Source organism: Mycobacterium sp. JS623 (genome assembly GCF_000328565.1).
Taxonomy (GTDB): Bacteria; Actinomycetota; Actinomycetes; order Mycobacteriales; family Mycobacteriaceae; genus Mycobacterium.
In genome coordinates this window covers 4,081,578-4,542,950 of record NC_019966.1, presented here as the reverse complement: position 1 = coordinate 4,542,950, position 461,373 = coordinate 4,081,578, and the positions used below count along the sequence as shown (strand labels likewise).

General features: G+C 64.8%; 423 protein-coding genes, 5 tRNA genes and 14 pseudogenes (2 of these 442 running past the window's edge). 245 read left to right on the top strand and 197 right to left on the bottom strand.

Features of this window, described 5'->3' with window-relative positions; translation table 11 throughout:
• Nucleotides 1-35: the 3' end of a hypothetical protein gene (locus tag MYCSM_RS22200; RefSeq protein WP_015308416.1), read on the top strand. It extends 196 nt beyond the left edge of the window; the window shows 35 of its 231 coding nt (coding positions 197-231); its start codon lies beyond the left edge, outside the window; it ends in the stop codon at nt 33-35.
• A gap of 102 nt (nt 36-137) precedes the next feature.
• On the opposite strand, the gene MYCSM_RS22195 is transcribed toward MYCSM_RS22200, so the two are convergent.
• Both MYCSM_RS22195 and MYCSM_RS22190 read right to left on the bottom strand, forming a co-directional pair.
• Complete coding sequence (locus MYCSM_RS22195; RefSeq protein WP_041312538.1) at nt 138-353, bottom strand: hypothetical protein; 216 nt, start codon at nt 351-353, stop codon at nt 138-140.
• 17 nt (nt 354-370) lie between these two features.
• Nucleotides 371-1,210 carry an AraC family transcriptional regulator gene (locus MYCSM_RS22190; protein ID WP_015308414.1) on the bottom strand — a complete coding sequence of 280 codons (840 nt, stop codon included), beginning with the start codon at nt 1,208-1,210 and terminating at the stop codon, nt 371-373.
• A gap of 25 nt (nt 1,211-1,235) precedes the next feature.
• Here MYCSM_RS22190 and MYCSM_RS22185 point away from each other — a divergent pair, with 25 nt between their 5' ends.
• The 3 genes from MYCSM_RS22185 to modA are packed head-to-tail and all read left to right on the top strand — an operon-like array spanning nt 1,236 to nt 3,722.
• Nucleotides 1,236-2,507 carry an amidohydrolase family protein gene (locus MYCSM_RS22185; RefSeq protein WP_015308413.1) on the top strand — a complete coding sequence of 424 codons (1,272 nt, stop codon included), beginning with the start codon at nt 1,236-1,238 and terminating at the stop codon, nt 2,505-2,507.
• Nucleotides 2,508-2,565: 58 nt separating this feature from the next.
• A complete protein-coding gene (locus MYCSM_RS22180; protein WP_015308412.1) occupies nt 2,566-2,973 on the top strand; it encodes a TOBE domain-containing protein in 408 nt (135 codons plus the stop codon).
• The gene (modA, locus tag MYCSM_RS22175) at nt 2,970-3,722 is read left to right on the top strand and encodes a molybdate ABC transporter substrate-binding protein (RefSeq protein ID WP_015308411.1); all 753 of its coding nucleotides are present in this window, start codon (nt 2,970-2,972) and stop codon (nt 3,720-3,722) included. Before MYCSM_RS22180 ends, modA begins: the two co-directional genes overlap by 4 nt.
• Here modA and MYCSM_RS22170 read toward each other — a convergent pair.
• The 6 genes from MYCSM_RS22170 to MYCSM_RS22145 are packed head-to-tail and all read right to left on the bottom strand — an operon-like array spanning nt 3,719 to nt 11,586.
• Nucleotides 3,719-6,097, bottom strand: a complete 2,379-nt coding sequence (locus MYCSM_RS22170; protein ID WP_015308410.1) for a TIGR00374 family protein — start codon at nt 6,095-6,097, stop codon at nt 3,719-3,721. The two genes, modA and MYCSM_RS22170, sit on opposite strands and share 4 nt — an antisense overlap.
• A 38-nt stretch (nt 6,098-6,135) precedes the next feature.
• On the bottom strand, nt 6,136-7,470 hold the full coding sequence (locus MYCSM_RS22165) for an MFS transporter (protein ID WP_015308409.1): 1,335 nt from the start codon (nt 7,468-7,470) through the stop codon (nt 6,136-6,138).
• Between the two features lie 38 nt (nt 7,471-7,508).
• Nucleotides 7,509-8,954, bottom strand: a complete 1,446-nt coding sequence (locus MYCSM_RS22160; protein WP_015308408.1) for an adenylate/guanylate cyclase domain-containing protein — start codon at nt 8,952-8,954, stop codon at nt 7,509-7,511.
• A gap of 12 nt (nt 8,955-8,966) precedes the next feature.
• Entirely contained in the window at nt 8,967-9,281 is a 315-nt protein-coding gene (locus MYCSM_RS22155; RefSeq protein ID WP_015308407.1) for a hypothetical protein, read from the bottom strand.
• Nucleotides 9,278-10,771 carry a class I adenylate-forming enzyme family protein gene (locus MYCSM_RS22150; protein WP_015308406.1) on the bottom strand — a complete coding sequence of 498 codons (1,494 nt, stop codon included), beginning with the start codon at nt 10,769-10,771 and terminating at the stop codon, nt 9,278-9,280. The genes MYCSM_RS22155 and MYCSM_RS22150 overlap by 4 nt, the downstream gene beginning before the upstream one ends.
• Nucleotides 10,768-11,586: an SDR family oxidoreductase gene (locus MYCSM_RS22145; RefSeq protein ID WP_015308405.1), complete on the bottom strand. Its 819-nt coding sequence runs from the start codon at nt 11,584-11,586 to the stop codon at nt 10,768-10,770. The genes MYCSM_RS22150 and MYCSM_RS22145 overlap by 4 nt, the downstream gene beginning before the upstream one ends.
• Before the next feature lie 188 nt (nt 11,587-11,774).
• Here MYCSM_RS22145 and MYCSM_RS22140 point away from each other — a divergent pair, with 188 nt between their 5' ends.
• The 4 genes from MYCSM_RS22140 (at nt 11,775) to MYCSM_RS22125 (ending at nt 15,977) form a co-directional block, all read left to right on the top strand.
• On the top strand, nt 11,775-13,352 hold the full coding sequence (locus MYCSM_RS22140) for a methylmalonyl-CoA mutase family protein (protein ID WP_015308404.1): 1,578 nt from the start codon (nt 11,775-11,777) through the stop codon (nt 13,350-13,352).
• Nucleotides 13,353-13,416: 64 nt separating this feature from the next.
• Complete coding sequence (locus tag MYCSM_RS22135; protein WP_015308403.1) at nt 13,417-13,818, top strand: cobalamin B12-binding domain-containing protein; 402 nt, start codon at nt 13,417-13,419, stop codon at nt 13,816-13,818.
• 31 nt (nt 13,819-13,849) lie between these two features.
• Nucleotides 13,850-14,806, top strand: coding sequence for an LLM class F420-dependent oxidoreductase (locus tag MYCSM_RS22130; RefSeq protein WP_015308402.1), 957 nt, complete (start codon nt 13,850-13,852; stop codon nt 14,804-14,806).
• A gap of 124 nt (nt 14,807-14,930) precedes the next feature.
• Nucleotides 14,931-15,977, top strand: coding sequence for a CaiB/BaiF CoA transferase family protein (locus MYCSM_RS22125; protein ID WP_015308401.1), 1,047 nt, complete (start codon nt 14,931-14,933; stop codon nt 15,975-15,977).
• On the opposite strand, the gene MYCSM_RS22120 is transcribed toward MYCSM_RS22125, so the two are convergent.
• Nucleotides 15,974-16,984 (bottom strand): ferredoxin--NADP reductase, encoded by a 1,011-nt coding sequence (locus MYCSM_RS22120; protein WP_015308400.1) that lies wholly within the window; start codon nt 16,982-16,984, stop codon nt 15,974-15,976. The genes MYCSM_RS22125 and MYCSM_RS22120 overlap by 4 nt on opposite strands.
• A gap of 100 nt (nt 16,985-17,084) precedes the next feature.
• Between MYCSM_RS22120 and MYCSM_RS22115 the strand changes: the two genes are divergently transcribed.
• The 5 genes from MYCSM_RS22115 (at nt 17,085) to MYCSM_RS22095 (ending at nt 22,829) form a co-directional block, all read left to right on the top strand.
• Entirely contained in the window at nt 17,085-18,512 is a 1,428-nt protein-coding gene (locus tag MYCSM_RS22115; RefSeq protein WP_015308399.1) for a class I adenylate-forming enzyme family protein, read from the top strand.
• Between the two features lie 92 nt (nt 18,513-18,604).
• A complete protein-coding gene (locus tag MYCSM_RS22110) occupies nt 18,605-20,128 on the top strand; it encodes a zinc ribbon domain-containing protein (RefSeq protein ID WP_157681377.1) in 1,524 nt (507 codons plus the stop codon).
• A 12-nt stretch (nt 20,129-20,140) separates the two neighbouring features.
• Nucleotides 20,141-20,953, top strand: coding sequence for an acyl-CoA dehydrogenase family protein (locus MYCSM_RS22105; protein ID WP_015308397.1), 813 nt, complete (start codon nt 20,141-20,143; stop codon nt 20,951-20,953).
• Nucleotides 20,940-22,028 carry an acyl-CoA dehydrogenase family protein gene (locus MYCSM_RS22100; RefSeq protein WP_015308396.1) on the top strand — a complete coding sequence of 363 codons (1,089 nt, stop codon included), beginning with the start codon at nt 20,940-20,942 and terminating at the stop codon, nt 22,026-22,028. Before MYCSM_RS22105 ends, MYCSM_RS22100 begins: the two co-directional genes overlap by 14 nt.
• Nucleotides 22,029-22,061: 33 nt before the next feature.
• Complete coding sequence (locus tag MYCSM_RS22095) at nt 22,062-22,829, top strand: enoyl-CoA hydratase/isomerase family protein (RefSeq protein WP_015308395.1); 768 nt, start codon at nt 22,062-22,064, stop codon at nt 22,827-22,829.
• Nucleotides 22,830-22,921: 92 nt separating this feature from the next.
• On the opposite strand, the gene MYCSM_RS22090 is transcribed toward MYCSM_RS22095, so the two are convergent.
• The 5 genes from MYCSM_RS22090 to MYCSM_RS22070 form a co-directional block, all read right to left on the bottom strand.
• Nucleotides 22,922-23,335: a VOC family protein gene (locus MYCSM_RS22090; protein WP_015308394.1), complete on the bottom strand. Its 414-nt coding sequence runs from the start codon at nt 23,333-23,335 to the stop codon at nt 22,922-22,924.
• A gap of 34 nt (nt 23,336-23,369) precedes the next feature.
• Complete coding sequence (locus MYCSM_RS22085) at nt 23,370-23,840, bottom strand: VOC family protein (protein WP_015308393.1); 471 nt, start codon at nt 23,838-23,840, stop codon at nt 23,370-23,372.
• A gap of 121 nt (nt 23,841-23,961) precedes the next feature.
• Nucleotides 23,962-24,801 (bottom strand): SDR family oxidoreductase, encoded by an 840-nt coding sequence (locus tag MYCSM_RS22080; RefSeq protein WP_015308392.1) that lies wholly within the window; start codon nt 24,799-24,801, stop codon nt 23,962-23,964.
• Between the two features lie 24 nt (nt 24,802-24,825).
• A complete protein-coding gene (locus tag MYCSM_RS22075) occupies nt 24,826-25,566 on the bottom strand; it encodes an SDR family NAD(P)-dependent oxidoreductase (RefSeq protein ID WP_015308391.1) in 741 nt (246 codons plus the stop codon).
• Nucleotides 25,563-26,327, bottom strand: coding sequence for an SDR family NAD(P)-dependent oxidoreductase (locus tag MYCSM_RS22070; RefSeq protein ID WP_015308390.1), 765 nt, complete (start codon nt 26,325-26,327; stop codon nt 25,563-25,565). The genes MYCSM_RS22075 and MYCSM_RS22070 overlap by 4 nt, the downstream gene beginning before the upstream one ends.
• Nucleotides 26,328-26,398: 71 nt before the next feature.
• Here MYCSM_RS22070 and MYCSM_RS22065 point away from each other — a divergent pair, with 71 nt between their 5' ends.
• Nucleotides 26,399-27,577: a thiolase family protein gene (locus MYCSM_RS22065; protein ID WP_015308389.1), complete on the top strand. Its 1,179-nt coding sequence runs from the start codon at nt 26,399-26,401 to the stop codon at nt 27,575-27,577.
• A 2-nt stretch (nt 27,578-27,579) separates the two neighbouring features.
• On the top strand, nt 27,580-28,455 hold the full coding sequence (gene meaB / locus MYCSM_RS22060; protein WP_015308388.1) for a methylmalonyl Co-A mutase-associated GTPase MeaB: 876 nt from the start codon (nt 27,580-27,582) through the stop codon (nt 28,453-28,455).
• A gap of 4 nt (nt 28,456-28,459) precedes the next feature.
• Here meaB and MYCSM_RS22055 read toward each other — a convergent pair whose 3' ends face one another.
• Nucleotides 28,460-29,065, bottom strand: coding sequence for a TetR/AcrR family transcriptional regulator (locus tag MYCSM_RS22055; RefSeq protein WP_015308387.1), 606 nt, complete (start codon nt 29,063-29,065; stop codon nt 28,460-28,462).
• An 89-nt stretch (nt 29,066-29,154) separates the two neighbouring features.
• Here MYCSM_RS22055 and MYCSM_RS22050 point away from each other — a divergent pair, with 89 nt between their 5' ends.
• The 4 genes from MYCSM_RS22050 (at nt 29,155) to MYCSM_RS22035 (ending at nt 31,543) form a co-directional block, all read left to right on the top strand.
• Nucleotides 29,155-29,862 carry a hypothetical protein gene (locus MYCSM_RS22050; protein WP_015308386.1) on the top strand — a complete coding sequence of 236 codons (708 nt, stop codon included), beginning with the start codon at nt 29,155-29,157 and terminating at the stop codon, nt 29,860-29,862.
• On the top strand, nt 29,859-30,650 hold the full coding sequence (locus tag MYCSM_RS22045; RefSeq protein WP_015308385.1) for a hypothetical protein: 792 nt from the start codon (nt 29,859-29,861) through the stop codon (nt 30,648-30,650). The genes MYCSM_RS22050 and MYCSM_RS22045 overlap by 4 nt, the downstream gene beginning before the upstream one ends.
• 71 nt (nt 30,651-30,721) lie before the next feature.
• Nucleotides 30,722-31,243, top strand: coding sequence for a cytochrome c oxidase subunit 3 (locus MYCSM_RS22040; RefSeq protein ID WP_083906325.1), 522 nt, complete (start codon nt 30,722-30,724; stop codon nt 31,241-31,243).
• Nucleotides 31,244-31,246: 3 nt separating this feature from the next.
• A complete protein-coding gene (locus tag MYCSM_RS22035; protein WP_015308383.1) occupies nt 31,247-31,543 on the top strand; it encodes a cytochrome C oxidase subunit IV family protein in 297 nt (98 codons plus the stop codon).
• On the opposite strand, the gene MYCSM_RS22030 is transcribed toward MYCSM_RS22035, so the two are convergent.
• Together MYCSM_RS22030 and MYCSM_RS22025 are read right to left on the bottom strand one after the other, a co-directional pair.
• Nucleotides 31,532-33,133 carry an FAD-dependent oxidoreductase gene (locus MYCSM_RS22030; RefSeq protein WP_015308382.1) on the bottom strand — a complete coding sequence of 534 codons (1,602 nt, stop codon included), beginning with the start codon at nt 33,131-33,133 and terminating at the stop codon, nt 31,532-31,534. The genes MYCSM_RS22035 and MYCSM_RS22030 overlap by 12 nt on opposite strands.
• Before the next feature lie 15 nt (nt 33,134-33,148).
• Nucleotides 33,149-33,865, bottom strand: coding sequence for an IclR family transcriptional regulator (locus MYCSM_RS22025; protein WP_015308381.1), 717 nt, complete (start codon nt 33,863-33,865; stop codon nt 33,149-33,151).
• 130 nt (nt 33,866-33,995) lie between these two features.
• Here MYCSM_RS22025 and MYCSM_RS22020 point away from each other — a divergent pair, with 130 nt between their 5' ends.
• The 19 genes from MYCSM_RS22020 (at nt 33,996) to MYCSM_RS21930 (ending at nt 54,594) form a co-directional block, all read left to right on the top strand.
• Nucleotides 33,996-34,859, top strand: a complete 864-nt coding sequence (locus tag MYCSM_RS22020; RefSeq protein WP_015308380.1) for an alpha/beta fold hydrolase — start codon at nt 33,996-33,998, stop codon at nt 34,857-34,859.
• Nucleotides 34,860-34,861: 2 nt separating this feature from the next.
• Nucleotides 34,862-36,532 carry a bifunctional 3-(3-hydroxy-phenyl)propionate/3-hydroxycinnamic acid hydroxylase gene (locus MYCSM_RS22015; protein WP_015308379.1) on the top strand — a complete coding sequence of 557 codons (1,671 nt, stop codon included), beginning with the start codon at nt 34,862-34,864 and terminating at the stop codon, nt 36,530-36,532.
• Nucleotides 36,480-37,400 (top strand): 3-carboxyethylcatechol 2,3-dioxygenase, encoded by a 921-nt coding sequence (locus MYCSM_RS22010; RefSeq protein WP_015308378.1) that lies wholly within the window; start codon nt 36,480-36,482, stop codon nt 37,398-37,400. Before MYCSM_RS22015 ends, MYCSM_RS22010 begins: the two co-directional genes overlap by 53 nt.
• Nucleotides 37,393-39,138: an FAD-binding protein gene (locus MYCSM_RS22005; RefSeq protein ID WP_015308377.1), complete on the top strand. Its 1,746-nt coding sequence runs from the start codon at nt 37,393-37,395 to the stop codon at nt 39,136-39,138. The genes MYCSM_RS22010 and MYCSM_RS22005 overlap by 8 nt, the downstream gene beginning before the upstream one ends.
• Nucleotides 39,135-40,478, top strand: a complete 1,344-nt coding sequence (locus MYCSM_RS22000; RefSeq protein ID WP_015308376.1) for an LLM class flavin-dependent oxidoreductase — start codon at nt 39,135-39,137, stop codon at nt 40,476-40,478. Before MYCSM_RS22005 ends, MYCSM_RS22000 begins: the two co-directional genes overlap by 4 nt.
• A 9-nt stretch (nt 40,479-40,487) precedes the next feature.
• Nucleotides 40,488-41,300, top strand: coding sequence for a coniferyl-alcohol dehydrogenase (locus MYCSM_RS21995; protein ID WP_015308375.1), 813 nt, complete (start codon nt 40,488-40,490; stop codon nt 41,298-41,300).
• Nucleotides 41,284-42,273, top strand: coding sequence for a cyclase family protein (locus MYCSM_RS21990; protein WP_015308374.1), 990 nt, complete (start codon nt 41,284-41,286; stop codon nt 42,271-42,273). Before MYCSM_RS21995 ends, MYCSM_RS21990 begins: the two co-directional genes overlap by 17 nt.
• Nucleotides 42,274-42,281: 8 nt before the next feature.
• Complete coding sequence (locus MYCSM_RS21985) at nt 42,282-42,872, top strand: NADPH-dependent FMN reductase (RefSeq protein ID WP_015308373.1); 591 nt, start codon at nt 42,282-42,284, stop codon at nt 42,870-42,872.
• Entirely contained in the window at nt 42,869-43,726 is an 858-nt protein-coding gene (locus MYCSM_RS21980; RefSeq protein WP_015308372.1) for an alpha/beta fold hydrolase, read from the top strand. Before MYCSM_RS21985 ends, MYCSM_RS21980 begins: the two co-directional genes overlap by 4 nt.
• On the top strand, nt 43,711-44,511 hold the full coding sequence (locus tag MYCSM_RS21975; RefSeq protein ID WP_015308371.1) for an SDR family NAD(P)-dependent oxidoreductase: 801 nt from the start codon (nt 43,711-43,713) through the stop codon (nt 44,509-44,511). Before MYCSM_RS21980 ends, MYCSM_RS21975 begins: the two co-directional genes overlap by 16 nt.
• Nucleotides 44,512-44,564: 53 nt before the next feature.
• Nucleotides 44,565-45,218, top strand: coding sequence for a TetR family transcriptional regulator (locus tag MYCSM_RS21970; protein ID WP_051073797.1), 654 nt, complete (start codon nt 44,565-44,567; stop codon nt 45,216-45,218).
• Between the two features lies 1 nt (nt 45,219).
• Nucleotides 45,220-45,414: a ferredoxin gene (locus tag MYCSM_RS21965; protein WP_015308369.1), complete on the top strand. Its 195-nt coding sequence runs from the start codon at nt 45,220-45,222 to the stop codon at nt 45,412-45,414.
• A gap of 1 nt (nt 45,415) precedes the next feature.
• Nucleotides 45,416-46,639, top strand: a complete 1,224-nt coding sequence (locus tag MYCSM_RS21960; protein WP_015308368.1) for a cytochrome P450 — start codon at nt 45,416-45,418, stop codon at nt 46,637-46,639.
• A 14-nt stretch (nt 46,640-46,653) separates the two neighbouring features.
• On the top strand, nt 46,654-47,832 hold the full coding sequence (locus tag MYCSM_RS21955; RefSeq protein ID WP_015308367.1) for an amidohydrolase family protein: 1,179 nt from the start codon (nt 46,654-46,656) through the stop codon (nt 47,830-47,832).
• Complete coding sequence (locus tag MYCSM_RS21950) at nt 47,829-49,064, top strand: M24 family metallopeptidase (protein WP_015308366.1); 1,236 nt, start codon at nt 47,829-47,831, stop codon at nt 49,062-49,064. The genes MYCSM_RS21955 and MYCSM_RS21950 overlap by 4 nt, the downstream gene beginning before the upstream one ends.
• Nucleotides 49,054-50,184 carry a M24 family metallopeptidase gene (locus tag MYCSM_RS21945; RefSeq protein ID WP_015308365.1) on the top strand — a complete coding sequence of 377 codons (1,131 nt, stop codon included), beginning with the start codon at nt 49,054-49,056 and terminating at the stop codon, nt 50,182-50,184. Before MYCSM_RS21950 ends, MYCSM_RS21945 begins: the two co-directional genes overlap by 11 nt.
• 10 nt (nt 50,185-50,194) lie before the next feature.
• Nucleotides 50,195-51,163, top strand: coding sequence for an enoyl-CoA hydratase/isomerase family protein (locus MYCSM_RS21940; RefSeq protein ID WP_015308364.1), 969 nt, complete (start codon nt 50,195-50,197; stop codon nt 51,161-51,163).
• 99 nt (nt 51,164-51,262) lie between these two features.
• On the top strand, nt 51,263-53,665 hold the full coding sequence (locus tag MYCSM_RS21935) for a CaiB/BaiF CoA-transferase family protein (RefSeq protein WP_015308363.1): 2,403 nt from the start codon (nt 51,263-51,265) through the stop codon (nt 53,663-53,665).
• Nucleotides 53,666-53,769: 104 nt separating this feature from the next.
• Complete coding sequence (locus MYCSM_RS21930; protein WP_015308362.1) at nt 53,770-54,594, top strand: SDR family NAD(P)-dependent oxidoreductase; 825 nt, start codon at nt 53,770-53,772, stop codon at nt 54,592-54,594.
• Between the two features lie 6 nt (nt 54,595-54,600).
• Here the strand turns inward: MYCSM_RS21930 and MYCSM_RS21925 are convergent, their stop codons facing one another.
• Together MYCSM_RS21925 and MYCSM_RS21920 are read right to left on the bottom strand one after the other, a co-directional pair.
• Nucleotides 54,601-55,440 carry an SDR family NAD(P)-dependent oxidoreductase gene (locus MYCSM_RS21925; protein ID WP_015308361.1) on the bottom strand — a complete coding sequence of 280 codons (840 nt, stop codon included), beginning with the start codon at nt 55,438-55,440 and terminating at the stop codon, nt 54,601-54,603.
• Between the two features lie 18 nt (nt 55,441-55,458).
• Nucleotides 55,459-56,535 (bottom strand): NAD-dependent epimerase/dehydratase family protein, encoded by a 1,077-nt coding sequence (locus tag MYCSM_RS21920; protein ID WP_015308360.1) that lies wholly within the window; start codon nt 56,533-56,535, stop codon nt 55,459-55,461.
• An 88-nt stretch (nt 56,536-56,623) separates the two neighbouring features.
• Between MYCSM_RS21920 and MYCSM_RS21915 the strand changes: the two genes are divergently transcribed.
• Nucleotides 56,624-57,430: a lysophospholipid acyltransferase family protein gene (locus tag MYCSM_RS21915; protein ID WP_015308359.1), complete on the top strand. Its 807-nt coding sequence runs from the start codon at nt 56,624-56,626 to the stop codon at nt 57,428-57,430.
• On the opposite strand, the gene MYCSM_RS21910 is transcribed toward MYCSM_RS21915, so the two are convergent.
• The 6 genes from MYCSM_RS21910 to MYCSM_RS21885 form a co-directional block, all read right to left on the bottom strand.
• Entirely contained in the window at nt 57,427-58,857 is a 1,431-nt protein-coding gene (locus MYCSM_RS21910) for a WS/DGAT/MGAT family O-acyltransferase (RefSeq protein ID WP_015308358.1), read from the bottom strand. The two genes, MYCSM_RS21915 and MYCSM_RS21910, sit on opposite strands and share 4 nt — an antisense overlap.
• Nucleotides 58,858-58,923: 66 nt before the next feature.
• Nucleotides 58,924-59,763, bottom strand: coding sequence for a mycofactocin-coupled SDR family oxidoreductase (locus tag MYCSM_RS21905; protein WP_015308357.1), 840 nt, complete (start codon nt 59,761-59,763; stop codon nt 58,924-58,926).
• A gap of 33 nt (nt 59,764-59,796) precedes the next feature.
• Entirely contained in the window at nt 59,797-60,921 is a 1,125-nt protein-coding gene (locus MYCSM_RS21900) for a cytochrome P450 (protein ID WP_232425826.1), read from the bottom strand.
• A gap of 228 nt (nt 60,922-61,149) precedes the next feature.
• Entirely contained in the window at nt 61,150-61,806 is a 657-nt protein-coding gene (locus tag MYCSM_RS21895) for a hypothetical protein (RefSeq protein WP_051073796.1), read from the bottom strand.
• A gap of 60 nt (nt 61,807-61,866) precedes the next feature.
• Entirely contained in the window at nt 61,867-62,688 is an 822-nt protein-coding gene (locus MYCSM_RS21890) for an acyl-CoA thioesterase (protein ID WP_015308355.1), read from the bottom strand.
• A 49-nt stretch (nt 62,689-62,737) separates the two neighbouring features.
• Complete coding sequence (locus MYCSM_RS21885) at nt 62,738-63,391, bottom strand: TetR/AcrR family transcriptional regulator (protein WP_198344964.1); 654 nt, start codon at nt 63,389-63,391, stop codon at nt 62,738-62,740.
• Between the two features lie 184 nt (nt 63,392-63,575).
• Here MYCSM_RS21885 and MYCSM_RS21880 point away from each other — a divergent pair, with 184 nt between their 5' ends.
• Together MYCSM_RS21880 and MYCSM_RS21875 are read left to right on the top strand one after the other, a co-directional pair.
• Nucleotides 63,576-64,751 (top strand): acyl-CoA dehydrogenase family protein, encoded by a 1,176-nt coding sequence (locus MYCSM_RS21880; protein ID WP_015308353.1) that lies wholly within the window; start codon nt 63,576-63,578, stop codon nt 64,749-64,751.
• Between the two features lie 9 nt (nt 64,752-64,760).
• Nucleotides 64,761-65,543, top strand: coding sequence for an enoyl-CoA hydratase (locus tag MYCSM_RS21875; protein ID WP_015308352.1), 783 nt, complete (start codon nt 64,761-64,763; stop codon nt 65,541-65,543).
• A 92-nt stretch (nt 65,544-65,635) separates the two neighbouring features.
• On the opposite strand, the gene MYCSM_RS21870 is transcribed toward MYCSM_RS21875, so the two are convergent.
• The 7 genes from MYCSM_RS21870 to MYCSM_RS21840 are packed head-to-tail and all read right to left on the bottom strand — an operon-like array spanning nt 65,636 to nt 71,374.
• Nucleotides 65,636-66,433 (bottom strand): acyl-CoA dehydrogenase family protein, encoded by a 798-nt coding sequence (locus MYCSM_RS21870; RefSeq protein ID WP_015308351.1) that lies wholly within the window; start codon nt 66,431-66,433, stop codon nt 65,636-65,638.
• Nucleotides 66,434-66,436: 3 nt separating this feature from the next.
• Complete coding sequence (locus MYCSM_RS21865; RefSeq protein WP_015308350.1) at nt 66,437-67,561, bottom strand: acyl-CoA dehydrogenase family protein; 1,125 nt, start codon at nt 67,559-67,561, stop codon at nt 66,437-66,439.
• Nucleotides 67,558-68,016: a nuclear transport factor 2 family protein gene (locus MYCSM_RS21860; protein ID WP_015308349.1), complete on the bottom strand. Its 459-nt coding sequence runs from the start codon at nt 68,014-68,016 to the stop codon at nt 67,558-67,560. The genes MYCSM_RS21865 and MYCSM_RS21860 overlap by 4 nt, the downstream gene beginning before the upstream one ends.
• Nucleotides 68,003-69,220, bottom strand: coding sequence for a metal-dependent hydrolase family protein (locus tag MYCSM_RS21855; RefSeq protein WP_041312528.1), 1,218 nt, complete (start codon nt 69,218-69,220; stop codon nt 68,003-68,005). Before MYCSM_RS21855 ends, MYCSM_RS21860 begins: the two co-directional genes overlap by 14 nt.
• A 2-nt stretch (nt 69,221-69,222) precedes the next feature.
• Complete coding sequence (locus MYCSM_RS21850; protein ID WP_015308347.1) at nt 69,223-69,552, bottom strand: hypothetical protein; 330 nt, start codon at nt 69,550-69,552, stop codon at nt 69,223-69,225.
• Nucleotides 69,545-70,828: an aromatic ring-hydroxylating oxygenase subunit alpha gene (locus MYCSM_RS21845; protein WP_015308346.1), complete on the bottom strand. Its 1,284-nt coding sequence runs from the start codon at nt 70,826-70,828 to the stop codon at nt 69,545-69,547. Before MYCSM_RS21845 ends, MYCSM_RS21850 begins: the two co-directional genes overlap by 8 nt.
• 6 nt (nt 70,829-70,834) lie before the next feature.
• The gene (locus MYCSM_RS21840; protein WP_015308345.1) at nt 70,835-71,374 is read right to left on the bottom strand and encodes a carboxymuconolactone decarboxylase family protein; all 540 of its coding nucleotides are present in this window, start codon (nt 71,372-71,374) and stop codon (nt 70,835-70,837) included.
• A 251-nt stretch (nt 71,375-71,625) separates the two neighbouring features.
• On the opposite strand from MYCSM_RS21840, the gene MYCSM_RS21835 reads away from it, so the two are divergent.
• The 7 genes from MYCSM_RS21835 (at nt 71,626) to MYCSM_RS21805 (ending at nt 79,258) form a co-directional block, all read left to right on the top strand.
• Nucleotides 71,626-72,918, top strand: a complete 1,293-nt coding sequence (locus tag MYCSM_RS21835; protein ID WP_015308344.1) for an amidohydrolase family protein — start codon at nt 71,626-71,628, stop codon at nt 72,916-72,918.
• 97 nt (nt 72,919-73,015) lie between these two features.
• Complete coding sequence (locus tag MYCSM_RS21830; RefSeq protein WP_041312526.1) at nt 73,016-74,182, top strand: acyl-CoA dehydrogenase family protein; 1,167 nt, start codon at nt 73,016-73,018, stop codon at nt 74,180-74,182.
• Entirely contained in the window at nt 74,182-74,940 is a 759-nt protein-coding gene (locus MYCSM_RS21825; protein WP_015308342.1) for an SDR family NAD(P)-dependent oxidoreductase, read from the top strand. Before MYCSM_RS21830 ends, MYCSM_RS21825 begins: the two co-directional genes overlap by 1 nt.
• Nucleotides 74,937-76,148, top strand: a complete 1,212-nt coding sequence (locus MYCSM_RS21820; RefSeq protein WP_015308341.1) for a CaiB/BaiF CoA transferase family protein — start codon at nt 74,937-74,939, stop codon at nt 76,146-76,148. Before MYCSM_RS21825 ends, MYCSM_RS21820 begins: the two co-directional genes overlap by 4 nt.
• Nucleotides 76,145-76,936: an enoyl-CoA hydratase/isomerase family protein gene (locus MYCSM_RS21815; RefSeq protein ID WP_015308340.1), complete on the top strand. Its 792-nt coding sequence runs from the start codon at nt 76,145-76,147 to the stop codon at nt 76,934-76,936. Before MYCSM_RS21820 ends, MYCSM_RS21815 begins: the two co-directional genes overlap by 4 nt.
• A 5-nt stretch (nt 76,937-76,941) precedes the next feature.
• On the top strand, nt 76,942-78,087 hold the full coding sequence (locus MYCSM_RS21810) for a thiolase family protein (RefSeq protein WP_015308339.1): 1,146 nt from the start codon (nt 76,942-76,944) through the stop codon (nt 78,085-78,087).
• Between the two features lie 22 nt (nt 78,088-78,109).
• A complete protein-coding gene (locus MYCSM_RS21805) occupies nt 78,110-79,258 on the top strand; it encodes an acyl-CoA dehydrogenase family protein (RefSeq protein WP_015308338.1) in 1,149 nt (382 codons plus the stop codon).
• On the opposite strand, the gene MYCSM_RS21800 is transcribed toward MYCSM_RS21805, so the two are convergent.
• Nucleotides 79,233-80,228, bottom strand: coding sequence for a LysR family transcriptional regulator (locus MYCSM_RS21800; protein WP_015308337.1), 996 nt, complete (start codon nt 80,226-80,228; stop codon nt 79,233-79,235). The two genes, MYCSM_RS21805 and MYCSM_RS21800, sit on opposite strands and share 26 nt — an antisense overlap.
• A gap of 76 nt (nt 80,229-80,304) precedes the next feature.
• On the opposite strand from MYCSM_RS21800, the gene MYCSM_RS21795 reads away from it, so the two are divergent.
• From MYCSM_RS21795 to MYCSM_RS21765, 7 genes are all read left to right on the top strand, one after another.
• The gene (locus tag MYCSM_RS21795; RefSeq protein ID WP_015308336.1) at nt 80,305-81,576 is read left to right on the top strand and encodes an aromatic ring-hydroxylating oxygenase subunit alpha; all 1,272 of its coding nucleotides are present in this window, start codon (nt 80,305-80,307) and stop codon (nt 81,574-81,576) included.
• Entirely contained in the window at nt 81,573-81,896 is a 324-nt protein-coding gene (locus MYCSM_RS21790) for a hypothetical protein (protein WP_015308335.1), read from the top strand. Before MYCSM_RS21795 ends, MYCSM_RS21790 begins: the two co-directional genes overlap by 4 nt.
• A gap of 2 nt (nt 81,897-81,898) precedes the next feature.
• Entirely contained in the window at nt 81,899-82,729 is an 831-nt protein-coding gene (locus tag MYCSM_RS21785; protein WP_015308334.1) for a TauD/TfdA dioxygenase family protein, read from the top strand.
• Nucleotides 82,726-83,586 (top strand): TIGR03619 family F420-dependent LLM class oxidoreductase, encoded by an 861-nt coding sequence (locus MYCSM_RS21780; RefSeq protein WP_041312524.1) that lies wholly within the window; start codon nt 82,726-82,728, stop codon nt 83,584-83,586. The genes MYCSM_RS21785 and MYCSM_RS21780 overlap by 4 nt, the downstream gene beginning before the upstream one ends.
• A 2-nt stretch (nt 83,587-83,588) precedes the next feature.
• The gene (locus MYCSM_RS21775) at nt 83,589-84,176 is read left to right on the top strand and encodes a carboxymuconolactone decarboxylase family protein (protein WP_015308332.1); all 588 of its coding nucleotides are present in this window, start codon (nt 83,589-83,591) and stop codon (nt 84,174-84,176) included.
• Nucleotides 84,177-84,282: 106 nt separating this feature from the next.
• Nucleotides 84,283-84,891, top strand: coding sequence for a TetR/AcrR family transcriptional regulator (locus MYCSM_RS21770; protein ID WP_015308331.1), 609 nt, complete (start codon nt 84,283-84,285; stop codon nt 84,889-84,891).
• Complete coding sequence (locus tag MYCSM_RS21765; protein WP_015308330.1) at nt 84,888-85,385, top strand: hypothetical protein; 498 nt, start codon at nt 84,888-84,890, stop codon at nt 85,383-85,385. The genes MYCSM_RS21770 and MYCSM_RS21765 overlap by 4 nt, the downstream gene beginning before the upstream one ends.
• Here MYCSM_RS21765 and MYCSM_RS21760 read toward each other — a convergent pair.
• The 7 genes from MYCSM_RS21760 to MYCSM_RS21730 all read right to left on the bottom strand — a co-directional run bounded on the left by MYCSM_RS21760 (nt 85,382) and on the right by MYCSM_RS21730 (nt 91,446).
• On the bottom strand, nt 85,382-86,350 hold the full coding sequence (locus MYCSM_RS21760) for an NADPH:quinone oxidoreductase family protein (RefSeq protein WP_015308329.1): 969 nt from the start codon (nt 86,348-86,350) through the stop codon (nt 85,382-85,384). The two genes, MYCSM_RS21765 and MYCSM_RS21760, sit on opposite strands and share 4 nt — an antisense overlap.
• On the bottom strand, nt 86,344-87,330 hold the full coding sequence (locus tag MYCSM_RS21755; RefSeq protein ID WP_051073927.1) for a phosphotransferase family protein: 987 nt from the start codon (nt 87,328-87,330) through the stop codon (nt 86,344-86,346). The genes MYCSM_RS21760 and MYCSM_RS21755 overlap by 7 nt, the downstream gene beginning before the upstream one ends.
• Nucleotides 87,331-87,362: 32 nt before the next feature.
• A complete protein-coding gene (locus MYCSM_RS21750; protein WP_015308327.1) occupies nt 87,363-88,664 on the bottom strand; it encodes an acyl-CoA dehydrogenase family protein in 1,302 nt (433 codons plus the stop codon).
• 22 nt (nt 88,665-88,686) lie between these two features.
• Entirely contained in the window at nt 88,687-89,340 is a 654-nt protein-coding gene (locus MYCSM_RS21745) for a TetR/AcrR family transcriptional regulator (protein WP_015308326.1), read from the bottom strand.
• Nucleotides 89,341-89,429: 89 nt separating this feature from the next.
• Nucleotides 89,430-90,056, bottom strand: coding sequence for an NADPH-dependent F420 reductase (locus tag MYCSM_RS21740; protein WP_015308325.1), 627 nt, complete (start codon nt 90,054-90,056; stop codon nt 89,430-89,432).
• 78 nt (nt 90,057-90,134) lie between these two features.
• Entirely contained in the window at nt 90,135-90,560 is a 426-nt protein-coding gene (locus tag MYCSM_RS21735; RefSeq protein ID WP_015308324.1) for a nuclear transport factor 2 family protein, read from the bottom strand.
• Between the two features lie 151 nt (nt 90,561-90,711).
• A complete protein-coding gene (locus tag MYCSM_RS21730; RefSeq protein ID WP_015308323.1) occupies nt 90,712-91,446 on the bottom strand; it encodes an SDR family NAD(P)-dependent oxidoreductase in 735 nt (244 codons plus the stop codon).
• Nucleotides 91,447-91,574: 128 nt separating this feature from the next.
• Between MYCSM_RS21730 and MYCSM_RS21725 the strand changes: the two genes are divergently transcribed.
• Both MYCSM_RS21725 and MYCSM_RS21720 read left to right on the top strand, forming a co-directional pair.
• Entirely contained in the window at nt 91,575-92,189 is a 615-nt protein-coding gene (locus MYCSM_RS21725; protein ID WP_015308322.1) for a TetR/AcrR family transcriptional regulator, read from the top strand.
• A 255-nt stretch (nt 92,190-92,444) separates the two neighbouring features.
• Nucleotides 92,445-92,867, top strand: a complete 423-nt coding sequence (locus MYCSM_RS21720) for an SRPBCC family protein (protein ID WP_015308321.1) — start codon at nt 92,445-92,447, stop codon at nt 92,865-92,867.
• 102 nt (nt 92,868-92,969) lie between these two features.
• On the opposite strand, the pseudogene MYCSM_RS36140 reads toward MYCSM_RS21720, so the two are convergent.
• Nucleotides 92,970-93,302: pseudogene (locus tag MYCSM_RS36140) on the bottom strand (TetR/AcrR family transcriptional regulator); the annotation flags it as partial.
• Nucleotides 93,303-93,412: 110 nt separating this feature from the next.
• Between MYCSM_RS36140 and MYCSM_RS21710 the strand changes: the two are divergent.
• From MYCSM_RS21710 to MYCSM_RS21700, 3 genes are read left to right on the top strand one after another with little or no spacing between them, the layout of a single operon-like run.
• Entirely contained in the window at nt 93,413-94,249 is an 837-nt protein-coding gene (locus MYCSM_RS21710; RefSeq protein ID WP_015308320.1) for a mycofactocin-coupled SDR family oxidoreductase, read from the top strand.
• Between the two features lie 18 nt (nt 94,250-94,267).
• Nucleotides 94,268-95,464 (top strand): cytochrome P450, encoded by a 1,197-nt coding sequence (locus MYCSM_RS21705; protein ID WP_015308319.1) that lies wholly within the window; start codon nt 94,268-94,270, stop codon nt 95,462-95,464.
• A gap of 58 nt (nt 95,465-95,522) precedes the next feature.
• Nucleotides 95,523-96,461, top strand: coding sequence for a TIGR03619 family F420-dependent LLM class oxidoreductase (locus MYCSM_RS21700; RefSeq protein ID WP_015308318.1), 939 nt, complete (start codon nt 95,523-95,525; stop codon nt 96,459-96,461).
• 30 nt (nt 96,462-96,491) lie between these two features.
• On the opposite strand, the gene MYCSM_RS21695 is transcribed toward MYCSM_RS21700, so the two are convergent.
• The 3 genes from MYCSM_RS21695 to MYCSM_RS21685 are packed head-to-tail and all read right to left on the bottom strand — an operon-like array spanning nt 96,492 to nt 99,109.
• Complete coding sequence (locus MYCSM_RS21695) at nt 96,492-97,445, bottom strand: LLM class F420-dependent oxidoreductase (protein ID WP_015308317.1); 954 nt, start codon at nt 97,443-97,445, stop codon at nt 96,492-96,494.
• A gap of 9 nt (nt 97,446-97,454) precedes the next feature.
• A complete protein-coding gene (locus tag MYCSM_RS21690; RefSeq protein WP_015308316.1) occupies nt 97,455-98,198 on the bottom strand; it encodes a hypothetical protein in 744 nt (247 codons plus the stop codon).
• Nucleotides 98,199-98,200: 2 nt separating this feature from the next.
• The gene (locus tag MYCSM_RS21685) at nt 98,201-99,109 is read right to left on the bottom strand and encodes an NAD-dependent epimerase/dehydratase family protein (protein ID WP_041314652.1); all 909 of its coding nucleotides are present in this window, start codon (nt 99,107-99,109) and stop codon (nt 98,201-98,203) included.
• Nucleotides 99,110-99,165: 56 nt separating this feature from the next.
• Here MYCSM_RS21685 and MYCSM_RS21680 point away from each other — a divergent pair, with 56 nt between their 5' ends.
• The 3 genes and pseudogenes from MYCSM_RS21680 (at nt 99,166) to MYCSM_RS21675 (ending at nt 101,507) form a co-directional block, all read left to right on the top strand.
• The gene (locus MYCSM_RS21680; protein WP_015308314.1) at nt 99,166-100,341 is read left to right on the top strand and encodes an acyl-CoA dehydrogenase family protein; all 1,176 of its coding nucleotides are present in this window, start codon (nt 99,166-99,168) and stop codon (nt 100,339-100,341) included.
• A 73-nt stretch (nt 100,342-100,414) separates the two neighbouring features.
• Nucleotides 100,415-100,528, top strand: a pseudogene (locus tag MYCSM_RS38360) (TetR/AcrR family transcriptional regulator); the annotation flags it as partial.
• 55 nt (nt 100,529-100,583) lie between these two features.
• Nucleotides 100,584-101,507, top strand: coding sequence for an LLM class F420-dependent oxidoreductase (locus MYCSM_RS21675; RefSeq protein WP_015308313.1), 924 nt, complete (start codon nt 100,584-100,586; stop codon nt 101,505-101,507).
• On the opposite strand, the gene MYCSM_RS21670 is transcribed toward MYCSM_RS21675, so the two are convergent.
• The gene (locus MYCSM_RS21670; RefSeq protein ID WP_442928537.1) at nt 101,508-102,938 is read right to left on the bottom strand and encodes an aldehyde dehydrogenase; all 1,431 of its coding nucleotides are present in this window, start codon (nt 102,936-102,938) and stop codon (nt 101,508-101,510) included.
• A 119-nt stretch (nt 102,939-103,057) separates the two neighbouring features.
• On the opposite strand from MYCSM_RS21670, the gene MYCSM_RS21665 reads away from it, so the two are divergent.
• The 12 genes and pseudogenes from MYCSM_RS21665 (at nt 103,058) to MYCSM_RS21610 (ending at nt 111,781) form a co-directional block, all read left to right on the top strand.
• Entirely contained in the window at nt 103,058-104,323 is a 1,266-nt protein-coding gene (locus MYCSM_RS21665) for an aromatic ring-hydroxylating oxygenase subunit alpha (RefSeq protein ID WP_015308311.1), read from the top strand.
• On the top strand, nt 104,320-104,658 hold the full coding sequence (locus MYCSM_RS21660) for a hypothetical protein (RefSeq protein WP_198344962.1): 339 nt from the start codon (nt 104,320-104,322) through the stop codon (nt 104,656-104,658). Before MYCSM_RS21665 ends, MYCSM_RS21660 begins: the two co-directional genes overlap by 4 nt.
• On the top strand, nt 104,655-105,890 hold the full coding sequence (locus MYCSM_RS21655; protein ID WP_015308309.1) for a metal-dependent hydrolase family protein: 1,236 nt from the start codon (nt 104,655-104,657) through the stop codon (nt 105,888-105,890). Before MYCSM_RS21660 ends, MYCSM_RS21655 begins: the two co-directional genes overlap by 4 nt.
• A 15-nt stretch (nt 105,891-105,905) precedes the next feature.
• Nucleotides 105,906-106,373: a MarR family winged helix-turn-helix transcriptional regulator gene (locus tag MYCSM_RS21650; protein WP_015308308.1), complete on the top strand. Its 468-nt coding sequence runs from the start codon at nt 105,906-105,908 to the stop codon at nt 106,371-106,373.
• 49 nt (nt 106,374-106,422) lie between these two features.
• Nucleotides 106,423-106,707, top strand: a pseudogene (locus MYCSM_RS21645) (2Fe-2S iron-sulfur cluster-binding protein); the annotation flags it as partial.
• A gap of 7 nt (nt 106,708-106,714) precedes the next feature.
• A complete protein-coding gene (locus tag MYCSM_RS21640; RefSeq protein ID WP_041312520.1) occupies nt 106,715-107,458 on the top strand; it encodes an SDR family NAD(P)-dependent oxidoreductase in 744 nt (247 codons plus the stop codon).
• A gap of 12 nt (nt 107,459-107,470) precedes the next feature.
• Nucleotides 107,471-108,730, top strand: coding sequence for an aromatic ring-hydroxylating oxygenase subunit alpha (locus MYCSM_RS21635; RefSeq protein ID WP_015308305.1), 1,260 nt, complete (start codon nt 107,471-107,473; stop codon nt 108,728-108,730).
• A 2-nt stretch (nt 108,731-108,732) separates the two neighbouring features.
• Nucleotides 108,733-109,068: a hypothetical protein gene (locus MYCSM_RS21630; protein ID WP_015308304.1), complete on the top strand. Its 336-nt coding sequence runs from the start codon at nt 108,733-108,735 to the stop codon at nt 109,066-109,068.
• Nucleotides 109,065-109,910 carry a TauD/TfdA dioxygenase family protein gene (locus tag MYCSM_RS21625; protein ID WP_015308303.1) on the top strand — a complete coding sequence of 282 codons (846 nt, stop codon included), beginning with the start codon at nt 109,065-109,067 and terminating at the stop codon, nt 109,908-109,910. Before MYCSM_RS21630 ends, MYCSM_RS21625 begins: the two co-directional genes overlap by 4 nt.
• Nucleotides 109,911-110,017: 107 nt before the next feature.
• Entirely contained in the window at nt 110,018-111,292 is a 1,275-nt protein-coding gene (locus tag MYCSM_RS21620) for a cytochrome P450 (protein ID WP_015308302.1), read from the top strand.
• Nucleotides 111,289-111,483: a ferredoxin gene (locus tag MYCSM_RS21615; protein WP_015308301.1), complete on the top strand. Its 195-nt coding sequence runs from the start codon at nt 111,289-111,291 to the stop codon at nt 111,481-111,483. The genes MYCSM_RS21620 and MYCSM_RS21615 overlap by 4 nt, the downstream gene beginning before the upstream one ends.
• A gap of 13 nt (nt 111,484-111,496) precedes the next feature.
• A complete protein-coding gene (locus MYCSM_RS21610) occupies nt 111,497-111,781 on the top strand; it encodes a DUF1330 domain-containing protein (protein ID WP_015308300.1) in 285 nt (94 codons plus the stop codon).
• 111 nt (nt 111,782-111,892) lie between these two features.
• Here MYCSM_RS21610 and MYCSM_RS21605 read toward each other — a convergent pair whose 3' ends face one another.
• From MYCSM_RS21605 to MYCSM_RS21570, 8 genes are all read right to left on the bottom strand, one after another.
• Nucleotides 111,893-112,093: a ferredoxin gene (locus MYCSM_RS21605; RefSeq protein ID WP_015308299.1), complete on the bottom strand. Its 201-nt coding sequence runs from the start codon at nt 112,091-112,093 to the stop codon at nt 111,893-111,895.
• A complete protein-coding gene (locus MYCSM_RS21600) occupies nt 112,090-113,292 on the bottom strand; it encodes a cytochrome P450 (RefSeq protein ID WP_015308298.1) in 1,203 nt (400 codons plus the stop codon). Before MYCSM_RS21600 ends, MYCSM_RS21605 begins: the two co-directional genes overlap by 4 nt.
• Nucleotides 113,293-113,416: 124 nt before the next feature.
• Nucleotides 113,417-114,217 carry an NAD(P)-dependent oxidoreductase gene (locus tag MYCSM_RS21595; RefSeq protein WP_015308297.1) on the bottom strand — a complete coding sequence of 267 codons (801 nt, stop codon included), beginning with the start codon at nt 114,215-114,217 and terminating at the stop codon, nt 113,417-113,419.
• Nucleotides 114,214-115,032: an NAD(P)-dependent oxidoreductase gene (locus MYCSM_RS21590; protein ID WP_015308296.1), complete on the bottom strand. Its 819-nt coding sequence runs from the start codon at nt 115,030-115,032 to the stop codon at nt 114,214-114,216. Before MYCSM_RS21590 ends, MYCSM_RS21595 begins: the two co-directional genes overlap by 4 nt.
• On the bottom strand, nt 115,032-115,916 hold the full coding sequence (locus MYCSM_RS21585; RefSeq protein ID WP_015308295.1) for an alpha/beta hydrolase: 885 nt from the start codon (nt 115,914-115,916) through the stop codon (nt 115,032-115,034). The genes MYCSM_RS21590 and MYCSM_RS21585 overlap by 1 nt, the downstream gene beginning before the upstream one ends.
• A 61-nt stretch (nt 115,917-115,977) precedes the next feature.
• A complete protein-coding gene (locus MYCSM_RS21580; RefSeq protein ID WP_015308294.1) occupies nt 115,978-117,621 on the bottom strand; it encodes a thiolase C-terminal domain-containing protein in 1,644 nt (547 codons plus the stop codon).
• Nucleotides 117,618-117,929 carry a ferredoxin gene (locus tag MYCSM_RS21575; protein ID WP_015308293.1) on the bottom strand — a complete coding sequence of 104 codons (312 nt, stop codon included), beginning with the start codon at nt 117,927-117,929 and terminating at the stop codon, nt 117,618-117,620. The genes MYCSM_RS21580 and MYCSM_RS21575 overlap by 4 nt, the downstream gene beginning before the upstream one ends.
• Entirely contained in the window at nt 117,926-119,194 is a 1,269-nt protein-coding gene (locus MYCSM_RS21570; RefSeq protein WP_015308292.1) for an NADH-ubiquinone oxidoreductase-F iron-sulfur binding region domain-containing protein, read from the bottom strand. Before MYCSM_RS21570 ends, MYCSM_RS21575 begins: the two co-directional genes overlap by 4 nt.
• 45 nt (nt 119,195-119,239) lie before the next feature.
• Here MYCSM_RS21570 and MYCSM_RS21565 point away from each other — a divergent pair, with 45 nt between their 5' ends.
• Nucleotides 119,240-119,713: a hypothetical protein gene (locus tag MYCSM_RS21565; RefSeq protein ID WP_015308291.1), complete on the top strand. Its 474-nt coding sequence runs from the start codon at nt 119,240-119,242 to the stop codon at nt 119,711-119,713.
• On the opposite strand, the gene MYCSM_RS21560 is transcribed toward MYCSM_RS21565, so the two are convergent.
• The 4 genes from MYCSM_RS21560 to MYCSM_RS21545 are packed head-to-tail and all read right to left on the bottom strand — an operon-like array spanning nt 119,710 to nt 123,279.
• Nucleotides 119,710-120,582, bottom strand: coding sequence for an alpha/beta fold hydrolase (locus MYCSM_RS21560; protein ID WP_015308290.1), 873 nt, complete (start codon nt 120,580-120,582; stop codon nt 119,710-119,712). The two genes, MYCSM_RS21565 and MYCSM_RS21560, sit on opposite strands and share 4 nt — an antisense overlap.
• On the bottom strand, nt 120,579-120,971 hold the full coding sequence (locus MYCSM_RS21555) for a Rieske (2Fe-2S) protein (RefSeq protein ID WP_015308289.1): 393 nt from the start codon (nt 120,969-120,971) through the stop codon (nt 120,579-120,581). Before MYCSM_RS21555 ends, MYCSM_RS21560 begins: the two co-directional genes overlap by 4 nt.
• Before the next feature lie 40 nt (nt 120,972-121,011).
• The gene (locus MYCSM_RS21550) at nt 121,012-122,154 is read right to left on the bottom strand and encodes an amidohydrolase family protein (RefSeq protein ID WP_015308288.1); all 1,143 of its coding nucleotides are present in this window, start codon (nt 122,152-122,154) and stop codon (nt 121,012-121,014) included.
• Nucleotides 122,155-122,184: 30 nt separating this feature from the next.
• Nucleotides 122,185-123,279 carry an amidohydrolase family protein gene (locus MYCSM_RS21545; RefSeq protein ID WP_015308287.1) on the bottom strand — a complete coding sequence of 365 codons (1,095 nt, stop codon included), beginning with the start codon at nt 123,277-123,279 and terminating at the stop codon, nt 122,185-122,187.
• Nucleotides 123,280-123,554: 275 nt separating this feature from the next.
• On the opposite strand from MYCSM_RS21545, the gene MYCSM_RS21540 reads away from it, so the two are divergent.
• The 3 genes from MYCSM_RS21540 (at nt 123,555) to MYCSM_RS21530 (ending at nt 127,314) form a co-directional block, all read left to right on the top strand.
• Entirely contained in the window at nt 123,555-124,553 is a 999-nt protein-coding gene (locus MYCSM_RS21540; protein WP_015308286.1) for an acyl-CoA dehydrogenase family protein, read from the top strand.
• Complete coding sequence (locus MYCSM_RS21535; protein ID WP_015308285.1) at nt 124,537-125,712, top strand: acyl-CoA dehydrogenase family protein; 1,176 nt, start codon at nt 124,537-124,539, stop codon at nt 125,710-125,712. The genes MYCSM_RS21540 and MYCSM_RS21535 overlap by 17 nt, the downstream gene beginning before the upstream one ends.
• A 240-nt stretch (nt 125,713-125,952) precedes the next feature.
• Nucleotides 125,953-127,314: an amidase family protein gene (locus tag MYCSM_RS21530; RefSeq protein ID WP_015308284.1), complete on the top strand. Its 1,362-nt coding sequence runs from the start codon at nt 125,953-125,955 to the stop codon at nt 127,312-127,314.
• A 49-nt stretch (nt 127,315-127,363) separates the two neighbouring features.
• On the opposite strand, the gene MYCSM_RS21525 is transcribed toward MYCSM_RS21530, so the two are convergent.
• From MYCSM_RS21525 to MYCSM_RS21505, 5 genes are all read right to left on the bottom strand, one after another.
• Complete coding sequence (locus MYCSM_RS21525) at nt 127,364-127,804, bottom strand: hypothetical protein (RefSeq protein WP_015308283.1); 441 nt, start codon at nt 127,802-127,804, stop codon at nt 127,364-127,366.
• 70 nt (nt 127,805-127,874) lie between these two features.
• The gene (locus tag MYCSM_RS21520) at nt 127,875-129,233 is read right to left on the bottom strand and encodes a cytochrome P450 (protein ID WP_015308282.1); all 1,359 of its coding nucleotides are present in this window, start codon (nt 129,231-129,233) and stop codon (nt 127,875-127,877) included.
• 31 nt (nt 129,234-129,264) lie between these two features.
• A complete protein-coding gene (locus MYCSM_RS21515; RefSeq protein ID WP_015308281.1) occupies nt 129,265-129,459 on the bottom strand; it encodes a ferredoxin in 195 nt (64 codons plus the stop codon).
• A gap of 13 nt (nt 129,460-129,472) precedes the next feature.
• A complete protein-coding gene (locus MYCSM_RS21510) occupies nt 129,473-130,333 on the bottom strand; it encodes a mycofactocin-coupled SDR family oxidoreductase (RefSeq protein ID WP_015308280.1) in 861 nt (286 codons plus the stop codon).
• A 19-nt stretch (nt 130,334-130,352) separates the two neighbouring features.
• Complete coding sequence (locus MYCSM_RS21505; protein WP_015308279.1) at nt 130,353-131,051, bottom strand: SDR family NAD(P)-dependent oxidoreductase; 699 nt, start codon at nt 131,049-131,051, stop codon at nt 130,353-130,355.
• 249 nt (nt 131,052-131,300) lie between these two features.
• Between MYCSM_RS21505 and MYCSM_RS21500 the strand changes: the two genes are divergently transcribed.
• From MYCSM_RS21500 to MYCSM_RS21450, 11 genes and pseudogenes are all read left to right on the top strand, one after another.
• The gene (locus MYCSM_RS21500; RefSeq protein WP_015308278.1) at nt 131,301-132,785 is read left to right on the top strand and encodes an aldehyde dehydrogenase family protein; all 1,485 of its coding nucleotides are present in this window, start codon (nt 131,301-131,303) and stop codon (nt 132,783-132,785) included.
• A complete protein-coding gene (locus tag MYCSM_RS21495; RefSeq protein WP_015308277.1) occupies nt 132,785-133,990 on the top strand; it encodes a CaiB/BaiF CoA transferase family protein in 1,206 nt (401 codons plus the stop codon). The genes MYCSM_RS21500 and MYCSM_RS21495 overlap by 1 nt, the downstream gene beginning before the upstream one ends.
• 25 nt (nt 133,991-134,015) lie before the next feature.
• Nucleotides 134,016-134,681, top strand: a pseudogene (locus tag MYCSM_RS21490) (thiolase C-terminal domain-containing protein); the annotation flags it as partial.
• Nucleotides 134,668-135,480 (top strand): MlaE family ABC transporter permease, encoded by an 813-nt coding sequence (locus MYCSM_RS21485; protein ID WP_015308275.1) that lies wholly within the window; start codon nt 134,668-134,670, stop codon nt 135,478-135,480. The pseudogene MYCSM_RS21490 and the gene MYCSM_RS21485, both read left to right, overlap by 14 nt.
• A gap of 12 nt (nt 135,481-135,492) precedes the next feature.
• Nucleotides 135,493-136,350, top strand: coding sequence for an MlaE family ABC transporter permease (locus MYCSM_RS21480; RefSeq protein ID WP_015308274.1), 858 nt, complete (start codon nt 135,493-135,495; stop codon nt 136,348-136,350).
• A gap of 9 nt (nt 136,351-136,359) precedes the next feature.
• Entirely contained in the window at nt 136,360-137,640 is a 1,281-nt protein-coding gene (locus MYCSM_RS21475) for an MCE family protein (protein WP_015308273.1), read from the top strand.
• A complete protein-coding gene (locus tag MYCSM_RS21470; RefSeq protein WP_015308272.1) occupies nt 137,637-138,668 on the top strand; it encodes an MCE family protein in 1,032 nt (343 codons plus the stop codon). The genes MYCSM_RS21475 and MYCSM_RS21470 overlap by 4 nt, the downstream gene beginning before the upstream one ends.
• A complete protein-coding gene (locus MYCSM_RS21465; protein ID WP_015308271.1) occupies nt 138,668-139,762 on the top strand; it encodes an MCE family protein in 1,095 nt (364 codons plus the stop codon). The genes MYCSM_RS21470 and MYCSM_RS21465 overlap by 1 nt, the downstream gene beginning before the upstream one ends.
• Nucleotides 139,759-141,234 carry an MCE family protein gene (locus MYCSM_RS21460; protein ID WP_015308270.1) on the top strand — a complete coding sequence of 492 codons (1,476 nt, stop codon included), beginning with the start codon at nt 139,759-139,761 and terminating at the stop codon, nt 141,232-141,234. The genes MYCSM_RS21465 and MYCSM_RS21460 overlap by 4 nt, the downstream gene beginning before the upstream one ends.
• Before the next feature lie 14 nt (nt 141,235-141,248).
• On the top strand, nt 141,249-142,547 hold the full coding sequence (locus MYCSM_RS21455) for an MCE family protein (protein WP_015308269.1): 1,299 nt from the start codon (nt 141,249-141,251) through the stop codon (nt 142,545-142,547).
• Nucleotides 142,547-144,238 carry an MCE family protein gene (locus MYCSM_RS21450; RefSeq protein WP_015308268.1) on the top strand — a complete coding sequence of 564 codons (1,692 nt, stop codon included), beginning with the start codon at nt 142,547-142,549 and terminating at the stop codon, nt 144,236-144,238. Before MYCSM_RS21455 ends, MYCSM_RS21450 begins: the two co-directional genes overlap by 1 nt.
• Nucleotides 144,239-144,249: 11 nt before the next feature.
• Here MYCSM_RS21450 and MYCSM_RS21445 read toward each other — a convergent pair whose 3' ends face one another.
• Complete coding sequence (locus MYCSM_RS21445; protein WP_015308267.1) at nt 144,250-144,768, bottom strand: hypothetical protein; 519 nt, start codon at nt 144,766-144,768, stop codon at nt 144,250-144,252.
• A 79-nt stretch (nt 144,769-144,847) separates the two neighbouring features.
• Here MYCSM_RS21445 and MYCSM_RS21440 point away from each other — a divergent pair, with 79 nt between their 5' ends.
• The gene (locus MYCSM_RS21440) at nt 144,848-145,228 is read left to right on the top strand and encodes a hypothetical protein (protein ID WP_015308266.1); all 381 of its coding nucleotides are present in this window, start codon (nt 144,848-144,850) and stop codon (nt 145,226-145,228) included.
• On the opposite strand, the gene MYCSM_RS21435 is transcribed toward MYCSM_RS21440, so the two are convergent.
• Nucleotides 145,225-145,617 carry a hypothetical protein gene (locus tag MYCSM_RS21435; protein ID WP_015308265.1) on the bottom strand — a complete coding sequence of 131 codons (393 nt, stop codon included), beginning with the start codon at nt 145,615-145,617 and terminating at the stop codon, nt 145,225-145,227. The two genes, MYCSM_RS21440 and MYCSM_RS21435, sit on opposite strands and share 4 nt — an antisense overlap.
• Before the next feature lie 41 nt (nt 145,618-145,658).
• Complete coding sequence (locus MYCSM_RS21430) at nt 145,659-146,939, bottom strand: cytochrome P450 (protein WP_015308264.1); 1,281 nt, start codon at nt 146,937-146,939, stop codon at nt 145,659-145,661.
• A 140-nt stretch (nt 146,940-147,079) separates the two neighbouring features.
• Here MYCSM_RS21430 and MYCSM_RS21425 point away from each other — a divergent pair, with 140 nt between their 5' ends.
• Nucleotides 147,080-147,718, top strand: coding sequence for a TetR/AcrR family transcriptional regulator (locus MYCSM_RS21425; protein ID WP_015308263.1), 639 nt, complete (start codon nt 147,080-147,082; stop codon nt 147,716-147,718).
• Here the strand turns inward: MYCSM_RS21425 and MYCSM_RS21420 are convergent.
• From MYCSM_RS21420 to MYCSM_RS21405, 4 genes are read right to left on the bottom strand one after another with little or no spacing between them, the layout of a single operon-like run.
• Nucleotides 147,676-148,137, bottom strand: coding sequence for a hypothetical protein (locus tag MYCSM_RS21420; protein WP_015308262.1), 462 nt, complete (start codon nt 148,135-148,137; stop codon nt 147,676-147,678). The genes MYCSM_RS21425 and MYCSM_RS21420 overlap by 43 nt on opposite strands.
• A gap of 49 nt (nt 148,138-148,186) precedes the next feature.
• On the bottom strand, nt 148,187-149,332 hold the full coding sequence (locus MYCSM_RS21415) for a thiolase family protein (RefSeq protein WP_015308261.1): 1,146 nt from the start codon (nt 149,330-149,332) through the stop codon (nt 148,187-148,189).
• 15 nt (nt 149,333-149,347) lie between these two features.
• A complete protein-coding gene (locus tag MYCSM_RS21410) occupies nt 149,348-149,809 on the bottom strand; it encodes a Zn-ribbon domain-containing OB-fold protein (protein ID WP_015308260.1) in 462 nt (153 codons plus the stop codon).
• 26 nt (nt 149,810-149,835) lie between these two features.
• A complete protein-coding gene (locus MYCSM_RS21405; protein ID WP_015308259.1) occupies nt 149,836-150,474 on the bottom strand; it encodes a TetR/AcrR family transcriptional regulator in 639 nt (212 codons plus the stop codon).
• Nucleotides 150,475-150,539: 65 nt separating this feature from the next.
• Between MYCSM_RS21405 and MYCSM_RS21400 the strand changes: the two genes are divergently transcribed.
• From MYCSM_RS21400 to MYCSM_RS21390, 3 genes are read left to right on the top strand one after another with little or no spacing between them, the layout of a single operon-like run.
• Nucleotides 150,540-150,965: a nuclear transport factor 2 family protein gene (locus MYCSM_RS21400; protein ID WP_015308258.1), complete on the top strand. Its 426-nt coding sequence runs from the start codon at nt 150,540-150,542 to the stop codon at nt 150,963-150,965.
• Nucleotides 150,962-151,762, top strand: coding sequence for an SDR family NAD(P)-dependent oxidoreductase (locus tag MYCSM_RS21395; protein WP_015308257.1), 801 nt, complete (start codon nt 150,962-150,964; stop codon nt 151,760-151,762). The genes MYCSM_RS21400 and MYCSM_RS21395 overlap by 4 nt, the downstream gene beginning before the upstream one ends.
• 11 nt (nt 151,763-151,773) lie before the next feature.
• On the top strand, nt 151,774-152,085 hold the full coding sequence (locus MYCSM_RS21390; RefSeq protein ID WP_442928505.1) for a VOC family protein: 312 nt from the start codon (nt 151,774-151,776) through the stop codon (nt 152,083-152,085).
• A gap of 54 nt (nt 152,086-152,139) precedes the next feature.
• Here MYCSM_RS21390 and MYCSM_RS21385 read toward each other — a convergent pair whose 3' ends face one another.
• Nucleotides 152,140-152,856 (bottom strand): enoyl-CoA hydratase/isomerase family protein, encoded by a 717-nt coding sequence (locus MYCSM_RS21385; RefSeq protein WP_015308256.1) that lies wholly within the window; start codon nt 152,854-152,856, stop codon nt 152,140-152,142.
• 81 nt (nt 152,857-152,937) lie between these two features.
• Between MYCSM_RS21385 and MYCSM_RS21380 the strand changes: the two genes are divergently transcribed.
• The 7 genes from MYCSM_RS21380 (at nt 152,938) to MYCSM_RS21350 (ending at nt 160,558) form a co-directional block, all read left to right on the top strand.
• The gene (locus MYCSM_RS21380; RefSeq protein ID WP_015308255.1) at nt 152,938-154,506 is read left to right on the top strand and encodes an AMP-binding protein; all 1,569 of its coding nucleotides are present in this window, start codon (nt 152,938-152,940) and stop codon (nt 154,504-154,506) included.
• 35 nt (nt 154,507-154,541) lie between these two features.
• The gene (locus MYCSM_RS21375; RefSeq protein ID WP_015308254.1) at nt 154,542-155,732 is read left to right on the top strand and encodes an amidohydrolase family protein; all 1,191 of its coding nucleotides are present in this window, start codon (nt 154,542-154,544) and stop codon (nt 155,730-155,732) included.
• A gap of 49 nt (nt 155,733-155,781) precedes the next feature.
• Complete coding sequence (locus MYCSM_RS21370) at nt 155,782-157,224, top strand: FadD3 family acyl-CoA ligase (RefSeq protein ID WP_015308253.1); 1,443 nt, start codon at nt 155,782-155,784, stop codon at nt 157,222-157,224.
• Between the two features lie 143 nt (nt 157,225-157,367).
• Nucleotides 157,368-158,246 (top strand): hypothetical protein, encoded by an 879-nt coding sequence (locus MYCSM_RS21365; protein ID WP_015308252.1) that lies wholly within the window; start codon nt 157,368-157,370, stop codon nt 158,244-158,246.
• Complete coding sequence (locus MYCSM_RS21360; protein WP_015308251.1) at nt 158,243-158,878, top strand: hypothetical protein; 636 nt, start codon at nt 158,243-158,245, stop codon at nt 158,876-158,878. Before MYCSM_RS21365 ends, MYCSM_RS21360 begins: the two co-directional genes overlap by 4 nt.
• Before the next feature lie 10 nt (nt 158,879-158,888).
• Entirely contained in the window at nt 158,889-159,893 is a 1,005-nt protein-coding gene (locus MYCSM_RS21355) for a patatin-like phospholipase family protein (RefSeq protein ID WP_015308250.1), read from the top strand.
• Nucleotides 159,890-160,558, top strand: a complete 669-nt coding sequence (locus MYCSM_RS21350; RefSeq protein WP_015308249.1) for an IspD/TarI family cytidylyltransferase — start codon at nt 159,890-159,892, stop codon at nt 160,556-160,558. The genes MYCSM_RS21355 and MYCSM_RS21350 overlap by 4 nt, the downstream gene beginning before the upstream one ends.
• On the opposite strand, the gene MYCSM_RS21345 is transcribed toward MYCSM_RS21350, so the two are convergent.
• From MYCSM_RS21345 to MYCSM_RS21335, 3 genes are all read right to left on the bottom strand, one after another.
• Nucleotides 160,536-161,252: an IspD/TarI family cytidylyltransferase gene (locus MYCSM_RS21345; RefSeq protein ID WP_015308248.1), complete on the bottom strand. Its 717-nt coding sequence runs from the start codon at nt 161,250-161,252 to the stop codon at nt 160,536-160,538. The genes MYCSM_RS21350 and MYCSM_RS21345 overlap by 23 nt on opposite strands.
• A 4-nt stretch (nt 161,253-161,256) precedes the next feature.
• Entirely contained in the window at nt 161,257-161,679 is a 423-nt protein-coding gene (locus MYCSM_RS21340) for a PPOX class F420-dependent oxidoreductase (RefSeq protein WP_041314638.1), read from the bottom strand.
• A 151-nt stretch (nt 161,680-161,830) separates the two neighbouring features.
• The gene (locus MYCSM_RS21335) at nt 161,831-162,412 is read right to left on the bottom strand and encodes an AfsR/SARP family transcriptional regulator (protein WP_015308245.1); all 582 of its coding nucleotides are present in this window, start codon (nt 162,410-162,412) and stop codon (nt 161,831-161,833) included.
• Nucleotides 162,413-162,565: 153 nt separating this feature from the next.
• On the opposite strand from MYCSM_RS21335, the gene MYCSM_RS21330 reads away from it, so the two are divergent.
• Both MYCSM_RS21330 and MYCSM_RS21325 read left to right on the top strand, forming a co-directional pair.
• Nucleotides 162,566-163,828 (top strand): low temperature requirement protein A, encoded by a 1,263-nt coding sequence (locus MYCSM_RS21330; RefSeq protein ID WP_015308244.1) that lies wholly within the window; start codon nt 162,566-162,568, stop codon nt 163,826-163,828.
• Between the two features lie 140 nt (nt 163,829-163,968).
• Nucleotides 163,969-164,388 (top strand): ChaB family protein, encoded by a 420-nt coding sequence (locus MYCSM_RS21325; RefSeq protein ID WP_015308243.1) that lies wholly within the window; start codon nt 163,969-163,971, stop codon nt 164,386-164,388.
• Nucleotides 164,389-164,391: 3 nt separating this feature from the next.
• Here MYCSM_RS21325 and MYCSM_RS21320 read toward each other — a convergent pair whose 3' ends face one another.
• On the bottom strand, nt 164,392-165,663 hold the full coding sequence (locus MYCSM_RS21320) for an MFS transporter (RefSeq protein WP_015308242.1): 1,272 nt from the start codon (nt 165,661-165,663) through the stop codon (nt 164,392-164,394).
• Between the two features lie 317 nt (nt 165,664-165,980).
• On the opposite strand from MYCSM_RS21320, the gene MYCSM_RS21315 reads away from it, so the two are divergent.
• The gene (locus MYCSM_RS21315) at nt 165,981-166,775 is read left to right on the top strand and encodes a MerR family transcriptional regulator (protein WP_335337496.1); all 795 of its coding nucleotides are present in this window, start codon (nt 165,981-165,983) and stop codon (nt 166,773-166,775) included.
• A gap of 3 nt (nt 166,776-166,778) precedes the next feature.
• Here MYCSM_RS21315 and MYCSM_RS21310 read toward each other — a convergent pair whose 3' ends face one another.
• The 4 genes from MYCSM_RS21310 to MYCSM_RS21295 are packed head-to-tail and all read right to left on the bottom strand — an operon-like array spanning nt 166,779 to nt 170,723.
• On the bottom strand, nt 166,779-167,579 hold the full coding sequence (locus tag MYCSM_RS21310) for an ABC transporter permease (RefSeq protein ID WP_015308240.1): 801 nt from the start codon (nt 167,577-167,579) through the stop codon (nt 166,779-166,781).
• Nucleotides 167,579-168,460 (bottom strand): ABC transporter permease, encoded by an 882-nt coding sequence (locus tag MYCSM_RS21305; protein WP_015308239.1) that lies wholly within the window; start codon nt 168,458-168,460, stop codon nt 167,579-167,581. The genes MYCSM_RS21310 and MYCSM_RS21305 overlap by 1 nt, the downstream gene beginning before the upstream one ends.
• The gene (locus tag MYCSM_RS21300) at nt 168,439-169,638 is read right to left on the bottom strand and encodes an ABC transporter substrate-binding protein (protein ID WP_015308238.1); all 1,200 of its coding nucleotides are present in this window, start codon (nt 169,636-169,638) and stop codon (nt 168,439-168,441) included. Before MYCSM_RS21300 ends, MYCSM_RS21305 begins: the two co-directional genes overlap by 22 nt.
• A gap of 2 nt (nt 169,639-169,640) precedes the next feature.
• The gene (locus tag MYCSM_RS21295; RefSeq protein WP_015308237.1) at nt 169,641-170,723 is read right to left on the bottom strand and encodes an ABC transporter ATP-binding protein; all 1,083 of its coding nucleotides are present in this window, start codon (nt 170,721-170,723) and stop codon (nt 169,641-169,643) included.
• A gap of 279 nt (nt 170,724-171,002) precedes the next feature.
• On the opposite strand from MYCSM_RS21295, the gene MYCSM_RS21290 reads away from it, so the two are divergent.
• The 4 genes from MYCSM_RS21290 (at nt 171,003) to MYCSM_RS21275 (ending at nt 183,358) form a co-directional block, all read left to right on the top strand.
• Complete coding sequence (locus tag MYCSM_RS21290; protein ID WP_015308236.1) at nt 171,003-171,737, top strand: DUF1906 domain-containing protein; 735 nt, start codon at nt 171,003-171,005, stop codon at nt 171,735-171,737.
• Between the two features lie 521 nt (nt 171,738-172,258).
• Complete coding sequence (locus tag MYCSM_RS21285) at nt 172,259-181,507, top strand: type I polyketide synthase (RefSeq protein WP_015308235.1); 9,249 nt, start codon at nt 172,259-172,261, stop codon at nt 181,505-181,507.
• A 10-nt stretch (nt 181,508-181,517) separates the two neighbouring features.
• Nucleotides 181,518-181,910 (top strand): holo-ACP synthase AcpS, encoded by a 393-nt coding sequence (gene acpS, locus MYCSM_RS21280; protein ID WP_015308234.1) that lies wholly within the window; start codon nt 181,518-181,520, stop codon nt 181,908-181,910.
• A 101-nt stretch (nt 181,911-182,011) separates the two neighbouring features.
• A complete protein-coding gene (locus MYCSM_RS21275; protein WP_015308233.1) occupies nt 182,012-183,358 on the top strand; it encodes a dipeptidase in 1,347 nt (448 codons plus the stop codon).
• On the opposite strand, the pseudogene MYCSM_RS36130 reads toward MYCSM_RS21275, so the two are convergent.
• The 4 genes and pseudogenes from MYCSM_RS36130 to bcp all read right to left on the bottom strand — a co-directional run.
• A pseudogene (locus tag MYCSM_RS36130) lies at nt 183,335-183,460 on the bottom strand (peroxiredoxin); the annotation flags it as partial. The gene MYCSM_RS21275 and the pseudogene MYCSM_RS36130 overlap by 24 nt on opposite strands.
• Nucleotides 183,461-183,617: 157 nt before the next feature.
• A complete protein-coding gene (locus tag MYCSM_RS21270) occupies nt 183,618-183,992 on the bottom strand; it encodes a nuclear transport factor 2 family protein (RefSeq protein ID WP_015308232.1) in 375 nt (124 codons plus the stop codon).
• Between the two features lie 266 nt (nt 183,993-184,258).
• Nucleotides 184,259-184,636 carry a nuclear transport factor 2 family protein gene (locus MYCSM_RS21265; protein ID WP_015308231.1) on the bottom strand — a complete coding sequence of 126 codons (378 nt, stop codon included), beginning with the start codon at nt 184,634-184,636 and terminating at the stop codon, nt 184,259-184,261.
• A gap of 117 nt (nt 184,637-184,753) precedes the next feature.
• Nucleotides 184,754-185,227: a thioredoxin-dependent thiol peroxidase gene (gene bcp / locus MYCSM_RS21260; protein ID WP_015308230.1), complete on the bottom strand. Its 474-nt coding sequence runs from the start codon at nt 185,225-185,227 to the stop codon at nt 184,754-184,756.
• A gap of 96 nt (nt 185,228-185,323) precedes the next feature.
• On the opposite strand from bcp, the gene MYCSM_RS21255 reads away from it, so the two are divergent.
• Nucleotides 185,324-185,551 carry a DUF3618 domain-containing protein gene (locus tag MYCSM_RS21255; protein WP_015308229.1) on the top strand — a complete coding sequence of 76 codons (228 nt, stop codon included), beginning with the start codon at nt 185,324-185,326 and terminating at the stop codon, nt 185,549-185,551.
• 4 nt (nt 185,552-185,555) lie between these two features.
• Here the strand turns inward: MYCSM_RS21255 and MYCSM_RS37875 are convergent, their stop codons facing one another.
• Nucleotides 185,556-185,726 (bottom strand): hypothetical protein, encoded by a 171-nt coding sequence (locus MYCSM_RS37875; protein WP_015308228.1) that lies wholly within the window; start codon nt 185,724-185,726, stop codon nt 185,556-185,558.
• Nucleotides 185,727-186,068: 342 nt separating this feature from the next.
• Between MYCSM_RS37875 and MYCSM_RS21250 the strand changes: the two genes are divergently transcribed.
• On the top strand, nt 186,069-186,335 hold the full coding sequence (locus tag MYCSM_RS21250) for a hypothetical protein (RefSeq protein ID WP_232425649.1): 267 nt from the start codon (nt 186,069-186,071) through the stop codon (nt 186,333-186,335).
• A 1-nt stretch (nt 186,336) separates the two neighbouring features.
• On the opposite strand, the gene MYCSM_RS21245 is transcribed toward MYCSM_RS21250, so the two are convergent.
• Nucleotides 186,337-186,409: transfer RNA gene (locus MYCSM_RS21245), tRNA-Lys, on the bottom strand.
• 159 nt (nt 186,410-186,568) lie between these two features.
• Between MYCSM_RS21245 and MYCSM_RS21240 the strand changes: the two genes are divergently transcribed.
• Nucleotides 186,569-187,798, top strand: a complete 1,230-nt coding sequence (locus MYCSM_RS21240) for a L,D-transpeptidase (RefSeq protein ID WP_015308227.1) — start codon at nt 186,569-186,571, stop codon at nt 187,796-187,798.
• A gap of 4 nt (nt 187,799-187,802) precedes the next feature.
• On the opposite strand, the gene MYCSM_RS21235 is transcribed toward MYCSM_RS21240, so the two are convergent.
• From MYCSM_RS21235 to orn, 4 genes are all read right to left on the bottom strand, one after another.
• On the bottom strand, nt 187,803-188,174 hold the full coding sequence (locus MYCSM_RS21235; protein ID WP_015308226.1) for a DUF5073 family protein: 372 nt from the start codon (nt 188,172-188,174) through the stop codon (nt 187,803-187,805).
• Nucleotides 188,174-188,965, bottom strand: a complete 792-nt coding sequence (locus MYCSM_RS21230; RefSeq protein ID WP_015308225.1) for a heavy metal-binding domain-containing protein — start codon at nt 188,963-188,965, stop codon at nt 188,174-188,176. Before MYCSM_RS21230 ends, MYCSM_RS21235 begins: the two co-directional genes overlap by 1 nt.
• Before the next feature lie 285 nt (nt 188,966-189,250).
• Nucleotides 189,251-189,323 (bottom strand) — tRNA-His (locus tag MYCSM_RS21225).
• A 35-nt stretch (nt 189,324-189,358) separates the two neighbouring features.
• Entirely contained in the window at nt 189,359-190,006 is a 648-nt protein-coding gene (gene orn, locus MYCSM_RS21220; RefSeq protein WP_015308224.1) for an oligoribonuclease, read from the bottom strand.
• An 80-nt stretch (nt 190,007-190,086) separates the two neighbouring features.
• Here orn and MYCSM_RS21215 point away from each other — a divergent pair, with 80 nt between their 5' ends.
• Nucleotides 190,087-191,673, top strand: a complete 1,587-nt coding sequence (locus tag MYCSM_RS21215) for a helicase HerA-like domain-containing protein (RefSeq protein ID WP_015308223.1) — start codon at nt 190,087-190,089, stop codon at nt 191,671-191,673.
• On the opposite strand, the gene cmrA is transcribed toward MYCSM_RS21215, so the two are convergent.
• The gene (gene cmrA, locus MYCSM_RS21210; RefSeq protein ID WP_015308222.1) at nt 191,670-192,476 is read right to left on the bottom strand and encodes a mycolate reductase; all 807 of its coding nucleotides are present in this window, start codon (nt 192,474-192,476) and stop codon (nt 191,670-191,672) included. The two genes, MYCSM_RS21215 and cmrA, sit on opposite strands and share 4 nt — an antisense overlap.
• Nucleotides 192,477-192,499: 23 nt before the next feature.
• Here cmrA and MYCSM_RS21205 point away from each other — a divergent pair, with 23 nt between their 5' ends.
• Nucleotides 192,500-193,744, top strand: a complete 1,245-nt coding sequence (locus tag MYCSM_RS21205) for an MFS transporter (RefSeq protein WP_015308221.1) — start codon at nt 192,500-192,502, stop codon at nt 193,742-193,744.
• On the opposite strand, the gene MYCSM_RS21200 is transcribed toward MYCSM_RS21205, so the two are convergent.
• On the bottom strand, nt 193,741-194,490 hold the full coding sequence (locus MYCSM_RS21200; RefSeq protein WP_015308220.1) for an MmpS family transport accessory protein: 750 nt from the start codon (nt 194,488-194,490) through the stop codon (nt 193,741-193,743). The two genes, MYCSM_RS21205 and MYCSM_RS21200, sit on opposite strands and share 4 nt — an antisense overlap.
• Before the next feature lie 161 nt (nt 194,491-194,651).
• Here MYCSM_RS21200 and MYCSM_RS21195 point away from each other — a divergent pair, with 161 nt between their 5' ends.
• The 5 genes from MYCSM_RS21195 (at nt 194,652) to MYCSM_RS36745 (ending at nt 201,444) form a co-directional block, all read left to right on the top strand.
• On the top strand, nt 194,652-197,261 hold the full coding sequence (locus MYCSM_RS21195) for a carboxylate--amine ligase/circularly permuted type 2 ATP-grasp protein (protein WP_015308219.1): 2,610 nt from the start codon (nt 194,652-194,654) through the stop codon (nt 197,259-197,261).
• Nucleotides 197,262-197,276: 15 nt separating this feature from the next.
• Nucleotides 197,277-199,061 carry an N-acetylglutaminylglutamine amidotransferase gene (locus tag MYCSM_RS21190; protein ID WP_015308218.1) on the top strand — a complete coding sequence of 595 codons (1,785 nt, stop codon included), beginning with the start codon at nt 197,277-197,279 and terminating at the stop codon, nt 199,059-199,061.
• Between the two features lie 40 nt (nt 199,062-199,101).
• Complete coding sequence (locus MYCSM_RS21185; protein ID WP_015308217.1) at nt 199,102-200,943, top strand: alpha/beta hydrolase family protein; 1,842 nt, start codon at nt 199,102-199,104, stop codon at nt 200,941-200,943.
• Between the two features lie 96 nt (nt 200,944-201,039).
• Entirely contained in the window at nt 201,040-201,249 is a 210-nt protein-coding gene (locus MYCSM_RS21180; protein WP_015308216.1) for a hypothetical protein, read from the top strand.
• A gap of 39 nt (nt 201,250-201,288) precedes the next feature.
• Entirely contained in the window at nt 201,289-201,444 is a 156-nt protein-coding gene (locus MYCSM_RS36745) for a DUF6131 family protein (RefSeq protein WP_015308215.1), read from the top strand.
• Here the strand turns inward: MYCSM_RS36745 and MYCSM_RS21175 are convergent.
• On the bottom strand, nt 201,441-202,058 hold the full coding sequence (locus tag MYCSM_RS21175; RefSeq protein ID WP_015308214.1) for an SACE_7040 family transcriptional regulator: 618 nt from the start codon (nt 202,056-202,058) through the stop codon (nt 201,441-201,443). The two genes, MYCSM_RS36745 and MYCSM_RS21175, sit on opposite strands and share 4 nt — an antisense overlap.
• An 83-nt stretch (nt 202,059-202,141) precedes the next feature.
• On the opposite strand from MYCSM_RS21175, the gene MYCSM_RS21170 reads away from it, so the two are divergent.
• The 8 genes from MYCSM_RS21170 to MYCSM_RS21135 all read left to right on the top strand — a co-directional run bounded on the left by MYCSM_RS21170 (nt 202,142) and on the right by MYCSM_RS21135 (nt 211,709).
• Nucleotides 202,142-203,695: a carboxyl transferase domain-containing protein gene (locus MYCSM_RS21170; RefSeq protein WP_015308213.1), complete on the top strand. Its 1,554-nt coding sequence runs from the start codon at nt 202,142-202,144 to the stop codon at nt 203,693-203,695.
• Nucleotides 203,696-203,697: 2 nt separating this feature from the next.
• A complete protein-coding gene (locus tag MYCSM_RS21165; protein ID WP_015308212.1) occupies nt 203,698-205,683 on the top strand; it encodes an acetyl/propionyl/methylcrotonyl-CoA carboxylase subunit alpha in 1,986 nt (661 codons plus the stop codon).
• Nucleotides 205,676-206,836, top strand: a complete 1,161-nt coding sequence (locus MYCSM_RS21160) for an acyl-CoA dehydrogenase family protein (protein WP_015308211.1) — start codon at nt 205,676-205,678, stop codon at nt 206,834-206,836. The genes MYCSM_RS21165 and MYCSM_RS21160 overlap by 8 nt, the downstream gene beginning before the upstream one ends.
• Nucleotides 206,833-207,315, top strand: a complete 483-nt coding sequence (locus tag MYCSM_RS21155) for a MaoC family dehydratase (protein ID WP_015308210.1) — start codon at nt 206,833-206,835, stop codon at nt 207,313-207,315. Before MYCSM_RS21160 ends, MYCSM_RS21155 begins: the two co-directional genes overlap by 4 nt.
• Complete coding sequence (locus MYCSM_RS21150) at nt 207,316-208,134, top strand: HpcH/HpaI aldolase/citrate lyase family protein (protein ID WP_015308209.1); 819 nt, start codon at nt 207,316-207,318, stop codon at nt 208,132-208,134.
• Between the two features lie 236 nt (nt 208,135-208,370).
• Complete coding sequence (pdhA, locus tag MYCSM_RS21145) at nt 208,371-209,459, top strand: pyruvate dehydrogenase (acetyl-transferring) E1 component subunit alpha (RefSeq protein ID WP_015308208.1); 1,089 nt, start codon at nt 208,371-208,373, stop codon at nt 209,457-209,459.
• Nucleotide 209,460: 1 nt separating this feature from the next.
• Nucleotides 209,461-210,522, top strand: coding sequence for an alpha-ketoacid dehydrogenase subunit beta (locus MYCSM_RS21140; RefSeq protein WP_015308207.1), 1,062 nt, complete (start codon nt 209,461-209,463; stop codon nt 210,520-210,522).
• Nucleotides 210,519-211,709, top strand: a complete 1,191-nt coding sequence (locus tag MYCSM_RS21135) for a dihydrolipoamide acetyltransferase family protein (protein WP_015308206.1) — start codon at nt 210,519-210,521, stop codon at nt 211,707-211,709. Before MYCSM_RS21140 ends, MYCSM_RS21135 begins: the two co-directional genes overlap by 4 nt.
• On the opposite strand, the gene MYCSM_RS21130 is transcribed toward MYCSM_RS21135, so the two are convergent.
• The gene (locus MYCSM_RS21130) at nt 211,710-211,970 is read right to left on the bottom strand and encodes a hypothetical protein (protein WP_015308205.1); all 261 of its coding nucleotides are present in this window, start codon (nt 211,968-211,970) and stop codon (nt 211,710-211,712) included.
• Nucleotides 211,971-212,030: 60 nt separating this feature from the next.
• Complete coding sequence (locus tag MYCSM_RS21125) at nt 212,031-212,783, bottom strand: enoyl-CoA hydratase (protein WP_015308204.1); 753 nt, start codon at nt 212,781-212,783, stop codon at nt 212,031-212,033.
• Between the two features lie 233 nt (nt 212,784-213,016).
• Here MYCSM_RS21125 and MYCSM_RS38350 point away from each other — a divergent pair.
• From MYCSM_RS38350 to MYCSM_RS21100, 5 genes and pseudogenes are all read left to right on the top strand, one after another.
• Nucleotides 213,017-213,484, top strand: a pseudogene (locus tag MYCSM_RS38350) (helix-turn-helix transcriptional regulator); the annotation flags it as partial.
• Nucleotides 213,485-213,612: 128 nt separating this feature from the next.
• The gene (locus MYCSM_RS21115; protein WP_015308203.1) at nt 213,613-216,432 is read left to right on the top strand and encodes a helix-turn-helix transcriptional regulator; all 2,820 of its coding nucleotides are present in this window, start codon (nt 213,613-213,615) and stop codon (nt 216,430-216,432) included.
• 130 nt (nt 216,433-216,562) lie between these two features.
• On the top strand, nt 216,563-219,382 hold the full coding sequence (locus MYCSM_RS21110) for an ATP-binding protein (RefSeq protein ID WP_015308202.1): 2,820 nt from the start codon (nt 216,563-216,565) through the stop codon (nt 219,380-219,382).
• A 340-nt stretch (nt 219,383-219,722) separates the two neighbouring features.
• The gene (locus MYCSM_RS21105) at nt 219,723-222,533 is read left to right on the top strand and encodes an ATP-binding protein (protein ID WP_015308201.1); all 2,811 of its coding nucleotides are present in this window, start codon (nt 219,723-219,725) and stop codon (nt 222,531-222,533) included.
• 376 nt (nt 222,534-222,909) lie between these two features.
• Nucleotides 222,910-224,115, top strand: a complete 1,206-nt coding sequence (locus MYCSM_RS21100) for a GAF domain-containing sensor histidine kinase (RefSeq protein WP_232425646.1) — start codon at nt 222,910-222,912, stop codon at nt 224,113-224,115.
• 186 nt (nt 224,116-224,301) lie between these two features.
• On the opposite strand, the gene MYCSM_RS21095 is transcribed toward MYCSM_RS21100, so the two are convergent.
• The 5 genes from MYCSM_RS21095 to MYCSM_RS21075 all read right to left on the bottom strand — a co-directional run bounded on the left by MYCSM_RS21095 (nt 224,302) and on the right by MYCSM_RS21075 (nt 230,585).
• Nucleotides 224,302-225,000 carry a GAP family protein gene (locus tag MYCSM_RS21095; protein WP_051073791.1) on the bottom strand — a complete coding sequence of 233 codons (699 nt, stop codon included), beginning with the start codon at nt 224,998-225,000 and terminating at the stop codon, nt 224,302-224,304.
• An 80-nt stretch (nt 225,001-225,080) separates the two neighbouring features.
• Complete coding sequence (locus MYCSM_RS21090) at nt 225,081-227,339, bottom strand: MMPL family transporter (RefSeq protein WP_015308198.1); 2,259 nt, start codon at nt 227,337-227,339, stop codon at nt 225,081-225,083.
• A 91-nt stretch (nt 227,340-227,430) separates the two neighbouring features.
• Nucleotides 227,431-228,399 carry a type III polyketide synthase gene (locus tag MYCSM_RS21085; protein ID WP_232425645.1) on the bottom strand — a complete coding sequence of 323 codons (969 nt, stop codon included), beginning with the start codon at nt 228,397-228,399 and terminating at the stop codon, nt 227,431-227,433.
• 180 nt (nt 228,400-228,579) lie between these two features.
• Nucleotides 228,580-230,361 (bottom strand): AMP-binding protein, encoded by a 1,782-nt coding sequence (locus MYCSM_RS21080; RefSeq protein WP_015308196.1) that lies wholly within the window; start codon nt 230,359-230,361, stop codon nt 228,580-228,582.
• Nucleotides 230,358-230,585, bottom strand: coding sequence for an acyl carrier protein (locus MYCSM_RS21075; RefSeq protein WP_232425644.1), 228 nt, complete (start codon nt 230,583-230,585; stop codon nt 230,358-230,360). The genes MYCSM_RS21080 and MYCSM_RS21075 overlap by 4 nt, the downstream gene beginning before the upstream one ends.
• A gap of 464 nt (nt 230,586-231,049) precedes the next feature.
• On the opposite strand from MYCSM_RS21075, the gene MYCSM_RS21070 reads away from it, so the two are divergent.
• The 5 genes from MYCSM_RS21070 to MYCSM_RS21055 all read left to right on the top strand — a co-directional run bounded on the left by MYCSM_RS21070 (nt 231,050) and on the right by MYCSM_RS21055 (nt 235,916).
• Complete coding sequence (locus MYCSM_RS21070) at nt 231,050-232,330, top strand: glycosyltransferase (protein ID WP_015308194.1); 1,281 nt, start codon at nt 231,050-231,052, stop codon at nt 232,328-232,330.
• A gap of 403 nt (nt 232,331-232,733) precedes the next feature.
• Nucleotides 232,734-232,880: a hypothetical protein gene (locus tag MYCSM_RS37310; protein WP_015308193.1), complete on the top strand. Its 147-nt coding sequence runs from the start codon at nt 232,734-232,736 to the stop codon at nt 232,878-232,880.
• Complete coding sequence (locus tag MYCSM_RS21065; RefSeq protein ID WP_015308192.1) at nt 232,877-233,656, top strand: crotonase/enoyl-CoA hydratase family protein; 780 nt, start codon at nt 232,877-232,879, stop codon at nt 233,654-233,656. The genes MYCSM_RS37310 and MYCSM_RS21065 overlap by 4 nt, the downstream gene beginning before the upstream one ends.
• A gap of 111 nt (nt 233,657-233,767) precedes the next feature.
• A complete protein-coding gene (locus tag MYCSM_RS21060) occupies nt 233,768-234,712 on the top strand; it encodes a 3-hydroxyacyl-CoA dehydrogenase NAD-binding domain-containing protein (protein WP_015308191.1) in 945 nt (314 codons plus the stop codon).
• Nucleotide 234,713: 1 nt separating this feature from the next.
• On the top strand, nt 234,714-235,916 hold the full coding sequence (locus MYCSM_RS21055) for an acyl-CoA dehydrogenase family protein (protein WP_015308190.1): 1,203 nt from the start codon (nt 234,714-234,716) through the stop codon (nt 235,914-235,916).
• Between the two features lie 148 nt (nt 235,917-236,064).
• Here MYCSM_RS21055 and MYCSM_RS37305 read toward each other — a convergent pair whose 3' ends face one another.
• Nucleotides 236,065-236,400, bottom strand: coding sequence for a hypothetical protein (locus MYCSM_RS37305; protein WP_157681374.1), 336 nt, complete (start codon nt 236,398-236,400; stop codon nt 236,065-236,067).
• A gap of 102 nt (nt 236,401-236,502) precedes the next feature.
• On the opposite strand from MYCSM_RS37305, the gene MYCSM_RS37300 reads away from it, so the two are divergent.
• Nucleotides 236,503-236,901, top strand: a complete 399-nt coding sequence (locus MYCSM_RS37300; protein ID WP_157681373.1) for a hypothetical protein — start codon at nt 236,503-236,505, stop codon at nt 236,899-236,901.
• A 21-nt stretch (nt 236,902-236,922) separates the two neighbouring features.
• Here the strand turns inward: MYCSM_RS37300 and MYCSM_RS21045 are convergent, their stop codons facing one another.
• From MYCSM_RS21045 to MYCSM_RS21020, 6 genes are all read right to left on the bottom strand, one after another.
• Complete coding sequence (locus MYCSM_RS21045; protein WP_232425643.1) at nt 236,923-238,644, bottom strand: ABC transporter ATP-binding protein; 1,722 nt, start codon at nt 238,642-238,644, stop codon at nt 236,923-236,925.
• Nucleotides 238,645-238,847: 203 nt separating this feature from the next.
• The gene (locus MYCSM_RS21040) at nt 238,848-239,819 is read right to left on the bottom strand and encodes a cytochrome d ubiquinol oxidase subunit II (protein WP_232425824.1); all 972 of its coding nucleotides are present in this window, start codon (nt 239,817-239,819) and stop codon (nt 238,848-238,850) included.
• Between the two features lie 26 nt (nt 239,820-239,845).
• Nucleotides 239,846-241,261 carry a cytochrome ubiquinol oxidase subunit I gene (locus MYCSM_RS21035; RefSeq protein WP_015308186.1) on the bottom strand — a complete coding sequence of 472 codons (1,416 nt, stop codon included), beginning with the start codon at nt 241,259-241,261 and terminating at the stop codon, nt 239,846-239,848.
• Nucleotides 241,258-242,625: an NAD(P)/FAD-dependent oxidoreductase gene (locus MYCSM_RS21030; protein WP_015308185.1), complete on the bottom strand. Its 1,368-nt coding sequence runs from the start codon at nt 242,623-242,625 to the stop codon at nt 241,258-241,260. The genes MYCSM_RS21035 and MYCSM_RS21030 overlap by 4 nt, the downstream gene beginning before the upstream one ends.
• A complete protein-coding gene (locus MYCSM_RS21025) occupies nt 242,622-244,280 on the bottom strand; it encodes an NAD-dependent malic enzyme (RefSeq protein WP_015308184.1) in 1,659 nt (552 codons plus the stop codon). The genes MYCSM_RS21030 and MYCSM_RS21025 overlap by 4 nt, the downstream gene beginning before the upstream one ends.
• Before the next feature lie 290 nt (nt 244,281-244,570).
• Nucleotides 244,571-246,211 carry a sensor histidine kinase gene (locus MYCSM_RS21020; protein WP_198344960.1) on the bottom strand — a complete coding sequence of 547 codons (1,641 nt, stop codon included), beginning with the start codon at nt 246,209-246,211 and terminating at the stop codon, nt 244,571-244,573.
• A 984-nt stretch (nt 246,212-247,195) separates the two neighbouring features.
• Here MYCSM_RS21020 and mdlC point away from each other — a divergent pair.
• Genes mdlC through MYCSM_RS20995 form a run of 4 tightly spaced genes read left to right on the top strand, consistent with a single transcriptional unit; the run spans nt 247,196 to nt 251,573 of the window.
• Entirely contained in the window at nt 247,196-248,809 is a 1,614-nt protein-coding gene (gene mdlC, locus MYCSM_RS21010; RefSeq protein WP_015308181.1) for a benzoylformate decarboxylase, read from the top strand.
• 20 nt (nt 248,810-248,829) lie between these two features.
• Entirely contained in the window at nt 248,830-249,228 is a 399-nt protein-coding gene (locus MYCSM_RS21005) for a tautomerase family protein (protein WP_015308180.1), read from the top strand.
• A 36-nt stretch (nt 249,229-249,264) separates the two neighbouring features.
• The gene (locus tag MYCSM_RS21000) at nt 249,265-250,440 is read left to right on the top strand and encodes an alpha-hydroxy-acid oxidizing protein (protein WP_015308179.1); all 1,176 of its coding nucleotides are present in this window, start codon (nt 249,265-249,267) and stop codon (nt 250,438-250,440) included.
• Between the two features lie 35 nt (nt 250,441-250,475).
• Nucleotides 250,476-251,573 carry a mandelate racemase/muconate lactonizing enzyme family protein gene (locus tag MYCSM_RS20995; protein WP_015308178.1) on the top strand — a complete coding sequence of 366 codons (1,098 nt, stop codon included), beginning with the start codon at nt 250,476-250,478 and terminating at the stop codon, nt 251,571-251,573.
• Between the two features lie 192 nt (nt 251,574-251,765).
• Here the strand turns inward: MYCSM_RS20995 and MYCSM_RS20990 are convergent, their stop codons facing one another.
• The 7 genes from MYCSM_RS20990 to MYCSM_RS20960 form a co-directional block, all read right to left on the bottom strand.
• Entirely contained in the window at nt 251,766-253,205 is a 1,440-nt protein-coding gene (locus tag MYCSM_RS20990; protein WP_232425642.1) for a GAF domain-containing sensor histidine kinase, read from the bottom strand.
• Nucleotides 253,206-253,602: 397 nt separating this feature from the next.
• Nucleotides 253,603-256,413 carry a helix-turn-helix transcriptional regulator gene (locus MYCSM_RS20985; RefSeq protein WP_015308176.1) on the bottom strand — a complete coding sequence of 937 codons (2,811 nt, stop codon included), beginning with the start codon at nt 256,411-256,413 and terminating at the stop codon, nt 253,603-253,605.
• Between the two features lie 259 nt (nt 256,414-256,672).
• Entirely contained in the window at nt 256,673-257,953 is a 1,281-nt protein-coding gene (locus tag MYCSM_RS20980) for a GAF domain-containing sensor histidine kinase (RefSeq protein ID WP_015308175.1), read from the bottom strand.
• Nucleotides 257,954-258,090: 137 nt separating this feature from the next.
• Nucleotides 258,091-260,847: a helix-turn-helix transcriptional regulator gene (locus MYCSM_RS20975; protein WP_015308174.1), complete on the bottom strand. Its 2,757-nt coding sequence runs from the start codon at nt 260,845-260,847 to the stop codon at nt 258,091-258,093.
• A 169-nt stretch (nt 260,848-261,016) separates the two neighbouring features.
• Nucleotides 261,017-261,754 (bottom strand): hypothetical protein, encoded by a 738-nt coding sequence (locus MYCSM_RS20970; protein ID WP_015308173.1) that lies wholly within the window; start codon nt 261,752-261,754, stop codon nt 261,017-261,019.
• A complete protein-coding gene (locus MYCSM_RS20965) occupies nt 261,751-261,954 on the bottom strand; it encodes a hypothetical protein (protein ID WP_041312499.1) in 204 nt (67 codons plus the stop codon). The genes MYCSM_RS20970 and MYCSM_RS20965 overlap by 4 nt, the downstream gene beginning before the upstream one ends.
• Before the next feature lie 326 nt (nt 261,955-262,280).
• On the bottom strand, nt 262,281-263,492 hold the full coding sequence (locus MYCSM_RS20960; RefSeq protein WP_257720718.1) for a threonine/serine exporter family protein: 1,212 nt from the start codon (nt 263,490-263,492) through the stop codon (nt 262,281-262,283).
• An 852-nt stretch (nt 263,493-264,344) separates the two neighbouring features.
• On the opposite strand from MYCSM_RS20960, the pseudogene MYCSM_RS38345 reads away from it, so the two are divergent.
• A pseudogene (locus MYCSM_RS38345) lies at nt 264,345-264,959 on the top strand (Crp/Fnr family transcriptional regulator); the annotation flags it as partial.
• Between the two features lie 360 nt (nt 264,960-265,319).
• Here MYCSM_RS38345 and MYCSM_RS20950 read toward each other — a convergent pair.
• Entirely contained in the window at nt 265,320-265,778 is a 459-nt protein-coding gene (locus MYCSM_RS20950) for a nuclear transport factor 2 family protein (RefSeq protein ID WP_015308169.1), read from the bottom strand.
• Nucleotides 265,779-266,214: 436 nt separating this feature from the next.
• On the opposite strand from MYCSM_RS20950, the gene MYCSM_RS20945 reads away from it, so the two are divergent.
• Nucleotides 266,215-267,636, top strand: a complete 1,422-nt coding sequence (locus MYCSM_RS20945; RefSeq protein WP_015308168.1) for a dihydrolipoyl dehydrogenase family protein — start codon at nt 266,215-266,217, stop codon at nt 267,634-267,636.
• 370 nt (nt 267,637-268,006) lie between these two features.
• Here the strand turns inward: MYCSM_RS20945 and MYCSM_RS20940 are convergent, their stop codons facing one another.
• Nucleotides 268,007-268,708, bottom strand: coding sequence for a response regulator (locus MYCSM_RS20940; protein ID WP_015308167.1), 702 nt, complete (start codon nt 268,706-268,708; stop codon nt 268,007-268,009).
• Between the two features lie 438 nt (nt 268,709-269,146).
• On the opposite strand from MYCSM_RS20940, the gene MYCSM_RS20935 reads away from it, so the two are divergent.
• Nucleotides 269,147-269,890 (top strand): enoyl-CoA hydratase-related protein, encoded by a 744-nt coding sequence (locus tag MYCSM_RS20935; RefSeq protein ID WP_015308166.1) that lies wholly within the window; start codon nt 269,147-269,149, stop codon nt 269,888-269,890.
• Between the two features lie 125 nt (nt 269,891-270,015).
• The gene (locus MYCSM_RS20930; RefSeq protein WP_015308165.1) at nt 270,016-270,828 is read left to right on the top strand and encodes an SGNH/GDSL hydrolase family protein; all 813 of its coding nucleotides are present in this window, start codon (nt 270,016-270,018) and stop codon (nt 270,826-270,828) included.
• Between the two features lie 131 nt (nt 270,829-270,959).
• Here MYCSM_RS20930 and MYCSM_RS20925 read toward each other — a convergent pair whose 3' ends face one another.
• Nucleotides 270,960-271,571, bottom strand: a complete 612-nt coding sequence (locus MYCSM_RS20925; RefSeq protein ID WP_015308164.1) for a sigma-70 family RNA polymerase sigma factor — start codon at nt 271,569-271,571, stop codon at nt 270,960-270,962.
• Nucleotides 271,572-272,284: 713 nt separating this feature from the next.
• On the opposite strand from MYCSM_RS20925, the gene MYCSM_RS20920 reads away from it, so the two are divergent.
• A complete protein-coding gene (locus tag MYCSM_RS20920) occupies nt 272,285-273,010 on the top strand; it encodes a TetR/AcrR family transcriptional regulator (protein WP_015308162.1) in 726 nt (241 codons plus the stop codon).
• A gap of 134 nt (nt 273,011-273,144) precedes the next feature.
• Here the strand turns inward: MYCSM_RS20920 and MYCSM_RS20915 are convergent, their stop codons facing one another.
• The 5 genes from MYCSM_RS20915 to MYCSM_RS20895 form a co-directional block, all read right to left on the bottom strand.
• A complete protein-coding gene (locus MYCSM_RS20915) occupies nt 273,145-273,639 on the bottom strand; it encodes an MPT63 family protein (RefSeq protein ID WP_015308161.1) in 495 nt (164 codons plus the stop codon).
• A gap of 657 nt (nt 273,640-274,296) precedes the next feature.
• Nucleotides 274,297-275,166 carry a 3-hydroxyacyl-CoA dehydrogenase family protein gene (locus tag MYCSM_RS20910; protein ID WP_015308160.1) on the bottom strand — a complete coding sequence of 290 codons (870 nt, stop codon included), beginning with the start codon at nt 275,164-275,166 and terminating at the stop codon, nt 274,297-274,299.
• Nucleotides 275,167-275,172: 6 nt separating this feature from the next.
• Nucleotides 275,173-276,090: a hypothetical protein gene (locus tag MYCSM_RS20905; RefSeq protein ID WP_335337495.1), complete on the bottom strand. Its 918-nt coding sequence runs from the start codon at nt 276,088-276,090 to the stop codon at nt 275,173-275,175.
• A 358-nt stretch (nt 276,091-276,448) separates the two neighbouring features.
• The gene (locus tag MYCSM_RS20900) at nt 276,449-276,967 is read right to left on the bottom strand and encodes an NAD(P)H-dependent oxidoreductase (RefSeq protein ID WP_015308158.1); all 519 of its coding nucleotides are present in this window, start codon (nt 276,965-276,967) and stop codon (nt 276,449-276,451) included.
• A 220-nt stretch (nt 276,968-277,187) separates the two neighbouring features.
• Entirely contained in the window at nt 277,188-277,769 is a 582-nt protein-coding gene (locus MYCSM_RS20895) for an NADPH-dependent FMN reductase (protein ID WP_015308157.1), read from the bottom strand.
• Nucleotides 277,770-278,240: 471 nt separating this feature from the next.
• Between MYCSM_RS20895 and MYCSM_RS35320 the strand changes: the two genes are divergently transcribed.
• The gene (locus MYCSM_RS35320; RefSeq protein ID WP_015308156.1) at nt 278,241-279,122 is read left to right on the top strand and encodes an esterase/lipase family protein; all 882 of its coding nucleotides are present in this window, start codon (nt 278,241-278,243) and stop codon (nt 279,120-279,122) included.
• 153 nt (nt 279,123-279,275) lie between these two features.
• Here MYCSM_RS35320 and MYCSM_RS20885 read toward each other — a convergent pair whose 3' ends face one another.
• Entirely contained in the window at nt 279,276-279,965 is a 690-nt protein-coding gene (locus MYCSM_RS20885) for a TetR/AcrR family transcriptional regulator (protein ID WP_015308155.1), read from the bottom strand.
• 411 nt (nt 279,966-280,376) lie between these two features.
• On the opposite strand from MYCSM_RS20885, the gene MYCSM_RS20880 reads away from it, so the two are divergent.
• Nucleotides 280,377-281,621, top strand: a complete 1,245-nt coding sequence (locus tag MYCSM_RS20880) for a CaiB/BaiF CoA transferase family protein (protein ID WP_015308154.1) — start codon at nt 280,377-280,379, stop codon at nt 281,619-281,621.
• Nucleotides 281,622-281,796: 175 nt separating this feature from the next.
• On the top strand, nt 281,797-283,074 hold the full coding sequence (locus tag MYCSM_RS20875; protein ID WP_015308153.1) for a GAF domain-containing sensor histidine kinase: 1,278 nt from the start codon (nt 281,797-281,799) through the stop codon (nt 283,072-283,074).
• Nucleotides 283,075-283,242: 168 nt separating this feature from the next.
• On the opposite strand, the gene MYCSM_RS20870 is transcribed toward MYCSM_RS20875, so the two are convergent.
• Complete coding sequence (locus MYCSM_RS20870) at nt 283,243-283,905, bottom strand: sigma-70 family RNA polymerase sigma factor (RefSeq protein WP_015308152.1); 663 nt, start codon at nt 283,903-283,905, stop codon at nt 283,243-283,245.
• 537 nt (nt 283,906-284,442) lie between these two features.
• On the opposite strand from MYCSM_RS20870, the gene MYCSM_RS20865 reads away from it, so the two are divergent.
• The 7 genes from MYCSM_RS20865 (at nt 284,443) to MYCSM_RS20835 (ending at nt 292,702) form a co-directional block, all read left to right on the top strand.
• Nucleotides 284,443-285,288, top strand: a complete 846-nt coding sequence (locus MYCSM_RS20865) for a helix-turn-helix transcriptional regulator (protein ID WP_015308151.1) — start codon at nt 284,443-284,445, stop codon at nt 285,286-285,288.
• 122 nt (nt 285,289-285,410) lie between these two features.
• Complete coding sequence (locus MYCSM_RS20860) at nt 285,411-286,196, top strand: alpha/beta fold hydrolase (protein ID WP_083906317.1); 786 nt, start codon at nt 285,411-285,413, stop codon at nt 286,194-286,196.
• The gene (locus MYCSM_RS20855; protein ID WP_157681372.1) at nt 286,177-287,355 is read left to right on the top strand and encodes a flavin-containing monooxygenase; all 1,179 of its coding nucleotides are present in this window, start codon (nt 286,177-286,179) and stop codon (nt 287,353-287,355) included. The genes MYCSM_RS20860 and MYCSM_RS20855 overlap by 20 nt, the downstream gene beginning before the upstream one ends.
• Nucleotides 287,356-287,579: 224 nt before the next feature.
• On the top strand, nt 287,580-288,920 hold the full coding sequence (locus tag MYCSM_RS20850; RefSeq protein ID WP_015308148.1) for an FAD-binding oxidoreductase: 1,341 nt from the start codon (nt 287,580-287,582) through the stop codon (nt 288,918-288,920).
• 71 nt (nt 288,921-288,991) lie between these two features.
• Complete coding sequence (locus MYCSM_RS20845) at nt 288,992-290,188, top strand: FAD-dependent oxidoreductase (RefSeq protein ID WP_041314573.1); 1,197 nt, start codon at nt 288,992-288,994, stop codon at nt 290,186-290,188.
• 3 nt (nt 290,189-290,191) lie between these two features.
• Nucleotides 290,192-291,283 carry a methyltransferase gene (locus MYCSM_RS20840; RefSeq protein ID WP_015308146.1) on the top strand — a complete coding sequence of 364 codons (1,092 nt, stop codon included), beginning with the start codon at nt 290,192-290,194 and terminating at the stop codon, nt 291,281-291,283.
• A gap of 801 nt (nt 291,284-292,084) precedes the next feature.
• The gene (locus tag MYCSM_RS20835) at nt 292,085-292,702 is read left to right on the top strand and encodes a DUF3050 domain-containing protein (RefSeq protein WP_015308145.1); all 618 of its coding nucleotides are present in this window, start codon (nt 292,085-292,087) and stop codon (nt 292,700-292,702) included.
• A gap of 9 nt (nt 292,703-292,711) precedes the next feature.
• Here MYCSM_RS20835 and MYCSM_RS38915 read toward each other — a convergent pair.
• The 4 genes and pseudogenes from MYCSM_RS38915 to MYCSM_RS20820 form a co-directional block, all read right to left on the bottom strand.
• Nucleotides 292,712-292,835, bottom strand: a pseudogene (locus MYCSM_RS38915) (chlorite dismutase family protein); the annotation flags it as partial.
• Between the two features lie 280 nt (nt 292,836-293,115).
• Nucleotides 293,116-293,775 carry a hypothetical protein gene (locus MYCSM_RS20830; protein ID WP_015308144.1) on the bottom strand — a complete coding sequence of 220 codons (660 nt, stop codon included), beginning with the start codon at nt 293,773-293,775 and terminating at the stop codon, nt 293,116-293,118.
• Nucleotides 293,776-293,858: 83 nt separating this feature from the next.
• On the bottom strand, nt 293,859-294,521 hold the full coding sequence (locus MYCSM_RS20825; protein ID WP_015308143.1) for an MspA family porin: 663 nt from the start codon (nt 294,519-294,521) through the stop codon (nt 293,859-293,861).
• Between the two features lie 29 nt (nt 294,522-294,550).
• Nucleotides 294,551-295,240, bottom strand: a complete 690-nt coding sequence (locus tag MYCSM_RS20820; protein WP_041312493.1) for an MspA family porin — start codon at nt 295,238-295,240, stop codon at nt 294,551-294,553.
• A 406-nt stretch (nt 295,241-295,646) separates the two neighbouring features.
• On the opposite strand from MYCSM_RS20820, the gene MYCSM_RS20815 reads away from it, so the two are divergent.
• Both MYCSM_RS20815 and MYCSM_RS20810 read left to right on the top strand, forming a co-directional pair.
• Nucleotides 295,647-296,177, top strand: a complete 531-nt coding sequence (locus tag MYCSM_RS20815) for a hypothetical protein (RefSeq protein WP_015308141.1) — start codon at nt 295,647-295,649, stop codon at nt 296,175-296,177.
• Between the two features lie 4 nt (nt 296,178-296,181).
• Nucleotides 296,182-296,859: a sensor domain-containing protein gene (locus tag MYCSM_RS20810; RefSeq protein WP_015308140.1), complete on the top strand. Its 678-nt coding sequence runs from the start codon at nt 296,182-296,184 to the stop codon at nt 296,857-296,859.
• A 61-nt stretch (nt 296,860-296,920) separates the two neighbouring features.
• Here the strand turns inward: MYCSM_RS20810 and MYCSM_RS37295 are convergent, their stop codons facing one another.
• The 4 genes from MYCSM_RS37295 to MYCSM_RS20800 are packed head-to-tail and all read right to left on the bottom strand — an operon-like array spanning nt 296,921 to nt 298,047.
• On the bottom strand, nt 296,921-297,094 hold the full coding sequence (locus tag MYCSM_RS37295; RefSeq protein ID WP_157681371.1) for a hypothetical protein: 174 nt from the start codon (nt 297,092-297,094) through the stop codon (nt 296,921-296,923).
• Complete coding sequence (locus MYCSM_RS20805) at nt 297,081-297,491, bottom strand: PE-PPE domain-containing protein (protein ID WP_041312490.1); 411 nt, start codon at nt 297,489-297,491, stop codon at nt 297,081-297,083. The genes MYCSM_RS37295 and MYCSM_RS20805 overlap by 14 nt, the downstream gene beginning before the upstream one ends.
• Entirely contained in the window at nt 297,407-297,856 is a 450-nt protein-coding gene (locus MYCSM_RS39115; protein WP_015308138.1) for a DUF7715 family protein, read from the bottom strand. The genes MYCSM_RS20805 and MYCSM_RS39115 overlap by 85 nt, the downstream gene beginning before the upstream one ends.
• Nucleotides 297,857-297,858: 2 nt before the next feature.
• Nucleotides 297,859-298,047 carry a hypothetical protein gene (locus MYCSM_RS20800; RefSeq protein ID WP_015308137.1) on the bottom strand — a complete coding sequence of 63 codons (189 nt, stop codon included), beginning with the start codon at nt 298,045-298,047 and terminating at the stop codon, nt 297,859-297,861.
• A gap of 74 nt (nt 298,048-298,121) precedes the next feature.
• Between MYCSM_RS20800 and MYCSM_RS20795 the strand changes: the two genes are divergently transcribed.
• Nucleotides 298,122-299,330: a hypothetical protein gene (locus tag MYCSM_RS20795; protein WP_157681370.1), complete on the top strand. Its 1,209-nt coding sequence runs from the start codon at nt 298,122-298,124 to the stop codon at nt 299,328-299,330.
• Between the two features lie 689 nt (nt 299,331-300,019).
• Here the strand turns inward: MYCSM_RS20795 and MYCSM_RS20790 are convergent.
• The 3 genes from MYCSM_RS20790 to MYCSM_RS20780 all read right to left on the bottom strand — a co-directional run bounded on the left by MYCSM_RS20790 (nt 300,020) and on the right by MYCSM_RS20780 (nt 300,701).
• The gene (locus MYCSM_RS20790) at nt 300,020-300,223 is read right to left on the bottom strand and encodes a hypothetical protein (RefSeq protein WP_015308134.1); all 204 of its coding nucleotides are present in this window, start codon (nt 300,221-300,223) and stop codon (nt 300,020-300,022) included.
• The gene (locus MYCSM_RS20785) at nt 300,220-300,405 is read right to left on the bottom strand and encodes a hypothetical protein (protein WP_015308133.1); all 186 of its coding nucleotides are present in this window, start codon (nt 300,403-300,405) and stop codon (nt 300,220-300,222) included. Before MYCSM_RS20785 ends, MYCSM_RS20790 begins: the two co-directional genes overlap by 4 nt.
• A 223-nt stretch (nt 300,406-300,628) precedes the next feature.
• A tRNA-Arg gene (locus tag MYCSM_RS20780) sits at nt 300,629-300,701 on the bottom strand.
• A gap of 129 nt (nt 300,702-300,830) precedes the next feature.
• Here MYCSM_RS20780 and MYCSM_RS20775 point away from each other — a divergent pair.
• The 4 genes from MYCSM_RS20775 to MYCSM_RS20760 are packed head-to-tail and all read left to right on the top strand — an operon-like array spanning nt 300,831 to nt 308,374.
• A complete protein-coding gene (locus MYCSM_RS20775; RefSeq protein WP_015308132.1) occupies nt 300,831-302,315 on the top strand; it encodes a wax ester/triacylglycerol synthase family O-acyltransferase in 1,485 nt (494 codons plus the stop codon).
• On the top strand, nt 302,312-304,000 hold the full coding sequence (locus tag MYCSM_RS20770) for an HAD-IB family hydrolase/lysophospholipid acyltransferase family protein (protein WP_015308131.1): 1,689 nt from the start codon (nt 302,312-302,314) through the stop codon (nt 303,998-304,000). The genes MYCSM_RS20775 and MYCSM_RS20770 overlap by 4 nt, the downstream gene beginning before the upstream one ends.
• Entirely contained in the window at nt 303,997-306,345 is a 2,349-nt protein-coding gene (locus tag MYCSM_RS20765; RefSeq protein WP_015308130.1) for a glycerol-3-phosphate 1-O-acyltransferase, read from the top strand. The genes MYCSM_RS20770 and MYCSM_RS20765 overlap by 4 nt, the downstream gene beginning before the upstream one ends.
• 22 nt (nt 306,346-306,367) lie before the next feature.
• Nucleotides 306,368-308,374 (top strand): cytochrome c oxidase assembly protein, encoded by a 2,007-nt coding sequence (locus MYCSM_RS20760; protein WP_015308129.1) that lies wholly within the window; start codon nt 306,368-306,370, stop codon nt 308,372-308,374.
• A gap of 83 nt (nt 308,375-308,457) precedes the next feature.
• Here the strand turns inward: MYCSM_RS20760 and atzF are convergent, their stop codons facing one another.
• Nucleotides 308,458-310,065, bottom strand: a complete 1,608-nt coding sequence (gene atzF, locus MYCSM_RS20755; RefSeq protein ID WP_015308128.1) for an allophanate hydrolase — start codon at nt 310,063-310,065, stop codon at nt 308,458-308,460.
• Nucleotides 310,066-310,279: 214 nt separating this feature from the next.
• Between atzF and MYCSM_RS20750 the strand changes: the two genes are divergently transcribed.
• From MYCSM_RS20750 to MYCSM_RS20745, 3 genes are all read left to right on the top strand, one after another.
• Nucleotides 310,280-311,623, top strand: a complete 1,344-nt coding sequence (locus tag MYCSM_RS20750; protein WP_157681368.1) for a recombinase family protein — start codon at nt 310,280-310,282, stop codon at nt 311,621-311,623.
• A gap of 650 nt (nt 311,624-312,273) precedes the next feature.
• Nucleotides 312,274-312,483 carry a helix-turn-helix domain-containing protein gene (locus MYCSM_RS37290; protein WP_157681367.1) on the top strand — a complete coding sequence of 70 codons (210 nt, stop codon included), beginning with the start codon at nt 312,274-312,276 and terminating at the stop codon, nt 312,481-312,483.
• 216 nt (nt 312,484-312,699) lie between these two features.
• Nucleotides 312,700-312,915, top strand: coding sequence for a hypothetical protein (locus tag MYCSM_RS20745; protein WP_015308125.1), 216 nt, complete (start codon nt 312,700-312,702; stop codon nt 312,913-312,915).
• 325 nt (nt 312,916-313,240) lie between these two features.
• On the opposite strand, the gene MYCSM_RS20740 is transcribed toward MYCSM_RS20745, so the two are convergent.
• Nucleotides 313,241-313,543 carry a hypothetical protein gene (locus tag MYCSM_RS20740; protein WP_015308124.1) on the bottom strand — a complete coding sequence of 101 codons (303 nt, stop codon included), beginning with the start codon at nt 313,541-313,543 and terminating at the stop codon, nt 313,241-313,243.
• A gap of 243 nt (nt 313,544-313,786) precedes the next feature.
• Here MYCSM_RS20740 and MYCSM_RS20735 point away from each other — a divergent pair, with 243 nt between their 5' ends.
• From MYCSM_RS20735 to MYCSM_RS20675, 13 genes are all read left to right on the top strand, one after another.
• Nucleotides 313,787-315,295, top strand: a complete 1,509-nt coding sequence (locus MYCSM_RS20735) for a terminase TerL endonuclease subunit (RefSeq protein ID WP_015308123.1) — start codon at nt 313,787-313,789, stop codon at nt 315,293-315,295.
• Nucleotides 315,277-316,704, top strand: coding sequence for a phage portal protein (locus MYCSM_RS20730; protein ID WP_157681366.1), 1,428 nt, complete (start codon nt 315,277-315,279; stop codon nt 316,702-316,704). Before MYCSM_RS20735 ends, MYCSM_RS20730 begins: the two co-directional genes overlap by 19 nt.
• Nucleotides 316,705-316,782: 78 nt before the next feature.
• Nucleotides 316,783-317,202 carry a hypothetical protein gene (locus tag MYCSM_RS20725; protein WP_041314562.1) on the top strand — a complete coding sequence of 140 codons (420 nt, stop codon included), beginning with the start codon at nt 316,783-316,785 and terminating at the stop codon, nt 317,200-317,202.
• Nucleotides 317,203-317,312: 110 nt separating this feature from the next.
• Complete coding sequence (locus MYCSM_RS20720; RefSeq protein WP_015308120.1) at nt 317,313-318,164, top strand: phage major capsid protein; 852 nt, start codon at nt 317,313-317,315, stop codon at nt 318,162-318,164.
• Between the two features lie 2 nt (nt 318,165-318,166).
• Complete coding sequence (locus tag MYCSM_RS20715; RefSeq protein WP_015308119.1) at nt 318,167-318,484, top strand: hypothetical protein; 318 nt, start codon at nt 318,167-318,169, stop codon at nt 318,482-318,484.
• Complete coding sequence (locus MYCSM_RS20710) at nt 318,481-318,834, top strand: hypothetical protein (protein WP_015308118.1); 354 nt, start codon at nt 318,481-318,483, stop codon at nt 318,832-318,834. The genes MYCSM_RS20715 and MYCSM_RS20710 overlap by 4 nt, the downstream gene beginning before the upstream one ends.
• 356 nt (nt 318,835-319,190) lie before the next feature.
• A complete protein-coding gene (locus MYCSM_RS20705; RefSeq protein WP_015308117.1) occupies nt 319,191-319,532 on the top strand; it encodes a hypothetical protein in 342 nt (113 codons plus the stop codon).
• A 75-nt stretch (nt 319,533-319,607) separates the two neighbouring features.
• Nucleotides 319,608-320,480 (top strand): hypothetical protein, encoded by an 873-nt coding sequence (locus MYCSM_RS20700; RefSeq protein WP_015308116.1) that lies wholly within the window; start codon nt 319,608-319,610, stop codon nt 320,478-320,480.
• Between the two features lie 74 nt (nt 320,481-320,554).
• Nucleotides 320,555-321,001, top strand: a complete 447-nt coding sequence (locus tag MYCSM_RS20695) for a single-stranded DNA-binding protein (protein WP_015308115.1) — start codon at nt 320,555-320,557, stop codon at nt 320,999-321,001.
• Between the two features lie 66 nt (nt 321,002-321,067).
• On the top strand, nt 321,068-322,741 hold the full coding sequence (gene ettA / locus MYCSM_RS20690) for an energy-dependent translational throttle protein EttA (protein ID WP_015308114.1): 1,674 nt from the start codon (nt 321,068-321,070) through the stop codon (nt 322,739-322,741).
• Between the two features lie 79 nt (nt 322,742-322,820).
• On the top strand, nt 322,821-327,659 hold the full coding sequence (locus MYCSM_RS20685; protein WP_015308113.1) for an NAD-glutamate dehydrogenase: 4,839 nt from the start codon (nt 322,821-322,823) through the stop codon (nt 327,657-327,659).
• Entirely contained in the window at nt 327,656-328,099 is a 444-nt protein-coding gene (locus tag MYCSM_RS20680; RefSeq protein ID WP_015308112.1) for an acyl-CoA thioesterase, read from the top strand. The genes MYCSM_RS20685 and MYCSM_RS20680 overlap by 4 nt, the downstream gene beginning before the upstream one ends.
• The gene (locus MYCSM_RS20675) at nt 328,096-328,770 is read left to right on the top strand and encodes a hypothetical protein (RefSeq protein ID WP_015308111.1); all 675 of its coding nucleotides are present in this window, start codon (nt 328,096-328,098) and stop codon (nt 328,768-328,770) included. Before MYCSM_RS20680 ends, MYCSM_RS20675 begins: the two co-directional genes overlap by 4 nt.
• Before the next feature lie 143 nt (nt 328,771-328,913).
• On the opposite strand, the gene MYCSM_RS20670 is transcribed toward MYCSM_RS20675, so the two are convergent.
• Together MYCSM_RS20670 and MYCSM_RS20665 are read right to left on the bottom strand one after the other, a co-directional pair.
• Entirely contained in the window at nt 328,914-330,491 is a 1,578-nt protein-coding gene (locus MYCSM_RS20670; protein WP_015308110.1) for a glycoside hydrolase family 13 protein, read from the bottom strand.
• The gene (locus MYCSM_RS20665) at nt 330,491-330,895 is read right to left on the bottom strand and encodes a globin (RefSeq protein ID WP_015308109.1); all 405 of its coding nucleotides are present in this window, start codon (nt 330,893-330,895) and stop codon (nt 330,491-330,493) included. Before MYCSM_RS20665 ends, MYCSM_RS20670 begins: the two co-directional genes overlap by 1 nt.
• Nucleotides 330,896-331,025: 130 nt before the next feature.
• Here MYCSM_RS20665 and MYCSM_RS20660 point away from each other — a divergent pair, with 130 nt between their 5' ends.
• The 4 genes from MYCSM_RS20660 to MYCSM_RS20645 all read left to right on the top strand — a co-directional run bounded on the left by MYCSM_RS20660 (nt 331,026) and on the right by MYCSM_RS20645 (nt 332,875).
• Nucleotides 331,026-331,682, top strand: a complete 657-nt coding sequence (locus MYCSM_RS20660) for an HNH endonuclease (RefSeq protein ID WP_015308108.1) — start codon at nt 331,026-331,028, stop codon at nt 331,680-331,682.
• Between the two features lie 57 nt (nt 331,683-331,739).
• Nucleotides 331,740-331,982, top strand: coding sequence for an aa3-type cytochrome oxidase subunit CtaJ (gene ctaJ, locus MYCSM_RS20655; RefSeq protein WP_015308107.1), 243 nt, complete (start codon nt 331,740-331,742; stop codon nt 331,980-331,982).
• Nucleotides 331,969-332,445 carry a DUF5130 domain-containing protein gene (locus tag MYCSM_RS20650; protein WP_015308106.1) on the top strand — a complete coding sequence of 159 codons (477 nt, stop codon included), beginning with the start codon at nt 331,969-331,971 and terminating at the stop codon, nt 332,443-332,445. Before ctaJ ends, MYCSM_RS20650 begins: the two co-directional genes overlap by 14 nt.
• Nucleotides 332,446-332,533: 88 nt before the next feature.
• Entirely contained in the window at nt 332,534-332,875 is a 342-nt protein-coding gene (locus MYCSM_RS20645; RefSeq protein WP_015308105.1) for an HNH endonuclease, read from the top strand.
• Nucleotides 332,876-332,948: 73 nt separating this feature from the next.
• Here MYCSM_RS20645 and pepN read toward each other — a convergent pair whose 3' ends face one another.
• From pepN to MYCSM_RS20620, 5 genes are all read right to left on the bottom strand, one after another.
• Nucleotides 332,949-335,534 (bottom strand): aminopeptidase N, encoded by a 2,586-nt coding sequence (gene pepN / locus MYCSM_RS20640; protein ID WP_015308104.1) that lies wholly within the window; start codon nt 335,532-335,534, stop codon nt 332,949-332,951.
• A gap of 51 nt (nt 335,535-335,585) precedes the next feature.
• Nucleotides 335,586-335,948 carry a DUF732 domain-containing protein gene (locus MYCSM_RS20635; RefSeq protein WP_015308103.1) on the bottom strand — a complete coding sequence of 121 codons (363 nt, stop codon included), beginning with the start codon at nt 335,946-335,948 and terminating at the stop codon, nt 335,586-335,588.
• Between the two features lie 153 nt (nt 335,949-336,101).
• Nucleotides 336,102-338,696, bottom strand: a complete 2,595-nt coding sequence (locus tag MYCSM_RS20630; protein WP_015308102.1) for a xanthine dehydrogenase family protein molybdopterin-binding subunit — start codon at nt 338,694-338,696, stop codon at nt 336,102-336,104.
• Complete coding sequence (locus tag MYCSM_RS20625; protein ID WP_015308101.1) at nt 338,689-339,180, bottom strand: (2Fe-2S)-binding protein; 492 nt, start codon at nt 339,178-339,180, stop codon at nt 338,689-338,691. Before MYCSM_RS20625 ends, MYCSM_RS20630 begins: the two co-directional genes overlap by 8 nt.
• The gene (locus MYCSM_RS20620) at nt 339,180-340,046 is read right to left on the bottom strand and encodes an FAD binding domain-containing protein (RefSeq protein WP_015308100.1); all 867 of its coding nucleotides are present in this window, start codon (nt 340,044-340,046) and stop codon (nt 339,180-339,182) included. The genes MYCSM_RS20625 and MYCSM_RS20620 overlap by 1 nt, the downstream gene beginning before the upstream one ends.
• Before the next feature lie 217 nt (nt 340,047-340,263).
• On the opposite strand from MYCSM_RS20620, the gene MYCSM_RS20615 reads away from it, so the two are divergent.
• From MYCSM_RS20615 to MYCSM_RS20590, 6 genes are all read left to right on the top strand, one after another.
• The gene (locus MYCSM_RS20615; protein ID WP_015308099.1) at nt 340,264-340,872 is read left to right on the top strand and encodes a mycothiol-dependent nitroreductase Rv2466c family protein; all 609 of its coding nucleotides are present in this window, start codon (nt 340,264-340,266) and stop codon (nt 340,870-340,872) included.
• A gap of 191 nt (nt 340,873-341,063) precedes the next feature.
• On the top strand, nt 341,064-342,470 hold the full coding sequence (locus MYCSM_RS20610) for a purine-cytosine permease family protein (protein WP_015308098.1): 1,407 nt from the start codon (nt 341,064-341,066) through the stop codon (nt 342,468-342,470).
• Nucleotides 342,471-342,917, top strand: a complete 447-nt coding sequence (locus MYCSM_RS20605) for a nucleoside deaminase (protein ID WP_015308097.1) — start codon at nt 342,471-342,473, stop codon at nt 342,915-342,917.
• Entirely contained in the window at nt 342,914-343,867 is a 954-nt protein-coding gene (locus MYCSM_RS20600) for an isopenicillin N synthase family dioxygenase (RefSeq protein ID WP_015308096.1), read from the top strand. Before MYCSM_RS20605 ends, MYCSM_RS20600 begins: the two co-directional genes overlap by 4 nt.
• Before the next feature lie 120 nt (nt 343,868-343,987).
• Entirely contained in the window at nt 343,988-344,467 is a 480-nt protein-coding gene (locus MYCSM_RS20595) for a ribose-5-phosphate isomerase (RefSeq protein ID WP_041314541.1), read from the top strand.
• A 2-nt stretch (nt 344,468-344,469) separates the two neighbouring features.
• The gene (locus MYCSM_RS20590; RefSeq protein ID WP_015308094.1) at nt 344,470-345,264 is read left to right on the top strand and encodes an Fpg/Nei family DNA glycosylase; all 795 of its coding nucleotides are present in this window, start codon (nt 344,470-344,472) and stop codon (nt 345,262-345,264) included.
• 44 nt (nt 345,265-345,308) lie between these two features.
• On the opposite strand, the gene MYCSM_RS20585 is transcribed toward MYCSM_RS20590, so the two are convergent.
• Complete coding sequence (locus MYCSM_RS20585) at nt 345,309-345,599, bottom strand: DUF1330 domain-containing protein (protein ID WP_015308093.1); 291 nt, start codon at nt 345,597-345,599, stop codon at nt 345,309-345,311.
• A 6-nt stretch (nt 345,600-345,605) separates the two neighbouring features.
• Nucleotides 345,606-346,421 (bottom strand): DUF1542 domain-containing protein, encoded by an 816-nt coding sequence (locus MYCSM_RS20580; RefSeq protein WP_015308092.1) that lies wholly within the window; start codon nt 346,419-346,421, stop codon nt 345,606-345,608.
• Nucleotides 346,422-346,542: 121 nt separating this feature from the next.
• On the opposite strand from MYCSM_RS20580, the gene MYCSM_RS20575 reads away from it, so the two are divergent.
• Nucleotides 346,543-347,328 carry a glycoside hydrolase family 16 protein gene (locus tag MYCSM_RS20575; protein WP_015308091.1) on the top strand — a complete coding sequence of 262 codons (786 nt, stop codon included), beginning with the start codon at nt 346,543-346,545 and terminating at the stop codon, nt 347,326-347,328.
• Nucleotides 347,329-347,375: 47 nt separating this feature from the next.
• Here the strand turns inward: MYCSM_RS20575 and MYCSM_RS20570 are convergent.
• A tRNA-Gly gene (locus MYCSM_RS20570) sits at nt 347,376-347,449 on the bottom strand.
• Nucleotides 347,450-347,569: 120 nt separating this feature from the next.
• Between MYCSM_RS20570 and MYCSM_RS20565 the strand changes: the two genes are divergently transcribed.
• From MYCSM_RS20565 to clpP2, 4 genes are all read left to right on the top strand, one after another.
• A tRNA-Pro gene (locus MYCSM_RS20565) sits at nt 347,570-347,643 on the top strand.
• A gap of 39 nt (nt 347,644-347,682) precedes the next feature.
• Nucleotides 347,683-349,080, top strand: coding sequence for a trigger factor (gene tig, locus MYCSM_RS20560; RefSeq protein ID WP_015308090.1), 1,398 nt, complete (start codon nt 347,683-347,685; stop codon nt 349,078-349,080).
• A 106-nt stretch (nt 349,081-349,186) separates the two neighbouring features.
• Complete coding sequence (locus MYCSM_RS20555; RefSeq protein WP_198345104.1) at nt 349,187-349,771, top strand: ATP-dependent Clp protease proteolytic subunit; 585 nt, start codon at nt 349,187-349,189, stop codon at nt 349,769-349,771.
• Nucleotides 349,768-350,415 carry an ATP-dependent CLP protease proteolytic subunit ClpP2 gene (gene clpP2, locus MYCSM_RS20550; protein WP_015308088.1) on the top strand — a complete coding sequence of 216 codons (648 nt, stop codon included), beginning with the start codon at nt 349,768-349,770 and terminating at the stop codon, nt 350,413-350,415. The genes MYCSM_RS20555 and clpP2 overlap by 4 nt, the downstream gene beginning before the upstream one ends.
• Before the next feature lie 54 nt (nt 350,416-350,469).
• On the opposite strand, the gene mmuM is transcribed toward clpP2, so the two are convergent.
• Nucleotides 350,470-351,324: a homocysteine S-methyltransferase gene (gene mmuM / locus MYCSM_RS20545; protein WP_041314539.1), complete on the bottom strand. Its 855-nt coding sequence runs from the start codon at nt 351,322-351,324 to the stop codon at nt 350,470-350,472.
• A gap of 291 nt (nt 351,325-351,615) precedes the next feature.
• Between mmuM and clpX the strand changes: the two genes are divergently transcribed.
• Nucleotides 351,616-352,896, top strand: coding sequence for an ATP-dependent Clp protease ATP-binding subunit ClpX (gene clpX / locus MYCSM_RS20540; RefSeq protein ID WP_015308086.1), 1,281 nt, complete (start codon nt 351,616-351,618; stop codon nt 352,894-352,896).
• Here clpX and MYCSM_RS37285 read toward each other — a convergent pair.
• The 6 genes and pseudogenes from MYCSM_RS37285 to MYCSM_RS20515 form a co-directional block, all read right to left on the bottom strand.
• Complete coding sequence (locus tag MYCSM_RS37285) at nt 352,893-353,033, bottom strand: hypothetical protein (protein WP_015308085.1); 141 nt, start codon at nt 353,031-353,033, stop codon at nt 352,893-352,895. The two genes, clpX and MYCSM_RS37285, sit on opposite strands and share 4 nt — an antisense overlap.
• A 74-nt stretch (nt 353,034-353,107) precedes the next feature.
• Nucleotides 353,108-355,870 carry an MMPL family transporter gene (locus tag MYCSM_RS20535; RefSeq protein WP_232425637.1) on the bottom strand — a complete coding sequence of 921 codons (2,763 nt, stop codon included), beginning with the start codon at nt 355,868-355,870 and terminating at the stop codon, nt 353,108-353,110.
• Between the two features lie 5 nt (nt 355,871-355,875).
• On the bottom strand, nt 355,876-356,577 hold the full coding sequence (locus MYCSM_RS20530) for a thioesterase II family protein (RefSeq protein ID WP_015308083.1): 702 nt from the start codon (nt 356,575-356,577) through the stop codon (nt 355,876-355,878).
• Entirely contained in the window at nt 356,574-360,731 is a 4,158-nt protein-coding gene (locus MYCSM_RS20525) for a type I polyketide synthase (RefSeq protein WP_015308082.1), read from the bottom strand. Before MYCSM_RS20525 ends, MYCSM_RS20530 begins: the two co-directional genes overlap by 4 nt.
• On the bottom strand, nt 360,728-362,494 hold the full coding sequence (locus MYCSM_RS20520; RefSeq protein ID WP_232425636.1) for a fatty acyl-AMP ligase: 1,767 nt from the start codon (nt 362,492-362,494) through the stop codon (nt 360,728-360,730). Before MYCSM_RS20520 ends, MYCSM_RS20525 begins: the two co-directional genes overlap by 4 nt.
• A 182-nt stretch (nt 362,495-362,676) precedes the next feature.
• A pseudogene (locus MYCSM_RS20515) lies at nt 362,677-362,901 on the bottom strand (glycosyltransferase); the annotation flags it as partial.
• A gap of 212 nt (nt 362,902-363,113) precedes the next feature.
• Between MYCSM_RS20515 and MYCSM_RS20510 the strand changes: the two are divergent.
• Together MYCSM_RS20510 and MYCSM_RS20505 are read left to right on the top strand one after the other, a co-directional pair.
• Nucleotides 363,114-363,425, top strand: coding sequence for an acyl carrier protein (locus tag MYCSM_RS20510; protein WP_015308080.1), 312 nt, complete (start codon nt 363,114-363,116; stop codon nt 363,423-363,425).
• Complete coding sequence (locus tag MYCSM_RS20505) at nt 363,426-364,310, top strand: alpha/beta fold hydrolase (RefSeq protein WP_015308079.1); 885 nt, start codon at nt 363,426-363,428, stop codon at nt 364,308-364,310. It abuts the gene before it with no gap.
• A gap of 6 nt (nt 364,311-364,316) precedes the next feature.
• Here MYCSM_RS20505 and fdhD read toward each other — a convergent pair whose 3' ends face one another.
• Genes fdhD through MYCSM_RS20490 form a run of 3 tightly spaced genes read right to left on the bottom strand, consistent with a single transcriptional unit; the run spans nt 364,317 to nt 368,656 of the window.
• A complete protein-coding gene (gene fdhD / locus MYCSM_RS20500; RefSeq protein WP_015308078.1) occupies nt 364,317-365,141 on the bottom strand; it encodes a formate dehydrogenase accessory sulfurtransferase FdhD in 825 nt (274 codons plus the stop codon).
• Nucleotides 365,141-367,498 carry an FdhF/YdeP family oxidoreductase gene (locus MYCSM_RS20495; RefSeq protein ID WP_015308077.1) on the bottom strand — a complete coding sequence of 786 codons (2,358 nt, stop codon included), beginning with the start codon at nt 367,496-367,498 and terminating at the stop codon, nt 365,141-365,143. The genes fdhD and MYCSM_RS20495 overlap by 1 nt, the downstream gene beginning before the upstream one ends.
• Nucleotides 367,499-367,555: 57 nt before the next feature.
• Nucleotides 367,556-368,656, bottom strand: a complete 1,101-nt coding sequence (locus MYCSM_RS20490) for a Gfo/Idh/MocA family protein (protein ID WP_015308076.1) — start codon at nt 368,654-368,656, stop codon at nt 367,556-367,558.
• Between the two features lie 199 nt (nt 368,657-368,855).
• Between MYCSM_RS20490 and MYCSM_RS20485 the strand changes: the two genes are divergently transcribed.
• The gene (locus tag MYCSM_RS20485) at nt 368,856-371,033 is read left to right on the top strand and encodes a glutamine synthetase III family protein (RefSeq protein WP_015308075.1); all 2,178 of its coding nucleotides are present in this window, start codon (nt 368,856-368,858) and stop codon (nt 371,031-371,033) included.
• A 218-nt stretch (nt 371,034-371,251) separates the two neighbouring features.
• Here the strand turns inward: MYCSM_RS20485 and MYCSM_RS20480 are convergent, their stop codons facing one another.
• The 8 genes from MYCSM_RS20480 to iolC are packed head-to-tail and all read right to left on the bottom strand — an operon-like array spanning nt 371,252 to nt 380,194.
• The gene (locus tag MYCSM_RS20480) at nt 371,252-372,745 is read right to left on the bottom strand and encodes a CoA-acylating methylmalonate-semialdehyde dehydrogenase (RefSeq protein WP_015308074.1); all 1,494 of its coding nucleotides are present in this window, start codon (nt 372,743-372,745) and stop codon (nt 371,252-371,254) included.
• Nucleotides 372,746-372,754: 9 nt separating this feature from the next.
• A complete protein-coding gene (locus MYCSM_RS20475) occupies nt 372,755-373,630 on the bottom strand; it encodes a sugar phosphate isomerase/epimerase family protein (protein WP_015308073.1) in 876 nt (291 codons plus the stop codon).
• Entirely contained in the window at nt 373,630-374,640 is a 1,011-nt protein-coding gene (locus MYCSM_RS20470; RefSeq protein WP_041314525.1) for a Gfo/Idh/MocA family protein, read from the bottom strand. Before MYCSM_RS20470 ends, MYCSM_RS20475 begins: the two co-directional genes overlap by 1 nt.
• Before the next feature lie 14 nt (nt 374,641-374,654).
• Entirely contained in the window at nt 374,655-375,557 is a 903-nt protein-coding gene (locus tag MYCSM_RS20465) for a sugar phosphate isomerase/epimerase family protein (RefSeq protein WP_015308071.1), read from the bottom strand.
• Complete coding sequence (gene iolD / locus MYCSM_RS20460; protein WP_015308070.1) at nt 375,554-377,485, bottom strand: 3D-(3,5/4)-trihydroxycyclohexane-1,2-dione acylhydrolase (decyclizing); 1,932 nt, start codon at nt 377,483-377,485, stop codon at nt 375,554-375,556. Before iolD ends, MYCSM_RS20465 begins: the two co-directional genes overlap by 4 nt.
• A 1-nt stretch (nt 377,486) precedes the next feature.
• Nucleotides 377,487-378,347: a 5-deoxy-glucuronate isomerase gene (gene iolB / locus MYCSM_RS20455; protein WP_015308069.1), complete on the bottom strand. Its 861-nt coding sequence runs from the start codon at nt 378,345-378,347 to the stop codon at nt 377,487-377,489.
• 1 nt (nt 378,348) lies between these two features.
• Entirely contained in the window at nt 378,349-379,230 is an 882-nt protein-coding gene (locus tag MYCSM_RS20450; protein WP_015308068.1) for a Cgl0159 family (beta/alpha)8-fold protein, read from the bottom strand.
• Nucleotides 379,223-380,194: a 5-dehydro-2-deoxygluconokinase gene (iolC, locus tag MYCSM_RS20445; protein WP_015308067.1), complete on the bottom strand. Its 972-nt coding sequence runs from the start codon at nt 380,192-380,194 to the stop codon at nt 379,223-379,225. Before iolC ends, MYCSM_RS20450 begins: the two co-directional genes overlap by 8 nt.
• A gap of 155 nt (nt 380,195-380,349) precedes the next feature.
• On the opposite strand from iolC, the gene MYCSM_RS20440 reads away from it, so the two are divergent.
• Complete coding sequence (locus MYCSM_RS20440; protein WP_015308066.1) at nt 380,350-381,081, top strand: GntR family transcriptional regulator; 732 nt, start codon at nt 380,350-380,352, stop codon at nt 381,079-381,081.
• Here the strand turns inward: MYCSM_RS20440 and MYCSM_RS20435 are convergent.
• Nucleotides 381,078-381,851 carry a TIM barrel protein gene (locus MYCSM_RS20435; RefSeq protein WP_015308065.1) on the bottom strand — a complete coding sequence of 258 codons (774 nt, stop codon included), beginning with the start codon at nt 381,849-381,851 and terminating at the stop codon, nt 381,078-381,080. The genes MYCSM_RS20440 and MYCSM_RS20435 overlap by 4 nt on opposite strands.
• Before the next feature lie 155 nt (nt 381,852-382,006).
• Here MYCSM_RS20435 and MYCSM_RS20430 point away from each other — a divergent pair, with 155 nt between their 5' ends.
• Genes MYCSM_RS20430 through MYCSM_RS20420 form a run of 3 tightly spaced genes read left to right on the top strand, consistent with a single transcriptional unit; the run spans nt 382,007 to nt 384,905 of the window.
• Complete coding sequence (locus MYCSM_RS20430; RefSeq protein WP_015308064.1) at nt 382,007-382,996, top strand: substrate-binding domain-containing protein; 990 nt, start codon at nt 382,007-382,009, stop codon at nt 382,994-382,996.
• A 25-nt stretch (nt 382,997-383,021) separates the two neighbouring features.
• Nucleotides 383,022-384,077 carry an ABC transporter permease gene (locus tag MYCSM_RS20425; protein WP_015308063.1) on the top strand — a complete coding sequence of 352 codons (1,056 nt, stop codon included), beginning with the start codon at nt 383,022-383,024 and terminating at the stop codon, nt 384,075-384,077.
• Nucleotides 384,078-384,080: 3 nt separating this feature from the next.
• The gene (locus MYCSM_RS20420) at nt 384,081-384,905 is read left to right on the top strand and encodes an ATP-binding cassette domain-containing protein (RefSeq protein WP_015308062.1); all 825 of its coding nucleotides are present in this window, start codon (nt 384,081-384,083) and stop codon (nt 384,903-384,905) included.
• 282 nt (nt 384,906-385,187) lie between these two features.
• Here the strand turns inward: MYCSM_RS20420 and MYCSM_RS20415 are convergent, their stop codons facing one another.
• On the bottom strand, nt 385,188-386,582 hold the full coding sequence (locus MYCSM_RS20415) for a YncE family protein (protein ID WP_083906315.1): 1,395 nt from the start codon (nt 386,580-386,582) through the stop codon (nt 385,188-385,190).
• Between the two features lie 261 nt (nt 386,583-386,843).
• Here MYCSM_RS20415 and MYCSM_RS20410 point away from each other — a divergent pair, with 261 nt between their 5' ends.
• The 4 genes from MYCSM_RS20410 to MYCSM_RS20395 are packed head-to-tail and all read left to right on the top strand — an operon-like array spanning nt 386,844 to nt 392,892.
• Nucleotides 386,844-389,486, top strand: a complete 2,643-nt coding sequence (locus tag MYCSM_RS20410) for a helix-turn-helix transcriptional regulator (protein ID WP_015308060.1) — start codon at nt 386,844-386,846, stop codon at nt 389,484-389,486.
• Nucleotides 389,487-389,516: 30 nt separating this feature from the next.
• Entirely contained in the window at nt 389,517-390,608 is a 1,092-nt protein-coding gene (locus tag MYCSM_RS20405; RefSeq protein WP_015308059.1) for a hypothetical protein, read from the top strand.
• A complete protein-coding gene (locus MYCSM_RS20400; protein ID WP_015308058.1) occupies nt 390,602-391,276 on the top strand; it encodes a hypothetical protein in 675 nt (224 codons plus the stop codon). The genes MYCSM_RS20405 and MYCSM_RS20400 overlap by 7 nt, the downstream gene beginning before the upstream one ends.
• Nucleotides 391,273-392,892, top strand: a complete 1,620-nt coding sequence (locus tag MYCSM_RS20395; RefSeq protein ID WP_083906417.1) for a GMC family oxidoreductase N-terminal domain-containing protein — start codon at nt 391,273-391,275, stop codon at nt 392,890-392,892. Before MYCSM_RS20400 ends, MYCSM_RS20395 begins: the two co-directional genes overlap by 4 nt.
• Here MYCSM_RS20395 and MYCSM_RS20390 read toward each other — a convergent pair.
• From MYCSM_RS20390 to MYCSM_RS20375, 4 genes are read right to left on the bottom strand one after another with little or no spacing between them, the layout of a single operon-like run.
• Nucleotides 392,889-393,851: a Gfo/Idh/MocA family protein gene (locus MYCSM_RS20390; protein ID WP_015308056.1), complete on the bottom strand. Its 963-nt coding sequence runs from the start codon at nt 393,849-393,851 to the stop codon at nt 392,889-392,891. The two genes, MYCSM_RS20395 and MYCSM_RS20390, sit on opposite strands and share 4 nt — an antisense overlap.
• Before the next feature lie 7 nt (nt 393,852-393,858).
• Nucleotides 393,859-394,731: a sugar phosphate isomerase/epimerase family protein gene (locus tag MYCSM_RS20385; protein WP_015308055.1), complete on the bottom strand. Its 873-nt coding sequence runs from the start codon at nt 394,729-394,731 to the stop codon at nt 393,859-393,861.
• Nucleotides 394,728-395,735, bottom strand: coding sequence for a Gfo/Idh/MocA family protein (locus MYCSM_RS20380; protein WP_015308054.1), 1,008 nt, complete (start codon nt 395,733-395,735; stop codon nt 394,728-394,730). The genes MYCSM_RS20385 and MYCSM_RS20380 overlap by 4 nt, the downstream gene beginning before the upstream one ends.
• Nucleotides 395,732-396,895 carry a phytanoyl-CoA dioxygenase family protein gene (locus MYCSM_RS20375; protein ID WP_015308053.1) on the bottom strand — a complete coding sequence of 388 codons (1,164 nt, stop codon included), beginning with the start codon at nt 396,893-396,895 and terminating at the stop codon, nt 395,732-395,734. The genes MYCSM_RS20380 and MYCSM_RS20375 overlap by 4 nt, the downstream gene beginning before the upstream one ends.
• Nucleotides 396,896-396,988: 93 nt before the next feature.
• Here MYCSM_RS20375 and MYCSM_RS20370 point away from each other — a divergent pair, with 93 nt between their 5' ends.
• The 6 genes and pseudogenes from MYCSM_RS20370 to MYCSM_RS39110 all read left to right on the top strand — a co-directional run.
• Nucleotides 396,989-397,993: a LacI family DNA-binding transcriptional regulator gene (locus MYCSM_RS20370; RefSeq protein WP_015308052.1), complete on the top strand. Its 1,005-nt coding sequence runs from the start codon at nt 396,989-396,991 to the stop codon at nt 397,991-397,993.
• Between the two features lie 284 nt (nt 397,994-398,277).
• The gene (locus tag MYCSM_RS20365; RefSeq protein ID WP_015308051.1) at nt 398,278-400,242 is read left to right on the top strand and encodes a 2-oxoacid:acceptor oxidoreductase subunit alpha; all 1,965 of its coding nucleotides are present in this window, start codon (nt 398,278-398,280) and stop codon (nt 400,240-400,242) included.
• Entirely contained in the window at nt 400,239-401,315 is a 1,077-nt protein-coding gene (locus MYCSM_RS20360) for a 2-oxoacid:ferredoxin oxidoreductase subunit beta (protein ID WP_015308050.1), read from the top strand. The genes MYCSM_RS20365 and MYCSM_RS20360 overlap by 4 nt, the downstream gene beginning before the upstream one ends.
• 10 nt (nt 401,316-401,325) lie before the next feature.
• Nucleotides 401,326-401,916, top strand: a complete 591-nt coding sequence (mobA, locus tag MYCSM_RS20355; protein ID WP_015308049.1) for a molybdenum cofactor guanylyltransferase — start codon at nt 401,326-401,328, stop codon at nt 401,914-401,916.
• Between the two features lie 1,159 nt (nt 401,917-403,075).
• Nucleotides 403,076-403,303, top strand: a pseudogene (locus tag MYCSM_RS20350) (transglycosylase family protein); the annotation flags it as partial.
• 311 nt (nt 403,304-403,614) lie between these two features.
• Nucleotides 403,615-403,845, top strand: a pseudogene (locus MYCSM_RS39110) (transglycosylase family protein); the annotation flags it as partial.
• Nucleotides 403,846-403,972: 127 nt separating this feature from the next.
• Here MYCSM_RS39110 and MYCSM_RS20340 read toward each other — a convergent pair.
• The 4 genes and pseudogenes from MYCSM_RS20340 to MYCSM_RS20325 form a co-directional block, all read right to left on the bottom strand.
• Nucleotides 403,973-404,560: a VOC family protein gene (locus MYCSM_RS20340; protein WP_015308046.1), complete on the bottom strand. Its 588-nt coding sequence runs from the start codon at nt 404,558-404,560 to the stop codon at nt 403,973-403,975.
• A gap of 139 nt (nt 404,561-404,699) precedes the next feature.
• Nucleotides 404,700-405,140, bottom strand: a pseudogene (locus MYCSM_RS20335) (FAD-dependent oxidoreductase); the annotation flags it as partial.
• A gap of 19 nt (nt 405,141-405,159) precedes the next feature.
• Entirely contained in the window at nt 405,160-405,690 is a 531-nt protein-coding gene (locus tag MYCSM_RS20330; RefSeq protein ID WP_015308044.1) for a PaaI family thioesterase, read from the bottom strand.
• Complete coding sequence (locus MYCSM_RS20325; RefSeq protein ID WP_232425634.1) at nt 405,687-406,079, bottom strand: winged helix-turn-helix transcriptional regulator; 393 nt, start codon at nt 406,077-406,079, stop codon at nt 405,687-405,689. Before MYCSM_RS20325 ends, MYCSM_RS20330 begins: the two co-directional genes overlap by 4 nt.
• A 109-nt stretch (nt 406,080-406,188) precedes the next feature.
• On the opposite strand from MYCSM_RS20325, the gene MYCSM_RS20320 reads away from it, so the two are divergent.
• The 12 genes from MYCSM_RS20320 to proB all read left to right on the top strand — a co-directional run bounded on the left by MYCSM_RS20320 (nt 406,189) and on the right by proB (nt 421,702).
• Complete coding sequence (locus tag MYCSM_RS20320) at nt 406,189-408,159, top strand: S9 family peptidase (protein WP_015308042.1); 1,971 nt, start codon at nt 406,189-406,191, stop codon at nt 408,157-408,159.
• A gap of 10 nt (nt 408,160-408,169) precedes the next feature.
• Entirely contained in the window at nt 408,170-409,456 is a 1,287-nt protein-coding gene (locus tag MYCSM_RS20315; RefSeq protein ID WP_015308041.1) for a saccharopine dehydrogenase family protein, read from the top strand.
• 53 nt (nt 409,457-409,509) lie between these two features.
• A complete protein-coding gene (locus MYCSM_RS20310) occupies nt 409,510-410,115 on the top strand; it encodes a DUF937 domain-containing protein (protein ID WP_015308040.1) in 606 nt (201 codons plus the stop codon).
• Nucleotides 410,116-410,229: 114 nt separating this feature from the next.
• Complete coding sequence (locus MYCSM_RS20305; RefSeq protein ID WP_015308039.1) at nt 410,230-412,881, top strand: valine--tRNA ligase; 2,652 nt, start codon at nt 410,230-410,232, stop codon at nt 412,879-412,881.
• A complete protein-coding gene (gene folC, locus MYCSM_RS20300) occupies nt 412,878-414,311 on the top strand; it encodes a bifunctional tetrahydrofolate synthase/dihydrofolate synthase (protein ID WP_015308038.1) in 1,434 nt (477 codons plus the stop codon). The genes MYCSM_RS20305 and folC overlap by 4 nt, the downstream gene beginning before the upstream one ends.
• Entirely contained in the window at nt 414,308-414,697 is a 390-nt protein-coding gene (locus MYCSM_RS20295) for a DUF4233 domain-containing protein (RefSeq protein WP_015308037.1), read from the top strand. Before folC ends, MYCSM_RS20295 begins: the two co-directional genes overlap by 4 nt.
• A 101-nt stretch (nt 414,698-414,798) precedes the next feature.
• Nucleotides 414,799-415,209, top strand: a complete 411-nt coding sequence (ndk, locus tag MYCSM_RS20290; RefSeq protein ID WP_041312469.1) for a nucleoside-diphosphate kinase — start codon at nt 414,799-414,801, stop codon at nt 415,207-415,209.
• Between the two features lie 306 nt (nt 415,210-415,515).
• On the top strand, nt 415,516-418,326 hold the full coding sequence (locus MYCSM_RS20285) for an Rne/Rng family ribonuclease (protein ID WP_015308035.1): 2,811 nt from the start codon (nt 415,516-415,518) through the stop codon (nt 418,324-418,326).
• A 161-nt stretch (nt 418,327-418,487) separates the two neighbouring features.
• The gene (gene rplU, locus MYCSM_RS20280) at nt 418,488-418,799 is read left to right on the top strand and encodes a 50S ribosomal protein L21 (RefSeq protein ID WP_015308034.1); all 312 of its coding nucleotides are present in this window, start codon (nt 418,488-418,490) and stop codon (nt 418,797-418,799) included.
• A gap of 11 nt (nt 418,800-418,810) precedes the next feature.
• Nucleotides 418,811-419,077: a 50S ribosomal protein L27 gene (gene rpmA, locus MYCSM_RS20275; RefSeq protein ID WP_015308033.1), complete on the top strand. Its 267-nt coding sequence runs from the start codon at nt 418,811-418,813 to the stop codon at nt 419,075-419,077.
• Nucleotides 419,078-419,165: 88 nt separating this feature from the next.
• Entirely contained in the window at nt 419,166-420,605 is a 1,440-nt protein-coding gene (obgE, locus tag MYCSM_RS20270; protein WP_015308032.1) for a GTPase ObgE, read from the top strand.
• Nucleotides 420,602-421,702 (top strand): glutamate 5-kinase, encoded by a 1,101-nt coding sequence (proB, locus tag MYCSM_RS20265; protein ID WP_015308031.1) that lies wholly within the window; start codon nt 420,602-420,604, stop codon nt 421,700-421,702. Before obgE ends, proB begins: the two co-directional genes overlap by 4 nt.
• 38 nt (nt 421,703-421,740) lie before the next feature.
• On the opposite strand, the gene MYCSM_RS20260 is transcribed toward proB, so the two are convergent.
• The 3 genes and pseudogenes from MYCSM_RS20260 to MYCSM_RS20250 all read right to left on the bottom strand — a co-directional run bounded on the left by MYCSM_RS20260 (nt 421,741) and on the right by MYCSM_RS20250 (nt 423,796).
• Nucleotides 421,741-422,577, bottom strand: a complete 837-nt coding sequence (locus tag MYCSM_RS20260) for an NAD-dependent protein deacetylase (protein WP_015308030.1) — start codon at nt 422,575-422,577, stop codon at nt 421,741-421,743.
• Nucleotides 422,578-422,696: 119 nt separating this feature from the next.
• Nucleotides 422,697-423,146 (bottom strand): annotated as a pseudogene (locus tag MYCSM_RS20255) (Hsp20/alpha crystallin family protein); the annotation flags it as partial.
• 110 nt (nt 423,147-423,256) lie between these two features.
• The gene (locus tag MYCSM_RS20250; RefSeq protein WP_015308028.1) at nt 423,257-423,796 is read right to left on the bottom strand and encodes a cysteine hydrolase family protein; all 540 of its coding nucleotides are present in this window, start codon (nt 423,794-423,796) and stop codon (nt 423,257-423,259) included.
• A gap of 43 nt (nt 423,797-423,839) precedes the next feature.
• On the opposite strand from MYCSM_RS20250, the gene MYCSM_RS20245 reads away from it, so the two are divergent.
• Nucleotides 423,840-425,882: an NAD(+) synthase gene (locus tag MYCSM_RS20245; protein ID WP_015308027.1), complete on the top strand. Its 2,043-nt coding sequence runs from the start codon at nt 423,840-423,842 to the stop codon at nt 425,880-425,882.
• An 80-nt stretch (nt 425,883-425,962) separates the two neighbouring features.
• On the opposite strand, the gene MYCSM_RS20240 is transcribed toward MYCSM_RS20245, so the two are convergent.
• The 4 genes from MYCSM_RS20240 to MYCSM_RS20225 form a co-directional block, all read right to left on the bottom strand.
• Nucleotides 425,963-426,571 carry a cation transporter gene (locus tag MYCSM_RS20240; protein ID WP_015308026.1) on the bottom strand — a complete coding sequence of 203 codons (609 nt, stop codon included), beginning with the start codon at nt 426,569-426,571 and terminating at the stop codon, nt 425,963-425,965.
• A complete protein-coding gene (locus tag MYCSM_RS20235) occupies nt 426,571-426,876 on the bottom strand; it encodes an ArsR/SmtB family transcription factor (protein WP_015308025.1) in 306 nt (101 codons plus the stop codon). Before MYCSM_RS20235 ends, MYCSM_RS20240 begins: the two co-directional genes overlap by 1 nt.
• A gap of 94 nt (nt 426,877-426,970) precedes the next feature.
• Nucleotides 426,971-427,792 (bottom strand): enoyl-CoA hydratase/isomerase family protein, encoded by an 822-nt coding sequence (locus MYCSM_RS20230; RefSeq protein ID WP_015308024.1) that lies wholly within the window; start codon nt 427,790-427,792, stop codon nt 426,971-426,973.
• Nucleotides 427,789-428,670, bottom strand: a complete 882-nt coding sequence (locus MYCSM_RS20225; protein ID WP_015308023.1) for a ribokinase — start codon at nt 428,668-428,670, stop codon at nt 427,789-427,791. The genes MYCSM_RS20230 and MYCSM_RS20225 overlap by 4 nt, the downstream gene beginning before the upstream one ends.
• A 76-nt stretch (nt 428,671-428,746) precedes the next feature.
• Here MYCSM_RS20225 and MYCSM_RS20220 point away from each other — a divergent pair, with 76 nt between their 5' ends.
• The 13 genes from MYCSM_RS20220 (at nt 428,747) to MYCSM_RS20160 (ending at nt 440,075) form a co-directional block, all read left to right on the top strand.
• Complete coding sequence (locus MYCSM_RS20220; protein ID WP_015308022.1) at nt 428,747-429,994, top strand: glutamate-5-semialdehyde dehydrogenase; 1,248 nt, start codon at nt 428,747-428,749, stop codon at nt 429,992-429,994.
• A gap of 9 nt (nt 429,995-430,003) precedes the next feature.
• Nucleotides 430,004-430,879 carry an AAA family ATPase gene (locus tag MYCSM_RS20215; RefSeq protein WP_015308021.1) on the top strand — a complete coding sequence of 292 codons (876 nt, stop codon included), beginning with the start codon at nt 430,004-430,006 and terminating at the stop codon, nt 430,877-430,879.
• Entirely contained in the window at nt 430,879-432,321 is a 1,443-nt protein-coding gene (locus MYCSM_RS20210) for a vWA domain-containing protein (protein WP_015308020.1), read from the top strand. The genes MYCSM_RS20215 and MYCSM_RS20210 overlap by 1 nt, the downstream gene beginning before the upstream one ends.
• A 128-nt stretch (nt 432,322-432,449) precedes the next feature.
• Complete coding sequence (gene nadD / locus MYCSM_RS20205; protein WP_257720761.1) at nt 432,450-433,070, top strand: nicotinate-nucleotide adenylyltransferase; 621 nt, start codon at nt 432,450-432,452, stop codon at nt 433,068-433,070.
• The gene (rsfS, locus tag MYCSM_RS20200; RefSeq protein WP_015308018.1) at nt 433,067-433,435 is read left to right on the top strand and encodes a ribosome silencing factor; all 369 of its coding nucleotides are present in this window, start codon (nt 433,067-433,069) and stop codon (nt 433,433-433,435) included. Before nadD ends, rsfS begins: the two co-directional genes overlap by 4 nt.
• The gene (gene gpgP, locus MYCSM_RS20195) at nt 433,432-434,100 is read left to right on the top strand and encodes a glucosyl-3-phosphoglycerate phosphatase (RefSeq protein WP_015308017.1); all 669 of its coding nucleotides are present in this window, start codon (nt 433,432-433,434) and stop codon (nt 434,098-434,100) included. Before rsfS ends, gpgP begins: the two co-directional genes overlap by 4 nt.
• Nucleotides 434,090-434,818 carry a diglucosylglycerate octanoyltransferase gene (octT, locus tag MYCSM_RS20190; RefSeq protein WP_015308016.1) on the top strand — a complete coding sequence of 243 codons (729 nt, stop codon included), beginning with the start codon at nt 434,090-434,092 and terminating at the stop codon, nt 434,816-434,818. The genes gpgP and octT overlap by 11 nt, the downstream gene beginning before the upstream one ends.
• A 2-nt stretch (nt 434,819-434,820) precedes the next feature.
• The gene (locus MYCSM_RS20185) at nt 434,821-435,660 is read left to right on the top strand and encodes a DegV family protein (protein WP_015308015.1); all 840 of its coding nucleotides are present in this window, start codon (nt 434,821-434,823) and stop codon (nt 435,658-435,660) included.
• A 128-nt stretch (nt 435,661-435,788) separates the two neighbouring features.
• Nucleotides 435,789-438,305, top strand: a complete 2,517-nt coding sequence (locus MYCSM_RS20180) for a SpoIIE family protein phosphatase (RefSeq protein WP_015308014.1) — start codon at nt 435,789-435,791, stop codon at nt 438,303-438,305.
• Entirely contained in the window at nt 438,305-438,631 is a 327-nt protein-coding gene (locus tag MYCSM_RS20175; RefSeq protein WP_015308013.1) for an STAS domain-containing protein, read from the top strand. The genes MYCSM_RS20180 and MYCSM_RS20175 overlap by 1 nt, the downstream gene beginning before the upstream one ends.
• A gap of 33 nt (nt 438,632-438,664) precedes the next feature.
• Complete coding sequence (locus MYCSM_RS20170) at nt 438,665-438,985, top strand: ArsR/SmtB family transcription factor (protein ID WP_015308012.1); 321 nt, start codon at nt 438,665-438,667, stop codon at nt 438,983-438,985.
• Nucleotides 438,982-439,458 carry an SRPBCC family protein gene (locus MYCSM_RS20165; protein WP_015308011.1) on the top strand — a complete coding sequence of 159 codons (477 nt, stop codon included), beginning with the start codon at nt 438,982-438,984 and terminating at the stop codon, nt 439,456-439,458. Before MYCSM_RS20170 ends, MYCSM_RS20165 begins: the two co-directional genes overlap by 4 nt.
• Before the next feature lie 8 nt (nt 439,459-439,466).
• Complete coding sequence (locus MYCSM_RS20160) at nt 439,467-440,075, top strand: maleylpyruvate isomerase family mycothiol-dependent enzyme (RefSeq protein WP_015308010.1); 609 nt, start codon at nt 439,467-439,469, stop codon at nt 440,073-440,075.
• Between the two features lies 1 nt (nt 440,076).
• On the opposite strand, the gene MYCSM_RS20155 is transcribed toward MYCSM_RS20160, so the two are convergent.
• Genes MYCSM_RS20155 through MYCSM_RS20140 form a run of 4 tightly spaced genes read right to left on the bottom strand, consistent with a single transcriptional unit; the run spans nt 440,077 to nt 444,065 of the window.
• Nucleotides 440,077-441,120: an NAD(P)H-dependent amine dehydrogenase family protein gene (locus tag MYCSM_RS20155; protein ID WP_015308009.1), complete on the bottom strand. Its 1,044-nt coding sequence runs from the start codon at nt 441,118-441,120 to the stop codon at nt 440,077-440,079.
• A 10-nt stretch (nt 441,121-441,130) separates the two neighbouring features.
• Nucleotides 441,131-441,937: an SDR family NAD(P)-dependent oxidoreductase gene (locus MYCSM_RS20150; RefSeq protein ID WP_015308008.1), complete on the bottom strand. Its 807-nt coding sequence runs from the start codon at nt 441,935-441,937 to the stop codon at nt 441,131-441,133.
• 2 nt (nt 441,938-441,939) lie between these two features.
• Nucleotides 441,940-443,493, bottom strand: coding sequence for an FAD-binding protein (locus tag MYCSM_RS20145; protein ID WP_015308007.1), 1,554 nt, complete (start codon nt 443,491-443,493; stop codon nt 441,940-441,942).
• Entirely contained in the window at nt 443,490-444,065 is a 576-nt protein-coding gene (locus tag MYCSM_RS20140; protein WP_015308006.1) for a PaaI family thioesterase, read from the bottom strand. The genes MYCSM_RS20145 and MYCSM_RS20140 overlap by 4 nt, the downstream gene beginning before the upstream one ends.
• Before the next feature lie 152 nt (nt 444,066-444,217).
• Here MYCSM_RS20140 and MYCSM_RS20135 point away from each other — a divergent pair, with 152 nt between their 5' ends.
• Nucleotides 444,218-444,892, top strand: a complete 675-nt coding sequence (locus MYCSM_RS20135) for a helix-turn-helix transcriptional regulator (protein WP_015308005.1) — start codon at nt 444,218-444,220, stop codon at nt 444,890-444,892.
• Here the strand turns inward: MYCSM_RS20135 and MYCSM_RS20130 are convergent, their stop codons facing one another.
• Complete coding sequence (locus MYCSM_RS20130) at nt 444,893-446,596, bottom strand: 3-ketosteroid-delta-1-dehydrogenase (protein WP_015308004.1); 1,704 nt, start codon at nt 446,594-446,596, stop codon at nt 444,893-444,895.
• Between the two features lie 100 nt (nt 446,597-446,696).
• On the opposite strand from MYCSM_RS20130, the gene MYCSM_RS20125 reads away from it, so the two are divergent.
• Genes MYCSM_RS20125 through MYCSM_RS20115 form a run of 3 tightly spaced genes read left to right on the top strand, consistent with a single transcriptional unit; the run spans nt 446,697 to nt 448,934 of the window.
• Nucleotides 446,697-447,836, top strand: coding sequence for a Rieske 2Fe-2S domain-containing protein (locus MYCSM_RS20125; protein ID WP_041312464.1), 1,140 nt, complete (start codon nt 446,697-446,699; stop codon nt 447,834-447,836).
• On the top strand, nt 447,836-448,126 hold the full coding sequence (locus MYCSM_RS20120) for a hypothetical protein (RefSeq protein ID WP_015308002.1): 291 nt from the start codon (nt 447,836-447,838) through the stop codon (nt 448,124-448,126). Before MYCSM_RS20125 ends, MYCSM_RS20120 begins: the two co-directional genes overlap by 1 nt.
• A 10-nt stretch (nt 448,127-448,136) precedes the next feature.
• Nucleotides 448,137-448,934, top strand: coding sequence for an SDR family NAD(P)-dependent oxidoreductase (locus MYCSM_RS20115; protein ID WP_015308001.1), 798 nt, complete (start codon nt 448,137-448,139; stop codon nt 448,932-448,934).
• 3 nt (nt 448,935-448,937) lie between these two features.
• Here the strand turns inward: MYCSM_RS20115 and MYCSM_RS20110 are convergent, their stop codons facing one another.
• From MYCSM_RS20110 to MYCSM_RS20085, 6 genes are all read right to left on the bottom strand, one after another.
• Nucleotides 448,938-450,014: a hypothetical protein gene (locus MYCSM_RS20110; RefSeq protein WP_015308000.1), complete on the bottom strand. Its 1,077-nt coding sequence runs from the start codon at nt 450,012-450,014 to the stop codon at nt 448,938-448,940.
• A gap of 79 nt (nt 450,015-450,093) precedes the next feature.
• On the bottom strand, nt 450,094-451,029 hold the full coding sequence (locus MYCSM_RS20105) for an alpha/beta hydrolase (protein ID WP_015307999.1): 936 nt from the start codon (nt 451,027-451,029) through the stop codon (nt 450,094-450,096).
• A complete protein-coding gene (locus MYCSM_RS20100) occupies nt 451,026-451,883 on the bottom strand; it encodes an SDR family oxidoreductase (RefSeq protein WP_015307998.1) in 858 nt (285 codons plus the stop codon). The genes MYCSM_RS20105 and MYCSM_RS20100 overlap by 4 nt, the downstream gene beginning before the upstream one ends.
• 6 nt (nt 451,884-451,889) lie before the next feature.
• The gene (locus MYCSM_RS20095) at nt 451,890-452,372 is read right to left on the bottom strand and encodes a hypothetical protein (RefSeq protein ID WP_015307997.1); all 483 of its coding nucleotides are present in this window, start codon (nt 452,370-452,372) and stop codon (nt 451,890-451,892) included.
• A gap of 48 nt (nt 452,373-452,420) precedes the next feature.
• The gene (locus tag MYCSM_RS20090) at nt 452,421-453,980 is read right to left on the bottom strand and encodes an acyl-CoA synthetase (protein WP_015307996.1); all 1,560 of its coding nucleotides are present in this window, start codon (nt 453,978-453,980) and stop codon (nt 452,421-452,423) included.
• Between the two features lie 10 nt (nt 453,981-453,990).
• Nucleotides 453,991-455,148, bottom strand: a complete 1,158-nt coding sequence (locus tag MYCSM_RS20085) for an acyl-CoA dehydrogenase family protein (protein WP_015307995.1) — start codon at nt 455,146-455,148, stop codon at nt 453,991-453,993.
• Between the two features lie 144 nt (nt 455,149-455,292).
• Here MYCSM_RS20085 and MYCSM_RS20080 point away from each other — a divergent pair.
• Nucleotides 455,293-457,169: pseudogene (locus tag MYCSM_RS20080) on the top strand (flavin-containing monooxygenase).
• Complete coding sequence (locus MYCSM_RS20075; RefSeq protein ID WP_015307994.1) at nt 457,166-458,053, top strand: SDR family NAD(P)-dependent oxidoreductase; 888 nt, start codon at nt 457,166-457,168, stop codon at nt 458,051-458,053. The pseudogene MYCSM_RS20080 and the gene MYCSM_RS20075 overlap by 4 nt, the downstream one beginning before the upstream one ends.
• A gap of 28 nt (nt 458,054-458,081) precedes the next feature.
• On the opposite strand, the gene MYCSM_RS20070 is transcribed toward MYCSM_RS20075, so the two are convergent.
• The 6 genes from MYCSM_RS20070 to MYCSM_RS20045 all read right to left on the bottom strand — a co-directional run.
• Nucleotides 458,082-458,351 (bottom strand): hypothetical protein, encoded by a 270-nt coding sequence (locus MYCSM_RS20070; protein WP_041312461.1) that lies wholly within the window; start codon nt 458,349-458,351, stop codon nt 458,082-458,084.
• An 11-nt stretch (nt 458,352-458,362) separates the two neighbouring features.
• Complete coding sequence (locus MYCSM_RS20065) at nt 458,363-458,983, bottom strand: Dabb family protein (RefSeq protein ID WP_041312459.1); 621 nt, start codon at nt 458,981-458,983, stop codon at nt 458,363-458,365.
• Nucleotides 458,976-459,323, bottom strand: a complete 348-nt coding sequence (locus tag MYCSM_RS20060; RefSeq protein WP_015307991.1) for a hypothetical protein — start codon at nt 459,321-459,323, stop codon at nt 458,976-458,978. The genes MYCSM_RS20065 and MYCSM_RS20060 overlap by 8 nt, the downstream gene beginning before the upstream one ends.
• On the bottom strand, nt 459,316-460,251 hold the full coding sequence (locus tag MYCSM_RS20055; RefSeq protein WP_015307990.1) for an alpha/beta hydrolase: 936 nt from the start codon (nt 460,249-460,251) through the stop codon (nt 459,316-459,318). Before MYCSM_RS20055 ends, MYCSM_RS20060 begins: the two co-directional genes overlap by 8 nt.
• Nucleotides 460,248-461,078 (bottom strand): IclR family transcriptional regulator, encoded by an 831-nt coding sequence (locus tag MYCSM_RS20050; RefSeq protein ID WP_015307989.1) that lies wholly within the window; start codon nt 461,076-461,078, stop codon nt 460,248-460,250. Before MYCSM_RS20050 ends, MYCSM_RS20055 begins: the two co-directional genes overlap by 4 nt.
• Before the next feature lie 167 nt (nt 461,079-461,245).
• A protein-coding gene (locus tag MYCSM_RS20045; protein ID WP_015307988.1) for an FAD-dependent oxidoreductase crosses the window boundary here: on the bottom strand, nt 461,246-461,373 show its end. It continues 1,339 nt past the right edge of the window; 128 of the gene's 1,467 nt are visible here — the last part of the coding sequence; its start codon lies beyond the right edge, outside the window; its stop codon occupies nt 461,246-461,248.

The window sequence follows — 461,373 nt, the reverse complement described above, 5'->3', positions numbered from 1 at the left end:
TAGGGCTGGTGGCGTTGGCTGCAACACGAAAATGATGAATGACACCTGGTTCAGTTATCCCCCGGTCATGCCGGCAGGAGTCCGTCAATAGCAGGAGTCCGTCAATAGGTTGTTGCGCGACGGGCTTTTTCAGCCCCTCAACTGATGGCGATCTCCTCCGCATCGTCAGCCTGCGCGCGGAAGCATGCGATGCTCGCGCCGAAGCTGACCAGGGCTACCGCCCCCGCGACGGCTGCCGTCGCCACATGTGCCGCTCCCCAGCTCGCCAGACAGACCGTAACCGCGATCACCGCGATGACGATCAGAAACAGCCCGGTTGTCGCGATGGCCTCGGCCATCCCCTCCTCGCTCATGGCGGGGAGGATGCCCGCTAGGGCCGCTGTTGAAACCCAAGCCGTTTGCGGTACGTCGACGGTGTCTCACCGCAGAACTGCGTGAACGCGCGCGTGAATGCGCTCAGACTCTCGAAGCCGACAGCCGTCGACGTATCCTGCACTGACTGTCCCGGCGCGGCCAGCAGTGCCATGGCGCGCAGCATGCGGGCGTGCAATAGAAATGTGCGCCAAGGTAATCCGATGGTGTCCTGAAACAGGCGCCGTAATGTCCGCTCCGACACCGACACCGCGCGGCCGACGTCGGCCGCCGTCACCGAATGCAGATGGTCCTTCGTATAAGCCATCGCCGCTGCCACGAGTGGGTTGTCGGACGTCGGAAGGCTCAGCGGCGCTTCATGATCGAGCGCCTCGACGACGAGATTCGCCAGCGTCCGAAAGAACGCGTCGGAAACCTCGTCGCCCTCCGGCCGATCGATCGGCCACCGCAGCCCGTAGATCATCATTTCCCGGATCAATGGCGACACCGCGAGGATGCGCGCGCGGTCTCCGCCATCGCTGACCAGCTCGCGGTCGAACATCACCGCGACCGTCCGCACGTCCGGGTTCATCGTGGCCTGGTGCTCCAAGCCGGCCGGGATCCAGGCCGCCTGCTGCGGCGGCAGGAGATAGTGCGCGGACGCCGTCTCGACCTCGACGACGCCGCCGATCGCGTACTCGATCTGGTGCACCTCATGCGAGTGCCAGCCGGTGATGAGCGCTTCGCCTTCGTAGAGATAGCTGCCGCCGAGCGCCCGCCCGCCGCGGCGCAGTGCGATGATCGGTCTCAGGTTGGCCGATTCGGCTAAAACCTTGTCCGAAAGCGCAGAGACGGTCACACGGCTAGACGGTACTAATTCTTTTATGAATGGCAAGAGCCCAGACGACCTGATCCTCGTGAGCATCGATGACCACGTGGTCGAGCCGCCCGATATGTTCCTCAACCACGTGCCCGCCAAGTACAAGGCCGAGGCTCCGGTCGTCGTCACCGACGAGAAGGGCATCGACCAGTGGATGTATCAGGGCCGGCCGCAGGGCGTCAGCGGGCTCAACGCTGTGGTCTCATGGCCGGCCGAGGAGTGGGGGCGTGACCCTGCAGGCTTCGCCGAGATGCGGCCTGGCGTGTACGACGTCCACGAGCGCGTCCGTGACATGAACCGCAACGGGATCCTTGCCTCGATGTGCTTCCCGACATTCACCGGCTTCTCCGCGCGGCATCTCAACATGCATCGCGAAGAGGTCACGCTGGTGATGGTCTCGGCCTACAACGACTGGCACATCGACGAATGGGCTGGCAGCTACCCGGACCGCTTCATCCCGATCGCCGTGTTGCCGACGTGGAACCCCGAAGCCATGTGTGCTGAAATCCGCCGCGTCGCCGCCAAAGGCTGCCGCGCTGTCACGATGCCGGAATTGCCTCACCTGGAAGGACTTCCGAGCTACCACGACGACGAGTACTGGGGTCCGGTGTTCCGTACGCTGTCCGAGGAGAATGTGGTGATGTGCCTGCACATCGGCACCGGCTTCGGCGCGATCAGCATGGCGCCCAACGCGCCGATTGACAACATGATCATTCTCGCGACCCAGGTTTCGGCGATGTGCGCGCAGGATCTGTTGTGGGGCCCCGCAATGCGCAACTATCCCGACTTGAAGTTCGCGTTCTCCGAGGGCGGCATCGGCTGGATCCCGTTCTATCTGGACCGCAGCGACCGGCACTACACCAACCAGAAGTGGCTGCGCCGCGACTTCGGCGACAAGCTGCCAAGCGACGTGTTCCGTGAGCACTCGCTTGCCTGCTACGTCACCGACAAGACCTCGCTGAAGCTGCGCCACGAGATCGGCATCGACATCATCGCGTGGGAGTGCGACTACCCGCATTCCGACTGCTTCTGGCCAGACGCGCCCGAGCAGGTGCTGGCCGAACTCACCGCCGCCGGCGCCGACGACAGCGACATCGACAAGATCACCTGGCAGAACGCCTGCCGGTTCTTCAGCTGGGATCCGTTCGCCAGCACGCCGCGCGAAAGCGCCAACGTCGGAACACTGCGCGCCAAGGGAGCCGACGTCGACGTCTCGATCAGGCCGCGCAAGGAGTGGGCGCGGCTGTACGAACAGAAGCAGCTGGCCAAGGCCTAAGAACGCATCTGCGGGCGAAATTAGGTGCTTAGTCCGCATCTGCGGATAAGATGCCGCGGTGGCATCTATTCGTGTGCGTGAGGCGGCCGAGCTGCTGGGCGTCAGCGACGACACCGTCCGGCGCTGGATCGATGACGGGAGCCTGGCGGCGACGCTCGACGATTCGGGCCGCAAAGTCATCGCTGGCGACGTGCTGGCCGAGTTCGCGAGCGCGAACGCCGCTGCCGCACCGAAGGATCCGCTGAGCATCGCCAGCTCGGCTCGCAATCGCTTCGCCGGGCTGGTCACCAAGGTGGTCACCGACAAGGTGATGGCACAGGTCGAAATGCAATGCGGACCTTTCACTGTCGTCTCGCTGATGAGTACGGACGCGGTGCGTGAACTCGGGCTGGCGCCGGGCAGCGTCGCCGTCGCTGTCGTCAAGGCCACCACCGTGATCGTCGAAACCTCTGGAGGGCAGTCGTGAAACGACTCCTGATCGCCGCGCTGACGCTACTTCTGATCAGCGGGTGCGGCTCGACCGAGCAGCCCGCGGCCTCGAATACGAAGATCATCGTGTTCGCCGCTGCGTCGCTGAAGAAGACCTTCACCGACATCGGCGAGCAGTTCAAGACCGAAAACCCAGGCAGCTCAGTCGAATTCTCATTCGCCGGCTCGTCGGATCTGGTCACCCAGCTGACCCAAGGTGCGCAGGCGGACGTGTTCGCGTCGGCCGACACGAAGAACATGGACAAGGCCGCACAGGCCGGGCTGCTGGCCGGTGACCCGGTGAACTTCGCGTCCAATACGCTCACCATCGCCGTCGCACCCGGCAACCCGAAGAAGATCGCCTCGTTCAAAGACCTGACGCAGCAAGAACTCAACGTCGTCACATGCGCCGCGCAGGTGCCGTGCGGCTCCGCCACCCAGAAAGTGGAACAGGCCACCGGCATCAAGCTGAACCCCGTCAGCGAGGAATCGGCCGTCACTGACGTGCTCAACAAGGTGGAAACGGGACAGGCCGACGCCGGACTGGTCTACGTCACCGACGCCAAAGGCGCAGAAGGCAAGGTGACCTCGGTGACGTTCCCCGAGGCCGCAGGCGCCGTCAACACATATCCGATCGCGGTGCTGAAGGAATCCAAGAGCCAGGAATTGGCGCGCAAGTTCGTCGACCTGGTCACCGGCGAGAGGGGCCAAAAGGTCCTCACCGCAGCGGGATTCGCCAAGCCTTAAATCATGTCCCTTTCGGTGAGCCATCGCATGATCGGCCAGCCGATGAACACCGGCAGCCAGCACGTCAACACCCGGTAGAGCAGGACCGACGGCACCGCGATTGCAGTGGGCACGCTAAACGCCGCAAGACCGCCGATCAAGGCCGCCTCGACCGCGCCAACGCCGCCGGGGGTTGGGGCCGCCGACGCGAGGGTGCCGCCGATCATTGTCACCACCGTCACGGTGACGAACGATGTGGTGCCGCCGAACGCTTCGATGCTGGCCCACAATGTCAGCGCCATACCGAGAGTCGTTGCAGCGCAACCCAAAACAATGAGCGCAAGGCGCTTGGGTTCGCGGGCCAGCGCGGCGAGATCGGTGAGTACTTCTTTGAGTCGTGGCCGAACCGCCGTCGCCAACCAGCGCCGCAGCTTGGGCACGAACAGAAAGGCGCCGACGAGGCCGAGCAGCACGCCGGCGATCAGGTACAACACCGTGGTGGATGGGACGAAATGCCTCAAATCGGCCGAGGCTCCCGCAACGGCGCTGAAGAAGATCAGCAGCGTGACGTGGGTGATCACCTGCACGCTTTGTTGCAACGCCACGGCTGCGGTCGCACGAAGGGCGCCGAGACCACCTTTCTGCAGGAACCGGGTGGATAGCGCCAGGCCGCCGACACCCGCGGGCGTTGTTGTCGCTGCAAACGTGTTCGCCACCTGCATGATAGCCAAGTTCTTGAAGCTGACCAGCCCGTCGGCACAGGCCCACAATGCCGCTGCTGCACCGATATACGTCAGCGCCGACACCACAAGACCGAGCAGCGCCCACCACCAGTTCGCCGTTTTCAGCGCGGAGAAAAACGCGGGCACCGTGCTGATAAAGGGGTAGGCGACGTACACCAGCGCGACGAGCAGAACCAGTCGGATGACCTGGCTGCGGGTAAACCGGGTGATGGTTTCGGACTTGATTTGATCGGCGCCCGTCTGCCGCTTCACCTCGTCCCGAGCCGACGACATCGCCGCGCTTACATCCGCTACCGACTTGCGAATTCGTTTTGGCATGGCGGACTTGGTAAGTCGTCGCGATGCCCGCAGCACTGCGTCCTTACCGAAAACGTCGACGGCCGCGGCGACCGCGGCTTCAGCACCGTACAAGTCGGTGGTCGTCACGAGCAGTTGGGCAACATCGGCCTGTAGCTGTTCGTCCGTCGCACCGTATTCGGCACTGCCGAAGCCGCCGAAGCGCGCGACCCCGTCGTCGATGGTGATTTCCTTGCCGCGAAGGTCGCCGTGCGAGATCTGGGATTCGTGCAGGGCGCCAAGCGATTCCCACACGCGGCCGACGGCGCCAGCGTCGTCGCGGCAGTCGCTGATCTTCGTGCCGGATGGCGGGGTGTGGGCATACAGAGTCCAGCCGCGATCGAGCGGGGCCATCGCCATCGTCGAGGTGTTCGCGATGCCGAGATCGCCGATCGCGATGGCCATCAGCGCGCGATGCTCGACGGCGCGCCGCATGGAGGGCTGCAGCGGCGCCGTCTCGCGGTTGCGCAGTCGCAGCCAACGCCAGAATTGGCGCATGAATCCGCCACTGCGCTGATTGGGGCCGTACATCTCCACGATGGCCACAGCTTCGGGATCGTGGGATTTGGCCGATAGCAGCAACGGGCCGCGTCCAGCTGGACGAACCACCGTCAGCGTCGAGGGTGCGAAGTCCCGCCGGGTCAGCGCGCGTACCGCGCCATCGAGCGGCACCTCGAGTGCGGGCGTCCCGACCACAAGCACCACCAGTGCGCCGACGAACCAACCGACCGCGAGACCGAGCAGTGAGCGGGCGGGTACCACCGCGCTGACGACGAGATGGATCGGCACGAACGCAAGCAGCAGCGCCCACCACCACCGCCGCCAGCGCGCGGGCAGCCATGGCCCGGAGACGGTCAGCACGGCGGCCAGCATCGCGATCCACCGCGGGTCGTCGAGGAACTGCGAAAGCAGCGTGTCCAACCGGTCCGACAAGTCGAAATGCCAACGCGGCGCGGCGATGCCGTTGCCCGTGATCGACAGCGAAATGAAGGCGAGGAACGCCGCCGCGGCGTATGCGCCGAGCAGCATCCACTGCCGCGACAGGATCAAGCCGATCAGGATCGCGAACGGAAGCGCCAGGATCGCGAGGCCGTAGACCAGGTACACCAGGTTCGATTGGGTGGGTGTGAGCACCCCGACGATCTCGGAGATGGACTTCTCGAGTGCGACCCACTCGTAGCGGGTGATAAGCGAGCTCGTGATGACGGCCGCGAGAAACACGGCCGCGAGGACCAGGCGCAGGATGTCGTTGGTCCGCCGGGTCAGCGGTTGCAGCAGGCTGCCCGAAACGGTGATGTCCCGCCCGTCGACCCGCATGGTTCCAGCATTTTCGCACGTCGCCGCGCGTGTAGGTGTTAACGCGCGTCGGCCGATACCAGCTGGGGCAGCGGACGGCCGGCGGTTTCACGCATGGTGAGCACCGTGAGAAGCGAGATGACGGCTGCGGCGATCACGTAGTAAGCCGGTGCGATGTCGTTGCCGGTATGAGCCACAAGCCAGGTGGCGACGTATGGCGCCGTACCGCCGAACACCGCTACCGAAAGGTTGTATCCGATGGAGTAGCCGCTGGACCGGACGCGCGTGGCGAACAGTTCGGCACCTGCTGCCAACGACGCAGAGACGAACACCGACTCGATCGCCGAAAGACCGGCGTGGGCGGCGATGGCTGCCGGCAATGAGCGCGTATTCAAGAGCAGGAACAGGGGATACGCCAGCACCGCGAAGCCGACCGCCCCCGAGATGAGCAAGGGTTTGCGACCAACGCGATCGGAGAGCGCCCCAAGGGCCGGGATCAGCACGATCGCCACCAGGCTGGCGACAGCGATGGATATGAACGCATCAACCTTGGTGAAACCCAGGGTCTTAGTGAAATAGCTTGGTAGGAAAGTGAATACGACATAGAACCCGACGTTGTGGATGACCACGAGGCCGGCAATCTGCAGGATCGGTCGCCACGACGAGGTAATCGCCTCTTTCAGCGGCGAATCCGACACCTCGCCCTTTTCGCGCAACTCTTCGAAATCTGGTGTGTCGGCGAGCCGCAACCTGATGTACAGGCCGACTACACCGAGGACGCCGGCGATGAGGAACGGTATCCGCCAGCCGTACTGGTTCATGGCGGTGTCATCGAGCACCGCTTCGAGGCCGGTCACGGTGAGCGCTCCCAACAGAAAGCCGACGATCACCGACCACACCAGGAACGAGACCACGAAGCCGCGACGTTTGTCGGACGCGTACTCCGCCAGGAAGCAGGCCCCGCTGCCGTATTCACCCCCCGCCGAAAAGCCTTGCACACAACGCAGCAACAGCAGCAACAGCGGCGCAGCCACCCCGATCACGGCATAGCTCGGAACGAGGCCGATCACAAATGTCGAACCCGACATCAGCAGGATGACAAGCGCAAGCACGCGCTGGCGCCCGATCCGGTCACCCAATGGGCCGAAAAAGAATCCGCCGAGTGGGCGCATGAAGAATGCGGCCGCGAATATGGCGAATGTGTTGAGCAGCGCCGTCGTCTCGTTGCCGGGCGGGAAGAACTTCTGCGCGATATAGGTGGCCAAGAAGCCGTAGACGGCGAAGTCGTACCACTCGACTAAGTTGCCGATGGAGGCGCCGCGTACCGCTCTCCGCACGGAATCTGGCTCCGGCTGGGCGGGACCGCCCTCACCTGCGAAGACATCCGACGACATACCCCTGCATTCCCGTTTGGGGGGCGTACGTAACGCGGTTATACGGGCGCGGAGATCTGCGTCAGCTCAGAGCGGCCGCGCAGCATCTCCGAGCCCTCAAGCTTCCAGCAGCGGCGCTCTGCCTCGTCGGCGCGGTCGATCGCGGCGCTGGAACACAGCACCCGGCTCTCGAATTCCTTGGCCCGGTCGGCGAGTCGCGCAGCCTCATTGACCGCGTCGCCGACGACCGTGTATTCGTAGCGGTTTTCCGCGCCGATGTTGCCCGCAAAGACCGGCCCGGCGGACACGCCGATGCCGAAGTCGACGAGAAGCAGTCGCAATTGTTCGGCCAGTGCCCGCGCAGTCGCCAAGGCGGCCGTCGCCGGATCGTCGATGTGCAGCGGTGCGCCGAACACCGCCAGCGCCGCATCGCCCTGGAACTTGTTGATCAAGCCTTCGCGTTTGTCGACTTCGGCGACCACGATTCGGAAGAAGTCGTTGAGCACCGCGGCTACTTGATGTGGTTCATGCGTCGCCGCGAATTGTGTTGAACCGACGAGATCGATGAACAGGATCGCGACGTCGCGCTCGTCTTCCGATACCGACTCGTGTTCCTCGATCGCGCGACGGACCACTTCTTCACCGACATGCCGGCCGAACAGATCCCGCAGCCGGTCGCGCTCCTGCAGACCCGCCACCATGCGGTTGAACCCGCTCTGTAGTTGACCGAGTTCGGACCGTTCATACACCTCGATTTTGTTGCCAAGGTGACCGCGCTCGACCTCCGCCATGGCGTCGACGACGTCGTGTATCGGATCCGAAATCGACGATGCGACCAGAATCATCGCGCGCATGCCCAGCACCACGGCGACCGATGCGAGGACCAACACCGGCACCTCAATTGGCGCGTCGCGCTGAATGATCCAGCCATTGGCCCGCAACATCACCAGCACGACTATCCCGGCACCTGGAAGTGCCGAACACATCGTCCACATCAATATCAAACGGGCACGTACGCCAGGCGCTCGCTCCGCATGCTCCAAATCCCATGTGGCGGCAACCATCAACGCGCGCAGAGCGCGCTGGGTGAACAGGAATCCAGTGCACACCGTCGCGGTGGACCCGAACATGATTGCGGAAACAATCAGGATCAGCACACGTAGGCCTGCCGAGAAGTTCAGGGGAACCATCACAGCGGCTGCGAGGGCCCACGGTGCCAACAGAATCGCGGACTGTCGCCTGGTGATGTTGGCCGTCTTTTGGGGATTCGCAGCGCGGCCGAGGGCGCGAGCTACCAACGCCGCGCCGCTCAGCCCGACCGAGAGAGTTCCGACGACGATGATCGCGGCGGTCGCGACCAGATTCGTGACGTTCAGGACGGATTGCGCCTCGAGGACCGTTTCACGGCTGACCGAAATAACGATCGCGACGACCTCAGCGGCCGAGAGCAGGTAGGCGAACGCAAGGCCTGCCGCGTATCGAACCAGCAGGCTAGGCGGCCTCATCGGCCCATAGTGTCAGTCGCTGGCAGGCAGCGGCTTGGCTTCCTTCAGATTCAGTGCGGTCGTGCCGATGCTGAGCGTGCCCGCACCGGCCTTGGTGACGAGGACCTCGGCGCCGTTCTCATCGACATAGCGCTTGCCCATCACGTTGCCCCCGGCGAAATCCGGGTCCATGGTCAATTCGGACGACCTCGCTGACTCTTTTTGGCTGTCCAGTGCCACCATCGGAACCCCGCCTGCCCGCAAGTCGTCGAGGCTGTCGGCGCTACGCACCACGATGACTTGCGTGTCGCAGACCTGACTCTGCAGCCGCGTGCCGTTCTTAATCATGTTCGACTCCTTGCGTATTCGTCGACTAGTTCACGGCGCAGCACCTTGCCGGTCGCGTTCGTCGGCAGTTCGTCACGGAACACCACCCGATCGGGCGTGCGTGATCCGCGCAGATGCGCTCGCACATGCTCGCGCAGTTCGTCTGGGTCGGGTGTGGCCCCGTCGGCGGGCACCACCACCGCGACGATGATCTGGCCCCATTCGGGATCCTCGGGCCCGACGACCGCACAGTCGCGCACCGCGGGGTGCTCGACGAGCACATCCTCGATTTCGGCGGGGGCAATGTTCTCCCCGCCACGGATGATGGTGTCGTCAGACCGGCCACCGATGAACAGGTAGCCGCCTTCGTCAAGCATGGCAACGTCTTTGGTGGGAAACCAGCCGTCGGCATCGAGCACAGACCCGATGTCGGTGTAGCGCCCCGACACCTGTTCGCCGCGCACAAACAGCTCACCGGTCTCGCCTGGCCCCAGCACGCTGCCGTCGTCGCCGCGGATCTGCACCTCGATGCTGGGCACCGGTTGTCCGACCGACCCCAGCCGCCGAGCAACCGCTTCGTCGGTGGCGGCCAGTGCCGCGCGGTGGTCGTCGGGGGTGAGCACCGCAATCGTCGAACTGGTCTCGGTGAGGCCGTATGCGTTGACGAAACCCACGTCGGGCAACAGGCCAAGAGCCCTGCGTATCAAGGGAAGTGCGACTTTGGAGCCGCCGTACGCCAGGTTGCGCAGGGTGGGCAGCCCAACGGGCTCGGCTTCCAGTACCGACACGATGCGATCGAGCATCGTCGGCACGACAGTCGCGCTCGTGACACCTTCGTCGCGCACCAGGCGGGTCCACTCATGTGCGTCGAACTGCCGGAGGTACACCATCTTTCGGCCCGCGTACAGATTGGACAGCGCCGCGCTGACACCGGCGATGTGATACGGCGGCACGCAGATCAGCGCGGCGTCGGCCGGATCCGCGGAATCGAACTCGACGGTGCCGGTGACGTAGCTGGTCAGGTTGTTGTGTGTCAGCTCAACGGCTTTGGGCTTGGACGTGGTGCCCGACGTGAAGAGCACCACCCCGACGCTATCCGGGTCGGGGAACTCGGCCGCAGACTCGGCGGTGCGGGCAGCGTCGATGAATTCGTCGGAGGAGATGACCTGCTTGCCAGCGCCCGCGACGACACCGCGGTACTCGTCGTCTGCGATCACCAGCGGCGTGGGCAGTCGGTCGATCAGCTGCCGCAGGCCGTCCTCGCTCAGCCGGTAGTTCAGCGGTGTGAACGCGACCCCCGCGCGTGCGGACGAGAACAGCAGGAGCGGCAGCTTGGCGCCGCCGGTACCGACGTATGCCGCGTGCTGGGCGCCCGACGCGGCGATGACGCCGGCGCCACCGTCGGCGAGGTCGCTCAGTTCGCTTGTGGTCAGCCGGATCTCACCCGACACCACCGCGGTGCGGTCCGGATTCGACGACGCCGCCATTTCCAGCAGCAACGAAATACTCATGACTTATCGATGAAGATATCAAGGATGGGATCGTCGCCGCCGCCGTAACTGGACAGGTCGGTGACTCCGGCTTCGGCCAGCACGGCAGAGTCGATGAAGCATTTGCCGTTCACCTCCGCCCCCGCGCGCGACAGGATCTCGACCGCGGCATCGCCCATGATCTGCGGGCTGCGGGACCGCGACATCAGCTGGCCGTCGAGGTTCGCGACCGCCGACGTCGCAATGTACGTCTCGGGCCACAGGCAGGAAAACCCGATACCGGCGTCGGCATACTCGGCCGCCCAGCCCAGCGACAGCAACGTCATCCCGTACTTCGACAGCGTGTAGGTCGGGTGCGCGCCGAGCCAGTGCGGGTTCATGTTCATCGGCGGCGCAAGCGTCACGACGTGGGCGTTAGCCGACTTTCGCAGGTGCGGTAGCGCCGCCTTCGTCAACAGGAACGTGCCGCGGATATTGATGTCCATCATGAGGTCGAACTTCTTGGCGGACAGTTCGTCTGTCGGTTCGGTGGCGATGGCACTCGCATTGTTGATCACGATGTCGACTCCGCCGAAGCGCTCGACCGCGAGATCGACGGCACGCTGCACGTCTTCTTCCTTGCGCACGTCGCCTACCACCGCCACACCCTTGCCTCCCGCGGCTTCGACGTCGGCGACCGCGGTGTGCACGGTGCCTGGCAGCCTGGGATGGGGCTCGGCTGTCTTGGCCAGCAGCACAACGTTGGCACCCTGTTTTGCTGCGCCCAGGGCGATTGCCAGTCCGATGCCGCGACTGCCGCCCGAGACGACGAGCGTGCGGTCAGTGAACGTGGACATGGGCCTCCTCGGGTGCCTTACCGGGATGCTACCCGATTGGAATTGGCATTCTCATTCTAGGCAAGTCGCATAATCGCTGTGTACCGGCCCTTCAGTCGGCGAAACCGGCATACCGCGCCCCACGCTCCGTGCATGTTTCCACGGAGCGGTATTGGCATTCTCATTTTCTGCAAGTACGTTATCCATTGATGAGCGAGCCTGTACAGACCCCTTCTGGCATCCCGCTCGAGCCCGTCTACGGACCGGCCGACCGGGAGGCTGATCCGCCTGCGCCGGGTACCTATCCCTTCACGCGCGGCAACTTCGCGAGCGGGTACCGCGGCAAGACATGGACGTTCCGGCAGTATTCGGGCTTCGGCACGGCCGAGGAATCCAACCGTCGCTACCGTTACCTGCTGGACCAGGGCGGGACCGGGCTGTCTGTGGCCCTGGATCTGCCCACGCAGTGCGGGTACGACTCCGACGACCCCGAGTATGGGGAGGAAGTCGGTCGGGTCGGGGTCGCGGTCGACACGCTGGCGGACGCCGAGATCCTGTTCGATGGCATCCCGCTGGAGGCGATCAGCACCAGCTTCACGATCAACGGCACCGCCGCGATCCTGCTGGCGTTCTACGTGGCGGCCGCAGAGCGCAAGGGTGTGCCGCGGGCCAAGCTGACCGGCACCATCCAGAACGACATCCTCAAGGAGTACGCCTCGCGCGGCACCTGGATCTGGCCGCCGGAGCCGTCGCTGCGGCTGATCGCCGACACCATCGAGTTCTGCGCGGCCGAGGTGCCGAAGTTCAACGCGATCTCGGTGGCCGGTGCGCATTTCCGCGACGCCGGTGCGAACGCGGTGCAGGAGATGGCGTTCACGCTCGCCGATGGCGTGACCTATTGCGACACGGTGGTCGAGCGCGGCCGGATGACCATCGACCAGTTCGCGCCGCAGATCTCGTTCTTCTTCTACACCCATGGCGATTTCTTTGAGGAGATCGCCAAGTACCGGGCGGGCCGGCGGCGGTGGGCCACGATCGTGCGTGAGCGTTATGGCGCGACAACGGATAAGGCTTCGATGTTCCGGTTCGGTTGTGTCGCCGGGGGCGCGTCGTTGTATGCGCCGCAAGCCCAGAACAACCTCGTACGCGTGGCATATGAGGCGATGGCCGCGGTGCTCGGCGGGGTGCAGTCAATGTTCACGGCAGCGTGGGACGAGCCGTTCGCGCTGCCCAGCGAGGAGTCGGCGACGCTGGCGCTGCGCACGCAACAGATCCTGGCCTATGAGACCGGCGTGACGAAAGTGGCTGACCCGCTTGGCGGCTCGTACTTCGTCGAAGCGCTCACCGATGCCACTGAGGCCAAGATCATCGAGATCATGCACGACCTCGAGACACACGGCGGCATGGTCCGGGCCATCGAAGACGGTTATCTGCAGGGCCTCATCGCGGACGAGGCGTTCAAGATCCATCAGGAGATCGAATCCGGTGAGCACCCGGTCGTCGGCGTCAACAAGTTCGTCTCCGACGAGCCACCGCCCGAAATCGCAACCTATGAATTGGATGCCGAGGGCCGTGATCTCCAACTGAAGCGACTGTCCAAGGTCAAGGCGGAGCGTGACCCAGTGGCGGTCAAGGATGCTCTTGCTGCCCTGTCCCGTGCTGCGGAAGGCGATGACAACCTGATGCACAAGCTGATCGACTGCGCAGGAGCTTATTGCACCGTCGGCGAAATGGTCTCCGCGCTCAAGGCAGTGTGGGGCGAGTTCCAGCAACCGGTGGTGTTCTAGTGAACAGGTTGCGCCGCGAAGAGCGCTTGCGCGAACAGCTATCGATGAACAAGCGAGGACTCTGATGGCAGCGCGCGTTCTGGTCGCAAAGCCGGGCCTGGACGGCCATGACCGCGGGGCGAAGATCGTCGCCCGCACACTGCGCGACGCCGGCTTCGAGGTCATCTATACCGGCATCCGGCAACGCATCGAGGACATCGTATCCATTGCGCTGCAGGAAGATGTTGCGCTGGTTGGCCTTTCGATCCTGTCCGGCGCGCACGTGGCGTTGACGACCCGCACCGTCGACGCGCTCAAGGCGGCCGACGCGGGTGACATCGCCGTCGTAGTCGGCGGCACCATCCCGCAGGGAGACGTTCCGAAGTTGCTGGACGCCGGTGCCGCTGCCGTGTTCCCGACGGGCACGCCATTGGACGTGCTTGTCCAAGAGGTGCGAAAGCTGACATCGGAAAGGGTGACGGACTGATGGGCGGGCGAAGCAGGGGCGGGAGAATAATATGCGCCTTGGCGTGATGATCGGGGCCGAGCGCGGCGACATGATTCGCAAGGTCAAGAAGCTGCTCGATGACATCGAGTGGGCGGAGTCCGCCGGGCTGGATACCGCGTGGATGCCACAGGTGCCCAACGACTTCGACTGCCTCACCATGGTTTCGCTGATGGGCGCCCGCACGTCGCGCATCGAGCTGGGTACAGCGGTGGTGCCGCTGCAGGCTCAGCATCCGATCGCGTTGGCGCGTCAGGCGCTGTCGGTGCATGCCGGCACGGGTGGACGGCTGGCGCTGGGGGTGGGGCCGTCACACCACTGGATCGTGCGCGACATGCTCGGCATCCCCTACGAGAAGCCCGCGGCCTACACGCGCGACTATCTCGAGGTGCTCAACCAGGCGGTGGCCGGACCGGGTGACGTCGACGTGGAGAATGACACCTTCACCGTTCACAATCCGACTGTGCTGGGCGCCGAGACACCAATGCCGGTGCTGGTCGCGGCGCTCGGACCGGTAATGCTGCAGATTGCCGGTGAACTCGCCGACGGGACCGTGCTGTGGATGGCCGACGAACGGGCGATCGGAGATCACATCGCGCCGCGGATCACCAAGGCCGCCGACAATGCGGGACGTCCGGCGCCGCGGATCGTCGCGGGTATCCCGGTGTGCCTGTGCGCCAACTCCGAGATCGACGCGGCGAAGGAGCGGGCCAATCGGATTCTGGCTGAGGCGGAGACGTCGCCGAATTACCAGAAGCTGCTCGATCGCGGCGATGCCCGCGATGTCGGTGACCTGACCGCCGCCGGTGATGAGGAAGCGATTCTCGCGCGATTCCGACAATTCGCCGATGCGGGCGTCACCGACCTGTCCGTTCGGTTGCTGCCGATCGGCGACAACCGAGATGAGCTGATTGCCTCCAAATACCGTACTCGCGAAGTCATTTCGCAGCTAGCCGCTGAAGTGCGATGAGCGCTTGCGCGAAGAGCCGAGGGCGCAGATGAGCGCTTGCGCGAAGAGGCGAGGGCGCAGATGAGCGCTTGCGCGAAGAGCCGAGGGCGCAGATGAGCGCTTGCGCGAAGAGCCGAGGGCGCAGATGAGCCAAGGGCCGCTTTCAGGCATCCGCATTCTCGAGGTCGGTGTCATGCTGGCTGGCCCATACGCGACGATGTTGCTGGCCGATCTCGGCGCCGAGGTCATCAAGATCGAGCCGCCGGGCGGCGAGATCTCCCGGCAGGTCAGCGACAGCTATTTCGCGAGCCTGAACCGCAACAAGCAGAGCGTCTGCCTGGATCTGCGGTCGGAGCAGGGGCGACAGCGGCTCGGGGAGCTGGTCGCGAATTCGCATGCACTGCTGGTGAATATGAAGCCGTCGGCGATCAAGCGGCTCGGGCTCACCTACGAAGCATTGCGGGGCTTCAACGAGCGAATTGTCTGCGTAGCGATGACCGGCTTTGGGTTGGAGGGCGGCGACGACCCGGCGTTCGACTACGTCATCCAGGCGGCCACGGGCGTCGCCGCGATGACCGGCGACCCGGATGGTCCACCGACGTTGCCGGGCTACTCGTCGGCCGACAACTCAACGGGTTTGGCGGCGGCGCTGGGATTGCTCGCTCAAATCGTCTCGGGGCGCGGCGGGCAGGTGGACGTGTGTCTGCGTGACGTGATGCTGTCGCAGCTGAACTATCGAGCGTCGGCCTACCTCAACGACGGCGTGGCGCCGCAGCGTTACCCCTTCGGCGCGCACTCGTATTACGTTCCGGCGCAGCTGTTCTCGACGGCCAATGGGTACCTGGCGCTGTTCATTACGCACGATACATTTTGGAAGGCATTCGCCGGCGAGGCGAAGATCGACGGATTCCCGACGATGGCCGAGCGTGCTGCGAAGCGCGATGAGGTGCTGTACGTCGTCGCCGCTGCGCTGGCCACCGACACTGCGCTCGGTTGGGAGTCGCGACTGCGCCCGCTCGGCATTCCGGCCGCAGCGGTGCGCACGCTGCCTGAGGCATTGGAGGCAACCCCCGAGGCGCTTGTCACGGCAGGGGATTTCAGGTTGATCGGCAGCCCGATCCGCATTGCGGGTTACGAGCCGGACTTCCGTCCGCCGCCATCGCTTCACGAACACGGCGACGTCGACTCTTAGTCTTCGTAGTGCACTGTTACCGACGGGGTATCCGGAATCGCCTGACACGTAAGCACATAGCCATCCTCGACCTCGTCGGGCTCCAGCGCATCGTTGACCTTCATCGTCGCGCTTCCCTGAGACAGCCGTGCCATGCACGTACCGCAGTTGCCCGCTTCGCATGAGAACGGCGGTGACACTCCTGCGCGCCGAGCGCTTTCGAGCAGCGTTTCACCCGGCACCCGCGGCACCTCGGCCTTCTTTCGGTCAATGTGAATCGTGATGGTGCCGCCGGTGTTCTCGGCCTTTTCGGGCGCGGCGACGGACTCGTGGGTCTGCGGTGTGGCGTCGAAGTCTTCGATGAACACCCTTCCTGGGCCGGGTAATGCCGCCGTTACCACAGCCATGAAACCCTCAGGGCCGCAGACATAGCAGTCCGCGTCGGTGTCGGCGCCGACGAAGTCGACAATCGCGGCGGGATCGATCAGTCCGTTCTCGGCGTCGATGTGCCGGACGACCGACAGCCGCCCCGGGTAGCGCGTGACGAGGTCATCGAGCACCGCGTCGAAGATCACCGACGGCCGGTCCTTGTCAGCGCATAGCAGTCGCACCGAGCGATCAGTGGTGGCCAGCGCGCTCTTGACAAGCGACAGGATCGGCGTGACGCCGCTTCCGCCGCTGAAGCCCAGTAGGGGACCGGTGGTCATGGTCAGGCAGAAGGTGCCCGCTGCCCGTGTGATCGTGACCTCGTCGCCCTCGACGAGATTGTCGAGTATCCAGTTCGACACCTTGCCGCCCGGGACCCGCTTGACTGTCGTCGCGATCTCCGAATCCGTCTCGGGTGCGCTCGACATCGAGTAGGACCGATAGAGGTCCTCGCCGTCGACGCGCACCTTGAACGTGCAGAACTGTCCGGCCTTGTAGGGGAACGGCGTTTCATCGGGGGCCAGCACGTAGGTCCTCGCGTCGGCGGTCTCCTTGATGATCCGAGACACGGTCGCACGGTGGAACAAGTGCGGCTTGGGCATGGTCCCCCTGTCGTGTGGCATTGTGATTCTGATATTAAGAGAATACCATTCTCATCGATATCGGAAACCTTCTCAAACGGCGGAAAGGAGCGGGCGCGACGTGAGTGAGCGGCCGGCGCTCGCCTTTGAGCAGCGGGAATACACCCTCCCGCAGCTCGACGCCCTCGCCAACGGGATGGCCACGGTGCTCGAACATCGTGGGGTGCGGTCCGGCCACCGGGTGGCGCTGATGTCGTCGAACCGGCCGGAGTTCGTGATCGCCTTACGGGCCATCTGGCGGCTCGGCGCGGCGGCGGTGCTGCTGAGCCCGGCATGGAAGCGAACCGAGGTCTCCAACGCGCTTGCGCTGACGGCGCCGTCGCACGCGGTCGGCGACCATCCGGTGCTCGCCGAACTGATGCCGATGGTGTCGCTCGACGAGGCGATCACCCCGGGTCAACGGATGTTCGAAGCGCCGGCTCCGCAGAGCGACGCGCTGTTCGTGTTCAGCTCGGGCACGACGGGCATGCCCAAGGCGGTGCGACACACCCACGGCTCGTTCGCCGTCGCGGTGCGGCATTGGCGAGACGCATTGGGTCTGTCGTCGGCCGATCGCATGCAGATCATGACGCCGCCGTCGCACATTCTCGGCTTGCTGAACATAGTGATGGCGCTCGACAGCGGCGCATGGATCCGACTGCACCGTCGCTTCGACATCGATCTGATGTTGCATCATGTCGCCGTCGACCGGATCACCATCGAGATGGCTGTTGCACCAATCGCTTTGGCGCTGGCTGCACATCCTCGACTTGAGGCTTTCGACCTGTCGTCGCTCCGCTACATCATGTGGTGCGCGACGCCCGTAACGCAGAGCGTGGCCGACCGTGTCACCGGTAGGACCGGCGTGAATTGGGTGACCGCATACGGCACCAGCGAATTGCCGGTCATCGCATGCAACGAGATCGAGGGCGCGCGGCTCGACACCGTCGGCCGGCCGGCGCCCGGGGTTAGTCTGCGCATCGTGTCGCTTGATGACGGCGAGGAGCTTTCGCCTGGTGCGGTCGGTGAGATCCAGGTGCGTTCGGATTCAGTGATGGCCGGATATCTGCCGAATGAGGCGACAGCGGAGGCATTTTCGGATGGCTGGTATCGCACCGGCGATGTCGGATACCTCGACGTAGATGGGTGGCTGCGGATCACCGACCGCGCGAAGGAAATGATCAAGGTGCGGGGTTTTCAGGTGGCACCCGCCGAGATCGAGGCGGTGCTGCACGGGCATGCGGCCGTCGAAGACTGTGCGGTGTTCGGAGTGCCCGACGCGGCGAACGGAGAGGCCGTTGTCGCCGCTGTCAAGAAAAGTCGACCGGTCGAGGCCGAGGAGCTGATCGCGTTTGTCGGGGACCGGCTGGCATCTTATAAACGACCTAACCGCGTGGCGTTCGTTGACGAAATACCGCGTCTGCCATCCGGAAAGGTATTGCGCCGAGTGTTGAAGGAGCACATTCTCGTCGCTGTCCCTCGGCCCAGTACTGTGCGGTACGCGCTGTGATGGATGAGCGGTTGTGGGGTCTCAGATTGCGATTCGGAATGGTCGTTCAACAAGCGCGTGGGGTTGTCGGTGGCCAGGGTTACGGTGCGCACATGGCTGTGTCGACTCGGCTGGTGGCGCGGCAATTGCCGGTGCGGGGGCCGATGAATCCGGGTAAGGCCGCGACGCTGTGGGCAATCGGGTCGGAGCTGGACCGGGTACGAGCTGCTATGTGGACTCGGTTCTCTGGTGCCAAGACCGCTCATCTGTCGAAGCGGCAGGTCCGGGACCGGTTGATGGCTGAGCACGCTCGGGATGACTTCGGTGTGCCACAACGGCTATGGCGCGCCACCGTGGAGGACACCGTTGACAAGATCCGCGCCTGGCAGCAAGCCGTGATCGCCACCGAGGTTCGCCCGAAAATCTATGCCCGCGCCTGCGACGACAACGACGAGCGCAACCGCTTGCTGATGCTGGCCAAGACCGGCCGCTGGTGTGAGGATGCGTGGCTTTCTCGGCAGTGTCGCAAGGCGTTCGCGAGCAAGAAACCGCGACCGCGGCGGTCGAGGCGGATCGTGGCTGACAATTGCTCGTACGACGTTCAGCGCGATACGCAGGGCCGAGTGTGGCTGGCCGTGATGACTCCCACCCGCGGCGATCGACTACGGCTGAATCTTGGCCCGCTGCCCGACGAGCTTGTGCCAACCTCGACGATCGAGATCAGTCCGGATGGTCGCGAGGGCTGGCAGGTCATAGCCGCCTACTCAGCTAAGGCGGTGTGCAGTAACCGTCCCCGACATAACAACCTGATTCCCATAGAAGGGATCGATGCCGGGGTTACTGAAGTATTTACCACTACGGACGGGCGTCGATTCGGTGCCGGGCAGTACCAGACCATCGCAAACCGAGCCGAACGCGACCGTGCAAGGGCGCGGGCGCGCAACAAACTGTGCGCGGTGCGCGACCGCCATCTGGCCCGCGCTCAGGCCGCCATCGGCGCGGGTGATAGCACCACCGCACGAGCGGCTACCGCGAAGGCTCGCCGAATCGAGCGCAACAACCTGGCCCGCAAGAAGCTTTCGGCGCAACGATCACACGACCGCGCGGTGACGAAAGACGTGGCGTATCAGGCGGTGCACGATCTGGTTGATGCAACCGCGCATATCGTTGCCGAAGACCTGACCGGGCTCCGCGGCAAGAGCAAGTTCGGTCGCACGGCGAGCCGGGTGTATGCGGCCTGGCAGCGTTCATTCTTGGCCGACGCTTTGGCGTCGGTTCCAAGCCGCAGAGGTTCTGCGGTGACATTGGTCAACCCGGCCTACACATCACAACAAGTACACCCGTGCGGGCACCTCGGTATCCGGCGCGGGAAGAACGTTCACTGTCAGACTGTGGGCTGCCCGCAGCAAGGGATCGTGTACGACACGGAGATCAATGCGGCCGGCAACATTCTGTCGCGGGCCACCGACCCTCAGATCAGCCGCTACACACCCAAAGATGAGGTGAAGCGGATCCTGACTGAGCGGGCCGGGACGGTGGAGAACTGCCCCACCACGACACAAGTCGCCGTCGGCAATGGCGGCGTGAACTGTGAGCGAAACACTTTACCTTCCAAGCCAATAGCGCTTAAGAAGTAAGGAGCAGCGTCTGTGGACGTCCGTCTGACCAGTGAACAGCAGCAGCTGCGGGAAGCCGCAGCGAAGCTGGCCGATGACCTCGGGCCCGGTTCGGTTGCCGATCTCGACGACTCGAAAAGGATCGCCCGGCTGGAGAAGGCGGTGGATGCCACTGGGTTTCGAACATTGCGGTCTGACGGAGCGTCCGGCGTCGAGGTAGCGATCGTCGCTGAGGAATTCGCACGCGGTCTTGTCGACGTGCCTTTCCTAGGGCCGGTACTCGCCGACGAGCTGCGGCGTCAAGGTCTGGAGCCATCGGTTCCGGACAGCGAGCCAGAATCGGTAGATTTGACGGGAAGTCTTGGGGGAGTGGTCGAATCGCCTCCGGAACTGAGTGAACTCGCTGCGGAGAACGCTGACCGCTGGCGTGCGCTGGCCCTCGCGGTCACGTGCGCCGACCTGGTCGGTGCCGCGCGCGGCGCACAGGCTCTGGCGGTTGATTACGCGAAGGTCCGCGAGCAGTACGGTGCGACAATCGGGTCCTATCAAGCCGTCGGGCACCTGCTGGCGGAAAGCCTGGCGCTGATCGAAGGGTCGGTCAGCGTGTTGCGGCACGCCGCGTGGGCGGTCGACGAATTACCCTCGCCGGATGCGATTGAGGCGGCGAAGATAGCCAAGATCTACTGCGCGCGTGCGGCACTGACCGTTTGCGAGACGTCGATCCAGGTGCACGGCGGCATCGGCATCACCTGGGAATGCCTCGCACATGTCTACCTGCGCCGGGTGCTGACGGCCACCGAGACGTGGCCGGTGAAGCTGGAGGAGCTGATCATTGGACTTTCGTGATTCGCCCGAGGAAGCCGCGTTCCGGAAACGGTTGCGTGCCTGGCTGATCGAACAGAAGGGCAAGTTCCCGACGTCGGGCGACGAATACTGGGCCGCCCAAGGCGACTGGCACAAGGCGCTCTATCAGGCTGGTTTCTTCGGCACCTCGTGGCCGAAAGAGTATGGTGGCCAGGATCTTCCGCCGGTCTACGACGTGATCGTCGACGAGGAGATCGCGAAGGCCGGCGCGCCTGCCCGCCCCAGCCTCGGCTACCTGGTGGTGGCTTTCGGCCACCACGGCAGCAAGGACATACAACAGCGGTTCCTGCCGGGCATGATCAACGGCACCGAGCGGTGGTGCCAGGGCTTCAGCGAGCCGGGTGCGGGGTCCGACCTGGCGTCGCTGACCACCACGGGCACCCGCGAGGGCGACGAGTACATCATTTTTGGCCACAAGATCTGGACCAGCTACTCCGATGTGGCCGATTGGTGTCTGCTGTTGGCGCGCACCGACAAGGACGTGCCCAAGCACCGCGGCATCTCGGCGTTCATCGTCAATATGCATCAGCCCGGTGTCCAGCAGTGGCCGCTGAAGATGATCAGCGGTGTGACAAAGGAATTCGGCCAGGTCGAGTTCGACGGGGCGCGGGTGCCCGCCGAGAACATGGTGGGTGCACCGGGCGAGGGCTGGAAGTTGGCCATGACCGTCGTCAGCCATGAGCGGGAACCGTCGACACTGGGATTTTCGGCGCGGTACGGAAAGCTGGTGCGGCAGTTGGCATCACGCGTCGATGGTGCGCCGCCCGACGAGCTAGCCTGGGCGTGGGTGCAGACGGAGATGCTGCGGCTGCACGTGCGCAGACGGTTGTCCGAGCAGCTCGACGGGATGATCCATGGGCCGCAGGGCTCGCTGGACAAGCTGCTGATGACGTGGGTCGAGCAGTCCGTCGGCCACGCCGCGCTGAAGACCGTCGGCACCAGTGACCCTGAGCTGTTCGGCGCCTACATGTACAGCCGCGCGCAGAGCGTGATGGGCGGTACATCACAGATTCAGAAGAACATCATTGCATCGCGGATTTTGGGTTTGGGAGTGTGATGAGCGCTCGCGCGAGGAACGGAAGGTCTTGAAATGTATGGCATGCCAGAGGAAATCGACGTCCAGACTGACGGTGGCTTGCGCATCATCACGCTCAATCGACCCGATGAGCTCAATGCGGTCAATGATGCCTTGCACGTGGGACTGGCCAGCATCTGGGAAGCACTCAACGAGGACGTCGACGCGCGGGCGGCCGTGATCACCGGTGCAGGCCGGGCATTTTCGGCCGGCGGTGACTTCAACTACCTGGACGAGCTGCGCAACAACGAAGCCCTGCGCCAGAAGACGATCAAGCACGGCCGTGATCTCGTCATCGGCATGGTGCGATGCCGTATCCCGGTGATTGCCGCGGTCAACGGTCCGGCTGTCGGTCTGGGCTGCAGCCTGGCGGCGCTCTCGGACATCGTCTACATGGCCGAGACTGCGTTCTTCGCCGACCCGCATGTGTCGATCGGCTTGGTGGCCGCCGACGGCGGGCCACTGGTATGGCCGTCGCAGATCAGCTTGTTGCAGGCCAAGGAGTTCGCGTTCACCGGCGTGCGGATCAAGGCCGCGCGTGCACTCGAATTGGGGATGGCCAACCACGTGGTGGCCGACCCGCTAGCCGAGGCGATTGCGTGCGCGAAGAAGATCATGGAATTGCCCCAGCAGGCGCTCGAGAGCACCAAGCGGCTGATGAACATGCAACTCGAGAAGTCGGTGATGGCGTCCTTGGACTACGCAAACTTGTCCGAATACGTGTCCTTCGGGACCGCTGATTTCAACAAGATCGTCGACGGCCTCATCGCCAAGGAGAAGTAACACCCAACTGCCGCACACCCCAACTACCGCGAGCGTGCGTGTCGGCACACCGACACGCCGTCAACTGCGCACATTTTGCGCACGCTCGTCGGTCATGACTGCATCTCGAAGTGGTCTGGGTGGACGTAAAACTCGAGCTGGATGTTGTCCGGATCGCGGAAGACGACTGTCGGTCCGTATCCGATGTCGATGATTCCGCTGTGTGCAACACCGTTGGAATCCAGATGCGCCACCCATTGCTGTAGCTCGCCTCGGTCTGCGACTCGAAACGACAAGTGATCCAGGCCGATCCGTCGTTCGTCGAATGCGCCGTGCGAAGCGGTCGCGTCGTGCGTCATCACGTCGACGACCGCGCCCGAGGGATGAACCATCGCGTTGACAACAAACGTGTCGCCCACGTGGTGGTTGACTAGCCTGAAGCCGAGCACCTCCTGCCCCCACGTGGCGGATCGCTCGCAGTCCGAAACGGTCAATTCGATGTGTGAAAACCCCATGAATTCCGGCATGTTGCTCCTCCCCGCGGCTGGGCAAATCGCGAAGTCAGCTGTCGAAGACACCTTCCGGCGACTGTGGGGGCAGCTTTGTCACGTCGATGAAGAGGAACTCCAACTGGATTCCATCGGGATCGGCGAAGTCGAACAGCGCGCCCATATTGTTTTCGACTTCACGTATCGGGGAGCACGTGACGTCGCAACTCTCGAGCCAGCTGGCCCAGGACTGCAATTCGTCGCGCGAGTTGGCGGTCAGGCCGATGTGATCGAGACCGGTGCGGGCCGGCTCGAACCTCTCACCGCGGTTCGCCGAATGTTCAAACAAATCCAACACTTGTGATCCGAGCGCGAGGATCGCCATGCGGCCCGAAAACGCTGCACGCTCTCCGCCGTACGGCTGGCGCACCATCGCTACTCCGAGGACGTCGCAGTAAAAACGGATGCTCCGCTCGAGGTTTGTGACCGAGATCCCGACGTGGTTGATGCCCCCGATGTGCGGGCGGGCGAGCTCGCTTCCCATCGCCACATGATGACAGTCGCTCCAACAGTGGGCGCACAGTTTCGTCACGTTCGACGGGCGCCGAACGTGCGCGCTTTGTACGCATTTCGCGGCGTGTCGACGTGCAGACCCGCACGCTCGCTCAACCGTTTTGGGCGGCCGCCCTGGCGCGCTCCTTCATCGAGGCGATCACTCCACCGTCGTTGAGGATGTCGGTGCCGGTGAGGTATCCGGCTCGATCGCTTGCGCAGAAGGCCAGCAGTTCCGCCATTTCCTCCGGCTTGCCCCACCGCGGTACTGCGGCGTCCGCGACCATCGCACCGGCGCCGGCCTGCTCCTCGAGCCTGCCCATTTCGGTGTCGATGGACCCTGGGGAGACCGACACGACGCGCAGGCCCCGACCGCCGAACCTTTCGGCTTGCGATGTGCTGTACCACCTGACAAAGCTTTTGCTCACGGCGTAGGCGATGCCAGATCGCGCCTCCTCGGGCACCAGGTTGCAGGCAGAGATCATGTGGTCCATGAAGGCCGCTTCGTCCTTCAAGGCAAGCGGAAATCGCTGTGCCGGAATCATCTCCTCGGGAAGCATGTGGGCCGCCATTGACGCCACGTTGACGATCGCCGATCCCTCGCCGGCGGACGCGAAGAAGGCCTCGTTGACATTCACCGTGCCGATCGCGTTGGTCCTCATGACAAACTCGGCGTCGCCCATGCTGGGGCTTACCCCAGCGGTGTGGATGACTGAGGCGATCTTTCCGAGATCAGCCGCGGTCGCGAGCAAACGGTTGACCGCCTGCCGGTCGGTGACGTCGCAGTTGACGACTATGGGCGCAATTCCACGGTCCTTGAGCGTGGCGGTCGCATCATCAAGCCGGTCCTGCCGGACGTCGCAAAGGACGACTGTGTGGGTTTGGCCGACGACCTTGGCCGTGGCCAGCCCCATTCCGCCTGCGCCGCCGGTGATTACGGCTACCTGATTCATTCGCGGGCCCTTTCCCAAAGAGTGCTAGGTGACGAGTTCTTCGGAGCGCTGGATCGTGCCGGTGACGCCGGTTGCATCCTGTTGCGCCAAGAGCACCGCGGCATTCGCCATCGCCTCGGGTGGCTCGACCATCTCGGCAGGAATCTCCATGCCGCCGCCACCGGCGGCCCAGCCCTCGGTGAGCACCACCCGCGACGGGCTGAGGCAATTCACCGCGATGTTGTCGGCCTTGAGATCCGCGGCCAGGCCAAGATACAGCCGCTCGGCGCCGGCCTTCGACACCCAATACGCGTTCGAGCCGTGCTCGATCATGCCGACGCCGGTCGTCGTGATCGCGATCAGCGATCCGCCGCCGCGCGCCTTCACGTGCGGAATCACGGCCTTCGTCACCAAGAAGACACCGGTCAGGTTGACGTTCAGACACAGTTGCCACCGCTTCAGCGGAGTCGCCTCGATCGGGCCGAGCCACAGTACGCCCGCGTTCGCGATCAAAATGTCGATCCCGCCGAACTCCGAAACCGTCTGTGCGACAGCGGCTTCGACCGACTCCTCGTTGGTGACATCGCAGGAAACGGGGATGGCCCGACCCCCGGCCGACGTGATTCGGTCGGCGACGGCGTGGATCGTGCCCGGTACCTTGCCCTCCTGTTCGGAGCGTGCCGCGACCGCGACGGCCGCGCCTTCGCGCGCCAACGCCTCGGCGATCGTCGCCCCGATGCCTCTGCTGGCACCGGCGACGAACGCAACTTTCCCCGCCAGGGTCATTTCGGCGGGAACCGCAGCGCCCCGTCGAGACGAATGATTTCCCCATTGAGATAGTCGTTTTCGATGATGCTCTGCGCCAGTTGCGCATACTCCGTCGAGCGGCCCATGCGCTTGGGGAACGGAATCTGCGGCGCCCAGTATTGCTCCAGCTGATCTGCCGCCTTGCCGTACGCCGGGGTGTTGATGGTGCCGGGCGCGATCGTGACGACGCGGATCCCGAGCGGCGAAAGATCGCGCGCCGCAACGAGTGTCATGCCCAGCACGCCACCCTTGGCGGCGGAGTAGGGCAGCTGGCCGATTTGCCCCTCATAGCCCGCGATCGATGCGGTGTTGACGATCACGCCACGTCCGCCTTCTTCCAGCGGCTCCGACTTCGCGATCTTTGCGGCCGCCAACCGCATCACGTTGAACACCGCGGTCAGATAGAACGTGATGGTCTTCTCGAAGGCCTCCATGCTCAGTGGAGAACCGTCCTTGCCGACCAGGCGCCCGCCGCCGGCCGGACCGCCGTGGGTGTCGACCGAGATTCGCAGGGGAGCCAGCGACGCCGCTTCCGCGATGGCCGCGTTGACCGACTTTTCGGACGTGGCGTCGGTGCGGACGTAGCGCACGCCGAGTTCGGCTTCGAGCTCCTTGCCCTTGTCATCGGCGAGGTCGGCGACGACGACCTTGGCTCCCGCGCCGTGCAGACGCCGAACGGTTGCCTCACCCAGGCCACCGGCTCCGCCGACGACGATCGCCGAACTACCTGCGATTTGCATGTGGTTCCCCTTCTTGCAACTGGCACTCTCGAACTGAGAGAATAGCATTCTCATACGAAACGGAGACACCCATGCCTGACGCCGTCATCGTGTCCGCGCTGCGCACGCCGATCGGCACCGCCGTGAAGGGCACACTGCGTGACACCGACGCGTATCAGCTGGCAGAGCACATTGTTGGCGCCGCGGTAGCCGATCTCGACGGCTTGCAAATCGATGACGTGATTCTCGGCGAGGGCCTCTACGGCGGCGGTGTCGTCGCCCGCCACGCTGCGATCACCGCAGGGCTGCCGTCGGTGCCGGGCCTTGCGGTGAACCGGCACTGCGCCGCGGGCCAGGCCGCCGTGCACAGCGCAGCGGCGAGCATCCGCGCCGGTATGGATCAGCTGATCCTGGCGGGCGGGGTGAACTCGGCGTCGACGTCACCGCGGTTCACGCGGCGGGTCGGTGACGAGGTAGTCGACTGGTTCCCGCCGACCCATCCGAACCGGCCGGACGCGCCGAACATGGACATGTCGATCACCGTCGGATGGAACGCCGCGGTCAAGGCCGGGGTGTCTCGCGAGGAGATGGACGAGTGGGCGCTCGGCTCGCACCGCAAGGCGATTCAGGCCATTGACGAGGGACGGTTCAAGCACGAGGTCGTTCCCATCGAGACGTCGCACGGCCTGTTCGAGGTCGACGAGCATCCGCGGCGCGACACCACCCTGGAGAAGCTGGCCGCGCTCAAGCCGCTTCACCCCGAGATCGAAGGTTTTTCGATCACCGCGGGCAACGCCTGCGGCGCCAACGATGCCGCAGCAGTACTGGGCATCGCCAGCGATCGCCTGGGGCTGCCCGCCTTGGCGACCATCCGGTCGTGGGCGTCGGTAGGCGTGGATCCTGCATCGACGGGCCTCGCGCCCGTCGAAGCGATCCCGAAAGCGCTTGGCAGGGCGCGGCTTTCGCTCGCAGACGTGGACCTGTTCGAGATCAACGAGGCGTTCGCCTCGATGTGCGTGGCCACGATCAAGATGCTCGACCTCGACCCCGAGAAGGTCAACCCCAACGGTAGTGGCTGCTCGCTCGGCCACCCCGTTGCGGCGACGGGAGCCCGGATGCTTGTGACGTTGGTGCACGAACTGCGCAGGCGCGGCGGCGGTATCGGTGTCGCGGCGATGTGTGCGGGCGGCGGAATGGGTTCCGCCACCGTGATCGAGGTGGGTGGAGCCACTACGGTGGCGACATCGAATAGAGTTCCTCAATCCGTATAACCATGACCATCGACGAGCTCATCGAGTCGGCGCGCAACGGGTCCATCCGCGCCGCCGGCCGCTTGCTGAGCCTGGTCGAGAGTCCGCGCCGCAAAGAGGTTCTCGATGCGGTCGGGCCGACGACGCCGCCACGCATCGTCGGTGTGACGGGACCGCCGGGTGCCGGAAAGTCGACGACGGTCGGGGCACTGGTCGGTGCCTACCGCGAGCGGGACATGCGCGTCGCTGTGCTCGCCGTTGATCCGTCCTCGCCGTACAGCGGGGGAGCGCTGCTGGGTGACCGCATTCGAATGGCCGCACATATCAACGACTCCGATGTACTGATCCGTTCGGTGGCCACCCGAGGACATCTCGGCGGCCTGGCGGCCGCGGTTCCGGCGGCGATAAGGCTGCTGGCCGCGCTGTCGTATGACCAGATCGTGCTGGAGACCGTTGGCGTCGGTCAGTCGGAGATCGAGATCGCTGCGGTCGCCGATCCGACAGTCGTGATCCTGAATCCCGGTGCGGGCGATGCGGTTCAGGCCGCTAAGGCCGGCTTATTGGAAGTGGCGGACATCGTCGTCGTCAACAAAGCGGACCGCGAGGGCGCTGACCAAACAGTGCGTGATCTTCGTGGCGAGACCATGGCCCCGATCCTCAAACTCGTTGCCGCACAGGGCGAAGGCATCGACAAGCTGGTAGACGCAATCGAGGAGCATCACCGGGCGGACAGCCCGCACCGTCGAATCGCGCGTGCCAGGGCGCAGATCTTGTCGTTGGCGCATACTCAGCTGCGGAGTCATCCGGAGCTAGACCGACTGGCGAGACAAGTCGCCGAGGGGTTGGACGATCCGTACACAGCCGCAGAGCAATTGAACAAAACGAAAGATCAAGCGTGACAACCTAGCTGCCACCGGCTGACGGGGGCAGACTGAGCATCCTTCGCGTCATTTCGTTGAGTTGCGTGCGCAGTGTCGCACCGTCGACGTCGGCCAGCAGCGGGTGCATCACCGCGACGCTGATCGCGCTCGACAGCATCGCGGCGTGCAAGCGCGCCTCGACACCGGCTTCCGTGCCGAGTAGTGCGGCATACAGGCGTTCGATGAACCGCTGGAACGGTTCGTACTCGGCCTGCAGCCGAATGATGACGGGATCGAAGAGCGGAACACTGAAGTCTCCGCGGCGCTCGATTGCCTGCTCGATCATCCTGTCGAGCAGAACCTGGCGCGCCCGCAGCGGGTGACCCGCCGCCTCGGCGGCTTCGACGGCATCCTCGAGCCGGCTCATCTCCCGCTCGGTGATGGCGATGACGATCTCTTCCTTGGTTTTGAACTGGCGGTAGACGGCCGCCTTCGTCACACCCATTTCGTCGGCGATCATCTGCAGGGACGTGCCGCTGACACCGCGCTCGGCAATGAGTTTCAACGCCGCGTCCAATACACGAGTCTGAGCTGCGGTCCGCGTGATTGCGCTGAACCGGCGGTCCTGGTCGGTGGACGTCACAGCCACGAGGGTAACCGAGGATTGACCGTCTAGTAGCCGATCGGCTACCGTCGCAGTTGCCGATCGGCTACCGACGCTGAGCGAGGAGTTCGACGATGAGACGCACGGATGGCGAGTTGATCCTGTTCTGGACCTTGCCCGCAATCGCCGTCATTTGGGTATCCGCCTTCTTCATCTTTCCTGGCTTCGTGCACCCGATGTCACCGACGATGTCCGCGGACCAAGTCGCGAGTTTCTATCGCGACGAGACCGCGCGGATTCGTTACAGCATGATCTTGTTCAACTGGTTCGGTGTGGGTCTGATCCCGACGGTCATGCTGCTGGCGATGCAGGTACGTCGAATGGCGCACCGCACGCCGATTTTGTCCTACAGTCTGATCGCCTGCGCGGGCGGGCCGCCCTGTCTCTTCTTGATTGCCAACATGTTCTGGCTGCTGGGCTCGTTTCGTCCGGAACGTGCGCCGGAGCTCACCCAACTGCTCAATGACCTTGCCTGGATCACGTTCACCGTTTCGGTTCCGTACCTGATCGCGCAATGCCTGCTTCTTGCACTGGCGATCTACTGGGACCGTCAGGAGCGACCCGTCTTCAAGATGTGGGTGGCGCATTTCAATCTTCTTGTCGCGGTTGCCTTGGCGCCTGCCGCGTTCACCGCGCTGACGTTCAGCGGGCCGCTGGCGTGGGACGGACTGCTGTCGTTCTGGGTGAAGAACATCGCGATCGCCGCCTGGATCGTTGTGATGGGAGTCGTTCTCGGCCAGGCCATCTTGCGTCGGCGCGCCGAGGAGCGGATCACCGCATGAGTACGCTGCGCCGGTTGTTGTGGAACGTGCGCGATCATCCCAAGCGCGAGTTGTGGTTCGCGTGGTGGGTGATGGTCATCTTCTACCAGCTATACGGTGTGCTGTTCTTCCTGGTCACCCGGGTTCAGCCGCCGCCGAGCCCGGCCTGGAGCACCCCGATGGTCGTGCAGTGGTTCGACGCGCGGCACTACGGGATTCTCGCCGGGTTCGGCATCGTGTTCCTCATTTCGGGACTGTGCGCGCCGATGAATGCGCTGCTCGCATACTCGATGCGGCGTATGTCGGTGAGCCGGATCTTCGGATACTCGTACCTCGTCATGTATTCGCTCAGCGCCATTCCTGGGATGTTGGTGATGGCCATTGCGATGACCACCGGGGCCATGCGGCCAGACCGCGATCCCGAGATGATCCGCTGGCTCTACGACTTCGCGTTCCTGTCGTTCAGCGGGACCATGGGTGTGTTCATGATCGGCTCTCTGGTCTGGTTGGTTGCGATCCTGCTCGACAAGAACGACGTGTTCCCGAAGTGGTTCGGCTATCTGGGCCTGTGCAATGCGCTGACCGAATTCGTCGTCGCGCCTGCGTGGATCTTCCAACGCGGCGTCTTCGCCTGGAACGGTGCGATCGCATGGTGGATCAACATGGTGGTCTTCGTCACCTACACCGCCTGCTTCATCGTGCTGTTGCGGAGGATGATCGTTCGCGAGGATTCCGGCACCGGACCGCTGCCCGAGCTACCGCCCAAACACCAACGTAGCGAGGCTGATTCAGTGGGGGCGATGCAGTGACGAATCTGCAGGAAGGCTCCCCAACGGAAGCCAAGCGACAGCCTACCCGGTTCGTGCCTGGGCAGCCGGACATGTGGGTGTTCGTTCTTTTCGAATCGCTTCTCTTCACGGGGTACTTCTCGGTCTATCTCGTCGGCCGGATTCAGAACCGGGAGCTCTACCTGCAGTCCCAGGCCGCTCTGGATCTCCGCTTCGGGGTGTTCAACACCATTGCCCTGCTGCTGAGTTCGTGGGCGATCGCGCGATGCGTCCAGGCTTCTCGCGAAGGGGCGTACCGGGACGCACTGAGAGACGCGTTCCTCACGATCGGGTTCGGCGTCGCATTCCTGGTCTCCAAGGTGCTCGAATGGGGCAAGGAGATTCGGCTCGGCAACACATTCACCAGCAACGAGTTCTTCCAGCACTTCTTCTTTCTGACGTCGATCCACCTTCTGCATCTGCTGATCGGCTTCGTTGTGATGGGTGTTGCGGTGTACCAGTTGTGGAGTCCGGCCCGTCGATCGCAGCAGCTGGTGGAAACCTGCGCCACCTATTGGCACACCGTCGATTTCCTGTGGGTGCTGATCTTCGCATTGCTCTACGTGGTGAGGTGAGCCGTGAGCGGAACTTTCAACAAGAGGCTGGCGATCGTCTGGCTCGTGCTCACTGCCATGACGCTGGCTTACATCTGGCTGGACCGCTCCGCCGATGACCATGGGGCGCTGAAAGCGAGCACAGTCGTCACGGTCGCCGCGATCGTCATCGCTCTTGTCAAGGTGCGCATCATCTTTCGGGAGTTCATGGAGGTGCGACACGCTCCGGTGCTGCTGCGTCGCCTCACCGACGCGTGGGTTGTGCTGATGGCGGCGATGTTGCTCGGCAGCTACTTCATCGCCTCCGCGTTAGCGGGCTGAAGCGGCAAGACCCGCACGGTAGCCGAAGACCATCGCGGGGCCGAGCGTCCCGCCCGCGCCGCCGTACGCCTTGCCGGTTGCCCCCGCCATCGCGTTGCCCGCGGCAAACAACCCGGGAATGACGGAGCCGTTGACGTGGAAAACTCGACCGTCGCGGTCGGTTCGCGGGCCGCCCTTGGTGCCCATCGCGCCGACAGAAACCGGCACCGCGTAATACGGCGCGGTGTCGATCGGGCCAAGCGTCTTGCCTGCAGTCGTGGTGGCTTTGTCGTCGCCCCAGTATCCGTCGTAAGCGCTTGAGCCCCTGCCGAAGTCGGGGTCGGTGTCGTGAGCGACGTGGTCGTTCCACGCCGCCAGCGTGCGGGCGAGGCCATCGGCGTCTATGCCGGTCTTTGTGCCGAGTTCGGCAACGTCGGCCGACGGCGAGAACCACTCAGGGGCAGGCTCGCCGGGCGCGACACCGAGGAAGCCGTAACGTTTGAGATGCAGCGAGTCGAACACGATCCACGCCGGGTCGTTCGCATAGCCATCGCGTGGGTCGAGGTACTGGAACGGCCCTGCCATCGAGTTGTATTCGCCCGCCTCGTTGAGGAACCGCTTGCCCGCCCGGTTGACGATGATGCTGCGCGGACGGGTCCGCTCGAGCCGCACACTGCGGCTGCGCGGCTGACCCTCGAAGGTGTCCCCGGGCAGCTGCACGATCGGCACCCACCACGCCTCGCCCATGTTCGCCAGGTCGGCGCCGTGCGCCATCGCCATGCGCAGCCCGTCGCCGGTGTTGTTCGGCGGTGACACCGCGCCGCGCATCGGGCCGCGCAGATAGGCTTCGACGAGTTTGGTGTCCCACTCGAACCCGCCGGTGGCCAGCACAACGCCGCGCCGGGCCCGCACCCGAATGTCCATGCCGTCCATGCTGATCCGCACGCCCGTGATAGCGGTCGAATCGCCAATCAGCTCCACGGCACGCGCATTCGTCCGCGGTACCACGCCGACATCGAGTAGACCCTTCAGCAACCCGGCGATCAGCGCCGTGCCCGCCACACAGTAGTCGCCGTTTTCACTGTCTACCGACGCGTGAATCCGGGTGCGGGTCTCCGCGTCAATGCCGACGTTGCTGAAATCCGCGGGGAACGACATAATTTGGTCGCGCCAGTCGCCGAGCCGCGCCAGATCGAATGGCTTGGCATTCAGCGAGCGTCCGCCGCCGGGTCGTCCACCTGGCAACTCCGGCTTGTAGTCAGGGAATCCCTCGGCGATCTCGAACTGCAGCTCGCTGTGCGTCTCAACGTAATCCAGCATCTCCGCACCGGTCCGGACGAACGTCTCCATCAACTCGTCGTCCATGAACCCGAGTGACTGCGCGCGCAGGTAGTCCATCGCATCCTCGACCGGCAGCTCACCGTCGGACGCGCGACTATGAGCCGGTATCCAGACAATGCCACCCGAAACCGCCGTCGTGCCACCGACGGTAGCCGCCTTCTCGTAAACCTCCACCGACGCGCCGCTGCTTGCCGCGGTCAGCGCCGCTGTCAAACCTGCACCGCCGCTGCCCAGCACCACCACGTCGACGTCGGTGTCCCAGTCGCTCACGTTCGAGGCTCCAATTCAGTTGAGGATCGCGGATAGTTCATCGGCGGCCTTGATGACCGCGTCCCTCCCGTCCATGACGACATCCTCGCGATGCGAGATGAGGTTGATGCATGTCGGCGGGGACGGTGGCCGCCGTTTCACTGGCACGGCAAGCCCATAGGTGTTCGGTTCAACCTCGCCGTGCGTGATGATCCAACCCTGTTGTCGCGCTTGGGGAACCAGGTCGCGCTCGCCAGGGCGCGGCGGCATGCTGGCAAGTAGCGCGATCCCGGCTGCTCCGCGCTCGAGCGGGTATCGGCTGCCCTCGTGAAAGTTGAGTTGGTAGAAGACGTTGCTCGGCACGAGCACCGCGATCGCCACCTGCTGATCGCCCTCGGCGACAAGCAGCGACACGGTGGTGCCGAGTTCGTCGGCCAATCCACGCAGGGTCGGCACGCTCAATTGCCGCACGTTGTTGTCGAATGACGCGCCCAGCACGGCGAGCCCGGCGGCCGACCGATATCTGCCGTCGTCGCCCTTGGCGACCATCCGGAACTGTGACAGCGTGCTCAGCAGCCGATACGCGATCGTTCGATGAACGCCGATGTCGTCTGCGACCTGCTGAACGGTCAACCCCGTTCGCGATCCGGCGACCAATTGCAGCGCCGCCAAACCCCTGGCCAGCGTCTGCGAGCCCGGCGCACCGTTCGGTGTCGGCTCCGTGCCATGTCGGGCTGCGCCCTCCGACGACATAGCGCCCCTTCCTTGACAGATCCACTCTGCGAGAGTGATGCTCTGACTATAGTGCACACGTATGTGCGATAAATGAGCAGAGTGCTTACAAAATACGAGAATCGTATTCTCGCAGTCAAGAGGGGATCAAGTGGCGGAGTTCGAGAGCATCTGGAGCGATCTTCAGGGCGTCCCGTTCTCGCAGGGTTACCTCGACGCGGGCGGGGTGCGCACCCGCTACCTGCGCACCGGCGATCCCGGCAAGCCCGCGCTGGTGTTTCTGCATGGCTCGGGCGGTCACGCCGAGGCATACGTGCGCAACCTCGAAGCCCACGCCGAACACTTCTCGACCTGGTCGATCGACATGCTCGGCCATGGCTACACCGACAAGCCGGGGCATCCCCTCGAGGTGCGGCACTATGTCGACCACCTAATGGCTTTCCTCTACGCCATCGGCGCCGAGCGCGCGCACATCAGCGGCGAGTCACTCGGCGGCTGGGTGGCGGCCCGCGCAGCGTTCGATCACCCGGATCGGATCGACAAGTTGGTGCTCAACACCGCGGGCGGTTCCCAGGCCGACCCAGAGGTGATGAAGCGAATCATCACGCTGTCGATGGCGGCCGCCGAGAACCCGACGTGGGAGACCGTTGCGGCCCGGATCAAATGGTTGATGGCCGACAAGTCCAAGGATTACGACGATATCGTCGCAAGCAGGCAACGCGTCTATCGCCAACCCGGCTTCGTCGCCGCGATGAAAGACATCATGGCGCTGCAGGATCCGGAGATCCGCGCACGCAACCTGCTCGGCCCGGCGGAGTATGGTGCGATCACCGTGCCGACGCTGGTGGTGTGGACCAGCGACGACCCGACCGCCGACATCGCCGAGGGCCGCCGCATGGCATCGATGATCCCCGGCGCCCGCTTCGAAGTGATGCCGGGCTGCGGGCACTGGCCGCAGTACGAGGATCCCAAGACCTTCAACGCGCTTCACCTCGAGTTTCTGGTGGGCCATTGACGATGACCAACGAGGCGGACGTCGTCATCGTCGGGGCCGGCCCCTCCGGCCTTACCCTGGCGAATATCCTTGGCCTGCAGGGAGTTCGGACCCTCGTCGTGGAGGAACGCGACACTCTCATCGACTACCCCCGCGGCGTCGGACTCGATGATGAGGCGCTGCGCACCTTCCAGTCGATCGGCCTTGTCGACCGTGTCCTGCCACACACCGTCCCGAACCAGATCCTGCGATTCTTCGATGCCAAGCGCAAGCTGCTTGCCGAGATGGCACCGCCCGATGCGCGATTCGGATGGCCCAAGCGCAACGGCTTCGTTCAACCGATGGTCGACGCCGAATTGTTCGGCGGTCTCCAGCGTTTCGACCACGTCGAGGTTCGATTCGGGCATCGGATGCAGACGTGCATCGAAAGCGACCACGGCGTGACGGTCGAGTTCACCGACGGGCAGCAGCCTGTGCGGACACGTTATGTGGTGGGGTGCGACGGCGGGCGCAGTGTCACCCGCCGCCTGATGGGGGTGTCGTTCGACGGCACCACCTCCGCGACGCGGTGGCTCGTCATCGACTGTGCCAACGATCCGCTCGGCCATCCCAACAGCGAGGTCGGCGCGGATCCTGCGCGCCCGTACGCCTCGATCGCCATTGCGCACGGAATTCGCCGCTTCGAGTTCATGATTCACGGCGACGAGTCCGACGAAGAGGCCGAGGATCCCGTGTTTATCCGACGGATGCTCGCGCAACTTGTGCCGCACCCGGAGCGCGTCGACATCATTCGGCACCGCGTCTACACCCACCACTCGCGCATCGCAGGCGCGTTCCGGGAGGGTCGGCTGATGCTGGCCGGCGACGCCGCACACCTGATGCCGGTATGGCAGGGACAGGGTTACAACAGCGGCATCCGGGATGCGGCGAACCTCGGCTGGAAACTCGCCGCGGTGGTCAACGGCCGCGCCGACGACGCCCTGCTCGACACCTATGACGTCGAACGTCGCAGGCACGCCCGCGCGATGATCGACCTGTCGACGTTGGTGGGCCGAGTCATCTCGCCGACCAACCGGCGGGTGGCCGCGCTGCGCGACCGCGTCATTCACGCCGCCTCAGTGGTGCCCACGCTGAAGCGCTACACCCTCGAGATGAGGTTCAAGCCCATGCCGCGGTACACGGAGGGCGCGGTGGTCCACGCCGGTGAGGACACCTCGCCGACGGGCACGCTGTTCATCCAGCCGCGAGTCGACACTCGTGAACAGCAGAACATTCTGCTCGACGATGTGCTGGGGCCGGGCTTCGCCGTGCTGTGTTGGAGCAACAACCCGCGTGCATTGCTCGGCGGCGAGGTATTCGACCGGTGGAAAGCGTTGGGCGCCACGTTCGTTGCCGTACGGCCGATGCCACAGTTGCACTGGACGGGGCACGACGACCCCGACGTCGTGATCGTCGGCGATCGCACCGGCGCTCTGAAATCTTGGTTCGACGCGCACACCGAGTCGGTGTTGTTCCTGCGGCCTGATCGCTGCATCGCGGGCGCTTGCATCGCCCAACGCGCACCAGAGGTGTCCACCTCGCTGTTCAAAGTTCTTTGTCTGACCCAGGGAGGAGGTAACGGTGCCACTCGCCCTCTGCTGCATGTCGCACAGTCCACTGCTGAATCTTCCGGGACCGTCGCAGGAACTGCTTGACGACATCGACTCTGCGCTGCGGGGGGCGCGCGAGTTCGTCACCGCGTACGACCCTCAACTGGTAGTCATCTTCTCGCCCGATCACTACAACGGCTTCTTCTACCGGACGATGCCACCGTTCTGCATCGGCACCGCAGCGCAAGGCGTCGGTGATTACGACACCTACGCCGGACCGCTGGACGTGCCCGAGGAGATCGCGATCGAATGCGCCACGGCCGTCCTGGAATCCGGTGTCGACGTGGCGATCTCGGCCAGCATGGACGTCGACCACGGCACAGTGCAACCGCTGCAGAAGCTGTTCGGCGACGCGACGGCCCGGCCGGTGGTCCCGATCTTCATCAATTCGGTCGCCACCCCGCTCGGTCCACTGCGTCGGGTGCGGGCGTTGGGCGCCGCTGTTGGGACGTACCTTGCGACGCTCGGCAAGCGGGTACTGGTCATCGGCTCCGGTGGGCTGTCGCATGATCCGCCGGTGCCGACACTGGCGACGGCTCCGCCTGGGGCGTTGGACCGGATCGTGCACGGCAATCCGATGACGCCCGAGCAGCGACAGGCCAGGCAGGTCGCGGTGGTGGAAGCCGCGCGGGAGTTCGCACACGGGCAGGGCACGCTTGCGCCCCTCAACCCCGACTGGGACCATGCTTTTCTGGAACTGCTCGACTCCAACCGGCTTGCCGACGTCGACGCGTGGCCGAACGCGTGGATCGAGAAGGAAGCCGGCCACTCGGCACACGAAATCCGCACGTGGGTGGCCGCTTTCGCGGCCTTGGCCGCGCACGGGCCCTATCACACACAGCATCGGTTCTACCGGGCTGCACCGGAACTGATCGCGGGCTTCGCGATCCGAACGGCGGTGCTCGATGTCTGACCACTTCGATTACACCGTCGACGTGCTGGTGATCGGCTCCGGCGGCGGCGGCATGACTGCAGCACTGGCCGCCGACGCGTCGGGACTCGACACGCTCGTCGTCGAGAAGTCCTCGCAGTTCGGTGGTTCTACCGCGTTGTCCGGCGGAGGCATCTGGGTCCCTGGTGCGCCGAGCCAGCGCAAGGCAGGCTATGTGCCCAACCCTGATGAGGTCTTCGGTTACCTGAAGCAGATCACCGGCGGTCTGGTCAGCGACGCGCGGCTGCGGCAGTACGTCGACGCCGCGCCGGAGATGATGGAATTCCTCGAAAAGCTCAGCCCGTGGTTCGAATTCGTGTGGAAACCCGGGTACGCGGACTACTACCCCGAGCTGCCGGGCGGCTCCGAGCTCGGCAGCACCATCAACGTACCGGCAATCGACCTGCGCACGCTCGGCGACGAGGAGCAGAACCTGCTGCAGCCGTTGGCGCTTGCGCCCAAGGGCATCTGGTTCGCGCCCAAGGATCTTCGGTTGTTCTACCAAGTGCGGCAAAACAGGCGTGGCAAAGCGGTGCTGCTGAAGCTGATCTGGCGGATGTTCCGGGCGCGTGTTTTCGGTGACCGGATGGCCGCGATCGGCCAATCTCTGGCCGCCCGGATGCGGCTGGCGCTCAAACAGCAGGGGGTTCCGCTGTGGCTGAACTCGCCGATGACCGAACTCATCACCGACGTCGACGGCGCCGTGACGGGAGCGGTGGTCGAACGGGACGGCAAGCAACAACGTATCCGGGCCCTGCGCGGGGTGATCCTGGCCAGCGGCGGGTTCGACCACGACATGGTCTGGCGCCGCGAGCATCTGCCGGTGCTCGAGAAGGACTGGAGCTTCGGCAATCCCGCCGCCACCGGCGACGGCATCCGGGCGGGGCAGAAGGTCGGCGGCTCGACGGACCTGCTCGACGAGGCATGGTGGTTTCCTGCGATCTGCTGGCCCGACGGACGACTGCAGTTCATGCTCAACGAGCGCATGATGCCGTCTCAGTTCGTTGTCAACGGCGACGGCAAGCGATTCATCAACGAGGCGGCGCCCTACATGGACTTCGCCCACGCGATGATCGACGGCCAGCGCTCCGGCGTCACGCACATCCCGTGCTGGCTGATCACCGACATCGGGTCCTTCCACCGTTACGTCGTCGCCGGTCACCTGCCAATCCCGAAGGTTCCGTTCGCTCCGGTACCCACAGGCTGGAAGGTGCCCAAGGCGTGGTTGGAGTCCGGTGTAGTCAAGGAAGCCAACAGCTTTGACGAACTCGCCGCGAAGATCGGCGTTCCCGCAGAGAATCTGCGCGCAACCGCCGACCGGTTCAACGAGTTGGCGCGCAAGGGCCACGACGACGACTTCAACCGCGGCGATTCGGCCTACGACAACTACTACGGCGACCCGACACTGCCCAACGCCAACCTGTACCCGCTGGGCAAGCCGCCGTATTACGCATTCCAGATCATCCTCGGCGACCTCGGCACGTCGGGCGGCCTGCGTACCGACGAGTTCGCGCGTGTGCTGCGCGAGGACGACACCGTCGTGAAAGGCCTTTACGCCGTTGGCAATGCGTCGGCCGCAGTGATGGGACGCAGCTACGCCGGGGCGGGCGCCACCATCGGCCCGGCCATGACGTTTGGCTACGTCGCGGCCAAACACATCGCAAACACATCCGCGATCAACCAACAAGACCGCCCGATCTTCCAAGGAGGAAGCAAGTGAAGATTTCCCTGTTCTACGAATTTCCGCTGCCCCGGCCATGGACGCCCGACGATGAGCACAAGCTCTTCCAGGACGGGCTCGACGAGGTCGAGGCCGCGGACAAGGCGGGTTTTTCGACGGTGTGGCTGACCGAACACCACTTCCTCGAGGAATACTGTCACTCGACCGCACCGGAGATCTTCCTGGCCGCAGCGAGCCAGCGCACCAAGGATATTCGGCTGGGCTTCGGCATCATGCATCTGCCGCCCGCTGTCAACCACCCAGCGCGGGTCGCCGAGCGGGTTTCCACGCTCGATCTCCTCTCCAACGGCCGGGTGGAGTTTGGCACCGGCGAGTCGTCGTCGGTCGGCGAGCTCGGTGGGTTCGGCATCGATCCCGCCGACAAGCGCAAGATGTGGGAAGAGGCGCTCGAGGTGTCGATCCGCTGCATGATCGAAGAGCCGTTCACCGGCTTCAAGGGCGAGCACGTCGAGATGCCGCCGCGCAACGTGGTGCCCAAGCCTCTACAGAAGCCGCATCCTCCGGTGTGGGTCGCGTGCACTAGGCCGGCATCGGTGTCGATGGCCGCGCAAAAGGGCCTCGGCGCACTGAGTTTCGCGTACACCGGGCCCGGGCCGCTGGCGGAGCGAGTCAACGGCTATTACAAAGAATTCGAGGAAAGTGCCGTCCCTGTCACGCCGCAGATGAACCCGAATATCCTCGCGATCGGCGGCGACCTGTCGATGATGGTCGCGCCCACCGACGAGCAAGCCATCGAACGCCTCGGCAAGGGCGGCGGGTTCTTCGCGTTCGGCATCATGCACTACTACATGACCGGCATGCACACGCCCGGGCGCACCGGCGTCTGGAAGCGGCATCTCGAGGAGATCGAGAAGGATCCCAGCATCGTGTACGGGCCCGACCGCGGCCCGATCGGCAGCCCGGCCACGGTGCGCGAGTTCCTGCGTGGCTACGAGGAGAGCGGTGTTGACGAGCTGATCCTGCTACTGACCCCGCGCCGCCACGAAGAGACGATGGAGTCGATCGAGCTGATGGGCAAGGACGTGTTGCCCGAGTTCATCGAGCGCGAGGAGAAGGTGGCGGCCGAAAAGGCCAGGCGCATGGAGCCCATCCTCGAAAAGGCTGAGGCTCGCAGGGCCGCCTCGAAAGCGCCCCTGTTCGACGAGACCTACTCATTCGGCGGCCTGCCCACCGGTCGCGAGAACTACACCGCCAACGAGGTGTCGCTGGCGATGGAGGAAATGAACGCGGGCATCGAGGCCGCCGCTGCGAAACTCAAGTCAGGAGAAGGTTGGACAAGCAGGAACCCTTCTGCGGACGCGAGGAGCAGTGAAGACTAGAGCTGACAAATGACGCAGACCGAGGAGCTCTTCCGCTACGACGGCCGACGTGCCGTCGTCACCGGCTGCGCGTCCGGTATCGGCGCATGCGTCGCGCGACAGCTGACCGACCTCGGCGCTGAGGTCGTCGGCCTCGACATGCGGCGGCCCGCGCTGCAGCTCAAGGAGTTTCACGAAGTCGACCTTGCCGACGCAGGGTCGATCGACCGGGCCGTCGCGGCGATAGACGGCCCTGTCGACTCGGTCTTCAACATCGCTGGCGTGTCGTCGGGTATCGGGGATCCATTTCGGGTGGTCACCATCAACTTCCTGGGCACCCGGCGGTTCATCGAGGGGATGGTGCCAAAAATGCCGCAAGGCTCCGCGATCGCGAACGTGTCATCGTTGGCAGCGTCGGCCTACCGGGAAAACGGCTCTGTGACCGCGGGCCTGCTGGAGACTGAGTCGATGGCCGACGGCATCAAGTGGTGCGAGCGCAACCCAGAGCCGGTCGCCGACGGCGGCGGCTACCGGCTTTCTAAAGAGGCGATCATCCTCTACGGGATGGCCAACGTCACAGCATTGGGCGCCAAGGGAATCCGGATCAACTGCACGGCACCCGGGGTCACCGACACCCCGATCCTCGACCAATTGCGAACTGCGTACGGGCCAGAGTTCTTGGATTCTTTCCGCACGCCGCTGGGCCGCGCAGCCGAACCCGACGAACAGGCCAGTGTGCTTGTCTTTCTGAACAGCCAGGCCGCCAGTTACATCACCGGACAAGTGATCTGGGTGGATGGCGGCACGATTGGTGAGAGGTTGAGCAATGGCCGGGATGAGTGACTTCCGCCGCGTCGCCGACGACATTCGCAACTGGGGCCGGTGGGGTGACGCCGACGAGGTCGGGACGCTGAACTTCATCACGCCAGAGAAGGTCGCCGAGGCGGCCAGCCTCGTCAAGCACGGCAAGGTCTTTCCGTTGGGCGTCGACTTCGGCTCGTCGGGGCCGCAGGGCGCGTTCCACTTCCGGCAGAACCCGCTGCACGTGATGACCATCGACGGCGGCGACGCAGCCACGTTGCTCGAGTACGGTCCAAAGTGGTTGACCAATCCCGCCGCCGGCCAGCTGGCCGGCTATTTCGAGGGCAACCCGATGAGGTTCAACGACGACATCATCATCATGCCGCTGCAGGCCGCCACTCAGTGGGATGCCCTATCGCACGTCTACTACGAGGACTACCTCTACAACGGGTTCCCGGCGAACTCCGTGACCAGTGCGGGTGCCTTCCACTGCGGGATCGACAAGGTCGACATCAAGGGCATCACGTCGCGCGGTGTGCTGCTCGACATCGTCCGGCTGCGCGGAGTGCAGACGTTCTGCGAGATGGGTGATCCGATCACGCCCGACGAACTCGACACGGCCGCGAAGGCTCAGGGCGTCACGGTCCGGCGCGGTGACATCGTCCTGGTCCGAACCGGTTGGTGGGCACGCTTTTTGGAGACCGGCGACGGCGGCGAACCTGGCGCTGGCCTGGACTGGACGTGCGCGTCCTGGCTGCATGACCACGAGGTAGCCGCCGTCGCGGCCGACAACCTGATGGTCGAGAACCCGGTGTCCGGTGTCGAAGGCGCGTTCCTGCCGATGCACATGCTGTGCCTGCGCGATATGGGCTTGATGCTCGGCGAGTACTGGGACCTGACGGCACTGGCCGCCGACTGCGCCGCCGACGGCGTCTACGAATTCCAGCTCGTCGCTCCACCACTGCGGGTGACCGGTGCGGTCGGCTCACCCATCAACCCGATCGCCATCAAGTAGGTAGGGACGTGACTGCATCTACAACCACGGGCGGCGCACCGCTGGTCGTCGGGCTCGGCGGAACGCTCCGGGCCAACTCGTCCACCGAACGCGCACTGCGCTACTGCCTGGAAGCCGTTGAACGCCAGGGCGGACGGACGAAGTTCTTCTCCGGCGAGGACCTCGACCTGCCTATGTATGCCCCGCACGAACTGGAACGCACGCCCAAGGCGCACGAACTCGTCAGCGCCCTCCGTGCGGCCGACGCAGTCGTCGTCGGCTCACCTGGTTACCACGGGGCGGTGTCGGGGCTGGTCAAGAACGCGCTGGATTACATCGAGGATCTCCGCGAAGATCCGCGGGTCTACCTCGATAACACGCCGTGGGGCTGCATCAGTTGTGCATACGGATGGCAGGCGGCGGTCGGAACGCTGGGCCAGTTGCGCAGCATCGGGCACGCCCTGCGTGCGTGGCCCACTCCATTGGGTGTCGCGATCAACTCCGCCGACGAAATCTGGGATGCGGCAGGCCAACTCGCCGACACTGGCATCCAGGGTCAGCTCGACCTGCTCGCCACCCAACTGCTGACGTTCGCCCGCGCCGCCTGGGAAACCGCGTGACGGATTTTGCCCATAAGACGATCCTGGTCGACGGCCTGGTCACCAGCTATCTCGAAGCGGGGCAGGGCGATCCGGTCGTGCTGTTGCACGGCGGTGAGTTCGGCGTCAGCGCAGAGATCGGGTGGGGGCGCAATATCGCGGCGCTGGCGTCACATCATCGCGTGCTCGCGCCGGACATGCTCGGGTTCGGGGGTTCGGCGAAGGTCATCGATTTCAACGACGGCCGCGGTATGCGGATCAGACACATCGCGCGGTTTTGTGAGGCCATTGGTGTCGAGTCAGCACATTTCGTTGGCAATTCCATGGGCGCGGTCAACATGTTCGTCGACGTCACCTCTGAATCGCCGGTGTTGCCTGCCCGCAGCTTGGTGATGATCTGCGGAGGCGGCGAGATCCAGCGCAACGAGTACTCGGCCGCGCTATACGACTACGACGCAACGCTTCCCGGGATGCGGCGAATCGTCGAGGCTCTCTTTTACGACCCGTCCTACCCCGCCGACGACGGCTACGTGCGGCGCCGCTATGAATCAAGCATCGCCCCGGGAGCATGGGAAGCGTTGGCCGCGGCGCGGTTTCGGCGACCGGGACTGGACCCGCCACCGCTTCCGTCGAGCAAGCGATCGTACGAGCGGATCACGGTTCCGACATTGGTGGTGGAAGGGGAGTGCGACAAACTCTTGCCGTCTGGGTGGGCCGCCGAGATCGCCGCGCAGATTCCCGGTGGTCACTCCTGCGTGGTGCCAAAGGCCGGTCACTGCCCGCAGATTGAACAACCATCGGTGGTCAACCATGTATTGGTGGATTTCCTGACCGGGGTGCAACGAAAGGTACCTGCTTCATGGCTGACGAACTGACGGGCAAGGTCGCCATCGTCACCGGCGGCGCGTCGGGGCTCGGCGAAGGACTGGTGCGGCGGTTCGCCGCCGAAGGCGCCAAGGTGGTGATCGGCGACGTCGACTCCGACGGCGGAAAGGCGCTCGCCGCGGAGCTCGGCGATAGCGCGCTGTTTCTCGAGAGCGACGTCGCCGACTTCGATCAAGTCGGCAAGCTCGTGTCGACGGCGGTCGAGCAATACGGCGGTCTGCACGTCATGGTCAACAACGCGGGCGTATCCGGCACGATGCACCGCCGCTTCATGGACGACGACCTCTCGGATTTTCACAAGGTGATGGCGATCAACGTCGGCGCCGTAATGGCGGGGACGCGTGACGCCGCACGCCACATGTCCGAACACGGCGGCGGATCCATCATCAACATCACCTCGATCGGCGGAATTCAGGCCGGCGGCGGCGTGATGATTTACCGCGCATCGAAAGCCGCGGTCATCCAGTTCACCAAATCCGCCGCAATCGAATTGGCGCACTACGAGATTCGCGTCAACGCCATCGCTCCCGGGAACATCCGCACAGCGATTGTCCGGAAATCCGCGGCGGGAGAAGACCGCGAGAAACTGGTGGAATTCGAAGCGAAGATCCGCCAGCAGATGCGCGACGACCGCCCCCTGAAGCGCGAGGGCACCGTCGAGGATGTCGCCGAGGCGGCTCTCTATTTCGCCACCGATCGATCCCGGTACGTCACCGGCACCGTTTTGCCAGTGGACGGCGGGACGGTCGCGGGCAAGGTGATCCCGCGAAAGTGACGTGTTTAAATCAGTCGCTTGACTTAAGTCGCTCGACGGCGTTGACTAGGCAGGTGACCACCGCCAGGACCGTGCGCGCCGATCGGGCGAGCGGCACGCAAGAGGCCATCCTGAAAGCGGCCGAGCGTCTGTACGCCGAGCACGGCATGTTCGCCGTGTCGAACAGGCAGGTCAGCGAGGCCGCCGGGCAGGGCAACAATGCGGCCGTCGGCTATCACTTCGGCACCAAGACCGATCTCGTGCGGGCCATCGAGCAGAAACATCGCGCGTCGATCGAGCGGCTGCTCGAGCGGATGGTTGCCGAGACCGGCAACTCGACGGCGCTGCGTGACTGGGTCGCATGCCTGGTGTGTTCCCTCACCGAGCACCTGGCACAGCTCGGCAACCCGACCTGGTATGCGCGGTTCGCCGCGCAGGCGCTGACCGACCCCGAGTATCACAAGATCGTCATCAAGGATGCGCTCGCGTCACCGTCGCTGGTGCAGGTGGTCGACGGCATCACTCGTTGCCTGCCGGATCTGCCGATGGCGGTCGTGACCGAACGAAACATCATGGCGCGCAACTTGATGATGCACACCTGTGCTGACTTCGAGCGCTCCTTCGCAGAGGGTGCCGATGTTCCGCGAACCACGTGGAGCGCCGTCGGATCCGGTCTGATCGACGCGATCGTCGGACTCTGGTGCGCGGCCGTCACGGAGCATCCGTGACGTGAAGGTGACTGTCGACCAAGACAAGTGCGTCTCGTCCGGCCAGTGCGTGCTCAACGCCAGCGAGGTGTTCGACCAGCGCGACGACGACGGCGTCGTGATGCTCCTGATCGCCAACCCACCCGCCGAACAAGCCGCGCACGCCCGTAAAGCCGCCGCGGCTTGCCCCGCCATGGCCATCGACATCGAGGAATGACATGTCGGAAACCCTGACGCAGCTGGACATCCCCGAGTACCCCATGGACCGCGACGCGCGATGCCCGTTCGCCCCCCCGCCGCAGGTGCTCGACATGGGGACGGCGAGACCGCTGTCGCGCGTGCGGATTTGGGACGGCAGCACGCCATGGCTGATCACTGGGCACGAGGTGGCCCGGGAACTCTTCGCCGATTCACGCGTCAGCGTCGACGACCGTCGCGAGGGCTTCCCACACTGGAACGAGCACATGCTCTCCACGGTGTACAAGCGGCCCCGGTCGGTGTTCACCTCCGACGCCGACGAGCACACCCGATTCCGCCGGATGCTGTCAAAGCCATTCACGTTCAAGCGCGTCGAGGGTCTGCGCCCCGCGATCCAAGAGGTCACCGACGAGTGCATTGACGCGATCCTGGCCGGCCCGCAGCCCGTCGACATCGTCACGAAGCTTGCGCTACCGGTGCCAACCCGGGTGATCAGCGAGATGCTCGGCGTCCCATACGAAGACCACGAATTCTTCCAGCACCACGCCAACGTCGGCCTCGCCCGGTACGCCACCGCGGAGGACGGTCAAAAGGGCGCGATGAGTCTGGCCGGGTACCTGATCGATCTCGTCAAGAAGAAGATGGAAAACCCGTCAGAGGATGCGGTCTCGGACCTCGCCGAGCGGGTCAACGCCGGTGAGATCAACGTCAAGGAGGCCGCGCAGCTGGGCACCGGGTTGCTGATCGCCGGCCACGAGACCACCGCCAACATGATCGGCATCGGCGTGCTGGCGCTCCTGGAGAACCCCGAACAGGCTGCGCTGCTGCGTGATTCGGATGACCCGAAGGTCATCGCCAACGCCGTCGAAGAGCTGATGCGCTACCTGTCGATCATCCAAAACGGGCAACGTCGGGTGGCCATCGAGGACATCGAGATCGGCGGCGAGACGATCCGTGTCGGCGAGGGCATCATCCTCGACCTCGCCCCCGCGAACTGGGATGCGAACGCCTTCCCCGAGCCCGACAAGCTCGACCTCACCCGCGATGCAGGTCAGCAGCTGGGCTTCGGCTACGGCCGGCACCAGTGCGTCGGCCAGCAACTCGCGCGCGCCGAGCTGCAGATCGTGTTCCACACATTGCTGCGGCGAATCCCCACGCTGCGCCTTGCCGTGCCGTTCGACGAGGTGCCCTTCAAGCATGACCGCCTCGCCTACGGCGTCTACGAACTTCCCGTTACCTGGTGATTGGAGTACCGACGATGTCCACCGCGTCAACAACGACTCTCTATCCAGCCGAAGGCTGGGGGGCGCCAAAGAACCGCCGCGGGCACGCCCTGGAGGGCGGCCTCACCGGCCTTCCTCAAGGCACCGAGATCTTCTCGGCCGACAATCACATCTCGGTCGCCGACGACATCTTCTTCGAACGCTTTCCCGACGACCTGAAGGGCCAGGCGCCGCGCATCTGGTACGAGGACGGCGCGTACATGGTCGGCATGAAGGGCAAGTCCTGGGTGGGCGGTGACTTCGGCCGCGTGCTGATGCAGTACGACGACCTGGCCGGCGCGGCGTCCAACAACATCGAGGCGCGCATCCAGGAGCTCGCCGAGGACGGTATCGACAAGGAGCTGGCCTTCCCGAATGCCGTGCTGGCCCTATTCCACTATCCGGACAAGGCAATTCGGGAACGGGTATTCCGGATCTACAACGAGTACATGGCCGATCTGCAGGAGCGGTCGAACGGTCACTTCTACGGTGTCGGCCTGATCAACTGGTGGGATCCGAAGGGCACCAGGAGCACGCTCGAGGAATTGAAGGCGCTGGGGCTCAAGACGTTCCTACTGCCGCTCAATCCCGGCAAGGACGACGAGGGCAACGTCTACGACTACGGCGGCGCGTCGATGGACGCCGTGTGGGATGAGATCGAGGCCGCCGGCCTGCCCGTCACACATCACATCGGCGAGACGCCGCCCAAGACACCGTGCGAGAACAACAGCGTGGTTGTCGGCATGATGATCAACGTCGACTCGTTCCGCGAGCAGTTCGCCAAGTACGTATTCTCCGGCATCCTCGACCGGCACCCCTCCCTCAAGATCGGTTGGTTCGAGGGTGGAATCGCCTGGGTGCCAACGGCGTTGCAGGACGCCGAGCACATGCTGGCCTCCTACCGGCACATGTTCAATCATGAGCTTGCCCACGACGTCCAGTACTACTGGAACCACCACATGAGCGCCTCGTTCATGGTCGATCCATTGGGTCTGCAGTTGATCGACCGGATCGGCGTCGACAACGTGTTCTGGTCGTCGGACTACCCGCACAACGAAAGCACGTTCGGCTACTCAGAGAAGTCGTTGGCCACGGTTGTTAACGCGGTCGGCCCCGAGAACGCCGTCAAGATCGTCGGCGGCAACATCAAGATATTCCTGGGTATCGACGGATGACCGCATCGCTGACGGGGGTCACGTCCGCCAGTGATATTCCCGATCTGCCTGACCGTAGCCGGATGTACCGCGAGAGTGGTGCCCGGCTGCGGGCTGCCATGGCGGACAACGGTATTGATGCCCTGATGCTATTGGGCAACGGCAACGTGGTGTACGCCACCGGCGCCAGCTGGCCGTTGCTTGATGCGGGGCTGTCGCATGTCGAGCGGCCCGTCGCGATCGTGCTGGCCGATGACGAGCATCCGCACCTGTTCATGCCGTTCCGCGAGGGTGCGGCGTCGACGTCGGAGATTCCGGCGGATCATCTGCACTCGGCGCTATATCTCGAATTCGACGAAGGTGTCGACCGATTTGCGCGCGTGGTCGCCGACCTGATCCCGGCGGGCGCGACGGTCGCCGTCGACGAACTGACCGGCGCGATGCGCCGCGACCAGGACCGACTGTTCCGTGGTGGTGCCCCCGTGGACGCTGCACCCGTGGTCGGTGCGGCCAAGCTGGCGAAAACGGCAGACCAGATCTCCTGCATCAGGAAGGCGTGCCGCATCACGGACGAGGCCGCGGTCGACGTGCAGAAAGCGTTGGCGCCGGGTGTCCGTCAGATCGATCTGTCGGCGCAGTTCGTCCGCCGCGCATTCGAACTGGGTGCCACGGCCAGCATGCTCGAGCCAATCTGGCAGGTCATGCCCGCGACCAAGGCAGAAGGCACGTGGACCACGCACGGGGACCTCGCGCTACCGTTGCTGACCACGGAACGTGAGTTGGCCAAGGGCGACGTGCTCTGGACCGACGTGAGCATCACCTACACCGGGTACTGCTCCGATTTCGGCCGCACCTGGTTGGTCGGCGACACTCCGTCGGCGCGTCAGCAGAATCAGTTCCGCCAGTGGCGCCACATCCTCGACTCGGTGCTCAAGGTGACCAAGGCCGGTGCCACTGCGGGGGACCTGGCGCGGGCCGCGATCACTGCCAACGGGGGCCAGAAGCCATGGCTGCCGCACTTCTACCTCGGTCACGGCATTGGCACCAATGCGGCCGAAATGCCGATGATCGGAACGGATCTCGGCCAAGAATTCGACGACAACTTCGTGTTCCCTGCCGGAATGGTGCTTGTGCTTGAGCCGGTGGTCTGGGAGGACGGCACCGGCGGTTATCGGAGCGAGGAGATTGTGGTGATCACCGAGGACGGCTACGTGCCGTTGACCAACTACCCTTACGCTCCCTATGGCGACTGAGGTTTTGCCCGACGAACGGGCACTCCGAATCGGCAGGCGCGAACGCGCACTGGCTCAAATGGAAGCACACGATCTCGACGTGCTGGTGCTCGGGCGGCAGGCCAATGTCCGATACTTCTCGGGCGCGCCGCAGCTGTGGGTCGCGGGCACCCGGCCGTTCGGGCCGATCTGCACGGTGGTGCGGTCGACGGGGGAGATCCACCTGAACAGCACCTGGGACGAGGGCATGCCCGACGACATCCCGCATGACCACCTCTACGGACTGGCGTGGAACCCGATGACGCTGATCGAGGTGCTGAAGGGCATCGACGGTACTGGGACCGCTCGGCGGGTCGGAACTGACGCTCTCACACCGTCGTTCGCGAAATTGCTTCCGATGGCGTTTCCCGATGCCGAACTCGTCGACGGTGAACTCGCCATGCGCGCGGCCCGCCGAATCAAGACGCCCGATGAGATCGCCACGCTGCGCGGGGCGATTCGAGTGGCCGAGGAGTCGCTGGGCACGGCCGTCGCTGCCTTGCGGGCGGGCACCACCGAACATGAGCTGACGGCGATTCTGCTGGAGGCCGAGGCCGCAGGCGGCGTGACCACGCCAGCGACGCAGGACGGTGCGTGGGTGACGTCGCGAGAGCATCCATGGCGACGGGCCCGAAGCGACGGGCGGATCGAGCAGGGTGACCTGGTCGCCATCTCAGCGGGTGTGCTCGCCGACGGCTACGTCGGTGAGGTCGGTAGGACGTGGCCCGTCGATGTCGACGCCTCGGCGCTGTACTACCGCTGGAATGCGTTGTGGGACAGGCTCACCGCGGCGTGCCGCCCCGGTCAGCCCGCGGGCGATCTACTCTCGGCGTACGAGGCCGCCAATGAGCCATTGCCGCCGATGCCAGTCGCACACGGCCTCGGCCTGGGATTCGATCCGCCCGTGGTGACGCCGGAACTGCAGGCCACCGCCGCGGCGGAGATTCTCGAACCGGGCATGGTGCTATCCGTCACCGGCTATGTCTGGCAAGAGGGCGTCGGTGCGGTGTTCGGCCGCGAGGCGGTGCTCGTCACACCCGACGGTCCGGAGGTGCTGTCGTCGAGTCCCTTCGCGATGAGCGCCGGCGTAAGAATCAGTTAAAGGAGTTCGAATGGCAGACAACGGAAGTCGCCCCAAGCCCGAAGAGCTGATCCTCTACGAGAAGGACCTGAAGACCAAGATCGCGACGATCACCTTCAACCGTCCGGAATACCTCAACGCCCCGACGTCGGCTGCGCGACTGCGCTATGCCGATCTGCTGCGCGCGGCCACCGTCGACAACGACGTGAAGGTGGTGGTGATCCGGGGCGTCGGCGACAACCTCGGCAGCGGCGCAGATCTGCCGGAGTTCATGGAGGGCTATGACAACACCGACCTGCGGCTTGCCGAACTGCGGCTAGAAGATGAGGGCGTCGGTGAAGTCAGCTATCCGCCCTCGGGAACATTCCGCAGCGGCGCCACGATCAGCGCCTGGTATGCGAACGTGCAGGCAGGTAACCGTCCGCTGCAGGAGCTGAAGAAGATCAGCATCGTCGAAGCCAAGGGCTATTGCTATGGCTGGCACTTTTACCAGTGTGCCGACGCCGATCTGGTGATCTCGTCCGACGACGCGCTGTTCGGCCATCCGTCGTTCCGTTACTACGGCTGGGGACCGCGGATGTGGACGTGGGTGCAGATGATGGGACTGCGCAAGTTCCAGGAGATGGTGTTCACCGGACGTCCGTTCACCGCAGCCGAGATGTATGACTGCAACTTCCTCAACAAGGTCGTGTCGCGCGATCAGCTCGAGGCCGAGGTCGACAAGTACGCGCGGGCGTGTGCCCGAAACCGGCCCGTCGACACGGTCTTTCAGCAGAAGATGTTCTTCGAGATCTACAAGCAGCATCAGGGTGAGTACATGGGCAGCCTGTTGTCCGCGTTCTTCGAGTCGATGGGCAGCGGCGTCGTCAACGACGACACCGACGACCTCGACATGATGGAGGCAATCGACAGCGGGCTCGCCGACGCGGTCAACGACAACGACGACAAGTTCCCGCCGGACTTCCGATTGAGCAAGTCGAATCGCAAGAAGAAGAACTAGTCGCGTGAGGCGCGATTCCGCGAGACTGCACTTACTGTGCGGCTCACTCGCACTTTCTCGCAACAACTGCAATCTCGCGCAGGGGTTGGACGGGGTGTCGTGAATGACCCGCTGAACGGCTACACCGTCGTCGACCTGTCTACGGGCATCGCCGGAGCGTACTGCACGAAGCTGTTGGCCGACGGCGGTGGCGAGGTTATCAAAGTCGAAGCACCGGAAGGTGATCCACTGCGGCGCTGGTCGGCATCCGGGGCGGAGATTCCACCCGACGGCGACGGTGCGCTGTTCAGCTTTCTGGCGTGCTCAAAGCACAGCGTTGTCGCGCACCCCGACGCGGACGCTGAGTTCGTCAACGGGTTGCTGGCCGATGCCGACGCGGTGGTCTGGTCGCCTGGATCGTCGGTTGCCGAGGCCTTCACACCCCACGCGGTCCACTGGGCCCACCCACACCTGACGGTCACGGCCATCACGCCGTTCGGCTTGGAAGGGCCGTGGGCCGATCGACCGGCCACCGAGTTCACATTGCAGGCATGGTCGGGCGGGATCGTCGGCCTTGGCCGCGGATCCGCCGACCGCGCACCGGTATTCGTCGGCGGCCAGGCCGGCGAGTACCTCGCCGGGGCCTACGCCAGTGCCGCCACCTTAGCCTCGCGGATGCGCGGCGCCGCCGAACTACTAGACCTGTCGATGCTCGAGACGCAGATCCTGGGCCTCACCTACTATCCGGTGAGCTACTACGAGATGCTTGGCAGACCATGGCGCGACGCCCGTCGGCTCACGGTGCCGGGCATTGCGCGGGCCAAGGACGGTCTCATCGACATTGGCTGCGGCACAGCGCAACAATGGTTCGACCTCTGCGCGATGACCGGGCATCAGGACTGGATCGACGAGGAGTCACCGCTGTCGATCACCGAACAGGCCAACGAGAAGTCCGACGAACTGTACGCGTGGGTCGAGAGCCGAACCGTCGACGAGATCCGCGACCTGGCAACCGCGTTCCGGATACCCAATGCGCCGGTTGCCAACGGCGCCACCATCGCATCCCTGGACCATTTCGTCGAGCGCGGGTCGTTCGTCGTCAATCCGCGCGACGGCTTTACCCAGCCTGGCCCGCCGTACCGGACGAAGCCGCAGCTACTGCAGGCACCACAGGCCGCGCCCCGCCTCGGCGAGCACACCGAGCGCTACCGCCGAAACGGACGTTTGGGCCGCGACACGCCGCAATCTGACGCCCAAACGTCCGTCTCGGCGTTGCCGTTCGAGGGGTTGCGCGTTGTCGACATGACGACCTTCTGGGCCGGCCCGTCATGCACGCACATGCTGGCCATGCTCGGTGCTGACGTCATTCACGTGGAGTCCACGCGACGGCCCGACGGCACCCGGCTGATCGCGGGCATCCCGATCACCGAAGACCAGTGGTGGGAGAAGTCGCCGATTTTCTCCGGACTCAACACGAACAAAAGGGGCCTGACCCTCGACCTGCAGAGCACCGAAGGTCGCGACATTCTGATGCGCCTGATCGCGACGTCCGACGTCATCGTCGAGAACTTCACCCCGCGTGTGCTCGACCAGATTGGCCTCGATTTCGCTGCGGTTCAAGCGGTCCGGCCCGATGCGATCATGCTGCGGATGCCGGGCTTCGGTCTCGACGGGCCATGGCGCGACAACCCGGCGTTCGCGTACGTCATCGAGGCGGCAGCCGGAATCAGCTGGCTGACCGGCTATCCGGACCGCAATCCTTACGAGCCCTATTCCGTCGGCGATCCCAATGCCGGCATCCATGCGCTCAACGCGCTGCTACTCGCACTCGCGCATCGCCACCGCACCGGACAGGGCGTGCACATCGAGGCGGCGATGGTCGACGCCGCGCTCAACATCGCCGCAGAACAGGTGATCGAATACTCGGCATACGGATCGGTGCTACAGCGCGATGGCAACCGCGGCCCAACCGCCGCACCGCAAAACCTGTATCTCACCAACGAGATCGACGAATTCGGCAGGCGTGACTGTTGGGTGGCCGTGGCCGTCGCGACCGATGAGCAGTGGGGCGGGCTGTGCAACGCGCTAGGCGATCCGGGATGGGCTGACCCCGCGCTGGCGACTGCCGACGGCAGGCGCCGGCACCACGATCTGATCGACGAGCACCTCGGTCAGTGGTGCGAACAACGCAGCGGCGACGACATTGTCGACGCGCTGTGCTGCCACGGCGTACCGGTGGCAAAGGTGATGCAACCGCACCGCCAATCCGAGCTGCCGCAGCTGGCCGCCCGTGGGTTCTTCGAGAATGTCGACCATCCGGTGAACGCCAGGACGCCACACAGCACGCTGCCGTTTACGTCCACACGCGGGCCGGACCGGATCCATGTGCAGCCCGCGCCTCTGCTCGGGCAGCACAATCGCGAAGTGCTGACCGAACTCGGGCTCAGTTACAAAGACATCGACGAGTTGGAAGCCCGAGGCGTGATCGGCACGGCGCCCGCCATGCACAACTCGAAGGTCTGAAACGGTGTGAATTTTGCACTCAGGGTTGTGATTTTTGAGCCACCACGACCGTGAGTGCAAAATGCCGGCCACGTCGCGCATATGACCCATTAACGTCGGTGTCTATGGCCATCGATCCGTCCGACATCCTGCTCACCGGCCGCGTCGCGGTGGTAACTGGCGGGGGAGAGGGCCTTGGCCGCGGTATCGCCGAAGGCCTGACGGCATTTGGCGCGCACGTCGCGATCTGGGAACGCAATCCCGACACCTGCGCATCGGCTGCGGAAACCATTGGAGCACTGGGCATCGTCACCGACGTGAGGGATAGCGACCAGGTCGATAAGGCATTGCAGCGCACCACAACCGAACTGGGCATCCCGTCAATCCTCGTCAACAACGCCGGTGGGGTGTTCTTCTCACCGCTTCTCGAAACCACCGAAAACGGCTGGGATGCGTTGTACAAGAGCAACCTTCGCCACGTGCTGCTCTGCACACAACGTATTGCCCAAGGCCTGGTGACCTCCGGCCAGCCTGGCAGCATCATCAACGTGACGTCGATCGAGGGCGTTCGCGCGGCACCCGGCTACGCCGCATACGCAGCGGCCAAGGCCGGCGTCATCAACTTCACCAAGACCGCGGCTCTAGAGTTGGCCACTCACAACATCCGCGTCAACGCGCTAGCCCCCGATCTGACGGTTACCGAAGGGCTGTTGCGGGTGGCGCCGACCGGTTTGTCCGAGAACGCAAGCCACATGATTCCGATTGGCCGCCCGGGTCATGTCGACGAAATAGCGGGTGCTGCAGTATTTCTCGCGTCCAGCATGTCCAGCTACATCACTGGGCAGACCATCCACGTCGACGGCGGCACGCAGGCCGCGAGCGGCTGGTACCACAACCCGCAGACCGGCGACTACCAACTCGGGGCCGCGGACGAGAGGAGCACGGAATAGATGAAGCTAGTGCGTCCAGCCTGCGGCCACCTGATCGTCGAAGGCGCGGTCGATGCGCTCGAACCGACGCTGGATCGAATCCCGCGCCGCGCGGTGTGGCAGCACGTAGAGGCGGTTGGCCAGAATCGCGTCGGCAGTCAGGCGGGCCACGTCCTCGACATTGAGCACAGAATCGTCAGTGGGGTCGGACGCCAACTGTTGAACCGTCTCGGCCTCCGAGTGGGCCGGCCCGTAGTCGGCGCTACGGACGCGTTCGGTGTTGGCCAACAGGTTGGTCTCCACGATCATCGGGCACAGCACCGAGACTCCGATGCCGGTCGGCCGCAGCTCCCGCGCCAGCGTCTCTGCAAGCGCAACCACACCATATTTCGCAACACAATACGGACCGAGGCCAACGTTCGGGATCAAGCCGGCGAACGACGACGTGAAGACGATGTGGCTGTCGCCGCCCTGTGCGATCAGGCGCGGCAGGAAGGCTTCGACGCCGTGTATCGGCCCCCACAGATCGACATCGATGACGAAGCGCCAATCGTCGTGACTGGTGTCCACAATCGGGCCGGCATATGCAATGCCGGCGTTGTTGAACACCAGGTGCACTTCGTCGAAGACGCGGAACGCCTCGTCGGCGAGGTTGGTCACGGAATCCAGGCTGCGCACGTCGCAGACGACACCGTGCGCGTCGACCCTATCGGCACGCAGGGCAGCGACCGCGTCGTCCAATGCCGCTTGATCGATATCGCCGAGCATCACACGCGCGCCGCGGCGTGCGAACTCCTTGGCGGTGGCGAAACCGATGCCGTTCGCACCGCCGGTGATGACTGTTGCGCGCCCTTCGAAACTTTCCACGGCGCGAACACTATGCGGTCAGGCGGGCTTAGTTGGCGGATCCCATGACGGATCGCCCAACTTGGCGCGGATCGCGCCCCACGGATCGGCGTACTGCCCCGGTGCTTTCCAATACACCGAGCGACGCTTCATCACCTCGCGAACGAGCGGCGCGAGCAACCGGCCCCAGTACCGCATGAACCAGAACTTCGCGGACAACTCGGACATCATGTCGGGCCACGAGTGATGCTGGAACTGCAACACTTCCTGTGCCCGTGTCGGATCCATCCAGTCGGTGACGAACCAGTCCTTGTCGCTGTTGGGGTCTCCTCGCCGCCCTGGCGGAATGGCTCCCGGCATGCCGAGCGCTGACACCAGGGCGGGCGCCAGGTCTCCATAGCAGTGCCGGTGGGAGTCGTCGCCCGCGATCAGCAAGATCTCCCCGACGGCGTCGGCGGTCGTCGCAGCGGCACATGCCCGCGCGACGTCGCGGACGTCGACGGTGTGCACCCGGTTATCGCTGGGCAGTGCGCTCTCGAAGAGCGTGGCATCGCCACTCAGCGGCATGGTCGACAAATCGGGCGTGAGCACACCGCCGAACCGCAGCACCACCCAGTCCAGTTTCGACGACCGCACGATTTCCTCCGCCTCGGCCTTGGTGCCGCTGTAAAGGTCGCAGGGCCGCATCGGGTCGTCGGCCGTCAGGGGCGCGGTGGTGCGGTGCGGATTGCGCGGGCCGAACACCGCGTTGCTCGATCCCAGTACGAGGCGCGGTGGACTGGGTTGTCCTTCAGCGATGCGGACCAGGGTCGCCGTTGCCTCGACGTTGACGCGACGCGCGAGCTTGGCATTGCGGTAGATCAGCGGCGGGATGATCGCGGCGAGGTGGATGATCGCGCAGGGTGCGACCTCGGACACGAGGCGCTGAACTTGCCCGGCATCCGTGAGGTCCGTCCAGCGGGCCGCCACACCAGGCGGGAGCGCATTTGCCTTCTTGACGTTGGCAGGCGTTTCGAGGTCGGCTATCACTACGTCGCGGCCGTCGGCAGCAAGTCGCCGCACCGTCGCGGAGCCGACCAGACCGAAGCCGCCCGTGACCAGCACTATGTCGGACATACTGCTCCTGCCTGCGGATATGCCATTCTCTTTTTCTGAGAGTATCATACTCTGATTCTGGGGGAACTATGCAGGGAACAGGCTAACTATGAGCAGCAACGGGGTGGACAAGCCGGAAATCGCCAAGTGGGATCCCGGGTTCACCCGGCAGCTCACCAGTCGGGTGGGCCCACTTATCAAGCGGTATTTCCGGGCCGAGGTGCGCGGCCTGGAGTCCATTCCCCAAGCTGGCGGCGCCCTGGTGGTGTCGAACCACTCCGGCGGCATGTTCACTCCGGACGTGCTGATCTTCGCGCCGGCGTTCTACGAGAAGTTCGGCTTCGATCGGCCGGTCTACACCCTCGCGCATTGGGGTGTGTTCATGGCCAATATCGGCGATTGGCTGCACCGCGCCGGGGTCATCGAGGCGAGCCGCGAGAACGCCGCAAAGGCGCTGCGTGAGGGCGCGATCGTGCTGGTGTTTCCCGGTGGGGACTACGACGCCTACCGCCCGACGATGACCGAGAACGTTATCGACTTCGGTGGCCGAACTGGGTACGTGCGGACCGCGATCGAGTCGGGGGTGCCGATTGTGCCTGTGGTGTCGATCGGTGCTCAAGAGACCCAATTGTTCATTGCCCGTGGGGATTCGATCGCCAGAAGGCTAGGGCTCAAGCGGCTGCGCGCGGAAATCCTACCGATCAGCTTCGGCTTCCCATTCGGGTTGTCGGCAATCCTTCCGCCGAACATCCCGCTGCCCTCGAAGATCGTCACGCGCGTGCTCGAACCAATCGACATCACCGCCGAATTCGGTGAGGACCCCGACGTCGACGAGGTCGACCTTCACGTTCGCGCCACGATGCAGAAAGCGCTCGACGAACTTGCGTCTGAACGTCGCTACCCGGTATTGGGCTAGCCCGCGGTCGCGGGCGCCATCGCCGTCCCGACGGCGGTCGCTTCCGAAAGCCCGCATGCCCGCCGAATCTCGCCGAACGCATGAATCATTGCGTCTGTCGCCTCGTGCGTGTCCTTGAAGGTGCGATCGTCGGACAGCACCGCGATGTCAAGCTGGTCGACGTAGCTCCAGACGGTCATGTTGAACGCGCTGCCCGCGGAAAGCACACCGACGGAATAGATTTCACTGACCGGCGCGCCGCCGATGTGACCGCGCTGTCGCGGACCCGGCACATTCGACACCGCGACGTTCATGATCTTGTTGCGCGCCGCCCGTTTCGATTGCCACCGGAACAATGCGGGCGTCAACGGCGGTGGCAAGTACTCCATCATCTCGCCGTGCAGGTGCGGACCGAATAGTTCGTTGTCCTCCTTGGCGCGGTTGGCGGCAACTGCTGTCAGCCGCACTCGTTCCAGCGGATCGTCGAGGTGCACGGGCAGAGACACCGCCAGACCGCTGATCTCGTTGCCGGTGATACGGTCCGCCGATCGGTCAGTGCTGACGGGGACGGATGCCAGGATGGGCCGATCCGCACGTCCGTCGTAGCGCAGCAGCAGCTCGCGCAGACCGCCAGCGGCCATCGACAGCACGACATCGTTGAACGTGACACCGAGGTGCTTAGCGGTGTCCTTGATTTCGGCAAGCGACAGCGTTGCCGTCGCGAATGTCCTTACGGGGGACACGATGTGGTTGAGGAATGTTGGCGGTGTTTTGAACATCTTGGCCATACCGTCGTCGTCCCCGCGCTCGCGCGCCTTGCGCATGACTCGTGTCGCGCCACGCACCGCGTCGCGCGTCAGGCGGGGCAACGCGACGATGTGTTGGACGTGATCGCGGCCCGCGGCGCGCAGCAAGTCGACCTTCGTCGGACGGTCGCAGGTGGGGTAGTCGTCGCGCTCGTCCTGCGCCGAACCGGCCAGGTCCATCAGCCGGGCCAGCAAGTTCGCCGACGCGACACCGTCGGCAAGCGTGTGATGCACCTTGCCGATCAGCGCGAAGCGGTCGTCGGCCATCCCTTCGGCGAAATGAAATTCCCACAGTGGCCGGCTGCGGTCCAGCGGCGTGCTGGCGATCTCGCCGATCACCCCGTCGAGTTCACGCCGCCCGCCCGGATCAGGCACCCGGACGCGTCGCAGGTGGTAGTCGAGGTCGACCGGGCAGTCCTCGAGCCACATCGGGTGGTGCAGCTTCCACGGTATGTCGACCAGCTGGTAGCGAAGCGGATCGAGCAGGTGCAGCCGCCGGGCGATGGTCCGCCGGAACACGTCGAACGTGAACTCACCGGCGAAATCGGCAGTGTGCACGATCGCCACCTTGAGCGTGTGCGTGTGCAGATTCGGCGTCTCGCTATACAGCAGCATGGCGTCCATGCCGTTGAGTCGCTTCACGTTCCACCCCCGGGCTCCATCGAAGCACTACTGCTCCGACGATCCGGGGAGTTTCGAGCCAACGGACTATTTGAGGCAGCTGCCGCCGTCGACGGGCAGTGTGACGCCGGTGATGTAGCGGGCTTCGTCGGAGGCCAGGAACAGCACGGCGTTGGCGATGTCCTCAGGTTCGACCCAGCCGATGGGCAGGGTGTGCATCAGTTGCCCGACAACCTTCATGTCATCGGGGCCCGGGTTCTCCAGATCGGGGCGGAACAACTTCATCGTGCCCTCGTTCATGAACAGCGGAGTATTGACGTTGGTCGGGTGCACGGAGTTGACGCGAATGTTCTGCGCGCCGAGTTCGACGGCGAAGGTCCGCATCAGGCCCACCACACCGTGTTTGGCCGCAACGTAGTGACCGGTGTGTGGGTAGGCCTTCAGGCCGCCCACCGAACTGGTCAGAATGATCGAGCCGCCGCGGCCGCCGGCCAGAATGTGGGGGACACCGGCCTTGACGGTCTTCCACACCCCACCGAGGTTGATGTCGATCATCGCGGTCCAGTCGGTTTCGCTGGTCTTGTCCAGCGTCTGGCCACCGTTGCCGATGCCGGCGTTCGCGACGATGATGTCCAGGCGGCCCAGTTGCTCGACGCCGGTGTCGACGGCGGCCTTGAGCCCGTCGTAATCGCGCACGTCGACCTCGGCGGTGTAGATGCGCCGGTTGTGGCCCTTGACCAGATCCGCGGTCTCGGCCAGATCTTCCGGGGTCGAGGCCGCGATCAGGTCGACGGTGTCGATCTTCTTACAGATGTCGACGGCAATGATGTCGGCACCTTCAGACGCCAGTCGCACCGCATGCGCCCGGCCCTGGCCGCGCGCCGCACCGGTGATGAAAGCGACCTTGCCCTCAACACGTCCAGTCATTGACAACTCCAATTCATCGTTAGTGGAAGGTTTTCACGGAATCAACGTGGGCATGGATTCCCACCCGCGGACCGCGGTGGTCTGGGACGGACGTGCGTTCGGCCAGTCGACCTCCCACGTCGGGAATCGCTTGAGGATTTCCTCGAGCGCGATGCGGCCCTCGAGGCGCGCCAGCGCATTGCCCATGCAGAAGTGCGTTCCCGCACCGAACGTCATGTGCGAGTGCGGTTCTCGGTGAATGTCGAACACGTCGCCGCTCGGTGGGAAGCGGCGGTGGTCGCGGTTGGCGGCGCCGACAAGCATGAGCATCGCGGAGCCTTCGGGCACGGTCTGTCCGTAGTAGTCGACGTCGCGGGTGACGTATCGGGCGATCTGCAGTGCGGGCGGTTCCCAGCGCAGGATCTCCTCGATGGCCTGCGGGATCAGCGCGGGGTCCTCGGCCAGTTCCTTACGCTGATCGGGGTTTTCGGCCAACGTCTTGCCTGCCCAGCCGATCAGCCGGGTGGTGGTTTCCGAGCCCGCGGTGGCCACCACCGTCAGGTACATGAGCAGTTCGTCCCGGCTGAGTCGGCGCATGGTGCCGGTCTCGTCGGTGAACTCGACATTGAGCAGGTCGGTCATGATGTCGTCGGACGGGTGCTCGGTGCGGTAGTCGATGAACTCGGCGAACACCTCGCCCGTCGCCAGCAGGTTGACTTCCTTGCTCTGCAGTGTGGCTTCGCCGTGGTCGGTCACTCGGCGTTGATCTTCTTCCGGAATGCCCAATAGCATGCCGATCACCCGCATCGGCATCTGTTCGCCGAGGTCGTTGACGAAGTCGAATCGGCCGGTGCCCACCAGCGGGTCAAGGCAGCGCGCGGTGAACTCGCGGATCTGGGGTTCCAGGGCGAGCACCTTGCGCGGCGTGAACATCCGCGACAGCAGATTGCGGTGGATGTTGTGAATCGGCGGGTCCTCGAAAATCAGTGTGCCGGGCGGGATCTCCATGCCGGACTTGATGATCTCGAGCAGTGCGCCGCGTCCTGAGATGAACGTTTCGTGGTCGATCACGGCCTTGTTCACGTCGTCGAAACGACTCAACGCGTAGAAGTCGTGCTTGTCGTTGTAGTACAGCGGCGCTTCCTCGCGCATGCGGGCGAACACCGGATACGGGTTCATGTTGAGCTCGACGCTGTACGGGTCGTAGTACAACTCGTCCGCCGTCGCGGCATGCTGCACGCCGGAATTCTCCGCACTGATCGTCAAGGTGTTGCCTCTCGCTGAACCAGGGGATGCGTAAGACATATGGGCTGCATTTGTCTCACAACTCTGGCATCGGCGGGGCGTGGGTGTCAATAAGAGACTCGTTTTTGCAACTTAAGCTCTCTGTTTAGAAGAATGGGATTCTCATGACAGTGTCGCCACGACCTGTGGAAGGTCCAACGTCGTATGAACGCCAGGGCCTGCCGCGCAGACAAGGGGCACGGCGTTGACGGCACGGTTGGCCGTGTATGCCGGCGAGACGTCAGCCATGCGGTCCAGCGGGATGGGCACCCGGAGCATGACCTCCAACGGGGCGTCGCCGTCGAGCGACACATGCCAACCCGTCTCTCGGCTCGCCTTCGCGAGCTCGCCACTTGCTTCCACCGAGTCGAGCGGCAGCCCGATCGCGTCGGCGACCAACTGCAGGGACGGCCCGAAACTGGGACGCGAGTGGTCGGCGCGAAACTGTTCGAACGGCCCCGCTTCGCGGCCGAACCCCATCAGGGGGCGGAGAAGATCCGGCGAATTCCGTTGGGACAGATCGGCATACTCGTCGATCGCGAGTGCGGTCAGCTGACGTTGAATCGAGGTGAGCACTAGGGGGACGGCCTCGGTGATGAAACCCGGGCTGCTTCCCGTGCTGTGCACCGACGCGCCGCCGAGCTCGCAGGCCGCTTCGACCGTCGCACGCATCTCGGGGTCCATCGAAGGCGGATAGTGAAAGGCCCCACACGTCGTCACGACGTTGATGCCCGCGGAGAGCAATCGGCACAGCTCGTCGAGCCTGAGGACGTTCGGCATGTACAGGACACAATCGGGGCCTAGCTCGATGATGTCGCAAGGGATTTGGGGGCATTGAGCTCAATTCGGGAAACGCAGGAGGGCTTCTTGGGCGTAGGAGGCGACCAGGCTGCCGTCCTCGGTGAGGATGTCGCCGCGGCCGAAGCTGCGGCCGTGTGCCAGCAGCGGGCTGTGCTGCCGCAGCAGGAACCACGAGTCGGTGCGAAACGGTCGATGAAACCAGATGGTGTGGGACGTGACGGCGGAGGTGAACCACGTGCCATTGCCGCGGTGACTGACGCCGTCCATCGGTCGAAGCGCCGTACCGATGAGCGTGAGGTCGGTGCCGTACGCCGCGAGCGCGGGAGCGAGCCTCGGGTCGGCGGCGGGCGTGCGCATCCACACCTGGAACTCAGGGGGGCCGGTGGTGGTTGCGGTGAGGTCGACGGCGGCACGGGTTTCCCACGGGATCAGGTCGAGCGCGAATTGGTGCTCGGGGCCGAGAAGGGCGGGCACCTCGTCGACGGACTGGCGCTGTGGGCCGTCCTCTATGACATGCAGGCAGACCGACGAGGTCGCGATGACGCCGCGACTTTGCCGGGCGGTGATGGTGACAGTGGCGAAGGAGCGGCCTTCGTGCTGGCGAGTCGCGAGATAGTGGATCGGTTCGTCGGCGCGGCCTTCCCGCGCGAACACCGCGTGCTGGGATTTGACGGATTTATCCGGACAGATCGCCGACGCGATTTGGATGAACTGACCGAGGAGTTGCCCACCGAACACGCGGTGGTATTCCAGGCGTTGATTGCGGCCCTCGAACTCGGCGACGCCGTCTTCTGCGGTGTCCTCCGACGGCACCGAGCGAAGATCAAGGCATGCGAGCAGATCGGACCAGAGATCGGGCACGCACTGAGTGTAAGCCTGATTCTACGTCAGTGAGAACGTAATTCTCGCGCTAGCTGGCGGCGAATCCGTGGGAGCAGAAGTCCCATACTTCGTCCGCCGTAATGGGGTGTCCCGCGCCGTCTTCGGGCTCTCCGCTGTGCTGTGCGACGAACATCACGGTCTGCATCGTCATCGCGGCCATCCGCTTGGGATTGATGCCGGCGCGCAACTCGCCAGCCTCGCTGGCGGCCTCCATCAGCTCGGTGAGCAGGGCCAACAGTGGTGCATGCGCAACGTTGACCTCCGTGGGATGGGAGACAAGTAGCCGTGGCGCGAAGTCTGTGAACAGCGGCCGCTTCGCCGTCGGGTCTGGTCGCGAGGACTCGAACAGCAGCTGGACAGCGACTTTGAGGCGTTCGAGGGGGTCTTTCTGGCCGTCCGTCGCGGCCCGGATCTGGTCGGCGGAGCGGCTCAGCGCGTCCTCGAACAGGGCGAGCAAAAGCTCGTGTTTACCATCAAACTGCAGGTAGAAGCTTCGTAGCGACTGGCGCGACCGGTCGACGACCTCTTGGACCGTGAAGTCCGTGCTGCCCTTCTCGATGATGATCGCCTGCGCGGCGTCGAGGAACCGCTGAACGCGCTGTGCGGCCCGGAGTTTCGCTGTCTTGATCGATCGCTCGACCGCGCGTTGCTTCCAGGCGGGTTCTTCGCTGGGACTGGTCACCGGCGGCTCGGATCCAGGCCGATTAGGGAGAACATGCACTGACTGTACCGGAGAACGCCTTGCCATTGCGGTCCTCGACCCCCTCGCGGTTCACGTGTCAGAGATTGTAACTTTCTCATCATGAGAATAGTATTCTCATTTTGTAGATAACAGAAGTCTTTCGATTTTTCTCCCCAGGAGCGCCGTGCAGCTGACCTTCGACGCTGACGTCGAGGCCTTCCGCGCGGAGTTCGTGGCGTTCCTGGACGAGCATCTGCCAAGCGACTCAGAGGCCCTGGACCGATCTCACTCCAGCAGCGACGTCCCCGAGTGGGCGCGGCGTTGGCAGCGGCTGATGTTCGAGCACGGCTGGCTGTGCCCGGGCTATCCACCCGAATTCGGCGGCCGCAACGCCACCATCCTGCAGCAGTACGTGCATCAAGTGGAACTCACCCGAAGAGGCGCCTACCTCACGTTCAACCCGCAAGGCGTTGGCATCATCGCGGCGTCGCTGATCTCATTCGGAACGCCGGAGCAACAGCAGAAGTGGGCCATCCCGATCCTGCGTGCGGACATCACGGCCTCGCTGGGCATGAGCGAGCCGGGCGCCGGCTCGGATCTGGCGTCCCTGCGCACCAGGGCCGAGCTGGACGGTGACCACTTCGTGGTCAACGGTCAGAAGGTGTGGACGTCGGGCGCCCACGACGCCGACGTCTTACTGACTTTTGTTCGTACTGATCCAAACGCCCCCAAGCACAAGGGCATCAGCGTGTTGCTGATCCCAACCGATGCGCCCGGAGTGGTGCGCAGGCCGTTCGCGTCCGTATGCGACCGCGAAGATCTCGATTTCAACGAGGTGTTCTTCAACGATGTGCGGGTGCCAGCCGAGAACTTGGTCGGACCGCTCAACGAGGGCTGGCGCGTGGCGAACGGCTCGCTTGGCCATGAGCGAAACATGTTGTGGCTGAGCTACGCCGACCGACTGCAGGAGTTTGTCGAGGACTTTCACCCACGCACCGTGCTCGACCGCGACCGCTACGCCAGGCTGGTGATGGACAACCAGGCGCTTCGCCTGATGGGCTCGACGGCGTTGGCCGCGGCGTCACGTGGTGATGAGGATCCATCGGCTATGTCGGTGCTCAAGCTCTTCGGGTCGGAGGCGTCCCAGGCAGCCGCCGAGCACGCGCTGGCAGCAGCGGGCCCCGACGCGATGGCACATCCGACCTTTTCCGGCCCGTACAGCGCTGTCCATCTCGACGTGTACCGCACAGGGTGGTTCGAGCGCTACGTTCGCTCGTTCGGCGGCACCATCGCCGGCGGAACTTCGGAAATCCAGCGAAACATCATTGCCCAGCGAGTGCTGGGCTTACCCCGAAATTGAGGAACGACCGTGTACATCGACTATGAAGTCGCCGACCGCATCGGCACCATCACGCTGAACCGTCCCGAGGCCGCCAACGCGCAGAACCCCGAACTGCTCGACGAGCTCGACGCCGCGTGGACCCGCGCCGCCGAGGATCCCGAGGTATCGGTGATCGTCTTGCGGGCCAACGGAAAACACTTCTCCGCGGGCCACGATTTGCGTGGCGGCGGGCCGGTGCCCGCCAAGATCACGCTTGATTTCATCATTCAGCACGAGGCCAAGCGGTACCTCGAATACACCCTGCGGTGGCGTAATGTGCCGAAGCCTTCGATCGCCGCGGTGCAGGGCCGGTGTATCTCGGGCGGGTTGCTGCTGTGCTGGCCTTGCGACCTGATCATCGCCGCTGACGACGCCCAGTTCTCCGACCCGGTCGTGCTGATGGGCATTGGGGGAGTCGAATACCACGGCCACACATGGGAATTGGGTCCGCGCAAGGCCAAGGAAATCCTGTTCACCGGTCGGGCGATGACCGCCGAAGAGGTGCTCAGCACCGGCATGGTCAACCGGGTCGTGCCGCGCGACTCGCTGGACTCGGAGACTCGAGCCTTGGCTGAGCAGATCGCCAAGATGCCGCCGTTCGCTTTGCGTCAGGCCAAGCGTGCCGTCAACCAGACCCTCGATGTGCAGGGGTTCTACGCGGCCATTCAGTCGGTGTTCGACATCCACCAGACCGGCCACGGTAACGCGCTGAGCGTCAGCGGCTGGCCGGTGTTGGTGAACCTCGACGAGATGAAGGCCAACATCAAGTAGCACTCGACGCGGCGCGAGCGTGCGCAAAATGCCGCATTTTGCCGGCGTGTCGTGTGCAGACACGCACGCTCGCGGTAGTTGGAGTTAGGTAGTTAGAGCTGGGCGAGGCGTGGGGCCGAGCCGCGTGCCCGCAGGCCTGCTCCAGCTTTCCGCGTGAGTTCCCTTGAGCTGCCGAGCAATCCGTCGAGCACCAGGACTCGCTTCACGTGCTGCTGCAGGTCGTGCTCCTCGGTAAAGCCGATACCGCCCAGCACCTGCTGACAATGCTTGGCCGCGGTCAGCGCGGCCTTGCCCGCGGCGGCCTTGGCGAGCAGTGCGGTCAGGTCAGGGCTGTCTGTCCCTGTCAGGCCCAGCGTGGCCTCGGCGCCCTCGATCGCCACCAACGTCTCGGCCAACCGGTGCCGAACCGCCTGGAAGCTCGCGATCGGTCGGCCGAATTGCACTCGGTCCAACGCATGCTGACGCGCTAGGGCCAACATCGCCCTGGAGGCGCCGACCAGCCACCAGCCAACGGCTACGCGCGCCTCGGCGACTCGGATCGGATAGCCTTCGTCCTCCCGGCGAAGTGGCAGTCCGCCTAGCGTCGTCGATTCAGCACCACCCGCGCGGTCCCACACCACCCACGTGCTGCCGGCATACGGCAGCGGCAATTCGACGGTGTCGCCAATGGTATTGCCCGTCGCGTGCAGCACTACGTCGACGAGAATCGAAGCGTGCGAGCCTGTTTCACCCAGCAGTCGGAACACCATCGGTACCGCGATGTCAGGCATGTCGGACAGCATCTCTGCCCAACCGAGCTCGGTGAGCGCCGCGTCGAGCTCAGGACCGGAGGCGGACAGCATCGTCTTGCGCAGTCCGTCTTGGAGTAAGCCGAGTGACTGTTGATCCATGCGTCACTCCTTCCCGAGGTCCAGCAGCCGTCGGGCGATGATGTTGCGCTGCACTTCGGCCGTGCCGCCATAGATGGTGGCCGCACGCGAGTACAGGTATTCGGTACGCCACGGAGTGTCGTCGAGTTCGACGGCGCCCGGCAGCAGATCCCGCGCGGTGTCGTACAGCCGTTGTTCGGCACCGGCGAGCAACACTTTGTCGATCGAGGTGTCCGGGCCCAGCTTCTGGCCGTCCCCGAGGCGGTGCTGGGTGGCGCGTGACCGGCAGCGCAACGTGTGCAGCGCCAGATATACCTCGCCCATATCCGAATCCACCGCTTGCCCTTGACCTTTGACCTCATCGATCAGCGCGTCGAAGCGCGAGTACAGGTATGCGATGCGCTGCCAGAAGCACGTCGAGCGTTCGTAGGGCAGCAGGTCCATCGCCAGTCGCCAGCCGTCGCCGGGCTTGCCAAGCATCCGGTCGGCGGACACCTCGACATCGTCGAAGTAGACCTCGCAGAACTCGTCGACGTCGTGCATGGTGCGCAGCGGCCGCACCGTGACTCCCGCCGAGTCCAGGTCAACGAAGAACGCGGTGATCGCCTCGTGGTTGGGGGTGTCCGGCCCGCCCGTGCGGGTGAGCAGGATGCATCGGCTCGCGTACTGCGCGAAGCTGGTCCACACCTTCTGCCCGTTGATGATCCACTTGTCGCCTTGCTGCACAGCCCGAGTCGTCAACGACGCGAGATCACTTCCCGAGCCTGGTTCGGAGAAGCCCTGGCACCAGGATTCCTCGCCGGACAGCAGCTTTGGCATCATCTCGGCGGCGAGCGCGGGTCGCGCGTAGTCGATCATGGTCGGGGTCAGCACATCGAGCATCGAATAGGGCCCTGGATGGTCGATTCCGCGGCCGACGATCTCTTCGCCGACGATCGCGCGCAGGATGTCCGGACCGCCAAGACCGCCCGCTGACTCCGGCCATCCGTAGCGCATCCAACCCGCGTCGTATAGCGCCTTCAGCACGCGCAGATGCTGCGCTTGGTGCGCATCGAGCGACGAGTCTCCTGGCGGGGGCGTCAGATCGTTCTCGTCGAGCCAGGCCCGCAGTGCGGTGCGGAAGGCGGCAGGTTCGAACAGATCCGTCATCCGGCCTCCGGAGCCGCTCCGGCGGGGACATCGCCATCGGGCCTCCCGACCGCGTGGGGCCGACCCGAATCGTGCTCACCGCTGCGCCGAATGAACGTCATGGCACGGGTTTTCAGCCGCCATCCGCCGTCGGTGCGGACATACGTGTCGTTGTAGTAGCCGATGCGCATATCGTGCTTGGAATGCTCGATGAAGCACAGCGGCTGTGTCCCCGTCGCGGCGTCCGGATTGTCGGGGTCGAGGGTGACCAGTGACGTGCCAGTCATGAACAGGCCCTTGGGTGCCGCGTCGACGAGTTCGGGGAAGCGGTTCAGCGTGTAGGTCGACCCGAATGCGCTGTAGGTGCCGTCCGGAGTGAACACCGAGATCAGGCCATCGATGTCGCCCTGGGTGATGGTGACCGCGTATTTCGCCAGGAGCTGGTGGATCTCGACCAGATCTTCAGTGCGCGTCATGTCGGAAGACCTTACCGCCCTTCATTACAAAATTAACGTTTCGTGTAACGGTAACATCCGCCAATGGATCGCCCGGTACCGCGATGATGTCGGCGAGATAGCCCTCGGCGATCCGGCCCAGATCGGGTTTGTTGATCAGATCCGCTGCGACGACGGTGGCCGCACGCAACACCGCCGCCGGCGGCATGCCCCACTCGACCAGCGTGACCAGTTCATCGGCGTTGCGGCCGTGCGGGATCGCCGGTGCGTCGGTACCGACGGCGATTTTGACGCCGGCCTCGTATGCGGCCTTGATCGACGTCCGCGCCTTGGGGAACATCTCGGCGGCCTTGTCCTGCAACTCTTTCGGAGCTTTGGACACGTCCATCGCTTCGGCCAGCCGCCGAGTGGTCACGAGGAATCGATCGTTGTCGACCATCATCTTGATGGCCTCATCATCCATCAGGAAGCCGTGCTCGATGCAGTCGATGCCGCACTCAATGGCGTGCTTGACCGCTTCCGCGCCGTGCGTATGCGCAGCCACGCGAAGCCCCCGTCGGTGCGCCTCGTCGACGATGGCCCGAAGTTCTTCATCCGAATAGTGCTGTGCGCCAGCCTCTCCGGTCAGCGACATGACGCCGCCGGAGCAGCACACCTTGATCAGCTGCGCGCCGTGCTTGATCTGATAGCGCACTGCCTTGCGGATCTCGTCGACACCGTTGGCGATGCCCTCCTCGATGGTCAGCTCGAGCACGCCCGGCATGAACGCGGCGAACATGGTCGGGTCCAGGTGTCCGCCGGTCGGTGTGATTGCGTGGCCTGCGGGAATCACCCGCGGTCCCTCGATCCATCCTGCGTCGATCGCCTTGCCCAGTGCGACGTCGAGTAGGTAACCGCCTGTCTTGACGAACAATCCAAGGTTGCGCACTGTGGTGAACCCCGCGCGCAGCGTGCGGCGGGCGTTGCCGACCGCGCGCAGCACCCGCGTTGGGGGATCGTCCTGCACCTGGGACAGGCCCGGGTTCTCTCCGCGGCCGCCCATGAGGAGGTTGACCTCCATGTCCATCAGCCCGGGCAGCAGGATGGAGTCCCGGAGATCGATAACGTCTCCCTCGGGTTCGCCGCCAAGACCGACGATGCGGTCGTCTTCGACCCGGACGATTCCCGGCCGGACGATCTCGCCGGCTTCGACGTCAACTAGACCCGCTGCTTTGAGGGTCGGCACGGTTAGACCACCGGCTCCTTTGTGCATTGGATATACGCGGCGCCGCTGTCGAGCACACGCGGCTGCTTCCATACCTCAATTGGGAACGACACGTTGACCAATGACTGCATCATGTGAATGAGAGCCTTTGCGTCCTCGGGCATTCCGTCCAGGGGGAATCGTGAGTCGCAGTATTCCATGACGGCTTCGAGGCGGGGGAACGCGGCGTCATAGAACTCTTGCATCTCGGCCATGGTTGAGGAGAGCCGCTTTTGGTAGCGATCCTCCTCATGGGGCAGGCACCAGTCGGAGAACCGTTCCAGGTCGGCGAACTCGGCAGGGAGCTTAGACATCGATGTTCTCCTTCTTGAACTTCTCCACATAGTCGCCGGCCGTCTTGTGTAGGTGCCGGAGCAAGATCTCCTGATCGCACAACGGGAAGTCGGTGACCACCTTGGTGCCAATCATCGTCTGAGTGGCTTCCAGCGTGTTGGCGTCCTGGAACGCGTACTCCTTGAACGTCACCGCCGCGAGCTCGTGGGCGAGCCGTTCACGGGTGTCGGTGGCAGGCACGAAGTACAGCGTGCACTCGAAGATGTGCTTGTCCACGTCGGTCGGCCAGTAGTGATATGTGAGGTACCAACCTGGCGCCCAGAACAGCAGCGTGAAGTTGGGGAAGAACTCGAAAGAGTCGGTGCCCCAGCTGTCGTAGCGGCCCGGGTTGATGGCGGGCGGCAATTCCTCGGGGAGGATGCCCTTGATTTTCGGGCGATCCCACGGTCCGAACAAGCCGCTGTGCAGGACCCGCTCGATCGGCTTGACCATGTTGAGATCCTTGGGCGGCGACATCCCGCCCCAGGACGAGATCATCGCGTGATCGCCCTTGATGTCGTAACTCAGTGCCTCGAAGCCGATCCCGAGCAGCTTGTCGGCTTCCTCCTTGGTCGCCTGCTTCTGGTGCAGCACCGGTGCGTGGTAGAACTCGGTGAATGCATCGATGAACAGCTTCCAGTTCGCATTGACTTCCGCACGATACGTGTAGGTCTCGGTCATCTCGTGGAACGGATAGCCCTCGAGGCCCTTCGCAAAGTCGCCGAGATAATCGACCAGCGGCTCGGCGTCATTGTCGAAGTTGATGAAGATGAACCCTTCCCAAACCTCGCAACGCACCGGCACAAGACCGAACTTCGCCTTGTCCAGGTCGAAGAACTCGTCCTCCTGCTGAACGAAGGTCAGGTCGCCCTTGAGGCTGTAGCGCCAGGCGTGGTACTTGCACGTGAACTGACGGCACGAGCCCGAAACCTCTTCGCCCGGGTAGTCGTTCCACACCAATTTGTTTCCGCGGTGGCGGCACATGTTGTAGAACGCGCGGACCTGCTCGTCGGTGTCCTTGACGATGATCACCGACGTCCCCGCGCCGACCGACGGCATCTCTCTGGTGAAATAGCTGCCCTTGCGCGGCAATCGTTCCACCCGCCCGACGTTCAGCCACAGTTTCTTGAAGATCGCCTGCTGCTCGAGCTTGTAGTGCTCGGGGTCGATCGAGTCGGTGTAATCGACTGGCGCAGTGCCGAGTTCTGGCCAATTTTCGGTCCAGCTTCCGGCGGCCGGCTTCGGAAAATGTCCCACTGTTTACTACCTCTCTGAGTTCGTTTCGGAGTCGGGTTCTACGCCGAATGTGTTGATGGCCATGGCAAGTGCGCCATAGCAGCCGATCGTGAAGACGAGATCCATGCACTGGCGCTCGTCGAGGTGCTCGGTCAGGACCGCCCAGGTCTCGTCGGCCACCACGGACTTGTCCTGGAGTTCGTCGACGGCGTGAATGATCGCGCGGTCGAGATCGTCGATTGCCTCACCGCGTTGAATGCCGTCGATGTTCTCTTCGGTGAGTCCGGCCTCGAGGCCCATCCGCACATGGTGACGCCACTCGTATTCCGACTGAGCACGGTGGGCGACTCGCAGCACAGCCAGTTCGCGAAGCCGCGGCGGCAGCGTTGACGAATACAGCAGATGGTTGTTGAAGCGCAGGAAGGCGCGCGTCAGCTTCGGGTGACGGACGAGTGTGGCGAGCAGGTTGCCGGACGCCTGCGGGTTGCGCCGCTCTTCGGGCAGCGAGGAGAGCGCGTGGTCGACGGCGTCGTCCCACTGGTCTGCAGGCAGCGGCGGCACCCGCACGGGTGGTCTCCTCTCACTCACGAGAATCAGGTTCTCATATTTCGCCAATAGGTTTCCACTTTTCCGACATTTGGTCAATGCCAGACCGCAGACGTGCCGGTCACAGCCGTGCCCGCAAGGAGGCAACGGTGCTGCCTGGAGGCCATGACGCCGGTAACGGACATTGATTCTCGCGGAATGAGAAGGTAGTTTCCTCAGATAGAGAACATCACTGGTCCAATGACGCCCCGGCGTCGAGGAGGAGTCGAGGCATGAATAAAGACGACATGATCCTGATCAGCGTTGATGATCACGTTGTCGAGCCGCCGGACATGTTCAAGAACCATCTGCAGAAGAAGTACTTGGACGAAGCGCCGCGGTTGGTGCACAACCCCGATGGCAGCGACACCTGGCAGTTCCGTGATGTGGTGATCCCCAATGTCGCGTTGAACGCCGTAGCCGGCCGACCCAAAGAGGAATACGGCCTGGAACCGCAGGGCCTCGACGAGATCAGGCCGGGCTGCTGGCAGGTCGACGAACGCGTCAAGGACATGAACGCAGGCGGCATTCTCGGCTCCATCTGCTTCCCGTCGTTCCCGGGCTTCGCGGGTCGGCTGTTCGCGACGGAGGATCCTGAGTTCTCATTGGCGTTGCTGCAGGCCTACAACGACTGGCATGTCGAGGAGTGGTGCGGGGCATATCCGGCCCGGTTCATTCCGATGTGTCTGCCCGTGATCTGGGATGCCGAGGCCTGCGCGAAAGAGGTGCGCCGCAATGCCGAGCGGGGTGTGCATGCGCTGACTTTCACCGAGAACCCCGCGGCAATGGGATATCCGAGCTTCCACGACGAGTACTGGACGCCGTTGTGGGAGGCGCTCGTCGACACCGACACCGTGATGAACGTGCACATCGGTTCGTCGGGCCGGTTGGCGATCACTGCCCCGGATGCGCCGATGGACGTGATGATCACTCTGCAACCGATGAACATCGTGCAGGCCGCCGCGGATCTGTTGTGGTCCAAGCCGATCAAGAAGTACCCGGATCTCAAGATCGCCCTGTCCGAGGGCGGCACCGGCTGGATTCCCTACTTCTTGGAGCGGGCCGACCGCACGTATGAGATGCACTCGACCTGGACGGGTCAGGACTTCAAGGGCAAGTTGCCCAGTGAGGTGTTCCGCGAGCACTTCCTGACCTGCTTCATCTCCGATCACGTTGGCGTCAAACTGCGCAATGACATCGGCATCTACAACATCTGCTGGGAAGCCGACTACCCGCACAGCGACAGCATGTGGCCGGGGGCGCCCGAGCAACTGCATGAGGTGCTCGAGAAGAACGACGTGCCCGACGACGAGGTCAACAAAATAACCTTCGAGAACGCGATGCGCTGGTACCACTGGGATCCGTTCACCCACATCCCGAAGGAGCAGGCGACGGTTGGCGCGCTGCGCAAGGCGGCCGAGGGCCACGACGTCTCCATCCAGGCGCTGTCCAAGCACGAACACGGCGGCGCGAACTTCGCGGACTTCGCCGCGAATGCCAAGGAGTTGACGGGCAATAAGGACTAGGTCGTAGCTTTAAGGGTGAAGTGCGCCGGTGCGGACGGACCGTTCACGCACCGGCGTACTGCTATGTGACTTGAGGAGGGGCATCGTGCCCGGCGGGATGAGTTTCGAGCTGACCGAGGATCAGGAGCTGATCCGCAAGTCCGTCGCCGAGTTGGCTGGCAAGTTCGACGATCACTATTGGATGACCAAGGATCAGGCGCACGAGTTCCCGCAGGAGTTCTACGACGCCATCGCCAAGGGCGGCTGGCTGGGCATGACGATCCCGGAGGAGTACGGCGGTCATGGCCTGGGCATCACCGAGGCGACGCTGCTGCTCGAGGAGGTCGCGCGCTCGGGCGCGGCGATGAACGGCGCCAGCGCCATCCACTTGTCGATCTTCGGGATGCAGCCGGTGGTCAAGCACGGGTCCGAGGAGCTCAAGAAGGCCACATTGCCTCGGATCGTGAACGGCGATCTGCACGTGTGTTTCGGTGTCACCGAACCCGGTGCGGGCCTGGACACTTCGCGCATCACCACGTTCGCCAAGCGCGAGGGCGACCACTACCGCGTCAACGGCCGCAAGGTCTGGATTTCCAAGGCGTTGGAGTCGGAGAAAATTCTACTGCTGACCCGCACCACGCCGTATGACGAGGTGACCAAGAAGACCGACGGCATGACGCTGTTTTTGACCGACCTGAACCGCGACCACGTCGATATCCGCCCGATCAACAAGATGGGCCGAAATGCGGTGAGCTCCAACGAGGTGTTCATCGACGACCTGATGGTGCCGGTGTCCGATCGCGTCGGCGAAGAGGGCAAGGGCTTCAAATACATCCTCGACGGGCTCAACCCCGAACGGATGCTGATCGCCGCCGAGGCGTTGGGCATCGGCAGGGTGGCACTCGAGAAGGCCGTCAGGTACGGCAACGAGCGTGTGGTGTTCAACCGGCCGATCGGCATGAACCAGGGCCTGCAATTCCCGTTGGCCGATTCGCTGGCCCGACTGGATGCCGCGGAGTTGGTGTTGCGCAAGGCGACCTGGTTGTACGACAACGGCAAACCCTGTGGGCGCGAGGCGAATACCGCCAAGTACCTGTGCGCCGACGCCGGTTTCGGAGCTGCCGACCGGGCGCTGCAGCTACACGGCGGAATGGGTTATTCCGAGGAGTACCACGTGTCGCGGTACTTCCGCGAGTCGCGCCTGATGAAGATCGCGCCGGTCAGCCAGGAGATGATCCTGAACTTCCTCGGCGAACACGTGCTCGGAATGCCCAGGAGCTATTGATGATCAACTATTTCGACCTGACCGGCCGCTCGGCGCTGGTGACCGGCGCCGCGGGCGGAATCGGTTCGGCCGTCGCCACAGCGCTCGCGGAGGCGGGCGCAGCTGTGCTCGTCACCGACCTCGACAAGGACGGCGCCGCCGCTGTGGCCGAACGTATTTCGGGCGCGGGTGGCAGGGCAGAATCCGCGGCGCTCGACGTGTCGGATCGCGACTTCGCGGATGCGGCGGCCGCACAGGCGGCCGCACTCGCTGACGGCGCGCTGCACATCGTGATCAACAACGCGGGCGTCACCAAGCCTGCGATGTTCGACAAGACCACGCAGGAGTCGTTCCGGCTGCTGTTCGACATTCACGTGATGGGCGCATTCAACGTCACTCAGGCTGCCCTGCAGTACATCCCGACCGACGGGACCGGACGCATCATCAACGTGACGTCGGCCGCCGGTCTCACCGGAACGCTCGGCCAGGTCAACTACTCGGCGGCCAAGGCCGGCATCATCGGCTTCACCAAATCGCTGGCGCGTGAGTTGGCGACCAAGAACATCAACGTCAACGCGCTGGCCCCGCTGGCGGCCACACCGATGACCGAAACCATCCGCACCAACGAAAAATTCGCGGCGAACATGATGAACCGCATCCCGATGAAGCGCTGGGCCGACCCGGCGGAGATCGCAGGAGCGTTCGTCTTCATGGCGTCGAACGCCGCGTCGTACATCACCGGGCAGGTGCTGCCGGTCGACGGCGGAATGGTGATGTGAACGCCCCTCTTGCCGGTGTCACCGTCGTCGCCATGGAACAGGCCGTGGCCGCGCCGATGTGCACGCGCGTCCTCGCCGATCTCGGTGCGCGCGTCATCAAGGTGGAGAACCCCAACGGTGGCGACTTCGCCCGCGACTACGACGACGTGGTCAACGGCCCCGGCGGACTCGCCGCGCACTTCGTCTGGTGCAACCGCGGCAAGGAGTCGGTCACGCTGAATACCAAGTCACCGAGGGGTATGGACATCCTGCACCGGCTGCTCGATCGCGCCGATGCGTTCGTGTCGAACCTCGCACCGGGGTCCACGGCCCGGATGGGCATCGCCGCTGCCGACCTGGCGCACAGCCACCCCAACGTCATTCCCGTCGAGATCGACGGTTACGGACCGGGCGGTCCGATATCGCACAAGCGCGCGTATGACCTGCTGGTACAGGCGGAATCGGGATCATGCGCGATCACGGGCTACCCGGGCATGCCCGCCAAGCCCGGGCCGGCCATGGCGGACTTCTCCACCGGCCTGTACGCCGCGATCTCGATCCTGGCGTTGCTGGTCGGGCGTGGTAATCGCCCGGCCGGGGCCGCGCCGTCCGTCGAACTCAGCCTCTTCGACGTGATGACCGACGTCATGGGCTATGCGCTGACCTACACCCAGCACTCGGGCATTGACCAGGAACCGCTCGGCGTCGGCTCGCCCGCCGTGGCACCCTACGGCGCGTTTCGCACCCGCGACGGCCATACGGTGGTGCTCGGAACCACGAACGACCGCGAATGGCAAAGGGTGGCAAGGGAAATCATCGATCGCCCGGACCTCGCTGATGACCCGCGGTTCGCCACCAACCCGGGGCGCTGCGCGCATCGCGACATTCTCGACGAAGCCATCGGGTCGTGGTGTGCCCAGCACGACCTGGCCTACATTCAGAAGACCGCCGACGACGCGGGCATCGGCAACTCGCGATACAACGTTCCGAGCGAAGTCGTGGTCCACCCGCACCTGACTGCACGTGACCGCTGGCGCACCATCGGCACCTCCAAGGGCGATATTCCGTCGCTGCTCCCGCCGCCCGTCATCGCCGGATACGATCCGCCGATGGGGGCAGTGCCCGGGTTGGGCCAACACACCGATGCGGTTCTCGGTGAGCTGGGGCTCGGCGAGCAGGAGATCGCCACGTTGCGCGATCGTGGCGTGATCGGGCCGGCGTATCCGTGACCGTAGAACAGGTGCTGCTGTCGAGCGACGACGACGGCGTCCGGACACTGACCTTGAACCGGCCCGACCGCAAGAACGCGATCAACCCGCAGCTGTGGCATGAACTGGCCGACGCGCTGCGCGCCACCGCCCGCGACGACGTGCGCGCCCTGGTGATCACCGGCGCGGGCGGCGCCTTCTGTTCGGGTGCAGACATCTCTGTCCCCGAGGACATTCACCCGAGGCACAAGCTGCGCAGGCTCACCGACGTCGCGCAGGCGCTGCACGAGCTGGCCATCCCCACCATCGCAAAGGTGACCGGCGTGGCCGTCGGTGCGGGCTGGAACCTGGCGCTGGGCTGCGACTTCGTGGTCGCGACACCCGAATCGCGCTTCTGCCAAGTCTTTTCGAAGCGCGGGCTGTCGGTGGACCTTGGCGGATCGTGGCTGCTTCCCAAGCTGGTCGGACTGCAGCAGGCCAAACGTCTGGTGCTGCTGGCCGACATGATCGACGCCGAGGAAGCGCAGTCGCTGGGCTTGGCCACCTGGGTGAAACCGGCCGACGAGATCGATCAGTTCGTCGCCGACCTGGCTGGCCGGCTCGCGGCAGGCCCGCCCGTCGCGCTGGCGCACAGCAAGGCGCTGCTCAACGACGGGGCCGACGCCACCCTGCGCCAGGCGCTCGCAAATGAGGCCCGCGCGCAACCCGGCAACTTCGCCACCGCAGACTCAATAGAGGCGTACGCGGCGTTCGCCGAGAAGCGCGACCCCGCATTCACCGGTCGATGGGCCGTACCGAGATCGGAGTGAGATCGATGCGTGAAACCGTAATCGTGGAGGCGGTGCGCACGCCCGTCGGCAAGCGCAACGGCGGACTGTCCAACATGCATGCGGCCGACCTGTCGGCGATCGTGCTCAATGCGCTCGCCGAACGCGCGGGCATCGACCCGGACATCGTCGACGACGTGGTGTGGGGGTGCGTCTCGCAGGTCGGCGACCAGTCGAGCAATATCGGCCGCTACTCGGTGCTGGCCGCCGGCTGGCCCGAAACCATCCCAGGGACGACGGTCAACCGTGCGTGCGGGTCCAGCCAGCAGGCGCTGGACTTCGCCGTGCAAGCCGTGATGTCCGGCCAGCAGGACGTTGTTGTGGCAGGCGGTGTCGAGGTGATGAGCCGGGTGCCGCTCGGTGCGGCGCGTGCGACGGGCATGCCCTACGGACCGAAAGTGCTTGCCCGCTATAGCGATTTCTCATTCAACCAAGGCATTTCCGCAGAGCTCATCGCCCAGAAGTGGGGCTTTTCCCGCACGCGTCTTGACGAGTATTCGGCGCGTTCCCACGAACTGGCGGCCAAGGCGCAAGATGCCGGCGCGTTCGAGACACAGATCATGCCGGTGTTCGGTGACGGCGAGCCAGTGGTGTCCGACGAGGGCATTCGCCGGGGGACGACCGTCGAGAAGCTGGCCGGCCTGAAGCCTGCGTTCAAGGATGACGGTGTCATCCATGCGGGCAACTCCTCGCAGATCTCCGACGGCGCGGCCGCACTGCTGGTGATGACGGCAGAGAACGCGGTCGCCATGGGCTTGACGCCGATCGTCCGCTACCGCGCCGGCGCGGTATCCGGGGCCGACCCGGTGCTGATGCTGACCGGCCCGATCCCGGCCACCGAAAAGGTGCTGCACAAAGCCGGCGTGGGGCTGGACGAAGTCGGCGTGTTCGAGGTCAACGAGGCGTTCGCGCCTGTGCCGCTGGCCTGGCTCGCCGAGACCGGCGCCGACGAAGACAAGCTCAACCCGCTGGGCGGGGCGATCGCGCTCGGCCACCCTCTCGGTGCGTCTGGTGCGGTGCTGATGACGCGGATGATCAATCACATGCGGGACAACGAGATTCGCTTTGGCCTGCAGACCATGTGTGAGGGCGGCGGCACGGCCAACGCCACGCTGGTCGAACTCATTTCGTAGACAAGGACTTACAGGAGGACCAGTGCGCCGCGATCTGTTCACCAAGGATCACGAAGCCTTTCGAGAGCTATGCAGCGACTTCGTCGAGAAGGAGGTCGTGCCCGCCTATCCGGACTGGGAGAAGGGCGGCCGGATGCCCCGCGAGGTCTTCGAGAAGATGGGTTCGCTCGGCATGTTGGGGATGGCCATTCCCGAGGAGTACGGCGGCGGCGGTGAGCCGGACTATCGCTACAACGTCGTCATGCAGGAGGAGGCGGCGCGCGCGCTGGTCACGCTGTCGACAGTGCGCACTCAGCTCGAGGTGATCCTGCCCTATTTCCTGCACTACGCGAACGAGGAGCAGCGCAAGCGGTGGTTCCCCGGCCTGGCCGCGGGAACCCTGTTGACGGCCATCGCGATGACCGAGCCCGGCACGGGCTCAGACCTCGCGGGCATGCGTACGACTGCGGTGCGCGACGGAGACGACTGGATCATCAACGGCGCCAAGACATTCATCACCGGCGGCATGCAGGCCGACCTCGTGATCGTGGTGGCCCGTACGGCGACCGATCCGGACAACCGGCGCAAGGGTCTGACCCTGTTCGTCGTCGAGGACGGCATGGAGGGCTTCACCCGCGGCCGCGAGCTGGAGAAGATGGGCTGCAAAGTGCAGGACACCGCGGAGTTGTCGTTCGTCGACGTCCGCGTTCCTGCTGCCAACATGCTGGGGGAGGAGGGCGAGGCCTTCGGATACCTCGGCCACAACCTTCCGCAGGAGCGGCTCACCGTCGCCGTCGGTTCCGTGTCACAGGCACGCTCGGCGATCGCAGCGGCCATCGACTACACGAAGAACCGCAAGGCGTTCGGCACACCCGTCGCGTCGTTCCAGAACACCAAATTCGAGCTCGCGGCGTGTTCGACGGAGGTCGAGGCCGGTCAGGCGATGCTGGACCGGGCGGTGGCCTTGCACGTCGACGGTGAGCTCTCGGCCGCTGACGCTGCGCGGGTCAAGCTGTTCTGCACCGAGATGCAGCAGCGCGTCATCGACCGGTGTCTACAGCTGTTCGGCGGATACGGCTACATGATGGAGTACCCGATCGCCCGGCTGTACACGGACGCCAGGGTGGCCCGCATCTATGCGGGCACCAGCGAGGTGATGAAGGTGATCATCGCCAAGTCGCTTGGCCTCTAGCGATTTCGGCGCGCTGATCCATGCACAGCGACGGTTGCGCGTCGAAATCGCAATCAGGCGCGGGCGTGTTCTCGACGATGATGTCGCACGCCGCCTCGTAGAACGCGCTGATGAGGGTGGAGAACGACAGCTCGAACGGATAGATCATGTGCACGTCCAACGGTTCGGGTTTCCACTCCGGCAGCACGGGCACGATCGTGCCGTCGCGGAGTTCATCGGTGCAGAGGATTTGGGTGGGCATCGCGCCGACTCCGAGCCCGTGCAGGATGTACTGCTTGCACACCTGAAAGTTGTTGGCCCGCGCCCGAACCTGAGGCGAAAGCTCATGTCGCCGTCGGTTGTTCCGTAGCACGATCTTGTGGGGACCGCCGAAGCCGAACTCGATAAAGGGCAGGCCGTGTAACTGCGTGGGTTCGACGATCGGCTCCGCCAACTGTGCGACGAAGTCCGGCGAGGCGCACAGAAAGAGCTCGAGGCTGAACACCTTTCGTGCTATCAGCGTCGAATCCTGTAGCGGGCCGGTCCCGAAAACCACATCGAAGCCGTCCTTGATCGGGTCGACCATGTTGTCCACGAGGCGGATATCCAGTTGCGAGTTGGGATACCGCTGCAGGAAGGTGGCGCCGACTCTGGACGCGTAGTCGATGCCGACGAAGACCGGTATGGCTACTCGCAGTTCGCCCTGCGGTTCCTGCTTGCTGGCCTCGACCAGGGCGCGCACGCCGTTGGCTTCGGTCAGGATGTTCATCGCGTGTGCGTAGACCTGCTGGCCGAGGTCGGTGACGGTGAGCTGGTGGGTGTTCTTGCGCAGCAGCTTGATGCCAAGGTCGGCTTCCAGCCTGGTGAGCTTGCGGCTGACCGTCGACTTGGGCATGCCGAGCAACGTCGCCGCCTTCGACAAGCTCCGTGACTCCACCACCTTGCCGAAAACCAGCAAGGCGTCGACGTCGAACGGCAGGTTCTGCTCCATATGTTCCAAATATGCAACAGGGTGTTGCGGTTTTGCGGCTATTTCGGCCAATCAGCCGGTTGTACCGTCAGGCCTCATGAGTCACAACAGCCTGGTGACCAAACCCGCGAGCGGACATTGGACCGACGCCTATCCCGAACTCGGTCGCGGTCCGGTATCACTCGAAGACTGCGTCTCGCCTGACTTCTACGAGAAGGAGCGTGAGCATGTCTTCTCCAAGACTTGGCTCTACGTCGGCCGGGTGGAGCGCGTGCCGAAGTCCGGCAGCTACTTCACCCGCGAACTGAGGTTCCTGAACACCTCCGTCATCGTCGTGCGGGGCAAGGATGACGTGATCCGCGCCTTCCACAACATCTGCCCGCATCGGGGCAACAAGATGCTCTGGGAGGACGACCCGTTTCAGGAGGTGGCCGGCCGCGCCCCGTTGCTGTACTGCCGCTTCCATGGCTGGCGCTACAAGCTCGACGGCTCACTGCACTCGGCCACCCGTACGGATCTGCTGCTCGACTTCGACGCGGATAGTTGTCGTGTGCCTGCCATTCAATGCGAAGTGTGGGAAGGCTTCATCTTCATCAACCTCGACCCGCACAACACCGAACCGCTGCGCTCGTTCCTCGGCGAGTTGGCACACGGCATCGAGGGCTACCCCTTTGCCGGCCCGCATCAGGTGTACCGGTTCAAGACCGAATTACAGTGCAACTGGAAGATTTTCGTCGACAGCTTCGCCGAGAGCTATCACGGACCCTATCTTCATGCGTCCTCGTTCGGCGCTCTGACCGCTGAGGCCAGGGAAGCATTTGATCAACCGAATCCGTTTACCGACGCGCTGGCTTACCAGATCAAGGGTCCGCACCGGATGTTCTCGTTCTCCGGAGAGCCATCGCAGAAAACGCCGTACTCCAAGCCGATTGAGTGCGTGATGGAGGCCAGCGCGGCAGGCCCGTGGAACAAGCGGGTCGATCGCGGGCCGATGCCGCCGGGAATCAACCCGACGCGGTCGGAGAAGTACGGTTTCGACTCGTTCCAATTCTTTCCCAATTTCGTGCTCATCTTCGGGTCGTCGGGCTTCTCCACGCACACTCACTGGCCGACCGGTCCGCACTCGCACATTTTTGAAGTCGAGATGTTCTATCAGCCACCGAAGACACACAAGGAGCGGTTGGGCCAGGAGCTGACAGTAACGTTCCTCAACGACATCATCCTGGAAGACGCGAGCCCGTCGGAAGGGCTACAGGCGATGCTGAACAGTGGTGCGCTCACCCACTTCACGATGAACGACGAAGAGATCCTGTTACGTCATTTGCATAAGACGGTCGGCGAATACGTCGAAGCCGGTGAAAAGCGATGAACACAACTCTGCCCCCTGAGTTTTCGCGGTTGGAGCACCTGGTCCCGGAATGGGCGATCGAAGACGGGCACGAGCGCTACGTGAAACGGGTGAACAGCTCGATGGCCGAAATCCGGGCGTTCTACGACGAGGTGTTTCCGCTCGCCGAGGAAGCGGTGGCTTACATCGACAAGTTCGACTACGCCGAACCCCTGCCCGACGACGTCGCCAATCTGCGCAACCTGCTCTACTCCTTGATCACCGTTTCCCTGGCGGTGGAGTTGTGGAAGCAACCGCGCGTAAAGCACTCCGCCAACACCATTCTCACGAGAGTGAGCTGAACATGGGACTCACCTCCGCCCAACTCGAAGTCGTCGACCTCAGCCCGCGGATCGGTAGCGAGATCAAGACCGATCTCGAAACGCTGCTCAGTGGGCGGGAAGCCGTCAACATCCGTGCCACGCTGGAGCAGCGAGGGGTGGTGTTCTTCCGCGGCCAGGAGATCAGCGACGAGCAACAGGTCGCCATTGCCAAAACCCTTGGAAACATTGTGGCTAACGAAGGGGAGAGCGGCATCTACAAGATCTCGCTCGACACGAATGTCAACCAGCGAGCCGAATACCTGAAGGGCTCCATGTTCTGGCATTTCGACGGCTCGCTGCAGCCGTATCCGAATCTCGCGACGCTGCTGCGGGCCATCAAGCTGTCGGACATCGGCGGCGACACCGAGTTCTGCAATACCTATGCCGCATACGATGACCTGCCGAACGCCGACAAGGAACTCATCGCCGACCTTCGAGTGGTGCACAGTGCCGAGCGGTCGCAGTACTACGTCCGTCCGGAGATGAGCTACGAGGAGGTCACCTTCTGGCAGAAGTCGCCGACGAAGGTCTGCCCGATGGTGTGGACCCACCAGTCGGGGCGAAAATCGTTGCTTCTCGGCGCGACGGCCGACTACGTCGTCGGAATGCCGGTGGAGCAGAGCCGCGCTTTGCTTGCCCGGCTGCGTGATTGGGCCACCCAGCCGCAGTATGTCTATCGGCACGAGTGGCAAGTCGGTGACCTCCTCATCTGGGACAACACCGGAACCATGCACCGGGTGCTCGAGTATCCGGTCGACAGCGGCCGACTCATGCATCGCACGATCCTGGCCGGCGAAGAGCCGCTTCAGTGAAACTCGGCATCATGACGCCCATCGTCACCAACGTCGCGGGCGCCCCCTTGACATGGGAGAAGAACGCCACTGTTGACGATGTCGGTCGGATCGCCGAGACCGCGGACCGACTCGGTTATCACCACATGACGTGCAGCGAACACATCGGTCTGCCCTCTTCCGAAGCTGCCAGGCGCGGTACGCGGTACTGGGATCCGCTGGCCACGTTCGGTTATGTGTCGGCTCGCACCAGCCGGATACGGCTCGCAACCATGACGCTGGTGCTTGGCTACCACCATCCGTTGGAGATCGTAAAGCGTTACGGCACACTGGACCACGTCAGCAACGGTCGAGTGATACTCGGCCTTGGCGTCGGATCGTTGAAGGAGGAGTTCGACCTCCTTGGAGCTTCCTTCGACGATCGAGGCGCCCGCGGCGATGACGCGCTGCGCGCACTGCGAGCCGCGCTGCCGAGCAACGAACCCGCCTATGACGGTGAGTTCTATTCGTTCGGTGGGCTCACCGTCGACCCGTGCGCGTTGCAGCCGCACATGCCGTTCTGGATCGGCGGCCGCACCAAGCGCTCATTGCGGCGGGCGGTCACGCTCGCCGACGGCTGGTGTCCGTTCAACGTTCCGTTGGCCACCGCCGCGGAATGGCTGAAGGCATGGGAGCTGCCCGAATCGTTCGAGGTGGTTCTGATGGCCGAACAACTCCTCGACCCGGTGGGCAATCCGGGGCAGGCGGAGGAGGCCTTGCATGCGCTGGCTGCCGCCGGAACCACCACCGTGTCCGCCGTCTTCCTGGCCCGCTCACTCGAGCACTACCTCGAACAGCTTCATGCGTTAGCCGAACTACACGAGCGCTCCGGAGGGTGAAGGTGGCACTTCTACCGCCGCTCGCCGTGGATGAATGGGGCGACGACGAATACGCGGCCGTCGGACGACTATTCGGTATATCGGCGGACGAGGTGCCGCGGTCCGGGTCGGGGCAGCCGCGGGATCCGTCGCATTTCGACATCCTCGGCGTGCTGGCGCGCCACCCCGCGATGGCTCGAGAGTTCCTGGGTTACAACGCATTTCTGTTGCAGCGCGGCGAGTTGCCGTTGCGGCTGCGTGAGTTGGTAATTCTGCGGCTTGCGCACGCCAGGCGCTCGGCGTTCTTCTGGGGAGAGCACTACAGGATTGCGACCTCGGGCGGCATGTCTGAAGAAGACATCGCTGAACTTGCCCGCGGCAATGGCGGGTTCGACGGGGTGGATCGGCTCGTCCTGGAGGCCACCGACGAGATGCTGACCGGCGGCAAAGTCGACTCTGGGACGTGGGCCTGCCTGGTCAAGGAGATTGGCACGCACCAGGCGATGGAGCTGATCTTCGTGTTCGGGACGTACGCGATGTTGGCGACGGCGTGCGATACCTGGGAACTCAGGCCTCCTCCCGGTAGCGAGGAACTGCCTCCGGGCGTCTGACCTGCGGCGCGGCGCTGATCTGAAGCAATTTCGGTTGAGACCCTTGTCACACGCCGCAAACCTACCTACTGTGTGTTCACTAGGTTGGTTGCGACGAAGGAGCCAGGTGTCCGCCCCACGGCCATACGAGTCCCTCCTCGCCAAGGGGGAGGACCGCAGGCAGCGGATACTTTCCGTGGCCGAGCGGCTGCTGGCACGCAACGGCTGGCGCAACACCTCGCTGGCTCAGATCGCGAAGGAAGCCGGCGTCACGCCCGCGGGGTTGTTGCACCACTTCGAATCCAAGGAGCAACTGCTCAACGCGGTGCTCGATGCGCGCGACGCCGACGACGAGATACACGCCGACTATCAGTCCGGTGACCTGGTCGTCGAGCTCAGCCGGGTGCCCCAGCGATTCGAACGCGCGCCCGAGCTCATCGGCACCTTCACGGTGCTGTTGGTCGAGAACATCGCGCCCGACGCTCCGCTGCACGACCGAATGCACAAGCGGTACAGCGACGCCGTCGACATCGTCACCGACATCATCAAGCGCGGTCAGAGTGACGGAAAGTTCCGCCCAGACTTCGACGCGTCCAGCAAGGCCGTAGAAATACTCGCCTTCATCACCGGAATGGAGACCCTATGGTTACTCGATCGATCAATCCCGCTGACCGAGGTGTTCAAGGGCTACGCCGAGTCGCTGGGTCGCGAGCTGGCGCCCAGGAGCTCGACATGAGATATCGGCTGGACGTGGTGGCCCCGACCGTGCTGGACGCGGTGGCGTTCGCCGGCGGCTGGATCTACGACCGGGTGATGGCCGGGTGGGACGTCACCGTCCTGATCGGCAACGACGATGACGCGCGGCCGCTCGAGATTCTCGGAGCGCAGGTTCGTGATCTCGAGTCGGTGCTCGAGGCGTGGGAGGACCGCCCGCATCCGCAGACGGTCGCGGTCGCCGCCGATGTGTTCGACAGCGATCCGCGAGTACATCAGCATGTCCTCAACGCGCTGGAGCAGGGCGCGACGGAGGTCACGCTGTGGGGTGAGCGGCTGCCTGCCGAACTCGATAAGAGCGTCGACTCCGTCGAGCACCACTTGAGTGCGGCGGCAAGGGCTTTCAAGTCGCAGGCGCTGGCAGCGGCCAATGCAGAGGCCGCTGTCGCCCACGCCGAGACGTTCCGCTGCGGCATGTCGGTGTCGGTCGCTGCTGACCTGGTCCCGGCGAGTTAGGTCAGGTCGATCAACACCTTGCCAATGGCGCGACCCTCGGCGACATATGCCAGTGCTTGGGCAGTCTCCTCGAGCGGATATACCGCGCAGATGTGCGGCTGCACGCGCATGGCCATGAGTAGCTCGCGTAGTTCGTTTTCGTTGCGAACGAACTCGTCTGGCGGCACATCCTGAAACTGAAAACCGAGCACGTGCACGCCCTTCACCAGCACCAGATTCAGGGGAATCCGGGGGATGTCTCCGGAGGCAAAGCCGACGGTGACGAAGCGCCCGCCGCGGCCAAGCGCCCGCAGCGCGGGATCCGATAGCGCGCCGCCGACCGGATCGACGACGGCGTGCGCGCCGCGGGGGATGGCATCCTTCAGCACGATCCGCAGGTCGGCGGTCCGGTAATTGATGAGGTGGCGCGCCCCGTAACTCGCTGCCACATCGAGCTTTTCGGTCGACGACGCAACCGCGGTGACCGACGCGCCAAGCTTCACGCCCAACTGGACCGCCGCCAGGCCGACACCTCCACCCGCGCCCAACACAATCAGTTCATCGCCGGCCTGGACGCGCACCATCGACCGCAGTGCGTGATACGCGGTGCGATACGCCACACCGAACGCTGCGGCGGTGTACTTGTCGACGCCGTCAGGTATTCGCGTGAGCGCTGTGGCGGCGATGACGACCTCCTGGGCGAAGGCGCCATACAGCATGGTTCCGGTTACCCGATCTCCGACAGCAAAACCCTCTGCGCCAGAGGTTGTTTCAACGATCATACCGGCGAACTCACTGCCCGGAATGAACGGGGTGGGGATGCTGATCTGATACTCGTTGGCGATCAGCAACACGTCAGGGTAGTTCACCGACGCCGCTTCGACCTTCACCCGAACCTGCCCCGAGACGATGGCGGGCGACGGCCACGAATAATCGACACCGACCACATCCGGCGCCCCGTATTCGTCGCAGACCGCGGCTAGCATTTGTAATCGGTGGACTCGGCCAGCTCGGCCGCCGAGGCCATCAGATCCGTCACGACGGGTCCGAAGGCCAGCAGCTTCTCATCGTCGCCTGCGCGCTGGAACCCCTGCTCCAGAACGATCGCCAGCTTCCACTTGGCCAGCACCAGGTAGTAATCCAGGTCGTCCACCTGGCGGCCCGACACCTTGGCGTAATGCTCGACAACTTCGTCGCGGGTGGGCATTCCGCGCATGTCGACATAGCTCATCTCGGAAGCCTGCGCGGTATCCGTCGGCCAGCTCTGCACCATCCACGCGAGGTCCAACTTCGGGTCGCCGACGGTGCCCATCTCCCAGTCGACGATCGCGGCCATCCGTGCGGGCGCGCCGTGGTGATACATCACGTTGGCGAACTGATAGTCGCCGTGCATGAGGCCAGGGATGAAGTCGAGCGGCTTGTGCGCCCGAAGCCAGTCGGTGGCCACCTCGAGGCCGGGTAGCTCGCGCTTCTTGATCCTTTCGAGGAAGCCGGTCCACCGGTCGACCTGGCGCTCGTGGAAACCGTCCGGACGGCCGAGATCCTGCAGTCCCTTCGCCTGCCAGTCCACCTTGGACAGCAACGCAATGCCTTCGGCCAGTTGATAACTCAGGCCGGGACGAGTGCTCATATCGCTGTCGAACGGGTCCGGCCACTTGCCGTGCTGATCCATCGGCGACCAGCCGTCGACGAACCCCATCAGGTAGAACGGCCGGCCCAGCACCGACGGGTCCGAGCACACGTCGACGGCCTTCGTATGCGGTACGTCGGTGCCGTCGAGTGCCTCGATGATCCGCCACTCGCGCAGGATGCCCTTGTCGCGGTCCGGGGGAGCGCCCGGCGGCGGCATGCGTAGCACGCAGCGCTCCTCGCCGCGGCGCAACTCGTAAATCACGTTCTGCGTTCCGCCCGACAGGAAACGCGCGTCGAGTTGCTCACCCTTGCCAGGCAGCGCCTCGCCGTCCATCCAATCGGCAAGGCGCACAACGTCTATTTCGCTCACAGGTTCCCCACCTCGTTCTCCAGGTAGTCGGCATACTTGGCGCGGGCGGCTTCGCGTTTAGCGGGCAGCCACTCGGTCGGCCAGGTGCCCTCGGTCGCTTGGTAGCCGCGCAGCACCTGCTTGGCGACCGTCGTCTTGTGCACCTCGGTCGGACCGTCGGCCAGTCCCATCACCGCGGCGCCGGTGACCATCCCCATGAACGGCATCTCGTTGGTGACACCTAGTGCGCCGTGCACTTGCATTGCCCGCCAGGCGATGTCGTGCAGCACCGTCGGCATCACCACTTTGACGGCGGCGATGTCCTTGCGCACCTTCTTGTAGTCGTTGTACTTGTCGATCTCCCACGCGGTGTAGAGCACCATCAACCGGAACTGCAGCAGCTGCGCGTAGGAATCGGCGATGTAGCCCTGCACGAACTGCTTGTCCGACAGCAGGCTGCCCTGGGTCTGGCGGCTCAACGCACGTTCGCACATCATGTCCAACGCCTTTTGGGACATGCCGATGGTGCGCATCGCGTGGTGAATTCGTCCGCCTCCCAACCGGGTCTGGGCGATCACGAAAGCCTGTCCCTCGCCGCCCAACAGCGCTTCGGCAGGCACCCGCACATTGTCGTACTGGATGAGTGCGTGTGAGCCCTCTCCTTCGGGCTCGCCATAAAGCCCGATATCGCGGACGATGTTCACACCCGGGGTGTCGGTCGGCACCAGGAACATCGACATGCCCTGGTAGGCGCTGACGTCGGGATTGGTCACCACCATCACGATCAAGAATGAAGCCGTGCTCGCGTTGGAGGAGAAGAACTTCCACCCGTTGATCACCCAATCGTCGTCGTCGCGTACCGCGCTCGTCTTGAAGAGCGTCGGGTCCGCGCCTGCGTGCGGTTCGGTCATCGAGTAGCAGGAGAAGAGTTCGCCGTCCAGCAATGGCCGCAGATACTTCTCCTTCTGTTCGTCGGTGCCGTAGTGCGCGATGATCTCGGCGTTGCCGGTATCAGGCGCCTGACAGCCGAATATGATCGGCGCCCACTGCGAGCGACCGAGGATTTCGTTCAGCAGCGCGAGTTTGAGCTGGCCATAACCCTGGCCGCCGAGCTCGGGGCCAAGGTGGGTGGCCCACAACCCCTTTCGGCGCACCTCGTCCTTGAGTGGGTCGATGACCTTGCGCCGGTTGTCGTCCAGCGGCACGAACTGCAGATGCGGAAAGGCCAGATCGAGTGGCTCGCACTCCTCGCGAACGAACTCGTCGGCCCATTCCAGCAGCTTCTGGTACTCAGGATCGGTTTCGAAGTCCCACGCCATTGCGGGCCTCCTTTCAATTGACTTACGCGGGCAGTTGGTTGTAGCCGGCGATCAGTGCGTTGATATCGCGACTGACAACATCCGTGAACGAGCGGTCACCGTAAGTTCCTGCGGCCCAATGCCGTACACCTTCGCTGACATGCATACCGGCGAGATGGGACAAGTGGCGCACGTCGACATGTGCCGCCAGTTTGCCGTCCTGCTGCGCCTTCGCGAACAGGTCACCGAACATGTCGGCGTCGCCGTCGTCCAGTGACTCGCCGCCGAGGATGCGATGCTCGTGGCGGTAGCCCTCCAGGATCGTCTCGATGATCAGGTCACGCGGGTTGCGTGCCATCGAGCGTTCGAGGCTGCGCAGTGCTTCGACGATGATCGCGTCGACCTCATAGTCCTTCTGCAGCAGAGAGCGCACGGTTTTCTGCGCGGCGCGGGTGGACAGCAGGCCGACCTCGAAGAGTACGTCTTCCTTGGCCGGGAAATAGAAGTAGAACAGCGCGCGCGAGACGCCGGCGGCGCGGCAGATGTCGGCCACCGTCGTCTTGGCGTAGCCGTTGGTGCGCCATAGCGCCATCGCGGCCTGCACCAGAGCGCGCTTTGTCTCGTGGGACCTCGCACGTTGATAAGAGGCGCGCCGCTGACCACCGTCAGCCACTGCGGCCACGCTGTTCTTGGGCACAGGCTGACTGTAACAGCCAGATTCGCGGCGGTAAATAGTTGACGTCTGTCTAACTTATGGCCCTTGAGTGCCCTCGAATCCGTTCTCGATCAGCCGGAAAACTCGGTGGCGCCGAGTGCGACATCGAAGTTTCCTACCCCATGACGGGCGAGGCCCATGAGAACCAGGCCCGTGCCCTCCAGCCAGTGCGCCATGGTCAAACCGCCGACGTCCAACGGTCGCAGTCCGAGACTGGCGATGAACTCCGACACGCCGGCCTTGGCCTGCGCGTCGTCGCCGGCGATGAATACATCCGGCGTCAGGCCCTTCTCCAGGACATGACCGAAGACGGTGTTGAATGCCTTCACCACGCGGGCGCCGGCCGGAGCCGCCTTAGCGACTTCCTGGGCGATCGAGGTGTCATCGGGGATGGCGAGCCCGTCGGCATCGGCGTTGAAAGGGTTGCTGATGTCGACGATCACCTTGTCGGTCAACGTGTTTCCGTACTGGGTGATGACCGGTACGACATCGGCGTACCTCAGTGCCACGATGACGATGTCCCCGGCCGGCACGGCGCCGAATTCTCCGGCCGTGGCGCCGCCGCCGAGAGCCGTGGCCAGGTCAGCGGCCTTGGACTGATCGCGGCCGACGACCTCGACGGCGTTGCCGCCCGCTACTGCCAACGCGCCGATCGCGCGGGCCATGTTGCCGGTTCCGATGATGCTGATGCTTTTCATGAGATGTCCTGTCTAGTCGTGTATCTCGTGTCATGTCTGAGGACCGGTGGCATGCCCGTGGGAGATCGGGGTTCACCGCTAATGCGTGTGGGTGAGGAGTTCCCAGGGCTTAATGCCGAGGTGGCCCGCAAGGTGCCTTTGCATCTGGACGCCGGCCGGCAGTGGCCGCCACCAGATGGTCACCTCAGCGATCTTTCCGTCCGCGTCGAGAAGGATGTAGTCCATCCCGTTGACCACGGTGTCTTCGATCTGTAGTCGGAAGTGCGCGGCGTGGTGCGTCTCCCCGCTGAGGACTTCGTTATAGGTGAGGTCGGTCGCCACCGTGCCGACCCCCTGAATGGCTTCCAGGACCGCCTCGCGGCCGGTGACTGGCTCATCGCCAAGTGGGCCGTAGAGCACCACGTCCTCTGCGAGTATTGCGGCGAGGGCGTCCTCGTCTGCGCCGCCATGCATTGTGTCGATGAAGGCCTGCACGGTGTCGCGATACGGGGCGAACCTGGTCATGGTTTCTCCTTGAGTCATTTGATGCACGTGGTGTGCGAGACCTGATCGATGCGCCGTCAATTCCCTTTAGCGCCATAGTGATTGGTTGTGGTGGACGACTCCGCTGAGCAGCCGCGGTTCGGTGTGCGGCGTACGTCCCGGCGTGTCTCACTCAGATCACTGTGGTGCCGCCGTCGACCACCAGCTCCATGCCGTTGACATAGCTCGAGTCGTCGGAGGCGAGGAACAATGCGGCCGACGCGATCTCCTCAGGGCGGCCCATCTCTCGCCTCGGGATCACGGATTCGAACTGCGCCTTCATCTCCTCGTCCATCACCTCTTCCAACATCGGCGAGGCGACCTGGCCGGGGGTCAGCACGTTCACGCGGATCTTTCTGTCCCTCAACTCGGACACCCACACCCGCGCGTAGGCGGGCAGCACGGCCTTGCTTCCGGCGTACACGCTCCAGTTCGGGTAGCCCCTGAGTGACGCGTTCGACCCGGTCATGAAGATCGAGCCGCCGTCGTTGAACAGGGGTAGCGCCTTCTGCACCGTGAAGAGCGTGCCGCGCGCGTTCAGCCAGAACGCGTCGTGGAAGTCCTCCTCGGTGATCTCGCCGAGCTTGGCCTGCGCGCCGGTCCCAGCGCTGGCCCACAACACATCGATCGCGCCCTTTTCCTGTTTGACCGTGTCGAACAAACGGCCCAGATCGTCGAGGTCGGCCGAATCACCTTGCACACCAGTCACATTCCGGCCGATCTGTTCGACGGCCTTGTTCAGCTCGTCCTTGCGTCGGCCTGTGATGAAGACGTGAGCTCCTTCGTCAACGAACGATTTGGCACCGGCGAGTGCCATGCCACTTGTCGCACCGGTGATCACCGCGACCTTGCCATCGAGTTTTCCCACGATTCACTCCATTCAGCTGATAATCCGTTTTTTATGTACACCGATCTGCGTGCTTAACGTATCGGAGAGTGCTGCACGAGCGCAAGCTATGTACACCGATTCGTACCCAAGTGAGCTACGCTGGGTGTATGACGGAGTTGGAGAAGGGGCCGCGGGGCCTGCGGCGCGGCAGGGGTGCTCGAGAGCGCATCCTCGGTGCTTCTCGACAACTGTTCCGCGATCAAGGCATCAACAGCACTGGCCTGGACCAGCTCTGCGCGGTGGCCCAGGTGTCGAAGCGCACGTTTTATCAGCACTTCACCGGCAAGGATGAGCTGATCGCCGAGCATTTACGCCGATTCGATCCCGACGTGCTGCCCGAGGTGTTCGGCCGAACCGACCTCACACCCCGTGAACGGCTCCTCGCCGTCTTCGACATTCACGCGCCCCTGTGCCCGTTCATCGCGGCGGCCGTCGAGCTTCACGACCCGGACCACCCGGCACGCATACGTGCCCGCGACTACAAGCTGGCTTTTGCCGCGCGGCTCACCGAAGCTGCCCGCGAGGCCGGCGCCTCCAACCCCGAACTGCTCGGCGAACAACTGGCGCTGCTCCTGGATGGTGCTTCGGCCCGCAACCGAGTCCTCGACACAGACACCTTCGCCACTGCCGCCGCCATCGCTGTCGTCCTCATCGACAACGCCATCCCCACGGCAGCGGTACCTCGCAGCGCGAGAGGAAAGACGGCGGCCCAGACTTACTGACAGCAGGTGTGCGCCCTCCAGCCAGCCGTGCTCAGGTCGCCGATGTCGTGCGGTCGCGAATGCTTATGTGGCTAAGCAAGTTTGGGCATGGCTGAGAGACATGTCGCCGCGGGCGCGACCTGAGTCACCCCAGCGCCGCAATTCAGCAGGCGACACTGGACGCGAAGTATGAGAAGTCACATCGGTGACGCTGAGCGTCGGTGCACGCCTCGCGTGTGCGTTTACGATGTGCGCACTTCTACGAACGGAGCCGACATGTGGGTCAAGGAATACACCGGACAGAGCGCGGCGAGTGCTGACCGGTTGTTTGACGTCTTAGCCGATGCCGCGGCCTGGTCGGAATGGAACGCCGGGGTCGCGGGAATCGAGATGGACGGTCCATTCGAGGCGGGCACGAACGCGACGATGACGCTGTCGGACGATACCGTGTTGCCGTTCCGTCTCGTGGGGGTCGAGGCCGGACGAGGTTTCGAGGACGAGACACCGGTGCCTGATGCCGGCGTCGTCGTACGGGTGCTGCACCAACTGACACCAATGGAGAACGGCACCCAGATCACATACCGGTGCATGGCGGAGGGTCCCGACCAGGCCGCCGCCGAGGTCGGCGCGGCTGTCAGCGCCGATTTCCCCGATGTGATCGCCGCGCTTGCGGCTCGAGCCGAGAGCGTCAAGAGCTGAACATCGTTGGCCGCTCATTGAATTGGATGCTGTTTCAGTGCTTTTCACTGCTGCATTCTGGGGTCCTCGGCGGGGTCGTGGTATACGGCGTGACGTTGTCGCTCAACGCTTTCGGGCCTCGTAACCAGCGGTCAGGTAGAACACGGTGCGATCGAGGCTGGGCAGGATCGCGGTGATGTCGATCTCGCCGGCGGCGAAGCGACCCATCAGGCCGTACACGGCGCTGGACACAATATCGTCGACGTCCTTGACGAACTCGGGGTCGGCGTCGGCCAGCACCTCCATCGCCGCGGGCACACCGCGTCAAAGCCGCGCCGAACCAGTTCTTGGCCGCCAGGTGCCGTCCGTGCCCTGAAGTAAGCGTTCAGCATCGCGGGGTGGCGCCCACGGCTCGAAAATGGTGCGCAGCACGCGCATCAACCCGGCATACAGCGATCGTCGGCGGCGTGCGGCCGCGTCAACCCGGAGCGCGGATTTGTGCAAGTGCACAGCATCGGTATGGCCCTCAGGTAAAGATGATGGGCGACGTCATCAAAGGAGGGGTAATGGCAGGTCGGGTAGAGGGCAAGGTCGCGTTCATCACCGGCGCGGCGCGCGGCCAGGGACGCAGTCACGCGGTGCGCCTGGCGCAGGAAGGCGCCGACATCATCGCCGTCGACATTTGCCGACCCTTCGCCGACTCGCCCGCTCCGCCGGCAACTCCCGAAGACCTCGCCGAGACCGCTGACCTGGTCAAGGCGCTGGATCGCCGCATCGTCACCGCCGAGGTCGACGTCCGCGACTATGAGCTGCTGAAGCAGGCCGTCGACAGCGGAGTCGAACAACTGGGCCGATTGGACATCGTCGTCGCCAACGCCGGCATCGGAACGATCGGAACCCGGCTCGACCGGATGAAGGAAGACATCTGGCAGGAGATGATCGACGTCAACCTCGCCGGCGTGTGGAAGTCGGTCAAGGCCGGCGTTCCGCATCTGCTGGCCGGCGGCCGGGGCGGGTCGATCATCTTGACCAGTTCGGTCGCAGGGCTCAAGACCTACCCGCACACCGGTCACTATGTTGCGGCAAAACATGGCGTCGTCGGGTTGATGCGGACGTTCGCCGTCGAACTCGGGGCGCACTCCATCCGCGTCAACTCCGTGCATCCGACGCATGTGAACACACCGCTGCTACACAACGAGCAGACGTACCGGATGTTCCGGCCGGACCTGGAGAACCCGGGCCCCGACGACATGGCGCCGGTCTGCCAGACCTTCCACATGCTGCCCATCCCGTGGGTGACCGCTGAAGACATTAGCAACGCGGTGCTGTTCCTCGCGTCCGACGAGGCCCGGTACATCACCGGCGTCACGCTTCCCGTCGACGCGGGCAGCTGCCTGAAGTAACGAAAGGGCCGCTCCCGCATGACAATTGCACACGACGTCTATTACGACCCCTATGACGTTAGTATCGTTCACGATCCCTACCCGGTATATGCCCGGCTGCGCGAGGAAGCGCCGATCTACTACAACGAGCGCTTTGACTTCTGGGCGATCTCGCGGTACGCCGACGTGGAGAAGGGACTGGCCGACTGGGAGACGTTCTCGAGCAGCCGCGGAGACATTCTCGAGCTGGTTCAGTCGAACTTCGATATGCCCAAGGGCGTGATGATGATGGAGGATCCGCCGGTGCACACGATGCTGCGCGGGCTGATGTCTCGGGTGTTCACGCCGCGGCGGATGGCCGAGATCGAGGACCAGATCCGGGCGTATTGCGTCAATTGCCTTGACCCGCATGTGGGTTCGGACGGCTTCGACATCATCGCGGAGCTGGCTTCGATGATGCCGATGCGCGTAATCGGCATGTTGCTTGGCATCCCCGAGTCCGAGCAGGTCCAGGTCCGCGACGCCAACGATGCAAACCTGCGCACCAAGCCGGGCGCGCCGATGAAGGTCGTCACCGCCGACAAGATCGCCGACGGACGGATCTACGCCGATTACATCGACTGGCGGGCAAAGAATCCCTCGGATGATCTGATGACGGCGCTGCTCAACGTCGAGTTCGAAGACGAGAACGGGGTGACGCGCAAGCTGACCCGCGACGAGATCCTGCGCTACACGCAGGTGGTCGCGGGCGCCGGTAACGAGACGACGGGCCGCCTGATCGGCTGGCTGGCCAAGGTGCTCGCCGAGCATCCGGATCAGCGTCGCGAGATCGAGCAGGATCGGTCACTGTTGACGCGCGCCGTTGACGAGACGCTGCGGTTCGAGCCGACCGGCCCTCACGTAGCGCGTTGGATAGCAAAGGATTTCGCGTGCTACGGCACGACGGTGCCGGCCGGCAGTGCGATGCTGCTGTTGTTCGGTGCGGCCAACCGGGACTCCCGACGCTACAAGGATGCCGAGACGTTCAACATCCACCGCGACAACATCTCGCATCTGACGTTCGGCAAGGGTGTGCACTATTGCCTCGGTGCGAACCTCGCCAGGCTGGAAGGTCGCGTCGCGCTCGACGAGCTGCTCAATCGATGGCCCGAGTGGGACATCGACTACGAGACAGCGGAACTCGCGCCGACGTCGACAGTTCGCGGTTGGGAAAAGTTGCGACTGGTCTTGTCGTGACCTCGGCGTGTGCGGCGGTGTTGGATCATTGGGATCGACCCTTGTCATCGGAGAAGTAATGACCACGCGCACACCCGAGCTGTCGCTCTACCTGACGACCTACACCGACGGTCCGCACCATGACTGGCGTGCCACCTTGGAATACGCCCGCGCCATGGACGCCGGGGGTGTTGACCGCGTGGTGGTGTCAGACCACGTGGTGTTCGGCGAGAACTTGGCCGCCTACGCCGATCCGACGATAGGTGGACAGGTGGGCGGGCGGCAGCCGACGGGGCCCGATGGAAGTTGGTTGGAGCCCCTGATGGTGCTGACGGCCATCGCCGCAACGACTACCCGGATCAGGCTGGGCACCGCGATCCTGCTCGCCGCACTACGACGCCCCGCAGTGCTGGCCAAACAACTCGCCACATTGGACGTGTTGTCGGAGGGTCGAGTCGACCTCGGTGTCGGAGTCGGTTGGCAGCGGGAGGAATACGAAGCCGCGGGCCTGTCGTTTGAGGATCGCGGACGGTTGCTCGACCACACGCTCGAGGTCTGTCAGACGCTGTGGACGCAGCAGCGGGCATCCTACGAATCCCCCGAGCTGACGTTCGACGGCATTCATCAAATGCCCAAGCCGGTACAACCCGGTGGCGTGCCCGTGTGGGTCAGCGGCACGGTGAATAACGCTGTCGCGCGCCGGATTGCCCGTTTCGGAAGCGGCTGGATCCCGTGGGGGCCGGCGTACGCTGATCTGCCCGCCGCGATCGCAGCGATGAAGGACAGGGTGTGCGACTTCGGCGCAGAACCAACCGATCTGCAGGTGCAGGGTGTTGCGCGCGTGGTGAAACGAGACGACGGATCGATAGACTTTGATGCATCCACTGCAGGCGTCCCGGCGCTCGTCGCCGCCGGGGTGACCGACGTCCGGTTTCCGGCGTCGTTGTCCGTCGAACCGGACCGAGCGGTGCAGGAGCTTTCGTCACTCGTCGAGGCGTTCCGCACCGCCACCGGGTAGATGTTTCTTTACAGGTGTCGGGGAGGTCTGTCAATTGAGGTCGAGTGAAGCGAGGAAGTCCTGGGTGCGTTGGCGTGACTTGGTGCGCGTCTGCGCGTCGTCGCCGAGTGGAACGACACGCGCGGCGAGATCGGTGACGCCGGCGTCGCGGTACCGCTGTAGGCGTGCGAGCACTGTCGACTCGTCGCCCGCCGCCATCGTGTCGCCGGCGTCTCCGGCGTCGCCGTGTTCGAGCAACCGAACGTAGTTGGGGGAGAAGTCGGCGTGGCCGAGCACCTCGCTGGCATATGCGCGGGCGTCGTCGACTTCATGTGGTGAGCACAGGGCGACGGGAACGCCTGCGACCACGCGGATTCTGGACTTGCCAACCGCGGCGGCCGCCGCGGTGATGCGTGGCACCACATAGTCGCCGATCGCCCGTTCGTCGGCCATCCACAGAATGGTGCCGCCCGCGCGCTCACCTGCGATCCGCAGCATAGCCGGGCCCAGTGCGGCCAGAAGCACTGGCATTTCGCATGAATCGTCGACGTCGATCGGGCTGTGCACGTGGTAGTCGGCGTTCTCCACCTCGACCGTGCCGGGACCCGCGAACGCGGCGAGAAGCACGTCGAGGTAATCGCGGACGAGTCGCGCCGGCCGGTCATATGGCAAGCCCAGCTGGTCCGCGATGATCCAATGGTGTGACGGCCCGACACCGAGACTGAACCGTCCAGAGCAAGCCGCCTGTGTAGTCAACGCCTGCTGCGCCATGATCAGCGGATGGCGGGTTTGAATGGGGACCACCGCCGTTCCGATCTCGATCCGTTCGGTGACCTGCCCCAGAAGCGCGACGGCCGTCATCGCGTCGAGATAGCCGGGCACCTGCGGAAACCAGAACGACGCGAAACCTTGGGCCTCGCCGGTCTTTCCGTCCTCAAGCAATCCGGTCAGCCGGTCTGCTCGTGCGCGCTCCTTGTCGGAGCCGACCATCAAGCCGATCCGCACGACGACCTCCTATGGCACATAGCGGTCCCATTCGTATGGCACCACGGCGTGGAACGGAGCAGCGAGGAGCGGTTCGATGTCGCCGTCGCTCCACCGTTTCTCCAGCGCCGGGCGTAGCCGTTCCGCGGCTGAGACCGGATCGCAGTCGAGGAAGCAGTACGAAATCGTCTGGCCCGCAGGAGCACTCGCCAGCCGGGCGTCGACGGATTGCGACACCGCAGACCAGACACCGGCGACGCCATCGATGTCGGTCAGATCCGTCGCCGCCGACGCGTTCGCTTCCAGCAGGAGATATACGCCGCGAACAGGCCACCACGGCAGCACGTCCGCGCCGACTTTGACCCGCGGCGCCGCGGCCTTGTCCTCAACTCGATAGATGCCACGCTCAACCGGGGGCAGTAGCGGAAGTTTTCGGCCCGCGTTGCTCAGCCCCTTGGCGAGTTCCAGGAAGCCTGTCATACCGCTGGGATCGGTGAAGAAGTACGTCATCACGTGGTCGATGTCGTCGTAAGGTGCTCTGCTCGTCGCACGTGCTGACCGGCACGCCTGCGTCGAGACCAACCGAAGCGACGCACGCACCGCCGACAACCGATGCTGTTCCGGGCGATGGTCTAGTGTGTGCCAACGCAGATACTCGGCGTCCGCACCGTCAGGGTGACGGGTGGCCATGGAGACGAACAGGGTGGTGATGTCTCCGTTGCCCGTTTCGAGGACACCGGCGATGTCGTCCGACGGTGTGCCAGGAAGCTGCATCGTTATTTGCCTTCGGTCAAAGTGATTTCGGGATGGCGAGCTTCGATCATCCGCCGGAAACCGTCGCGCCATGGCACTTTCGTATACCCGAGCACCTCGTGCATGTGTGTCACGTCCGGCCATAACGGTGTGTGCGCGTCGGCGGTGTACTCGAATATGGGCTCGACGCCGACCAACTCACCCATGTAGGCGCTGTAGTCCTCGATGCTGACCGTTTCGCTACCTGCCCAGTTCACCACGACCGGTGGCGTCGAAGCGACTTCCATGGCCTTGATGCCGAATTCGACGTAGTCATCTTCATAGATCGGGTTGTAGTTGTTGGGCTTGTCGGGGTAAAGCCGAATCGGCTTGTGGGCCAACATCATCTCCAGACGATCTGCGGGCGCTCCACCTTCGGGTCCGTAGGTGGAGCAGATCCGGATGATCGTTAGTGGGATCTGATACTGCTTGGCAACCCACGTGCACACCGCCTCGGCGGCGATCTTGGCGAAGCTGTAGTTGGCGCGAAGAGGAACGCCTGGCGGATCGGTCTCGCGAAGCGGTCGCTGCCCTTGGTAGCCGTAGACCGAGCCGGTCGAGCAGAAGACGAAGCCCTTGGCGGCGCGGCAGTGGTGGAGCAAGTCGCCGGATTTCTGCGCGTTGGTGTCCACACAGTCCGTCCATTCGCCGGCACCGACGTCGACTGCGGCATGGAAGACGTAAGTGAAATCGTCGGGCACTGCCGAGAAATCACCTGCGCTCATGTCGAGCGCTACGGGTCTGACACCGGCGGCCGCAAGCTTGTCCCGATCGGCCGGATCCCGCAGGCGGGCGGCGCCCCAGACCTCATTGCGCTCGGCGAGCGCACGGGCGATGGGAAACGCGATCTTTCCAGTCGCGCCGGTGATGAGGACCTTTTCCGATTGGAGCATCCATTCAGTCATAGCGCACCGGCGCGCAAATGTTAAGTACTTGATATGTTGGCGGTGTGCAACTCACGTTCGACGCCGAGGTCGAGGAGTTTCGCGCAGAGTTCGGCAGGTTCCTTGACGAGCATCTGCCCACCGAGGCGCAGGCCGCCGAGCGGTCGCGGTCGACGGCTCACGTGCCGCAGTGGGCGCGGGATTGGCAGCGGTTGCAGTTCGACCACGGTTGGCTGCTGCCAGGCAATCCGCCCGAATTCGGCGGTCGAAACGCAGGCGTGCTGCAACAGTTCGTCCATCGTGAGGAACTGTCGCGGCGGCGCATCTACCACTCCTTCAACCCGCAGGGCGTCGGCATCATCGCCGCGTCGCTGCTCTCGTTCGGAACCGACGAGCAGAAACAACAATGGGCCGTTCCGATCCTTCGCGCGGAGATGACAGCGGCCCTCGGCATGAGTGAGCCTGGCGCAGGATCCGATTTGGCCGGGCTGGCCACCCGTGCGGTGCTCGACGGCGACCATTTCGTGGTCAACGGGCAGAAGGTGTGGACGTCGGGCGCGCATGACGCCGATGTCCTGCTGACCTTCGTGCGCACCGACGCCGATGCGCCAAAGCACAAGGGCATCAGCGCGCTGCTGATCCCGACCGACACGCCCGGTGTCGAGCGTCGGCCGTTTGCGTCAGTGTTCGATCGCGACAGCCTCGATTTCAACGAGGTGTTCTTCACCGATGTGCGCGTGTCGGCGCAGAATCTCGTCGGTCCGGCTGGCGGCGGATGGAAAGTCGCCAACGGATCGCTCGGCCATGAACGCACGATGATGTGGATGGCGTTCGCCAACAGGATGAAGCAGCTACTCGAGGACTACCGACCGCTCGGCGAGCTCGACCGCGACCGCTTCGCGACGATCGCGATGGACTACCAAGCACTGCGGCTGTTGGGGTCGGTCGCGCTCGGGCAGGCGGCGCGCGGCGCGCGGGACATCCCTGGCGTTTCGGTGCTGAAGCTGCTCGGGTCTGAGGCAGAGCAGAACGCTTTCCGGCATGCATTGGACGCGGCGGGTGTCGAGGGCCTGCGCAGTCCCGCGCTGACCGCGCCCCACAACCCTTACAGCCCAGACCTTTTCACAGGCAGCTGGTTCACCCGTTACATCGGCACATATGCGGGCACCATCTCGGGCGGCACGTCGGAGATACAGCGCAACATCATCGCGCAGCGCGTGTTGGGCCTACCGGCTCGCTGAGTTCGCGTAGCGAAGACAGAAACAACTCATCCATTCGCGGACTCAAGTCGGCCAGGGTCGGCGCGCTGGCGTAGCCAGCGTACTCATCGCGACCAGCGACGCCATCGTGTTGAGCAGCGAACTCGACGATGTCGACCTCTATCGTCCGATCGTGGAGATGTACACCTCGGCAATCAAGCTCCCTTGACGTAGAGCCGGTTGGCCGGGGAATAAATCCTGCCCGGCAGTCGTCACCGTGAGGCGTGACTATTCGACTTGGATTGCAGATCCCCAATTTCTCATACGGAACACCCGTCACAGAGCTGTTCCCCGCGGTGCGAGCCCAAGCCGCGGAAGCCGAAGCTGCCGGATTCGACACGGTTTTGGTGATGGATCACTTCTATCAGCTGCCCACGCTCGGGGAGCCCGATGAACCGATGCTGGAGGCCTACACGACGCTGGGCGCACTGGCGAGCGCCACCGAGCGTGTGCAGCTTTCGACATTGGTCACCGGGAACACCTATCGCAACCCGACCCTGTTGGCCAAGGAAATCACGACCCTGGACGTAATCAGTGGTGGGCGAGCGGTCTTGGGTATCGGGGCCGGGTGGTTTGAGCTCGAGCACAACCAGCTGGGTTTCGAATTCAGCACGTTCACAGAGCGTTTCGAGAAGCTGGAAGAGGCACTGCAGATCATCATTCCGATGACTCACGGTGAGCGGCCCAGCTTTTCGGGTAAGTGGTATCACACCGAAAGCGCCATCAACGAGCCGCGCTACCGTGACCACATTCCGGTGATGCTCGGGGGTAGCGGGGAGAAGAAGACGTTCCGGCTCGCCGCCCAGTACGCCGACCACCTCAACATCATCGCGCCCATGGACGACCTTCCCGGCAAGCTACGCGCGCTCGAACAACGGTGCGCGGAGGCCAACCGCGACCCGGCAACGCTGGAAACGAGCTGTCTGCTCACGGTGGTCGTCGACGGATTCGAATCCCATGGCGCGATGGACGAAGCTCGCGGAGGGCGCGCTGTCTCCGGCACACCCGAGCAAGCGGCAGAGGAGATCAAGCGCCGCGTGCTCGACGTCGGCATCGATGGCGTCATCGTCAATCTGCCGACCCATCGCTATACGCCGGGCGTGATCACCGCGGTCGGCGAGGCGTTGAAGCCGCTGACCGCACCGTAGTCAGTGCCCCGCCACCGCAATGGATTTCGTGTCGGTGTAACCGTCGATGCCCTCACGACCCAGCTCGCGTCCGTAACCGCTGGCCTTCACGCCGCCGAACGGAGCGAACGGATCCATGGTGTAGCCCTGGTTGACGCCGAAGGTGCCGGTGCGGATGCGTGCGGCGATCGCAAGGCCACGGTCGGTGTCGTCGGTCCACACCGATCCGGCCAGACCGTAGTCGGAGTCGTTGGCGATGGCGATCGCGTCGTCCTCGTCGGTGTAGGGGATCACGGTCAGCACCGGGCCGAAGATCTCCTCGCGAGCGATTCGCATTGAGTTGTCGGCACCGTCGAACAGCGTCGGCTTGACATACCATCCCCGGTCCAGGCCGTCGGGCATCTCGGCCCCGCCGACGACGAGCCGGGCGCCCTGCTGCTGACCGCTCTCGATGTAGCCGCGCACGTGCTGCTGCTGACGGCGCGCGACAAGCGGACCCACCTGCGTCGCGCTGTCCGTGGGGTCGCCGATAACCATCGACGCCATCTCGGCGGCCAGCGCATCGGTGAATTCATCGGCCCTGCCGGCCGGCACCAGAATGCGGGTCAGCGCATTGCAAATCTGGCCGCTGTTCGACAGGCTCGCCGACCGCACGCCGGTGGCGACGGCGCCCGGATCGGCGTCCACGAGTACGATCGCAGCGGACTTGCCGCCGAGTTCCAGGCTAACGCGGCGCAGGTCCGTCGCGCATGCGGTCGCGACGGCCTTACCTGCGGCCGTCGAACCGGTGAACGAAACCTTGTCCACACCAGGGTGTTTCACCAGGTACTCGCCAACGGCGGCGTCGCCTGGCAGCACACTGACGACGCCCTCAGGCAACCCGATCTCGGCGATCATCTCGGCCAGCAGCAGCGCGTTCAGTGGTGCTTCCGGTGCGGGTTTGAGAACGACGGTGCACCCGGCCAACAGCGCGGGAATCAGCTTGGTGGTGATCAGGAACTGCGGCATGTTCCACGGCACGATCGCGGCGACGACGCCAACCGGCTCGCGATGGATGTGGATGTCGGCGCCGTACCTTCCCGGCCGCGCCTCCTGCCACGGATAAGACTCGGCCACATCGCAGAACGCACTCATCATCATCGCGGGCAGTCCCACCTGAGCCCGCTGCGAGAAGCTGATCGGAGCACCGACCTCCGAGGTGATCACTTCGGCCATCTCGGACCCCCGTTCGCCGTACACCTTGGCAAGCCGGCGCACGGCGTCGACGCGCTCGGCTGGTGTCTGCCGAGACCACGACCCCGTATCGAATGCGACCCGTGCGGCCTCGACCGCCGTGTCCACGTCGGCAGTCCCTGCGGCTGCGACCTGGGCCACCGGTTCTTCGGAGTGCGGGGAGATCACCTCGATGCGGCGGTCGGTGCTCGGCCTGGCCCAATTTCCGCCGATTAACAGCTGGTCCTGATGCACTCGACCGTCTCCTTCCGAATGACACGACGGCAATATCAACTACTTGTGATTGTTGCCTGGAGCATATACCGTCGGCGCTACCGAGTGGAGAAGGAGAGAAGGCGATGGCTCGTTTTCCGAAACCGCCCGAAGGCAGCTGGACGGAGCACTACCCGCAGCTGGGGACGGATCCGGTGTCCTATGAGGACTCCATCAGCCCCGAGTTCTACGAGGTGGAACGAAATGCGGTGTTCAAGCGCGCGTGGCTCAATGTTGGTCGCGTTGAACAACTTCCGCGCAAGGGCAGTTACTTCACCAAGGAAATGAAGGTCGTCAACACGTCAATCATCTTGGTGCGCACCGGGTCTGGTGAGATCAAGGCGTACCACAACATCTGCCGGCACCGCGGCAACAAGCTGGTGTGGAATGACATGCCTCTCGAGGAGACCAGCGGCGTCTGCCGCCAGTTCACCTGCAAGTACCACGCCTGGCGCTATGACTTGGACGGCAACCTCACGTTCGTGCAGCAGGAGGGGGAGTTCTTCGACCTCGACAAGAGTCGGTACGGATTGGTGCCGGTGCACTGCGACGTGTGGGAAGGCTTCATCTTCGTCAACTTCGCGCCAGAACCCGAACAGAGCCTGCGCGACTTCCTCGGACCGATGATCACTGGGCTAGAGGGTTATCCGTTCGACAAGATGACGTCGCGGTTCTATTACCGCTCCGAGGTGAAGGCGAACTGGAAGCTCTATATGGACGCGTTCCAGGAGTTCTATCACGCGCCGGTTCTGCATGCGAACCAGTCACCGACCGCCTACTCGAAGGCCGCCGCGGAAGCGGGTTTCGAGGCGCCGCACTACCGCATTGACGGCCCGCATCGATTGGTCAGCACGTCGGGCATCCGGGCCTGGGAGATGGACTCCGAGATGCGCAAGCCGATGGAGGACATCTGCCAGAGCGGGCTGTTCGGACCGTGGGACAAGCCCGATTTGGGCGAGATGCCTGCGGGTCTCAATCCCGCGAAATGTGAGCCGTGGGGCTTGGATTCGTTCCAGCTGTTTCCGAACTTCGTGATCCTGATCTGGGGCCAGGGGTGGTACCTGACGTACCACTACTGGCCCACCTCGCATAACAGCCACATATTCGAGGGCACAGCGTATTTCCCGCAACCGCGCACGCCAAGGGAGCGCATCGCTCAGGAATTGGCGGCCGTGTCGTTCAAGGAGTACTCGCTGCAGGACGCGAACACCCTCGAGGCCACCCAGACGATGGTCGAGTCACAAGTCATCGACAGGTTTCCGTTGTGCGACCAGGAGATCCTCATTCGGCACCTGCACAAGGAGACCGCCGCCTGGGTGGACGACTACCAGCGCAAGACAGCGGGAGTGTGAACGCGATGACCGCAATGCTGCCCACCGAATTCGCCGATTTGGAACGCTTTTCCGAGTGGTGTCTTGATTCCGAGCCCAAGCGTTTTGCGAAGCGAATGGCCAGTTCGATGGGCGAGATGCAGGCCTTCTACGACGCGATCACTCCCCGAGCAGAGGAGGCGATCTCCTACTGCGACAAGTTCCCGCTCGACGACATGCCCGACGACGTCCTCAACCTGATGCATCTGCTGTACTCGATGATCATGGTGTCGTTCCCCGTCGAATGTTGGAAGCAGCCTCGTGTCCCCGACTCCGGTGCCACCGCGTTGGACTGCATCTCCGAACCGGTCCCGTGACGACTGTTCTGCACGCCGCCCGCTGGGCCGACGTCGACGTAGGCGAAGTGCTTTCACCCGCTGCGGTGGTGGTCGATGGCGATCGGATCCAGGCGATCAATCCTGCTGAGCAGCCCGCTGATTCGACGGATGTCGATCTCGGTGACGTGACGCTGCTGCCGGGACTGATGGACATGGAGCTCAACCTGCTCATCGGCGGCCCCGGCGGACCGGAGGGGCTACCGAGTCCCATGCACGGGGTCCAGGACGACCCCGCGTACCGAACGTTGCGCGGCGCGGTGAACGCGCGGACCACCCTCGAAGCCGGCTTCACGACTGTGCGCAATCTCGGGCTGATGGTGAAGACCGGTGGCTACCTGCTCGACGTTGCACTGCAGCGCGCCATCGACCAGGGCTGGCACATCGGGCCCCGCATCTATCCGGCGGGCCATGCCGTCACACCGTACGGCGGGCACCTCGACCCGACGGTGTTCCAGCGACTCGCGCCGGGGATCATGCCGTTGTCCGTCGCCGAGGGCATCGCCAACGGTGTCGACGACGTCCGGGCGTGTGTGCGCTATCAGGTTCGGCACGGCGCCAAGCTGATCAAAGTGTCCGCTTCGGGCGGCGTGATGTCGCACAGTACCGCTCCAGGCGCGCAGCAGTATTCGGACGAGGAATTCGCGGCGATCGCGGACGAGGCGCACCGGGCAGGCGTGCGCGTGGCCGCACATGCGGTGGGGGACAGCTCCATTCGCGCCTGCATCCGGGCAGGCATCGACTGTATCGAGCATGGTTTCCTCGCCAGCGACGAGACGATTCAGATGATGGCGGACACCGGCACGTTCCTGGTTTCGACCACCTACCTGACCGAGGCGATGGCCGTCGACCGCATCGCGCCAGAGCTGCGTAAGAAGGCGGAGGAGGTCTTCCCGCGGGCACAGGCCATGCTGCCCAAGGCGATTGCTGCAGGCGTGCGGATCGCCTGCGGTACCGATGCGCCCGCGATTCCGCACGGACAGAACGCCAGAGAATTGTGTGCCCTGGTGGACCGGGGGATGACCCCGATGGAGGCGATCCGGGCCGCGACGGTGACCAGCGCCGAGCTGGTCGAGGCGGACGACGAATTGGGCCGTCTCGCACCGGGATATCTTGCCGACATCATCGCGGTGCCTGGCGATCCGTCGCGCGACATCGCGACCACACTCGACGTGCGGTTCGTGATGAAGAACGGCCAGATTTACAAACGCTGACCCGAGGAGGCGAGCGTGGAACAACGGGACAACATTCTCTGGTTGCTCAAGCAGGCGTGGTATTTCTCGCTGACAACGGTGAACGATTCGGTCAGTGACCACGGCGTCAGCACCGCGCAGATCGGCATGCTGCGCCAACTGGCCACCGAGCCCGGCCTGTCGGGAGCCGAGCTCGCGCGTCGTCTGCTCATCAGTCCGCAGGGGGTACAACTGGCGCTCAAGGAGCTGGAGCGCCGCGGCCTGGTCGAGCGTAAACAGGATCCGCAGCACGGCCGGATATTGCAGGCATTTCTGACGGATCAGGGACGCAAGGTGGCCGAGGCCGTGGTCAGCGATGCGATCGCCGCCAACGACAGGGTCTTTGGAGTCCTCAGTAGTGAAGAGCAGGAAAAGCTCAAAGAGCTGCTGGGCCGGGTGATCGAGCAGGGCACAGGGCACAAATTGCACACCGATCACATCGGTCCTGATGTAGCAAGTAGTTGATATTAATGACAAGTACTTGATAATATCGCGGTTGATGAGTGAAGACACCGCGGTGCGCACCGAAGAGGTGGTCATCGAACTCGAGCGCCGCAAGACGGCCGCGCCTTACCGCGCTGGTGACACGTTGTTGCAGACCGCGCGGTCCGCCGGCCTGCAGGCGCCGTATTCGTGCGAAACCGGCTCCTGCGGCACGTGCATGGCCCGCATCACCGAGGGCAGCGCACGAATGGTCAACAACGACGCACTCGAAGACGACGAGGTCGCCGACGGATACGTGCTCACCTGTCAGGCCCTGCCGACCAGCCCTACGGTGCGGCTGACCTACGACTACTAGAAAGCGGATTATGAGAGTCGCGGTGGTGACCGGAGGCGCTTCCGGCATGGGGGAAGCGACCTGCCGTGAGCTGGGACGGCGCGGGCACAAGGTCGCGGTGATGGACATCGACGGCCAAGGGGCGCAACGTGTTTCCGAAGAGTTGCGAGCCGAAGGTGTGACCGCATTGGCCGTGGCCGCCGACGTCAGCGATCGCGCCGCGGTCGAGGAAGCGTTCGCCAAGGTGCGGACGGAGCTCGGTCCTGTGCACATCCTCGTGACCAGTGCCGGCCTGTTTGATTTCGCGCCTTTCACCGAGATCACGCCCGAGTCGTGGGACCGCATGATCGCGGTGAACCTGACCGGCACTTTCCACTGTTGTCAGGTCGCGGTGCCGGACATGGTCGAGGCGGGCTGGGGTCGCATCGTGATGATCTCGTCGTCGAGCGCCCAGCGGGGGTCCCCGAAGATGGCGCACTACGCCGCCTCGAAGGGGGCGCTGTTGTCCCTGACCAAATCGCTTGCCCGCGAATACGGTCCGCTGGGCATCACGGTCAACAACATTCCGCCGTCGGCGATCGAGACGCCGATGCAGCACCGAGGGCAGGCCGCCGGGCACCTCCCTTCCAACGAACAGATGGCGGCCAGCGTCCCGCTCGGTCACCTTGGCACCGGCGACGACATTGCCGCTGCGGTCGGATTCCTGTGTTCAGACGAAGCGGGCTTCATCACCGGGCAGGTCCTGGGGGTCAACGGCGGAGCGGTGTTGTGAGAGGAGGACGCGATGGGGCGCTGGCCTAAACCGGCCGAGGGCAGCTGGACCGAACATTACCCCGAGCTCGGAACCGGTCCGATCTCGTTTCGCGACTCGACGTCGCCGGAATTCTATGAACTCGAACGGGAAGCCATCTTCAAACGCGCCTGGCTGAATGTCGCTCGGGTGGAGGAACTTCCGCGCGTCGGCAGCTATCTCACCAAGCAGATCGATGCGGCCAAGACATCAGTGATTGTCGTCAGGGGCAAGGACCAGACGATTCGTGCGTTCTACAACGTCTGCCGCCATCGTGGAAACAAGTTGGTGTGGAACGACTTTCCGAATGAGGAGGTCAAGGGCTCCTGCCGTCAGTTCACGTGCAAGTACCACGGTTGGCGCTACGACCTCGAAGGCGCGTTGACGTTCGTCCAGCAGCCTGGCGAGTTCTTCGACCTCGGCATCGAGCAGTACGGACTGCGGGCGGTCAACTGCGACATCTGGAATGGCTTCATCTTCATCAACCTGGACCCGGAACCGCGATGGAGTCTTCGCGAGTTTCTCGGCCCGATGATCACCGCGCTCGACGATTATCCGTTCGAAATGATGACCGAGCGCTACGATTTCGTCGCCCACAACAACAGCAACTGGAAGATCTTCGCCGACGCCTTCCAGGAGTACTACCACGTGCCTTCCTTGCACTCACAGCAAGTGCCCACCGCGGTGCGGCAGCCCAATGCGACCTTCGAGTGTGGCCACTTCCAGATCGACGGTCCGCACCGGTTGGTGTCCACAGCCGGTACCCGCAGGTGGTTGCTGGATCCGGAGTACATGTATCCGGTCGAACGGGTCACGCGCAGCGGGCTGGTGGGGCCGTGGCGGACTCCGGAGACGCATCAGTCGGCAGGCCTCAATCCCGGCGGCATCGAACCGTGGGGGATCACCAACTTCCAGATCTTCCCGAATCTCGAGATCCTGATCTATCACGGGTGGTACCTGCTGTACAGGTACTGGCCGACATCGCACAGCACCCATAAGTTCGAGGCGTACAACGCATTTCATCCGGCCCGCACCGTGCGCGAGCGCATCGAACACGAGGTCGCGTCGGTGGTGCTCAAGGAGTTCGCACTGCAGGACGCCGGCATGTTGGGCGGCACGCAGGCGGCGCTGGAGTACGACGTCGTCGACGACTTCCCGCTCAGCGACCAGGAGATCCTGGTGCGCCACTTGCACAAGGTGGCCGTGGACTGGGTCGAGCAGTATCAACGCGAGCGCAGCCCGGTGGAGGTGTGACCGTGTCTGACAAGCGACTTCCCAGTGCCTTCGCGGAGTTCGAACGATTTGCTGACAAGTGGTGTCTGCCAACTGAACCCGAGCGGTGGACGGCCCGGCTGTCGACGCCGATGCCCGAGATCCGCGAGTTCTACGACGCCTTCACTCCTCGATTTGAAGAGGCGATCGACTACTGCGACAAGTTCCCGCTCGACGATGTGCCCGACGATGCGCTGAACCTCCTGCACCTGGTCTACTCGATGATCATGGTGTCGATGGCCGTCGAGGTGTTCGGCCAGCAGAAACCGACCGACTCCGCCGATGCGGTCATCGATCGGATAGGGGAGCCGGTGCCATGAGCCTGCTGACCATCAACAAGCTGACCGAGTCGGTCGGCGCCGAGGTGGTCGGTGTCGACTCCGACCGGTTGGCAGACGATGAGCTGCTCGCGGCTGCTGTGCTCGATGCGCTGGAAGAAAACGGCGTGCTGGTGTTCCCCCGGCTTGGGCTGAATCCGCAAGCGCAGGTGACGTTTTGCCGCCGGCTCGGCGAGATCGACCACTCTTCGGACGGACACCACCCCGTCGCTGGCATCTATCCGATCACCCTGGACAAGTCGAAGAACGCGTCGGCGTCCTACCTACGTGCGACGTTCGATTGGCACATCGACGGCTGTACTCCTATGAAAGACGAGTTCCCGCAGAAGGCGACGGTGTTATCCGCGGTCCAGGTCGCTGACCGCGGCGGTGAGACCGAGTTCGCCAGTACCTATGGCGCCTACGACGAGCTGAGCGACGAGGACAAGGAGCGCGTCGCAACGCTGCGGGTGGTGCACTCACTCGAGGCATCGCAGCGCCGAGTCAACCCCGATCCGAATCCGGAGGAGTTGGCGCGCTGGCGGGCCCGGCCCACCCACGAGCACCCGCTGGTGTGGACGCACCGCAGCGGTCGCAAGTCGCTGGTGCTGGGGGCGTCTGCCGACTATGTCGTCGGCATGGCGCCCGATGAAAGCGCGGCGCTTCTGGCGGAGCTATTGGATCGCGCCACCAGTGCGGACAAGGTCTACAGCCACACGTGGTCGGTCGGCGATACCGTCATCTGGGACAACCGCGGCGTCCTGCACCGGGCTGCGCCCTATGCGCCGGATTCGCAGCGCGAGATGCTGCGCACCACCGTTCTCGGGGACGAGCCGATTCAGTAATGCCTGGTAGGGCCCCGTCGTTGACGACGACGAGCCACTATGGAAATCTAATACCCGCAGATGAGAATCACGTTCTCGCCTGACGAGATCGTTGAAACGGAGCAAGCATGGCGGAAGACCTGACCTCGGTCGACTTCTTCCGGGACAGCCGTCTGACGGATGACCCGTACCCGTTCTACGAGGCGCTTCGCAACAAGTGCCCGGTCAGCCGTGAAGACCACTACGGCGTGACCATGGTGACGGGCTGGCAGGAAGCAGTCGACGTCTACAACGACGAGCAGACGTTTTCGTCCTGCATCTCGGTCACCGGCCCGTTCCCGGGGTTCCCCGTCGCGCTTGAAGGTGACGATGTCACCGAGTTGATCGAGCAGCATCGCGACGAGATTCCGTTCAGCGACCAGCTGCCCACCCTCGATCCGCCGACCCACACCAACCACCGGGCGCTGCTGATGCGACTGATCACCCCGAAGCGCCTCAAGGAGAACGAGGACGCGATGTGGCAGATCGCCGACGACATGCTCGACTCCTTCCTGGCGCCCGGTGAAGGTGAATTCATCAATGGCTTCGCGGGCCCGTTCACGTTGCGCGTCATCGCCGACCTGCTCGGGGTGCCTGACGAGGACCGCGGCGAACTGATCGAGCGCCTCGCGCGCGGCACCCATGGCGGTGGGCTCGGCAACGCTGAGAAGTCGCTGAACAAGACGCCGCTGGAGTACCTGTACGACATCTTTGCGACGTACGTCGAAGACCGTCGCGCAGAGCCTCGCGACGATGTGCTGACGGGGTTGGCGACCGCGAACTTCCCCGACGGATCGGTGCCAGAAGTCGGGGACGTCGTGCGGGTCGCGACCAACGTTTTCTCTGCAGGGCAGGAGACGACCGTGCGTTTGCTCGGCACGGCGTTGAAGGTGATCGGCGACCGGCCCGATATTCAGCGCAAGCTGCGCGAAGATCGCAGTCTGCTGCCGAACTTCATCGAGGAATGCCTGCGTATCGAGAGCCCGGTGAAGGGCGACTTCCGATTGTCGCGTGTCCCAACAACAGTCGGCGATCAGGCCCTCGCTGCGGGGTGCACGGTGATGGTGATCAACGGGGCGGCCAACCGGGACCCGCGTCGCTTCGAGGATCCCGACAGCTTCGATGCCGAACGTAAGAACGCGCGTCAGCATCTGGCGTTCGGGCGCGGCATCCACAGCTGCCCCGGTGCCCCGCTGGCGCGCGCGGAAACCCGGGTCGGGCTGGAGCGACTGCTGGACCGGACCAGCGAAATTCGGATCAGCGAGGCCCATCACGGTCCGGCCTCTGACCGCCGCTACCAATACATTCCGACGTACATACTGCGTGGACTGACTGAGTTGCATTTGGAGTTTGATCTCGCATGAAAGTAAAGGTCGACGAGGATCGCTGCCGCGGCCACGGCATGTGCCTGACGCTGTGCCCGGATGTGTTCCAGATGACCGACGACGGGTATGCCGTCGCCGACCCGTCGGAGGTGCCCGCCGGTCTCGAGGGTGCGGCGCAGGAGGCCATCGTGAACTGTCCAGAGCAAGCGATCAGCGAAATCAACTACTAGCCAAGGAGATTCAGTGCCAAAGGGTTACATCATCATCACCGAAGACGTCAAGGATCCGGCAGGGATGGCCGAGTACGGCAAGCTGGCGAGCAAGGCGATGGCCGGCTCGACTCTGCTGTCGTTCGACACGAAACCCGAAGTGCTGGAGGGTGAATGGCACGGCACGCAGACCGTCGTGCTGGAGTTCGAATCCGTCGAAGCGGCCCGCGAGTGGTACAACTCGGATGCCTACCAGGAGGCGGCCAAGCTGCGGCAGGCCGCCGCCGACTGCAACGGAGTCATCGTCGCGGGGCTGTAACTGAACGCTCGTCTGGCGCGAGCGTGCGCAAAATGCCAATTTTTGGCGGAGTGTCGTGTGCAGACACGCACGCTCGCGGTAGCTGGTTAGTTGGTTACTTGCGGGGGTTGGTTACTCGTCAGATATCGAGATGGCCTGTCGCGGGCACTGCCGAACCGCTTCGCGAATCTGTTGTTCGTTCTGCGGCGTCACTTCCTCCTGCAGGATGTGCAGGAAATCCTGGCCATCGAGCTGGAATACCTCGGGGATGATGCCCATGCATACCCCGTTGCTTTCGCACAGGCCGAAGTCGACCACTACCTTCTGAGTCACTTCAACACCTTCACCGGAACGTTGCGGTAGCCCGCGACGTTTTGCATCGTCACCCGGTGCAGCCCAGCGAAATCGACCTCATACCGTGGCATGAAGTCGAGCAGGTGCTCGAGTGCGATCGTCGTCTCCAACCGGGCCAGCGCAGCGCCGAGGCAGCTGTGGATGCCGTAGCCGAGACCCAGGTTCTGCGACTGCGCCTTGTCCCGCGTGATGTCGAACGTCTCGGCGTTGTCGAACGCGCGCGGGTCGCGGTTGGCCGCGGCCTTCATCAGGAACACGGGCTTGTGCGCGGGCACGGTGCCGCTGGGCAGGTGTGCCTCTTTCAACGTGTAGCGCACGTTGTACTGCACCGGGCCGACGTAGCGCAGCAGTTCCTCGACGGCATCGGGTACCTTGCTGCGGTCGTCGAGCAGCATCTGCCACTGCTCGGGGTGCCGGGCGAACTCGACCACTGCGCTGCCGACCAGTTTGGTGACGGTCTCGGCGCCCGCGCCGCCCAACAGCGTGGTGAACCCAGTGATCTCGATGTCGTCGAGCTTGCGCAGATGGCCCTCATCGTCCGGGATCTCGGCGGCGATGAGGCGGCTGATCATGTCGTCCTGCGGGTTCTCCCGCCGCTCTTGAACCAGGCTGTAGTAGTACATCGCCGAATCGATGTTGGCCTGCATGTTCTTCTCGGACAGTTCGATCTGACCGGGCTCGCGTTCCAGGCTGGTGTCGATCCAGTGCCGAACCTGCTGACGGAAGTCCTCCGGCACGCCGGCCATCCGGGTGATCACCTCGACCGGGAACGGGCCGGAGAAGTCCTGCACAACATCGAAGTTGTCGGGATCGACCTTGCTCAGGTAATGCTCGACGAGTTCGACGACGGTGTCGCGCTGCGACTGGATGGCCCGCGGCGTGAACGCTTTGTTGAGCAGGCTGCGCATGTGTCGATGGTCGGGCGGGTCCATGAAGATGATCGACCTCTGCGGTACCTCGCCGGTTCGCACCATGCCGAGATCACATCCGCGCGACGACGAGAACGACTCGTAATCCTTCAGCGCCGCCGCCACATCCGCGTGCCGCGTCAGCGCGTAGAAGTCCTCGTCCTCGTCGTAGTAGATGGGTGCCTCGTCCCGCATCCGCTTGTAGACCTCGTACGGGTTTTCGAAGTACTCTTGCGCGACCGGGTTGAACTTCAGTTTCGGCTTGGTCATGGACTCCTCCTTCGCGGCGGGCTGATGGCCGGAAGCGTTACGAGATACGCTCTAACTGTAACGCTAACAGTTTCGTTGTCCAGATACCCCGAAATGGGCTAAGTACCGCGGCGTTTTCCATCGACTACCCCCGCAATCCTGCGTTGATCACGTCGTCGAGAAGTCCCAGCTGGCTGCCGAGTTCGGCCGCCGTCTTGCGCGCGACGGCGACGTCCTTGCCGACGAACTCGCCGACCATTTCGATGAACGCGTCAACCGAACCGCGGGCCCCGACAATGTCCGCGACCCGGCTCGCCGCGCTGCCGTGGCCGATCGCGTCGAGCAGTCGCTTCTCGTTGATGCCGAGCCGCTCACCGAGCCGCACGGCCTCGTGCAGCAGCCCGATCTGCGCGGCGAACAGCGTGTTGTTGATCAGCTTGACGCCTTGGCCCGCACCGATCGGGCCGACGTGCAGGATCGGGTCGCCGTAGCTGGCCAGCACAGGCCTGACGCGCTCGACGGTGTCGTCGGGGCCGCCGACAAACAGCGTCACGTGTCCCGCGGCGATGTCGTGCGGGCCGCCACTCACCGGCGCGTCGACAACACCGATGCCCGACGGCGACGCCTCGGCGGCAATGGTTTCCGCTGTGCGCGGGCTGCCGGTGGTGTGGATGACGACCGAGGCACCGGATTGCATGGTCGACAGCAGCACGCTGTCCAAACAGACCTGGTGGACCTGCTCGTCGGTGAACACGCAGACAACGACGACGTCGACGTCTGCTCCGATGTCCGCCAGATCGGCGACCGGCTGCGCGCCGAGTTCGCTGGCGGCGCGGCGCTTCTCGACGGATCTGCCGAGCGCGCGCACCTCATGGCCGGCCTCGACCAAGCGCCGCACCATGGGCGCACCCATGCGGCCCGCGCCGACGAAACCGACCTGACTCATCTCGGGTGATCCATCGATTTCAAGGCGGCGTCGGCCGCGCCGAACACGGCACCCTCTGGCGCGGACACGTTGGCGGCGAGGCTGGCTGCGTGGCGAACATCCTTCTGTAACAGCGCACCGGCGATCGGCGCGAGTCCGTCCAGCGTTCCGCCGAACACCGCGATGCTGCCGAGCGCCTTGCTGACGGCCGACCCGCGATTGAGCACCTCACACAGCTTGTCGCGCGGAATGCCGAGGGCGTCGCCCAATTCGAGTGTGGTGATCGCGCTGCCCAGGTTGGCACTGAACAACAGGTTGTTAAGGATCTTGGTGACCTGGCCGCTGCCGAGCGGGCCGAGGTGCACGATCGGGTCGGCGTAAGTGGCGAACACCGGGCGGCAGCGCTCGACGACATCCTCGTCGCCGCCGATCATGACCAACAGCGTGCCCTCCTCAACCGCTGGCCCGCCACCGCTCACCGGCGCGTCGATCACCGAAACCCCTTGCGCGGCTGCCTTTTCGGCGATCTCCCTACAGGTGTCGGGGTGCACCGTGCTGTGAATCGCGACGATTCCGCCAGACGCCAAGCCGGCCAACACTCCCGTGTCGCCGTACACCACCTCGCGGACATCGTCGTCGCCGACGACGCACAGGCAGACCAGGTCGCTGGCGGCGGCGAGCTCGGCGGGGGAACCCGCGGTCTTCGCAGCGGTGTCCGCATACGGTTCGAGGCTCGCCTCGCGGCGCGCCCACAGCGTGGTCTCGAAGCCGCCCTCGACGATCCGCCGCGCCATGGGCCCGCCCTGGCTGCCCAGTCCGATGAATCCGACGCGCATCAACCCGCCTCCAGTTCCTTCGATGTGCCTTGGTGCGCGGCAACACATTCCCCGACGAACGACAGCACCTTGGCGTGATACGCGGCGGCGCTGCGTGAAAGCGACAGGTTGTGACCGGTGCCGGCTTGTTCATTGACGGTGAATCGCGGCGATGAGGTGAACATCGCGCCGATCTGCGCGAGCGTCTCGGGATCCGACCGCCATACCCGCTCGTGTTCGGCGACCGTGAACTGCACTGGCACAGCTATGCGCGCCGCGAGCTCCGGAAAGTATTGCCGTGGCCAGCGTTGCGTCATGTCGATCTCGTAGAGAGCACCGGTCGTCGAGTTCGTCATGCCCGACAACACATCGTCGGGATACAAGTGCTCGGGCTGCCACAGGATGTCGCGAAGTCCCTTGGGGCGCTGAGTGGCGGTGGCGGTCTTCAGGATCTCCGCCGTCGCCGGGTGGTATTCCACACCGGTGCCTGCCAATTCGAGACCGATGACATCGGCTTCGGCACGCTGGTGCGCGGCCAGTCGCACTGCGAGTTCACAGCCCGCCGAATGGCCGAGCAGTACCAGTCCGGCCCCGCGAGGGTCGGCGCCCAGGATCTTGTCGATCGCCCCGTACGTCAGCGCCACCCGCTGTTCGGGGCGCGCCATCGCGTCGGGGTAGGGTGCCGACGCACCGTAGCCCGGCCGGTCGAGCGCCACCATCGTGTAGCCCTGGGCGACGCCGGTGCGCAGAATCGACAAGTCCGGATGGCCCGGGCAGTCGAAATACGCAGCGGTGCTTGCCCCGCCGTGAAACGCGACGACGACCGCTTTGGGATCGTCTGCGGGCGCAATCAGGCCCGACATTGGCACGCCGTCGACAATCACGACGCGCGGCCGCGGGCTCATGCGGTGACCTCGCATGCTCGGTTCCCGCATGCTGTTCCGAATATTCGCTCGCAAGCTTCGCTCATGTGTCCGTCCGCATCAGGATCGCCCCGCTCGGCGTGAGGCCGCCGCTGCTGACCACCGCGACCCGCGCATCCTTCACTTGGCGCTCACCCGCATCGCCGCGCAACTGCGTCACGGCTTCATGGATCAGGCCCATGCCGTGCGTGCGGCCATGCGACAGCTGACCACCGTGGGTGTTCAGCGGAATCACCCCGTCGCGGGCAATCGCTTTGCCTCCGTCGAGAAAGTCCTTCGCCTCGCCGATGCCACAGAAGCCAAGGGCCTCCAGCCAAGACAGGCAGTTGAACGAGAAACCATCGTAGAGCTCGGCGACGTCGACATCCTTGGGCCGCAGCGATGTTCGCGTCCACAAGTGTGCGGACTGTCCAAGCACCTGCGGCTCATGCGTCATCGTGGTCTGATCCCAGTCGGTGCGTTCGACGATCTGGGTTCCGACTGCCTCGAACAACACGGGCTTTTTAGGCATGTCCTTGGCGACGTCGACGGCCGAGACGACCACCGCGATTGCGCCGTCGCATGGGACGTCGCAGTCGTACAACCCGAACGGTGTGGTGATCATCCGGGCGCTCAGATAGTCGTCCATGGACATCGGATCGCGATAGATCGCCGTTGGGTTCAACGCCGCATTGGCGCGCTGGTTCAACGCGATCCAGCCGAGCGTCTCCCTCGTAGTGCCGTAGCGGTCGAAGTGACGTTGGGCGTTGAGCGCCAACGTATGCGCCGCCGATGTCGCGCCAAAGGGCATCTGCCAACTGGAGGTCCGCGCGCCTCCAGGCGGGGACATCCGGCCTTCCTTCATCAGCTGCTGGAACGTCGCCTCCCACAATGTGCGGAAGCACAGCACGTGGCGGGCCATCCCGGTGGCGATCGCTGTCATCGCCGCGATGACCGAACCGCCCGGGCCGAAGGTGTCCATGCCGCCGTTGATCCATGTCGGTCGCAACCCGAGCGCGCCTTCCACGGCGCTGACCCCGCCCTCGCCCATGCCTGCGATATCGAGCCCGGGATATGTGGAAAGGCCGTCGATGTCGTCGAACGTCAGACCCGCGTCGGCGACAGCTTGTTCGCACGCGTCGATGGTCAGCGACAGCGGCGGCACCATCTGCCGCCTGCCGAGCTTCGACATACCGATGCCGGTGATCGCCGAGCGCTCCTCGAACTTCGCCTCGGTGAGCATCGGGGCGACGTACCTGCCGAAGTCCTGCGGCGCGATCTCGTCGACGGCCTGCGGCCCCGACTGGGTCTCGGCCGTGGGCCGAAACAGCGGCAGCCAGACATCTTCGATCTTCTCGAAGACGACCTCGACAACCTGGCCGAGCTCCAGCGAGTCTGGCTCGCATTCAACGATGTTGGTGGTCAGGCGAACTCGCGGATCCTCGAGGATGGCGACCTGCGCCACCACATACGGCGGCGGCAGGTCGGAGAAGCCGAATCGGTGGTTCACCGTGAACGCCGACAGTGTGGCTTTGCCGGACACGTCGCGCACGCCCATGTTGCGGCCGCGGCAATACCGGCACACCGGCTGTGGCGGATGGATCAGCGCCTCACAATCGCGGCACTCCTGGATGCGCAGTACGCCGTCGCCTCCTGCGGTCCAGAAGAACTCGTTCTGGATCGTGAGTTCGGGCAGCGGCCGGGTCACCGGACGAATCCCGAGATCGCCTCGCTGTCATCGGTTTTGGGCTGGGGCTCCGGTGATTCCTGCGCATCGGGGTGCGCGGCTCCGTCACTTGTTGGCCGGTGCTCACCCATGTAGATGATCGCGTGCACGGGGCAGTCGAGCAGCGCCCGCATGACCGCATCACGGTCCTTCTCGGGCACGGTGCCGTCGCCGATCAGCGACGCGTAGCCCCAGTCGTCGAGCGAGAAATACTCGGGGGCGTGCTTGCCGCAGATGCCGAAACCGTCGCAGAGTGTTCGATCGAGCCGAATCCGCAAGCCGTCACTCATGGATGCGCCACCGCCTCCACTTCGTAGGGCCGCACTGCCTCGAACGCGGCGGTCCGACAGGTTGGGCAATCGTTCGCGAGATGTTGCGCGACCAGTTGGGGAAACTGCCGCAGCAGGCTCGCGGCGACGTTGGTGGCGCCGTCGAGGGTGCCGCACGCGCCGCGGCCGCGTAGCACGACCGACCATCGTTCGAGACGAACGAGGTCTTCGTCGGTTGCCACACCATCGCGTAACGCCGACGTGACGGCTGCCATCGCCGCGGTGCCGTTGAAGCACGATCCGCACTGGCCCGCGTTCTCGCGGTCGAAGTACGACATCACCGAGGCGGCGACGGCGACCGGGCAGTCGTCGGTCAGAATCGACATCGCACCGCAGCCGAGACCGCTGCCGAGCCGACGGATCGTCTCGTGGTCGAGCGTCGCGTCGAGAATCTCGGTGTTGAGCAGGCCGGCGAAGTAGCCACCCATCAGTGCACCGCGCACCGACTCGGCCGGCAGGCCGTGCAATGTCAGCAGCTCAGAAAACGCTGTGCCGTGCGGTAACTCGTACAGCGCTGCGGGCCGACCAGCACCCGTGATGGTGGCGAGGAAGGTGCCCGGCGACATCGGCGTCCCGACCGTGCGAAACTCCTGCGCGCCGTGCTCGTGGATGAACGGGAGGTTGGCCAGCGTCTCGACATTGCTGACCATCGTCGGCAGGCCCAACACGCCTTCTTCGAACGGGCGAGGTGGTTTGTCGGTCGGTTTCGCCGGTCCGCCGTTGATGCGGCGTATCGCGGCTGTTTCCTCGCCCGCGACGTAGGTGGGTTCCACGGTGACGACGCTGACGGCGGTCTCGCCGAAGGTCCCGGGCTTCAGTTCACCGAGCGCACCGGCCACCGCCGTGGCCGACTGTTGGTCGGAGACATACACATACGCCCGGCTTGCGCCCACCATCGCGGTCGCCAGGCGCAGCCCGTCGAGTACCAGATGCGGTCGGTTGCGCAGCAGCCACCGGTCCTTGATCGACGCGGGTTCACCCTCTTCCCCATTCGCGACGACCACCGTTTCGAAGCCCGGGCGTCCGGCGTCGCGCACCGTGCGCAACTTGGTGCCAAGAGGAAAGGCGGCGCCGCCACGACCAAGAAGCCCCGACAGGTCGACCTGCTCCAGCAGCGCATCGGCATCGTCGAGCGGCCGGTAGTCACTGCCAGCCGACGGGCGCAGCAGCCGCGGCTCGCAGTTCGGCGACGCGGCGATGATGAGATCGGTCGCGGTGGAGGTCATGGGAGGTCCTTTCGGGCCCTGCTGCCTCTGGATAGGCTGACCGGCATGAGGACTGCGGTGGTGCGCGTCGGTGTGGACCGGGGCGGGGAACTCACGGCCGCGCAGGTACGCGACGGCATGGCGCGCCTGCGCGAGTTGGCCGCACCGGCGGGGTTCGAGTTGGTTGAGAACGACCTCACCAACCTGCCGCCGCAGCGGCGTGAGGTGGAGTTGTTGATCGCCGGAGACAATCCTGCCGAACTCGAGCGCCGAGCGGTCGACTTGTGCGCCAACGCATTCGGCACCACGCCGACGCCGGGAGTACTCACGTACATCAGTCGGGGCACCGATGACGATGCCCGCGGCGTGCTGGCCGGCTTCGGAGTGACCGGCGACATCGAACGCGTGCCCTGCGACGACGGCTGGGACGTGGTGCACGTGACCCTGCGCAAGGTGGACCTCGAGCGCGTCCCGGAGAGCCGCATCCACACTGCGCTCGAGGCGTCCCTCAACTGTGAAGTCCAGATCCGCACTATCTAGCCGTCCAGGAACTTCAGGATTGCGGGCGCGGCCTGCACCCACGTGTCGAACATGTTGAACCGCTTTACCTTTCCCGAGGCACGCTCCTCACCAGCACGCTCCCACGCATCCTCCGGCCACGGCGGGTCGATCAGCTCTGAGCCCTTGATGAGGCAGCTGACCTCCAGCGAAGTCCGCTTCGGGTGGTCCAGGTCGTTCTCGCCGCCGCGGATGATCAGCGTCGGCACCTTGATGTTGTCGAACATCTCGTCGTCGACACCGGGGATCGTCTGGCCGGGCTTCGAGACGAACGCGTTGAGCCAGCGCAACATCAGCCTGAGGAAGTCGTCGGGGTCGAGCGCCATGAAGCGTTCGCGGTTTGCGGGGTTGTCTTCGATGCGCTTCTTCCACTCGTCGACGTGAATGACGCCCTTCATCCCGGCGCCCCGCACCGCGAGGATGCTCGGCACGATGTAGTACGAACCGAGGACGAACGTGCCGTACACACCGCCGACAATGTTCCACACCACGAGTTTTCGGACGATCTCGGGGTAAAGCATCGTCGTCAGCATCGAGTCGCGGGCCCCGCCCGAACCGCCCGCAAGGATGCATGGTCCGATGCCCAGCCCGGTGATCAACGCGTGCAGTGTCTCTGCACGCATGTGGGATTCGCTCTGTCCATAGAACTGCACGTCGGACTTGCCGCAGTTCGGACGGTCCCACAGCAGCACCCGGTAGCCGCCCTTGACCAGTTCCTCGGCCAGCGGACGCAGCCCGTCGATGTCCTTGCTGAACCGACCGCCCGGCGTCAGCGCGATGTAATCACCGTGCTCACCGAGGATTTCGTAGACGACGTTGCCGCCATTGATTTCAATGGACTGTTCAGTCATGCCTGCACCATTACATCTTTGCCAACCACTCGGACGGGATACGTGCGAATGCTCCACTCCGGTTTGACTGCGGTTGTTCCGGTCGCGAGTTCGAAACCCCATTGGTGCCAGGGACAGTAAATGTATTCGAGATCGCGGACCATCACCGCGTCGCCAGGGACATTGTCGTCCACGACCGTGCGACCGCGAGCCCGGCCTGAACACAGCGGCCCGCCTTCGTGGGGGCAGTAGTTCGCGATCGCGTAGAAATTGCCGTTGACGTTGTAGACGCCAACGCCATGGCGCCCGATGGACACGAGCTTGTGTGTGCCGGGCGGGATCTCGTCGACTGTCGCGACCACATGCTCACGCCCCTGCGCCAGCCGAGGCGTCTTCTTTTCGTCGCTCACTGGGCCTGATTCCCCAGTCGCTGCGCTCCTACCGTCCGCATCAAAATACCCGCACCTGGCCCTCGAGGGCCGGCACCGTGTCAGGCAGGTGATAGGTCGCGATGCCGTTGCGGAACATCACGGCCTCCCTTGCATGCTCGGGCAGATGTTTGACCAGCCACCGGGGGTCGTCGAACGTCCAGTGCGGATAGTCCGAGGAGAACAGCAGGATCTTCTCGCACTCCATCCACTCGAACGCGCGGGTCAGCTCCGTCTTGTCCTCGGGATAGTCCAGCGGCTGAGTGGTGAACTTGATGTGGTCCTTGACGTACTCCGACGGCTTGCGCTTGATGTCCACCCACGACTTGCGGGCTTCGTAGATGGCGTCCATCCGCCACATCAGCGGCAGGATCCAGCTGAAAGCGTGTTCCACCAACACGATTCGCAGTGTCGGGAACCGATCGAAGAGGCCGTCGAACACCATGCTCATCACCTGGTTAGCCGCGAGCAGCGAATAGGTGACCATGAAATCGTGGTTGTAACTGGGGAATCCGACCGGCGGGATCGGCAGCTCCTCGTGATGGCTGCGCGACAGATGGCAGCTCACCGTGATGTCGTTGCGGGTGGCGGCCTCCCAGATCGGGTTGTACTTAGGGTCGCCCCAGGCGGGTCGCGGCTCGGCCTTGATCAGGATCTGCCCCATGTACGGGTGCCCTGCCCACCGCTCGATTTCGCGCGCGCCATCTTCTGGGGTTTCGATCGCGACGCAGATCGAACCGCGCCAGCGCTCATGCCAGTTGTTGTGACTGTCCAGCCAGTGGTTGGCCTGCCAGTCGTTGAGCGCGCAACTCATCGCGTGATTCACCTCGGGGAAGCGCGCCGGATAGGCGGCCGGTTCGAGGATCGCGATGTCGGCGCCCGCCTCCATGATCAGCTGCTTGAACGCCAGATCCGGATCGCTGCCCGCGAATTCTCCGTCGGCAGGAAAGGTGTCCGTCCGCATCGCGTACGCGTGTGCGTAATCCGGTGCGTCGTAATAGATCTGGTCGCCGATCCTGCGCGGCAGGAAGTACTTGCTGCGCCACGGTTCCGGGATGTACTGCGCCAACACCCCGCTCTTGGGCACTGGATGCACATCGGAGTCGACACAGCGCACGGCGATGCGCTCCGCTGCGGGCTTGCGCTCTGTCAGTGTGACCGTCATCGTGGCCTCCTAGCTTTAGAAAGTCTTGGGTTACTGTGCGCTGACGCCGGCGCCGACGTCTATGCCGTACAGCTCCGCGGCATTTCGCCAGCAGAGCTTGTCGCGTTGTTCGTCGGAGTACGCGGCGGGCACCGTCAGCTCGTTCAGTTGCCAGTGCGGATAGCTCGATCCGTACATCACCATGTCGTCCTTGCCGGTGAAGCCGAACCACTCACCGGCGAACTCGGTGTCACCGGGACCGTCCATCGCGCCTTGGACGAAGAACGTATGCCCCGGCAAGTAGTCGCTCGGCATCTTCGGGGCCCACGGCGTCTGCTCGAGATGCGGACGGCCGAAGCAGTCCATCCGCCAGATGAACGGCGTCAGCAGGTCGGCGGCCCCGTCGGCCCACACGAACTTCAACGTGGGCATCCTTTCGAATACCCCTTCGACGATCAGGTTCATCAAGTGATACAGGTAGTTCAGCGCCATGAAGCTGACGTAGTTCTCGTATGTCCGCGGTACGCCCGACGGTGTCGGTGCGAAGGACACGCCCGCGCCGACCTCGATATGCACTGAAACCGGCAGGCCTGCCTCGGCGGCCGCCTCCCACAGCGGCCAGTACTGAGGTTTGCCATACAGTTCCCGCGACTGCAGCGGGACGCCGATCTGAACCACCCGAGGGTGGTCCTTGTACTTGGCGATTTCGCGCAGTGCGCCGGTGATGTCGTCGGGGTTGACGCGGATGGTGCCGCGGAATCGGTCGGCGTAGGGGTTGTCCTCCAGCCAGCGCGACACCATCAGCTCGTTGTGCGCGGCCGCGATCGCTGTGCCGAGGTGGCGGTCGGGCATGATGCCGCGGGTCATCGGGTGCAGGATCGCGACGTCGACACCGCGGTCGTTGAACAACTGGCCGCCAACGAACTCGGGGTCCGACCCGGGATAGCGGCGATCGCCCTCGGTGTTCGGGGCGTATTCGCCGCCGGGCGCGCCGTACCAGTCCATCTCGTAGTCGGGGAAGCCGCGGCTCTTGAACGGCTCGCGAAGGAAGCTGCGCAGATCCTTGTTCGACTTGCTGAAGATGTGCACGCTGGCATCGATGACGGGTGTCTTGAAACCAGACGGGGTCCCGTCCTGTATGTGCATCGCCAAAGCTGTCCTCCGATGTCATCCGGCCGACGTGAGCGCGTACGGGCGCTGCGCGAAGTGCGCCGGATGCTCTTAGTGTAAAGCGTTGTTCTTCAATAGCAAGAATCTAGTTCTCAGCGAATCGCTTACCTCTGCGCAGGTCAGAGTGTGTGCTGGTCAGTCGCATGGCGTCCGGGTGGCGAAATGCGGTAGTCGAATCAAGAGAACGGTTACAGCAGCTAAGGAGAATGTTATTCTCGTTCGAACGCGCGACGAGGTGCCTGGAGGCTTAGGTGTTACTGGAGTTCGATGCCGATCAGCGGCTCTGGCAGGAGACCGTCCGCGATGCCGTCGCCAAACAATGCCCCGCATCACTGGTGCGCGGCATCGCCGAGAACGGCGTCGACCCGTCCCCGCTGTGGCAGACCTACGTCGACGCGGGCTGGACGGAGCTGACCGAGCCTGAGCACGCCGTCGAGTTGGCGATCGTGCTCGAAGAGCTCGGTCGCGCCACGGACCCGACGCCGTACCTGGCAACGCTGACGCAGTTTGCGCCGCTGGCAGGGGACCGCTTTGATCCGCTGCAGGCGGCCACGGCGATCTATGGCGGCGTGACCGCGCGCCGGGATGCCGATGGCTGGGTGCTCGACGGCACCGCGCACCACGTGCTCGACGGTGACCGCGCCCAGCGGGTCGCGGTCGTCACCGACGCCGGGGTGTTCGTCGTCGACGCAGGCGCAGTGGTCGCCCGGCGCAGCGCCGTGTTCGATCCGGTGCTGCATATCGCCGAGGTGACGTTCTCGGGGGTGCATGTGCCCGACTCCGACCGCGTGCACGTCGATCCGGAGAGCGCCCATCACGTCGCGCTCGCCGGGATGGCGATCACCACGGTCGGTGCCTGCCAACGGATTCTGGATCTGGTGCTCGAACATGTGAAACAGCGTCAGCAGTTCGGCGTGGCGATCGGATCGTTCCAGGCCGTTCAGCACAAGGCCGTCGACATGCATGTCGCCACCGAGCGGGCTCGAGCGCTGTCTTACTTTGCCGCACTGACCATTTCGGCCGACGATCCGCGGCGCCGACTGGCGGCGGCGATGGCCAAGGCAGCGGCCGGGGAGGCGCAGGCGCTGGTGTTCCGGCACGGTCTGCAGCTGTTCGGTGCCATGGGATTCACCTGGGAGAACGACTTGCAGTTCGCGCTCAAGCGCGCGAAGGCCGGCGAACTTCTGCTCGGTGGCGCCGCAGAGCATCGTGAGGTTATTGCGAAGGAATTCAATGCAGCTGACTTTTGATTCCGACGTCGAGGAGTTCCGCGCCGAGTTCGCCGCGTTCCTCGATGAGCATCTTCCGTCTGAGGCGCAGACACTGGAGCGGCCGCGATCGGTATCGCACATGCCGCAGTGGGCGCGCGACTGGCAACGGCTGCTGTTCGACAACGGATGGCTGCTGCCCGCACAGCCGCCCGAGTTCGGCGGACGCAATGCCACTGTGCTGCAGCAGTACGTCCATCTCGACGAGCTGTGTCGGCGACGGATCTACCACAGCTTCAACCCGCAGGGCGTCAACATCATTGCGGCGTCACTGATTTCGTTCGGATCCGACGAGCAGAAGCACCGCTGGGCCGTGCCGGTGTTGCGTGGCGAGAAGACCGCGTCGCTCGGGATGAGCGAGCCGAGCGCGGGATCCGATCTCGCATCGCTGCGGACCCGCGCCGTGCTCGACGGCGACCACTTCGTGGTCAACGGCCAGAAGGTCTGGACGTCGGGTGCCCACGACGCCGACTTGCTGCTGACCTTCGTGCGCACCGACCCGGACGCGGCCAAGCACAAGGGCATCAGCGCGCTGATCATTCCCACCGACACTCCCGGTGTGGTGTGTCGGCCATTCGCCGACATGACCGGACAGGAGAACCTCGACTTCAACGAGGTCTTCTTCACCGACGCGCGAGTGCCCGCCGAGAACCTCGTCGGCCCGCTCAACGGCGGTTGGGGTGTGGCCAACGGATCGCTCGGCCACGAGCGCACGATGATGTGGCTCGGGTTCGCCGACCGGATAGACAACATGATCGCCGACTTCCGGCCACGCACAGAGCTTCAGCGAGACCAGTACGCCACGACGATCATGGACTACCTGGCGCTGCGGGCGATGGGCTCGGCGGCGCTGGCGCGCGCGGCCCGCGGCGAGATGGACACCGCATCGGTGTCGGTGCTCAAGCTGTTCGGTTCGGAGGCCGAACGGCAGGCGTTCGAGAATGCGCTGACCGCTGCGGGTCCCGACGGCCTGACGCATCCGTCGACGACGGGCCCGTACGCGCATATGAACCTCGATCATTACTTCGCGAGCTGGTTTGAGCGCTACGCCCGCAGCTTCGGCGGCACGATCGCGGGCGGGACGTCGGAGATCCAGCGCAACATCATCGCCACCCAGGTGCTGGGCTTGCCGCGGCGCTGAGTCCGGTGACCGAGACCCTCGCCCTCGACCGGCCACGGCCCCGGTGTCGTTGTCCTGCAACTGAACCGGCCCACGACGCTCAACGCGATCAACGAGGTCATGCGCGACGGTTTGGCGCGTTCTTGCGCGAAGTCGGCTGGTTGGGTTGATCGACGAGCGTGGGCTTGTGTCACGCCGAGGCGACATTTTGCGTGCCGGTAACCCACGTTCGCGGCACGTGTGGGGCAGGATGTGCCCATCATGTCCGACATCGGTTACCGGCCGGCACACGCGTTGGCCGAGGCCATCCGTCGCCGCGAGCTCTCCAGCCGTGAGCTGTTGGAGCACTACCTCGCGCGGGTAGACCGGCTGAATCCGGCCCTCAACGCCGTCGTCACCCTCGACGCCGACGGAGCGCGGCAGGCTGCGGATGCCGCCGATGAGGCGCTGGCGCGCGGCGACGTCATCGGCCCCCTGCACGGCGTGCCGATGACCATCAAGGACTGTTACGACACGGCGGGCATGCGCACCACCTGTGGCGTCGAAGACTGGGACTGCGTGCCAGAGCGCGATGCCGAAGCGGTGCGACGGTTCCGGGACGCGGGCGCGGTGATCTTCGGCAAGACCAACACGCCCGCCTTTACGGCCGACTGGCAGACGTACAACCCGATGTTCGGCACCACCAACAACCCTTGGGACACAACGTGTTCCAGCGGCGGGTCATCTGGCGGGTCCGCTGCCGCCCTCGCAGCGGGGTTGACGGCTCTCGAATTGGGCAGTGATATCGCGGGCTCGATACGCGTGCCGTCGAATTGGTGCGGAACATGCGGGCACAAACCAAGTTTCGGCGTCGTACCGCAGCGGGGGCACCTGCCGTCGGCGCCAGGGGCGCTCGCGGACAGGGATCTCAACGTCGTCGGGCCAATGGCTCGTGACGTCGACGACCTCGAGATGGCCCTCGACATCCTGGCCGGGCCGGCGGGGGATCAGGCCAAGGGGTGGCGCCTCGAGCTGCCGCCCGCCCGGGCAACGGCGTTGTCCGAGTTGCGACTAGCGCTCTGGCTCGATGATCCGGCCTACCCTGTCGAGGGCGACGTGCAGGAGGTTCTTGAAACAACGGTGACCGCTTTGCGTAAGGCCGGTGCCCGCTTCGTCGACGCCTCGCCGCCGGTAACGTTGGCCGAACTGGTGCCGCTGCACATGGAGTTGCTGTACCCGGTGATGGAACCGTCGTCGGAGATGCTGCATCGAAACTGGTTGTCAGTCAACGAGAAACGCGAGCGGCTGCGGGTGCGGATTGCGGAGTTCTTCCGCGAGGTGGATGCCATGCTCATGCCTGTCGCTGTGGTTGCGGCGATCCCACACACTCACGACATCCCGTTGGCTAGCCGGGTAGTCCAGACACATGCCGGCAGCCGACCGTATCTGGACATGTTCGGCTGGGTCGGCCTGGCGACCGTTGCTTACCTGCCCGCGACCGTCGTCCCGGTCGGTCGCACGCAAACAGGACTGCCGGTGGGGATTCAGATCGTCGGGCCTTACCTCGAGGACCGGACAACGCTTTCGGTCGCGCGCTGCATTGAGGAACTGCTCGGAGGGTTCGTGCCGCCTCCCGGTTATTAGCGGTTTGGGCGCGATAACCGTCCCGCCAGCGACGGTAAGCGCGCCGAAATCACAGGCGCTGTAGCGCGAACGTCCAGAACTGCGAGCCGGGTGGACCGTTGAAACAGCCGACGTCATAGGTGGAGTTGATTTCCCCGGCCTGGGATACCTCGTTCCAGGTGTACGTGTCACGCGTCGGCATGGCATAGCCGGGAAGGCATTGCAAGCCGTCGGGAACGTCGACCGTCATCGTGTATGTGCCGTTGTCGAGGTGGGCGTACCCCTCGTAATAGGCATAGAACTTCAGACGCGGTGCCGCGCTGACGCGCAAGCAGTTCGTGTCCACCGGCGCCGGACACGCCGAGAGGAACCACACCCACGACGCTCGCTCATAACGGTTCGTGTTCACGTCGTAATTCCCTGGCTGCATCATGGCTTGGGCAGGCGGGGCGGCCACCGACGCCGCAGCGGTGAGCACGGCCGTCGCAATCGCGAGTGTCATCGACTTCATCGTCATCCCTTCGTCGATCCCAACCCGATGGCTGCCTATCAAACCAGTTCACCGTCGGTTTTGGCGCGTATCAGTCGATTACGGCCGCTTCCTTGCGCTCGGTGATCGGCCGGGCCAGCTCCTGCTCGTCGCAAATCCGTTGCAGCTTTTCCAGCGTCTCGTCGAGGCCCGGACCCAGCGGCTTGCCAGGGGTGAACGTCGCCGGCAGGTGCTTCATGCCCTGGATGACGCCGATGGTCTCGTAGTGCTCGGTGCGTTCGGGGTCGCACACATAGTCGGGCATCCGGTCGAGGACGGCGGTGAGCATCGACTTGAAGACGGTGCGGGCGACATTGGACCCGACACAGCGGTGCACGCCGATACCAAAGCTGAAGTGCCGGTTGCCTTTCCGGTCGAGGATGATCTCGTTGGGCGCCTCGAATACCGCGGGATCGCGGTTAGCCATGGCCCACGACACCCAGAGTCGCTCACCCTCCTTGAACTGCTGGCCCTCGACCTCGACGTCCTCGGAGAACGTGCGGCCGTCGCCGGGCGCGGGCGTGAAGAAGCGAAGGAACTCTTCGGTGGCAGGGTTGAGTAGCGTGTCGCGTTCACGGCTGAGCAGCAGGCGCTGGTCGGGGTGCTCCGACAACCACTCCAGTGCGTGCGCGGTCAGCGCGGTGGTGGTATCGAACCCTCCGCCGATGATCAAACCCAGGTTGCCGAGGATTTCCAAATCGGGCGCTGGCTCGCCATCGATGCGCAGCTGCAGCAGTGCATTGACCAGGCCGGGCCGCGGGTTCTCCCGGATCTCGTTCATGGTGTTGATCATGTCGATGCCCATCTGCCGATTCATCTCGGCGACGCGCGCGGCGTCAGCCGAGTGCTCAGGGGTGGACACCGAGAGATGCGCAGGCTCGCTGTAAACCGGCCACTTCTTCAGCTCGATGCCCATCATCGCGAGGGTGAGCACCGCGGGCACGATGTTGGCGAGATCGTCGACGAAGTCGATGTGGCCCGACTCGATCTTCTCGTCGAGCGATGCGCGCACGATCTCGTCGACGAACGGCTGCCACCGCTTGACTGCAGCCGGAGACAAATACGGGTTCAGCGCACCCCGGTACGTACTGTGCTCGGGCTCATCCATTTCCAGGATGCCGCCGCGCACCACGGTCGCGCGTTGGGCCTTGGGGATCGTGATGCCCTGATAGGGCGTCTCGCCGGTCAGGTCGTGATGATTGGAAACCGCTGGGCAGCGGGCCAATTCGAAGACATGCTTGCTGTCCGCGGCAACCCAGTGCCCGTTGTAGGTCTCCGACCACGCCACCGGGCATTTGGACTGCATTTCCTCGGTGATTTTTTCGAACTGCAGCCGGTACTCGGGGGTGTGGCGGTCAAAGTAGTACCGGTTCTTCTTGCGATCGGCGGCGCTGATGTCGTCGACGCTCACGGTATTGTCTCCCTGCGTATTTCGTGATTGCTCATTCTTCGATCGTGATGGCCTGCTCCGGGCACGAGTGCACCGCCTCGCGGACGGCGTCCTCCTGGTCCGCCGGCACCACTTCGTTCACTGGCGACGACGTGCCGTCAATGTCGCTGAGCTCAAACGAATCCGGGGCGATCATCGAGCACAGCGTGTGGCCTTGGCAGCGCGCAGAATCAACGAAAACCTTCATGGCAACAGTCCGATCAGATGTGGTAGTCGTACCACTTGAGGTAGCCGCCGGCGTCGACCCGCTGCTGTGTGCCTGTGATGTAGCGGGCCTCGTCCGACGCCAGGAAGAGCACCATGTTGCTGATGTCTTCGGGCTCAATCCACGGCACCTTCATCGCCTGCTGGACGTAGAACACCGGTTCTGCGTCGGCCTTGGTCGGGTGCTCCAGGTCGGGTCGGAACGACTTGTACATGGGCTCGCTCTGCAGCATCGGGGTGTTGCAGTTGGTCGGGTGGATAACGTTGGCGCGGATGCCCCGCGGTGCAAGCTCGGTCGCCAGGTTGTGCACGTACTGCGACAGCAACCGCTTCGAATGAAGATAGGCCGCGCCCCCAGGATCAGTGCCGGGGTTGTCGTTCTTGGAGACGTCCATCAGGGCCGCGGTCGAACCGGTGGCGATGATCGACGCGCCTTCACGGAGATGCGGCAGTGCGACATGGATTGCGTTCAACGTGCCGATCAGGTTGGTGTTGATCACGTCCACCCAGGCGTGCATGTCGCCCGAGCCCTTCATGCCAGCGATTCCAGCCGACGTGACGACGATGTCGAGGCCGCCCAATTCGGCGACGGCGTTGTCCACCGCCGATTTGAGCCCAACCGCATCACTGACGTCGACCTTCGCCGTGACGACACGCTGCCCGGTCTTCTCGATGAACTGCGCGGTTTCCTCGAGATCCTCGGGCGTAGCCATCGGATAGCCGATCGTCGAAAAATCTTCGCAGCGGTCGACCGCGATGATGTCCGCGCCCTCTTCTGCGAGCCGTATCGCGTGGCTGCGGCCCTGGCCGCGCCCTGCGCCGGTGACAAATGCGACTTTGCCTTGTACACGTCCCATCTGGAGGTGGTTCCTTTCACTATGTGTTTCGGCCGCCGTTGACGCCCAAGATCTGTCCGGTGATGTAGCCGGCTTCCTCAGAAATCAGGAATGCACACGCGGCGGCGATGTCCTCGGGCCTGCCGATGCGGCGCACGGGTGTCGCTTCGATGTTCTTCTCGACGACGAGATAGCCGCGTTCCTCGGACTTGCGCAGCATCGGGGTGTCGATGAAGCCCGGCGGCACGGCGTTGACGGTGACGCCGGCCGGACCGTATTCGAGCGCAAGCGACTTCGTCAGCCCGTTGACCGCCGACTTGGCGGCCACATACGGCGACATGTACGGCTGCCCGGAATGTGTGCTCGAGGAGGAGATGTTGACGATGCGGCCCCAGCCGGCCTCGATCATGTCCGGCAGCACGGCCTGGATGCAGTGGAAGACGCCGTTGAGGTTGACGTCGATCACCCGCTGCCAGTCCTCGAACGTCAGGTCGGTGAATCGCTTGAACTTCTCGAGCCCGGCGGCGTTCACCAAGACCGTCACCGGCCCCAACTGGGCGCGGATCGCGGCCAACGCCTCGTTGACCGCGGCACGATCTGTGACATCCGCGGTGTAGCCGAATTGATCCTCGGATGGGTTGAGGTCGATCGTGGCGACGTGCAAACCGTCGGCACGCAGACGGTGAGCGACGGCCAGTCCGATGCCGGAGCCGCCGCCCGTTACCACCGCGGTCTTCACGCGCAGGCCTCAGTTATCAAGAACCGTCCTTCCGATTATGAGAACCGTACTCTCGGAGTGCGCGTTCCCGCAAGACAGCACAGCCGTCTCGTTCGCACTGGTGAGACGTTTGTGGACCGTTTGTCGCAGCGTTAATTGCAGGCAGGCGCAGTTCCACACATCTGCTTGAGTTCTCTGTAAGCGAATGTATGATTCGCCGAAGATGAGAATGAAGTTTTCATCACATGTCGTTGCTGGCTGAGGAGGATCGTGCAGGAAACGCCCACCATTTCGAGTGACGCAGCCAGCCCAGGAACGACCGAATCACGGCTCTTGATCGACGGACGGCTGCTCGACACCGAGCGGACGTTTCCTTCTGTTAATCCCGCCACGGGCGGGGTGCTCGGTTATGCACCCGATGCGACCGTCGCCGATGCCGAGGCCGCCGTCTCCGCTGCGCGGCGCGCCTTCGATACGACCGATTGGTCGACCAACACCGAACTGCGTGTGCACTGCCTCGAGCAGTTGCATCGGGCACTGCTCGAGCACCGCGACGAGCTCGCCGCATTGACCATCGCCGAAGTCGGCGCCACTGAGTCGCTGTGCCAAGGCGCTCAGCTGGATGCGCCGATCGACATCGTCCGCTACTACGCCGAGCTGCTGCGGACCTATCCGATGACCGAGGACCTCGGGAACATCGAGAGCCGTGGCATGCAGCACCACCGCTGGGTGGAAAAGGAAGCCGGCGGGGTGGTGGCCGCGATCATCGCCTACAACTATCCGAACCAGCTCGCGCTGGCCAAGCTCGCCCCCGCGCTCGCCGCGGGCTGCACGGTGGTGCTCAAGGCTGCGCCGGACACCCCGCTGATCACACTCGCGCTCGGCGAACTGATCGCCAACCACACCGACATTCCTGCCGGCGTGGTGAACGTACTGAGTGGGGCAGACCCGGAGGTCGGCGCCGTGCTGACCACTAGTCCCGACGTCGACATGGTCACCTTCACGGGATCGACGCCGACTGGCCGTCGAATCATGGCCGCCGCCAGCGACACCCTCAAGAGAGTCTTCCTCGAGCTGGGTGGCAAGTCCGCGGCGATCGTTCTCGACGATGCCGACTTCAATACCGCGGCCTTGTTCTCCGCGTTCTCGATGGTGACGCACGCCGGCCAGGGCTGCGCGCTGACCTCTCGGCTGCTGGTTCCGAAGAAGAACCACGACGAGATCGTCGAGCTGGTGAAGAACAACTTCGGTTTGGTGCGCTACGGCGACCCCACCGACCCCAGCACGTATATGGGCCCGCTGATCAGCGAGAAGCAGCGCGACAAGGTCGACGGGATGGTCAAACGTGCGGTCGAGGCCGGCGCCACGCTGGTGACCGGCGGCGAAAAGGTCGATCCTGGCTACTTCTATACGCCGACGCTGCTCACCCACGTCGACCCCGATAGCGAGATCGCTCAAGAAGAGGTGTTCGGTCCCGTCCTGGTGGTCATCGGCTACGACGATGATGACGACGCGGTGGAGATCGCGAACAACTCCATCTACGGGCTCTCTGGCGCGGTATTCGGCAGTGAGGACCGTGCGCTTGCCGTGGCCCGTCGGATCAGGACCGGCACGTTTTCGATCAACGGCGGCATGTACTTCAATCCCGACAGCCCGTTCGGCGGCTACAAACAATCCGGCATCGGTCGCGAGATGGGCACTGCCGGACTCGAGGAGTTCCTCGAGTCGAAGACGATCGCGACGGTGGTCGGCTAATGCGCCCGCTCGAAGGAATTCGCGTCCTCGAGGTCGCGATGTACGGGTTCGTCCCGTCGGCGGGCGCAGTGCTCGGGGAGTGGGGCGCCGACGTCATCAAGGTCGAGCACGCCGTCACGGGTGATCCGCAGCGCGGCCTGCGCCAGACCGGCCCGCTTCGCGTCGAAGGAGACCCCAATCCGAACATCGAGCACGCCAACCGCGGCAAGCGCAGCATCGGGCTGGACATGTCCGTGCCAGCGGGCCTCGAAGTGCTGCTTGACCTCGCTCGCCGCGCTGACGTGTTCCTGACCAGCTTCCTGCCGGGACATCGGCAGAAGTTCGGCATCGACGTCGACGACATACGCGCCGTGAACCCCAACATCATCTACGCGCGGGGCAGTGCTCTGGGTCCGCGCGGAGAGGAGTCGGTCAAGGGCGGCTACGACATGACCGCCTTCTGGTGTCGTGCAGGCACCGCGGCGACCATCACCCCGCCCGGCATCGAGGGCATGATCGGGCCGCCGGGACCCGCGTACGGCGACACGATCTCGGGCACCAACCTGGCAGGCGGCATCGCAGCTGCGCTGTTGAAGCGCGAACGCGTCGGCGAACCGTCGGTCGTCGACGTCTCCCTGCTCGGCAGCGGGCTGTGGTCAATGGGCCACACCGTCGCGCTGACCTCGCATCTGAACCAGCTCATGGTGCAGCCCCCGCCGGGTGTGCACGGCTCGCCGATCAACCCGCTGGTGGGCGTGTATCCGACCGCCGACGACCGCTACATCTCCTTCGTGATGATGCAGCCGACGAAATTCTGGGCCGACGTGTGCCGACACATGGACCTCGAGGATCTGATCGACGATCCGCGATTCGCGTCGGTCGAGTCGATCGCCGAGAACACGGCGGCGGCCGTCGAGATCCTGCGGGAGGCGATGGCCAAGCGGACGCTTCCCGAGTGGAGTGAGCGGTTCTCGACGCTGGCCGGGCCGTGGGCGCCGGTGCAGGACACACTGCAGGCCGCAGATGACGCCCAGATCCGGGCGAATGAGTACATCGTCTCCACGGGTGAGCTCGAATTGGTCGCGAATCCGGTGCAATTCGATGTCAGCGCACCGCAAACCGGCCCCGCGCCAGGCTTCGCGGAGCAAACTGACGAAATCTTGCTGGAACTCGGTTTGGACTGGGACCGCATCATCGAGCTCAAGACGGCCGGCGCCGTCACCTAGGTTCGGAGAGGTCTCAATGCCCTATGTCGCGTCGGGAGCTTTCGACGTCGCCCTGGTGATGGGTGCGGACAAGCTACGCGACACCACGTCCAAGGACATGCTGTGGAAGTGGGAGGCGATGGCCCGCGACATGGCGTGCTGCGCCCCGCAGAGCGACGGCGCGGCCGCGCTGGTGCTGGCCGCCGAGGAGGTGGTCGATCGCTTCACCGACCGCCCGGTGTGGATTCGCGGTGTCGGTCTCGGGCTCGACTCGGTGATGCACCAGCACAAGCCGGATATGACGACCTGTCCTGCCACCACGCGTGCCGCCAAGCAGGCAAGCGCAATGGCAGGTATGACACCTTCTGACGTCGACGTCGCCGAAGTTCACGATTTCTTCACGGGAATCGAGCTGATCAGCTATGAAGATCTCGGCTTTGCTGAGCGGTTCGGGGGCCACAGGCTTGTCGAGGCTGAGGTGACAAGTGTCGGCGTAGCGCTGCCGGTCAAACCCAGCGGGGGGCTGAAGGCCAAGGGTCATCCCCCAGGGGCGACGGGTGTCGCACAATGCGTGGAGTTATTCGCGCAACTCCGAGGAGAGGCGGCCAACCAGGTGGATGGCGCACGAGTTGCGTTGGCGCACAATATCGGCGGACCGACCGCGGTGTCGGCTGTCACCATCCTGGAAGGATCGGCCAATGGCGCGGGGTAGCGGGCCCGAACGGTGGTCTGCTGGACTGCCGCAGATCAAGAACCTCTCGGGGCCGATGCAGGCGGTTGGCGGGCTGTTCGCGATGTCGGCCGATGCGGTGCGCTGCATATTCCGGCGGCCGTTTCAGTGGCGTGAGTTTTTGGAGCAGTCGTGGTTCATCGCACGGGTGGCATTGGCGCCGACGCTATTGGTGGCGATCCCCTTCACCGTGTTGGTGAGCTTCACGCTCAATATCCTGCTGCGTGAACTGGGGGCCGCCGACTTGTCGGGCGCGGGTGCGGCGTTTGGTGCGGTGACCCAGATCGGACCGCTGGTCACCGTGCTCATCGTTGCGGGGGCCGGTTCGACGGCGATCTGTGCGGACCTGGGGTCACGCACGATCCGCGAAGAGATCGACGCGATGGAAGTGCTTGGGATTGATCCGGTGCAGCGACTGGTGACACCGCGCATGTTGGCCTCGGGTTTGGTGGCGCTGCTGCTCAACAGTCTGGTGGTGATCATCGGAATAATGGGTGGCTACGCGTTTTCGGTGTTTATCCAGGACGTAAACCCTGGGGCGTTCGCGGCGGGCATAACGCTGTTGACGGGAGTTCCCGAAGTCATCATCTCGTGTGTGAAGGCGGCCCTGTTCGGATTGATCGCCGGGTTGGTGGCCTGCTATCGCGGTCTGACTATCTCTGGCGGCGGTGCCAAGGCCGTCGGAAATGCCGTCAACGAGACGGTGGTGTATGCGTTCATGGCGCTGTTCGTGATCAATGTGGTGGTTACGGCCATCGGCATCCGGATGACGACGAAGTAGCCGGGGCGACTCATGGGCACAATGACAGTTCTGCGCCAGGCGTATCCCCGGTTCACTGCGGGGCTTCAGAAGCCGACCGACGTATTGGGTCGCATTGGCGACCACATGCTGTTCTACGCCCGTGCACTCGGCGGGGTGCCGCACGCGGCGGTGCATTTCCGCCGCGAGATCATCCGGCTGATCGCCGAGATTTCCATGGGTGCGGGCACATTGGCGATGATCGGCGGCACCGTGGTGATCGTCGGGTTCCTCACGTTGGCCGCGGGCGGCACCCTTGCGGTGCAGGGCTACAGCTCACTGGGGAATATCGGCATCGAAGCGCTGACGGGTTTTTTGGCGGCGTTCATCAACGTGCGCATCTCTGCCCCGGTGGTCGCCGGCATCGGGCTGGCGGCCACCTTCGGTGCCGGTGTGACCGCGCAGTTGGGCGCGATGCGGATCAATGAGGAGATCGACGCGCTGGAGTCGATGGCGATCCGGCCGGTCGAGTACCTGGTCTCGACGCGGATCGTCGCGGGCATGATCGCGATCACCCCGCTGTACTCGATCGCGGTGATCCTTTCCTTCGTCGCCTCGCAGTTCACCACCGTGGTGTTGTTCGGCCAGTCCGGTGGCCTGTACGACCACTACTTCAACACCTTCCTCAACCCGATCGATTTATTGTGGTCGTTTTTCCAGGCGGTGTTGATGGCGATCACGATCCTGTTGATACACACCTATTTTGGCTACTTCGCCTCGGGTGGCCCTTCTGGTGTGGGCGTCGCGGTCGGCAACGCGGTGCGCACCTCACTGGTGGTAGTCGTGTCGGTGACCCTGCTGGTGTCCCTGTCCATCTACGGTGCCAACGGCAACTTCAACTTGTCGGGATAGGGGGAGAAGGTGACGAGAAACCTCGGGCCTGGACCGGCACGCCGGTCCGAAACCACCAGTGCCGCAACGCCGGTGCGTCGGGGGTCCGGTCGTCACTTTGGTACGAGCTGGTATGTCCGTCCACTCGCAGGTTTGGGCACCGTCGTCGCGATCGCCGCGATAGTCGTGCTCGCCGTCACCTTGTTCAGCGGCAGCTGGACCAAAACCGAACCGGTGACCGTGATTTCGGATCGCGCCGGACTCGTGATGAACAACGACGCCAAGGTCAAGATGCGCGGCGTGCAGGTCGGCCATGTGGAGTCGATCGAGTCGAAACCCGACGGCACGGCTGCCATCCACTTGGCGATGGATCCCAATCAGCTGCATCTCATCCCGTCGAACGTGAATGTCGACATCGAATCGTCGACGGTGTTCGGTGCCAAATTCGTCAATTTGGTTCCGCCGCCCGACCCGTCGGCACAGAAACTCCGTCCTGGGCAGGTGATCGAGAGCCAGCACGTGATGGTCGAGATCAACACGGTGTTCCAGCAACTGGTGCAGGTTCTGGACAAGATCGATCCGACCAAGCTCAATCAGACGCTGGGCGCGATCGCTAAGGCGTTCAACGGACGCGGGGAGAAGATCGGCCAGTCGCTGTCAGACTTCAACGCGTTCCTGGCTAAGATCGAGCCGACCCTGCCGACGTTGAGCCACGACATCGAGATGGCAGCACCGGTGTTCAACGCATACGCCGACGCGGCACCCGACCTGATCTCGACGATCGACAGTTCGACCACGATCAGCCGCAGCATCGTCGACGAGCAGCAGAATCTCGACGCCTTCCTGCTGAGCTCGATCGGGCTTGCCGATGCCGGCAACGACGTGATCGGCAGCAACCGCCAAGCATTGACTGATGTGTTGCACCTGTTCGTGCCCACCACTGATCTTCTGCAGCGATATCACGAGGCGCTGTGGTGCGGGCTCGGCGGGCTTATCCCGTTTGCGAAGTCGATACCACAGTTTTCGAACGTGTTGGTTTCCGCGGGGCTCACTCTCGGCGTCGAACGCTATCGCTACCCACAGGACCTGCCGAAGGTGGCCGCCAAGGGCGGTCCGTATTGCAAGGAGCTCGGGCTGCCCGAGCTACCTCCTGAGTTCCGCCCGCCGCTGCTGATCACCGATAGTGGCACCAACCCGGTGAAATACGGCAATCAGGGCATTCTGCTGAACTCTGACGGACTCAAGCAGTGGCTGTTCGGGCCGATTGACGGGCCGCCCCGCAACGTGGGACAGATCGGGCAACCGGGATGAAAACGCGCGCCACAGGAACTCTCATCAAGTTCACGATCTTCGGTGTCGTGATGGCGATGCTGACCGTGTTCCTGTTCGTCATCTTCGGACAGGTGAGAACCGGCCCGACAAACGGATATTCGGCCATCTTCGCCGATGCGTCCCGCCTGAAGACGGGCGATACGGTGCGGGTAGCTGGCTTACGGGTCGGCACTGTGCAAGGGGTGTCGCTGCGGCCGGACCGCACGGTGCTGGTGAAATTCGATGCCGACCGGGGCATCCGGTTGACGACGGGAACCAAGGTCGCGATCCGCTATCTGAACCTGGTTGGCGATCGCTACCTCGAACTCGTCGACACGCCGGGCTCGACGATGCTGCTTTCTCCGGGCTCGGAGATACCGAAAGACCGCACCTCGCCCGCCCTGGACCTTGACCTGCTGCTCGGCGGCCTGAAACCTGTTATCCAGGGCCTCAATCCGCAGGATGTCAACGCGTTGTCGGCGTCGCTCATCCAGGTGCTTCAGGGTCAGGGTGGGACTTTGGACTCGCTGTTCTCGAAGACCTCGTCGTTCACGAACTCGTTGGCGGACAACAACCAGGTGATCGAGCAGTTGATCGAGGACCTGAAGACCACGCTGGCCACGTTGTCGAAGGATGGCGATGACTTCTCGGGCGCGATCGACCGCCTCGAGCAGTTGATCCATGGCCTGTCGGCTGACCGTGATCCGATCGGCACGGCGATCGAGCAGCTGGACGCCGGGACGGCGAACGTCGCGGATCTACTCAGTCAGGCGCGGCCGCCATTGGCGGGCACCGTCGACAAGTTGAACAGCCTTGCCACCAACCTCGACAACGACAAGGACCGTCTCAACGACAGCATCGGGCGCCTGCCCAGTATCTATCGCAAGCTCGCGCGCGTGGGTTCTTACGGCGCTTTCTTCCCGTACTACATCTGCGGAATCGCGTTCCGTGCCAGCGATCTTCAGGGCCGAACTGTTCAATTCCCGTGGATCAAACAAGAAACGGGAAGGTGCGCGGAGACGAGCTGATGCAGAGATATCGCGGTTCACAGCTCATCAGGGCCGGCTTCATTGGCGTCGTCCTGATCATCCTCGTGATCGCCGTTGGGTTGCAGCCCGAACGTCTGCTCCAATGGGCAACGGCGATCAGGTATCAGGCCCTGTTCTCTGAGGCCGGCGGCCTCGCCGCTGGTAACGACGTCACCGTTTCAGGCATCAAAGTCGGTTCGGTGTCGAGTGTTTCGTTGCAGAACGGGGATGCGCTCGTCGGCTTCACCATCCAAGGCAAGTACGCCCTCGGGTCGGAAACCACAGCCCACATCCGTACCGGCACCTTGCTCGGCGCGCGCGTGCTGGCGCTGGAGTCGGCAGGCGACGGATTGCTCGATCCGAAAAATGTGATTCCCACGACGCGTACGTCGTCGCCGTACTCGCTGACCGATGCCGTCAGCGACCTGACCTCCACTACCGCCGCCACCGACACCGACACGCTCAATCAGTCGTTGGACACGCTATCGACCACGCTTGACAAGATCGCGCCTGAACTGGGCCCGACGTTCGACGGCCTGACCCGGGTGTCGCAATCGCTGAACAACCGCAATCAGAGCCTGTCGGAACTGATCAAGACGGCCGGCGACGTGACGGGAATCTTGTCCGAACGCAGCCAGCAGGTGAACTCGTTGATCCTCAACGCCAACGATCTGGTCGCCGTGCTCAACGAGCGCCGGCAGGCGATCGCGAGCCTGCTCACCAACACATTCGCGGTGTCGAATCAATTGCGCGGTCTGGTACAAGACAACGAGAAGCAGTTGGCCCCCGCACTGGAGAGAATGAATCGCGTCAACGAAATGCTGGAACGCAACCGCGACAACATCGCCAAGGCACTGCCTGGTCTGGCCAAATACGAACTGACCCAGAGCGAGATCGTGGGCAACGGCGCTTACTACAACGCGCTCGTGCCCAACATCCAGCCTGCCCAGATTCTGCAGCCGTTCCTGGACTACGCCTTCGGGTTCAGGCGAGGGGTTGACGCCGGTCAGCCGCCGGACAACGCAGGACCTCGGGCCGAGTTGCCGTTCCCGGTCAACGGCATTCCGCAACCAGGAGACCTTCCGCCGCGATGAACAGACGAGGACTTGTTACTGTTGCCACGATCGCGTTGGCCTTCGCGTTGATCGCGGGCGCGGTGTTCCTGGTGCGTCACATTTTCTTCGCGCCGACGACGATCACCGCGTATTTCCCGACCGCGACGTCTATCTATCCGGGCGACGAAGTCCGCATTTCGGGTGTGAAGGTCGGCAAGATCGATTCGATCGTCCCCGAGGGCACGCAAACGAAGATGACCCTCAAGCTCGACCGCGACGTGCCGATCCCGGCTGACGCCAAGGCCGTCGTCGTCGCCCAGAACCTCGTTGCGGCACGATACGTCCAGCTCACCCCTGCCTACCGGAATGGCGCCGGGCCGAAGATGCGAGACGGCGCGGTGATTCCCAGTGACCGGACCGCGGTCCCGGTCGAGTGGGACGAGGTCAAGACCCAGTTGAACCGCCTGGCAACGGAATTAGGCCCGAAGAGTGGAGTGTCGGGTACCTCGGTATCCCGGTTCATCAACAGCGCCGCGAATGCCCTGGACGGCAACGGCGCGAAGCTTCGCCAGACGATCGCCCAATTATCGGGCGCGGCAAGGATTTTCGCCGAGGGTAGCGGCAGTATCGTCGACATCATCAAGAACCTTCAGACGTTCGTAACGGCCCTGCGTGACAGCCACGAGCAAATTGTGCTGTTTCAGAATCGGCTGGCCAGCCTGAGCAGTGTCGTCAACGACAGCAGGTCGGACCTTGACATGGCCCTCACTGACCTGTCCAAGGCGATCGTCGACGTGCAACGGTTCGTGGCAGGCAGCCGCAATCAGACAGCCGAGCAGATCAGAAGCCTGGGCGCCGTGACGCAGACTCTCGTTGATCAACACATGGCTCTTGAGAACGTCCTTCACGTCTCGCCAACCGCTATCGCGAACTACGAAAACATCTACTACCCGGCGTCCGGCGGCGTGACCGGAGCGTTCTCGTTGGTCAACTTCTCGAATCCGGTTTATTTTGTCTGCGGACTGATCGGTGGTATCGAGAACACCACCGCCCCGGAGACCGCAAAACTGTGTGAGCAATACCTGGGCCCTGCGCTGCGGCTACTCAACTTCAACAACTTGCCGTTGCCGATCAACGCGTACCTGCGGCCGGTGCCCAGCCCGGGGAAGATCCTCTACACCGACCCGAAGCTGGCACCCGGAGGCGCGGGACCAGGTGATGCGCCCGAGCCGCCGCCGACGGTGTCCGCCTACACGGGGATGGGTGACGTACCCGGACCACTGGGCTGGGGCGCTCCGCAGCCTCCGGGGCAAGGGATGTACGGCCACGACGAAGTACCAGCCATTCCATCGCCGGCATTGTTCCCCGGTGCGCCGATTCCGGGACCCCCCAACGTGAATACCGGAACGGCACCGACCGTCGACGGCATGCTGCTGCCTCAGACTGCGGCGCCGGCTGCTCCGGCGCCACCGCCTGGTCCACCATTGCCTGCGGAAGCGGGGGCGCGATGATGCGGGGAAGTCGGATGAAGCGGTTGACCGTGGTTGGCTCGTGCCTCGCATTGACGCTGACCGGCTGCTCGTTCCAGGGACTTAACTCACTGCCGCTGCCCGGCGCGGTAGGCAGAGGACCGGACGCCGTCACCTACCACGTTGAGGTGCCGAACGTTGCGACGCTGGAGTCGAATTCGCCGGTAATGATCAACGACGTGGTTGTCGGCAGCGTCGGCAAGATGACCGTCGAGGGTTGGCATGCTGACGTGCAGATCTCGGTCCAGCCCGACGTGGTCGTGCCCGCCAACAGTGTGGCCACGGTTGGACAGACCAGCCTACTGGGTTCCATGCACCTGGCACTCGATCCGCCGCTGGGTGAAAAGCCAAGCGGCCGACTGCAACCCGGTGCCACACTTGCCTTGAACCAGTCGTCGACCTTCCCGACCACGGAACAGACTCTGTCGTCGCTGTCAGCGGTCGTCAACGCGGGCGGACTCGGGCAGATCGGTGACGTCATCCACAACTTCAGCGTCGCGTTGAACGGTCGCGGCCCCGATGTCCGTGAACTGCTCACCCGGCTAGATAACTTTGTCGGAGTTCTCGATGAGCAGCGGGACAACATCGTCGCGTCCATCCAGCAACTGAATCGGGTTGCCGGCAAATTCGCGGGACAACGCGACGTCATCGACCGTGCGCTCAAGGACATTCCGCCGGCACTGGACGTTTTGAACAGGGAACGGCCCAAGTTCACGACCGCGCTCGAGAAGCTCGGTCAGTTCAGCGATACCACGTCCACGCTCGTCAATGACGCGGGTCAGGATCTGGTGACCAACCTCAAGGACCTGGAACCGGCGCTCAAGGCGCTCGCCGACATCGGTCCCGACATCACCCAGGCCCTCAACTTCGCCCTCGCCTTCCCCTACGGTCCGGCCTTCGCCGACCGAATTACCAAGGGCGACTACATCAACTTGTACGCCGTCTTCGACATCAGTTACCCGCGCCTCAAGCGGACAGTGTTCCTCGGCACGCGGTGGGGCGATGAAGACGCCAAACTGATTCCGGCCCCTGGCGACCCTTGGTACCTCAACTACTCCTACAACCCGTTGTCGCTGGGTGTCGCGCCACCGCCGGCCGAGGCGCTGCCCGCGCCGCAGGCGGCGCCGGGTGGGTCCATGCCCGTTGTGACCGAGCCGTTGTTGCCGGTGGCCCCGCCGCCCGCAATGCCCAATGCCGCACCGATGCCGGCGATTACGACCTCGCAGATCTTCGCTGGGCCCTATGGCGCTGACGCGCCGTCGGCACCCGCACCCGCACCGGGAGGTGGTGGCTGATGCTGACGCGCTTCGTCCGCAACCAGTTGATTATCTTCACCATCGCATCGGTCATCGGCGTTGCGGTGATGGTGTTCACGTACATGCAACTGCCGGCGCTGTTTGGCGTCGGCCGCCTGACGGTCACGCTGGAATTGCCTGCCGCGGGGGGTCTCTACCGGTTCAGCAACGTGACCTACCGCGGTGTGCAGATCGGCGAGGTGACGGGGGTGGAGCTGACCGCCACGGGAGCCAAGGCGACGTTGCGGCTCGCCACGTCTCCGAAGATTCCTGCCGACCTGCAGGCCGAGGTGCGCAGTGTTTCGGCGGTCGGTGAGCAGTACGTGGATCTGCGGCCGCGCACCGATTCTGGGCCGTATCTCAAGGACGGCTCGGTGATTTCGGCCAAGGACACGACGATTCCGCAACAGGTCGGTCCGATGCTGGACCAGGTCAACGAGCTGTTGAAGAGCATTCCGAAGGACAGGATTGCCAACCTGCTCGATGAGACGTTCAAGGCATTCAACGGTGCGGGTGAGGATTTCCAATCACTGGTCGACTCCTCGACGAGCATTACCAAGTACCTCAACGACGTCTCCGATCAGTCGCGCGGATTGATCGAAGATAGTGCGCCGCTTCTGGATTCGCAGGCGAAGACGACTGATGCGATCAGGACGTGGGCGCACAGCCTGGCCGGGATCTCCCAAGAAGTCGCGCAAGACGACCCCGACCTGAGGTCGATCCTGCAGAACGGGCCGGGCTTCGCGAATGAGGTCTCGGGACTGCTGAACCAGATCAAGCCGACGTTGCCAATACTGTTGGCGAACCTCACCACGCTGGGCCAGATCTTCGTCACCTACAACCCGTCGCTGGAACAGCTCCTGGTGCTGCTTCCCGGCACTGTCGCCCTGCAGCAGTCGTTCGGCATCATGAAGAACAACCCGTATGGTCTGCCGTTGAGCGACTTCGCGTTCACCATCAGCGATCCGCCCCCGTGCACTGTCGGTTTCCTACCGCCATCGCAGTGGCGTTCGCCGGCCGATACCAGCGTGATCGACACCCCCGACGGGTTGTACTGCAAGCTACCTCAGGATTCCCCGATCGGCGTCCGTGGCGCCCGCAACCTTCCGTGCATGGGCCACCCCGGCAAGCGCGCCCCGACGGTCGAACTGTGCAACGACCCCAAGGGGTTTCAGCCGATACAGATGCGGCAGCACTATCTCGGTCCGTATCCGATTGACCCCAATCTGATTGCGCAGGGCATTCCGGTCGATGACCGTGTCGACTTCAACGACCGCATCTTCGCGCCGACAGAAGGCACGCCGCTGCCGCCGGGCGCGGCTCCTGCGGGGACCCCGCCAGGGACGCCGCCAGGGCCGCCGAATCCGTTGGCAGCACTAACACCCCCGCCGGCTGCGCCGCCCGGTCCGCCGCCACCGCAGGGCAATTCACTCAACGGCGAGTCGATACCGCCTGCCGACGCTGCGCCACCACCGCAGGGTCCGCTTCCGGGGCCCGTTCCGGATGGCGGTGCAGTTCCTGCCGCCCCGAGTGCGTTCAACGAAAACGGTTCTGGCGGACCGTCAGTCGCGGTCGCACACTACGACCTTCGCACGGGCATCTACGTGGCCCCCGACGGTCAGCTGCAGCGGGTGACCAGTGCGGTGAGTGGCGCTGAACCGAAGTCGTGGAAGGATCTTCTGCCGATCTGATGGCCGAACGGCTAGGAGAGCTTCTCCAGCCGAATCGGCACCTCGATGACGAGGGGCTTGTTGATGCCGCAATTGCCGCTGTCGGCCTGTGTCCGCACGCGGCCAGCGAGGAGATCGCGAATCTTGGTGCTGCGCTGGCTGTTTATCGGGTCCCAGCCCCAAAACCAGAACCGTTGTGTACCCGGCGTGGCCGTGCCGTCGGGACAGGGTTCCCAATTGTCGATGACGCGTTCAGCGAGCCAGTAGTCACCGGTATTGGTCATCTGCGCGGTCCAGCCCTGGTCGCTTGTGACAGTGCCCGTGCAGCGGATCGGACTGGTGCACTCCGAACTCATCGTCCAGGTCTGAATCTGCGTCTGCTCGTCGATGAAGACGTCGTTGGTCTTGGCCCATTCGCCGTTCATGATCATCCGATAGCTGCCGGACAGTTCAACACCGTAATTCGAGGCATACGCCGGCGCTGCCGGACCTAGACTGCTGACCAGGGCCACAGCCGCCGACATGACGGCTGCACTGCGAACTCCATGCATAGCCCCAGAGCCTATCGCGGCTGGTAGCAATCTTCTCCAAAAGGGAGAATTTCGTTCCCGCATATGCCAAAATGCAGGGGTGCGATCCGCCGTCGCAGTGTTTGCTGCGCTGATTTTCTCTGCTACGCTCGCCGTTGCACCGTCGGCGTCCGCGGATCCGACCGACTGCAATTACCCCAGTTGCACGCCAGGCATCATGCCCAACGTCGTGCTGGGCTCCTATTGCGACAACCCCACCTACTACGCGTTCGGCGTGACGTCGTGGGGACGGCTGGTGTTCTGCGGGTCGCCCAGACGATATGAACCGCGGTGGTTCCGCGCGACCGAAATGCACGGCGTCAAGAACGAGGGCGACCCGTGTCCCGCCATGGACGGCGAGATGGCGCAGGCGCCGGACGGCCTCTTCTTGACCTGCGTGGCCGCCGAGGGCGCCAGCCGTTGGGTGCGCGGGGACACCTAGAAAAAGTTCACCCACCGCAGGGCGGAATTTATCTGCGCGCACTTCAGCGGGACACCGGGGGTGCGCATCAGCTGTAAGTCGTTGCCTGCCAAGGGTTGTTGTGCCGTGTCACCCGGGGTGAAGCAGGGCATTGTCACTTCTCGCTCACCGACCAAACGGCCGACCGCTACCCACGTGCCCTGCGGGGTGCAGATGAGGGTGCCGTCGTCGCCGTCGAGGCCGAAGACGAAAGACGGCCGAGGCGCACAGGGCGCGCCCGCGACGACGTTACGAGCGACATTCGGTACGCAGTCGGCTGAATCGCACGCGGCCGCTGACTCACCCGCGAGAGATAGCGCCGCCGCGATCAATCCGCACGCGATGGTCGAAACCGTGATGACCGTGCGCATGTGGCCCCCTTGGAGATCGGTCGACCCCCGCCGCGGCCAGCCTATCCGGCAGGCGTGAACTCGATGTTCAGTTCGGTGAGTCCGCGCAGGATGAATGTCGGCTCGTAGGTGTAGCTGCGGGCGTCGATCGAACCGTGCTTTTCCTCGCTGATCCTGATGTCGGCGAGCCGGTCGAGCAGCCGCTCGATCGAGACGCGACCCTCGACGCGCGCCAGCGGCGCCCCGGGACACGAGTGGATGCCGCGGCTGAACGCGATGTGCTCGCGGACGTTCTTGCGGTCAAGGGAGAACTCGTGCGGATTGTCGAATCGCTTCGGATCGCGGTTGGCCGCGCCGGGGCTGACCATCACCGTGGTGCCTGCAGGCACCGCGGTCTGGCCGAGCGTCGTCGACTTGCGCGCCATGCGGAACACGCTCTTCACCGGGCTGTCCATCCGCAGGCATTCCTCGATGAACACCGGAATGAGGCTGCGGTCGGCGCGCAGTTGCCGCTGGATGTCTGGCCGGTCGCCGAGCACCCGCAGCGCGGCGCCGAGCAGCTTCGCGGTGGTCTCCTGGCCGGCGGCGAACAAGAACGTCGCAGTCCGGACAACGTCGACCACCTCGGGGGTGGAGCCGTCCGGGTACTTCGCGGTGGCGATCGACGTCAGCACATCGTCGCGGGGCGACTCGCGACGCTCCTCGATGTACTGGGAAAACTTCTCGTCGGCCCAAGCCAGCGGGTTCTGCGCGATGACCTCATGGTCGAGGCCACCGATGTTGGTCCCGGGCTGCCCGGCGCCGAAAGACCCGCGGAAATCCTCGTGGTCGGATTCAGGGACGCCGAGCAGATCGGCGACGACCAAGAGCGAGAAGGGCTTTGCGTAGGCGGCGAGGAATTCGCAGCGGCCGTCGGCGATGAACTCGTCGATGTGGCGATCGGCAAGCCGCCACATGAAGTCTTCGTTCTCCTTCAACCGTTTCGGTGTGAGCAGCCGGGACAGGATCGACCGGGCGTCGGTGTGCTGTGGCGGATCCATCGTGACCATGTGCTCGAACATCGGGATCTCGGTGCGGTGCTCCTCGAGCTGCGCGCAGATGTCGTCGCCCTCAGGCGTGAAGGGGATAGGCGTGAACGGGCCCATGACCGCGACGCAGGAGGAGTAGCTCTCGGTGTCCTTGTAGACGGCGCTGGCCGCTTCCCAGCCAGTCACCGCCAGCACGCCATTGTTGATCGGACAGCACACCGGGTCCTTCGCCCTGACGTGGTCGTAGTACGGATGAGGGTCAGGCACCAGCGACGGATCCGTGAAGTAGTCGACGGCGTCGTAGTCGGTGGTCATCTGATGCGCTTCCTTCCGAAACCCGAATGTGCTGAGCACCTGCTTAGCATGCAGGTAGAGTCACGGTCAAGGTGCCACGGCGGTGTGGCGTCTAGCATCGGCGTGTTGACCTCTTAGGCAGCAGATATGGGAGGAATCGCATGGCAGCGGCGCGAAGAATCGGAGCGCCGGACGCGAAGAATCGCGGCGTGTTGCTCGACGCTGCCGAACAACTCCTTCTCGAGGAGGGCTACGCCGCGGTCACGTCGCGTCGGCTCGCTGAGCGGGCCGGCCTCAAGCCTCAGCTCGTGCACTACTACTTCCGCACCATGGAGGACCTCTTCCTCGAGGTTTTCCGCCGCAGGGCTGACGAGGGGCTCAGTGTGCTCAAGACCGCGCTGCAAGCGCCCCAGCCGCTATGGGCACTGTGGAGGTTCAGCACGATGCCGGAGGCCACGCGACTCACCATGGAGTTCATGGGCCTGGCCAACCATCGCAAGGCATTGCGGGCCGAAATCGTCTATTACGCCGAGCGTTTCCGCGACGAGCAGAACAAGGCCATCGCCGCCGCGCTGGAGCGCTACGGCGTCGCTACGTCAGATGTTCCACCGGTCGTCTGGACGGTGTTCGCGACGAGCGTGTCCCAGGGCATCGTGATGGAACGTGCCCTCGGCATGTCCACCGGGCACGCCGAGACGTTCAAGTTCTGCGAGGACTGGCTACGCAAGCTCGAGGGGGAACCTCTGCCGGCCGACGATCACCAGTTGCGCAGCGAGCAGAGCGCGCCCTTCGGCCCTTGATTGGTCTTCACGATCACGCCGTCGACTGCTAATGCGCAGTGGATGTTGGGGCTCTTCGCCGACTCTCCGCCCGTGCCCGCAACCACCATCGCCCACTCGTCGGGGTTCACCAGTCCGACGTCGAGGTTCCACTGCTGACTCGGGCCGACGTCGGCCTCGACCTTCGGGCTGAACTGATAGGGGTTGTGGCTGTAGTCGGCCCAGTTCGGCGGGTCCGTGTCGCGGTAATAGATGTTGACGGTGAAGGGCTGCTCCGCCCAGATCGTGTAGTGAACGTTGTGCAGTGGGGGTGGCGGTGGCGCGTCGTCGTCTGCGGCCGCGGTCGAAGCTGCCGAGAGCAGATAGGCAGCTGCCAGCGCCGTCGCCGACATGACGCCGAGCAACGGCCTGGTCCATCTGGGCGCAGGCGAAAACATCATTTCCGAGATCTTAGAACGTTGTTTCCGCACCGGGGTTCCGAATGAGGGATTACAGGCTCAGTATCGTTGCCGACGCGGTGCCGGGGGCGCCATAGACCTGCGCGAGTCCGACCTGCGGCTCGCCGGGCACCTGCCGATCGCCTGCCTCGCCGCGCAGTTGGCGCACGAGTTCATGCACCTGGCGCAGGCCCGAAGCGCCGATCGGCTCGCCGTTGGCGATCAGCCCACCGTCGGTGTTGATCGGCATCGACCCGTGGATCTCGGTGGCGCCGTCGGCGAGGAGCTTCTCCTGCTCACCGTCCGCGCACAGGCCGGTCTCGGCCATATGGATGACCTCGGCGCCGGCGTCGGTGTCCTGCAGCTGGGCGACGTCGACGTCCTCGGGCCCGATGCCCGCGGCCTCGTAAGCGGCCTTGGCCGCGAACACTGTCGGCGAGGGATCTTCATCGAGCGGCGCGGACGTCGCGTGCACCTCGTAGGCGCCGAACGTGCGCGTGCGGATCTCGGTGGCCCGCACATAGACCGGCTTATCGGTGAACTTGTGTGCGATGTCGCCGCGGCACATGATCACCGCCGCCGCGCCCTCGTCGGGCGCGCAGAACATGTACTGCGTCAGCGGGTAGTTCAGCACGGTCGAGTTGAGGATCTCTTCCTCGGAAATCGGCTTGCGGCGGAACGCATTAGGGTTCTTCTCACCATTGCGGAAGTTCTTGGCGGCCACCTTCGCCAGCGTCGCCTGCGAGATGCCGTGCTTGTGGATGTAGTGGTTGGCCTTCATCCCGAAGAACTTGGTGGTGACGAACTGGCCGTTTTCCGCGTACCACTGCGGCAGCGCGAGCTTCGCCGGGTCGTCGGTGAACGCGCCGCGCGGGTGCTTGTCCAATCCGATCGCGATGCCGATGTCGTACTTGCCGAGCCGGATGGTGTCCGCCGTCTGCTGGATCGCGGACGCGGCCGTGGCGCAGGCGTTGAACACATTAGTGAAAGTGATGCCGGTCAGGCCGACGAGGCGCGTGACCGCGTCGGGGTTGGAGACCTCATGGCTGCCGCCGAAGCCGAACTGGATGTCCTTCCACTGCACACCTGCGTCGGAGAGCGCGGCCTGGATCGCGTCGGCGCCCATCTCCATGGCGGTCTTGTCGAAGCGTCCGAACGGGTGTAGGCCCACGCCGATGATGGCGACGTCGTTGGTCATCGTCGGTATTCCTCTCTAGACCGGCTGGAAGGCGAACGTGACGACCTCGTTGCCATCTTCGTCGGTGGTGAACGGGATCATGGTCAGTTCGACTTCCTGACCGAATGCAAGCTTGGCTGGGTCGTTTTCGGTGAGCCGGCCCTCGACCCGGATGACGGCCTCCTCTTGCAGGCCGAGTTGCACCAACCCGACGCCGAACGGGACGAAGTCCTTACCGGTCGGACCCTTGTAGGGCGCCCCGGGCGGGAAACCCTGGGTGGTCCAGGCGACGAGGGTGCCGCGCCGCGGTAGCAACACGTCGGACATCTCACCGGCGCTGCACTTGGGGCACCACTGTTGAACGGGAAAGACGGTTGCCCCGCATTTGCCGCAGGTGCTACCGATGAGCTGAGGGTTCTCGTCGGGCCAGGTCGAGATCTCCGGCGCGAGCGCAATCTGCAATGGTGACACGTCGTTGACGATAACCGGAAATGCCATTCTCGTCTAGAGAGAACATGTCGGCGCTACGGCTGACGGTAGCCCTCGACCAGAGCCGCGATGTCGCGGCCAACGACCTCGGCGAACGGGCGCTTTCCGTATGTGCCCGCCGCCCAGTGCCGGGCGCCTTCGCTCACCATCGACTGCGCGACGTTCGCGACGTGGGCGACGTCGAAATGCTTCGGCAGCTTGCCGTCCTGCTTTGCCCGCTCGAACACCTCCGCAAAGATCAGCGACGTCCGCTCCAGGTGGTCATGGCCGGACAGGGCCTGGCGGTAGCCCTCGAGGATCGCCTCGATGACGAGCTCCGGGGTGCTGCGTCGCATGCTGTCCTCGATGGTCGCCAGTACGGCCGTGATGACGGCGGGCACCTCATACGGCTTGCCAAGCAGCTCGGTGGCCACCCCGTGTGCGACGTCCGTCGAGAGGACCCCGACTTCGAACAGCACGTCCTCTTTGCGAGGGAAATAGAAGTAGAACAACGCCTTCGAAACACCCGCAGCCCGGCAGATATCGGCCACCGTCGTGCGCGAATACCCGTTGGCCCGCCACAGCGCCATTGCGGCTTGCACCAGCGACCGTTTGGTCTCGTGCGAGCGGGCCTGCTGAAAGGAAGCACGACGCTGACCCTGGTCAGCAACCGGCGCCTTCGTTATCTCAGCCATTTGCAATCATTTTCCGTGTTCGGGCATAGTTGACCCGAGTCTAACTTATGAAATAGCCTCGCCGTGTGGACGCCGACAAAGAGCAGATCGCCGAGGTGCTGGTCCGCTACGCCACCGGGATCGATTTCAAAGACTGGGCGCTGTTGCGCACCTGCTGGACCGAGGACGTCGACGTCGATTACGGCGAGGTCGGGCGATACTCGGGCGCCGACGCGATCACCGGGTTGATGGAGCAACTGCACAACGCGATGGGCCCGACCTATCACCGACTGACCAACTTCGCGATTGCGGTCGATGCTGACCGCGCGACGGCTCGGTCATACGTGCATGCCGTATTGCAGGCGATCCCGGATGATGCGGCCAGTTGGGTTGAGGCCCTCGGTCATTACGACGACGAACTCACCCGGACGTCCGAGGGCTGGCGCATTGCCCGTCGCACCACGAACATCGCGCGGGTGCACGCAGGCGCGGCGTCGCGTTCCCCATCATGACCGACTTCACGCAGAAATACGGCCAGTGGGCGGTGATCGCCGGCGCATCCGAAGGTATCGGTGCCAGCCTGGCCGACCAATTGGGCGCGCGCGGACTGGATCTCGTGCTGATTGCGCGAAACGGCGCGCTGCTTGACAAAGTGGCCGGCCGGGCTCGCGACGCGCACGGCGTACAGACGCGCGTAGTTGTTCAGGACCTGACTGACGCCGATGTGCGCGCCAAAGTGGCCGATGCGACCGAAGGCCTCGACGTTGGTCTGTTGATTTACAACGCGGGCGCCTCGGACCGCACCACGACCTTCTTGGAGAACGAACTCGACTACTCGCTCGAGCAGATCAAGCTGGACTGCGTGGGCCCAACCACCTTGGTGCACCACTTCGGTGGCGCCATGAGAGAGCGTGGCCGCGGCGGCATCGTGCTGGTCGCGTCCCTGGCCTGCCTGGCGGGTTCGGCGACCCTCGCGATGTACTCCGCGGTCAAGGCGTTCCAGCACAACTTCGCCGAAGGACTGTGGGCTGAGCTGCGGCCGCGCGGCGTTGACGTCTGCTGCACGCCGCTCGGCATGACCTATACCCCTGCCTTTCAGCGCATGGGCATTGAATACGACCCCGCCGCGCACATGCTGTCCGAAGACGTGGCGCGCGAAATCATCGAGAACATCGGTAATGGCCCCGTCCACGTCGTCGGGGAGAACAACCGCGCGGCCTCGGCTGCGATCTGGACCATCGATCGACGCTCGCTGGTGGAGATGATGAGCGCCGCCTCAATGGATTTCGCATCACGGAGGAACACCTGACATGCGGGCGGTTGCACGACGACACGCCAAGTATCTTTACCGAGTTCCTTGCAGCCAAAGGCCCGGGCTATCACCAGTTGGCTTATTGGGCAGAGGATTTCGATGAGACGATGAAGGCCGTCGAGGGGGCAGGCTGGCCGGTGGTGTGGTCTGGTGGTGAGGGTTTTGGCGTGCGCTTCGCGTATGTCGAACCGCCGAATAGCCCGGCCACGGTCGTGGAGATCTCCGAACTCACCGAGGGGCAGGCGGCCACCGCGAAGTTCATCCGCGATACCGCGGCGAACTGGGACGGCACCGACCCGATCCGCGAAATGGGTGGCTAGCGACTTGCGTGCGATCCGGAGGGCTCACCGCTCCGAAACACGCACCCAAACCACCTACTTGCCGCGCTTCATCACTTTGTCCGCGGCGGCCCAGTGCTCGTCGGCCACCCACAGCCGCGCGAAGGCGGTGACCGCCTCCGTCGTTGAGACGCCCTTCATCACGCGCTTGATCTCGCCGGCGGGTCGGCCCGCCAGCGCCTTCGCGATACCCCGCCAGCCTTCGTCGAACGATGTCCGCGGAAAAACCTTGTCCACCAAGCCGATTCGCTCTGCATCGGGGGCGTCGAGCACCGTGCCAGCGCCTGCCAGCAGCAGCGCCTTGCTGTAGCCGACCAATGCGACCAGTCGTTCGGCGCCGCCCCACGCAGGCATGATCTCCAGCGTCACCTGATTGAAGCCGATCTTGATGTCGTCGGCGGCGATCCGGATGTCGGCCGCCACCGCGAACTCGGCCCCGCCCCCCAGTGCATGACCGTTCAGCGCCGCGATGGTGGGCGCGGGGAACGCGGCAATCCGATCGCAGATCGTGCGCATTCGGAACGCCATCGACAACGCCTCATACTCGGTGCGCAGCGCGCTGAGTTCCTTGAGATCGCCGCCGGAGACAAATGCGCGGTCGCCCGCACCCGTCAGCACCAACGCCCGCGCGCCATCGGCACCGTCGAGCGCCTTCTCCAACTGGTCCATCGTCTCCAGAGAGATTGCGTTGCGGGCATGCGGCCGGTCGATGGTGACGACCGCCAGGCCGTCGTCGAATTCGAGGTCGACCATCAAGCATTCTCCGTCTGCGGTATTGGCATTCTCTCTACAGGAGAATAGCATCGCAGCGGAGTGGAGGTGCCGCTGAACGCCATGCGAAAAATCCCTGTTGAGCTGACAAAGCGTTACCAGGAAGAAGGGTGGTGGACGGACGAGACGCTCGGCGATCTGGTCGCCGGCGGCCTCCGCGCCAACCCCGAAACCGGCTTCGTCGTGCATTCGGCCGTCCGGCCCTACGCGGGCACATTCCGTGACGTCGAACTAGAGGCACGCAGGCTCGCGGCTGGCCTGCACACTCGCGGGGTCGGGCCAGGGGACGTGATCGCGCTTCAACTCCCCAATTGGAAAGAGGCCGCGGCGACCTTCTGGGCGTCGACGTTCCTTGGCGCGGTGACAGTCCCGATCGTGCACTTCTACGGACGCAAGGAACTCACCCACATCCTCGGCACGGCCAAGCCCCGCGTCTTCATCTCGGCAGAAGAGTTCGGGCGCATGAAGTTTCAGCCCGATCTTTGTGAGGACATCCCGATCGTGGGGCTCGTCGGCGGCAACACCGGCGAGCGCTCGCGCGAGGCGCATGACTACGGCGAGCTGCTCGCGGATGAACCGATGCAAGGCACCCTGGCCACCGACCCCGCGGGCCCGGCATTGATCGCCTTCACCTCTGGCACGACGAGCAACCCGAAAGGCGTTGTGCACAGCCATCAAACGCTGGGCTGCGAGACGCGCCAACTGTTGGAGAACTACCCGGACGACCGCGGCCGCCAGCTCACGGGCACCCCGATCGGACATTTCATCGGTATGCTCGGCGCGTTTTTGATCCCGGTACTTGAAGGCGCACCGATCGATCTCTGCGATGTGTGGGATCCGGCTCAGGTGCTCAAGCTCATTGAGCGCGAAGGGCTTTCGATCGGTGGCGGACCGCCGTATTTTGTGACCAGTGTGCTGGACCATCCCGATTGCACCCCGGAACACCTGAAGCATTTCACGACCGTCGGCCTCGGCGGATCGACGGTCCCCGCAGCGGTCACCCGGCGGCTGGCCGACCTCGGCATGTTCGTCTTCCGCTCCTATGGCAGCAGCGAGCACCCATCCATCACGGGTTCGGCGCCCACCGCGCCTGAAGACAAACGGCTCTACACCGACGGCAATCCGCGACCTGGCGTGGAAATCCGGCTCGGACCCGACGGTGAGATCTTCAGCCGTGGCCCCGACCTGTGCCTCGGCTACACCGATCCGGAACTGACCGCGAAGGCCTTCGACGAGGACGGCTGGTATTCCACCGGCGATGTCGGTGTGATCGACGACGACGGCTATCTGACAATCACCGATCGCAAGGCGGACGTCATCATCCGCGGCGGCGAGAACATCAGCGCCCTTGAGGTCGAAGAGGTGCTGCTCACCATGCCCAGCGTGGTGGAGGCCGTGGTGGTCGCCGCGCCCGACGACCGGCTGGGCGAACGGACGGCCGCGGTGCTTCGCGTCAAGGCCGGGCAGCCGATGCCCACCCTGGATGAGGTGCGCGACCACTTCAAACGGGCAGGCGTCGCGACGCAGAAGTGGCCAGAGGAACTGCACAAAGTCGACGATTTTCCCCGCACCGCCAGTGGCAAGGTGCAGAAGTTCCTGGTGAGGCAGGATATTGCGACATGTCGAAACTGAGAATAAGATTCTCGTGACAAGATAAGGAGTCTTCCATGGGTCAACTGTCGCATCGGGTCGACATACCGTTCCCGCTGTTCGATGCGGACAATCACCTGTACGAGCCGCCAGAGGCGATGACCAAGTACCTGCCCAAGGAGTACAAGGACGTCGTCCAGTACGTCGAGGTAAACGGCCGGACCAAGATTGCGCTGCGCGGTGTGATCAGCAACTACATCCCGAACCCCACCTTCTCGGTGGTCGCCAAGCCTGGCGCGTGGGAGGAGTACTTCAAGTTCGGTAACCCCGACGGCAAGAGCAAGCGCGAGTTGTTCGGTGAGCCGATGAGGGCCATTCCGGCGTTCTTCGAGCCCGCTCCGCGCCTCGAAAAGATGAATGAGCTCGGTATCGAGCGCTCTCTGATGTTCCCGACGCTGGCGAGCCTGATCGAGGAGCGCCTCTCCGACGACCCGGTCGCCATCCACGTCCTCATCCACTCGCTCAACCAGTGGCTTGACGAGGTGTGGGGCTTCAACTACCAGAACCGCATCTTCACCACCCCGGTCATCACCCTGCCCATCGTCGAGAAGGCGATCGAGGAGCTGGAGTGGTGCGTCAAGCGCGGTGCTCGTGCGATCTTGATCCGCCCGGCGCCGGTGCCCGGTTTTCGTGGCCCGCGGTCGTTCGCGCTGCCCGAGTTCGACCCGTTCTGGGAGAGGGTTGTGCACCACGACGTGTTCGTCGGCATGCACTCGTCGGACAGCGGCTACTCGCGCTACACCTCCGAGTGGGACGGCGCCGCGCAGGAGATGCTGCCCTTCCAGACCAACGCGATGTCGATCCTCAACGAGTGGCGTCCGATCCAGGATGCGGTGGCCTCGTGGGTGATTCACGGCGCACTTTTCCGGCACCCGAAGCTGAAGGTGGGCATCGTCGAGGCAGGTTCGAAGTGGATGTTCCCATTGCTCGATTCGATGGCCGAGGTGTGGAAGAAGGCGCCTGAGGCGTTCCTCGGCAACCCGATCGAGGAGATCAAAAACCGCATCTACGTCAGCCCGTTCTACGAGGAAGGCATCGACGATCTGATCAACCTGATCGGCGTCGACCAGGTGCTGTACGGCTCCGACTGGCCGCACCCCGAAGGCCTGGCGGAACCGACCCACTACGTGACCGCGCTCGAGCATCTTTCGCTCGAGGACCAGGCGAAGATCATGGGCGGCAACCTGGGGCGTCTCGTCACGACGTGACCGCCCTGCGACGGTCAAGGACGGGACGTCCGCTGAGGAGCAGGGCTAGATGACGGGGCTTTGGGAGACCATCCCCGAGATGGTCTTGAGCGCGGCGGATCGCTTCGGCGACGCGGAAGCGGTCGTCGACGGTCCGCTGCGTCTCACGTTCACTGAAGTAGTCGCGCGGATCCGGTGTGCCGCAGGGGCATTCGCCGATATCGGCATCGAAAAGGGTGACCGGGTCGCGATCTGGGCGCCCAACTGCGCGGAGTGGATCATCGCGGCATTCGGATTGCTCACCGCCGGCGGCGTGCTGGTACCGGTCAACACGCGGTTCAAACCCGACGAGGCCGCCGACATCATCGGCCGCAGCGGCGCGAAGGCGGTGCTTGTCCAAAAGGGGTTCCTCGGGCTGGACTACACCGCCCCAGCAGGCGTGCCCGTCATCGGCCTCAAGTCCGAATTCCTGTCTGGCGGTTCACCGTTTCACCGCGAGGTCGCGGGCACGGACATCTCCGACATCATCTTCACCTCGGGCACGACCGGCAGGCCCAAGGGCGCCAGGATGAACCACCGTCAGACGCTGCGGATGTACGAGGAATGGGCAACGCTGGCGGATCTGCGCGAGGGCGACCGCTATCTGATGATCAACCCATACTTCCACACCTTCGGGTTGAAGGCAGGCCTGATCACGTCCTTCCTGCGCGGAGCGACGATGCTTCCGGTTGCGGCGTTCGACATCGACCGTGTCGTGGAACTGGTTGAGGCCGAACGGATCACGATGCTTCCCGGGCCGCCGACGCTGTATCACTCGCTGCTCGCCGTCGAGGCTAAGGACAAGCTCGCGACGCTGCGCGCGGGCGTGACAGGTGCGGCCGACATCCCGGTGGAATTGGTCCACCGGATCCACGAGGAACTTCCGTTCCAAACGTTGATGACGGGCTATGGCCTCACCGAGGCCGGCAATGTCACCCTCTCTCGACCCGGCGACTCGTTCGAAGACGTTGCGACGACCGCTGGATTGCCGTGCGAGGACGTCGAAGTGCGGGTTGCCGACGACGGGGAGGTGCTCGTGCGTGGCTACGGCGTCATGCAGGGCTACCTCGACGACCCTGTCGCCACGGCAGAAGCCATCGATGCCGACGGCTGGCTGCAGACCGGAGACCTCGGGAGCTTCACCGACTCGGGGCGGTTGCGAATCGTCGGCCGCAAGAAGGACATGTTCATCGTCGGCGGCTTCAATGCATACCCCGCCGAGATCGAAGGCTTTTTGCTGGAGCACCCCGCCGTCGCCCAGGCCGCCGTGATCGGGGTTCCCGATGAGCGGATGGGTCAGGTGGGCAAGGCATTCATCGTGCGCAAGGACGGCAAGACCGCCGTCAGCGGCGATGAGCTGATGGCTTGGAGCCGCGACAGAATGGCTGGATTTAAGGTTCCTCGGTTCGTTGAGTTCCTCGACCAGCTACCGTTGAACGCCACGGGCAAGGTGATGAAGGACAAATTGCGCTGAGCGCTCGCACAGCGCGTAAATAGCATTTCCGCAGCAAACGCATCGTCTGACCCCATCCGGGGATGCGGTATCGTCGCGGCAATACTCAAAAATGAATAATGCCATTCTCATTGAGTAGCAGTTTGCAGAATTAGGAGGTCGCTGTGCCGTCTTTCAGGCGCCGCGCGTCGGTGCTCGACGCTGACCGCGTCGGTGAGCCGAAGCAGGAGCCTGATCGGCCGGCCAACGCTGCCGAAGCATTGGCTCTCGCCGAAGAGGCAGAGGCCGAAGCCGCAGAAGCGGAGGCCGTCGCGGCCGCCGCCCGTGCGAAGGCTCGCGCCATCCGGTTGCGCAGGGCTGCCGCAGAAGCCGCGACCGTCGACGCCCAGACCGAGGCTGCGGAAGCAGACGTCGACTCCGAGACCGATGTCGCGGACTCTGAGCCCAGATCCCCCGAGGCGGTCGAGTTGACCGAATCGAGCGCGGATGTCAGCGATGGCGCCGAGGAGTCGCCCGCAGAACCGGTCCGCCAGCGTCGCGGGCGCGGCCGGATTCTCAAGATCGTTGCCGCCGTGCTCGCCGCTGTCGTCGCGGTTGCCGGCACGGCAGTGCTGGTCTTCGTCAGCGTGTTGATGATCAACCACCATCGCCATCAGGTCGCCGACGATCAGCGCCGCGCGGAGTACAGCGCAGCGGCCCGGCAGAGCGTCGTGACACTGATGTCGTTGGATTTCAACAAGGCGAAGGAGGACGTGCAGCGCATCATCGACAACGCCACCGGCCAGTTCAAGGACGACTTCAAGAGCCAGGCCGACGACTTCATCAAGGTTGCGCAGGACTCGAAGGTGATCACCGAGGTCACCGTCAACGCCACGGGCGTCGAGTCGATGACCGACGACACGGCCGTCGTGCTGGTGTCGGCGTCATCGCGCGTCACCAACTCCGCGGGCGCCAAGCAGGAGCCCCGGTCGTGGCGGCTGTCCGTGAACCTCAAGCGTGAGGGCGGTCAGATCAAGATGGAGAAGGTGGAGTTCGTACCGTGACCACGAAGAACAGCGCCGACGTGACCGACGTCGACGAGACTGATGCAGACCAGGTCACCGACGTCGACAAGGCCACTGACGGATCCACCGAAACCGACGACGCGACAAGCGAAACCGACGGCAAGCGGCGTCGGTCGGGACTCGCGATGGCCGGGATAATCGGTGCCATCGTGTTGACGATCGCCCTGCTCGCGTCGGCAGGCGCGGCGACCTGGCTGTATTTCGGCCAATACCGCACTGACCAGAAAACCGACGATGCCGCGGCCAAGGTTGTGCTTGACGCCGCGAAACGCGGCACGGTCGCGATGCTGTCGTACTCACCCGAGACCCTCGACAAAGACTTCGCGAATGCGAAGTCGCATCTGACCGGTGACTTCCTTTCGTACTACACGAATTTCACCCAGCAGATCGTCACACCTGCGGCCAAGCAGAAGGCAGTCAAGACCAGCGCGGCCGTCGTGCGGGCTGCGGTGTCCGAACTGCATCCGGACTCAGCCATGGTGCTGGTGTTCATCAACCAGAACACCACCAGCAAGGAGAATCCCGACGGCGCCTTTGCCGCGAGCGCGGTCAAGGTGGGACTGAAGAAAATCAACGGCACCTGGCTCATTTCGCAATTCGATCCCGTGTAGCGTCGGCGCCGTGGCGAAGCCGAAGCCTGCGGACCTGGTGTTGTCCGGCGGCGGTGTCAAAGGCATCGGTTTGGTGGGGTCCGTCGTTGCGTTGATGGACGCCGGGTACGGCGCCCAACGTGTGTCGGGAACGTCTGCCGGCTCGATCGTCGGCGCGATCGTCGCGGCCGCATCAATGGGCAACCAGCTCACCGGGGACGAAGTCAAAGAGCTTGCGCTGCAGCTGGATTACCACAAGTTCACCGACCCGGGCGCCATCGAACGCTTTCCGATTCTCGGCCCCTCGGTGGCTGTGTTGCGGGGAACGGGTATCTACAAGGGCGACTACGCGCACGACTGGATCCGCAGCCAGCTTGCGAACCTCGACGTGCGCACGTTCGGTGACCTGGCCATTGACGACGACGACTTGCCGCCTGAGCGGCGCTACAAGCTGGTCGTGACGGTCGCCGATGTGACGACTGGGCAGTTGGTGCGGCTGCCGTGGGACTATCGCCGGGTCTACGGCCTGGATGCCGACGAACAGCCCGTCGCTGATGCGGTGCGCGCGTCGATGGCGATCCCGTTCTTCTTTCGTCCCGTCACGCTAACGGCCTCCAGCGGCTTGACGTCCACGTTGGTGGACGGTGGAATCCTGTCGAACTTTCCGATCGACTCACTCGACCGCCACGACGGACGCAAACCTCGCTGGCCCAGCTTCGGTGTCACGGTTCTGCCGAACCTTCCCGAAGGCAACGACAAGGTGATTCCCGCGCTGGCGCCTCTGCGGATGCTCGGCGCGCCGCATCTGCTGGAAGGCGTCATCACCGCGGCGCTCGTCGGCCGCGATCAGGCCTACCTCAACGAGCCGTGGGTGAGTGCGAGGACCATCCGAGTGGATTCGACGGACGTCGGCTTCCTCGATTTCGATATTTCTGACAACGAGATCGAGGCGCTGTACGCGAAAGGGTATGCGGCCACGGAAAAGTTCCTGGCCACCTGGGACTGGGACGCCTACCTCGAGCGCTTCCGCCGATGAGCGATGGGCTCGCAGCGATCCTGCCGCTGCCCACGGCACTCGCGGGAAACCCCTGGGCGGTGTTGGGCCCGTTGGCGGGGGAGGCGTCACTGGTGCGCGTCGCGCGCGGAATGCCCGGCGCTGCTGTGGTCGTCGCCGCCGCGGCGCTGGCGGGCCTAGTCCGAGAAGCCCTTGCGGCTCAAGGCTTATCGGCGGTCGATGTCGTCACCGTCGAGGAGCCGGGCTCGCGGGCGCAATGCCTGGCCGCCGGACTGCAGCACTTTCGCGATTCGCCGCACCACGTCCTGATTCACGACATCCGGCGGCCGCTGGCACCAGATAGCCTGCGCGACAGGGTGATTGACGCCCTGCTAGCGGGTAGCCCCATCGTGATGCCCACGCTCGCTGTGATTGACAGTGTGAAGGCCGTCGACGAGAACGGGTCGGTGACCGACACTCTTGACCGCTCGACGCTTCAAGCCGTGCAGTATCCGCGCGGGTTCGCCGTCGACGAACTGTCCCGGCTGCTGGCCGGACGCACCTCTGAGGACTTCGACGAGCTCGACGAAGCGCTGCGCAGCGGCACGCCGATCACCATGGTCGACGGTGACGCCGCCGCGTTCGTGGTCGAATTGCCAAGGGATACCGGCTATGTCGAGGCGATCATCGCGAGTCGGCAGCATTGAGCAGACGGGCCGCGACGGCCACGTCCTGCGCGTAGGTCACCTTCAGGTTGGCCGCCTCGCCGGGGAAGGTGCGCACCTGTTCCTCGGTGTACTTCTCGATGCACGACGACGTGTCGGTGCCCTCGAATCCCTCTGCCGCGGCGGCCCGATAGGCGCGCAGCAGGGGACGTGCCCGAAATGCCTGCGGCGTCTGCACGCGCACCAATCCGCCGCCGGTCGACTCCACACCGGCGGGCCCCTGCCGCACCACGTCCGGAATGGTCAATGCCGGTATCGCCCCGCCGAACTCGCGCGCAAGCGCCAGCGCTGTGACGAACATGTCGTGGCGCGCCAGCGGTCGCGCCGCGTCGTGAATGAGCACCACACCCACCACGCCTGACTCGATGTCGTCAGCGAGATAGCGCAGCACGTTGAATTCGGACGCGTGCCTGGTGTCCCCGCCCTCGACCAGTTCCACTGCGCTGCCGGGCAGTTCCTTCGCCACGGTGTCGCGCGCGAGGCCGAGTTCGCCGCACCGGTAAACCAGCACCGTGCGGGCGATCTCGGTGACTTGCGTGACGGAGGAGAGCGACCAGGCCACCATGCTGCGGCCCGCCAGCGGCAGGTATGCCTTGTTGCCGTCGGCACCGACTCGGGTGCCAAGGCCGGCGGCCAGCACCACCCCAACGGCGTAGGGTTCCTGCGGCGTACTCACGCAATCACTCTGCCACGTTGAAGGCCTTGAGCACCTTGGTCGGCTTGATGCGCACCACGAGTTCACCGGGAACGGCGTTGCGCCTTCCATACTCCTCGGCCCGCTCGGCACCCATGTAGCGCCCGCCGGTGCGCGTTGCAATGTCGAGAACGTCCTGCGGGTCCTCGCCGACCGCGGCGATGCCCTGGACTTGGACGAACGAGTACGGCGGCCGCGAGTCGTCGACGCACATCACCACGCGCGGATCGCGCGCTAGCGCACGGCCTTTCGCGGTGTCCTTGCCGGTGTTGAAGGCCAGTTCGCCGTTGTCGACGACAAACCAAACGGGGGCGACGAGAGGACGGCCGTCGGAGGCGAGATATCCGAGCAATCCAGTGCGAGTACCTTCGGACAGGAATGCGACAACATCATCGGAGAGGTTTTCCACCGCCACCACGGTAGCCGCAGCACGGCGTGCGTCGACGGTCAATCCTCAGCGTGACGCTGGTAGTCCCAGTGCTCCAGCCGCGTCTGCAGGTCGTACAGTCCCAGTGCGGCAAGCGGTGTGCCCACGGAGATGCAGATCAGCAGTAGCGCGTTCATGGTTCTCTCGAGTCGTCCTTGGTCTTCCTGACGCTATGAAGCGTATGAAGTGAACGCATGGAACCGCACGCGTAGGTGGATACCTGTTTTTCGGAGCCGCGGCCCAACGTGTCGCGTGCTTGCTTGCGCATCGCGCGGTAGCGCTGGCGCTCGGCTGTGGCCCAGGGTTCGGACCAGCCGTCGAGAAGTTCCCCCGCGCGAAGCAGCGGAAGTAGGCCGGAGACGAATTGCGGGTCGACGGGCCCGTCGTGCTCGAGTAGTTGCTCGATCTGGTCAGCCGCGTCGAACCAGTCCACTGACACACCGGAGGCCAGGGCGAGGTACTGCGGATCGACCTCGAGAAGCGGATCGGCGCCCGCAGGCCGCAGCCGCCACATGGTGGAGCGCAGGCTAGCGATGGCACGCCGCGTCTGGGCATGCGGCCACAGCATCGCGCAGACCCACAGCCGGTGCACGGGCCGCCGCTTCAGCGCGACGAGTGCGACCAGGCGCTGGCATGCCGGAGGCAGGTCGACGGGCTGATCACCTCGGTAAACGGCGAATTGACCTAGCAGCTTCAGCGAGAATTCTTCCGACACATAGTGATGGTCGATCCGGGCTCTGCAGAAGGCATGCGTAGTTGACTACCTGTTTTTGCCGCCCAGTTCGCGTTCCGCCTTGCCCGCTCGCGCCATCACCAACTTCTTCGCACCTGCCATGGGGTGAAATGTAGCTGTGAAAGGACTGAGGCAATGACCGAGGCCCAACCGCAGCGATCTGTCGGCGCGCATCGCATCCGCCCGATGACGGGCCGCGACCCACATGAGGAACACCGGGTTGCGACGCCGCTGGAGCTGCTGTTCGACCTGACATTCGTCGTGGCGTTCGGCATCGCCGCGAACGAGTTCGCGCATCTGCTGGCCGAGAACCACGTCGGCGCGGGGCTGCTGGGGTTTTCGTTCGCCGTCTTCGCGATCTGCTGGGCCTGGATCAACTTCGCCTGGCACGCTTCGGCCTACGACACCGACGACTGGGTCTACCGGCTGATGACCATGCTGCAGATGGTCGGTGTTGTCGTGCTGGCGCTTGGCCTGCCCGCGATGTTCGCGTCGATCGAACACGGCGGCCACGTCGACAACAGGGTCATGGTGGCCGGCTACGTGGTGATGCGAATTTCGTTGGTGGGGCAGTGGTTACGCGCTGCCAAGCAGGATCCCGGCCGCCGGTCGGCCTGCCTGACATACGCTGCGGCGGTCACGGTCGCGCAGGTCGGCTGGGCCGCGACGATGTTCTTGCACACCTCGGTGCCGGTGACGTTCGTTTTCGTGGTGGTGCTCATCGGGATCGAGTTGCTTGGTCCCGTCGTGGCAGAAACGCGGATGGGCGGCACGCCGTGGCACGCGCATCACATCACCGAGCGCTACAGCCTGCTGACGATCATCGCGCTCGGAGAGGGCGTGGTCGGCACGGTGGCGTCGGTGTCGGCGGCGGTCGGCGCGCAGGGTTGGTCGTACGACGCGGTTTTCGTCGCGGTGGCGGGTATTGGACTCACCTTCGGCATGTGGTGGACGTATTTCGTAGTTCCGCAGGCGGATCTGCTGCACGCCCACCCCGAGCGATCATTCGTCTTCGGCTACTTCCACATCCTGCCGTTCGGGGCCATCGTGGCGACCGGCGCCGGTCTGCATGCGGCCGCCTATTACATCGAGCACCTTTCCAAGCTCGGGTCTGTCGAAACAGTGCTGTCGGTGGGCGTGCCGGTTGGCGTCTACATCATCTCGATCTACGTGCTTTACGCGTGGTTGGTTCGGACCATTGACGCGTTCCACCTGCTGCTGATCGCGCTGACTGCGGCTGTGCTCGGGTTGGCGGTGTGGCTGGCCGCCGCCGGCATCTCGATGGCGAACTGCTTGCTGGTCGTCACGTTGGCGCCGATGGTGAGCGTGGTCGGTTACGAAACGCTGGGGCACCGGCACGCGGCGCAGTCCATCGCGAGGAGCCTGTCAGGCGTTTAGCGGTACCACCTTCGGGTAACGCCACCTATGCAGCCGTACGAGGTTGCGCACCGGGTGCGCGGGGCGTCAAGAAAGCGACACGCGCGCAGTTGATGCCGCCTCGGCGGTGCCATTTTTTCAGTTCTTGAGGGAGCACCACAATGCCGAAGACAACGAAGAGCGGGGCGGCCCGCAAGAGTGAACTGCCGAGCACCCTGCAGAAGTCGCCCGCGAAGGCGCAGCGCACTTTCGCCAAGGTGCACGACAATGCCGTGAAGGAGTACGGCGAAGGTGAGCGGGCGCACCGGGTCGCCTACGACGCGTTGAAGCACAGCTTCGAGAAGGTCGGCGACCACTGGGAACCCAAGTCGAAGAAGGGCCCTTCGGATTCCCGTGCACGCAGCGGCGGCCCCAATCCGAGCGGCAAGTCAGCTGAGGGTGTGGACGCCAACGCGTCGAAGAAGCATCTGGTGGAAGTCGCACGCAAGCTTGATATCTCGGGTCGCTCGAAGATGAGCAAGGGCGAACTGGTATCGGCGATCAAGAAGGCCAACAGGCGGGCGACCGCCCGCAATCGCTAGCCGTCATCTCGTCGCGGACGCGGCGTCCAGAGTCTCCAGCAGCACCGCTTCTTCTTCGATGCGCATCAGTCTGCGTGCCTTGCGGCGAGTGATCAGGATGCCGACCACCGCGAGGACCCAGATCGCGTACTGCACGGTCCATGCCAGCCGGAATGAGTGAAACGAGAAATCGCCCGCGGCATCGAGGATCAGGCCCATCGCCTGCATGACCAACAGCGACGCGACGAACCCACCCATGTTGACCATGCCTTGAGCCGTGCCAAGCGTCGCGCTCGGGTTGAACGTGCGCGCGAAGTCGAAGCCAACCATCGAGCCGGGGCCGCCGACCGAGATCACGACGATGAGCGCGACGAGCAGCCACAGCGGAGCGCGGCCCGGCAACGCCAGCACCACCGTCCACGCCAGGGCATTGGCGCCGATGATGCCGAGCACCATCCGCGACCGCCGATGCGGCAGTCGGCCCGTGAAGATTCCGATGACGACGCCGGCTGAAATGGCGGCGACGACCGAGATGGCCAGCAGGGCCCCTGCCGCACTCGTCGAAAGTCCTTGGGCCTCGGTCAGATACGGCACACCCCACATCAACGCAAACGCCGTGACCGAGAACTGCGTGCCCATGTGGGTGAAGAAGCCGAGCCGGGTGCCCGGCCGTAACCACACGGTCTTGACGCTCGCCAGGGTCTCCCGGATCGACGCGCTGTGTACCGGCGTGAGGGGACCGTTGGGTGTGTCCTTGACCAGGGCGAGCGTCAGGGCCATCGACAGCACGCCCACCGCCGCAACCGATACGTACGCGGTTGTCCAACCAGCGTCGGCAAGCAGCGCGAAAAATGGAACGGCCGAAAGCACTTGGCCCAGTTGGCCGCAGATGCCAGTCAACTGCGTCACCAGGGGTACCTGTTTGGCCGAGAACCAGTGCGGCACAAGCCGAAGCACGGAGATGAACGTCACCGCGTCGCCAAGGCCGAGCAACGCACGCGCCGCGACGGCCAGGGGGAGCGAATCGGTGAATGCGAGCACAAGCTGGCCCGTCGCCATCACCGCGGCGCCCGACAGGATCAGTGCCTTGGAACCGAATCGGTCGAGCAACAGCCCGGCAGGCACCTGGGCGGCCGCGTATACCACGACCTGCAGGACCACGAACGTCGACAGCACGCTCGGGCTGGCGTTGAAACGGTCGGCCGCCGCCAGCCCCGAAACGCCGAGGGTGGTCCGGTCGAGGACGGCGACGATGTAGGCCAGTAGTCCGGTGGCCCAGACGATCCAGGGACGCACACCGAACCTTTCTCAGCAGGAAACTTTGTCTCGGCCCTTAACAACGCCGCGTAGCTACATCATGTTCCAGCGGGTTGCGCTGACGCCAATTCATTACGCGTGAAATCACTCACCGGCGACTGTGGCGAGCCGGCCCGCTTGCAATGGGAAACGAGTTGGCTGAATTCGCACAGTCACGTCGGCTTCCGACCGAAGGCGAGATCATCGTCGCAGTTAAGCGCACGTACCTCGAAGACCTAGCAAATATTGCGGCCGTCGCTACGACTTCGCTCGCAAACAAGTTTCGGCGGCTACAGTGGTCCCCATGCGTTGCAGCCGTGCAAAGCCGAAACGCGCCCGAGGCCGGGTGCGTGGCGTTGGCTGAGTACCGACTGGACGATTTGGCGCGGATCTCCGGAGTCACGGCCCGCAATATTCGCGCCTACCGCGAGCGCGGGCTCCTTGACCCACCGCGGCGGGTCGGTCGATCGGCGTACTACGACGACTATCACCTGTCTCAGCTGAAGACAATCAACCAGCTGCTGCGCCGCGGGTTCAATTCCGCTCACATCGCTGAATTCTTCGCCAGCATGCGCGAAGGCGCCGATCTGGCCGACATCCTGGGCATACAGCAGGCCATGCTGGGTCCGCGGTCCGACGAGACTGTCGAGGAGACGAGGGCACCGGTGGGCCCCACTGCCGTGCGCATCGATCCCAACGGCGACGAGGCGAGCAAGCTGATCGCCTACGACATGGCCGAACTGGTCGACGGCGAGGTGGTGTTGGACGACGCGGTGCTGGCCGCCATCGTCGCACGCAGCGGGGATCCGATCATGTACCTGCGGGCGATTCTGCGGGTGTTCGAGTCGACCAGGGACTCCATCGACACCTTGGCCGCCGACTTCGTGCATGTGATCGAGGAGCTGTACTCGGCGCAGTTCGGGCCCAACCATGTTCCCCAGCCCGAGGAGATGGCAGAGCTGAGTCGGATCGTGCTGGATTACCGCGATCTGGGTAACCGCGTGATCGCCAACCACCTTGACGTCGCCATCCGGCAACAGATGGCCGCCGCTGTTTCGGACTTCACCGCGGACATTCTGTTCAGCGGGGACTGGGGCTCGAAGTCGACGTAATCGCTAGAACCTGGTGGTGGCCGGATCCCCGCCGAACCGCTGCGCGAGCCACACCGGGATGATCGCGACAACCGTCAGCGCCGCGGCGACCACATTGATCACCGGAGCTTGATTGGGGCGGAACAGGTTTCCGAAGATCCAGATTGGCAGCGTCTGGACCGTGGGGCCGGCGGTGAACGTGGTCACGACGATCTCGTCGAAGGACAGTGCGAACGCCAGGATGGCGCCGGCCACCAGCGCGCCGCGCATCATCGGAAACGTCACGTATCGGAACGTCTGCCACGGCGACGCGCCAAGGTCGGCGGACGCGTCATCAAGATTGGTGCCCAGGCGCCGCAACCGGGCCTGAGTGTTGTTGAAGACGACCACGATGCAGAACGTCGCGTGTCCGACGATCACGGTCGCGAGGCCTAGCGTCACGCCAAGCGCTGAGGTGAACGTCGCGTTGAGCGCGATGCCGGTGACAATGCCCGGCAACGTAATCGGCAACACCACCAGGAAACTGACCACGTTTCGGCCGAAGAATGCATAGCGCTGGACCGCGAATGCGGCCATCGTGCCGAGGACAAGAGCGATCGCGGTTGCTCCGAGCCCAACGACTAACGAATTGGCCAGTGACTTCCACATGCCACTGCTGTTGGCCGCGTCGACCCACCACCGCAACGTGAATCCGCTGGGCGGGAACGCGAATGTCCGGGAGGAGTTGAACGCGTTGATGACCACCAAAAGCAGTGGTGCGTAAAGAAATATCAGCACGAGCACCACCCATGCTCGTACGAGGCGGCGCGCACCCGTCGACAGCATCACACGTTCTCCAGCGCGCCGGTTCGGCGCATCGCCAGCAGGTAAGCGACGATCGCAACGAGCGGGATGATCGACAGCGCCGCCGCCAGCGGTTGATTGTTGGCCGTGACGAGTTGGCCGTAGATGATGTTGCCGAGCATCTGGGTCTTACCGCCGACGATCGTCACGGCGATGTAGTCACCCATCGACAGCGAGAACGTGAAGATCGAACCGGCCGCGATACCGGGAAACACCAGCGGCGCAACCACCATCCGCAGCGTCGAGGAGTCCGAGGCGCCCAGGTCCGAACTGGCGTCGATGAGCGAATCGGGTACGCGTTCGAATGCCGCGAACACCGGAATCACCATGTAGGGCAACCACAAATACGTCAGCGTGACGACCGTTGCCGCCAGGCCGTAGCCCGGACTGTACCCCGTCGACCACGCCATCGGACCCTCCGGCGAGAACAGCATCCGCCAGGCGTAGGCCTTGACCAGATAGCTCGCCCACAGCGGCGTGGTCACCGCCACCACCAAGGCCAGTCGCACCCGCGGGGACGCCACCTTGGCCATGTACAACGCCAACGGCACCGCGAGCACCGCACAGATGACCGTGACCGTCAGCGCGATCAGCAGGGTACGAACCGTCGCTGTGCGGAACACCTCCTCGGTCGCCACCCGCACGACGTTGTCGGTGGTGAACGTGTGCACCACCGCACCGGTGAACGTGTTGGTGGTCCAGAACGCCGAAACCAGCAGCACCGCAAGCGAACCCAGATAGGCGACGACCAGCCATGTCATCGGCGGCACGAGCAGGACGGCCAGGGTGCTCCGGCGTCCTAGGGACGCCGAAGCGATCGGTCGCTCCGTGGCGCGCTGGGTCAGCCCTTGATCTGTTGCCACTTGTCGACCCACTCGTTGTAGGCCGTGCAGTTGTCGCCGCTGCCGTCAACGCATTGCTTCTGCGGAGTCGTCCAGTAGCGGATCTCGGACGCGAACTTCTCATCCGTTGCGTGGTAGATGTCGCAGAAGTCCTTTTGGGAGGTGTGATCACACGCCTTCGTCTGCGCAGGCGCCTCACCGAAGTACTCGGCCACCTGAGCGTTGACCTCCGGCGACGAGATCCAATTCATCCACTTGTACATGCAATTCGGATGCGCGGCCTTCGATGAGACCATCCAGGTGTCCGACCATCCCGTGGCACCCTCCTTCGGCAACACGGTGTTGACCTGAACCTTGTTGTCGGTGCCGATGGTGTTGGCGATCACCTGCCAGGTGGTGCCGATCACCGAGGTTCCCGACTCGAACGCCTGCACCTCTTTGGTGTAGTCCGACCAATATTCGCCGACGTTCTCCCGCTGCTTCTTGAGCAAATCGACTGCGGCGTCAAGCTGTTCGGTCGTCAGGGAGTAGGGGTCCTTGATGCCGAGATCCGGCTTCGTCTTGGACAGGTACAGGGCGGCGTCGGCGATGTAGATGGGGGAGTCATAGGCCGTCACCTTGCCCTTGTACTTGCCCGCGTCGTCGAACACCGCGCCCCATGAGTTCGGCGCATCGCGCACCACGTCGATGTTGTACATCAGCAAGTTGGCGCCCCAGCCGTGCGGAATGCCATACATCTGGCCTTTCACCGAATTCCACGGCTTGTCTTTGAGGAACGACGAAATCGTCGCGTAGTTGGGTACCAGGTCGGTTTTCACCGGTGCCACATCACCGGCGTATATCAGCCGCAGCGTGGCATCCCCGGAAGCAGATACTCCGTCGTATTGGCCGCTACGCATCAGCTGCACCATCTCGTCGGACGTGTTGCCGATTTTCGCGTTGACCTTGCAGCCGGTCTGTTGCTCGAACGGCGTCACCCAGTCGACACTCTTGTCGTTGGAGCCGTTTTCGGCGTAGCCGGCCCATGCGATGAGGTTCAGCTGACCCTCGCCGTTGCCGACCGCCGACAGCGGTTCGAGCTTCGGCGGAGACTGACCGTTGCCGCCGGATTGCTCCGACTTCGAGCAGGCGGTGAACGACAGCACAAGGGCAGCGCAGGCGGCCAGCGCAAGACCGACTCGCACAGGTGTGGATCTCATGGCTACTCCTCGAATTTCAGTTGGTGGACGGCTTTTTCGGGCCAGGCCAGTGTGATCGGCGTTCCGTGGTGCAGGTCGGGCGGCAGCCATGTGCTGGCCGTGAGAATTGTCGCGATGATGGTGACTTCGGGCGCGGCGATCGCGGCGATGCGCGTCGTGGGGCCGGCGTAAATGACCTCCGACACGATGGCCTCGACCGTGCGCACCCCCGGCACCGGATCAGTGCCGGGCCGGAACACGCCGATGCGCTCGGGCCGGATGACGAACATTCCGCGCCGGCCCATCAGCGCCTCGGCGGCGGCGCCGTCGAGAACGTTGGAGGTGCCGACGAAATCGGCGACGAAGCGGTTGGCCGGGTTCTCGTAGACGTCGCGGGCCTTGCCGACCTGCTCGATGCGCCCGTCGTTGAAGACGGCCAGTCGGTCGCACAAGGTCAACGCCTCGTCCTGGTCGTGCGTGACGATCACGAACGTGATGCCCACCTCGCGCTGGATCGCCTTCAGTTCGATCTGCATCTGCTCGCGCAGCTTGAGATCCAGTGCGCCAAGCGGCTCGTCGAGCAGCAGCACCCTGGGCCGTCCGACCAACGCGCGGGCCAGCGCCACGCGTTGTCGCTGGCCACCCGAGAGCTGTGCCGGGCGGCGCGGCGCATGGTCGGTCAGGCGCACCATGTCGAGCGCGTCGGCCGTACGGCGCCTGCGTTCGGCCTTCTGCACGCCCTTGACCTTCAGCCCGTACTCGACGTTCTGCGCGACGGTCATGTGCGGGAACAGCGCGTATTCCTGGAAAACCGTGTTGACGTCGCGATGGCGCGCCGGCAACGCGGTCACCTCGGCGCCGCCGAGCTTGATCACCCCCGCGGTCGGCTGCTCGAAGCCAGCGATCATCCGCAGTACCGTCGTCTTGCCGGACCCCGAGGGGCCCAGGATCGCGAACAGTTCGCCGTCCGCGACCGTCAGGTCGGCACCCTCCACAGCGGTCACGTCGCCGAACACCTTGCGGAGACCGATCAGCTCGATCTGCGGATCGTCAACGGCTGCAGCTACATTCGCGTCCGGCTGCCAGCCGACCGTCCCCGAGGGCATGGCTCATCGTAGGAATTCCACGGTCGCGGCGCAGCTTGTCTGCGGATTTCGTGATCTTGACACCGATAAACCACTGGTTCCGTACGGGCGGGCAACCCTGCGGCGAGCAGTGACCGGGCGGCTGCGCCGCTCGCGGAAGCTGACAACCTGCGCCGAGCGTCGGATGTGCCCAGTTCGTGGCCTCTGCGTCGGGTCGCCGACGACGCGCGTGAATCTTGATGCAGATGTGACCAGTGGCGTTGCGGTGAAAATTGATGCGCCTGTCATATTCTGTGGCACGTGGCAATATCCCGGCGCGACGTGCTCAAATACGCCGCCGCCGCGCCTGCCGTGCTCGGACTCGGTGCCGGCCTGCAGGCGGCGTCATCGGCGCTGGCGCCTCCAAAGGCCGCCGCGGCGCCGCTCGGGATCCTGCTGGATTACGCGGCAGGCGTTATCAAAGCTCCTGATCTGCGGGCCTCCGGCGCGCTGGGCGCGATCCGGTACGTCTCTGATCGGCGGCCGGGCGGCGCCTGGATGCTGGGCAAGCCGATCCAACTGCCCGAGGCCCGCGACCTCTATCAGAACGGGCTGAAGATCGTGTCGTGCTATCAGTACGGCAAGCAGGACACTGCGGACTGGCTGGGCGGGCAGAACGCTGGGGTCGCACACGCCAAGCGCGGCTGGGCATTGCACGTCGCGGCAGGCGGCTCGTATGGCGCGCCCATCTATGCGTCGATTGACGACGATCCCAGCTACGACCAGTACAAGAGCCAGGTCGCGCCGTATCTGCGCGGCTGGGAGGCGGTGCTCGGCCATCAGCGCGTCGGGGTGTACGCCAACGCGAAGACCATCGACTGGGCACTGAAGGATGGGCTGGGTTCGTACTTCTGGCAGCACAACTGGGGCTCACCACAAGGGTTCGTGCATCCCGCGGCGCACCTGCATCAGATCGAGATCGACAAGCGCAATGTGGGCGGCATCGGGGTCGACATCAACCACATTCTGCAGCCGCGGTTCGGGCAGTGGGACTAAACCTTACTGATCAGTAAGTATAGCTAGCAAACTCTTTCCAGTAGCCAATGGCGTTGAGCAGACAAACCGTGCCGAGTTGTCGACTCTGCGGGGCTCAAAGCGGCGGCTGGGGCAAGTCGAAATTTTTACATAACGATTGCATAACAATGCTGCTTTGATCTGCACCGTTGTGCCTACTCGACCGTAACCACCTGCATGCAGGACGTTTGTCCCGCATGAGTTCAAGGCGTGTGGGGGCGCCTGTTATCGAATGCACGGTTACCCATGCGTAGAACTCGCCAGTAACCATTTGGGACGCGAAAATGGTGTCGTCTCTTATGACACTCTTAGTAGGGCTGGAGTGGCAGAACCGTCCATTGGACTCCTAGGAGACCCGGGCTGTCCGTGCGCCGGACGTGCGTGACCCAGCCGGGATTCGACGCCGAATCGACGGCCTGCGCAGGGGAGCGCAGCGCCGTAAGAGCCCAGACCGACAGCCGCAGACGATACGCGCGACACCGCAGCGAGGGAGATAAGACGACGTGACGATCAACGAACAGAGCAGGGTGACCACCAGCCGCGAAAACGACCCCTCGGAGGTTTTGGCAGGTACTCACGCCCTGGTCGATCGTTTGAACGCCGGAGAGCCGTATGCGGTCGCGTTCGGCGGCCAGGGCGGCTCCTGGTTAGAGAATCTGGAAGAGCTGGTCAGCTCCGCGGGCATCGAGTCCGAACTGAGTGAAGTGGTCGGTGAGGCCGCGCTGCTGCTGGAGCCGGTGGCCCGCGAATTAGTGGTGGTGCGGCCGATCGGTTTCGAGCCGCTGCATTGGGTCCGGGCGCTGGCCGCCGAGGAGCCGTTGCCCAGCAGCAAGCAGCTGACCACCGCCGCAATCTCCGGCCCCGGCATCCTACTGGCCCAGATGGCCGCAATCCGCGCGGTTGCGCGCCAGGGCCTGGACCTCTACATGACACCGCCTGTCGCGATGGCCGGTCACTCGCAGGGCGTCATGGCCGCCGAATCGCTGCGGGCGAAGGGCGCCAGAGACGCCGAACTGCTCGCGCTGCTGCAGCTCATCGGCGCCGCGGGATCGCTTGTCTCCAGGCGCCGCGGCATGGTAGGCCGTGGCGACAAGTCGCCGATGGTTTCGGTGACCAACGTCGACCCCGAACGCATCGCCGAACTGCTCGAAGAGTTTTCCACCGACGTGCGCACCGTGCTGCCGCCAGTGCTGTCGATCCGCAACGGCAGGCGCTCAGTCGTCATCACCGGGACCCCCGAACAGCTCGGACGTTTCGAGCTGTACTGCAGCAACATCACCGAGAAGGAACAGGCCGAGCGCAAGAACAAGGTCCGCGGCGGTGCGGTGTTCTCGCCGGTCTTCCACGGCGTGCAGGTTGAGGTCGGATTCCACACGCCACGGCTCGCCGACGGCGTCGAGATGGTCGAGCGCTGGGCCGAGAAGTGCGGCATCGATGCGGAACTGGCGCATGAGATGACGGAGTCGATCTTCGTGCGGCCGATCGATTGGGTTGGCGAGGTCGAGCGACTGCACGACGCCGGGGCGAAGTGGATCATCGACCTCGGCCCGAGCGACACGGTCACACGCTTGACCGCTCCGATCATCCGCGGGCTGGGTGTCGGCATCGTGCCGGCCGCAACCCGGGCGGGTCAACGCAATCTGTTCACCGTCGGCGGCGAGCCCGAGGTGCCGCCAGCGTGGTCGAGCTACAAGCCGACCACCGTCAAGCTGCCCGACGGCTCGGTCAAGCTATCGACCAAGTTCACCCGGCTGACCGGACGCTCGCCGATTCTGCTGGCAGGCATGACGCCGACGACCGTCGACGCGAAGATCGTCGCCGCTGCCGCCAATGCGGGCCACTGGGCCGAGTTGGCCGGTGGCGGTCAGGTCACCGAGGAGATCTTCGAGGGCCGCATCGCCGAGCTGACCCAGCTGCTGGAGCCGGGCCGCGCCGTGCAGTTCAACACCCTGTTCCTCGACCCGTATCTGTGGAAGCTGCAGGTCGGCGGAAAGCGGTTGGTGCAGCGGGCCCGCCAGTCGGGCGCCCCGATCGACGGCGTCGTCGTGTCCGCGGGCATTCCCGACCTCGAGGAAGCCGTCGACCTGATCGACGAGCTCAACACCGTCGGTATCCGCCACGTGGTCTTCAAGCCCGGCACCATCGACCAGATCAAGTCGGTCATCAACATCGCCGCCGAGGTGCCCGGCAAGGACGTCATAGTGCACATCGAGGGCGGCCGCGCCGGTGGCCACCACTCGTGGGAGGACCTTGACGACCTGTTGCTCGCCACGTATGCCGAGCTACGCAAGCTGTCTAACATCACCGTCTGCGTCGGCGGCGGCATCGGCACCCCGGAGCGGGCGGCCGAGTACCTGTCCGGCACGTGGGCCGAGGAGTACGGCTTCCCGGCGATGCCCGTCGACGGCATCCTGGTCGGCACCGCCGCGATGGCCACCCTGGAGGCCACCACCTCGCACGCGGTCAAGCAGATGCTGGTCGAGACCACCGGCACCGATCACTGGATCAGCGCCGGGAAGGCGACGGGCGGGATGGCGTCGTCGCGCAGCCAGCTTGGCGCGGACATCCACGAGATCGACAACACTGCGTCGCGCTGCGGCCGGTTGCTCGACGAGGTGGCCGGCGACGCGGAAGCCGTCGCGGCGCGCCGCGACGAGATCATCGCCGCGATGGCCAACACCTGCAAGCCGTACTTCGGCGACATCGGTGACATGACCTATGCGCAGTGGCTGCGGCGCTACGTCGAGCTCGCGATCGGCGACGACGACAGCACCGCCGACACCAAACTGCCCGGGACTCCGTGGCTGGCCGATACGTGGCGTGACCGGTTCGAGCAGATGCTCGAGCGCGCCGAGGCCCGCCTGCACCCGCAGGACTCGGGTCCGATCGAGACGCTCTTCAATGATGTTGCGCTGCTGGACGATCCGGAGCAGGCGATCGCTTTGTTGCTGACGCGCTACCCGGAAGCCGAAACCCTCCAGTTGCACCCGGCCGACGTGCCGTGGTTCGTCACGCTGTGCAAAATGCTTGGCAAGCCGGTCAACTTCGTGCCGGTCATCGACAAGGACGTTCGCCGGTGGTGGCGCAGCGACTCGCTGTGGCAGGCCCACGACGCCCGCTACACCGCCGATCAGGTCTGCATCATTCCCGGCACGCAGTCGGTGGCGGGCATCACCCGCGTCGACGAGCCGGTCGGCGAGCTGTTGGACCGCTTCGAGCAGGCCGCCATCGACGCCGCGCTGGCCACCAACGGACAACCCGTCGCGGTGGTCTCGCGCCGCCAGGCCCGCGCCGACGTCACCGGTCCGCTTGCGGTGGTGCTGGATTCGCCCGACGTCCGTTGGGCAGGCCGCACCTCGATCAACCCGGTGCACCGCATCGGCGCGCCCGATGAGTGGCAGGTCAACGAAAACCGCAGCGCCACACACCCATCCACAGGTGCGCGACTGGAGCTGGCCGATGGCACAGTGACGCTGGCCGTCCCGCTGTCCGATATCTGGATCAACATCCGCTTCACGTTGCCGTCCTGCACGGTCGACGGCGGCATGCCGGTCGTCACGGTCGAGGACGCCTCGACCGCGATGCGCTCCGTACTGGCGATCGCGGCCGGTGTCGACGGGCCCGAGGCCCTTCCGCCGGTGCACGACGGCACCGCCAAGGTCACCGTCGGCTGGGATCCCGAAGAGGTCGCCGACCACACCGGGGTGACCGCGACGTTCGGTGCGCCGCTGGCGCCCGGCCTGGCGCTGGTGCCAGACGCTCTTGTCGGCCACTGCTGGCCCGCGGTGTTCGCCGCCATCGGCTCGGCCGTCACCGATGACGGCTTCCCCGTCGTCGAGGGCCTGCTGAGCCTGGTGCATCTGGACCACGCCGCACACCTGCTGACGGCGATGCCGAAGACCAAGGCCGAATTGACCGTCACCGCAACGGTTTCCGCGGCCACCGACACCGAATACGGCCGGGTCATCCCGGTTTCGGTGAACATCGCCTCCGCGGACGGCACTGCGCTGGCCACGCTCGAGGAGCGCTTCGCGATCCGCGGACGCACGGGTGCGGCCGAGCTGTCCGATCCGCCGCGCGCAGGCGGTGCGATGACCGACAACGCGACCGACACTCCGCGTCGTCGCCGGCGTGACGTCAAGGTCGCTGCGCCGACCGACATGAGCGCGTTCGCAGTGGTCTCGGGCGATCACAACCCGATCCACACCGACCGCGCCGCCGCACTGCTGGCCGGGCTGAAATCGCCCATCGTGCACGGCATGTGGCTGTCGGCTGCTGCACAGCACGTCGTCGCCGCAACCGACGGCAAGCCCGCGCCGCCCGCCCGCGTGGTCGGCTGGACCTCGCGGTTCCTCGGCATGGTGCTGCCCGGCGACGAGATCGACTTCCGCGTCGATCGGGTCGGAATCGACCGTGGCGCAGAGATCATCGAAGTCGCGGCCCGCGTCGGCTCCGAACTGGTGATGTCGGCGACCGCGCAGTTGGAGGCGCCGAAGACCGTCTACGCGTTCCCAGGTCAGGGCATTCAGCACAAGGGCATGGGCATGGAGGTCCGCGCCCGGTCCAAGGCTGCCCGCAAGGTGTGGGACACCGCGGACAAGTTCACCCGCGACACGCTGGGCTTCTCCGTGCTGCACGTGGTGCGGGACAATCCGACCAGCCTGATCGCCAGCGGTGTGCACTACCACCACCCGGACGGTGTGCTGTTCCTGACGCAATTCACTCAGGTCGCAATGGCGACGGTGGCTGCCGCGCAGGTGGCCGAGATGCGTGAGCAGGGCGCGTTCGTTGAGGGTGCGATCGCCTGCGGCCACTCCGTCGGTGAGTACACCGCGCTGGCCTGCGTGTCCGGCGTGTACGAGCTGGAGGCGCTGCTGGAGGTCGTGTTCCACCGCGGCAGCAAGATGCATGACATCGTGCCGCGCGATCACCTCGGCCGGTCGAACTACCGGCTGGCCGCGATCCGGCCGTCGCAGATCGATCTCGACGACGCCGACGTCAAACAGTTCGTCGCCGATATCTCCGAGCGCACAGGTGAATTCCTGGAGATCGTGAACTTCAACCTGCGGGGCTCGCAGTACGCGATCGCGGGCACCGTGCGCGGCCTGGAAGCGCTCGAGGAAGAGGTCGAACGGCGACGCGAAATCTCCGGTGGGAAGCGCTCATTCATCCTCGTGCCGGGCATCGACGTGCCGTTCCACTCGTCGGTGCTGCGGGTCGGTGTCGCCGACTTCCGCCGGTCGTTGGAGCGCGTCATGCCGCGCGACAAGGACCCGAACCTGATCATCGGCAAGTACATCCCGAACCTGGTGCCGCGGCCGTTCACGCTGGACCGTGACTTCATCCAGGAGATCCGGGATCTGGTGCCCGCCGAGCCGCTCGACGAGATCCTCGCCGACTACGACACGTGGCGGAACGAGAAGCCGGCCGAGTTGTGCCGCAAGATCGTCATCGAGTTGCTCGCGTGGCAGTTCGCCAGCCCGGTGCGCTGGATCGAGACCCAAGACCTGCTGTTCATCGAGGAGGCCGCAGGCGGGCTCGGCATCGAGCGGTTCGTCGAGATCGGCGTGAAGTCGGCTCCGACGGTCGCCGGCCTGGCCACCAATACGCTGAAGCTGCCCGAGTATTCGCACAACACAACGGAAGTGCTGAACTCCGAGCGCGATGCGGCGGTGCTGTTCGCCACGGACACCGATCCGGAGCCCGAGGACGACGTTGAGGAGACTGCACCCGCGCCTGAGGCGGCTCCGGTCGAGGCCACCGCTCCGGCGGCGCCGGCGCAAGCGGAAGGCGGGCCCCACCCGTCTGTCGCGCCCACTGGCGCTCCGAGGCCCGACGACATCGGCTACGACGCGGCGGACGCCACCATGGCGTTGATCGCGTTGTCGGCCAAGATGCGCATCGATCAGATCGAACCGCTGGACTCCATCGAGTCGATCACCGACGGTGCGTCGTCGCGACGCAACCAGCTCCTGGTCGACCTTGGCTCCGAGCTGAACCTCGGCGCCATCGACGGTGCGGCCGAGGCCGACCTGGCCGGGCTGAAAGGACAGGTCGCCAAGCTGGCCCGTACCTACAAGCCGTTCGGCCCAGTGCTTTCCGATGCGATCAACGATCAGCTGCGTACGGTGCTCGGCCCGTCCGGCAAGCGTCCGGCCTACATCGGCGAGCGGGTCAAGAAGACCTGGGAGCTCGGCGACGGCTGGGTCAAGCATGTGACGGTCGAGGTGGCGCTGGGCACCCGCGAGGGCTCCAGTGTCCGCGGCGGTGAGCTCGGCGGTCTGCACGATGGTGCGCTCGCCGATGCCGCGACCGTCGACAAGGTCATCGACGCCGCTGTGGTGGCAGTCGGTGCACGCCAAGGTGTTCCGGTGTCGTTGCCATCGGCTGCCGGTGGTGCCGGTGGTGGCGTGGTCGATTCCGCCGCGCTCGGCGAGTTCGCCGAACAGGTCACCGGCCGCAACGGCGTGCTGGCCTCGGCGGCCCGCCTGATCCTCGGCCAGCTGGGCCTTGACACGCCGGTCCCGGTTCCCGAGGCCACCGATGCCGAGCTCATCGACCTGGTCACCGCCGAACTCGGTTCGGACTGGCCACGTTTGGTGGCTCCGACGTTCGACGGCCGCAAGGCAGTGCTGTTCGACGACCGCTGGGCTAGCGCGCGCGAGGACCTGGCCAAGATCTGGGTGCTCGACGAGAGCGAGATCGACGCCGACTGGCAGCGCATTTCGACACGGTTCGAGGGCGCAGGCAATGTCGTTGGCACGCAAGCCACTTGGTGGCAGGGCAAGGCACTGGCCGCGGGCCGCAACATCCACGCCTCGCTGTATGGGCGTGCCGCGGCCGGCGCCGAGAACCCGGGCAAGGGTCGCTACACCGACGAGGTCGCTGTCGTCACGGGCGCGTCGAAGGGATCCATCGCCGCATCGGTGGTGTCTCAGTTGCTCGACGGTGGCGCGACGGTGATCGCGACGACGTCCAAGCTCGACGACGACCGGTTGGCGTTCTACCGCAACCTGTATCGCGACAACGCGCGCTTCGACGCGAAGCTGTGGGTGGTGCCGGCGAACATGGCGTCGTACACCGACATCGACAAGCTTGTCGAGTGGGTCGGCACCGAGCAGACCGAAAGCCTTGGGCCACAGTCCATTCACCTCAAGGACGCGCAGACCCCGACGCTGCTGTTCCCGTTCGCGGCGCCGCGGGTGGCCGGCGATCTGTCCGACGCCGGGTCGCGCGCCGAGATGGAGATGAAGGTTCTGCTGTGGGCCGTGCAGCGGCTGATCGGCGGGCTGTCGCACATCGGTGCCGAGCGTGACATCGCTGCACGCCTGCACGTCGTTCTGCCTGGTTCGCCGAACCGCGGCTTGTTCGGTGGTGACGGGGCGTACGGCGAAGCGAAGTCGGCACTGGACGCGGTGGTATCGCGGTGGAAGGCCGAGTCGTCGTGGGCGCAGCGAGTTTCGTTGGCGCACGCGCTGATCGGCTGGACCAAGGGCACCGGGCTGATGGGCCACAACGACGTGATCGTCGATGCGGTTGAGGAAGCCGGCGTGACGACGTACACGACGGACGAGATGGCGAGCATGCTGCTCGGCCTGTGCGACATCGAGTCCAAGGTGGCTGCCGCGCGTGAGCCGCTGCAGGTCGACCTGACCGGCGGGCTGGCAGAGGTCGACCTCGATCTCTCGGAGCTGGCCAACAAGGCCCGCGAAGAAATGCTGGGCGAGGCCGCCGTAGAGGAAACGGACGACGAGGGCACCATCCGTGCGCTGCCGTCGCCCCCGCGTGGCTACCAGCCCGCGCCCGCGCCTGCGTGGGACGACCTCGACGTCGACTCGGCCGATCTGGTCGTGATCGTCGGCGGCGCCGAACTCGGCCCCTACGGCTCGTCGCGGACCCGCTTCGAGATGGAGGTCGACAACGAGTTGTCGGCGGCCGGCGTGCTCGAACTGGCGTGGACCACTGGCCTGGTCAAGTGGGAAGACGACCCGACGCCGGGCTGGTACGACACGCAGACCGGCGATCTGGTCGACGAGGGCGAGCTGGTGGAGCGCTACCACGATGCCGTCGTCGAGCGGGTCGGCATTCGCGAGTTCGTCGACGACGGCGCGATCGACCCCGATCACGCTGCGCCGCTGCTGGTTTCGGTGTTCCTCGAGAAGGACTTCACGTTCGTGGTGTCGTCTGAGCAAGAGGCGCGTGAGTTCGTCCAGTTCGATCCGGAGCACACCGTCATCGCGCCGGTGCCGGACAGCGGCGATTGGCAGGTCACCCGCAAGGCGGGCACCGAGATTCGGGTGCCGCGCAAGACGAAGCTGTCTCGCACGGTCGGCGCGCAGATCCCCACCGGGTTCAACCCGATGGTGTACGGCGTCAGCCAGGAGATGATGAACTCGATCGACCGGCTGGCGATCTGGAACCTCGTCACCACTGTCGACGCGTTCCTGTCCGCCGGGTTCACCCCCGCCGAGCTGATGCGCTGGGTGCACCCCAGCCTGGTGGCCTGCACGCAGGGGACCGGCATGGGCGGCATGACCTCGATGCAGACGATGTACCACGGCAACCTGCTCGGCCGGAACAAGCCGAACGACATCCTTCAGGAAGTCCTGCCGAATGTCGTGGCAGGACACGTGGTTCAGTCCTATATCGGCAGCTACGGCTCGATGATCCATCCGGTCGGCGCATGTGCGACCGCGGCGATCTCGGTCGAAGAGGGCGTCGACAAGATCAGGCTGGGTAAGGCCGAGTTCGTGGTGGCCGGTGGTTACGACGACCTGACGCTCGAAGCGATCATCGGCTTCGGTGACATGGCGGCCACTGCCGACACCGAGATGATGCGCGCGAAGGGCATCAGCGACTCGAAGTTCTCCCGCGCCAACGACCGTCGCCGGCTCGGGTTCGTCGAGGGCCAGGGCGGTGGAACCATCCTGCTTGCCCGCGGGGACCTCGCGTTCAAGATGGGTCTTCCGGTGTTGGCGGTGGTCGGATACGTCTCGTCGTTCGGCGACGGTGTGCACACCTCGATCCCGGCTCCGGGGCTTGGCGCGTTGAGCGCTGGTCGTGGCGGCAGGGAATCGCAGCTGGCGCGTGCGCTGGCCAAGCTCGGCGTCGGACCTGACGACATCGCGGTGGTGTCCAAGCACGACACCTCCACGTTGGCCAACGATCCGAACGAGACGGAGCTGCACGAGCGCCTCGCCGACGCGATGGGTCGCTCACCGGGTGCACCGCTGTTCGTGGTTTCGCAGAAGAGCCTGACCGGCCACTCGAAGGGTGGCGCCGCGGCGTTCCAGATGATGGGGCTGTGCCAGATCCTGCGTGACGGCGTGATTCCGCCGAACCGCAGCCTGGACTGCGTCGACGACGAGCTGGCCCACGCCGCACACCTGGTGTGGTTGCGCGACACCCTGCGACTGGGGGAGAAGTTCCCGCTCAAGGCGGGCCTGATCACCAGCCTCGGGTTCGGTCACGTGTCCGGTCTGGTCGCGTTGGTACATCCGCAGGCGTTCATCGCCGCGCTCGATCCCGAGCAGCGCAAGGACTACCAGCAGCGGTTCGAGGCCCGGGTGCTGGCCGGTCAGCACCGGCTGGCGTCGGCGATCGCCGGTGGCCCTGCGCTGTACGAGAAGCCTGCCGATCGCCGGTTCAGCCACGAGGCGCCGGAGAAGCGGCAGGAGGCCGAGATGCTTTTGGATCCTGCGTCGCGGCTGGGCGACGGCGACGTGTATGTGCGCCCCAGCGGTGTGCGCTAGCGTTCCTCCCATGGCGGTAGTCGGGGTGGGGATCGATCTGGTCTCCATTCCCGACTTCGCCGAGCAGGTCGATCAGCCCGGCACGGTGTTCGCCGAAACGTTCACACCCGGCGAGCGCCGCGATGCCGCGGACAAGAGTTCGTCTGCGGCGCGGCATCTGGCCGCGCGGTGGGCCGCCAAAGAGGCGGTCATCAAGGCGTGGTCGGGTTCGCGGTTCTCCAAGCGGCCTATGCTGCCGGAGGGTATCCACCGCGACATCGAAGTGATCACCGACATGTGGGGCCGGCCGAAGGTGCGGCTGACCGGTGCCATCGCCGAGCACTTGAAGGACGTCACGATCCATCTGTCGCTGACGCATGAGGCCGATACCGCGGCCGCGGTGGCCATCCTCGAGGAGCGCTAAATCTCCTCCGCCGAGCAGACGCAAACTGCTCCTTTTTCTCGGCGTGTCGGGACACTTTGCGTCTGCTCGCGCAGAAAGGGTGACCCGCTAGCCTCAGTGATATGAGCGATCTCGTGGAGCGCGTGCGTGAGGTGCTGCCGTCGGTGCGGCGCGACCTGGAAGACCTGGTACGCATCGAATCGGTGTGGGCCGATCCGACCCGCAGGCCGGAAGTGCAGCGAAGCGCCGACGCAGTGGCAAATCTGTTGTCGGAGGCCGGGTTCGGCGACGTGCAGATTGTCAGCGAAGGCGGCGCGCCCGCCGTCATCGCCCGCCACCCGGCCCCGCCCGGGGCGCCGACCGTGCTGCTATACGCCCATCACGACGTGCAACCAGAAGGTGATCCCGGCCAATGGCAGTCGCCACCATTCGAACCGACCGAGCGCGACGGCCGACTGTACGGCCGCGGCGTTGCCGACGACAAGGCAGGCATCGCAACGCATTTGGCGGCTTTCCGCGCCCACGGCGGCAAGCCGCCCGTCGGCGTGACGGTGTTCGTCGAGGGCGAGGAGGAGTCGGGTTCACCGTCGCTGTCCCGGCTACTCGAGGCACACCGCGACGTGTTGGCGTCCGACGTGATCGTCATCGCCGATTCCGACAACTGGAGCACCGAAGTGCCCTCCTTGACGGTGTCGCTGCGCGGCCTGGCCGACTGCATCGTAGAGGTCGCGACACTCGACCATGGACTGCACTCGGGGCTCTGGGGCGGTGTGGCGCCCGATGCGGTGAGCGCGCTGGTGCGGCTGCTCGCCAGCTTGCACGACGACGACGGCAACGTCGCGGTCGCGGGGTTGTACGAAGGGGCGGCTGCCGACGTCGACATCTCACCGGAGCGGGTGCGTGAAGAAGCAGGCCTGCTCGACGGCGTTAGAGAGATCGGTGACGGCACAGTGCCACAACGACTTTGGGCCAAACCGGCGATCACGGTCATCGGCATCGACACCACATCGATCGACAAGTCGTCGAACACGTTGATTCCGCGGGCGCGGGCGAAGGTCAGCATGCGGGTCGCCCCGGGCGGCAACGCCAAAGAGCACTTGCAAGCACTGACCCGTCACCTCGAACAACACGCGCCGTGGGGTGCGCAGGTGAGCGTCACCCCGGGCGACCTCGGCCAGCCCTATGCCATCGACGCCAGCGGGCCGGTCTACGACGCCGCGCGGTCCGCGTTCCGCCAGGCGTGGGGCAACGAGCCCGTCGACACCGGAGTGGGTGGGTCGATCCCGTTCATCGCCGAATTCGCCGACGCGTTCCCGTCGGCCAAGATCTTGGTCACCGGTGTGGAAGACCCGCAGACACAAGCGCACAGCATCAACGAGAGCCTGCACCTTGGCGTGCTGGAACGCGCGGCCACCGCAGAAGCGCTGCTGCTGGCCAACCTCGGCTCAAACGGACAGGTCGCGCCGTAGCTTGGCGACGTGACCCGTCGCGCGCACGTTGTACGACGCCTCGGCGATCTTGCCCTTGTCGTCGACGACGAACGTCGAGCGGATTACGCCGCTGTGCTGTTTACGAACATGTACATATGCCAGCAGCAACAACAGCACTTACCTGCGGCAATCCAATGACTCGAGGGGCACAAGCACAAGCCGGCGATCGACAGCCGGTGCACGGGTGTCTCCAGCTTCGTTAAGGAGGGGGCTCGTGACGAACATCAGTCATCAGGCATCAAATGAAGGTGCTAGTGATGGCCGTTTCGAAGTAGTCCCGCCATGTTGCGATCTTGCCGTCGGCGACGTCGAAGACACCCATGATTGGCACCGATAGCGTGGCACCGTCCTTTCGGCGTAGCACATCGGTACGTTCATGCATCACGACACCGTCCCCGCTGACCTGCCGATGCACGATGAAGTCAATGCCGTCGAGCCTCGCCAAGAACTCGGCAATAAACGCTCTGATGGCGTCTCGGCCCTCAATCGGGTCCGTCGGTGGGAAATTGCGGTACACCGCGTCTTCGCTGAAGCAGCTGGCGATTTCGTCGGGATCTGGCTTGGACCACAGTGCGCAGAATCTTGTGACTACTTCGTCGGGTGAGCGCATCATGCCTATTCAGAACGCTCCGGCGCGGCTTGTTAATCCACATGCCGATCACGAACACAACAACCTCGTCGCCTAACGGCTCTACCGCGGCATGAACATTCCGTAGGGAACGGGGTGTCGTGGATGGCCGCTACACACAAAAGCGTGTTGCGCCAATGATGAACGGACACAGACTGTTACGAGCGCGCTCGTAAACGTGCACACCCACTCTGCTGCTAGATTGACAACTCGCGCGGCTTGGCCATGTGTCCCGTCGCCCCTGACGCTGACTAGGCGGACGACAACTTCGGATTGAGGAAGACGTACAGTGCCGTGATCTTGCTCTCGCGAACAACGACAACGTCGAGCCCGGTGTATTCAGGTGGCTCACCTTTAGGGCCCGAGCCCCATGCCAGTATTCCGGCGTTGTGTAGAGCCTGCGGCTCTCCATGGGGCGTGTAGACAAAACTGGGGTGAGTCGCACGCAGTTCTCCCGCGAATTTGTCCAATGCGTCGTGTCCAGCGAGGACGCCGTCCGGGACGTAGAGCGCGCAGTCGTCTGTGTAGAACTCTTCGATGGCGGCATGCCGGCGGGCTGGATCGCCCTCCCCGAAGACCTCCTGAAGGTTTCGATAGAGAAGTTCAGTAATTCGCGCAGTCGCAGTCATATTCGCGTCGTCCTTCGTCAAGGTGTCAGCCTGTCTGGCGCCTTCGGAGATGCTAAACGGACTGCGGTCCTATTTCATTCCCCTTCGGTCGAATCAATCGGCGGCCGGCGCGGCGGCTCAAACGGACAGGTCGCGCCGTAGCTTGGCGACGTGACCCGTCGCGCGCACGTTGTACTGCGCCTCGGCGATCTTGCCCTGCTCGTCGACGACGAACGTCGAGCGGATGACGCCCTGAACTGTCTTGCCGTACATAGTCTTTTCGCCGTAGGCGCCCCACGCCTCGAGCACCCTGCGGTCCGGATCGGACAACAGCGGAAACGTCAGCTTCTGATCGTCGCGAAACTTGGCGAGCTTGGCGGGCTTGTCGGGTGAGATGCCGATGACATCCAGTCCGGCGCCGTTGAGTTCGCTCAGACTGTCTCGGAAGTCGCAGGCCTGCTTGGTGCATCCCGGCGTCGATGCGGCGGGGTAGAAGTACACGATGACCCGGCGGCCCTTGTAGTCGGAAAGCTTGATGGTGTTGCCGTCGGCGTCGGGCAGGCTGAACGTGGGGGCTTTGTCGCCCACCTCGAGACGCGGGGTCTGCGGCATGCGGAAGGGTCCCTTCTTCGACCGGTGCGCTTCGATGAGCGCGAGCTCAACTAGGGTAGATCGGCAAGGCAGCGCACACGGGCTTGGAGGCAACAAGTGGCGGACCGCGATCCCGACACCATCAAGCGGGACATCGATCAGGCGCGCGATCAGTTGGCCGCGACTGTCGACACCCTCGCAGTGCGTGCCAATCCGCAGAGAATCGCCAACGACATCAAGGCCGGCGTGGTCCGGTTCTTGAAGAAGCCTGCTGTCGCGGCCTCGCTGGCAGGCGTCGGCGCCGTCGTTGTGGTTGTTGTCGTTCGCCGCGTCCGGCGGCGCTGACGGGCTAGCGCCGGTGCGCAGAGCGGAACAGGTCGGCGAACCAGAAGCTGGGCGGGTTGGCGACCCGGCCGAGGCGGTTGCAGGTGTACACCATGACGGGCAGTTGCCCGGTTACGTCGTCGGCAGAAGCTGTGCCGGACGCACCCGTGGTGAGTGGTGCGTCTATGGTGGACATCAGCTAAGACCTCGTTCCGTGGGACCCGTGGCGTCACGAGCCATGTAATTCGCTGTAGCTAACTAGAGGCTAGCACCAAGCCCCCTGGTTATGCAGCGTAAATCGCAGTGAAGTGATCTGACCGTTACCAGGAACAATGAGTGTCGATCTCGCCGCATAGGTGAACTCATGTGAGCAGTAGCACATTCAACACCTCGCTAACAGAGGATATGCATAATTTGTCGGTGACGTTAATAGGCTACTGCGGCATCGTTGCCATCGCAAGCGATGGCGGGTGCGTGCCGCGATTTGCTGAATCTGGCCGGGCGCGCGCGTAGCTCGGGTTGATGGGATGATGCCGACGTGATCGATGACCCCGACACAGCGCAGGCACGGGAGCTTCTTCAATCGCTCCACGCGCACGTCGACGCAATCTCCAAGAAGGTCGAATCGGCCGAAATCCGCACGCGTCGAGTGCAGGGTCACGCTGCCGTGGTTGCCCGGCGCCGGGTGGCCAGCCTGCGTCATGAGCTCTACGAGGCGCACCGCCTGATCGACGGATTACATCGACGCTTCCCGGACGCGCGGCCCCGCCGAATAGCCGGGCGGCGTTCCGATTGTTCGCGCTGAGTGCGCCGTCAGGGTTTCGAACCCCGGACCCGCTGATTAAGAGTCAGCTGCTCTACCAACTGAGCTAACGGCGCTGCGTGTGCGACAATAACAGGCCTCGCGGCAAGGGTGAAATCACGACCGCTCGCCGCCGCTGGGAGCGACGCTGCAGTTGCGCCCCCAGCTAAATCTGCCCTTAGACTATTGCCAAGAATCCTCAGTGTGTCGGTCATGGTGGTGAAGTGGAGCAAAGAATGGGGCAGGTCAAGCGGGCGGCCCGTCCGGGTCGTATGCGTGCCTGGCTCGTCGCCGCGGCAGTGATTCCGGGCTTGGTCCTGGGGCTAGGCGCCTGCAGCAGCAGTCAACCCACCCCGCCGCAGCAGCCCAAGGTCATCACCGACAAGGGCACGCCCTACGGCGATCTGCTGGTGCCCAAGCTCGCCGCGTCGGTCAAGGATGGCGCGGTCGGCGTGAGCGTCGAATCGCCCGTCACAGTCAGCGCCGAGGACGGCGTGCTTGGCGCCGTCACGATGGTCAACGCCGAGGACGGCACCCCGGTCGCTGGGCGGCTCAGCCCCGACGGCCTGGTGTGGTCGACGACCGATCCGCTTGGCTACAACGAGCGCTACACGCTCAGCGCGCAGGCGCTGGGCCTCGGCGGGGTCACCAGTCAGCAGATGACGTTCCAGACGCATTCACCGGCGAACCTGACGATGGCCTACGTGCTGCCGAACGACGGCGAGGTGGTCGGCGTCGGGCAACCGGTGGCGGTGCAGTTCGATGAGAACATCACCGACCGGTTGGCCGCGCAGAAGGCGATCAAGATCACGACGAACCCTTCCGTCGAAGGCGCGTTCTACTGGCTGAACAACCGCGAAGTGCGTTGGCGCCCAGCGCAATACTGGAAGCCGGGCACCACGGTCGATGTTGCGGTGAACATCTATGGTGCCGATCTCGGCGACGGGCTTTTCGGTCAGGAGAACGTCAAGACGCGCTTCACGATCGGCGATGAGGTGATCGCGACCGCCGATGACAACACGAAGATCGTGACGGTCCGGCGCAACGGTGAAGTCATCAAGACCATGCCTACGTCGATGGGCAAGGACAGCACCCCGACCAACCACGGCGTCTACATCGTCGGCGCCCGGTTCACGCACATCGTCATGGATTCGTCGACCTATGGCGTGCCGGTCAACTCGCCCAACGGCTATCGAACCGATGTGGACTGGGCGACGCAGATCAGCTACAGCGGCATCTTCGTGCATTCCGCGCCGTGGTCGGTGGGCAGCCAGGGCTACAGCAATACCAGCCACGGCTGCCTCAACGTGAGCCCGAGCAACGCTGTCTGGTTCTACAACAACACCAAGCGCGGCGACATCGTCGAGGTCGTCAACACGGTCGGTTCGACGTTGCCAGGCACCGATGGCCTTGGCGACTGGAACATTCCGTGGGAGCAATGGAAAGCGGGCAACGCCAGCACCTGAGCCGTTAGAGGCCGGCGCTGAGCGCTTCGAGAGCAGCGTCGATATTCGGCAGGACGGTTGCTCCATAGCGGGCGGCAATCTGGCCCAGCGCGCGCGCAATGTGCGGGCCTACCTCAGCGGCGGCAAGTGTGTCCTCGGCGATGACGATGCCGTGGACCAGGTGCGCTGCGCGCAAACGGCCATCCTGTGTGACCTCGTAGCGCCAGTCACCAATCTGAGTGCGTTCGGGCTCTCGCCGCAACAGGCCCCGCTTCACGGGGTGGTGGACCACTCCGGGCACTCCATCAAACACCTTGACCACCAAGGAAACTCCGCCGGGTCCGGCGAGTGCGGAAGTGATCGTGGTGCTTACACGCTCGGAATCGAAAGCAGTCATCACCCGCTCATCGGCAGCACGAACGACGGCGCGATCGTTTCCCCATTGCCGGTGCGGCGCACAGCGGTGCCGGCCACGTAGAACTCGACGGTGTGATGGCCCCACGCGTAATTCGACACGGCGAAATGCACGCCAACGACGCCATCTGCGCCGTCGCGTTCGGCCTCGGCTTGCATGCGAGACATCGCGAGTTCACGCGACTGGTAGCTGCCCTGCGTCCACTGGGGCATTTCCACGTTGCGGCCGACCTGACGCAGGGACTGCATAAGACCTTGCACGGCAACGTGAAAGACACAGTTGCCCATGACGAAGGCGACCGGTGTGTATCCACTACGCAGTAGTGTGGCCATGTCCTGACCGGAGAGATGACTGCTGAAGGCTTGTCCAGTGGCGCGCCGATACGCGCCGGGTTTGGCGGTATATCGCACGGCGGTTCCGACAGCGATGAACTCGAGATGCTCGCCCTCCCCGACGTGGCGCCATTCGAGCCGGACACCGACGACGCCATCGGCGCCAAGCGCGTCGGCCTCGGCTTGCATGCGCCCCAATGCATTCCAGCGGGCGCGGTATGTCGCCTCGGTGAGGACGGTCAACTCCGCTTGCTGCTTGAGGTTGGTGAACTGAAAGCCGACGTGGTAGACCGACGCGCCCATGACGAGTTCGATCGGTTCAAACCCGGCGCCGCGCAGGAGCGCGAACTCGTTGATTGACAAGTCCGACGTGAACAGCTTGCCCGCGTGAGACAACCGTTCGTTGGCAACTGGGTCAATCGGGTTCGGGCCAGGCTGCATCGCAAATACCCTTCTGTGTCGGTGACAGCGTATGGCGAGGCAGACATCGACCGATCGGCAGAGCGCTTGTTGACAGCAACTTCGCAGGTTCGAGAACGTCTTTGCTGCGCTCCGGTTCCATTCTCGATTGAGCTCTGAGCAGAACGGGCAAAAGCAGAACCATCAATCAGTTTGGCGGGTTGCGCGCACAACCGCGCCCCCGCGGTAGTGCTTAAGCCCGAAAGGCTCGCGAGGGCCTGGCCAAAGAAAAGGTCAGAGGACGCATTTGCCCTCTGACCCGTTCGGGGTGGCTGACGGGACTTGAACCCGCGACCCCCAGGATCACAACCTGGTGCTCTACCAACTGAACTACAGCCACCATTGCCGCATCACGCATGTGCGGCGTCGTCGATATTAGCCGCTGGGGCGCTCCGCAGCCGAATCGATATCGCCCGACTCGCCGTTCGGGGGGCCGAGTTCGGCGGCGATCTCCGCGATTTCGCTGGTCGACGGGCCCGGCGCGGGTACGAACGCCGTGCGGCGGTAGTACTGCAACTCGCGAATGGACTCGTGGATATCGGCCAGCGCCCGATGTGCCAGGCCCTTCTCCGGCTGGCCGAAGTAGATGCGCGGATACCAGCGCCGGCACAACTCCTTGATCGAGCTGACGTCGATCATCCGGTAGTGCAGATAGTCGTCGAGCTTGGGCATGTCGCGGGCGATGAAGCCGCGGTCGGTGGCAATCGAGTTGCCCGCCAACGGAGCCGTCTTCGCCTGCTTGACATGGGTGCGGATGTAGTCGAGCACCTGTTCTTCGGCCGTGCCGAGGTCGACGGTCGACGCGCGGACTTCCTCGATCAGGCCCGAGCGCGTGTGCATATCGGTGACGACGGGAATCATCGACGACAACGCGGCATCCTCGGCGTGAATCACTACGTCGATGCCCTCACCGAGGATGTTGAGGTCGGCGTCGGTGACCAGCACCGCGATCTCGATGAGCCGGTCGGTCTTGAGGTCAAGGCCGGTCATCTCACAGTCGATCCATACCAGTTCGTCACGCACAGGGAAAACAGTAAGCCGTCGGGCGACAAGCAGCCGCCTACACCCACCCAGCGGGTCCGCCTCGCAGTAATGTTCCGGCCATGCCCACCGAGTCGACAGCCACCCCCGCTCAGCAGATCGCCGCAGGTTATGCCACCGAAGGGCCCGCGTTGGAATTGGGCGCCGTCGTCGTCGACGGGGTTTGCGACCCGACCGCGCAGGTCCGCATCCCGCTGGCCACCGTCAACCGCCATGGCCTGGTCGCAGGCGCCACCGGCACCGGCAAGACCAAGTCGCTGCAGGTGATCGCCGAACAACTGTCCGCGGCGGGCGTGCCCGTGGTGATGGCCGATATCAAGGGTGACCTGTCCGGCCTCTCACAGGCGGGGGAATCCAACGACAAGGTCCAGCAGCGCAGCAAGGACACCGGCGATTCGTGGACGCCGACGGCGTTCCCGGTGGAGTTCCTCTCGCTCGGCACTTCGGGCATCGGTGTGCCGGTCCGCGCGACGATGACCAGCTTCGGGCCGATCCTGTTATCAAAAGTGTTGGGGCTCAACCCAACTCAGGAGTCCACCCTGGGCCTGATCTTTCACTGGGCCGACCAGAAGGGCCTAGCGCTGCTCGACCTCAAGGACTTGCGCGCGGTCATCCAATTCCTCACCAGCGATGAGGGCAAGGAAGAGCTCAAGGCGATCGGCGCGGTTTCCGCCGCGACGGCAGGCGTGATCCTGCGGGCGCTGATCAACCTGGAGGCCGAGGGCGCGGACACGTTCTTCGGCGAGCCGGAGCTCGAGCCCAGTGACCTGATGCGCACCGACACGCAGGGCCGCGGCGTCATCACGCTGCTGGAGCTCGGCGATCAGGCTGCCCGCCCGGTGATGTTCTCGACCTTCCTGATGTGGGTGCTTGCCGATCTGTTCACCGCGCTGCCCGAGGTCGGTGACGTCGACAAGCCCAAGCTGGTGTTCATGTTCGACGAGGCGCATTTGCTGTTCACCGACGCGTCCAAGGCGTTCCTCGAGCAGGTCGAGCAGACCGTGAAGCTGATCCGGTCGAAGGGTGTTGGCGTGTTCTTCTGCACGCAACTGCCCACCGACGTCCCCAACGACGTGCTCAGTCAGCTCGGCGCGCGTATCCAGCACGCGTTGCGCGCGTTCACACCTGACGATCAGAAGGCGCTCACCAAGACGGTGCGCACCTACCCGAAGACCGACGTGTACGACCTGGAGAAGGCGCTGACTTCGCTTGGTATCGGCGAGGCGATCGTGACGGTGCTCTCGGAAAAGGGCGCGCCGACGCCGGTGGCGTGGACGCGGATGCGCTCGCCGCGTTCGCTGATGGGTGCGATCGGCAACGACGCGATCGCTGCGGCCGCGAAAGCCAGTCCGCTGCAAGCGAAATACGGCCAGACGATCGACCCGCAATCGGCCTACGAGATCTTGCAGAACAAGGTCGCACCACCGCCCGCGGGCGCTCCCGTCGACGCCCCGCCACCGCCCGCCGGGGAACCGCCGGCCCCCGCCAGCGCCGAGGGTGAGGCCAAGAGTCGCGACGGAGTTGAGGGCAGCATGGTGCAAGAGGTCATCCAGAGCACGGCGTTCAAGAGCTTCTTGCGGTCGGCGGCGACGGTGGCTGGCCGCGAGATCACGCGCAGCATTTTCGGCACCGGCCGTCGACGCCGCTAGCCGCCGCCGAGTTTCTTGTAGACCGCGCCGACGATCGGCGTCACGATGGCTCGCGGTGTGTAGCCCGACGCCACTGACATCGCCTTCGACGTCACGCCCGGCACGACCCGCATCTTGTTGCGCTCCAAGCCATCCAGGGAAATCTTGGCCGTGTACTCCGTGGAGATCCACAGGAAATCGGGGATCAGCTTCTCGACGAGCGACTGCTCTGTCTCCGCGGGCAGCGTCTCGCGCACCGGCCCCGGCGCCAGCAGCGTGACGTGCACACCGTCCTTCTTGAGCTCGCCCCGCAGCGACTCGCTGAACGTATTCGCGAACGCCTTGGTGGCGGCGTAGGTCGCGTTGTTCGGAATCGGCGAATTCCCTGCCGCTGAACCGGAAATCAGGATACCGCCGGCCTTACCCGAAACCATGCCGGGGAGCACGGCGAGTGCAAGGTCATGTACGCCAAGAACATTCAGCTGCACCTGCGCCTTCTCCGCGTCGGCGTCCAGCGAGGCGACCGGGCCGAACGTCGCGGTGCCCGCGTTGGCGCACAGGATCGAGATGTCGCGCGCGGCAAGTTCGTCGCACAGCTTGGCGCGCTCGGCAGGGTCGGCGAGATCAACCGGACGCACCTCCACCGTCACCCCGTATTGCCGGGTGATCCGGTCCGCCAGCGCGCGCAGCACTTCCTCGCGGCGCGCCGTGATGATGAGGTGGTGTCCGCGGGCTGCCAGCTCGATGGCCAGGGCTTCGCCGATGTTCTGCGAGGCGCCGGTCACAACGGCACGGGCATCCGCGCTAGGAGCGGGTACTGGCATGGGCCGGACTATATCGTTCGAACATGAGCCGGTTGCGCGTGCTGGCGTGGGCACTGTGGGACTGCGGCTCCACCGGCGTCAGCGCGATCGTCGTGACCTTCGTCTTCTCCGTCTACCTGACCCGCTCCGTCGGAGACGATCTTCCCAGCGACACCAGCCCGGCCAGCTTGCTCGGCTGGGCCCTGTTCTTCTCCGGTGCCACCGTCGCCGTGCTCGCACCTGCCATTGGGGCTTGGGTCGACGCGCCGCACCGACGGCGACAGACGCTGGGCGTGCTCACCGCGATGGTCGTCCTGCTGACAGCAGCGATGAGCCTGATCCGAGACGACGCCCGCTACCTGTTGGCCGGCCTGCTACTGCTGGGGTTCACCGCGGCATGCAACGACTTGGCCAGCGTCCCGTACAACGCGATGCTGCGACAACTGACGACGTCGGAGACCTACGGAAAGGTGTCCGGATTCGGTTGGGCCGCAGGCTATCTCGGCACGATGGTGCTACTGGTCATCGTCTACGGCGGATTCATCAAAGGCGACGCCCCGAATGTTCCCGCAGCGATGCTCGTCACCGCCGGCTGGCTGGTCGTGTTCGCGCTACCGGTGCTCATCGTCCCGCCGCCGGCCGACCTCGAACCGCAGACCCGGTCGTCGACCGGCCTGCTCGGCGCCTATCGCAAGCTGTGGTCAGACTTGGTAGGCGAGTGGCGGCGGGATCGCAACGTCGTCTACTACCTGCTCGCCAGCGCCGTGTTCCGCGACGGACTGGCCGGCGTATTCACCTTCGGCGCGGTGCTCGGCGTCAACGTCTACGGCGTCTCGTCGGCCGATGTGCTGCTGTTCGGAATCGCCGCCAACCTGGTGGCCGCGGCAGGTGCGGTGCTCGGCGGCTTGCTCGACGACCGCGTCGGCTCGAAGGTCGTCATCCTCGGCGCGCTGGCGGCGATGATCGTCGTCGGTGTGACGCTGATGTCGTTGTCCGGCGCCGCGGCGTTTTGGGTGTGCGGACTGCTGCTGTGCCTATTCATCGGGCCGACGCAGGCCTCGGCACGCACGCTGTTGTTGCGGATGACCGCCGAAGGCAAAGAGGGCGTGGCGTTCGGCCTCTACACCATGACCGGGCGCGCGGTCGCGCCGCTGGCGCCGTTCATGTTCGCCACGTTCGTCGCAATCTTCGGCGCGGACCGGGCTGGCATCGCCGGCCTGATGCTGGTCTTGGCGACAGGCTTCCTTGCGATGCTTAGCGTGCGCGTGCCGCGACGGGCGGCGGTCTAGCCGGCCGCGGTGCAAATTGTCAGGCCTGCGCCGGTGCGCTGCTGCACTTGCACGCCGTTGACGGAGATCGAGCAGCTCACTTCGCGGCCGACGTTGATGATGCTGACGCTGGCGGAGTCCTTGGCCGGCTGACTCAACTGGACCTCCTTGCTCCACGGCAGCATCACGTTGAACTCGGTCTGCAACACCCCGCCGGTGTCGACATAGGTGATGTTGATGGCCCGACCGTCGCCGGACACGTTGTAGGCGACTGTTTCGGTGGCGCCCGGCGTGGCCGGCGTGGACGGACCCGTTGTCGACGGGATGCTCGGCAGCGTCGGCAACGGGAAGACGGGGATGGTCGGCCGCGGTGTCGTTGGCGTGGGCCTGGTCGACGTCGGCTCGGGCAGCGACGGCAGCGGCGCGACGACGGTCTCCTGCTTGGAGCTGTTCACGATCACCAGCGCGATCACCAGGCCGATCACCGTCAGGATCGACACGCCCGCGACTATCCACAGCCAGCGCGGTGACTTAGGGCCCTCGGGCTCGGGTGGGTGCGGCGGCTGACCTCCAGCGCCGTACTGCCCGGTGGCGTACGGGTCGTAGCCATACGGGGAGTAGGCGGGCAGCTGCTCGGTCGGTGCCGGAACGGCCGGTGCCTGATAGGTGGGGCCGTAGGGCGCCTGGCTCGCATACGCCGGATCGGTATATCCGGGATAGCTGCTACCGAAGGGTTCGGGCCCGTCGCGGCGCGGTGAATCGGTCATTCCCACCTCATGGCTGCAGGGTACCTGTGCAGCTCGTTGAACGGTTTTGGTCGCGACGGCCTATTCTGCCGAAAGAGCCAGCCGCGCCGGTTTACCGGTAGCAAGCAGGGTTAACACTGATGTAACTACGCGTCAATTACGGTGGCGAAGTGTGAGGCCTCATGCCGCGAACGATGGGTGTCGAGGAGGAGTTCCATCTCGTCGACCTCAAGACCAGACGGCTGACGGCCCGCGCGCCTGAGCTGCTCGGTGAGTTGTCCGACAGTTACGTCGCCGAGTTGCAGCGCTGCGTAATCGAAATGAACAGCGGCGTGGTCGATACCCTCGACGGGCTGCGCGCCGATCTCCAGGGCCACCGCAAGGTGCTTGTTGAAGCCGCCTCCAAACTCGGCATGGGCGTGGTCGCCGCCGGGGCGGTGCCGCTGTCGGTTCCCGCCGAAATTCAGGTCACGCAGACCGCCCGCTACCGGCAGATGCTCGCCGATTACCAGCTGCTGGCCCGCGAACAACTCATCTGCGGCACCCAGGTGCACGTCGGCGTTGCCGACCGCGACGAGTCGGTCGTCCTGGCCAACCGGGTGTCTGCGTATGTGCCGACACTGCTGGCGCTGTCCGCCAGTTCGCCATTTTGGTCCGACGGCTCCGACACCGGATATTCCAGCGTGCGAACCTTGGTGTGGCAGCGCTGGCCGACGACGGGGCTGGCCGCGCCCGTGTTCTCAGCCGCCGAATACGACAAACTCGTGGCAGAGCTGGTGGCAAGCGGAGCAATCACGGACGCCGGGATGGTGTACTTCGACGTGCGTCCGGCCGTCGCCGCTCCCACGCTGGAACTGCGTGTGTGCGACAGCTGCCCGTCCGTGGACACCATCGTGCTGATCGCGGGGCTGTTCCGGGCTTTGGTCGAACGCGAGGCGGAGGGGCTCCGGGCGGGCGTCCCCGCCGTCGAGGTTTCGCCGCCGCTGGGCCGCGCGGCGCTGTGGCGGGCGGCGCGCTCGGGTCTGGAGGGCAAGCTGGTCGACATCGACGGTCCGGTCAGTCGACCCGCCGGAGACGTCGTCACCGAACTCGTTCGGTCGCTGCGTCCGCAACTGGAGGCGGCAGGAGACTGGCAGATGCTCGTCGAGCTGACCCGGCAGGTGCTTTTCGCTGGCACGTCGGCGGCTCGTCAGCGACGGGCTTTGCGTCGCCGCGGCCGGCTAACCGACGTTGTCGACCAGCTGATCGCCGAAACCGCGGGCACCGGGCCGAACACGACGGCCGTAATCGAAGACCCCACACTGCTGTTCGGCTACCAACCCGACCGCGAGCAGGATCCAGCCGACAGGGCCGCCGCGGTCAGCTACGACGAGGCCGTCGAACCCACCGGGCGGCCCCGGCCCCGCTACGAAAAGATCCTGCATGCCGTCGCCGACCTCGGGGTCGCGGTGTTGCGATCCCGAGAGGGCGACATTGAGCAGGACCAGCGCGCCGAGAGCATCACGTTCAGAGTCAGCGGCCAGAACCGCGCCCAGGTGTTCCCGCTCGACCTGATGCCGAGGTTGGTCGCTGCCGACGAGTGGGCAGAACTCACCGCGGGTCTGGGTCAGCGAGCCAAGGCGCTCAACGCGTTCCTGCGTGACATCTACTCCGAGCAGGCCATCGTCGCCGACGGTGTCATCGGGATGCACACGCTGGACCGCGCACCCGGATTCCGTTCGACGGGCCGGCTGTCGCGCGACCTGGTCCGCGCCCACATCAGCGGCACCGACCTGGTTTGCGACAGGGCCGGCAACTGGATGGTGCTCGAAGACAACCTTCGTATCCCCTCCGGCACCGCATACGCGATCGCGAACCGGCGGCTGCTCACCAAGCACCTGCCCGAACTGGAGCGGCCCGCCGAGCTCGGCGACGTGGACCAGGTGCCGTCGATGCTGCTGGAGACCTTGCGCGCCGCGGCGCCGCCGCAGGCCGGGATCGAGCCGTCGGTGGCGCTGTTGTCCTCTGGCTGGGAAGACTCTGCCTGGTTCGAGCACACTTTCCTGGCCGAAGAGCTGGGCATCGCGCTTGTGCAGACCTCGGATCTGTCGGTCCGCGACGGGAAACTGTTCCGCCACTTTGGTTCTGACGTTCACCCTGTCGACGTGCTGTACGTCCGGATGGACGAGGACATGCTGCTGTCGTCCACCGGATACGACGCCAGCGCGTTGCGGCCCGGTGTTCTCGAGGCGGTCACCAACGGGACGCTGACCATCGCCAACGCGCTGGGCAACGGCGTCGCCGACGACAAGGCCATCTACGCCTACGTGCCGACGATGATCCAGTATTACCTAGGCGAAACACCGGCGCTGGCCCAAGTGCCGACCTGGATCTGTGCCGAACGGACCCAGCGCGACTACGTGCTGGACAACCTCGCCGACCTCGTGGTCAAGCCGATCGACGGGCACGGTGGCACCGGCGTGGTGATCGGGCCGGAGGCCTCCGGTGAGGCACTCGAAGTCCGCCGGCGTGAACTGCAGAACCAGCCCGAACGCTACATAGCGCAGGAGACCGTGGCGTTGTCCACCCACCCGACATTCGACGGCGAGGGGATGTATCCGCATCACGTCGACCTGCGGGCGTTCGTGCACCTGCGGCCGGGGTCCGACGATACGGTTACGGCACACGTCATGCCCGCGGGGCTGACCCGGGTGGCGGCGCGCGGATCTCGCATCGTGAACTCATCCTCGGGCGGCGGCAGCAAGGACACCTGGATCTTGACTGGTGGCCAACACGACCAAGCGGCGCCGTAGGGAACGGAAGGCAACATGTGCGGCATCTGCGGAGAAATCCGCTTCGACGGACGGTCTGCTGACGTGGCGGCGGTGACTCGGATGACCGGTGCCATGGTCTCGCGCGGCCCCGATTTCGACGGCGTCTTGGCGCACGGACCCGTCGCGCTCGGACACCGACGACTGTCGATCATCGACCTGTCCGCCCGCGGCGCCCAGCCAATGGTGGACAGCGGCCTCGGGCTGACCTTGGTCTTCAACGGCTGTATCTACAACTACAGGGATCTGCGCAACGAATTGGAAGCCACTGGCTACCAATTCTTTTCGAGTTCTGATAGCGAAGTGGTGATAAAGGCGTTCCACCGGTGGGGGACCGACTGCGTCGATCACTTCAAGGGCATGTTCGCATTCGCGATCGCCGAGCGCGAAACCGGCGTCGTTACACTCGCGCGCGATCGGCTCGGCATCAAGCCGCTGTATGTGGCCGAAACGCCGGGACGGCTGCGTTTCGCCTCGACCGTGCGCGCCCTGCTCGACGCCGGCGACGTCGACACGGAGCTCGACCGGCACGCGCTGCACCACTACATGAGCTTTCACTCGGTGGTGCCTGCTCCGCGCACCATCTATCGCGGCGTGCGAAAGGTGCCGCCGGCGACCGTACGGGTGATCCACCCGGATGGCACACAGTCAGACACCGTCTATTGGAGACCGGTTTTCGAGCGCGACCCGGCGCGGGTGTCCTGGACCCCGCGCGACTGGCAGGAGGCGCTGATGGACGCGCTGCGCACGGCGGTGGAACGGCGGATGGTCGCCGACGTTCCGGTCGGCGTCCTGCTGTCCGGCGGCATCGACTCGTCGATCGTGGTAGCGCTGCTGGCCGAGCATGGCCAGCACGGTCTGGCCACCTATTCCATAGGATTCGACTCGGTGGGGGACGAGTCCGGGGACGAGTATTTCTACTCCGACCTGATTGCAACGACTTTCGATACCGACCACCACCGCATTCATATCGACAACTCGCGGCTGCTGCCTGCGGTACCGAAAACCATTGCAGCGATGAGTGAACCGATGGTCAGTCACGACTGCGTCGCGTTTTATCTCCTGTCACAGGAGGTGAGCAAGTCGGTCAAGGTGGTGCAGTCCGGCCAGGGCGCCGACGAGATCCTGGCCGGCTACGACTGGTACCCGCCCCTGGCCAACGTGGCCCGCGATCAGACCTCCGAGGCGTACGCGAAGGTATTCTTCGACCGCGGCCACTCCGACGTGCTGGCAATTTATGCTCCAGAGTTCGCGATTGCCGACGAAGACCCGAGTCGGCAGTTCGTCATGACACACCAGTTCGCGCCGGGCGCCGAGACCGCGGTGGACGCAGCGCTGCGGATCGACACCCAAGTGATGCTTGTCGACGACCCCGTCAAGCGGGTGGACAACATGACGATGGCGTGGGGCCTGGAGGCCCGGGTGCCGTTCCTCGACCACGACTTCGTCGAGCTGGCTGCCAGCTGTCCGGCCGAGCTGAAGCTGGCATCGGGCGGCAAGGGTGTGCTTAAGGACGCGTCGCGGGCGCTGCTGCCCGCCGAGGTGATCGACCGTACCAAGGGATACTTCCCGGTCCCCGGCATCCGGCACTTGCACGGCGACGTGCTGGACATGGTCCGCGACGCGCTGACCAACAACGCCGCCCGGACCCGCGGTCTGTATCGCAGGGAAACCGTCGACGCGCTGCTCGCCGCCCCGAACGACACGCGTACGACGCTCGGCGCCAACGCGCTCTGGCAACTTGCCGTGCTCGAAATGTGGTTGCAGAGTATGGAAAATTAGTCTCGTGGGAGCGCAGGTCCGTCGGGTCTACGGAGCATCGATGTCGCCGGACGCGACCGCATTCGCCCACCTTGTCGACGACGGCGGCTTCCCGCGAGCCGTGCAGCGGTTCTTGCGCGGTTGGCGGGCGAGTTCGTCGCGCGACGTCGAGTTGCCCGTCGAGGGCGCCGTCACCCGCGTGCTGCATTCCGCCGACGGCCACTGGCTGGCATGCGAGGTCGCACCCGACGGTGCCACCCGAAGCCAGATCTGGGTAGTGACAACCGATCCCGACGACCGCGACGCACGTCGCATCGACCGCTGGCCCGCCGGAATGCAGGAAGGCACCGCTGAGCTGATCGCTTGGGACGGAACACAAGTCGCCGCGATCCTCACCGGCGAAGACGGCATCGGCAGCTCATGTCTGATCGATCCGGCTGACGGCAGCACCGTCGTGCTCGACCGCCGCTCGGGCGGCAGGCTGGTCGACGCGTGGGCGGGCGCGTCGCTGGTGCGGGTCGGCCCGCGCGGCTACCGCGATCTGATCATGCTTCGCGGCCTGACCGAAATCGCTTTGCTGCCATATGATCCCGGATCGACCACCGATGCAGGGATCATTCTCGACGACCACCACCCGCGCCGACTGCGGGCGGGGCTGGAGGGTGAACTCACCGAGCTCTACCACCCGGCCAAGACCTACGGAGTCAACAGCGCAGAAGGATATGTGCGTGCCTTGATCCGCAGCGAGAACGGCGCCGAGCACGCCCGGCTGCTGGAGGTCACCGCGATCCCCGACGGCGTGTCCTATCAGGTGCTTGCCGAGAGGCCTGGATACGAACTCGACGATTTCACCGTCAGTGACGATCTGTCGACGGTCGCGATGTTATGGAACATCAACGGCGCCAGCGAATTACAGATCCTCGAGCTCGCGGACAACACGCTGCACGAGCCGATTCCACTGCCCGGCATGGTGGCCAGCGAGTTGAGCATCAGCGCCGGCGGGTCGATGCTCGCGATGACGGTGGAGGGCCCGTCGATGCCGCCGACGGTCGAGCTGGTCGACCCGCGCACCCGCGAATGGGAGCCTGTGGACAGGGAGCCAAGCAGCGGGCCCGTCGCCGCCGACCCGACGCTCGAGGTCATGACCGCGCGCGACGGGCTGGAGTTCAGCGGTTGGTTGTTCCGCCCACCGGATGGCATCGATCCGATCGGCGCGATGATCTTCCTGCACGGCGGCCCGGAAGGGCAGGGCAGGCCCGGCTACAACGAGTTCTTCCCGCCGCTGTTGGAATTGGGCATCGCCGTGTTTCTTCCGAACGTGCGCGGTTCCGGTGGATTCGGCCGGGCGTTCATGCACGCCGACGACAAGGAGCGGCGCTTCGCGGCCATCGACGACGTCGCCGACGCGACACGCTATCTCATCGAGTCCGGCGTCGCCCCCGGTGATCGCATCGCCTGCTGCGGGTGGTCGTACGGCGGATACCTCACCCAGGCGGCACTCACCTTTCATCCCGACCTGTTTGCCGCCGGAATCAGCATCTGCGGGATGAGCGACTTGAACACCTGGTACCGCACCACCGAACCGTGGATCGCCGCAGCCGCCCACTCGAAGTACGGCCATCCGGTCGGCGACCGCGACCTGCTCGACCGCTTGTCGCCACTGCTGCGCGCGCACGCGTTGACCGCGCCGCTTCTGCTCGTGCATGGCCTGAACGACACCAATGTTCCGCCCACCGAATCGCAGCAAATGTACGACGCGTTGCGTGCGCTTGGCCGCAGCGCCGAACTGCTCGTCTTCGACGACGACGGTCACGAGATCGTCCGACGCGAGAACCGCTCTGTGCTGGTCAGGGCCATGAGCGGCTGGCTCACCGCGGCGTTCGCGCCCGCCCGGATTTCGTGATCAATCCGTAGCTGGTCGAAGGTTTGGACAAATTGTCCGCCGGGTAAACCGCTGCTGCGCGCCAGAGTTGGTGCAATACACGGATGGAGGCGGAGCATGCGAGGTGGCGGAATTCTCGGCGTCATCGTGCTCGTGTGGTTGCTGATCGGGGTGCTCGCCGCTTACCAACGCGATTACTTCAGAAATTCTGAAAACAATTGCGCGACAGCGGGGACCATTGCCCTCACGGTTGTCGTCGGTCCTTTGAACTATGCAGGGGTCAATCCGAAGGTGACGAACTGCAACCTGCCCGAGCCAAGCCAGTAATCAACTGGCAGTTAATAATTCAAAGAAATGGAGTAAGCCATGATTGTTCTGGGAGCTATTCTGCTCATCCTCGGGCTGCTGTTCGGGATGTCGGTCCTGACCTATATCGGCGTTGTGTTGATTGTCATCGGCGCGGTGTTCTGGATCCTCGGATCCGTCGGACGGCCCGTCGGCGGCAGGAGAGTCTGGTACTAACGCCCGGCACTACCGGCCGAGGTCAGCGCCGCAACCGTCATTGCCCGTAAGACGGAACGCGAGCTGGCCTCGGCCGCTTTTGCGCCACCGGGTTTCACGCTGTGTGGTGTGGAATTCAACAACCCGAATGTCGCGTGCGCCATCAGCCGGGCGTCGGCCTCGCTGAGTGTGTCGTCCAACCGCCGGAGCACGTCGACCCAGATCTCGACGTACTGCCGCTGGGCCTTACGCACCTGCCGCTTGGCCGACGGTGGCAGGTGACCCAAATCGCGATCCTGAATGCGGATCAGATCTGACTCTCCGAGCGCAAAATCCAAGTGGAAGTCGATGAGCCCCTCCAACGCATCCGCAGAGTCGGCGGCCTTTTCGACAACGGCCGTGGCACCGGCCAGGAGCCGGGTGCTGATGCCGACCAGCAGCTCAACGAGCAACGCCTCCTTGTTGGGGAAGTGTCGGTAGATCGCAGGGCCGCTCACGCCCGCGGCTGCGCCGATGTCCTCGAGGCGCACGGCGAGATAACCCCGTTCGGCGACGAGGCGTTCGGCCGCGGCGATCAGTTGGCTGCGACGATCGGATTTCGCCCGGCCGCGCCGCGTGGTCGCAGGTGCCGCCATCTGGACCCCCCGTGGACAACTCGGTTAATCGTGACTAACATACCATGAGTTAGTCGTCATTAACTCAAACGAACGGGTCCTGAATGAGGACATCGCAGCGTACTTACCGCGACGAGCACCTCGCACTGGTCGACCAGTTGCGCACCAAGCTGGCGACAGCCGCGCTGGGTGGTTCCGAGCGCGCCCGCGAGCGTCACGTCAGCCGCGGCAAGCTGCTACCCCGCGACCGGGTGGACGGTCTGCTCGACCCCGGTAGCCCCTTCCTCGAATTGGCACCGCTTGCCGCCGACGGCATTTACGACGACGAATGCCCCGGCGCCGGAATGATTGCGGGCATCGGCCGAGTCTCAGGCCGAGAATGCATGATCGTGGCCAACGACGCGACCGTGAAGGGCGGCACGTACTACCCGATCACCGTCAAGAAACACCTGCGCGCGCAGGAGATCGCCGGCCAGAACCGGCTGCCGTGCATCTACCTCGTCGACTCGGGCGGCGCCTTTCTGCCACGCCAGGACGAGGTGTTTCCCGACCGCGAGCACTTCGGCCGCATCTTCTACAACCAGGCGAACCTGAGCGCGGAGGGCATCCCGCAGATCGCGGCGGTGCTCGGCTCGTGCACTGCGGGCGGGGCCTATGTGCCTGCGATGAGCGATGAGGCCGTGATCGTGCGCAACCAGGGCACCATCTTCTTGGGTGGCCCGCCGCTGGTCAAAGCCGCCACCGGCGAGGTCGTCACGGCCGAGGAACTCGGCGGCGGTGATCTGCACTCCAAAACATCCGGTGTCACAGACCATTTGGCGCACGACGACCGCGATGCGCTGCGGATCGTGCGGCGCATCGTCGCGACGCTCGGACCACGGACCGAGCTGCCATGGGACGTGCTGGCGTCGGTCGACCCGGTCGCCGACCAGACCGAGCTCTATGACGTCGTGCCCGTCGATCCGCGGGTGCCATATGACGTGCACGAGGTCATCACCCGGATCGTCGACGGCGGCGAGTTCGCCGAATTCAAGACCGAATACGGCAGCACGCTGGTCACCGGCTTCGCGCACATCCATGGTCACCCCGTGGGCATCGTCGCCAACAACGGTGTGCTGTTCAGCGAATCCGCCTTGAAGGGTGCACATTTCATCGAGTTGTGTGACAAGCGGAACACGCCGTTGCTGTTTCTGCAGAACATCTCGGGCTTCATGGTCGGCCGTGACTATGAGGCTGGCGGCATCGCCAAAAACGGCGCCAAAATGGTGACCGCAGTCGCCTGTGCACGGGTACCGAAGCTGACTGTCGTCATCGGTGGCTCGTACGGTGCGGGCAACTACTCGATGTGCGGGCGAGCGTATTCGCCTCGCTTCCTGTGGATGTGGCCCAACGCGCGGATTTCGGTGATGGGTGGTGAACAGGCCGCCTCGGTGCTCGCGACGGTACGTGGCGAGATGACCGCCGAAGAGGAAGAGAAGTTCAAGGCGCCGATCCGTCAGCAGTACGAAGACCAGGGCAACCCCTACTATTCGACGGCCAGATTGTGGGACGACGGCGTGATCGACCCTGCCGACACCAGAACCGTTCTGGGGCTGGCGCTTTCGATCGTCGGGCGGGCGCCGCTGGAGTCGGTCTCCTACGGCGTGTTCAGGATGTGATGATGAATATCCACACCGTTCTGGTTGCCAACCGTGGCGAGATCGCGGTGCGGGTCATCCGCACGCTGCGCGCGATGGGGATTCGTTCGGTCGCGGTGTTCAGCGACGCCGACGCTGGCGCACGCCATGTCGCTGAGGCGGACGTCGCGGTGAACATCGGGCCCGCGCCTGCGCGGCAGAGCTACCTCAACATCGAAGCCGTGGTCGAGGCCGCGCAGCGCACCGGCGCGCAGGCCGTCCATCCCGGCTACGGATTTCTCTCGGAGAACGCGCAATTCGCTGGCGCGCTGCAAGCCGCGCGCATCGTGTTCATCGGGCCGCCGGCCGCGGCGATCCAGACGATGGGCGACAAGATCACCGCCAAGGCCGCGGTGTCCGCGTTCGGCGTGCCGGTCGTGCCCGGCGTATCCCGCCCCGGATTGACGGACGCCGACTTGGTCGCGGGCGCCGATGAGGTTGGCTATCCCGTGCTGGTCAAACCGTCGGCCGGCGGCGGCGGTAAGGGCATGCGGGTGGTGCACCAGCCTTCGGAGTTGGGTGCGGCGCTGGCCAGCGCACGGCGCGAGGCGGCGTCGGCGTTCGGCGATGACACGCTGTTTCTCGAGCGGTTTGTGTTGAACCCCAGACACATCGAGGTACAGGTGCTCGCCGACGGCTACGGCAACGTCGTGCACTTCGGTGAACGTGAGTGCAGCCTGCAACGGCGCCATCAGAAGGTCATCGAGGAGGCGCCGTCGCCGCTGCTCGACCCGCCGACCCGGGCACGGATCGGCGCAGCCGCGTGCGACACCGCCCGAAGTGTCGAGTACACCGGTGCAGGCACCGTCGAGTTCATCGTGTCCGCCGACCGGCCCGACGAGTTCTTCTTCATGGAGATGAACACCCGCCTTCAGGTCGAGCACCCAGTCACGGAGATGGTCACCGGCGTCGACCTGGTCGAGCTTCAGGTCCGCATCGCGGCGGGGGAGAAGCTGCCGATCACGCAGGACGAGATCGCGATGCACGGCCACGCGATCGAGGCGCGAGTGTACGCGGAGGACCCCGCGCGCGGCTTCCTGCCAACCGGCGGCGACGTGCTGGACCTCGCCGAGCCCGAGGGGCCCGGTGTCCGTGTGGATTCCGGCCTTGCGGCGGGAATGGTCATCGGCAGTGAGTACGACCCGATGCTGGCCAAGGTCATCGCGCACGCCGCTGACCGGTCCGCAGCGCTTCGTGCTCTCGACCGCGCATTGGCGGACACCGCGGTGCTCGGCGTCACCACCAACATCGATTTCCTGCGGTTCCTACTCGCCGATGCCGACGTCGCGGCTGGGCGCCTCGATACGGGGCTGCTGGACCGCCGCACCTCGGACTACGCCGCGCCCGAGCACGGCGACGACGAGTTGATCGCCGCGGCGGCCTACAAGTGGCTGCGCTTGTGGCCGACTCCGGTAAGCGATCTTTGGGAGGTGCCCTCGGGCTGGCGCGTGGGGCAGCGGGCGCCGACGATCTTTCGGCTGCACGCCGGTGAGCGCACCGATCACGTCTATCTGACCGGCACACCGAACGCGGGCACCGTGCGGGTAGAAGATGGCGAAATACGTTCGCTCACTGCGTCTCTGGATGATGATCGACTCATCGTCACGCTTGACGGCTTGCGCACCGACTACCTCGTGGCGGCGACAGATGGCCAGATCTGGCTATCGGGCAGCGGTCGCACCGCGATGCTCGAGGAAGTCCGCGAAGCACCGGTGCGGCCGGACGACGAGCACAGCGGCGACGCCGAGTTGACCAGCCCGATGCCCGGATCCGTTGTGGCCGTAGGTGTCGGAGACGGCCAAAGCGTGGCGGCAGGTACCGTCGTCGTCACCGTCGAGGCCATGAAGATGGAGCACGCACTGTCCGCGCCGGTCGACGGCGCCGTTGAACTACTCGTCGGTGTCGGCGACCAGGTCAAGGTGGGCCAGCCGTTGGCCCGCATAATCGCGAGAGAAGAAGCCAATGACTGACTTTTTGGCAACCGGGCTGCTGCCGGATCACTACGAACAGCTCGCCAAGACGGTGCGCGACTTCGCCAACAGTGTGGTCGCACCCGTCGCCGCCAAACACGACGAGGAGCATTCCTTCCCATACGAAGTGGTCTCCGGGATGGCCGACATGGGCTTGTTCGGTCTGCCGTTCCCCGAGGAGTACGGCGGTATGGGCGGCGACTACTTCGCGCTGTGCCTTGCGCTCGAGGAACTCGGCAAGGTCGACCAGAGCGTGGCGATCACGCTGGAGGCGGGCGTATCTCTGGGCGCGATGCCGGTGTACCGCTTCGGCGACGAAGAGCAGAAGCAGGAATGGTTGCCGCTGTTGGCAAGTGGCAAGGCACTCGGCGCATTCGGGTTGACTGAGGCGGGCGGCGGCACCGATGCGGGCGCTACCAAGACCACGGCCAAGCTGGACGACGGGCATTGGGTTATCAACGGGTCCAAGCAGTTCATCACGAACTCGGGTACCGACATCACCAAACTGGTGACCGTCACCGCCGTCACGGGCGATGCCGGTGGCCGCAAGGAGATTTCGTCGATCCTGGTGCCCGTTCCCACCGAGGGGTTCACCGCCGAGCCCGCGTACAACAAGGTCGGCTGGAACGCCTCGGACACCCACCCGCTGTCGTTCGACGACGTCCGGGTGCCCGCCGAGAATCTGCTCGGTGAGCGTGGCCGCGGCTACGCCAACTTCCTGCGCATCCTCGACGAGGGCCGTATCGCCATCGCGGCGTTGTCGGTCGGCGCCGCACAGGGCTGCGTCGACGAATGCGTGAAGTACGCGAAGGAGCGCGAGGCGTTCGGCGCGGCGATCGGCACTTATCAGGCCATCGCGTTCAAGATCGCTCGCATGGAGGCGCGCGCGCATGCCGCGCGCACCGCCTACTACGACGCGGCCGCACTCATGTTGGCGGGCAAGCCGTTCAAGAAAGCCGCGGCGATCGCAAAGCTGGTGGCCAGCGAGGCCGCGATGGACAATGCCCGCGACGCCACCCAGGTGTTCGGCGGCTACGGGTTCATGAACGAGTACGCCGTCGCGCGTCACTACCGAGACAGCAAGATCCTCGAGATCGGCGAGGGGACAACGGAAGTGCAACTGATGCTGATCGCGCGCGAGGCGGGTCTGTGACAGACAAACGAATCGTCGTCCAGCGCGGGCTGTGGTTCGAGGAATTCGAGACCGGTGTGTTGTATCAGCACCGACCCGGTCGCACCATCACCGAGGCCGACAACGTGCTGTTCACCACGCTCACGATGAACACCCAGGCGCTGCATCTCGACGCCGCGTTCTCCGATGCGTTGCCGCCGTTCAACCAGCGCCTGGTGAATTCGATGTTCACGCTGTCGACGCTGGTCGGGTTGTCGGTGGCGCAGCTGACGCAGGGCACGATCGTGGGCAACTTGGGCTTCGGTGAGGTCACGTTCCCCAAGCCGCTGTTCCATGGGGACACGCTGTACGCCGAGACTGAGGTGACCGACAAGCGGGAGTCCAAGAGCCGTCCCGGCGAAGGCATCGTGACGTTCGCCCACACCGGCCGCAATCAGCATGGCGATATTGTGGCGACCGCATCGCGCAAGACCATGGTGCGCAAGAAGCCGGAGGAGTAAATGGCGCTGACGCAGACCGGGCCGGCGTGGTTGTTCTGCCCGGCCGACCGGCCAGCGCGATTCGAAAAGGCCGCCGCGGCAGCCGATGTGGTGATCCTCGACCTCGAGGACGGTGTTGCGGCCAAGGATCGGGAGGCGGCTCGCAAGGCGTTGATCGAAACGCCGCTTGACCCCGAGCGCACCGTCGTGCGCATCAACCCGAGCGCCACCGCCGACCATCAACTCGACCTCGAAGCGCTGAAGAGCACGTCGTACTCCACCGTCATGCTCGCAAAGACCGAAGACCCGCAGCAGATTCGCGACCTCGCGCCACTGGATGTGGTGGTGTTGATCGAGACGCCGTTAGGCGCGCTGGCGGTCAACGAACTCGCCCGGATGGAAAACTCGCTGGCATTGATGTGGGGTGCCGAAGACCTCTTCGCAGTGCTCGGTGGTACTGCCAACCGGTATCCGGACGGCAGCTACCGCGAGGTAGCCCGGCACGTGCGGTCGCAGACGCTGCTCGCCGCCAAGGCATTCGGACGGATGGCGCTGGACTCGGTGTACCTCGACATCAAGGACCTCGACGGCCTTGCCGCGGAGGTCGACGATGCGGTGGCCGTCGGGTTCGACGCCAAGGTGGCGATTCACCCGTCGCAAGTGGCGGCCATACGCGCCGGCTACGCGCCGACCGACGAGCAGGTCGACTGGGCGCGCGCGGTCCTCGCCCGGGCAGCAGCCGAGCGGGGCGTGTTCCAGCATGACGGCTTGATGGTCGATGCCCCCGTGCTACGGCGGGCGGAACGGATCGTCGCGCTCGCGCCGCACGACGCTGACTAGTACCGACGCGACACGTCCCGCCGCGGGCACGCGTTGAGCGGGCGCGATCGGTGTTCGAGCGCATAATGGGAATTGCCCCAGTGTTGGGGCGAGCAGAGCGCATGGTCTGATCCGCTCCACACCCCGGTAGCTGTCAGACAGCCCCTCACCAGGGATTTTGCTCTGACCGCCTCCGCGCTGAGCACCTCACGGTCTAACGGCGAAACATGCCGCGACTGGGACCTGAAGGAGGCGGTATGGCTCTGTCTGCGGATGCTGCGAGCGTCGATCTCGCGCCGATCCGGCTGGTGGACCCCGACGGGTCACCGACAGCCGAAGATCGCTACAGCCGCGATCTACCCCCAGAAACACTGAGCTGGCTCTACGAGCTGATGGTCGTCACTCGCGGCCTCGACAGCGAATTCATCAACCTGCAACGCCAGGGTGAGCTGGCGCTGTTCGCGTCGTGCCGCGGCCAGGAGGCCGCGCAAATCGGGGCGGCCGCGTGCCTGCGCAAAACCGACTGGCTGTTCCCCCAGTACCGCGAGATCGGTGCATTCCTGTTGCGCGGCATCACCCCAGCCCAGATGGGCGCCGTCTGGCGGGGCAAGTGGCACGGCGGGCTCGGCTTCACCGAGCGGTGCTGCGCGCCGATCTCCATCCCCATCGGCACCCACGGGCTGCACGCAGTCGGGGCGGCGATGGGCGCCCAGCGGCTCGGCGAGGATTCCATCACGCTGGCCTTCCTCGGCGACGGCGCCACCAGCGAGGGCGACGCACACGAGGCACTGAACTTCGCGGCGGTCTTCAATGCGCCGTGCGTGTTCCTCGTCCAGAACAACGGCTGGGCCATCTCGGTGCCGGTCAGCCATCAGATGGCTGCCCCGTCGATCGCCCATAGGGCTATCGGCTATGGGATGCCAGGCATTCGTGTCGATGGCAATGACGTACTGGCGTGCTTCGCGGTGGTCGCTGAAGCCGCCCAGCGGGCCCGCGACGGCGGTGGACCAACGCTGATCGAAGCCATCACCTATCGGATGGGTCCGCACACCACGTCCGACGATCCGGCGCGCTACCGCTCCGAGGTGGAAGTCGCTCACTGGGCCGCCCTCGATCCGATCGACCGGTACCGCACCTATTTGCACGGCATCGGGGTGTGGACGGAGCGGCTGGAGGAACGCGTCGAAGCCAGATCGAAGCGAGTGCGGACCGAGTTGCGCGAATCAATGGTCGGCGCAGACGATTTCGATATCACCGAGATGTTCGACACGGTCTACCACGACATCACGCCCGACCTGATAAGGCAGCGAGAACAGCTGCGCGACGAGTTGGCGAAGGAGGCGTGACATGACACAGATCATCGAACGGCCCCCGATGCACGGCGACGATGTACCCGAGCCGCGTGGACCGGTTCTCACGCCGTTACAGACGGCGCCGACGTTGACGATGGCGCAGGCGATCAACCGCGGTCTGCACGACGCGATGGCGGCCGACGACCGGGTGCTGGTGTTCGGCGAGGACGTCGCGACACTCGGCGGTGTGTTCCGGGTGACCGAAGGACTGACCGAAACCTTCGGCGAGCAACGGTGTTTCGACACCCCGCTCGCGGAGTCGGGCATTATCGGCATCGCGATCGGATTGGCAATACGTGGCTTCCTGCCGGTTCCCGAGATCCAGTTCGACGGATTCGCCGCACCTGCGTTCGATCAGATGGTCAGCCATCTGGCCAAGTACCGGATGCGCACTCACGGTGACGTCGACATGCCGGTGACCATCCGCATTCCGTCGTTCGGCGGAATCGGCGCGGTGGAACATCATTCGGAGTCCACTGAGAGTTACTGGCTGCACACCGCGGGGCTCAAGGTGGTGGTGCCGTCAACACCGTCTGACGCGTATTGGCTACTGCGGCAGGCGATTGCGAGCCGCGACCCGGTGATCTATCTCGAGCCGAAACGGCGGTACTGGACCCGTGAGGTCGTCGACACCCGCACTCCGGCACTGCCGATCGGGCGGGCGGCAGTGCGTCGGGTCGGTACGGACGCCACGGTGGTGACGTATGGCCCGCTGGTCGCCACTGCGCTGAGCGCGGCGGAACTTGCCCACCAGCGTGGGTGGAGTCTCGAGGTGGTCGACCTGCGGTCGTTGAATCCGCTCGACTTCGATACCGTCGCCGACTCGGTGCGCAAGACCGGACGCGCGATCGTGATGCACGAAGGCCCGCGCACGCTTGGCTTCGGGGCCGAGCTGGCCGCCCGCATTCAGGAGGAGCTGTTCTACGACCTTGAGGCACCGGTCTTGCGGGCCACCGGGTTTGACACGCCCTATCCACCGGCCCGGTTGGAGAAACTGTGGCTGCCGGGCCCGGACCGAGTGTTGGACTGCGTCGAGCGGGCGATGGAGCAGCCGTGAGCACAGTCAAGGAATTCCTGGTTCCTGATTTGGGTGAGGGTCTCGAGGACGCGACGATCACCGGCTGGAGCATCGCGGTCGGTGACGATGTCGAACTGAACCAGACATTGTGCACGGTCGAGACCAACAAAGCCGAAGTCGAGATTCCCAGTCCGTATGCGGGCCGGATCGTTGAGCTTGGCGGCGCCGAGGGCGACACGCTGAACGTCGGCACGCTGCTGGTCCGCATTGCCACTGAAGCTCCGGCTGCAACGGCTTCGAAGGACGAAACCCCGAAGCGCAAACCTGTTCTGGTCGGCTATGGCGCCGACGACGAGATGGACAGCAGCAGACGCGGATCCGTCGGTGAGCGGCCGCGGGCCAAGCCGCCGGTGCGTAAGCTGGCCGCCGAGCTGAACGTCGACCTTTCGGTCGTGGCGGGCAGCGGGGCGGATGGGGTAATCACACGCGAGGATGTGCTCGCGGCCGCGGGCAGATCGGCGCCAACCCCTGAGATGGTCGCTGTGCGCGGCGTGCAGGCGGAGATGGCACACCGGATGACGTTGTCGCGCAGGCAGATACCCGATGCGCACGCCGGTGTTCAGGTCGACTGTTCAAGCCTGATCCGGATACGCGATCGCTTGCGCGACACCACCGACGACGAGTCGCCGATCACGCCGTTCGTGCTGACCTTGCGGCTCTTGACAATTGCGCTGCGACACCACCCGAACCTGAATTCGACGTGGGTGGACACCACCGGCGGGCCGCAGATCCACCTGCATTCCGCCGTGCATCTGGGTTTCGGGGTGGCCGCCCCGCGCGGGCTGCTGGTGCCCGTGGTCAGCGACGCGCAGGACAAGACCACGCGGGAACTCGCCACTGTCGTAGCGCGGCTCATCCGTGATGCGCGGGCGGGCACGCTGAAACCGTCGGAGTTGCAAAGGTCGACGTTCACGGTGTCGAACTTTGGTGCGCTCGGATTGGACGAGGGCGTTCCGGTGATCAACTATCCGGAGGCGGCCATCCTCGGGATGGGTTCGCTGAAGCCGCGCCCTGTCGTGGTCGAGGGCGAAGTGGTTGCGCGGCCGATGATGTCGCTGACGTGTGCGTTCGACCATCGCATCGTCGACGGCGCTGCTGCGGCCGCGTTCCTCGGCGAACTACGCGACCTCATCGAGGCGCCGGAGCTGGCGCTTCTTGATCTCTGATCAGCAGGGGTCGCCGTCTGGCGTGAAGTAAGGCACGCCTTCGACCGTGTAGCACGGTATTTCGCCGGGGTAGTACGGATCGGTGGCCGCCGCTATGGCAACCCCGGTCGCCACGTCACCGGCGATGTTCGTGCAGCCGCCCACCCCCACATGGCGTCCGTGTGCGCCGGCGCAGATGTCGGCGTCGGCGACCGGTGAGATGACCACCGGCACAACCGCCATTCCCATTGCTGTGAACAGCACAGCTGCCAGCTTCTTCATTTCCTGCTCCTTTGGTGACCCGGCCCGGTAGCAGCGTAGGCGGCTTTTCTGACGATCGGGTCATTTTCGCTGGGCGGCGGCGAGTCTCTTGGCGAATTCCGGCGAGGTGATCGAGGTGGCCTGCGGCCCCAGCTCGGTGTCGACGGCGATCCGGTGCTGTTCGGTGTCGAGGACGCCGGGGTTGGCGGTCGCCCGCATGGAGGCCTTGGTGGCGATCACCACGTCGCGGGGCGCGGCAGCCGGTCCGGCGGCGAGTTTCCTTGCGGCCGCAACGGGATCGTCGGCGACTTCGAGTGCCAATCCGTAGCGCACCGCGGCCTCGGCGTCGAAGCGCATGCCGAAAAGCAGTGAGGCGCGGGCGACTTGCGGGCCGACGCCGCGTTGCAGCATCCAGGTGGCACCGCCACCGGGATGGATGCCGAGCTTTTGGAACCGGGGGTCGAAAAGCGCTGCGGGACCGGCGATTCGGACGTCAGCGGCCAGCGCCAGATTCAAACCGGCGCCCACCGCCGCGCCGTTGACCGCCGCGATCGTCGGCAGTGCGCAGTTGGCTACGGCGAGGAAGCCGTCGTAGATGACGCGCAGGCCGTCCTCGGTCGCGGCGCCCAATGCGGTGAGATCGGCGCCGGCGCAGAACGCCTTGCCTGCTCCGGTGACGATCAGCGCGTGCACATCGGCGTTGGCCTCTGTGGCGTCGACCGCGGTTCGCAGGGCGGCCGAGATCTCGGCGGTGACGGCGTTACGGCGCTGCGGGTCGTTGATCGTGATGAGGGCGACGTGATCGTCGACCTGCACCAGTACTGGATCAGACACGGACTCAGCCTAGTGACCGGGTTTTCGGCCGCACGGCGACGGTGATGGTCATGGCGCAATGGCGCCTGCGGCGATGGCCGTGGCAGCGACCCAGCCGAACAAACCGACCCCTGCCGCCGGCCGCACCGACCATGAGGGCGAGGAGCCACGGCGTGCCGACGACAGTGTTGAGGCCGAGCGAGACGGCGAGCGCGCCGAATTGCGTTGACAGCACGCGCCGCGGCGAGAACCGGTCGACATGGCAGCGCGGCGACGTCCATGAAGCGATGCGCTGGCTGGGCGGCATCGCCCTGTTCGAATCACCACTTGTTGCCGAGGTCTTAATCTGGTGATCCTGGGTGTGCGGGTGGCGTCGGCCGCCGGCGAACCCGTTGTTCACGGGGGTAGCTCAACAATCTCGCGGGATACTAGAGGATGATGCCCAAGCACTCGAGGCCGCCGCGGAGTTGCTTCGGTTAGGGGTGCAACGTCGTGTTATTAGTCAGCCGCGGGCAAAAGCGGGCTGGGACAGCCTCACCGACTCCGAGCTCAGAGTGGTCAACCTGATCGCGACGGGCGCCACCAACCGGTCAGCGGCAGAGCAGCTGCACGTTACGCCTCACACGGTGAAAGCTCACTCGCAGACTGCATTCGCAAAGCTGGGGATAAGCTCCCGCGCCGAGTTGATCAAACTCATGCCCGGCGGCGACCATCCCGCGTAGCGGCCGAGGCGCTGCCCAGATCGCGCGTGCGTAGAGCACTCGACCCCGAATCGGGCCAATGACGTGGGCGGATGCGTAGAATGACCTGCACTGCAGTGGCGGCCCAGCGAACGGTAGACAGGACACCGGTGCGGCCTTCAACCAGCCGATTTGATGTCGGCGCCCAGCGGCTCGCAGCGCCGCCGATTCGGGGCCGGGCGAACGAGCTGAAGGTGATCGGCGCGCTGGTAACGGCGCTGGCGCAGGGGCGCGGGGGTGTGCTGGTCATCGAGGGGCCACCGGGCATCGGGAAGAGCCGGTTGCTGACCGAGGTGATGGCGCTGGCCGAACAGTCCGGGGTGCGCACCTTGTTCGGTGAGGCCTTCGAGTATCAGCAGTCGGCGCCGTTTTTCGCGCTGTTTATGGCGACGCTGCGCGCCGATCCCCCGGTGGGAGATGCCGAGGCGTTGCGGCGGCTGGGCGGCTCGGCTGATCTGCGCTACTGGGTGGTGCACGGTTTGGCCGACGCGATTCATGCCGCGGCGGCCCAGACCCCGTTGGCCATTGTGCTGGAAGACATCCACTGGGCCGATAACAGCACGTTGATGGCGCTGCGGTCGCTGGCCACCACCCGCCCGGCTACGCCGGTGTTGTGGGTGTTGACCGTCCGTGCCGGGGCCGGCGGGCCTGCCGTGCGGGAGACCTTGTCGGTGCTGCAAGGTGCGAATGCCGCAGTAGTGCGGGTGGCCGCGATGTCGGTGGGCGCGGTCGCCGACATGGTCTGTGATGCGGTGCGGGCCAACGCCGATGAGTCGTTGTTGACTCTGGCCGCCAAGGCGCACGGAAATCCCTTCCTGGTCAGCGAGCTGGTCGGGGGTCTGGGGGAGGAGGGCCGGCTCACCGTCAGCGGCGGGCGGGCGGTGGCCGCTGGACACGGGCTGCCACGGCGTCTGGGTGCGGGTATGCAGCAGCGCCTCGATCACCTATCCGACATTGCCGGCGAGGTGGTGCGGGTGGCCGCGGTGTTGCCCGACCGGTTTTCGGCGGGTCTGTTGGCCGCGATGCTGGAGCGCCAGCCGTCCTCGTTGATGGCGGCTGTTGAGGAGGCGGTGCGCGCGGATTTGCTCGTCGAAGACGGGGAGCGGTTGAGGTTTCGGCACGACTTGTTGCGTGAGACCACCCGGCAGTCGTTGCCGCGGTCGCTGCGCCGGGCGATGGAGCGCCAAGCGGCGTCGGTGATGCTGAATATGGGTGCCGCCCCGGCCGAGGTGGCCACCCAGCTCGGGCGAAGTGCTCAGCCGGGGGATAGAGAGGCGATCGATGCGTTGCGGCAAGCCGCACGATCAGTTGGCCACAGCGATGCTAGTGCGGCCGCGGATTTGAGCAAGCGCGCATTGGAGCTGTTGGCCGCCCACGATCCTGAGCGTGGGTCGCTGGTCGCCGAAACGGTGGAATTGCTCAACCGGGCCAGCCGCTACGAGGAGGCCGAAGACTTGGCCGTCGCGGCGCTGTCGGAGGCGGCGTCGCCCCAAGAGGAGGCCGAGATCCGCCTGCGCCTGCCGACGCTCAACAAGCACAGCACACAGCGGCGCGTGGAGGAGAACCGTCGAGCGCTGCTGCTGGGCGACATCAGCGAGGTCACCAGGGCCCGGCATCTCGCGTGGCTGGCCTACAACCTGGCGTTGCACGACCAAGGTGAGGATCGGCGCGCGGCGGCCAACGAGGCGGCCGCCGCCGCCGCATCGACCGGTGATCTTGAGGCCAGGATCCTGGCCAACGTGACCCTCGCTTTGCTCGACGATGGTGAGGGGTACGCGGGCAGCTCGGTACGCCGCCTCGAGGAGCTTTGCACGCTCGCCCGCACGAGTCCTGCGACCGCAGCTCATGACTTGGCCGCAAACCACTACGTGCGAATGCTGGCGGTGGTCGGCCGGTTGGACGACGCTGCGGCCCAGATCGCCGACGGAATGGCGCAAGCCCGCCGGGCAGGCAACGCGATGGCCCTTGATATGTGGACCACGATGGACGGGGGTGTCCATCTTGCGGCGGGCCGGTTGTCTGCTGCGCGCGCCGCGATCGAGTCCCTGCCGCCTCTACAGCCGACAGCCGTGACCGAGCCGGACATGATCCGCATGTTGATTCTAGCCGAGGTGGCGGCGCGTACGGATGACCGAACGTTGTTGCAGCAGATCGCCAATGATGCGCGTGACGCCTACTCCACCGGCTCATCAGTGGTACGTCGGGGAACGGCGCACGTGCTCGCGCTGGCGGCGTGGCAGCGTGACGACGTCCATGACGCGATGCGCTGGCTCGCCGACATCACGCTGTTCGAATCACCAATCTGGCCCCAGGTTTTAGATCAGGTGATCTTGGCGGCGCGGGTGGCGTCGGCGGGCGGCGATGCCGGCTTGCGCGCACGTGTCCTGCAGGCCATTGGCCTGCTCGAGCGGGAGCAGCCGGCGATCCCGTTGTTCGCCGGGGTGGCCGGGTACGCCCGCGGGATCCTCGAGCGCGATGCCCAGGCACTGCTGGCTGCCGCGGACATCCTGCATTCGTCGTCGCGGCCGCTTCTTTACGCCGCGGCCGCCGAGGACGCCGGCCGTGAACTCGCATCTGCCGACCGTGGTGACGAGGCGGTCAATCCACTCAATGCCGCATTCGACATGTACGTGCACCACGAAGCGCTCGCCGATGCGCGCCGGGTCGGACGCGCGCTGCGCCGGCTTGGGGTGGAACGTCGCATTGTTAGTCAGCCGCGGGCAACGGCAGGCTGGGGCAGCCTCACCGACTCCGAACTCAAAGTGGTCAACCTCATCGCGACGGGCCTGACCAACCGCTCCGTCGCAGAGCGGCTGCACGTTACGCCTCACACGGTGAAAGCCCATCTGCACACTGCATTCGCAAAACTCGGGATAAGCTCCCGCGCCGAGTTGATCAAACTCATGACCGACGGCGACCATCCCACGTAGCGGCCGAGGCGCTGCCCAGATCGCGCGTACGTCGGACGATCGACAGTAATTCGGGCCAACGACGTGGGCATATGCCTACAATGACCCGAACTGGCAGCAGCAGTCCAGTAGACGGTAGACAGGACATCCGGTGCGGCCTTCAACTGGCCGATTTGATGTCGGCGCCCAGCGGCCCGCAGCGCCGCCGATCCGGGGCCGGGCGGACGAGCTGAAGGTGATCGGCGCGCTGGTGACCGCGCTGGCGCAGGGGCGCGGGGGTGTGCTGGTCATCGAGGGGCCACCGGGCATCGGGAAGAGCCGGTTGCTGACCGAGGTGATGGCGCTGGCCGACCAGTCCGGGGTGCGCACCTTGTTCGGTGAGGCATTCGAATATCAGCAGACGGTGCCGTTCTTCTCACTGTTCATGGCGACGCTGCGCGCCGATCCCCCGGTCGGAGATGCCGACGCGCTGCGGCGGCTGGGCGGCTCGGCCGATCTGCGGTATTGGGTGGTGCACGATCTGGCCGACGCAATCGCCGCGGCGGCGGCCCAGACCCCATTGGCCATTGTGCTGGAAGACATCCACTGGGCCGATAACAGCACGCTATTGGCGCTGCGATCGCTGGCCGTGCGCCCGGGTACGCCGGTGCTGTGGGTGCTGACCGTCCGCACCGGGGCCGGCGGCCCAGCCGTGCAGGAGACCTTGTCGGTGCTGCAAGGTGCGAATGCCGCAGTAGTGCGGGTGGCCGCGATGTCGGCGGGCGCGGTCGCCGACATGGTCTGTGATGCGGTGCGGGCCAACGCCGATGAGTCGTTGTTGACTCTGGCCGCCAAGGCGCACGGAAATCCCTTCCTGGTCAGCGAGCTGGTCGGGGGTCTGGGGGAGGAGGGCCGGCTCACCGTCAGCGGCGGGCGGGCGGTGGCCGCTGGACACGGGCTGCCACGGCGTCTGAGCGCCGGTATGCAGCAGCGCCTCGATCACCTATCCGACATTGCCGGCGAGGTGGTGCGGGTGGCCGCGGTGTTGCCCGACCGGTTTTCGGCGGGTCTGTTGGCCGCGATGCTGGAGCGCCAGCCGTCCTCGTTGATGGCGGCGGTCCATGAGGCGGTGCGCGCGGATCTGCTCGTCGAAGACGGGGAGCAGCTGAGGTTTCGGCACGACTTAGTGCGCGAGGCCACCCGACAATCCTTGCCGCAGTCGCTGCGCCGGGCGATGGAGCGCCAGTCGGCGTCGATCATGCTGGGTATGGGCGCGGCACCGGCCGAGGTGGCCACCCAGCTGGCGCGCAGTGCCGAGCTCGGGGACCGGGAGGCGATCGACACGCTGCGCCAAGCCGCGCAATCGGTTGGCCACAGTGATGCCAGTGCGGCCGCGGATTTGAGCAAGCGCGCGTTGGAGCTTTTGCCCGCCCAAGACGCTGACCGCGGGCTCCTGGTTGCCGAAACTGTGGTCCTGCTCAACCGCGCGAGCCGCTATGCGGAGGCCGAAGAGTTGGCCGTTGCGGCGCTCTCGGAGGCGGCGTCGCCCCAAGAGGAGGCCGAAATCCGCCTGCGCCGCGCGACGCTCACCAAGCACAGCACCCAGCGGCGCGTGGAGGAGAATCGTCGAGCGCTGCAGTTGAACGACATCAGCGAGGTCACCAGGGCCCGGCATCTGGCCTGGCTGGCGTACAACCTGACGTTTGACCAGTCTGGGAATTGGCGCGCGGCGGCCAACGAGGCTGCTGCGGCCGCGGCAGCTACTGGTGATCTCGAGGCCGGGCTCATGGCCGATATCACCCTCGCTGTGCTCGACGAGGGGAAGGGCTACGTGGGCCGTGCCCTACGCCGCCTCGGCGAGCTTTCCGTGCTCGCCCCCCCGAGTGGGGTGGCCGCAGTACATGACTTGGCTGCAATCCGCTACACGCACCTGCTGGCGGCGGTCGGCCGGTTGGACGAGGCTGCGGCCCCGATCGCTGACGGAACAGAGCAAGCCCGCCGAGAAGGCAACGCAATGGCCCTCGCAATCTGGGCCGCGCTTGACGGGGTTGTCCACCTAGCGGCGGGCGGGTTGTCTGCTGCGCGCGTCGCAGCAGAATCCCTGCCGCCCCGACAGGCAACAAGCGCGACCCCGGGGGACATGATCCGCACGATGATTCTGGCCGAGGTGGCGGTTCGCACCGATGACCGAAACCTGTTGCAGCAGATGGCCAATGACGCGCGCGACGCCTACCCCACCGGCTCAACTCTGGTACGTCGGGGAGCGGCGCACGTGCTGGCGCTGGCCGCGTGGCAGCGCGACGACGTCCATGACGCGATGCGCTGGCTGGGCGGCGACATCACGCTGTACGAATCACCAATCTGGACCCAGGTCTTAGATCAAGTGATCTTGGCAGCGCGGGTTGCCTCGGCCGCCGGAGACGCCGGCTTGCGCGCACGTGTCCTGCAGGCCACCGAGCTGCTCGAGCGTGAGCGGCCGGCGATCCCGTTGTTCTCGGGGGTAGCTCAACACGCCCGCGGGATAGTCGAACGTGACGCCCAGGCACTGCTGGCTGCCGCGGATGTGCTTCATCCGTTGTCGCGGCCGCTGCTGTACGCCGCGGCTGCCGAGGACGCCGGCGCTGAATTCGCACGCACCGATCGGCGTGACATGGCGCTGGTTCAGCTGAATGCCGCATTCGACACCTACCTGCACCACGAAGCGCTCGCCGATGCGCGCCGGGTGGGCCGCGCGCTGCGCCGGTTAGGGGTGGAACGTCGCATTGTCAGCCATCCGCGGGTAAAAGCGGGCTGGGACAGTCTCACCGACTCCGAACTCAGGGTGGTCAACCTCATCGCACAGGGCGTGACCAACCGGTCCGTGGCAGAGCAGCTGCACGTCACGCCTCACACGGTGAAAGCCCACCTGCACAGTGCATTCGCCAAGCTGGGGACAGGCTCGCGCGCCGAGCTGATCAAACTCATGACCGACGGCGACGATCCCACCGATTAGGTTTTGGCGACTTAACCTTTACCCCACCAGGCCTGAATGATTGCCTGACCGCATCGGTTGCGACACACAGGATTCGTCGGTGGCCCCGATGACCTCGGTTACCGGTACTCATTCATGTCTGCTCAGCTCCGCGTCGGTTCCGTGGTCGGTGTGCGATAGCCAGTCGAGTGCTGCTCGATGGCTTTCGTGGATGTGTGGGGCCAGTCCGCGCTCGGTGAGATGCCCCGACAGCTTTCATGTGAATGAACGAGCTGGTCGCGAATCGGGCCGAGGCGTGGGCGGCTGCCTACAATGACTTCACTGCAAGCGGCAGTCCAGTAGACGGTAGACAGGACATCCGGTGCGGCCTTCAACTGGCCGATTTGATGTCGGCGCCCAGCGGCCCGCAGCGCCGCCGATCCGGGGCCGGGCGGACGAGCTGAAGGTGATCGGCGCGCTGGTGACCGCGCTGGGTCGGGGGCGCGGGGGTGTGCTGGTCATCGAGGGGCCACCGGGCATCGGGAAGAGCCGGTTGCTGACCGAGGTGATGGCGCTGGCCGACCAGTCCGGGGTGCGCACCTTGTTCGGTGAGGCATTCGAATATCAGCAGACGGTGCCGTTCTTCTCGCTGTTTATGGCGACGCTGCGCGCCGATCCCCCGGTCGGAGATGCCGACGCGCTGCGGCGGCTGGGCGGCTCGGCCGATCTGCGGTATTGGGTGGTGAACGATCTGGCCGACGCAATCGCCGCGGCGGCGGCCCAGACCCCGCTGGCGATTGTGCTCGAGGACGTTCACTGGGCCGATAACAGCACGCTGTTGGCGCTGCGATCGCTGGCCGTGCGTCCGGGTACGCCGGTGCTGTGGGTGCTGACCGTCCGCACCGGGGCCGGCGGCCCAGCCGTGCAGGAGACCTTGTCGGTGCTGCAAGGCGCGAATGCCGCAGTAGTGCGGGTGGCCGCGATGTCGGCGGGCGCGGTCGCCGACATGGTCTGTGATGCGGTGCGGGCCAACGCCGATGAGTCGTTGTTGACTCTGGCCGCCAAGGCGCACGGAAATCCCTTCCTGGTCAGCGAGCTGGTCGGGGGTCTGGGGGAGGAGGGCCGGCTCACCGTCAGCGGCGGGCGGGCGGTGGCCGCTGGACACGGGCTGCCACGGCGTCTGGGTGCGGGTATGCAGCAGCGCCTCGATCACCTATCCGACATTGCCGGCGAGGTGGTGCGGGTGGCCGCGGTGTTGCCCGACCGGTTTTCGGCGGGTCTGTTGGCCGCGATGCTGGAGCGCCAGCCGTCCTCGTTGATGGCGGCTGTTGAGGAGGCGGTGCGCGCGGATCTGCTCGTCGAAGACGGGGAGCAGCTGAGGTTTCGGCACGACTTGCTGCGTGAGACCACCCGGCAGTCGTTGCCGCGGTCGCTGCGCCGGGCGATGGAGCGCCAAGCGGCGTCGGTCATGCTCAGGATGGGCGCGGTCCCGGCCGAGGTGGCCACTCACCTGGCGCGCAGTGCCGAGCCCGGGGACCGGGAGGCGATCGATGCGTTGCGCCAAGCCGCACGATCGGTTGGCCACAGCGATGCTAGTGCGGCCGCGGATTTGAGCAAGCGCGCGTTGGAGCTGTTGTCCGCCGATGACGCTGAGCGTGGGTCGCTGGTCGCCGAAACGGTGGAGTTGCTCAACCGCGCGAGCCGCTATGCGGAGGCCGAAGAGTTGGCCGTTGCGGCGCTGTCGGAGGTGGCGTCGCCCCAAGAAGAGGCCGAGATCCGCCTGCGCCTCGCGACGCAGAATACGCACAGTACACAGCGGCGCGTCGCGGAGAATCGCCGAGCGCTGCTGCTGGGCGACATCAGCGAGGTCACCAGGGCCCGGCATCTCGCGTGGCTAGCCTACAACCTGATGTTTCAGAAGCAGCACGGTGGGCAACAGCGCGCGGCGGCCAACGAGGCGGCCGCCGCCGCCGCATCGACCGGTGATCTTGAGGCCAGGATCCTGGCCAACCTCACCCTCGCTTTGCTCGACTCTGGCGACGGCTACGTGGGCCGTGCCCTACGCCGGCTCGAGGAGCTTTGCACGCTCGCGCGCACGAGTGATGCGACCGCAGCTCATGACTTGGCCGCAGTCCACTACGCGATCCTGCTGGCGGTGGTCGGCCGCTTGGACGACGCTGCGGCCCAGGTCGCCGAGGGAACAGAGCTAGCCTGCCGCGAAGGCAACACGATGGCCCTCGATATCTGGGCCACGATGGGCGGGGTTGTCCACTTAACTGCGGGCCGACTGTCGGCCGCACGCCTGCCGCGCCCACAGCGGACAGTCGTGACCGAGCTCGACATGATCACCATGGTGATCCTGGCCGAGGTGGCGGCGCGTACGGATGACCGAACGTTGTTGCAGCAGATCGCCAATGATGCGCGTGACGCCTACTCCACCGGCTCATCAGTGGTACGTCGGGGAGCGGCGAATGTGCTCGCGCTGGCGGCGTGGCAGCGCGACGACGTCCATGACGCGATGCGCTGGCTGGGCGGCGACATCACGCTGTTCGAATCGCCAATCTGGCCCCAGGTCTTAGATCGGGTGATCTTCAGTGCGCGGGTGGCGTCGGCGGGCGGCGATGCCGGCTTGCGCGCACGTGTCCTGCAGGCCATTGGCCTGCTCGAGCGGGAGCAGCCGGCGATCCCGTTGTTCGCCGGGGTGGCCGGGTACGCCCGCGGGATCCTCGAACGCGATGCCCAGGCACTGCTGGCTGCCGCGGACATCCTGCATTCGTCGTCGCGGCCGCTTCTTTACGCCGCGGCCGCCGAGGACGCCGGCCGTGAACTCGCATCTACCGACCGTGGTGACGAGGCGGTCAATCCACTCAATGCCGCATTCGACATGTACGTGCACCACGAAGCGCTCGCCGATGCGCGCCGGGTCGGCCGCGCGCTGCGCCGGCTTGGGGTGGAACGTCGCATTGTTAGTCAGCCGCGGGCAAAGGCAGGCTGGGGCAGTCTCACCGACTCCGAACTCAGGGTGGTCAACCTCATCGCACAGGGCGTGACCAACCGGTCAGTGGCAGAGCGGCTGCACGTTACGCCTCACACGGTGAAAGCCCACCTGCACAGTGCATTCGCCAAGCTCGGGATAAGTTCCCGCGCCGAGTTGATCAAGCTCATGACCGACGGCGACCATCCCGCCGATTAGGTTGTGGCGACTTAGTCATTACCCCATCCGGCCTTAAAGATTACCCGCCAGGCAATGGTGCCGTGCTGCCAGCGCGGCGAACGTAGTAGTCGTCAACTAATTGCGTTCTCACTCGAACGACGGCCGAGGCTCGGCCGACACCGCGCTCGTGAGCACACGAGGAAAAGAGCGAATGATGCTGAGTGCAACCCCTGAACTGATCGCCGAATCAGCAAACAGCACTCCCGATCCCGATGCGCAGGTAAGACGCGCGAACGGCGGCGCTCGCAGCGCAGGATTTCAATCTGAACCGACGTTCGATGCTGATGTAGTGGACCGACTCTTAACCGCCGCGACCCTTTCTGCCGAATTTGGGGGGTCTCTCCACGATGACACGTTGTACGCCGAGTATCGCTGGCTCGCCGCCGAGCAGGACGCGTTGCGGCGGTTGGCGGCGTTGGTGGCGGGCGGGGTGGGGCCGTGTGAGGTGTTTGGCGCGGTGGCCGATGAGATGTGTCGGTATGCCGGCGGGGAGTGCGCGGGACTGTACCGCTATGAGAGCAGCGGGGAGATTACGTTGATGGCCGGTGCTTACCATGCCGCTGCCAGCCCGGTGCAGTGGCCGGTGGGCACGCGGACACCGATCGCGGGCAACACCTTGGCCTCGACGGTGCTGGCCACCGGTGGCCCGGCGCGGATGGACAGCTATGAAAATGTCGGCGGGGCGCTGGCGGCCCAGGTGCGTGCGATCGGGGTGCGTGCGGCCGTCGGGGTGCCGGTCATCGTCGATGGCCGGGTGTGGGGACTGGCCACCGTCGGGACGCATCGACCCGGCCCGATGCCCGCCGACGCCGAGGTGCGCATCACCTGTTTTGCTGAGCTGGCCGCCACTGCGGTGGTGGCCGGGCATCGCGACGAGCAGAAACAACAGCTGCTGGCCGAGGCCTCTCAACGGTTGCATCGGGCCGCCGATGGTGAGCGCCGACGCATCGAACGCGATCTGCACGACGGCGCCCAGCAGCACCTGGTCACCCTGGCGCTGCACGCGCTGGAAGCCGAAGCCTGCGCACCGGCCGAACTGGGCCAGCTCAAGAACCAATTGTCGCGCCTCGTGTCGGGATTGGCCGAGGTGTCGCTGGAGCTGCAGGAAATCTCGCGCGGCATCCCGCCGGCGATTCTGACCAAGGGCGGACTGGGCGCCGCGCTGGCGCAGTTGGCGCGCCGCTGCCCGGTGCCCGTCCAGCTTGACGTCAACCTGACCGCCACGCTGCCCCAACCCCTCCAGATCGCGGCCTACTATTTGGTGGCCGAGGCGCTGACCAACACCGCCAAACACGCCCACGCCCACACCATCGAGGTCCACCTCCACACCGACCACACCGACACCGGCACCGGGCAATCCGGTGATCCGGTGCTGCGGGTCTGGGTGACCGACGACGGCCGCGGCGGCGCGAACCCCCACGGCGGCTCCGGGCTGGACGGGCTCAACGACCGGATACACGCCCTGGGCGGACGACTGTGGCTGCACAGCCCCCCCGAAGCCGGCACCACCATCCGCGCCGAACTCCCACTCACCCCGGCACCGCGCCACAGGCTGGTTTGACTAGTCCGGCCACTCCGCCGCCTAACCCCTATCACAGGCCAACGACGTTGGCGGGGTACACCATTCACCCACTCCCTACCGAGGGATAGCCAGCGTCTGGGTCGGTCTCGACTCCGCATCTTCGTCGATAAAGTGGACGGCGTTCGGCGGTACCGCATTCGGTGCAGCCGGCGACTTCGTCAGCCACTAGACATTGCGCGCGCCAGCAATCACGAGTAAGACACCGGCTACGCCGACGACAACAGCGAGGATGGTGTGGCGGCGAGCGCGTACCCAATCGTGCAGCCGCAGGACGACGATCACCGTTTTCGCCGGCATCACGAGATAGCTGATCAGTGGGATCTCAGCGACGGTAAACGCTACAAAGGTGAACATCAGCGCCGCGCTCAATTGGGCAGCCGTAGCCGCTCGCGACGCCAGAATTGCGATGATCGCCGCGAGGTACTCGACGGGGGGCGTCGCCCACCCAACGCCGGCGACGACCGCCACCAGCAGTGTTTCGCCTTCAAGCTTGCGGCGGATGGATAGTCGGCGGGATCCAGCCGGTGTGCCTGTCTTTAGCAACAAAGTTGAGTGATCACCGCCGGTCACCCCTGCTCGCGCGCGCTCGCGCGCCAGCAGACGCGCCCCGATCACCACCGCGATGACACCGACCGCGACTTGGATTGGCGCAACAACTGAGCTACTGATAACTGAACCCACGACTCGCATAACGGAAAGCATGAGGTCGCGATGAACCAGTAGCAGGAGCAGCGCGGCCGCAATGCCCGCTGTTACGCCGGCGAACCAGAAGACAAACAGATTGAGCATGGGCCGTGGGCGTGAAATCAAGAGCGCCACGATCCCGATCCGAACCGGGTCGATTGCTGCCACAAGTGCAAGCATGAGAACTGCGGTATACACTGCCGACACCTATTCTTCAACGAATGCCGCTGTGCTACAGCAAAAATGGTTCATCATGACCGTTAGCCAGAGTAGGACCGCTCTTTGACCGGCGTGGTCGGTGGACGCGGGGGTTCGTTCATCGGGAGCTTGTTGTGCAGCCAACCAAGCAATCTCGTTGACCACCAATTGAACCGGCCCATGATGTGCATGAACGCCGGAACCAGCAGCATGCGCACAAGCGTTGCATCTCCCAGCACCGCCAGGGTCAACCCGAGACCGAACATGCGCATGAACGACACCTGGGCGGCGATCATTGCGGCGAACGAGATCGACATGATCAGTGCGGCGGCGGTGATCACCTTGCCGGTGCGGGCCACTCCGAGCGCCACGCTTTCGTCGTTGGCGGCTGCCGTGCGGTTGGATACGAGCCAATATTCGTGGATCCGCGACACCAGGATCACCTCGTAGTCCATCGACAACCCGAACGCGATGCAGAACAGCAGCGCTGGCATGGTGACGACGAGCGTGCCGGTGGCGGTGGTACCCAGTGCGCCCAGGTGCCCGTCCTGGAAGATCCACACGAGCGCGCCGAAAGCAGCGGTCAACGATAAGATGCTGAGCGTCAACGACTTCAGCGGTAACACCACGCTGCCGGTCAGCACGAACAACAGCACGAACGTGATCGCGGCGATGATCGCGAGGACGATCGGCAGTCGCGACGTGACGGCATGGGTGGTGTCACGGTTGATTGGCGCGCTCCCCGTCAGAAGCGTATGGCGGCCTCCGGGGCCGGGCACGGCCTGCAGCCCGTCGAGCTGCGTCCGGGAAGCTTGCGAGTACAGCGGTGTGCGGCTGGTAACGGTCAGAAAGGCACTGCCATCCCTGACTGCGGTTGCGGCCGAGGGTGATCCGACACGCGCACCGGCGACGAACGTGCCATCCGGTGCAGACACCGACTCCACATCGGTCACCTCTGAGAGCTGGGCTGCGTAGCGACCCAAGTCCGTTGACGTGAGTCCGGATACATCCGGGATGACGGCGGTGACGTTGGTCGCCATGTCGTCAGAAAAGCCGGTGCGCAGCTGATCGCCCACCTGGTGCGACGAGGTCGATACTGGCAGTACACGATCGTCGGGCAGGCCCCACTTACCGCTCAAGAACGGTATTCCAAGTGTGCTCAGCAGTGTGACAACCGTGAGCAGGATCGGAATGGCATGGCTCATCACGAATTTGGCTAACCGGTAGAAATATGTCTGCTCGACCGGACGGTGGACGGGCTCCGGCCGCCGCAGCATTAGCCGTACCAGCCGGCGCACATCCAAAGAATCTAGTCGCGCGCCCAGCAGCGCGATGACGGCCGGGGTCACCACGATCGCGGCGACGGCCACGAACGCCACCGTCGCCAAACCGCCGTAGGCGAACGACTTCAGGAAGTACATCGGAAACAGCATCATCGCCGACATCGACAGCGCCACCGTCGCCGCCGAGAACAGCACGGTGCGCCCGGCGGTGCCCATCGCGTGGATCAGGGCATCGTCGCGGCTGGCCCCCTTGGCAAGTTCGTCACGGAACCGGCTGACGATCAGCAGTGTGTAGTCGATCGCCAACGCCATCCCCATCGCGACGCATAGATTCAGCGCGAAGATCGAAACGTCCGTCGCAAACGTGATCGCACGCAGCATGGCCATCGAACCGAAGATCGCGAAGCCGCCGACTGCCAACGGCAGTGTCGCCGCGGCTAACCCACCGAAGACCCACACCAGCACGACGAAGCTCAGCGGGATCGCTATGGATTCCATCAGCTTCAGATCTTTTTGGGTCTGGAGGTTGATCTGGGCGCCGGTGATGGCCTCGCCACCCGCGCGTACGGTCACCCCGTCACGGTCGTGCACCAATTCGTCGCTCAGCGCCTCGGCATGCTTCGGTGCGCTGTTCTGATCGCCGACGATGCCCGCGACAATCAGCCCGGCGTTGCCATCCTTACTGACCAGCGACCCCGACGTGGAGGCAGGTGCCGTCCAGGGCGAGATCACTTGCGCCACATAGGGCGAGTTGTGCAGCTGACGCACGATGTCTGTGCCCACCGCCCGGCTGGCACTGCTCGCGGCGCCGTCGCTGGAACTGACGGTGATCAGCATCTGCATGTCACCCTGATCGAACTTGCCTGCCAATAGCTGTGCGGCCTTCGCCGAGTCTGCGGTGGGATCCTCAAAGCCGCCCGCCGACAGGGTGTTCGCCGCCGGTATCCCGAAGATCGCCGCGCCGAGCACGATGAACAAAGCGATTGCGATGATTCGGCGCGGCGCACGTATGGCCAGCCGAGCGATTCCCTCTAACACGTTTCCTCCGAACCGATCCCGCGATCTGTGCTTCCCGCGATGGGCGCTTTGTACGGCTTGCATGGTTGAAGCGACGGGTACCGATTCTGGTTCAGAACCGAACGACTGCGCCCTCGATCGTGAGCCCCGGGCCGAACGTCAATAGGACCCCATACTCTCCCCGGCGGGGGTTGTCGACGCGCAGAATGTTTTCCAGCACCAGAAGCACCGTGGCTGAGGCGCAGTTGCCGGCGTTGGCCAGGACATCCCAGCTGGCGCGTAGTTGAGCTGGCTGCAACGCCAACTGCTTTCCCAGCACCCGCAGGATCTTCGGGCCGCCCGGGTGAATTCCCCAGTGACCGACATCGCCAGCGGACAGTCCCAGCGGCTCTAGGAGCTTGACCAGAAAGCCGGCGATGTTCTCCTGCAGCACCGCCGGTACGCCCGCGGCCAGCGTCATCCAAAACGACTGGTTGCCGACGTTCAAACTCATCATCGTGTGGTGGTCGTAGAGTTGCTCGGTGTGGGTGCGCAGGAACTGGATTCCTGCGCCGTCGGGTGCCGAGCCCATCAGCATCGACACGCTGGCATCGCCGAACAGCGCCTGGGTGATCAGCGATTCCACCGGATCTTCGCCGGGCATCGGGCTGCTGCGGGCGTGGGCCGAACTGAGCTCGGTGCAGTTGCAGAGCACCAGCTCCTCGGGCCTGGCCGCCACGCTGTCCATGGCGACTTTGATGACGTTGAGCGCCGCATAGCAGCCCATGTGGCCGATGAACGTGCGCCGCAGATCCGAGCGGAGACCGAGCTCCTTGGCAAGCAGCAGATCGGGTCCCGGATTGACATAGCCTGTCGAGCACGCCATCACGAAGCTGCCGACGCGGCTGGTGTTGCGTCCGCCGATCGTTTGCTTGATCGAACGCGAGGCGACATCCATGACCGCCTCGGCATGCGCGGCCATCCGGTCGCCGGTAAGCATGGCGCAGACTTGCGGCAGCACATCGGGGTCCCACATGATGTAGCGCTTGTTCACCCCCGTCGACTCGACGATTCGCTTCGCGAATGGAACCGGCGGCGACATGTGAACAAACAAGCGCTCCCAGCTCTCCTGCATCGTGACCTCAAAGGGCGGATGCGCAGATGAGAGTCCCAGAAGGGTAGGCCGCAACCGCACCGAGCCTGCCGTCCGCTGACTCGGCGAGGGTGCACCCCCCGAGACCGTCTGGATGGTGGTTTCTGTCCGAAGCATGCCTATCGTTTCCTATTGCTCGGTGGTAACCGACGGCGCGTTTGCCGCCCGTCGTGCCAGTCTCGCGCGGGTATGGCGCAGTTCCCCGCGGGCGGCCGCCACCAATAGCCTTGCGGCAGAAACCTTCTTGGGAGGCGACAGGGTGCCTGACAGCCACTGGGTGCGCGCCTCGCGCCGTCGGAGCTTTCCGCTGCTTGTGCGTGGCAGCGTGCCCGGTGCCACCAATTCCACATGCGCAGGCCGGATTTGCGTGCGCTCCTGCACTCGCAGCGCTACCTCATCTGCCAGTGTCGCGGCCGCGTCTGTAGTGGTCTCGACGAGCATGGCCAGCGCCTCGTCGTCCTCGCCGACAGGGACGAATCCCACGGCGACGGCACATCCGATCCGCACACCGGGCAGCCCATCCAGCGCTGCCTCGAATTCCTCGGGCGCGTGGTTGGCGCCGCGTACGACGACGATGTCCTTATGTCGTCCGCACAAAAAGAGCTCGCCTTCGTGGGTGAACCCGAGATCGCCGGAGTCCAGCCAACCGTCGTGTAGCGCCTGATCCGTCAGGTCGGTCCGGCCGAAGTAGCCCACCATCACGCTGGGCCCGCGAACAAAGACGTGACCAGTGCGGCCGGAAGGCAGTGCCACCCCGGCCGCGTCACGGATCTCGACCTGCACACCGGCCAGCGGGCGGCCCACACTTACCAGCTCTTTATTTCCTGGCGCCACAATGCCTTCCACAGCCAATTTGTCGGCGTCCACGCCAAGGGTGCGAAACACGGTGCCCGCGGGTTTGAACGTCACCCCCAATGAGGCCTCGGCCATCCCGTAGCAAGGCGTAAGCGCCGAAGCGCGCAGGCCCCAGCGCTCGAATCGTTCATTGAATCGTCGCTGCAGCCCCGCGCTGACCGCCTCGGCTCCATTGAGCGAGACCGTCCACGACGACAGGTCGACGCCCTGGAGCTCCTCGTCGCGGATACGTTTGAGGCATAGGCCGAACGCGAAATTGGGTGCCGCCGAGACGGTTCCCTGATGTCGCGAGATGGCCCGCAGCCACGCACCGGGCACCGCGACAAACAGCTCGGGCGCAAGTAGCACGAGCGGACCAGGAAGGTAGAACGCGGACAACAGATTGCCGATCAACCCCATATCGTGGTACAGAGGCAGCCACGTGACGCCGACCGGCCTCGGCGCGCCATTGTCGGTGAGGTAGTGGTTGATCGCCGCGAGGTTGGACAGCAGATTCGCATGGGTCAGGGCCACCGGCTTGGGATCATTCGTCGTGCCCGACGAGAATTGGATTAACGCCAAGTCGTCGGCCGCGACCTCGACCTCGACGGAGTTGGTGCCCCCCAGACTGGACGCGGTCACACAACCCAGGCGCGGTTCTGAAATGTCAACGGCGACACCGAGGAACCGGCGGATGCGTTCGTCTGTCACCACCATGGCCGCGTTCACCGCCCGCAGCATGGCCGCGGTGCTGCGGTGATACTCGTCGAGCCGGCCGAGCCGCATGGGCGGATATAGCGGAACTGGGACGGCGCCGGCGCACAGCACGCCGAATAAACACTCCACGAACTCTGGACAGGTCGGCAGCACGAGCGCCACGCGATCGCCCTTGCGTACCCCACGGCTCCGCAGATCCGCAGCGATCGAGAGCGCACGCTCCCGGATACGAGCCATCGGGACGTGCAGGTCTTGCTCTTTGCGGTTGACGAAGACCAGGCTGACGCGAGTCTGTGCAGCCGCGGCGAGCATGTCGTTCAGCGTCTGGTGCTTGACCCGGACCGGGGGAGCGCCTCTCACGGTCGCTCCTGAATGCGGCGGAGCGCTAATGCTGCTAGATCGCCAACGGTGCGCAGATCGTCTGCGTCCTGCTCATCGAGGATGATGCCGTAACGCTCCTCGATCTTGAACACGAGTGACATGACTTTGAGCGAATCCAGGCCCCAGCTCTGTAGAGCCGCTTCGGCGGTGACATCCACAGCTCCCACTTCCGCGGCGACGAGGTCGATGATCTCCTGCGTCACGGCCTCAAGCGCTACGGCAGAGTTTTTCGGCGACATGCGGTCTAGTGTTGCGGGTCAGCGCCTCCCTGTCGGCAACACTGGCAAGCAACATGCGTTGCGTGCTAGCACTACCCACTAGACGCGACGATCCCCACACGAGCAGCGAAAGCCGTTGTCATGCAAGCTACATTGCGCCCTCTGGTGTTGATCGGGGATAGCAGTTGAGCTGCACAAGACACGTACCTAAGTCATCCAGACATTGGTGTTCGACAGCGCGACGCAGCGCCGCGCGGCACCAATCCCCGCCGCGGAGCGAGAGCCCACGCTGAAACGGTCGGTATTGCAACGGCTTTCTCGTCGTCTTCGTGGTGGGTAGTGCTAGCACGCAACGCGGTTGCTTGCCTGTGTTGACGACACGGACGCGTTCGTAGGCAACGATGTGAGACGCGACATGCTCACCCCGCCACCGAGAATATGTGAGAACAATGGCAAAGATCCTGGTTTACACTTCGCCGGCACTGGGCCATCTATTCCCTTTCAGCGCACTGCTGTTGGAATTGTCGGGCCGCGGCCACAACATCCATCTACGCACGCTGTCCGGGGGTGTGGAGATGAGCCGAAGCCTGGGTTTTACCACCGACAGCATCGATCCGCGAATTGAGACGATTGTCCACGATGATTGGAAGGCCTCAAACCCCCGTGCCGCACTCAAGAGGGCGGTTGACGTGTTCTGCCGACGCGCCGCATACGAAGTCGCCGACTTTAACGATGCGATCACGCGAACGCGCCCCGACGCGTTGATTGTCGACATCAATTGCTGGGGCGCCCTGTCGGTCGCCGACGCGCGTGACATCCCGTGGACATGTTTCTCCCCCTACACGCCGCCTCTGCAGTCACCTGGAGTACCGCCCTTCGGGCTGGGTCTGGCACCACTACCCGGCACGTTGGGCCGAGTCCGGGACGCCCTGCTGCGGCCCATCGTGATGGGCCTGCTGGAAAAGGCAGTGTTGCCGCTGGGCAACAATATTCGCGCGAGCGCCGGGGCGCCGCCGGTCGCGTCGGTGGATGAGTTCATGCGACGAGCGCCGCTGATGCTGGTGGCAAGCGGCAAGCCGTTCGAGTATCCGCAGACGGAGTGGGGCGATGCGGTACAGATGATCGGTCCATGCATGTTTGAACCCGCCATGGATACAGTTCCTGACTGGCTCACGGCGATTGACCGTCCGATCGTCCTGGTCACAACGTCATCGCAAAGGCAGGCCGATGCCAAGCTGGTCACAACCGCGATGACCGCGCTCGCAGATAAACCGGTACATGTGGTCGCGACACTGCCTGCCGGCCTGCCCCGCGACGTTCCAATCGCACCGAACGCGACGGTGTGCGAATTTGTACCGCACGGCCCGGTATTGGACCGCGCGGTGTGCGCTATAACCCATGGCGGAATGGGCGCGACCCAAAAGGCGCTCGCCCGAGGCGTTCCGGTATGTGTCGTCCCATTTGGGCGCGACCAATTCGAGGTCGCACGGCGGGTTGCGCTGGCCCGCTGCGGCACCCGGTTGCCAGCGAAAAAGCTGACCGCCGATCGGCTGTCGGACAACGTTCGACAAGCGATCACCATGACAGCAGGCGCGGCGCGTGTGGCGGCGGGTTTCGCAAGTACCGGCGGCGTCGCCCGTGGCGCCGACCTCATCGAGCAACGTGTGCTCGCAACCGCACCCAGCTCCGCTGTTGAGGACCTCGAGAGCGGTTCGCGGCCTCGCTACTGAGAGGTGTCGGTCAACGTGTGGCCGACCGGTTCAGCGGACACATTCTGGGCTGCATCGGTTCGCGCGGGTCTGCCTCATGCCGGCTGCGGACCCGCGTACCGGATCGACGCGATCACATCCTCGCTGCCTAAAGCGTTCTGCGACAACGCATCTGCGATCCGATCCGGGCCGCCGAAGAAGACAGGACCGAAGATGCGTTGTCGCACATCCCCGCCGGCGCGCCCGCGATCTGCAGCCGCAGCTGCTCTATTCCGGCTAGCCGGGCACCGCAGATACGGGCTGGCAAGTACACGTACTTCACCGTTATGCAGCGGTCTTGGGCGTTAGCGATGACGACATCGCCTGGGGTGAACCGCGAATGTGGTTACCACGCGTAATCAATCATGTCGAAAGGAATTAATCGATGGCAGAGACAACCAACGCGGGGCCGAAGGCCGGGGTGCGGTTGATCGAGTTGGCTCCCGCAGTGATAGCCCCGTCTGCGGCCCACACCGCCGAGGTTCTGGCTGAGCTACCAGCAACGACGCCGACAGGAAGGCAGACAGCATGAGCAGCACTGAAGTATCGACCGAAGTACGCACCGAGCGAATCGGTTCGAGCTTGCTGATCACCATCGACCGGCCCAAGGCGCGCAACGCGGTTAACGCCGCGGTGGCCGCCGGGGTGACCGCCGCGCTGGATGAGCTGGAAGCCGACGCCGGGCTGCGGGTGGGCGTGCTCACCGGCGCGGAGGGCACCTTCTGCACCGGCATGGACCTCAAGGCGGCCCTCAAGGGCGAGACCCCCGAGGTGCCCGGCCGCGGATTCGCTGGATTGACAGAGGCTCAGATCAGCAAGCCGCTGATCGCCGCGGTGGAGGGTTACGCGCTTGGCGGTGGCTTCGAGCTGGCATTGGGTTGCGATCTGATCGTCGCCGCCGAGGACGCCAAATTCGGCCTGCCCGAAGTCACACGGGGGCTCATCGCAGCCGGTGGCGGAGTTATCCGGCTGCCCAAGCGGATCCCGTATCACCTGGCGATGGAGTTTCTGCTGACCGGCCAGCCGGTCACCGGGCGCCAGGGTGCGGAGCTGGGCGTCGTCAACCGGGTCACTGCCCCCGGTGAAGCCGTCGCCGCCGCCCTCGAGCTGGCCGACCAGCTCACGCTGAACGCCCCGCTGGCGTTGACCGCGGTCAAGAAGATGGTGCGCTCGGCCGACGGGGTGCCCGAGGCCGACGCATTCGCCTTGCAGCGCAAGGTATTCGCCGACCTGATGGCCTCGGCCGACGTCCGCGAAGGGATGACCGCCTTCGCCGAGCGTCGCGCGCCGCAATGGAAAGGCAAATGACGTGAAGCATGACGGTGCGCCGCGGGTCCAGGAGCTGGTGCGCACTCAGACAACAGATTTGACCCCAGCTCCGGTCCAACCGGTTTTTGACTATCTGAAAGAGAGCATGAAATGACACAGCAATTCCGCACCGCCGTGGTGATCGGGGCGGGCACCATCGGGTTGTCCTGGACGGCACTATTTGCCGCCTATGGGATGAACGTCCGGGTCAGCGACCCCCGCCCGGATTTGGCGGACGCCCTGGCCGAGGCGTTGGGGGAGTTTGGTCCACAGTTGGCCGCTGTGGGGCTGAACGTCGACGGACTGGCCGACCGGGTGCAGGTGGCCGGCGACCTTAGCGACGCGGTGCGAGACGCCGACGTCGTGCAGGAAAATGGTCCCGAGAGCGTTGAGTTCAAAAAGGATTTGTTCGCCAGGCTGGTGCGTGATGCCCCCAAGCATGCGCTGCTTGCGAGCTCCTCCTCGGCGCTGCCGGCCACCACGTTCACCGACGGGATCGAGGACGCCGGCCGCATCCTGATCGGGCATCCGTTCAACCCGCCGCATCTGATGCCGCTGGTCGAAATCGTGCCCGGCGAACACACCACCGAAGACGCCGTCTCCGCCGCGGTGGACTTCTACACCTTCCTGGGGCGGACCCCGGTCGTCGTGCGCAAGGAAATGCCCGGATTCGTCGGCAACCGGTTGCAGAACGCAATCAGCCGTGAAGCCAGCTACCTCGTCCAGCAGGGCGTGGTCACCCCCGAAGACCTCGACAAGGTGGTCACCAACTCGCTGGGCATCCGCTACGCGACCATCGGGCCGTTCCTCAGCGGACACCTGGGCGGGGGACCCGGCGGCTATCGCCACCTCGCCGATCACATCGGCAAAGAGATGGACAAGATGCAACTCGGCGAAGTCACCCAAGACCCGAAGGTGCGGGAGCGGCTCATCGAGGCCGTGGAGAAGACCTACGGGGCTTCGTCATACACCGAACTCGCCGCGGAGCGCGACCGCAAGCAACTCGCGGTGCTAGCCGCGCTGGCCAGTGTTAACCACAACAAGAAAGAGAAGTGATATGACCACCACCGTTAACGGCGTCGAACCCGGGCTTGTCGGCGACTTCTACAACTTCGAGGGCCTGCTCTCCGACGAAGAACGCAAGATCTTGCGCAAGGCCCGTACCTTCCTGCGCGATGAGATCAAGCCGCTGGTCAACGAAGCCTGGGCCAAGGCCGAGTTCCCGTTCGAGTTGATCGATAAGTTCGCCACAAGTGGGCTGGGCGGGCTTGCCTACGACGGCTACGGCGACCACAAGCCGGCAGTCACCAACATGCTCAGTGGGATGCTGGCAGTCGAGCTGGCCCGCCTCGACCCGTCGGTGTCGGTGTTCTTTGGTGTGCACAATGGGCTCGCGGGCGACTCGATCTATGACGGCGGCAACAAGGAGCAGCGCGACAGGTTCCTGCCTGCGATGACCTCGTTCAAGAAAATCGGCGCGTTCGGATTGACCGAGCCGCTGAGCGGGTCCGATGCCTCCGGCGGCTTGCGCACCACCGCCAAGCGCGAAGGCGACACCTGGGTGCTCAACGGAGCCAAGCGCTGGATCGGCAACGCCACCTTCGCCGACTATGTGGTGATCTATGCTCGCGACCTCGCCGACAACAACGTCAAAGGGTTCGTTGTGGAGAAGGGCACCCCGGGGTTCAGCCCGGTGAAAATCGAAAACAAGGTGTCGTTGCGGACCGTGCAGAACGCCGAGATCACCCTGACCAATGTGCGGGTGCCCGAGGCCAATCGGCTGCAAAACATCAACTCATTCAAGGATGTTGCCAAGATCCTGCGCTTCACGCGCACCGCGGTGAGTTGGATGGCGGTCGGCGTGATGGTCGGCGCCTACGAACACGCCCTGGAGTACGCAAAGAAGCGTGAGCAGTTTGGGAGGCCGATCGCCAAGTTCCAAATGATCCAGGATCTGCTCGTCAAGAGCCTGGCCAACATCACCGCTTCATGGGGCATGGTGGCGCAGCTGGCCCGGCAACAAGACGCCGGTGTCTTCGATGACGCGCAGGCGTCGCTGGCCAAGTTGTACGCCACCGCCCGGATGCGCGAGGTGGTGACCTGGTGCCGCGAGATCTGCGGCGGCAATGGGATCGTGCTCGACTACGACGTCGCGCGGTACATGGCCGATTCGGAAGCCATCTACTCCTTCGAGGGCACCTACCAGATGCAAACCCTGATCGTCGGCAAAGCGATCACAGGGCACAGCGCCTTCGTGTGAGTCGAACAGGACCGGTCCCGGCGTCCACGCCGGGGCCGGTTCTGCGTTCGGCTACCGAATTCTGCGTCAACGCCACAGCCGGCTGGATCGCCCAACGTTCCCTGCGGAACGACACCCTGCCTAACGCCGACCGAGACCAGACAAGGGCTCAGATCGGAAAAAAAGGAGCAATCTCGAATGCGAACCCAAGGTAATGAGCCAAAAGCCTGGCCACAGGGCCGGATTGGGCATAGCTTGGCCGGCGGTCGATTCGTCGATGCGCAGGACTCACTAGATGCTGCGGCAGTGAGCGGGTGGCAACCGGGCCGTCCGTCGCCTCGCGCTCGCCGTTGAAGCGCCGGCCACGATGCACGTCACAGACGATTTGCTCAGGTTGTCGACCGCGGCGGTTCCGCTCATCGCCTCGGCGGTGACCGGTACGTTCTTGTTCGTCAATCGCAGCGGCCGGCGCATCGAGCGGCTCAGGGCTCTGGTTGAAGTTCATACTAGTCTGCCTGCGCGCCTAAACCCGAATCACGCTCTGCAGCGGGCGATTCTGTGGCAGCTGTGTCAGGTCGAACTATGGGCCTCGGCGTGGTTCCGACTGGTGAAACTGTATCTGTATTTGACGGGCGGGCTGTTCCTCTTGCTGTGTGTGGAAGCCGCGTTCCCAAAAGCCTTGGGAATTCCCGACGATTTGGTCGCCGCGATACGCTGGGTCTGCGTCGGTCTGACCATCGTCGGCCCGATACCGCCGTATGCCGCCTACCGACGGCACAGGCGTAAAGCGACACTTCCCTACCGGGACGCCATTAAGAATTTGGACGCCGGGGATGAGCCGCAGCGCGCACACGTTGAGGGGCACGCCGGCCCCGACGCGAACCAGCTGGAACAAAGCGTGATCGCAGCGACGATCAAGGCTTTCGAGGCCGACCGTCCTGGGCGCCCAACGGCTAAGCCGGCTGAGTCACCGGCGAAACACGCCACATATCGCAATACCGACTAGACCAAGCAAGAGTAGGCGCATCTATGCCGGCGCCTGATATTGCAGACGGTGCAGCCGAGCATAGACGCCGCCGAGTGCCAATAGTTGCTCGTGCGTGCCGTCTTCGGCCACGACGCCGTCCTTGACGACGATTATCTTGTCGACGTTGCGTAATGTGCTGAGGCGATGGGCGACGGTGATGACGGTGCGGCCCGTCATGAGCCTCTCGAGGGCCTCGATCACGAGGTGTTCGGACTCAGAATCGAGCGCTGCTGTGGGCTCGTCGAGTATCAAGATGGGGCTGTCGCGGATCAGGGCCCTGGCGATCCCGATGCGCTGGCGTTGACCACCCGAGAGGGTAAGACCTCGGTCTCCGATCATGCTGTCGTAGCCCACAGGCATCCGGGTGATGAACTCGTGGGCGCTGGCGCTTTTAGCCGCTTCCACGATCTCCTTCTCGGTGGCATCCGGTCGCCCGAAGGCGATGTTGTCGCGCACCGTCCCGCGCAATAGCACGGTGTCCTGCAGCACAAAGCCGATCTGGGAGCGAAGGTCGCGCAGCTTATAGTCTCGGATGTCCACTCCGTCGATCGTGATGCGGCCGGCGTCGGGGTCGCGGAAGCGCGCGATGTGGCTGATGATGGTGGATTTGCCGCTACCCGTGGGACCGACGATGCCCACCATCTGGCCAGGCTTGATTGCAAAGGTGATATCACGTAGCACCGGCACCGCCGGGTCATAGCCGAACTGCACATGCTCGAAGGTCACCTCACCGCGAAACCGTGGGGGATTCTTCGGGACCGGCCGCTCGGGAATGACCTCGTCGGCATCACCGACCGCAAGCACCCGCTGAAAAGCCACCGACACATGCGCGATCGTGTTGGTCATCTCTGCGAGCGCGCGCACTGGCTGAAAAAACTTGGCCAGGTAAGCGAGAAATACGGTCAGCGTGCCCAAGGTCATCGTGCCTGCCAAGATCAGCAACGAGCCCCGCCACAGCACCAGACCCGTACACACCGCGATCACCAGACTGACCACCGGCGAAAGCAGCGTGGACATCTTGTACGCGCGCAGCCACGCGGTCACATTGGCAATGTTGGCCTTACGCACCCGGTGCTCTTGGCGCTCCTCGGCGGAAAAAGCTTGCACCACCACCATCGACTGGAGGCCTTCCTGAAGGGTGGACACCAGTTCGGACTGGTGGATTCGCAACTCGCGCACCGCGGTCCGGACGGCCTTGCTGACGTGCAAGACGACGACGGCTAACGGCGGTGCGACCGCAAGCGCGATAAGCGCGAAATCCCAGCGCAGCCAGAACATCACGACAACCATGCCGACCAGTGTGAGGGTGTCGGTGAAAATGTTGAGCGTAGAAGCCGACGCGAAGCGCTGAATCGTCTCCACATCTCCAGTCAGCGTGCTCAGGATCGTACCGACCCGAGTGGTGTCGTAATAGGCCAGTGACAGCTTCTGCAGATGGTGATATAGCCGCACCCGCAAATCGCTGCCGATGCGCTGACCCATACTTTCGGTGAAGTAACTGGCCGCATACATTGCCGCGCCGGCCACCACCGCGATCAGCACCGTCACGATCCCCGCCGCCTCGGCGATGTGGACCTTGCCATCACCGCCCAGCAGCGGAAGTAGCCAATCAATCCATTTGGGAGGACGTTGATTTCCTGCCACGTCGTCGATGATGGCCTTCAACGGCCACGGCGCCGCCAGGCTCATCACGGTCTCCACCAGCATCGCGGCCACAATCACCGAGAGTTTCTTGCGGTGCGGACGAAGCAGGTCACGAACAAGCGGCCGCATAGCAGGGGACTTGCGAGTCACACTTTCTGGACTGTTGCCAGGGCGGCCCACTGCCGTCATCGAACGGCGCCCCGCGCCGGATTACCGCATTCCATCGTCGGCGTGAACCGCGTCATTGGTGTACCTCCTGGGCATGGATCGAACCAGCGCCCTTAGGTTTGGCTCCGCTTCTCTGTTTGGGTTAGCCGCAGTAGGTAGCCAAACGCCGGCAGCACGAATACGACCGCGAGCCCGACGACAACGAGCAGTCCGCCCAGGGTGGCGCCGGCACCTGCGGCCTGGGCGATGGTGAGCTGATCCACCAGGATCCACGGATACTGTGCCACACCCCACGCGGCGACGACAGCGCCGACCGCGGTGACCGCGAAAGCCCGTGCAATGGAATACATTCGGCGATAGAGCAGCACAATCGTGGTAATACCGGCGGCCGCAGCGAGCACCACTAGCGGCAGGCCGGCACCGAGCAGCCCCCGGCTCAGCGTCGGTGCGTCGTGCAGGATCGGAAAAAGTCCGGTGAACACGATGAGGCCCGCGGCAACGCCTACGACGAGCGTGCGTCGTCGCAGCCGTTGGGCCAATTCCGGGTGGCCGGTGCGGGCGGCGTCGGCAGTGAGGAACACCCCGGCCAGGAAAATGCAGGTGGTGACCGCGAGACAGCCGCCGACAAGTGATGTCGGGTTGATCCAGGAGCCGACCGGGTCGCCGTACCCGCTCGCCGGTACCCGTCCGGATGCGATCGCCCCGGCCACTGTACCCAGGAAGAACGGTGTGATAACCGACGACGCAGCGAATATCACGCCGAAAAACCGTGCCTGCCCGAAGGTTTCGGCGTGCTTACGGAAGGCGAAATTGGCTCCCCGCAACACGATCCCCGCTAAGGCCAGCATGAGCGGGATGAAGAGAGTGGTTGTCGCGGCGGCGAAGGTGGCCGGAAAACCGGTCCACCATGTCACCAGCACGTAGATCAGCCAGACATGGTTGGCTTCCCACACCGGTCCTATGCTGTGGTCCACCAGTGTCCGCATTTCCGCACCGCGGATACCGCTGCCAGCGGTCAAATCATAGAAACCAGAGCCAAAGTCGGCCCCGGCGAAGAGAGCATAGGCAAGGACGCCGACGAACATGGCGACAGAGACAGCGCTGGCCAGGGTCATTGGACCGGCACCGATTGCGGTCCATGCGACGGGGCGGCCACGACGGCCGGGGCATACGGGCTTGGCAGGTCCTCATCGCCGGCGCGCCAGCGCCCGGCCATCGACCGCAGCACCACGTAAGCCGCGATGGTCATGCCGGTGTAGAGGATGAGCACCCCAGCGTAGCTCCACCAGATTCCGGTGCTCTTGCTGGCCGCATCGGTAGTGCGCAGCACGTGCCATACAACCCACGGCTGACGGCCCACTTCCGTTGTCACCCAGCCTAGTTCGAGTGCAGCGATGGCCAGCGGTCCCGCGATGACGCAGAACCGTAAGAACCAGCGGTTGCCCAGCAGGTCGCGGTCGCGACGGCGAGCCACCCAGAACAGCAGAACACCCAACGCGAGCAGGGTGCCGATCCCCACCATCGACTGAAACGACCAGTGCGTGAGGTTGACCGGCGGCCAATCGGCTCGTGGCACCCTGTCGAGACCCGGAACCGCCGCGTCATATGAGCCACGCGAGATGAGCGAACCAATCTTCGGAATGACCAATGCCCATCGCACCTGGCCATCGATCAGAAACCCACCGAATTTCAGTGGTGCGGGCCCTGGCTCGGTGATGGCCGCGAGCTCCCACGCCGCGAGTTTGGCCGGCTGGTGCGCGCCGGCCTGCAGGCCCAGCACGTGCCCGATGAGTGGTTGCACGAGGGTGGCCACGCTGGCGAACGCGAATGGCACGGTGAAGCCCAGGCGGTGATGGGCGTCGCTGCGCCCCCGCAGAAACCCAGCTGCATATACCCCGGACACCACCAGCCCGACCACCATGAACGCGCCGACCCACATGTGCAGAAACTGCAGCCACACACTGTCGTTGAACATCACCGCCCAAGGGTTGATGTCGTCGACCACCCCGTCGCGGAGCGTGAACCCGGTGGGGTTGTTCATCCAGGCGTTCACCGACACGACACAAAAAGTGCCGACGATGCCCGCGGTCGCGATCGGAACCAGCATGAGCAAATGCAGTCGAGGGCGCATGCGGTCCCAGCCATACAGGAAGATGCCCAAGAAGATGGCCTCAACGAAGAAGGACAATCCTTCAAACGCAAACGGTAGACCCAGGACGTCGCCGAAACGGCCCATCAACCCTGGCCACAACAGACCCATCTCGAAACTGAGCACCGTTCCCGACACCGCGCCGATCGCGAACAACACCGCCGTGACCTTCGACCACCGCTTGGCCAGCCGCAGCGCGACCTTGTCGTTGCGCACGATCCCGCGCCGGTACATCACAAAAATCATCATCGGGAACGCCACCCCGAAACATGCCAGGATGATGTGCCATCCCAGCGACACCGCCATCTGCTCACGGGCAGGGAACAGTCCCGGCGGCGCGTCGGCCGCCAGCCTCATGATGGAGTCGTTGAATGTCATTCCGCTCCGGCGGCTTTCGGTAGCTCAATGCCTTCGCTCGCCGTGAATTGAGCGGCAGCCTCCGAAACCAACCCCATCGACAGCACGGTGCGGGGGAAAAAGACGTCGGTGAGGTAGGCGAGCGCCACCGCCCAGCGGTTGACGAATCTGGGCAGGGCATAGAGGTGATAGCCGCGGGCGACGAGCTTGGCGGGATAGCCCGACAGCTGCACTCCCAGCGGGTTGGCGACGGCGTGACGGGGGCCCAGGTCGACGACCAATCCCTTGTCGCTGTGGCGGTAGTCCTTTGGTTTGCCGTAACCGAGACTGGCGGCGACGTTGCGGGCCAACACCTTACCCTGCCGGATCGCGTGCTGAGCGGTGGGCGGAGTGATCTTGCCGGGCTGGGTCAGGTCGGGAACAGCGGCGGCGTCACCGGCGGCGAACACGCGGGGATGGCCCGGTACCTGTAGGCTGCCTTGTACTTTCAGTCGGCCCCGCTCGGTTTCCAAGCCCAGCGTGTCGATCAACGGTGACGGGGTTACGCCCGTCACCCACGCCACGGTGTGGGTGTCAAGACGGGAACCGTCGCTGAGCACAACGTGATCGGCGTACACCTCCTTGAGCGTCGTGCCCATCCGGACTTCGATGCCGCGACGGCGCAGCCCACGCGCCGCCGCAGCACCGAGTTTCAGTCCCAGCTCGGGCATCACGTGGTCGGCCAGGTCCAGCAGCACAAACCGCACCGAGTCACGATCGAAGCCCCTCTGCTTCGCGGCGGCATCGGCAAGGGCGCGCAGCTGCGCCGCCAACTCGGAACCGGAATACGATGCGCCGACAACAACAATCGTGCGCCGCGCGGCCGCCCGCGCCTCGTCGTCGTCGATTTGCGCCAGTTCCAACTGCTCCAGCACATGATCACGCAGATACAGCGCCTCGGCCGTCGACTTCAGGCCCCGCGCATGGGTGGCCAACCCGGGTATATCGAACAACCGGGTCACCGACCCTGGCGTCAGTACCAGCCGATCCCACGACAGCGTCCGCACCCCGCCCTCCGGATCGGTGAACGTCAACGCGTGCCGATCCACGTCAACAGTGTCCACCCGGCCGCGTATCGCCTGGACGCCCTTGAGGGTTCCGGCGAGTGGGATGCAGACAAACCGCGGGTCGATCAGCCCGCCGGCCACATCGGCCAGCAGGGGCGAGTACTGCATATAGTCGACCGGCGAAACAATCGTCACCTTCACGTGCGAGGCATGCGCCCTGCGTAGCCGTCGAGCCAGCCGGCGCGCGCACTCGAAGCCGGCGAACCCGCTACCGACAATCACTACCGAGGTGGCGGGCGTCGCGTTTTGCGGGTTACTTTGTTGCGCGGTCGCGGTCATATCTCTTCTCCAGCTTGATATTCGGGTACCCACATGGTGTTGAGGATCGCCCGCACGAGGTCGTGGTGTTTCTTCGTAGCCACGCCGTCTTCGACGGCGGCGTGATAGACCGCCGCGGCGACCGCCGTGGAGGTCGCCCGTAGATCCTTGATGTCGGGCAGTAGCGACGCGCCCGGTTCCATCGGGTCAGCCTTGCCGGCAACGGCTTTCGCGGCCGCGTCGAGCATCCTCTTGGTGACCCGCTGTGCGCCGGCGATGATGATGCCGCGTCCAATCCCTGGGAATACCAGCACGTTGTTGGCTTGGCCAATTCGGTAGGAGGTGCCGTCGTGTTCCACCGGCGCGATTGGACTGCCTGTGGCCACCAGCGCCTTGCCGTCCGACCAGGCCAGCAAGTCTGCCGGCATGGCTTCCAGCAGAGATATCGGGTTGGACAGCGGCATGATCACCGGCCGCGGGGTTGAAGCGACCATCGCCTCGACGACCTCCCGGGTGAAGGCGCCGTGCACAGCGGAGCATCCCAGCAGGATGGTGGGTGAGACCATCTTGATGGCGTCGAGCAGCCCCACCCGCTCTGCGGCGCCCACACCCAGCTTCGCGCGGTTCTTTGTATAGGGCTTCTGAAATTCATGTAGGTCGTCCATATCGTCAAACAGCAAGCCGGGCTTGTCGATTGGCCAGATCCGCGCATAGGCCTGCTCGACGGTTGCGCCATTCGACACCATGACGTCGCGAATCTGGTCGGCGATACCCAGCCCGGCGGTGCCGGCGCCGAACACAACCACCTGCTGGTCGCTCATTGCGATGCCGGTGACCTTCTCCGCCGAATACAGGGCGGCCATCACCACCGCGCCGGTGCCCTGCACATCATCGTTGAACACGCAGTAGTCTGCGACATACATGTCGAGGATGGCACGCGCATTCGTCGGACCGAAGTCCTCGAAATGCAGTATCGCGTTGGGAAACAACCGATCTGCGGTTTGAATGTAGTTCTCGAGGAACTCGTCGTATGCGGCTCCACGCCGCCGGAGATGCCGATTGCCCAGGTAGAACGGGTCGTTCAGCAATTGCTCGTTGTCGGTGCCGACATCCAGGGACACCGCGATCGTGCGCCGCGGGTCGATGCCGCCGCCGGCAGTGTAGAGCGCCAGCTTGCCGACCGCGATCTCGATGCCATTGACCCCCCAGTCGCCTATGCCCGAGATCGCTTCGGCGTCGGTGCACACGATTAGATCGACGTCGTCGGGCGCGAGCCCCAATGTCTGGAAGGCTTCGGCGATTTCGTCGGGTTGGTCGATGGACAGATAGAGGCCCCGCTGACCGCGGCACTCGTCGGAGAATTCCTGGATCGCCTCCCCGACCGTCGGCGTGTACACCACCGGCATCAACTCCGTCAGATGATCCGACAGCACCTTGAAATACAGCACCTCATGACGGCTGCGCAGCTGATCGAGAAGCAGATTGCGGTCCAAATCGGTGCCAAGCCTTTGCAGCTGCTGCCACACCCGTTCTGCTTGCTGCTCCAGGGACAGCACTCCGGAGGGAAGCCGGCCGGTCAGACCGAGCTCGCGGCGCTGCTCATGAGTGAACCCGACGCCGCGATTGACGCTAGGCGTGGCCAATGCATCAGGTAAATGTGGAAATACGGTGGTCACGATCCTTGCCTCTCTTGCCTCATCCGGAGGGCATTCCCTTGAAGAAATTCAGCGTTGGGCCGGGACAGGGGCGAATCCATATGTCTCCTTGAACGTTCATTGCGCGGCCGCTCAGGCACTCAATAGGGGGGAGCCGGCCAATCATGGGCATGGCTCCTAGATTCGCGTTTCAAGCGGCAGCAGTCGTCCCCGCTGACGGCCAACGCCGCTGACATTAGGAGGCGTAACCGGCCGGGGCAGCTTGCATCTCGCATACCCTGCTAGCTTTAGTTGGAAGAACGCGAGCGTCGTCAACGGCGGTCGACGGGGATGCTAACGGACAGCGATGTCCCCACTTCGGGTGGACTGACGACGTCGAGACGCCCGTCAAGCGCCTCGACGCGATCTGTCAGGCCGATAAGCCCGGATCCGTTGCTGAAGTCGGCTCCGCCGATACCGTTGTCGCAAATGGAGATTTCGAGGGTGTCGCCGTTATCTACTGCACGCACGGTTATCTCGGATGCCTGGGCGTGTTTGGCGGCATTCGCCAGCGCTTCAGCCACAACGTAATACGCCGCAACTTCGACAGATTCGGGCAACCGTCTATCGAGACCGAGATCGAGAGTCACCGAATCGATGCCGCAGCGGCGCACCATCGTCTTGAGTGCCGGACCCAATCCGCCCCTGGCCAGGATGGCCGGCCGAATCCCGTGGGAGAGAACGCTAACTTCTTCTGAAACGTCGATCACACCCGACACGATTCTGGACAGCCTGTTCGTGAGGTCATCGAGTTCGGGGGGCACCAGCGCTTTCGCCGTGCCCGCTTCAATCGCCAGCGCGACCAGCCGCTGCTGGGCGCCATCGTGCAGGTCGCGTTCCAGCTGGCGCCGTGCGTCATCGGCGGCCGTGACGACCCGCTGGCGCGACGCGTGCAGTTCGGCGCGCACGGCAGTGTTGCGGATCGCGGTGGCGGCCAGATCCGCGAAGCCACCGATGTGGTCCTCTGTGGTGGGGGGCAACGGCTGTGAGGCTGCGGAGGCAACGACGGCCAATCCCCATACTCGACCATCTACAACAATCGGCGCCGCGACCGCGTGTCTGTTGTGGCTCTCGACGCGCGCCGGCTGACCAGTGGCCAACACCACCGCGGCGATGTGGTCGACCTCGGGCGAGTACCGCTCAGCCGCGGCTGCCGCCGTTTGCGGGTCGTTGCGGCACACTATCGTGGCCGCGCCATCGGCTCCGTAACGTAGTACCGCCGCGTTCTGGACCCGCATACACCGGGCCATTTCCTCGGCCACCGCGGCGAACACCTGAGTCGGGGCCAGCTCACAGGCCACTATTGTCGCCACCCGCCGCAATGCCGCCTGCTGCTCGGCGAGCAAACTGATCCGGTCCAGGCTGGCCTCCAATGCGGCGCGGGTGGTCGCAGCCGCGATCGCGGTCGCCACCAGATCGGCGAACTCGCCGATACGCGCCTCCGTATCCAGCGGCAGGGGTTGCGGCAATGGCGACCCGACTACCGCCAGCCCCCATATCCGTCCATTCACAACGATCGGCGCACCTACCCGCCACGGCAGCCCGAGCTCGCGGACCCAGCCTGCAACGGAACCTGGGGTGTGGTCGCGAATTTCGATTCGTGCGGGGCGACCGTTGCTCAGCACCCGCGTTGCGATGCTGTCGCCGTCCAACGCAAGGCGTTCTCCCAGCCGGAGCTTCGCCGGGCGATCCTCGTCGTACGCGCCGACGATGGTCAGTGCATCGTCGGGCTCGAAAGCGCATACCACCGCGTGACGTACGTCAAGGCATCGCGCCATTTCCGCGGCGACTGTCGGAAACAGTTCCGACGGGCTGACGCCGCGCGCAACCAGCGTGGCGACCCGCCGCAACGCCGCTTGCTGCGTAGCCAGCGCCCTGAAGTATGGCGCTTCGCCAGCACGCTGCTGATTCACGCGATCAGCCTTGTCTCTTTCCATCACACCTTGCCTTCTCGAGACTGAGGCTCGCGGGTTGCCGAGCCCATATCTTCCGCGCTATCGCTTAACATCACTGCGCGGCAACGGCATTACTGCCCCCGGCTAGCTTCAATTGGCCTCTTGTTGGCCGCTGATGACCCCAAGCCCACGTCGTTACCTGTGTACGTCCCTCGTTGGCTGGCCTCTTACGGCTGGCAAGGCAACGCAAGTTCCAGCTAGCGCCCCCAGTTGCGCCGCCGCGATACAACGCCAAAGGCTGTTAGCACTCACGACATGTTCAGTCAAGGACTGCAACTCTGGAAGCTGCGGTCGGCGTAGCCGTTCCTCCCGTCGAGGGCCTTAGGCGGCCGCACAGATCGATGCCTTTCGAGGAGACAAATGGATTCGCGCCGAGGAGAGGTCAGCGATGACTACCGTCACTGATCCCGATTACCACGAAATTGCGCCCATTGAGGGCGCGAGGCTGACGGCGCGGCCGGCGCGGGCAGCCCAACACGATGGGCCCAGGATTCATGCTTTAGGGCCGCATGGATCTAGTAGTAGCGAGCTTCCTCATTCAGAAGCTGGCTCGATTTGACCTCGGCCGTAGCTCGTCCCGAACCAGACAGAAGGCAGGATCGCTGTCGACGGCGCCGCTTACTTCCTGTCGAGCATCGAGCTAGTCGTGGGTGCGGTGTCGACGATGTCCCCGTGGCGCAAGCATATGTTGGTCCCACGTCCCACGTCCCACGTCCCACGTCACCGACGTCGCCGAACATTTCGGCCTGCGAGTCATCGCACCGTGATCATTGGTTCGCGCATCGAGGTGGCCGGCTGGCCAGTGGCGGTTGTCATCGACTACAGCGATCGATGTTTGACGTTGTCACGAAGTACATCGACAGCGTCTCAGATCTACGTGGTGTCAATTGCTCATCATGACAACGCGTTTCGATGCTCGACGAACGAAAGGAAGATTGACTGATGTCAACAGTGAAGACCATCCAGGATGTGACCTATGACCTGCTTCGTGCGCTTGGTTTGACGACGGTGTTCGGTAATCCCGGGTCCACCGAAGAGACCTTCTTGAAGAACTTTCCCGACGATTTCAGTTATGTCTTGGGATTGCAGGAAGCGTCGGTGCTGGCAATGGCCGACGGGTTCGCACAATCGACCGGCAGGCCCGCATTGGTCAACGTGCACACCAGTGCGGGACTCGGCAATGCGATGGGCAGCCTGGTAGCAGCCTACAAGGGCAACATCCCGCTAATCGTCACAGCGGGTCAGCAGACGCGTGAAATGGTCTTGTGCGAACCGTATTTGACAAACCGCGATGAAACCGTGTTTCCGCAGCCGTGGGTCAAGTGGGCCTATCAACCGGCACGTGCCGAGGATGTGCCTGCGGCGTTCATGCGCGCATATGCGGTGGCGCTTCAGCCACCGGCGGGGCCGGTGTTCCTGTCGATCCCACTTGACGATTGGGAGAAACCCGCGTTGGGTCCTGCCGTCGTCCGCGCGGTGAGCCACCGGGTCGGCCCCGACACCCAGCGACTGTGCTGTTTCGCCGACCGCATCAACCGCGCGGAACGACCCTTGCTGGTGTTCGGTCCCGAGGTCGACCGAAGCGACGCCTGGGAGGCCGGCGTGCGGTTCGCGGAAAAGGTCGGGGCGCCCGTATACGGCAGCCCGCTTCCCGACCGGGTGTCGTTTCCGGAGGATCACCGGCTATATCAGGGACAGTTGCCGATGACGATCGCCGGAGTGACAGAGCTTGTGCGGGGCCACGACCTCGTCGTTGTGATCGGCGCGCAGGTCTTTCGTTACTACCCCTATGTGGCTGGCGAGTACCTACCCGAGGGGACCGAACTAATCCAGATCACTGCCGATCCGGAGTTGGCGGGCGCCGCGCCGGTCGGCGACAGCCTGCTCGGTGATCCCCTGCTGGCATTACAGGACATCGTCGGCATGGTGGAGGACCACAGTGACCGGTCGGTCCCGGCTAGGCAGATACCCACCTCAGTGGTTGACGTGACGGGATCGGCACCCCTCGACCCCGACGCGGTGTGGTCGACGTTGAGCACTGTCAAACCCGCCGATTCGCCGTTGGTGACGGAATCGACATCGACCATGGCCCAACAACTCCGATTCCTGCCTACCACCCGTCCGGCTTCGTTCTTCGCCACTGCCAGTGGTGGTATCGGATGGGGAGTTCCCGGTGCGGTGGGCATCGCGCTGGGAGACCGCGCCCGGGGAGTCAAGCGCACCGTGTTGGCCACCATCGGCGACGGATCGTTCCAATACTCGGTGCAGGCCATATGGACCGCCGCCCAACATCGTCTGCCGGTCGTGTTCGTCGTGATGCGCAACGGCGAGTACTCAATCCTCAAGTCGTTTGCGGAATTGGAGAAAACTCCAGGCGTGCCGGGACTGGATCTGCCCGACCTCGACATCGCCTCTATTGCAGCGGGTTTCGGGTGTCGGGCGGTCAATGTGGACAGTACCGACGAGCTCGTGCGTGAGTTCACCACCGCCCTAGAGGCCGACGGGCCGACCGTCATCGTGGTGCCGACCAAACCGCAACCCGCACACCTTGGCTGACCCGAGAGTTGGGAGGAAGGATGCCGATCTACACCTGCACCACGACCGAATCGACGCTCACCACTGACACCAGGACTGCGCTGGCCGGCGAGATCACGCGCCTTCACTCGGCGATCAACCACGTGCCAAGCACCTACGTCAACGTCGTATTCCACGAACTGCCTGCCGACGCCATCTACACCGACGGCCGCCCAGCCGCCCCGGTACTCGTCAGTGGATGGACGCGTGCCGGCCACCCAGACGCCGAAACCACCCGTCTCGCCACCGAGATCGCCGCGGCCGTCACACGGATCGCCGGTATTCCGGCCGAACGAGTAATGGTCGTGTTCGTCAGCAGCCCGGCGCATTACGCCGTCGAGGGCGGTCGTGTCCTACCTGAACCCGGTCACGAACAAGCCTGGATCGCAGGCTCGGGCTAGTCGGAACGATACACAGCCACGCACGGAGGAGTCCTCGTGTCCAATAACTTTGGAGACTTTCAACTCGGCGTCTATGCCGATGCATTGAAGGGCATCAACTCACGCTATCCGTTCGACTTCGAGTCGATCGAGCGGAAGGCATCCGAGGCCCTGCCCGACTGGGTGTACCGGTATGTTTCGTCGGCATGCGGGGACGGGCGGACCCAGCGGGCGAATGTTGACGCATTCTCGCACTACGGAATCGTGCCCAGGATGATGGTCAGCCCTCCCCAGCGTGATCTCTCGATCGAATTGTTCGGCAAGCGTCTCGACTCTCCCATTTTCATGTGCCCAGTCGGGATGGCCGGCTTGTGTGCACCTGATTTTCAGGGTGACGTGGCCGCCGCGCGTGCATCGGCCGCTACAGGTGTGCCGTTCACGCTATCGACGTTCTCGCAGGCGCCGATGGAGGATGTCATCAAACAGACTGGCACCACCCCAAGCTTCTTTCAGTTGTACCTACCCGGGGACCGGGAACTGGCGGCCAGCTTCATCAATCGTGCTGAGGCCAGTGGCTATTCCGGCTTAGTGCTCACCGTTGATACCTGGGCTCTTGGCTTCCGGCCTGCCGATCTGGAGCGCGGAAACTTTCCGCAGTTCCGCGGCTTCTGCATGCAGAACTATTACTCCGATGAGAATTTCACCAAGCATCTGGCGAAGCCACCGCACGAGGATCAGTCCGCTGCTCTTGAGCACTACGGCAAGATCTTTCAGCACCCGGTGACCTGGGAGGATCTGCGTTGGATCCGGACCCAAACCCAGCTTCCCATCGCGGTGAAGGGAATACAGCACCCCGACGATGCCCGCATTGCGATTGATTGCGGCGCCGATGTGTTGTACTGCACCAACCATGGTGGCCGTCAGGCGAATTCGGCGATACCCGCGATACAGCTACTGCCGCGAGTCGTTGCCGCCGCCGGCTCCACCCCAGTCATGTTCGACTCCGGGGTACGCGACGCGACAGACGCCGTCATCGCGTTGGCTCTGGGAGCGACCGCCGTGGGGATCGGCCGCCCTTACGTTTACGCCCTGTCGTACGGCGGAACGGAGAGCTTGGCTCACTACCTGAAATCCTTCCTTGCCGAGCTGGATCTATGTTTGGCGGTCTGCGGATTCAAGGACGTCGCCAGCCTCAAAGAAGCGGGCTGCGAACAGGTGACTTCCGCTAGCTAACGGATAGCCCCATTCCGGAAGGGAAGTCAATTGCGATGAAGATCAAGGATGTTCAGCTGTCCATCCTGCGCACCGAACTCGACGAGACCGTGATTCCCACGCAGGGAGCGGTGGACACGATGCCCCAACTGGTACTCGTCTCGATCTCGACCGAAGAAGGCATTGACGGACACTACGTGAGCTATCTGATCCCGGCCAAGGCGGTCGAACACGCTGCCGAGGTCGCGAGGACGATCCTCGTCGGAAGGGACACCTATGATGTCGCGGCCCTAAGCCATGAGATGACAAATGCCCTGCCGCCGTATTCGAATCCACCTGCCCTTGCCGCAGCCGACGCCTGTCTATGGGACATCAACGCGAAAGCGGCCGATTTACCGCTGTACAAATACCTTGGCGCGCATCGCCACAAGATCCGGGCGTACGCCAGCACCGTCGCCTATTCGACGATCGAGGGCTACCTCGACGCTATCCGCGCCGCTGTTGCGGAAGGATTCACCGCGGTGAAGTTTCACCCCTTCCGCGAGGCCCGACGGGATATCGAACTGGCCCAGGCGATCAGGCAGGAGTTCCCACATATCGACCTGATGATCGACCCAGTGTGCGCGTACTCGGTGCCCGACGCGCTGGCGGTGGGCAAGGTTCTGGAGGGTCTCAACTTCTATTGGTTTGAGAACCCGATCTCGGACCTCGATCTGAAAGGGCTGGCGGTCCTTGCGAGCAAGCTCAGCGTGCCACTGGCCGTTGGAGAGCAGAACTTCGCCGGATTCCCTGCGCTGCGTGAGTATTTGACAACTGGTGTCGGTTTCTATGTCCGTACCCTCGCCGAATACTCGGGTGGCGTCACGCAGCTGATGAAGGCAGCCCATGCGTGCGAGGCCTTCGGCCTCAACTATGAGATTCACAGTTATGGACCCACGCTCAATCTGGCCATGTACCTGAATGTGGCTCTTGCCGTGCGAAACTGCGAGTTCGCAGAGATCATGGTGCCGCAGAACATGTTGAGTATGGGTATGGCCGACGCGGACCTTCCCGTCGTCGACGGCGAGGGCTTCATCGCCGCTCCTCGCAAGCCGGGCCTTGGCTACGCCATCGACCGTGACAAGGTCGAGAATCTGACCATCCAGAGATTCTGAAAGCGTAAGGCTTAGACGAATTGCGCGCCGAGCGCTGCCACCGCGTCGTCGCCAGGAATAGCACACTACTGCAAGGCTTTCTCGTAGATGAACGCGGTTGGATGCAGACGCACTCTGCGGGAGGCGACTCTGGACTGCGGCGCCGCTCAGCGGCACAGGACATCGGGTGAATCGTGGACCCCGTCATCATGGTTAGCCTGATCTAGTCGGGTCAGTGTTGGTTGCACGTCTCACTTGAGCAGCCGAACCGGCCGGGGGTGTGGGGGGTTGGGTGAGTGGGAGTTCGGCGCGGATGGTGGTGCCGGCGCCGGGGGTGCTGTGTAGCCACAGCTGTCCGCCCAGGGCTTGTATCCGGTCGGTGAGCCCGACCAACCCGGAGCCGCCGTGGGGGTCCGCGCCGCCGCGGCCGTCGTCGGTCACCACCACCCGCAGCACCGGATCACCGGATTGCCCGGTGTCGGTGTGGAGGTTTACCTCGATGGTGTCGGCGTGGGCGTGTTTGGCGGTGTTGGTCAGCGCCTCGGCCACCAAGTAGTAGGCGGCGATCTGGAGGGGTTGGGGCAGCGTGGCCGTCAGCGCGATGTCCAGGTCCACCGGCACCGGGCAGCGGCGCGCCAACTGCGCCAGCGCGGCGGCCAGTCCACCGTGGGTCAGAATCGCCGGCGGGATGCCGCGCGAGATTTCCTGCAGCTCCAGCGACACCTCGGCCAATCCCGACACGATGCGCGACAGTTGATCTTTGAGCTCGCCCAGTTCGGCCGGTGCGCAGGCTTCGGCTTCCAGCGCGTGCAGCGCCAGGGTGACCAGGTGCTGCTGGGCGCCGTCGTGCAGATCGCGTTCGATGCGCCGACGCTCACGATCGGCGGCCCGATGCAACCGTTGAGACGCCTGGGCCAGCAGCTGTTGTTTCTGCTCGTCGCGGTAACCGGCTACTAGAGCACTGGCGGCCAGTTCGGCGAAGCGGGTGATGCGGACCTCGGTGTCGGCGGGCATCGGGCCGCGTCGAGCCGTTCCGACGGTGGCCAGTCCCCACACCCGGCCGTCAACGATGACCGGCACCCCCACCGCCGCGCGCACGCCGACCGCTCGGACTCGTGCGGCGATCGGCCCGGCGACGTTGTCGTAGCTGTCCATCCGCGCCGGGCGACCGGTGCGCAGCATCGTCGAGGCCAGGGTGTTGCCCGCGATCGGTGTGCGGGTGCCCACCGGCCACTGCGCTGGGGCCGCCGCGGCATGGTAAGCACCGGCCATCAACGTAATTTCGCCGGTGCTGGTCTCGTAGCGGTACAGACCGGCGCACTGCCCGCCGGCATACCGACACATCTCATCAGCCACCGCGTCGAACACCTCACACGGCCCCACCCCCCCAGCCACCAACGCCGCCAACCGCCGCAACGCGTCCTGCTCGGCGACCAGCCGGCGATACTCGGTGTACAGCTTGGCGGGGGGGTTCTCGTCGAGTTCGGCAGGGAAGTCCTCGGCGGTTAGTCCGTCCACCGCATCCTCATCAAATGTCAGGTCAGCTCGACGCCCTGCGTTCGGTTCGCCGTCGTTGGCGCGTCTTGCCCGTACATCGGGATCGATAGTGCTACTTGGTGATTCGGCGACCGAGCTAGGCGAATATGGAGTCATCGGCGCACCATCGCGTACCCGGCGACACCAAAGACCACCGGCAGCATCGCCAGCATCCCAAGCGTTGCACTCAACATCTTTCGCTCTTCTCCTCGTGTGCTCACCAGCGCGGTATCGGGCCTAGCCTCGGCCGTCGTTCGAGTGGGAACGCAATTGGTTGGTGACTACTACGGTCGCCGCGCGGGCAGCCCAGCACCATGGGCCGAGGATTCATGTTTAGGGCCGCATGGATCTAGTAGTAGCGAGCTTCCCCATTCAGAAGCTGGCTTGAATTGACCTCGGCCGTAGCTCGAGGTGCTGATAGCGAGGGATCGCCGTGTGTGGAGATCGTGTGTGGAGATTATGAACTTCACCCCGACCAAGCAACGCTAAGCGGATCCTGTGTGTGATGGGCTGGTCAATCTGGCGCGGGCATGAGCTGCGGCAATTGGGCGCGGGAGTTGATGCCCAGCTTGGCGAACGCATTGTGGACGTGGTTTTTCACCGTATGCAGGGAAAGGTGCAGCTGCGCGGCGACGTCGCGGTTGGTGACGCCCTGGGCGATCAGGTTGAGAACTGTGAGCTCGGAGTCGGTGAGACTGTCCCAGCCCGTTTTGGCTCGCGGGTGGCTGACGATGCGCCGTTGCACACCGAGCCGGCGCAACTGGCGGCCCACCCGGCGCGCATCGGTGAGCGCTTGGTGGTGCAGGTAGGTGTCGAATGCGGCATTGAGCTGGTCCAGCGCCTCGTCACGACGACCGGTGTGTGCGAGTTCAGCGCCGGCGTCCTCGGCAGCCGCGGCGTACAGAAGCGGCCGCGACGCCGCCCGAAGCAGGTCCGCGGCAGCCACCAATGTTGCGGCGTCATGTTCGAGTATCCCGCGGGCATATCCGGCCACCCCGGCGAACAACGGGATCGCCGGGTCCTCTCGCTCGAGCAGGTCCGTGGCGTGTAGGACACGCGCGCGCAAGCCGGCATCACCGGCCGCCGACGCCACCCGCGCACCCAAGATCACCTGATCTAGGACCTGGGGCCAGAGTGGTGAGTCGAACAGCGTGATGTCGCCGAGCCAGCGCATCGCGTCATGGACGTCGTCGCGCATCCATGCCGCCAGCGCCAGCACATGCGCCGCTCCCCGACCTACGAAAGACGTGCCGCTGGAGTAGGCGTCGCGCGCGTCATTGACCTTCTGCTGCAACAAGTTTCGGTCATCGGTGCGCACCGCCACCTCGGCGAGAATGGCCATCCGCAGCAGGTATAGTTGGGTCGCGGCTGTCCGTTCTGGGCGCGACGGGGATTCGGCCGCGGCGCGCGCGGCAGACAACCGGCCAGCAGCGAGGTGGACAAACCCGTCAATCAAGGTCCACATATCAAGGACCATCGCGTTGCCTGCCCGGCGGGCTTGCTCCATTCCGTCGGCGACTTGGGCCGCAGCATCGTCCAACCGGCCGACCACCACCAGCAGGATCGCGAAGTTGATTGCGGCCAAGTCATGAGCGGCGGTCGCATCACTCGTGCGGGCGAGCGCGCAAAGCTCCTCGAGGCGGCGTAGCGAGCGGCCCACGTACCCGTCGCCACCGTCGACCAAAGCGAAGGTGAGGTCGGCCACGATTTTCGATTCGAGATCACCGGTCGATGCCGCGGCCGCGGCGGCCTCCTTGGCCGCCTCGCGCCGTTCCCCACCTCGGTCGTTCACCATCAGGTTGTAGGCCAGCCACGCCAGATGCCGCGCCCGGGTCACCTCGCTGATCTCGCCCAACTGCAACGCTCGACGATTCTCCTCGACGCGCCGCTGTGCACTGTGCACTGTGAACGTGGCCAGGCGCAGGCGAATCTCGGCCTCCTCCTGTTGGGGCGACGCCGCCGAGAGCGCCGCAACGGCCAACTCCTCGGCCTCCTCATAGCGGCTGGCCTGGTTGAGCAACCCCACCGTTTCGGCGACCAGCGACCCATGCTCAGGGTCTTCGGCAGGCAACAGCTCCAACGCGCGCTTGCTCAAGTCCGCGGCCGCGCTCGCATCAGTGTGGCCAACTGATTGCGCGGCCTGCCGCAGGGCGCCGATCGCCTCCACGTCTCCGGGCTCGGCGCTGCGCGCCAGCTGGGTGGCCACCTCGGCCGGTGCCGCGCCCATACTGAGCATGATCGACGCCGCTTGGCGCTCCATGGCGCGCCGCAGCGACTGCGGCAACGACTGCCGGGCGGACTCACGCAGCAAGTCGTGCCGAAACCTCAGCCGCTCACCGTCTTCGACGAGCAGATCCGCGCGCACCGCTTCCCCGACCGCGGAGAGCAACGACGTAGGCTGACGGTCCAGCATCTTGGCCAGCAGGCCAGCCGAGAACCGGTCCGGCAACACTGAAGCCACCTGCACTACCTCGCCAGCATCGCTGGAGAGCCGGTCAAGTCGCTGCTGCATACTGGCGCCCAGCCGCCGCGGCAGCTCGTCTCCGGTGACCACCGCACGGCCACCGCTGATATTGAGCCGGCCCTCCTCGCCCAGACCCCCGACGAGCTCCATAAGCAGGAATGGGTTTCCGTGCGCCTTGGCGGCCAGATTCAGCAGCGACCAATCCGCCCTCGCCCGCACCGCGTCCTCCACCATGTCGGCGACCCCTTCCTGCTTCATGGCCGCCAGTCGCACGAATGTCGCGTTTGCGCGGTCGAGCACCGACAGGGTTTCCTGCACCGCCGGCCCGCCGGCCCCGGTGCGGGCGGTCAGAACCCACAGCACCGGCGCGTCCGGGCGCGTAGTGGCCAGCGATCGCAGCGCCAACAGCGTGGAGTTATCGGCCCAGTGGATGTCCTCGAGCACAATCGCCAGCGGAGTTTGCGCCGCCGCCGCATGAATCGCGTCGGCCAAATCGTGCACCACCCAATAGCGCAGATCGGACGACCCGCCCAGCCGCCGCAGCGCGTCGGCATCTCCGACCGGGGGATCGGCGCGCAGCGTCGCCATAAACAGCGAGAAAAACGGCACCGTCTGCTGATATTCGAATGCCTCACCCAACAAAGTGCGCACCCCGGACTGGTCGGCCAGCGCCATCACCTCGGTCAGCAACCGGCTCTTCCCGATGCCCGGTGGCCCCTCGATGACCAGAATGCCCCCATGGCCCTGGACCAGCCTTGCCAGCAGCGCATTGATCACCTTCAACTCGCGCGCCCGGCCCCGAATCGGCGGAGTTGCGAGCCGGTGGCCGCCGAGATCAAAGACGCCGGTTGAAGGCCCCACGGGGTGTCCCGCCTACCGTTGCTGGACTGCGGCTGCAGTGCCGTAATTGTACGCATCCGCCAATCTATGCGGAATACATGTCGATGGTGCCCAGCGTGCACGCGATCCGGGGCAGCGCCTCGGCCGCCGACAGCCGAACCTCGGCGACGACGACCACGAACGCCGGTTGATCGCGCGGGCAACAGAATTGTGAATCATGCGCTCCGCCAACGTGGTTGGCGGGGTTCTGGTGGGCCGGTGTTTGGGGTGCGGCGGGTGATTAGCCGAACCGGCCTGGGGGTGCGGAGGGTTGGGTGAGTGGGAGTTCGGCGCGGATGGTGGTGCCGGCTTCGGGGGGGCTGTGTAGCCAGAGTCGTCCGCCTAGGGCGTGTATCCGGTCGTTGAGCCCGTCCAGCCCGGAGCCGCCGTGGGGGTTCGCGCCGCCGCGGCCGTCGTCGGTCACCCAGACCCGCAGCACCGGATCACCGGATTGCCCGGTGCCGGTGTCGGTGTGGTCGGTGTGGAGGTGGACCTCGATGGTGTGGGCGTGGGCGTGTTTGGCGGTGTTGGTCAGCGCCTCGGCCACCAAATAGTAGGCCGCGATCTGCAGGGGTTGGGGCAGCGTGGCGGTCAGGTTGACGTCAAGCTGGACGGGCACCGGTGAGCGGCGCGCCAACTGCGCCAGCGCGGCGCCCAGTCCGCCCTTGGTCAGAATCGCCGGCGGGATGCCGCGCGAGATTTCCTGCAGCTCCAGCGACACCTCGGCCAATCCCGACACGAGGCGCGACAATTGGTTCTTGAGCTCGCCCAGTTCGGCCGGTGCGCAGGCTTCGGCTTCCAGCGCGTGCAGCGCCAGGGTGACCAGGTGCTGCTGGGCGCCGTCGTGCAGATCGCGTTCGATGCGTCGGCGCTCACCATCGGCGGCCCGATGCAACCGTTGAGAGGCCTCGGCGAGCAGCTGTTGTTTCTGCTCGTCGCGATACCCGGCCACCACCGCAGTGGCGGCCAGCTCAGCAAAACAGGTGATGCGCACCTCGGCGTCGGCGGGCATCGGGCCGGGTCGATGCGTCCCGACAGTGGCCAGTCCCCACACCCGGCCATCGACGATGACCGGCACCCCGACGGCCGCGCGCACCCCGATCGCACGGACCTGCGCCGCCAGCGCCCCGGCGACATTTTCATAGCTGTCCATCCGCGCCGGGCGACCGGTGGCCAGCACCGTCGAGGCCAGGGTGTTGCCCGCGATCGGTGTCCGCGTGCCCACCGGCCACTGCACCGGGCTGGCAGCGGCATGGTAAGCACCGGCCATCAACGTAATCTCCCCGCTGCTCTCATAGCGGTACAGTCCCGCGCACTCCCCGCCGGCATATCGACACATCTCATCAGCCACCGCGCCAAACACCTCACACGGCCCCACCCCGCCAGCCACCAACCCCGCCAACCGCCGCAACGCCGCCCGCTGGGCAATCAGCCGACGACACTCGGCGCGCAAGTGTCCACCATCGAGAGACCCGCCAAATTGGCTGGCAGGACGGGTCTTGAGGTTTAGAAGTTCACTCATGGCTTCCTCCAAAACCGATGCTGGCGTAATAGCACGTCGGTGTTGTTGGTCATCGTGAGCCAAGTGGGGATGCATTCGCACCGGCCAGCGGCCAGTGAGATTGGACAATCGCGTTCTGGTCGGAGCCGTTTGGCCGCTCAGCTCGGTGATACACGGTCGAGCTGGCTGCGCGAGCTGATGCCGAGCTTGGTATATATGTTCGTCAGGTGATATTTGACGGTGCGCGCGCTGATGAACAGCCGGACGCCTATCTCTGGATTCGAAAGCCCCTCGCGGGCCAGCCGCGCGATCTGGGCCTCCTGGGCCGTGAGCTGCTGATGGCCGCTGGCGATCGTGCGTTTGCGGGCCGTTTCACCGGTGGCCTGTAGCTCACGCCTGGCCCGCTGCGCGAAAGCTTCCATTCCAATTAACTCGAACATGTCGTGGGCGATGCGAAGCTGTGCCCGCGCATCAATACGGCGGCGCTCCCTGCGCAGCCATTCGCCATAGAGCAGGTGAGCCCGGGCGAGATCCACCCGCATGCGAGTGCAGCCCAGACGCTCGATCGACTCGAGATAGAGGCTTTCCGCGGCGTCACCCTCCCTCAACAGCGCGCGCGAACGGGCCTCGACGCCGCGCGCCCAATCAGTGCCGCTGGGTGTGGTCCTCTCGGCCAGCAGGCGCAGTGCGTCGTCGGCGACTGGACGGTGTCCGCTGCGCACTGCCGCCTCGACGAGCTCGACCGCCGCCCAGCCCCGCACCACCAGTTCGACCGACTGGGCGGCGGCGCGCTGCGCGGCCTGCATCGCGCGCTCGTAGCTACCGAGGCCATTGTTCAGCACGGCGTTCGCCCACTCGGCCAGGACGATCCCGATGCCTTCACCTCGAAGGCTCGCCTCCCTGATGGCTGCGTCGATCAGCCCGGCCGCCTCGACTTGTCGGCCCCGCAAAGCCGCCAAAACTACTTCAGCGGGGTTGGAGACGTAGTTGTTGGTTGCATCGATCGCGACCTGATGCTCCCCGATGAGTAAGGCTGCCCCGGTCATATTCCCCGTGAACACCATCATGACCGCGCGCAGACTGAGGGCCAGAGGCAGTTCGCTCAGCGCACCGACGCCGCGCGCGAGTTGGATGTGCCGCTCAGAAAGCACTTCCCAGCGATCGTCATCCCAAAGGTGCGGCGCCACGACGCCGGCTATCCAATGGCAGCGCAGCTGCTCGTCGACCGACATGCGAATACCGAAGGCGTCCAGTGCCTTCCGCAGTATCGGCAGGCCCGCCTCATATCCTCGGTCGAAGTGCACTGTGAGACCTTCCAGGAGAAGGTCGGGCGCACGTGCTGCGCGGCGCGGCGGCGGTGCGGCCCCAGCGGCGCGCGCCACCTCGTGCACACCACCGCCGAGCGCCAGATGACCGGCCAAGATCGCAGCCGTAAACGCCTGAAGGTAAGTCGCGCGTGAAAGGTCTACGTCGATTGGTTCGAGTCGGCCCGCGGCCTTCAGCAGAAGTGACGGCGCGTCGCTGCCCCGGTTGGTGACGAATGCGAGGTCGGCTCCAATCAGGTCGATACGAGCCTGCTCCATGTCAGTGGTCGCTCCGGCCTCCGCGATGGACAGCAATTGGCGCACCGTGTCGAAAGCGCCAGCCCGCAGATTCGCACCCGCGGCACCCAGCGCTCGCTCCGTGCGACGCGCGGGGTCCAAAGTCAGCATCGTGGCGCGCTCGAGGAACGCCGCCGCGGCAGCCACGCCGCCGCGCGCTTGCGCCCGTCCCGCCGACCGTTGCAGTTCCGCCGCCACGGCCTCGTCCGGTCCGGGCGCGGCATGGGCCCGGTGCCAGGCCCGCCGATCGGGATCTCGCTGCGGATCGGTGACCGCGGCAAGAGCCGCATGTGCCTCTTGCCGCTCCCGCGGGGACGCAAAACCGTATACCGCCGAGCGCGCGAGGGGATGCCGAAACTGAACACGCGTCCCGAAGTCGATCAGGCCCGCCGCGACCGCCGGCGTGGTCGCCTCTGCGTCGATTCCCAGACGCGCCGCGGCCCCCCACATCCGTGCGAGGTCGCCGACCGGTTCGGCCGCCGCGATCACCAGCAGGCGCCGGGTGTTCTCCGGTAGAGCCTCGACCCGCCGGTGGAAGTTCTCCTCGATGGCGCCCGCCAACCGCACCGCGCTGGGAACCCCGAATCCGCCGGCCAGCTGCTGGGGAGTCAAACCCCGAGGCAGTTCCAGCAATGCCAGCGGGTTGCCTTGGGTCTCAGCCAGGATCTGATCGCGTACCCGCGAATCGAGCGGCCCAGTCAGCACAGAGTCCAGGAGCGCTCGCGCGTCCGCCTCCCGCAGCCCCTCGATCCTCAGCTCCGCCAACCCCTGCAGGTCGCTGCTCACCGTCCGGACCGCGAAGACCATGCCAACCGATTCCGCCATCAAACGGCGGGCAACGAAGCCAAGGACTTGCGCAGAGGCGCGGTCGAGCCACTGCTCGTCATCGACCAAACAGATAAGCGGCCGCTCCTCGGCGATCGCAGAAAGCAGGCTCAACACCCCCAGCCCGACCAAAAACCGGTCGGGTACCGGCCCGGAACTCATACCGAGGGCGGTGCTCACGGCATCACGCTGCGGCGGCGGCAAAAGCTGCAGGGAATCCAGCATCGGCGCACACAGCTGGTGCAATGCGGAGAATGCCAATTCCATTTCGGACTGCACACCCGCGGCGCGCGCTAGCCGGCATCCCGGCGCATTCGCAGCCAGATAGTCAAGCAACGCGGTCTTGCCCACCCCCGCTTCGCCAGACACCACCAAGGCCTGACTCTGACCCGCGCGAATTGCCGCCATGAGCCGGTCGAGCGTGTCGCGCTCGGCGTGACGGTCAATCAGCTCCATCGTGCCGCCCCGCACCGTGAAGTCCGTCGCCATCTACGCCGGAACTGGCAACAACCTTAGCGTCGTAATCGCATCACTTCGGCGAGATCGCGGCATTATGTCCGTGGCTGCGCAACGTCAAGATCCAGTGGCGCTGAACCATTTCGCAGACGAGGCTTGCCGATCGCGGTTCCGATCTTGCCCCGCGACATGGCGATCACCGCTAGCGCCTTATGCCCGAAAGGGAGTTCGTTTCATGGCACATCTGCAGCCGAACGGCTCGCCGGTCGCTAGTGAAGCACGTATCGGTCAAGAATGTGATCGGCGTTGTCCGCAGACCGGTATCGGCGGGGACACCCTCGATATCGTCGGCCCCCTCGGCATTGGGCCCGTAGATGGTCACCCATCCGAGAACGTTTGTCGTATCGACATGAACAACCAGCACGGTATCTGCGCCCCGCATCTGGTCCAGCACAGTCCCGACGGCGTCGTAGGGTTCGAGGATGACGACGACGGGCGCGGATCCTTGATCCGTTGCCGCACGCTGTAGGTCCGCCCGTATCGCGTCCTGAGACGGGCCCGTCGACAGCAGCGTTTGCAGCAACATCCGATCGTTGAGTGGGTCGCGGTGCACCGCACCCATCTCCGTGCGCACCCACATATCAGCGACAGCTGCCTCCAAGTGCTCCACCACTGGCGGCAGTTCGTGCCGCGTCACGCCCAACAAGCCAGACATCATCGAGCGATACATCTTGCGCGCACCGTCGAGAGTCTGCGCGCCGCCGGCACACGGGTGCGGCAACGAATAAAAAGTGATAGAGGGAACGTTTCGGGGGTCGTAGCGGAACAACACGTGCTCGGTCGAGCCTTGCACACCGAGCCCAGCCGAGCGGGAATGCCTAAGGGGTTCAAGGGGTTCGACGCCACGACTGCTAGGGGACGCCGCCGTTACTTCAGTCATTGAAAGTGCTCCTCGTTGAGAATCGCGTCGGCTCCCACGCCCTGCCAAAATGTGCCGACGGGCGGTTGGTCTCCCGCAGCGGGCGGATTGCCGCGCTCACCGGTCAACGCCACAACGTGCCTCCGCGATAGGAGCACGAGTTCCCATGCGTCGCGGTCGTCGCGCTCCACCGTCAACGCGCCCGGGTGAACCGCTGTCACCCGCCCACAGAACCCGCGCGGGCTGGCGTCCGAAACATGAACGCGCGAGCCCTTAACCAGAGGGCTGTGCGAAACATCCGGCTCGACTGCTGGCAGCGGTGGAATATCCATAAGAAGCAAAGCATGTCGCTCGCGCCAGTCGCCGTCGTCAACGCTGGCGCCCATAAGTGCGCAGACCAAGGGCAGTAGATATACGTGCCAGCTGCAACAACGACGTCCGTCCGATTCTGACGACATTTGCTGTCGAACAATGGATTCTCAAAACAATAGAGACGTTGAGCGCCACGGAAATTTGGTGCACGAACGGAGTCCGCCCGCTCGCGAGGTTACGAGCGATGCGCACCCACGGCCAACACGGTGTCGCGGAGATACATCGGTAGCGTCAGCCCGACCGCCATGCCGACAACCACCAGCATTGCGACCGCTCCGTTTGACGCCGTCGCAGCCAACAAGTTGGGCGAAGCGTTGCCGGGCAGCTGAATGAGGCCGCTGAGCATGCGGAATAGGTAAGAGCCCGGCATGAATGAAACCACCGAGGCGAAGCCTATGGCTACAGCGAGCGTCATCCGCAACCAGTGAGCGACGGCGACCAGCAGCGTGCCGACCAGAAGACACGCCGCAAATGCAGCCGCCGCCAGATTCATTCCCCACGAAGTCATCAGCCACCAATGTGCCGCGTGCGCAAGCATTCCAGCGGCGACTGGCCAGCCGATCAGGCGGTAGGGCATGGAAAAGTAGACGGCGAAGCACGCAGACGCGACACCGGCGGCCAACACATCGACGGATAGCGGAACGTACGCGACCGCGGCAGACACCGACAATGTCTGCCTTGCCGCGTGCAACCCTAGAATCAGCCCGGCAGCAATTGCAGCAAGCACGAGACTGGCGTAGCCCAGGCGGGCGATACCCAGTGTGATCCTCAGCGACAGCAGATCCAGCGCGCCGTTGAGGATGTGCGGCCCCGGCACCAGGACCATCCCCGCGCATACAGCAATCAATTCCGTTGTACCGCCCAGGTGCAGATGCACGGAGAGTGCACCGATGAGCCCGGCCAGCGTCGCGGCCGCGAACGCCTGCGGAAGCAAACCGAATCCGAAGTGACCTAGCCCGCGACGTATCAACCCGCCGGCCGCGGCGCTCACCACGGCCAGGGACACCACCCACGGGTTGGTGGCGCCAAAGGCCACGGCCAGCGCTCCGGCACCGAGTGCACATGCAAGCGTGAACACCCATGTGTTCGAGAACTTCTCGCTCGCTGCCGCGTTCAGCTCGTGGTCAACCGCATCGAGGCCGACCAGCCCGTTCTTTGCACGATCGATGGTCCGCATAGCGGAGGAGATTCGGCGCATATTGACCGCGACTGGAGCGGCTGCCGCCACCCGCATCGATGCCGGCGTGTCGTCGCCGATCAACAGCAGTGAAGCCGACGACGGGATGAGCATGCTGCGGATGCCGAGGCCCTGGTTCAGCCGGTCAACCGCGATCAGCGTCATAATCGTCGACTGTCCGTTTTCGTACAGCAACACAGCGGCTTTCATCACTATGGTGAGTGGGTCGGCGGTGCCGTGACGTCCGGTTTCCGAGCTGAGTGCGGCTCCCACATCAACTCCGGGCGGCGTTAGTGCCTTGTTGAACGTGCAGAGGTCTTGGCCACAGTGCTCCATCAAGAGATGCCTCCGGGCATGAAATGCGCTGTTTCGTCACTGACTCCAAGCATTGCGGGCCAGAAACGTGATGTCTGCCCTGCTGACGCCATCACCGACTACGCGCGCGAGCAGCCAGCTGTGCCTGCTGGCCCGCATGGAAGAGATTGTTGGACAACCGATGTCCCTGGTCGGCGTTGTCGGACCCGGTTCCCCTTTGGTGCGCAGTGGCGTCGCGGCGTGTAACGGGACTTCTGATGTGCAGCCAACGCTGGCGGCCAGCAGGGATGGGACTCGGTCAGCACGGACTACTGCTAGCTGCACAGAAGCACGCAGAAGCAACGTTGTTGCCAGAACCACTCTGCCCTGCTCAGCATGAATAGTCAGGACATTACGCGCTAGCCCGTAACACCGATTAACGCTGGCACTCAGCGCTGTGGGGGGTTAGCCGGGGCGACAATGGCTGGCCGAAACGCCATCGTGTCTAGTGCACAGTCGTATGCAAGGGATTGGTGCAAAACGATGTGACCCGCGTGATCGGAGATTCGAATGACCGTTAGTCCGGAGGCGACCGACTTCAGTGGGATGCTGCCAGGTGGGTCCTGTGCCATCTGTCCTCGACCGCAGCTACGCCCAACCATCCGCGAGTACCGCGACGGTGACATCGTCGGCTGGGGCGCGCGAAGCGAAGCCGACGATAAGATCCTGGCCCGGGCACCCATCTTTCGGGGAGTTGAACCCGACGCAATGGCTGCGTTCCGAAAGCAACTGCGGCCCATACATTTCCCCCGTGCTGAGGTCATCTTCGCTGAGGGCGAGCCAGCCCGCTGCCTGTATATCATCCTCTCGGGGAAGGTCAAGATAGGGCGCTACTCGCCAGATGGTCGGGAGAACTTGCTGAGCGTCTTGGGCCCGGCGGAAATGCTCGGTGAGTTGTCGATCTTTGACCCAGCCGCGTATGACGTCAACGCTACCGCCGTTACCGAAGTGCGAGCGGTGTCGATGGATCGCGATACGTTGCATGCCTGGATCGAGAAACGCCCCGACATCGCCGGGCAGCTGCTGGCGGAAATGGCTGCGCGACTGCGGCATACAAGCAACGACTTCACCGACTACATGTTCACCGACGTGCCGGGACGGGTCGCCAAGCAGTTGCTGCGGCTGGGGCGGCAGTTCGGCGTGCGGGAACGCGGCAGGCTCCGGGTCGTCCACGACCTGACGCAGGACGAGATCGCCGGACTGACCGGGTCGTCTCGCGAAACGGTCAACAAGGTGCTGGCCGTTTTCGCCCGCCGCCGCTTGATCCGCGTGGAGGGCAAAAGCGTGGTAATCATCGACGCCGACCAACTCGCGCGCCGCGCCAACGAACTACCGCCGAACGTTGGGCAAGCTGGGGGACTGGCCAATCGCGTCCCGACCGACCGGACTGTCCATTTGCGGTCACACCACCCACAGAGCGCCGTGGCGCTGCTTCGTATGCTGGGCATCCATGATGTTCCCGTCGGGCAACAAAAGCCAGTGCTGAGCAAATGGCTCACCGCTAATCCGCCGAGTATGGAGTTGCGAATTAGCCTGCGAAGCAATGGCTATGGCTCATTGCTCGAGCACATAGGCGTCCTACCGTAGCCTCGTTCGCCGCTTGTGCCGGGATCCCGCCACATCGACCGATACTCAGTGCCACTTCGCGACGGCGGGATTTCCCGCCGTCGGCCTGAGTGGCGTTCAGGCCGCGTTGATTTGGCGCGTTTTTAGCTCGGGATCGCCGACTTGAGCCGCCGCGATGGTGGGATTTAGGCACAGCCGGATGTAGGAGATCCGATCGACCGCGACTTCGTACACGGCCATGTATTCGACATCGACGGAACCGCCGACGCGGGTCCAACCAAAGGTCGAAAACTCGCTCACGAGCGTTCCGGTCATCCGGCCGTGCACAGCGCATCGCGGCGCGCCGTCGGCCAGAAATGGATCATGCATCTCCGTGAATCTCAGATCGGGCACTGCTTTCCAAAGGTCTTCGAACGCCGCCCTGAATTCACCTGAGCCACGGATGATGTGGTCGACGAAGAGGTCGTCGTGAACGATCACATCATCAGTGACAACGTCTGCGATCCCGCCGATGTCGTGGCGATTCATAACGGCGTAATATTCGTCAAGCACGACGAGTACCACTTGGGAGACCATGCTTTCCACGCTAATGGTGCGGCGTGGCGACGCATACCGGGCTAGCCGGGCTCACTGGTACAAGCCAGCGGTGTGTCCGATCCAGGACGGAATCCTTCTGAAATGTTCTCGAGCACGACAGATTCCGGCTGGCAGGCAGAAGTTGGTCCGCCCAGATGCAGCGGTGTTGGTTGCCAGCACCAACGACAATCAGTCGTTTGGCCGCGAAGGTGGAAGCGACCGAGCAATTCAGCACAACGCGGAGAAACTCAGCGATGGCGATGCTCGGCGTAAATGTCCGCATCACACGGTCTCACTAAGAAGGATTGCCGATAGTCGACGATCGCCCGACCCAACTGGAAGACAACCGCCGGCGCCATCTCGATGGACAGCTGTGCGAGTACCGGCAGGTCGGCGACACCCAACGCATAACAATCACTAAAGGAGTGGAGAAGTAATGTCGTCTAAAGTGGATGTCGTTGTTATAGGCGCGGGGCCGGCGGGCGCGATGGCCGCGGCCCGAGCTGTTGAACTAGGTGCTTCTACGGCTTTGGTCACGCAGAACGACTTCGGCGGTATGGCCGCCAACGATGGGCCAGTTCCTGTACGCACGCTGGCGCATACCGCACGGCTCATGCGCGACGCGCGACAATTGGGTCGCTACGGTGTGACGATTGATGAACCCGTACTGGATTACTCGCGGATGCTTGAACGAGTCGGTGAAGTTGTCACCGACGTTCGTACGGTCTCGTCCTTGCCGAAGCAAATTGAGTCACGCGGAGCGACTGTCTACGAAAACGCCGGGCGCGCGAGCTTTGTCGACTCACACACGATCGTTACTGAGACGGGGCTGCATCTTCAGGGTGATAAGATTATCCTCTGCACCGGCGGGGTGAGTAAAAGCCTTCCAATCCCGGGCTTCGAATGTACAAGCACCCACAGTGACGCGTGGGGATTGACCAGTGTCCCACCGTCGATCATAATCGTTGGCGCTGGGGCGACGGGGGCTCAAGTGGCCTCGATCTTCAACACCTTCGGTTCACATATCGACCTGTTTGAAGCGACCCCTCATATCCTGCCAACCGAGGACGACGATGTCGCGGCCGCAGTAGCAGACGCCTTCCGGCAGGGGGGCATCGAGGTGCACGAGAAGTTCGGCGCCATCGAGTCTTTCGAAAAAACACCCAACGGTGTGCGGATGACGTTCAGTAAAGACGATCAGCGTCATACGGTCGAGGCGACACTTGCCGTCGTGGCGGTCGGCTGGGCGGCCGACACCCAGACGCTGAACCTGGCAGCTGCCGGCGTCGACGTCACGGAGCGTGGCTTTTTGAAGGTGAACGGGTATCTACAGACGACGGTGCCTCATATTTTCGCCGCCGGCGATGTGACGGGACGTGTCATGCTCGCGTCGGAGGGGCTTCGGGACGGCTTCGTCGCCGCTACCAATGCCTTGCAGGACTCGGTATTGCCGGTATCCGACCACGTGATTCCAGCTGGCAGCTTCACAGATCCCGAATATGCGTCGGTGGGTCTTACGGAAAGGAAGGCGCGCGAATCTCACGACGTCGTAACAGCGGTCGTGGATTTCGGCACCGTCACGCGAGCTATTATTGACGGGCAAACCTTCGGATTTTGCAAGCTGATTGTCGACCGCAAGACGACGGAGATATTGGGCTGCCACGTCGTTGGCGAGCGAGCTGTTGACATTGTGCAGGTCGCGTCCGTCGCGCTTGCAGCGGGAATGCGCCGAGTCGATGATCTTGCCCGCGTTGCGATCTCGTTTCCCAGTTACGCTCACATACTGATCAACGCGGCGGTCAAGGCAGCACTGCAGCTGAACCTGGACGTAGGGTGGCATGCTCACGAGGCGTCGTGATATTTAGTCGGCCTCCTCGATGGCGTGCCAGGGCTTTCGGGGTCATATGCGGTCGAACCTGCACCTGCCATTGACTATCTCAGCCTGTGCGTTTCCGCCGGGCTGCGTCGCCCGTAACCCCGGCTCGGCTCAAATGCATTGCGGAACAGGATATTACGGAAGAACTCAAAACTTGGTCAGCCTGAATGCGTCCCGATTCACCGAGCACCGAGGGCGCAAGGCGGACGCCAGTGGCATTCATCCGGCACATCGTCTGGTGCCCGGACCAGCGACAATCGTTGGCGGATCGGGGATCTTCGCCGGGAAACGTCGACTCGAACAACGCATTTGATTCGCCATCCATCGCCAGCGGCGACATGCCATGGCAGTCTCAGCCGGCTTTGAGGTAGGTGATTACCGCACAAACCCGGCGGTGGTCGTCGTCAGCTAACGGTAGTTCCAGCTTGGTCAAAATGTTGCGGATGTGCTTCTCGACGGTGGCTTCAGCGAGCCAGAGCCGGCGCGCGATACCGGCGTTCGAACGACCCTCGGCCATCAAAGCAAGAACCTGCTGTTCGCGCGGGCTCAACGCTTCGAGCGGGTCTTCATGTTGACGCCGGTTTACCAGCTGCCTCACCAATGATGGATCCACGACCGAGGCACCCTTGGCGATCCGCTCGAGAGCATCGATGAAATCGCTGACGTCGGCGACGCGGCTCTTGAGCAGATAGCCCATCCCGGATCCATTGGCCATCAATTCCATCGCACGGTCTACGTCGACGTGCGCCGAGAGCACCAGGATGCCGGTCTTGGGCAGCTCATCGCGGATGATCCGAGCCGCATCGAGGCCCTCCGTCGTTTCAGTCGGCGGCATCCGGATGTCAACAACCACGACGTCGGGTTTGAGCGCATTCACCTGCGATAGCAGTTCCGGTTTGCTGCCCGCCCGGCCAACAACGTCGAAACCTGAACGCACGAGCAAGCTGCACAACCCCTCGCGGAGCAGCACTTCGTCCTCGGCCACGACAACGCGCAGCGCTCGCACGTTCGATTTTCCGGTGGTGTCCCGGGGGTTGGTCGTTTCGACATGCATGACGGCTCCTTCGACTTGCGCACAAACGCGGTGGAGCCATCTTGCACCCCTGACAGCTGTCAATACAGCCATCAGAGAGGAGTTTTACCGCTGACCGGTATGCCAAATTGCAGTTGGCAGCAGTGGGCATGGGTGCCAGCACAACCTACACCGTGGGCGGGCCGCCCAGTGCGCGGTCAAGACAACGTGCCGTCCGCAAGCGTACTGATGCATTCAAGTCAGGTCCACCCTCGCCGGGATGCCGACTTTGTTCGTCGACAGCACGCGGGTGGTTTCACATGTGCGGCCCGCGGCGGCAGTGGCGTTGCTGCTACCGCCAAATCTCGCTGCACCTTGGCGCAGTAGCTTTCCCGGTCAGCCGCCATGGCACGGAGAGCGCCGAGTTCTACGGTGAAGCCAGGACAGATGCCGATTCCAGCACCAAGTTAGGAACATGACGTGACCATTCGGATCGACGAACCCTCGGACGGCGTGCGACTGCTGACCATCGATCGGCCGAAGCGCCGCAATGCCATCGACTTCGCGACCTACCGCGCGTTGACCGTCGCGATTGACGACGCCGATCACGATCCCAATGTTCGCTGCTGTGTGCTCACCGGCGCCGGCAACGTGTTCACCAGTGGCAACGACCTTTCGGACTTTCAGCAACCCCAGGGATCGGGTCCCGGCGAGGACGCCGCTGTTTTCCTGCACACGTTGGTTGGCGTCGCCAAGCCACTCGTCGCCGCCGTCGAGGGATTCGCGGTTGGCGTCGGTTCGACGATGCTGCTGCATTTTGACCTGGCATTCGCCGGTAGAAGTACTCAGTTCCGGCTGCCTTTCGTCGATTTGGGGCTCTGCCCGGAGGGTGGTTCGAGTTACTTGCTTCCCCAGGTTGCAGGACTCAAACGTGCGAGCGAACTGCTGATGCTGTCGGAGAAATTCGATGCCCAGACCGCCGCCGACGCCGGGCTGGTCAACGCCGTCGTCGATGATGGCGGCGCCTTGGACGCCGCACTGGACCGAGCCCGCGCGCTGGCCGCAGCGCCGCCCGAATCGGTGCGGCTGGCGAAAATGCTGCTTCGGCAACCGCATCGAGAGGCTGTCGCGCGGGCCATCGACACCGAGGCGGATCACTTCATCGAGCGATTAGGGTCAACGGAGGCACAGGCCGCGTTCGGCCGTTTCTTCGCCGCCAAATGACCGGCGCCAGGAGTCAATACCTGTTGGTGGGCAACAAAGCTGGGTGTCATCCGTCATGACACGGCGGAGATAGCGCGCGATTCTGGAATTACCACGAAGAGACGCATTTCGCGCGAGGGGGCATCATGACCGGTCGCTACGTCGCACTCGGAAGCGCGATGGCGGCTGGACCCGGCATTGCGCCCCGCGTCACCGGCTCGCCATTCCTGGCGTTTCGTTCGGCACGCAATTACCCCCACCTGTTGGCAGAATCGCTCAGCCTTGATCTGGTGGACGTGACTTACGCCGGTGCGACAACGGCCCATGTGCTGTACGAAAAGCAGAACGGCACACCGCCGCAGACAACGGTGCTCAACGGGTCCGAATCATTGGTAACGGTGACAATCGGCCACAATGATGTGGGCTACATGCAGCTGTTGACCTCCGCATACTTCCCGCATGCCGTGCGCAGCATGCCGATCATCGGCGACCGGTTGCGGGACCTGCACGACTATCGTGCCCGCAACCGGGCGCTGGCCATGGTGGCTGAAGCACTCATCGAGGTCGGAAGCATGCTTCGGCGATTGGCGCCACAGGCCCGCATATTCTTCATCGACTGTCTAACGCTCTTGCCCGACCGCGGCTTCGACGCGCCACCGCTGTCGCGATCCGACGTCGACCTGGGTCGCCACGTCGCCGAAACTCTCGAACGCCACACCGCCGAAGCTGCGGCGGAAACGGGATGTGAGATCGTCAGAGCGGGTGCGGCAAGCCGTAGTCATCACGCCTGGTCGCCGGATCCATGGACGACGAAAGGCGCTGTGCCGCTGCCTGGTCGGCTATCCCCATTTCAACCCAACGCCGCCGGGCTGAGAGCCATCGCCGATCTTGTCGTAGCGCAGGTCGGCAAGCAGGCGCCGTCATGGTCCGGCCAATCCGAGCGGCGTGCGTCGTCATGATGACAGCGCCGCAAGGCGTTTGACCACTGCGGGATGCACACCCGTGAACCTACAGATGGTGTGATCATGCCTGCACATCAAGGCAGCAGTCACCGCTGTCGGGGGCATCCGAACACGAAATGGCGGCGACTTTACACGGTCGTGTCGTGGGTTTCCTCGGCCACGTCGAATCCTCGCTCCCTGGCGAGGTCGGCCAGTCGGCGGCGCAGTTGCCGTCGACCTCGGTGCAGCCGGGACATCACCGTTCCCAGAGGCGCATCGGTGAGGTCGGCGATCTGGCTGCAACCGTAACCCACGACATCGGCGTAATAGACCGCGGTACGGAACTTGTCGGGAAGGGCCTGCATTGCCGATCTGATGTCCTCATCGGGCAGCAGCTCCAGTAGCTGGTCCTCCGCCGATCGCCGGCCCGTCGGGGACCGTTGAGCCGCGACAGCCAGCTGCACCTCGGTGAATTGGTCGATCGGATACAGGGCCGGTTGCCGCTGCTTGGCGCGGTAGCCGTTGATATGGGTGTTGGTCATAATCCGGTGTAGCCATGCGTTCAGGTAACTGCCCTCGTGGAACGTGCGAAACGCCCTGTACGCCTTGAACATAGTCTCCTGTATAAGGTCCTCCGCGTCTGCGCGACTATTCGTGATCCGCAGCGCTCGCTGGTAAAGCCCGGGGATCAATGGAGTTACGTCGCGTTCAAAGCGCAGACACAGCTTCCCATCGGTCGCATCGCCAACGGTAGCGGTCATGATTGGACTCCGCCGCTGGCATACCCACTAACTGAGCCATCGCGTCCAAGCACGGCAGAAATGCAGAAGTCGTGATTCATCTTCGCCACCGATTCCCTTCATGAGCAAAAGCATTAATTGCATTGGCCGAGTGCGGGTTTAGGACGCACGCCGCTGTGGTCATGCTCCTAGGTTCGCTGTTCAACTGAGCACGTGTCGTCGGCGCTACTGCCCAATATGGCTGCCTATAAACGCATTAAGTTGTCTGGCCAGCGTGACTGCGGCTCGCCTGGTTGGCACTCAAGACGGGCGCGCGAAGAAAGCAGCGCTGTGTCGGCACCCTTCCGCCCGCGGGCATTGCCGGTTAGCCGGTACTTCCGCCTTCCTGCGGCCCGGAGGGTAGTTGAGGGGTTTAGGCAGTACTGTTAGGGGTTAGCAACGGCGACACGGGGCTCCCCGAACGATCATGGTGGTAAACGTGATCGGACAATTCGGATGACCGTCGACCGGAATCGTCACTGATGGCGCTTTCGTTGCGAGATGATCCGATAGCCACCCGTCCGCTGACTGAGGACGCGGGGCCGCCGACCATCGTGGCTTTACGACGACCCGACAACCGGGCGGACGAATATGCGTAATATCCGTGCGCGACTGGTGATCTGGATCGCGACGAGGATCGTCTTGATGATCGATCGCAGTCTCGAACTGCCTCAGCAACTCGACGAGATCTGATAGTGGTAGAGAAAGGACACGCGGCGGCTCGCCGTGGTCGACGGCAACGAGCACGGCGCGGCGCGGGCGATCAACTGAGAGAAGAGATCCTCGATGCCGCGACTGATCTGCTCCTACAAACAGGCAGCGAGAAAGCGGTCTCCATCCGGTCGGTGGCCCAACGCGTGAGGGTCACCCCTCCGTCGGTCTATCTGCACTTCCCGGCCAAAGACGAGTTATTAAACGCCGTGTGCGCCAGACAACTGGAACGCCTCGGCGAAGTGATGCTGCGGGCCGCCACCGGGCACGCGTCGGCAATTGAGGGGTTAAGCGCCCAAGGGCGGGCCTATGTGCGGTGGGCTGTGGACAACCCCGAGCTGTATCGCATCGCCCTCATGGGCAGAGGCCGACCCGGCAACGACGTCGACAGAGCCTTGACGAGTTGCGTTTTTGCATACCTGTGCACCGAGGTCCAAAAGCTGATGACCGAAGGCACCTACCCGCAAGGCGATCCCGCGGCTATCGCCCTCGAGCTGTGGGCCGCAGCGCACGGGGCCGCATCTCTTCTTGTATCGCGACCCTACTTGCCATGCGGTGACATCGACGATTTCGCTGACCGCGTCATGACGGCCGCATGCTGGGGTCACATCATGACGCCAGGTGCGGCGTCGCACACGACCCGACATGGCTGGGGCTTGCCGAGCATCGGCGAAGGCACCCAAGCGCGGTCACCGCATTGGGAGACGTAAAGCTAGATGCAACACTGTATTTAAGCCACAGCAGATGTACGGGTGAAGCACCCAAACGCCCCGTGCTGAAGAAGGTTAGCAGTTCGGCTTCTCGCACGGGGCGGCCTGGTCCTATCTCGCCGGACGGCGGGGTTCTACTTGACCCAGATGAGAAGGTCTTGAACTCCGTCGTTGTACACGACGCTGTTGGGGTCGGTTGCCGTCACGTCGAAGTACAGCTTGCCGGTCGTGCTGCCACCCTGGGCCAGCGTCGACGGGTTTACGCCCTTCTCCAGCGCGACGTTCCAGATAACCCGATAGTTGTCCCCGTTGGCCGCACGGGAGTTCATGTCGGGAATGATGGGCGTGACAGTGCCCCTGATGGCCGTGTCGGTAGCGGATGCCTCCCATAGCCGGCCTTGCACTGGAAACGGGATGACGTCGCTGCTCGGCCGCAGATTGGTGACCGTCCAACCCTGCACGACCGCGCCACCCGCATCCACCAGTGTTCCCTGGCTGCCGAACTTCCCGACGGTGGGACCTTGGCCATCGAAGGGCCACCACGCCGACGCCGTCGGTGCACTGATAGAGGCTGTCGCCACCAACGCTGCGGCGGCCACGCCGGCCGCTCGGCGGTTCGTTACTCTCATGATTTTCCTCGCTGTCTTTCCTTCGGGGCCGCGGTGGCCGTCACAGCAAACGGCGCACCGTAGCCAGATTCAATGGCGTAGGCCCTCCTGACGGACGGCCGGTTGACGATCCCAAATTTAATGGCCAATCAAACCGATGTCGGTAACGCTGGCCACCAACAATGCCTGCGCTCGAATTACCAATTGTTATGGCCTGCAGGTACTGTCGGGTTGTCTATTTGGCTGCACGCTTCGGGTAAGGGCAGAGAGTAGCTACGGCTATCGATCTGCCATGCAACGAAGAACACTGGTTTATCGCGCGCAGTCATTTCAGCCGCGCGAGCCTACGTAGCCGAGCGACGAATTCGGCGACCGACCTTGTGCATTCGACACATGGACAGCTCGTCCTCTGTAGAGGACGAATACTGGTAGAGATTCGGGAGGCGGGGTGCAGGAGGGCCACCGCACGTCAACGAAGACGAATAACCGCCGTAGCCAGGACACACGCTGCACACGCAGCCAGGGCGGACTTGCCCATCACAACTATTGCCGATGGTTGGCTTTCCTCGGATCTTGTAGTGGAGCCCAAAGGTCATGCCCGCCAGGGTATTTACTACGTCTACGACGAAAAAGGCGTCGCGGGAGAGGGATTCGCCACTGCCATCGTTACGTTTCGTTTCAGAGTGTGGGGTGCTTGTAGAAGCCTTCTCCGGTCTTCACACCGAGCTTGCCGACGTCGACGTAGGTGTGCAGCAGCTCCCGCGGCCCAGTGGGTAGGTGTGGGTTGTCTTCGGCGTAGTGGTTTTCGATGTCGAGGACCACGTCCAGGCCCACCTGGTCCATCATCTGGAAAGGCCCAACGGGCATGTGCCAGTTGAGCTTGAACATTGCGTCGACGTCCTGCGGGCGGGCCACACCTTCGGCGACTACGGCCAGCGACTCGCGTTTGATGGCTGCCCAGATACGGTTGAAGATGAATCCGACACTTTCACGTCGTGCTTCAAAGGGATGGATGTCGAATTCGGGCAGCACGGTGAGCAGGGTGTCGAGCGCATCCCGGTCGGTTTGGCCGTCAGACATCAGATCCACGGCGTTGGACTCCGGCGGCATGTAGAAGTGCACGTTGCAGAGGCGAGACTTGTCCCGAACCTCGTCGGTCATCAGCCGTGACGGATACGACGATGAGTTGGTGGCGAAGATGGTGTCCGCCGGAGCAGCGTCATCAATCTGCCCCCAGAGCGGAATTTTTATCTCCAGTTTTTCCGGGACCGCCTCGACGACGAGCCAGGCGTCGTCGAGCGCCTCGGTGACGGATGCCGCGGGTTTGACGACACCCACGTCGCCAGACCCCCGCTTGTCCACCACCTCCGGCAGAGCCTGAGCCACGTATTCGACTGCGGCCGTTACCTGCTGGGCGCTTGGGTCGTGCATCCGCACCGTCCCGCCGCGGGACGCGAACATCAGCGCGATGCGCCGGCCCAGGGTCCCCGCCCCGATCACCGCCACGGGACGATTCCTGATGTCGGCGAAGGTATGCGCGTACGACATCGTGCCTCAGCTCGCCTCGTCAGTCAGCCCGGCCAGCCCGGAAAGTTTCTCGCCCAAATCGACGAACACGCGGGGACCGTCGAAACCAACCGCCGCCTCAGAGATCGGAACTGCGTGGATGTGCCCGCCGAGGTCCCCGACATACGCCACGCCGGCGTCGCAGTCCACGGCCATGCCGATGGCTTCCTCGAAACCGTCGGCGAGGATCTCCGGCGCGGCACCGGTGGCCCCGGCAGCGGGGATCGGCGCGCGGTTGAGCGTGTTACCGGCCGGCGGGTCTCCGCGGTCGGTCCAATACACCCAGTCGCCCTTGATTTCCAGATCGATCGGCTCCGGAAGACCGTCCCACAGCACCTCGATGTCCGTACGGTTAGCGGCTGTCTGGCCGGCCGGAATCTCGAGGCCGGCGCGGAAGATCCTGCCCTTACCGCCGTTCGCCGGCCCCTTCTGCGTCCAGTACAGGTGGCCGCGGGCGGGGTCTACCGCGACGCCCACGCACTCCTGCAGCCAAGTGTCGTCGGGGGTATTCACTACCAGGTCGGTCAGGCCGGTGCCGTCGACGCGGACCCGGCTCACCCGGCAGCCCTCCCGGTCGCCCCAGTACAGCGTCCCGGCACCGTCGGACGTCAACTGCTTGCCGGTGGTGATCGCCCCGGTCGGGACCACATCGTGGGCGCCCGAACCGTCGAGCCCCACCGCATGCAAGCCGCCGTTGCGGGCCGAGAAGTCGTAGCCATCGTCGGCGGTTGGGTCAGGCGTGGGCACGCCCATCGTGGTCCAGTAGACGATGCCGTTCTCCACGACCACACCGTCCGGTTCCGGTCCCGCCTTTTCGCATAGCTTCTCCACGTGACCGCCCGGAATATCGACCCGGTAGATCTTGCCGGACAAGAGACCCAGCACTATCAGTTGCTTGAACATCATGCTCCTATCTGCTGTTTGAGGGTGGACCGATGGCGCCGCCACCGGCGCTCCAATCGGCCAGGCACAGGGCCGCCAATACAACGATCGCTGCTCGCGGCGGTGTTGTCGTCACCGCTAGCGACCAACCTCACTACTGACTACCGCGTAGCTGTTGTGACCATGGGGCGCAATAAACACGACGCCGCTGCCGCTGCGTGGTTGGACGCATCGGAGATCATCGAGGCCAGTCTCGGGTTGGTGCGCTCGCCCACCCAAGCGGAAGCCGGTAACGGCCGGCGGCGTACCGGCCGCGTGGGTGACGCGTTGCCCACACGCGGGGAAGGGCGGGGTGTAGCCCGATAGCCGGAACTTCGTCGGTTCAGCCGGCCGCCGAGTCGGCAGCTTCGAAAACGATTGGAACTCTGGAAACTTCGGCTGCGAGCCGACATACCAGTTCCCCAAGGTCAGCGACTGCGATCTTCTCGATGACATGCGAAGCGTTGCGGCCCGTAGGATGTGACCACACCCCAACGAATCCGCCGACTGCGCCGCCAACCACCGCAACTGGCTTATCCTGCAGTTCGCCGGTACCAGGCTGGGTCAGCCAGTCGATAGCATTGCGCAATGCAGCGCTGCGGGTGCCGTACACCGACGATACGATCAGCACCGCGTGGGCCTCGGCAGCGGCGGCCCGCAGGGCGGCAACCGAGTCCGGCAACTCGGCGCTATCGATGTCCTCGCGGTAGATCGGGATGCAGCCAAGTTCACCGACCATCAGCTTGATTCCGTTCGCCGCCATCTGGACTGGCAGCTTCAGCAGCTGCCGGTGTACGGTCCCTGTCCGGTTGCCGACCAACGCCAGTACCTTGATGTCCGCTCCATTCGAGAACACATTCATGGCATTCAACACTCGTGCATTCGCAAGCCGATGTCGCCAGGGCTGACCTCTAAATTTCCCACCCGGGTGCCCGGTAATCTTGTTGCGGGGCAAGAAGCGTTCAGTATCCCCGTCGAGTGTCAATAGCGCGCTGGCCGGTTCCCTTGCGCGCCAAGGGCATTAACACGCCGATCTGGCATCAGCCGGACCGCGACACCCGGGTCGAGATGGTCCTGCGTGGTCAGCTCGCTTGACTGTCAGGCGTCAGCACCGTGTGAGCACGGGACACGAATACCCCGAACGCTTCGATGAATTCGCGTAAGAACTGCTCGGTTCCTTTGTCGGTGACCGCGCCGTCCTCGGTGATCAAGCCGGGCGTGAACTGGAGGTAGCCTTCGGGCGCCTTCATCGATGGCGAGTTGCAGAAGCTGAGCACATTTTGCAGATTCTGCTGGCCGACAGCGGTTCCGATCTTGCCCGGCGAGGTGCCGATCACTGCTGAGGGCTTATCTGTCAATGAGTTCGTCCCGTATGGGCGGCTGGCCCAGTCGATAGCGTTCTTCAAGCCACCGGGGATACCTCGGTTGTACTCAGGGGTCACAAACAGCACCGCATCCACCGCCGCGATCGCATCCTTGAGTGCCCGGCCCTGCGGGGGGTAATCGGTGTCGAAGTCGTAGTTATACAACGGAAGGTCCCGTATCGGGATCTCCACGAATGTCAGATTCTGTGGCGCCAATCTGATCAGCGCCTTGGCCAGCAAGCGATTGATCGACTTGGTCGAAAGGCTGCCCACGATGTAGCCAACCCGGTAGCCGCTCATAGGATTACCCGCTTCCGCTCAGTCAACATGGTTATTGCGAACCTTCTGTACCTCGGTAGGACTTCAAGTTTCGCGGTGTTACACGAAGGTGTCATGACGGTTGACCCTCCCAACACCCCCCGGCTATCCGTCAGTCCGAGGTGTCGGTGAGACGGCGGAAATGGTGTGAATCGCATACCGGAACGTGCCCGATAGGCCGGCCGGCATTTGGCTTGTCCTGGGTATGCGCAGTCGACCAGTCCAGCCGGACTGCACTGGGGCCACGCGTTACAGTGCGAAATACGTTGTGCCCATGGAGGTTAGAGCGACTGTGACGCACAGCGGCCGAAATGGATACGAGTGTTGGCTGCGGGCCACCACGTAGGTGGGGTCACGTGTCTGCCGTCATACCAGATGACCGCTGGCGCTGAGGACAGCGGCCGCCCAACCCGCCACCCTCGAAGGGGCATGGATCGCGAAAGAGGGTGGGAGATGTCCAAACCGCAGCCGACGAGCAGGCAGCAAGACGAACCGGTGCACGGCTCGTCGAGGCGCGCAGAGCTGATGGCGGCCATGCGCGTACTTGTCGGCGCTCGCGCGGTGGTTGAGACTGCGGCGCGTGCCGCCCTGGTGCAGGCGACCGAGGTGGCGATGATGATGTCGGCTGCTGCCAATACATCACGATGCCTAGTCGGCGGCGGCTTGGAGCGAGCAAGCAGTCTTTCGCCGCAGATGCAGCCGTGCACCGCACCGTGGACATGTCCTGTGCTGCTCGTCCACGGCTTCGGCGGCACCAGGTCAAGCTGGTCGGTGGTGGCCCAAACCCTAAGTGCGCGAGGCCTGAGTGTGTACGCAGTGGCCTATGCGCCGTTCGGAGTGTCCGTGGCGCGGCTCGCTGACGAGCTTGTCGCCGAGGTGGGGGAGATCCTGTCTCGGACCGGTGCAGCCAAGGTGCATCTGGTCGGACATAGTCTGGGCGGGGTCGTCATCGCGCAGGCAATCGCAGACGGTGGACTCGACGGGCTGGTCGATACGGTGGTTACCCTGGGTTCGCCGTTCGGCGGGTCACCCTTGGCGGACCTGCTTCCGTTCGGGGAAATCGTGCGGGCGCTCCGTCCGGGTTCGCAACTGTTGCAGCGGCTCGCATCCGCGCCGATGCCTGACGGTGTGCGGTGGCTGGCAGTGACGGCAGCGCTCGACATCATCGTGCCGGGCCTGCGGTCGGTGCCGAACCACGCCCAGGCGGAAACGATGAGGGTAACCGGCGTCGGCCACCTCGGGATGCTGCGAAGCAGCGAGGTCATCGAGCGCATAAGTGCTGCGTTATCCGCACGCGAGTCGGCCGCTGTCACAGAGATGCACAGCGCCTCTTGACAGTTCGCGGCGGCGGTAACCGACGAGGCCGAATCGTGTCGGTAGGTTTATCACGGTGGGCGCGTATGCATTCCACATGCTCACTGATCTGAATCGCTTGCCCGAAAAGGATGCAACCGGACTTCTCGGTTGCGAACGTGTCAAACGCGCTGGCTATTGGGGCGGGACGCCCGGTCCAGACGCCGGGCGCGGCACCAGCGTGTGCCAAATGAACTGCTTGCACACCCTGTGCGCGGCGACGAGGTCGACACAGTCCGGATTCACCAGGAATTGACTACCAATTCCGCGCAGCATGCCTACCAGCGCGGTCGCCACACCTTCGGGATCTACGTTGGACTTGATTGTCGCGCTGCGCTGTCCGGCCCGCACGATGCTCTGGATTCCTGTTCGAAAGGTGGCATCGATGCCGACGACCACCGGACGAAGTTCCGCGTCCGCAGTCAGGCCGGAGCTGCACAGTACGAAATAGGCGCGCGCCCTCTCCTCGTTTCGGCTTATCCACACGAAGTACGCGTCGACTGCACCGACCAAGGCGTCGAGCTCGTTTCCACCGTCAGTGGCTTCGGCGACGAAAAGGAATTCATGCAGATTACGCCGAAGCAAGCGGTCGGCCAGCGCAGCCTTCGAGCCGAAGTGGTGGGTGATCAGGCGGGGGCTGTAGCCGGCATCCCGGGAGATGTCGGCAAGAGAGGTTCGGTCGATGCCGCGGCGTGCGAACAACCGCGTGGCGGCCTCCAGCAACGCCTCTTCGGCCTGACTCCGTCGCTGCCGTTGACTTCGCCGCCCCGCGCCCGCCGACGGCGCCGCCCTCGTTGAGCCTTCTGGGAGTCCTACACCAGCCATTGCCACACCCTACGACTATCCAGGCGTGGTTGTAACCAGTGCATCCAGCCTCAGCTGCTGGTTTACAGCTGGCCGGGCACCACAGATTCCGGCTGGCAAGCAAACCTACTTCACCGATATGCAGCGGAGATGGGCGTCAGCGATCACGACATCGGATGGCCCTGGCAGCGAGTGTGGGAACCACGCGCAACCAACATGTCGGAAGGGATCAATCGATGGCGGAGATAACCCGTTCCGGTCCGTCGACCTGGGCACGATCGATCGAATCCGCGACCGTGCTGACGAGACCGCATGCCGCGGAGATCTTCTGAGCCATACACCGAAGTCAGCGGGAAGTGCAGCTGCAAACACCTCCCGTATTAACGGCACCAACCTGTGCCAATCACCACCACAACAACGAAGGAAAGACTTATGCCAAATGACAACATCTTCTCCGGTTTGAAGGTCGTCGATTTCGCGAGCTTCATCGCGGGTCCCGCCGCCGCCGTGATCTTGTCCGACTTTGGTGCCGACGTGGTCAAAGTGGAGCCGCCGTCTGGCGACATGTGGAGAATTGGGCATAAGCTGCCGCCCCAGCCGCAGTCGAACGACCCGTATACCTACCACATGGCCAATCGCAACAAGCGCGGCATCGCGCTTGATTTGAAATCTCCCGGCGCACAGCTGGTTCTGGAGCGGCTGGTCAAGTGGGCCGACGTTTTCATTGTCAACACGCCGCATCCCGCGCGCAAGCGGTTGAAACTCGAATACGACGATGTCGCGCAGTGGAATCCGAGTCTGATCTATGCCGATCTGACGGGCTATGGCGAACACGGCCCCGACGCTGACCTTCCAGGGTTCGACATCACGGCCTACTGGGCGCGTAGCGGGTTGTTGTCCATGACGCGCGACGCTGGCAACCCGCCGACGTGGCCGGCAGCTGGTAGCGGTGACAATGCGACCGCGATGGGGCTGTTTGCCGCGATTGTCACAGCGCTTTATCGTCGTGAGCGCACCGGCAAAGGGTCCTACGTCACGACGTCGCTGCTCGCCCAAGGTGTCTGGTCGGCAAGCGTTTTCATCCAGGCCGCACTGAACGAAGCGAAGTTCTATGGGCTGCACGACCGAAGCCACCCGGCCAACGCGGCTTTGAACGTGTACCGCGCGTCTGACGGCGCCTGGTTCGTTCTGATCATCACGCCGGACAAGCTGCCCGCGGTGGCCAAAGCAATTGGCCGTGAGGATCTCCTCACCGATCCGCGGTTCTCCGAGCCGGCTAAGCTGGCAGAGAACATGCCACAGCTGACCGGCATTCTCGATGAGATCTTCGGTTCGCAACCGATGCCGCATTGGCACGAAGTCTTCAGCGGTGTCCACGTCACGTTTGGCGCCGTACGGGATCCGCAGGAAGCCATCGCCGATCCGCAACTGCGGTTGAATGACATCATCGTTCCACTCGATGGCGCCGGAGATAATCTGAAATTGACAGTCAGCAGTCCGATACAAGTCCATGGCGTCACCAAGATCGCGGCCAGGCGCGCTAATGAAATCGGTGAACACAACGAAGAGGTGTTGACCGAAATCGGGTTCGGCGCAAAGGAGATTGACGGCTTGCGCGCGGAAGGCGTCATACCGGGGCAGGCAGAAGAGGTAGCGAAGAAACGCCGTCCTGCGTGATCAACGCGCGCCGGTCACACGACGATGCGCTTGGCGAGTAACTCGATTAGTCAGACGACAGCTGGAGATCGCGGGCTGTAGCGGTCTTCGGCGTCCCTTCGTACCGCGGAGATATCGCGTTGCAGGAAGCGATGGCTCGTTGCGGGCGACCCAACACTAAGGGCCGGAGTGATCCATGAGCGACCGCGTTGATGAACTCCCCATTGTCGAACAGCGAGCTGAAGGGCGTTCCGATGAGTGCATCTTCAGTGGTCATCTGTGCGCCGAGTATCGCCGGCTCATCGCCGAACAGGCGGCATTGCGTCGCCTCGCCGTGTTGGTCGCGCAGGGTGTAGAACCTGCGGGCGTGTTTGGCGCGGTGGCCGAGGAGATGCGACGATGCGTGCCCGCCGAGACCGCTGGATTGTGGCGCTTCGAGGCAGACGGCGACATGACGGTCGTGGCCGCCGCTGCGGATCCTGAGGCGGTAGCTCAATGGCCAGTGGGCACCCGAACTCCGATGGAAGGCAACACTTTGGCGTCAATGGTGCTGCGCACTGGTCGTCCGGCGCGGATGGACAGCTACGAGGACGTCGCCGGGGCCCTGGCGGCGCAAGTGCGTGCGGTGGGCGTGCGCGCGGCTGTCGGGGTGCCAATCGTCGTCGATGGCCGGGTGCGGGGACTCGCGGCCGTCGGTTCCACGTGTGGTGCCATGTCCGCCGACACCGAGGTGCGCATCACCCGTTTCGCTGAGCTGGCCGCCGCTGCGGTGGTGGCGGGGTATCGCGACGAGGAGAAACGACAGCTGCTGGCCGAGGCCTCCCAACGGTTGCATCGGGCCGCCGATCGTGAGCGCCGGCGCATCGAACGCGATGTGCATGACGGGGTCCAGCAGCATCTGGTCACCCTGACGCTGTCCGCGCTGGCCGCCGAAGCCTGCGCGCCGGCCGAACTGGGCGAGCTCAAAGATCAACTGTCGCGCATCGTGTCGGGATTGGCCGAGGTGTCGGTGGAGTTGCAGGAGATCTCGCGCGGCATCCCGCCGGCGATTCTGGCCAAGGGCGGACTGCCCGCCGCGCTGGCGCAGTTGGCGCGCCGCTGCCCGGTGCCGGTGGACCTGGACATCGCGCTGACGGCTACGCTGCCCCAACCCGTCCAGATCGCGGCCTACTATTTGGTGGCCGAGGCGCTGACCAACACCGCCAAACACGCCCACGCCGACACCATCGAGGTCCACCTCCACATCGACACCGACACTGGGGAATCCGGTGATGCGGTGCTGCGGGTGGTGGTGGTCGATGACGGCCGCGGCGGCGCGGACCCCCACGGTGGCTCCGGGTTGGTCGGGCTCAACGACCGGATACAAGCCCTGGGCGGGCGGCTGTGGCTGCACAGCCCCCCCGGCGCCGGCACCACCATCGACGCTGAACTCCCACTCACCCAACCCCCCACACCCCCGGGCTGGTCCGGCTAAGCACCCCGCTCCGCTACCCAAACAACACTCAACCCCACGCCAACCACGTTGGCCGGGAACACGACTCACGATCAACCGTGCGCCCAGCTATAGCCGGGGTAGTCCGCGTCTCCGCATCGCCATCGATGAAGTGAACGGCCGTCGACCGTACCGCGTTGGTGACGACCGCTACTCCGTTAGCCAAGAGGTTTTCCCGGTGTCCGAAAGGTATGAGGTGTAACCCATTTCGCGTAGTACGAGCCGCAGTGCTCGTAGTGCGTAGTGCAGCCTCGACTTCACAGTTCCATCGGCAATCCGGAGGTCCGCGGCGATCTGGGCCGTCGTCCAACCCTGAAGGTACGCGCGTCTAACCACGGTGCGGTGATCCGGCGTCAGCCGCGCCAGCGCTTCACCGACCAGCACTCGGTCCAGCGTTGCATTCACATTGTCTGGGCAGGTGCGCTCAGGTGTACCCGAGCTGTTCAGCGCACTCACCTCGCGACGGGACCGTAGACTGCGACTTTCGTCGATGATCATGTTTCGGGCGACGGTGAATAGCCACGAACGTGCCGACCGCTCGGTGTCGTTGGCAACCTCCGGGTGCTGCCATGCGCGCAGCAGCGTCTCCTGCACGACATCCTGAGCGCGGGCCGGGTCACCGGTCAACCGACAGGCGTAACACCACAAAGCGGCGGCGTGCCCGTCGTAGAGTCCCTTGACGGTGGCGGCCTCGCGATCCTTCTCGGTCTTCGCCGCTGCGCGGTCGTGCCGGAGCTTGCGCTCAGATCTCACCGTGAGATTGCTGCAGCCGGCGAAATCGGCTGCAGTAATCTCTGTTTCCGTGCTCGCCATCATGTCCTCCACTCATTCCGATGCGTTGGTACGACGTCCGGTCAGCTAAACGGCTGCGACAGTTCAGCGTTCGGCCAGACGGGGTCGGCCGCGGTCATCGACTACACCTTCTGCGGCGGAGGCCGCGCAGTAATACGCTAGGCAGCCCGGAAGGTGACGATTCCTAACACCACGATGGCATTCGCGAGCAGCCAAGTGCAGGTAGCGACCACGCTAGTAGTGGCGCTACTAGCCTGTGTGTCGGCGCATCCCGCGCACTCCGGTATGCCGTCGATCAGGCCAAAGAGCCCCAGATAGCTCCGAGAGTCAGGCACCGATGCCAGCTAGCGGGGATGCAATGTTGGGTGCCAGCCAGGGCGAAAAGTTCTGGCAGACAAGCAAATGTGGAGGTAGCGACGGGACACCAGCAGTTGGGTTCAAACAGATATGAGCTCGGAGCGAGGACACATGACACTGAGTTCGCCCGAGTTCGCCGCATCGACGAGCCCGGCATGGCAGGTCACACCAGCGTCCGACGGAAACCGCTGAAGCGCCACAATGAAGCACAGCACTGCCATGGGCCAATTCCTTAGAAGCCGCCGAAATCAGCTCGTACGCGCCGACTTCGGGCTGCCCCCAATCGCCGGCCGAATGAGGTCCGGGCTGCGTCGTGAGGAAGTGGCCTACCTGGCGGGTGTCAGTGTCACCTGGTACACGTGGCTCGAACAGGGGCGCGACGTGACCCCGTCGCGGCAAGTCGTCGATTCGCTCGCACGGACCCTGCGGTTGTCCCACGCCGAACACATCCACCTATTGGCGTTGTCCGGGTACAGCGCGCCACCTCCCGCCGAAAACCCGAGTCCCAGCTCCGCCCCCGCTCACGTGCAGCGGCTGCTCGATGCGCTCGCGGACTGCCCGGCCTTAGCGATCGCCCCCGACTGGCACATATTGGCATGGAATGCCGCATACGCCGCCCTGTACCCGAACGTGGCAACAGTCGCCGCGGCGGACCGCAACTTCCTATGGCTGCTTTTCACCGACCCCTACCTGCGCGCGCTGATGCCGGACTGGGAATCCACCGGCATGTACAACGTCGCGTCGTTTCGGGCTGAGGCCGGCACCCGGCTTGGCGAGCCGCCGTTCGCCGACCTCGTCAGTCGGCTTCTCCAGACGAGCGAAGCATTTCGGACCGCGTGGGAAGGCCACCGCATCGAAGCCCTGCCCTCTCGTGAGCGCCTGTTCCGGCACCCGAAGGTCGGCGACCTTCACGTGGAGCAACACAACCTGGCGCCGTCGGGCGATCAGCGTTTGCAGGTGGTGATATTCACCCCCATCCCGGCCACCGATACGGCTGCGCAGCTACGCCTGCGCGAAATGCAGTCCCTACGTCGGTCGGGTGCGTGAATTCACCCGCGGGGGTGATCCCGCGTTGACCAGTTGAACCACGCGCGGTTCCACCTCGTGTTAGTGGGGGAGATCGGTGACGACGCAGTCATACCGCTTTGTTTGAGCAATAGGTGCGGGGAGTGAGTCTGTCAAAATCGATTGCAGGTGCGCTGCCCTCGGCTGCACCGCTGGTGCTGCTGCATCCGTTGGGCTCGACGGGCGCAATGTCATGGGTACCGCTAGCGGAATCCCTTCGGGGAGATGGCTATCGAGTCGCCACACCAGACCTGCCTGGGCATGGCTCCGCCTGCGGGACCTCGTTTACGTGGGAGAGCGCCAGGGCGACGGTGCACGCCGCCGCCGAGCTGATCGGGCCCGAGAAACCGGTTCTGGTCGGCCTTTCCCTCGGGGCGGCCACGGCCTTGTACACCGCACAGCGCGACTCGGGCAGCTTCGCCGGTCTGGTGCTCGCCGGTGCAGGGGCGTGCTGGAACGACCGTTACCTCAGGACTGGGCTAACCGCGGCCGCTGCCGTGGGCGCACTCTGTGCAGCGGTTGGTCGCCGCGAACCACTCGCACACGCCGCGGGCGCACGCGGCCATGAAATCGTGACTGCCGCGCGAGCCGCCGCCGTCCGGCCGGGACAACTGTGGCACGCGGCAAGGCAATTGGCGCAATTCGACGTGCGCAACACCTCGGCGCCACCAATACCCTGCGCCGTCATCGTGTTGACCGCTGACCGGCGGATGCCGCCTGGGCTGCAGCGGGCGCTCGCGAGATACTTGAGCTGCCCGCATGTCGACGTCGCGGCCGACCATGACGCACCGCTTCGCCAGACCGCGCGGTTGCGCGACGGTGTGCGCACTGCGCTCACCCTACTTGGGCACCTGGAACAGAAAGATTCCTATGACGACGCAGGTCCATGACATGCTCGACGCTGCTGTCATCGGCGCGGGTCCAGCGGGTCTCGCTGTTGCACGTGAGCTCGAGCATCGGCACGGTATCGAGACGCTCGTGATCGACCGTGCAGCCGCACCTGCCATGTCGTGGCGTACCCGTTACGACAACTTCCGCCTGAACACCACCGGGAGCTTGTCACATCTTCCCGGGCAGCGGATTCCGTGGACCGCCGGACGTTGGCCAACCCGCGACGACATGGTTCGCTACTTCGACGACTACGTGCGGCGGCAGAACATCTCGCTTGAGCTGGGCTGTGAGGTCATCGGTGTCGACCGCACCCAAAGCGGCTGGCGACTCGCGACCTCTTCGGGCGAGATCCGAACGCGGGCAGTCATCCTGGCCACCGGCAACTACCGCACCCCCACCACCCCCGCATGGCCGGGCCTATATCAGTTCACCGGAGAGCTCCTCCATTCCGACGACTTCAGAAACGCATACCCGTTTCGCGACCGCGACGTCCTCGTGGTCGGCGCCGGCAATTCGGCCGCCGACATCGCCGTGCAGCTCGCCAACAACGGTGCGCGCCGGATCTGGCTTGCCGTGCGCACACCGCCACATCTGGTGCGCCGCGCTATCGCAGGGTTTCCCTCCGACATCTTCCTTGAGCTCTTCGCCTGGGCGCCCGCGAGCGCCGTCGATCCGATCATCGGGCTCTTGGAGCGCGTGATGTGGGGTGACCTGTCGGCCTACGGCTTCAACCGGCCGCCGCTCGGGCTGAAGGCGACAGTCGAACAGACCGGCCGCATTCCCACCCTGGCCGATGAGCTCATCGCCGCGGTTCGAGCCGGTCGCGTCGAGGTCGTTCCCGCGGTGGAGGCGGTCGAAGCCGACAGTGTGAACCTCGCCGACGGCAGCACCGTATCGCCGGGTGTAATCATCGCTGCCACCGGTTTCAGCACGGATCTCAAGGGTTTGCTGGGCCACCTCGGCGCCCTTGACGAACGCGGAAAGCCACACGGCGGATTCGCCGCCCACCTCGGCGACGGAATGTTTGCGATCGGCTACGGCATCCCGCCCAACGGCCCGCTGCGCGCCATCCGCCTCGCCGCCACGCCCCTGGCCCGTGAGATCGCCGCCCATCTTGCGACGGCTCGCGCGTCACAGCAGGTTACATACCACAGCTGACTTCCAGCCGGGCGGCAGGCCGAATCACCGTGATTTGACCGAGTTTCGAGCGACGCGCCATCAGCTTTAGCCGGGGACTCTGTGACGTCGAGCACTGCCGATGAACAGGATGTGCTCGCACGTCGTGTCCTTAGTAGTCGCAGGTTGCGGCCAAGGCACGCATTGAGTGGTGCCGTGATCATCCGAACGGCGCTGGCGCCGCTGTGCGAAATCAAGGGGACGCGATGGTTTTGCTTTCCGTCGACAAGTATTACTTCCGCGACGCCGAAGGATACGAGGCGGCTCGTCGGGCGACGGTCTGGAACGGTCTTGTGCCCGACCGCTTTCCCAACGTGATCGTGCAGGCTCACGATACCGACGACGTGGTCGCCGCGATCCGATATGCGCGCGCCAACGACCAAAAGGTGGGCGTGCGTTCCGGCGGACACAGCTGGGCGGCCAGTCATCTACGCGACGGCGGGCTGCTGCTCGACGTCAGTCGCCTGGACCACTGCACCGTCGACGCCCACCGGATGATCGCTCAAGTCGGACCGGGCAAGATCGCCAACATCTTTGCGGCCGAACTTGATTCGCAAGGACTCTTCTTCCCAACCGGTCACTGCGAAGGCATCCGGCTCGGCGGGTATCTGTTGCAGGGCGGGTACGGCTGGAACAGCAAGGTGCTCGGACCGGCATGTGAAAATGTGCTTGGACTCGAGGTTGTCACTGGCGACGGCGAGCAGATCTACTGCGACGCGCAGAACCACCCCGACCTGTACTGGGCCGCGCGCGGTTCGGGCCCCGGCTTCTTCGGTGTTGTCACCTCGTTCACACTGCGGATTCACCGGCGCCCGGCCGTCTTGGGCACCTGTCTGTACATGTACCCGATCGAGCTCGCCGACGAGGTGTTCACCTGGGGGCGCTCCATCAGTGCCGAGGTCGACAACCGCGTCGAACTGCAAATTCTCACCACGCGTTCTTTCCCCGCAGCTGGGGTCGACCACCCCGCCATCACCATCGCCTCGCCAGTGTTCGCCGAATCAGAACAGGAGGCGACCAAAGCACTTGCCCTACTTGGCACCTGCCCGGTCGTCGATCAGGCGACGATCAGCGTCCCGTATGCGCCGACCAACCTGGCCAGCTGGTACAGGGCGGTGATGACCAATTACCCTAAGGGCCACCGGTATATCGCCGACAACATGTGGACGTCGGCTTCAGCCGAAGAACTGCTGCCAGGCATCCGCAACGTCATCGAGACGATGCCACCGCACCCGTCGCACTTCATCTTTACTGGGTGGAACCCGTCCCCGCACCGCCCTGACATGGCGTTCAGCCTGGAGGACGACATCTACATGGCGCTGTACACGGTCTGGGACGATCCGGCCGACGACGAACGGTACCGCCACTGGTCATCGTCCAACATGGCGGCGATGTCGCACCTGGCGACCGGCATCGCGCTCGCCGACGAGAATCTCGGCAGGCGCCCGGCCAAGTTCATCGCCGACCCGAACATGGCACGCCTTGAGAAGGTGCGCGCGGCCTACGATCCGGACCGCCGCTTCCACAGCTGGATGGGCTGCGGATGAAAATAACTGTGCCGGAACCGCATTCGGACGCCACCCGCGGGGAGCGCAAGCAGACACCGCGCGCGCTGCGGATCGTCGTCGTCGGGGCCGGGGTCGCCGGCATCTCCCTGGCGCGCGGATTGCTGCGAGACGGACATGACGCCACCGTCTACGAACAGCGACCGGATATGCGGCCCGGCGGCGGTGCGGTGACCATCTGGCCCAACGGCTCGACGGTTTTGGAACAGCTGGGCGTCGACATGGATGGGGCTGGTCAGCAGCTGTCCACCGTGCGGATCGCGACATCGACCGGTCACCGATTGGTCAACATCGACCTGAACGCGCTCGCGGATCGCCTCGGCGGATCTGTTCGGATGGTCCCGCGTCGCGTCCTGCTTGACCGGCTCGCCGAAGGCTTCCCAGCAGAACGCGTCCGATTCAGTGCCCGTGCGGTCGGGGTCCGCAGCACCCAAGACGGGGTGTGCGTCGAGTTCGCAGACGGCAGCGTCGCGGAAACGGACCTGCTGATCGGTGCCGACGGTCTGCACTCGCAAATCCGACACATCACCGGGGCCAAACCCGCAAAGCCGACCGGTTGGTGCAGCTGGCAGGGACTGATTGCCCTGCCCGACATCGCCGACAAGGAGGTGGCCGTGCAGATCATCGGCGCGCACGGAAACCTCGGCTTGTGGCCGGCGGGCGGCACCGACTTGCAGTGGTGGTTCGACTTGCGGTGCTCGCCCGACTACGTCAGGCCCCAACGTCCGATCGAGATGATCCGGTCCAACTTCACGGGATGGTCGGACATGGTCGATCACGTGCTCGCTACATTGACCGATGAGGATCTGGCGGCATCGCCGTTCCCGCATTTTCGGCATCCGATTCCGCGCTTGCCACGGCGAAGCGCGGTCACGTTGCTCGGTGATGCGGCGCACACGATGCCGCCAATCCTCGCGCAGGGGACCAACCAGGCGCTACTCGACACAATGGTGTTGTGCAAGGCACTGACGGATTTCCGCAAGGCACCCAACGGCCGTGGCGGTGATCTCGCGAGCGCACTGCGGTGGTACGAGAAGACCAGACGACACAGGCTCAGCGCAGTGTCTTGGCTGACGTCTCGCCAGATATCTCAAAGCGAGTCGGTGCTGAAACCGGCCGCCATGATGTCGGACAAGTTCGGCATGTGGGCGATGACGACGTTTCTGCGTTCGACAAGCCACCGCCGGATATCCGCCGAAGTCGGCCGAGACTTGTCCGGACGCATCATCCACGCGCCCAGAAAGGGGTGAGCGATGTCGACGGCTGCCAAAGTGCCACCGGTCAAGCTGGCCCGCGTTGTCGAGCGGACGCGCCATCACCTGTATCGCATCCATCAACGACTGGTCCCTCCACCGGCGGCGATGATGGAGATGATCACCGCCACCTGGGCGTCGCAAGCGATCACAGTGGCAGCGCAACTCGGTGTCGCCGATGCCCTGGCGGGTGGCCCGTTGACGATCGACGAGTTGGCCGCGCGGGTGGACGCCGACGCGGACGCCCTGAGTCGGCTGCTGCGGGCGTTGATTAGCCGCGGCATTTTCCGTCGGCGTCGCGACGGTCGCTACCAGCTGAACTCCCTGGCCGACACGCTGCGTTCCGACGCGCCGGTGTCGACGAGATCGGCGGCGCGGTTCTACGGGTCGAAGGAACAACGCGAACGCTGGACGCTGATGATCGACGCTGTGCGTACCGGGAATTCGGTCGTCCCGGCATTGCGCGGCCGGTCGAGCTTCGACTATTTCGCCGACCAGCCTGAGCTCGCCGAACTCTTCAACCAGACCATGACGAGTGTTTCGCAGATGACGGATACGGCCGTCGTCGCCGGCTACGACTTCGGCGTCTACCCCACGATCGTCGATGTGGGAGGCGGGCATGGCCCTCTGCTGGCCGCCATCCTCGCGGCGGCGCCGGGTACGCGCGGTGTCCTGTACGACCTGCCGTCGGTGGTTGCGAACGCTTCGGGTGTGTTGCGCGAGCAGGGCGTCGCCGGCCGGGTTCTGATCGCCGAGGGGTCGTTCTTCGACAGCGTCCCCAGCGGCGGCGACGCCTACCTTCTCAAAAACATCATCCACGACTGGCCCGACGAGAAGGCGCTGCAAATCCTGCGCAACGTTCGGGCGGCAACCGGCCCCCAAGCCACGGTATTGCTGGTCGAATTCGTCATCCCCAAGCACGACCGTGAATTCCCCGGCAAATGGGTGGATCTGGAAATGCTGCTGAACCTGGGCGCCCGTGAACGCAACGAAACTGAATACCGAGATCTACTGAGCCAAGCCGGATTCCGGCTGACGCGGGTGATCGAAACGGCATCCCCGCTCAGCGTTGTCGAGGCCAGGGCTGCTTGAGGACGGTTGTGAGCGCTGATGATGCGCAATTGATAACAGAGAGCTCCAGGATGTCGGTACCGGTTAGCCGACGTTGCCCCAACGGGACCCTCTGACACGCGTATCAAACGCCGAGAGCAGCTTGGCCACAACGTCATATGGCCTGCGAGGTACCTTAAGTGGCGGCACAAAGGAGCCACGGCGCCGTGAGCGTCAGCGCGATTTCCGGCGGTCCGTCGCGATATCTCGCCGAAACTTTTCGCCAGCGTTGATTTGGATGGCTGAATCACGTTCCATTGAACCAACTCTCGGGGCAATGCGTGTACACGGGCAGGGGTCACCCTTGCGGCAGCAGTCCGGGCCACGGCACGACGCGCCCAGTCACGCAGCACCGCCCAACTCCAGCGACCCACGCCCGACTCGCATCGGGCACGGGTGGGTCAGACCCCCGCGATCAGCAACGGAACCAGAGAGTAGATCCTCGACGCGCCGATTACGTTCGAAATGCGTTCGGAAATCGGTTAATTGATTTGCATCGTGAAACGGCTAACTGACCGTGTCGTCATTCGCGGGGATTAGCCAAAGGGTGCCGCGCACGCCAAAAGCGCTCTGCCGCTGCATCCGCCGGCAACCGCAGCGGGCAATCGGCGCCCGGCTGATCAAGCCACTGCATGCCAGAACTCGCGGATTTGGCTGCCATTGCGGCGGCGGGACCGCCGCGGCGCGTATTGAACCTCCGGGCGGCCCCGTTCGTGAACAGAAACGAAGCCGCTGCTGCGGGTGCCGCAATGGTGTGGGTCGGGGAGGAAGACGGGGCGGGTTATGTCGTGGGAGGGCTGGGGAAGGACACACCCGGGAGCCGATCTGTTGGCGGCGGTTCGGGCGCCCCGTGGGCGTGTCATCACCCATCCGCTCTACGCCAGCCTCAACACCCGCGCGGCGATCCTCACGTTTATGGAGCATCACGTGTTCGCGGTGTGGGACTTTATGTCGCTGCTGAAGTCCCTCCAATCCAACCTGACATGCGTGACAGTGCCGTGGGTCCCCACCGGGCCGGCCGGCAGCCGCCGCCTTATCAACGACATCGTGCTGGCAGAGGAAAGCGACGTGTTCCAGCGCGGTCATATCAGCCATTTCGAGTGGTACGTCGCCGGCATGGCTGAAGCCGGGGCCGACCATTCTGTCGTCGACCGTTTCATCGATCTGATTCGTGCCAAAGCGCCGGTGCCGTGCGCGCTGGAGGATGCCGGCGTACCGCGTGCGGCGGCGGAGTTCGTCACAGCCACATGGGGCTTGATCGCGTCCGCTCCGGTCCACTGCCAGGCCGCCGGTGCGGCGCTGGCCGCGCGTTCTCGGCTGTGGGACGGCATCCTCACAGCTATCACCACTGAGCGCGTTATCGCTCCCACGCGCAACCAGATGTCTGAACCTGCTTCCTAGCTCGAGACTCTAGGGCAGTCTGGCGATCAGCTGGTCGACCGATACTGGGGCCGGCGATGAACGGGACCTCCTCGCGTACATGTTGGGGGGCCTTCGTGGCGCGCAGTTCGCGCATCAGGTCGACGATTCGGTGATTTGAGTGGGCTCGTACTGAGGGTAATGATTGGCGAGATTGCCGCGATGTAATCCGCCCAACGCGTGAAGCGGTGCCACAGGGATTGTCTTGCGTCGGTGAGGAATCCGTGCTCAGCAGACAACGGAATGTCGCCGAACGCGAGAATTACAGCCGCGACGACATCGGGTTACCCGGTGCAGCCGAAACTGGGATGCACGCTCGCGGATGCGCACCAGAACGGGACGAGACCCTCGTGGGTATCGTCCCGTTCCGTTCAGATCCGTTGTCGCCGAGTTCCTTAACCCGGTGGCGGTGGCAGCAGCGGTGGCGCACCGGGCGCCGGAGGTGGCGGAGCCGCGCCATCCGGCGGTGGCGGCGGGTCGGGTTGGAACTGCACCAACCCCGGCGGGATGTTCGTCCCCGGCGGAGGCGCAGTTCCCGGCAGCGGTTCACCGAGCTGTTCCTGCGGCACCTGGCCCAGCAATCCACCCTTGAGCATTCCTGCGCGGTACATGTCGATGTACCTGCCGAACCACTGGCGGCGGTTGACGTCGTTGTTCTCGTCGCCGGGGGCCACACCGAACTCCACACCCTTACCGGGTGCCGACGGTTGCTCGTACTGCTGGACGCCGTAAGCGTTGTTGAACACGTTGAGGTTAGGAACAACGCCGGGGTTCGGACCCGGCACGGAGGGCAGTGGATTCTGGCCCAGAACAGAATCCCGGTCGAGGCCGATCGTCGTCGACGGTGCCCCCTGCGCGCCGGGCACGCCATCCTGCCCGGTTTGCGCGAGCACATTGAACCCAGCCGGGCCGAGCGGTTCGCCGATCATCGGCACGATCGGACCGGCCGGCGGAGGCGGCGGGGCGGGTTCGCCGGGTACAGGCAACGGCACCGGATCCGGCGGCGGAGGGTCCGCCGCGGCGGTCGCCGAGAAGGCGACCGCCGCTCCGAGCATGGCGAGACCAGCTGTTGTGGCTTTGGCGGCTGCAGTTCGCCGTCGGTGCAGTGTGTTCTTACGATGCCGACCCATCCGCGGCGTCAGACTGCTTTGGTAACGCCGTAGTACGCGACGATGTCATCGGTGTCCGCCGTAGAGCTGGTCAGCGTCGCGTACGACCGGATGAAGGACTGACCGACGCAGCCGTCGACCTTGATATGGGTGTCCTTGAGCGTCACGCGGACCGGCGCGGACTTGTAGTCCTTCTTGTCCACGGTGACAGTGGAAACCGTACCCGGCTTCGGGTGGATCTCGATCGTGCCCGAGATCGGGAACGTGAGGCCCGTCGGAACCAGACCGCCGCTGAAACGCGATCCCGAGGTGCTGACGCCGACCTGACCGATGAGACGAACCTGACCGAGCTCGATGCCGCAGCCGATCTGGTAGCCGGCTTCGAGCGTGCCACCGTTGAGGCTGGTCTTGCCCTTGCCGGTGACGGTCCCGGTGAATGTGCCGCCGACGAGGTATTCGCGCGACGAGACGGCGGTGGTCAGGGGCGCTACCGGCAGCTGAGTCTCGTCCTTGGCCGTGACTGTCAGCACCCAACCATCGGGTGTGGTTACAACTCCGGGTTCCGCGGAGGCAACGACGCCGTTGTCCGGCGGCGGCCCGGGGTCATCGGCCGGCGGGTCGGCCAATGCAACGGGTGCGGCGCTCAGAGGGATCAGCGAGCAAGCGGCCAGTGCGGCAAAACGATTGAACATATTTGTCTTCCGTTCGAGTTCGCAGGGGATTAGACGGCCTTGGTGACGCCGAGGTAGGTGATGACGTCATCGGTGTTGTCGGTCGAGCTCGTCAACGTGGCGTATGAGCGGATGAACGACTGGCCGGCGCACTGGTCGGTCTTGATCCGCACGCCGGTGATCGTGATGCGCGTCGTCGTGCCCTTGAACTTCTTCTTGTCGATCGCGACTGTCGTCACCGTGCCGGGCTTCAGGTAGACCTTGCCCTGGAGGCTGATGCCGAAACCGAAGACGGGATCGTTGGTCGCCAGCGGTATGCCGATGCCGGGAGTGAAGCTGGCACCCGGGTTGATCTCGGTCTCGTCGGAGATTATGCCGCAACCGATCTGCTCGCCGGCTTCGAACGATCCGCCGGTCAGCTTGGTCTTGCCGCCGCCAGTGATCTTGCCGGTGAACGTGCCTGCCACCAGGTACTCACGCGATGAGATCGCGGTGGTCAGCGGAGCGACCGGCAGCTGGGTCTCATTGCTTCCGACTACCTCGAGGTGCCAGCCGTCCGGGGTGTCGAGCACTCCGGGAGGCCCCGAGGGGACGGCGCCTTCAGGTGGAAGCGGGTTAGTGGCGTTCACCGGCACCGCGGGATCCGGAGGCGGGGGCGGATCGGCGTGCGCGAGGGGCGCGACGGCCGCGACCGGAATCGCGACGCAGACGGATGCCAGCATGGCAAAGCGGTTCAACATAGTTGTATTGGCGCCTCTCGTGGTCGGAATACAACGGATCTGTAACGGATCTGTCGCCAGGGAGCCTCTAATGGTGGGGTTTCCAAACGGTGAACGCACTGCAAACAGTTCGGGTGACGTTTCCATCGAATCGGCGTCTTGTGACATGCACTCTTGTCCGGACCTCAGACAGACGTAATGCTCTCCACAGGGTTACGAAAGCCGATGGACCGCAACTAGATATCTTCCATTCGTCGTTAGTTCACCATTTGGACACCTGATCGGCCGACCGTAGTGCGCGTTACGAAGCGCCCTCGAGACCGGACGGGGCTCGTCGACATTGGTACGGCTGGCCGCTGGAACACGTGCCAGCGGGTCATTGCAAACACCGGGCCGACCTGCGGGACCGACTACCTTGGAGGAAACATTGAAGGCATTGCACGCAGGTGAACGCACCTTTGTTGCGTCGGCAATCGCATTGGGCATCAGTTTGACCGTCGCCCCCGCCGCCTTAGCCGACGACGTCGGCGGCGACGGATCGGGCGCTGGCCCGGTTCAGGTGTCCGCCGCAGACCCCTCGGACGCGGCCACTGCCCCCGCGGTCCAGGCGTGCGGAGCTTTCGCTCAGGTGCTCGATACCTCCGCGAGCTATTACGGTGACTTCGCCGACAGCTTCGAGGGATCCGACTACGCCGATCCAGCCGTCGACAGCAGCAATGCGACCGGTCGTACGGCGCTGCGGCAGTCCGCCGCGGTCGCCATGCAGGCGGCGCAGACGCCGGGACTGGATCCGTCGATCGCAGACCCGATGCGGTTCTGGTCGCTCGGCGCCAGCAAGCTGCTGGTCAAGATGGGGCTGAGGATCCCCGGCGACAGCCTGAACAGTACCGCCAACGAGATGAACACCCAAGCCGAGCTGGTTCAGCAGGCTTGCGCCAACGCCGGGACGCACGCGTAAATCAGTGAACCGCTTTGTCTTTGGGGCGTTCGTGCTCAGCTTTGTCCTTGCCGGTTGCGGTGGGGCCACCTCGGGCGCGTCGGAAACGAAGTTGGTTCCCGACACCGTGCTCACCGCGTCGCTCGCGACTGCCGACGAGTTGGACGCGATCATGGGTACGACGGGCATGACCGCGCACACGCCGGTGTCGCAGATGGGTGATCATCGCAACCTGCTGCCGAACCTGAACTGCCTAGGCGTCTGGCAGGTGAACGAGGCGCCGATCTACGAGTCCAGTCACTGGAAATCGGTGCGCCAACAACTGGTTCGGGCGCCGGATATCGACGACTGGAACTTCCTCGTCGTGCAATCGGTCGTGTCGTATCGCACCGCCGATGGGGCGCGGCAGTTCCTCACCGAGTCGACGGACCGATGGTCGAAGTGCAGCAACCACACGCTGAACATTCAACTCAACGGCCAGGCATTGCCCGGCTGGCGAAGTGGCGACCTGACCAAGACCGACACCCGGCTCGCGCTGCCGTACACCCGGACCAGCGGCGACCAGGTCCGGTCGTGCCAGCGTGTGCTTCAGCTCGCCGCGAACGTGATCCTCGACATTCAGGCCTGCAAGCCGCGGCAGCAGGCTCCGGTCACATCGGCAGCCGAGATCGCCGACAAGATCGTGTCGAAATTCCCTAAATAACACCGGGTTTCGTCCCTGGGCCTGGCTGCACCCACGGGTCGGGCAGCGCTCACCACCATGGTTAGGATTTCCCGGCTTCGGAGTCCTTGTCCGCGTTCGGCCTCTCTTTGTCGGGGGACTGCGTTGTGTCCTTCGGCTCGTCCTTGGCCGACTTGTCAACGGTCACTACAGGATCCGAGGTATGGGTTACTTCCTCGGTCTTGGTCTGCGGCTCAGCCTTTTCACTGTCGCGCACCACGTTGAGTCAACGGCTTGGTATCGCCGATGGCTTGGGTGGTCGCGAGCTTCTTCTTGTCGGACGGCTTGGTCGTCGTTTCCGTCTTCAAGGTGGACTCGGTAGTCGAGGTGATCCCTTGCTGAAGGGCGCCCGGAAGTGTCGTGGTGAGCTGAGACAGGGACGAGAGCGGTGTGGCGGGTTGGTACTTGCTCGGGTCAGCTGGGATCGGATTGCCGTTCGGGTAGGCCGAATTCACGATCGCGGTCAGCACCGGCTCGGTGAGGTCGGCGATGACGTTGCCGACTACTGGCACAACGCGGATGAGATTGGTCAGCGGCAGCCCATTGCTGGTGTAGGTGACGTACGTGGTCTTGCCGCGCTGCGTGACGTAGGCGGCGACGCGGTCGTACCGCACATAAGAATCGTGCCCTCGGCGTAGTCGGCTGCGAAACCCGCGGAATCTTGCACGAGGTCACGCGCAAACGCGCGTACGGGGTCAGGCCCGTCGTCCGGTTCGGGATTCTCGGTGATCAATTTCGCCCAGCCCCCGGCTTCCGCCCAGCCAATCGCAGCTTCTTCTAGGTCGTCAATCGTCAGGTCGACCTCTCTGACCATGAGGGTTGTGGTCGCGGTGTGGGAATTGAGGCCGCTGAAAGACCTGTCGCATCCACAGTTCGGGCTGTCACACACCATCGCGGGCACGACGATCTCGCCCTCGATACCGTTGCAGAAGTCGTCTTCACGGTCCGCGCCCTGTGCCGTGGCGGTCAAGATCTTCATCGTTAGTTGCCTCCTTGAGTTGCACGCAACTGCTGGTCGATCGTCTCTAGTTTGGCGTCGAGCTCTCGGAGCGATTCGGTAAGGGCTGTCAGCCCCTCGGCGAGTGCCCGGGTCGTCGGGTTCTCAGTTGACCGTGCGACGTCGCGGAATTTGTTGCCTGCGGTCGAGGCCCAGGGCGCTGCATTGCTCATGGACGAAGACGGTATCGGCGGTCACCGACGAAGGGGGGTGATCATGATGACTGCGTGTCTAGCCTAAGACGCGGATGGCAGACCTGCCGCCGTCTCATGTGTCGGCGGCGCGACGCATGGGGGAACGACAAAAGCGCCGCAATTGGTGGTTCGCAGTGGATGCTCCCGGCCTAGACCTCTACGAGCGGCAGGCGCTGCCAGCAACTAGCTTGCTCGACTCGCTTTATGCCCAGCTTGTCGGCGAACTCGACCAAGAGAATGGGGCTTTTGCGTGGTGGTCTGGTCATAGTGACTGGAAGACGCTCACCATGCTCGCGGACTATCTGCTTCAATCCATCCTCGGCTCGTCCGAGGCGCTAGTGGCCGCATCGTTCGCCGCGCAGGAACACAGAGAGCAGACGTACGCCGAAACGGATGCGGCGAAAAGGCTTTGGCGCGAATTCGTGAAGGCAGGCCAGAAGAACTCACGGCGATTCGCCGAAGCGCATACAAGCAGTGACCGAACTCGGCGCCGCACTCAGCGGATCATTCAATCTGCGGAATCTTGCTTTTTTCACCTCATGCAGACGTTGGATCGACTCGCTGTGGCGGTGATCATCGTCGGTGGTTTCGAGGTCGACGTGTCAGGCGACGTTTACTGGACAACACTTGAAAGCATTGCGACCGAGGCCCACAGCCAAAAACCGAAAGCCAGCGTCCTGGGCAAGGGGCGCGTCGAGCCGCTAGGGACAGCTGGACGTGACCTGCAACTCAAGCTGTTGACTGCGGTAAAGGACTGGCAGAGCTTCGGGGAAACTGACTGGCTTACGTGGCTGCGCCACACGCGCAATGCAATGACGCACCGTTCGCCAGCTAAACGGCTAAACGTCATCATCGATGATCAGATGGTCTGGCCCTTCTACAAACAGCCGAAATGGAGCGAGCTTCAGTCTCTGGTCTTTGGAGTGGGGGAAACCGGGACGAGCATGCTAGACGCGTTCATCATGCGAAGCAGTGTTGATGTGCTTGATGGCTTGTGCGCTTCCACGACGAAAGTGGTTGTGGCTCTTACTGAAGCTATGAAGAGTTGTTGGGAGGCAAGGCGTTCCGACCCTGCGACGATCATCCAGCAGGGTAAGCAGTGGCCGACCATAGAGCCGACGAAGAGCGCTCTCGCGTTCCCGGAGTACGGAAAGGCGCTAACGCCTCCAGTCGATGGACATGGGCACACAAACGACCTTGATGGAATCCGCTGGACGGCGGCCCGAGTGGATGACAGTCGTCGTCGTGATTGGTATAAGTAACGCGCGTCTCATTCAGAGCGCCGTCAGGCGCGCCTTAACCCACCCCCCTGGGCGCCCGACGGGACGGGTACGTTCCTCGCACGGGGGGTGCTAAACAGGATCATCCCGGCCCGCCACCAAGGGAGCGGGTGGCGGGCCGAACCCCTTGGCTTACCTGGCGGATAGGAAATCCTTCCCGTTCAGGGAGCGGAATCTGGCCTGCCGGGTGATTACGAAGCCACCTGCGTGATCGCGACAATCTCCTGACTAGCGGCCCAACTCCGGGCGCCGCGATTCCATATCAGGAGATGAAATGACAAGTAGTATCGCGCGTTCGACCCGGTTGCGACGCCTCGCACCCTCCATCCTCATCGCCGCGGCCGCGTTCGGGGCCGTAGCGGGCGTGTCGATGGAGGCAGCTGGTGTTGCCTCGGCGAGGCCGAACCAATGCGCCGACGGGCAGTGCCCTCCACCGCATCCGCCGAACGAATCCACTCACCCCGCGGGGTCGCAGCCGAACTTCCCCGCGCCGCCTCCACCGCCGCCGGGCCCTACTCAAACGTTCGTGTGTGATGACACCGGGTGCTCCCAGATCACAGGGCCGGGGATGCTTTACGGTCCCAACGATCACTAAGCAATCGGCCCGCCACCTAGGGAGCGGGTGGCGGGCCGAAGGGGGTGTCCATTGAAGTGGACACCCCTTTGCGACGCTAGTGCCCCCGGTTCCGGATGCCTCGACGCACCAATTGCAACACCGGCGCCGGGCGGTCCCGACGCTCGATCGCGCCCTTGACGATCGCCGACATCATCTGCAACTCCTCATCTGTGAAATCGTCCTCGGTGACGTAGTGGAGTAAGTGGACGTACTCGGCTCGGAACTGCGGTGTGCGGGAGGTCGGCACGATCGAGGTCATTTGGCTGACCACCGATCAACCTCGTCGGCTGTCTCAACGAGTACGGCGGCCAGGGCGCGGGCCTGTCCGCTTGTCAGGTTCTCATCGCCAAGATAGACGTGCGGCGGCTCATGCACGCTGCCGTCATCGATCCGCCCATCGGTGTACTGGACCGCGGTGGCCTGAACACTCACGGTCGACATCGAGGCCGTCGATGCGTCGGAGTTCGCCGATGAGAATGCGGTACGGCTTCGGGGAATCGTCCTGCCATTCATCGGCGCTGAAACCGGCCGGGATCGGCGCATCAGGTAGGTCGTGAACGGATCGGAAGATGGTCATGGTGCGCTCCAAATTCAGTTGGAGCCACGCCGACAGCGCCCAGTTGCACGTACCTTGCACGGACAGCCGTCTGCGCTGGTCAGACAGCACCCCCGGCAGGACTTGAACCTGCGACCTACCGCTTAGAAGGCGGCTGCTCTGTCCGCTGAGCTACGGGGGCAGCGTCGGTGAGTGTATCTCGCGGGTACCGGGAACCCTGGGCTCGCAACAGCTATATAAGGGCACACCGTGCCGGGCGGCGGACTAGCGTAGTGGCAGCAATTGGGCGTTAAGGAGGGGAGCGACGAGCATGAGCGACATGCCGGAACTCGACGCGGACGGACTTCCGGAGGAACTCAGCGCGTTCGACCAGATACTGCATCGTGGCGAGGCCCATCCGCGCACCCGCTCGGGCATCATGACCGTCGAGCTGCTGGACACGACCCCGGACTGGGAGAGCTACCGCTCGCGATTCGACTCCGCGTCGCGCAAGGTCTTGCGGCTTCGGCAGAAGGTCGTCATGCCGACGCTGCCGACCGTGGCGCCGCGGTGGGTGATCGACCCGGATTTCAATCTCGACTTCCATGTGCGCCGGATGCGGGTCCCCGAGCCCGGCACCATGCGCGAGGTGTTCGACCTTGCCGAGATTGCGGCGCAGTCGCCGCTCGACATCTCCCGGCCGCTCTGGACCGCGAGCCTCGTCGAGGGCCTCGAAGGTGGCCGTGCCGCCCAGTTGGTGCATCTCAGTCACGCCGTGACCGACGGCGTCGGCGGCGTCGAGATGTTCGCCAACCTCTACGACCTCGAGCGCGATCCACCACCACAGGCACCTCCGCCGCTGCCGGTTCCCCAGGATCTGTCGCCCAATGATTTGATGCGCCAGGGCATTAACCGGCTGCCCGGCACCATCGCGGGCCGGGTGCGCGGCGTGCTGTTCGGCGCGGCGCACGTGGTCGGCGAGATGGTCCGCGACCCGATAACGCGGATGGGCGACGTCGTCGAGTACGCAATGTCCGGCGCCCGCGTCGTCGGGCCCGTCGCCCCACCGTCACCGGTGCTGCGGCGCCGCAGTCTCTCGTCGCGAAGCGATGCCATCGACATCGAATTCGGCGCGCTGCACAAGGCCGCCAAAGCGGGTGGCGGGTCCATCAACGATGCATATCTGGCCGGGCTGTGCGGTGCCCTGCGCTTGTACCACCAAGCCAAGGGCGTGCCGATCGACGCGCTGCCCATGGCGGTGCCGGTCAACCTGCGCTCGGAGGCAGATCCGGCCGGCGGCAACCGATTTGCCGGTGTCAACCTCGCCGCCCCCATCGGCTTGCAGGACCCGCAGGTGCGCATCAAGAACATCCGCTCGCAGATGACCCGCAAGCGCGAGGAGCGTGCGATCGACATGGTCGGCGCCATCGCGCCGGTACTCACGCTGATGCCGGACTCGGTGCTCGAGTCGATGGCCGGATCGATCGTCAACTCCGACGTCCAAGCCAGCAACGTGCCTGTCTATGCCGGCGACACGTTCATCGCGGGTGCGAAGGTGTTGCGGCAGTACGGCATTGGCCCGCTTCCGGGAGTCGCCATGATGGTCGTGCTGATCTCGCGCGCCGGCTACTGCACCATCAGCACGCGCTATGACCGCGCGTCGATCGTCGACTCCGACCTGTGGGCCCGCTGCCTGCTGGCCGGCTTCGACGAGGTGCTCGCCCTCGGCGGCGACGGTCGGGCCGTGCCCGCGACGTTCACCGTCGACACCGCTGAACCCATCCCAGTGTCACCCAACGGAAGTGCGGCGCAATGACTTCGGCCAACGGTCAGCCCAATCCACGATCGATGCGGCTGCCAGGGTCGGTCGCCGAGATCGAGGCCAGCCCGCCGGGTCCCGAGGTCGGGGCCTTCTTCGATCTTGACGGCACCCTGGTCGCCGGGTTCACCGGCGTCATCATGACGCAGGATCGGCTGCGTCGACGGCAGATGTCCGTCGGCGAGTTCATCGGCATGGTTCAGGCAGGCCTCAACCACCAACTCGGCCGCTCCGAGTTCGAGGACCTCATCGGCAAGGGCGCCCGCATGCTGCGGGGGAACTCGTTGGCGGACATCGACGAACTCGCCGAACGGCTCTTCGTGCAGAAGATCGTCGGTCGCATCTACCCGGAGATGCGTGAACTGGTCCGCGCCCACATGGCCCGCGGCCACACCGTCGTGCTCAGTTCCTCGGCGTTGACGGTGCAGGTGGAGCCCGTCGCGCGGTTCCTTGGCATCGAGAACGTGTTGAGCAACAAGTTCGAGGTCGACGAGAACGGTTGCCTGACTGGCGAAGTGCTGACGCCGATCATCTGGGGTCCCGGAAAGGCAAGGGCGGTACAGGCATTCGCCGCCAAGAACGGTGTCGACTTGGCGAAAAGCTACTTCTACGCCGACGGCGACGAGGACGTCGCGCTGATGTACCTCGTCGGCAATCCACGACCGACCAACCCCGCGGGCAAGCTCGCCGCCGTGGCCGACAAGCGCGGCTGGCCGGTGCTGCGGTTCACCAGCCGCAGTGGTGCCAACCCGGTTTCGCAGCTGCGGACGGTCGCGGGCATCGCGTCGATGGTGCCGATCGCTGCCGGAGCGCTCGGGCTTGGTCTGCTGACCCGCAACAAACGCACCGGGGTCAATTTCTTCACATCGACGTTTGGCCGCACATTATTGACCGCAACCGGGATCAGCCTCAACGTGCTCGGCAAGGAGAACTTGACAGCCCAGCGACCGGCAGTCTTCATCTTCAACCACCGCAACCAGGCCGACCCGATGATCGCCGGCACGCTGGTCAGCGACAACTTCACGTCGGTCGGCAAAAAAGAGCTGGAGAACGATCCGATCGTCGGCACCATGGGCAAGATCATGGACGCCGCATTCATCGACCGTGACGATCCCAAGAAGGCTGTCGAAGGCCTGAAGAAGGTCGAGGATCTGGCGCGCAAAGGGCTGTCGATCCTCATTGCCCCTGAGGGCACGCGTCTGGACACCACTGAAGTCGGTGAGTTCAAGAAAGGACCATTCCGCATCGCGATGTCGGCCGGAATACCGATCGTGCCCATCGTGATTCGCAACGCGGAGGTCATCGCGGCGCGCGACTCGAGCACGTTCAACCCCGGCACCGTCGACGTCGTCGTCTACCCGCCGATCCCCATCGACGACTGGACCCATGACAACCTTGCCGAGCGCATCGCGGAGGTCCGTCAGCTGTATCTGGACACTCTGAAGGACTGGCCGCACGACGAGGTGCCGACGCCGGCGTTGTACAGGCGAAAGAAGTCACCAGCCAAAAAGGCTGCGGCGAAGAAGACTCCGGCCAAGAAGACACCGGCGAAGAACGCGGCCGCCAAGACTGCCACGAAGACCGTCACGAAAGCCACCACCAAGGCTGCCGAGAAGAAACCCGCGAAGAAAACAGCGGCCAAGAAGACGACGAAAAGGGCTGCCGCAAAGGGCCGGCCGTGAAAATCTCCGCCGATGAGTTCGCGCCGTTCACCGCGACTGACGACGCGCTTGTGCTCGCATCGGTGTCGTCACCGGCCGAAGAGGCGCTACTGAACGACTGGCTGGCGCTCCAACGGCGCGAGCACCCGGATTCCAATGTGGACGTGCTGCGGTTACCGGCCGACGACGACCCGCCGCCGGGAACGCTGGCGTCGCTGGTCGAGGAGTTGGACGCCGACGAGGATCGATCGGTTGTTCCGGTGCGTGTCTTCTGGGTCCCTGGTGGCCTGCCAACGCGATCCAAGATCGTCGCGTTTCTGTCGGGTCGCGACACCTACCGCCCGCCCGAGATGCTGCAGCAGCGGATTCTGCGGAAGGACCCGTCGCGTGCCAGGGTGGTGGCCGGTGAGCCCGCGAAGGTCTCCGAGCTGCGTCAGCAGTGGCACGAGACCACCGTCGCTGAAAATCCAAGGGAATTCGCGAGATTCGTTATCCGCCGCGCGATTCTGGCCATCGAGCGCGTGGAGCTGCGCCTGCTGGGCCCCGAGTACAAGTCGCCGCGGCTGATCAAGCCCGAGCTGCTGGCGTCGGCGCGGTTTCGCGATGGCCTCGAAAAGATTCCCGGCGCCACCGTCGACAAAGCCGGTGAGATGCTCGACGAGCTGTCCACCGGCTGGAGTCGGTTCTCGGTCGACTTGATCCCGTCGCTGGGCCGTGCCATCTTCAGCCGCGGCTTCGACCCCAACATCGACTACGACCGGGCGCAAGTCGAAGCGATGCGACGCGGTTTGGAACACCATCCCGCGGTGCTGTTGTTCTCGCATCGGTCCTACCTCGACGGCGTGATCGTGCCGGTGGCGATGCAGGAGAACCGCCTGCCACCCGTGCACACCTTCGCCGGCATCAACCTGTCGTTCGGATTCATGGGCCCGCTGATGCGCCACTCAGGCGTCATCTTCCTACGGCGCAAGCTCGACGACCCGCTGTACAAATACGTGCTGCGGCAGTTCGTCGGCTACATCGTCGAGAAGCGGTTCAACCTCAGCTGGTCGATCGAGGGCACCCGGTCACGCACCGGAAAGATGTTGCCGCCCAAGCTCGGACTGCTCGCATACGTCGCCGACGCCTACCTCGACGGTCGCAGCGACGACATCCTGCTACAGCCGGTGTCGATCAGCTTCGATCAGTTGCACGAGACCGCCGAATACGCCGCGTATGCGCGCGGGGGCGAGAAGACGCCCGAAAGCCTGTCGTGGATGTACAAGTTCATCAAGGCCCAGGGCGAGCGTAATTACGGCAAGATCTACGTTCGCTTCCCCGAAGCGGTGTCGATGCGCGAGTACCTCGGCGAACCACAGGGGCCGATGACCACCGATGAAGCCGCCAAACGGCTTGCGCTGCAAAAGATGGCGTTCGAGGTGTCGTGGCGGATTCTGCGGGCGACACCCGTGAACGCGACCGCATTGGTGTCGGCTCTATTGCTGGCCGCACGCCGTGTGGCGCTGACGCTCGACCAGCTTCACCACACCCTCCAGGATTCGTTGGACTACCTGGAGCGTAAGCAAGCCCCAATGACCAACAGCGCGTTGCGGCTTCGCACGGCGGACGGCGTTCGCGCAGCGCTGGATGCGTTGTCCAACGGTCACCCCGTCACGTGCGTCGAGGGCGGCAGGGAGCCGGTGTGGCGGATCGTGCCGGAAAACGAGCACGAGGCCGCGTTTTACCGGAATACGCTGATCGATGCGTTCCTGGAGACGTCCATCGTCGAGCTGGCGCTTGCCTATGCCGCTCGGGCGGAATCCGAACGGCTGGAAGCCTTTTGGTCGCAGGCGATGCGGCTGCGGGATCTGTTGAAGTTCGACTTCTACTTCGCGGATTCGGCGGCGTTTCGCGAGCATGTGGCCGAGGAGATGTCCTGGCACAAAGACTGGGAGAGCCAGATCACGGCCGGCGGTGCCGAAATCGACGCGTTGTTGCGCGCAAAGAAGCCGCTGATCGCCGGTGCGATGCTGCGGCCGTTCTTCGAGGCTTACGAAATCGTGGCCGACGCGTTGCGTGACGCGCCCGCCGAGATCGGCGAAAAAGAACTGACGAAAAAGGCCCTCGGCCTCGGAAACCAGTACGTCGCGCAGAACCGCGTGCGCACCAACGAGGCGGTGTCCGCGCTGCTGTTCGCGACGGCGCGCCAAGTCGTGGCTGACCAGCATCTGCTGGAACCCGCCGCCGATTTGGTTGACCGGCGGACCGCGTTCCGTGACGAACTGCGCGGCATCCTCGGCGACATGGAAAGGGTCGAGCAGCTCGCACGCGAGCAGTTCTACGCGCGCGAGGTGGGACGGCGGGCACTGCGCCGCGAGGGCGCCTAGCCCGACGCCATACGCTGGTCGGATGACCACCACGGCGGCCCCGAGCGTGCGCAGCAGTGCTGTGTGGCCTGTGCTGCTTGGTGTCGCCGTGCTGGCCGGCGCCGTCGCCGCGGGCATTGGTGCGCTGTCGTTGGCCGATGCGCTGACCGCGACGGGGCTGCCGAACCCGGGTCCCGCGACCACGTATGGCCTGCCTTTCGTACGGGCGGCTGGGGAGATTGCCGCCGTGCTGGCGGTCGGATCGTTTCTGTTCGCGGCATTTCTGGTGCCGCCGCAGCCCAACGGGGTGCTCGACGCCAGCGGCTACCGCGCACTGCGGCTCGGAACGGCCGCATCGGCCGTGTGGACGGTGTGCGCCGCGCTGCTGGTGCCGCTGACCGTGTCGGACGTCTCGGGGCACCCGCTGGGCGAGAACCTCAATCCGCTCGAGATCTGGTCGGCGGCCAGCGTCGTCGACACCGCCACCGCCTGGCGCTGGACGGCGTTCATCGCGGCGGCGGTGACGCTGGCCAGCATGCCGGTGCTGCGGTGGGGGTGGACGCCGGCGCTGCTCGCGGGCGCGTTGGCCAGTCTCGTGCCGCTGGGGCTGACGGGCCACTCGTCGGCCGGTGGCGCGCACGATCTGGCCACCAACAGCCTGCTGATCCACCTGATCGCGGGCGCGCTGTGGGCGGGCGGCCTGCTGGCGCTGCTGGCCCACATGTTGCGCGCAGGGGAGCATGCCGATCTCGCGGCCCGACGATTTTCCGCGCTGGCGCTATGGTGCTTTGTGGCGATGGCGTTCAGCGGTGTCGTCAACGCGCTGGTGCGGATCCCGCTCTCGGACCTGTTCCGCAGTGACTATGGCTGGTTGGTGATCGGCAAGGTCATCGCGTTGGGTGTACTCGGTGTCATCGGTTGGCGTCAGCGACGCAGTGGGCTTACCGCACTTCAGGCCGATCCGCAGAGCCGCGGGCCGCTGATTCGGCTGGCGCTGGTCGAGGCGGCCGTCTTCGGCGCGACGTTCGGCATCGCGGTCGGGTTGGGCCGCACACCGCCACCACCGCTGCTGACACAGCCGAGTCCCGTCGAGGTGGCCATCGGCTACGGCCTCGACGGGCCGCCGACGCTGGCGCGGGTGCTGTTCGACTGGCGGTTCGACCTCATCTTCGGCACGGCAGCGATCATCATGGCCGGGCTGTACGTGTTCGGCGTTCGCCGATTGCGTGGACGCGGTGACGCGTGGCCGGCTGGGCGCACGGCGGCGTGGCTGTGTGGTTGTGCGGCACTGTTGTTCACCACGTCGTCGGGCCTGGGCCGCTATATGCCCGCGATGTTTTCGATGCACATGGTGGCGCACATGATGCTGTCCATGCTGGTGCCGATCCTGTTGGTGTTGGGCGCACCGGTGACGCTGGCGCTGCGCGCGTTACCGACCGCGGGGCGGGGCGAGCCGCCGGGTCCGCGGGAATGGCTGCTGGCGGCGCTGCATTCGCGGGCCTCGCGGTTCCTCACCCATCCGATCGTGGCCACCACAGTGTTCGTCGCGGGCTTCTACGGGCTGTATTTCGGCGGACTTTTCGACGCTGCGGTGAGCAATCACGCCGCGCACATGCTGATGAACGTGCACTTCCTGGTCAGCGGATATCTCTTCTACTGGGTGGTGATAGGCATCGACCCGACGCCTCGACAGATACCTCAGCTGGGCAAGGTCGCGATGGTGTTCGCATCGTTGCCGCTGCACGCGTTCTTCGGCGTGGTGCTGATGGGCATGCAGACCGTTCTGGGCGAGACGTTCTATCGGTCGCTGGGACTGAGCTGGCACACCGACCTGCTCGGCGACCAGCGGCTGGGAGGTGGAATCGCTTGGGCGGCAGGCGAAGTCCCGCTTGTCCTGGTGATGATCGCGTTGTTGATCCAGTGGCGGCGCAGCGATCAGCGCACCGCCAGGCGGCTTGACCGGGCCGCCGACCGCGACGACGACGCGGAGTTGACCGCCTACAACGCGATGCTGGCAGAGCTGGCCAAGCGGGACACCCGTTCGACGTGACCGCATCCCTGAGCGCTCGAGCGTGGGGTTAATGCACGTTTTTTCGCGAGGAGCGTGTGATAAGTCCACACTCGAGCTCCAAGCTAGACGGCGCCCGCCGCGATCGCTGCCGGCCAGCTTCCGTACTCGCTTATGTCCCGCCCGGTGGCCGCCGCGGCGTCGCAGCCGAACGCGGTTCGCCATGTGCCGTCGTCGAATTCGACCTTGCCGAGCTGCATCGGCGACGGCAACGCAGCCAAGAACCGGCCCAACCCGGTGGGGGACAGCAGCCAGCGATGTCCAAGCAACGCGGCGCCGCCATCGGGCGCCCGCGTCACCGCCGGCTTGGCAGGCACGGTCGGCAGCACGGACATCCGGTATCGCGGCGCCGTCGTCAGCTCGCCGGCCCACCGCGCGCCGAGATCTGTCAGCTGGTGCACCAGCGCGCCACCTCGAAGGTGCGCACCGAACACCACCAACTCGACAGAATCCGCAACACTCAGCGGCCAAACATCCACGGGCGCTTGCTCTCCCGACAGCAATGCAGCGATATCCAGCGCCACCGCATCCTCGAAGGCCCGCGCTAGCACGGTCACACCAAACTGCGCCTGCCCGGCCGTGCCAGCGGGCACGGCCACCGCGCACATGTCGAACAGATTGCAGAAGTTGGTGTAGGTGCCCATCCGGGAGTTGGCGCCGACGGGATCAGCGGCCACCTCGTCGATGCGTGGATGCATTGGCGCAGTCGGCACCAGCAGCGCATCGACACCGTCCAATTCGGCCATCGCCACCCTGCGCAACCGATCGACCTCGCGACGGTCGCGCACCAGCCGATGCGCGGGGATGTCGCGCGCCGCGGTGATGATCCGGCGCACCGTCGGGTCCAGGGAGGCGTCTGGGTGTGCATCGATGAATTCGCCTACCGCAGCGTATCGTTCGCTTACCAACGCGCCGTCGTACAGCAGCTTCGCCGCGGCCAGGAACGGTGCGATGTCTACGGTGACGACACGCGCACCCCCGTCGGTCAGCTTGCCGACGGCCGCGTCGAACGCGGCACGCCACTCCCGGTCCAGCCCGGGCAACTCGGCAGGCACCGCGACGACAGGATTCGGCGGAGCTGCCAACCGGACGTCGGCAGGCCACGGTCGATCGGCAGCGCCCGCTGCCATCACACCCATCGCACGGTTCGCCAAACCGAGGTCGGCCGCGAGAATCGTTACACAGTCATAGGATTCGCACGCCGGCACCACGCCTTGGGTCGACACCACGCCGAACGTGGGTTTGATTCCGACGATGCCCTGTAACCCCGCCGGCACGCGGCCAGAGCCCGCGGTGTCGGTGCCGATCGCGATGTCGGCCTCGCCCGTCGCGACGGCGACCGCCGAGCCCGAACTGGAACCGCCGCTGATGTAGTCGGGCCTGCGGCTGTCGGGCACCGCGCCGTACGGCGAACGGGTGCCGACGAGGCCGGTCGCGAACTGGTCCAGATTCGTCTTGCCGACAACCACCGCGCCGGCCGCTTGCAGCGCCGCCACTGCAGCCGCGTCACGTTCGGGTTGATACGCGAACTCCGGGCACGCCGCGGTGGTGGGCAGCCCGGCGGCGTCGACGTTGTCCTTCACCGCGAGCCGCATCCCCGCCAGTGGGCCCTGGCTTTCGTCCAGCTCTGCCGCCACCTCGGCGTCAGGCCTACGCGTGATCCACACCGTCATGTCGATCAACCTAAGGCCGATTCATCCACAGCGCGCAACTCATCCACAGGGGCCGCAACCCACGGACTCCGCCTGATCCCGTTGTCGGACCCGCGGAGGGAAATGGGTGTGCGACGCGCGTCGCAGCTCAGATGAATGAGAGGAATAGCAATGTTCGAGACACCGATTACCGTCGTCGGCAACAATGTCGGTATAGGGGGGTATGCTCACCTGCATGAATGCCCCTTTGAACGCAGTTATCTACACCCGCGTGTCGGATGACAGGAATGAGGGTCGGTCCGTGGAGGACCAGGAGCGCGAGTGCCGCGCCGAATGCGAGCGCCAGAAATGGCCCGTTCGGAAAGTCTTTAGTGACAACAATCTCAGCGCCAGTCGCTACGGCAAGGCGCGTCCCGAGTGGGAAAGGCTGAAGAAGAATCTTCGAACGGGCGACGTTCTGGTGATGTGGGAGGCGTCCCGTGCCAGCCGTGACCTTGAAGAGTTCGTCAGGCTCCGGAACCAATGCGCGGAGTTGAGTGTTCCGCTGTCCTACAGCGGCAGGGTCATGGACCTCACCCTCGGTGACGACCGTTTCGTTGGCGGTCTGGACGCGCTGATCGCCGAACGTGAGTCGGAGCAGATCCGTGTGCGGACGCTGAGGGGCAAGCGGGCAGGCGCGAAGGCGGGGAGGCCAGCGGGGCGCGTCCCGTGGGGGTACCGCGTCGCATCGCCAGGTGTCTGGGAACCAGACCCCGCAGAGGCCCCACGCATCCGCGAGTGCGTAGAGCGCATCCTCGCGGGGGAATCCCACAACGCCGTCTACAAGTGGCTGCAGACCACGGAGGGCTACGTACCTCCGTCGCTCACGGTTATGTGTCGAAGTCTGCGCAAGCCCTCCCTGGCGGGAATCAGGGTCCACCAAGGCGAAGTTGTCGGCAAAGGAAACTGGACCCCAATCATCACCGAGCAACAGCACACCCGCCTAGTCGCCCGCATGGAAAGGGTCAGAAAAGCCCACAACGGGCGGAATGCCAACCCCGGCCCAGAACCCAAGCATCTGCTCAGCCTCATAGCCAGGTGCGGGAAGTGCGGCGAACCAATGGCATGGCGACGCAACCGGCACGGTGTCCCCATCTATGGCTGCTCAAAAGGGGACTCCAGCCGTCTCGCCGAACCGCTGGACAAGGCCGTGGAGAAAGCCCTCTTTGACCTGCTCGCTGGAATCAACCCCAAAGAGTTTGAGGACGACGACCCGGCTATAGCTGCGCTGTGGGCCGAGGTAGAGCGATTGGAAACTGAGCTAGAGGAGTGGACAGAGAAGGCCATCGCGGGCGACGTCACCCCCACCTCATTCGGCAAGATTGAGAAGGGCCTGCTTCAGCGAATCGAAGACCTCAAAGAGAAGGCCATCCGCGATGATCGCGAGCAGATCGATCTAGCTGACCTTCTGGCCAACTGGGAGGACACGCCGATGCGCGAGAAGCGCAGCATCATCCGTGCGTTCTTCAGCATTACGGTCAAGCCGCTGCGGCAGGGAACTAAGGCCACTCCCGATGACGTTGACATCGTGCCGCTTTGAGAACAGCCTTCGGACTAAAAGCCATTGCTCGTAACTGATTTCAGGTTGCTCATGTGTGTTCATCAAGTGCGCAGTTGCGCTGCGCTGTGCAGGTGGTCCCGTTCATAGTTTCGTATTCAACCGCTACCCGTTCGACCGAAGCGCTCCCGTTCGACGCCCCGATGCAACCTCTAGTGTGTGAGTACCCGAAAGCAGCACTGGTCGAAGCCGATTTCGCCAGAAGTCCTGTAGAATGGAGGATAGGGAGAGATGGCAGAAGCTAAGAGCTTCTACAGGCATCACCGTCCCACCGACTTCCGCCCATGCGGGCGATCACGCAAGCCGAACACTTGGCGTCGCAAGCCATCTCGGCGACCCTAAGGCAGTAAAAGAGCGGGCAGGCCCGGCGCTATAACTGGGCGTGGTGGATAACCGGGTGCCTATCGTCCCAGACCTAAGCAGCGTGAGCTGTGAGCGACCACTAGGCCGATCTCTTCTCTTGAAGAGATCAATCCCGTTAGGACGCATGTATGCCCACGAGCGAACGGCGAAGCCCCAAGGCGCTCAACCAATTCGGCCGACAACAAAATGCACAGCGCCGCAATGACAAGGGATGCACCCTCCCTCCGCAGCCCTGCTTATGCACCCGCACAACATATTCGGAGCAGAACATGACTCACACTGACGAGAACCTGACCATTGAACAGGCAGCCGCCTACCTCGGTGTGTCCACTTCCTGGCTCTACGAACTCCGTCACCAGCGACGCGGGCCGACCAGTTGGCGAGACGGTCACCGCCTGGTCTATCCGCGTTCCGAGCTGGACCTGTTCCGGGCACGACGCCGCGAGCGAACGCTACGGGGAGAGGGTGTTAGCGCGTGAAGGCAGCGTGACCGCGTCCACCCCGTGGGCTACCGGTACTGCCAGGCTGATCTCAGTCAAGCACGGCAACGCCCTCGTGGCCTGCCCCTTCTGCCAAGGCTGCCATCTCCATGGTTCACATTCAGTCGGCTCCGCCGAAGTGCTCGCCGGATGCCACGCACCGCACCGGCGGCGCCGCTACTCCATTCCAAAAGGCCCGCCTAACAAGAGGAACCGATGAGCGACCACGTAGACGTAAAGATCCCCGGAGTCAGCAGCCTGACTGGTTGCCTCGTCCAGGCCCTAGAGACCGACAACGAGGAACGCGGATACCTCATCCGCCTCGGCAAGCCGGATGGCACTAGCGCCAACTTTTTGGCCTCCGTCGCCGAGCTGGAGAACCTCCGCCAACAGATCGAGAAGGCCACACTCACTGGCATGTTCGGCGGCTAGTGCCCAAGCCGTGCCTGTCGTGCGGCCAGCCAACTGAGGCCAGCAGATGTCAGGACTGCCGACCGAAGGACACGCGCAACCGAGGCAGGCGGGGCCGAGATGCCGCCTGGGATCGCCTCTCTCGGACCTGCAGGGCCAGACAACCCTTCTGCTCAGACTGTGGCTTGACTGCCGCTCAGACGCCGCTTGAGCTGGATCACCATCCGTCGGCGTGGATTCGCAAAGCCAAGGGACTACCCATCAGACCGGGACTGGACGTTTCTGTCTGTTGTCCTCGATGCAACCGCCTCCGTGGCGCAGCCCGTGGGCCAAACGCGAGGACTCGCTAGGCATCCTTCTTCGTCCGTATTGCAGCGCAACCCATCACGGTAATGACACCAACGCCGAACAGCCCCGCCTGCAGGAACGTTAGGACCTCGCCCTTGTCGCGGCACATGCCCGCGAGGTCAGTTTGAACACCCTGCATCACGTTCCTGTTGTCCATCACTTGTGGGGCTCCCTGAGCGCCGTGTTTTTCGCACTGCACCGAGTAGCCCTGGTCCGAAACGGTGGGTTGGTAGAGGTAGACCGCGAACCCGGCAACTATCAACAGAACACCGAGAATGGCGACGAACGCTCGTGGACTCATATGACCCCTTAAGTAGGGACGTCACGGTACGCGACTACAACCGTCCGTAGGCCTAGCTACACGCCGGGCCCGCAGACGACGCCAAAAGGCGATGTAACTGCACCCTCCCGTTTCCGCAGCTCAGGGCGGTGCAAGTCCACACCATCCGGACTGGGGGAGTGCCCCCGACCTGCGGCTGGCCCGGACCCCCTCTTGCACACCGCGCCGCTTAAATATCTCTGCCGCCCAGGAGAACCGAAACGCATGCCGCCACCAATGAGGCGCGGACCACGCCCGCCAGTGGATGAGTCCCCGTTGCCGTGGCGACGTAAGCGTGGTGAGTCGGAGTCGGAAGCGTTCGGGCGTTTCTGCCGGAAGTATTTGCGGCTCTCTGGTGGCAAGGTGTTCGATCCGCGCCCGTGGCAGTTGGATCTTGTTGCGTCCGTTTGGGATCCGGTGCCGCGCCCACGGCTAGCGGCCTGGGCCCTCGCTAGAGGAAATGCGAAATCCACGCTGGCAGCGGCGATGGCTTGTTACGTCCTGCTCACCGGAGGCGATGACGTTTCCGTTGATGTTGTTGCGGTTGACCAGAATCAGGCGGGCATCGTCTTCGGGATCGCGGCGAAGTTCATTGCGCGTCACTCCGAGCTTGAGACGCGGGTTCAGGTGTACCGGGAGCGGCTGGTGATTCCGGCCCGTGGTGCTGAGCTGGTGTGTCTTCCCGGCAGTGCACCCGCGCTGGAGGGACGCTCGCCGGACTTCTGCGTCGTGGATGAGGGTGGACGCGTGGACCAGGAGGTCTACGAAGTCGTGGCCCTCGCGAGCGGTAAGAAGCCGACCAGCCTGATTCTGCTGATCGGTACGCCTGGCCCGCGACCGGACAACGTACTCGCACAGTTCCGCCAGCACGCCCTAGACAACCCTGACGACCCTTCGCAGGTGTACCGGGAGATCAGCGCGGCACAGTGGCCCGACCACCCGACCGACTGCGACGACCACGGCGACGGACCAGGGAGCGGCTGTCTTTCTGCGGCCAACCCAGGTCTGGACGATTTCCTGTTTCGAGACGCGTTGATGGCTCTGCAGCCACCGAAGATGTCCGAATCACATTTTCGCCGGGCACGTCTCGTGCAGTGGGTCAGCTCCACCGACGACTCCGCTTTGCCTCCTGGTCTGTGGGAGTCGCTCTCGACGGGCGAGATTGTGCCGCCGGGCAGCAAGGTCGTGTTGTCGTTCGATGGATCCTATTCCGGCACGGATGCAACGGTTTTGACAGTGGCCACGGTTTCGCGTACGCCGCATATCGACGTGGTGCAGGCATGGCAGCGGCCAGACTACTCCCAAACCGATTGGCGGGTACCGATCTTGGAGGTCGAGCAAGCCATCCGGAACGCTTGCCAGCACTGGCAGGTGGCCGAGATCTGCGCGGATACTTATCGATGGCAGCGATCACTCGCGGTGCTCCAGGCCGAGGGGTTGCCGATAGTGGAGTTTCCCCAGACGGTTTCGCGGATGAGCGCTGCCACAGCGGAGTTCTTGACCGCCTGTCGAAATGACCAGCTCACCCACTCCGGGCATCCGATCATGGCCGAGCACATCGGCAATGCCGTTCTGACAGAAGACAACCGTGGCGGGCGCATGGTGAAGGCCAGTCGGTCGCGCCACGCCGGTCGAATCGACGCGGCGATCACAGCAGTCATGGCGTACTCCAGGGCCTCATGGCTGGCCACCCACCCTAAGAAGAAGAATCGAGCGTGGAGTTTCCCGTCATGAGCAGCCCACTACTGATCGAGATGTTGCAGCGCATCGACGCTGGTGTACATCGCCGCACGGAGAACACCGCCTACTGGCGCGGTAAGCAGCCCTTGGCGTTTCTGTCTCCGGAGTCCCGCGCCGCTCTTGGTAACCGTATGGGCGTGTTGGCGGTGAACTTCCCACGCGTACAGATCACCTCTCTAACCGAGCGGCTGCGCGTGGCGGGGTTTAGCGGCAGTGTCGATCCGTGGCCGGATTTCATCTCTAACGATCTCGACCAGCTCGCCGACGTTATCCACAAAGAGGCCCTGTTGCAGGGCCAGTCCTTCTGTTTGGTGTGGTCCGATGAGCAGGGCAACCCTCGGGCCACTGTCGAGTCTGCCGAAAACGTGGCCGTGAAGCGCGATCCGGTGACCCGTGAGGTGGTCGTCGGCTGTAAGCGCATCCGCGTGAAGACCACACCGACGACAGTGGGCTACACCGAAGCTTGGATTTACTTGCCTGATGAGGTGCAGCACTGGAGGTCTAATTCGCCTGGCGGCTCAGGCGAGTTCGAGCTACTTGAGGTGGTACCTAATCCGCTTGGTTTGGTGCCGGTCGTCCCGTTCGTGAATGCCGACCTACTTCCGTTGATGAACATGGACCCGGTGTACTTGGAAGAGTCGGGCGCGTCGGAGATCGACCCGCTGAAGTGTCTGGTGGATGGTCTGAATAAGACTTTGGCCGATCTGGCTGTCGCACAGGAGTTTACCGCACGCCCTCGCAGGTGGGCGACAGGAATTGAAGCAACTGAACAGCCGGTGCTCGACGCAGACGGCAACCCCGTTCTAGTCGATGGCGAACCGATCATGGAGGCAGTCTCGCCGATCCCTGAGGGGAACAGGGCGATGCTGGCGTCTAACGATGCTGCGAAGTTCGGCCAGCTCGATGGCGCTAATCTCGCCGGATTCCGTACGGCTGTGGATGTTTGGATTCAGGCCGTTATGGCTGTGTCCGCACTGCCTGCCCATATGTGTGGGATCACAACCGCGAATCCGTCGACAGCGGACGCGATCCGGGCAGCCGAAGCGGGATTGACTTCGCGGGCAGAGTCCAAGCAACTCATGTTCGGCAGGTCATGGGAAGCGGTCGCACGCCTCCTGGCCGCGATCCGGGCGGGTGTAAACCCGTCAACGGTCGCGGTGAAGGTGGCCTGGTCGCCAGCCGATACCCGCTCGCAGGCCGCTGAAGCAGACGCCGCCCAGAAGCTGTACAGCAGTGGCATTTTAAGCCGCACCGCCATTCTGCGGAGGCTTGGCCTGACCGATGGGGAGATCGCCGAGGAGTTGGACAACGTCCAGCGCGACGCCTCCATCGGTGCCGACATTTCGATTGGCCGCTACGTCCGCGACGCCGTCAAGCCATCCCCTAACCCTGCCCACCAGTAGAACGTGCGCCCACGGGCCACACAGGCCCCTGCACGGCGCATCACAGTCGAGAGGAACAACGCCATGGAAGGCGCAGAAGTGACAGCCACCGACGCCGAGGTGACGACGGAGGCAACCGAAACCACCGAGGAGCAGACGGAAGACACCACCGAGGCCGACGAGAACGCCGACCAGTTCCCGCGAGATTACGTGGAACGGATCCGCCGCGAGAGCGCCGGTTACCGTGACAAGGCTAAGGCAGCCGAGACCCGCGCCGAAGACCTTGCCCGCCAACTGTTCACCGCGAGGGTATCCGCTACCGGCAAGCTGGCTGACGCCACCGATCTGGAGTGGAGCGCCGACCTTGACGACGCCGACAAGGTCAACGCCGCCGTGGATGAATTGCTCACCGCCAAGCCTCATCTAGCCTCGCGCACGCCACGGGGAAATGTGGGCCAAGGCGCGAAGGATTCCGGCGCAACGTTTTCCATGCTGTCACATCTAAAGTCACTGGTGTGACGTATAATTGGTTGTAGGAGTCTGGTACTCCGCACACTTTCGGGCCTGGTGCCCAATCCACTTACCGAAGCCTGGCGCTGGCGTAAATCCGTTCTCTACGAAAGACACTCATGACTATCGCCACGCCTTCGGGCAATCCGGCGCTCATCGCCTCCCAGGTCGCCAGCTTCCTAGTCGGGCCCCTGCAGGAGCGTTCCACGTTCCTGTCCGCAGGCCCCGTAATCGTTGACACTGCGACCCCGTTGCGCATCCCAGTGGCTGCCAGCACTTCGCCTGCCGCCGCTTTCACCGCACCAGGTGCCACAATCGCCGACTCCGCTGTTGCAACCTCGGAAATCGACGTCATGCCGTCGAGCCTCCAGGCCCTCAAGGTTCTCGTGAAGGTCTCCAATGAACTGGTGCGCATGTCGGCGCTGTCGCTGGAGTCCGTCATTCAGCAGCGTGTCGTGGAAGACACCGCGTTGGTTCTCGACGGGAGCCTCTGGCAGGGGTCAGGGGCCTCGAACACGATCAAGGGCATTCTGCAGGTAAGCGGAATCGCGGGCGGGGCCACCCTCGACCTTACCGACCCTGACACGATCATCGACGGCCTGACTGTGGCCCGCCAGAACTTCGTTCAGCCCACCCATCTCGCGATGCAGGCTGCCACGTTCTCGGCGCTGCGCAAGTTGCGCGTCAGCACCACTGACCACCGATACATCTTCAACGCGGACAACGCCTTCGTCGCCGCTGGCGAGAATCTGTTCGGCCTGCCGGTCATCATCACTTCGCATGTCCCGGCGAACGCGGTTGCCATCGTGGACTTCTCGCGTGTCATCGTCGCCCGCGACGTGGACGCTTCGGTGACCATTCTGGACCAGACCTTTGGCGCAGAGGATTCGATTGGCATCAGGGCCGTAACCCGTTACGACGTGTGCCTGACTAATCCGCACGCGGTAACGCTTCTGACTGTCGCGGGCTGATCGTGGCGGCACCGACGAGTGCCGATCTCGCTACGTTGCTTGGCCGTACCGTCACCTCGGAGCAGGGTGGCGCGGTCATCAGCGTGGTAAGCGCCATGGCCAAGAGCTATACGCGTGGGGTCGGCTGGACCGACACGGGCCCCAACGATGAGATCCGCGCCGTCATCCTCACCGCCAGCGCCCGACTGTTGAGTAACCCTCGCGGTCTGCTGATGGACGAGACTAAGGGACCGGAGTCGGTCTCGTACCGCTCGTCCTTCACCGGCTGGACTCTCGCAGAACTGTTCGTACTTAACAGGTATCGAGTGACCGCGCTGTGATCGGCACCGTGTTTCGTGCACCCGCACGCAATGCCAACGGTGACCCGGTAGACGCGGACGGCAACGTCATTCGCATCACGGACAACGGCGCGAACCTCGGCACGTTGTCTGGCCTGATTTTCGGGACGCCGCAGTCCGATCAGCCGGTCTCCACCCGAGGCAACGTTGTCGACACCCAGGGTCTGGTCGGCGCACCGATTGACGCCGCGATCACCTTGCAGCACGGCGACGTGCTGGCCGTCGACGGCGTGCGTTACGCGATCACTGGCCCCCGCCTGTGGGGTGATGTCGGCTACTTCGGCATGCAGCCAACGCATTATTGGGTCACCGCAACGTCATTCGTGAACTAAAGACTTGCTCTCCGCCATCTGGTTGTCGCCAGTGGGGAGCGACCAAGCAACACCACCGGGCTTCCTTCCTTAGGCCTTGTGGTGGGTGCGGGATGAGATCCGCGCCACCGTTGTGGGGTAATCGTCAACCCCACCCGTGCGCCCGATGGGCTGCACCCGAAACCCTCTCGCTGGTAAGCCTTTCCCGGCGAGGGGGTTTCGTCGTACCGGTGCCCTATGCGCATCTACAAGTGCCTATACGCTTTGGCACGCCTATCGAGGCGGGCCACAACGGATTACAGTTCGCTTCATGACAACAGCACTGCAACTCGCGGCCGACCCGCTCTGGACGTCGGTCAAAGCGCTGGAGTGGCCGCGTGTCACCCGCTGAGCACGACAGGGAGCACGCCCTCGTCTTCGCCGAGTACCGTCAGACCGTTGAGCAGCTTCGGCATAGGCCGACCGAGGAGCTGCGGGAACGCCTGGTCGCACAGTGCGACATGTTGAATTACTCCGATCAGGTCAGGGCCAGCCTCGGTGGCTGGCCGCGCTTTTACCGGGTCACAGGCGGGAAGGTCCACACCGATCTCCGATGCCGTGGTCTGTCTGGTCGTAACGACCGCGCCGTGGTCGAGATGCTGCCGTCACTTTCTGGCCTGGCCATGGTGGACGTGACCATCTGTGGCCATTGCAAGGCGCGGCGCGGCGTCTCCTCGTGAATGAGTGCGGGCCGCCCGAGGCAGCACCCCGCCACGACCTCGCTGATCCCTTCCGTTCCCACGTAACATGGTCGGATGCCGACCGAGGGGGAAGAAGCATTGATCGATCCGGTAACCGCTGCTGCAGGTAAGGCGATTCAGTCAGCGACAGAAGGTCTTTCGAAAGCTGCCGGTGAACTTCTAGTGCGCGTGTTCGGCAGGGCGGCAGACCAGATTGGCCTGTATCTGGAGCAGAAGGCTTACTACCGCTTCAACAACGCGCAGCGCATCGCGGAGAAGGCGCAACGCAAGGCCGAAAAGCTAGGCCGCGAAGATGGCATCGTAGCTCCGCGACTCGCCTATACGATGCTTGAAGACGGTACGTACAGCGATGACGAACTCATGGCCGAGTATCTCGGTGGTGTGCTTGCGGCCGGACGGACACCGGCGGGCAAGGACGACAGGGGCGTCACCTGGACGAAAGTCATCACCACCATGAGCGCACTGCAGATACGGGCGCATTTCATTCTCTATAGAGAATGGGCGATTGCGTTGCACGGCAGCGGCTTTAGTCTCAATATGGACGACGGGCGAAACCGTGCCGTGATGTACGTGGACTTAAGTGACTTCGTCAGCCTTCTCCTTGAGACTGATCCGGACGTAGATGCCGAATCTGCGTTGACGCACGTATTGAGCAACCTTCATAGGCTGAACCTGATTGAAGGTGCGTACAGGTATGGCAGCCCCGGCCCGGGCGGAGGGGATCGACCCGTCTTCGAAGCTCGACCCTCCCTCGCCGGTATGGAGCTATACGGATGGGCTTGCGGCTTGAGCGGTGTTACGCCATCCCAGTTCATTACCGCACCTGAACTTGTGCAGGTAGAAGAAATTGAGGTGGCCAGACCCAGGGCCGTGTTACCGGGGATTCCCGCCACCGCAGACACACCGGCACAGCAGCCGAGCGAGTGACCGGCTGATTCATCGAAGCTATGCCTAGCCGACCTCTGGTGCCCTCGCTGTAAGACTCCCTCAAACCAACTCTAGTGGGCAACATCGTCAACGACCCGCATGGCCGCAGAGTCGGCGACCAGGAGGTCATGAAGTTTCGAGTCGCCAGCAACTCTCGCCGCCGCACCGCCGACGGCAAGTGGGAGCCGGGCAATTCACTGTTCGTCACGGTCAACTGTTGGGGCAAGCTGGTCACCGGGGTCGGTGCGGCCCTTCGCAAAGGGGATCCGGTGATCGTCGTCGGACACGTCTACACCAGCGAATACGAGGATCGCGACGGCAATCGTCGGTCGACTCTTGAGATGCGCGCCACATCCGTCGGCCCCGACCTGTCACGGTCGATCGTGCGCATCATCGAAAAGACGGCCTCCGCCAGGGACGCGGGCCCGACTGCAGACGAACCGCTGGTCGAGCCCGAATCCGACGAAACGGCCGACGCCGCCGAGGTCGACGACGGTAGGGCGCTGCCGCTGTCCGCGTAGCGGGTTCCGGCCACGCCTAGGATGGGCCCGGGTAATTCGCGAATTACGAAAGGCAACACAACGGCAATGGCCGAATTCATCTATTCGATGCGGAAGGTCCGCAAGGCGCACGGCGACAAGGTGATCCTTGACGACGTCAGTCTGAACTTCCTTCCAGGCGCGAAGATCGGCGTCGTCGGCCCGAACGGGGCCGGTAAGTCAAGCGTCTTGCGGATCATGGCCGGGCTGGACACTCCCAACAACGGTGACGCTCTTCTTCAGCCGGGCGCGAGCGTCGGCATCCTGCAGCAGGAGCCACAGCTCGACGAGACCAAGACGGTGCGTGAAAACGTCGAAGACGGCGTGGCCATCAAGGCCAAGCTCAACCGCTACAACGAGGTCGCCGAGCTGATGGCTACCGACTACACCGATGAGCTCATGGAGGAGATGGGCCATCTGCAGGAGGAGCTGGACGCTGCCGACGCATGGGATATCGACTCCCAGCTGGAGCAGGCGATGGACGCGCTGCGCTGCCCGCCACCCGACGAGCCCGTCACGCACCTGTCCGGCGGTGAGAAGCGCCGCGTCGCGCTCTGCAAGCTGCTGCTGTCCAAGCCGGACCTTCTGCTGCTCGACGAGCCCACCAACCACCTCGACGCAGAAAGCGTGCTGTGGCTCGAACAGCACCTCGCCCAGTACAAGGGCGCGATCCTCGCCGTAACCCACGACCGGTACTTCCTGGACAACGTCGCCGAGTGGATCCTCGAGCTCGACCGTGGCCGCGCCTACCCGTACGAGGGCAATTACTCGACGTACCTGGAGAAGAAGGCCGAGCGCGTCGCGGTGCAGGGCCGCAAGGACGCCAAGCTGCAGAAGCGCCTGCAGGAGGAACTCGCCTGGGTGCGGTCGGGCGCCAAGGCTCGGCAGGCCAAGAGCAAGGCCAGGCTCGGGCGCTACGAGGAGATGGTCGCTGAGGCGGAGAAGACCCGGAAGCTCGATTTCGAGGAGATCCAGATCCCGGTCGGCCCGCGGCTGGGCAACGTGGTGGTCGAGGTCGAGCACCTCGACAAGGGCTTCGAGGGCCGGCAGCTGATCAAGGATCTGTCGTTCACGCTGCCGCGCAACGGCATCGTCGGCGTCATCGGCCCGAACGGCGTCGGAAAGACGACGCTGTTCAAGACGATCGTCGGTCTCGAGCAGCCGGACAGCGGAATAGTCCGCGTCGGCGAAACGGTCAAGCTCAGCTACGTCGACCAGAGCCGTGCCGGCATCGACCCGAAGAAGACGGTCTGGGAGGTCGTCTCCGACAAGCTCGACTACATCGAGGTCGGCCAGAACGAGATCCCGTCCCGTGCCTACGTGTCGGCGTTCGGGTTCAAGGGACCCGACCAGCAGAAGCCGGCCGGCGTGCTGTCCGGCGGTGAACGCAACCGGCTCAACCTGGCGCTCACCCTCAAAGAGGGCGGCAACCTGATCCTGCTCGACGAGCCGACCAACGACCTCGACGTGGAGACGCTGAGTTCGCTGGAGAACGCACTGGAGAAGTTCCCCGGCTGCGCGGTCGTGATTTCTCACGACCGGTGGTTCCTCGACCGCACCTGCACGCACATCCTGGCGTGGGAGGGCGACGACGACAACGAGGCCAAATGGTTCTGGTTCGAGGGCAACTTCGCCGCCTACGAGGAGAACAAGGTGGAACGACTCGGTATCGATGCGGCCCGTCCGCACAGGGTGATCCACCGCCGGCTCACGCGCGACTAGTGTCGATTTGCGTACCACGGAGCCGCTTTGGCGGCGACATCCAACGTTGGACGGTATGCGGGCGTAGCTAGGAGCGACGATGACGGTCAATCCGGGGACTGGCACAGGCGTCGGCGGATCGACCGCACCGCCGCTGAGCCAGGACACCATCACCCGGCTCGCACGGGCCTACATGGCGACCTACCGCGGCCCGCACGGTGACGCGCCCGGCGCCGATTCGGCGGTCACCGCGCCGGTGGACCGCAGCGCGGTCAAGATGCTGCTGTCGCCGCCTCTGATTGAGTCCCACTACCGACTCGGCGCGCACCGCGCGTTCGGCGACACCCGGGTCGCGGTGTATGCCGAGGACGATCCGGGAGGGTTCGGTCCGGCGCTGCAGATCGTCACGGACAACGCGTCGATGCTGATGGACTCCGTGACCGTGCTGCTGCACCGGCTCGGGGTGGCCTACAAGGCCATCATGAATCCCGTCTTCCGGGTACGGCGCGGGCCCAGCGGTGACCTGCTGGCCATCGCGCCGGCATCGGGCGCCCCGTTCGGTGACGGGATCGACGAGACATGGATCCACGTCCAGCTGACGGAGTCGGCCGACCCCAAATCGGTCGAGGAAGTCAGGCGCCTGCTGCCCAGCGTGCTCGCCGACGCCCGCCAGGTGGCGTTGGACTCCACGTCGATGGCGGCCATGCTGCGCAGTTTGTCGGCCGAACTCGACTCCGACTACCAGGGCCGGTTCCCGGGCTCCGACCGCAAGGACGTCGCCGCGCTGCTGCGGTGGCTGGCCGACGGGCACTTCGTGCTGCTGGGCTACCAACGCTGCCAGGTCAGCAATGGTCGGGCCGCGGTCGACCCGTCCAGCCGTCTCGGCGTACTTCGGTTGCGCACCGACGTGCTTCCGCAACTCACCTCGAGCGACGATCTGCTGGTGCTGGCGCAGGCCACCATGCCAAGCTTCCTGCGCTATGGCGCGTACCCCTACATCGTCGTGGTCCGCGAGAACGCGGCGGGGGAAGCCATCGAGCACCGGTTCGTCGGGTTGTTCACCGTCGCCGCGATGAACGCCAATGTCCTTGAAATACCGCTGATTTCACGACGGGTAAACGACGCGCTGGCGATGGCGTACCGCGACCCCAGCCATCCGGGACAGCTGCTGCTGGACATCATCCAGACCATCCCGCGTTCGGAGCTCTTCGCGCTGTCCGCCCGAGAACTGCTCGACATGGCGATGGCTGTGGTCGACCTCGGCTCGCGGCGGCGCGCGCTGCTCTTCCTGCGTGCCGATCAACTCGCTCACTTCGTGTCGTGCCTGGTGTATCTGCCCCGCGACCGGTACACCACCGCGGTCCGACTGGAGATGCAGGACATCCTGGTCCGCGAGATGGGCGGCGTCAGCATCGATTACGCCGCGCGCGTCAGTGAATCACCTTGGGCCGTCGTACATTTCACAGTGCGGCTGCCCGAAGGACGTCGTCCTCAAGACATCGACGTCTCGCTCGACAACGAATCGCGAATCCAGGACCTGCTCACCGAGGCCGCCAGGACCTGGGGCGACCGGTTGATGGGCGCGGTGAAGACCGGCTCCATCACCCAGGCCATGGCTGAGCACTACTCGGCGGCCTTTCCCGAGGTTTACAAGCAGGCCATCGCGCCATTGAACGCGATCAAGGACATCGCGATCATCGAAGGGCTGCAGGACAATTCGGTCAAGCTAGTGCTCGGTGATCGCGGCCCGGACGGGATCGCACAGCTCACCTGGTACCTCGGCGGCCGGTCGGCGTCACTGAGCCAACTGCTGCCGATGCTGCAATCGATGGGCGTCGTCGTCCTCGAGGAGCGTCCGTTCACGGTGACGCGGCCCGACGGCTTGCCCGTGTGGATCTACCAGTTCAAGATTTCGCCGCACCCCGACATTCCGACCGCGCCGGCCGGCCCGGACCGCGCTGCGATGGCCGACCGGTTCGCCGACGCCGTCAGCGCTATCTGGCACGGCCGCGCCGAGATCGACCGCTTCAACGAATTGGTATTGCGGGCGGGGCTGACCTGGCAGCAGGTTACGGTGCTGCGCACTTACGCGAAATACCTGCGGCAGGCTGGGTTTCCGTACAGCCAGTCCCATATCGAAGGGGTGATCAACGGCAACGCGCGCACCGCGCGGTCGCTGGTCCAGTTGTTCGAGGCGCTGTTCGACCCGAAGCCATCGGACGAGACGCGGCGCCGTGATGCGCAGACGGCCGCGGCCGCCGTGGCAGCCGATATCGACGCACTGGTCAGCCTCGACACCGACCGCGTACTGCGCGCGTTTGCGTCGATGATCCAGGCCACGCTGCGCACCAATTACTTTGTCACCAAAGCGAGTTCGGCTCGCCAACAGAACGTGCTGTCCGTCAAACTCAATCCCGGTCTTATCGACGAGGTACCGCTGCCGCGGCCCCGGTTCGAGATCTTCGTGTACTCACCGCGGGTCGAGGGCGTGCACTTGCGGTTCGGCTTTGTGGCGCGCGGTGGCCTGCGCTGGTCGGATCGGCGCGAGGACTTCCGCACCGAAATCCTCGGCCTCGTCAAGGCGCAGGCGGTGAAGAACGCCGTCATCGTGCCCGTCGGTGCCAAGGGCGGCTTCGTCGTCAAGAACCCGCCTCCCGCCAACGATCGTGACGCGTTCCGCAACGAGGGCGTGGCCTGCTACAAGCTGTTCATCGCCGGGCTGCTCGACCTCACCGACAACGTCGACAAGTCAACCGGCAACGTCGTCACCCCGATAGATGTGGTGCGCCGCGACGGCGACGATGCCTACCTCGTGGTGGCCGCCGACAAGGGCACGGCCACCTTCTCCGACATCGCCAACGAGGTGGCCGCGTCGTACGGCTTCTGGCTCGGCGATGCGTTCGCGTCCGGCGGTTCGGTCGGCTACGACCACAAGGCGATGGGCATCACCGCCAAGGGTGCGTGGGAGGCGGTCAAGCGCCATTTCCGCGAAATGGGCGTCGACACCCAGACTGAGGACTTCACGGTTGTCGGCATCGGCGACATGAGCGGCGACGTGTTCGGCAACGGCATGCTGCTGTCGAAACACATCCGGTTGCTGGCCGCCTTCGACCATCGGCACATCTTCGTAGACCCCAATCCCGACGCCTCGACGTCGTGGGATGAGCGCAAGAGGCTCTTCGATCTGCCGCGGTCGTCGTGGCAGGACTACAACCAGTCGCTGATCAGCGAGGGCGGCGGTGTCTACAGCCGCGAACAGAAGTCCATCCCGATCAGCCCGCAGGTCCGGGCGGCCCTTGGCATCGCCGACAGCATTGCAGAGTTGACACCGCCTGCGCTGATCAAGACGATCCTCAAGGCGCCTGCCGACCTGCTGTTCAACGGCGGAATCGGCACCTACATCAAGGCCGAGACGGAGTCAGACGCCGACGTCGGCGATCGCGCCAACGATCCCGTGCGGGTGAACGGAAACCAGGTGCGCGCCAAGGTGATTGGCGAGGGGGGCAACCTTGGTGTGACCTCGCTCGGCCGCATCGAGTTCTGTCTGGCCGGCGGCCGCTGCAACACCGATGCGTTGGACAACTCGGCTGGCGTCGATTGCTCCGACCATGAGGTCAACATCAAGATTCTGGTCGACTCACTCGTGACTGCGGACAAGGTGCGCGCCGAGGACCGCACCCAGCTACTGACCTCGATGACCGACGAGGTGGGCCGGCTTGTGTTGGTCGACAACGAGGATCAGAACGATCTGATGGGCACCAGTCGCGCCAACGCGGCGAGCCTGCTGCCGGTGCATGCGCGGATGATCAAGGACTTCGTCGCCGAACACGGAATGAACCGCGAGCTGGAGGCCTTGCCGTCGGAGAAGGAGATCGGGCGACGGACCGAAGCTGGAATCGGGCTGACCTCACCGGAACTCGCGACACTGATGGCTCACGTCAAGCTGGCCCTGAAGGACCAGGTGCTCAAGAGCGACCTGCCGGATCAGGAGGTGTTCGCCTCGCGGCTGCCGTTGTACTTCCCGAGCAATCTGAGAGACCAGTTCGCCGGCGAGATCAGGCAACATCAACTGCGCCGCGAGATCGTCACCACGATGCTGGTCAACGATCTCGTCGACACCAGCGGAATCACCTACGCCTACCGGGTTTCCGAGGACGTGGGTGTCGGGCCCGTCGACGCGGTGCGGTCTTATGTGGCCACGAATGCGATCTTCCGCGTCGGTGAGGTGTGGCGGCAGATCCGTGCCGCCGATGTGTCGGTGGCGGTGTCGGACCGAATGACGCTGGACCTGCGTCGGCTCATCGACCGCGCCGGACGCTGGTTGCTCAACTACCGGCCGCAGCCGCTGGCGGTGGGCGCCGAGATCAACCGGTTCGCCGAGAAAGTCCGGGTGCTCACACCGCGGATGTCGGAGTGGCTGCGCGGCGACGACAAGATCATCTGCGAAAAGGAAGCCCGCGAGTTCAGCGCGCAGGGCGTCTCGCAGGAACTGGCATACATGGTGGCGACGGGGCTGTACCAGTACAGCCTGCTGGACGTCATCGACATCGCCGACATCGTCGACCGCGATCCGGCCGAGGTCGCCGACACGTACTTCGCGCTAATGGAGCGCCTGGGCACCGACGGCCTGTTGACCGCGGTGTCCCGGCTGGTGCGCGACGACCGTTGGCATTCGTTGGCCCGCTTGGCGATTCGCGACGACATCTACGGCTCTATCAGGGCCTTGTGCTTCGACGTGCTGGCAGTGGGGGAGCCGGATGAGACCGGCGAGGAGAAGATCGTCGAGTGGGAGGCGACCAACAGTTCGCGGGTGAGCCGGGCTCAGCGCACGCTGACCGAGATTTACAAGAGTGGCGAACTCGACCTGGCGACGCTGTCGGTGGCGGCGCGCCAGCTGCGCAGCATGACACGAACGAGTGGAACGGGACAGACTGGGTGACAGCCGACGAGCGGCTCGCGCGAGGAGAATCCAACCAAGGTTTTGTGGCGCCGGTGCATGTGCGGTGGTCCGACATCGATATGTATCAGCACATCAACCACGCCACGATGGTCACCATCCTCGAAGAGGCCAGAATTCCTTTTCTGCGTGAGCCATTCGAGGCGGTGATCGAAGAGATCGGTCTGCTGATCCACGAGGTCAAGATCCTGTACAAGGGTCAACTGCGGCTCAGGGATTCGCCGTTGCAGGTGACGATGTTCTCGAAGCGGGTGCGCGCCGTCGACTTCACGATCGGCTACGAGGTGCGCTCAGTGCGGCGTCCGGATGCCAAGCCGTCGGTGATCGCCGAGACCCAGTTGGCCGCGGTGCACATCAAGGAGCAACGGCTGGAACGGCTTTCGCCCGCGCAGCGCGATTATCTGCAGCGCTATCTTCGATGAACTCACCTGAACGCGGTATCTGGCTCGACGACGCCACGCATCGCGAGGACTTGCAGACGTTCACCGAACGGGCGTTGCGGCTCGACGATGCCGCCGTTATCAGGCTTCGAGAGCGTTCGGGCGGGCTCGTGGTTGCTTGGGTGGCAACGGGTTTCGATGTGTTGGCCAGCCGGGTGGTCCAGGGGAGTCTGAAGCCGGCGGACCTGAGCGCAGGCGCCGACGCGCTGGCGGCGGGCCTGGCGGGGATGGACCGCGACGGGTACGTCGACCCCGGATTCCCGATGGATTCCGCGTGGCGCGGCGCACTTCCGCCGGAGACCGGCTTTGTGCACCTCGACGACGTGCCGGCGCGCGCGGTTCTCGATCTTGCGCAGCGCGGCGTCGCCTTGGCGAAGGAACACTCGAGCTCCCACGGCCCGCCGGCGTCGCTGCTGGATCAGGAGGTCGTGGCGGTCAGTTCGGGTGAAGAGAATGTCGGCATCCCGATGCGCTGCGTATTCGCCTTGACCGCAATGGGTTTCCTACCGCAATCGGCGGAGCAACTGGATCCGGGTACCGTCGCCGCCGACGAGATCGTCCGCGTGCGCGCGCTGCCGACGTGGTTGCGCATCGACGCCCGCTTCGGTTCGGTGTACCGCCGCCGCGGCGACCCCGCGTTGGTCTTGCGCTAACCTTCTTCCCGCGAGCGTGCGCGTCTGCACATTGACACGCCGGTAAACCCGTACATTCTGCGCACGCTCGCGGCGGGGTGAAGGTGCGCAAACTGCCATCGCTGGGCGGCGTGTCGCGGAGCAGACGCGCCCGCTCGCGGTAGTTAGACCAGCCAGGCGGCGGTGTTCGGCGGCAGCTTGCCGCCCGTCAACGGGCCACTGGCCAACACCAGTTCGCCGTCGGGCAGGGCCATCGCGCGGACGCCGGTGTTGACCACGCAGGCCAGCCCGCCGCTATTCCGGAACGCCACACTGTCGGCAGGGGAGTCCAGCCACTCGACCGCAGTCCCGCCGAACTCTGTTCGGCTGCGGCGCAATTCGATCGCTCGACGGAAGAACGACAGCGTCGAATCCGGGTCGGCGAGCTGCTTCTCTACCGTCAACTCCGCCCATTCCGGCGGCAGCGGCAGCCACGTGTCGGGACTCGACGAGAAGCCGAACGGCGGAGCGTCGCCCTCCCACGGCATCGGCACCCGCGAGGCGTCGCGGCCGCGACGAGTGTGCCCGGACCGCTCCCACACCGGGTCGCGCAGCGCCTCGTCGGGCAGCTCGACGTTCGGCAGGCCGAGTTCCTCGCCGTTGTAGATGAACACCGCGCCCGGCAGGGCGAGCATCGCCAGCGCCATCGCCCGCGCGCGGGCCAACCCGATAGGCCCGTCACCGTAGCGCGTCGGCTCGCGGTCGACGTCATGATTGGCCAGCGTCCAGGTCGGCACGGCATCCGCCAAAGCAGTTGCGGCAAGCGAGTTCTCGATGGCCCCGCGGATGTCGGCGGCGTCGAACTTCGCGCGCAGCAGCCGAAAATTGAAGCCGAGGTGCAGCTCGTCCTCGCGCACATAGCGGGAGAACTGCTCGTTGTCGTACACCCACACTTCGCCGATCGCGACGGCGTCCGGGTAGTCGTTGAACACCCGACGGATCTGGCGGTGGATCTCGTGGACACCCTCGTTGTTGAACCGCGGGTCGTCGTCCATATCGGCCAGCAGCACCTCGGCCTTGATGACTTCCATGTCCGGTAGCCCCGGGGGCTTGGCCATGCCGTGCGCGACGTCGATACGGAATCCGTCGACGCCGCGCTCCAGCCAGAACCGCAGCGTCTTCTCGAGGTCGTCGAAGACCTCGGGGTTGTCCCAGTTCAGGTCTGGCTGCTCGCGGTCGAACAGATGCAGATACCACTGGCCGGGATTGCCGTCTGCCTCGATGACGCGCGTCCACGCGGGGCCGCCGAAGATCGACACCCAGTTATTCGGCGGCGCCTCGCCGCGGGGCCCGGTGCCGTCGCGGAAGATGTAGCGCTCGCGTTGGTCGCTGCCGGGGCTGGCCGCCAGTGCCGCCTGAAACCACGGATGTGCAGAGCTGGTGTGGTTGGGCACCAGATCCATGGTCACCTTCATGCCCAACCGGTGGGCGGCGTCCGTCAGTCGGTCCAGCGCCTCGATGCCGCCGAACAGCGGGTCGACGTCGCGCGGATCCGCCACGTCGTAGCCGTTGTCGGCCATCGGCGAGACCATCACCGGGTTCAGCCAGATCGCGTCGACGCCGAGCGCCTTGAGGTAGTCCAGCTTGGCGGTGACGCCGTCGAGATCACCGACGCCGTCCCCGTCATCGTCCCGAAACGACCGGGGATAGACCTGATAGAACAGCGCGTTGCGCCACCACGACTGGGGGGACGGATCAGTCATCAGAAGGGTGAATTCACCATCGAGTGTGCCGCCATTTCCAGGTAGCTGAGAAGTTCCTGTCGATGCTCATCGTCGAGCGTCTGCGAGTCGATCTCCGCAACGGCACTGTGCATGCAGCGCAGCCACGCGTCGCGCTCAACGTAGCCGATCTTGAATGGGGCGTGCCGCATCCGCAGCCGGGGATGGCCGCGCCGATCCGAGTAGGTGCGCGGGCCGCCCCAATACTGCTCGAGGAACATCCGCAACCGCTCCTCGGCGGCGTCGAGCTCGTCGGGCGGATACAGCGGAAGCAGAACCTCGTCCTCGCGGACCAGCTGATAGAACCGCGACACCAGTGTGTGGAAGGTGTCGTGGCCACCGACTTCGTCGTAGAACGAGCGCTGCGCCTGGGTCACGCGCTCCATTGTCCAGATGCCGGGTTGCGGGCCGCCAGCCGGTGACGTCACCGAGAGTTCACTGGGGCGACCAGCGAACACGGGCAGAATTGTCGTGCGATTGTCCCCAATCCGTGGTGAACTGTCGATCGGAGGACGTATGGCGCAGCGCAAGAAGAGTCGCGGCCACCGGCACCACCCGGCCGCGGCGGGCTTATCCGGGCCCGCGATAGCTCACGCGCAGTCGCGCGTCTTGCACAGCGTCGACACCCATCCGCCCAGTACGAACGAGGCCTCCATCTGGGGCCGCCGGCGCGTATTGCTCCTGAATTCCACCTACGAACCGTTGACCGCTCTGCCCATGCGGCGGGCGGTCATCATGCTGATGTGCGGCAAAGCCAGCGTGGTGCACGACGACCCGAACGGTCCCGTGATCCACTCCGCGACCAGGTCGATCGTGGTGCCGTCGGTGATCAGGCTGCATTCCTACGTGCGGGTGCCCTACCGGGCGCGCATCCCGATGACCCGGGCGGCGCTGATGCACCGCGACCGGTTCCGCTGCGCCTACTGCGGAGGCAAGGCGGACACCGTCGACCATGTCGTGCCGCGCAGCCGCGGCGGTGAACACACGTGGGAGAACTGCGTGGCGGCCTGCTCGACCTGCAATCACCGCAAGGCCGATCGGCTGCTCGCCGAGCTGGGCTGGACGCTGCGCGCAGTGCCGGTGCCGCCGAAGGGTCAGCACTGGCGGTTGCTGTCGTCGGTCAAGGAACTCGACCCGGCGTGGGTGCGATACCTGGGTGAGGGCGCGGCCTAGTTGTGATGTCGGCTCCTCCCGCGAGCGCTCGTCGCAGGCTGCGATAGGGTTTGCGACGTGAGCATCGCATTGACTCATTCCCTCCTCGGGGGCGTTCCGCTGCTTGTGCTGCTGGTGTTGGTCGCGCTCATCTACGGCGTCGGCAAGAACCGCAAGGGCCCGCACCCGGCGACCTACAAGCTGACCGAAGAGTGGACCCACGAGCCGATTCTGTGGGCCTCTGACGAACCCGCCGACCACGGCCACGGTGGCCATGGCTCGCACGTGACGGTAGGAGGCGGCGCAAGTGGCAAGTGGTGAAGTCGCTGTCGTCGACCATGCCCTTCCGGCCGAGCTGCCGCGCGGATTCGTCGTAACCACCAGCGGCCGGATCTCGGGTGTCACCGAGCCCGGCGACGTGTCGGTGACGTATCCGTTCCCGGTGAAGGATCTGGTCGTCCTCGATGACGCGCTGCAGTACGGCTCCCGCTACGCCGGGGCTCGCTTCGCGGTCTACCTGGGCGACCTCGGTGCGGACACCGCTGCGACGGCCCGCGAGATCCTCGCCAAGGTGCCGACACCCAATAACGCTGTGCTGCTTGCGGTTTCGCCCAACCAGCGTGCGATCGAGGTGGTTTACGGCGCCGACGTTCAGGGCCGCGGCATCGAGGAGTCTGCTCCGCTTGGCGTCTCGGCGGCCGCCGCGTCGTTCAAAGAGGGCAATCTGATGGACGGCCTGATCAGCGCGGTTCGCGTGCTGAGTGCCGGCGTCTCACCCCGCTGACGTAAATACCGCGAGTGTGCGAGTCTGCACACGACACGCCGGAGTTCTGTGGCAGTTTGCGCACGCTCGCGATGCATACGCTTTGTGAATGGCGGTCAGTCGCAGTCGCAAAGCACGGGCTTCCCGTAAACGAAAGCGTCGGCTCAGCGCCGTTATCAACGATCTCACCGCCGCCCAGTGGGCGGCGATCCAGGCCGCATGGAACGGCTGCGCGTACTGCGGTGCGACTGGTACGCCGCTGCAACGCGACTGCGTCATGGCGATCTCGCGAGGCGGGCGGTACACGATCGACAACGTCGTGCCCGCCTGCGCGTCCTGTAATACGAGCAAGTGCAACGAAGAAGTCACCGCATGGCTGCGTCGGAAGCGCCTCGACGAGCGCGCCTTCTTGACGCGCTACATAGAAATCCGTGCAGCGCTAGCGGTGTAGACCCGCGACGAGCGTGCGCGAAATGTACGTCAGACACGGCGTGTCGGCGTACAGACGCGCACGCTCGGCGTAGTTAGGTGACGTCGAAGGCGCGGGCGCGCAGAGCGCGCTCGACGCCGGCACGGCCTTCGAGCACCAGCCGCCGCAGCGCCGGCGGGACGTCAGGGTCGTCCAAGAACCGCGTGGCGGCGTCGAGACCGGCCTGGCTGACATCCCAAGCCGGATACAGCCCGATCACCACCGTCTGCGCTACTTCACTGGACCGCCGCTCCCACACGCCCGAAATCACGTCGAAGTACTTGGCGCTGAACGGCTTCAGCACGTCTTCCTGTCCTGGCCGGACGAATCCGCCGATGATCGCCCGCGCGGTGATGTTGGCCAAGGTGTCATCCTCGATGACCTGCTCCCACGCCGCCTCCTTCACCGCGGCCTGTGGCCGCGCGGCCGCCGCCGCAGCCGCGTGACGCTTGCCCGCTGCGGTCGGGTCGCGTTCGGCCTCGGCGTCGATGAACGGGGTTTCCGGGCCGTCGGCGTCGACGACGCCCGCGGCGGCCAGCGCCGTGACGATGCGCCAGCGCAGATCCGTGTCGATCACCAGGCCCGGCATGTTCACCTCACCGGGCTCGTTGTCCAACAACGTCGACAGCACGGCGACGTGGTTCGGTGACAGCACGGACGCGCACAGCGCGTTGACGAACGCCAGCTGATGATCTGAACCCGGCGCCGACTCACGAGCCAAGTCCAGCAGCGCATCGCCGAACGCCGGCCAACCGTTTTCGGTCGCCCACTCACGATCGGTATAGGCGCTCAGCGCCGTCTGCGCCTGCAACAGCAGCCGCTGGGCAACGCCCACTTCGGTTTCGGCGTGTACACCGCTGATGACCAGCGCGACGAAGTCGCGAGCCTTCAGCTCGGCTTCGCGAGTCATCTCCCACGCCGCCGACCAGGCCAGCGTGCGGGGGAGCGGGTCGGCGATGTCGGCGATGCGGGTGAGCGCCGCGTGCAACGACTCGGGGTCGAGCCGCAGTGAGCAGTACGTCAGGTCGTCGTCATTGACCAGGATCAGCTTGCCGCGTGAAACACCTTGCAGCGCAGGTACATCGGTGGTCGAGCCTTCGACGTCGAGCTCCTCGCGGTGGGTGCGGACAAGCTTGCCGCTGCCGTCGTCGTCGTAGATGCCGACTGCAAGCCGATGCACTCTGGTCTCGCCGGCGCCGGGCTGCGCTCCGCTCTGCGTGATCGTGAAGCGGGTGAATCGCCCGTCAGCGTCCAGATCGAACTCGGGCCGCAGCGTGTTGAGCCCGGTGGTCTTGAGCCATTGCTGCCCCCAGCCGGACAGGTCACGGCCCGACGCCTTCTCCAGTGCCCCAAGCAGATCGCCGAACGTGGCGTTGGCGAAGGCGTGGTCGCGGAAGTAATCCCTCAGGCCCGATAAGAACTCCTCCAGTCCGACGTACGCGACGAGCTGCTTGAGCACGCTTGCGCCTTTGGCATAGGTGATGCCGTCGAAGTTCACCTCGACGGCGGCCAGGTCGGGAATATCGGCGGCCACCGGATGCGTCGACGGCAGCTGGTCCTGCCGGTAGGCCCACGACTTCTCGACGTTCGCGAAAGTTGTCCACGCCTCGGCGAATTCGGTCGCCTCGGCCTGGCACAGCACCGAGGCGAATGTCGCGAACGACTCGTTGAGCCACAGGTCGTCCCACCACTGCATGGTGACGAGATCGCCGAACCACATGTGGGCCATCTCGTGCAGCACCGTCTCGGCGCGCCGTTCATACGACGCACGGGTGACCTTGCTGCGGAAGACGTAGTCCTCGAGGAACGTCACCGCGCCCGCGTTTTCCATTGCGCCCGCATTGAATTCGGGAACGAACAGCTGGTCGTACTTACCGAACGCGTAGGTCACGCCAAAGTTGTTGTGGTAGAAGCCAAATCCTTGCTTTGTCTGGGTAAAGAGCCGGTCGGCATCCATGAATTCGGCGAGCGACTTGCGGCAGTACAGGCCGAGTGGAATGTCGCCGTGGTCGTCGCTGTAGGTGTCGGTCCAGTGCGCGTACGGCCCGGCGATCAGCGCGACGAGGTAGGTGCTCATTCTCGGCGTGGTGACGAAGGTGTGCTCATGTGCATCGCCGACGCCATGCACGTGTCCGCTGGCACCGTTCGAGATGACTCGCCAATGCTTTGGCGCGGTCACCATGACGTCGAAGGTGGCCTTGAGGTCCGGTTGGTCGAAGCACGCGAACATCCGCTTGGCGTCGGCGGTTTCGAATTGGGAGTACAGATAGACCTCGCCGTCGACCGGGTCGACGAAGCGGTGCAGGCCCTCGCCGGTGTTGGAGTAGCGGCAGTCGGCGTCAACCACCAGCACGTTGCGTTCGGCGAGCCCTTCCAGCGGGATACCGGTGGACTCGTCATACCCCGACACGTCGATGCTGCGCCCGTTGAGCGTGGCGCTGCGAATCGCGTCGGCGGCGATGTCGATGTAGGTGTCGGCGCCAGGCAACGCGTCGAACTCGACCGTCGTCACCGACCGGAAGGTGCGCTCGCTCGGTTTCCCCTCGCCGTCGGTGAGGTCAAGGGTGATGCGATAGCTGTCGACGGTGACGAGGGCGGCGCGTTCGACGGCCTGCTCGCGGGTCAGATTGGGAAGTGCCACGAGTCCAACTTAGTGGCCGCCGTGACTGGGCGGCGGCCGAGCGACGTGTGACTAGATTCCCGGTATCCCGGACATGCCAGGGATTCCCAGGCCGCCCAGTTGATTCAGGAACGTCCCATTGCCGATCGAGGACATCGCCGACGGGCAGTACATCTGGATCGCGATGCCGGTGAAGAACGCCGCCATCGCGGGGTTGATGCCGTTGTTGGTGACAGTCGAGTAGATCGACGCCATGTTCTTACCCGGCTCGACCAGCATCGGACAGATCGACTGTCCAAGCTGCTCGGTGCTGGCTGGGTCGTTGTAGCCGATGCCGGCATTGGTCAGCGCACCGAGGAAATTGTTGTCGGTGAGCGGGTCGGCGTGTGCCGGCGCCGCGACGCTCATCGCCGTCGCGACCCCGACCAAAGTCACGGTCAAATATCGTTTCGATTTATTCACGGGAGTAACACTGGTTCACAGCGGTCACATCGACAACACAGTTATATAACCGTTTGCACACTATGCGTGTCCTATGCGGCGATCACTCGAACGATGTTTAGTCCACGGCCTGCTTCCAGCCGCCGTCTATCGATCGGTGCGCTCCGGGATGACGCCTGCGAGTTCGAGGATCCTGGTCGGTGGGAGATGCTGTTCTGTAATCCGGACGCCGAGGTCGGCGAGGGCATCCTCCACCGCATTGGTGATCGCCGCCGGTGCGCCGATCATGCCCCCTTCACCGACGCCCCGATAGTTGTAGGGGATATCCGTCGGCGTCTCGATGTGGTGGATCTCGATATCGGGGATCTCCATCGTGGTCGGGATCAGGTAGTCCATGAACGTCCCCGACCGGGGCTGCCCGTCCTCCCCGTACGTCGTCTTCTCGTAGAACACGGCGCCCACGCCCTGTGCGACGCCACCGCGGATCTGGCCCTCGACTATGGCCGGGTTGATCATCTCGCCGCAGTCCTCCACGACCACATAGCGAGGAATCTTCACAAGCCCGGTTTCGAGATCGACCTCGACCCAGCACACATGCGTCGACTGCGCCCACCCGCCTTCGCCGCCGTCCCATTCCCGGTGCACCCGGATGGCCTCACCACGGCCGAGCCGGTCACTGTTGCCGACCCCGCCACGCCGCATCGCCTCCTCAGCGACTTCGCGGAACGTCAGCGACATCGTGGGTACGCCCGCGACGTGAATGGCACCGTCTTCGATGACGATGTCAGCCGGCGATGCCTCCAACAGGTCCTCGGCGATGTCGACAATGTGCTCGCGCAGCGTGTGCGACGCCATCCCGACCGCACCGCCCGCCATCGCCGCCGACCGGCTTCCCCCGGTCCCCGCGAGGCCGAACGGCGCGAAGTTCGTGTCGCCGTATCTGATTCGGACGGCCTCTACAGGAAGGCCGAGCTCGTCGGCGGCCACCTGGGCGAGGGTCGTCTCGTGGCCTTGACCATGGGGCACCTGCCGGGTGTGGACCGTGACGCTGCCATCCCCTTCGAGGACTACGTGGATCGGCTCGGCGCCCATGATCGCGGAGAAGCCTGGCATGACCGCATCGAAGAACCCGGGCGGTCCCGGAGCCGCTTCGATGTAGGTTGCGAACCCGAGTCCGAGGCGGCGACCCTGCTTGCGAGCCGCCGCCTGCTCCTCTGCCCAATGGTCGAAGTCGGCGACGTCGAGAGCCTTCTCTAGGGTGGTCTTGGCCGACATGCGCACATCGAGGATCGGACCGGTGATCATCGCCCTCGGGAGCATGTCGGGACCGACGATGTTGCGCATCCGGATCTCGGCGCGGCTGATCCCCAGCTCGCGCGCTATGACGTCGAATAGCCGTTCGCGGACAAAGGTCTCGACCGCCCAGGGACCCCGGTAGGCGACATACGTCGGTTTGTTGGACGAGACCAGCTCGATGTCGAACTGCATGGCATCGAACCGGTACGGGCCGGGAAACATCGTCTGGATGATGCGGGAGAACAGAGATGCCCCGGACGGGAAGCCCGGATAGGCCCCGGCGTCCATGGTGAGCTTGGCCCGCAGCCCCCGCACCGTTCCGTCGTCCATCACCGCAGCCTCGACGGCGACCTGTTCGTCACGGGCCTGGCCGCCGAGCACGAGGTGCTCGTTGCGGTCCTCGATCCACTTGATCGACCGACCGAGGCGCAGTGCGGCAGCGCACAGGGCGACGTCCTCACGCAGCACCGTCGTCTTCGCTCCGAACGCACCGCCGATGTCGCCCGTCACGACGCGCGGGAGCCGTTCCTTTGGCGTTGCCATCAACCCGAGCAGCGCTCTGTTGAGGTGGACCATCCGCATCGGATCCCTGGCGATCTGACGCAGCATGACCGGCACCATCGGCAGCGAGTCCTTCATCATCGCCGGGTTGCTGCGAACGAAGTCGCGGACTCCGGCGAATATGGCCTTCGTCTGTTCGCGTTGGCGGACCATGTCGCGCACCGACATCCACGTCGGTTGCCGGGCCAGGCACATCGCCATCGCCCACTTGAGGCCGTGCGCCGCCTGGTGGGCTGCGTGCAACGTGAGAGTGCCGTCGGCGCCGACCTCGGCCACCGTGCCTCTGGTCTCCATCGGTTGGTTGGCGTACCGGTGCTGGCGGAACGTTTCGCTGATGATTCGATAGGCCCCGGCGAACGCAGCATCGACGTCGCCGAACGACTCCGACGCCGCGTAGACGACATTGCCGTGGGCCTTCGGCCAGATCGCCGGCCGACTGGGATCGTGGGCGTGCGCCAACGTCGCGATCGGTTCCAGCTCCTCGTACTCCACCTCGACTGTCTCTGCCGCGTCCTCGGCCACCGCGCGCGACGTCGCTATCACGATGGCAACCGGATCTCCGACCAGGCGAACGCGGTCGACCGCCAGGGCCCAGTGCCACGGGTCGTAAAGACCTGGCAGGGCGAACATCCCGATGAGCGGGTTCGTGATCGCGGCAATGTCAGGACCGGTGAAGATGGCGTGCACGCCGGGAACCGCTAGGGCGCGAGTGGTGTCGATACCGCGAATCAGGGCGTGGGGCCATGGGCTTCGGACGAATGCGGCGTGCGCCATGTTTGGGACGACGACATCATCGACGTATCGACCGCGCCCGCTCAGCAGGCGGCCGTCTTCGACCCTCCTCACGCGGGCGCCGACGAATCGCCCCATGATCTGTTCACGCATCGTTCGCCCCTCCCGCGGTGGAGGCCAACTTGGCCACGGCTTCGGCGACGCCCGCGAGGATGGATGCGTATCCCGTGCAACGACACAGGTTCCCGGAGAGCTCTTCTTTGATCTGCGCTGTCGTCGGCGTCGGGTTGTCCGCGAGCAGGCACCGCACCGTCATGAGGAATCCCGGTGCGCAGAACGCGCACTGGAATGCGTGCCGCTCCCACATCGCTTGCTGGATGAGCCCCAGTCCATCACCGTCGCCGAGCGACTCGACGGTCTCGACGATCGCTCCCTCCGCCTGCATCGCCAGCATCAGGCAGGAACGGACGGGCTGACCGTCGACCGCCACCGTGCACGCACCACACACACCGTGCTCGCACCCGAGATGCGTGCCGGTGAGCCCGAAGTGGTCGCGAAGCAATTCGGCGAGGGTCGTGCGACCCTCGACCACCGCGCGCTCGTCCCGACCGTTGACCCGAAGAGTGATCTCCTGCATCAGACATCCGCCCGTTCCGTGGTCTCGGTGAGCCCGCGGCGAGTGAGCACCCCCGCAACGTGCGCCCTGTACTCCGACGATGCGTGGTCGTCATCGGGAGGCTCCAACGCACCCGACACGACATTCGCCGCTTCCGCAAAGAGCGCGGGATCGGGAGCGTTTCCGTCGAGCAAATTCTCGGCCTGGGCGACGCGCACCGGCGTGCTGGCTACACCGAAGAACGACAACGCTGGTCGCCGCAGCAACCCGGCCTCGTCGATCTCGAGGGTCGTCACCAGCCCGACCAGCGCGAAGTCCCCGTGTCGCCTGCTCACCTCCAGCACCGACCATCGCGCGCGGGGGGGCCACGCGGGGAAGCGCACTCCGAGGAGCAACTCGTCTTCCCTCAGCGCGGATGAAAAATATCCCTGGAAGAAGTCACCCGCACTCATCGTCCGCTGTCCCGCCGGGCCCTGCACGATCATCTCCGCGCCGACCGCCACGGCGACTGCCGGCAGTTCCGCCGCCGGATCGGCATGAGCCAAGCTTCCGCACACCGTCCCCCGACTCCGGATCGCCCGATGACCGACGTGCGGCATGGCGCCGGCTACCGCGGGCGCGGCGGCGGCCATGACATCAGACCTCTCGACCTGTGCGTGTGTCACTGTCGCTCCGACTGAGACAGTGCCGTCGTCATCCACCTCGATCGACTGCAAGCCTTGCACTCGGCCGATGTCGATGAGATGCCCGAGATGGGTCAGTCGCAGGGCGAGCACCGGAAGAAGGCTCTGCCCACCGGCAAGCACCTTGCCGTCCTCGCCGTACGTTTCGAGCTGTGCGACCGCCTCGTCGACCGTGTCCGGTCGGTGGTAGTCGAACGGCGACATCTTCACTGCGCGCCTCCCCCCGACCGACCTGGATTTTACGTGTTGGGCGACGGCGGGTCCTCCGATTCACCGACAGCGCGAGACCGCCTCGAGAAGGTCGTAGCGAAAACATGACATGACATCGGAAGTGGGATCCCACAGCAGTGGGAACACGTCGGTTGGATGCGCCGTTGTGCTGAACGGACGTCTGACCTACTCCCGAAAGGACCATGTAGTAATGGCTGAAAAGTCGGTTGCGGATTTCTGGTTCGACCCGCTGTGCCCGTGGTGCTGGATCACCTCGCGCTGGATCCTCGAGGTCGAGAAGGTCCGCGATATCGAGGTCAACTTCCACGTGATGAGCCTGGCCGTGCTCAACGAGAACAAGGACGTGCCCGAGGAATATCGCGAAGGCCTGAAGCAGGCCTGGAAGCCCGTCCGCGTCGCGATAGCCGCCGAGCAGGCCAAGGGCTCGGAGATCCTGGCGCCGCTGTACGCCGCGATGGGCACCCGGATTCACAACCAAGACAACAAGGATTTCGACGTCGTCATCAAGGAGGCGCTCGAAGAGGTCGGCCTGCCTGCCGAACTGGCCGAGGCCGCCGGCACCGACAAGTACGACGAGGCGCTGCGCAAGAGCCACCACGCGGGCATGGACGCCGTCGGCGAGGATGTCGGCACCCCGACCATCCACGTCAACGGTGTCGCGTTCTTCGGCCCGGTGCTCTCGCGGATCCCGCGCGGCGAGGAAGCCGGCAGGCTGTGGGACGCCTCGGTGACGTTCGCGTCCTATCCGCACTTCTGGGAGCTCAAGCGCACCCGCACCGAGCCGCCGCAGTTCGACTGAGCGGACTGTGCGGTTTTCTGCACCAGGGTCGTTGTCGCCCGAAAATCACGACCCTGGCGCAGAAATCGGCGAACGTCCGCGGATTGCTGGGGTCGCGCACGATCTCGCCGTGGGCGACCAACCCGCTCTCGGGCCAGATTGTTTCCGGCGCGTTTACTCCGGTTGCGAGCAAGGGTCGCGGGGATGAATGTATGACGGTGACACTGACCGAACCGACCGTCCAGACTGACGGCTCGTACCGCGACCAAGTCGCCGCTGTCGAACCGGGCGGCAACGAATACATCGCCGAGGCCGACCGCCACGGCAAACCCAGCCAGTTGCTCTGGACCTGGACCTCACCCAATCTGGAGTTCGCCACGGTCTTCGTCGGCGTGCTTTCCGTCGCCGTCTTCGGCATGACCTTCTGGCAGGCGGTGCTCGGCATCGTCATCGGCACCGGTCTCGGTGCGATTGCGCATTACTTCCTGTCCGCGCGCGGACCGCTGCATGGTGTGCCGCAGATGGTACTGGGCCGACTTGCGTTCGGCTTCAAGGGAAATGCGCTGCCGGCCGTGCTGATGTCGGTGACCGCGGGCGTCGGCTGGTTCGCTACCAACAGCGTCAGCGGCGCCTACGCGTTGGCCACGCTGTTCGGGTTCGGGCCGCTGGTGGGGCTGCTGATCATCGTGCTGCTGCAGACGGGCCTCGCGTTCTTCGGGCACAACCTGGTGCAGGCGTTCGAGAAGTGGACGTTCCCGGTGCTCGCGGTGATCTTCGCGGTCGCGTCGGTGGTCATTCTGTCGAAGTCGCATTTCGGCGCGCCGCCCACCGACGGTGGTGTCGGCGGCATGGGCGGATTCCTGCTCACCGTCGGCACGGCATTCGGCTACGCCGCGGGATGGACGCCGTACGCGGCGGACTACACCCGCTACCTGCCTGCGACGGTGTCGACCGCGCGCACCGGGTTCTTCGCGGCGGCAGGCTTATTCGTGTCGTGCGTCTTCTTGGAGGTCGTCGGCGCCGCATCGGTCACCATCGGCGGCGACACGCTGGACAATCCGACCGCGTCGTTCACCAGCCAGCTTGCCTCGCCGCTGGCCAAGGCGACACTCCTGGCGATCGCGATCGGCGCAATTGCGGCCAACGCGATCAACATCTATTCCGGCGCAATGGCTTTCGTGACGCTGGGCATCAAGCTGCCCCACCACATCGCCCGGGCATTGGTCACCGTCTTCTTCGGCATGGCCGGGTTCCTGGTGGCCTGGTGGGCCTTGCCCGACGCCGCGCAAAGCTACGAGGCGTTCCTGTTGATCATCGCGTACTGGATCGGCCCGTGGCTGGGCGTGATGTTCGCCGACCAATACCTGCGCCAAGGCCAGACCGTCGCGCGATTCCTTTACGACCGCTCGTATGCGAATTGGAACGGGCTGCTGTCGTTCGCCATCGGACTGGTGGCGTCGGTGGCGTTGTTCTCCAACCAGGAAAAATTCGTCGGGTTCGTGGCCAAGGCATATCCGGCACTCGGTGATGTCACGTTCTTCGTCGGATTCCTGTTGTCCGCCGCCGCGTATCTGGTGCTGTGTCGGTCGAAGATCGCCGCGGAGCGAGTCGCCGTCTAGATGGACGTCGACTCTATGCTCGAGGTCGCCTACCAGGAGGCCCGAAAAGGCTTGGCGGAGGGCGGCATTCCGATCGGCGCCGCGTTGTTCAGTACCGACGGAGTGCTGCTCGGTGCCGGTCACAATCGGCGGGTCCAGCATGACGACCCGTCGGTGCATGCCGAAACCGACGCCTTCCGCGCGGCCGGCCGACAACGCGACTACCGCTCCACGGTGATGGTGACGACCCTGTCGCCGTGCTGGTACTGCAGTGGGCTGGTGCGTCAATTCAACATCGGCGCGGTGGTGATAGGGGAGAGCCGTACGTTCACCGGTGGGCATGACTGGCTCGCCGAACACGGTGTGTCGGTCACGGTGGTTGACGACCAGCGGTGCGTGACAATGATGGCGGAGTTCATCGCGGCCAACCCGAAGTTGTGGAATGAAGACATTGGGGTAAGTGAGTGATTGCGACCGTTGACATCTCGCACTGGCAGGAGGGTGGCGCGACGGCCGCCAAGGTAGCTGCGGCCGTCGACGGAGGTCTGCAACAAGCGGGCTTCCTCCTTGTCACCGGGCACGGAGTAGACCCGGCGTTGGGCCGCAATGTGCGCGCAGCCGCACGAGAGTTCTTCGGCCTCCCCGACGACGTCAAGCGGCGCTACTCGGTCCCCGTCGCGGGCCACGGCTGGCTGCCGCCCGGAGTCGAGGCGAATGCGTACGCCGAGGGCACCGAGACGCCGCCGGACCTCAAGGAGAGCTACAGCCTGGGTGCCGAGACCACAACCGGCGATCCGGAGGTGGATCGAATCTGGTTCGCGCCCAACGTCTGGCCCGCCGAAGTGCCGTCATTGCAGCCGCTGGTCAACGAATACACCGCGGCCATGCGTGGCCTCGCCGACGATCTGCTGGCGCTGTTCGCGTATGCGCTCGGGCTGCCGGAGAACCCGTTCGCGGCGTTGGCCAGCCGGCCGACCTGGACGATGAACATCAACCACTACCCGCCGGTGAGCGTGGTCGGTGAACCCGAGCCGGGCCAATTCCGCATAGGCCCGCACACCGACTTCGGCACGGTGACGATCCTCGACCGCGAGCAGGGTGCCGGTGGCCTGCAGGTGTATTCGGATGACGACGGATGGAGCGACGCCCCCTACGACCCCGACGCGCTGACGGTCAACATCGGCGACCTGTTGGAGTACTGGAGCGGGCGGCGCTGGCCATCGGGCCGGCATCGGGTGCTGCCACCGCAACCGCATGCGCCCGAGGAGGACCTGGTCTCGCTCATCTACTTCTACGAGGCCAACCATGACGCGGTCGTCGAGCCCTTGGCGCCGCCGATCGGGCGGGTGTCGGGGCTGGAGCCGGTCATGTCCTCGGATTTCATCAAGGAGCGGCTCGACGCCATCACCGTCGGTTGACGCTGGACCCGCTAGACCTCCGCGCGAACGACCGCGAAATGCCAACTTCCCTCGGCGTGTCGTGTACAAACACGGGCGCTCGCGACGGAGGTCGGTGCACCCTCTGCCAGAATGACCGCCATGCGCGTCTACCTGGGAGCTGACCACGCCGGCTTCGAACTCAAGCAGGCTGTCATCGAGCACCTCCGCAAGAGCGGCCACGAGCCGATCGATTGCGGGGCCTTCGTCTACGACGCGGAGGATGACTATCCGGCCTTCTGCATCGCCGCCGCCGAGAGAACCGTCGCCGACCCCGAGAGCCTCGGCATCGTAATCGGCGGCTCCGGCAACGGCGAACAGATCGCCGCGAACAAGGTGCCGGGCGTGCGTTGCGCGCTGGCGTGGAGCGTCGAGACCGCGACGTTGGCTCGCGAACACAACAACGCTCAGGTGATGGGTATCGGCGGCCGCATGCATACCGTCGAGCAGGCGTTGGAGATCATCGACGCGTTCCTGGCCGCCCAGTGGTCGAACGCCGAACGGCACCAACGTCGTATCGACATCCTCGCCGAGTACGAGAAGACCCACGTCGCGCCGCCGGTACCGGGCGCCCCCGCGTAGGGATGCCGGAAGGTCACACGCTGCACCGGCTGGCCCGGTTGCATCAGCGTCGGTTCGGCCGGGCGCCGGTGATGGTGTCCAGCCCGCAGGGCAGGTTCGTCGACGGCGCTTCCTCGGTCAACGGAAGGGTGCTGAAGAAGGCCACCGCCTGGGGCAAACACCTTTTTCACCACTATGAGGGTGGCCGAGTGGTGCACGTTCACCTCGGCCTGTACGGCACATTCACCGAAGTGCCATTACCGATGCCGCTACCCGTCGGCCAGGTACGCATGCGGATGATCGGCACCGAATTCGGCACCGATCTGCGCGGGCCGACGGTGTGCGAGGTGATCGAGGAACCGGAGGTCGCCGACGTGGTGGCCAAGCTCGGGCCCGACCCGTTGCGACGCGAGGCCGACGGCGGGTCGGCGTGGAAGCGAATTACCAAGTCCCGCAGGCCGATTGGTGCGCTGTTAATGGATCAGACGGTGCTCGCCGGGGTTGGCAATGTCTATCGCAACGAGCTGCTGTACCGGCACCGTATCGATCCGTACCGCATCGGTACACGCATCGACGAGGCGGAATTCGACGCGATGTGGACCGATCTTGTCGAGCTGATGAAGGTCGGCTTGCGCCGCGGAAAGATCATGGTCGTCCGGCCCGAAGACGACCACGGAATGCCGTCCTACGCTCCGAACCGGCCACGCACCTACGTGTACCGCAGGGCCGGCGAACCGTGCCGGGTATGCGGCACAACGATCCGCAGCGCCGAACTCGAGGGTCGCAACCTGTTTTGGTGTCCAACCTGTCAGATGTAGCGCCAACAGCGTCGTTCGCGCGATGGACGGCGCTACGCCATGCCCTAGATGCCCTTGACGAACACGAGTCGTCGACTCAGTGCGCGGTCGCGGAACGTCAACGCCTGGGCGTACTCCTCCGATGAATACCATCGCCGCGCTGTGTCCATGTCAGGGAACTCGAGGATGACGAGCCGTCGTTGCGGTGGCCAATCTCCTTCTGCCGCTTCGGGAAGCGCTGCCCGCACAAGGTAGCGCCCGCCGTGCTTCTCGATCGATGCCTTGGCGAGATTGCGGTACTGCTCGAAGCTGTCCTCGTCGAGGATCTCGACTTCGGAGATGACGTATGCGCCCATCGACTGTTAAAAGTCGCCGAAGCCGCCGCCGTCGAACCCGCCGCCATCGAAGCCGCCGCCGTCCCAACCGCCACCGTCGCCGCTGTAACCGTCGAAGCCCGAAGCGTCGGCGCCGCCACCGTCGAAGCCGCCGCCGTCCTGCGCGGCCGCGAACCCGTCGGAGTAGCCGTCGCCGTAGCCGCTCTCGAAACCCTGTGCGCCGTAATCAACTCCATGCATGCCGTCGAACAATGCGTCGAACAGCAGCACCGAGCCGACGCCCCACGCGCCTGCAACCAGAGCCGTTTTCCACCACGGCTCGGAGTACCACCCCGCCGGGACGGGACGGCCGGCGACGCGACCGCCGGGGTAGTAGTTCGGTGTGCGCTGCGACGGTGTCGGTGATGCCTCGATTTCGCGGCCCTCGTAGTTGATTCGCCGGTCCTCGGTGACGGCGCCGGCCGACCGTTGCCCGCTCAGTGACTCCAATTCCGGACCGGGGTCCATGCCCATCGCGGTGCGTGCGGCGCGCACGTAGTACAGGCCCTCGATGGCGCTTTCCTTGGCCAGAGCAGCTTGTCGCACCGTGGTGGCCTGGTCGATCTGTGACGACGCGGCGGTGTAGCGCTCAGACGCGTCGGCCATCGCCTGCTTGGACGCGTCGTCGGTGCCGGTCAGGTTCAGCACTTGGCCGCCGAGTCGCTCGATGAGCCGACGCGCATCGGCCTTCGCATCGTCCAGCGACGCCGCGTTGCGCCTGCCCGTCGCCTTCGATGAGCTGTAGACGGCAAACGCGATAGCGCCGATGACCACGATGATGAGCACGAGCAAGGCCCCGTTCATGGCGTCCAGCGTACCGACGGGAGATCGCACGAAACTCGGTCGCGAATTACGCCCAGAGCGGAGTCGACAATCCACGGCATGGTTTCATCGCAGGGTGGCTGACTTGAATCGTCGCGATCTGATGGTGATGGCAGGGCTCGGTGCGGTGGGCGCCGCAATCGGAGTGCCGACGGCCTGGGCGGCACCGCCGGGTGGCGCGCAGCCCAGGTACATCTTCCAAGATGAGTTCGACGGGCCAGCCGGCTCGGCGCCCGATCCGTCCAAGTGGCTGGTGGCAAAGGCCCGCGAGTCGATGCAGGACCCGACCTACTGGGAGCTGCCCGAACACGTCGGGCAGTATCGCGACGATCGTCGCAACGTCTACCTCGACGGCAACTCGAACCTCGTCTTTCATGCCGCCAAGGACGGCAACACCTTCTACAGCGGCAAGGTGTTCAGCACGTTCTACGGCGGCATCGGACACACCTGGGAAGCCCGGATCAAGCTGAACTGCCTGACCCCGGGCTGCTGGCCTGCCTGGTACCTGTCCAACGACAACCCCGTCAACGGCGGCGAGGTCGACATCATGGAGTGGTACGGCAACGGCAACTGGGCTCCCGGCACCGCGGTGCACGCGAAACTCAACGGTGGGGAGCATTCGAGCCAAACCATCTCGGTCGACAGCGCGTGGCACACGTGGCGGTGTACATGGGACGACGCGGGCATGCGGTTTTGGAAGGACTACACCGACGGCGCCCAGCCATACTTCACGGTGCCGGCGCACTCGCTGCCGTCATGGCAGTTCAACGACCCTGGCTTCACGCTGTCTCCGGTCTTGGATCTAGCGGTCGCCGGCTCCGGCGGCGGCGACCCAAGCGGGGGAACGTATCCCGCACACATGCTCGTCGACTGGGTGCGCGTCTGGTAGCTGGGTCCGTTCGACAAAGACCAATAAGTCGAACTTCCGTTCGACGGTGGAGCGGGCGACGGGAATCGAACCCGCGTAGCTAGTTTGGAAGACTAGGGCTCTACCATTGAGCTACGCCCGCATGTGCAGCACCAGCAGACTGTACTAGCGCCGCCCAAGCCAAATCCAATTAAAGGGTTTGCGTGTCCAGCACGTAGTATCTCGCGTGGTCAGGTCTGCGTTTCAGACCGGCCAATGGGCGCGGGGTGTAGCGCAGCTTGGTAGCGCATCCGCTTTGGGAGCGGAAGGCCGCAGGTTCAAATCCTGTCACCCCGACTCCGGACGATTACCACTACATACACAAGGAGCAAGAGCGTGAAGAGCACCGTCGAGAAGTTGAGCCCGACGCGGGTTCGCATCAACGTGGAGGTGCCCTTCACCGAGCTGCAGCCAGACATCGACACCGCCTTCAAGCAGATGGCCAAGCAGGTCCGCATGCCAGGCTTCCGGCCGGGCAAGGTCCCCGTGAAGCTGCTCGAGTCGCGCGTCGACAAGCAGGCGATGTTCGACCAGGTCATCGGCGACGCTGTGCCGGCCCGCTACTCCGAGGCGGTGACGACCTCCGACGTGCGACCGCTCGGCCAGCCCGAGATCGACATCACCAACAAGGAGTACGGCAAGGACCTGACGTTCACCGCCGAGGTCGACGTCCGGCCCGAGATCGAGCTCCCCGAACTCGACGGCCTGAAGATCACCGTCGACCCAATCCAGGTGACCGACGAAGAGGTCGACGCCGAACTCGAAAATCTGCGCGCCCGCTTCGGCACGCTCAAGGGCGTCGAGCGCGCCGCGGAGACCGGCGACTTCGTCTCGATCGACCTGTCGGCCACCGTCGACGGTGAGGACGTGCCCGAGGCGAAGACCGAGGGGCTCTCGCATGAGGTCGGCTCCGGTCAGCTGATCGAGGGTCTCGACGAGGCGATCGTCGGCCTCAAGGAGGGGGAGAGCCGCGTCTTCACCACCACCCTCGCGGCCGGTGAGCACCTCGGCAAAGAGGCACAGGTGACCGTCACCGTGAAGTCGGTCAAGGAGCGCGAGCTGCCCGAGCCCGATGACGAATTCGCCCAACTGGCAAGCGAATTCGACACTCTCGACGAGCTGAAGAGCAACCTTCGCGAGCAGGTTGGGCGCACGAAGCGCATCCAGCAGGCCGAGCAGATCCGCGACAAGGCGCTTGAGGTGCTGCTCGAGCAGACCGAGATTCCGCTGCCCGAGAACATCGTGCAGGCCCAGGTCGACGACACCCTGCACAACGCGATCCACGGCTTCGAGCACGACGAGGCCAAGTTCGAGGAGACCCTCAAGGAGCAGGGCAGCAGCCGCGAGGAGTTCGACAAGGACAACCGCACCAACGCCGAGAAGGCCGTCAAGACCCAGCTGCTGATGGACGCCATTGCCGACAAGCTCGACATCCAGGTCGGCCAGAACGACCTGACCGAGCGCCTCGTGCTGATGTCGCGTCAGTACGGCATGGAGCCGCAGCAGCTGCTGCAGTTCGTGCAGCAGAACAACCAGTTGCCCGCGATGTTCGCCGACGTTCGCCGTGGCCTGACCGTCGCTGCCGTCGTGCACGGCGGCACCGTCACCGACACCGACGGCAACGTGATCGACACCACGGAGTTCTTCGGGCCGTCCGGCGAGCAGGCCGAGCAGGCTGCTGATGAGGCCGCCGAAGAGACCAGCTCCGATGAGGTATCCGCCGACGCCAAGTGACGCTGTGAGCGAACGCGCGCTGTCTAGGGAGTGCACGGCCGCGCAGGTTGGTTAGTGTCGAGTGAACCAAGACTTAGAAGAAAGCAGGTATCCAGTCGTGACTGACATGCGAAGCGCGGCGCCAGGGCTCAACCTCGTCGACTCGGTGTACGAGCGGTTGCTGTCCGAGCGGATCATCTTCCTTGGCTCGCAGGTTGACGACGACATCGCCAACCGGCTGTGCGCGCAGATTCTGCTGCTGGCCGCCGAGGACCCCACCAAGGACATCCACCTCTACATCAACTCGCCGGGTGGCTCGATCAGCGCCGGCATGGCCATCTACGACACGATGGTGCTGGCCCCATGCGACGTCGCGACCTACGCAATGGGCATGGCCGCGTCGATGGGTGAGTTCCTGCTCGCCGCGGGCACCAAGGGCAAGCGCTACGCGCTGCCGCACGCACGGATCCTGATGCACCAGCCGCTGGGCGGCATCACCGGCGGCGCCGCCGACATCGCGATTCAGGCCGAGCAGTTCGCGGTCATCAAGAAGGAGATGTTCCGGCTCAACGCCGAGTTCACCGGCCAGCCGATCGAACGCATCGAGGCGGACTCGGACCGCGACCGCTGGTTCACCGCGCAGGAAGCCCTCGAGTACGGCTTCGTCGACCACATCATCACCAACGCCAATGTCAACGGAGTCAAGCCATGACCGACCACACCGACCGGCGACTGCAGCCGCAAGCCCGCTACATCCTGCCGTCGTTCATCGAGCACTCCAGCTTCGGCGTCAAGGAATCCAACCCCTATAACAAGCTGTTCGAGGAACGCATCATCTTCCTCGGCGTGCAGGTCGACGATGCGTCGGCCAACGACATCATGGCCCAGCTGCTGGTGCTCGAGTCGCTGGATCCCGACCGCGACATCACCATGTACATCAATTCGCCGGGTGGCTCGTTCACCTCGCTGATGGCGATCTACGACACCATGCAGTACGTGCGGGCCGACATCCAGACGGTCTGCCTCGGCCAGGCCGCATCGGCCGCCGCGGTGCTGTTGGCCGCGGGCACGCCCGGCAAGCGGATGGCTTTGCCCAATGCGCGTGTGCTGATTCACCAGCCGGCGCTGTCCGGCGTGATCCAGGGCCAGTTCTCCGATCTGGAGATTCAGGCCGCGGAGATCGAGCGGATGCGCACGCTGATGGAGAGCACGCTGGCCCACCACACCGGCAAGGACGCCGCGGTCATCCGTAAGGACACCGACCGCGACAAGATCCTGACGGCCGAGGAGGCCAAGGAGTACGGGATCATCGACACGGTCCTCGAGTACCGCAAGCTCTCGGCCCAGACCGCCTAGCTTTTCGCCGTTGACTCTGCGCACAGGGCGCAGAAGTGCGAGATGCTCGCGCCCTCACCGCAGAGTCGATGACAAGGCCGCGATATCGTCGGGACCTACCCGGCAGCATCCGCCGACGATGCGTGCGCCCGCGGCCGCCCAGCGCGCTGCGAGGTCCGCCGACCACCGGCCCTCACCGATCCACGTGCGACGCTCGCCGTCCCAGGATTCGCCGCTGTTGGGGTAGACGATGACGGGCTTGCCTGTCACCTCACGCGCCACCCGCACCGCGTCCTCGACATCGGCCGGCGCGCAGCAATTCACGCCCACCGCAACGATTTCCGGCATATCGGACGCCACCGCGAACGCCTCGGCGAGTGGCTGCCCGGCGCGCGTCGTCGTCCCCGTGATCGTGTACGACAGCCACGCCGGCACACCGAGCTCGTGAACCAACGTGACCAAGGCTTCGGCCTCGTCGACATCGGGCACCGTCTCGAGCGCCAGCACATCGGGCTCGGCGGCCACCAACACCTCCAGCCGCGGCCGATGCCAGTTCGCCAGCTGCGAGACCGTCAGCCCGTAGCGCCCGACATACTCCTCGCCGTGGGCCAGCGCGGCGCCGTACGGCCCGACCGACGCTGCCACCCAACCGTCACCGCCGACCTCGTCGCGCGCATCCCTCGCAAGCGCAACACTGCGGCGCATCAGCCGCTCTGCCTCGGTCCGCGAGATTCCGCGTTCAGCGAACCCATCGAACGACGCCTGGTAGCTCGCGGTCGTCGCGATGGAGGCGCCAGCGCGGAAGAATGCGCAGTGCACGGCCACAATCGCAGCGGGAGCGTCCACCAGCAGACGGGCCGACCACAGATCGTCGGACAGGTCGTGGCCGCGGGCTTCCAATTCGGTTGCCAGGCCGCCGTCTGCGATCAGCACGGTATCGTGGGGCGCAGCGAACACCACATCGCAACTTTACGGCCATTACCGGGGCGGCCTCTCGGTCTCATAACAGCGGCGACACGCCAGGGACACAGTGGCGGGTTCCGGTGGGCTAGACGGCGAGTCAAGCGATATGTTCTGCAACACAGATAAATACCAACGACGCGATTCGGCTTTATCGGTCGCACCGCGCCGGAACATACGGGTAGCGTCGGGACCAACACCCGACGGTGACTCGTAAAACGAGCTTCATTACGACTGCGAGGAAAGTAGGGCCCCACCACCATGGCACGCATTGGAGACGGCGGTGACCTGCTGAAGTGCTCGTTCTGCGGGAAGAGTCAAAAGCAGGTCAAGAAGCTCATTGCGGGCCCCGGTGTCTATATCTGCGATGAATGTATAGACCTTTGCAACGAAATCATCGAAGAGGAACTGGCTGACGCCGACGACGTCAAGCTTGACGAGTTGCCCAAGCCCGCGGAAATCCGTGATTTCCTCGAGGGCTATGTCATCGGTCAGGACACCGCGAAACGGACGCTGGCCGTCGCCGTCTACAACCACTACAAGCGCGTCCAGGCGCAGGAAAAGATGCGCGATTCACGCGCCGAGCCGGTCGAGCTTGCAAAGTCAAACATTCTGATGCTCGGCCCCACCGGCTGCGGTAAGACCTACCTCGCGCAGACGCTCGCCAAGATGCTCAACGTCCCCTTCGCGATCGCGGATGCCACCGCGCTGACCGAAGCCGGCTACGTCGGCGAGGATGTCGAGAACATTCTGCTCAAGCTGATTCAGGCCGCTGACTATGATGTCAAGCGCGCCGAGACCGGCATCATCTACATCGACGAGGTCGACAAGATCGCCCGCAAGAGCGAGAACCCGTCGATCACGCGTGACGTTTCGGGTGAGGGTGTGCAGCAGGCGCTGCTGAAGATCCTCGAGGGCACGCAGGCCTCGGTGCCTCCGCAGGGCGGCCGCAAGCATCCGCATCAGGAGTTCATCCAGATCGACACCACCAACGTGCTGTTCATCGTCGCGGGTGCGTTCGCCGGGCTGGAGAAGATCGTCTCCGACCGCGTCGGCAAGCGCGGCCTCGGCTTCGGCGCTGAGGTGCATTCCAAGGCTGAGATCGACACCCAGGACCACTTCGCCGAAGTGATGCCAGAGGACTTGATCAAGTTCGGGCTGATTCCCGAGTTCATCGGCCGGTTGCCGGTGGTGGCGTCGGTGACGAACTTGGACAAAGAGTCGTTGGTGAAGATCCTCTCCGAGCCGAAGAACGCATTGGTCAAGCAGTACGTTCGGCTGTTCGAGATGGACGGCGTCGAGTTGGAGTTCACCGAGGACGCGCTCGATGCCATCGCCGATCAGGCGATCCACCGCGGCACCGGTGCCCGCGGTCTGCGCGCCATCATGGAAGAGGTCCTGCTGCCGGTGATGTACGACATCCCCAGCCGCGACGACGTCGCCAAGGTGGTCGTCACCAAGGAGACCGTGCAGGACAACGTGCTGCCGACGATCGTGCCGCGCAAGCCGTCGCGTGCAGAGCGCCGCGACAAGTCCGCCTAGGTCTCTGTACTCGAGCTGTGGTCGCCCTTCACCAACTGTGTGTCGTCGACGTCTTGTTTGAGCAGCCCGCACAGTGAGGCCGCCAGGCCCCATATCAAGAAGACGGCGACCGCGACGAACTGCAGCTCGGTAACCATGACTCGAGACTTCTCCATCCGGCAGCGATGCACACGAGTAGGCGACTACGCGACTTCGTGACGGGCAACACGCATCAGGTGCCGCGCCGCTGCGGCAGCTGCCCGATCCGTATGGTCGCGTCTCTGTCGATTCGCGCCGTCACGTCCTCGTCGGGCGCCTGCCTGGCCGCTATCGGCCGAGTCGTCCAGATGACTGCACCTCGTCCAGGCACGATTCCCGCCGCCAGTGCGAACACTCCCGTCCACTGCGTTCGGTCCGGTGCCCGTCGGCGCTCTTCGTCGACGGTGACGACGGTGGCCACGGCGGGCAATGGCAGCGACCGGTGTGTACGAACCCTGCCCGGGGTGCCAAGCAACTCACTCAGCGTCGCGCCGGTGTCGAACCCGACGGTGACCGCCCCGTACAGATACACGTCTGATGCGGTGTCGCTACGCACCACCACGGCGAAGTCGGCCATTCCCCGAGTCGTCGACGCCAGCACCGAGAGTGCCCCGGCGAGTCGCCGACGATCGCAACGCCGCACCGTATCGAGAAGTGTAGAGATCTGTTGTGCGGCAGGTGATCCCTGCGAGAGCGGCGCGCCATCGCGGTGAGCGACCACGATCACAATGCCATCGAGATTGGCTACGACGTGCGTGCCGGGCAGTACCTCGACGTGAGAGGTTCGGTCAAGCGTCCTCGTAGCAGGGACGGTCTTCTCATCCGGCTGCGTCGGATGAGAAAGGACTTCGGTCCGCGGTTCCGGCTCCGGCGCTTCACTGAGCCCGATCCGATCGTGCAGCCACCTCAGCGGTGCGGGCGCCCACCAATTGAATTCACCGGCGAGGCGCAGAAATGCCGGAACCACCACGCCGCGGATCACTGTGGCATCGATGACGATCGCGAGCGCTGTGCCGATGCCGAACATCTTCATGAAGGACAGCCCGTTGGCGAACGACAGCAGCGTGATCGTCAGCAGCACGGCCGCGCTGGTGATTATTCGGCCAACCCGGCCCAGCCCGGCGACGATAGCGTCGTCATTCGACAAGCCACCGTCGCGAGCTTCCTTGATGCGGCTGAGCAGAAAGATCTCGTAGTCGACCGACAAGCTGAACGCTATGCAGCACAACAGGACCACCATCGACAAGTTCAGTGGCGCGGGGGTCACGCCGAGTGCCGACGCAAGGTGCCCGTCCTGGAACACCAACACCATGACGCCCAGCACGGCGGACAGCACCAGCACGTTGAGCAACAACGCCTTGATGGGCACCACGACGCTGCCGGTGAACAGGAACAAAAGCAGGAATGTGGCGCCGGCCATGATCGCGATCGCCAAGGGGAGGCGGGCGGCGATCGCGGCGCGGCTGTCGATCAGATTCGCAGTGGGTCCGCCAACCCCGACCCGGTCATCTTGGATCATGGCGCGGATATCGCGCACGACGCGTTGAGCAGTCTCTGATTGCGCGTCGACCGACAGATACACGAAGGCGTAGCCGGCATCCGAGGCGGTGGGCGCCGAAGGTGGGCTGACGCGTACCACGCCGTCCATCCGTGAGACCGGTTCAACAAGGTGCGTCAGCGCTGCAGCGCCGGCGGGGGCCACCAGTGTCACCGCTTGTGAGCCGTCGACCGGGTAGTCGCTGCGCAACGATTCGGTCAGCAGGCGCGCATTGGAGTCCGCTGGCAGCGCACGCTCGTCCGGAGTGGCGAGTTGCACGTGCAGGAACGGAATGCCCAACGCCAGTAGCGCTGCGACCACAGGCAGCGCGAACCAAAAGGGCCGGTGGATGACCGCCTCGGCGCAGCGACGCCAGAACGCCGAGTCCGCTGAGACTTGCGTCTTTCGGCGGATGACGCGCAGCGCGTCGATGCGCGAGCCGAGCAACGCCAGTAGCGCGGGCAGCAGCACGACTGCGCTGAGCGCGGCCAGGATGACCACCGCAATCGCGGCAAGGCCAACCGAGCGGACGAAGTAGACCGGAAACACCAGAAGTCCGGTCATCGCGGCGGTGACGGTGGCGGCGGAAAACACGATGGTGCGCCCGGCGGTGGTGACCGTTGCGATGATCGCTGCCTCGTGCTCGTTGCCCTTGGCGCGCTCCTCGCGGAACCGCGACACCATCAGCAGACCGAAGTCGATGGAAAGCCCAAGGCCGAACGCCGTCGCCACCGTCAGCGCGTGGATGGACACATCGGTGACGGTGGTGAGCGCCAGTAACACCAGCATTGTCAACACGATCGAGGTGACCCCGATGGCGACGGGCAGCAGCGCGGCGACGACACCGCCGAAGACGATGATCAGCACGACCAGCGAGACCGGCAGCGCGATGCTCTCGCTGAGCGCCAGGTCGTGGTTGACCCGTTCCTCGGTCTCTCGTTGCACACCCAGGGTGCCGCCCGCCCGGACACTCACGTCGGCGTCGTCACCGGGCAACGCCTTGATGATCCGGCTCGCAGTGTGCGCGGCCTCGTCCGCGGTTCCCGCCGCATGCACCAGGATCAGTCCGGAACGATCGTCGCGGCTGCGCAGGTCGGTCGCCGAGGAGTCGGTGTACGAGGCGATTACCTTCGCGGAGTGTTCGGCCTCTACCGCCTTGCGTGCTTCGTCCGCAGCGGCGGCGACGCGGGGGTGGTCGAGGGTGCCGTTTCTGGCCACGACTTGCAGCACGAGGTTCGGCGTGGCACCGAAGTGTTGGTCGAGGAAGTCGTCAGCTCGCGCCGCTTCGGTAGAGGGATCGGTGAAGCCGGCGATGCCCAGTTTCTCGGAGACGCTGCCGCCGAGGACGATTCCGATGGCCAGCAGCACGACAGCGGCGGCCAATACGGTTTTCGGTCGTCGCACCGCGAATAGGGCCACGCGCTCTAACATTTGACGCTGCCGACTTCCGATGCCGACAGCAGCCGCCGCAGCACAGGAAACAACTGCGGCTCGTCGGTGAGGTAGAAATGGCCGCCGGGCAGCATCTGGCTGCTGAACCGCCCGCAGGTGCGTGTGCGCCACTGGTCGAGGTCGGGCTCGGCGACCAGCGGGTCATCGATGCCGCCGAGGACATGGATGGGGCACGGCAGGACGGTCGTCGGGTCGTCCTCGTCTGTCTCACAGAGCCGCAAGTCATTTCGGGCCGCCGCAGTGGCGACATCTCGCAGCGCCGGCCACTCGGCAAGCTCCGGCGGGATGCCACCCAAATCCGTCAGCAGCGTGGCCAGCCGATCGTCGTCAAGCGTGCCAGCGGCGGGTATCGGCGGTGCGAGATGTGGCGCCGGATAGGAAGACAAGATGAGCGCGGTGGGCTGCGGCACACCGGCCGCCACACGTAGACAGGCCAGCCGGTAGGCCACGAGCGCACCGAAACTGTGGCCGAAGAAGGCATGTGGTGAGTCCATTTGCCCGGACCTCCGGCTGTGAATCTCGTCGACAAGGGCCCGCAGAGTTGCGAAACGCTCGCGATGGCTGACGTCCACCGCGACGATTTCGACGCGGGGGCCTAAAGCTCGCCGCCACCCGTTGAAGAGCACCGCGCTTCCGCCGGCATGGGGGAAGCAGAACAGCTTCACGCGCGTCACGCGCCTTGGTTGACCGATGCGAGTTCTTCCGCGACGGCCTTGACCGTGTATCGGATCTGCTCTTCGGAGTGACAGCTGGTGACGAAGAATCGGAGCCGCGTTTTGTCTTCCGGCACAGCCGGATACAGGATCGGATTGACGTTGATGCGGCGGAGCAGCAGCGCATCGGAGAGTTTCAGCGCGGTCAGCGAGTTGCCGACGATGATCGGGATGATCGGGGTGCCTTCGGAGTCGCCGGTGTCGAGTCCGGCGTCGCGTGCGAGGTTCAAGAACAATCGGGAGAGCGCTTCGAGGTGCCGAAGGTGCTCGGGCTCGCGTCGGATGGTGCGAATCGCGGCGACGGATGCGGCCGCGGTCGGGGGTGGCATACCGACGCTGTAGACGAAGCCCGGCGTCGTGTATTTGAGGAACTCAACGAGCTCGCGGCTGCCCGCGACATAGCCGCCGCAACCGGCCAATGCCTTGGACATGGTGCCGGACCACAGTTCGACGTCGGCGCGATCGACGGCGAAGTGTTCGCCGATGCCGGCGCCTGTCTTGCCGAGCACGCCGATGCTGTGGGCCTCGTCGATCATGAGCAGGGCGCCGTGCTTGCGTTTGACATCGATGAAGGAAGGCAGGTCGGCGATGTCTCCGTCTTGACTGTAGATGCCTTCGATGATGATCAGCACTCGGCGATACTGCCCGCGGATGCGGCCCAGAATTTCGTCGAGCGCGGCGGGATCGTTGTGAGGGAACGGCCGGCGGGTGGCGCCGGAGAGCGCGCAGCCCTGCATGATGCTGTCGTGAGCGAGGCTGTCGTGGATGACGAGGTCGCCGTCGCCGAGCAGGTGCCCGATTACGGTGACGTTGGTGGCGTGCCCGCTGACCAGTGCGATGGCGTCCTCGGTGCCGAGGAACTGAGCCAGTTCGTGCTCCAGCTCTCGGTGCACCGGCTTCTCACCGGACAGTAGCCGCGACGCCGAACAGGAGCTGCCCCACTGACGCACCGCCTCGACCACCGCCTGTTCCACTGCCGGGTGGCCAGACATGCCGAGGTAGTTGTAACTGGAGAAGTTGATCGTCTCGGTGCCGTTGATGATCGACGTGTCGCGGGTGATGCCGTCGTTGACGAGGAAGTAGGGGTTTTCGATACCCGCGACGTCGAGGAGGGTGAACCGCTCGGCGAGAGCCTTGACTTCCTCGAAGTCGCTGATGCGGGTCTGCGGGGGGACGGCAGGTGCCGGCCCGGCGCCGGTGGTGGACGCCGGGTTGGCGCCGCCGGCCATCGCGATCAGCTCGGCGATGGTGGTGGCCGGCCCGAATCCGGCCGCGTCAATTGTCACGCCGGGGAGCTTGCGGCTGATGCCGCCGAAAATGTCGGTGACCATGATGGAGTCGAAACCGAGGTCGCCGATGATGGATTGCGTTGTGCGCAGGGAGCTTTGCGGATATCCGCTGACCCGGGCAACCTCGTTCAGCACGACGCCGGCGACATCGATGCCAGGTGTTGGCAGGGGAGGCGACTCTGCGGTCGCGGGGGTGCCGTGGCCGTATGCGGCGAGCACGGCAGCCTGTTCACGGAACAGTGCGATGAGGTTGTCCATGGTGGAGTCCTTGGGAACTGTGGGGGTCATGGCTGTGGAAGGGGGCGCCTGTTCGGTGATCCAGAAGCGGTTCGCGGTGGAGAACACGTAGCCGCTCAACCGGTGCGGAACCTGGGCCTCGTTGGAGTACAGCAGGTCCCAGTCCGGGTCGAGTCCGTCGCGGTAGAGCGCTGCGACGATTTCGCTGATGCCGGACGCGACCGCGAGCGAGGGTGGTGCACCGTCGTGGGCTCGGGTGATCATCGGGCCGAGTGTGCGTTTGGCGCCGAATTCGACGAGGTGTGTCGGCTCGGCCCGCATCGCTTCGGTTACCGCGTCGGCGAACAGCACGGTTTTTCTGACGTGGTCGATCCAGTAGTCGGCGTCGAGCGGTTCGTCGTCGCCGAGCATTCTGCCACGCAGTGTCGAAAAGATCGGGAAGGTGGGCAGGCGGTAGGAGCATTGGCGTGCGATGTCGGCGAAATCGGCCAGCATCGGTTCCATCAAGCGCGAGTGAAAAGCATGGGACACGTTGAGCTTTTGCGTGGTGATGCCCTGCTCCTGAAGCGCAGCTGCGGTCTTGTCGATGTCGTCCAACGGCCCGGACAGCACGACTTCGGCGGTGCCGTTGATCGCCGCGATGTCGAGAGCGGAACCGGATAGGTCCGCGACGTCGGCGCGAACGGCGAGCATGCCGCCACCGGCGGGCAGCATGCCCATCAGTCGACCTCGGGCCGCCACCAACCGGCATGCGTCGTCCAGACTCAGCGCGTCGGCGATGACGGCCGCGGCGTACTCACCGATGCTGTGTCCGAGCAGCCAGGCCGGTTCGGCACCCAGTTCCAGCAATGCTCTGGCCTGTGCATATTGCACAGCGAAGATCGACGGCTGCGCGAACTGGGTTGCGTCGACGCGCTCGTCGGCCGTGACGTCGTGCAGGCGCCGACCGAGGTGTGTCGCCATCGCGGCGTCGACGTCATCGAACGCGGAGCGGTACACAGGGCTCTCTTCGTACAGTGCGTCACCCATGCCCAGGAACTGGGTGCCCTGACCGCTGAACAGCCAACCGGCCGACATCGGGCCTGCGGTGCCGATCACGCCGTCGGCGTTGCGAAGGGCCGCAACGGTTTCGGCGCGGTCGCGGGCCACGAGCGCGAGGCGGGTCTTGCCCGAGGCTTTGATTCGATTGGTCGACCAGCAGAGCTGCGCCATTGCACCCACGCTGGATTCGATGTCGTCGGCAAGCTGAAAGGCGTTACGGGATAGGGCTTCCGGACAATCCGCCGACAGCGTGAGTATTCCGCCGCCGGTGACGTCCGGCGGTGAAATCCCTTCTGGGGCACTGGCAAGCACGACGTGACAGTTGGTGCCGCCGATCCCGAAGCTGGACACCCCGGCAAAGACGGATTCGGCGGACAGCACCATCGGCTCGGTCAGTAGGCGCAGGCCGCCGTCGGCCAGGCGCAGTTGGGCATTCTCACTGTCGGCGAACCGTGACGGCGGCACCACGCGGTGGTGCAGGCTCAGCACCGCTTTGATCAGCCCGGCGATGCCCGCGGCCCCCTCGGTGTGGCCGAGGTTGCCTTTGATCGACCCGAGCGCGCACGGCTCGTCACGGCGGGAACGGTGATGGTAGGCAAGCGCTTTGGCTTCGATCATGTCGCCGAGCAGCGTCCCGGTGCCGTGCGCCTCGAGAAAACTGACGTCCGAGGGCGCAATCGCTGCGGCTTCGCATGCGACGGTGACGATCTGCTGCTGCGCCCACCTGTTCGGTGCGGTGATGCCGTTGCTTCGACCGTCGCTGTTGACGGCGCTGCCCTTGATCACCGCGTATATCGGAAGTCCCGCGGCCATCGCGTCCTCGAGACGGCGCAGCACCACCGCCGCAACGCCTTCGCCACGACCGATTCCGTCGGCCGCACCGCTGAATGGTTTGCAACGGCCATCTGGAGCGGCGAGTCCCGCTTGGGTGTAGAAGGCATTGAGCGCCGGGGTGAGGGCCAGGTTGACACCCGCCGCGATCGCTTGATCGCATTCTCCGTTGCGCAGGGCCTGGGTGGCCAAGTGGACCGCCACCAACGACGACGAGCACGCGGTGTCGACCGCCAGACTGGGACCCTTGAGGTCCAGTTGATAGGACAGCCTGTTGGCGGTCATGAAATAGCCATTGCCGGAACCGGATTGGGCGGTTATTGCCCGGTAGTCACGCATGTGTAGGTGGGCCCACTCGTTGGCCATCACACCGACGAACACCCCGGTGTTGGATCCGGCCTGGCCTCGCGGGTCCAGGGTGGCGTTTTCTATTGCGCGCCAGGTGGTTTGCAGCAGCAGGCGTTGTTGGGGATCCATGGCTTGAGCTTCGCGCGGCGTGATGCCGAAGAAATCGTTGTCGAACGCGTCTGCGTCGCGAATGACGCCGCCGTCGCGGTGATTGATCGTGCCATCAGCGTGCAACTCCGCGGGATCCCACCGCTCAGGTCCGATCTCGTCGATACCGTCCGCCCCGTCGAGCAGTAGCTTCCACAGCGCAGCGGGATCGTCGGCCTTCGGGAACCGGCAGTCCAGGCCAACAACGGCGATGTCTGTCATGCCGTCGGCTCCTTCGGGCGCAAGGCGGCATCCGGGCTTTCGTGCACCACGTCGGTGAGCTGGCCTGCCATGAAGGCTGCCCGCATCGAGGCGCGCTGGACCTTTCCGCTTGTGGTCAGGTGGACGCCGGGCCGGGTGACGAACACCACGATGGGAGCTGGCATTTCGAAGGCGCGCGCGACGGCGCTCTTGAGGGCGGACGCCAACTCCTCATAGCTGGTGTCGCCCAGCAGTTCGGGTTTGACGGCCTGGACGAGCACCAGCCGTTCGGTGTCGTCGACGTCTACCGCTACGGCCACGCCCCGCGAACCGGCGACGGCGGGGTGCACCTCCTGGACGAACTCTTCGATGTCTTGGGGGTAGAGGTTGCGCCCGTTGACGATCAGCAGGTCCTTGCAGCGACCGGTGACGTAGAGCTCGCCCTCGTGAAGCAGTCCGAGGTCTCCGGTGCGCAGGTAGGGGCCTTCGCCGTCGGCGGTGTGCGCCTGGAAGCGGTCGACGGTCTCGTCGGGGCGGTTGTAGTAGCCGCTGGCCACACTCGGGCCGCGCAGCCAGATCTCACCGACACAGTCCTGGGGCAGCGGGTCGCAGGATTCGCGGTCGACGATGCGGACCTCGATGCCCGGTGCGGGCGCACCGGAGCTCACGAGGCTGACCGCTCGGCCGTTGGCGGGTGCGTAGCGATTCTGCTCCAGCGAGTCGGCGTCGGCGTCGAGGTAATGCTGGGTGTCGCCGCTGACGGTCGCCATCAGTGTCACCTCGGCCATGCCGTAGGTGGGGCGCATCGCCGTCGGGGCGAATCCGGCGGGTCGGAGGGTTTGGATGACCCGTTCCATGGTGCGGCGGCGCACGGGCTCAGCACCATTCAGCGCGATTTGCCACGTGGAAAGGTCCACGCCGGCCAACTGCTCGGACGTTATCCGCCGCGCGATCAGGTCATAAGTGAAATTGGGTGCAGCACAAATGGTTCCGCGATAGTCGCTGATCGCTTTGAGCAGTCGGATCGGCCGTTTGAGGAAGGCAAGAGGCGACATCCCTGTGACGTTTCCGCCGACGAGAAAGGCAGTGAGCACGCTGATCAGGCCCATGTCGTGGAAGTGCGGAATCCAGCCGACGAGGGTCATCCCCTCATCGAGGCCGAGGGCTTCGGAGATGGCGGTCAAGTTGCTCACGAGATTGCCGTGGGTGACGGCGACGCCTTTGGGGTCGCCCGTCGAGCCAGACGTGTACTGAAGAAACGCGACAGTATCTGCGGTGAGCGCCGGCATGCTCCACTCGTCGGCATCGGCCAGCGCTGCCTCGTCGGTGGCCACACATGTGATCGGCTGGTCCAAGTCGAGTGCGCCGATGCCGCCGGCCAGCAGGTCGCGGAGGCTCGCGCTGGTCAAGGCCAGGGCTGCCCCGGCGTTGTGCAGAATTCTGGCGACACGCTGCATGCTGCGTTCATCGACCGGCAACGGCGTGGGCACCGCGATGACCCCGGCGTACAGACAGCCGAGGAAGGTCCGCCAGAACTCGAGACCGGGTTCGTACAGCAACAGCACCGGCCGGGTCGCTCCTTGCGCGGCCAGCCACACGGCGATCTCGCGCGCGCGGCGGTCCAAGTCGCGCAGGGTCGTCGCATCCTCGACAAGGGCGCGGCCAGACTCCTGGAGGAACACGAACTTGCGTGTGTCACTGTATGTTTCGAACATCGACCGCAGCCGACCGACAAGTCCTTCGGACCCGAGTTCTCGGGCTATGTCACCGTTGGTGTCAGCCACTTCACACCGCTTCCCCCCGGGGAATCAGCTGTCCCGGCACGAAGTCCACCCCGTTGGACCATGCCCGATCCAGCAAAGCTTGTGCTGAACAGGATAAACCTGTCGGGCAGTCGATGGCGTGAATCGAGTCGTGGACTTGGCAAAGACTTCTGCGGCCAATCCGCGGGCGGTCAGCGGCGTCTTTCGGGTTTACCTCGCGGGTGGGCGCCCGCGACAACCAGTGGCTCACCCATCGACAACGTCCGCTGCACCGCGCCGTAGCCACCGTTGGTGAGGGTCACGTCGACCTTCGGTAGCAGCACTTCGTGCGGAATGTATTCGGCGACATAGGCATTCATTGGTAGTGCCGCGGTGAGCTGCAACAGGTCACGTCCGCCGGTGGTGGCGACCACGATGACGTCCTCGCCGGGGCGGGGACAGCGAGGCGATGAGGACTTCAGGCATGGGATCGATGGTCGAACTCAGCCGCCGTCCAAGCTTGGAGGTTGTGTGGAGATTTCCTGGAGCTTGCCCGCGACACCGCACTTGCTTGGCAGCCAGAGAAACCTATCCATTCGGGAGCGGAATCTGGCTTTCCGGCGATTACGGGACCAATGCCTGATCAAAGACCATTTCATGCATGACTTCGGACAACATCTCCCGCTTCGCTATCGCCCAACGTCGGCTGCGAGGACCCGACCGCCTGATCCTGGGTTGGCTGACGACCCAGCTCGCGTCGTACCTGGAACTCCCCGCGACTTCGATCGACCCGATGGTTCCGCTCGCCGAAATGGGCGTCGATTCGGTACATGCGATCAGCCTCGTCGGTGACATCGAGGCACACTTCGACATCGACGTCGATCCGACGTTGATCTTCGACTACCCGACCCTGGCGCACATCGCCGAGTTCATCGATTCCGCAGTCACGAAGCAGCAAGAGGTCGTGGCGTAAATGGTCGCCGTCACAGGCGTCGGCTTCGATCGCCATGAGGTTCGGCGATCCCGCCCGTCTGTGACGGCTGCCGTCGCATCCCCGGAGATCATCAACCTCAATGGCCACCGGGTGGCATATCGCGACGCCGGAGCAGGCGAGGTATTGCTGCTGGTGCACGGCCTGAGCGGTAGCTCGTCCAGCTGGGCGGAGGTGATGCCGAAACTTTCGAGCAAGTATCGCGTCATCGCAATTGATCTCTTGGGCCATGGTCGATCGGACAAGCCGCGCGGTGAATATTCACCTGCCGTGTTTGCCCGCCTTCTTCGTGACCTGCTGGATGCCCTCGGGATCGACACGGTGACGGTGGTTGGCCACTCGCTCGGCGGTGGGGTGGCGATGACGTTCGCCGCACAGCACCGGAGCTACTGCAGGCGACTGGTCCTGCTCAACAGTGGCGGCTTCGGCTCCGAGGTCAGCGCTCTGCTGCGGATGTGCTCAGTGCCCGGCGCAGGGTTCGTTTTGCCGCTCATCGCCGCCGGCCGTGCGATTTGGACCGGGGAGGCCGCAACCGTTCGCGAGTCGGTTCCGAATCGAGATGACCGGCGGGTTTTCCTGCGAACCCTGCGATCCGTGGTCAACCTGCGCGGCCAGGCGGCCTCGGCGCTGTCATGCTTGCACGCTTTCGCGGATCTGCCGACCCAGATCATCGGTGGCGAGAACGACCGGATCATCCCGGTGGCCCACGCGCACGCAGCACACCACGCGCTGCCGGGCAGTCGACTGGACATCATCGCAGGGGCGGGGCACGACCCGCAGATGCAGCAATCTGAAATCGTGGCGGATCTCATCGACGACTTTGTTACCCAAACCTGCGAGGTTTCGTCGCTGGCTCTGGCCGCGTAGCCGCGGTCAGTGTTTGACGCGGTCTGGCCGGGTGTAGACGTTCATCGATTCGCCCCGCAGGAACGCCACCAGCGTCAGCCCGGACTGGCTGGCCAGGTCCACCGCCAGCGATGACGGCGCAGACACCGCGGCCAAAACGGGAATGCCTGCCATCACGGCCTTTTGAGTGAGTTCGAACGATGCGCGCCCGCTGACCAGTAGCACGGTCGCGGCCAGCGGGATGCGGTCGGCCTCCAGCGCCCAGCCGATGACCTTGTCGACGGCGTTGTGCCTGCCGATGTCTTCGCGCACGGCCAACATGGTGCCGTCGGTGTCGAACAGGGCGGCACCGTGCAGGCCGCCGGTGCTGGCGAACACCTTCTGCGCGGCTCGCAGCTTGTCCGGCATGGCTGAGAGCGTTTCGGTGGCCACCGTCGACGGGTCGTCACCGGGGCAGTGCCTGCTGATGAGCCGCACGGCATCCAGCGACGCCTTGCCGCACACTCCGCACGAGGACGTGGTGTAGAAATTGCGGGTGACATCAACGTCGGGCATCTCGACGCCGGGCGCCAGTGTCACATCGAGCACGTTGTAGGTGTTGACGCCTTCGTCGGTGGCGCCCTTGCAGTACCGCACGGTCAACACGTCGTCGCGGTTGGCGATCACCCCCTCGGTGAGCAGAAAGCCTTGCGCCAGTTCGATATCCGATCCGGGTGTGCGCATCGTGACGGTGATCGGTGTGCCGTTGACGCGGATCTCCAGAGGCTCCTCGACGACCAGCGTGTCGGGTCGCGCGACCGCGCTGTCGGCGGTCACGTGCTGAACCCGGCGCCGGGCCGTCACCCGTCCCACTAAGTGACCACCCGATCGTCAGACTTCACGCCGGCCGAGCGCTCGAGCCGAATCACGACCGCCTTGGACACCGGGGTATTCGACTTCTCTGCAACATGATCCAGCGCCACCAAGGCATTGGTCTCCGGGTAATACGCCGCGGCGTTGCCGACCGGCGTCGAGTAGGACACGACCTTGAAGTCCTTGGCGCGCCGCTCCTGCAGGTTGTCCTCGCCATCGGTGAACTCCGAGACCAGGTCGACACGTTCACCCTCGGCGAGCCCGAATCTCGTTATGTCGGCGGGATTGACGAATACCACGCGACGACCACCCTTGACGCCGCGGTAACGGTCATCGAGACCGTAAATGGTGGTGTTGTACTGATCGTGGCTGCGCAGGGTCTGCAACACCAGCCGCCCTTCGGGCACGGGCACCCACTGCAGCGGGTTGGCTGCGAAGTTGGCTTTGCCTGTGCTGGTTGGAAACTCGCGTGAATCACGCGGGCCGTGGGGCAGCTGGAAGCCGTCGGGCTGGCGTACCTTGCGGTTGTAATCCTCGCAGCCTGGCACGACGACCGCGATGGCGTCGCGGATGGTGTCGTAATCGCCTGCGAACTGCTCCCACGGCACCGGGTGATCCGGCCCGAGCAGTTCGCGAGCCAGTTGGCAGACAATGGCCACCTCGCTGTGCACCTGATCGCTTGGCGGGTGCAGGCTGCCGCGCGACAGGTGCACCATCGACATCGAATCCTCCACCGACACTTGTTGTTTGGTGCCGTTCTGGATATCTCGGTCGGTGCGGCCCAGCGATGGCAGAATCAGCGCGGTGCGGCCATGCACGATGTGGCTGCGGTTCAGCTTCGTCGACACCTGCACGGTCAGTGCGCAATTGCGCAACGCCGCCTCGGTGACCGCGGTGTCCGGCGTGGCCATCGCGAAGTTGCCGCCCATACCCATGAACACCTTCGCGTGCCCGTCGCGCATCGCGCGGATCGCGCCGACGGTGTCAAGGCCGTGCTCACGCGGACTGACGATGCCGAACCGGTCGTCAAGAGCGGCAAGGAACTCCTCGGGCATCTTCTCCCAGATGCCCATCGTGCGATCGCCCTGAACGTTGGAGTGGCCGCGAACCGGACACAGTCCCGCACCGGGCTTGCCGATCATGCCGCGCATCAACAAGACGTTCGTGACTTCCGAGATCATCGGCACCGCGTGCCGGTGCTGCGTCAGCCCCATTGCCCAACACGCGACTGTGCGTTCGGAGGCCATCATCATCGCGGCGACGCGGTCCAGCTGAGCCCGATCGACGCCGGTGGCCTCCAACACCGTGTCGATGTCCACAGCGCGGGTCTGCATCTCGTACTCGTCGAAGTTCGCGCAGTACTTGTCGATGAAGTCGCGGTCGAGCACGCTGCCAGGCGCCTTGTCCTCGGCCTCCAGCATCAACCGGCCGATACCTGCGAACAACGCCATGTCTCCGCCGATGCGGATCTGCACGAACTCGTCGGCGATCGGGATTCCGTTGCCGACCACACCGTGCACCTTCTGCGGATCCTTGAACCTGATCAGCCCCGCTTCTGGCAACGGGTTGACGGCGATGACCTTCGCGCCGTTCTCCTTGGCCTTCTCCAAGGTCGACAGCATCCGCGGATGGTTGGTGCCGGGATTCTGTCCGCAGATCACGATCAGGTCGGCCTTGGTGACATCGTCGACGGTGACCGAGCCCTTGCCGATCCCGATGGCCTCGATCAGTGCGTGCCCGGACGACTCGTGGCACATGTTGCTGCAGTCGGGCAGGTTGTTCGTGCCGAAACTGCGGACCAACAACTGGTACAGGAAGGCCGCTTCGTTACTGGTGCGGCCCGATGTGTAGAACACCGCCTCGTCCGGATGGGCCAGCGCGCGAAGTTCGTCGGCGATCAACCGGTACGCCTCGTCCCATTCGATAGGGCGGTAGTGGTCGTCGCCGGGCCGCAGCACCATGGGATGAGTCAGGCGGCCCTGCTGTGACAACCAATATTCGGGTCGGGCGTCAAGATCGGCGATCGAGTGTCTGGCGAAGAACTCAGGGGCGACGACGCGTTTGGTGGCCTCCTCGGCCACGGCCTTGGCGCCGTTTTCGCAGAACTCCGCGAATTTGCGGCCACCGTGTTCCTCCGGCCATGCGCAGCCGGGGCAGTCGAAGCCATGCCGCTGGTTCAGCCGGGCCAGCGCCGCAGCGGTCCGCGCCGCGCCCATCGATTTCAGTCCGCGCTGCAGCGACACCATGACGGCCTTGACGCCCGCCGCCTCATGCTCCGGACCGGTCACTACCACCGCATGCTCGTCGTAGTCGGCGTCGAAGTCATGGGTGATGTCGCGTCGTTTACCCAACCGCATGAAACCAGCGTAGGACGTTCAGAAAGCGCTGTGACGCCGGTCGGCCCTTAGCCCGTGTCACGGACTTTCCGGGAAATTCACCCAGGTCGCGTCGTGTTGGTGAGAGGCGATGGCGGCTTCGACGAGTTGGATGCCGATCAGACCGTCGACGCCGGTGGGGATGGACAACTCGGGTGCGTCGTGTCCTCGCAACAGGTCCGCCAGGTCGAGGTAGAAGTTGGCGAACGCTTCCAGAAAACCCTCTGGATGGCCGAGGCCGACGCGGGTGAGGCGGGTGGCGTCGGGGGACAGCGTGCTCATGCCGTGCGCCAGGATCGTCGCGCCGCCCTCTAGATCGCGGACGATCAAGTGCTGCGGATCTTCGTGGCGCCACTCCAGGCTCGCCTCGTCGCCGAACACCCGGATCCGCAGGCCATGCTCGTGACCGGTGGCCGCCATCGTCGCCCACACGGTTGCCGGCGCGCCGTTGGACAGCGTCAGCCGCATCGTCGCGTTGTCGAACACCGGCCTGTTCGGCACCAGTGTGCTGAGTTCGGCCGAGACGCGCGTGGCCTCGAGTCCGGTGACGTAGCGCAGCAAGTGAAACGCGTGGGTGCCGACGTCGGCGACAGCGGTGGCGACGCCGCCCCGTTCGGCATCCATCCGCCACTGCTGGACGTCCGCCGATGCCCAGCCCGATGCGTGTTCTGCGGCGACGAAGCGAATGCGGCCGAGGTCGCCGTTGCGCACCATCCGCGCGGCGTGCCGGACCATCGGGTAGGCCGAATAGATATGGGGCACAGCGAGAATCACGTTGTTGGCTTTCGCGATCGCGACAAGCTCGGCCGCGGACGCGGAGTCATTGGTCAGCGGCTTCTCGCACACCACCGCGATGCCCGCCTCGAGGAAAGCCCTGGCGATGTCGAAGTGGCTGTCGTTCGGGGTTACCACCGCGACGACGTCCAGGCGCCCGGCTTCATCGCGCGCCATGTCGCGGTAGTCGTCGTACACGCGCTCGACGCCGAGGGTAGCGGCAAACTCAGCCGACGCTGCTGCGTCGCGCCCGAAAATGCCTGCGGCAAGGTCGTATTGGTTGTCCAGCCACACGGCGTGGCGGTGCGCGGCGCCGATCATCGCGCCCGGCCCGCCGCCGACCATCCCTGCCCTCAGCCGTCGCATTTGTCACATTCTCCGCGAGCGTGCGGGTCTGTACGTCGACACGCCGACATTTGCGGACATTTCGCGCACGCTCGCCGCTGCTTCTGCCCGCATTGTGGTGTTGACGTCGGCGTAACAAGTTTGCCATCGACGGTCCCTAGGGTTGGCCGGTCAACGTCGAGCAAATCAGATGCGAGCATCTGGGGTGATAGGAATTCAATTGAGCGGAAATGCGGTACGCCTGCAGGCGATCAACAGTGTCGAGGCGTATGTCCCTCCTGCGATCAGCTTCGACCCGGGCGAGGCGCCGGGCGAGATCTTCGGGTCGAATGTCTTCACCAAGGCTGAGATGCAGCTGCGCCTGCCCAAGTCGGTCTTCAAATCCGTGGTCGCGACCATCGAGAAGGGCGCGAAACTCGACCCGGCAGTCGCTGACGCGGTGGCCGCCGCGATGAAGGACTGGGCACTGGAGCGCGGCGCCACCCATTACGCCCACGTGTTCTATCCGATGACCGGCCTGACCGCCGAAAAGCATGACAGCTTCCTGGAGCCGGTGTCCGACGGCCAAACATTGGCCGAGTTCGCCGGCAAAACTCTGATCCAGGGAGAGCCAGACGCGTCGAGTTTCCCGTCGGGCGGCTTGCGCAGCACATTCGAGGCACGCGGCTACACCGGCTGGGATGTCACCAGCCCGGCGTACATCTTGGAGAACCCGAACGGCAACACACTATGCATCCCAACGGTGTTCGTGTCGATGACCGGAGACGCTCTCGATTACAAGACTCCGCTGCTGCGTAGCCAGCAGGCAATGGGTATGCACGCCGAGCGCATCCTGAAGCTATTCGGACACGAGAAACTCGAGAAGGTGGTGTCGTTCTGCGGTCCGGAACAGGAGTACTTCCTTGTCGACCGGCACTTCTTCCTCGCGCGGCCGGATCTCATCAACGCCGGCCGCACCCTGTTCGGCGCAAAGCCACCTAAAGGCCAGGAGTTCGACGACCACTACTTCGGTGCGGTGCCCGAGCGGGTGCTGGGCTTCATGATGGACACCGAGCGGGAGCTGTTCAAGCTCGGCATTCCCGCCAAGACTCGGCACAACGAGGTGGCACCCGGCCAGTTCGAGGTGGCGCCGATGTTCGAGCGGGCCAACCTCGCCTCCGACCATCAGCAACTACTGATGACGACGTTCAAGACCATCGCCAAGAAGCACGGCATGGAGTGTCTGTTCCACGAGAAGCCGTTCGCGGGTGTCAATGGATCTGGCAAGCACGTCAACTTCTCGGTAGGGAACGCGGAACTCGGCAGCCTGCTGGTGCCGGGGGACACCCCACATGAGAATGCTCAATTCCTGGTGTTCTGTGCGGCGGTCATCCGGGGTGTGCACAAATACGCACCGCTGCTTCGCATCTCGGTGGCATCGGCCACCAACGACCACCGGCTCGGCGCCAACGAGGCCCCGCCCGCGATCATTTCGATCTTCCTCGGCGACCAGCTGGCCGACGTGTTCGAGCAGATCGCCAAGGGCGCGGCCACGTCGTCCAAGGGCAAGGGCACGATGATCATCGGCGTCGATACCCTGCCGCCGCTGCCGACCGACCCGGGTGACCGCAACCGCACCAGCCCATTCGCGTTCACCGGCAACAGGTTCGAGTTCCGCGCGCCGGGATCTGGCCAGACCGTTGCGGTGCCGATGATCATCCTCAACACGATCATGGCCGACTCGTTCGACTACATCGCAACAATTTTGGAGAAGGCGGTCGAGGACGGTGAGGACTTCGACAAGTCGGTGCAGAAGCTGCTCACCGACATCATCACCGAGCACGGGGCGGTCGTGTTCAACGGCGACGGCTACTCGGAGAACTGGCAGATCGAGGCGGCCGAGCGCGGCCTGCCGAACTTCAAGACCACGCCGGACGCGCTGCCGTCGTTGATTGCACCCGAATCCGTCGAGCTGTTCGACAAGTACGGTGTGTTCAACGAGCGAGAACTGCACAGTCGCTACGAGGTTCGGCTGGAGCAGTACGTGCTGACGATTGCAGTGGAAGCCAAGCTGACGTTCGAGATCGGCTCGACGGTCATACTTCCCGCGGCGATGCGCTACCAGACGGAGCTGGCGCAGAACGTCGCAGCGTTGAAGAAGGCGGCCGTCACGCCGAGCCTCGCACTGCTGGAGTCGGTCTCCGAGCCAATCGCCGAATTGACCAATTCGCTGACGGATCTGAAGAAGGCGCTCACGGAACACTCCGCCGATAGCGCCTACGACGAAGCGTTGCACGCGCGCGACGCGTTGCTGCCGGCAATGGATGCGGTCCGTGCCGCGGCCGACGCGCTGGAAAGCGTTGTGGCCGACGATCTGTGGCCACTGCCGACCTATCAGGAGATGCTCTACATCCTCTGAGCAGACGTCGCCGAGTGTGGGGTGGTGCCCGTCAGCGCGGGCACTGGTAGACCCGCATACCCCACACTCGGCGATCCTTTCTAAGCTGGCCGGCGATCATGTCGCGCCGTCGCCACGTGTAGGGGTTCAGTCACGTCGATCCTCCCGCGAGCGACCGCTTTTGCACGTCATCACGCGGCGTGTCGACGTGCAGACACGGTCGCTCGCGGTAGTTGGGGCTACTTGTTTTGGGGGAAGCCGAGTTCGATGCCGCCGTGGCTGGGGTCGAGCCAGCGGCTGGTGATGGCTTTGCCGCGGGTGAAGAAGTTGACGCCTTCGGTGCCGTGGGCGTGGGTGTCGCCGAACAGTGAGGCCTTCCAGCCGCCGAAGCTGTAGTAGGCCATCGGCACCGGGATCGGCACATTGATGCCGACCATGCCGACCTCGACCTCGTTCTGGAAGCGTCGGGCGGCCCCGCCGTCGTTGGTGAAGATCGCGGTGCCGTTGCCGTACGGGTTCGAATTCACGAGATCGAGGGCTTCGTCGTAGGTTTCCACGCGCAGCACCGAGAGCACGGGTCCGAAGATTTCGTCGGTGTAGACGCTCATCTCGGGGGTGACGTGGTCGATCAAGGTGGGGCCCAGCCAGAACCCGTCGGCACCACCATCGGCGGTGACGCCGCGGCCGTCGACGACGATCTTGGCGCCGTCGGCCTCCCCGGCGTCGATGTAGGAGGCGACCTTGTCGCGGTGCGCGCGGGTGACCAGCGGGCCCATGTCGGCGTCTCCGGTGCCGTCGCCGGTCTTGATGCTGTGGGCACGCTCGGCGATCTTGGCGACCAGATCGTCGGCGATCGGCCCGACCGCCACACACGCGGAGATCGCCATGCAGCGTTCCCCTGCCGAGCCGAAGCCGGCGTTGACCATCGCGTCGGCGGCCAGATCCAGATCGGCGTCGGGCAGGATCACCGCGTGATTCTTGGCCCCGCCCAATGCCTGGACGCGCTTTCCGGCCGCGGTCCCGGTTTGGTAGACGTACTGGGCGATCGGGGTGGAGCCGACGAACGACACGGATTTGATCTTGGGGTTGGTCAGCAGTTCGTCGACGGCGGTCTTATCGCCTTGTAAAACGTTGAATACCCCTGGGGGCAGGCCGGCTTCGGCCCACAGGTTGGCCAGCCACAGCGACGCCGAGGGATCCTTCTCCGACGGCTTCAGGACGACGGTGTTGCCGGCGGCGATGGCGATGGGGAAGAACCACATCGGCACCATCGCCGGGAAGTTGAACGGGCTGATGATGCCGACCGGACCCAAGGGTTGGCGGATGGAGTAGACGTCGACTTTGGTCGAGGCGTTCTCGGTGAACCCGCCCTTGAGTAGATGCGGGATACCGCAGGCGAATTCGACGACCTCCTGGCCACGCGACACCTCACCCAAGGCATCGGAGACGACCTTGCCGTGCTCGCTGGTGATGATCTCGGCCAGTTCACCCTTGCGCTCGTTGAGCAGCTCCCTGAATTTGAACAGCACCTGAGTGCGCTTGGCCAGCGAGGTGTCGCGCCACGCCGGAAACGCCGCGGCGGCCGCATCAATCACGGTGCGCGCATCCTCAACGGTGGCCAACGCCACCTGACCGGTCACCGCGCCGGTCGCCGGATTCGTCACCGGCAGGCTGTTGTCTGCATCGCCCGCATAGGGCTTGTTGTTGATCCAGTGGGGGATTGTCTGTGTCATGGTGTGTTCCTATTTGCGGTATTTGGATACGTAGTCGGACATGGTGGCGAGTTGGTAGCGCGACACCTCGTGCGCGTTCTCGTTCTCGGCGAAAACCGATGACACCATGACGGTGTCGGGGCGCTCGTAGAAATCGATCTCGGCCAGGCCGCCGAAGAACTCGTCCCAGTCGACGTCGCCGTCGCCGATCTTGAGGTGTTGGTGCACTCGTGCCGGGTTGCCGGGCGGGTTGGTGATGTAGCGAAGGCCGTGACTGCGACGGTGGTCCATCGTGTCCGCGACATGCACCAGACGCAGCCTATCGCCCGCCATACGAATGATCTCCGTCATGTTGCCGCCCATGTGGAAAGCGTGGCAGGCGACGAAAACGAAACCGACGTTCGGCGAGTTCAGCCCACGGATGATGCGCAACGCCTCGAGCCCGTCCTCAACGAAATCGTCTGGGTGCGGGTCGATTCGGACGTCGATGCCCTCACGCTCGAAGATCGGCAGCAGCTCCTCCATCGAACGGAAGAACGCCCGCTCGGACTCCTCGGCCCGCTCCGGCCGCCCGGAGAACTCGGTGTTGATCACGTTGACGCCGAGGTCGACGGTGATCTGGATGACGCGCTTCCAGTTGCGCACCGCGGCTTCGCGGGCATCCTCGTCGGGACCAGACCAGCGCAGCACCGGCAACACCGAGGCAATGCCGACGCCCGCATCAGCACACGCCCTACGGAACCGGGCGACCAGTTCGTCGTCGGCGCGCGGATGATTGAAGAACGGGATGAAATCCCGGTGCGGGGTCAGCTGCAGGTACTCGTAGCCCAATTCCGCCACCACGCGCGGGAATTCGAGCAGCTCGACATCGTGGTGCAACGGAGTGGGATCCAGCGCGACCTTCATCAGATGCTCACTCGTTGAGCAAGCTCGACGTCGACGGCTTCGCCGGTCTGCAGCGAGCGGACACCGGCCTCGCAGACGGCGGCCGCGGCGTAACCGTCCCACGCCGTCGGCCCATCGACGTTGACACCGGACCGCACGGCGTCGACCCAGCGCTGCACCTCGATGTCATAGGCAGTCCCGAACCTCTCCCTGAAGCCCGGCGTGATGCGTCCGCCCCAGAGTCCCGGGGCCGACTTACGCACCAGCCCGACGTCCAAACCGATGGTGGCGCTGCCGAGTTCGCCGACGACCTCGGTGCGTACCTCGTAGGCGACGCCCGTGGTGACGAACACCTCGACGTCGACGTGCCTGCCGCTGACTGTCCGGAAGATCGCGATCTGCGGGTCCTGCAGTCCGCGCGGCGCACCGCGATTCGGCATCGGTTTGATGATCTGCACCGACGCGATCTCCTCGCCAAGCAGGAACCGCGTCACGTCGACCTCATGCACCAGGGAGTCCCGCACGACCATCGCGGAGTCGAAACTCGGTGGCACCGTGGGGTTTCGGTGAACACAGTGCATCACCAACGGCTGGCCGAGTTCACCGCCGTCGATCAGGATCTTCAGGTGCTGATATTCGGGATCGAAGCGGCGCATGAAACCCACTTGAATCAGCGGCGTGCCCATTGCAGCCTCGCGGCGCACCACCTCCAGCGATGAAGCCGAGTCGGTGGTCAACGGTTTCTCGCACAGCACCGGCTTGCCCTGTTCGAGGCAGGCCAGCAGTTGCTTCTCGTGCGTGGGCCCCGGCGTCGCGAGCAGCACGGCGTCCACGTCGTCGGCGTTGATCGCGTCGAACGGGTCGGTGGCCACCCTCGAGCCGGGAACGGAAGCCGCGACTTCCGCGGCCTTCTCCGGCAGGTAGTCGTTGATGACCGCGACCCGGGCGCCGCTGATTCGGCTCGTGATGCGGGTGACGTGGTCGGCACCCATCACGCCGACACCAAGCACGGCAATACGCAAATCTGACATGGTCATTCGAACTCCTAGAACTTCACCGACGGGACGCCGCACGACCCGAGGTAACTGCGGGTGCGTGCAGCGATCGGCAGCGGCTGGTCGGGGTCGCACGGGTACATGTCCTGCTCGACGATCGCGAACACGTCGATGCCGAGTTTCTCGATCGCGTCGAGCAACGGCGGCATCTCCGGGATTCCGCGTGGCGGTTCGGTCATCGCGCCGAGTCTGACGGCCTCACCGAACGGCAAATCCTCCGCCTCGACCTGGGCCCGCACTTCCGGATCGACCTGCTTGAGATGCAGGTAACCGATGCGGTCGGGCGCCCGGTCGATGATCGCCAGATTGTCGCCGCCGCAGTAGCTGATGTGGCCGGTGTCCAGGCACAGGTTGACGAATTCGGAGTCTGTGCCGTCCAGGAAGCGATACACGTTCTCTTCGGTGTCGACGTGACTGTCGGCGTGCGGATGGTATTGCGCTCGCACGCCGTAGCGTTCCAACATCGCCTTGCCGAGTTCATTCATGCCGCGGGTCTTCTTGCGCCACTGCTCAGCGGTGAGGTTGCGGTCCTCGAGCACCTCGCCGGTGGCCGGGTCACGCCACATCTCGGGAATGACGACGACATGCTTGCCGCCGACAGCGGCGGTCAGCTTTGCGACGTCCTCGATCTGCTTCCACACGGCATCCCACGAATTGTCCTGGTGCAGGTGCTCGAATACCGTGCCCGCGGACAGCTTCAGGTTGCGCGACGCGAGTTCGTCGGACAGCTTATGCGGGTCGGTGGGCAGATACCCGTAGGGCCCCAACTCGATCCACTGATAGCCGGACGCGGCCACTTCGTCGAGGAAGCGGCCATACGGCGTCTGGTTGGGATCATCGGGGAACCACACGCCCCACGAGTCGGGTGCTGAGCCGACGAGAATGGTGCTCATTCGGATGGCCTAGTCAATGGTCGCTGAACCTTCTTCCATTCGGCATACGTCTCATACGCCGTCTTCGTGGACTCCAATGCCGAAACCTGGCTCACCGGAACGTCCCACCACGATTGGCTGTCGGGTGCATACAGCAGCGGATCGGTCTCGACATGAATGACGGTGGTGTGCTCGTTGGCCTTGGCCACCTTGACCGCATCGGTGAACTCGGCGGCCGTCGTCACGCGGATCACCTCGGCCCCGAGGCTGGCGGCGTTGGCGGCCAGGTCGACCGGCAGCTTGTCCCCGTCGAGGCGGCCGTCGCTGCTGCGATAGCGGTAGGCGGTGCCGAACCGCTGCGAGCCCAACGACTCCGACAGCGAACCGATCGACGCGAAGCCGTGGTTCTGCACCAGCACCACGATGACCTTGACGCCCTCTTGCGCCGCGGTGACGAGTTCGGTCGCCATCATCAGATACGACCCGTCGCCGACCATGATGAACACGTCGCGGTCGGGCGCGGCCATCCGGATTCCGATGCCGCCTGCGATCTCGTAGCCCATGCAGGAGTAGCCGTATTCGACGTGGTAGCCCTTGCGCTCGCGGGTGCGCCACAGCTTGTGTAAGTCCCCCGGCATCGAGCCGGCCGCGCAGACCACCACATCGCGCGGATCGGACAACGTATTGGCCAGCCCGATGACCTGACTCTGGTTCAGGGCGCTGCCGTCGTCCTCCACCCGATAGGCGGCCGACACCGTCTGGTCCCATTCCTGCGCGAGTTCTGCTGTCTTCACCCGATATTCGTCGGTCACCGAGTAATCACCCAGCGCGCTCGACAAAGCCTCCAGAGCTTCGCGTGCATCGGCCACCACCGACAGGCCGCCCTGTTTGACCGAGTCGAAGGACGCCACGTTGATGTTGACGAACCGCACATCCGGATCGTTGAACGCCGTCCGCGACGCGCTGGTGAAGTCGCTGTAGCGGGTGCCGATTCCGATCACCACGTCGGCTTGAGCAGCCAAGTCGTTGGCGGCCGTCGTCCCGGTCGAGCCGATCGCGCCGACCTCGTACCGGTGGTCATACGGCAGCGACCCCTTGCCGGCCTGAGTCTCCGATACCGGGATACCGGTCTTCTCGACGAACGCCGCCAGCGCGTCGCTGGCGCCGGAATAGATCACGCCGCCGCCCGCCACGATCAACGGCCGCTGTGCGGACCGGATCACCTCGGCGGCCCTGGCGATCACCGACCGCTCGGGCACCGGCCGCCCAATGTGCCAAGTCCGTTCGGCGAACAGCGATTCCGGCCAGTCGAACGCCTCGGCCTGAACATCCTGTGGCAGGGCGATCGTCGCCGCCCCTGTTTCGACAGGATCCGTGAGTACGCGCATCGCGGCCAACAGTGCCGACGGCAACTGCTCCGGGCGCCACACCCGGTCGAAGAACCGCGACAGCGGCTTGAACGCGTCGTTGACGGTCAGCTCATTGTCGTGAGGCTGTTCGAGATCCTGTAGTACCGGCGCGCTGACGCGCGTCGCAAAGGTGTCCGACGGCAACAGCAGCACCGGCAGCCGGTTGATCGTGGCCAGCGCCGCGCCGGTCAGCATGTTGGTCGAGCCGGGACCGATGCTGGCCGTCACCACCCAGGCCTGCAGTCGGTCCTTCTGACGTGCATAGGCCGCCGCCGTGTGGACCATCGCTTGTTCGTTGCGGCCCAACACATATCGCAGCGACGGACCGTTTTCATCGAGTTCAGCCTGCAGCAGTGCCTGGCCGATACCCGCCACGTTGCCGTGCCCGAAAATGCCGAAGCAGCCCGCAAAGAACTTCCTGCGTTCGCCGTCGCGTTCGACGTATTGGTTGGCGAGGAACCGAATTGTGGCCTGGGCGACGGTGAGTCGCACGGTCGGCTCGTTGTGAGCGGCCTTGAATGCGGATGCTTTGGAGACCACGTCACACTCCTTGTGATCGCAGGGGCAGCCGAGGATCGACGGCCTGGCCTTCCCAGGTGCCGCGCAGCCAGGCGTGCTCGGGATCGTCGACGATCTTCCAGGCCCGCTCATCGCCGGGGCCCGCCATCACATTCAAGTAGTACATGTGGTAGCCGGGCGCGGCGACGGAGGGGCCGTGGTAGCCGTGCGGGACAAGGACGACGTCGCCGCTGCGGACCTCTTCCAGCACCTCGATGGGACGGTCAGGTGTGCCGTAGACGCGGTGGTAACCGAAGCCGCGGGAATCGTCTGGCCCCGAGTCGATCTCGAAGTAGTAGATCTCCTCCAGTGCGGACTCCACGGGCGTGTTCTCGTCATGCTTGTGTGCCGGATAGCTCGACCAGTTGCCGCCAGGGGTGATCACTTCGCACGCGATCAACGAATCGGCCTCGAAAACGCCTGCGGTGCCGAAGTTGTGCACCTGACGGCTGCAGTTACCGGTGCCACGAAGCTCGACGGGCACGTCGGCGGCGGCCACCCGGCGGTTGGGCAGTTGCCTGGCGGCGCGCGCACCACAAATCGCAAACCGGCCGTCACCCGCCAATGTGAAACTCTGGCCGGTGCCGATGTACACCATGTCGGCGGGGCCGTCGAAAACCGATGCCCGCAAAGACAATTCGAACGTCTCGTCGCTGGCGGTGACCGATCCCCGGCCGGCCAGCGGCAGGATCATCACCTCGGTATCGCCGGTCGCCAGTGTGAGATCCGCTTCCAACTCGACAACGCGCAGGCTCGACTCCGTCCAGCCTGCCGACTCGGGGGTGACGTCGACGGTGTACGGGGGAGTGGCGCTGCGCGCGGGGATGTAGAACTTGCTGTGCATGTCACCTCACCATAGAGACGGCGGTCGCCACCGCGGAACTGACATCGTCGTCCGCCGGGTAAAGCAGTGTGCGGCCGACGATCAGGCCGCGCACCGACGGCAGGCCGAGTGCCTTCTCCCAACTGGCGAACGCCTCGTCGGGGTCGGCGGGATCGCCGCCGAGCAGCAGCGTCGGCAGTGTCGTCGCCTCCATCACACGGTCCATCTCCTCGACCACCGGCAGCTTCATCCAGGTGTATGCCGACGTCGAGCCAAGGCCCTGCCCGATGTGGATGGATTTGATCACCGCATCGGGGGACAGGTCGTTGCGGACCTTGCCATCGACGCGCGACGACATGAACGGCTCGACCATGGCGATCAACCCGTGCGACGCCAGTTCGTCGATCGCCCGCGCGCATGCTTCGAGGGTGGCGACGGTGCCGGGATCGCCGAGGTCGATGCGGCACAACATCTTTCCGCCGTTCATCCGCATCGCGGCAGTCGCCGCGGCGGTGGTCGCCGTCATACGGTCATCGAGTTCGAACGCAGCGCCTGCCAGCCCGCCGCGGTTCATCGACGAGATCACCACCTTGTCCTCGAGCGCGCCGAACAGCACCAGATCGTCGAGGATGTCGGCGGTGGCGAGCACGCCGTCCACGCCGGGATCGGCGAGGGCGGCCCGCAACCGGTCGAGCAGGTCGGTGCGGCTGTTCATCGCGGTGGGCCGCGAGCCCACTGCGAGCGCACCGCGCGCCGGGTGATCGGCGGCCACGATCATCAACCGACCGTTGCCGCGCACCGTCGGCCGGGTGGTGCGGTTCTGCCACGCGCGGTCGATCGCGGCGGGATTGGTCGCGCGCAGTTCGGTGATCTCGGCGTAGTCCTTGCAAAGAGCGTCAGACATTGACGGCCTCCACTGCGGCCTGCTCCGCGAGTTCGGCCACCTCCGCGGCGGTCGGCATCGCGGTCGAGCACTCGAGGCGCGAGGCGACAATCGCGCCTGCGGCATTGGCGTACCGCAGCGTTTTCTCCAGCGGCCAACCGTGCAGCAGGCCGTGGCACAGACTGCCGCCGAACGCGTCGCCTGCGCCGAGGCCGTTGACGACGTCGACCTCGTTGGGCGCCACCATCACATGCGAATATCGCGTCTTGCCGAGCACACCGCGCGGGCCCTGCTTGACGATCGCCAGCTCGACGCCGAGGTCGAGCAATGCGTCGGCGGCCTTGTGCGGGTTGCGCTCTCCGACGGCAATCTCGCACTCCTCGCTGTTGCCGACCGCGACCGTTACATGCTGCAGCGCACGCTGCACCTGTTCCGTCGCAGCGGCGGGCGACTCCCAGAACATCGGCCGGTAGTCGAGGTCCAACACCGTGAACGGCTTACGTCCGCGTGCTTCCCATGCGGCGAAATGCGCACTGCGGCTTGGCTCCTCGGACAGACCGGTGACCGTCGACCAGTACAACCGGGCATCCCGAATTGCGTCCGCGTCGATCTCATCGGCGCGCACTTGCAGGTCCGGTGCGCTGGGTTTGCGGTAGAAGTACAGCGGAAAATTGTCCGGCGGAAAGATCTCGCAGAACGTGACGGGAGTCGGGTACTCGCCGTGGGTCGCGATGTAGCGGTTGTCGACGCCCAATCGCGCCAACTCGTCCCGAACGAACGTGCCAAAGGGGTCGTTGCCGACGCCGGAGATCAGCCCCGCCCGGTTGCCCAGCCGTGCTGCGGCCACTGTCACGTTGGCGGCGCTGCCACCCAGAAACTTGCCGAATGTCGTGACGTCTTCGAGGCCCACACCGATCTGCAGGGGATAGATGTCGACGCCGCTGCGCCCGATGGCGAGGACGTCAAATGGCTGTGCGGTGCTCAAGGTCAGCCTTCCGGGAGAGGGGTGATTGCTCGATATCGACTGTGCCCCGCGTCACGTGGCGCTGTCAATAGTTTGTCCTGACATTCTATCTTTCGATCATGCGATGTTAGTATGCAGCTACTCTTCATCTGGTCCAACACGAGATCGGAGACGACGTGCCCCTGACGGTGGAGCTCGACAGGTCCAGTCCTGTTCCTCTCTACTATCAGCTCGCCCAAGCCATCGAGGCTGCGATCCGTGACGGCGAACTGGCGCCGGGCGATCGCTTCGAAAACGAACTGGCGCTGGCAAAGCGGCTGACCCTGTCCCGGCCGACGACCCGGCGCGCGATCCAGGAATTGGTCGACAAGGGCCTGCTGGTTCGCAAGCGGGGAGTTGGCACGCAGGTGGTCCAGAATCCCGTGCATCGCCGGGTGGAGCTGACCAGCCTGTTCGACGACCTCGCCCGCGCCGGCCAGGAGCCGACGACCCAACTGCTCGACTACCGCGTCGGGCCGCCCGACGAAGAAGTCGCCGGCGAGCTCAACCTTGCCGCCGACCGTGAGGTCGTGTCGATTCACCGGCTGCGATGCGCCAACGGTGAGCCGCTCGCGGTGATGATCAACCATCTGCCCGTCGAGATCGCGCCGGACGCCGAGGAGCTGGAGAGCAATGGGCTTTACCAGTCGCTGCGGGCGCGCGGTGTGCACATTCGGCTGGCGCGCCAGCGCATCGGCGCGCGCGGCGCCACCCGGTCGGAGGCCCGGTTGCTCGACGAGAAGCCCAATGCTCCGCTGCTGACCATGGCGCGTACCGCGTTTGACGACTCCGGCACCGCGGTCGAATTCGGTACGCACTGCTATCGGGCGTCGAGGTACTACTTCGATACGACGCTGGTGGACCGCTAGCTGAACGCGGCTCGGAACGCTTCTAATGCTGCAACGCTGTCGCAAGAGGCCCACGCCTCCATGCCGACCGTGCCGGTAAAACCGATGTCGCGCAACGCTTTCGCGATCGCAGGGTAGTTGATTTCGCCGGTGCCGGGCTCGCAGCGGCCGGGCACGTCGGCGACCTGGATCTCGCCGATGGCGTCGCCGCAGCGTCGCACCATTTCGGTGAGATTGCCCTCGCCGATCTGCGCGTGATACAGGTCGAGCATCATCTTCACGTTCGGATGACCGACGCCTTCCACCAACGCCAGCGTGTCTTTGGCGCGCGCCAGCGGGACGCCTGGATGATCGACGATCGTGTTGAGGTTTTCCACGCAGAAGGTCACGCCTGCCGAGGCACCGAGGTCGCCGATGCGCTCCAGCGTGCGCAGCGCGGTGGTCCACATTTCGCCGTCGACCCGATAGCGCGGTCGGGCCGCCTTGCCGTCGACCAGCTCCGCGGTGTGCAGGTTCAGCCGCGAAACACCAAGTGTTTCAGCGGCTTTGATCGAGAGTGCCGCGCTTCGCACGACTTCGTCGGCGGTCGCCGGGTCGATGAGATCGCCGTGCAGGTAGCCAGTCATCGACGAAAACCGAGCGCCGGTGTCGGCCAGCGCCTGCAGGTCCTTGTCGTGCCAGCTCCAGATCTCGACCGCGAACCCCATACCGTCGATGCGACGAACTCGCTCGACGATCGGCAGGTCCGTGAACACCATCTCCGAACAAACCGCGAGCGCGAAGTCGCTCATGAGATAGTCACCTCTCTCGTCCTGACCAGCATGAACGCACCTTAGCATTTGATGTGCAGTCCTAATGTCAGGACAAAGTATTGACTTTCAGCTGTGAGCCGTATTACATCGATTCAGTAGGCGTGCCACGCCGCACTCTAGAGCGAGGAGAAACAATGAGGTTCAGCCGGCTCGCGGCGATCGCCGGGGCAAGCGTGCTCGTGCTCGGGATCGCGTCATGTTCCTCGACGGGGGGCAAGCCCCGCGAGACCGGCGGGGGAATGGGCGCCGGTCAGGCGAACACCCCGCGAGCCACCGTCGCGATGATCACCCACGAGGTGCCCGGCGACTCGTTTTGGGACCTCATCCGCAAGGGTGCGCAGGCCGCGGCCGACAAGGACAACATCGAGCTGCGCTACTCCAACGATCCAGAAGCGCCGAACCAGGCGAACCTGGTGCAGACCGCCATCGACAGTGGCGTCAAGGGCATCGCATTGACGTTGGCCAAGCCGGACGCGATGGCACCCGCCGTCAAGGCCGCGCTGGACAAGAACATTCCGGTCGTCGCGTTCAACTCCGGTTTCGACAACTGGAAGGCCATGGGCGTCCAGGAGTATTTCGGTCAGGACGAAAAGCTCGCAGGCGTCGCTGCCGGCGACCGATTGAACAAGGACGGCGCGAAGAAGATCATCTGCGTCATCCAGGAGCAGGGCCAGGTTGCGCTCGAGTCCCGGTGCGCCGGCGTCAAACAGAGCTTCAAGGGCGGGTTCGAGATCCTGAACGTCAACAGCAAGGACATGCCGTCGGTGGAATCGACGATCACCGCCAAACTTCAGCAGGACAAGACGGTTGACCACGTGGTCACGCTCGGCGCGCCGATCGCGCTTGCCGCAGTGCAGTCGGTCGGAAACGCAGGCAGCAACGCGCAAGTGGTCACCTTCGATACCAATGCGGCGCTTGTCGACGCGGTCAAGGCGGGGAAGGTGAAGTGGGCGGTGGACCAGCAGCCGTTCCTGCAAGGCTATCTGGCCATCGACTCGCTGTGGCTGTACATCAACAACAAGAACCTGATCGGTGGCGGACAGGCCACGCTGACGGGCCCGTCGTTCATCGACGAAACGAACATCGACTCGGTCGCTGAACTGGCCAAGTCCGGAACCCGTTGATCCACTGCCCAGGAGAAAGCCAATCATGACTACAACCGGTGTTGACATTGCCAATCGCAAAATTGTGCGAGATGAACGTGTCAAGGAACGAAATCGTGTGCAACGCCTACTCATTCGTCCTGAGATGGGTGCAGCGATCGGCGCGGTGGCAATCTTCATCTTCTTCTTAATCGTTGCCCCACCGTTCCGGTCACCTGAGGCCCTGGCGACGGTGCTCTACGCCAGTTCGACGATCGGGATCATGGCCTGTGCGGTCGCGCTGCTGATGATCGGCGGTGAGTTCGACCTGTCATCGGGTGTCGCGGTGACCACGAGTTCGCTTGCGGCGTCAATGCTGGCCTACAACCTGCATCTGAACCTGTGGGCCGGGGCGGCGTTGGCCCTGATAGTCGCCTTGGCCGTCGGGTTCTTCAACGGGTACTTGGTGATGAAGACCAAGATTCCGAGCTTCTTGATCACACTCGGCACGTTGCTGATGCTCACCGGTATCAATCTGGCTGTGACCAAACTGATTTCGGGTCAGGTCGCGACGCCCAGCGTGAACGATATGCAGGGCTGGGACTCGGCGCAGAAGGTGTTCTCGTCGTCGTTCACCATCGCAGGCGTAAGCATCCGCATCACCGTGTTCTGGTGGCTGCTGTTCACCGCCGTTGCGACCTATGTCTTGTTCAAGACTCGCATCGGCAACTGGATATTCGCCGTCGGCGGCGACCAGGAAAGTGCGAGGGCCGTAGGTGTTCCGGTGACAGCGGTGAAGATCGGCCTGTTCATGTTCGTCGGCTTCTGCGCCTGGTTTGCCGGCATGCACCTGCTGTTCGCGTTCAACACCGTGCAGTCGGGCCAGGGCGTCGGCAACGAATTCATCTACATCATCGCCGCGGTTATCGGCGGCTGCCTGCTCACCGGTGGCTATGGCACCGCGATCGGGGCCGCGATCGGCGCGTTCATCTTCGGCATGGTGCAGCAGGGCATCGTCTACGCCGGATGGAATCCCGACTGGTTCAAGTTCTTCATGGGCGTAATGCTGCTGTTCGCGGTGATCGCCAACAACGCCTTCCGTAACTACGCCGCGAAGAGGTGACCCGTGACTGCAACAGTGGACAAGCCCATGCATGAAGCCCCGTCCGGAGGCAAGGTGCCGCTGGTCGAGATGCGCAACATCGGCAAGGCCTACGGCAATATCACTGCGCTGAAGGATATTTCACTTCGCGTCCATGCCGGTGAGGTCACCGGCATCCTCGGTGACAACGGCGCAGGCAAGTCGACGTTGATCAAGATCATCGCCGGGTACCACCCGCAGACCGAGGGTGAACTGCTCGTCGACGGCGAGCCGACGACCTTCAGTTCGCCAAAGGATTCACTGGCCAAGGGCATTGCGACCGTGTACCAGAACCTCGCGGTCGTACCGCTGATGCCGGTGTGGCGCAACTTCTTCCTCGGTCAGGAGATCCGAAAGAAGGGTTTTCCGTGGTCGCTCGATTCCAATGCGATGCGGGCCACCACGTTGACTGAGCTGTCGAAGATGGGCATCGACCTGCCCGACGTCGACGTGCCGATCGGCTCTTTGTCGGGCGGTCAGCGCCAATGCGTCGCCATCGCCCGTGCGGTGTTCTTCGGCGCGCGAGTGCTGATCCTGGACGAGCCGACTGCCGCACTCGGCGTCAAGCAGTCCGGTGTGGTGCTGAAGTACATCACCGCCGCCAAGGACGCCGGTTTCGGTGTGGTTTTCATCACGCACAATCCGCATCACGCGCACATGGTCGGCGACCACTTCGTGCTGCTCAACCGCGGTCGACAGAAGCTGGACTGCACGTATGACGACATCACGCTCGAACACCTGACCCAGGAGATGGCCGGCGGCGACGAGTTGGAGGCGCTGTCCCACGAATTGCGTGGTAAAGACGCATAACCGACGGGCGGGCCCCGTCGACCAAGTAGGCCGGCGGGCTCTGCTCGTCGAACGTCGTGACAAACGTTATATCGCCGTTCACCTGGGCGGCAGCATGGCGGCGAGGCAACCGCTGCACAAAGACGGCACAATGGGGGCGTGCACACAGAACCTGAAGCGAAAGCGCACACGCCGGCCTGGCGTGACCCGCTGTCGGCGGGGTTCCGGGCGCACCGTCACCTGTTGCTGCTGCGACTGCGGTGGCATGAGCGCCGCGCGTCCGACGAAAGCGACCCGCGGCCGCTACAGCGGAATCACGGTTAGGCCGGCATCGCCCCCGACGTAAACGGCGTTGCGTGCGGGATTGACGGTGACCACCCGCGGCTGGTCCGTCGGTCGTCCAAGTGTCACGGTGCCGACGATAGCCCGGGATGCGACGTCGATGATCGACACGATCCCGTACTCGTTGACGACCACCAATCGATCGCCTGCCGGGCTGATCACGATGAATTGCGGATTGGCGCCCTGGCATTCGTCGGCTTCGGGTAAAGCGATGTCGTCGATGACCTCGTTGAGGTTGGTGTCGACCACTGAAATCCAGCCGACCTCGGTCGCCTCCTCCGACGAGGAACGCACACCTTGATTGGCCACATACAGACAACCACCGTCGGGACTCAACACCGCAGCGGCTGGGATGCTGCGCAGCTGCCGGTCCGCCGACGCGTCAATCTTGATGCGCGCCACCACATTCAGCGTCGACGTGTCCACCACTTCCAATCGACCGTCGAGGTCGTCGATGTCGAGATACAACTGACCGCTGTCGCCCGCGAGGATGGGTTGACTGATGAAGGCGGGCGCGTCGTTGAGGCCGAACGAGCCGAGCTCTGAGCCGGTGTCGGCGTCCAGGATCACCACTCCCGCGGCGACGTTGGAGTGTCCAAGTCGGTCGTCTGCGCAGACGTAGATGCGCTCACCCGCCGCAAACATGGCGATCGAATCGCCCCCGGCAACGGTGCCGACCAGAACACGAGTGTCAGGATCCACGATGAGGACCGCCGGATCGGTCATCTGTGCATAAAGGCGTGATCCATTGGGGCTGAGGACAATCGAGCTCGGTGTGCCGTAGCCGACGGGCAGCGGGCCTTCCAGCGGGAGTGAGTCGACCACACGATTGCGGGTCGGGCTGCCCTCGGCGATGTCCACGACGCGGATGGCGGCGGCATTGTGATCGGCGACATACAGCCGTGACGAATCAGGGCTAGCGGCAAGGCTTGTCGGGCCGACATCCGAAAGAACGATCTTCTTGACCACTGTGTTGGTCGTGGTTTCGACGACGTCGACCGAGCATGCGTCGGCACCAGAGGTGTCTTGATGCGACGCAACGTAGGCGTATCGCCCATCCGACGACAGCGCAATATCGCGCACCGGGCCGACACCCGGCACCGTCTGCACCGCAGCGGTCTGACCGTCGCCGTCACGCGCGCGCACAGGTGCGACGGCCGTCGACGAGGCGCGCTCCTGACGCTGGAAAATGGACCGCATCCGCCCGGTGAGCGTCAGACTCGGCAGTGACCCCGAACCGTCGCTCACCGAAGGTCGACGCCCCAACGCCACGAGGATGGCCGAGATGACCCCGGTCCAGCCTGCCGAAGCTGGGAGCTGTTCCGGTGCGGAGTTCAGCGCAGGTGGTGCTGACATCGCGCTCGCTATCCCCAGGGCGAGCGCCAGTGCACCCGCGCGTGCGACGAATCCTGCTGCGCCCAACCGTTCATCTCCTGTCCTCCCCCTGACGTTCGCGGAGTTTGCTCCGCCCCCGCAGGTTAAGGATCTGCCGGCCCGGAAAACACGCGTAGTGCGCTACCTGTCTTTAGCTACTGCAGGCCAGCGCTCGTGCCCGACCTGCGCCACAGTTTGCTCGTATGCGAAGAGAAAACTCCTCGCGCGTCATAGGATCCGCAAATGGCCATTGAATGGCGCACGGTCCCGCGCGGGCAGTCGCTGGGCCTTTTGGAGTCGACGCTGAAAAGCAAGAACCGGCTCGGCGCGGTGCTTGCCGGTTCGGCCGGAGTCGGCAAAACAGTGCTTGCCCGGCACGCCGTTGAACGATTTGCTCACCGACACGGCGGCGTGTCTGTGCAGTGGCTTGCCGGCACGGCGTCGGCCCGCCAGATCCCGTTCGGTGCGTTCAGCCACCTGGTGGACGTCGCCGGGGTCGGCGATTCTCCGACGCTGCTGCGTTCGGCCCGCGCGTCGCTGCTGCAGCACGGCGGACAGGGTCTGCTCCTTGCCATCGATGACGCCCATCACCTGGATAATCTCTCCGCAACACTGGTGCACCAGCTGGCGTTGACCGGGTCAGCGCGGTTCGTCATCACCGTCAGGACCGGGGAGTCCGCGCCCGATGCGATCACGTCGCTGTGGAAAGACCGCTTGCTCGACCGGATGGACATCGAACCGTTTGACTCCGCACAGACAAAAAGTTTGCTGGAAGCCGTCCTAGGTGGGCCGATGGAGACGTCGAGCGCAGAAGAGGTATTTACCGCAAGCCAGGGAAATCCGCTCTATTTGCGTCACCTGACAGAAAGCGCGATTGACTCGGGGGCATTGCGCGAAGTCGACGGCGTTTGGCAATTGCGCGGCCATATCGGGCTGTCGGCAGAACTGTCGGCGTTGATTGGCCGGCATCTGGAGGCGCTCCCATCGACGGTGACGTCGGTGCTGGAGTACCTCGCGGTCGAGGAACCGCTGAGCCTGCGGGACCTGACCGAGCTGGCCGGCCGTGAGGCCCTCGAGGAGGCCGAGGACTTGCGCGTCATCGAGGTCGTCAAGCGTGGCGACGACCTGGTCGTGCATTCGGCGCATCCGCTCTACGCCGAGCAGGTGCGGGCGTCGCTCGGCCAGATCGCCACTCGTCGGTTGCGCACCCAGCTGGTCGCGCAGTTGTCGTCAAAACCGATCGAGCACGTCAGCGCCCGATTGCGGCTGGCGGCGCTGGCGATCGACAGTGATACGCCGCCCCCGGTCGACGATGTTGTCACCTCGTCCTGGGAGGCGATGCGGCTCGGCGATCTGTTGCTCGGCGAGCGGCTGGCGCAAAGCGCCCTCGACCGCTCGGGCGGCTTGCCGGCGCGGCTGCCTTTGGCACACGCCTTGTCCTGGCTGGGCCGGGGTCCCGATGCCGACGACGTGCTGAACCCCGTCGAGCCGGACACCCTCTCGGAGTGGGACCTCACCGCGTGGACGCTGCCGAAGGCGGCCAACCAGTTCTGGATGCTCAACCAGCCCGAGGCGGCAGTCGATTTTCTGTACGCGATGCGCGACCGCATTTCGGAGCCCGCGGCTGTGGCCACCCTCGACGCGTTGGTGGCCACGTTCGCGATGAACTCCGGCGATCCGCGGCGGGCGGTCGAGATCGCGGCCGAGGTGCTCGATTCATCAGCCAGCCAGGACCTCGCGGTCGCATGGGCGGCAGCCACCGCGGCATTGTCGAGTGCCCGACTCGGCAGATTCGGCGACGTCGGCCCGCTGGCTGAACGCGGCCTGGCCGCGACTCACCCTGGGCTGCTGCGGTTCACGATCGGGCTCGGCGAGATCACCACGCTGTTGATGACCAAGGGCGTCGTGCACGCACAGCGCCTGGCGCGCCACTTCATGGAATTCTCCGAACTGCAGCAACCCGGCCGCGCGATCGGGGAGGTTCTGCTCGCGCGCACCTTGATCGCGTCGGGTGAGTTCGACGTTGCGACGTCACTGCTGCGCCAATCCGCCGCCGCGCTGTCGGAGACCGGCTACTCGTGGGGCCCGCTGGCGCTGATGTATTTGGCGCAGGCACTCGGCCAGCAGGGCGATGCGGCGGAATCGGCAGAAATCTTGGCGCGCGCCGAATCTCGGCACAGCCTGAGGTCGGAACTGTATGCGCCGGAGCTGGCACTGGGACGGGCGTGGACGCTGGCAGCGGGCCGCAACATGACCGGCGCGATCAGCGCCGCCCGCGATGCGGCGCGCATCGCCGAACGATCCGGACAGCTGGCGGTCGCACTGCAGGCGTTGCATGAGGCGGTCCGGCTCGGCGACACAACGGCGGCCGACGCGATCGCGCGTGTGGCGGCGGGCTTGGACTGCGTCGCAGGCAGGGCCGCACTGGCACATGGCCGGGCGCTGGCCGCCGCCGACGCCGACGGATTGACAACTGTCGCAGCCGAACTCGCCGAGCTCGGAATGAAGTGCGCCGCGGCCGACGCGGCTGCGCAGGCGGCCAAGGTGTTCGCCGCCCGCCACGAGCGCAAGGGCGAGGTCGAGGCCATGGCCCGTGCCGCCGAACTCGCGGGTGGCGCGTCGACGCCCGCGCTCGATCAAGTGCTGAACCCGTTGCCGCTGACCGGCCGGGAACTCGAGATCGCAATCATGGTGTCCGAGGGAATGACCAACAAGGCCATTGCCGAGCGGCTGTCGGTCTCGGTGCGCACCGTCGAGGGCCATATCTACCGCGCCTGCATGAAGCTCAACGTCGCTGACCGCACCCTGCTGGCCGAAGTCGTCGCCGCGGCGAAATCGAGTACCGGGCTACGCAAGACACCCCCGCGTTCGCCGAGCACGCTGTAGGCCGGCAACCAGGTACGCGCAGGGGGGCAGATGGTCATTGCAAATGGGCGGGTCAGGTCGACGACCAGCGAGCTCGAGGCGCTCAAGCCGATTCCCCAGGACCGCTTCGAGACCATCGAATTCCCGGCCAGGGACGGCTTCATGCTGAACTTCAAACGCCTGCGGCCGGAATCGGGCGAAGGGGACCCGCTGCTACTGGTGCCCGGGACGGGCGTGCGCGCCAACCTGTTCAACCCGCCGACAGAGAACCTATTGAAGGACCTGACCAAGCGCGGTTTTGATCTGTGGATCCTCAACTGGCGGTCCAGCATCGACCTGCCCTGGGTCAGATACACCCTCGACGACGCCGCGGTGCTCGACATGCCGAGCGCGGTCTGGGAGCTGCGCAAGCGCACCGGTGTCGACAAGGTGAAGGCACTGATTCACTGCCAGGGTTCGTGCGCGTTCATGATGGCGATCACGGCGGGACTGCTCCCAGACGTTTCGCTGGTGATCTCGAATTCGGTGGCGCTGCATCCGATCATGCCATGGCAGGCGCGGCTGAAACTTCCGCTGGCCGTTGCCTTTTTGAACCACGAGAAAATCCGGGGCATCAATCCGCAATGGGGTCTGCATGCGCCACGGCTGCTGCCCAAGATTCTTACTTGCTTCATCAACGCCACGCATCATGAGTGCGACAACGCGGTGTGTAAACAGACGAGCTTCATGTACGGGTACGGCCACCCGACCCTGTGGCGCCACGAGAACCTCAACGACGCTACCCACGAATGGCTCAAGGGCGAGTTCGGCCAGGTGCCGATGTCGTACTACGGGCAGATCGCGGACTCGTCGGCGGCGGGAGAGATGGTGTCGACGGGGAAATACTCCGAGTTGCCGCCGCTGTTCACCGCCGAGGCGCCGCAGACCGATGCCCGCTTCGTCTTCATGACCGGCGACCGCAACCAGACCTTCCTGCCGATTGGCATGGGCCGCACCTTCGAATACTTCGAGCGGCATTCACCACCGGGCAAACACACCTTCCAGAAGTTCGCCGACTACGGGCATCTCGACGTCTTCATCGGCGAACACAACAACCGCGACGTAAACCCGTTCATCGTCGACGAATTGAGCAAGCCATGGTGATGGAAGCCGACCCGCCCATCGCTGCCCCTGCTGATGGGCAAGCCCGTCAGCGGCTGCAGGTGGCCCGCCCCGGTCTGCGCTTCAGCGAGGTGATGACCGGAATGATCACCATGGGCATCACGGATCCGGTCAAGGGATATGACAATGACGCCGCCATTGCCATGCGGCTGAACGCCACAGTCACGGTGCCGAACGTCCCCGGATTCATCAAAGACCCGATGCACAAAGGACAATGGCACGCCACGGGTTCGATACCGGTGCTCGGCGGCGACCTGACCGGCGTTGGCGACGGCGATTTCGGTCTGTTCCGTCGCGCGATCCGTGACGAGAAAGGCGTGCGCGAACTGGTTTACGACACCATGTTCTCGGTGGGCGACCGGAAGTACCGGATGCGTGGCCGTAAGTACGTCGAACCGTCGCCGCCGTGGCGGCTGTGGCCGGCGACCACGACCCTTTACGTCCAACTGTTCCAGGCGAGCGGCGGGATCGGCGAGCCGGTCGCGGCGGGAATCCTTCGGTTATCGCTGCGGGCGTTCCTTCGGCAGATGCTGACGATGGAGGTGCTCGGCGAGTTCGGGTGGCTCGACAAGCGCATGCAGAAACTGGCGTTCTACCGGTTCTTCATTACGTCACTCGTCAACACCTACGTCAAGGGCAGGCGGTGGTGAGCACCGAGAAGCGGGCCGACATCGTCATCATCGGAAGCGGGTTCGGTGGCGCCGTCGCGGCCTGGCGGTTGGGCAGCCCGGATCGCAAAGTCGTTGTGCTTGAACGTGGTAGGGACTGGTCGCTGCCGGAGAACGGCGGAACGCCGCAAGGCCTTCGCGACTATCTGTATTCCAGCAGGATGCCGGGTCTGCTCAACGGCTGGCTGGACATCCGCTTCCTGGACCAGATGATGGTGGCCACGGGTGCCGGCGTCGGCGGTGGCTCGCTGATTTACGCCAACGTGTGTATCGAGGCGCGGGATGAGGTGTTCAAAAGCGGCTGGCCGTCGCAGATCACGGCCTGCGAGATGCGCAAGTGGTACCGCATGGTCAACGACGTGTTGAAGCCGCAGCACATTCCGCAGGCTCAACTCAACCCAAGAGTGCATCTGCTGAAAACCGCCGCGACAGAGCTGGGTCTGGAGCCCAAATACGAAACCCTTCCGCTCGCTGTGAAATTCGACCAGAGCCCGCGGGCAGGAGGGGCGCAGCCATGGAGCCCATCGCAACCATATGCCTCCGGTACCTGTGTGCACTGCGGCGATTGCGTGATCGGCTGTACCCACGGCGCCAAGCAGACTCTCGACCAGAACTACCTCAAGTACGCGACGGAAAACGGCAACGACACCGAGATCCGGCCGCTTTCAATGGTCACCCACATCGAGGAGGGGCCCGACGGTGCATGGCGGGTGAATTTCCTCAAACTCGATGAGCGACCGGGACGTCGCAAGCGCCAGATCGTCGGCAAGATCGTGATACTCGCCGCGGGATCCATCGGATCGACCGAGATCCTGCTGCGCTCGCGTGACGGCTTCCGCACGCTGAAGAACCTGCCGCGTGCGCTCGGACGTGGGTGGAGCCCCAACGGCGATTTCCTGACCCTGGCCCGCTACCCGAACAAGAGCCTGCAGCCCACCAAGGGCCCCACCATCGGCGCCCGGATCGACCTGCTCACGGGCGTCGACCTGCCCAACGACGACATGATCGGCAACGACGGCCGGATCTTCATCGAAGACGGCGGCCTGCCGAACTTTGGTGCGCACCTGCTGAAGGCATGGAAAACGAAACGCGGGCCGAAGGGCTGGGCGTACCGAAAAGCCAGTGACCTCACCGACTTCAGCGACATGATTCCGTGGTTCGGCCAGTCGATCGACGCCGCCGACGGTGAGTTCTCACTGCAGAATCCGATGAGGTTCTGGCGGGCCAGAACACGGCTGAACTGGAACCCGCAATGCTCGTCCAGCGCGCTGGATGCCTTCAGCGACCTTCATGTGGCGATGACGCTGGCGACCGGTGGCGAGCCAAGGCCGCTGTGGACGTGGAAGCGTCTGCGCATGCTCGTCACGCCACATCCGCTGGGTGGCTGCAATATGGCGGCGGCGCCAGGCGCCGGGGTCACGACACACACCGGCGAGGTGCACGGCTACCACAACTTGTTCGTGATGGACGGGTCGGTGATTCCGCGGGCCATTGGGCGCAACCCATCCAAAACCATTGCCGCTGTTGCCGAACGCAGCTGCGCGATCTTGTGTGACGAGCTGTCCACTCGTCTCAACGACGCGACGACCCAAATTTAGCGCGGCGCCATCCCCGCCGCGCGGTACGCGGCGTCGACGTAGGCCATATTCTGCACCGCGTCGGTGGTGTCGAGTGGCAATGGTGCGCCGTGCTGCACGTGGGCGGCGAACGCCTCGAGCTGATAGGTGTACGACGGCCGTGTGCCCCCACGCTCGACGGTGGTGCCGTCGGACGTATTGATCGTCAGCCGGTCGTCGTCGTGCGGCTTGATGAAGTTGTGCACCAACACATCTCCCTGGGTGCCGACGATGCGCAGCGTGAACGAATAGTCATCGGCGACCATCGAGTTCGCGCTCAGCCCGGTCGCCCCGCCGGGAAACGCCAGATCGACGTCGCACCACGCGTCGACGCCAGGGCTGCGTTGTTCGGCGTGAGCGCGAACGATCGACGGATGCCCCAGCTGACGCATCACGTGAAGGCCGTAGCAGCCTAGGTCCATCAGCGCGCCACCGGCCAATTCCAGCGACCAGCGCGGGTCGTCGTCCTCCGGGGCGGGCATGGCCATCCGCGCCTCGACATGTACCAGCTCACCGAGCGTGCCGTCGCCTGCCAGTTGCAGCGCGCGGCGGGTGGCGGGATGAAACAGGTAGTGAAACCCCTCCATCACGGTGATGCCTGCGGCATCGGCCGCTGCGGCGACCTGCTGCGCTTCCGCCCGGTCGCGGGCGAAAGGTTTTTCGGTCAGCACCGGTTTACCTGCCGCGATGGCCGCCAGGTTCCACGGCGCGTGCAGTGCATTGGCCAACGGGTTGTACACAACGTCGACGTCGGGATCGCTGACCACGTCCTCATAGGACGCCAAAACGCGTTCCACGCCGTACTTTTCGGCGAAGAGCTCGGCTCGCTGCGGATCACGCGCCGCGACGGCGACCAACCGATGTCCAAGCTCCTGCGCGGGCCCGACGATCGCGAGCTCTGCGATCCGCGACGCGCCGAGCACTCCAATGCGTAGGCTCATTCTCGACTCATACCGGAACTGACCGCCCCACCTCGCTGATGTACTCGACACTGGTCCGCACATCGCGCAGCGGTCCCTCGTCGGTCGGCACCGAATCGAGAATGGTGTCCTGCTCCATCACGAACCAGCCGTCAAAACCGTTGCTGCGCAATGCTGTGACGATGCCTGCAATGTCGACGTCGCCACCGCCGAGCGGGGTGTACATACCGTCGCGCACGGCCTCGGTGTAAGTCAGCTCGCCGGCCTGAACACGAGCGGCCAGCGCGGCATCGACATCCTTGAGGTGGGTGTGGGCGATGCGGTCAGGCACCTCGCGGGCGAGCTGCAGCGGGTCGGTGCCGCCGATCAGCAGGTGCCCGGTGTCCAGGCACAGCTTGATCTGGGAACCGGCCAGCACGCGGTCGACGTCATCGCGGGTCTCTACCATCGTGCCGACATGCGGATGGAGCACGGCCAGCACGCCTCGCTTCGCCGCCGCTGCCGCCAGCCGGTCGAGATTGGCCAGCAGCGTTGCCCATTGGTCGTCGTCGAGCGCCGGGCGGGAATCGTAGCCGTCGGTGCCGGTCGCCGCGGCGAGCACGAGAACTTCTGCGCCGCATGCCAGCAGCGCGTCGACCGGGTCGGCGATGTCGGGCAGCGGATCATGGTGGGCGTCATGCAGCAGGACCGGCGCGAAGGTGCCCACACAGCTCAGCCCGAACGAGTCGAGCAGCGCGGTCAGCTCGGCGGGATCGGACGGCAGGAAGCCCTCGGGCCCCAATTCCGTTGCGGCCAAACCCACGTCGCGCATCTCTGCAAGGACGCGTTGCGGGTCGAGCTGATAGCCCCAACCCGGCACTTCGCACACACCCCAGGAAATCGGCGCACCGGCGATCTTCACGATGACCTCACTTCTTCGATTCGTACCGGGACGCCCCGGCGCAATGACTCCGTCGCGGCCTCCGCCAGCCATGCCACCTCGACCGCATCGGCCACCGTGCACGCGGGCGCGGCCGTGCCGTTGACAACGTCGACGAAGGCGCTCAGCTCGGCGCGGAACGCCTCGGTGAAGCGATCCATGAAGAAGTGATGCGCCGGTCCGGTCGGAAACTCGTTGGCCGGGTCCACATTTCGCACCGGTGCGCCCTGGTCCCAGCCTGCGACCACTGTGTCGTGGAAGCCGTGCACCTCGAGCCGGCAGTCGTAACCGCGGCCGTTGTAGCGGGCCGCCGACACCAGCCCGATCGTGCCCTGATCGAACCTGACCACCACCGCGGCGGTGTCGACGTCGCCGTATTCGGTGAACCGCGGGTCGCCCTGCACGCTGCCGGTGGCGTACACCTCGACGGGCTGCTGGCCGGTGATCCAGCGCAGCACGTCGAAATCGTGCACGGCGCAGTCGCGGAAGATGCCGCCGGAACCTTCGATGTATTCCATCGGCGGGGGGGCGGGATCCATCGTGGTGCTGCGCACGGTGTGCAGCAGACCCAGTGAGCCGTCGTCGACAGCGCGCTTGGCGGCGGCGAACGCGGCGTCGAACCGCCTCTGGTAGCCGACCTGTACCGGCACACCGGACCGGGCGATCACCTCGGCAACGTGCGCGCTCTCCGCTGCGGTCGCGGCGATCGGCTTCTCGCAGAAGGTCGGCAGACCGCGATGGACGGCGGCCAGTGTCAGCTCGGCATGCGCGGGCGTTGCGGCCGACACAATGACACCGTCGATGCCCGATGACAGCAGTTCCTCGACCGAATCCGCCGGTTTGGCACCATGTTTGGCGGCGACCGCGGCGACCACGTCGGCCCGCTCGTCGGCGACGACAAGGCCGTCGACGCCGGCAAGGTCGGACAGCGTCTCGGTGTGGAAGGCGCCGATGCGGCCCAATCCGATTACGCCGAGGGTGGTCATGGCATTCTCCGATCTTCTTGGTCGCGCAGCGCGACATCGAGTTGTTCTGCGGTGAGGTCGTCGGCCAACGCGGCAAGCACGATGTCGACTTGACTGGGCGGGGCAAGGCTGCCGATGGGCTGGTCGCTGTCGAGGTTGGTGGGAAACGGGTAACCCTCGGCGGTCGCCACCACCGCGTTGAGCAGGTCGCGCTGCGGGCGGCCCGCCGCCTTCATTGTGAGCAACGCCGGGTACACCGCGCGCACCATCGCCGTGCGGTCAAGGGCCTCCATGGCGCGACCGAACGGCGAGGAGATCTGCAACAGATTCGCGATTCGGCGGATATCGCTCGAAACATTGGACCCTGCACCGTGATACAGCGCGGGGTTGAAGAACATCGCGTCGCCCTTGGCCAGCGGCACCTGAACGTGATGCGCGGCGAAGAAGTCGATGAACTCGGGTCGGTTGAATGCGAGATAACCGCCCTCGAACCGCTGGGAGAACGGCAGCAGCATGGTCGGGCCGCTCTCGACCGGCATATCGCAGTGCGCCACTGCGCCCTGCAAGGTCAGTGTCGGCGAGGTGCGGTGAAGATGGGCGGGGTAGGCGGCCAGGTGCGCGTCGGGCACGAAACCGAGGTGGTAGTCGCGATGCGGAACCTGGTGTTGCCCACCGGGATTGACGACGTTTACCTGCGAGGTGAGTTGATATCGCGGACCGAGCCAGGCCTGTGAGACGACGGCGAGCGTGTCGTTGACGTAGTAGTCCGCGAACACCTGCGGGTCGTGCAGCGCCAGTTTTTGTGCCGCATTCCAGATCCGGTCGTTGGCGCCGGGCTTGCCGAAGTGGTCACCGGCGGCCGTCCCCGCGGCGCGCTGTGCGTCGATGATCGCGAAGAACGCCTCGCTGGCCCGGTCCACCACCTCGGCGTCGAATGCACCGTCGAAAACCACCACGCCGGGCCCGTCGGACAGGGCTCGGATCAGTTCGGATTGCAACGCGCGCCGCCCTGCAGTGGCGACGGTGGTCGCCGAATACACGAGCATGTTATGTCGCACTTCGTCGGCGAAGGGATAGTCAGCGGCGTCGACGCTGCGCAGCACCTGCGCGCGAAAGTCGTCGAGGCGCAGGTCGGCCTCGTCGATCCACTGGTTGGGTGTTGTGCGTACCGCTGCGGTCATGCCGGATAGTCTTGCTGTGCCAGCGACCGCATTCAACGCCAAAAATCCATCAAAAACCCCTCACCATGCTCGCCACCCAACAAGGAGCTCCTCGTGCCGCACCGCTACAAGGTCCGCGAGATCGCTCAGCAGTCCGGGCTGAGCGAGGCGACCGTCGACCGCGTCCTCAATGAACGGCCGGGGGTGCGGGAGAACACCAGGGCCGAGGTGATGCAGGCGATCGCCGACCTGGACAAACAGCGCACCCAGTTGAGGCTCAACGGGCGCCGCTACCTGATCGACGTTGTGATGCAGACGCCGCAGCGCTTCTCCGACGCGTTCCGCGCCGCGGTCGAGGCCGAATTGCCCGCCTTTGCACCGGCGATGGTGCGGGCGCGTTTTCACCTGTGGGAGTCGGGCTCGACAGCGCAGATGGTCGAGGCGCTCGGTCGTCTGCGCGGCAGCCACGGCGTCGTGCTTAAGGCACAGGATGCGCCCGAAGTGGTTGAGGCCATCGATCGCCTGGTCGATGGGGGTATGCCCGTCGTGACCTATGCGACCGATGTGCCAGCCAGTTCGCGCTGTGCCTATGTCGGCATCGACAACCACGGGGCGGGGGTGACGGCCGCCTATCTGATGAACCAGTGGCTGGGCTCTGCGCCGTCAGATGTGCTCATCACGCTGTCCCGCACGGTGTTCCGCGGCGAGGGGGAGCGCGAGGTCGGGTTCCGCTCCGCGTTGAGGGCATCGGGCCGGGCGATCGTGGAAGTCAGCGACAGCGACGGGATAGACGCGACCAACGAGCGCCTTGTGCTCGAAGCCCTCGAAAAGCATCCCAATGTGGAGGCCGTCTACTCGGTTGGCGGCGGCAACACGGCGACCGTCGCGGCGTTCGACCGGCTCGGTCGGCCGTGCCGGGTGTTTGTTGCCCACGACCTCGACGCCGACAACCGGCGACTGCTGCGCGAAGGCCGCATTTCCGTCGTGCTGCACAACGATCTGCGCGCCGACGCGCGGCTTGCGATGCGACTGATCCTGCAGGAGCGCGGTGCGTTGCCGGTCGAGCCCTCGCGGCCCGTCCCTATCCAGGTGATCACGCCATATAACGTGCCTGGCTAGTGCTAGCCGATGGCTACCGATCGGTAACCAATTTTAAGAGAATGCCATTCTCGCAAAAGTGACGGAAAACACAATTTTGTCTCACGCCGCGCGTTCGCAGAGGCGCTGAGCATTGGGTTCAATGCCAGGTCACCCGTGCGTCGCCTGCGCGTCGGGTAAAGGGCTGCCTAAGAGAAGTGCAATAATCGGTACTGGCAGTGACATCAAAAATCATGCGGATGTCGATCGGCGGCGCCTCGGCCTGACCGCGACTCGGCGGACATTCGCTCGGGCTCAGCCCGAAGATGACGGAAGGCAGGCGAGTGGGGGCGAACGACAACGCCGTCAGCCCGGGAACTGCGGGCCCTCGGCAGAAGCTGGAAAAGGTCGTCATCCGCTTTGCCGGCGACTCTGGCGACGGCATGCAGCTCACCGGTGACCGCTTCACCTCCGAAGCCGCTCTGTTCGGCAATGACCTTGCCACGCAACCGAATTACCCCGCCGAGATCCGTGCGCCGCAGGGCACCCTGCCGGGCGTTTCCTCGTTCCAGATCCAGATCGCCGATTACGACATCCTGACCGCGGGCGACCGCCCCGACGTGCTCGTCGCGATGAACCCCGCCGCTCTCAAGGCCAACACCGCTGATCTGCCCCGCGGTGGCCTGATAATCGCCAACTCCGACGAGTTCACGAAGCGCAACCTCGCGAAGGTCGGGTACGAGTCCAATCCGCTGGAGACCGACGAGCTTTCCGACTACGTCGTGCAGGCCGTTCCGATGACGACGCTGACGCTGGGCGCAGTCGAGGTGATCGGCGCATCGAAGAAGGACGGTCAGCGCGCCAAGAACATGTTTGCGCTCGGGCTGCTGTCGTGGATGTACGGCCGCGAGCTGGAGCACAGCGAGGCCTTCATTCGCGAGAAGTTCGCCCGCAAGCCCGATGTCGCCGAGGCCAATGTGCTCGCGCTGAAGGCCGGCTGGAATTACGGCGAGACAACGGAAGCGTTTGGCACCACCTACGAGGTGTCGCCCGCCAAGCTGAAATCCGGTGAGTACCGCCAGATTTCGGGCAACACGGCGTTGGCGTACGGCCTGATCACTGCGGGCCAACTCGCAGGCATCCAGGTGGTCCTCGGTAGCTATCCGATCACGCCGGCCTCGGACATCCTCCACGAGCTGTCCAAGCACAAGAACTTCAATGTGCTGACGTTCCAGGCCGAGGACGAGATCGCAGGTATCGGCGCTGCCATCGGCGCGTCCTACGGTGGTGCGCTCGGCATCACCACCACGTCAGGGCCCGGCATCTCGCTGAAGTCGGAGGCCATGGGTCTGGCCGTGATGACCGAGCTTCCTCTGATCGTGGTCGACGTGCAGCGCGGCGGTCCGTCCACCGGCTTGCCCACCAAGACCGAGCAGGCCGACCTATTGCAGGTGCTGTACGGCCGCAACGGCGAGTCACCTGTCGCCGTGATCGCGCCGCGGTCTCCTTCGGACTGCTTCGATGTCGCCGTGGAGGCTGCACGCATCGCGGTCACCTACCACACGCCGGTCGTGATCCTGTCCGACGGCGCGATCGCGAACGGCTCTGAGCCGTGGGCGATTCCGGACGTCAGCACCTATCCGTCGATCGAGCACAGGTTCGCGAAGTCAGGCGAGCCGTTCCAGCCTTACGCTCGCGATCCGGAGACCCTGGCGCGCCAGTTCGCCGTTCCTGGCACGCCCGGTCTCGAGCACCGCATCGGCGGTCTCGAGGCGGCCAACGGTTCGGGCAACATCTCATACGAGCCCAAGAATCACGACCTGATGGTGCGGCTGCGCCAGGCCAAGATCGACGGCATCAAAGTGCCGGATCTCGAGGTCGACGATCCAACCGGTGACGCGGAACTGCTGATGCTCGGTTGGGGCAGCAGCTACGGCCCGATCGGCGAGGCCTGCAGACGGGCGCGGCGCAAGGGAATCAAGGTCGCGCAGGCGCACCTGCGCAACCTCAGCCCGTTCCCGGCCAACCTGGGCGAGGTGCTGCGGCGCTACCCCAACATCGTGCTGCCCGAGATGAACCTCGGCCAGCTCGCGCTGCTGCTGCGCGGCAAGTTCCTGGTCGACGTTCAGTCGGTGACCAAGGTCGAAGGCATGGCGTTCTTGGCCGACGAGGTCGAGGGCATCATCGACGCCGCGCTCGATGGCACGTTGGGCGACAAGGAAATTGACAAGGCCAAGTTCGCGCGGCTGGCGGCGGCCACGGTGGAAACTGGTGTGGGAGCTAACGCATGACAGACGTGATCGGATCGGACCTAGGTGTCACCCCACTGTCGAAGCTCAGCGGGGTGCCTACCACCGACGAGCCGCAGAAGGCCAAGGACTTCACCAGCGACCAGGAGGTCCGCTGGTGCCCGGGCTGCGGTGACTACGTCATCCTCAACACCATCCGCAACTTCCTGCCCGAGCTCGGGCTGCGCCGCGAGAACATTGCGTTCGTCAGTGGCATCGGGTGCTCCAGCCGTTTCCCGTACTACCTGGAGACCTACGGCTTCCACTCGATCCACGGCCGCGCGCCAACCATCGCGACCGGCCTGGCGCTTGCCCGCCCCGACCTGTCGGTCTGGGTCGTCACCGGTGACGGCGACGCGCTGTCGATCGGCGGCAACCACCTGATCCACGCGCTGCGCCGCAACATCAACATCACGATCCTGCTGTTCAACAACCGGATCTACGGGCTCACCAAGGGCCAGTACTCCCCAACCTCCGAGGTTGGCAAGATCACCAAGTCCACCCCGATGGGCTCGCTGGACTACCCGTTCAACCCGGTGTCGCTGGCGCTAGGCGCCGACGCGACGTTCGTCGGCCGCGCGCTGGATTCCGACCGCAAGGGGCTGTCCGAGGTGCTGCGCGCGGCGGCCGCGCACCGCGGCGCCGCGATCGTCGAGATCCTGCAGGACTGCCCGATCTTCAACGATGGCTCGTTCGACCCGCTGCGCAAGGAAGGCGCCGAGGAACGCATCATCAACCTCAGCCACGGCGAACCCATCACGTTCGGCGCCGACGGGGCGTACTGCGTGGTGAAGTCCGGCTACGGGCTCGAGGTGGCCAAGACCGCCGACGTGTCGGCCGACGAGATCGTCATCCACAACGCCACGATCGAGGATCCGGCGTACGCCTTTGCGCTGTCGCGGCTTTCGGAGCAGAACCTCGAGCACATGGTGATGGGCATCTTCCGTCAGGTCAGCAAGCCGACCTACGACGATGCCGCCCGTACCCAGGTCGCCTCCGCACGTGACGCCAAGCCACACGACACGGCCGCACTGCAGTCGCTGCTTCGCGGCAAGGACACCTGGACCGTCGACTAACCTCTCTGACGTGACGCCCTCCGTGCCGCTTGCAGCAGTCATCCTGGCCGGCGGGGCATCCCGCCGGATGGGCCGCGACAAGGCCAATCTTCCCTATCACGGCAGCACGCTGCTGGAGCGCACGATGTCGATCGTGAGCCCGCGGTGTGCACCGGTATTCGTCATCGCCGCGCCGGGCCAACCACTGCCCAAAGTCGAGGCCGAGGTGCTGCGCGACGAGGTTCGCGGCGTCGGGCCGCTACTGGCGACGGGGCGGGGGCTACGGGCCGCCGCCGACGCCGGCCTGGGTTTGGCGTTCGTCTGCGCGGTGGATATGCCGCTGCTCGAGGTCGAACTCATCGACGAACTGGCGGGGCCTGCCGTGCGACTGGGCGCCGATGTCGTGCTGCCATGGGACGGCCGCGACCATTACCTCGCGGGCATTTACCGGACCTCGTTGGCCGACCGCGTCGACGAACTGGTCGCTGCGGGTGAGCGCAGCATGCGCGCGCTGGTCGACAGGGTCGACACGCAGCGGATCGTCATGTCCGAGCAGGCGTCGCTGACCAACGTCAACACGGCCGCCGATCTGAACGCCATCCGCCCACCGCAAATTGCCTAGCAAATTCGTTCATTTCGATTTCTGAATTTGACGTCTTAGCGCACGCAATTCCGCGCCGCGAATTAGCACAAATATCGCGGTGATTAATTGGCGGTCGCCGGCACCGGCATTGGCAGGCACGACCGCGATTCGGCAGCCGTCACAGTGCGTGAAAGCCCTTGTAGCTCAGCGCTGTTGGTGAGCACGTCGGGCAACTACGCCACGAATTTCGTCACGGTACGAATGGCTTCCACGGAGCCAACGGCTCACTGGCGTGGCGGTTTTTACTGACGTCGAGCCGTTCCCATTGTGGCTTATGAAGGACCAGCGGGCAGACTGGGGCACGGCGCGGGTGTCGATCCAGTCGTACGGCGCATCGTAGCATCCAAATATGTTGAAGGACAACGTTATTACTTCGATTGCTGGTATCCGGGCGGTGGTCGGTTGACATGCGGCCTTCAGCTGGTGGACTCGCGCGGACAGCCGAAAGTCCCACGGGAACAGTGGATTTCGACGATATCCTGTCTCGCTCGAAGCATCGAGTGATCAGCGAACTGATGTCAGGAAGCGACCTCCTCTGGCCTCTGATCAGTCATTTCGCCACGCGCAGGACCATTTTCGGCACCTCGTGAGCGGCAAAATGCGTGTGCCAGCTCACAAAATGATCGTGATTTGAATCACCACGACACGCCCGTTCTACCCAATCCGCGGTTGCGTCAAACGCAGAGCTGACCTGCACAGACGATTCTCAGCTTCGGTCGTGATCTTCCCGTGATCTAACTGCGACACGCCCCGCAGCTGATATGACTTTGCGCCGCAAGCTTTGTACGGTCCCCTCAGCTTCTAACGGAGCAAATAATTTCAAAAACCAAGAACCTGCGTGTGAGTCGGGGCTGTCACTGGACAGGAAGGCGGTTTCGCCTTCTACAGCCGCCGGGCCTGTTACCCGGTAAGGCGCTTCATGCCTCCCGCTGCCGCACCTGACCGAGACGGTGCGGCCCGAACCCCTCGCCTGTGTACAGGCAACACGCCCGCGTCTTCGCGCGGGTGGTGATGGCGCGCGCTTGGCGAAAGGAACGAAGTGAAGAACATCCGCAAGACGTTTGGTCTGGCCACCATCGCCGGTGCGCTCGTTTTGGCACCGATGGCGCTGGCGACCGGCACCGCCAATGCGGACAGCGGGGTCAACTGGGATGCCGTCGCAGCCTGCGAGTCGGGCGGCAACTGGTCGACCGCGACGGGTAACGGCTACTACGGCGGCCTGCAGTTCACGATGGGCACCTGGCATGCGAACGGCGGTTCAGGCTCACCCAGCCAAGCCAGCCGCGAGGAGCAGATCCGCGTGGCCGAGAACGTCCTGCGCACGCAGGGCATCAAGGCGTGGCCCGTCTGTGGCAGGCGCGGCTAGTCACTAGGACGACAGAGGCGGTGCCGGGCTTTCGCCCGGCACCGCCTCTTGTTTCTCATAAGTCCCTTACATCAGATAAGTAACGATTAAATCTTTTGACACTTGCGTAACACGTGATGTTGATCACCCGAAACACCAGATAGCCGCAGCGGAGAACGCATAACTCCTCCACAGCGGGCCTTGTTTCAAACGGTCGGGGAAGGACCGCAGTGATGAACATTCGTAAGGCGTTCACCAAGGGCCTGGTGGCCACCGCAATCGCCGGAGCACTCGGCCTGGTTCCGATGGCCCTCACACCGGCCACCGCCAACGCCGACAGCGTCAATTGGGATGCGATCGCCCAGTGCGAATCGGGCGGCAACTGGTCCACCAACACGGGCAACGGCGCATATGGCGGCCTTCAGTTCAAGCAGGCCACCTGGTCATCGAACGGCGGCGTCGGAAGCCCCGCCACGGCGTCGCGTGCCGAGCAGATCCGCGTCGCTGAGAACGTTCTGCGCACACAGGGCCTGAACGCATGGCCCAAGTGCGGCGCCCAGGGTGCCAGCCCCGCCGTCTGGGGCACGCCCAGCACGCCGACGGCACCCCCGGTGACCACGGGCTGCGCCGCGATGCCCACCAGCGGACTGCTCGGCTTCATCAACCCGCGTCAGATGTGCACCGCTCTGCTCAACCCGCTGGGCTCGATGGGGGCGTGACGCCAAACTCGTTGCCCTGCGGGTCGGCGAGCGTGCCCAGATCCTGTTGCACAGTCCATTGCCAGCGGTTCGGCACCACGCGGTCGTCATGCACACGGACGAATTTCCAGATCAACTGCTCCCAGCCCGCGCAGCCATACAGCCACCGCGGCGTGCCGTCGGGCCCGTTGCGGATGTCCGCACCGACGTGCTCGGCCCACCAAGCTGCCAGCTCCTCGGGCCGATCGCTGTCGGTACACACCGCGAACGCGCGCGCAGGCGGGTCGCTGGTCATCTCCGGATCGAGAAACGCGCAGAATTCGTTGCCCTCGATATCGGCAAGCGTGACGCGCTCGGGCAGATATTCGGCCAATACCGTCGCACCGAGGTCCAGCAGCGGTTCGAGCGCGTGGACATAGACGTCCAGGTGCACCCTGTTCTTCACTATCTTGTCGCGCGCCTGGGGACGAAACGACAGCAGCGAGCGCTGAGCGGACGAGCCGAGCGCGGCGGCCCAGAATCTCTCGACGGCCTGCGGCTCAACCGCGTCGACCACCAGCGGCCCGAGCGTGGTGGTCATACCGACGCCGTATCGCGATCGCCGGGCAGCACGAATGCCGAACGCGCAGCCACCTGCGCCAGGTGCCGGGTCATCAACGCTGCGGGCACCAGCACGGTCGCCCGGCCGGCGAGTCCGCTGAGGAAGGCGGGCCGCCGGCGGATTCCCGAGTTGTGGAGTCCGACAACGTGATTCGCACGCCGTCAGCGGTCGTCACGAGCTCGCGGGCAGACAGCCCGGTGTGCACGGTCCCGCCTGCGAGCGCGTCGGCAAGCACCTTGGCCAGTGCCGAGCGGCGGATCAGCACCAACTTCTCACCAAGCGCCCTCACCAACCGCTCCCTAGCGGGACGTCGCAGCCATGAGCCGTCACGCCAGCGCAATGCTCCCGCGGTCACCCTGCCGCCGGCCGCGCGCACGGCCTCACCGATACCGATTTCGTCAAGTGCCGCAAGCGCGTTGGGCCAGAAACTGATGCCAGCACCTGATGACGTGTCGGTCCGCTCCTCGATGACGGCGACCTCGTGGCCGCGGCGTTGCAGCGCCACGGCCGTCGCCAGCCCCGCGATGCCGGCCCCGACAACCACGATGCGCCGCGCCATCCAATGAACGTAGCGCGGCCTACAGGTCGAAGATCAACAGCGTGCTGGTAGCCGTCGCCACGACGGCACCGCCGGCATCGGTCACGACACCTTCGGAGAAGCCCACCCGCGAACCGGACTTCACGACCGTGCCGGTCGCGGTCAGCAGCCCGCTGCTGAGCCGGACCGCCTTGAGGTAGTTGACCTTGATCTCGACCGACGTGTATCCCTTGCCCTGCGGAAGCGTGGTGTGCACCGCGCAGCCGGTGACCGAGTCCAGCAGCGTGCAGATCAGCCCGCCGTGAATGGCGCCGATCGGGTTGTACGCGGATTCGTCTGGGACACAGGTGAATACCGCCCGGCCCGGCTCGACCTCGACGAGTTCGAATTGCATCAAACCGGCGATCGGGGCCGGGGGGAGTTCGCCGTCGACCATGGCGCGCATGTAGTCGATGCCGGACATCGCCAGGCCTTTGGCGGTGCTGGGGCCCGGCGAGTGCCACGTCACGGTCCGTGAGCGCTCCGGTCCCCAGTCGGCCTGGATGTCGGTATCTACCAGTTCGGCGGTCATGGTGTCCTCTCACTTGCTTGCCACGGTGTCCGGCGGAAGCGCGGACGGTCGGGGTCATCGGGATCGACGGCATGGTCCAGTCCCCACGCCGTCAGCGCGTCCAGCACGGGAATCAGGCCCCGGCCGGAGTCGGTCAGGTGGTATTCGAAGCGTGGCGGCGTTGATTGGTAGGCGGCGCGACGTACGACGCCCACCTGCTCCAGGGCCTTGAGCCGGGCCGCGACGCGGTCGCGCGGCGCTCCGGTTTTCTCGACGATCCCGGAGAACCGGCGATTGCCCAGCGCCAGCTCGCGGATGATCAGCAGCGACCACCGCTCGCCGACCAACTCGAGCGATGCGGCGATCGGGCATGCCCGACCGGGCAGCCCGGCCAGTACCACTGTGCTCATGAAGGCCAGCATGGCAGCAGTCAGTTTGAAAGTCAAACTCACTGCTGCCGAGACTGCGGTGAGATCGCGAATTTGCGTGCGGCCGCGATCTGTGAGCAGTCTCGAGTGCATGACGACCCCTTTTGATGACCTCGACGCGTTCCTGGCGCTGCCGCGCGCATCGGGTCTGGCGGTATCACCGGACGGATCGCGGGTGGTCACGTCGATCGCGGAACTCAACGACAAGCGCACCGAGTTCGTCAACGCGATCTGGGAGCTGGATCCGCAGGGACGCAAACCGGCCCGCCGCCTGACCCGCGGTGCGAAGGGGGAGTCCTCGCCGGTGTTCACCGCTGACGGTGACCTGTTGTTCCTCGCAGCACGGCCTACCGAGGAGGATGACAAGCCGCCGGCGGCACTGTGGCGATTGCCCGCCGCAGCAGGGGAAGCGGTCGAGGCGCTGACGCTGCCAGGGGGCGTCGACGGCGTTCGCACCGCGCGCGCCGCCGCGGTCACGGTGGTCGCCGCGAAGCTGCTGCGCTCCGCCTCCGGCGTCGACGATGACAAGCGACTGCGCGCGCTGCGCAAGGACAACAAGGTCTCCGCTGTGCTGCACAGCGGCTATCCGGTGCGGCACTGGGATCACGACCTCGGACCCGATCATCCGCACCTGATCGATGTCTACGGCCCGCGGGAGCTGACGCCGCAACCAGGCGATGCGTTGCGCGAGGCCGACTTCGACGTGAGCTCGGACGGCGCGTTCGTCGTCACGTCATGGCACGATCCCGCGCCAGGCGCGTCGATCCGCGGCAGGCTGGTGCGCGTCGACGTGGCCACCGGGCAACGGACCGTCATCGCCGACGACCCCGACGCCGACCTGGGACTGCCCGCCATCTCGCCCGACGGTACGGCGGTTGCGTTCACCAGGGAGACGCATTCCACGCCCGACAAGGCGCCGCGAATCACGCTGTGTCACATGCGCTTCGGCGAGCCGTTCGTAGAGCTGACCGGAGAATGGGACCGGTGGCCGACCTCGGTTACCTGGGCTGTGGACGGCTCGGCCGTCATCGTCACCGCCGACGAGAACGGACGTGGTCCCGTGTTCGCGGTTGACCCGTCTAACGCCGCCGTCACTCAGTTGACCGACGACGACTACGCCTACACCGATGTGCGCACCGCGCCAGGCGGCGTCGTGTATGCGGTGCGCAGTTCTTATGCGCGGCCGTCGCATCCCGTCCGGATCGACAACGACGGCACCGTGACGGAATTGCCATGCGTGGCAGCGCCTGAACTGCCCGGCACCCTGACCGAGGTGACCGCGACCGCAGATGACGGGCAGACCGTACGGTCATGGCTGGCGCTGCCGCACAGCGACGAGCCCGCGCCCCTGGTGCTTTGGGTGCACGGCGGGCCGCTGGCGAGCTGGAACGCCTGGCATTGGCGGTGGAATCCGTGGTTACTGGTCGCCAAGGGCTACGCGGTGCTGATGCCTGATCCCGCGCTGTCGACGGGATACGGCCAGGATTTCATCCAGCGTGGCTGGGGCGCTTGGGGTTTCGCGCCCTACACCGACCTCATCGCGGCTACCGACGCGGCGTGCGCGCATCCGCGGGTCGACGGGACGCGCACCGCGGCCATGGGCGGTTCGTTCGGTGGCTACATGGCGAACTGGATAGCGGGCCACACCGACCGGTTCGACGCGATCGTCACCCACGCCAGCCTGTGGGCGCTGGATCAATTCGGGCCGACCACCGACGGCGCGTACTGGTGGGCACGCGAGATGACACCCGAGATGGCCGAACGGAATTCGCCGCACCGCTTCGTCGGCCAGATTCGCACGCCGATGCTTGTCATCCACGGCGACAAGGACTACCGCGTTCCGATCGGTGAGGCGTTGCGGCTGTGGTTCGAATTGTTGACCGAATCCGGGCTGCCCGCAGCGGAGGACGGCACCAGCCCGCACCGGTTCCTCTACTACCCGTCGGAGAACCACTGGGTGCTCAGCCCGCAGCACGCCAAGATCTGGTACCAGGTGGTCACCGCGTTCCTCGCCCTGCACGTACTGGGAGAGGACGTCGAACTGCCCGAGACGCTGGGGTAGCGTCGCCGACATGAGCGCACCGGAGCCGCCCGGCCGGCGACATTCAGACCAGCAGCGTGAGTTCGACATCGTCCTGTACGGGGCCACGGGGTTCGTCGGCAAGCTGACCGCCGAATACCTGGCCAGAGCTGGCGGCGATGCCCGCATCGCGCTGGCGGGCCGGTCGCAGGACAAGCTGCGGGCCGTCAGGGAAACGCTGGGGGACAAGGCGCAATCGTGGCCGCTGATCGAGGCCGACGCGTCGCAGCAGTCGACGCTGGATGCGATGGCCGCCCGGACGCAGGTGGTGGTGACCACCGTCGGGCCCTACATCAAATACGGGTTGCCGATGGTGGCCGCGTGCGCTGCCGCCGGCACCGACTACGCCGACCTGACGGGTGAATCGCTGTTCATCCGCGAAAGCATCGATCTTTATCACAAGCAGGCCATCGACACCGGCGCCAGGATCGTGCACTCGTGCGGATTCGATTCCATCCCTTCGGATCTCACCGTTTTCGCGCTTCACCGGCGCGCCGAGCAGGACCAGGCCGGTCAGCTCACCAACACCAACATGGTGGTCCGTTCGTTCGCCGCAGGCGTATCCGGTGGCACCGTCGCGTCTTTGCTCGAACTACTCAAAGTGGCATCCTCCGATCCGGAGGCCAGGCGGTTGATGATCGACCCCTATACGCTGACCCCCGACCGCGCCGCGGAGCCCGAACTCGGCGCGCAGCCCGACGCACGGTGGCGGCGCGGCCGTGAGATCGCGCCGGAACTCGACGGTTACTGGACCGGGGCCTTCGTGATGGCCGCGGCCAACACCCGAATTGTCCGGCGCTCCAACGCATTACTGGACTACGCGTATGGCAGGCGGTTCGAATACGCCGAGCAGATGAGCGTCGGCAAGTCCATCGTCGCGCCCGTCGCCGCGGCGCTGGCCACCGGCGGCAACGCGGCGACCATCGCGCTCGGCAGCCGCTACTTCAACCGCCTGCCGGACAAACTCGTCGAACGCATCGCCCCGAAGCCCGGTACGGGGCCAACCGAACGCGTCCGCGAAAAAGGTCACTACACCATCGAGACCTACACGACGACAACGACTGGCGCGCGCTACCGCAGCACCATGTCGCAACAGGGCGACCCCGGTTACAAGGCGACATCAGTTTTGCTGGGCGAGAGCGGATTCGCACTCGCGCTGGACCGTGACCGGCTGTCTGAGCTACGCGGTGTGCTGACCCCCGCAGCCGCGATGGGTGATGCGCTCATGGCCCGATTCCCCGCTGTCGGTGTGACATTGGAGACGAACCGACTGAATTGATCGGTCAATGCGGAACGCCTGTGCGCCGAGATTGGAAGGGCTAGGGTCGAGCCATGGCCGATCTCGACGAACTCTTCAATCAGATTCCCACGCAAGAGATTGCCGGTAAGTTAGGCGTCGACGAAGGCGAAGTGAACAGCGCCATCAAGACCCTGGTGCCCGCCCTTGTCGGAGGAATCCAGCAGAACGTCGAGGCCGACCACATCGACTCCAGCAAGCTGGAATCCGACGTCGCTCAGCAGGGTGCCAGTGGCCTACTGGACGGCGGAGTCAATGTCGACCAGGTCGATGCGAACCAGGGCGACCAGTTCGTCGCACGGATCTTCGGCGGCAACGACAGCAATGCGGTCGCCTCGGCGCTCGCGGGCGGCGGCGCGGGCAACAGCGATCTGATCAAGAAGTTGCTGCCGATCCTCGCGCCGATCGTGCTGGCGTACATCGGCAAGCAGCTGACGAAGAATTCGGCGCCGGCCGAACCGCAGGCGCAGTCGTCGGGCGGCGGCGGCCTCGGCGACGTGCTGGGCAGCATCCTCGGCGGCGCGGGTGGCGGTGGCGGCGGAAACAATCCGCTGGGCAGCATCCTCGGCAGCGTGCTCGGCGGCGACAAGGGCGGCGCAATCGGCGACATCCTCGGCGGGCTGCTGGGCGGCAAGAAGTAGCTTTTTCTTCGCCACAAGACGCAAAAAGCCCCATTTCGTCGCCGTGTCGGGGCCTTTTACGTTCCCCTGCGGACCGCGTGGGCCCTGCTCGCGCTGTCTCCCTAGAATTGCCGGGTGACCGCCAGCCCCGAGAACTCCGCCGATGCCCTGCCCAAGTCCTGGGAGCCGGGCTCGGTGGAGAGCGATCTGTACGAGGGTTGGGTCAAGGCCGGCTACTTCAAGGCCGACCCCGCCAGCAGCAAGCCCGCATACTCGATCGCGCTTCCCCCGCCGAACGTGACCGGCAGCCTGCACATGGGCCATGCGCTGGACCACACATTGATGGACGCACTGACCCGGCGTAAGCGGATGCAGGGCTTCGAGGTGCTGTGGCTGCCCGGCATGGACCATGCGGGCATCGCCACTCAGACCGTGGTGGAGAAGCAACTCGCCGTCGACGGCAAGACCAAAGAGGACTTCGGCCGCGAGCTGTTCATCGAGAAGGTGTGGGACTGGAAGCGCGAATCCGGTGGCACCATCGCCGGGCAGATGCGCCGGCTCGGTGACGGCGTTGACTGGAGCCGCGACCGGTTCACCATGGACGAGGGCCTTTCGCGGGCGGTCCGCACGATCTTCAAGCGACTGTTCGATGCCGGGCTGATCTACCGCGCCGAGCGGCTGGTCAACTGGTCGCCGGTGCTACAGACCGCTGTCTCCGACCTCGAAGTCAAATACGAAGAGGTCGAGGGTGAGCTGGTGTCATTCCGATACGGCTCACTGGACGACAGCGAACCGCACATCGTGGTCGCCACCACGCGGGTCGAGACCATGCTGGGCGACACCGCGATCGCGGTGCACCCCGACGACGACCGCTACCGGCATCTGGTCGGCACGTCGCTGCCACACCCGTTCCTCGACCGGCAGATCACCATCGTCGCCGACGACCACGTCGACCCCGAATTCGGAACGGGCGCAGTCAAAGTCACGCCAGCCCACGACCCCAACGACTTCGAGATCGGCCTGCGCCATCAGCTGCCGATGCCGTCGATGTTGGACACCAAGGGCCGGATCACCGACACCGGAACCGAATTCGACGGCCTCGACCGCTTCGAAGCCCGCGTCAAGGTCCGCGAAGCACTGGCCGAGCAGGGCCGCATCGTCGAGGAGAAGCGCCCCTACCTGCACAGCGTCGGGCACTCTGAACGCAGCGGTGAAGTCATCGAGCCGCGGCTCTCGATGCAGTGGTGGGTCAAGGTCGAGTCGCTCGCCAAGGCCGCCGGTGATGCGGTTCGCGACGGCGACACCGTGATTCACCCGCCCAGCCTTGAGCCGCGCTGGTTCGCCTGGGTCGACAACATGCACGACTGGTGCATCTCTCGCCAGCTGTGGTGGGGCCACCGGATCCCGATCTGGCACGGCCCCGACGGTGAAACCGTGTGCGTGGGGCCCGACGAAACTCCGCCCGAGGGTTGGGAGCAGGACCCCGATGTGCTGGACACCTGGTTCTCCTCGGCGCTGTGGCCGTTCTCCACGCTGGGCTGGCCCGAGCACACCGACGACCTGGCGAAGTTCTATCCGACCACGGTGTTGGTGACCGGCTACGACATCCTGTTCTTCTGGGTCGCGCGGATGATGATGTTCGGCACATACGTCGCCGACGATCCCGCGATCACGGTCAACGGTAAACGCGGCCCGCAGGTGCCGTTCGAGAATGTGTTCCTGCATGGCCTGATTCGCGACGAGTTCGGCCGCAAGATGAGCAAGTCGCGCGGCAACGGCATCGACCCGCTGGACTGGGTCGAGCAGTTCGGTGCCGATGCGCTGCGCTTCACCCTCGCCCGGGGCGCCAGCCCAGGCGGCGACCTGACGATCGGCGAGGACCATGCGCGTGCATCGCGCAACTTCGCCACCAAGCTCTTCAACGCCACTCGATTCGCGTTGATGAACGGCGCCGCACCGGCCCCGCTGCCCGAGGCGTCGGAGCTGACCGACGCTGATCGTTGGATCCTCGGCCGGTTGGAAGAGGTTCGCACCGAGGTGGATTCGGCGTTCGACAGCTACGAGTTCAGCCGGGCCTGTGAATCGCTCTACCACTTCGCCTGGGACGAATTCTGCGACTGGTATGTCGAGCTCGCGAAGGTGCAGTTGGCCGAAGGTGTGCAACACACGACAGCGGTGCTGGCAGCGGTGCTGGACACCCTGCTGAAGCTGCTGCACCCGGTGATGCCGTTCGTCACTGAGGTGTTGTGGCGGACGCTGACCGGCGGCGAGTCGATCGTGATCGCCGACTGGCCGCAGCCGTCGGGCTTCGCGGTGGACCCGGTTGCCACGCAACGCATTGTCGATATGCAGAAGCTGATCACCGAGATCCGTCGCTTCCGCAGCGACCAGGGCCTCAACGACAGGCAGCGGGTGCCTGCGCGGTTGTCGGACACCGAGAACGCCGACCTGGTCGCGCAGATCCCCGCCGTGCGGGCACTGGCGTGGCTCACCGAAAGCGACGAGTCGTTCAGCCCGTCGGCCCACGTCGAGGTGCGTCTGACGCGCGGGACCGTCGTCGTCACGGTCGACACCTCGGGCACCGTCGACGTCGCCGCCGAACGACGCCGCCTCGAAAAGGATCTGGCTGCAGCGGAGAAGGAATTGGCAGGCACCGCAGGAAAACTCGGAAACGACGCGTTCCTGGCCAAGGCGCCGGCTGACGTCGTCGAAAAGATCCGCGCCCGTCAGCAGCTGGCCCGCGAAGAGGTGGACCGCATCAGCGCGAGGCTGGCCACCCTCACATGACTGACCCGGAGCCGCTCGGCCGGCCACATCCGGATGACGTCCCGACCCCGGACGAAATTGCCTCGCTGTTACAGGTCGAGCACCTGCTCGACCAGCGTTGGCCTGAAACGAAATTGGAGCCGAGCACCGCGCGCATCTCCGCACTGTTGGAGATGCTCGGCTCGCCGCAACTCGGCTATCCGTCGATCCACATCGCAGGCACCAACGGCAAGACATCGGTGGCCCGCATGGTCGACGCCTTGCTGACCGCGTTCAGCAGGCGCACCGGCCGCACCACCAGCCCGCATCTGCAGTCCGCGGTGGAACGGATATCGATCGACGGCAGGCCCATCAGTCCGGCCCAATACGTGGCCACCTATCAGGAGATTGAGCCGTTCGTGCAACTCGTCGACCAACAGTCGGAGGCGGCGGGCGGGCCTGCGATGAGCAAGTTCGAAGTCGTGACCGGGATGGCATTCGCCGCATTCGCCGACGCTCCAGTCGATGTCGCCGTCATCGAAGTCGGCCTCGGCGGACGCTGGGACGCCACCAACGTCGTCAACGCGCCGGTTGCGGTGATCACCCCCATTGGCGTGGACCACGCGGACTACCTCGGCGACACCATCGCCGAGATCGCGGGCGAAAAGGCGGGCATCATCACCAGGCAGGACGACGACCTGATGCCCACCGACACTGTCGCGATCATCGGCCGCCAGCTGCCCGAGGCAATGGAAGTTCTTCTGGCACAGGCGGTTCGCGTCGACGCCGCCGTGGCGCGCGAGGACTCCGAGTTCGCGGTGCTCGGCAGGCAGGTGGCCGTGGGTGGTCAGCTACTCGAACTGCAGGGCCTCGGCGGCGTGTACTCCGACGTCTTCATCCCGCTGCACGGTGAGCATCAGGCACACAACGCGGTGGTCGCGCTCGCCGCGGTCGAAGCGTTCTTCGGTGCAGGCGCGGACCGCCAGCTCGACATCGAAACAGTCCGTGCCGGGTTCGCCAGCGCTACCAGCCCGGGCAGGCTGGAACGGTTGCGCACCGCACCGACGGTGTTCATCGACGCGGCCCACAATCCTGCTGGCGCAACAGCACTCGCGCAGGCACTGCAGGAGGAGTTCGACTTCCGGTACCTCGTCGGCGTGGTTTCGGTGATGGCCGACAAGGACGTCGATGGCATCCTGACCGCCCTCGAGCCGGCCTTCGACCAGATCGTGGTGACCCACAACGGATCACCGCGCGCGCTCGACGTCGAGGCACTGGCGTTGCGCGCCGAGGAGCGGTTCGGACCGGAGCGTGTCGTCACCGCCACCACGTTGCCCGACGCGATCGAGACTGCCACGGCGCTCGTCGAGAGCAACGACGACCGAGGGTTCAGTGGCGCCGGTGTGGTGATCACCGGTTCGGTCGTCACCGCAGGCGCGGCGCGCACCCTGTTCGGGAAGGACCCAGAATGACCGAACAACCTCAAGCTCCCGACCCGTGGAAGAGCTTCCGCGGTGTCATGGCGGGCACGCTGATCCTGGAAGCCATCGTGGTGCTGCTGGCGCTGCCGGTCGTCGCGGCGGCCGACCACGGCTTGACGCCATTCACCGCTGGCTACTTGATCGGCTTCGCAATCGTGCTGGTGCTGCTGGCCGGCATCCAGGGCCGGCCATGGGCGATCTGGGTGAACGTCGCGGTGCAGGTGGTCCTGATCGCGGGCTGGCTGGTCAACGGCGCCGTCGGCTTCGTCGGCCTGATCTTCGCCGCCGTGTGGCTGTTCATCGCCTACCTGCGCGCCGAAGTGCTGCGCCGGCAGAAGCGCGGGCTCCTGCCGGGGCAGCAGCGGCCACCCAACTAGGCCAACGCGCGGGTCCGGCCCATACGGTGCCCAGCCCGAGCATGCCGACCCCGTACGCCGCGATCTGCACGGTTGGGTGGCATCCCGCTAGGCTGTCGGCCGTGACTGAGCGGACCCTCGTTTTGATCAAGCCCGACGGCGTGCAGCGGCGCCTGATCGGAGAGATCCTCGGCCGTATCGAAGGCAAGGGCCTGAGCGTCGCCGCGCTGGAACTGAAGAATGTCAGCGACGACCTTGCTCGCAGGCACTATGCCGAGCACGAGGACAAACCGTTTTTTGGATCGCTGCTGGAGTTCATCACCTCGGGGCCCGTCGTCGCGGCCATCGTGGAGGGCCCGCGGGCGGTTGCCGCGTTTCGCCAGATTGCCGGCGGCACCGATCCGGTTGAGAAGGCCGCGCCCGGCACAATCCGCGGTGACCTGGCGCTTATCACCCAGGACAACCTCGTGCACGGGTCCGACTCTCCCGAGTCCGCGGCCCGCGAGATCGAGCTCTGGTTTCCGGGTCTTTAGCTGCCGACAGCCGCAGCTTGTCCAGCCTTGTCGGTCTGGGACGCGTGATGTGGGATACTGGCCTCGGGTAGCCGGCCTGTTACGCGGGTCGGATGCCCGAATGAAGACTTAGACGTGCGCGACCATCGCCACCGCGGTGCGGCGCCGACCGTCCAGCCATCATTCAGACCGGCACCGAGACAGTTCCGACCAGGGGCTCCTCGGGGCGAGACCATAACAAGCTCGGGAGAAGTAGCCCGGGCCCATAGGGAAAGCCCTCGCGTGGCCGCGTCAGACAAGACGCGCCCGGGGGCTTGAGGAGAATACGTGGCCGAAGATGCGCCTAACCAAGACCTATCAGAAGAGACTCAGCCCAGCGGGGACCAGCCACAGGAGCTGACGGACTCGCAGGCCGAGCATCCCGCCGAGGACGCCCCCTCCGACGAAGTGTCCGGGGCCTCGCACGACTCGGCGAACTCCGAAGAGTCCGGTGACGCTGAGGAATCCGAGGACTCGGCGGAGGCCGAGCCGGAGTCGCGGTTGATTCTCGAGACGGCGCCCGAGGCCGAGCGGGCCGACTACCTACCGTTGTTCATGGCGCCGCAACCGGTCCAGGCGTCCTACGATCCCGACGCCGACGATGACGAGGACGACGAGGACGACGACGGCGGACCAGACTCCGACGACGACCAGGGGGACCGACCGGCTGCCCGGCGCCGCCGTCGGGGCCGTCGCGGTCGCGGACGTGGGCGTGGTGAGCAGAGCGACGACTCGGACGACAACGAGTCAGGCGACGGGCAGGCCGACGCCAAGAGAGACGACGATTCCAACGACGATTCGGACGAAGACGGCGGCGATGAGGAAGGCGGCACCGAGGGTGCCACCCGTCGGCGTCGCCGTCGTCGGCGCCGCAAGTCCGGTTCCGGGGACGACAGCGACGAAGCTTCATCGCCCGACGATCCGCCGAACACCGTGGTGCACGAGCGCGCGCCGCGTCGGTCAAGCAAGGCCGACACGGATGGCGGCAACGGCGAGATCCAGGGCATCAGCGGATCCACCCGGCTCGAGGCCAAGCGGCAGCGGCGCAGGGATGGCCGCGACGCGGGCCGACGCCGGCCGCCGATCCTGAGCGAGGCCGAATTCCTGGCGCGCCGCGAGGCCGTCGAGCGGACCATGGTGGTGCGCGACAAGGTCCGCACCGAGCCGCCGCACGAAGGCGCCCGCTACACGCAGATCGCGGTGATGGAAGACGGCGTCGTCGTCGAACACTTCGTCACCTCAGCCGCATCCGCCAGCCTGGTCGGCAATATCTATCTCGGCATCGTGCAGAACGTGCTGCCGTCGATGGAGGCCGCGTTCGTCGACATCGGCCGCGGCCGCAACGGCGTGCTGTACGCCGGCGAGGTGAACTGGGAGGCCGCAGGCCTCGGTGGGCAGAACCGCAAGATCGAACAGGCCCTCAAGCCGGGCGACTACGTCGTCGTCCAGGTCAGCAAGGATCCGGTCGGACACAAGGGCGCGCGGCTGACGACGCAGGTGTCGCTGGCCGGCCGCTACCTGGTCTACGTGCCGGGAGCGTCGTCGACCGGCATCAGCCGCAAGCTACCCGACACCGAACGGCAGCGGCTGAAGGAAATCCTGCGCGAGGTGGTGCCCGCCGACGCCGGCGTGATCATCAGAACCGCGTCGGAGGGCGTCAAGGAAGAAGACATCCGCACCGACGTCGAGCGGCTGCAGAAGCGCTGGACCGAGATCGAGGCCAAGGCCGCCGAGACCACCGAGAAGAAGGCCGGCGCCGCTATCGCGCTTTACGAAGAGCCCGACGTGCTGGTCAAGGTCATCCGCGACCTGTTCAACGAGGACTTCTCCGGGCTGATCGTATCCGGCGACGACGCGTGGAACACCATCAACGAGTACGTGAATTCCGTTGCGCCCGAACTTCTTCCGAGGCTGACGAAGTACGAGACGGCCGAAGACGGTCCGGATGTGTTCGCAGTGCACCGCATCGACGAGCAGTTGACCAAGGCGATGGACCGCAAGGTGTGGCTACCCTCGGGCGGCACGCTGGTGATCGACCGCACCGAGGCGATGACGGTCGTCGACGTGAACACCGGCAAGTTCACCGGTTCGGGCGGCAACCTGGAGCAGACGGTCACCCGCAACAACCTCGAGGCGGCCGAGGAGATCGTGCGCCAGCTACGGCTGCGCGACATCGGCGGCATCGTCGTCATCGACTTCATCGACATGGTCCTGGAATCCAACCGGGATCTGGTGCTGCGCAGGCTGACCGAGTCGCTGGCCCGCGACCGCACGCGCCATCAGGTCTCCGAGGTGACGTCGCTGGGACTGGTGCAGTTGACGCGAAAGCGGTTGGGCACCGGGCTGATTGAGGCGTTCTCGACGCCATGCCCGCACTGCGCGGGCCGGGGGATCATGCTCCACGGCGATCCGGTGGATTCCGTCTCGGCCGGCAGCCGCAAGTCGGACACCGGTGGGCGTCGCGGCAAGCGAGGCAAGAAGGGCGCCAAGGCCGACGACGTCCCGGTCGCGAAGGTTCCCGCGCATCCCGCCGGTGAGCATCCGATGTTCAAGGCGATGGCCGCGGCCAACGGTAAGCATGAGCACGGCGATGAAGACACCGACGGCGAGGTCGACGAGACCAAGGCCGCCAAGGAAGTCGCCGAGCTCGAGCCCGACACCATCCGCGAGGCCTATGTCGAGGCCGAGGACGAAGAGCTCGAGGACGAAGACTTCGACGAGTCTGATGAGGACGAGTCGGATGAGGACGAGTCTGATGAAGACGAGTCGGACGAAGACGAGTCCGATGAGGACGAGATCGACCTCGACGCCGACGACGAGGATGACGACATCGATGACGACATCGAGGTCATCAACGGCGACACCGATGACGACACAGAGTCGGACGACGACGAGTATGACGACGATGACACCGATGAGGACGACGACTCCGACGACGACTCGGATGACGAGCACTCGGATGACGACGAGTCTGACGAGGACGACTCCGACGAGGACGACGACAACGTCCACCAGCCCGCCGCGGTGAGCGCTGCGGGCGGTCGTCATCGCCGGCGCGCCGCCATGCGGCCCGCTGGTCCGCCGACCCACGACGGCTGAGCTCCGTGACCTGCGGTGATTTGACCCTGTAGGCGGGCCTCACGTACCCTGGACCAGTTGTCTTTCGGCTGACGCCGACGACAGCGGGCCCCACGTGGCTCCGCACCCAAGACCCGCGAGCGCACCAACCGGTAGCGCTTGCCCAGAGACGAAGAGGAACGATGGCGAGCTACGCAATCGTCAAGACCGGCGGCAAGCAGTACAAGGTCGCCGTCGGAGACGTCGTCAAGGTCGAGAAGCTGGACGCCGAGGCCGGTGCCAAGGTCTCGCTGCCCGTCGCTCTCGTCGTCGACGGCGCGAAGGTAACCGCCGACGCGAAGGCGCTGGAGAAGGTCGCCGTCGCCGCCGAGGTGCTCGAGCACACCAAGGGTCCCAAGATCCGCATCCACAAGTTCAAGAACAAGACCGGCTATCACAAGCGGCAGGGTCACCGTCAGCAGCTGACGGTCCTCAAGGTCACCGGCATCAAGTAGGAGGCGACGAAATGGCACACAAGAAGGGCGCTTCCAGCTCACGTAACGGTCGCGACTCCGCCGCCCAGCGGCTGGGCGTCAAGCGGTTCGGCGGCCAGATCGTCAAGGCCGGCGAGATCCTGGTCCGTCAGCGCGGCACCCACTTCCACCCCGGTGTGAACGTCGGCCGTGGCGGTGACGACACGCTGTTCGCGACCGCCCCCGGCGCGGTGGAGTTCGGCACCCGGCGCGGCCGCAAGACGGTCAGCGTGGTGCGACCGTCCGCTCCCCAGGTCTAGACCCCGGAGGGACTTCCGCGAACGCGAAGCTGGCTGCGACTTCTCTCGGGAAATCTCGCAACAGCTTCACACTCGGGAAGGACAGGCCATGCCCCGGTTCGTCGACCGCGTCGTCATCCACGCGAAGGCGGGCAACGGCGGTAACGGCTGCGCCTCGGTCCATCGGGAGAAGTTCAAACCCCTAGGCGGACCCGACGGCGGCAACGGCGGCCGCGGCGGCAGCATCGTCCTGGTCGTCGACCCGCAGGTGCATACCCTGCTCGATTTTCACTTCCACCCGAACGTTGTCGCGCCCTCCGGTAAGCAGGGAGCAGGCAGCAACCGCGACGGCGCGGCGGGTTCGGATCTCGAGGTCAAGGTTCCCGACGGCACCGTCGTGCTCGACGAGAACGGCCGCTTGCTCGCCGACCTCGTTGGGCCGGGCACCCGTTTCGAAGCCGCCGCGGGCGGGCGGGGTGGGCTCGGTAACGCCGCACTGGCATCGCGGGCCCGTAAGGCGCCGGGCTTCGCGCTGCTCGGCGAAAAAGGTCAGGCCCGCGATCTCACGCTGGAGCTGAAGACCGTTGCCGACGTCGGCCTGGTCGGGTTTCCGTCGGCGGGCAAGTCGTCGTTGGTGTCGACGATCTCCGCAGCCAAGCCAAAGGTCGCCGACTATCCGTTCACCACGCTGACGCCCAACCTCGGCGTGGTGTCGGCGGGGGAGCACACCTTCACCGTCGCTGATGTGCCGGGGTTGATCCCCGGCGCGTCCGAGGGCCGCGGTCTGGGCCTGGACTTCCTGCGACACATCGAACGCTGCGCGGTACTGGTGCACGTCGTGGACTGCGCGACGCTGGAGCCGGGCCGCGATCCGATCTCCGATATCGAGGCGCTGGAAGCCGAGCTGGCCGCGTATACCCCGACGCTGCAGGGCGATTCGACGCTGGGCGATCTGGCGGAGCGGCCGCGTGCGGTGGTGCTCAACAAGATCGACGTGCCCGACGCGCGGGAGCTGGCCGACTTCGTTCGCGACGAGATCGCCCGCCGCTTCGGCTGGCCGGTGTTCGAGGTGTCGACGGTGTCCCGAGAAGGATTGCGGCCGTTGACGTTCGCGCTGTGGGACATGGTGGCGACATACCGCGCCGCCCAGCCACCGATGGTGCCGCGACGGCCGGTGATTCGGCCGATCGCCGTGGACGAAAGCGGCTTCACCGTCGAGCCCGACGGCCAGGGTGGCTTCGTGGTGCGCGGGACGCGACCAGAACGGTGGATCAACCAAACCGACTTCAACAACGACGAGGCCGTCGGCTATCTCGGCGACCGGCTGGCCCGGCTCGGCGTCGAAGACGAACTGCTGCGGCTTGGCGCCAAGCCCGGCTGCGCGGTGACCATCGGCGACATGACGTTCGACTGGGAGCCGCAGACACCTGCAGGCGTTGACGTCACCTTGTCCGGCCGCGGCACCGACACGCGACTGGAACAGACCGACCGCGTCGGCGCCGACGAGCGGAAGGCGGCCCGCAAGCAACGCCGGGAGCAACAGCCATGAGCCCGCACCGCGAGGCCGTTCGGACCGCGCGCAGCATTGTCATCAAGGTCGGCACCACCGCGTTGACCGCGCCTTCCGGGGTGTTCGACGCGGGCAGGCTGGCCGTGTTGGCCGACGCCATCGAGGGCCGGATGAAAGCCGGTTCCGACGTGGTGATCGTGTCGTCGGGGTCGATCGCGGCGGGCATCGAGCCGTTGCGACTGTCCAAGCGACCCACCGATTTAGCAACCAAACAGGCTGCGGCAAGCGTCGGGCAGGTGGCGTTGGTGAACTCGTGGAGCACGGCGTTCGCGCGCTACCACCGAACCGTCGGCCAGGTGCTGCTTACTGCACACGACATCTCGCGACGGGTATCGCACACCAACGCCCAGCGGACGCTGGACCGGCTGCGTGCGCTGCACGCCGTCGCGATCGTCAACGAGAACGATACCGTGGCCACCAACGAGATCCGGTTCGGCGACAACGACCGGCTCTCGGCGCTGGTCGCCCATCTGGTGGGCGCCGACGCGTTGGTGCTGCTGTCGGATATCGACGGTCTCTACGACTCGGATCCGCGAAAAGGCAACGCGCGCTTCATCTCTGAGGTCTCTCGACCCGACGACCTCGATGGGGTGGTGGCGGGACAAGGTAGCCACCTGGGCACCGGCGGGATGGCATCGAAACTGTCGGCGGCGCTGCTGGCGTCTGACGCCGGCGTGCCGGTGCTGCTCGCAGCCGCGTCGGACGCTGCCACGGCGCTGGCCGATGCGTCGGTGGGCACCGTGTTCGCGCCGAGGGCCGAACGCATGTCGGCGCGCAGGTTCTGGGTGCGCTATGCGGCCGAGTCGGCGGGTGCGCTGACGCTCGATGACGGAGCGGTGCGCGCCGTTGTGCGGCAACGACGTTCGCTGCTGCCCGCAGGCATCACGGCGCTGTCGGGCCGGTTCTACGGCGGCGACGTCGTCGAGCTGCGATCGCAGGACGCCACCATGGTGGCGCGCGGCGTGGTGGCCTACGACCACAGTGAGCTGGCGACCATGCTGGGCCGCTCCACGTCGGAACTGCCCGCCGAAATGCGCCGTCCCGCAGTGCATGCCGACGATCTGGTCGCCGTCTAAGCGTTTTCGGTGTGCTTGGTCACGCTGAACGATACGAATCACGCCGAATTCGCAACGGCGGGAAGCTCGTCGGCCAGCAGCGCCAGCATCTCCGAGCAGCCGCTGTCGATCTTCACCGTTGCCAGGTCGTCGCCGCGCGTGCGGCCCCGGTTGATGATCGCGATCGGAATGCCCAGCGCGGCGGCGTGCCGGACGAAGCGGTACCCCGAGTACACCGTCAGCGATGACCCGGCGACCAGCAGCGCGTCGGCCCCGTCAACAAGCGAATACGCGTGCTCCACACGATCTTTCGGCACATTCTCGCCAAAGTAGACGATGTCGGGTTTGAGCATCCCGCAGCACGCCGGGCAGTCGATGATCCGAAACGACGTGGTGTCGCCGATCACGGCATCGGCGTCAGGAGCGACGGCGATGCCGCCGATCGCCTCGGCCCGCTCGACGAAGCCGGGGTTGGCGTCATCCAGTAGCACGGCCAACGCGGTGCGTGACAAGGTGTGACCGCAATCCAGGCAGATCACCTGTGCGTAGGTGCCGTGCAGGTTGATCACCGTGCGGCTGCCCGCCTTGGTGTGCAGCAGGTCGACGTTCTGGGTGATCACGCCGGACACCACGCCGGCGTGTTCGAGCTCGGCCACTGCACGGTGACCGGCGTTGGGCAGCGTCGCGTCCATGTGTTGCCAGCCGATGTGGTTGCGCGCCCAGTACCGCTGCCGAAACGCCGCATCGGAGGTGAACTGGCGGATCGTCATCAGGTTGCTCGGCGGCGAGTCCGGGCCTCGGTAATCGGGGATGCCCGAATCCGTCGACATCCCCGCGCCCGTGAGCACCGCAACACGCCGTCCGTCCAACAGGGCGACGAGTTCCGGTGCTTCCACGCTGTCCAGGCTAGGCGATCCGATCAGGCAGGTTGGTGCTGCTCCTGGTCCTCGGTGCGCTCGGCGCCTTCGAGCCCCGGCTCGTCGTCACCGTCGTAGTCCTCGTCCTCATCCACGAGGATCGTCTCGATGACCTCGACGCGCTTCTCCGTCGGATGGTCCGCCGACAGCGGCACCGTCACCGTCAGGATGCCCCGGTCGTAGGTGGCGTTGATGTCGTCCTCGTCGGCGCCGGCGGGCAATGCCACGGTCCGCGCGAACGAGCCGTACGAGAATTCGGAATGCCCGTTGGACTCGCCGGCCTGGGTGCGCTCGGCCTTGATCGTGAGCCGGCCATCGTGAACGGTCACTTCAATGTCATCGGTGGGGTCGACGCCAGGCAGCTCGGCGCGCACCTCGTAGCACCCGTCCTTGGTCTCGTCCTCGAGACGCATCGCGTTGCCGTCGAAGAACGAGCGCAGGCTCGCGAGGCCGGCGAAGGTGGCGAAGCCAGAAAAAGGATTGAAGAGCTGAGGCAGCTCCGGCAGCAAGGGGCGCGACTGACGTTGAACAGCAAGCTGATTCACGATTCCTCCAGGGTTGGGCGGTCTGATTCACGATGCTCGACGCAATCAAAATCGACGGATCGCGTGCGATGCCTACGGGCGAACGGCAGACCAACACGAGCCCGTATCCGGGCTCAACCCAGGCACTTCTCGGCCGGCACGATCTCGGCGTGCATGTTCTTGTGCATCATCGTCAGCGCGGCGTCGCTGAGTTCGGGATCGATATGCGCGACGGCGTCCGGCGCGATGACGACCTCGAAGTGGCGCACATACGCGTCGAGGGCGGTGTAGAGGATGCACTGCTCGGTGACTTGACCGGTGAGGATCAGCTTTTTCGCCTCCAGCCTGGTCAACAAATAGTCCAGCGAGCTGGCGTAAAACGCGCTGTGCCGCACCTTGAGCAGCCGCTGGCAACCTTCGGGGGGCGCGATCGGCGAGATCAGCTCGGGTCGGTTGCCGTGCAGTGCGGCCTCGACGAGATCGTCGAATTCGGCGGTGAAGTCACCGTAGTTGTCGTTGACGTAGATCAAGTCGACGTCGTCTCGGTCACATGTCCGCGAAATCAGCTCCGCGAGCGGGTCGACGATGTCGGCGACATTGTCTGCCAGCACGTCTGCATCCTCGTGCCCATACGTATTCAGCATGTCGATGACCAGCACCGCGACGTCACTCATAGCGTCTTGCATACCCCGATACGTTTTCGGGCAACAATTAGGCATGGACTTTTACTCGGCGTACCACCAGGGCTTCGTTCGGGTGGCCGCGTGCACACACCACACGGCCATCGCCGACCCAGCTGCCAACGCCGAGTCAGTGCTGCGGGTGGCCAAGGCCTGCCACGACGACAGCGTCGCGGTGGCCGTCTTCCCGGAGCTCACGCTGTCCGGGTATTCGATCGAGGACATCCTGCTGCAGGACACCTTGCTCGACTCGGTCGAGGACGCCCTGCTCGATGTGGTGGTCGCCTCGGCCGAATTGATGCCGGTGTTGGTGGTCGGCGCACCGCTGCGCTATCAGCACCGGATCTACAACACCGCTGTGGTGATTCATCGCGGCCGCGTGCTCGGTGTCGTGCCGAAGTCCTACCTGCCGACGTATCGCGAGTTCTACGAGCGACGTCAGGTGGCGGCAGGCGACATGGTGCGCGGGACTCTCCGGATGGGTGATGCCGACGTGCCGTTCGGGCCCGACCTGCTTTTCACCGCGGCGGACCTCCCCGACTTTGTGCTCCATGTCGAGATCTGTGAGGACATGTTCGTACCGATCCCGCCGAGTGCGCAGGCGGCGCTCGCGGGCGCCACGGTGTTGGCAAACCTTTCCGGCAGTCCGATCACCATCGGGCGGGCCGAAGATCGTTGCCTGCTGGCGCGGTCCGCGTCGTCGCGATGCTTGGCCGCCTATGTCTACGCCGCGGCGGGAGAGGGGGAGTCGACAACCGACCTGGCGTGGGATGGCCAGACGATGGTGTGGGAGAACGGGGTGTGTCTCACCCAGTCCGAGCGATTCCCGTTGGGGGACAGGCGTTCTGTTGCCGACGTCGATCTGGAGCTGCTGCGCTCCGAGCGGCTACGGATGGGCACGTTCGACGACAACCGCATCCATCATGGCATCAACGCGCAGTCGTTTCGGCGGGTGGAGTTCAAGCTTGACCCGCCAACCGGGGACATCGGGCTGTACCGCGAGGTCGAGCGATTCCCGTTCGTGCCCGCGGATCCCTCACGGTTGGAACAGGATTGCTACGAGGCCTACAACATCCAGGTCGCCGGTCTGGAGCAGCGGCTGCGCGCGCTGAACTACCCGAAGGTCGTGCTCGGCTTGTCCGGCGGACTGGATTCCACGCACGCCCTGATCGTCGCCGCCCGCGCGATGGACCGGGAGGACCGCCCGCGCAGCGACATCCTTGCGTTCACCTTGCCCGGGTTCGCGACGGGAGAACGCACCAAGAGCAACGCGATTCGGCTCGCCGAAGCACTGGGCGTGACGTTTGAGACCATCGACATCAAGGCCACCGCGGAGCTGATGCTCAAGGAGATGGATCATCCGTTTGCGCGCGGCGAAAAGGTTTACGACGTCACGTTCGAAAACGTGCAGGCCGGGTTGCGCACCGACTATCTGTTCCGGCTGGCCAACCAGCGCGCCGGCATCGTGCTGGGCACCGGCGACCTGTCCGAACTTGCGTTGGGCTGGTCCACATACGGTGTGGGCGACCAGATGTCGCACTACAACGTCAACGGTGGCGTGCCGAAGACATTGATCCAGCATCTGATCCGCTGGGTGATCTCGTCACGCCAGTTCGACGACGCGGTCAACGAGGTACTGCAGTCCGTTCTGGACACCGAGATCAGCCCAGAGTTGGTCCCGGCGGGCGAGGACGAGGAGATTCAGTCCAGCGAGTCCAAGGTGGGACCGTATGTGCTGCAGGACTTTTCACTGTTTCAGGTGTTGCGCTTCGGATTCCGGCCATCCAAGGTGGCATTCCTGGCGTGGCATGCGTGGAGCGACGCCGAGCGTGGCGACTGGCCGGTCGGTTTCCCGGACAGTAAGCGGCCTGCCTACTCGCTGAAGGAGATTCGGCACTGGCTGCAGGTGTTCGCGCAACGGTTTTACTCGTTCGCGCAATTCAAGCGCTCGGCGATGCCGAACGGGCCGAAGGTGTCGCACGGCGGTTCGTTGTCGCCGCGTGGTGACTGGCGGGCGCCGTCGGACATGTCAGCGCGGATCTGGCTGGACGAGATCGAACGCGAAATCCCCGAAGACTAGCGCTCGTAGGTACCCGTCAGCGCACCGCGGGCGACGACTTGGCCAACAATGGCGGCCAGAATTGCTTTGTGTACCTCTCATCAGCAGCAAGGGTCCCCGCGCCAGGCGTTGACGCCTTCCCGCGCCGCAATCGCGGCGATGCCAAGTGCGGCGACCGGATCGGCCCACGACCAACCCCACAGGCTGTTGAGCACAAGGCCCGCCAGCAGGATCGCCGACAGATACGTGCACAACAGCGTCTGTTTGGAGTCGGCGACGGCGGACAACGAACCCAGCTCGCGGCCTGTGCGGCGCTGCGTCACCGAGAGCGCAGGCATGATGACGAGGCTTGCCGCCGCGAGCACGATGCCGATCAGCGATGGTCGCGGCTCGCCGATGCCGAACAGCGACAGCACCGCGTCAACAGCAACGTACGCGGCAAGCGCGAAGAACGACATCGCGATGAACCGCAGCGCGGCCTTCTCCCGCGACTCGGGGTCCTTGGCCGAGAACTGCCATGCGACCGCTGCGGCCGAGGAGATCTCGACGACCGAGTCGAGCCCGAAGCCGATCAACGCCGACGACGACACTCGCGTGCCTTCGGCCAGCGCGATCACGCCCTCGATCACGTTGTAGGAGATCGTCGCGGCGACCAGCAGCCGGATTCGGCGCTGCAGCGTCTGGCGTCGCGTGCCTACCGGAGCCGACATCAGCAAGAGCAGGTCGGGTCGACCGCGAGCACGAGGCCGACCAGATCGTCGAGGGCATGCGCGATCCGCTTGTCGGCGAGCTCATATCGGCTGCGCCGGCCCTCCGGTTGCGCCACCACCAGACCGCAGCCACGCAGGCAGGCCAGATGGTTCGACAGGATCTGCCGCGACACCCCGATCTTTTCGGCCAGCTCCGACGGATAGGCCGGCCCGTCGCGCAGCGTCAGCAGAATCTCGGTCCTCGTCGCATCGGACAGCGCGTAACCGAATCGCGCCAGGGCATCGCGGTGCATCACTGTCTGCATACGCCAGACAGTACAGCAGATTCTGTACTATCCGCTTGCGACTTGGGCGTGAAAAGTTGCGCTTATGAGCGCTACATATCACGCCGAAATCGCTCTAGAGGCGACCGTCGATCCGAAGGTCCGGGTGTACCCAGTCCGGCGAGCGGCGCTCCTTGAACGCGCGGAAACCTTCGAGCGCCTCCGGTGACGAGTAGCTGGCCTGCATGCCGATGCGGTCGAACAGCCCCATGTAGGTGTCCAGGCTGGACTTCACCACGCTGCGCGCCGCCGGTGCCGTCCTGCAGCACTGGCCGAGCACGTCGCGGGCCTCGTCGAGCAGCGAGTCGTGTGGCACCACCCGCGTGACCATGCCCCACTCCCGAGCTTCGGCCGCGCTCAACGTCCGGCCGGTGAACATCAGATCCCGGGTGCGCACCGGACCGATCAGCCGCGCCAGCATGTGGCTGTAGTAGGTGTCGGCGATGCCGCGCAACAGCTCGGGCACGCGGAATGTCGCGCGGTCGCTGACCACGGTCATGTCGCTGCACAGCGCGATCTGCAGCCCGCCGCCCTGACACAAACCATTGACCGCGGACACCACCGGCTTTACCGACTGCCGCAGCACCTCGAACGGCGTGACGTCCATGCCCAACGCGGACCCGAACGTCAACCAGTTGTCCGAGCCGTCGCCGCCACCCATGTCGCCGCCTGGCGCGAATACGTCGCCGGTGCCGGTGATGAGGAGGCCTGCGAGGTCGGGGTCAGCGTCGACGTGCCGGACCGCGTAGCGGATGCCGAAGTACATGGCGGGCGTCATCGCATTGCGCGCCTCGGGCCGGTCCAGCGTGCACACGCCGAACGGGCCCTCGCGGGTGAAGCGCAGATACGGCGTGCCGAGCCAATCGCCCTCAGGTGGACGTGGCGTGGTTGTCGTCATATCTGCCTTTCCTCGGCCTTTCGGTTGGTCACCGCGTCATCGATCGCCTCGGCGTATGGGGCGCAGTCGCCGGCTCCAGGGACGAGCGTCGACAAAGCGCCTGCCGCACACGCGCGCCGCAGCGCGGCCTCGTGGCCGTCCAGCCAGTCAGCGGCCAGCACCCCGGCAAAAACATCGCCAGCGCCGGTGGTGTCGACGGCCTCGACGGCGGGGGCGCGTACGTCGAATCGTTCGTCCTCGCCGAGATAGCTCGCGCCGCGCGCGCCGCGGGTGATAACCAGATGCGGCACGGGCCAATGCCATTCGCGTGCTTCGGCTTCGTTCACGACGACGACATCGGCCAGCTCGGAAAGGGCAAGCAGCTGGTGCGGCGCAGCGCCGGCCGGTGAGGCGTTGAGCATCACCACCGCGTCGGCGGCCCGGGCGACTCCCGCGGCTGCAATGGCTGTCGCGATCGGGATCTCCAGTTGCAGCAGCACGACGTCGCTGTCGGCGATCACCGCGCGGACGTCGGCGGACGTCACGGTCAAGTGGGCGTTCGCGCCGGGCGCCACGACAATCGTGTTCTCCGCCGCGGCGTCGACGACGATCACCGCCGAGCCGCTGGGTCCGGGCAGGCTGACGACGCCGTCCAGCCCGACCTCGTTGTCGCGAAGGTGAGCGCGTAACTGATCTGCCGCGGCGTCGCTGCCGAGCGCCGCGACCAGTTGCACCGCCGCGCCCGCGCGGGCCGCGGCCACCGCCTGATTGCCGCCTTTGCCGCCAGGCGCCGACGACAGCGAGGACGCGAGAACGGTCTGGCCGGGCCGCGGCAGCGAATCGACGGTGAAAGTGAGGTCGGCGTTGACACTGCCCACTACGCAGACCCGCGCGACCATAACTGTCAACGCTAACGCAGCCGGGCCCGACCTGACACCCGTCGAGCGGCCCGGGCATGTCCGATACGCTGGGTGAATGAGTGTGCAGGCAGCAGCCGTCTCCGGCTTGCGCGAGCAAGTGCACGACGCCGCGCGACGGGCGCGGGTCGCCGCTCGCGAATTGGCCATCTGGAGCACCGAGACCAAGAACTCCGCCCTGCACGCCGCGGCCGACAATCTGCTGCGCGACGCGGGCGCCATCCTCGCCGCCAACGCCGAGGACCTGGCTGCCGCCAAGGCGGCGGGCACGCCGGAGGCGATGCTCGACCGGCTCGCACTGAACCCGAACCGCATCGACGGCATCGCCTCAGGTCTGCGTCAGGTCGCTGGCCTGCCCGACCCGATCGGGGAGGTGCTGCGCGGGCGCACACTGCCCAACGGGCTACAGCTCCGACAGCAGCGGGTTCCGCTCGGCGTGGTCGGCATCGTCTACGAAGGCAGGCCGAACGTCACGGTCGACGCGTTTGGGCTGACGCTCAAGTCAGGCAACGCGGTGCTGCTGCGCGGCAGTTCGTCGGCGGCGCGGTCGAATGCCGCTCTGGTCAAGGCACTTCGCGATGCGCTGGAACTCGAGAACCGCAACCCCGACGCGGTGCAGTTGCTGCCCAGCGAGGACCGCGCCAGCGTCACGCATCTGATTCAGGCGCGGGGGCTCGTCGACGTGGTGATCCCTCGTGGTGGAGCAGGGCTGATCGACGCGGTGGTGCGCGACGCCATGGTGCCGACCATCGAGACCGGTGTTGGCAATTGCCATGTGTACGTTCATGAATCGGCCGACCTCGATGTGGCCGAGCACATCCTGCTGAACGCCAAGACCCGTCGGCCCAGCGTGTGTAACGCCGCTGAGTCGCTGCTGATCGACAGCTCGATCGCCGAGCACGCGGTGCCGCGGCTGACCAAGGCGCTGAAGGACGCCGGCGTCACCGTGCACGACGACCCGTCCGAGGAAGAACTGCGCGCAGAGTTCCTGTCGATGGACATCGCGCTCGCGGTGGTCGATGGGCTGGACGCGGCGATCGCGCACATCAACGAATACGGCACAGGGCACACCGAGGCCATCGTTGCGACGAATCTCGCTGCGGCCCAAAGATTCAGCGAGCGCGTCGACGCGGCCGCGGTGATGGTCAACGCGTCGACGGCGTTCACCGACGGTGAGCAATTCGGGTTTGGCGCCGAGATCGGCATCTCGACCCAGAAGCTGCACGCCCGCGGACCGATGGGCCTGCCCGAATTGACGTCAACCAAGTGGATTGTGTGGGGCGACGGCCACACCCGTCCCGTCTAAGGAGCACATGTGAGCGTCCCCGCACGCCCAGCGCCGCTGTTCGCCGACATTGACGATGTCGCGCGACGGCTCGCCGAGACCGGCTACCTGCCCGACACCGCAACGGCCACAGCGGTATTCCTCGCCGACCGGCTGGGCAAGCCGCTGTTGGTGGAGGGCCCCGCGGGTGTCGGCAAGACCGAGCTGGCACGCGCGGTCGCGCAGTGCACGGGATCCGGGCTGGTGCGGCTGCAGTGCTACGAGGGAGTTGACGAAGCGCGCGCACTCTACGAGTGGAACCACGCCAAGCAGATCCTGCGGATCCAGGCCGGGCACGGCGACTGGGAACAGACAAAAACCGACGTGTTCAGCGAGGAATTTTTGCTGACGCGCCCGCTGCTGACCGCGATCCGGCGCACCGAACCGACGGTGCTGCTGATCGACGAGACGGACAAGGCCGACATCGAGATCGAGGGACTTCTGCTCGAGGTGCTGTCCGACTTCGCGGTCACCGTGCCGGAATTGGGCACTATCACCGCCGAACGCCCGCCGTTCGTCCTGCTGACCTCCAATGCCACGCGGGAGTTGTCCGAGGCGCTGAAGCGTCGATGCTTGTTCCTACACATCGACTTTCCCGATCCCGACCTCGAACGCCGCATCCTGCTGTCGCGGGTTCCCGAGTTGCCCGAACATCTAGCCCAGGAACTGGTCAAGATCATCGGTGTGCTGCGCGGCATGCAGCTCAAGAAGCTGCCGTCGGTGGCCGAGACCATCGACTGGGGGCGCACGGTGCTGGCGCTCGGCATGGACACCATCGACGACGAGGTGATCGCGGCGACGCTCGGCGTGGTGCTCAAGCATCAGTCCGATCAGGTCAAGGCCGCAGGGGAGCTGAGGCTGAACTGATGGCCGCTCGCCGCGTCCGCCCGCCTCAGCCGCTGGCCCCCAACGGAATCCCCGGCCACCTGGTCGAATTCGTGGAAGCGCTACGTAAGCAAGGGATTTCGGTAGGACCGTCGGAGACCGTCGACGCCGGCCGGGTGCTGTCGGTGTTGGGCCTCGGAGACCGTGAGGCGCTGCGCGAGGGCTTCGCATGCGCGGTGCTACGCCGCTCCGATCACCGCGACACCTACGACGCGATGTTCGACTTGTTCTTCCCGGCGGCACTCGGCGCCAGAACAGTGCTGGATGATGACGAGGAGGCAGAGGACGAGCAGGGCCTGCCCCCGGAGGACATCGAGGCGCTGCGCACCGCACTGGTCGACATGCTCAGCGAGAACGCCGATCTGGCCAACATGGATGAGCGGTTGGCGGCGATGATCGCACAGATCGTCGAAGCCTATGGCCGCTATCAGTCCAGCCGCGGCCCGTCGTACTCGTCGTATCAGGCGCTCAAGGCCATGAGCCTGGACGACCTCGAAGGCCGGCTGCTGGCGGGGCTGCTCGCGCCTTACGGCGACGAGCCGACGCCTACACAGGAAGAGATCGCCAAAGCGCTTGCTGCCCAACGTATCTCACAGCTGCGCAAGATGGTCGAGGCAGAGACCAAGCGCCGCACCGCCGAGCAGCTGGGCCGCGAACATGTGCAAATGTACGGCGTCCCGCAGCTCGCCGAGAACGTCGAATTCCTGCGGGCCTCAGGCGAACAGTTGCGCAACATGCGGCGGGTGGTGGCGCCGCTGGCGCGCACGCTCGCGACGCGGCTTGCTGCACGCAGGCGTCGGTCCCGCGCCGGTGAGATCGATATGCGCAAGACGCTGCGCAAGTCGATGTCGACGGGCGGCGTGCCGATCGACGTGGTGCTGAAGAAGCCGCACCCCGCGCGCCCCGAATTGGTCGTGTTGTGCGACGTGTCCGGTTCGGTGGCGGGCTTCAGCCACTTCACTCTGATGCTGGTGCACGCGTTGCGTCAGCAGTTCTCGCGCGTTCGCGTTTTCGCGTTCATCGACACCACCGACGAGGTGACGCAGTTGTTCGGGCCCGACTCCGATCTCGCGGTCGCGGTGCAGCGCATCACCCGTGAGGCCGGTGTGTACACCCGCGACGGCCACTCCGACTACGGCAACGCGTTCGTCTCGTTCATGGAGAAGTGGCCGAACGTGCTCTCGCCACGCAGCTCGCTGCTGGTGCTCGGCGACGGGCGCAACAACTACCGCAACCCGGAGACCGAGCTGCTGGCCCACATGGTCAACGCCAGCCGGCACGCGCACTGGCTGAATCCCGAGCCCAGGCACCTGTGGGGCAGCGGCGACTCGGCGGTGCCGCGGTATCAGGACGTCATCACGATGCACGAATGCAGGTCGGCCAAGCAGCTGGCAGGAGTCATCGACGCGCTGCTGCCCGTCTAATTCCGCCGAACGTGGGTTACCCGCACGCTTTGGTGGGGGCGAAAGCGTGCGGGTAACCCACGTTCGCGGCAGGGAGAGCCGCCGACGGCACTCCCGTAAGCTGGCTGTTTGTGACTTCACGACGGCGGCTGGGGGTGATGGGTGGGACGTTCGACCCCATCCACAACGGCCACCTGGTCGCGGCCAGTGAGGTGGCCGACCTGTTCGAGCTCGATGAAGTGGTGTTCGTGCCGACGGGCCAGCCCTGGCAGAAGCACCACCGCGGTGTCACGGCTGCCGAGGATCGCTACTTGATGACCGTCATCGCCACGGCGTCGAACCCGCGGTTTTCTGTCAGCCGGGTCGACATCGACCGCCGCGGCCCGACGTATACCAAGGACACGCTGCGCGACCTGCGAGCTGTGAACCCCGGCGCGGACCTGTACTTCATCACCGGCGCCGACGCACTGGCCTCGATCCTGTCGTGGCAGAACTGGGAGGAGATGTTCTCGATCGCCAAATTCGTCGGGGTCAGCAGGCCCGGCTACGAGCTGGACGGCAAGCACATCGCGGCGGCCCTGGCCGAGCTCCCTGCCGACGCATTGACGCTCGTCGAGGTGCCCGCGCTGGCGATCTCGTCGACCGACTGCCGCAAGCGCGCCGAGGAGAACCGGCCGATCTGGTACCTGGTGCCCGACGGCGTCGTCCAGTACGTCGCCAAACGACACCTCTACGCTGCCCAACCGATGACGAAGGACGCAGGCGAATGACCGCCACCGACGAAGCCGTCAAGATGGCCACCGTCGCGGCGCGCGCGGCCGCCTCCAAGCTCGCCCAAGACGTCGTCGTCATCGACGTTTCGGGACAGCTCGTCATCACCGACTGCTTTGTCATCGCATCGGCGTCCAACGAGCGCCAGGTCAACGCAATCGTCGATGAAGTCGAGGAGAAGATGCGCCTCGCCGGATACAAGCCCGCCCGTCGCGAAGGCGCCCGCGAAGGCCGGTGGACCCTGCTCGACTTCGTCGACATCGTCGTGCATATCCAGCACCAGGACGAGCGTGACTTCTACGCCCTCGACCGGTTGTGGCGCGACTGCCCAATCGTGCCCGTCGATCTGGACGCCGCGCCATGAGGGTGCGCCGGCTGGTGATGCTGCGGCACGGGCAGACCAACTACAACGCAGGCAGCCGGATGCAGGGCCAGCTCGACACCGAGCTGTCCGACCTGGGTCGCGATCAGGCCGCGGCCGCCGCGGAGGTGCTCGCGAAAAGGCAGCCCTTGGTCATCGTGTCGTCGGATCTGCGGCGCGCGTTGGACACTGCGGTCGCGTTAGGTGAGCGGTCGGGCCAGCCGGTGCTGGTCGACACCCGGCTACGCGAGACGCACCTGGGCGACTGGCAGGGCATGACGCATCTCGAGGTGGACGCCGCGGCCCCGGGGGCGCGACTGGCGTGGCGCGACGACGCCCGCTGGGCGCCGCACGGCGGCGAAAGCAGGGTCGACGTGGCGGCGCGCAGCATGCCGCTGCTGGCCGAGCTGATCGTCGACCAAACCGAGTGGGGCATCGACGATCCCGAACGGCCGGTGGTCCTGGTCGCGCACGGCGGACTGATCGCGGCGTTGACGGCGGCGCTGCTGGCGCTGCCTGTCGACAACTGGCCGGCGCTCGGCGGCATGGGCAACGCCAGCTGGGTGCAGCTGTCCGGGCACAGCGAGCCCGATGCCGTGCTAGAAGACATCCGCTGGCGACTCGATGTGTGGAACGCCTCGGCTCAGGTCGCCAACGATGTCCTCTAGAAAGAGCCTGTTGGTCTTCTGCGACTCGCTGTCCTACTACGGGCCGACCGGCGGACTACCCGCCGACGACCCGCGAATCTGGCCGAACATCGTTGCCACACAACTAGATTGGGACGTCGAGGTGATCGGTCGGATCGGCTGGACCTGCCGCGACATCTGGTGGGCCGCCACTCAAGACCCGCGGGCGTGGGCGGCACTCCCGCGAGCGGGCGCGGTGGTCTTCGCGACCGGCGGCATGGATTCGCTGCCGTCGCCGCTGCCCACCGCGTTGCGTGAGTTGATCCGGTACGTCCGGCCAGCTTGGCTGCGGCGCTGGGTGCGCGACGGCTACGGCTGGGCACAGCCGCGGCTGTCGCCGATCTCGCGCGCGGCCCTTCCGCCGCACGTTTCCGTCGAATACCTCGAAATGACCCGCGGGGCAATCGACTTCAACCGACCGGGGATACCGATCGTCGCGTCGCTGCCGTCAGTGCACATCGCGGAAACCTACGGAAAAGCGCATCACGGCCGCGAAGGCACCGCCAAGGCAATCACGGCATGGGCCGAAGAGCACGACGTGCCGCTCGTCGACCTCAAGGCGGCCGTGGAGGAGCACGTCATGGGCGGCCGTGGCAACCCCGACGGCATTCATTGGAACTTCGAGGCGCATCAGGCCGTTGCCGGGCTGATGCTCAAGGCTCTCGCCGAAGCGGGTGTGCAGCAAGAGGATTCGCGGTAGTCATGGCTGTCGTCGTGGTGACCGACTCGTCGTCCCGCCTTGGGTCCGACGAGCTCAAGGAGTACGACATCCGGCAGGTGCCGCTGCACGTCCTGGTCGACGGAATCGACCTGCGCGACGGCATCGACGACGTGCCCTACGACATTCACGACCGCCCAAAAGTCACGACGGCCGGTGCCACACCCGCGGAGCTTGCCGAGATCTACCAACAGGCGCTGACCGACAGCGACGGCGCCGGCGTTGTGGCCGTGCATCTTTCGGCGGCGCTGTCGAGCACTTACAGCGCGGCCGCACAGACGGCGCGGGACTTCGGCCCTGCGGTCCGGGTGGTGAACTCGCGCTCGGCGGCGATGGGTGTCGGGTTCGTCGCAGTGGCCGCGGCGCGCGCGGCTGCCTCGGGTGCTGACCTGGATGCCGTTGAGACAGCGGCCCGTTCGGCGCAATCGCGCGGGCATGTGTTCGTCGTGGTGCACCGGCTGGACAACTTGCGCCGCAGTGGACGGATCAGCAAGGGAGCGTCGCGGCTGGGCACGGCCTTGTCGCTGAAGCCGCTGCTGTGTCTCGACGTCGACGGGCACCTGGTACTCGATCAACGGATCCGCACCGTGACCAAGGCGCACATCGCGATGATCGACAAGGTCGCCGAGGTGGTAGGGGAGCGGCAGGCATCGATCGCCGTGCACCACGTCGACAACCACGATGCCGCCGACGAGATCGGCGCCGCGTTGACCACGCGCTTGCCTCAGATCGAGTCGCTCGTCGTCACCGACATGGGGCCAGTGTTGTCGATTCACGTGGGTGGCGGGGCGGTCGGCGTCGCCGTGCAACTGGCCGAGCAATGAGTCGCGTTCAGGTGGGTATTCGGGGCGTTCGCTGGGTACTCAAGCACGCGGCGGCCGTCGGCTCTCCAAGCGCGGTCGCGTCGCGTTCGCCGGTTCAGGTGAAATAATGATGAAGAGGTTTTGCACGGATGGAAGACCACCGGGGCGAGCGTGACCAGCTGAGCGAGCTGGCGGCGGCACGCGACCAGATGGAACAACTGGTGCGGGCGATCGTCGAGATCGGGTCCGACTTGGACCTGGACGTGACGCTGAAGCGGATCGTCAACGCCGCGATCGAGCTTGCCGGGGCCCGATATGGAGTGCTGGGGCTACGCGCACCCGACGGCACCCTTGTCTCGGGCGTTCACGCCGGGATCGATGACGAGACGGCACGTCGGCTCGGTGAGCTCCCCGTTGGCGACGGGCTGCGCCTCGATGACTTGACCGCGCATCCGCATGCCGGCCTGCTCGACACACACGAGCCACCGCTACGGGCACTGCTCGGGATACCAATTACGGTGCGCGGTAGCGACTTTGGAATTCTTTACCTAGCAGACGACAGGCCCGGCCGGGCGTTCTCCGATTCCCAGGAGAGCGCCGTGCGCGCACTAGCAACGGCGGCCGCGGCCGCCATCGACAATGCGCGACTCTTCGAGCGAGAACGCGAATCGGCGAAATGGACAAGCGCCAGTCGCGAGATCACCACCGCGCTGCTCTCCGGCGATCCCCAGATGGGGCCGTTGCAGCTCATCGTGAACAGAGCCCTCGAGCTGGCCGACGCCGAGCAGGCGATCTTGCTGGTGCCGAGGGAGCCTGACCTGCCAGAACAAGTCGACACCCTTGTCGTGGCTGCTACGGCGGGCCGGTACGCCTCGCAGGTGATGGGTCAGCAGGTTCCGATGGACGGCTCCACCACCGGCGGGGTGGCGCGTCGCGGTATACCGCTGATCACCGACTCCTTCCAATATCCGATCGAGGGATTCACGGATGTCGGCGAGCGGTCCGCGATCGTCATACCGCTGGTCGCCGACGGCAGGGTGCTGGGGGTGATCGCTGTCGCTCGCCAGCCGCAGCAGGCGCCGTTCGGCAACGACTACCTCGACCTCGTCAGTGACTTCGCCCGACACGCAGCGATCGCGTTGGCCCTGGCTGCAGGTCGCGAACATGCGCTCAACCAGGAACTCGCCCAAGCCGATACCGTCGAGGACGCGTTACGCGCGGCGGCGGAGGAACTTCGCCGACTGTGGCGGGCGCGCCTGGTAATGGCCGTCACCTTCACGACTCCGGGGGAGACCGCCGATGGCACACCGCGTGTCGTGTCGGTCGGCGAAGCCGCGACGTGGGGCGACCTGCCGCCTCAGACCCGACAGATGCTCAGCGAACTGCGCGACGGCGATCTGCTCAGCCCCCCGAACACCACCCTGCCGGGGACGGCGGGCATCGCGCTGCAGCACCCCGAGGGCGTGCTTGTGGTCTGGATCGAGCTGGCTGAGCAGCGGCCGTTCACCCTCGAGGATCAGACGTTGCTCACGGTGCTGGCGGGGCGCCTCGGCCAGGGTTTGCAGAGGGTGCACCAAGTGGACAAGCAGCGCGAAACCGCCCTGGCACTGCAACACGCCATCCTCGGTCCCGCGCACCTGCCTGGCGGATTCGCGGCGCGCTATCAGGCCGCGAGCCGGCCCCTTCAGGTGGGCGGTGACTGGTACGACATCGTCGACCTCGAGGACGGGCGCATCGCGCTGATCGTCGGGGACTGCGTCGGCCACGGTCTTGCCGCCGCCACCGTGATGGGCCAGGTGCGCAGCGCCTGCCGTGCGCTGCTGTTCAGCGACCCCAGTCCGGGTGCCGCCTTGGCGGGAATGGATCGCTTCGCCGCTCGGCTCCCCGGCGCCCAATGCACAACGGTTGTCTGCGGGGTGCTCAATCCAGAGACTGGCGAACTCGTGTACTCCAGCGCCGGGCACCCGCCGCCCATCCTCGTCGACGCCGACGGCGCAGTTCGGATCCTGGAGGATGGCCACACCATTGCGTTAGGAGTACGACCCAATAGGCCCCGCCCCGAAGCACGGGTGACTGTCCCACCGCGCGCGACTCTGCTGCTTTACACCGACGGTCTGATCGAACGTCGCGGACTAGGGCTCGACGACGGTATCGCCCGAGTCGCCGAGGTCGTTCGGGACGGCCGCACGTCCACACTGGATGATCTGGCGAACCAGATCATGTCCGGTGTCGCGCCCGCTGGCGGGTATCAGGACGACGTGGTCGTGTTGCTCTACCGGCACCCAAGCCCACTTGAGCTTGAATTTCCCGCCCACGCAAGCCAACTCGCGCCTGCCCGGCACGCCCTACGCGGCTGGCTGAAACGAGCCCTGGTGAATCCGGATCAAAGTATGGACGTCCTCATCGCTGTGGGGGAGGCCGTCGCCAACGCGATCGAGCATGGCCACCGCGACAATCCAGGGGGAATCATCAGCGTGGGCGGGACGGCAATGGTCGACCGGGTGCAATTGACCGTCACTGACAGCGGCTCGTGGAAACCTCCTCAGCCGGCGAGAGATTCCACTCGCGGTCGCGGCATCGCGCTGATGCGCGCGCTCATGCAGGAGGTCGCCATCGACCCTGGCGTTGCCGGTACCACTGTCCACCTGACGGCGAGGATCGGCTGATGTCCGCCGCGCTCACCCTCGACACCACGTGTCGAGGCGACGGGACGCTTGTGCTCATCGCGGTTGGAGAAATCGACCTCAGCAACATCGACGCCTTCAGCCAGGCGCTCACCGATTCCACTGCGAAGGCAGCTGCCAGCGGCGAACGGCTCACCGTCGACCTGACTGCAGTCGAATACCTCGACAGCGCTGCCATCAACGCGCTGTACCACGTCGCCGACCACATCCATCTCATCGTCCATCCCGTGCTGATCCGCAGCCTCACTATCAGCGGCCTGGCCGAGCTGGTCACCATCGAATCGGCGGCGACATTCGACGACCGTTGATCACCCGCATTGGTAAGTGGTAGCTTACGGTTCGTGCAGACTTACCAAGACGACGTCTGGGTGGCGCTCGCTGACCGCACCCGGCGCTCGATCGTGGAACGTCTCGCGCACGGGCCGATGGCAGTGGGCGAACTCGCCCGTGACCTGCCCGTCAGCAGGCCCGCGGTATCGCAACATCTCAAAGTCCTCAAACGTGCCGGGCTGGTGCGCGACCGCGCCGCAGGCACACGACGGGTCTATCAGTTGGACCCGACTGGGCTCGAAGCGTTGCGCGCCGACCTCGACCGGTTCTGGGTGCAGGCGTTGGCCGGTTTCAAAGACACCGTCGAGGATCTGGAAGGAGAGGAATCATGACGCAAGCGCGACCCGTAAGCATCCGTCACGACGTCGTCGTCAACGCCCCACTCGACCGTGCATTTCGCGTGTTCACCGAGAGGTTCGGCGACTTCAAGCCGCGCGAACACAATCTGCTGAGCGTTCCCATCGTCGAGACAGTGTTGGAGGGCCGCGTCGGCGGACACATCTATGACCGCGGCGAGGACGGCAGCCTGTGCAAGTGGGCGAGAATCGTCGCCTTCGAGCCGCCGAACCGCGTCGTCTTCACCTGGGACATCGGGCCGACTTGGCGGCTGGAAACCGACCCGGCCCACACGAGCGAGGTCGAAGTCCGCTTCACCGCGGAGTCTGCCGAGCGCACGCGCGTCGAGTTGGAGCACCGCCATATCGAACGCCACGGTGACGGGTGGGAGTCGGTCGCAGCGGGCGTCGACGGCGATGCCGGCTGGCCGCTGTACCTGGGCCGCTACGCCGACCTCTTCGGTCAGTGACGCCGACGATGGAGATGGCGCGCGCCGAACGCGAACAGTTCGCCGCGCTGTTGGAGGGTTTGACTCCAGAGCAGTGGGACAGCCCGACGCTGTGTGATCGGTGGCGGGTCCGCGACGTCGTCGCTCATGTGATCGGATACGACGCACTGAGCCCCGGACAGCTGTTGCGGCGCATGGCAAAAGGCCTCGTAACTCGTGGCGGAGCCAACGCATTGGGCGTCGCGGAATATTCACTCACGTCGGCCGAGGAGCTGACCGCGCTGATGCGGCAATACGCCGTTCCGCGCGGCTTGACGTCGGGCTTCGGCGGCAAGATTGCGCTCACCGACGGGATGATCCACCAGCAGGACATCCGAAGACCGCTCGGAATTCCGCGCACCATACCCGACGAATCATTGCGGACCGCACTGGATTTCACCATATGGGCGCCGCGTCTGTTGGGTGCCCTGCAGGCGCGCGGCGTTCGCCTGGTGGCCACCGACGTCGACTGGGCGTACGGCAAGGGGCCAGAGGTGCGGGGCAGCGGAGAGGCAGTGTTGATGGCCATGGCGGGCCGCCGTGCCGCTCTCGACGACCTTAACGGGCCCGGCAAAGCCAAACTGGCCCAACGATTCTGAGCTAGCCGCCGAAACGGCCGGTGATCGGCGGCAGATCCTTCAGCGTCACGATGCCGGGCGGGGCCGCAACGACGGCAGGCACCGCGTTCGTCACCGGCATCGCGGTGTAGATCATGCCGAGGCCCATGAACCCTGGCTCGGTCCAGTCCTTCGGCGGCAGGCAGTGCAGCACGGTGCGCATGTTGGGCAGCCCGAACACCTGGATGACGTGGCCGTGCTCCAGCGGCTTCGGCGGGGTGACATGGTCGCCCATGGTCCAGTTGAACCCGACGCTGACGACGTTGCGGTCGCCGACCCATCCGCGGTGATAGCCGTAGACGCTGCCGACCGTGCCCTCCGGGATCTGCATGAATCCCAGGTCGGTGTCACCGGTGGCCGCCGTGAACTGCACGTCGAATGTCATCCGATCGAGCTTGGCGCCGATCGCGTCGGCCATCATCGCGGCCGACTCGGCGAACACTTCGCTTTCGCGCCGCACGCTCTCGGCAAGACCTGGCGTATCGGGGTCCTGCGAGAACCCCATCGCGGTTTGCGTACCCGCCGATTCGTAGGTCGAGCAGTCCACCGACTCGGTGATCCGGATTTCGTCGACCCGTTCGCACGACCCGCTCAGCACCATGCCGACCAGGTTGGTCATCCCGGGATGCGCGCCGCTACCGAAAATCGTGGAATTGCCCTTCTCGCAAGCCTTTCGGACGCGTTCCAGGTCTTCGGGTGACTGCTTGCCCCCGGTGATCCACGCCGCGCTGGAGCACACGTTGACGCCGGCCTCCAGCAGCCGGGCCAGCTCGTCGATGTTCGGCCACAGCGGGTTGTAACAACACGCGTCGGGCTTCAGCGCGAGCAACGCATCGATGTCGTTGGTGGCCGTGATCCCGGTCGGCTCGGGCCAGCCGGCGAGCTCACCGGCGTCGACGCCGACCTTGTCGGCGCCGTGCGCGTACACGCCGACCAGCTCCATGTCGTCCCGCCCGATGATCGCGTGCAGCGACCGCCGCCCGATATTGCCGGTGGTCCATTGGATGACGCGTATGGGTCTGCTCATTCGCAGCAATCTACATGTGGGTGCCGCCGTCGATGCGGACCTCTGTTCCGGTGACGAAGTAGGCGTCCGACGAGGCGAGCATCGCGACGACAGCGGCGACGGCGTCCGGCTTGGCGAACATCCCGCCGTCATCGAGCGGCAGCACCGGGGTGATCTTGCCGAACAGCGAAAAATCCGCATCGGCAGGTAGTCCGGGGCCGATGCTCTGCTTGGATTCGCCGATGCCGTCGGTCATTCCCGACGAAATCGAGCCCGGCTGAACCGAATTGAACCGTATCCGCTCCTTGGCGAACTCCAGCGCGAGGGCGTGCGTCATCGCTTGGACGCCCGCCTTGGACGCGGCGTACGCCGACATGTACGGATGCGAGAAGGACGCCGAGGTTGAGCTGAAGTTGACGACCGCCGGATCATTGCCGTCGCGCAACGAAGGCAGAGCCGCGCGGATCATCAGGAAGGTGCCGACGAGGTTGATCCGCAACACCTGCTCGAAGTCGGCAAGCGTGGTGTCCAGGAAGTGCGACGACCGCAGGATTCCGGCTGCGTTGATGAGGGCATCCAGACCTCCGAGCGCTTCGACCGCCTCGGCAACGCCCTCCGTGACGGACTCCTCGCTCGCGACGTCGAGGACCACAGTGCTCAGCCGATCTGCGTGCGAGTCGGCCTTGGCGACAGTGTCTTTCAAGCCGGACTCGCTGATGTCGGCCGCGACGACGCGGCCACCTTCGTCGAGAATCCGCAGCACGGTGGCCTGCCCGATGCCGGATCCGGCGCCGGTGATCAGCACGCGACGGTCGGCGTACCGCTCGAGAGATGCCATAGTCAGTTCCTCCTGGGTGAGATATGAGTCGCCATATGAAGTGCGGCGAGGTGGCTGAACAACATCGACGCTCCGATGGGGATGCCGCCGCCCGGATAGACGGCGCCGGTCACCGCGGCCATCGTGTTGCCCGCGGCATAGAGTCCACGGATCGGGTTGCCGTCGGTGTCGAGCACGCGGGCGTGGCTGTCGGTGACGAGGCCGCCCTTGGTGCCCAGATCGGAGAGCCCGAACGCGGCGGCGTGATAGGGCGCCTTGTCGATCGACACCATCGGTGACTTGCCGCCCGAAAACGCGCGGTCATAGGCCTCGTCGCCGCGCCCGAAGTCGTCGTCGACGCCCGCTGCGACGAACTCGTTGTAGCGCTTCATCGTCTCGACGAGGTTGTCGGCATCGACTCCGATCTTGGCCGCGAGTTCGGGCAGCGTGTCCCCGGTGTGCCACAGGCCGGCGTCGACGTAGCGCTCGGGGTCGACCATCGACACATTAGTGGCCTTCACGGGCGGGACAAGTCCTTCGCGGTCGTCGTAGATCATCCAGAACGGCAATGTCATTGCACCACTGGAGATCTGGTCGATGATTGCCTTGCCGATCCGGTCGTAAGGTGCGGATTCGTTGACGAAACGCTTGCCATTCTGACCGACGAAGATGCCGCCGGTGAACCACAGCGAGAATGCGGAGCGTCCGTCGGGATGGCTGAACCCGGGCGACCACCAGGCCTGGTCCATCAGGTCGGTCGCAGCGCCTGCGGCGATGCCGGCCTGCAGCGCCAGGCCGAGATTGCCTGGCGCGCCCATGGTGTCCCGGGCATCCCCGGGCACACCAAAGCGTTGGCGCAGGGCGGGATTGTTCTCGAAGCCGCCCGCGGCCAGAAGCACGCCGGCGCGGGCGCGGATGGTGCGGCGTCGACCGTCCTGCTCGACCACTGCGCCGAGGACGCAGCCGTCGGACGTGACCAACTCGACCAGCGGGCTGTTGAGATTAACCGAGGCACGCGGGTACGACGTGATCGCTGCGAGAAACCGGCCGATCAGCGCCCGCCCTCCGATCAGATACTTCGGCACGTCCGCGCCCAGACGCTCCCTGTCCAACGGGCCGCGAATCCGGTCGGCCAGCTCGCCAAGGCGTTGGGCGGGAAGCGGTTTCATGACGGTGTGCCGCATCCCGTCGATGCGCGCGTGCGGTAGCCGACCGTAGTAATCGGGCCACGGCAGGATGTCGAACTCGAAGCGTTCGTCGTCTTCGAGGTAGGCGATCAGCTCGGCGCCGCCGTACACATATGCACGCTGCAACTCCACCGGAGTGCGGTCGCCGACTGCGGCATGGAAGTAGGCGAACGCGTCGTCGAGGGTGTCGTCGGCACCGGCCCGGCGCAGGACCGGGTTACACGGAAACCACATGCCCCCGCCGCCGGAGTACGCGGTGGTGCCGCCGAACAGTTCGCTGGCCTCCACGACCATGACCGATAGGCCTTCGCGGGCGGCGGTGTACGCGCCGACCAGCCCGCCGCCGGATCCGGCAACGATCACGTCGGTTTCGTCGGCCCAAGTCGTCAATGCCCGGCTCTCTTCGGATGGATGAACACGCCCTCAGCTTGAACGGTGATGCCCTCCGCGTCAGCGATATGCCCGACTGCGAATGTCTTCGATCCCTCCGTCCGCTCGACGTGCGCCTCCGCACGCAGCTGCTGTCCGAGGGGAGTGCCGCGCACATACCGCAGCGTCAGCGTGCCGGTGTAGGCGGGCCTACCGGGCAGATGCGCGGTCGCGCCCAAAACGTGGTCGAGGATCAACGCGCAGACACCGCCGTGAACCATCCCTGGCGGTCCCTCGTAGGCGGCGCCCAGAAGGAAGTCTGTGTGCACCACGCCGTCCGCACCATCGTGAATCACCAGGGGAGGAGCGACCGGATTGCGTACGCCAATGACGACATTGCCCAAGGCGATAGATCGTCCGTCGGGTGTGGACTGCACGCCGAATGATCCCGGCATCAACGCAGCACTCGATTGTGCTGTAGCCGAGTCGATATCATCCTTCGCCGCCGTGATCGTCGCCGCATCCGCTTCGGTGCGAATGGTCGCGTCTATGAGCCGACGCACCGATGCAGTGAGCGTTTCGTGGGTCGTCACGCGAATCCTCCGTAGCTGGCACGCAATGCCGGTCTCCACCCCGCTGGTGATCGACCCAAGCCTTCGCCACCGGGCTGGACAGCGGCAACAGGATGTCCCGGCCAGCGGTGAGTGACTCCTGCGGCTGTGACCAGTGTTGTTAGTCTGAAAACGTGGAAGACAACGAGCAGCCGGGCAAGCCGAATCTGGCGGGCACCAGCTGGGCGCTGTTAGGCATGCTCTCCTATGAGTACGAGCTCTCGGGCTATGACATCCGAAAGTGGATCGACTGGAGCATGCGGTTCTTCTATGGGAGTCCGGCCTACAGCCAGATCTACTCCGAACTCAAGAAGCTTGAGCAACTCGGGTTGGTGACGTCGCGCGTCGAGAACAGCAGCGGGGCGCGTAACCGGAGACTGTACAAGATCACGCAAGCGGGCCTGGAAGCGGCAACCAAGTGGGCGAACGAGGCGCCCCTCGACCCGCCGGTGCTCAAGCACACCCCCCTGCTGCGGGTGACCCTGGCACATCTGACCACCCCGGCGAGGCTGAAAGAGCTTCTGCAGGAACACCTGGCTTACGCCGACGACATGCACCGCAAGGCGGCCAAGGACGCGAAGTGGGCCGGCGCCGACCCGTCGTGGGCGTACGCGCGTGTCGCGCTGCAGTGGGCCGAGCGGTACTACGCCAACGAGCGCGAGCTGACCTTGAAAATGATCAAGGAGCTCGACGAGGCGGAGGCCACGTTCCCCCGCGCCGGTGACGATGGACGTGTGGGGATCCCTTGGCCTGCACCGGAATACTGGTACGAGGTCGAAAAGAAGGCCGACGCCGAAGACGCGGACTGACTACTTTGCCGCTGCGTCAAGCGCTGCGATATAGCCGAAAACCAAGCCCTGTGCGATCGTCGCGCCCGCACCGGGATACGTGGTTCCGAAGGCGTTGGCCGCCGTGTTGCCGATGGCGTACAGCCCCTCGATGACACTGCCGTCCTCTCGCAGCACCCTGGCGCGTTCGTCGGCCCGTAGGCCGCCGCAGGTGCCCAAGTCGCTGAGCACCATCTTCACCGCGTAGAACGGCCCTTGGTCCAGTGCACGCAGATTCGGGTTCGGGGTGACGGTGGGATCGCCGTAGTAACGGTCATAGGCGCTTCGTCCACGATGAAAATCTGAATCCTCTCCGGCACCAGACATTTCGTTGAACCGGTATACGGTGGCGAGCAACGTCTCGTGGGAGACACCGATCAAGCGTCCAAGTTCGGCGATGCTGTCCGACCCGTGCGCTATGCCTGCGTCATACCAGGCCTGGGGGATGCGCATACGTGGAAATAGTTCGGCGCCAAACACATAGCTGTTGCGATACTTCTGGTCGAACACGATCCACATCGACTCGACGGGCGTGCCGGCGCGTTCGAGCTCTAGCAGTCGCTGCCCGAATGACATGTAGTCGGTCGCCTCGTTGACGAACCGGTTGCCGCTTTGGTCGACGATCAGCGAACCCGGAAGCGATCGCTCGGCCAGCATCACCACCGGCGCGCCGCCAGGTAACGGGGCGACGGCAGGAAACCACCAAGCTTGGTCCATGAGATCGATTCCGGCACCGGCGTCTTGGGCGATTCGGATCGCGTCGCCGGTGTTGGTCTCGGCGCCGAGGCTGGCGTGCTCGCCGAGCGATTCGGATTGAAACTTCCACCGCATATCCATGCTGTGATCGAAACCGCCTGCGGCCAAGACAATCCCGCGTCGAGCCTTCACGGTGACTTCGCGCCCATCGTGATCCACCACCGCGCCGGTGACCCGGCCGCCATCGGTGGTCAACCGCATCAATGCGGTTTCCGTCCAGACACCGATGCCCGCCCGTAGTACACCGGCGAACAGACCCGCCGCCAATGCCTGTCCGCCTGCGGTATAGCGCCGGCCGAGCAGCAGGCCGCCCACCCCTTGGCTCAGACGCTTGGCGATGAGCGGCACACCCTTGCGAGGTACCCGAGCCATCAGGTTCATCCACCGGTAATCCGCACCGGTGGTCGGCATCGGAATCTTCGCCTCCATGATCCCGGGGCGCAGTCGCGAACGATATTCACCGAGTACCGAAAGGTCGAACGGCTTGCACTCGCAGGTCCGCCCCGCTGCCGCTCCGCCGGGCTGTTCCGGGTGATAGTCGGAGTAGTCCCGCGCCCAAATGAACTTCATCGGCGTGGTGCGCCGCAGCATGTCCACCGTCTCGGCGAGATGGGCAAGGAATCCCGTGGACCGTTGCCGTGGCGCGGTGCCGGCGACGACGGACTCCAGATACCTACTTGCACGTGGCAACGTGTCGCCGGCGCCGTTCTCCTCGAGGACCGGGCTCGCTGGCAGCCATAGGGCGCCGCCGGACCGCGCGGTGGACCCGCCGACGTAGGCCGACTTCTCGACGATCAGCACGTTCAGGCCGCGCTCGGCGGCCGCCAGCGCCGCGGCCATGCCCGTGCCCGAGCCGACGACCAAGAAGTCAACAGTCGTATCGCGGACTGGTAGGCCCGCGGGAATGGCGGCACGTTGAGCAGTCGTCACGTGTTTGACGGTAAGTCGCAGGATCGGCCCGGCGGTGGGTATCTCCCTTCCAGCGGGACGATCGGCTTCGTAAGCGGTCCCGCGGTTGTAGAACAAGGTCATGACGTTGCAGTCAGATACTGACGAGATTCGGCAGATTGAGGCAGAAGCCGCCCCCACGCGGTTCGCCCGCGGCTGGCATTGCCTTGGCTTGACCAGGGATTTCGGCGACGGCACGCCCCACGGGATCACTGCGTTCGGCAAGAAGTTGGTGGTGTTCCGCAGCGGGGACGGCAAGATCAACGTGCTCGACGGCTACTGCCGTCACATGGGCGGCGACCTGACCCAGGGCGAGGTGAAGGGCGACGAGATCGCGTGCCCGTTCCACGACTGGCGCTGGGGGGGCGACGGCCGATGCAAAAAGGTGCCGTACAGCAAGCGGGTGCCAAAGCTCGCGCGGACAGCCACCTGGGCCACCCTCGAGCAGGACGGCATGTTGTTCGTGTGGAACGACCCCGAGCGTAAACCGCCGCCGCGAGACGTGAGCATTCCCCGGATCGACGGCGCCACTAGCGACGAGTGGACCGATTGGCATTGGTACACCACGGTCGTCAACACCAACTGCCGCGAGATCATCGACAATGTCGTCGACATGGCGCACTTCTTCTACATTCACGGATCGCTGCCGACACACTTCAAGAACATCTTTGAAGGCCATGTCGCGACGCAGTACATGAACGGCGAGGGTCGCCCGGACATCGGTGACCCCGGGGAATCGACACTCCTTGGAACTACTTCAGTAGCATCGTATTTCGGTCCATCGTTCATGATCGACGACCTGACCTACCACTATGAAGACGCCGATCACAAGACAATACTGATCAATTGCCACTATCCGATCGACGCGAATTCCTTTGTGCTGCAGTACGGCATCATTGTGAAGAAGTCGGACGCGCTGCCCGGGGACGCGGCGTTGCAGACCGCGATCAGTCTCGGCGATTTTGTCAAGATGGGTTTCGAACAGGACGTCGAGATCTGGAAGAACAAGGCACGCGTAGACAATCCACTGCTGTGCGAGGAGGACGGACCGGTCTATCAACTTCGGCGCTGGTATGAGCAGTTCTACGTCGACGTTGCGGATGTACAGCCCGATATGACGGATCGCTTCGAATACGAACTCGACACCACCAGCCCGAACGAGGAGTGGATGAAGGTCGTCGAGGCCAACCTCGCCGCGAAGTCGGTTGCAGGAACAACGTGATGACCGTCCGGCCCGACAATCGTCTCGCCGAAACTCCGATGGCCCCGGTGGCTTGCGGCCGGTGCGGAGCCCGCGTCTTGGCCCGCAAGAGCAGCTGGAATCAGACCAGCGTTCAGTGGAATGCCGAGGCATTCGCGCGGTGCCTCGAACGACGCGACGCCGAGAACTTGGCGGGGCATGCGGACCGCGGGTTGTTCCTGGCCTGTTCAGCGCTCAGCGGTTCGATCCTCGACGCGGTGCGCCACGGTGATTTGCCGGTGGTCGACGAAACGGTGCCGGTGACGACGTAACTTCGTAGTCGTGAAACGTGTTGCGGTAGTCACCGGGGCCAGTCGTGGCGCAGGACGTGGCATCGCCGCGGCTCTCGTCGCCCACGGCTGGCGGGTGTATCTGACCGGCAGGACCGTGACCGAGCCGGAGGACGGCGGAATTGCGGTGCCCGTCGACCACCGTGACGATGCCGCGGTGGGCGCGTTGTTCGAGCGAGTCGAGCACGAGAGTGGCCGGCTGGATCTGTTGGTCAACAACGCCGCGGCCATTCATGACGACCTGACGAATCCAAAGCCGTTCTGGGAGAAGCCACTCGAGCTGGCCGATGTTCTCGATGTCGGTCTGCGGTCGGCGTATGTGGCGTCGTGGCACGCCGCGCCGCTGATGGTGCGTCAGGGTCGCGGTCTGATCGTGTTCACATCGTCGCCCGGATCGGTGTGCTACATGCACGGTCCGGCGTACGGCGCACAGAAGGCGGGCTTGGACAAGATGGCCGCCGACATGGCAGTGGACTTCCGCGACACCGGGGTGGCCACGGTGTCGATCTGGATGGGGATACTGCTCACCGAGCGGTTCCGCGGCGCGTTCGCCGGAAATCCCGACGCACTTGCCGCGACAGCCAAACACGCCGAAACTCCCGAATTCACTGGACATTTGATCAATGCGCTGTACCACGATCCCGATCTCGGCGAGTTGTCTGGCCACACCGTGATCGGGGCTGAGGTCGCACTGCGCTACGCCATCACCGATGAGGACGGGCGACAACCGCCGTCGCACCGCGACTTGCTGGGGGCGCCGCGAGAGCCCAGCCCGGTCATAGTGCGCTAGCGATCAGGCCATCTGGAAGGCGCTGAGGGGAGCCTCTGCGGGATAGCTCGCGGGCCCGCCGAGGTCGTAGGCCGCGTTTAGGATGCGAATGAATTCGGGGTCGTGCAGCGGCTCGTCCGGCATTGCGAGCTTGAGGCCGTTGGCGTTGACGTCTTTGACCAGCGTATCGATCGCCTGCTCGATCGTGAGATCGTCGGAACCATCCATGTTCTTCTTCAACTCGTCATAGTCGGAGAACACCTCGGCCGACCAATGCACCAGGAAGCGAAGCTCGTTGGTGTGATGCCGGGCAACCACGTCGTCACCGTTCTTCAGCAGCCAGTGATCGCGATCGCCGGGATCGCCGGTGAACACCGTGTCGAACGCCAACCCGGCGGGGGTCTGCTGATCGAGCGGACCATTGGCTTCGCCGCGATGCACCATCATCTCGTTCTGGACCACGACGCCGCGGTTGTACACCGGCGGCAGGAGGCGTTGCGGCGCTTTCAGCGGACCGTCCGGCCAGTATGTGAATCCGCTACCTTCATCCAACGAGAACCACGTGATCACCTGAGCCATCTTGATCAGGTACTCGGTGAACAGGCCGGACTTACCCATCACACTGCACAGCCACGTCGGGGCGTTCTCGTGGCACACTCCACGGAAGCTCGGTGAATCCAAATGGCCGGGGTCGCGGTTGGCGCATGGGCCGTTGATGTTGAACAGCATCATCTCTGGCTTGGCGTACTCGGCGTTCCAGTATTGCTTCGCCATCTGCAAGAACTTTTCGTTGTAGAAGCAGTCGTGCAGTTCCGGGTACAAGACTGTTCCGTAGTTGGCGAGGTAACCGCGAAAGGTTGGAGTCAAAAACAGGTCCAAGGATGGTTCGAAGCCCTCCGGGAACGCCCCACTCATCGTGGCCATCAGCTCGTCAGCCGACGCGAAATGCTGGGCGATGATCAGTTTCCAGGGACCCTGGCTGCGGACGACGCCGAGCAGCCGTTCCCGTTGATCGTCGGTGTAGACGCCGTCGACGTCGACAGGTGGTGATGCGGGACGCAACACTTCGGACAGCTCTATGCGCCGCTCATCTGTGAGCATCAGGTCTCCTCTTCTCGGCTATGTCGATTCTGTGCTCGAAATGGGCGGTTCTCTGCGGACCCGTCCGGTGAACGGGACGCTAAAACGGCAGCGGATGAGCGAATTTCGCCCGCAGCAGGCCGCCGATCTCGGCGATCGCCAGCCGACTCCGCGCGGTGGCATCGGATCGCATCAGAAACCCGTGATACATGCCGGGGTAGCGGGTGACCGTCACTTTTACGCGCGCGTCGCGAAGCCTGGCGGCATAGCGCTCGCCCCAGTCGCGAATCGGATCGCATTCTGCGGTAACGATGATCGCGGGCGGCAGATCGGTCAGGTCCGTCGCGTAGGCGGGCACGCGGTACTGGTCGTGCGGTGCGCTCGCGCCACTGTCGGCCAGGTCGTGCATGTAGACGATGTCGTCGTGGCCGAGCATCGGGGCGTCTGTGAGCGAGACGATCGACGGTGCCCCCATGTCCCGGTCCAGTCCCGGGTAGAGCAGCACTTGGCAGAAGATCGCTGGGCCGTCGTGATCGCGGGCCGCCAGCGCGACGCCTGCGGCAAGGGAACCCCCCGCGCTGTCACCGACGACGGCCAATCGTGTTGCATCGACTCCGAGTTCGTCCGCATGATCGGCCACCCATACGGTCGCGGTATACGCATCGTCGAATTGGGCGGGGGGCGGACATTCCGGTGCCAGCCGGTACTCGACTGCCACCACGGTGGCATTGGACTCGGCGGCAAGCACTCTCGCCAGCGGCTCGAACGAATGGTTGGAGCCCATCACCAGTCCGCCGCCGTGCAGGTACACCAATACGGGGCCCCCGGGCTCCGGTGAGGGGCGGTAAATGAGGGCGCGAATCTGGCCTGCCGGGCCAGGAATTGCACAGTTTTCGATGTGTGCCATCGACGGCATACTGTCGGGATGCGGTGCGGACTCGATTGCCTCGCGCACGGCCCCAAGGCCACGCACGCGCATCGGCAGTATCTCGCCGAACGAGGCAACCCGCGCTGCGGCATCCGGGTCGAGCGTCATTGGTGCGCGGGGTCGAACCGACGACCCTTCAACATCGGCGGCCGCTGGGAGACAAGGACTTCGGCGCGCTCGGCCATCGCCGCGCCGACGTAGTCCGGCTGGGTCAACAGGTAGAACCGACCTTCGGCGGCTTGATCGAACACAGCCTCGGCCGCGGCAAGGGGATCCATGGCATCGGCCTTGATGTCGAGCATTGCGGCGCGTTGTGATTCGGCCGCCGCGGCATCGCCTCCGTCGACTCCGCCTGCGGACTCAAAGATGTTCGATACCACCGCACCTGGCAGCACAGCCTGCACGTGGATGTTGTTGTGGCCGGCCAGTTCCACTTCCAGTCGTAGGCATTCGGTCAGCGCCAGCACCGCGTGCTTGCTCATGATGTAGGGGGCCTGCAAGGGCACGACGGCGACGCCGCCGATCGAGGACAGGTTCCACACCCACGCGGGTTCGCGCGCCGCGAACATTTTCGGCAGAAACGCACGCACACCGTGGAATACGCCGCTGATGTTGATATCGACGAGCCGATTCCAGTTCTCGACCGAGACATCCCAAAGGTATCCGAACTGTTCGACGCCTGCGTTGTTGACCAGTAGCCGGGCCGGGCCGACATCGCGGTACGTCCGCTCGGCCAACGCGTGCACGGCCTCCGGATCGCGGACGTCACAGACGACGTCGACGGCCTTGGCGCCCGCCGTGGTGAGTTCGTCTCGAAGGGCCGCAACCGCTTTCGCGTCGACGTCAGCGAGCACGACGGTCATGCCTAAACGCACGGCGTGACGCGCCAGGCCCGCACCGATACCTGCACCGGCTCCTGTTATGACGGCTACGCCACCGCCGAATGTGTCGCGCGCGGTCATCGGCGTCTAAGCGCCCGTCGCGGCGGCGGCACTGTTGTATTCGGCAAAAGGTATCGAGTCGTCGGCGTCGAGGATCACCTTCATCGAGGTGAAAACCAGGCCGTCGGCGCCGCGCCGTACCGCGACGTCGACCACACCGCTGGACACCGCGAACGGCACGGCATTGGTGACCTGGTTGACGAACAGGTAGAAGCGGACAAACGTGGTCGGCCCCTCGATTCCGGTGCGGAAGATGTTCGTGGCGTGGTGACGCAGTGGGTACGGATTCTCGTTGCGGTGCTGGGTCAACCACGCCAGAGTCTCGGCGCCGCCGCGCAACTCGGCCTTGAGCAGGTCCTCGAATGGGCATGTGCCGGATTCGGAGCGGCTCAGGTACTCCATCTCGTCACCGATGCGGACCGCGAGCTCGTCGAAGTGACCCTGGTCGTAGTGGTACCAGAACCCGGCGATGAACTCCTGAACTTCGGCCAGGGTGATGTCGTTGCTCATGGAGCGAGTCAACCGCCGCGACGCGTTCGACGGCGCAGCGGCGTCCGGTCAGTGGAACACGTTCTGTTCGGCACCGAAACGCGTCCGCAGCTCGCGTTTGAGCAGCTTGCCGCTCGGGTTCTTGGGCAATGCGTCGACGAAGAACACCTGCTTGGGGGTCTTGTAACCCGCCAGGTGGCCGCGGCAGTGGCTGACGAGCTCGTCGGCGCTGGCGTCGGCGCTGTCGCGAATGACCACGGCCGCCACGACGGCCTCGACCCACACCGGATGGGGGACACCGAACACCGCGACTTCCTGCACAGCGGGGTGTCGGTACAGGACTTCTTCGACCTCGCGGCTTGCGACGTTCTCACCGCCGGTCTTGATCATGTCCTTTTTGCGATCGACCACATGCAGCAGGCCGAAGTCGTCGTAGTAGCCGAGGTCCCCGGAATGAAACCAGCCACCGCGGAACGCATCAGCTGTGCGCGCGGGATCGTCGAGATAACCCAACATCAGGTGGGGGCCACGGTGCGCGATCTCGCCGACGGTTCCCGCGGCGACTGGCGAATCGGTGTCATCGAGGATCGCGGTTTCGACGTTGATCGCGGGCCGCCCCGCTGCGCCGGCGTGGTCGCCTTGGTCCTCGGGACCCAGAGCGCTGGCCAGCGGCGCCATCTCGGTCTGGCCGTAGAAGTTCCACAGCTGCAGATTGGGCAGCCGTTCGCGGATCTCGTGAAGAACCTCTGTCGGCATCGCCGACGCGCCGTAATAACCCTTGCGCAGACTGCTCAGGTCGACCTGGTCGAACACCGGTGACCGTAGCAAGGCAATCCAGATCGTCGGTGGCGCAAAATAATTGGTGACCTTGTACCTCTCGATGCCCCGCAGGACGACCTCCGGATCGGGTCGGGGAATGATGATGCTGGTCGCGCCGAGATAGATGTCGGTGGCGAGGAAGTTGTCGAGCTGTGCGCAGTGGTACAGCGGCATCGAGTGGATTTCGACGTCGTCGGCCGACATCGACCCGGCCACGATGGTGCTGACGTAGTTCGACACCAGGCTGCGGCTGGAGTGCATCACGCCCTTGGGACGAGATTCGGTCCCGCTGGTGTACATCAGCCGCATCAGCTGATCGTCGGAGACCTCGAGGTCCGGTGGGGGAGTCGTCGTCGTGAGCCAATGCGCAAAGTCCTCCCAGCCGTACGGCGCCCGTTGCCCGTCAGCGTTCAAGGCCACCTTGGTGATCACCGACCCGCTCTGAGTCATCGCCTGCTCTGCCGTGGTGATCAGCTCGTTTTCGACGATGAATCCCCGGGCCTGGCTGTGCTCGAGAATGAAGGCGATCTCGTGGGCGGTCAACATGAAGTTGATCGGCACCAGCACGACCGCTGCTCGAGCGGTGGCGAACGTCAGCACCGCGTACTGCCAGCAGTTGTGGGCAAGCAGTGCTACCCGATCGCCTGGCGCTAAACCGTTGTCCCGCAACGCCGCCGCAGCGCGGTTCACAAGTTTGTCGAATTCGGCGAACGTCAACGTCAGGTCGCCATCGATGATGGCGACCTTGTCGGGGTGTCTGCGCGCGGAGCGGCGGGGAATGTCGCCCAGTGAGTGGCTGCGTACCTGCATGTCGTCGTCCTTAGGGTTTCAGCTCAAGATTTAAGTCACGGCCGATGATCTCGCGCATGATCTCAGAGGTGCCGCCGTAGACACGGGTCACGCGCGCATCGATGGCCGATCGTGCGATCGGATACTCACGCATGTAGCCGTAGCCGCCGAACAGCTGCTGACATGAATCCAGGCAGCGGAACTCCATTTCGGTCGCCCACAATTTGGCCTTGGCGGCGTCGGCGGCTGAAAGCCGACCCGCGTTGAGTTCGATCACGCACCGGTCGATAAACGCCTCGGCGACCGATATTTCGGTGGCAACATCGGCGAGCGCGAAGCGGGTGTTTTGCAAAGCGCCGATTGGTTTGCCGAACGCCGTGCGCTCACGCACGTAGTCGATCGTCCAACACAGGGCGGCGCGGGCGCGTCCGAGGCTGCCTACCGCGATCTGCATGCGTTCCTGCGGAAGGTTTTTCATCATGTAGTCGAATCCGCGGCCCGCCTCACCAAGGACATTGTCCTTGGACACCTTGACATCAGTGAAGACCAACTCGGACGTGTCCTGGCAGCGCAATCCGAGCTTGTCGAGATTGCGGCCGCGCTCGAACCCGAGCACGCCACGTTCGAGCACCAGCAGTGTGAGCCCGCGGTGGCGGTCTGGTGATGTTCGTACCGCCGTGATCACCAGGTCGGCGTTCTGTCCGTTGGTGATGAAAGTCTTGGCGCCGTTGACGACGAAGTGGTCCTCGGCGTCGACGGCGGACGTCCGGATACCTGCGACATCGGAGCCGGCTCCCGGTTCGGTCATGCCGATCGCGGCGATCAGATCTCCACGTACGAACCCGGGCAGCCAGCGCGCCTGCTGTTCGGGTGTGGTCAGATCGGCCAGGTAAGGCAGGCAGATGTCGTTGTGGACCGCAAAACTCAGGCCGACCGCGCCGCAGTCAACGTCCATGAACGCTTCGATCATGATCTGGTTGTAGCGATAGTCACGGGCGCCGACCCCACCGAAGCGTTCGTCTGCCGCGAAGCCGAGGAGCCCGACCGCACCCGCCTTTGCGAACACTTCACGCGGAATGATGCCGTCGTTTTCCCAGTCGGCGATGTGGGGTGCGACTTCTTTGACGGCGAAATCGCCGGCCAACTCCGCGAATGCGCGGTGGTCATCGTCGTAGTGCACCCGTTGCATGGCCGAAGCGTATGCGCCTGTGCCGGATCCGTTTGGACACGTGTCCCGCTGAGTAGACAACGGCGCCGACGTCGACCGCGAATGCCTCGATACTCGGTTGCCGTGACGACCGACGCCGAAACCGCGACGCCATAGGCGGATCCCGTGAACCTTGATGAGCTGCGCGCGCATCTTCGCGAGGCCGATCCCGGCGTGCTCGTGGCGGTGCTGGCCCAGCTCACCGGCGACGCTTCGGTGATCGGTCGATTCGGCCCGTTGATCTCGCATGTGCCCGATCCTCCGGAGCGAGTTGGTGTCACCGACCCCGACACCGCGGACGCTTTGGTGACGGCCGTCGTTGAGGCGCTGGACGCTCCGCGGAGTCTGTGGGCTGCCGACGACCGAGAACTGTTCACCCAGCTGCTGCCGCTTGCGCTCGGGTCCGACGTCGACGCCGAGTTCGTTCCGCTGCTGCTCGAGCAAGGCGGCTTCCACCTATCGCAGCCGACTCTGCCGCGAACGGTGCCGATTCCCGAAACACTGAAGGTGGCTATCGTCGGTGCCGGGCTGGCGGGCATCATCACCGCCCTCGCCGCCGCCGATGCGGGGGTCGCCTACGAGATCTTCGATCGCAACGACGAAGTCGGCGGCACATGGTTGACCACGACCTACCCGGGCATCGGCGTGGATACGCCATCGGCGTATTACTCGCTGTCGCGTGAGGTGAACCCGGATTGGTCGAGCTACTACCCGCAGGGCGGTGAGTATCAGGCCTACCTGGTGTCGCTGGCCGACAAGTACGGGCTACGCGAGCACACCCGGTTCGGCACGGAGGTCGAGGCCCTGTGGTGGGACGAGGACCGCGACCAATGGCAGATCCACTCGGTCGACCGCGACGGCAACCGCAACATCAGCTTCGCCAGTGTGGTGATCACCGCTGCCGGCTACCTCAACCGCCCACGCTGGCCGGAGCTGTCGGGTCGAGAGACGTTCGCGGGCGACAGCATTCACTCCGCGCAGTGGGATTCATCGGTGGACCTCACGGGCAAGCGGGTAGCGATCATCGGTGCAGGCTGCACCGCCGTGCAGATCGTCGATGCCTGCGTTGATGCGGTGGAGCATCTGACAATGTTTCAGCGTCAGCCGCACTGGGTGGCGCCACGCAGGCGGGCCTCCGACGACGTGCCCGAGCATCGCCGGTATCTCGGCCGGCATGTGCCCTTCTTCGCCAACTGGCATCGGCTGAAGTCGTTTTGGGCCACTGCGGACAATAACTATCCAGTGATCCTGCGGGACCCGGATTGGGCGAACAGCCACCTGTCGATTTCGCCCGCCAACGATGCGCTCCTACAGATGTGCTTGGATTACATCAACCAAACCTTCGGTGAGGGAACGGAACTGGCGAAGAAGATACACCGGATTTCGCGCCGTATGGCAAGCGGATCATTCGTGACCCCGGTGGGTACTACGCGGCGTTGACCCGGAACCACGTCGATGTGGAAGCCAATGAACCAGCCGAGGTCAACGCGAGAGGGATCGTGACGGCGGACGGCCGTCAGATCGACCTCGACGTCATCATCTACGCGACGGGATATCACCTGGACTTCCTGTCCACCATCGATATTCGGGGTCTCGGCGGACGCAAACTGACCGATGAGTGGGGCGACAGCCCGCGCGCCTACCGCGGTGGCACGGTGCCCGGATTCCCCAACCTGTTCATCAACTCCGCGCCGAACTACAGTCCGGGCCACGGAGCGGGCGCCAACTTCTCGATGGAGGTGATGGCGCACTACATCATCGAGTGCCTGCAACTGATGGCGATGCGCGACGCGAGGACTATGGAAGTGACGCAGCACGCCTATGACGACTACGTGGCCGGGATAGATGAGGCGATGTCGCGGACGGTGTGGTGTCACACACCCAACGCACACACCTACTATCGCTCGGGTTCGGGCCGCGTCGTGGTCGCGACGCCCTACCGGCTGGTCGACCTGTGGCATCAGCACCGCGCACCCATCGAAGAGCATTTTGTGTTGCGATGACGGAATTGCTCAGCGGCAGAACTGCTTTAGTTACAGGAAGTAGCAGGGGGATCGGACGCGCGATCGCACAGCGGCTGGCTGCCGAGGGTGCGACGGTCGCGGTGACGGCGCGGTCCTACGAGCCATCGCCGTCGATGCGAGCTGGGGCGGCGCAGGCGATTCCCGGCACGATCGGCGAAACGATCAAGCTGATCGAGGAGGCTGGTGGGACCGCCTTCGGCGTCGCCGCCGACCTCGAGAGTCCCGGTCAGCGCGAGCGGTTGGTCGACGAGGTGCTCGAACGCACCGGCCGCATCGACGTCCTGGTCAACAACGCGGGGTTCGCCGACTATGCGCGTATCGACGACATGGGTCTCGAGACATTCGACCGGACCGTGGAACACTACGTGCGGACCCCGTTCGTGCTCACCAAGGCGGTGGTGCCACATATGCGCAAGCAGGGGGCGGGCTGGATCGTCAACGTCGGGTCTGTGACGGGATTGGCGCCGGCGCGTCCGTACCGCGAGTACAACAAGACCGCAGGCGATGTGATCTACGCGTCGATGAAGGCCGCACTGCACCGGTTCACCCAGGGGGTGGCCGCCGAACTCGTCGACGCGAACATCGCCGTCAACTGTGTGGGGCCATCGACCGCGGTGCGCACACCCGGTGCGGCGCAATTGATCCCGGACACCTTCCCGACTGAGCCTGTCGAGTATTTGGCAGAGACCGTGCTGGCGATGTGCCACTTGCCAGCTGCCGAACGCACCGGGCTCGTGGCGTTCAGCCTGCACTATCCGTGGTCGCAGAACCTGCCGGTGCACAGTCTCGACGGTGCGTCGGTGCTGCCGCCGTTGGAACCGCCGGCGACCGCCAATCCGAACATCCTGCCCGCCGGGATGTAATCGTCACTCCGGCTGCAACACCGCGATGTCACCGCTGGTGATGTGGACTTCGAACGTACGGTGAATGATTCGCCACCCGTCGGAAGTTCGGATCACCGATCGCCTCACAGGGCGTCAAGGCGGCGCGGGACCCGGCACCGACGTGGATGACCCGTGCCTTCGTCACCGCTTCGGCGTGGTCGCCGTCGACGCGGATTTCGTAATTACCCAGGGAAACCCCGTCGAGGCCGGGCCAATCGCGGGCGTCGAGACAGGTGGCGTATGAGTTGAGAACAGCGATGACGGCGTGGCGATCCACGCAACTACATGTCATGCTGCGGCGCCAATATGACAGAAGCTGTGACACACGCGATCACGTACGATGACATCGGGACATTCGGGGTCAAACCAGCGGTCAACGTAAGCCCAATGGATCGGGTGCATCAAATAGGGGCCCATCAGGCCGTCGAGGTCGAGGAATTCTTGTTCGAACACATGGGTCCAGGGCGACTGCCCGATGGCTGACTCGACGCGGCTCAGCTGCCAAGCGATGATTGTGCTGACGTATCGCGGCAGTAGCCGTAGATCGTCTTCAAATCGAGCGATCGTTGTCTCGCCGGTGTCGGGTGCCACTCGCAGCAATAGCGTGCGGTACACGGTGCCCTGGGAGGGTTGTTCGGCCGACTGCGGAATGCCCCGGTACTCGGCGCCATCGACGTGCGTGACCGGCGGTTCCGACAGAATGCCTTCGAGATCGCCCGCGACAGAGGGCCACTGGCCTTCTTCTGCGAAGCGTAGGTGCATCAGAATATCGCCGCCGTTGCGGGATCCCGGCAGCGTCGGCGCGACAACGGCGTGGTCGGCAACGGAGGCGAAGGTCCGTAGCGGTGTCAGCAACTGATCCCGCGTGGCGACCGACGACGTGTGAATCAGCCGCGTCACGCTATACATTGCAGAGCCCGTCGACATCGGCGGCGGCAGCAGCGACACTGCGGGATCGCTCAGCGATGAGCTCGTCGATGTCAGCCCACCATTGGCCGATGCTGGGGTCGGGTCTGCCCTTCCACGTCATCTCCCACCACGCCTGTGCACTTGGCAGATGCCATGTGATGGTGACGACGTTGGTTTGGTCGCTAAGCCAAACCGGCGGGCTGACGAGGATGTCCCGCAACGTCATTCCGCGCTCACGAGCACCCGGCGCATATTCGGCGATGTATCGGTCGACGAATTCCTTCGCACGGTCAGGTTTGGTCACCACGCGGTCGATGACGAAGATCTGACCTTCAGACATGAGCGACGGCAAGAAGCGTGGACAACGTGCGACACACCTCGATGCGGGCAAGCTGCGCCAGGTCGAGCATCGGCATCGTCATGAACCCGTGAATGCCCCCGTCGTAGGTGAGGCGCGTCGTCGAAACGCCGGCTGCTCCCAGCGCTTCGCCGAATGCAATTCCCTCGTCTCGCAACGGATCATGGCCGGCGATGACGACGACGGCGGGTGGCAGCCCCCGCAAGTCCGCATTCAGCGGTGAGACGTAGGGTTGTTCGCGGTCGGCGGGGGAGGGCACGTACTGATCCCAGTACCACTGCAAAGCGGGACGGGGATTGTAGAAGCCCTCGCCGAACACGCGGTATGACTCGGTGTCGAACTTCGGAGCGATCATCGGATACACGAGCAGCTGAGCCGCGAGCGCCGGTGCTCCGTGGTCGCGGGCCATCAGGGCGGCGGTGGCTGCCAGGTTGCCTCCCGCGCTGTCACCGCCGACGACAATGCGGTTCGGGTCACCGCCGAGCGCGTCCACGTTGCGAGCGGCCCATTGGGTTACCGCAAAGACATCCTCAGCCGCGGCCGGCCACTGATGCTCCGGGGCCAGCCGGTATTCGACCGAAACAACAACGGCGGGAATCAGATTCGCGAAGCTTCGACACAGACCGTCGTGGCTGTCGAGGTCGCAGAACACAAACCCGCCACCGTGGGCGTACACCAGCGTCGGTACAGGGCCCGACATCGCCGCGGGGCGGTAGATGCGCACCGCGATGTCGCCCGCAGGACCGTGCACGTTCGCGTCACGGACTTCGCCGACCTCTTCGGGAATCGAGGGCGCAACAAAGCGTGACCGAATCGCGGCTCGCGCCTGCGCGCCGGTCATCGTGTGCACTGGCGGAAATCCGGAGTTGAGCGCCTCGAGGATTTCCGCGATCTGCGGGTCCAGACTCATGCGTACTGCAGTGCAGAATCACGAACGGGCCGCAACGCGCTTCGTAACGGACGCACCGGCTGCAGTGTCGGCGCCACCCGCTGCGGCCCGTCTTCGACGTTGCGCCAGATACCCATTGCGGTCATGCGCACCGGCGCTGCCAGGCGCTGATCGAACATCATCCGATTCATCGGCCCGCAGACCGACACCGCAGCTACGGCGTCGCCGAGCGGACCGATCGACGCTGCGACACAACCGAATCCGGGTACCGACTCCTCGCGATCGAACGCCACGCCGTGGGCGCGAACCTTGGCCAGCTCGGCGCTGAGTTGTGCCGGTGTGCTGATGGAGTACTTCGTCTTGCGGGTCGCCAGATCGACGATGTCGGCCCCTTCCCTGTCCGCCAGCATCGCCTTGCCGACGGCAGCGCAGTGCGCCGGCTGGCGTCCGCCGACGCGGGTGGGGATCGCCGCGGTCATCCGATCGCCGATCTTTTCGAGGTACACGACGTCGGAGCCGTCGAGCACGGCGAGATGCACAACGAGGCCCGTGGCGCGATGAAGATCGTGCAACAGAGGGATCGCCGCACGGTGCAGCCTGTCCTGGTGTACGGCGAGCGATCCGAGTTCAACGAGCCTCATGCCCAGCTCGTAGTCGCGGCCGCTTCGGCGCAGCCAGCGCAGCTGCACCAGCCGCTCGAGCATGCGATGCGCCGAGGACCGGGGCAGACCCGTGCGGCGCACGATCTGGGCCAACGTGAGACGGCCGGGGCCGTCGAAGGCGTCCAACACCAGTGACACCCGGTCGATGACGGCACTCGGAGTGGTGGTTTCGACGGTGACAGTCATGACGCCTCCTCGGGTATATATGACTAATAGTAATATGACTGTTTGTACCATACGAATGTGGCCCGTGTCACGTGGTTCGGGTGATTCCACGCGAACGTTCCTTACCGCTCGAGATTTCGCGAGAATTTCGGGAGTTAAGGAACGTTCGCCGAAGCGAAAAGGGCAGGTCAGCCCTTGGCGGCGGATCGGCCTGCACGGCGGCCATAGAAGCTGCCGTCACCAAGAGATATGCCGCTGGCGTACCCCCACGCGGCTACGCCGGCGGTGCAACGGCCCGCCCCGTAGAGGCCGGGGA

Bases quoted from the DNA above. Each gene is read 5' to 3' on its own strand.
- MYCSM_RS22195 (WP_041312538.1), bottom strand. From the start codon at position 353: ATGAGCGAGGAGGGGATGGCCGAGGCCATCGCGACAACCGGGCTGTTT.
- MYCSM_RS22185 (WP_015308413.1), top strand. From the start codon at position 1,236: ATGAATGGCAAGAGCCCAGACGACCTGATCCTCGTGAGCATCGATGAC.
- MYCSM_RS22170 (WP_015308410.1), bottom strand. From the start codon at position 6,097: ATGCGGGTCGACGGGCGGGACATCACCGTTTCGGGCAGCCTGCTGCAA.
- MYCSM_RS22165 (WP_015308409.1), bottom strand. From the start codon at position 7,470: ATGTCGTCGGATGTCTTCGCAGGTGAGGGCGGTCCCGCCCAGCCGGAG.
- MYCSM_RS22160 (WP_015308408.1), bottom strand. From the start codon at position 8,954: ATGAGGCCGCCTAGCCTGCTGGTTCGATACGCGGCAGGCCTTGCGTTC.
- MYCSM_RS22155 (WP_015308407.1), bottom strand. From the start codon at position 9,281: ATGATTAAGAACGGCACGCGGCTGCAGAGTCAGGTCTGCGACACGCAA.
- MYCSM_RS22150 (WP_015308406.1), bottom strand. From the start codon at position 10,771: ATGAGTATTTCGTTGCTGCTGGAAATGGCGGCGTCGTCGAATCCGGAC.
- MYCSM_RS22145 (WP_015308405.1), bottom strand. From the start codon at position 11,586: ATGTCCACGTTCACTGACCGCACGCTCGTCGTCTCGGGCGGCAGTCGC.
- MYCSM_RS22140 (WP_015308404.1), top strand. From the start codon at position 11,775: ATGAGCGAGCCTGTACAGACCCCTTCTGGCATCCCGCTCGAGCCCGTC.
- MYCSM_RS22135 (WP_015308403.1), top strand. From the start codon at position 13,417: ATGGCAGCGCGCGTTCTGGTCGCAAAGCCGGGCCTGGACGGCCATGAC.
- MYCSM_RS22130 (WP_015308402.1), top strand. From the start codon at position 13,850: ATGCGCCTTGGCGTGATGATCGGGGCCGAGCGCGGCGACATGATTCGC.
- MYCSM_RS22125 (WP_015308401.1), top strand. From the start codon at position 14,931: ATGAGCCAAGGGCCGCTTTCAGGCATCCGCATTCTCGAGGTCGGTGTC.
- MYCSM_RS22120 (WP_015308400.1), bottom strand. From the start codon at position 16,984: ATGCCCAAGCCGCACTTGTTCCACCGTGCGACCGTGTCTCGGATCATC.
- MYCSM_RS22110 (WP_157681377.1), top strand. From the start codon at position 18,605: ATGGCTGTGTCGACTCGGCTGGTGGCGCGGCAATTGCCGGTGCGGGGG.
- MYCSM_RS22095 (WP_015308395.1), top strand. From the start codon at position 22,062: ATGTATGGCATGCCAGAGGAAATCGACGTCCAGACTGACGGTGGCTTG.
- MYCSM_RS22090 (WP_015308394.1), bottom strand. From the start codon at position 23,335: ATGCCGGAATTCATGGGGTTTTCACACATCGAATTGACCGTTTCGGAC.
- MYCSM_RS22085 (WP_015308393.1), bottom strand. From the start codon at position 23,840: ATGGGAAGCGAGCTCGCCCGCCCGCACATCGGGGGCATCAACCACGTC.
- MYCSM_RS22080 (WP_015308392.1), bottom strand. From the start codon at position 24,801: ATGAATCAGGTAGCCGTAATCACCGGCGGCGCAGGCGGAATGGGGCTG.
- MYCSM_RS22075 (WP_015308391.1), bottom strand. From the start codon at position 25,566: ATGACCCTGGCGGGGAAAGTTGCGTTCGTCGCCGGTGCCAGCAGAGGC.
- MYCSM_RS22070 (WP_015308390.1), bottom strand. From the start codon at position 26,327: ATGCAAATCGCAGGTAGTTCGGCGATCGTCGTCGGCGGAGCCGGTGGC.
- MYCSM_RS22065 (WP_015308389.1), top strand. From the start codon at position 26,399: ATGCCTGACGCCGTCATCGTGTCCGCGCTGCGCACGCCGATCGGCACC.
- meaB (WP_015308388.1), top strand. From the start codon at position 27,580: ATGACCATCGACGAGCTCATCGAGTCGGCGCGCAACGGGTCCATCCGC.
- MYCSM_RS22050 (WP_015308386.1), top strand. From the start codon at position 29,155: ATGAGACGCACGGATGGCGAGTTGATCCTGTTCTGGACCTTGCCCGCA.
- MYCSM_RS22045 (WP_015308385.1), top strand. From the start codon at position 29,859: ATGAGTACGCTGCGCCGGTTGTTGTGGAACGTGCGCGATCATCCCAAG.
- MYCSM_RS22040 (WP_083906325.1), top strand. From the start codon at position 30,722: ATGTGGGTGTTCGTTCTTTTCGAATCGCTTCTCTTCACGGGGTACTTC.
- MYCSM_RS22025 (WP_015308381.1), bottom strand. From the start codon at position 33,865: ATGTCGTCGGAGGGCGCAGCCCGACATGGCACGGAGCCGACACCGAAC.
- MYCSM_RS22015 (WP_015308379.1), top strand. From the start codon at position 34,862: ATGACCAACGAGGCGGACGTCGTCATCGTCGGGGCCGGCCCCTCCGGC.
- MYCSM_RS22010 (WP_015308378.1), top strand. From the start codon at position 36,480: ATGTCGCACAGTCCACTGCTGAATCTTCCGGGACCGTCGCAGGAACTG.
- MYCSM_RS22005 (WP_015308377.1), top strand. From the start codon at position 37,393: ATGTCTGACCACTTCGATTACACCGTCGACGTGCTGGTGATCGGCTCC.
- MYCSM_RS21995 (WP_015308375.1), top strand. From the start codon at position 40,488: ATGACGCAGACCGAGGAGCTCTTCCGCTACGACGGCCGACGTGCCGTC.
- MYCSM_RS21990 (WP_015308374.1), top strand. From the start codon at position 41,284: ATGGCCGGGATGAGTGACTTCCGCCGCGTCGCCGACGACATTCGCAAC.
- MYCSM_RS21975 (WP_015308371.1), top strand. From the start codon at position 43,711: ATGGCTGACGAACTGACGGGCAAGGTCGCCATCGTCACCGGCGGCGCG.
- MYCSM_RS21960 (WP_015308368.1), top strand. From the start codon at position 45,416: ATGTCGGAAACCCTGACGCAGCTGGACATCCCCGAGTACCCCATGGAC.
- MYCSM_RS21955 (WP_015308367.1), top strand. From the start codon at position 46,654: ATGTCCACCGCGTCAACAACGACTCTCTATCCAGCCGAAGGCTGGGGG.
- MYCSM_RS21950 (WP_015308366.1), top strand. From the start codon at position 47,829: ATGACCGCATCGCTGACGGGGGTCACGTCCGCCAGTGATATTCCCGAT.
- MYCSM_RS21945 (WP_015308365.1), top strand. From the start codon at position 49,054: ATGGCGACTGAGGTTTTGCCCGACGAACGGGCACTCCGAATCGGCAGG.
- MYCSM_RS21940 (WP_015308364.1), top strand. From the start codon at position 50,195: ATGGCAGACAACGGAAGTCGCCCCAAGCCCGAAGAGCTGATCCTCTAC.
- MYCSM_RS21930 (WP_015308362.1), top strand. From the start codon at position 53,770: ATGGCCATCGATCCGTCCGACATCCTGCTCACCGGCCGCGTCGCGGTG.
- MYCSM_RS21920 (WP_015308360.1), bottom strand. From the start codon at position 56,535: ATGTCCGACATAGTGCTGGTCACGGGCGGCTTCGGTCTGGTCGGCTCC.
- MYCSM_RS21915 (WP_015308359.1), top strand. From the start codon at position 56,624: ATGAGCAGCAACGGGGTGGACAAGCCGGAAATCGCCAAGTGGGATCCC.
- MYCSM_RS21905 (WP_015308357.1), bottom strand. From the start codon at position 59,763: ATGACTGGACGTGTTGAGGGCAAGGTCGCTTTCATCACCGGTGCGGCG.
- MYCSM_RS21900 (WP_232425826.1), bottom strand. From the start codon at position 60,921: ATGAACCCGTATCCGGTGTTCGCCCGCATGCGCGAGGAAGCGCCGCTG.
- MYCSM_RS21895 (WP_051073796.1), bottom strand. From the start codon at position 61,806: ATGCCGAACGTCCTCAGGCTCGACGAGCTGTGCCGATTGCTCTCCGCG.
- MYCSM_RS21870 (WP_015308351.1), bottom strand. From the start codon at position 66,433: ATGGATCAACAGTCACTCGGCTTACTCCAAGACGGACTGCGCAAGACG.
- MYCSM_RS21865 (WP_015308350.1), bottom strand. From the start codon at position 67,561: ATGACGGATCTGTTCGAACCTGCCGCCTTCCGCACCGCACTGCGGGCC.
- MYCSM_RS21860 (WP_015308349.1), bottom strand. From the start codon at position 68,016: ATGACGCGCACTGAAGATCTGGTCGAGATCCACCAGCTCCTGGCGAAA.
- MYCSM_RS21850 (WP_015308347.1), bottom strand. From the start codon at position 69,552: ATGTCTAAGCTCCCTGCCGAGTTCGCCGACCTGGAACGGTTCTCCGAC.
- MYCSM_RS21835 (WP_015308344.1), top strand. From the start codon at position 71,626: ATGAATAAAGACGACATGATCCTGATCAGCGTTGATGATCACGTTGTC.
- MYCSM_RS21830 (WP_041312526.1), top strand. From the start codon at position 73,016: ATGAGTTTCGAGCTGACCGAGGATCAGGAGCTGATCCGCAAGTCCGTC.
- MYCSM_RS21825 (WP_015308342.1), top strand. From the start codon at position 74,182: ATGATCAACTATTTCGACCTGACCGGCCGCTCGGCGCTGGTGACCGGC.
- MYCSM_RS21810 (WP_015308339.1), top strand. From the start codon at position 76,942: ATGCGTGAAACCGTAATCGTGGAGGCGGTGCGCACGCCCGTCGGCAAG.
- MYCSM_RS21800 (WP_015308337.1), bottom strand. From the start codon at position 80,228: ATGGAGCAGAACCTGCCGTTCGACGTCGACGCCTTGCTGGTTTTCGGC.
- MYCSM_RS21795 (WP_015308336.1), top strand. From the start codon at position 80,305: ATGAGTCACAACAGCCTGGTGACCAAACCCGCGAGCGGACATTGGACC.
- MYCSM_RS21790 (WP_015308335.1), top strand. From the start codon at position 81,573: ATGAACACAACTCTGCCCCCTGAGTTTTCGCGGTTGGAGCACCTGGTC.
- MYCSM_RS21785 (WP_015308334.1), top strand. From the start codon at position 81,899: ATGGGACTCACCTCCGCCCAACTCGAAGTCGTCGACCTCAGCCCGCGG.
- MYCSM_RS21765 (WP_015308330.1), top strand. From the start codon at position 84,888: ATGAGATATCGGCTGGACGTGGTGGCCCCGACCGTGCTGGACGCGGTG.
- MYCSM_RS21760 (WP_015308329.1), bottom strand. From the start codon at position 86,350: ATGCTAGCCGCGGTCTGCGACGAATACGGGGCGCCGGATGTGGTCGGT.
- MYCSM_RS21755 (WP_051073927.1), bottom strand. From the start codon at position 87,330: ATGGACGGCGAGGCGCTGCCTGGCAAGGGTGAGCAACTCGACGCGCGT.
- MYCSM_RS21750 (WP_015308327.1), bottom strand. From the start codon at position 88,664: ATGGCGTGGGACTTCGAAACCGATCCTGAGTACCAGAAGCTGCTGGAA.
- MYCSM_RS21740 (WP_015308325.1), bottom strand. From the start codon at position 90,056: ATGAAAAGCATCAGCATCATCGGAACCGGCAACATGGCCCGCGCGATC.
- MYCSM_RS21735 (WP_015308324.1), bottom strand. From the start codon at position 90,560: ATGACCAGGTTCGCCCCGTATCGCGACACCGTGCAGGCCTTCATCGAC.
- MYCSM_RS21725 (WP_015308322.1), top strand. From the start codon at position 91,575: ATGACGGAGTTGGAGAAGGGGCCGCGGGGCCTGCGGCGCGGCAGGGGT.
- MYCSM_RS21720 (WP_015308321.1), top strand. From the start codon at position 92,445: ATGTGGGTCAAGGAATACACCGGACAGAGCGCGGCGAGTGCTGACCGG.
- MYCSM_RS21710 (WP_015308320.1), top strand. From the start codon at position 93,413: ATGGCAGGTCGGGTAGAGGGCAAGGTCGCGTTCATCACCGGCGCGGCG.
- MYCSM_RS21705 (WP_015308319.1), top strand. From the start codon at position 94,268: ATGACAATTGCACACGACGTCTATTACGACCCCTATGACGTTAGTATC.
- MYCSM_RS21700 (WP_015308318.1), top strand. From the start codon at position 95,523: ATGACCACGCGCACACCCGAGCTGTCGCTCTACCTGACGACCTACACC.
- MYCSM_RS21690 (WP_015308316.1), bottom strand. From the start codon at position 98,198: ATGCAGCTTCCTGGCACACCGTCGGACGACATCGCCGGTGTCCTCGAA.
- MYCSM_RS21685 (WP_041314652.1), bottom strand. From the start codon at position 99,109: ATGCTCCAATCGGAAAAGGTCCTCATCACCGGCGCGACTGGAAAGATC.
- MYCSM_RS21665 (WP_015308311.1), top strand. From the start codon at position 103,058: ATGGCTCGTTTTCCGAAACCGCCCGAAGGCAGCTGGACGGAGCACTAC.
- MYCSM_RS21635 (WP_015308305.1), top strand. From the start codon at position 107,471: ATGGGGCGCTGGCCTAAACCGGCCGAGGGCAGCTGGACCGAACATTAC.
- MYCSM_RS21625 (WP_015308303.1), top strand. From the start codon at position 109,065: ATGAGCCTGCTGACCATCAACAAGCTGACCGAGTCGGTCGGCGCCGAG.
- MYCSM_RS21620 (WP_015308302.1), top strand. From the start codon at position 110,018: ATGGCGGAAGACCTGACCTCGGTCGACTTCTTCCGGGACAGCCGTCTG.
- MYCSM_RS21615 (WP_015308301.1), top strand. From the start codon at position 111,289: ATGAAAGTAAAGGTCGACGAGGATCGCTGCCGCGGCCACGGCATGTGC.
- MYCSM_RS21600 (WP_015308298.1), bottom strand. From the start codon at position 113,292: ATGACCAAGCCGAAACTGAAGTTCAACCCGGTCGCGCAAGAGTACTTC.
- MYCSM_RS21595 (WP_015308297.1), bottom strand. From the start codon at position 114,217: ATGAGTCAGGTCGGTTTCGTCGGCGCGGGCCGCATGGGTGCGCCCATG.
- MYCSM_RS21590 (WP_015308296.1), bottom strand. From the start codon at position 115,032: ATGCGCGTCGGATTCATCGGACTGGGCAGCCAGGGCGGGCCCATGGCG.
- MYCSM_RS21585 (WP_015308295.1), bottom strand. From the start codon at position 115,916: ATGAGCCCGCGGCCGCGCGTCGTGATTGTCGACGGCGTGCCAATGTCG.
- MYCSM_RS21575 (WP_015308293.1), bottom strand. From the start codon at position 117,929: ATGAGTGACGGCTTGCGGATTCGGCTCGATCGAACACTCTGCGACGGT.
- MYCSM_RS21570 (WP_015308292.1), bottom strand. From the start codon at position 119,194: ATGACCTCCACCGCGACCGATCTCATCATCGCCGCGTCGCCGAACTGC.
- MYCSM_RS21565 (WP_015308291.1), top strand. From the start codon at position 119,240: ATGAGGACTGCGGTGGTGCGCGTCGGTGTGGACCGGGGCGGGGAACTC.
- MYCSM_RS21560 (WP_015308290.1), bottom strand. From the start codon at position 120,582: ATGACTGAACAGTCCATTGAAATCAATGGCGGCAACGTCGTCTACGAA.
- MYCSM_RS21550 (WP_015308288.1), bottom strand. From the start codon at position 122,154: ATGACGGTCACACTGACAGAGCGCAAGCCCGCAGCGGAGCGCATCGCC.
- MYCSM_RS21545 (WP_015308287.1), bottom strand. From the start codon at position 123,279: ATGCACATACAGGACGGGACCCCGTCTGGTTTCAAGACACCCGTCATC.
- MYCSM_RS21535 (WP_015308285.1), top strand. From the start codon at position 124,537: ATGCAGCTGACTTTTGATTCCGACGTCGAGGAGTTCCGCGCCGAGTTC.
- MYCSM_RS21530 (WP_015308284.1), top strand. From the start codon at position 125,953: ATGTCCGACATCGGTTACCGGCCGGCACACGCGTTGGCCGAGGCCATC.
- MYCSM_RS21525 (WP_015308283.1), bottom strand. From the start codon at position 127,804: ATGAAGTCGATGACACTCGCGATTGCGACGGCCGTGCTCACCGCTGCG.
- MYCSM_RS21515 (WP_015308281.1), bottom strand. From the start codon at position 129,459: ATGAAGGTTTTCGTTGATTCTGCGCGCTGCCAAGGCCACACGCTGTGC.
- MYCSM_RS21510 (WP_015308280.1), bottom strand. From the start codon at position 130,333: ATGGGACGTGTACAAGGCAAAGTCGCATTTGTCACCGGCGCAGGGCGC.
- MYCSM_RS21495 (WP_015308277.1), top strand. From the start codon at position 132,785: ATGCGCCCGCTCGAAGGAATTCGCGTCCTCGAGGTCGCGATGTACGGG.
- MYCSM_RS21485 (WP_015308275.1), top strand. From the start codon at position 134,668: ATGGCGCGGGGTAGCGGGCCCGAACGGTGGTCTGCTGGACTGCCGCAG.
- MYCSM_RS21480 (WP_015308274.1), top strand. From the start codon at position 135,493: ATGGGCACAATGACAGTTCTGCGCCAGGCGTATCCCCGGTTCACTGCG.
- MYCSM_RS21470 (WP_015308272.1), top strand. From the start codon at position 137,637: ATGAAAACGCGCGCCACAGGAACTCTCATCAAGTTCACGATCTTCGGT.
- MYCSM_RS21465 (WP_015308271.1), top strand. From the start codon at position 138,668: ATGCAGAGATATCGCGGTTCACAGCTCATCAGGGCCGGCTTCATTGGC.
- MYCSM_RS21460 (WP_015308270.1), top strand. From the start codon at position 139,759: ATGAACAGACGAGGACTTGTTACTGTTGCCACGATCGCGTTGGCCTTC.
- MYCSM_RS21455 (WP_015308269.1), top strand. From the start codon at position 141,249: ATGAAGCGGTTGACCGTGGTTGGCTCGTGCCTCGCATTGACGCTGACC.
- MYCSM_RS21450 (WP_015308268.1), top strand. From the start codon at position 142,547: ATGCTGACGCGCTTCGTCCGCAACCAGTTGATTATCTTCACCATCGCA.
- MYCSM_RS21445 (WP_015308267.1), bottom strand. From the start codon at position 144,768: ATGCATGGAGTTCGCAGTGCAGCCGTCATGTCGGCGGCTGTGGCCCTG.
- MYCSM_RS21435 (WP_015308265.1), bottom strand. From the start codon at position 145,617: ATGCGCACGGTCATCACGGTTTCGACCATCGCGTGCGGATTGATCGCG.
- MYCSM_RS21430 (WP_015308264.1), bottom strand. From the start codon at position 146,939: ATGACCACCGACTACGACGCCGTCGACTACTTCACGGATCCGTCGCTG.
- MYCSM_RS21425 (WP_015308263.1), top strand. From the start codon at position 147,080: ATGGCAGCGGCGCGAAGAATCGGAGCGCCGGACGCGAAGAATCGCGGC.
- MYCSM_RS21420 (WP_015308262.1), bottom strand. From the start codon at position 148,137: ATGATGTTTTCGCCTGCGCCCAGATGGACCAGGCCGTTGCTCGGCGTC.
- MYCSM_RS21415 (WP_015308261.1), bottom strand. From the start codon at position 149,332: ATGACCAACGACGTCGCCATCATCGGCGTGGGCCTACACCCGTTCGGA.
- MYCSM_RS21410 (WP_015308260.1), bottom strand. From the start codon at position 149,809: ATGGCATTTCCGGTTATCGTCAACGACGTGTCACCATTGCAGATTGCG.
- MYCSM_RS21405 (WP_015308259.1), bottom strand. From the start codon at position 150,474: ATGGCTGAGATAACGAAGGCGCCGGTTGCTGACCAGGGTCAGCGTCGT.
- MYCSM_RS21395 (WP_015308257.1), top strand. From the start codon at position 150,962: ATGACCGACTTCACGCAGAAATACGGCCAGTGGGCGGTGATCGCCGGC.
- MYCSM_RS21385 (WP_015308256.1), bottom strand. From the start codon at position 152,856: ATGGTCGACCTCGAATTCGACGACGGCCTGGCGGTCGTCACCATCGAC.
- MYCSM_RS21380 (WP_015308255.1), top strand. From the start codon at position 152,938: ATGCGAAAAATCCCTGTTGAGCTGACAAAGCGTTACCAGGAAGAAGGG.
- MYCSM_RS21375 (WP_015308254.1), top strand. From the start codon at position 154,542: ATGGGTCAACTGTCGCATCGGGTCGACATACCGTTCCCGCTGTTCGAT.
- MYCSM_RS21370 (WP_015308253.1), top strand. From the start codon at position 155,782: ATGACGGGGCTTTGGGAGACCATCCCCGAGATGGTCTTGAGCGCGGCG.
- MYCSM_RS21350 (WP_015308249.1), top strand. From the start codon at position 159,890: ATGAGCGATGGGCTCGCAGCGATCCTGCCGCTGCCCACGGCACTCGCG.
- MYCSM_RS21330 (WP_015308244.1), top strand. From the start codon at position 162,566: ATGACCGAGGCCCAACCGCAGCGATCTGTCGGCGCGCATCGCATCCGC.
- MYCSM_RS21325 (WP_015308243.1), top strand. From the start codon at position 163,969: ATGCCGAAGACAACGAAGAGCGGGGCGGCCCGCAAGAGTGAACTGCCG.
- MYCSM_RS21310 (WP_015308240.1), bottom strand. From the start codon at position 167,579: ATGCTGTCGACGGGTGCGCGCCGCCTCGTACGAGCATGGGTGGTGCTC.
- MYCSM_RS21300 (WP_015308238.1), bottom strand. From the start codon at position 169,638: ATGAGATCCACACCTGTGCGAGTCGGTCTTGCGCTGGCCGCCTGCGCT.
- MYCSM_RS21295 (WP_015308237.1), bottom strand. From the start codon at position 170,723: ATGCCCTCGGGGACGGTCGGCTGGCAGCCGGACGCGAATGTAGCTGCA.
- acpS (WP_015308234.1), top strand. From the start codon at position 181,518: ATGGCGGTAGTCGGGGTGGGGATCGATCTGGTCTCCATTCCCGACTTC.
- MYCSM_RS21275 (WP_015308233.1), top strand. From the start codon at position 182,012: ATGAGCGATCTCGTGGAGCGCGTGCGTGAGGTGCTGCCGTCGGTGCGG.
- MYCSM_RS21270 (WP_015308232.1), bottom strand. From the start codon at position 183,992: ATGATGCGCTCACCCGACGAAGTAGTCACAAGATTCTGCGCACTGTGG.
- MYCSM_RS21265 (WP_015308231.1), bottom strand. From the start codon at position 184,636: ATGACTGCGACTGCGCGAATTACTGAACTTCTCTATCGAAACCTTCAG.
- bcp (WP_015308230.1), bottom strand. From the start codon at position 185,227: ATGCCGCAGACCCCGCGTCTCGAGGTGGGCGACAAAGCCCCCACGTTC.
- MYCSM_RS37875 (WP_015308228.1), bottom strand. From the start codon at position 185,726: ATGTCCACCATAGACGCACCACTCACCACGGGTGCGTCCGGCACAGCT.
- MYCSM_RS21240 (WP_015308227.1), top strand. From the start codon at position 186,569: ATGGGGCAGGTCAAGCGGGCGGCCCGTCCGGGTCGTATGCGTGCCTGG.
- MYCSM_RS21235 (WP_015308226.1), bottom strand. From the start codon at position 188,174: ATGACTGCTTTCGATTCCGAGCGTGTAAGCACCACGATCACTTCCGCA.
- MYCSM_RS21230 (WP_015308225.1), bottom strand. From the start codon at position 188,965: ATGCAGCCTGGCCCGAACCCGATTGACCCAGTTGCCAACGAACGGTTG.
- MYCSM_RS21215 (WP_015308223.1), top strand. From the start codon at position 190,087: ATGCCCACCGAGTCGACAGCCACCCCCGCTCAGCAGATCGCCGCAGGT.
- cmrA (WP_015308222.1), bottom strand. From the start codon at position 192,476: ATGCCAGTACCCGCTCCTAGCGCGGATGCCCGTGCCGTTGTGACCGGC.
- MYCSM_RS21205 (WP_015308221.1), top strand. From the start codon at position 192,500: ATGAGCCGGTTGCGCGTGCTGGCGTGGGCACTGTGGGACTGCGGCTCC.
- MYCSM_RS21200 (WP_015308220.1), bottom strand. From the start codon at position 194,490: ATGACCGATTCACCGCGCCGCGACGGGCCCGAACCCTTCGGTAGCAGC.
- MYCSM_RS21195 (WP_015308219.1), top strand. From the start codon at position 194,652: ATGCCGCGAACGATGGGTGTCGAGGAGGAGTTCCATCTCGTCGACCTC.
- MYCSM_RS21190 (WP_015308218.1), top strand. From the start codon at position 197,277: ATGTGCGGCATCTGCGGAGAAATCCGCTTCGACGGACGGTCTGCTGAC.
- MYCSM_RS21185 (WP_015308217.1), top strand. From the start codon at position 199,102: ATGTCGCCGGACGCGACCGCATTCGCCCACCTTGTCGACGACGGCGGC.
- MYCSM_RS21180 (WP_015308216.1), top strand. From the start codon at position 201,040: ATGCGAGGTGGCGGAATTCTCGGCGTCATCGTGCTCGTGTGGTTGCTG.
- MYCSM_RS36745 (WP_015308215.1), top strand. From the start codon at position 201,289: ATGATTGTTCTGGGAGCTATTCTGCTCATCCTCGGGCTGCTGTTCGGG.
- MYCSM_RS21175 (WP_015308214.1), bottom strand. From the start codon at position 202,058: ATGGCGGCACCTGCGACCACGCGGCGCGGCCGGGCGAAATCCGATCGT.
- MYCSM_RS21170 (WP_015308213.1), top strand. From the start codon at position 202,142: ATGAGGACATCGCAGCGTACTTACCGCGACGAGCACCTCGCACTGGTC.
- MYCSM_RS21165 (WP_015308212.1), top strand. From the start codon at position 203,698: ATGAATATCCACACCGTTCTGGTTGCCAACCGTGGCGAGATCGCGGTG.
- MYCSM_RS21160 (WP_015308211.1), top strand. From the start codon at position 205,676: ATGACTGACTTTTTGGCAACCGGGCTGCTGCCGGATCACTACGAACAG.
- MYCSM_RS21150 (WP_015308209.1), top strand. From the start codon at position 207,316: ATGGCGCTGACGCAGACCGGGCCGGCGTGGTTGTTCTGCCCGGCCGAC.
- pdhA (WP_015308208.1), top strand. From the start codon at position 208,371: ATGGCTCTGTCTGCGGATGCTGCGAGCGTCGATCTCGCGCCGATCCGG.
- MYCSM_RS21140 (WP_015308207.1), top strand. From the start codon at position 209,461: ATGACACAGATCATCGAACGGCCCCCGATGCACGGCGACGATGTACCC.
- MYCSM_RS21130 (WP_015308205.1), bottom strand. From the start codon at position 211,970: ATGAAGAAGCTGGCAGCTGTGCTGTTCACAGCAATGGGAATGGCGGTT.
- MYCSM_RS21095 (WP_051073791.1), bottom strand. From the start codon at position 225,000: ATGCTTGCACTTGTGGCAGCAATCGACCCGGTTCGGATCGGGATCGTG.
- MYCSM_RS21085 (WP_232425645.1), bottom strand. From the start codon at position 228,399: ATGTCGCCGCCGGTTCCATTCGCGAAGCGAATCGTCGAGTCGACGGGG.
- MYCSM_RS21070 (WP_015308194.1), top strand. From the start codon at position 231,050: ATGGCAAAGATCCTGGTTTACACTTCGCCGGCACTGGGCCATCTATTC.
- MYCSM_RS37310 (WP_015308193.1), top strand. From the start codon at position 232,734: ATGGCAGAGACAACCAACGCGGGGCCGAAGGCCGGGGTGCGGTTGATC.
- MYCSM_RS21065 (WP_015308192.1), top strand. From the start codon at position 232,877: ATGAGCAGCACTGAAGTATCGACCGAAGTACGCACCGAGCGAATCGGT.
- MYCSM_RS21060 (WP_015308191.1), top strand. From the start codon at position 233,768: ATGACACAGCAATTCCGCACCGCCGTGGTGATCGGGGCGGGCACCATC.
- MYCSM_RS21055 (WP_015308190.1), top strand. From the start codon at position 234,714: ATGACCACCACCGTTAACGGCGTCGAACCCGGGCTTGTCGGCGACTTC.
- MYCSM_RS37305 (WP_157681374.1), bottom strand. From the start codon at position 236,400: ATGAACTTCAACCAGAGCCCTGAGCCGCTCGATGCGCCGGCCGCTGCG.
- MYCSM_RS21040 (WP_232425824.1), bottom strand. From the start codon at position 239,819: ATGTTCGTCGGCGTCCTTGCCTATGCTCTCTTCGCCGGGGCCGACTTT.
- MYCSM_RS21035 (WP_015308186.1), bottom strand. From the start codon at position 241,261: ATGACATTCAACGACTCCATCATGAGGCTGGCGGCCGACGCGCCGCCG.
- MYCSM_RS21030 (WP_015308185.1), bottom strand. From the start codon at position 242,625: ATGACCGCGACCGCGCAACAAAGTAACCCGCAAAACGCGACGCCCGCC.
- mdlC (WP_015308181.1), top strand. From the start codon at position 247,196: ATGTCAACAGTGAAGACCATCCAGGATGTGACCTATGACCTGCTTCGT.
- MYCSM_RS21005 (WP_015308180.1), top strand. From the start codon at position 248,830: ATGCCGATCTACACCTGCACCACGACCGAATCGACGCTCACCACTGAC.
- MYCSM_RS20995 (WP_015308178.1), top strand. From the start codon at position 250,476: ATGAAGATCAAGGATGTTCAGCTGTCCATCCTGCGCACCGAACTCGAC.
- MYCSM_RS20990 (WP_232425642.1), bottom strand. From the start codon at position 253,205: ATGACTCCATATTCGCCTAGCTCGGTCGCCGAATCACCAAGTAGCACT.
- MYCSM_RS20980 (WP_015308175.1), bottom strand. From the start codon at position 257,953: ATGAGTGAACTTCTAAACCTCAAGACCCGTCCTGCCAGCCAATTTGGC.
- MYCSM_RS20975 (WP_015308174.1), bottom strand. From the start codon at position 260,847: ATGGCGACGGACTTCACGGTGCGGGGCGGCACGATGGAGCTGATTGAC.
- MYCSM_RS20970 (WP_015308173.1), bottom strand. From the start codon at position 261,754: ATGACTGAAGTAACGGCGGCGTCCCCTAGCAGTCGTGGCGTCGAACCC.
- MYCSM_RS20960 (WP_257720718.1), bottom strand. From the start codon at position 263,492: ATGAAAGCCGCTGTGTTGCTGTACGAAAACGGACAGTCGACGATTATG.
- MYCSM_RS20950 (WP_015308169.1), bottom strand. From the start codon at position 265,778: ATGGTCTCCCAAGTGGTACTCGTCGTGCTTGACGAATATTACGCCGTT.
- MYCSM_RS20945 (WP_015308168.1), top strand. From the start codon at position 266,215: ATGTCGTCTAAAGTGGATGTCGTTGTTATAGGCGCGGGGCCGGCGGGC.
- MYCSM_RS20940 (WP_015308167.1), bottom strand. From the start codon at position 268,708: ATGCATGTCGAAACGACCAACCCCCGGGACACCACCGGAAAATCGAAC.
- MYCSM_RS20930 (WP_015308165.1), top strand. From the start codon at position 270,016: ATGACCGGTCGCTACGTCGCACTCGGAAGCGCGATGGCGGCTGGACCC.
- MYCSM_RS20925 (WP_015308164.1), bottom strand. From the start codon at position 271,571: ATGACCGCTACCGTTGGCGATGCGACCGATGGGAAGCTGTGTCTGCGC.
- MYCSM_RS20915 (WP_015308161.1), bottom strand. From the start codon at position 273,639: ATGAGAGTAACGAACCGCCGAGCGGCCGGCGTGGCCGCCGCAGCGTTG.
- MYCSM_RS20910 (WP_015308160.1), bottom strand. From the start codon at position 275,166: ATGTCGTACGCGCATACCTTCGCCGACATCAGGAATCGTCCCGTGGCG.
- MYCSM_RS20905 (WP_335337495.1), bottom strand. From the start codon at position 276,090: ATGATGTTCAAGCAACTGATAGTGCTGGGTCTCTTGTCCGGCAAGATC.
- MYCSM_RS20900 (WP_015308158.1), bottom strand. From the start codon at position 276,967: ATGAATGTGTTCTCGAATGGAGCGGACATCAAGGTACTGGCGTTGGTC.
- MYCSM_RS20895 (WP_015308157.1), bottom strand. From the start codon at position 277,769: ATGAGCGGCTACCGGGTTGGCTACATCGTGGGCAGCCTTTCGACCAAG.
- MYCSM_RS35320 (WP_015308156.1), top strand. From the start codon at position 278,241: ATGTCCAAACCGCAGCCGACGAGCAGGCAGCAAGACGAACCGGTGCAC.
- MYCSM_RS20885 (WP_015308155.1), bottom strand. From the start codon at position 279,965: ATGGCTGGTGTAGGACTCCCAGAAGGCTCAACGAGGGCGGCGCCGTCG.
- MYCSM_RS20880 (WP_015308154.1), top strand. From the start codon at position 280,377: ATGCCAAATGACAACATCTTCTCCGGTTTGAAGGTCGTCGATTTCGCG.
- MYCSM_RS20875 (WP_015308153.1), top strand. From the start codon at position 281,797: ATGAGCGACCGCGTTGATGAACTCCCCATTGTCGAACAGCGAGCTGAA.
- MYCSM_RS20870 (WP_015308152.1), bottom strand. From the start codon at position 283,905: ATGGCGAGCACGGAAACAGAGATTACTGCAGCCGATTTCGCCGGCTGC.
- MYCSM_RS20865 (WP_015308151.1), top strand. From the start codon at position 284,443: ATGAAGCACAGCACTGCCATGGGCCAATTCCTTAGAAGCCGCCGAAAT.
- MYCSM_RS20855 (WP_157681372.1), top strand. From the start codon at position 286,177: ATGACGACGCAGGTCCATGACATGCTCGACGCTGCTGTCATCGGCGCG.
- MYCSM_RS20850 (WP_015308148.1), top strand. From the start codon at position 287,580: ATGGTTTTGCTTTCCGTCGACAAGTATTACTTCCGCGACGCCGAAGGA.
- MYCSM_RS20840 (WP_015308146.1), top strand. From the start codon at position 290,192: ATGTCGACGGCTGCCAAAGTGCCACCGGTCAAGCTGGCCCGCGTTGTC.
- MYCSM_RS20835 (WP_015308145.1), top strand. From the start codon at position 292,085: ATGTCGTGGGAGGGCTGGGGAAGGACACACCCGGGAGCCGATCTGTTG.
- MYCSM_RS20830 (WP_015308144.1), bottom strand. From the start codon at position 293,775: ATGCTCGGAGCGGCGGTCGCCTTCTCGGCGACCGCCGCGGCGGACCCT.
- MYCSM_RS20825 (WP_015308143.1), bottom strand. From the start codon at position 294,521: ATGTTCAATCGTTTTGCCGCACTGGCCGCTTGCTCGCTGATCCCTCTG.
- MYCSM_RS20820 (WP_041312493.1), bottom strand. From the start codon at position 295,240: ATGTTGAACCGCTTTGCCATGCTGGCATCCGTCTGCGTCGCGATTCCG.
- MYCSM_RS39115 (WP_015308138.1), bottom strand. From the start codon at position 297,856: ATGAAGATCTTGACCGCCACGGCACAGGGCGCGGACCGTGAAGACGAC.
- MYCSM_RS20800 (WP_015308137.1), bottom strand. From the start codon at position 298,047: ATGAGCAATGCAGCGCCCTGGGCCTCGACCGCAGGCAACAAATTCCGC.
- MYCSM_RS20795 (WP_157681370.1), top strand. From the start codon at position 298,122: ATGGCAGACCTGCCGCCGTCTCATGTGTCGGCGGCGCGACGCATGGGG.
- MYCSM_RS20790 (WP_015308134.1), bottom strand. From the start codon at position 300,223: ATGACCTCGATCGTGCCGACCTCCCGCACACCGCAGTTCCGAGCCGAG.
- MYCSM_RS20785 (WP_015308133.1), bottom strand. From the start codon at position 300,405: ATGTCGACCGTGAGTGTTCAGGCCACCGCGGTCCAGTACACCGATGGG.
- MYCSM_RS20775 (WP_015308132.1), top strand. From the start codon at position 300,831: ATGAGCGACATGCCGGAACTCGACGCGGACGGACTTCCGGAGGAACTC.
- MYCSM_RS20770 (WP_015308131.1), top strand. From the start codon at position 302,312: ATGACTTCGGCCAACGGTCAGCCCAATCCACGATCGATGCGGCTGCCA.
- MYCSM_RS20760 (WP_015308129.1), top strand. From the start codon at position 306,368: ATGACCACCACGGCGGCCCCGAGCGTGCGCAGCAGTGCTGTGTGGCCT.
- atzF (WP_015308128.1), bottom strand. From the start codon at position 310,065: ATGACGGTGTGGATCACGCGTAGGCCTGACGCCGAGGTGGCGGCAGAG.
- MYCSM_RS20750 (WP_157681368.1), top strand. From the start codon at position 310,280: ATGAATGCCCCTTTGAACGCAGTTATCTACACCCGCGTGTCGGATGAC.
- MYCSM_RS37290 (WP_157681367.1), top strand. From the start codon at position 312,274: ATGACTCACACTGACGAGAACCTGACCATTGAACAGGCAGCCGCCTAC.
- MYCSM_RS20745 (WP_015308125.1), top strand. From the start codon at position 312,700: ATGAGCGACCACGTAGACGTAAAGATCCCCGGAGTCAGCAGCCTGACT.
- MYCSM_RS20740 (WP_015308124.1), bottom strand. From the start codon at position 313,543: ATGAGTCCACGAGCGTTCGTCGCCATTCTCGGTGTTCTGTTGATAGTT.
- MYCSM_RS20735 (WP_015308123.1), top strand. From the start codon at position 313,787: ATGCCGCCACCAATGAGGCGCGGACCACGCCCGCCAGTGGATGAGTCC.
- MYCSM_RS20720 (WP_015308120.1), top strand. From the start codon at position 317,313: ATGACTATCGCCACGCCTTCGGGCAATCCGGCGCTCATCGCCTCCCAG.
- MYCSM_RS20700 (WP_015308116.1), top strand. From the start codon at position 319,608: ATGCCGACCGAGGGGGAAGAAGCATTGATCGATCCGGTAACCGCTGCT.
- ettA (WP_015308114.1), top strand. From the start codon at position 321,068: ATGGCCGAATTCATCTATTCGATGCGGAAGGTCCGCAAGGCGCACGGC.
- MYCSM_RS20685 (WP_015308113.1), top strand. From the start codon at position 322,821: ATGACGGTCAATCCGGGGACTGGCACAGGCGTCGGCGGATCGACCGCA.
- MYCSM_RS20675 (WP_015308111.1), top strand. From the start codon at position 328,096: ATGAACTCACCTGAACGCGGTATCTGGCTCGACGACGCCACGCATCGC.
- MYCSM_RS20670 (WP_015308110.1), bottom strand. From the start codon at position 330,491: ATGACTGATCCGTCCCCCCAGTCGTGGTGGCGCAACGCGCTGTTCTAT.
- MYCSM_RS20665 (WP_015308109.1), bottom strand. From the start codon at position 330,895: ATGGAGCGCGTGACCCAGGCGCAGCGCTCGTTCTACGACGAAGTCGGT.
- MYCSM_RS20660 (WP_015308108.1), top strand. From the start codon at position 331,026: ATGGCGCAGCGCAAGAAGAGTCGCGGCCACCGGCACCACCCGGCCGCG.
- MYCSM_RS20645 (WP_015308105.1), top strand. From the start codon at position 332,534: ATGGCGGTCAGTCGCAGTCGCAAAGCACGGGCTTCCCGTAAACGAAAG.
- MYCSM_RS20630 (WP_015308102.1), bottom strand. From the start codon at position 338,696: ATGCGTGAACAGATCATGGGGCGATTCGTCGGCGCCCGCGTGAGGAGG.
- MYCSM_RS20625 (WP_015308101.1), bottom strand. From the start codon at position 339,180: ATGCAGGAGATCACTCTTCGGGTCAACGGTCGGGACGAGCGCGCGGTG.
- MYCSM_RS20620 (WP_015308100.1), bottom strand. From the start codon at position 340,046: ATGTCGCCGTTCGACTACCACCGACCGGACACGGTCGACGAGGCGGTC.
- MYCSM_RS20615 (WP_015308099.1), top strand. From the start codon at position 340,264: ATGGCTGAAAAGTCGGTTGCGGATTTCTGGTTCGACCCGCTGTGCCCG.
- MYCSM_RS20610 (WP_015308098.1), top strand. From the start codon at position 341,064: ATGACGGTGACACTGACCGAACCGACCGTCCAGACTGACGGCTCGTAC.
- MYCSM_RS20605 (WP_015308097.1), top strand. From the start codon at position 342,471: ATGGACGTCGACTCTATGCTCGAGGTCGCCTACCAGGAGGCCCGAAAA.
- MYCSM_RS20595 (WP_041314541.1), top strand. From the start codon at position 343,988: ATGCGCGTCTACCTGGGAGCTGACCACGCCGGCTTCGAACTCAAGCAG.
- MYCSM_RS20590 (WP_015308094.1), top strand. From the start codon at position 344,470: ATGCCGGAAGGTCACACGCTGCACCGGCTGGCCCGGTTGCATCAGCGT.
- MYCSM_RS20585 (WP_015308093.1), bottom strand. From the start codon at position 345,599: ATGGGCGCATACGTCATCTCCGAAGTCGAGATCCTCGACGAGGACAGC.
- MYCSM_RS20580 (WP_015308092.1), bottom strand. From the start codon at position 346,421: ATGAACGGGGCCTTGCTCGTGCTCATCATCGTGGTCATCGGCGCTATC.
- MYCSM_RS20575 (WP_015308091.1), top strand. From the start codon at position 346,543: ATGGTGATGGCAGGGCTCGGTGCGGTGGGCGCCGCAATCGGAGTGCCG.
- MYCSM_RS20555 (WP_198345104.1), top strand. From the start codon at position 349,187: ATGCGAAGCGCGGCGCCAGGGCTCAACCTCGTCGACTCGGTGTACGAG.
- clpP2 (WP_015308088.1), top strand. From the start codon at position 349,768: ATGACCGACCACACCGACCGGCGACTGCAGCCGCAAGCCCGCTACATC.
- clpX (WP_015308086.1), top strand. From the start codon at position 351,616: ATGGCACGCATTGGAGACGGCGGTGACCTGCTGAAGTGCTCGTTCTGC.
- MYCSM_RS37285 (WP_015308085.1), bottom strand. From the start codon at position 353,033: ATGGTTACCGAGCTGCAGTTCGTCGCGGTCGCCGTCTTCTTGATATGG.
- MYCSM_RS20525 (WP_015308082.1), bottom strand. From the start codon at position 360,731: ATGACAGACATCGCCGTTGTTGGCCTGGACTGCCGGTTCCCGAAGGCC.
- MYCSM_RS20510 (WP_015308080.1), top strand. From the start codon at position 363,114: ATGACTTCGGACAACATCTCCCGCTTCGCTATCGCCCAACGTCGGCTG.
- MYCSM_RS20505 (WP_015308079.1), top strand. From the start codon at position 363,426: ATGGTCGCCGTCACAGGCGTCGGCTTCGATCGCCATGAGGTTCGGCGA.
- MYCSM_RS20495 (WP_015308077.1), bottom strand. From the start codon at position 367,498: ATGCGGTTGGGTAAACGACGCGACATCACCCATGACTTCGACGCCGAC.
- MYCSM_RS20490 (WP_015308076.1), bottom strand. From the start codon at position 368,656: ATGCGACGGCTGAGGGCAGGGATGGTCGGCGGCGGGCCGGGCGCGATG.
- MYCSM_RS20480 (WP_015308074.1), bottom strand. From the start codon at position 372,745: ATGACACAGACAATCCCCCACTGGATCAACAACAAGCCCTATGCGGGC.
- MYCSM_RS20475 (WP_015308073.1), bottom strand. From the start codon at position 373,630: ATGAAGGTCGCGCTGGATCCCACTCCGTTGCACCACGATGTCGAGCTG.
- MYCSM_RS20470 (WP_041314525.1), bottom strand. From the start codon at position 374,640: ATGTCAGATTTGCGTATTGCCGTGCTTGGTGTCGGCGTGATGGGTGCC.
- MYCSM_RS20465 (WP_015308071.1), bottom strand. From the start codon at position 375,557: ATGAGCACCATTCTCGTCGGCTCAGCACCCGACTCGTGGGGCGTGTGG.
- iolB (WP_015308069.1), bottom strand. From the start codon at position 378,347: ATGCACAGCAAGTTCTACATCCCCGCGCGCAGCGCCACTCCCCCGTAC.
- MYCSM_RS20450 (WP_015308068.1), bottom strand. From the start codon at position 379,230: ATGTCTGACGCTCTTTGCAAGGACTACGCCGAGATCACCGAACTGCGC.
- MYCSM_RS20435 (WP_015308065.1), bottom strand. From the start codon at position 381,851: ATGAGCGACTTCGCGCTCGCGGTTTGTTCGGAGATGGTGTTCACGGAC.
- MYCSM_RS20430 (WP_015308064.1), top strand. From the start codon at position 382,007: ATGAGGTTCAGCCGGCTCGCGGCGATCGCCGGGGCAAGCGTGCTCGTG.
- MYCSM_RS20425 (WP_015308063.1), top strand. From the start codon at position 383,022: ATGACTACAACCGGTGTTGACATTGCCAATCGCAAAATTGTGCGAGAT.
- MYCSM_RS20415 (WP_083906315.1), bottom strand. From the start codon at position 386,582: ATGTCAGCACCACCTGCGCTGAACTCCGCACCGGAACAGCTCCCAGCT.
- MYCSM_RS20410 (WP_015308060.1), top strand. From the start codon at position 386,844: ATGGCCATTGAATGGCGCACGGTCCCGCGCGGGCAGTCGCTGGGCCTT.
- MYCSM_RS20405 (WP_015308059.1), top strand. From the start codon at position 389,517: ATGGTCATTGCAAATGGGCGGGTCAGGTCGACGACCAGCGAGCTCGAG.
- MYCSM_RS20400 (WP_015308058.1), top strand. From the start codon at position 390,602: ATGGTGATGGAAGCCGACCCGCCCATCGCTGCCCCTGCTGATGGGCAA.
- MYCSM_RS20390 (WP_015308056.1), bottom strand. From the start codon at position 393,851: ATGAGCCTACGCATTGGAGTGCTCGGCGCGTCGCGGATCGCAGAGCTC.
- MYCSM_RS20380 (WP_015308054.1), bottom strand. From the start codon at position 395,735: ATGACCACCCTCGGCGTAATCGGATTGGGCCGCATCGGCGCCTTCCAC.
- MYCSM_RS20375 (WP_015308053.1), bottom strand. From the start codon at position 396,895: ATGACCGCAGCGGTACGCACAACACCCAACCAGTGGATCGACGAGGCC.
- MYCSM_RS20365 (WP_015308051.1), top strand. From the start codon at position 398,278: ATGACGGAAGGCAGGCGAGTGGGGGCGAACGACAACGCCGTCAGCCCG.
- MYCSM_RS20360 (WP_015308050.1), top strand. From the start codon at position 400,239: ATGACAGACGTGATCGGATCGGACCTAGGTGTCACCCCACTGTCGAAG.
- MYCSM_RS20340 (WP_015308046.1), bottom strand. From the start codon at position 404,560: ATGACCACCACGCTCGGGCCGCTGGTGGTCGACGCGGTTGAGCCGCAG.
- MYCSM_RS20330 (WP_015308044.1), bottom strand. From the start codon at position 405,690: ATGACCGCCGAACTGGTAGATACCGACATCCAGGCCGACTGGGGACCG.
- MYCSM_RS20325 (WP_232425634.1), bottom strand. From the start codon at position 406,079: ATGAGCACAGTGGTACTGGCCGGGCTGCCCGGTCGGGCATGCCCGATC.
- MYCSM_RS20320 (WP_015308042.1), top strand. From the start codon at position 406,189: ATGACGACCCCTTTTGATGACCTCGACGCGTTCCTGGCGCTGCCGCGC.
- MYCSM_RS20315 (WP_015308041.1), top strand. From the start codon at position 408,170: ATGAGCGCACCGGAGCCGCCCGGCCGGCGACATTCAGACCAGCAGCGT.
- MYCSM_RS20310 (WP_015308040.1), top strand. From the start codon at position 409,510: ATGGCCGATCTCGACGAACTCTTCAATCAGATTCCCACGCAAGAGATT.
- folC (WP_015308038.1), top strand. From the start codon at position 412,878: ATGACTGACCCGGAGCCGCTCGGCCGGCCACATCCGGATGACGTCCCG.
- MYCSM_RS20295 (WP_015308037.1), top strand. From the start codon at position 414,308: ATGACCGAACAACCTCAAGCTCCCGACCCGTGGAAGAGCTTCCGCGGT.
- rplU (WP_015308034.1), top strand. From the start codon at position 418,488: ATGGCGAGCTACGCAATCGTCAAGACCGGCGGCAAGCAGTACAAGGTC.
- rpmA (WP_015308033.1), top strand. From the start codon at position 418,811: ATGGCACACAAGAAGGGCGCTTCCAGCTCACGTAACGGTCGCGACTCC.
- obgE (WP_015308032.1), top strand. From the start codon at position 419,166: ATGCCCCGGTTCGTCGACCGCGTCGTCATCCACGCGAAGGCGGGCAAC.
- proB (WP_015308031.1), top strand. From the start codon at position 420,602: ATGAGCCCGCACCGCGAGGCCGTTCGGACCGCGCGCAGCATTGTCATC.
- MYCSM_RS20250 (WP_015308028.1), bottom strand. From the start codon at position 423,796: ATGAGTGACGTCGCGGTGCTGGTCATCGACATGCTGAATACGTATGGG.
- MYCSM_RS20245 (WP_015308027.1), top strand. From the start codon at position 423,840: ATGGACTTTTACTCGGCGTACCACCAGGGCTTCGTTCGGGTGGCCGCG.
- MYCSM_RS20240 (WP_015308026.1), bottom strand. From the start codon at position 426,571: ATGTCGGCTCCGGTAGGCACGCGACGCCAGACGCTGCAGCGCCGAATC.
- MYCSM_RS20235 (WP_015308025.1), bottom strand. From the start codon at position 426,876: ATGCAGACAGTGATGCACCGCGATGCCCTGGCGCGATTCGGTTACGCG.
- MYCSM_RS20230 (WP_015308024.1), bottom strand. From the start codon at position 427,792: ATGACGACAACCACGCCACGTCCACCTGAGGGCGATTGGCTCGGCACG.
- MYCSM_RS20225 (WP_015308023.1), bottom strand. From the start codon at position 428,670: ATGGTCGCGCGGGTCTGCGTAGTGGGCAGTGTCAACGCCGACCTCACT.
- MYCSM_RS20220 (WP_015308022.1), top strand. From the start codon at position 428,747: ATGAGTGTGCAGGCAGCAGCCGTCTCCGGCTTGCGCGAGCAAGTGCAC.
- MYCSM_RS20210 (WP_015308020.1), top strand. From the start codon at position 430,879: ATGGCCGCTCGCCGCGTCCGCCCGCCTCAGCCGCTGGCCCCCAACGGA.
- rsfS (WP_015308018.1), top strand. From the start codon at position 433,067: ATGACCGCCACCGACGAAGCCGTCAAGATGGCCACCGTCGCGGCGCGC.
- gpgP (WP_015308017.1), top strand. From the start codon at position 433,432: ATGAGGGTGCGCCGGCTGGTGATGCTGCGGCACGGGCAGACCAACTAC.
- octT (WP_015308016.1), top strand. From the start codon at position 434,090: ATGTCCTCTAGAAAGAGCCTGTTGGTCTTCTGCGACTCGCTGTCCTAC.
- MYCSM_RS20185 (WP_015308015.1), top strand. From the start codon at position 434,821: ATGGCTGTCGTCGTGGTGACCGACTCGTCGTCCCGCCTTGGGTCCGAC.
- MYCSM_RS20180 (WP_015308014.1), top strand. From the start codon at position 435,789: ATGGAAGACCACCGGGGCGAGCGTGACCAGCTGAGCGAGCTGGCGGCG.
- MYCSM_RS20175 (WP_015308013.1), top strand. From the start codon at position 438,305: ATGTCCGCCGCGCTCACCCTCGACACCACGTGTCGAGGCGACGGGACG.
- MYCSM_RS20165 (WP_015308011.1), top strand. From the start codon at position 438,982: ATGACGCAAGCGCGACCCGTAAGCATCCGTCACGACGTCGTCGTCAAC.
- MYCSM_RS20160 (WP_015308010.1), top strand. From the start codon at position 439,467: ATGGAGATGGCGCGCGCCGAACGCGAACAGTTCGCCGCGCTGTTGGAG.
- MYCSM_RS20155 (WP_015308009.1), bottom strand. From the start codon at position 441,120: ATGAGCAGACCCATACGCGTCATCCAATGGACCACCGGCAATATCGGG.
- MYCSM_RS20150 (WP_015308008.1), bottom strand. From the start codon at position 441,937: ATGGCATCTCTCGAGCGGTACGCCGACCGTCGCGTGCTGATCACCGGC.
- MYCSM_RS20125 (WP_041312464.1), top strand. From the start codon at position 446,697: ATGACGTTGCAGTCAGATACTGACGAGATTCGGCAGATTGAGGCAGAA.
- MYCSM_RS20120 (WP_015308002.1), top strand. From the start codon at position 447,836: ATGACCGTCCGGCCCGACAATCGTCTCGCCGAAACTCCGATGGCCCCG.
- MYCSM_RS20110 (WP_015308000.1), bottom strand. From the start codon at position 450,014: ATGCTCACAGATGAGCGGCGCATAGAGCTGTCCGAAGTGTTGCGTCCC.
- MYCSM_RS20105 (WP_015307999.1), bottom strand. From the start codon at position 451,029: ATGACGCTCGACCCGGATGCCGCAGCGCGGGTTGCCTCGTTCGGCGAG.
- MYCSM_RS20100 (WP_015307998.1), bottom strand. From the start codon at position 451,883: ATGACCGCGCGCGACACATTCGGCGGTGGCGTAGCCGTCATAACAGGA.
- MYCSM_RS20095 (WP_015307997.1), bottom strand. From the start codon at position 452,372: ATGAGCAACGACATCACCCTGGCCGAAGTTCAGGAGTTCATCGCCGGG.
- MYCSM_RS20090 (WP_015307996.1), bottom strand. From the start codon at position 453,980: ATGCAGGTACGCAGCCACTCACTGGGCGACATTCCCCGCCGCTCCGCG.
- MYCSM_RS20085 (WP_015307995.1), bottom strand. From the start codon at position 455,148: ATGCAACGGGTGCACTACGACGATGACCACCGCGCATTCGCGGAGTTG.
- MYCSM_RS20075 (WP_015307994.1), top strand. From the start codon at position 457,166: ATGACGGAATTGCTCAGCGGCAGAACTGCTTTAGTTACAGGAAGTAGC.
- MYCSM_RS20065 (WP_041312459.1), bottom strand. From the start codon at position 458,983: ATGTATAGCGTGACGCGGCTGATTCACACGTCGTCGGTCGCCACGCGG.
- MYCSM_RS20060 (WP_015307991.1), bottom strand. From the start codon at position 459,323: ATGTCTGAAGGTCAGATCTTCGTCATCGACCGCGTGGTGACCAAACCT.
- MYCSM_RS20055 (WP_015307990.1), bottom strand. From the start codon at position 460,251: ATGAGTCTGGACCCGCAGATCGCGGAAATCCTCGAGGCGCTCAACTCC.
- MYCSM_RS20050 (WP_015307989.1), bottom strand. From the start codon at position 461,078: ATGACTGTCACCGTCGAAACCACCACTCCGAGTGCCGTCATCGACCGG.